428 protein-coding genes, 4 tRNA genes, 1 other RNA gene and 3 riboswitches (2 of these 436 cut by a window edge) are annotated in these 450002 nt (G+C 72.8%); of the genes, 165 read left to right on the top strand and 268 right to left on the bottom strand.

The annotated features are described in order from the left end of the window. Positions 1-2708 carry the 5' end (the start) of an FG-GAP-like repeat-containing protein gene (locus AC1UE4_RS19275; RefSeq protein WP_482918932.1) on the bottom strand. The gene continues 47482 nt to the left of window position 1, outside the view, so the window shows 2708 of its 50190 coding nt (coding positions 1-2708); the start codon lies at positions 2706-2708; its stop codon lies beyond the left edge, outside the window. A gap of 579 nt (positions 2709-3287) precedes the next feature. Here AC1UE4_RS19275 and AC1UE4_RS19270 point away from each other — a divergent pair. Further along, entirely contained in the window at positions 3288-4016 is a 729-nt protein-coding gene (locus tag AC1UE4_RS19270; protein WP_482918931.1) for a PASTA domain-containing protein, read from the top strand. 79 nt (positions 4017-4095) lie between these two features. On the opposite strand, the gene AC1UE4_RS19265 is transcribed toward AC1UE4_RS19270, so the two are convergent. Continuing rightward, entirely contained in the window at positions 4096-5583 is a 1488-nt protein-coding gene (locus tag AC1UE4_RS19265; RefSeq protein WP_482918930.1) for an aminotransferase class I/II-fold pyridoxal phosphate-dependent enzyme, read from the bottom strand. Continuing rightward, the gene (prfB, locus tag AC1UE4_RS19260) at positions 5580-6686 is read right to left on the bottom strand and encodes a peptide chain release factor 2 (RefSeq protein ID WP_482918929.1); all 1107 of its coding nucleotides are present in this window, start codon (positions 6684-6686) and stop codon (positions 5580-5582) included. Before prfB ends, AC1UE4_RS19265 begins: the two co-directional genes overlap by 4 nt. Before the next feature lie 29 nt (positions 6687-6715). On the opposite strand from prfB, the gene AC1UE4_RS19255 reads away from it, so the two are divergent. Continuing rightward, positions 6716-7096 carry a hypothetical protein gene (locus AC1UE4_RS19255; RefSeq protein WP_482918928.1) on the top strand — a complete coding sequence of 127 codons (381 nt, stop codon included), beginning with the start codon at positions 6716-6718 and terminating at the stop codon, positions 7094-7096. A 22-nt stretch (positions 7097-7118) separates the two neighbouring features. Here AC1UE4_RS19255 and AC1UE4_RS19250 read toward each other — a convergent pair whose 3' ends face one another. From AC1UE4_RS19250 to AC1UE4_RS19235, 4 genes are read right to left on the bottom strand one after another with little or no spacing between them, the layout of a single operon-like run. Further along, entirely contained in the window at positions 7119-8543 is a 1425-nt protein-coding gene (locus tag AC1UE4_RS19250; protein ID WP_482918927.1) for an alkaline phosphatase family protein, read from the bottom strand. Beyond that, positions 8528-11368 (bottom strand): preprotein translocase subunit SecA, encoded by a 2841-nt coding sequence (secA, locus tag AC1UE4_RS19245; protein WP_482918926.1) that lies wholly within the window; start codon positions 11366-11368, stop codon positions 8528-8530. The genes AC1UE4_RS19250 and secA overlap by 16 nt, the downstream gene beginning before the upstream one ends. Before the next feature lie 52 nt (positions 11369-11420). Continuing rightward, positions 11421-11762, bottom strand: coding sequence for a ribosome hibernation-promoting factor, HPF/YfiA family (gene hpf / locus AC1UE4_RS19240; RefSeq protein ID WP_482918925.1), 342 nt, complete (start codon positions 11760-11762; stop codon positions 11421-11423). A gap of 58 nt (positions 11763-11820) precedes the next feature. Beyond that, positions 11821-12489: a ComF family protein gene (locus tag AC1UE4_RS19235; protein ID WP_482918924.1), complete on the bottom strand. Its 669-nt coding sequence runs from the start codon at positions 12487-12489 to the stop codon at positions 11821-11823. Between the two features lie 61 nt (positions 12490-12550). Here AC1UE4_RS19235 and AC1UE4_RS19230 point away from each other — a divergent pair, with 61 nt between their 5' ends. Beyond that, on the top strand, positions 12551-13585 hold the full coding sequence (locus AC1UE4_RS19230; protein ID WP_482918923.1) for a cytochrome c oxidase assembly protein: 1035 nt from the start codon (positions 12551-12553) through the stop codon (positions 13583-13585). A 15-nt stretch (positions 13586-13600) separates the two neighbouring features. Here AC1UE4_RS19230 and AC1UE4_RS19225 read toward each other — a convergent pair whose 3' ends face one another. Further along, on the bottom strand, positions 13601-14974 hold the full coding sequence (locus AC1UE4_RS19225; RefSeq protein WP_482918922.1) for a UTP--glucose-1-phosphate uridylyltransferase: 1374 nt from the start codon (positions 14972-14974) through the stop codon (positions 13601-13603). A 111-nt stretch (positions 14975-15085) separates the two neighbouring features. On the opposite strand from AC1UE4_RS19225, the gene AC1UE4_RS19220 reads away from it, so the two are divergent. Next, positions 15086-15226, top strand: coding sequence for a hypothetical protein (locus AC1UE4_RS19220; protein WP_482918921.1), 141 nt, complete (start codon positions 15086-15088; stop codon positions 15224-15226). 3 nt (positions 15227-15229) lie between these two features. On the opposite strand, the gene AC1UE4_RS19215 is transcribed toward AC1UE4_RS19220, so the two are convergent. The 11 genes from AC1UE4_RS19215 to AC1UE4_RS19165 all read right to left on the bottom strand — a co-directional run bounded on the left by AC1UE4_RS19215 (position 15230) and on the right by AC1UE4_RS19165 (position 30721). Further along, the gene (locus tag AC1UE4_RS19215) at positions 15230-16396 is read right to left on the bottom strand and encodes an adenosylhomocysteinase (protein ID WP_482918920.1); all 1167 of its coding nucleotides are present in this window, start codon (positions 16394-16396) and stop codon (positions 15230-15232) included. A 12-nt stretch (positions 16397-16408) separates the two neighbouring features. Continuing rightward, on the bottom strand, positions 16409-17842 hold the full coding sequence (gene ahcY / locus AC1UE4_RS19210; RefSeq protein WP_482918919.1) for an adenosylhomocysteinase: 1434 nt from the start codon (positions 17840-17842) through the stop codon (positions 16409-16411). Positions 17843-17868: 26 nt separating this feature from the next. Beyond that, on the bottom strand, positions 17869-18219 hold the full coding sequence (locus AC1UE4_RS19205; RefSeq protein ID WP_482918918.1) for a MerR family transcriptional regulator: 351 nt from the start codon (positions 18217-18219) through the stop codon (positions 17869-17871). A gap of 83 nt (positions 18220-18302) precedes the next feature. Then, positions 18303-18911 (bottom strand): hypothetical protein, encoded by a 609-nt coding sequence (locus AC1UE4_RS19200; protein WP_482918917.1) that lies wholly within the window; start codon positions 18909-18911, stop codon positions 18303-18305. A 93-nt stretch (positions 18912-19004) separates the two neighbouring features. After that, positions 19005-22883, bottom strand: coding sequence for a hypothetical protein (locus tag AC1UE4_RS19195; RefSeq protein WP_482918916.1), 3879 nt, complete (start codon positions 22881-22883; stop codon positions 19005-19007). A 142-nt stretch (positions 22884-23025) separates the two neighbouring features. Continuing rightward, complete coding sequence (locus AC1UE4_RS19190; protein WP_482918915.1) at positions 23026-24090, bottom strand: bifunctional phosphoglucose/phosphomannose isomerase; 1065 nt, start codon at positions 24088-24090, stop codon at positions 23026-23028. Next, complete coding sequence (locus tag AC1UE4_RS19185; protein ID WP_482918914.1) at positions 24090-25193, bottom strand: nucleotidyltransferase family protein; 1104 nt, start codon at positions 25191-25193, stop codon at positions 24090-24092. The genes AC1UE4_RS19190 and AC1UE4_RS19185 overlap by 1 nt, the downstream gene beginning before the upstream one ends. Before the next feature lie 5 nt (positions 25194-25198). Then, a complete protein-coding gene (locus AC1UE4_RS19180; RefSeq protein WP_482918913.1) occupies positions 25199-26551 on the bottom strand; it encodes a UDP-glucose dehydrogenase family protein in 1353 nt (450 codons plus the stop codon). Positions 26552-26583: 32 nt separating this feature from the next. Further along, entirely contained in the window at positions 26584-28110 is a 1527-nt protein-coding gene (locus AC1UE4_RS19175) for an LCP family protein (RefSeq protein ID WP_482918912.1), read from the bottom strand. Further along, a complete protein-coding gene (locus AC1UE4_RS19170; protein WP_482918911.1) occupies positions 28107-29588 on the bottom strand; it encodes an LCP family protein in 1482 nt (493 codons plus the stop codon). Before AC1UE4_RS19170 ends, AC1UE4_RS19175 begins: the two co-directional genes overlap by 4 nt. Continuing rightward, positions 29585-30721 carry a M20 family metallopeptidase gene (locus tag AC1UE4_RS19165; protein ID WP_482918910.1) on the bottom strand — a complete coding sequence of 379 codons (1137 nt, stop codon included), beginning with the start codon at positions 30719-30721 and terminating at the stop codon, positions 29585-29587. The genes AC1UE4_RS19170 and AC1UE4_RS19165 overlap by 4 nt, the downstream gene beginning before the upstream one ends. Before the next feature lie 52 nt (positions 30722-30773). Between AC1UE4_RS19165 and AC1UE4_RS19160 the strand changes: the two genes are divergently transcribed. Together AC1UE4_RS19160 and AC1UE4_RS19155 are read left to right on the top strand one after the other, a co-directional pair. Continuing rightward, positions 30774-31739: an isoaspartyl peptidase/L-asparaginase family protein gene (locus AC1UE4_RS19160; protein ID WP_482918909.1), complete on the top strand. Its 966-nt coding sequence runs from the start codon at positions 30774-30776 to the stop codon at positions 31737-31739. 65 nt (positions 31740-31804) lie between these two features. Then, positions 31805-32431, top strand: coding sequence for a TVP38/TMEM64 family protein (locus AC1UE4_RS19155; protein ID WP_482918908.1), 627 nt, complete (start codon positions 31805-31807; stop codon positions 32429-32431). On the opposite strand, the gene AC1UE4_RS19150 is transcribed toward AC1UE4_RS19155, so the two are convergent. Together AC1UE4_RS19150 and AC1UE4_RS19145 are read right to left on the bottom strand one after the other, a co-directional pair. Next, on the bottom strand, positions 32388-33494 hold the full coding sequence (locus AC1UE4_RS19150; protein ID WP_482918907.1) for a PLP-dependent transferase: 1107 nt from the start codon (positions 33492-33494) through the stop codon (positions 32388-32390). The genes AC1UE4_RS19155 and AC1UE4_RS19150 overlap by 44 nt on opposite strands. Beyond that, positions 33491-34879 (bottom strand): cystathionine beta-synthase, encoded by a 1389-nt coding sequence (locus AC1UE4_RS19145; protein WP_482918906.1) that lies wholly within the window; start codon positions 34877-34879, stop codon positions 33491-33493. Before AC1UE4_RS19145 ends, AC1UE4_RS19150 begins: the two co-directional genes overlap by 4 nt. Positions 34880-34950: 71 nt before the next feature. Between AC1UE4_RS19145 and AC1UE4_RS19140 the strand changes: the two genes are divergently transcribed. Beyond that, positions 34951-35436, top strand: a complete 486-nt coding sequence (locus tag AC1UE4_RS19140; RefSeq protein ID WP_482918905.1) for an Lrp/AsnC family transcriptional regulator — start codon at positions 34951-34953, stop codon at positions 35434-35436. Positions 35437-35503: 67 nt separating this feature from the next. Here AC1UE4_RS19140 and AC1UE4_RS19135 read toward each other — a convergent pair whose 3' ends face one another. The 10 genes from AC1UE4_RS19135 to AC1UE4_RS19090 form a co-directional block, all read right to left on the bottom strand. After that, entirely contained in the window at positions 35504-35923 is a 420-nt protein-coding gene (locus tag AC1UE4_RS19135; RefSeq protein WP_482918904.1) for a hypothetical protein, read from the bottom strand. Positions 35924-36123: 200 nt separating this feature from the next. After that, positions 36124-36558: an ATP synthase F1 subunit epsilon gene (atpC, locus tag AC1UE4_RS19130; protein WP_482918903.1), complete on the bottom strand. Its 435-nt coding sequence runs from the start codon at positions 36556-36558 to the stop codon at positions 36124-36126. A 2-nt stretch (positions 36559-36560) separates the two neighbouring features. After that, positions 36561-38003, bottom strand: coding sequence for a F0F1 ATP synthase subunit beta (gene atpD / locus AC1UE4_RS19125; protein WP_482918902.1), 1443 nt, complete (start codon positions 38001-38003; stop codon positions 36561-36563). 9 nt (positions 38004-38012) lie between these two features. After that, positions 38013-38924 (bottom strand): ATP synthase F1 subunit gamma, encoded by a 912-nt coding sequence (gene atpG, locus AC1UE4_RS19120; RefSeq protein WP_482918901.1) that lies wholly within the window; start codon positions 38922-38924, stop codon positions 38013-38015. Then, the gene (gene atpA / locus AC1UE4_RS19115) at positions 38924-40588 is read right to left on the bottom strand and encodes a F0F1 ATP synthase subunit alpha (protein WP_482918900.1); all 1665 of its coding nucleotides are present in this window, start codon (positions 40586-40588) and stop codon (positions 38924-38926) included. The genes atpG and atpA overlap by 1 nt, the downstream gene beginning before the upstream one ends. A 41-nt stretch (positions 40589-40629) precedes the next feature. After that, a complete protein-coding gene (gene atpH, locus AC1UE4_RS19110; protein WP_482918899.1) occupies positions 40630-41166 on the bottom strand; it encodes an ATP synthase F1 subunit delta in 537 nt (178 codons plus the stop codon). Between the two features lie 2 nt (positions 41167-41168). Then, positions 41169-41738, bottom strand: a complete 570-nt coding sequence (atpF, locus tag AC1UE4_RS19105) for a F0F1 ATP synthase subunit B (RefSeq protein ID WP_482918898.1) — start codon at positions 41736-41738, stop codon at positions 41169-41171. Next, the gene (atpE, locus tag AC1UE4_RS19100) at positions 41738-42013 is read right to left on the bottom strand and encodes an ATP synthase F0 subunit C (protein WP_482918897.1); all 276 of its coding nucleotides are present in this window, start codon (positions 42011-42013) and stop codon (positions 41738-41740) included. The genes atpF and atpE overlap by 1 nt, the downstream gene beginning before the upstream one ends. Before the next feature lie 11 nt (positions 42014-42024). Continuing rightward, positions 42025-42912 (bottom strand): F0F1 ATP synthase subunit A, encoded by an 888-nt coding sequence (gene atpB, locus AC1UE4_RS19095; protein WP_482918896.1) that lies wholly within the window; start codon positions 42910-42912, stop codon positions 42025-42027. After that, positions 42909-43295 carry a hypothetical protein gene (locus AC1UE4_RS19090; RefSeq protein WP_482918895.1) on the bottom strand — a complete coding sequence of 129 codons (387 nt, stop codon included), beginning with the start codon at positions 43293-43295 and terminating at the stop codon, positions 42909-42911. Before AC1UE4_RS19090 ends, atpB begins: the two co-directional genes overlap by 4 nt. A 123-nt stretch (positions 43296-43418) precedes the next feature. On the opposite strand from AC1UE4_RS19090, the gene AC1UE4_RS19085 reads away from it, so the two are divergent. Further along, positions 43419-44354, top strand: coding sequence for a cation diffusion facilitator family transporter (locus AC1UE4_RS19085; protein WP_482918894.1), 936 nt, complete (start codon positions 43419-43421; stop codon positions 44352-44354). Here AC1UE4_RS19085 and AC1UE4_RS19080 read toward each other — a convergent pair. Genes AC1UE4_RS19080 through AC1UE4_RS19055 form a run of 6 tightly spaced genes read right to left on the bottom strand, consistent with a single transcriptional unit; the run spans position 44351 to position 49605 of the window. Then, a complete protein-coding gene (locus tag AC1UE4_RS19080) occupies positions 44351-44674 on the bottom strand; it encodes a hypothetical protein (protein ID WP_482918893.1) in 324 nt (107 codons plus the stop codon). The genes AC1UE4_RS19085 and AC1UE4_RS19080 overlap by 4 nt on opposite strands. Before the next feature lie 14 nt (positions 44675-44688). Further along, entirely contained in the window at positions 44689-46845 is a 2157-nt protein-coding gene (locus AC1UE4_RS19075; RefSeq protein WP_482918892.1) for a SpoIIE family protein phosphatase, read from the bottom strand. 12 nt (positions 46846-46857) lie between these two features. Continuing rightward, the gene (locus AC1UE4_RS19070) at positions 46858-47355 is read right to left on the bottom strand and encodes a metallophosphoesterase family protein (RefSeq protein ID WP_482918891.1); all 498 of its coding nucleotides are present in this window, start codon (positions 47353-47355) and stop codon (positions 46858-46860) included. Continuing rightward, entirely contained in the window at positions 47352-48299 is a 948-nt protein-coding gene (locus tag AC1UE4_RS19065; RefSeq protein ID WP_482918890.1) for a glycosyl hydrolase, read from the bottom strand. Before AC1UE4_RS19065 ends, AC1UE4_RS19070 begins: the two co-directional genes overlap by 4 nt. Continuing rightward, entirely contained in the window at positions 48296-48658 is a 363-nt protein-coding gene (locus AC1UE4_RS19060; protein ID WP_482918889.1) for a cupin domain-containing protein, read from the bottom strand. Before AC1UE4_RS19060 ends, AC1UE4_RS19065 begins: the two co-directional genes overlap by 4 nt. Before the next feature lie 23 nt (positions 48659-48681). Beyond that, a complete protein-coding gene (locus AC1UE4_RS19055; RefSeq protein ID WP_482918888.1) occupies positions 48682-49605 on the bottom strand; it encodes a ribonucleotide-diphosphate reductase subunit beta in 924 nt (307 codons plus the stop codon). Between the two features lie 61 nt (positions 49606-49666). Here AC1UE4_RS19055 and AC1UE4_RS19050 point away from each other — a divergent pair, with 61 nt between their 5' ends. After that, positions 49667-50263 (top strand): TetR/AcrR family transcriptional regulator, encoded by a 597-nt coding sequence (locus AC1UE4_RS19050; RefSeq protein WP_482918887.1) that lies wholly within the window; start codon positions 49667-49669, stop codon positions 50261-50263. Beyond that, positions 50260-51294, top strand: coding sequence for a DUF354 domain-containing protein (locus AC1UE4_RS19045; protein ID WP_482918886.1), 1035 nt, complete (start codon positions 50260-50262; stop codon positions 51292-51294). Before AC1UE4_RS19050 ends, AC1UE4_RS19045 begins: the two co-directional genes overlap by 4 nt. Before the next feature lie 36 nt (positions 51295-51330). Here the strand turns inward: AC1UE4_RS19045 and AC1UE4_RS19040 are convergent, their stop codons facing one another. After that, positions 51331-54741 (bottom strand): ATP-binding protein, encoded by a 3411-nt coding sequence (locus tag AC1UE4_RS19040; RefSeq protein WP_482918885.1) that lies wholly within the window; start codon positions 54739-54741, stop codon positions 51331-51333. 94 nt (positions 54742-54835) lie between these two features. Between AC1UE4_RS19040 and AC1UE4_RS19035 the strand changes: the two genes are divergently transcribed. Then, positions 54836-55657: a PaaI family thioesterase gene (locus AC1UE4_RS19035; protein WP_482918884.1), complete on the top strand. Its 822-nt coding sequence runs from the start codon at positions 54836-54838 to the stop codon at positions 55655-55657. Further along, positions 55654-56481, top strand: a complete 828-nt coding sequence (locus AC1UE4_RS19030) for a class I SAM-dependent methyltransferase (protein ID WP_482918883.1) — start codon at positions 55654-55656, stop codon at positions 56479-56481. Before AC1UE4_RS19035 ends, AC1UE4_RS19030 begins: the two co-directional genes overlap by 4 nt. On the opposite strand, the gene AC1UE4_RS19025 is transcribed toward AC1UE4_RS19030, so the two are convergent. Then, positions 56478-57461, bottom strand: a complete 984-nt coding sequence (locus AC1UE4_RS19025; RefSeq protein WP_482918882.1) for an aldo/keto reductase — start codon at positions 57459-57461, stop codon at positions 56478-56480. The genes AC1UE4_RS19030 and AC1UE4_RS19025 overlap by 4 nt on opposite strands. 9 nt (positions 57462-57470) lie before the next feature. Beyond that, on the bottom strand, positions 57471-58676 hold the full coding sequence (locus AC1UE4_RS19020; protein ID WP_482918881.1) for a glycosyltransferase family 4 protein: 1206 nt from the start codon (positions 58674-58676) through the stop codon (positions 57471-57473). Between the two features lie 61 nt (positions 58677-58737). On the opposite strand from AC1UE4_RS19020, the gene AC1UE4_RS19015 reads away from it, so the two are divergent. Genes AC1UE4_RS19015 through AC1UE4_RS19000 form a run of 4 tightly spaced genes read left to right on the top strand, consistent with a single transcriptional unit; the run spans position 58738 to position 63431 of the window. Further along, entirely contained in the window at positions 58738-59577 is an 840-nt protein-coding gene (locus tag AC1UE4_RS19015; protein ID WP_482918880.1) for an NAD-dependent epimerase/dehydratase family protein, read from the top strand. Further along, positions 59574-60440 carry an NAD-dependent epimerase/dehydratase family protein gene (locus tag AC1UE4_RS19010; RefSeq protein ID WP_482918879.1) on the top strand — a complete coding sequence of 289 codons (867 nt, stop codon included), beginning with the start codon at positions 59574-59576 and terminating at the stop codon, positions 60438-60440. Before AC1UE4_RS19015 ends, AC1UE4_RS19010 begins: the two co-directional genes overlap by 4 nt. Further along, positions 60388-62379: a polysaccharide biosynthesis protein gene (locus AC1UE4_RS19005; protein ID WP_482918878.1), complete on the top strand. Its 1992-nt coding sequence runs from the start codon at positions 60388-60390 to the stop codon at positions 62377-62379. Before AC1UE4_RS19010 ends, AC1UE4_RS19005 begins: the two co-directional genes overlap by 53 nt. Continuing rightward, positions 62376-63431: a glycosyltransferase gene (locus tag AC1UE4_RS19000; RefSeq protein ID WP_482918877.1), complete on the top strand. Its 1056-nt coding sequence runs from the start codon at positions 62376-62378 to the stop codon at positions 63429-63431. Before AC1UE4_RS19005 ends, AC1UE4_RS19000 begins: the two co-directional genes overlap by 4 nt. Here AC1UE4_RS19000 and AC1UE4_RS18995 read toward each other — a convergent pair. Genes AC1UE4_RS18995 through prfA form a run of 6 tightly spaced genes read right to left on the bottom strand, consistent with a single transcriptional unit; the run spans position 63380 to position 68525 of the window. After that, a complete protein-coding gene (locus tag AC1UE4_RS18995; RefSeq protein WP_482918876.1) occupies positions 63380-64234 on the bottom strand; it encodes an alpha/beta fold hydrolase in 855 nt (284 codons plus the stop codon). The two genes, AC1UE4_RS19000 and AC1UE4_RS18995, sit on opposite strands and share 52 nt — an antisense overlap. A 41-nt stretch (positions 64235-64275) precedes the next feature. After that, positions 64276-65565, bottom strand: a complete 1290-nt coding sequence (gene glyA, locus AC1UE4_RS18990; RefSeq protein ID WP_482918875.1) for a serine hydroxymethyltransferase — start codon at positions 65563-65565, stop codon at positions 64276-64278. A gap of 28 nt (positions 65566-65593) precedes the next feature. Further along, on the bottom strand, positions 65594-65956 hold the full coding sequence (locus AC1UE4_RS18985; RefSeq protein WP_482918874.1) for an STAS domain-containing protein: 363 nt from the start codon (positions 65954-65956) through the stop codon (positions 65594-65596). Positions 65957-66011: 55 nt separating this feature from the next. After that, a complete protein-coding gene (locus tag AC1UE4_RS18980; protein ID WP_482918873.1) occupies positions 66012-66626 on the bottom strand; it encodes an L-threonylcarbamoyladenylate synthase in 615 nt (204 codons plus the stop codon). 31 nt (positions 66627-66657) lie between these two features. After that, positions 66658-67467 carry a peptide chain release factor N(5)-glutamine methyltransferase gene (prmC, locus tag AC1UE4_RS18975; RefSeq protein WP_482918872.1) on the bottom strand — a complete coding sequence of 270 codons (810 nt, stop codon included), beginning with the start codon at positions 67465-67467 and terminating at the stop codon, positions 66658-66660. Then, positions 67464-68525 carry a peptide chain release factor 1 gene (prfA, locus tag AC1UE4_RS18970; protein ID WP_482918871.1) on the bottom strand — a complete coding sequence of 354 codons (1062 nt, stop codon included), beginning with the start codon at positions 68523-68525 and terminating at the stop codon, positions 67464-67466. The genes prmC and prfA overlap by 4 nt, the downstream gene beginning before the upstream one ends. Before the next feature lie 42 nt (positions 68526-68567). Here prfA and AC1UE4_RS18965 point away from each other — a divergent pair, with 42 nt between their 5' ends. Continuing rightward, positions 68568-69398 (top strand): EamA family transporter, encoded by an 831-nt coding sequence (locus AC1UE4_RS18965; RefSeq protein WP_482918870.1) that lies wholly within the window; start codon positions 68568-68570, stop codon positions 69396-69398. Between the two features lies 1 nt (position 69399). Here AC1UE4_RS18965 and AC1UE4_RS18960 read toward each other — a convergent pair whose 3' ends face one another. From AC1UE4_RS18960 to AC1UE4_RS18915, 10 genes are all read right to left on the bottom strand, one after another. Beyond that, positions 69400-69789 carry a Crp/Fnr family transcriptional regulator gene (locus AC1UE4_RS18960; protein WP_482918869.1) on the bottom strand — a complete coding sequence of 130 codons (390 nt, stop codon included), beginning with the start codon at positions 69787-69789 and terminating at the stop codon, positions 69400-69402. A gap of 15 nt (positions 69790-69804) precedes the next feature. Next, positions 69805-70800 carry a DUF1385 domain-containing protein gene (locus AC1UE4_RS18955; protein WP_482918868.1) on the bottom strand — a complete coding sequence of 332 codons (996 nt, stop codon included), beginning with the start codon at positions 70798-70800 and terminating at the stop codon, positions 69805-69807. Between the two features lie 17 nt (positions 70801-70817). Further along, entirely contained in the window at positions 70818-71027 is a 210-nt protein-coding gene (gene rpmE, locus AC1UE4_RS18950; protein ID WP_482918867.1) for a 50S ribosomal protein L31, read from the bottom strand. 20 nt (positions 71028-71047) lie between these two features. Next, positions 71048-71803 carry a CARDB domain-containing protein gene (locus AC1UE4_RS18945; protein WP_482918866.1) on the bottom strand — a complete coding sequence of 252 codons (756 nt, stop codon included), beginning with the start codon at positions 71801-71803 and terminating at the stop codon, positions 71048-71050. 97 nt (positions 71804-71900) lie between these two features. Further along, entirely contained in the window at positions 71901-73589 is a 1689-nt protein-coding gene (locus AC1UE4_RS18940; protein WP_482918865.1) for an electron transfer flavoprotein-ubiquinone oxidoreductase, read from the bottom strand. Positions 73590-73647: 58 nt separating this feature from the next. Then, positions 73648-74628, bottom strand: coding sequence for an electron transfer flavoprotein subunit alpha/FixB family protein (locus tag AC1UE4_RS18935; RefSeq protein WP_482918864.1), 981 nt, complete (start codon positions 74626-74628; stop codon positions 73648-73650). Beyond that, on the bottom strand, positions 74629-75420 hold the full coding sequence (locus tag AC1UE4_RS18930) for an electron transfer flavoprotein subunit beta/FixA family protein (protein WP_482918863.1): 792 nt from the start codon (positions 75418-75420) through the stop codon (positions 74629-74631). It lies immediately after the preceding gene. Positions 75421-75492: 72 nt separating this feature from the next. Beyond that, positions 75493-75912, bottom strand: a complete 420-nt coding sequence (gene icmB / locus AC1UE4_RS18925; RefSeq protein ID WP_482918862.1) for a coenzyme B12-dependent isobutyryl CoA mutase small subunit — start codon at positions 75910-75912, stop codon at positions 75493-75495. Positions 75913-75990: 78 nt separating this feature from the next. After that, positions 75991-76311, bottom strand: a complete 321-nt coding sequence (locus tag AC1UE4_RS18920; protein WP_482918861.1) for a cupredoxin domain-containing protein — start codon at positions 76309-76311, stop codon at positions 75991-75993. Between the two features lie 35 nt (positions 76312-76346). Next, entirely contained in the window at positions 76347-77957 is a 1611-nt protein-coding gene (locus AC1UE4_RS18915; protein WP_482918860.1) for an acyl-CoA mutase large subunit family protein, read from the bottom strand. A gap of 95 nt (positions 77958-78052) precedes the next feature. Between AC1UE4_RS18915 and AC1UE4_RS18910 the strand changes: the two genes are divergently transcribed. Genes AC1UE4_RS18910 through AC1UE4_RS18895 form a run of 4 tightly spaced genes read left to right on the top strand, consistent with a single transcriptional unit; the run spans position 78053 to position 87796 of the window. Beyond that, on the top strand, positions 78053-83947 hold the full coding sequence (locus AC1UE4_RS18910; protein ID WP_482918859.1) for a HAMP domain-containing protein: 5895 nt from the start codon (positions 78053-78055) through the stop codon (positions 83945-83947). Beyond that, positions 83932-84789, top strand: coding sequence for a CheR family methyltransferase (locus AC1UE4_RS18905; RefSeq protein WP_482918858.1), 858 nt, complete (start codon positions 83932-83934; stop codon positions 84787-84789). Before AC1UE4_RS18910 ends, AC1UE4_RS18905 begins: the two co-directional genes overlap by 16 nt. 8 nt (positions 84790-84797) lie before the next feature. Beyond that, positions 84798-85376, top strand: a complete 579-nt coding sequence (locus AC1UE4_RS18900) for a chemotaxis protein CheB (RefSeq protein ID WP_482918857.1) — start codon at positions 84798-84800, stop codon at positions 85374-85376. Next, on the top strand, positions 85373-87796 hold the full coding sequence (locus tag AC1UE4_RS18895; RefSeq protein ID WP_482918856.1) for a SpoIIE family protein phosphatase: 2424 nt from the start codon (positions 85373-85375) through the stop codon (positions 87794-87796). Before AC1UE4_RS18900 ends, AC1UE4_RS18895 begins: the two co-directional genes overlap by 4 nt. Here AC1UE4_RS18895 and AC1UE4_RS18890 read toward each other — a convergent pair. From AC1UE4_RS18890 to AC1UE4_RS18875, 4 genes are all read right to left on the bottom strand, one after another. Then, the gene (locus tag AC1UE4_RS18890; RefSeq protein ID WP_482918855.1) at positions 87793-89223 is read right to left on the bottom strand and encodes an MFS transporter; all 1431 of its coding nucleotides are present in this window, start codon (positions 89221-89223) and stop codon (positions 87793-87795) included. The two genes, AC1UE4_RS18895 and AC1UE4_RS18890, sit on opposite strands and share 4 nt — an antisense overlap. A 49-nt stretch (positions 89224-89272) precedes the next feature. Then, positions 89273-90091 (bottom strand): SDR family NAD(P)-dependent oxidoreductase, encoded by an 819-nt coding sequence (locus tag AC1UE4_RS18885; RefSeq protein ID WP_482918854.1) that lies wholly within the window; start codon positions 90089-90091, stop codon positions 89273-89275. A gap of 120 nt (positions 90092-90211) precedes the next feature. After that, positions 90212-90997, bottom strand: a complete 786-nt coding sequence (locus AC1UE4_RS18880; protein ID WP_482918853.1) for an HAD family hydrolase — start codon at positions 90995-90997, stop codon at positions 90212-90214. Beyond that, positions 90994-92169 (bottom strand): acetyl-CoA C-acetyltransferase, encoded by a 1176-nt coding sequence (locus AC1UE4_RS18875; RefSeq protein WP_482918852.1) that lies wholly within the window; start codon positions 92167-92169, stop codon positions 90994-90996. Before AC1UE4_RS18875 ends, AC1UE4_RS18880 begins: the two co-directional genes overlap by 4 nt. Before the next feature lie 16 nt (positions 92170-92185). Here AC1UE4_RS18875 and AC1UE4_RS18870 point away from each other — a divergent pair, with 16 nt between their 5' ends. Beyond that, positions 92186-93730 carry a lysyl oxidase family protein gene (locus AC1UE4_RS18870; RefSeq protein ID WP_482918851.1) on the top strand — a complete coding sequence of 515 codons (1545 nt, stop codon included), beginning with the start codon at positions 92186-92188 and terminating at the stop codon, positions 93728-93730. A 13-nt stretch (positions 93731-93743) separates the two neighbouring features. Beyond that, on the top strand, positions 93744-95195 hold the full coding sequence (locus AC1UE4_RS18865) for a leucyl aminopeptidase (RefSeq protein ID WP_482918850.1): 1452 nt from the start codon (positions 93744-93746) through the stop codon (positions 95193-95195). Between the two features lie 6 nt (positions 95196-95201). Here the strand turns inward: AC1UE4_RS18865 and AC1UE4_RS18860 are convergent, their stop codons facing one another. Both AC1UE4_RS18860 and AC1UE4_RS18855 read right to left on the bottom strand, forming a co-directional pair. Beyond that, positions 95202-97976, bottom strand: a complete 2775-nt coding sequence (locus AC1UE4_RS18860) for a helix-turn-helix transcriptional regulator (protein ID WP_482918849.1) — start codon at positions 97974-97976, stop codon at positions 95202-95204. 11 nt (positions 97977-97987) lie between these two features. Then, positions 97988-98428: a MaoC family dehydratase gene (locus AC1UE4_RS18855; RefSeq protein WP_482918848.1), complete on the bottom strand. Its 441-nt coding sequence runs from the start codon at positions 98426-98428 to the stop codon at positions 97988-97990. Between the two features lie 56 nt (positions 98429-98484). On the opposite strand from AC1UE4_RS18855, the gene AC1UE4_RS18850 reads away from it, so the two are divergent. The 5 genes from AC1UE4_RS18850 (at position 98485) to AC1UE4_RS18830 (ending at position 103358) form a co-directional block, all read left to right on the top strand. Beyond that, positions 98485-99156, top strand: coding sequence for a FadR/GntR family transcriptional regulator (locus tag AC1UE4_RS18850; protein ID WP_482918847.1), 672 nt, complete (start codon positions 98485-98487; stop codon positions 99154-99156). After that, positions 99153-99485, top strand: a complete 333-nt coding sequence (locus AC1UE4_RS18845) for a hypothetical protein (RefSeq protein ID WP_482918846.1) — start codon at positions 99153-99155, stop codon at positions 99483-99485. The genes AC1UE4_RS18850 and AC1UE4_RS18845 overlap by 4 nt, the downstream gene beginning before the upstream one ends. Then, positions 99482-101029: a GMC family oxidoreductase N-terminal domain-containing protein gene (locus AC1UE4_RS18840; protein ID WP_482918845.1), complete on the top strand. Its 1548-nt coding sequence runs from the start codon at positions 99482-99484 to the stop codon at positions 101027-101029. Before AC1UE4_RS18845 ends, AC1UE4_RS18840 begins: the two co-directional genes overlap by 4 nt. After that, on the top strand, positions 101026-102045 hold the full coding sequence (locus tag AC1UE4_RS18835) for a hypothetical protein (protein ID WP_482918844.1): 1020 nt from the start codon (positions 101026-101028) through the stop codon (positions 102043-102045). Before AC1UE4_RS18840 ends, AC1UE4_RS18835 begins: the two co-directional genes overlap by 4 nt. Before the next feature lie 107 nt (positions 102046-102152). After that, positions 102153-103358: a hypothetical protein gene (locus AC1UE4_RS18830; RefSeq protein ID WP_482918843.1), complete on the top strand. Its 1206-nt coding sequence runs from the start codon at positions 102153-102155 to the stop codon at positions 103356-103358. A gap of 5 nt (positions 103359-103363) precedes the next feature. Here the strand turns inward: AC1UE4_RS18830 and AC1UE4_RS18825 are convergent, their stop codons facing one another. The 3 genes from AC1UE4_RS18825 to meaB are packed head-to-tail and all read right to left on the bottom strand — an operon-like array spanning position 103364 to position 105811. Continuing rightward, a complete protein-coding gene (locus tag AC1UE4_RS18825) occupies positions 103364-104191 on the bottom strand; it encodes an enoyl-CoA hydratase/isomerase family protein (RefSeq protein ID WP_482918842.1) in 828 nt (275 codons plus the stop codon). Between the two features lie 21 nt (positions 104192-104212). Then, entirely contained in the window at positions 104213-104782 is a 570-nt protein-coding gene (locus AC1UE4_RS18820; protein WP_482918841.1) for a TetR/AcrR family transcriptional regulator, read from the bottom strand. 54 nt (positions 104783-104836) lie between these two features. After that, positions 104837-105811, bottom strand: a complete 975-nt coding sequence (meaB, locus tag AC1UE4_RS18815; RefSeq protein ID WP_482918840.1) for a methylmalonyl Co-A mutase-associated GTPase MeaB — start codon at positions 105809-105811, stop codon at positions 104837-104839. 32 nt (positions 105812-105843) lie between these two features. Here meaB and AC1UE4_RS18810 point away from each other — a divergent pair, with 32 nt between their 5' ends. Genes AC1UE4_RS18810 through AC1UE4_RS18800 form a run of 3 tightly spaced genes read left to right on the top strand, consistent with a single transcriptional unit; the run spans position 105844 to position 107696 of the window. Further along, on the top strand, positions 105844-106530 hold the full coding sequence (locus AC1UE4_RS18810) for an acyltransferase (protein WP_482918839.1): 687 nt from the start codon (positions 105844-105846) through the stop codon (positions 106528-106530). After that, positions 106521-106775 (top strand): DUF3253 domain-containing protein, encoded by a 255-nt coding sequence (locus AC1UE4_RS18805; protein ID WP_482918838.1) that lies wholly within the window; start codon positions 106521-106523, stop codon positions 106773-106775. Before AC1UE4_RS18810 ends, AC1UE4_RS18805 begins: the two co-directional genes overlap by 10 nt. A 36-nt stretch (positions 106776-106811) precedes the next feature. Further along, positions 106812-107696 (top strand): alpha/beta hydrolase family protein, encoded by an 885-nt coding sequence (locus AC1UE4_RS18800; RefSeq protein WP_482918837.1) that lies wholly within the window; start codon positions 106812-106814, stop codon positions 107694-107696. A 585-nt stretch (positions 107697-108281) separates the two neighbouring features. On the opposite strand, the gene AC1UE4_RS18795 is transcribed toward AC1UE4_RS18800, so the two are convergent. Continuing rightward, positions 108282-108944: a transglycosylase family protein gene (locus tag AC1UE4_RS18795; protein ID WP_482918836.1), complete on the bottom strand. Its 663-nt coding sequence runs from the start codon at positions 108942-108944 to the stop codon at positions 108282-108284. Continuing rightward, a riboswitch (cyclic di-AMP (ydaO/yuaA leader) is annotated at positions 108940-109111 on the bottom strand. Its footprint overlaps the gene before it by 5 nt. Positions 109112-109240: 129 nt before the next feature. Here AC1UE4_RS18795 and AC1UE4_RS18790 point away from each other — a divergent pair. Next, positions 109241-110104 carry a sigma-70 family RNA polymerase sigma factor gene (locus tag AC1UE4_RS18790; protein WP_482918835.1) on the top strand — a complete coding sequence of 288 codons (864 nt, stop codon included), beginning with the start codon at positions 109241-109243 and terminating at the stop codon, positions 110102-110104. Here the strand turns inward: AC1UE4_RS18790 and AC1UE4_RS18785 are convergent, their stop codons facing one another. Genes AC1UE4_RS18785 through AC1UE4_RS18765 form a run of 5 tightly spaced genes read right to left on the bottom strand, consistent with a single transcriptional unit; the run spans position 110105 to position 116101 of the window. After that, positions 110105-111277 carry an alginate O-acetyltransferase AlgX-related protein gene (locus tag AC1UE4_RS18785; protein WP_482918834.1) on the bottom strand — a complete coding sequence of 391 codons (1173 nt, stop codon included), beginning with the start codon at positions 111275-111277 and terminating at the stop codon, positions 110105-110107. Positions 111278-111281: 4 nt separating this feature from the next. Further along, positions 111282-112688, bottom strand: a complete 1407-nt coding sequence (locus tag AC1UE4_RS18780; protein ID WP_482918833.1) for an MBOAT family O-acyltransferase — start codon at positions 112686-112688, stop codon at positions 111282-111284. Positions 112689-112701: 13 nt separating this feature from the next. Next, complete coding sequence (locus tag AC1UE4_RS18775) at positions 112702-114075, bottom strand: 1,4-alpha-glucan branching protein domain-containing protein (RefSeq protein ID WP_482918832.1); 1374 nt, start codon at positions 114073-114075, stop codon at positions 112702-112704. Beyond that, on the bottom strand, positions 114066-114821 hold the full coding sequence (locus AC1UE4_RS18770) for a class I SAM-dependent methyltransferase (RefSeq protein ID WP_482918831.1): 756 nt from the start codon (positions 114819-114821) through the stop codon (positions 114066-114068). Before AC1UE4_RS18770 ends, AC1UE4_RS18775 begins: the two co-directional genes overlap by 10 nt. Then, the gene (locus tag AC1UE4_RS18765) at positions 114818-116101 is read right to left on the bottom strand and encodes a cytochrome P450 (protein ID WP_482918830.1); all 1284 of its coding nucleotides are present in this window, start codon (positions 116099-116101) and stop codon (positions 114818-114820) included. Before AC1UE4_RS18765 ends, AC1UE4_RS18770 begins: the two co-directional genes overlap by 4 nt. A 95-nt stretch (positions 116102-116196) precedes the next feature. On the opposite strand from AC1UE4_RS18765, the gene AC1UE4_RS18760 reads away from it, so the two are divergent. Then, the gene (locus AC1UE4_RS18760; protein ID WP_482918829.1) at positions 116197-117105 is read left to right on the top strand and encodes a class I SAM-dependent methyltransferase; all 909 of its coding nucleotides are present in this window, start codon (positions 116197-116199) and stop codon (positions 117103-117105) included. On the opposite strand, the gene AC1UE4_RS18755 is transcribed toward AC1UE4_RS18760, so the two are convergent. Both AC1UE4_RS18755 and AC1UE4_RS18750 read right to left on the bottom strand, forming a co-directional pair. Next, positions 117102-117524 (bottom strand): hemerythrin domain-containing protein, encoded by a 423-nt coding sequence (locus AC1UE4_RS18755; RefSeq protein WP_482918828.1) that lies wholly within the window; start codon positions 117522-117524, stop codon positions 117102-117104. The two genes, AC1UE4_RS18760 and AC1UE4_RS18755, sit on opposite strands and share 4 nt — an antisense overlap. Before the next feature lie 99 nt (positions 117525-117623). After that, complete coding sequence (locus AC1UE4_RS18750; RefSeq protein WP_482918827.1) at positions 117624-118532, bottom strand: hypothetical protein; 909 nt, start codon at positions 118530-118532, stop codon at positions 117624-117626. Between the two features lie 88 nt (positions 118533-118620). Between AC1UE4_RS18750 and AC1UE4_RS18745 the strand changes: the two genes are divergently transcribed. After that, positions 118621-119241 carry an LON peptidase substrate-binding domain-containing protein gene (locus AC1UE4_RS18745; protein WP_482918826.1) on the top strand — a complete coding sequence of 207 codons (621 nt, stop codon included), beginning with the start codon at positions 118621-118623 and terminating at the stop codon, positions 119239-119241. On the opposite strand, the gene AC1UE4_RS18740 is transcribed toward AC1UE4_RS18745, so the two are convergent. The 5 genes from AC1UE4_RS18740 to AC1UE4_RS18720 all read right to left on the bottom strand — a co-directional run bounded on the left by AC1UE4_RS18740 (position 119186) and on the right by AC1UE4_RS18720 (position 124436). Next, entirely contained in the window at positions 119186-120130 is a 945-nt protein-coding gene (locus AC1UE4_RS18740) for a DMT family transporter (protein ID WP_482918825.1), read from the bottom strand. The two genes, AC1UE4_RS18745 and AC1UE4_RS18740, sit on opposite strands and share 56 nt — an antisense overlap. A 60-nt stretch (positions 120131-120190) precedes the next feature. Continuing rightward, the gene (locus AC1UE4_RS18735) at positions 120191-120592 is read right to left on the bottom strand and encodes a hypothetical protein (protein WP_482918824.1); all 402 of its coding nucleotides are present in this window, start codon (positions 120590-120592) and stop codon (positions 120191-120193) included. After that, the gene (locus AC1UE4_RS18730; protein WP_482918823.1) at positions 120589-122076 is read right to left on the bottom strand and encodes a gamma-glutamyltransferase family protein; all 1488 of its coding nucleotides are present in this window, start codon (positions 122074-122076) and stop codon (positions 120589-120591) included. The genes AC1UE4_RS18735 and AC1UE4_RS18730 overlap by 4 nt, the downstream gene beginning before the upstream one ends. Positions 122077-122155: 79 nt before the next feature. Beyond that, positions 122156-123223 (bottom strand): cell division protein FtsZ, encoded by a 1068-nt coding sequence (gene ftsZ, locus AC1UE4_RS18725; RefSeq protein ID WP_482919053.1) that lies wholly within the window; start codon positions 123221-123223, stop codon positions 122156-122158. A gap of 430 nt (positions 123224-123653) precedes the next feature. Then, a complete protein-coding gene (locus tag AC1UE4_RS18720; RefSeq protein ID WP_482918822.1) occupies positions 123654-124436 on the bottom strand; it encodes a ParA family protein in 783 nt (260 codons plus the stop codon). A gap of 30 nt (positions 124437-124466) precedes the next feature. Between AC1UE4_RS18720 and AC1UE4_RS18715 the strand changes: the two genes are divergently transcribed. Both AC1UE4_RS18715 and AC1UE4_RS18710 read left to right on the top strand, forming a co-directional pair. Continuing rightward, on the top strand, positions 124467-125273 hold the full coding sequence (locus AC1UE4_RS18715; protein WP_482918821.1) for a class I SAM-dependent methyltransferase: 807 nt from the start codon (positions 124467-124469) through the stop codon (positions 125271-125273). Further along, entirely contained in the window at positions 125270-126148 is an 879-nt protein-coding gene (locus AC1UE4_RS18710) for an ArsA family ATPase (protein ID WP_482918820.1), read from the top strand. Before AC1UE4_RS18715 ends, AC1UE4_RS18710 begins: the two co-directional genes overlap by 4 nt. 13 nt (positions 126149-126161) lie before the next feature. On the opposite strand, the gene AC1UE4_RS18705 is transcribed toward AC1UE4_RS18710, so the two are convergent. After that, the gene (locus tag AC1UE4_RS18705) at positions 126162-128513 is read right to left on the bottom strand and encodes a TIM-barrel domain-containing protein (RefSeq protein WP_482918819.1); all 2352 of its coding nucleotides are present in this window, start codon (positions 128511-128513) and stop codon (positions 126162-126164) included. A gap of 23 nt (positions 128514-128536) precedes the next feature. On the opposite strand from AC1UE4_RS18705, the gene AC1UE4_RS18700 reads away from it, so the two are divergent. Continuing rightward, positions 128537-129646: an ArsA family ATPase gene (locus tag AC1UE4_RS18700; RefSeq protein WP_482918818.1), complete on the top strand. Its 1110-nt coding sequence runs from the start codon at positions 128537-128539 to the stop codon at positions 129644-129646. Here the strand turns inward: AC1UE4_RS18700 and AC1UE4_RS18695 are convergent. Together AC1UE4_RS18695 and AC1UE4_RS18690 are read right to left on the bottom strand one after the other, a co-directional pair. Then, positions 129643-130890: a hypothetical protein gene (locus AC1UE4_RS18695; protein ID WP_482918817.1), complete on the bottom strand. Its 1248-nt coding sequence runs from the start codon at positions 130888-130890 to the stop codon at positions 129643-129645. The genes AC1UE4_RS18700 and AC1UE4_RS18695 overlap by 4 nt on opposite strands. Positions 130891-131006: 116 nt before the next feature. Beyond that, the gene (locus AC1UE4_RS18690; protein WP_482918816.1) at positions 131007-131456 is read right to left on the bottom strand and encodes a MarR family winged helix-turn-helix transcriptional regulator; all 450 of its coding nucleotides are present in this window, start codon (positions 131454-131456) and stop codon (positions 131007-131009) included. An 81-nt stretch (positions 131457-131537) separates the two neighbouring features. On the opposite strand from AC1UE4_RS18690, the gene AC1UE4_RS18685 reads away from it, so the two are divergent. Further along, complete coding sequence (locus AC1UE4_RS18685; protein ID WP_482918815.1) at positions 131538-132110, top strand: cupin domain-containing protein; 573 nt, start codon at positions 131538-131540, stop codon at positions 132108-132110. On the opposite strand, the gene AC1UE4_RS18680 is transcribed toward AC1UE4_RS18685, so the two are convergent. Both AC1UE4_RS18680 and AC1UE4_RS18675 read right to left on the bottom strand, forming a co-directional pair. Continuing rightward, positions 132056-132418 (bottom strand): winged helix-turn-helix transcriptional regulator, encoded by a 363-nt coding sequence (locus tag AC1UE4_RS18680; RefSeq protein ID WP_482918814.1) that lies wholly within the window; start codon positions 132416-132418, stop codon positions 132056-132058. The two genes, AC1UE4_RS18685 and AC1UE4_RS18680, sit on opposite strands and share 55 nt — an antisense overlap. 61 nt (positions 132419-132479) lie before the next feature. After that, positions 132480-133196 carry an AIM24 family protein gene (locus AC1UE4_RS18675; protein ID WP_482918813.1) on the bottom strand — a complete coding sequence of 239 codons (717 nt, stop codon included), beginning with the start codon at positions 133194-133196 and terminating at the stop codon, positions 132480-132482. 61 nt (positions 133197-133257) lie between these two features. Here AC1UE4_RS18675 and AC1UE4_RS18670 point away from each other — a divergent pair, with 61 nt between their 5' ends. After that, positions 133258-135252: a hypothetical protein gene (locus tag AC1UE4_RS18670; protein ID WP_482918812.1), complete on the top strand. Its 1995-nt coding sequence runs from the start codon at positions 133258-133260 to the stop codon at positions 135250-135252. On the opposite strand, the gene AC1UE4_RS18665 is transcribed toward AC1UE4_RS18670, so the two are convergent. Next, complete coding sequence (locus AC1UE4_RS18665) at positions 135249-136388, bottom strand: type IV pilus twitching motility protein PilT (RefSeq protein WP_482918811.1); 1140 nt, start codon at positions 136386-136388, stop codon at positions 135249-135251. The two genes, AC1UE4_RS18670 and AC1UE4_RS18665, sit on opposite strands and share 4 nt — an antisense overlap. A gap of 92 nt (positions 136389-136480) precedes the next feature. After that, complete coding sequence (locus AC1UE4_RS18660; RefSeq protein ID WP_482918810.1) at positions 136481-137362, bottom strand: NAD(P)/FAD-dependent oxidoreductase; 882 nt, start codon at positions 137360-137362, stop codon at positions 136481-136483. A 78-nt stretch (positions 137363-137440) separates the two neighbouring features. Here AC1UE4_RS18660 and AC1UE4_RS18655 point away from each other — a divergent pair, with 78 nt between their 5' ends. Next, positions 137441-140200: an OmpL47-type beta-barrel domain-containing protein gene (locus AC1UE4_RS18655; protein WP_482918809.1), complete on the top strand. Its 2760-nt coding sequence runs from the start codon at positions 137441-137443 to the stop codon at positions 140198-140200. A 66-nt stretch (positions 140201-140266) separates the two neighbouring features. Here the strand turns inward: AC1UE4_RS18655 and AC1UE4_RS18650 are convergent, their stop codons facing one another. Beyond that, positions 140267-141373: a sigma-70 family RNA polymerase sigma factor gene (locus tag AC1UE4_RS18650; RefSeq protein ID WP_482918808.1), complete on the bottom strand. Its 1107-nt coding sequence runs from the start codon at positions 141371-141373 to the stop codon at positions 140267-140269. A gap of 382 nt (positions 141374-141755) precedes the next feature. Here AC1UE4_RS18650 and AC1UE4_RS18645 point away from each other — a divergent pair, with 382 nt between their 5' ends. Both AC1UE4_RS18645 and AC1UE4_RS18640 read left to right on the top strand, forming a co-directional pair. Further along, entirely contained in the window at positions 141756-142319 is a 564-nt protein-coding gene (locus AC1UE4_RS18645) for a hypothetical protein (protein ID WP_482918807.1), read from the top strand. A gap of 45 nt (positions 142320-142364) precedes the next feature. Then, positions 142365-142520, top strand: a riboswitch (cyclic di-AMP (ydaO/yuaA leader). Further along, complete coding sequence (locus AC1UE4_RS18640) at positions 142513-143211, top strand: septal ring lytic transglycosylase RlpA family protein (RefSeq protein ID WP_482918806.1); 699 nt, start codon at positions 142513-142515, stop codon at positions 143209-143211. Its footprint overlaps the riboswitch before it by 8 nt. A gap of 15 nt (positions 143212-143226) precedes the next feature. Here AC1UE4_RS18640 and AC1UE4_RS18635 read toward each other — a convergent pair whose 3' ends face one another. Next, positions 143227-144423, bottom strand: coding sequence for a nucleotidyl cyclase domain-containing protein (locus AC1UE4_RS18635; protein WP_482918805.1), 1197 nt, complete (start codon positions 144421-144423; stop codon positions 143227-143229). Positions 144424-144499: 76 nt separating this feature from the next. On the opposite strand from AC1UE4_RS18635, the gene AC1UE4_RS18630 reads away from it, so the two are divergent. From AC1UE4_RS18630 to glpX, 3 genes are read left to right on the top strand one after another with little or no spacing between them, the layout of a single operon-like run. After that, positions 144500-145708 (top strand): molybdopterin molybdotransferase MoeA, encoded by a 1209-nt coding sequence (locus AC1UE4_RS18630; RefSeq protein ID WP_482918804.1) that lies wholly within the window; start codon positions 144500-144502, stop codon positions 145706-145708. A gap of 12 nt (positions 145709-145720) precedes the next feature. After that, positions 145721-146194: a hypothetical protein gene (locus tag AC1UE4_RS18625; protein WP_482918803.1), complete on the top strand. Its 474-nt coding sequence runs from the start codon at positions 145721-145723 to the stop codon at positions 146192-146194. 6 nt (positions 146195-146200) lie between these two features. After that, entirely contained in the window at positions 146201-147235 is a 1035-nt protein-coding gene (gene glpX, locus AC1UE4_RS18620) for a class II fructose-bisphosphatase (protein ID WP_482918802.1), read from the top strand. On the opposite strand, the gene AC1UE4_RS18615 is transcribed toward glpX, so the two are convergent. Together AC1UE4_RS18615 and AC1UE4_RS18610 are read right to left on the bottom strand one after the other, a co-directional pair. Continuing rightward, entirely contained in the window at positions 147232-147972 is a 741-nt protein-coding gene (locus AC1UE4_RS18615; protein WP_482918801.1) for a hypothetical protein, read from the bottom strand. The genes glpX and AC1UE4_RS18615 overlap by 4 nt on opposite strands. Continuing rightward, positions 147947-148822, bottom strand: coding sequence for an NAD(P)H-binding protein (locus tag AC1UE4_RS18610; RefSeq protein ID WP_482918800.1), 876 nt, complete (start codon positions 148820-148822; stop codon positions 147947-147949). Before AC1UE4_RS18610 ends, AC1UE4_RS18615 begins: the two co-directional genes overlap by 26 nt. A gap of 75 nt (positions 148823-148897) precedes the next feature. Between AC1UE4_RS18610 and AC1UE4_RS18605 the strand changes: the two genes are divergently transcribed. Further along, entirely contained in the window at positions 148898-149743 is an 846-nt protein-coding gene (locus tag AC1UE4_RS18605) for a DICT sensory domain-containing protein (protein WP_482918799.1), read from the top strand. Here the strand turns inward: AC1UE4_RS18605 and AC1UE4_RS18600 are convergent. Further along, the gene (locus AC1UE4_RS18600; protein ID WP_482918798.1) at positions 149722-150150 is read right to left on the bottom strand and encodes a hypothetical protein; all 429 of its coding nucleotides are present in this window, start codon (positions 150148-150150) and stop codon (positions 149722-149724) included. The two genes, AC1UE4_RS18605 and AC1UE4_RS18600, sit on opposite strands and share 22 nt — an antisense overlap. A 24-nt stretch (positions 150151-150174) precedes the next feature. On the opposite strand from AC1UE4_RS18600, the gene AC1UE4_RS18595 reads away from it, so the two are divergent. Next, on the top strand, positions 150175-150858 hold the full coding sequence (locus AC1UE4_RS18595; protein ID WP_482918797.1) for a dihydrofolate reductase family protein: 684 nt from the start codon (positions 150175-150177) through the stop codon (positions 150856-150858). Here the strand turns inward: AC1UE4_RS18595 and AC1UE4_RS18590 are convergent. Beyond that, entirely contained in the window at positions 150834-152996 is a 2163-nt protein-coding gene (locus AC1UE4_RS18590; RefSeq protein WP_482918796.1) for an MMPL family transporter, read from the bottom strand. The two genes, AC1UE4_RS18595 and AC1UE4_RS18590, sit on opposite strands and share 25 nt — an antisense overlap. An 86-nt stretch (positions 152997-153082) precedes the next feature. After that, complete coding sequence (locus AC1UE4_RS18585; RefSeq protein ID WP_482918795.1) at positions 153083-153418, bottom strand: cupin domain-containing protein; 336 nt, start codon at positions 153416-153418, stop codon at positions 153083-153085. Between the two features lie 77 nt (positions 153419-153495). Here AC1UE4_RS18585 and AC1UE4_RS18580 point away from each other — a divergent pair, with 77 nt between their 5' ends. The 3 genes from AC1UE4_RS18580 to AC1UE4_RS18570 are packed head-to-tail and all read left to right on the top strand — an operon-like array spanning position 153496 to position 156678. Beyond that, a complete protein-coding gene (locus AC1UE4_RS18580; RefSeq protein WP_482918794.1) occupies positions 153496-154257 on the top strand; it encodes an SDR family NAD(P)-dependent oxidoreductase in 762 nt (253 codons plus the stop codon). Between the two features lie 29 nt (positions 154258-154286). Further along, on the top strand, positions 154287-155795 hold the full coding sequence (locus AC1UE4_RS18575) for a WS/DGAT/MGAT family O-acyltransferase (RefSeq protein ID WP_482918793.1): 1509 nt from the start codon (positions 154287-154289) through the stop codon (positions 155793-155795). A gap of 52 nt (positions 155796-155847) precedes the next feature. Next, positions 155848-156678 (top strand): trypsin-like peptidase domain-containing protein, encoded by an 831-nt coding sequence (locus tag AC1UE4_RS18570; RefSeq protein ID WP_482918792.1) that lies wholly within the window; start codon positions 155848-155850, stop codon positions 156676-156678. A gap of 9 nt (positions 156679-156687) precedes the next feature. On the opposite strand, the gene AC1UE4_RS18565 is transcribed toward AC1UE4_RS18570, so the two are convergent. Both AC1UE4_RS18565 and AC1UE4_RS18560 read right to left on the bottom strand, forming a co-directional pair. Next, a complete protein-coding gene (locus AC1UE4_RS18565) occupies positions 156688-157515 on the bottom strand; it encodes a CpsB/CapC family capsule biosynthesis tyrosine phosphatase (RefSeq protein ID WP_482918791.1) in 828 nt (275 codons plus the stop codon). A gap of 93 nt (positions 157516-157608) precedes the next feature. After that, complete coding sequence (locus AC1UE4_RS18560) at positions 157609-158139, bottom strand: GNAT family N-acetyltransferase (protein WP_482918790.1); 531 nt, start codon at positions 158137-158139, stop codon at positions 157609-157611. 20 nt (positions 158140-158159) lie between these two features. On the opposite strand from AC1UE4_RS18560, the gene AC1UE4_RS18555 reads away from it, so the two are divergent. Further along, a complete protein-coding gene (locus AC1UE4_RS18555) occupies positions 158160-158459 on the top strand; it encodes a hypothetical protein (protein ID WP_482918789.1) in 300 nt (99 codons plus the stop codon). Positions 158460-158462: 3 nt separating this feature from the next. Here the strand turns inward: AC1UE4_RS18555 and AC1UE4_RS18550 are convergent, their stop codons facing one another. From AC1UE4_RS18550 to AC1UE4_RS18540, 3 genes are read right to left on the bottom strand one after another with little or no spacing between them, the layout of a single operon-like run. After that, entirely contained in the window at positions 158463-159533 is a 1071-nt protein-coding gene (locus AC1UE4_RS18550) for a methyltransferase (protein WP_482918788.1), read from the bottom strand. 15 nt (positions 159534-159548) lie between these two features. Next, positions 159549-159929: a nuclear transport factor 2 family protein gene (locus tag AC1UE4_RS18545; protein WP_482918787.1), complete on the bottom strand. Its 381-nt coding sequence runs from the start codon at positions 159927-159929 to the stop codon at positions 159549-159551. A 53-nt stretch (positions 159930-159982) separates the two neighbouring features. After that, positions 159983-161995, bottom strand: a complete 2013-nt coding sequence (locus tag AC1UE4_RS18540; RefSeq protein WP_482918786.1) for an MFS transporter — start codon at positions 161993-161995, stop codon at positions 159983-159985. Positions 161996-162301: 306 nt separating this feature from the next. On the opposite strand from AC1UE4_RS18540, the gene AC1UE4_RS18535 reads away from it, so the two are divergent. Together AC1UE4_RS18535 and AC1UE4_RS18530 are read left to right on the top strand one after the other, a co-directional pair. After that, positions 162302-164326: a putative bifunctional diguanylate cyclase/phosphodiesterase gene (locus AC1UE4_RS18535; RefSeq protein ID WP_482918785.1), complete on the top strand. Its 2025-nt coding sequence runs from the start codon at positions 162302-162304 to the stop codon at positions 164324-164326. Between the two features lie 9 nt (positions 164327-164335). Then, positions 164336-165259, top strand: a complete 924-nt coding sequence (locus tag AC1UE4_RS18530; RefSeq protein WP_482918784.1) for a DMT family transporter — start codon at positions 164336-164338, stop codon at positions 165257-165259. Here the strand turns inward: AC1UE4_RS18530 and AC1UE4_RS18525 are convergent. The 6 genes from AC1UE4_RS18525 to AC1UE4_RS18500 form a co-directional block, all read right to left on the bottom strand. Continuing rightward, entirely contained in the window at positions 165243-165668 is a 426-nt protein-coding gene (locus AC1UE4_RS18525; RefSeq protein WP_482918783.1) for a DUF2000 family protein, read from the bottom strand. The two genes, AC1UE4_RS18530 and AC1UE4_RS18525, sit on opposite strands and share 17 nt — an antisense overlap. 45 nt (positions 165669-165713) lie before the next feature. Beyond that, positions 165714-166862 (bottom strand): acetyl-CoA C-acyltransferase, encoded by a 1149-nt coding sequence (locus AC1UE4_RS18520; RefSeq protein ID WP_482918782.1) that lies wholly within the window; start codon positions 166860-166862, stop codon positions 165714-165716. Positions 166863-166966: 104 nt separating this feature from the next. Then, positions 166967-168451: a flavin monoamine oxidase family protein gene (locus tag AC1UE4_RS18515; RefSeq protein WP_482918781.1), complete on the bottom strand. Its 1485-nt coding sequence runs from the start codon at positions 168449-168451 to the stop codon at positions 166967-166969. A 72-nt stretch (positions 168452-168523) separates the two neighbouring features. Continuing rightward, on the bottom strand, positions 168524-170188 hold the full coding sequence (locus tag AC1UE4_RS18510; protein ID WP_482918780.1) for a PKD domain-containing protein: 1665 nt from the start codon (positions 170186-170188) through the stop codon (positions 168524-168526). A 72-nt stretch (positions 170189-170260) separates the two neighbouring features. After that, entirely contained in the window at positions 170261-170887 is a 627-nt protein-coding gene (locus AC1UE4_RS18505) for a metallopeptidase family protein (RefSeq protein ID WP_482918779.1), read from the bottom strand. After that, positions 170888-172039, bottom strand: coding sequence for an acyl-CoA dehydrogenase family protein (locus AC1UE4_RS18500; RefSeq protein ID WP_482918778.1), 1152 nt, complete (start codon positions 172037-172039; stop codon positions 170888-170890). A gap of 32 nt (positions 172040-172071) precedes the next feature. On the opposite strand from AC1UE4_RS18500, the gene AC1UE4_RS18495 reads away from it, so the two are divergent. Genes AC1UE4_RS18495 through AC1UE4_RS18485 form a run of 3 tightly spaced genes read left to right on the top strand, consistent with a single transcriptional unit; the run spans position 172072 to position 174531 of the window. Next, the gene (locus AC1UE4_RS18495; RefSeq protein ID WP_482918777.1) at positions 172072-172287 is read left to right on the top strand and encodes a DUF6458 family protein; all 216 of its coding nucleotides are present in this window, start codon (positions 172072-172074) and stop codon (positions 172285-172287) included. Between the two features lie 16 nt (positions 172288-172303). After that, positions 172304-173164, top strand: a complete 861-nt coding sequence (locus AC1UE4_RS18490; RefSeq protein ID WP_482918776.1) for a GNAT family N-acetyltransferase — start codon at positions 172304-172306, stop codon at positions 173162-173164. Further along, entirely contained in the window at positions 173161-174531 is a 1371-nt protein-coding gene (locus tag AC1UE4_RS18485) for a flavin monoamine oxidase family protein (protein ID WP_482918775.1), read from the top strand. Before AC1UE4_RS18490 ends, AC1UE4_RS18485 begins: the two co-directional genes overlap by 4 nt. On the opposite strand, the gene AC1UE4_RS18480 is transcribed toward AC1UE4_RS18485, so the two are convergent. After that, positions 174528-176015 (bottom strand): calcium-binding protein, encoded by a 1488-nt coding sequence (locus AC1UE4_RS18480; protein WP_482918774.1) that lies wholly within the window; start codon positions 176013-176015, stop codon positions 174528-174530. The genes AC1UE4_RS18485 and AC1UE4_RS18480 overlap by 4 nt on opposite strands. A gap of 120 nt (positions 176016-176135) precedes the next feature. Here AC1UE4_RS18480 and AC1UE4_RS18475 point away from each other — a divergent pair, with 120 nt between their 5' ends. From AC1UE4_RS18475 to AC1UE4_RS18465, 3 genes are read left to right on the top strand one after another with little or no spacing between them, the layout of a single operon-like run. Beyond that, on the top strand, positions 176136-177335 hold the full coding sequence (locus AC1UE4_RS18475) for an amino acid deaminase/aldolase (protein WP_482918773.1): 1200 nt from the start codon (positions 176136-176138) through the stop codon (positions 177333-177335). Between the two features lie 19 nt (positions 177336-177354). Beyond that, complete coding sequence (locus AC1UE4_RS18470; protein ID WP_482918772.1) at positions 177355-178344, top strand: SPFH domain-containing protein; 990 nt, start codon at positions 177355-177357, stop codon at positions 178342-178344. Then, positions 178341-178634, top strand: a complete 294-nt coding sequence (locus AC1UE4_RS18465) for a hypothetical protein (RefSeq protein WP_482918771.1) — start codon at positions 178341-178343, stop codon at positions 178632-178634. The genes AC1UE4_RS18470 and AC1UE4_RS18465 overlap by 4 nt, the downstream gene beginning before the upstream one ends. Here AC1UE4_RS18465 and AC1UE4_RS18460 read toward each other — a convergent pair. After that, a complete protein-coding gene (locus AC1UE4_RS18460) occupies positions 178600-179871 on the bottom strand; it encodes a D-arabinono-1,4-lactone oxidase (RefSeq protein WP_482918770.1) in 1272 nt (423 codons plus the stop codon). The genes AC1UE4_RS18465 and AC1UE4_RS18460 overlap by 35 nt on opposite strands. A 22-nt stretch (positions 179872-179893) precedes the next feature. Between AC1UE4_RS18460 and AC1UE4_RS18455 the strand changes: the two genes are divergently transcribed. Then, positions 179894-180307 carry a cupin domain-containing protein gene (locus tag AC1UE4_RS18455; protein ID WP_482918769.1) on the top strand — a complete coding sequence of 138 codons (414 nt, stop codon included), beginning with the start codon at positions 179894-179896 and terminating at the stop codon, positions 180305-180307. Positions 180308-180325: 18 nt separating this feature from the next. On the opposite strand, the gene AC1UE4_RS18450 is transcribed toward AC1UE4_RS18455, so the two are convergent. Next, complete coding sequence (locus tag AC1UE4_RS18450) at positions 180326-180943, bottom strand: TetR/AcrR family transcriptional regulator (protein WP_482918768.1); 618 nt, start codon at positions 180941-180943, stop codon at positions 180326-180328. Between the two features lie 68 nt (positions 180944-181011). Between AC1UE4_RS18450 and AC1UE4_RS18445 the strand changes: the two genes are divergently transcribed. Further along, positions 181012-181365 (top strand): rhodanese-like domain-containing protein, encoded by a 354-nt coding sequence (locus AC1UE4_RS18445; RefSeq protein ID WP_482918767.1) that lies wholly within the window; start codon positions 181012-181014, stop codon positions 181363-181365. Between the two features lie 9 nt (positions 181366-181374). Here the strand turns inward: AC1UE4_RS18445 and AC1UE4_RS18440 are convergent, their stop codons facing one another. Further along, a complete protein-coding gene (locus tag AC1UE4_RS18440) occupies positions 181375-181578 on the bottom strand; it encodes a cold-shock protein (protein WP_482918766.1) in 204 nt (67 codons plus the stop codon). A 128-nt stretch (positions 181579-181706) separates the two neighbouring features. On the opposite strand from AC1UE4_RS18440, the gene AC1UE4_RS18435 reads away from it, so the two are divergent. The 3 genes from AC1UE4_RS18435 to AC1UE4_RS18425 are packed head-to-tail and all read left to right on the top strand — an operon-like array spanning position 181707 to position 183323. Beyond that, positions 181707-182000, top strand: coding sequence for a hypothetical protein (locus AC1UE4_RS18435; RefSeq protein ID WP_482918765.1), 294 nt, complete (start codon positions 181707-181709; stop codon positions 181998-182000). Continuing rightward, the gene (gene arfB, locus AC1UE4_RS18430) at positions 181907-182389 is read left to right on the top strand and encodes an alternative ribosome rescue aminoacyl-tRNA hydrolase ArfB (RefSeq protein ID WP_482919052.1); all 483 of its coding nucleotides are present in this window, start codon (positions 181907-181909) and stop codon (positions 182387-182389) included. The genes AC1UE4_RS18435 and arfB overlap by 94 nt, the downstream gene beginning before the upstream one ends. A 4-nt stretch (positions 182390-182393) precedes the next feature. Beyond that, a complete protein-coding gene (locus tag AC1UE4_RS18425) occupies positions 182394-183323 on the top strand; it encodes an oxidoreductase (RefSeq protein ID WP_482918764.1) in 930 nt (309 codons plus the stop codon). Here the strand turns inward: AC1UE4_RS18425 and AC1UE4_RS18420 are convergent. Together AC1UE4_RS18420 and AC1UE4_RS18415 are read right to left on the bottom strand one after the other, a co-directional pair. Further along, positions 183293-183910, bottom strand: coding sequence for an LOG family protein (locus tag AC1UE4_RS18420; protein WP_482919051.1), 618 nt, complete (start codon positions 183908-183910; stop codon positions 183293-183295). The genes AC1UE4_RS18425 and AC1UE4_RS18420 overlap by 31 nt on opposite strands. A 104-nt stretch (positions 183911-184014) precedes the next feature. After that, positions 184015-184815 carry a peptidoglycan-binding domain-containing protein gene (locus AC1UE4_RS18415; RefSeq protein ID WP_482919050.1) on the bottom strand — a complete coding sequence of 267 codons (801 nt, stop codon included), beginning with the start codon at positions 184813-184815 and terminating at the stop codon, positions 184015-184017. Between the two features lie 19 nt (positions 184816-184834). Further along, a riboswitch (cyclic di-AMP (ydaO/yuaA leader) is annotated at positions 184835-184999 on the bottom strand. A 154-nt stretch (positions 185000-185153) separates the two neighbouring features. Between AC1UE4_RS18415 and AC1UE4_RS18410 the strand changes: the two genes are divergently transcribed. After that, positions 185154-186887 (top strand): hypothetical protein, encoded by a 1734-nt coding sequence (locus AC1UE4_RS18410; protein WP_482918763.1) that lies wholly within the window; start codon positions 185154-185156, stop codon positions 186885-186887. On the opposite strand, the gene AC1UE4_RS18405 is transcribed toward AC1UE4_RS18410, so the two are convergent. Genes AC1UE4_RS18405 through AC1UE4_RS18390 form a run of 4 tightly spaced genes read right to left on the bottom strand, consistent with a single transcriptional unit; the run spans position 186856 to position 189121 of the window. Further along, positions 186856-187587, bottom strand: a complete 732-nt coding sequence (locus AC1UE4_RS18405) for a hypothetical protein (RefSeq protein ID WP_482918762.1) — start codon at positions 187585-187587, stop codon at positions 186856-186858. The two genes, AC1UE4_RS18410 and AC1UE4_RS18405, sit on opposite strands and share 32 nt — an antisense overlap. Next, positions 187584-187823 carry a hypothetical protein gene (locus AC1UE4_RS18400; protein WP_482918761.1) on the bottom strand — a complete coding sequence of 80 codons (240 nt, stop codon included), beginning with the start codon at positions 187821-187823 and terminating at the stop codon, positions 187584-187586. Before AC1UE4_RS18400 ends, AC1UE4_RS18405 begins: the two co-directional genes overlap by 4 nt. Next, complete coding sequence (locus tag AC1UE4_RS18395) at positions 187820-188971, bottom strand: M20/M25/M40 family metallo-hydrolase (protein ID WP_482918760.1); 1152 nt, start codon at positions 188969-188971, stop codon at positions 187820-187822. The genes AC1UE4_RS18400 and AC1UE4_RS18395 overlap by 4 nt, the downstream gene beginning before the upstream one ends. A gap of 21 nt (positions 188972-188992) precedes the next feature. Then, on the bottom strand, positions 188993-189121 hold the full coding sequence (locus AC1UE4_RS18390) for a hypothetical protein (protein ID WP_482918759.1): 129 nt from the start codon (positions 189119-189121) through the stop codon (positions 188993-188995). Positions 189122-189213: 92 nt separating this feature from the next. Between AC1UE4_RS18390 and AC1UE4_RS18385 the strand changes: the two genes are divergently transcribed. Next, positions 189214-189669, top strand: coding sequence for a hypothetical protein (locus AC1UE4_RS18385; RefSeq protein WP_482918758.1), 456 nt, complete (start codon positions 189214-189216; stop codon positions 189667-189669). Positions 189670-189678: 9 nt separating this feature from the next. Here the strand turns inward: AC1UE4_RS18385 and sufD are convergent, their stop codons facing one another. The 9 genes from sufD to AC1UE4_RS18340 all read right to left on the bottom strand — a co-directional run bounded on the left by sufD (position 189679) and on the right by AC1UE4_RS18340 (position 196786). Next, a complete protein-coding gene (gene sufD, locus AC1UE4_RS18380; RefSeq protein ID WP_482918757.1) occupies positions 189679-190896 on the bottom strand; it encodes a Fe-S cluster assembly protein SufD in 1218 nt (405 codons plus the stop codon). After that, complete coding sequence (gene sufB / locus AC1UE4_RS18375; protein ID WP_482918756.1) at positions 190889-192322, bottom strand: Fe-S cluster assembly protein SufB; 1434 nt, start codon at positions 192320-192322, stop codon at positions 190889-190891. Before sufB ends, sufD begins: the two co-directional genes overlap by 8 nt. Before the next feature lie 65 nt (positions 192323-192387). After that, positions 192388-192702 carry a Rieske (2Fe-2S) protein gene (locus tag AC1UE4_RS18370; RefSeq protein ID WP_482918755.1) on the bottom strand — a complete coding sequence of 105 codons (315 nt, stop codon included), beginning with the start codon at positions 192700-192702 and terminating at the stop codon, positions 192388-192390. 11 nt (positions 192703-192713) lie between these two features. Further along, a complete protein-coding gene (sufU, locus tag AC1UE4_RS18365; protein WP_482918754.1) occupies positions 192714-193106 on the bottom strand; it encodes a Fe-S cluster assembly sulfur transfer protein SufU in 393 nt (130 codons plus the stop codon). Positions 193107-193108: 2 nt separating this feature from the next. After that, positions 193109-194314, bottom strand: a complete 1206-nt coding sequence (locus tag AC1UE4_RS18360) for an aminotransferase class V-fold PLP-dependent enzyme (RefSeq protein WP_482918753.1) — start codon at positions 194312-194314, stop codon at positions 193109-193111. 14 nt (positions 194315-194328) lie between these two features. Beyond that, a complete protein-coding gene (gene sufC, locus AC1UE4_RS18355; RefSeq protein ID WP_482918752.1) occupies positions 194329-195096 on the bottom strand; it encodes a Fe-S cluster assembly ATPase SufC in 768 nt (255 codons plus the stop codon). Further along, on the bottom strand, positions 195089-195559 hold the full coding sequence (locus tag AC1UE4_RS18350; RefSeq protein WP_482918751.1) for an RrF2 family transcriptional regulator: 471 nt from the start codon (positions 195557-195559) through the stop codon (positions 195089-195091). Before AC1UE4_RS18350 ends, sufC begins: the two co-directional genes overlap by 8 nt. Positions 195560-195569: 10 nt before the next feature. Further along, positions 195570-196205: a class I SAM-dependent methyltransferase gene (locus AC1UE4_RS18345; RefSeq protein ID WP_482918750.1), complete on the bottom strand. Its 636-nt coding sequence runs from the start codon at positions 196203-196205 to the stop codon at positions 195570-195572. Beyond that, positions 196184-196786 carry a hypothetical protein gene (locus AC1UE4_RS18340; protein WP_482918749.1) on the bottom strand — a complete coding sequence of 201 codons (603 nt, stop codon included), beginning with the start codon at positions 196784-196786 and terminating at the stop codon, positions 196184-196186. The genes AC1UE4_RS18345 and AC1UE4_RS18340 overlap by 22 nt, the downstream gene beginning before the upstream one ends. An 80-nt stretch (positions 196787-196866) precedes the next feature. Between AC1UE4_RS18340 and AC1UE4_RS18335 the strand changes: the two genes are divergently transcribed. Further along, entirely contained in the window at positions 196867-197487 is a 621-nt protein-coding gene (locus tag AC1UE4_RS18335) for a CGNR zinc finger domain-containing protein (RefSeq protein ID WP_482918748.1), read from the top strand. Here the strand turns inward: AC1UE4_RS18335 and AC1UE4_RS18330 are convergent. Continuing rightward, the gene (locus tag AC1UE4_RS18330) at positions 197436-198263 is read right to left on the bottom strand and encodes a methyltransferase domain-containing protein (protein WP_482919049.1); all 828 of its coding nucleotides are present in this window, start codon (positions 198261-198263) and stop codon (positions 197436-197438) included. The genes AC1UE4_RS18335 and AC1UE4_RS18330 overlap by 52 nt on opposite strands. A gap of 17 nt (positions 198264-198280) precedes the next feature. Between AC1UE4_RS18330 and AC1UE4_RS18325 the strand changes: the two genes are divergently transcribed. Beyond that, positions 198281-199027 carry an SDR family oxidoreductase gene (locus AC1UE4_RS18325; protein WP_482918747.1) on the top strand — a complete coding sequence of 249 codons (747 nt, stop codon included), beginning with the start codon at positions 198281-198283 and terminating at the stop codon, positions 199025-199027. On the opposite strand, the gene AC1UE4_RS18320 is transcribed toward AC1UE4_RS18325, so the two are convergent. Beyond that, positions 199028-199708, bottom strand: coding sequence for an FHA domain-containing protein (locus AC1UE4_RS18320; protein WP_482918746.1), 681 nt, complete (start codon positions 199706-199708; stop codon positions 199028-199030). It abuts the gene before it with no gap. A 78-nt stretch (positions 199709-199786) separates the two neighbouring features. Between AC1UE4_RS18320 and AC1UE4_RS18315 the strand changes: the two genes are divergently transcribed. Next, entirely contained in the window at positions 199787-203083 is a 3297-nt protein-coding gene (locus AC1UE4_RS18315; protein WP_482918745.1) for an ATP-binding protein, read from the top strand. Between the two features lie 58 nt (positions 203084-203141). Here AC1UE4_RS18315 and AC1UE4_RS18310 read toward each other — a convergent pair whose 3' ends face one another. Then, complete coding sequence (locus tag AC1UE4_RS18310; protein WP_482918744.1) at positions 203142-203972, bottom strand: sigma-70 family RNA polymerase sigma factor; 831 nt, start codon at positions 203970-203972, stop codon at positions 203142-203144. A 282-nt stretch (positions 203973-204254) separates the two neighbouring features. Here AC1UE4_RS18310 and AC1UE4_RS18305 point away from each other — a divergent pair, with 282 nt between their 5' ends. Continuing rightward, entirely contained in the window at positions 204255-205142 is an 888-nt protein-coding gene (locus AC1UE4_RS18305; RefSeq protein WP_482918743.1) for a formate/nitrite transporter family protein, read from the top strand. On the opposite strand, the gene AC1UE4_RS18300 is transcribed toward AC1UE4_RS18305, so the two are convergent. Then, complete coding sequence (locus tag AC1UE4_RS18300; protein ID WP_482918742.1) at positions 205143-205613, bottom strand: pyridoxamine 5'-phosphate oxidase family protein; 471 nt, start codon at positions 205611-205613, stop codon at positions 205143-205145. It abuts the gene before it with no gap. 61 nt (positions 205614-205674) lie between these two features. Between AC1UE4_RS18300 and AC1UE4_RS18295 the strand changes: the two genes are divergently transcribed. Continuing rightward, positions 205675-206589: a helix-turn-helix domain-containing protein gene (locus AC1UE4_RS18295; RefSeq protein ID WP_482918741.1), complete on the top strand. Its 915-nt coding sequence runs from the start codon at positions 205675-205677 to the stop codon at positions 206587-206589. Here AC1UE4_RS18295 and AC1UE4_RS18290 read toward each other — a convergent pair. From AC1UE4_RS18290 to fdhD, 5 genes are all read right to left on the bottom strand, one after another. Next, positions 206561-207814, bottom strand: a complete 1254-nt coding sequence (locus tag AC1UE4_RS18290) for a winged helix-turn-helix domain-containing protein (protein WP_482918740.1) — start codon at positions 207812-207814, stop codon at positions 206561-206563. The two genes, AC1UE4_RS18295 and AC1UE4_RS18290, sit on opposite strands and share 29 nt — an antisense overlap. 119 nt (positions 207815-207933) lie before the next feature. After that, entirely contained in the window at positions 207934-209247 is a 1314-nt protein-coding gene (gene nrfD / locus AC1UE4_RS18285; RefSeq protein WP_482918739.1) for an NrfD/PsrC family molybdoenzyme membrane anchor subunit, read from the bottom strand. Next, positions 209244-210086, bottom strand: coding sequence for a 4Fe-4S dicluster domain-containing protein (locus AC1UE4_RS18280; protein ID WP_482918738.1), 843 nt, complete (start codon positions 210084-210086; stop codon positions 209244-209246). Before AC1UE4_RS18280 ends, nrfD begins: the two co-directional genes overlap by 4 nt. Beyond that, positions 210083-213226 carry a formate dehydrogenase gene (gene fdh, locus AC1UE4_RS18275; protein WP_482919048.1) on the bottom strand — a complete coding sequence of 1048 codons (3144 nt, stop codon included), beginning with the start codon at positions 213224-213226 and terminating at the stop codon, positions 210083-210085. Before fdh ends, AC1UE4_RS18280 begins: the two co-directional genes overlap by 4 nt. Positions 213227-213281: 55 nt before the next feature. Further along, the gene (fdhD, locus tag AC1UE4_RS18270; RefSeq protein ID WP_482918737.1) at positions 213282-214061 is read right to left on the bottom strand and encodes a formate dehydrogenase accessory sulfurtransferase FdhD; all 780 of its coding nucleotides are present in this window, start codon (positions 214059-214061) and stop codon (positions 213282-213284) included. Positions 214062-214094: 33 nt separating this feature from the next. Here fdhD and AC1UE4_RS18265 point away from each other — a divergent pair, with 33 nt between their 5' ends. After that, positions 214095-214286 (top strand): hypothetical protein, encoded by a 192-nt coding sequence (locus AC1UE4_RS18265; RefSeq protein ID WP_482918736.1) that lies wholly within the window; start codon positions 214095-214097, stop codon positions 214284-214286. Positions 214287-214293: 7 nt separating this feature from the next. Here the strand turns inward: AC1UE4_RS18265 and AC1UE4_RS18260 are convergent, their stop codons facing one another. Genes AC1UE4_RS18260 through AC1UE4_RS18250 form a run of 3 tightly spaced genes read right to left on the bottom strand, consistent with a single transcriptional unit; the run spans position 214294 to position 216775 of the window. Continuing rightward, positions 214294-215484, bottom strand: a complete 1191-nt coding sequence (locus AC1UE4_RS18260; protein ID WP_482918735.1) for an MFS transporter — start codon at positions 215482-215484, stop codon at positions 214294-214296. After that, on the bottom strand, positions 215481-216209 hold the full coding sequence (locus AC1UE4_RS18255; RefSeq protein ID WP_482918734.1) for a DUF72 domain-containing protein: 729 nt from the start codon (positions 216207-216209) through the stop codon (positions 215481-215483). Before AC1UE4_RS18255 ends, AC1UE4_RS18260 begins: the two co-directional genes overlap by 4 nt. Continuing rightward, entirely contained in the window at positions 216206-216775 is a 570-nt protein-coding gene (locus tag AC1UE4_RS18250; RefSeq protein ID WP_482918733.1) for a uracil-DNA glycosylase, read from the bottom strand. The genes AC1UE4_RS18255 and AC1UE4_RS18250 overlap by 4 nt, the downstream gene beginning before the upstream one ends. 43 nt (positions 216776-216818) lie before the next feature. Between AC1UE4_RS18250 and AC1UE4_RS18245 the strand changes: the two genes are divergently transcribed. Then, complete coding sequence (locus AC1UE4_RS18245; RefSeq protein ID WP_482918732.1) at positions 216819-218534, top strand: HD domain-containing phosphohydrolase; 1716 nt, start codon at positions 216819-216821, stop codon at positions 218532-218534. Positions 218535-218550: 16 nt separating this feature from the next. Further along, positions 218551-219540: a Gfo/Idh/MocA family protein gene (locus tag AC1UE4_RS18240; RefSeq protein WP_482919047.1), complete on the top strand. Its 990-nt coding sequence runs from the start codon at positions 218551-218553 to the stop codon at positions 219538-219540. On the opposite strand, the gene AC1UE4_RS18235 is transcribed toward AC1UE4_RS18240, so the two are convergent. After that, positions 219537-220421, bottom strand: a complete 885-nt coding sequence (locus AC1UE4_RS18235) for a DUF72 domain-containing protein (RefSeq protein ID WP_482918731.1) — start codon at positions 220419-220421, stop codon at positions 219537-219539. The two genes, AC1UE4_RS18240 and AC1UE4_RS18235, sit on opposite strands and share 4 nt — an antisense overlap. A 109-nt stretch (positions 220422-220530) precedes the next feature. On the opposite strand from AC1UE4_RS18235, the gene AC1UE4_RS18230 reads away from it, so the two are divergent. Continuing rightward, complete coding sequence (locus AC1UE4_RS18230) at positions 220531-221520, top strand: pyridoxal-phosphate dependent enzyme (RefSeq protein WP_482918730.1); 990 nt, start codon at positions 220531-220533, stop codon at positions 221518-221520. Positions 221521-221526: 6 nt separating this feature from the next. On the opposite strand, the gene AC1UE4_RS18225 is transcribed toward AC1UE4_RS18230, so the two are convergent. Then, positions 221527-222147, bottom strand: a complete 621-nt coding sequence (locus tag AC1UE4_RS18225; protein WP_482918729.1) for a hypothetical protein — start codon at positions 222145-222147, stop codon at positions 221527-221529. Positions 222148-222286: 139 nt separating this feature from the next. Here AC1UE4_RS18225 and AC1UE4_RS18220 point away from each other — a divergent pair, with 139 nt between their 5' ends. Both AC1UE4_RS18220 and AC1UE4_RS18215 read left to right on the top strand, forming a co-directional pair. Further along, positions 222287-222904, top strand: a complete 618-nt coding sequence (locus tag AC1UE4_RS18220) for a PilZ domain-containing protein (RefSeq protein WP_482918728.1) — start codon at positions 222287-222289, stop codon at positions 222902-222904. 45 nt (positions 222905-222949) lie between these two features. Then, positions 222950-224203: a cytochrome P450 gene (locus tag AC1UE4_RS18215; RefSeq protein ID WP_482918727.1), complete on the top strand. Its 1254-nt coding sequence runs from the start codon at positions 222950-222952 to the stop codon at positions 224201-224203. On the opposite strand, the gene AC1UE4_RS18210 is transcribed toward AC1UE4_RS18215, so the two are convergent. The 3 genes from AC1UE4_RS18210 to AC1UE4_RS18200 all read right to left on the bottom strand — a co-directional run bounded on the left by AC1UE4_RS18210 (position 224200) and on the right by AC1UE4_RS18200 (position 226178). Then, positions 224200-224535, bottom strand: coding sequence for a hypothetical protein (locus tag AC1UE4_RS18210; RefSeq protein ID WP_482918726.1), 336 nt, complete (start codon positions 224533-224535; stop codon positions 224200-224202). The two genes, AC1UE4_RS18215 and AC1UE4_RS18210, sit on opposite strands and share 4 nt — an antisense overlap. A gap of 143 nt (positions 224536-224678) precedes the next feature. Further along, entirely contained in the window at positions 224679-225836 is a 1158-nt protein-coding gene (locus tag AC1UE4_RS18205) for a baeRF10 domain-containing protein (RefSeq protein WP_482918725.1), read from the bottom strand. Between the two features lie 33 nt (positions 225837-225869). Continuing rightward, positions 225870-226178, bottom strand: a complete 309-nt coding sequence (locus AC1UE4_RS18200; RefSeq protein ID WP_482918724.1) for a hypothetical protein — start codon at positions 226176-226178, stop codon at positions 225870-225872. Between the two features lie 99 nt (positions 226179-226277). Between AC1UE4_RS18200 and AC1UE4_RS18195 the strand changes: the two genes are divergently transcribed. Then, on the top strand, positions 226278-227138 hold the full coding sequence (locus AC1UE4_RS18195) for a metallophosphoesterase (protein WP_482918723.1): 861 nt from the start codon (positions 226278-226280) through the stop codon (positions 227136-227138). Here the strand turns inward: AC1UE4_RS18195 and msrA are convergent. The 3 genes from msrA to AC1UE4_RS18180 form a co-directional block, all read right to left on the bottom strand. Continuing rightward, complete coding sequence (gene msrA, locus AC1UE4_RS18190; protein WP_482918722.1) at positions 227110-227757, bottom strand: peptide-methionine (S)-S-oxide reductase MsrA; 648 nt, start codon at positions 227755-227757, stop codon at positions 227110-227112. The genes AC1UE4_RS18195 and msrA overlap by 29 nt on opposite strands. A gap of 22 nt (positions 227758-227779) precedes the next feature. Continuing rightward, entirely contained in the window at positions 227780-229297 is a 1518-nt protein-coding gene (locus tag AC1UE4_RS18185; protein WP_482918721.1) for a WS/DGAT/MGAT family O-acyltransferase, read from the bottom strand. Positions 229298-229375: 78 nt separating this feature from the next. Further along, entirely contained in the window at positions 229376-231283 is a 1908-nt protein-coding gene (locus tag AC1UE4_RS18180) for a beta-propeller domain-containing protein (RefSeq protein ID WP_482918720.1), read from the bottom strand. A gap of 162 nt (positions 231284-231445) precedes the next feature. Here AC1UE4_RS18180 and AC1UE4_RS18175 point away from each other — a divergent pair, with 162 nt between their 5' ends. Then, positions 231446-232342, top strand: a complete 897-nt coding sequence (locus tag AC1UE4_RS18175; RefSeq protein ID WP_482918719.1) for a hypothetical protein — start codon at positions 231446-231448, stop codon at positions 232340-232342. On the opposite strand, the gene AC1UE4_RS18170 is transcribed toward AC1UE4_RS18175, so the two are convergent. The 5 genes from AC1UE4_RS18170 to AC1UE4_RS18150 all read right to left on the bottom strand — a co-directional run bounded on the left by AC1UE4_RS18170 (position 232326) and on the right by AC1UE4_RS18150 (position 239885). Further along, positions 232326-233669, bottom strand: coding sequence for an MFS transporter (locus AC1UE4_RS18170; RefSeq protein WP_482918718.1), 1344 nt, complete (start codon positions 233667-233669; stop codon positions 232326-232328). The two genes, AC1UE4_RS18175 and AC1UE4_RS18170, sit on opposite strands and share 17 nt — an antisense overlap. A gap of 28 nt (positions 233670-233697) precedes the next feature. Then, a complete protein-coding gene (locus tag AC1UE4_RS18165) occupies positions 233698-234159 on the bottom strand; it encodes a MarR family winged helix-turn-helix transcriptional regulator (RefSeq protein WP_482918717.1) in 462 nt (153 codons plus the stop codon). A gap of 67 nt (positions 234160-234226) precedes the next feature. Then, a complete protein-coding gene (locus tag AC1UE4_RS18160) occupies positions 234227-236680 on the bottom strand; it encodes an amidohydrolase family protein (RefSeq protein ID WP_482918716.1) in 2454 nt (817 codons plus the stop codon). A 20-nt stretch (positions 236681-236700) separates the two neighbouring features. Then, positions 236701-237051: a hypothetical protein gene (locus AC1UE4_RS18155; protein WP_482918715.1), complete on the bottom strand. Its 351-nt coding sequence runs from the start codon at positions 237049-237051 to the stop codon at positions 236701-236703. A gap of 32 nt (positions 237052-237083) precedes the next feature. Continuing rightward, on the bottom strand, positions 237084-239885 hold the full coding sequence (locus tag AC1UE4_RS18150) for an ATP-binding protein (protein WP_482918714.1): 2802 nt from the start codon (positions 239883-239885) through the stop codon (positions 237084-237086). Between the two features lie 103 nt (positions 239886-239988). On the opposite strand from AC1UE4_RS18150, the gene AC1UE4_RS18145 reads away from it, so the two are divergent. The 7 genes from AC1UE4_RS18145 (at position 239989) to AC1UE4_RS18115 (ending at position 250054) form a co-directional block, all read left to right on the top strand. Then, on the top strand, positions 239989-240213 hold the full coding sequence (locus AC1UE4_RS18145; protein ID WP_482918713.1) for a hypothetical protein: 225 nt from the start codon (positions 239989-239991) through the stop codon (positions 240211-240213). 16 nt (positions 240214-240229) lie between these two features. Continuing rightward, positions 240230-243697, top strand: coding sequence for a DHA2 family efflux MFS transporter permease subunit (locus tag AC1UE4_RS18140; RefSeq protein ID WP_482918712.1), 3468 nt, complete (start codon positions 240230-240232; stop codon positions 243695-243697). Positions 243698-243847: 150 nt separating this feature from the next. After that, positions 243848-244705 (top strand): aldo/keto reductase, encoded by an 858-nt coding sequence (locus tag AC1UE4_RS18135; protein WP_482918711.1) that lies wholly within the window; start codon positions 243848-243850, stop codon positions 244703-244705. Positions 244706-244762: 57 nt separating this feature from the next. Continuing rightward, on the top strand, positions 244763-246322 hold the full coding sequence (locus AC1UE4_RS18130; protein WP_482918710.1) for an MFS transporter: 1560 nt from the start codon (positions 244763-244765) through the stop codon (positions 246320-246322). A 71-nt stretch (positions 246323-246393) separates the two neighbouring features. Further along, positions 246394-247020: a DoxX family protein gene (locus AC1UE4_RS18125; RefSeq protein ID WP_482918709.1), complete on the top strand. Its 627-nt coding sequence runs from the start codon at positions 246394-246396 to the stop codon at positions 247018-247020. A gap of 26 nt (positions 247021-247046) precedes the next feature. Next, entirely contained in the window at positions 247047-248663 is a 1617-nt protein-coding gene (locus AC1UE4_RS18120) for a helix-turn-helix domain-containing protein (RefSeq protein WP_482918708.1), read from the top strand. A gap of 47 nt (positions 248664-248710) precedes the next feature. Continuing rightward, positions 248711-250054: an FAD-binding oxidoreductase gene (locus tag AC1UE4_RS18115; RefSeq protein WP_482918707.1), complete on the top strand. Its 1344-nt coding sequence runs from the start codon at positions 248711-248713 to the stop codon at positions 250052-250054. Positions 250055-250084: 30 nt separating this feature from the next. On the opposite strand, the gene AC1UE4_RS18110 is transcribed toward AC1UE4_RS18115, so the two are convergent. The 5 genes from AC1UE4_RS18110 to AC1UE4_RS18090 form a co-directional block, all read right to left on the bottom strand. Continuing rightward, positions 250085-251092, bottom strand: a complete 1008-nt coding sequence (locus AC1UE4_RS18110) for an ABC transporter substrate-binding protein (RefSeq protein ID WP_482918706.1) — start codon at positions 251090-251092, stop codon at positions 250085-250087. Between the two features lie 6 nt (positions 251093-251098). Beyond that, on the bottom strand, positions 251099-251902 hold the full coding sequence (locus tag AC1UE4_RS18105) for an ABC transporter permease (RefSeq protein ID WP_482918705.1): 804 nt from the start codon (positions 251900-251902) through the stop codon (positions 251099-251101). After that, the gene (locus AC1UE4_RS18100) at positions 251878-252603 is read right to left on the bottom strand and encodes an ABC transporter permease (protein ID WP_482918704.1); all 726 of its coding nucleotides are present in this window, start codon (positions 252601-252603) and stop codon (positions 251878-251880) included. The genes AC1UE4_RS18105 and AC1UE4_RS18100 overlap by 25 nt, the downstream gene beginning before the upstream one ends. Further along, complete coding sequence (locus AC1UE4_RS18095; protein WP_482918703.1) at positions 252600-253763, bottom strand: ATP-binding cassette domain-containing protein; 1164 nt, start codon at positions 253761-253763, stop codon at positions 252600-252602. Before AC1UE4_RS18095 ends, AC1UE4_RS18100 begins: the two co-directional genes overlap by 4 nt. 65 nt (positions 253764-253828) lie before the next feature. Then, positions 253829-255271 (bottom strand): aminotransferase-like domain-containing protein, encoded by a 1443-nt coding sequence (locus tag AC1UE4_RS18090; protein WP_482918702.1) that lies wholly within the window; start codon positions 255269-255271, stop codon positions 253829-253831. 133 nt (positions 255272-255404) lie between these two features. Here AC1UE4_RS18090 and AC1UE4_RS18085 point away from each other — a divergent pair, with 133 nt between their 5' ends. Continuing rightward, the gene (locus tag AC1UE4_RS18085) at positions 255405-255740 is read left to right on the top strand and encodes a hypothetical protein (protein ID WP_482918701.1); all 336 of its coding nucleotides are present in this window, start codon (positions 255405-255407) and stop codon (positions 255738-255740) included. Here the strand turns inward: AC1UE4_RS18085 and AC1UE4_RS18080 are convergent. Then, positions 255671-256435 carry an esterase/lipase family protein gene (locus AC1UE4_RS18080; RefSeq protein WP_482918700.1) on the bottom strand — a complete coding sequence of 255 codons (765 nt, stop codon included), beginning with the start codon at positions 256433-256435 and terminating at the stop codon, positions 255671-255673. The genes AC1UE4_RS18085 and AC1UE4_RS18080 overlap by 70 nt on opposite strands. A gap of 73 nt (positions 256436-256508) precedes the next feature. Between AC1UE4_RS18080 and AC1UE4_RS18075 the strand changes: the two genes are divergently transcribed. Continuing rightward, complete coding sequence (locus AC1UE4_RS18075; protein WP_482918699.1) at positions 256509-258725, top strand: DUF6351 family protein; 2217 nt, start codon at positions 256509-256511, stop codon at positions 258723-258725. Here the strand turns inward: AC1UE4_RS18075 and AC1UE4_RS18070 are convergent. Next, positions 258661-259389, bottom strand: coding sequence for a glutathione S-transferase family protein (locus AC1UE4_RS18070; RefSeq protein WP_482918698.1), 729 nt, complete (start codon positions 259387-259389; stop codon positions 258661-258663). The two genes, AC1UE4_RS18075 and AC1UE4_RS18070, sit on opposite strands and share 65 nt — an antisense overlap. A 99-nt stretch (positions 259390-259488) precedes the next feature. Here AC1UE4_RS18070 and AC1UE4_RS18065 point away from each other — a divergent pair, with 99 nt between their 5' ends. After that, positions 259489-260850: a hypothetical protein gene (locus AC1UE4_RS18065; protein ID WP_482918697.1), complete on the top strand. Its 1362-nt coding sequence runs from the start codon at positions 259489-259491 to the stop codon at positions 260848-260850. Positions 260851-261144: 294 nt separating this feature from the next. Here the strand turns inward: AC1UE4_RS18065 and AC1UE4_RS18060 are convergent, their stop codons facing one another. The 3 genes from AC1UE4_RS18060 to AC1UE4_RS18050 are packed head-to-tail and all read right to left on the bottom strand — an operon-like array spanning position 261145 to position 266070. Next, complete coding sequence (locus AC1UE4_RS18060) at positions 261145-262302, bottom strand: zinc-binding dehydrogenase (protein WP_482918696.1); 1158 nt, start codon at positions 262300-262302, stop codon at positions 261145-261147. Positions 262303-262340: 38 nt separating this feature from the next. Then, complete coding sequence (locus tag AC1UE4_RS18055) at positions 262341-264671, bottom strand: metallophosphoesterase family protein (protein ID WP_482918695.1); 2331 nt, start codon at positions 264669-264671, stop codon at positions 262341-262343. 40 nt (positions 264672-264711) lie between these two features. Further along, positions 264712-266070, bottom strand: coding sequence for a hypothetical protein (locus tag AC1UE4_RS18050; protein ID WP_482918694.1), 1359 nt, complete (start codon positions 266068-266070; stop codon positions 264712-264714). Positions 266071-266130: 60 nt separating this feature from the next. Here AC1UE4_RS18050 and AC1UE4_RS18045 point away from each other — a divergent pair, with 60 nt between their 5' ends. Together AC1UE4_RS18045 and AC1UE4_RS18040 are read left to right on the top strand one after the other, a co-directional pair. Next, positions 266131-267753 (top strand): sulfatase family protein, encoded by a 1623-nt coding sequence (locus tag AC1UE4_RS18045; protein ID WP_482918693.1) that lies wholly within the window; start codon positions 266131-266133, stop codon positions 267751-267753. Beyond that, a complete protein-coding gene (locus AC1UE4_RS18040) occupies positions 267735-268829 on the top strand; it encodes a hypothetical protein (RefSeq protein ID WP_482918692.1) in 1095 nt (364 codons plus the stop codon). Before AC1UE4_RS18045 ends, AC1UE4_RS18040 begins: the two co-directional genes overlap by 19 nt. On the opposite strand, the gene AC1UE4_RS18035 is transcribed toward AC1UE4_RS18040, so the two are convergent. Together AC1UE4_RS18035 and AC1UE4_RS18030 are read right to left on the bottom strand one after the other, a co-directional pair. Then, positions 268823-270307 carry a sulfatase family protein gene (locus AC1UE4_RS18035; protein WP_482918691.1) on the bottom strand — a complete coding sequence of 495 codons (1485 nt, stop codon included), beginning with the start codon at positions 270305-270307 and terminating at the stop codon, positions 268823-268825. The genes AC1UE4_RS18040 and AC1UE4_RS18035 overlap by 7 nt on opposite strands. Positions 270308-270550: 243 nt before the next feature. Continuing rightward, positions 270551-271513 carry a S1 family peptidase gene (locus AC1UE4_RS18030; protein WP_482918690.1) on the bottom strand — a complete coding sequence of 321 codons (963 nt, stop codon included), beginning with the start codon at positions 271511-271513 and terminating at the stop codon, positions 270551-270553. Between the two features lie 67 nt (positions 271514-271580). On the opposite strand from AC1UE4_RS18030, the gene AC1UE4_RS18025 reads away from it, so the two are divergent. The 3 genes from AC1UE4_RS18025 (at position 271581) to AC1UE4_RS18015 (ending at position 274858) form a co-directional block, all read left to right on the top strand. Continuing rightward, on the top strand, positions 271581-271934 hold the full coding sequence (locus AC1UE4_RS18025; protein WP_482918689.1) for an EthD family reductase: 354 nt from the start codon (positions 271581-271583) through the stop codon (positions 271932-271934). Between the two features lie 11 nt (positions 271935-271945). Continuing rightward, entirely contained in the window at positions 271946-272326 is a 381-nt protein-coding gene (locus tag AC1UE4_RS18020; protein WP_482918688.1) for a VOC family protein, read from the top strand. A gap of 114 nt (positions 272327-272440) precedes the next feature. After that, positions 272441-274858 carry a choice-of-anchor D domain-containing protein gene (locus tag AC1UE4_RS18015; protein ID WP_482918687.1) on the top strand — a complete coding sequence of 806 codons (2418 nt, stop codon included), beginning with the start codon at positions 272441-272443 and terminating at the stop codon, positions 274856-274858. A gap of 57 nt (positions 274859-274915) precedes the next feature. Here AC1UE4_RS18015 and AC1UE4_RS18010 read toward each other — a convergent pair whose 3' ends face one another. Next, the gene (locus AC1UE4_RS18010) at positions 274916-275305 is read right to left on the bottom strand and encodes an arginase family protein (RefSeq protein WP_482919046.1); all 390 of its coding nucleotides are present in this window, start codon (positions 275303-275305) and stop codon (positions 274916-274918) included. Between the two features lie 21 nt (positions 275306-275326). On the opposite strand from AC1UE4_RS18010, the gene AC1UE4_RS18005 reads away from it, so the two are divergent. Next, positions 275327-277813: an FAD-dependent oxidoreductase gene (locus AC1UE4_RS18005; RefSeq protein WP_482918686.1), complete on the top strand. Its 2487-nt coding sequence runs from the start codon at positions 275327-275329 to the stop codon at positions 277811-277813. Between the two features lie 487 nt (positions 277814-278300). Here the strand turns inward: AC1UE4_RS18005 and AC1UE4_RS18000 are convergent. Continuing rightward, positions 278301-278374: transfer RNA gene (locus tag AC1UE4_RS18000), tRNA-Met, on the bottom strand. Positions 278375-278414: 40 nt separating this feature from the next. Here AC1UE4_RS18000 and AC1UE4_RS17995 point away from each other — a divergent pair. Further along, positions 278415-279386, top strand: a complete 972-nt coding sequence (locus AC1UE4_RS17995; RefSeq protein WP_482918685.1) for an ABC transporter substrate-binding protein — start codon at positions 278415-278417, stop codon at positions 279384-279386. Between the two features lie 8 nt (positions 279387-279394). On the opposite strand, the gene AC1UE4_RS17990 is transcribed toward AC1UE4_RS17995, so the two are convergent. After that, entirely contained in the window at positions 279395-279616 is a 222-nt protein-coding gene (locus AC1UE4_RS17990; RefSeq protein WP_482918684.1) for a hypothetical protein, read from the bottom strand. A gap of 11 nt (positions 279617-279627) precedes the next feature. Then, the gene (locus AC1UE4_RS17985) at positions 279628-279777 is read right to left on the bottom strand and encodes a hypothetical protein (protein ID WP_482918683.1); all 150 of its coding nucleotides are present in this window, start codon (positions 279775-279777) and stop codon (positions 279628-279630) included. Between the two features lie 17 nt (positions 279778-279794). Between AC1UE4_RS17985 and AC1UE4_RS17980 the strand changes: the two genes are divergently transcribed. Both AC1UE4_RS17980 and AC1UE4_RS17975 read left to right on the top strand, forming a co-directional pair. After that, on the top strand, positions 279795-280712 hold the full coding sequence (locus AC1UE4_RS17980) for a 2-hydroxyacid dehydrogenase (RefSeq protein ID WP_482918682.1): 918 nt from the start codon (positions 279795-279797) through the stop codon (positions 280710-280712). A gap of 11 nt (positions 280713-280723) precedes the next feature. Further along, complete coding sequence (locus tag AC1UE4_RS17975) at positions 280724-281650, top strand: Ppx/GppA phosphatase family protein (protein WP_482918681.1); 927 nt, start codon at positions 280724-280726, stop codon at positions 281648-281650. A 266-nt stretch (positions 281651-281916) separates the two neighbouring features. Here AC1UE4_RS17975 and AC1UE4_RS17970 read toward each other — a convergent pair whose 3' ends face one another. From AC1UE4_RS17970 to AC1UE4_RS17960, 3 genes are read right to left on the bottom strand one after another with little or no spacing between them, the layout of a single operon-like run. Then, on the bottom strand, positions 281917-283572 hold the full coding sequence (locus tag AC1UE4_RS17970) for an acetolactate synthase (RefSeq protein WP_482918680.1): 1656 nt from the start codon (positions 283570-283572) through the stop codon (positions 281917-281919). After that, a complete protein-coding gene (locus AC1UE4_RS17965; protein ID WP_482918679.1) occupies positions 283509-285098 on the bottom strand; it encodes an adenylate/guanylate cyclase domain-containing protein in 1590 nt (529 codons plus the stop codon). The genes AC1UE4_RS17970 and AC1UE4_RS17965 overlap by 64 nt, the downstream gene beginning before the upstream one ends. Before the next feature lie 27 nt (positions 285099-285125). After that, positions 285126-285734 (bottom strand): DsbA family protein, encoded by a 609-nt coding sequence (locus tag AC1UE4_RS17960; RefSeq protein ID WP_482918678.1) that lies wholly within the window; start codon positions 285732-285734, stop codon positions 285126-285128. A 133-nt stretch (positions 285735-285867) separates the two neighbouring features. Between AC1UE4_RS17960 and AC1UE4_RS17955 the strand changes: the two genes are divergently transcribed. Then, positions 285868-286557 (top strand): winged helix-turn-helix transcriptional regulator, encoded by a 690-nt coding sequence (locus tag AC1UE4_RS17955; protein ID WP_482918677.1) that lies wholly within the window; start codon positions 285868-285870, stop codon positions 286555-286557. On the opposite strand, the gene AC1UE4_RS17950 is transcribed toward AC1UE4_RS17955, so the two are convergent. Genes AC1UE4_RS17950 through AC1UE4_RS17920 form a run of 7 tightly spaced genes read right to left on the bottom strand, consistent with a single transcriptional unit; the run spans position 286482 to position 295890 of the window. Beyond that, a complete protein-coding gene (locus AC1UE4_RS17950; RefSeq protein WP_482918676.1) occupies positions 286482-286949 on the bottom strand; it encodes a hypothetical protein in 468 nt (155 codons plus the stop codon). The genes AC1UE4_RS17955 and AC1UE4_RS17950 overlap by 76 nt on opposite strands. 15 nt (positions 286950-286964) lie before the next feature. Then, complete coding sequence (locus AC1UE4_RS17945) at positions 286965-288404, bottom strand: MlaD family protein (RefSeq protein ID WP_482918675.1); 1440 nt, start codon at positions 288402-288404, stop codon at positions 286965-286967. Then, on the bottom strand, positions 288404-289723 hold the full coding sequence (locus tag AC1UE4_RS17940) for an MlaD family protein (RefSeq protein WP_482918674.1): 1320 nt from the start codon (positions 289721-289723) through the stop codon (positions 288404-288406). The genes AC1UE4_RS17945 and AC1UE4_RS17940 overlap by 1 nt, the downstream gene beginning before the upstream one ends. After that, on the bottom strand, positions 289720-291273 hold the full coding sequence (locus AC1UE4_RS17935) for an MlaD family protein (RefSeq protein ID WP_482918673.1): 1554 nt from the start codon (positions 291271-291273) through the stop codon (positions 289720-289722). Before AC1UE4_RS17935 ends, AC1UE4_RS17940 begins: the two co-directional genes overlap by 4 nt. Then, positions 291270-292883, bottom strand: coding sequence for an Mce/MlaD family protein (locus AC1UE4_RS17930; RefSeq protein WP_482918672.1), 1614 nt, complete (start codon positions 292881-292883; stop codon positions 291270-291272). The genes AC1UE4_RS17935 and AC1UE4_RS17930 overlap by 4 nt, the downstream gene beginning before the upstream one ends. Next, positions 292880-294505 carry an MlaD family protein gene (locus AC1UE4_RS17925; protein ID WP_482918671.1) on the bottom strand — a complete coding sequence of 542 codons (1626 nt, stop codon included), beginning with the start codon at positions 294503-294505 and terminating at the stop codon, positions 292880-292882. The genes AC1UE4_RS17930 and AC1UE4_RS17925 overlap by 4 nt, the downstream gene beginning before the upstream one ends. Then, positions 294502-295890 carry an MlaD family protein gene (locus tag AC1UE4_RS17920; RefSeq protein ID WP_482918670.1) on the bottom strand — a complete coding sequence of 463 codons (1389 nt, stop codon included), beginning with the start codon at positions 295888-295890 and terminating at the stop codon, positions 294502-294504. The genes AC1UE4_RS17925 and AC1UE4_RS17920 overlap by 4 nt, the downstream gene beginning before the upstream one ends. A 227-nt stretch (positions 295891-296117) precedes the next feature. On the opposite strand from AC1UE4_RS17920, the gene AC1UE4_RS17915 reads away from it, so the two are divergent. Then, complete coding sequence (locus AC1UE4_RS17915) at positions 296118-297131, top strand: hypothetical protein (protein WP_482918669.1); 1014 nt, start codon at positions 296118-296120, stop codon at positions 297129-297131. Here the strand turns inward: AC1UE4_RS17915 and AC1UE4_RS17910 are convergent. The 9 genes from AC1UE4_RS17910 to AC1UE4_RS17870 all read right to left on the bottom strand — a co-directional run bounded on the left by AC1UE4_RS17910 (position 297128) and on the right by AC1UE4_RS17870 (position 307563). Continuing rightward, positions 297128-297685 (bottom strand): histidine phosphatase family protein, encoded by a 558-nt coding sequence (locus AC1UE4_RS17910; RefSeq protein ID WP_482919045.1) that lies wholly within the window; start codon positions 297683-297685, stop codon positions 297128-297130. The genes AC1UE4_RS17915 and AC1UE4_RS17910 overlap by 4 nt on opposite strands. A gap of 17 nt (positions 297686-297702) precedes the next feature. Then, entirely contained in the window at positions 297703-298401 is a 699-nt protein-coding gene (gene pgl, locus AC1UE4_RS17905; RefSeq protein ID WP_482918668.1) for a 6-phosphogluconolactonase, read from the bottom strand. Continuing rightward, positions 298398-300380, bottom strand: a complete 1983-nt coding sequence (locus tag AC1UE4_RS17900) for a glycoside hydrolase family 15 protein (RefSeq protein ID WP_482919044.1) — start codon at positions 300378-300380, stop codon at positions 298398-298400. The genes pgl and AC1UE4_RS17900 overlap by 4 nt, the downstream gene beginning before the upstream one ends. Next, the gene (locus AC1UE4_RS17895) at positions 300356-301420 is read right to left on the bottom strand and encodes a glucose-6-phosphate dehydrogenase assembly protein OpcA (RefSeq protein ID WP_482918667.1); all 1065 of its coding nucleotides are present in this window, start codon (positions 301418-301420) and stop codon (positions 300356-300358) included. The genes AC1UE4_RS17900 and AC1UE4_RS17895 overlap by 25 nt, the downstream gene beginning before the upstream one ends. Beyond that, on the bottom strand, positions 301401-302942 hold the full coding sequence (gene zwf, locus AC1UE4_RS17890; protein WP_482918666.1) for a glucose-6-phosphate dehydrogenase: 1542 nt from the start codon (positions 302940-302942) through the stop codon (positions 301401-301403). The genes AC1UE4_RS17895 and zwf overlap by 20 nt, the downstream gene beginning before the upstream one ends. Next, positions 302939-303868: a phosphogluconate dehydrogenase (NAD(+)-dependent, decarboxylating) gene (gene gnd, locus AC1UE4_RS17885; RefSeq protein ID WP_482918665.1), complete on the bottom strand. Its 930-nt coding sequence runs from the start codon at positions 303866-303868 to the stop codon at positions 302939-302941. The genes zwf and gnd overlap by 4 nt, the downstream gene beginning before the upstream one ends. Before the next feature lie 2 nt (positions 303869-303870). After that, positions 303871-306510 carry a bifunctional transaldolase/phosoglucose isomerase gene (locus AC1UE4_RS17880; RefSeq protein ID WP_482918664.1) on the bottom strand — a complete coding sequence of 880 codons (2640 nt, stop codon included), beginning with the start codon at positions 306508-306510 and terminating at the stop codon, positions 303871-303873. Then, entirely contained in the window at positions 306507-307424 is a 918-nt protein-coding gene (locus AC1UE4_RS17875; protein WP_482918663.1) for an ROK family protein, read from the bottom strand. The genes AC1UE4_RS17880 and AC1UE4_RS17875 overlap by 4 nt, the downstream gene beginning before the upstream one ends. Before the next feature lie 55 nt (positions 307425-307479). Beyond that, positions 307480-307563, bottom strand: a tRNA-Leu gene (locus AC1UE4_RS17870). 160 nt (positions 307564-307723) lie between these two features. Here AC1UE4_RS17870 and AC1UE4_RS17865 point away from each other — a divergent pair. The 5 genes from AC1UE4_RS17865 to AC1UE4_RS17845 all read left to right on the top strand — a co-directional run bounded on the left by AC1UE4_RS17865 (position 307724) and on the right by AC1UE4_RS17845 (position 311969). Beyond that, positions 307724-308158, top strand: a complete 435-nt coding sequence (locus AC1UE4_RS17865) for a hypothetical protein (RefSeq protein ID WP_482918662.1) — start codon at positions 307724-307726, stop codon at positions 308156-308158. A 139-nt stretch (positions 308159-308297) separates the two neighbouring features. After that, on the top strand, positions 308298-309872 hold the full coding sequence (locus AC1UE4_RS17860) for a sigma-70 family RNA polymerase sigma factor (protein ID WP_482918661.1): 1575 nt from the start codon (positions 308298-308300) through the stop codon (positions 309870-309872). 65 nt (positions 309873-309937) lie between these two features. Beyond that, positions 309938-310903 carry a pyridoxal-phosphate dependent enzyme gene (locus AC1UE4_RS17855; protein ID WP_482918660.1) on the top strand — a complete coding sequence of 322 codons (966 nt, stop codon included), beginning with the start codon at positions 309938-309940 and terminating at the stop codon, positions 310901-310903. Between the two features lie 71 nt (positions 310904-310974). Next, entirely contained in the window at positions 310975-311214 is a 240-nt protein-coding gene (locus tag AC1UE4_RS17850; RefSeq protein ID WP_482918659.1) for an alcohol dehydrogenase catalytic domain-containing protein, read from the top strand. Next, positions 311211-311969 (top strand): NAD(P)-dependent alcohol dehydrogenase, encoded by a 759-nt coding sequence (locus AC1UE4_RS17845; protein WP_482918658.1) that lies wholly within the window; start codon positions 311211-311213, stop codon positions 311967-311969. Before AC1UE4_RS17850 ends, AC1UE4_RS17845 begins: the two co-directional genes overlap by 4 nt. Here the strand turns inward: AC1UE4_RS17845 and AC1UE4_RS17840 are convergent. Beyond that, the gene (locus tag AC1UE4_RS17840; RefSeq protein WP_482918657.1) at positions 311920-312933 is read right to left on the bottom strand and encodes a TolB family protein; all 1014 of its coding nucleotides are present in this window, start codon (positions 312931-312933) and stop codon (positions 311920-311922) included. The two genes, AC1UE4_RS17845 and AC1UE4_RS17840, sit on opposite strands and share 50 nt — an antisense overlap. A 32-nt stretch (positions 312934-312965) precedes the next feature. Here AC1UE4_RS17840 and AC1UE4_RS17835 point away from each other — a divergent pair, with 32 nt between their 5' ends. After that, positions 312966-313301 (top strand): tRNA-binding protein, encoded by a 336-nt coding sequence (locus AC1UE4_RS17835; RefSeq protein ID WP_482918656.1) that lies wholly within the window; start codon positions 312966-312968, stop codon positions 313299-313301. A 47-nt stretch (positions 313302-313348) separates the two neighbouring features. After that, positions 313349-313525 carry a hypothetical protein gene (locus tag AC1UE4_RS17830; protein ID WP_482918655.1) on the top strand — a complete coding sequence of 59 codons (177 nt, stop codon included), beginning with the start codon at positions 313349-313351 and terminating at the stop codon, positions 313523-313525. Here AC1UE4_RS17830 and AC1UE4_RS17825 read toward each other — a convergent pair. From AC1UE4_RS17825 to AC1UE4_RS17815, 3 genes are read right to left on the bottom strand one after another with little or no spacing between them, the layout of a single operon-like run. After that, positions 313506-313784: an Lrp/AsnC family transcriptional regulator gene (locus tag AC1UE4_RS17825; protein ID WP_482918654.1), complete on the bottom strand. Its 279-nt coding sequence runs from the start codon at positions 313782-313784 to the stop codon at positions 313506-313508. The genes AC1UE4_RS17830 and AC1UE4_RS17825 overlap by 20 nt on opposite strands. Further along, a complete protein-coding gene (locus AC1UE4_RS17820) occupies positions 313781-314467 on the bottom strand; it encodes a metal-dependent hydrolase (RefSeq protein ID WP_482918653.1) in 687 nt (228 codons plus the stop codon). Before AC1UE4_RS17820 ends, AC1UE4_RS17825 begins: the two co-directional genes overlap by 4 nt. Further along, entirely contained in the window at positions 314464-314811 is a 348-nt protein-coding gene (locus AC1UE4_RS17815; RefSeq protein WP_482918652.1) for a hypothetical protein, read from the bottom strand. Before AC1UE4_RS17815 ends, AC1UE4_RS17820 begins: the two co-directional genes overlap by 4 nt. A gap of 36 nt (positions 314812-314847) precedes the next feature. On the opposite strand from AC1UE4_RS17815, the gene selD reads away from it, so the two are divergent. Next, positions 314848-315864, top strand: a complete 1017-nt coding sequence (selD, locus tag AC1UE4_RS17810; RefSeq protein WP_482918651.1) for a selenide, water dikinase SelD — start codon at positions 314848-314850, stop codon at positions 315862-315864. Here the strand turns inward: selD and AC1UE4_RS17805 are convergent. Beyond that, the gene (locus AC1UE4_RS17805; protein WP_482918650.1) at positions 315848-316654 is read right to left on the bottom strand and encodes a rhomboid family intramembrane serine protease; all 807 of its coding nucleotides are present in this window, start codon (positions 316652-316654) and stop codon (positions 315848-315850) included. The genes selD and AC1UE4_RS17805 overlap by 17 nt on opposite strands. Before the next feature lie 61 nt (positions 316655-316715). Next, the gene (locus AC1UE4_RS17800; protein ID WP_482918649.1) at positions 316716-317816 is read right to left on the bottom strand and encodes a carboxylate-amine ligase; all 1101 of its coding nucleotides are present in this window, start codon (positions 317814-317816) and stop codon (positions 316716-316718) included. A 39-nt stretch (positions 317817-317855) separates the two neighbouring features. On the opposite strand from AC1UE4_RS17800, the gene AC1UE4_RS17795 reads away from it, so the two are divergent. From AC1UE4_RS17795 to AC1UE4_RS17785, 3 genes are read left to right on the top strand one after another with little or no spacing between them, the layout of a single operon-like run. Beyond that, the gene (locus AC1UE4_RS17795; RefSeq protein ID WP_482918648.1) at positions 317856-318947 is read left to right on the top strand and encodes a class I fructose-bisphosphate aldolase; all 1092 of its coding nucleotides are present in this window, start codon (positions 317856-317858) and stop codon (positions 318945-318947) included. Positions 318948-319003: 56 nt separating this feature from the next. After that, a complete protein-coding gene (locus tag AC1UE4_RS17790; RefSeq protein ID WP_482918647.1) occupies positions 319004-319498 on the top strand; it encodes a thermonuclease family protein in 495 nt (164 codons plus the stop codon). A gap of 14 nt (positions 319499-319512) precedes the next feature. Continuing rightward, positions 319513-319752 carry a hypothetical protein gene (locus AC1UE4_RS17785; protein ID WP_482918646.1) on the top strand — a complete coding sequence of 80 codons (240 nt, stop codon included), beginning with the start codon at positions 319513-319515 and terminating at the stop codon, positions 319750-319752. Positions 319753-319823: 71 nt separating this feature from the next. On the opposite strand, the gene csrA is transcribed toward AC1UE4_RS17785, so the two are convergent. After that, a complete protein-coding gene (csrA, locus tag AC1UE4_RS17780) occupies positions 319824-320066 on the bottom strand; it encodes a carbon storage regulator CsrA (RefSeq protein ID WP_482918645.1) in 243 nt (80 codons plus the stop codon). A gap of 135 nt (positions 320067-320201) precedes the next feature. On the opposite strand from csrA, the gene AC1UE4_RS17775 reads away from it, so the two are divergent. Further along, positions 320202-320777, top strand: a complete 576-nt coding sequence (locus AC1UE4_RS17775) for a hypothetical protein (protein ID WP_482918644.1) — start codon at positions 320202-320204, stop codon at positions 320775-320777. A 9-nt stretch (positions 320778-320786) separates the two neighbouring features. Further along, positions 320787-321536, top strand: a complete 750-nt coding sequence (locus AC1UE4_RS17770) for a GNAT family N-acetyltransferase (protein ID WP_482918643.1) — start codon at positions 320787-320789, stop codon at positions 321534-321536. A gap of 24 nt (positions 321537-321560) precedes the next feature. On the opposite strand, the gene AC1UE4_RS17765 is transcribed toward AC1UE4_RS17770, so the two are convergent. The 3 genes from AC1UE4_RS17765 to AC1UE4_RS17755 all read right to left on the bottom strand — a co-directional run bounded on the left by AC1UE4_RS17765 (position 321561) and on the right by AC1UE4_RS17755 (position 322718). Then, a complete protein-coding gene (locus tag AC1UE4_RS17765) occupies positions 321561-321890 on the bottom strand; it encodes a hypothetical protein (protein WP_482918642.1) in 330 nt (109 codons plus the stop codon). Continuing rightward, positions 321887-322210, bottom strand: a complete 324-nt coding sequence (locus AC1UE4_RS17760) for a septum formation initiator family protein (RefSeq protein WP_482918641.1) — start codon at positions 322208-322210, stop codon at positions 321887-321889. Before AC1UE4_RS17760 ends, AC1UE4_RS17765 begins: the two co-directional genes overlap by 4 nt. A 73-nt stretch (positions 322211-322283) precedes the next feature. After that, positions 322284-322718, bottom strand: a complete 435-nt coding sequence (locus AC1UE4_RS17755; protein ID WP_482918640.1) for an Hsp20/alpha crystallin family protein — start codon at positions 322716-322718, stop codon at positions 322284-322286. Between the two features lie 18 nt (positions 322719-322736). Between AC1UE4_RS17755 and AC1UE4_RS17750 the strand changes: the two genes are divergently transcribed. Next, positions 322737-323609, top strand: coding sequence for a class II glutamine amidotransferase (locus tag AC1UE4_RS17750; protein WP_482918639.1), 873 nt, complete (start codon positions 322737-322739; stop codon positions 323607-323609). Here the strand turns inward: AC1UE4_RS17750 and eno are convergent. Together eno and AC1UE4_RS17740 are read right to left on the bottom strand one after the other, a co-directional pair. Next, positions 323606-324880, bottom strand: coding sequence for a phosphopyruvate hydratase (gene eno / locus AC1UE4_RS17745; RefSeq protein ID WP_482918638.1), 1275 nt, complete (start codon positions 324878-324880; stop codon positions 323606-323608). The genes AC1UE4_RS17750 and eno overlap by 4 nt on opposite strands. Further along, complete coding sequence (locus tag AC1UE4_RS17740; RefSeq protein ID WP_482918637.1) at positions 324873-325511, bottom strand: MazG nucleotide pyrophosphohydrolase domain-containing protein; 639 nt, start codon at positions 325509-325511, stop codon at positions 324873-324875. Before AC1UE4_RS17740 ends, eno begins: the two co-directional genes overlap by 8 nt. Positions 325512-325643: 132 nt before the next feature. On the opposite strand from AC1UE4_RS17740, the gene AC1UE4_RS17735 reads away from it, so the two are divergent. Further along, positions 325644-326369, top strand: a complete 726-nt coding sequence (locus AC1UE4_RS17735; protein WP_482918636.1) for a Crp/Fnr family transcriptional regulator — start codon at positions 325644-325646, stop codon at positions 326367-326369. A gap of 10 nt (positions 326370-326379) precedes the next feature. Then, a complete protein-coding gene (locus AC1UE4_RS17730) occupies positions 326380-326733 on the top strand; it encodes a Na-translocating system protein MpsC family protein (protein ID WP_482918635.1) in 354 nt (117 codons plus the stop codon). A 57-nt stretch (positions 326734-326790) separates the two neighbouring features. Here AC1UE4_RS17730 and AC1UE4_RS17725 read toward each other — a convergent pair whose 3' ends face one another. The 7 genes from AC1UE4_RS17725 to AC1UE4_RS17695 form a co-directional block, all read right to left on the bottom strand. After that, positions 326791-327957: a peptidyl-prolyl cis-trans isomerase gene (locus tag AC1UE4_RS17725; protein WP_482918634.1), complete on the bottom strand. Its 1167-nt coding sequence runs from the start codon at positions 327955-327957 to the stop codon at positions 326791-326793. Positions 327958-328024: 67 nt separating this feature from the next. After that, on the bottom strand, positions 328025-331357 hold the full coding sequence (mfd, locus tag AC1UE4_RS17720; protein WP_482918633.1) for a transcription-repair coupling factor: 3333 nt from the start codon (positions 331355-331357) through the stop codon (positions 328025-328027). Positions 331358-331421: 64 nt separating this feature from the next. After that, positions 331422-332030, bottom strand: coding sequence for an aminoacyl-tRNA hydrolase (gene pth, locus AC1UE4_RS17715; protein ID WP_482918632.1), 609 nt, complete (start codon positions 332028-332030; stop codon positions 331422-331424). Positions 332031-332039: 9 nt separating this feature from the next. Continuing rightward, positions 332040-332744 (bottom strand): 50S ribosomal protein L25, encoded by a 705-nt coding sequence (locus AC1UE4_RS17710; RefSeq protein WP_482918631.1) that lies wholly within the window; start codon positions 332742-332744, stop codon positions 332040-332042. Positions 332745-332771: 27 nt separating this feature from the next. Further along, positions 332772-334694, bottom strand: coding sequence for a glycoside hydrolase family 2 protein (locus AC1UE4_RS17705; protein ID WP_482918630.1), 1923 nt, complete (start codon positions 334692-334694; stop codon positions 332772-332774). Positions 334695-334741: 47 nt separating this feature from the next. Next, complete coding sequence (locus tag AC1UE4_RS17700) at positions 334742-335191, bottom strand: hypothetical protein (RefSeq protein WP_482918629.1); 450 nt, start codon at positions 335189-335191, stop codon at positions 334742-334744. Continuing rightward, the gene (locus AC1UE4_RS17695) at positions 335188-335901 is read right to left on the bottom strand and encodes a hypothetical protein (RefSeq protein ID WP_482918628.1); all 714 of its coding nucleotides are present in this window, start codon (positions 335899-335901) and stop codon (positions 335188-335190) included. Before AC1UE4_RS17695 ends, AC1UE4_RS17700 begins: the two co-directional genes overlap by 4 nt. Positions 335902-335959: 58 nt before the next feature. Here AC1UE4_RS17695 and AC1UE4_RS17690 point away from each other — a divergent pair, with 58 nt between their 5' ends. Next, positions 335960-336241 (top strand): DUF4235 domain-containing protein, encoded by a 282-nt coding sequence (locus AC1UE4_RS17690; protein ID WP_482918627.1) that lies wholly within the window; start codon positions 335960-335962, stop codon positions 336239-336241. 181 nt (positions 336242-336422) lie between these two features. Continuing rightward, complete coding sequence (locus tag AC1UE4_RS17685; RefSeq protein ID WP_482918626.1) at positions 336423-337130, top strand: Clp protease N-terminal domain-containing protein; 708 nt, start codon at positions 336423-336425, stop codon at positions 337128-337130. Here the strand turns inward: AC1UE4_RS17685 and AC1UE4_RS17680 are convergent. Together AC1UE4_RS17680 and AC1UE4_RS17675 are read right to left on the bottom strand one after the other, a co-directional pair. Continuing rightward, the gene (locus tag AC1UE4_RS17680) at positions 337114-337410 is read right to left on the bottom strand and encodes a hypothetical protein (RefSeq protein WP_482918625.1); all 297 of its coding nucleotides are present in this window, start codon (positions 337408-337410) and stop codon (positions 337114-337116) included. The two genes, AC1UE4_RS17685 and AC1UE4_RS17680, sit on opposite strands and share 17 nt — an antisense overlap. Beyond that, positions 337410-338453, bottom strand: a complete 1044-nt coding sequence (locus AC1UE4_RS17675; protein ID WP_482918624.1) for a hypothetical protein — start codon at positions 338451-338453, stop codon at positions 337410-337412. Before AC1UE4_RS17675 ends, AC1UE4_RS17680 begins: the two co-directional genes overlap by 1 nt. A 205-nt stretch (positions 338454-338658) precedes the next feature. On the opposite strand from AC1UE4_RS17675, the gene AC1UE4_RS17670 reads away from it, so the two are divergent. Beyond that, complete coding sequence (locus tag AC1UE4_RS17670; protein WP_482918623.1) at positions 338659-339306, top strand: hypothetical protein; 648 nt, start codon at positions 338659-338661, stop codon at positions 339304-339306. 65 nt (positions 339307-339371) lie between these two features. Here AC1UE4_RS17670 and AC1UE4_RS17665 read toward each other — a convergent pair whose 3' ends face one another. Then, on the bottom strand, positions 339372-341129 hold the full coding sequence (locus AC1UE4_RS17665; protein ID WP_482918622.1) for a SpaA isopeptide-forming pilin-related protein: 1758 nt from the start codon (positions 341127-341129) through the stop codon (positions 339372-339374). 483 nt (positions 341130-341612) lie between these two features. On the opposite strand from AC1UE4_RS17665, the gene AC1UE4_RS17660 reads away from it, so the two are divergent. The 3 genes from AC1UE4_RS17660 (at position 341613) to AC1UE4_RS17650 (ending at position 344777) form a co-directional block, all read left to right on the top strand. Then, on the top strand, positions 341613-343952 hold the full coding sequence (locus tag AC1UE4_RS17660) for a serine/threonine-protein kinase (protein ID WP_482918621.1): 2340 nt from the start codon (positions 341613-341615) through the stop codon (positions 343950-343952). A gap of 67 nt (positions 343953-344019) precedes the next feature. Then, the gene (locus AC1UE4_RS17655) at positions 344020-344232 is read left to right on the top strand and encodes a dodecin family protein (protein WP_482918620.1); all 213 of its coding nucleotides are present in this window, start codon (positions 344020-344022) and stop codon (positions 344230-344232) included. A 2-nt stretch (positions 344233-344234) separates the two neighbouring features. Beyond that, entirely contained in the window at positions 344235-344777 is a 543-nt protein-coding gene (locus AC1UE4_RS17650) for a cupin domain-containing protein (protein WP_482918619.1), read from the top strand. Here AC1UE4_RS17650 and AC1UE4_RS17645 read toward each other — a convergent pair. Next, the gene (locus AC1UE4_RS17645) at positions 344774-345751 is read right to left on the bottom strand and encodes a ribose-phosphate diphosphokinase (RefSeq protein ID WP_482919043.1); all 978 of its coding nucleotides are present in this window, start codon (positions 345749-345751) and stop codon (positions 344774-344776) included. The genes AC1UE4_RS17650 and AC1UE4_RS17645 overlap by 4 nt on opposite strands. 56 nt (positions 345752-345807) lie before the next feature. Next, on the bottom strand, positions 345808-347178 hold the full coding sequence (gene glmU / locus AC1UE4_RS17640) for a bifunctional UDP-N-acetylglucosamine diphosphorylase/glucosamine-1-phosphate N-acetyltransferase GlmU (RefSeq protein WP_482918618.1): 1371 nt from the start codon (positions 347176-347178) through the stop codon (positions 345808-345810). Between the two features lie 50 nt (positions 347179-347228). Between glmU and AC1UE4_RS17635 the strand changes: the two genes are divergently transcribed. The 3 genes from AC1UE4_RS17635 (at position 347229) to AC1UE4_RS17625 (ending at position 348354) form a co-directional block, all read left to right on the top strand. Beyond that, positions 347229-347300: transfer RNA gene (locus tag AC1UE4_RS17635), tRNA-Gln, on the top strand. A 39-nt stretch (positions 347301-347339) separates the two neighbouring features. After that, the gene (locus AC1UE4_RS17630) at positions 347340-348077 is read left to right on the top strand and encodes an HNH endonuclease signature motif containing protein (protein WP_482918617.1); all 738 of its coding nucleotides are present in this window, start codon (positions 347340-347342) and stop codon (positions 348075-348077) included. Between the two features lie 22 nt (positions 348078-348099). Then, positions 348100-348354 (top strand): UBP-type zinc finger domain-containing protein, encoded by a 255-nt coding sequence (locus AC1UE4_RS17625; protein WP_482918616.1) that lies wholly within the window; start codon positions 348100-348102, stop codon positions 348352-348354. 42 nt (positions 348355-348396) lie between these two features. Here the strand turns inward: AC1UE4_RS17625 and AC1UE4_RS17620 are convergent, their stop codons facing one another. The 10 genes from AC1UE4_RS17620 to AC1UE4_RS17575 all read right to left on the bottom strand — a co-directional run bounded on the left by AC1UE4_RS17620 (position 348397) and on the right by AC1UE4_RS17575 (position 357354). Then, positions 348397-349044, bottom strand: coding sequence for a TIGR04282 family arsenosugar biosynthesis glycosyltransferase (locus AC1UE4_RS17620; protein ID WP_482918615.1), 648 nt, complete (start codon positions 349042-349044; stop codon positions 348397-348399). Continuing rightward, on the bottom strand, positions 349037-349828 hold the full coding sequence (locus AC1UE4_RS17615) for an MTAP family purine nucleoside phosphorylase (RefSeq protein ID WP_482918614.1): 792 nt from the start codon (positions 349826-349828) through the stop codon (positions 349037-349039). The genes AC1UE4_RS17620 and AC1UE4_RS17615 overlap by 8 nt, the downstream gene beginning before the upstream one ends. A 14-nt stretch (positions 349829-349842) precedes the next feature. After that, positions 349843-350946, bottom strand: coding sequence for a hypothetical protein (locus AC1UE4_RS17610; protein ID WP_482918613.1), 1104 nt, complete (start codon positions 350944-350946; stop codon positions 349843-349845). A 157-nt stretch (positions 350947-351103) separates the two neighbouring features. Continuing rightward, on the bottom strand, positions 351104-352333 hold the full coding sequence (locus AC1UE4_RS17605; RefSeq protein ID WP_482918612.1) for a PucR family transcriptional regulator: 1230 nt from the start codon (positions 352331-352333) through the stop codon (positions 351104-351106). A gap of 31 nt (positions 352334-352364) precedes the next feature. Then, positions 352365-352589 carry a hypothetical protein gene (locus AC1UE4_RS17600; RefSeq protein ID WP_482918611.1) on the bottom strand — a complete coding sequence of 75 codons (225 nt, stop codon included), beginning with the start codon at positions 352587-352589 and terminating at the stop codon, positions 352365-352367. Between the two features lie 7 nt (positions 352590-352596). Further along, the gene (locus AC1UE4_RS17595; RefSeq protein WP_482918610.1) at positions 352597-353406 is read right to left on the bottom strand and encodes a DedA family protein; all 810 of its coding nucleotides are present in this window, start codon (positions 353404-353406) and stop codon (positions 352597-352599) included. Between the two features lie 8 nt (positions 353407-353414). Next, positions 353415-354269, bottom strand: coding sequence for a 4-(cytidine 5'-diphospho)-2-C-methyl-D-erythritol kinase (locus AC1UE4_RS17590; RefSeq protein ID WP_482918609.1), 855 nt, complete (start codon positions 354267-354269; stop codon positions 353415-353417). Positions 354270-354294: 25 nt separating this feature from the next. Beyond that, positions 354295-355161, bottom strand: coding sequence for a 16S rRNA (adenine(1518)-N(6)/adenine(1519)-N(6))-dimethyltransferase RsmA (gene rsmA / locus AC1UE4_RS17585; protein WP_482918608.1), 867 nt, complete (start codon positions 355159-355161; stop codon positions 354295-354297). Then, complete coding sequence (locus tag AC1UE4_RS17580) at positions 355133-355885, bottom strand: TatD family hydrolase (RefSeq protein WP_482918607.1); 753 nt, start codon at positions 355883-355885, stop codon at positions 355133-355135. Before AC1UE4_RS17580 ends, rsmA begins: the two co-directional genes overlap by 29 nt. Continuing rightward, positions 355882-357354, bottom strand: a complete 1473-nt coding sequence (locus AC1UE4_RS17575; RefSeq protein ID WP_482918606.1) for a class I tRNA ligase family protein — start codon at positions 357352-357354, stop codon at positions 355882-355884. Before AC1UE4_RS17575 ends, AC1UE4_RS17580 begins: the two co-directional genes overlap by 4 nt. A 20-nt stretch (positions 357355-357374) precedes the next feature. Here AC1UE4_RS17575 and AC1UE4_RS17570 point away from each other — a divergent pair, with 20 nt between their 5' ends. Continuing rightward, entirely contained in the window at positions 357375-358883 is a 1509-nt protein-coding gene (locus tag AC1UE4_RS17570) for a flavin-containing monooxygenase (RefSeq protein ID WP_482918605.1), read from the top strand. Here AC1UE4_RS17570 and AC1UE4_RS17565 read toward each other — a convergent pair. The 3 genes from AC1UE4_RS17565 to AC1UE4_RS17555 form a co-directional block, all read right to left on the bottom strand. Next, complete coding sequence (locus tag AC1UE4_RS17565) at positions 358861-359622, bottom strand: peptidoglycan DD-metalloendopeptidase family protein (protein WP_482918604.1); 762 nt, start codon at positions 359620-359622, stop codon at positions 358861-358863. The genes AC1UE4_RS17570 and AC1UE4_RS17565 overlap by 23 nt on opposite strands. A gap of 167 nt (positions 359623-359789) precedes the next feature. Next, on the bottom strand, positions 359790-360602 hold the full coding sequence (gene rsmI, locus AC1UE4_RS17560) for a 16S rRNA (cytidine(1402)-2'-O)-methyltransferase (RefSeq protein WP_482918603.1): 813 nt from the start codon (positions 360600-360602) through the stop codon (positions 359790-359792). Between the two features lie 52 nt (positions 360603-360654). Then, entirely contained in the window at positions 360655-361632 is a 978-nt protein-coding gene (locus AC1UE4_RS17555) for an ROK family protein (protein ID WP_482918602.1), read from the bottom strand. A gap of 26 nt (positions 361633-361658) precedes the next feature. Between AC1UE4_RS17555 and AC1UE4_RS17550 the strand changes: the two genes are divergently transcribed. After that, positions 361659-362798, top strand: coding sequence for an LCP family protein (locus AC1UE4_RS17550; protein WP_482918601.1), 1140 nt, complete (start codon positions 361659-361661; stop codon positions 362796-362798). A 116-nt stretch (positions 362799-362914) separates the two neighbouring features. On the opposite strand, the gene AC1UE4_RS17545 is transcribed toward AC1UE4_RS17550, so the two are convergent. Next, positions 362915-363226: an FmdB family zinc ribbon protein gene (locus tag AC1UE4_RS17545; RefSeq protein WP_482918600.1), complete on the bottom strand. Its 312-nt coding sequence runs from the start codon at positions 363224-363226 to the stop codon at positions 362915-362917. Between the two features lie 31 nt (positions 363227-363257). Between AC1UE4_RS17545 and AC1UE4_RS17540 the strand changes: the two genes are divergently transcribed. The 3 genes from AC1UE4_RS17540 (at position 363258) to AC1UE4_RS17530 (ending at position 367467) form a co-directional block, all read left to right on the top strand. Beyond that, the gene (locus tag AC1UE4_RS17540) at positions 363258-364628 is read left to right on the top strand and encodes a glycine--tRNA ligase (RefSeq protein ID WP_482918599.1); all 1371 of its coding nucleotides are present in this window, start codon (positions 363258-363260) and stop codon (positions 364626-364628) included. A 50-nt stretch (positions 364629-364678) separates the two neighbouring features. Then, entirely contained in the window at positions 364679-366940 is a 2262-nt protein-coding gene (locus AC1UE4_RS17535; protein ID WP_482918598.1) for an AfsR/SARP family transcriptional regulator, read from the top strand. Positions 366941-367038: 98 nt separating this feature from the next. Next, positions 367039-367467: a hypothetical protein gene (locus AC1UE4_RS17530; RefSeq protein ID WP_482918597.1), complete on the top strand. Its 429-nt coding sequence runs from the start codon at positions 367039-367041 to the stop codon at positions 367465-367467. Between the two features lie 29 nt (positions 367468-367496). On the opposite strand, the gene AC1UE4_RS17525 is transcribed toward AC1UE4_RS17530, so the two are convergent. The 7 genes from AC1UE4_RS17525 to AC1UE4_RS17495 all read right to left on the bottom strand — a co-directional run bounded on the left by AC1UE4_RS17525 (position 367497) and on the right by AC1UE4_RS17495 (position 375230). Next, positions 367497-369689, bottom strand: coding sequence for an MMPL family transporter (locus AC1UE4_RS17525; RefSeq protein ID WP_482918596.1), 2193 nt, complete (start codon positions 369687-369689; stop codon positions 367497-367499). Positions 369690-369791: 102 nt separating this feature from the next. Continuing rightward, positions 369792-370397, bottom strand: a complete 606-nt coding sequence (locus AC1UE4_RS17520; RefSeq protein ID WP_482918595.1) for a TetR/AcrR family transcriptional regulator — start codon at positions 370395-370397, stop codon at positions 369792-369794. 176 nt (positions 370398-370573) lie between these two features. Further along, the gene (locus AC1UE4_RS17515) at positions 370574-371482 is read right to left on the bottom strand and encodes a galactokinase (RefSeq protein ID WP_482919042.1); all 909 of its coding nucleotides are present in this window, start codon (positions 371480-371482) and stop codon (positions 370574-370576) included. Then, positions 371479-371943 (bottom strand): hypothetical protein, encoded by a 465-nt coding sequence (locus AC1UE4_RS17510; RefSeq protein WP_482918594.1) that lies wholly within the window; start codon positions 371941-371943, stop codon positions 371479-371481. The genes AC1UE4_RS17515 and AC1UE4_RS17510 overlap by 4 nt, the downstream gene beginning before the upstream one ends. Next, positions 371865-374348 carry an endopeptidase La gene (gene lon, locus AC1UE4_RS17505; RefSeq protein WP_482918593.1) on the bottom strand — a complete coding sequence of 828 codons (2484 nt, stop codon included), beginning with the start codon at positions 374346-374348 and terminating at the stop codon, positions 371865-371867. The genes AC1UE4_RS17510 and lon overlap by 79 nt, the downstream gene beginning before the upstream one ends. Continuing rightward, positions 374345-374785, bottom strand: coding sequence for an Hsp20/alpha crystallin family protein (locus AC1UE4_RS17500; RefSeq protein ID WP_482918592.1), 441 nt, complete (start codon positions 374783-374785; stop codon positions 374345-374347). The genes lon and AC1UE4_RS17500 overlap by 4 nt, the downstream gene beginning before the upstream one ends. Before the next feature lie 22 nt (positions 374786-374807). After that, positions 374808-375230 (bottom strand): hypothetical protein, encoded by a 423-nt coding sequence (locus AC1UE4_RS17495; RefSeq protein WP_482918591.1) that lies wholly within the window; start codon positions 375228-375230, stop codon positions 374808-374810. A 79-nt stretch (positions 375231-375309) separates the two neighbouring features. Between AC1UE4_RS17495 and AC1UE4_RS17490 the strand changes: the two genes are divergently transcribed. After that, complete coding sequence (locus AC1UE4_RS17490) at positions 375310-375870, top strand: cupin domain-containing protein (protein ID WP_482918590.1); 561 nt, start codon at positions 375310-375312, stop codon at positions 375868-375870. Here the strand turns inward: AC1UE4_RS17490 and AC1UE4_RS17485 are convergent. The 3 genes from AC1UE4_RS17485 to lhgD form a co-directional block, all read right to left on the bottom strand. Next, positions 375867-376661 carry an MBL fold metallo-hydrolase gene (locus AC1UE4_RS17485; protein ID WP_482918589.1) on the bottom strand — a complete coding sequence of 265 codons (795 nt, stop codon included), beginning with the start codon at positions 376659-376661 and terminating at the stop codon, positions 375867-375869. The genes AC1UE4_RS17490 and AC1UE4_RS17485 overlap by 4 nt on opposite strands. A 21-nt stretch (positions 376662-376682) precedes the next feature. Then, complete coding sequence (locus AC1UE4_RS17480; RefSeq protein WP_482918588.1) at positions 376683-376937, bottom strand: hypothetical protein; 255 nt, start codon at positions 376935-376937, stop codon at positions 376683-376685. Between the two features lie 124 nt (positions 376938-377061). Then, the gene (gene lhgD, locus AC1UE4_RS17475; protein ID WP_482918587.1) at positions 377062-378267 is read right to left on the bottom strand and encodes an L-2-hydroxyglutarate dehydrogenase; all 1206 of its coding nucleotides are present in this window, start codon (positions 378265-378267) and stop codon (positions 377062-377064) included. Between the two features lie 22 nt (positions 378268-378289). Here lhgD and AC1UE4_RS17470 point away from each other — a divergent pair, with 22 nt between their 5' ends. Together AC1UE4_RS17470 and AC1UE4_RS17465 are read left to right on the top strand one after the other, a co-directional pair. Further along, a complete protein-coding gene (locus tag AC1UE4_RS17470) occupies positions 378290-379207 on the top strand; it encodes an NAD(P)H-binding protein (RefSeq protein ID WP_482918586.1) in 918 nt (305 codons plus the stop codon). Next, a complete protein-coding gene (locus AC1UE4_RS17465) occupies positions 379204-379659 on the top strand; it encodes an SRPBCC family protein (protein ID WP_482918585.1) in 456 nt (151 codons plus the stop codon). Before AC1UE4_RS17470 ends, AC1UE4_RS17465 begins: the two co-directional genes overlap by 4 nt. 17 nt (positions 379660-379676) lie before the next feature. Here the strand turns inward: AC1UE4_RS17465 and AC1UE4_RS17460 are convergent, their stop codons facing one another. Then, positions 379677-380111, bottom strand: coding sequence for a hypothetical protein (locus AC1UE4_RS17460; RefSeq protein WP_482918584.1), 435 nt, complete (start codon positions 380109-380111; stop codon positions 379677-379679). A gap of 27 nt (positions 380112-380138) precedes the next feature. Here AC1UE4_RS17460 and AC1UE4_RS17455 point away from each other — a divergent pair, with 27 nt between their 5' ends. Further along, a complete protein-coding gene (locus tag AC1UE4_RS17455; protein WP_482918583.1) occupies positions 380139-380531 on the top strand; it encodes a hypothetical protein in 393 nt (130 codons plus the stop codon). Positions 380532-380535: 4 nt separating this feature from the next. Here the strand turns inward: AC1UE4_RS17455 and AC1UE4_RS17450 are convergent, their stop codons facing one another. Next, positions 380536-381528, bottom strand: coding sequence for a malate dehydrogenase (locus AC1UE4_RS17450; protein WP_482918582.1), 993 nt, complete (start codon positions 381526-381528; stop codon positions 380536-380538). Beyond that, positions 381528-382745, bottom strand: coding sequence for an NADP-dependent isocitrate dehydrogenase (locus tag AC1UE4_RS17445; protein ID WP_482918581.1), 1218 nt, complete (start codon positions 382743-382745; stop codon positions 381528-381530). The genes AC1UE4_RS17450 and AC1UE4_RS17445 overlap by 1 nt, the downstream gene beginning before the upstream one ends. A 115-nt stretch (positions 382746-382860) precedes the next feature. On the opposite strand from AC1UE4_RS17445, the gene AC1UE4_RS17440 reads away from it, so the two are divergent. Beyond that, positions 382861-383916 carry an HD domain-containing phosphohydrolase gene (locus tag AC1UE4_RS17440; protein ID WP_482918580.1) on the top strand — a complete coding sequence of 352 codons (1056 nt, stop codon included), beginning with the start codon at positions 382861-382863 and terminating at the stop codon, positions 383914-383916. A 13-nt stretch (positions 383917-383929) separates the two neighbouring features. Here the strand turns inward: AC1UE4_RS17440 and AC1UE4_RS17435 are convergent, their stop codons facing one another. From AC1UE4_RS17435 to AC1UE4_RS17420, 4 genes are all read right to left on the bottom strand, one after another. Beyond that, positions 383930-384874, bottom strand: a complete 945-nt coding sequence (locus AC1UE4_RS17435; RefSeq protein ID WP_482918579.1) for an SGNH hydrolase domain-containing protein — start codon at positions 384872-384874, stop codon at positions 383930-383932. Between the two features lie 190 nt (positions 384875-385064). After that, entirely contained in the window at positions 385065-386408 is a 1344-nt protein-coding gene (locus AC1UE4_RS17430) for a DUF7305 domain-containing protein (protein WP_482918578.1), read from the bottom strand. A 1-nt stretch (position 386409) separates the two neighbouring features. After that, complete coding sequence (locus AC1UE4_RS17425; RefSeq protein WP_482918577.1) at positions 386410-387693, bottom strand: type IV pilus modification PilV family protein; 1284 nt, start codon at positions 387691-387693, stop codon at positions 386410-386412. Beyond that, positions 387690-388418, bottom strand: coding sequence for a PilW family protein (locus AC1UE4_RS17420; RefSeq protein WP_482918576.1), 729 nt, complete (start codon positions 388416-388418; stop codon positions 387690-387692). Before AC1UE4_RS17420 ends, AC1UE4_RS17425 begins: the two co-directional genes overlap by 4 nt. 67 nt (positions 388419-388485) lie before the next feature. Here AC1UE4_RS17420 and AC1UE4_RS17415 point away from each other — a divergent pair, with 67 nt between their 5' ends. The 5 genes from AC1UE4_RS17415 to AC1UE4_RS17395 all read left to right on the top strand — a co-directional run bounded on the left by AC1UE4_RS17415 (position 388486) and on the right by AC1UE4_RS17395 (position 394020). After that, a complete protein-coding gene (locus AC1UE4_RS17415) occupies positions 388486-390117 on the top strand; it encodes an acyl-CoA dehydrogenase family protein (RefSeq protein ID WP_482918575.1) in 1632 nt (543 codons plus the stop codon). Positions 390118-390141: 24 nt separating this feature from the next. Beyond that, on the top strand, positions 390142-390954 hold the full coding sequence (locus tag AC1UE4_RS17410; protein WP_482918574.1) for an alpha/beta fold hydrolase: 813 nt from the start codon (positions 390142-390144) through the stop codon (positions 390952-390954). 108 nt (positions 390955-391062) lie between these two features. Continuing rightward, positions 391063-392337, top strand: coding sequence for an NHL repeat-containing protein (locus AC1UE4_RS17405; RefSeq protein WP_482918573.1), 1275 nt, complete (start codon positions 391063-391065; stop codon positions 392335-392337). A 16-nt stretch (positions 392338-392353) separates the two neighbouring features. Further along, positions 392354-393298, top strand: a complete 945-nt coding sequence (locus AC1UE4_RS17400; RefSeq protein ID WP_482918572.1) for a class I SAM-dependent methyltransferase — start codon at positions 392354-392356, stop codon at positions 393296-393298. Next, positions 393295-394020, top strand: a complete 726-nt coding sequence (locus tag AC1UE4_RS17395) for an acyltransferase (RefSeq protein ID WP_482918571.1) — start codon at positions 393295-393297, stop codon at positions 394018-394020. The genes AC1UE4_RS17400 and AC1UE4_RS17395 overlap by 4 nt, the downstream gene beginning before the upstream one ends. Here the strand turns inward: AC1UE4_RS17395 and AC1UE4_RS17390 are convergent, their stop codons facing one another. Both AC1UE4_RS17390 and AC1UE4_RS17385 read right to left on the bottom strand, forming a co-directional pair. Further along, positions 394021-395118, bottom strand: coding sequence for a glycosyltransferase family 4 protein (locus tag AC1UE4_RS17390; protein ID WP_482918570.1), 1098 nt, complete (start codon positions 395116-395118; stop codon positions 394021-394023). After that, positions 395115-396101, bottom strand: a complete 987-nt coding sequence (locus AC1UE4_RS17385) for a glycosyltransferase family 2 protein (protein WP_482918569.1) — start codon at positions 396099-396101, stop codon at positions 395115-395117. The genes AC1UE4_RS17390 and AC1UE4_RS17385 overlap by 4 nt, the downstream gene beginning before the upstream one ends. A 44-nt stretch (positions 396102-396145) precedes the next feature. Here AC1UE4_RS17385 and AC1UE4_RS17380 point away from each other — a divergent pair, with 44 nt between their 5' ends. Genes AC1UE4_RS17380 through AC1UE4_RS17365 form a run of 4 tightly spaced genes read left to right on the top strand, consistent with a single transcriptional unit; the run spans position 396146 to position 400185 of the window. Then, positions 396146-397111, top strand: coding sequence for a glycosyltransferase family 2 protein (locus tag AC1UE4_RS17380; RefSeq protein ID WP_482918568.1), 966 nt, complete (start codon positions 396146-396148; stop codon positions 397109-397111). Between the two features lie 10 nt (positions 397112-397121). Continuing rightward, a complete protein-coding gene (locus AC1UE4_RS17375; protein WP_482918567.1) occupies positions 397122-398609 on the top strand; it encodes an oligosaccharide flippase family protein in 1488 nt (495 codons plus the stop codon). After that, positions 398606-399691 carry a glycosyltransferase family 4 protein gene (locus tag AC1UE4_RS17370; RefSeq protein WP_482918566.1) on the top strand — a complete coding sequence of 362 codons (1086 nt, stop codon included), beginning with the start codon at positions 398606-398608 and terminating at the stop codon, positions 399689-399691. The genes AC1UE4_RS17375 and AC1UE4_RS17370 overlap by 4 nt, the downstream gene beginning before the upstream one ends. After that, entirely contained in the window at positions 399688-400185 is a 498-nt protein-coding gene (locus AC1UE4_RS17365) for an acyltransferase (RefSeq protein WP_482918565.1), read from the top strand. Before AC1UE4_RS17370 ends, AC1UE4_RS17365 begins: the two co-directional genes overlap by 4 nt. Before the next feature lie 82 nt (positions 400186-400267). On the opposite strand, the gene AC1UE4_RS17360 is transcribed toward AC1UE4_RS17365, so the two are convergent. Together AC1UE4_RS17360 and AC1UE4_RS17355 are read right to left on the bottom strand one after the other, a co-directional pair. Next, positions 400268-402250, bottom strand: a complete 1983-nt coding sequence (locus tag AC1UE4_RS17360; RefSeq protein WP_482918564.1) for a glycosyltransferase — start codon at positions 402248-402250, stop codon at positions 400268-400270. A 49-nt stretch (positions 402251-402299) separates the two neighbouring features. After that, positions 402300-403193, bottom strand: coding sequence for a glycosyltransferase (locus AC1UE4_RS17355; protein ID WP_482918563.1), 894 nt, complete (start codon positions 403191-403193; stop codon positions 402300-402302). Positions 403194-403268: 75 nt separating this feature from the next. On the opposite strand from AC1UE4_RS17355, the gene AC1UE4_RS17350 reads away from it, so the two are divergent. Next, positions 403269-404549 carry a hypothetical protein gene (locus AC1UE4_RS17350; protein WP_482918562.1) on the top strand — a complete coding sequence of 427 codons (1281 nt, stop codon included), beginning with the start codon at positions 403269-403271 and terminating at the stop codon, positions 404547-404549. Positions 404550-404572: 23 nt separating this feature from the next. Here the strand turns inward: AC1UE4_RS17350 and AC1UE4_RS17345 are convergent, their stop codons facing one another. Beyond that, the gene (locus AC1UE4_RS17345) at positions 404573-405835 is read right to left on the bottom strand and encodes a glycosyltransferase (protein ID WP_482918561.1); all 1263 of its coding nucleotides are present in this window, start codon (positions 405833-405835) and stop codon (positions 404573-404575) included. A gap of 52 nt (positions 405836-405887) precedes the next feature. Between AC1UE4_RS17345 and AC1UE4_RS17340 the strand changes: the two genes are divergently transcribed. From AC1UE4_RS17340 to AC1UE4_RS17330, 3 genes are read left to right on the top strand one after another with little or no spacing between them, the layout of a single operon-like run. Then, a complete protein-coding gene (locus AC1UE4_RS17340) occupies positions 405888-406742 on the top strand; it encodes a YveK family protein (RefSeq protein WP_482918560.1) in 855 nt (284 codons plus the stop codon). A gap of 4 nt (positions 406743-406746) precedes the next feature. After that, complete coding sequence (locus AC1UE4_RS17335) at positions 406747-408036, top strand: O-antigen ligase family protein (RefSeq protein WP_482918559.1); 1290 nt, start codon at positions 406747-406749, stop codon at positions 408034-408036. After that, on the top strand, positions 408033-409133 hold the full coding sequence (locus tag AC1UE4_RS17330; RefSeq protein ID WP_482918558.1) for a glycosyltransferase: 1101 nt from the start codon (positions 408033-408035) through the stop codon (positions 409131-409133). Before AC1UE4_RS17335 ends, AC1UE4_RS17330 begins: the two co-directional genes overlap by 4 nt. A 63-nt stretch (positions 409134-409196) precedes the next feature. On the opposite strand, the gene AC1UE4_RS17325 is transcribed toward AC1UE4_RS17330, so the two are convergent. Together AC1UE4_RS17325 and AC1UE4_RS17320 are read right to left on the bottom strand one after the other, a co-directional pair. Further along, the gene (locus AC1UE4_RS17325) at positions 409197-409898 is read right to left on the bottom strand and encodes an O-methyltransferase (RefSeq protein WP_482918557.1); all 702 of its coding nucleotides are present in this window, start codon (positions 409896-409898) and stop codon (positions 409197-409199) included. Between the two features lie 12 nt (positions 409899-409910). After that, positions 409911-410777: a glycosyltransferase family 2 protein gene (locus tag AC1UE4_RS17320; RefSeq protein WP_482918556.1), complete on the bottom strand. Its 867-nt coding sequence runs from the start codon at positions 410775-410777 to the stop codon at positions 409911-409913. Between the two features lie 175 nt (positions 410778-410952). Between AC1UE4_RS17320 and AC1UE4_RS17315 the strand changes: the two genes are divergently transcribed. From AC1UE4_RS17315 to AC1UE4_RS17295, 5 genes are all read left to right on the top strand, one after another. Next, on the top strand, positions 410953-413163 hold the full coding sequence (locus tag AC1UE4_RS17315; protein WP_482918555.1) for an exopolysaccharide biosynthesis polyprenyl glycosylphosphotransferase: 2211 nt from the start codon (positions 410953-410955) through the stop codon (positions 413161-413163). 24 nt (positions 413164-413187) lie between these two features. Continuing rightward, on the top strand, positions 413188-414336 hold the full coding sequence (locus AC1UE4_RS17310) for a site-2 protease family protein (protein ID WP_482918554.1): 1149 nt from the start codon (positions 413188-413190) through the stop codon (positions 414334-414336). Positions 414337-414380: 44 nt separating this feature from the next. Continuing rightward, complete coding sequence (locus AC1UE4_RS17305; protein WP_482918553.1) at positions 414381-416081, top strand: FAD-binding protein; 1701 nt, start codon at positions 414381-414383, stop codon at positions 416079-416081. Between the two features lie 77 nt (positions 416082-416158). Then, on the top strand, positions 416159-417340 hold the full coding sequence (locus tag AC1UE4_RS17300; RefSeq protein WP_482918552.1) for a succinate dehydrogenase/fumarate reductase iron-sulfur subunit: 1182 nt from the start codon (positions 416159-416161) through the stop codon (positions 417338-417340). Further along, positions 417337-418239: a CoB--CoM heterodisulfide reductase iron-sulfur subunit B family protein gene (locus AC1UE4_RS17295; protein ID WP_482918551.1), complete on the top strand. Its 903-nt coding sequence runs from the start codon at positions 417337-417339 to the stop codon at positions 418237-418239. The genes AC1UE4_RS17300 and AC1UE4_RS17295 overlap by 4 nt, the downstream gene beginning before the upstream one ends. Positions 418240-418416: 177 nt before the next feature. Here AC1UE4_RS17295 and AC1UE4_RS17290 read toward each other — a convergent pair whose 3' ends face one another. Then, positions 418417-418845 (bottom strand): nuclear transport factor 2 family protein, encoded by a 429-nt coding sequence (locus AC1UE4_RS17290; protein ID WP_482918550.1) that lies wholly within the window; start codon positions 418843-418845, stop codon positions 418417-418419. A gap of 60 nt (positions 418846-418905) precedes the next feature. Here AC1UE4_RS17290 and AC1UE4_RS17285 point away from each other — a divergent pair, with 60 nt between their 5' ends. After that, positions 418906-420432 carry an FG-GAP-like repeat-containing protein gene (locus AC1UE4_RS17285; protein WP_482918549.1) on the top strand — a complete coding sequence of 509 codons (1527 nt, stop codon included), beginning with the start codon at positions 418906-418908 and terminating at the stop codon, positions 420430-420432. Continuing rightward, on the top strand, positions 420429-421661 hold the full coding sequence (locus AC1UE4_RS17280; RefSeq protein WP_482918548.1) for an RNA polymerase sigma factor: 1233 nt from the start codon (positions 420429-420431) through the stop codon (positions 421659-421661). The genes AC1UE4_RS17285 and AC1UE4_RS17280 overlap by 4 nt, the downstream gene beginning before the upstream one ends. Here the strand turns inward: AC1UE4_RS17280 and AC1UE4_RS17275 are convergent. From AC1UE4_RS17275 to AC1UE4_RS17265, 3 genes are all read right to left on the bottom strand, one after another. Next, positions 421658-422995: a calcium-binding protein gene (locus tag AC1UE4_RS17275; protein ID WP_482918547.1), complete on the bottom strand. Its 1338-nt coding sequence runs from the start codon at positions 422993-422995 to the stop codon at positions 421658-421660. The genes AC1UE4_RS17280 and AC1UE4_RS17275 overlap by 4 nt on opposite strands. A gap of 317 nt (positions 422996-423312) precedes the next feature. Beyond that, a complete protein-coding gene (locus tag AC1UE4_RS17270; RefSeq protein ID WP_482918546.1) occupies positions 423313-423771 on the bottom strand; it encodes a tautomerase family protein in 459 nt (152 codons plus the stop codon). Between the two features lie 59 nt (positions 423772-423830). After that, positions 423831-424001: a DUF7218 family protein gene (locus tag AC1UE4_RS17265; protein ID WP_482918545.1), complete on the bottom strand. Its 171-nt coding sequence runs from the start codon at positions 423999-424001 to the stop codon at positions 423831-423833. A 43-nt stretch (positions 424002-424044) separates the two neighbouring features. On the opposite strand from AC1UE4_RS17265, the gene AC1UE4_RS17260 reads away from it, so the two are divergent. The 3 genes from AC1UE4_RS17260 to AC1UE4_RS17250 all read left to right on the top strand — a co-directional run bounded on the left by AC1UE4_RS17260 (position 424045) and on the right by AC1UE4_RS17250 (position 426367). Beyond that, positions 424045-424392 (top strand): HNH endonuclease, encoded by a 348-nt coding sequence (locus AC1UE4_RS17260; RefSeq protein WP_482918544.1) that lies wholly within the window; start codon positions 424045-424047, stop codon positions 424390-424392. A gap of 20 nt (positions 424393-424412) precedes the next feature. Then, positions 424413-425303, top strand: a complete 891-nt coding sequence (locus AC1UE4_RS17255) for an MYG1 family protein (protein WP_482918543.1) — start codon at positions 424413-424415, stop codon at positions 425301-425303. 146 nt (positions 425304-425449) lie between these two features. Beyond that, complete coding sequence (locus AC1UE4_RS17250) at positions 425450-426367, top strand: hypothetical protein (protein WP_482918542.1); 918 nt, start codon at positions 425450-425452, stop codon at positions 426365-426367. Here the strand turns inward: AC1UE4_RS17250 and AC1UE4_RS17245 are convergent. Both AC1UE4_RS17245 and AC1UE4_RS17240 read right to left on the bottom strand, forming a co-directional pair. Then, a complete protein-coding gene (locus AC1UE4_RS17245) occupies positions 426364-426834 on the bottom strand; it encodes a cysteine dioxygenase (RefSeq protein WP_482918541.1) in 471 nt (156 codons plus the stop codon). The genes AC1UE4_RS17250 and AC1UE4_RS17245 overlap by 4 nt on opposite strands. A gap of 28 nt (positions 426835-426862) precedes the next feature. Beyond that, positions 426863-427609: an ArsR/SmtB family transcription factor gene (locus AC1UE4_RS17240; RefSeq protein ID WP_482918540.1), complete on the bottom strand. Its 747-nt coding sequence runs from the start codon at positions 427607-427609 to the stop codon at positions 426863-426865. Between the two features lie 105 nt (positions 427610-427714). On the opposite strand from AC1UE4_RS17240, the gene AC1UE4_RS17235 reads away from it, so the two are divergent. Beyond that, positions 427715-429262, top strand: coding sequence for an adenylate/guanylate cyclase domain-containing protein (locus AC1UE4_RS17235; RefSeq protein WP_482918539.1), 1548 nt, complete (start codon positions 427715-427717; stop codon positions 429260-429262). An 84-nt stretch (positions 429263-429346) separates the two neighbouring features. Then, complete coding sequence (locus AC1UE4_RS17230) at positions 429347-430669, top strand: TIM44-like domain-containing protein (protein ID WP_482918538.1); 1323 nt, start codon at positions 429347-429349, stop codon at positions 430667-430669. Here the strand turns inward: AC1UE4_RS17230 and AC1UE4_RS17225 are convergent. Together AC1UE4_RS17225 and AC1UE4_RS17220 are read right to left on the bottom strand one after the other, a co-directional pair. Continuing rightward, entirely contained in the window at positions 430666-431709 is a 1044-nt protein-coding gene (locus AC1UE4_RS17225) for an aspartate-semialdehyde dehydrogenase (RefSeq protein ID WP_482918537.1), read from the bottom strand. The genes AC1UE4_RS17230 and AC1UE4_RS17225 overlap by 4 nt on opposite strands. Beyond that, positions 431706-432980 carry an aspartate kinase gene (locus tag AC1UE4_RS17220; RefSeq protein ID WP_482918536.1) on the bottom strand — a complete coding sequence of 425 codons (1275 nt, stop codon included), beginning with the start codon at positions 432978-432980 and terminating at the stop codon, positions 431706-431708. The genes AC1UE4_RS17225 and AC1UE4_RS17220 overlap by 4 nt, the downstream gene beginning before the upstream one ends. On the opposite strand from AC1UE4_RS17220, the gene AC1UE4_RS17215 reads away from it, so the two are divergent. Continuing rightward, the gene (locus AC1UE4_RS17215; protein WP_482918535.1) at positions 432979-434172 is read left to right on the top strand and encodes a glycoside hydrolase family 3 N-terminal domain-containing protein; all 1194 of its coding nucleotides are present in this window, start codon (positions 432979-432981) and stop codon (positions 434170-434172) included. The genes AC1UE4_RS17220 and AC1UE4_RS17215 overlap by 2 nt on opposite strands. On the opposite strand, the gene AC1UE4_RS17210 is transcribed toward AC1UE4_RS17215, so the two are convergent. Genes AC1UE4_RS17210 through AC1UE4_RS17180 form a run of 7 tightly spaced genes read right to left on the bottom strand, consistent with a single transcriptional unit; the run spans position 434169 to position 440450 of the window. Continuing rightward, the gene (locus AC1UE4_RS17210; RefSeq protein WP_482918534.1) at positions 434169-435536 is read right to left on the bottom strand and encodes an FAD-binding oxidoreductase; all 1368 of its coding nucleotides are present in this window, start codon (positions 435534-435536) and stop codon (positions 434169-434171) included. The two genes, AC1UE4_RS17215 and AC1UE4_RS17210, sit on opposite strands and share 4 nt — an antisense overlap. 42 nt (positions 435537-435578) lie before the next feature. Then, on the bottom strand, positions 435579-436001 hold the full coding sequence (locus AC1UE4_RS17205) for an HIT family protein (protein WP_482918533.1): 423 nt from the start codon (positions 435999-436001) through the stop codon (positions 435579-435581). After that, positions 435998-436612 carry a recombination mediator RecR gene (gene recR / locus AC1UE4_RS17200; RefSeq protein WP_482918532.1) on the bottom strand — a complete coding sequence of 205 codons (615 nt, stop codon included), beginning with the start codon at positions 436610-436612 and terminating at the stop codon, positions 435998-436000. The genes AC1UE4_RS17205 and recR overlap by 4 nt, the downstream gene beginning before the upstream one ends. A gap of 38 nt (positions 436613-436650) precedes the next feature. Continuing rightward, positions 436651-437082: a YbaB/EbfC family nucleoid-associated protein gene (locus AC1UE4_RS17195; protein ID WP_482918531.1), complete on the bottom strand. Its 432-nt coding sequence runs from the start codon at positions 437080-437082 to the stop codon at positions 436651-436653. Next, entirely contained in the window at positions 437082-438803 is a 1722-nt protein-coding gene (gene dnaX / locus AC1UE4_RS17190; protein ID WP_482918530.1) for a DNA polymerase III subunit gamma/tau, read from the bottom strand. Before dnaX ends, AC1UE4_RS17195 begins: the two co-directional genes overlap by 1 nt. Positions 438804-438826: 23 nt before the next feature. Beyond that, complete coding sequence (locus AC1UE4_RS17185; protein ID WP_482918529.1) at positions 438827-439765, bottom strand: hypothetical protein; 939 nt, start codon at positions 439763-439765, stop codon at positions 438827-438829. 22 nt (positions 439766-439787) lie between these two features. After that, entirely contained in the window at positions 439788-440450 is a 663-nt protein-coding gene (locus AC1UE4_RS17180; RefSeq protein ID WP_482918528.1) for a helix-turn-helix domain-containing protein, read from the bottom strand. A gap of 235 nt (positions 440451-440685) precedes the next feature. On the opposite strand from AC1UE4_RS17180, the gene AC1UE4_RS17175 reads away from it, so the two are divergent. Then, positions 440686-442656: a ThiF family adenylyltransferase gene (locus AC1UE4_RS17175; RefSeq protein ID WP_482918527.1), complete on the top strand. Its 1971-nt coding sequence runs from the start codon at positions 440686-440688 to the stop codon at positions 442654-442656. Between the two features lie 92 nt (positions 442657-442748). On the opposite strand, the gene ffs is transcribed toward AC1UE4_RS17175, so the two are convergent. The 3 genes from ffs to AC1UE4_RS17160 form a co-directional block, all read right to left on the bottom strand. After that, positions 442749-443017, bottom strand: an RNA gene (gene ffs, locus AC1UE4_RS17170) — signal recognition particle sRNA large type. A gap of 18 nt (positions 443018-443035) precedes the next feature. Beyond that, on the bottom strand, positions 443036-443389 hold the full coding sequence (locus AC1UE4_RS17165; RefSeq protein WP_482918526.1) for an allene oxide cyclase family protein: 354 nt from the start codon (positions 443387-443389) through the stop codon (positions 443036-443038). A gap of 113 nt (positions 443390-443502) precedes the next feature. Further along, a complete protein-coding gene (locus tag AC1UE4_RS17160) occupies positions 443503-443826 on the bottom strand; it encodes a hypothetical protein (RefSeq protein ID WP_482918525.1) in 324 nt (107 codons plus the stop codon). A gap of 234 nt (positions 443827-444060) precedes the next feature. On the opposite strand from AC1UE4_RS17160, the gene AC1UE4_RS17155 reads away from it, so the two are divergent. Next, entirely contained in the window at positions 444061-444288 is a 228-nt protein-coding gene (locus tag AC1UE4_RS17155; RefSeq protein ID WP_482918524.1) for a hypothetical protein, read from the top strand. Between the two features lie 46 nt (positions 444289-444334). After that, a tRNA-Val gene (locus AC1UE4_RS17150) sits at positions 444335-444406 on the top strand. A gap of 148 nt (positions 444407-444554) precedes the next feature. Here AC1UE4_RS17150 and AC1UE4_RS17145 read toward each other — a convergent pair. Further along, the gene (locus AC1UE4_RS17145; RefSeq protein ID WP_482918523.1) at positions 444555-444725 is read right to left on the bottom strand and encodes a hypothetical protein; all 171 of its coding nucleotides are present in this window, start codon (positions 444723-444725) and stop codon (positions 444555-444557) included. Between the two features lie 191 nt (positions 444726-444916). Here AC1UE4_RS17145 and AC1UE4_RS17140 point away from each other — a divergent pair, with 191 nt between their 5' ends. Beyond that, complete coding sequence (locus tag AC1UE4_RS17140) at positions 444917-445120, top strand: cold-shock protein (protein ID WP_482918522.1); 204 nt, start codon at positions 444917-444919, stop codon at positions 445118-445120. Positions 445121-445210: 90 nt separating this feature from the next. On the opposite strand, the gene AC1UE4_RS17135 is transcribed toward AC1UE4_RS17140, so the two are convergent. The 5 genes from AC1UE4_RS17135 to AC1UE4_RS17115 form a co-directional block, all read right to left on the bottom strand. Further along, complete coding sequence (locus AC1UE4_RS17135; protein WP_482918521.1) at positions 445211-446164, bottom strand: carbon-nitrogen hydrolase family protein; 954 nt, start codon at positions 446162-446164, stop codon at positions 445211-445213. Positions 446165-446212: 48 nt separating this feature from the next. After that, on the bottom strand, positions 446213-447880 hold the full coding sequence (locus AC1UE4_RS17130; protein ID WP_482918520.1) for an acyl-CoA dehydrogenase family protein: 1668 nt from the start codon (positions 447878-447880) through the stop codon (positions 446213-446215). A gap of 116 nt (positions 447881-447996) precedes the next feature. Continuing rightward, complete coding sequence (locus AC1UE4_RS17125) at positions 447997-448575, bottom strand: transposase (RefSeq protein WP_482918519.1); 579 nt, start codon at positions 448573-448575, stop codon at positions 447997-447999. Between the two features lie 436 nt (positions 448576-449011). Beyond that, positions 449012-449293, bottom strand: a complete 282-nt coding sequence (locus AC1UE4_RS17120) for a hypothetical protein (protein ID WP_482918518.1) — start codon at positions 449291-449293, stop codon at positions 449012-449014. Positions 449294-449372: 79 nt separating this feature from the next. Next, a protein-coding gene (locus AC1UE4_RS17115) for a penicillin acylase family protein (RefSeq protein ID WP_482918517.1) crosses the window boundary here: on the bottom strand, positions 449373-450002 show its 3' end. The gene runs 2073 nt beyond the window's last position; only the last 630 of its 2703 coding nucleotides appear in the window; its start codon lies off the right edge, out of view — the gene reads right to left on this strand; its stop codon occupies positions 449373-449375.

The raw sequence follows: 450002 nt of genomic DNA, 5'->3' as shown, positions 1-450002 counted from the left end.
AGGTCGGTCAGCTCGAGCGAGAGCGTCCCGCGGTTCGCGGCCTGGCCGGTCAGCGTGTAGGTGCCGGTGACCGCGCCCGCGGTGCCCATCGTCCCGAACTTCACGCTCTCGGCGGTGATCGTGATGACGCCCGTGTAGGGCCCCGACCCGGTGACGCTGCCGGTGAAGTGCGGGTTCTTGATCGTGAGCAGGCCGCCGATCGAGTACTCGCCGGCGGCGGGCAGCTGGCCGCCGATGTAGTCGGCGAGGAGCTGGTAGAGGATCGTCCCGGCGACGACGGCGAAGGTGCTGAAGTGCGGGAGGCCCGCGGTCAGCGCGCCGGTCGACTCGTCGTAGCTCGCCGCGATCTCCTCGACGGCGCCGGACGGGTCGAGGTACAGCAGCTGCGACGGCGTCCCCGTGAGGATCGTGAGCTGCGGCGGGATGTTGAAGAGGTGGATCTCGGTCCCGGTCTCCGCGTCGAACGCCTGGAGGTCGTACGTGCGGCTCGGGATCCCGGTGCCCGCGACGGTGGTGGTGGAGATGGTCACACGCACGAACGCGTCGGCGGGGAGCGCACCGGGGGCGAAGGTCAGGCGGGCGTCACCCGCGACGATCGATCCACCCTCGGCGGCGAGGATGAGCTGACTGCCGGCGGGCGGGGGGCCGCGGGCGGTCTGCGTGTCGACGGCCGAGGAGATGAGGTCCTGCGCCGCGGCGGTGATGAGCGCGTCCTCGGTGGTGGGCGGCGCCGCGGCGGCGGCCGAGGTCGATCCGAGGGCGTTGTCGCCGCCGGAGCGCTCGCCGGTGCCCGAGCCCGTCGTCGTGATCGCGGTCATCGTCGGGCCGGCCGGCAGCAGGTCGTCGGCCGGGTCGGCCGGCGCGGCGGCCTGCAGCGTGAGGTCGCCCGCGACGTCGTCGGCGACGATGCCGGTGATCGAGTCGCCGGTGGCGGCGGCGCCGGTCGCCGTCGTCGAGGACCCGGGCTGCTGCGACGTGATCGCCGCCTGCTCCGGGGTCTCGATGACGAGGCCGGTGTCGTCGATGAGCGCCGCGTCGGCGAGCGTGTCCGCACCGACCGCCAGCAGCTCCGCCGAGACCGGCGGCGGCGGGGGCGGGGCGAGGACGACGGAGACCATGACCGGGGCGGGCGCCGGAGCCGAGACCACGACCGGCGCGGGAGCCGGAGCGGGCGCGGCGGCCGGAGCGACCGTCGTCGTCGCCGGAGCGACATCGGCGGCGCCGGACGGCTCGTCGCCGGCGGCAGTCGAGTCGTCGGAGCCGCTCGCGGCGATCGCGTCGCCGGACGACTCGGTCGTCGCGGCGGGAGCCGGGGTCGAGTCGGCCGGCGCGACGGCGGCGGCCGGAGCCGGGTCGGTCGCGGCGACGGGAGCGGCGGAAGAGGGGTCGGTCGTCGCCGCGGTGATCGCGGCGGCGTCGCCCGCCGGTGCGGCGGCGATCGTCGTGTCGCCGGCCGGGGCGGAAGAGGCGTCGGTCGTCACCGCGGCGAGGGCGGCGTCCGAGGAGGAGTCGCCGCTCGTCACGTCGCCGGCCGGGGCGGCGGCGGTGTCGCCGCTCGTCGCGTCGCCGGTCGTGGCGGAAGAGGAGTCGTCCCCGCTCGTCGCGTCGCCGGCCTTGGCGGAGGACGAGTCGTCGCCGCTCGTCGCGTCGCCGGCCGCGGTGGAGGAGGCGTCGCCGGTCGCGACGTCGGCCGACCCGTCCGCGACGAGCGCGGCGGCGGTCGTGGCCGGAACCACCACGACGATCGGCTCCGGGTCCGGGGCGGTGATCGCCTTCGCGAGGAGCGCGGCGGTCGCGTCGTCGTCGAGCTTCGGGTCCTTGGCGTGCTCGGCGCCGGTCGCCGACCGGTTGTCGCCGGCGGCAGCGGAAGCGGCGGCGCCGGTCGAGCTGGCGTTGTCGCCGGCGGCGGCCGAGGCGGCGGCGCCGGTCGAGCTCGCCTCGCCGGCCGTGAGCGACCGCTTGGCGTTGCCGTTGCCGTTCGACTTGGCGGCGTTGCCGTTCGCCTTGCCCTTGCTCTTGGTCTTCGCCGCCGAACGGTCGGCGGCGGGCGTCGTCTGCACGACCGGCGAGACCTTCGCCTTCGCTGTCGGGCCGGCGGCGGCGACGAGCTCGCCGAGCGACGGGTTGTCGTCGCCGGTCTGGGCGTGGGCCACGAGGACCGGGTCGCTGAGCTCGGTCGGCATGCCGCCGGTCGAGTCCTCGACGGTCGGCAGGCCGGCGAACGGATCGCGCTGCTCGGCGTCGTCGGACGACTTCGCCGGAGCGGCGATCTCGCCGTAGCGGTTGTCGATAATCGGGAGCGTCGCCGGCGCCGTGGCGGCCGGAGCGGTCGCGGCGGCGGTCCGATGCGGCCCGGCCGCCGTCGTGCCACCCGCCGCGGCGGTGTCCCGGGAAGCGGCGCCGGACCTGCCGGCCGTCCCGTGCTCGGAGCCCGGCTGCGTCGCCGCACCGGCCGCGCCACGCGGCGCATCGGCGGCGGTCGAGGAGCTGCGCGTCGCGGTCGCGCCGCGGCTCTGCTCGGCCCCGGGGACGGTCCCGGCCTTCGCCGCGTCAGCCTTGCTCTTCCCTGCAAATGACGGGAACTGGAACTCGGGCGTGGTCAAGCCGGGAAGCCGGTGCGGCGTGCTCGTGAAGAACGAGTCGACGGGCGGCGCGGCGTACTGGCAGACCAGCGCGATGAGCCCCACGATCGCGATGACGCGTGCCATGCGGCTGCGACGCTCGAACACGAGCGTGCGGTGGAACGGAGGGTTGAGCGCGGCGGCGGCTGTCACGGCGTGGGTAGTGCCGGACGAGTGCGACGGGGGGGCAGTCGAACGTTCGTCCTTGAACCGAGCCAATCCCTAACAGGACGCCGAGGGGCCGTGGGAAAACTTCGCCGGCCGCCTGTTGCGAGGACGTCAACACCTTGTGAGAGAACCGATCTACTGGATTACGGGGTGGTAGACGGCAACGGCACCGCCGCGCCAACCCTCGACTCCGGATCGAGGTCTGACGAGGTTTCAGTTTGGCGCGTTGGCGTTCTATGGACGCTCGTTCGATGCCACGCGGGGTGGCCACCTGATTAGAGTCGTCCGATCGCCTCCGGAGACCGTCCCATCGCGCTGCTCGCGCGCGCTTGCGCGCGCTCGCTCTGCCTCGCCTTCGCGGCGCTGCTGCTTGTCACTGCGTCCGCTTCGGCCGTCACGAAGACCGGTCTCGCGACCGATCCGACGGGCGACGCGGCGACCCCGGGACGCGACATCACGGGCGCCCGGATCTTCTGGGACTCGGCCGGCTCGTTCGTCGTGACGGCGTTCTTCGCGGGCCCCGTCAGCACCGCCGACCGGGCCCAGCTGACGGCCAACGCGCGCGCCGCCGTGGACGGGAAGTGCCTCACCGAGAGCCAGGATCTGTACCTCCTCCTGAGCGGCTACACGGGCCCCGATTCGAGCGATGACCGGGGCTTCGGGATCGGCTCCCCGGGGTGGCTCTCGCTCGACGTCCAGCGGGTCATCGGCGACGACAAGAAGTCGGTCACCGTGTTCCTCGACGACCCCCGGATCGGCGAGTACGACCTCGGCTGCGTCGACATCCGGCTGAGCGCCGACGGCGCCCAGGTGGACGGCCTTCCGCCCGTGTTCTTCGGCGACGGCGTCGACACGGACAGCGACGGCGTGGACGACAGCAAGGACCTCTGCCCGCAGATCGCGGCGCGCACGGCCGACGGCTGCCCGACCGCCACGGGCAACACCGGGACGACCTCCTCGCCGCTCGCCACGCAGCGCCGCCCGCCGCCCGCCGGGCGCGTCTCGTCGTCGTCGGCATGCCTCGTTCCCGACCTCCGCGGCAGCACGATCGCGGGCGCGAAGCGGCGCCTCGCGAACGCCAACTGCACGCTCGGCAAGGTCATCCGCGCGAAGCCGAAGCACGCGAAGGGCCCCTGGAAGGTGCGGTCGCAGCGCTCGAAGCCGGGCGCCGAGAAGGCCCCCGGCGCGCCCGTGACGGTCGTCGTCGCGCGCCGCCGCGCCGCCTGATCGAACCCCTCGGCGGCCGCCGCCGCGCCGCCCGATCGAGCCCCTCGGCGCCGCCCGCCGCGGCCTCTCCGGACGCCCCTCAGCGAGGGTCTTCGGGCGCGCCCCGCAGGACCGTGATGGTCTTGAACGAGGGGTCGCTGGCGCCGTGCAGACGGGCGCCCACGTGCACCGTCTCCCGCAGGTAGGAGACGGTCTCCGCGGTGATCCTCTCGCCCGGCAGCAGCGCCGGGATCCCGGGCGGGTAGCCGGCGATCGACTCGCACGAGATCCGGCCCACCGCGTCGTCGACGGCGACGCGCTCGGCCTCCCCCAGGAACGCCTCGCGCGGGGGCACGCTCATCTGCTGCTCGAGGGACGCGGGCGGGGCCATGATCGCGGGCGTCGTGCCCGGTTGGGCGATGCGCTTGACGACCTCCTCGACGTCGCCGCCGACGCGCTCCAGGGCGCTCGGCTGTTCGGCGATCCCGACCAGCAGGACGACCGTCGCCTGCGTCGCCAGCTCGACCAGCACGTCGTACGTCTCGCGCAGCGCATCGGCCACCTCGTACCCCGTCCGGCCGGTCCCGCGGACGTCCATGACGATGCGCAGCGGGTCCCAGCTCTCGACCCCCGGACGGCCCACCATCTCGGGTCCGATCACGCGGATCCCGGGCACGCTGGCGAGCTTCGCGCGGGTCCGCGCGATGTGCTGGAGCGTCTCGTGCAGGAACGCCTCGCCGTGCACCGCGAGCTGCCTGCGTCCGGCGTCCAGCGAAGCGAACAGCAGGCTGCTCTGCGACGTCGAACGCACCAGCCGGATGGCCCGCGCGAGGCGGTCCTCGTCGACGCGCGAGCCCGGCGCGACGTGCAGCATCGCGCTCTGCGTCAGCGACCCGACGATCTTGTGCGTGCTCGTCAGGACGGCGTCCGCACCCTGGTGCAGCGCGCTGTCCGGGACGTCCTCGTGGAACCCGAAGTGCGGTCCCCAGGCCTGGTCGACGACGAGCGGAACGCCGGCCGCGTGGGCCACCTCCGCGCACCCCGCCACGTCCGCGCCCATGCCGTAGTAGGTGGGCGACACGATGAACGCGGCGCGGGCCTCCGGCTGCTGCGCGAGCGCCCGCTCGAGCGCCTCCGGCATCACGCCGTTCGCCATCCCGAGCTCGTCGTCGTACTCGGGAGCGACGAAGCGCGGCATGCCCCCGCTCAGCACGAGCCCGTCGACCAGCGACGCGTGCGAGTTGCGCTGCGCGACGACGCACGTCCCGAGCGGCGCGAGCGCGAGCGCCAGCGCATGGTTGCCCTGCGTGGCGCCATTGGTCAGGAACCAGGTCCGCGACGCGCCGTAGGCGTCCGCGGCGAGCTTCTCGGCCCGCTCGTACGGCGTCGGCGACGGCCCGATGTCGACCCCCGGGATGTCCTGCGGGATGTCCACCGCAAGCGCCCGATCACCAAGCGCGAACCGCAGCGCGGGGTCCGCGCCGGGCCCGCCCTTGTGACCGGGGACGTGGAAGCGGCCGGAGCCGCGGAAGCCGTACGCGGTGACCGCGTCGAGGTACGGAGCGGTGGGCTGCTCGCCCGCGCTCACGCCGCCGCTCGGCGCTGCAGCTCGGCCCGTACGAACGCGTCGAGGTCGCCGTCGAGGACGCGCGAGGTGTCGCCCACCTCGTACTCCGTGCGGTGGTCCTTGACCATCGAGTAGGGGTGCAGGACGTACGAGCGGATCTGCGATCCCCAGCCGACGTCCATCGCCTCGCCCTTCTCCTTGGCGAGCTCCTCCTGGCGCTTGCGCTCCTCCAGCTCCAGCAGCTTCGCGCGGAGCATCGCCATCGCGGTGGCACGGTTCGAGGACTGCGAGCGCTCGTTCTGGCACTGCACGACGATGCCGCTCGGGCGGTGCGTGATGCGCACCGCGGAGTCGGTCTTGTTGACGTGCTGGCCGCCGGCACCGGACGCTCGGTAGGTGTCGACCTGGAGGTCGTCGTCGATGATCTCCACCTCGGCGGTGTCCTCGACGACGGGCGCCACCTCGACGCCCGCGAAGCTCGTCTGGCGGCGGTGCTGGGCGTCGAACGGGCTGAGCCGGACGAGCCGGTGCACCCCCTTCTCCGCGCTGTACAGGCCGTACGCGTTCTCGCCCTTCGCGCGGAAGGTCGCCGACTTGATGCCGGCCTCCTCCCCCGGGCTGACCTCGAGCAGCTCGACGCCGAAGCCGCGCTTCTCCGCCCAGCGCATCTCCATGCGGAGCACCATCTCGGCCCAGTCCTGGGCGTCCGTCCCGCCGGCGCCGGCGTTGATCGTCACGAGCGCGTCGCCCGAGTCGTACTTGCCGGCGAACAGCCGCTCCTCCTCGAGCTCGGCGAGCTTGCCCTCGACCTGCAGGAGGCGGTCGTCGAACTCGCCGGCGAGCTCGGGATCCTCGGCGACGAGCTCCGCCAGGCCCTCGAGCTCCTCGCCCTCGGCGTTCAGCTCCGTGAAGAGGTCGAGCCGCCGCTTGACCCGCGCGTACTCCGTGTTGACCTGCGCGGCGCGATCGGTGTCGTCCCAGAAGCCGGGCGCCTGCATCTCGGCCTCGAGGTTCCCGACGGTGCGGTCGAGCGCCGCGGGATCGATGTGCTCGCGCAGCAGCGCCAGCTGGTCGCGGATCGCCGCGATGCGCTGCGGATAGGACTCGGGGACGGGACCGGACACGGCATGGCAGCATACGATCGAGCCCGCTCGTGAACCCGTTCCTGCTGCCTCCCCGTCTGCTGCTGCGGGCCCTCGACGACCTCCACGCCATCGCCGTCGCGGCCACGCGGCTGGAGGAGATCGAGGCGTCGCTGACGCGCACCGTCGACGCCCGCGCGGCGGAGATCCTCGCGCTGGGCGACCGGATCGACATGCGCGCGGCGGAGATCCTCGCGATGGGCGACCGGATGGACGCGCGGGCCGAGGAGGTCGTCGCGGCCGCCCGCGACGTGGCGCGCGAGGGCGCCGCGATCGCCGAGCTGATGCCTGTGCTGGGCCGCGCCGTCGAGATGGTCCAGCCGCTCGAGGGCGCCGTGGAGCGTCTCGGGCGCATCGCTGATCGCCTGCCCGGCGCCCGTTCGCGCGGCTGATGCGTTCAGCCGTGCCGTCGGGCTACTGGAAGGAGCCGGCGAGCTCGCCGTCGTGCTCGTACGCGCGGGTGCGCGCGGCGCGCTGGGTGCGGCCGCCGCCGCGGACCTCGATGACGCGGGTGCCCTTCGGAGCGCGCAGCTGGTAGGCGCGGCAGGCCGTCAAGCGGTGGGGCCCGACGCGCTTCGTGCGGCCGTGGCCGAGCCGCGCGATCAGCCGCACGCGCACGGTCCGGCGCGCGCGGAACGACAGCACGCGGCCGCGCAGCCGCAGCGCCGAGACCGCACGCCCGGTCTTCGCCGGCTTGCAGCCGCTGCCCGTCACCGCGGGCGGCTTCGCGGGCTCGGCCGCGTTGCCGAAGACGTCGTCGCCGAACGGCTTCAGTCCCGCCCGCGCCGCATAGCCGAGGTGGCTGAGGCCGAAGACGTCCTCGATCGTGCGCAGCAGGCCGTAGTGGTTGTACGGCGTGTCGTTGACCGTCCCCGGCTTGACGAACGGCGAGATCACGACGCTGCCCGTGCGCCCGCCGCCGGGCCCGACGACGCCGGGCATCGGCGTGTTCAGGCCGGTGGGCTGGTCGCAGCAGGCGGCCGAGCTCTCGCCCTCGCCGATGTTCGCTTCGTCCCACGTGATGACGAGCATCCCGTGCTCGGCGAAGCCCGGCGACGAGGTGATGACGGGAACCCACCGCTTGAGGAACGCGTCGGCGGCGATCAAGCCGCCCGGGCCGCCGTCCGCGCACGATGCGTCGTGGCCGTCGTTGCAGAGGTCGGGCGTGATGAGCGCGTAGTTCGGCGTCGTCTCGGGACGCTTGATGTCCTCGATCAGCTGCGACAGCGGCACGTCGTTGCTCGCGCAGGACGGCGTGTCGATGACCGAGTGGAAGTAGACGAACGGGTTGTGCCGCGTCGCGTACTGGTCGGTCGGCCGGGCGCCCTGGGTGTCGTCGGCGCTGCCGATGGCGGGATGGCGGCACGTGGTCGGAGCACCGGGCGTGTTGCCCATGTCCTCCTCGTAGCCGCGCCACGTCAGCCCCTTCTCCTCGAGCTGGTTCGCGACCGTCTTGACCGCCGCCGGGTAGACGCAGCCCTGCCCGATCGCCTGCCCCTCGGGGCCGATCGTGCCGGGGAAGAACTCGTTGAAGTTCTGGCAGTCGGCCTGCGTCTGCGGGTTCGCGGCCTGCCCGGAGACCATGGTGATGTAGTTGCCGAGCGAGGCGTGCGACGTGCCGTAGTACTGGCGCAGGAGCTGGCCGCTGCGCGTCAGCTCCCTGGCCAGGTACGGCGCCTCGGTGTCGGGGCCGAACGAGTCGTCGTAGTCCTTGTTCTCGAGGACCACGACCCACACGTGCCGGATGTCGGGCATCCCCGCCGCGGCACCGGCGACCGCGGTCGGAGCGAGCAGCGCCGCCGCGACCAGCGCGGCGGCGAGCGTCAGGCTCCGTGGCACTTCTTGAACTTCTTGCCCGACCCGCACCAGCACGGGTCGTTGCGCCCGATCTGCTCCTCGTCGGAGAGATGGCGCTGCTCCACGAAGGGAGCCGCGGGGCCGTCGGCCTCGCCGTTGCCCTCGTAGCCGTCGGGCGCCATCGCCGCCGCGCCGGCCGCCGTGGCCAGGGCGCTCGGCTGGGCGGTGCCCGCTCCGCCGGAGTAGGAGACGCTGCGCGCGCCGGTGCTCGAGGACGAGCTGCCGCCGCCCCAGCGCCGCTGCGGGGCCGGGTGCTGCTCGCCGCCCTCGACCTGCACGTCGACGTTGAAGATCATGCGCGCGAAATCAGACCAGATGGTGGTCATCAGGTCTGTGAACAAGTCGTAAGCCTCGTTCTTGTACGCGACCAGCGGGTCGATCTGGGCGAACCCGCGCAGGTGGATGCCCTCGCGCAGGTAGTCCATGTCGTAGAGGTGCTCGCGCCAGCGCTGGTCGATGATCTGCAGCAGCAGGTAGCGCTCGAGCGCGCGCATGAGCTCGTCGCCGAGCTCCTGCTCACGCTCGTCGTAGAGCTTGATCGCGTCCTCGCCGACCAGCCGCACGAGCTCGTTGCGGTCGACGTGCTCGGCGTTCATCTGCGCGATGTCGATCTCCGACGGCCACAGGTCGGCGATCGCCGTGGACAGGCCGGGGAGGTCCCACTCCTCGATGAAGTCGCCCGGCGTGTACTCGTCGACGAGCTTCTCGATGACCTCCTCGAGCTTCTCGCGCGCGGTCTCGCCCATGTCGGTGCCCTCGAGCACCTGGTCGCGGTAGGCGTAGACGATCCGCCGCTGCTCGTTCATGACGTCGTCGTACTCGAGGACGCGCTTGCGGATGAGGAAGTTCTGCTCCTCGACCTTCTTCTGCGCCTTCTCGATCTGCTTCGAGAGCATCCCGGCCTCGATCGGCTCCTCGTTGCCCTCCTCGTCGGTGGTCCCGAGGCGGTCGAGGATCTTGTAGATCCGGTCGCCCGCGAAGAGGCGCACGAGGTCGTCCTCGGCGGAGAGGAAGAAGCGCGACTCGCCGGGGTCGCCCTGGCGGCCGGCGCGGCCGCGCAGCTGGTTGTCGATCCGGCGCGACTCGTGGCGCTCGGTGCCGACGATGTAGAGGCCGCCGGCCTCCATGACCTTCTCGCGGTTCTCCTCGAGCTCGCGCTCGAGCGACGGGAGGATCTGCTGGAAGCGCTCGTCGTAGTCGGGATCGCCGGGCTTGAGGCCGAGCTTGGCGAGTTCGAGCTGCGTCTGGTGCTCGGCGTTGCCGCCGAGCTTGATGTCGACGCCGCGGCCCGCCATGTTCGTCGCGATCGTGACCGCGCCGGGGCGGCCGGCCTCGGCGATGATCTCGCCCTCGCGCTCGGCGTGCTCGGGCTTCGCGTTGAGGACGGTGTGCGGGATGCCGCGCTGCGTCAGGCGGCGGCCGAGGTCCTCGGAGACCTCCACGGAGATCGTGCCGACGAGCACCGGCTGGCCCGCCTCATGGCGCGCGGAGATCTCGCGGATGACCGCGCTCCACTTGCCGTCCTTGGTCTTGTAGACCTGGTCGTTCTGGTCGTTGCGGACCATCGGACGGTTGGTCGGGATCTGCACGACGGGCAGCTTGTAGATCTTCATGAACTCGGTCGCCTCGGTGAGGGCGGTGCCGGTCATGCCGCTGAGCTTGTCGTACATCCGGAAGTAGTTCTGGAGGGTGATCTGGGCGAGCGTCTGGTTCTCCTCCTGGACGCGCACCCCCTCCTTCGCCTCGACCGCCTGGTGCAGGCCCTCCGACCAGCGCCGGCCGTCGAGGATGCGGCCGGTGAACTCGTCGATGATCTTCACCTCGCCGTCGATGACGGCGTAGTCCTTGTCGCGGTGGTAGAGCGATTCGGCCTTCAGCGCCTGCTGGAGGTGGTTGACGAGGTGGCCGTTCTCGGCGCGGTAGAGGTGGTCGACGCCGAGGAAGCGCTCGGCCTTCTCGACGCCGCGCTCGGTGACCGAGACGGACTTGTGCTTCTCGTCGAACTCGAAGTCGAAGTCGGCGACGAACTCCTTCTTCGCGCGCGGGTCCATGCCCTCGGGGCGCTTGCCCGCCTGCATGGTCTTGGCGAGGCGCGCGAACGTCTGGTAGAGGTCGGCCGCCTGCTCGGGCTGGCCCGAGATGATGAGCGGCGTGCGGGCCTCGTCGATCAGGATGTTGTCGACCTCGTCGACGACGCCGAACGGGTGGCCGCGCTGGACCTTCTCCTCCAGCGACGTGGCCATGTTGTCGCGCAGGTAGTCGAAGCCGAACTCGGAGTTGGTCCCGTACGTGACGTCGCAGCCGTACGCGACGCGCTTGTCCTCGTACTCCTGCATGTTCTGCAGGATCCCGACGGAGACGCCGAGCATGTCGTAGATCGGCGACATCCACTCCGCGTCGCGGCGCGCGAGGTAGTCGTTGACCGTGACGACGTGGACGCCGGTGCCGGGCAGCGAGTTCAGGACGACGGCGAGCGTCGCCGTGAGCGTCTTGCCCTCGCCCGTGCGCATCTCGGCGATGGACCCGTCGTGGAGCACCATGCCGCCGATGAGCTGCACGTCGAAGTGGCGCATGCCCATCGTGCGCTTGCCGGCCTCGCGGGTAACCGCGAACGACTCGTAGAGCAGCTCGTCGAGCGACTCGCCGTTGCGCGCGCGCTCGCGCAGGGCGTCCATCCGCGCGCGCAGCTCGTCGTCGGACTCGAGCTCGAGCTCCGGCTCGAAGGCGCCGATCCGCGCGACGCGCTTCTCGTACGTCTTGAACTTCTTGGCCTCGCCGACGTGCAGCGCACGAGTCAGGATCGACATGCACGTCAGGGTAGCGATGGAGGGGCCCCGTCAGGCGGGGCCCCGCCTGCGCTCAGAGGGCCGGTTGGATCCCCTCGGAGGCTCGCGCCTCGCGCCTCGCGCGGCGCTTCACGCGGTGCCGCTTCACCTGCCGGGCGAGCTCCTCGGAGCAGAGGTTCACGGAGTGGTCCATGTCCCTCGTGGCCTCCTTCGCGCGGAGCGTCACGCCCTTGAGGTACAGCGTCACCTCGGCCACCTGGGAATCCGGGTTCGCGGGGTTCCGCTCCTCGTACAGCTCGACCTCCAGCCGCGCGAGGTCGGACACCTGCTTCGCCACCTTGGCGAACCGCCGCTCGGTCTTCTCGCGGAGCTCGTCGGTGACGGGGCAGTTGCGGCCCTTGACCTCGATCTGCATGGAGGGACCTCCCTCTGGTCGTTTCGCCCCCCGATCGTGGGGTGGTCTCGCCATGTTGTCAAGCGCGTCGGAGCGTCCGTGCGTAAGTCACCGCAGCTATGTGTCGGGAACCCACGCTTCGGAGCGCGCTCGCGCAGGCGTCGAGCGTCGCCCCGGTGGTGTGGACGTCGTCGACCAGGAGCACGTGATCGGGCGCTTCGCGCGCAGCCACACGGAATCCCTGCACATCGGCGCGCCGGCGCGCGCGCGACCGGCCGAGCTGCCGCCCGCTCGCCCCGTCGCGGACGAGGCAGCGCTGCAGCCGCCGCCCGGTCCGCCGCTGCAGCGCCCGTGCCAGCTCGAACGCCGGGTCGATCCCGCGGCCGCGGCGCCGCTCCCGCGTGGAGGGGACAGGCACCAGCACGCCATCCGCGAACGGCAGGCGGGCGGCGATCTGGGCGGCCATGACGTCGGCCGCGGCCGGCGAGCCGCGCAGCTTCAGCGCCAGGACGAGGTCGCGCGCGGCGCCCTCGTGCTCGACGGGCGCCCACGCGGCGTCGAACGCCGCCCGCGCCGCCGGGCACCGCCGCCGGCCGCATGGCCGCGGCAGCCCGCACCGCGGGCAGGGATCGCGCAGCCAGGGGATCGCGCCCCGGCAGTCGCCGCACAGCTCCTCCCCCGCGTCGACCGGCGCCCGGCAGGCCAGGCACGCCGGCGGGGCGAGGAGGTCGAGGAGCGTGGAGAGCACGCACCGCAGCGTCCCGGGCGAGCTGTCACGTGGGTGTCACCGAACGTGCCACAGTGATCGCGTGTCTCCGGACGCCTCATGGAGCCTCTCCCCCGGCCCGATCGTCCTGCTCGTCTCGGCGACCGCGCTGTACGTGTGGCGCTGGCGCCAGGTCGACGAGCCGTGGTGGCGGCTCGCGCTCTTCCTCTCCGGCATCGCGTGCGTCGCGATCGCGCTGATCTCGCCGATCGACCGGCTCGGGGAGCAGCTCTTCGCGATGCACATGACGCAGCACCTGCTGCTGCTCGACTTCGCCCCGATCCTGATCATCCTCAGCTTCACGAAGAAGCTCCTGCGCCCGGTCACGCGGCGGACGGTGGACGTGGAGAAGAAGGCGGGCTTCCTCGCGACGCCGACGTTCGCGATCACGCTCTACGTGGTCACGATGTGGGTCTGGCACATCCCGGCGCTGTACGACGGGGCGCTGGAGAACGACTTCGTCCACGTCGCCGAGCACTTCGCGTTCTCGATCGCCGGCGGCCTGTACTGGTGGCACGTGTTCTCGCCGATCCGGCCGCGGGCGAAGCTCATCGGCCTCGGGCCCGCCGCGTACATGGCGTCGACGAAGGTCTTCGTCGGGCTGCTCGGCGTGCTGCTCACGTTCAGCTCCACCGCGTTCTACGACTTCTACTCCGAGCAGCCGCGCTACTGGGGCTGGTCGCCCTCCGACGACCAGGCGATCGGCGGCGCGATCATGGCGCTCGAGCAGATGATCGTCATGGGCGCGGCGTTCGCGTACCTCTTCGTGCGGATGCTCGGCGAGGCGGACAAGACCGACGAGCGCGCCGAGCGGTACGGGGAGCGCCGGGACGAGACGGCCCTGACGACGTCCCTCCCGCGGGTCTTCGCCCCCTTCACCGGCGATGCCGAGAGCGTCCCGCTGAGCGGCCGCGAGACCCGCAGCGACCTCGCCGAGCACGGGATCTCGCTGAGCGAGGGCCTTCACGTCCGGCTCTGGAACGACGACGCCGGCGAGGCCGACGCCGTCGCCCACTGGGACCCGCAGTGGGGCGGCTGGGTCGCCGAGCTCGTGCGCGAGCCCGCGCCGCAGGCCTGAGCCGCGCGGCGGGCCTCAGCCCTCGAGGACCGTGCCGTCCGCGATCTCGGACGGGCCGTCGACGACGACCTCGCCGCGCACGACGACGTCGCGGCCGAACGTCACGTCGCCGCGGACGGTCAGCCGGTCGCAGGCGACGAGCGACGGCGGCCCGGCGGGGAACCGCTCGTCGAAGTCGGCGACGAGCTTGTACACGTCGTCCAGCGACACGAGCGGCGCCGCATCCCGGCCCCGCGCGAGCTGCAGCCGCGCCTGCTCGTCGAGCACGTAGGCGTCGGAGCGCACGACGAGCAGGTCGTTCGTGGTCTTGACCGGGATGAACCGCTCCCGCGGGACGCGCAGCGCGCGGGCGCCGTCGAAGACGTCGATCGCGGCGCCCATCGCGGTCTCGAGCTGGATCACCGCCGGCGAGCCCTTGTCCGTCGGGTCGACCGTCTTGCGGTTGACGATCATCGGCAGGCCGAGCACGCCGCCCCGCTCGCGCAGGACCGTTCCGAGCACCTCGAGGTTCAGCCACAGCGTGTTCGCGTTGAAGAACCGGTGGCGGCTGATGTCCTGGAACGCCTCGAGGTCCTCGTCCGGCGTCTGGGCCACCTCGCGGAGCACGAGCCCGCCGCCGTCGCGGCGCCGCGCGATGTGACCGCCCTTGCGGTCGGCCTCGGTGCGATCGATGACCTCGGCGAGGAACGGGATCTCCTCGCGCGCGAACCAGCCGAGCGTCCGCGGCTCGAAGACCGCACCAAGGTTGTCGGAGTTCGAGACGAACGCGTACTTGAAGCCCTGCTCGAGCAGCGTGTCGAGGATCCCGCTCGTCACGAGCGCGGTGTAGAGGTCGCCGTGCCCGGGCGGCGCCCACTCCTTCGCCGGGTCGTCGGGCCACGTCGCGGGGACGAGGTCGTCCGCCAGCAGCTTCGGGACCTTGTTCTGCACGAAGTCGAGCGGCACCCCGTCGACCTCGATCCCCTCGTGGCGCCGCACCGCCGTGAGCGAGTCGTCGCGCGTGCTGAACGAGTTCATGAGCACGAGCGGCAGCCGCGCCCCCGTCCGCGCCCGCAGGTCGAGCACCTGCTTGACGATCACGTCCAGGAACGTCAGGCCGTCCTTGATCGGCAGGAGCGACTTGGCCTGCGTCATGCCCATGCTCGTCCCGAGCCCGCCGTTGAGCTTCAGCACGACCGCCCGGTCGAGGGCCTCGCCGGGATCCTCGTCCGGGAGGTCGGCGAAGTCCGGGATCTCGTCGACGGGCTCCAGCGCGGACTCGGGCAGCGTGCCGGTCTCGCCGGAGCGCAGCAGCTCGTAGTAGTGGCGGAAGGTCTCGACGGCGGCGTCGCCGAGCCCCTCCGCGCGCATCTTCTCGACGCTCGCGGTCAGGCCATCCGGGTCGGTCACGCCCGCGATCGTAGAAGAGCGGCCGCCGCGCGAAGCCCCCGCCGCCGTTCAACGTCGGATCGTTGGTCCATCCGCTCAAGCAGCGAGCGGGAACGCGCCGATAGCGGTCCCATGCCGACGCGATGGACCGAGAACCCGACCAACGGACCAGACCAGCCCACGGCCGTCCCGCGACGCCTCCGGATCGCCCGGATCTGCCTCGCGGCGACGCCGCTGATCCTGCTCGCCCTCCTGCTCGGCTCGGTCCGCTGAGGCTCAGCTGCGCCAGCGGTTGAGGTACTGCTCCTGCTCCGGCGTGAGGGCGTCGATCTCGACGCCCAGCGACGTGAGCTTGAGCTGCGCGACTTCGGCGTCGAGCTCCGCGGGAACCGGGTGGACGCCGGGCTCGAGCTCTGAGCGGGCGAGCAGCTCGGCGCTCAGCGCCTGCAGCGCGAAGGAGACGTCCATGACACCGGCCGGATGGCCCTGCGCGGCGGCGAGGTTGACGACCTGCCCTCGCGTGAGGAGATGGAGGTGGCGGCCGGGGGCCACCTCATAGGCCTCGACGAGTGGGAGCACCTGCTCGACCGCGTCGCCCGCGAGCGCGCGTAGATCGCCGCGCGAGATCTCGACGTCGAAGTGCCCGGCGTTGGCGAGGACGGCGCCGTCCTTCATGCGCTCGAAGTGCTCGCGGCGCAGGACGTCGCGGTTGCCGGTGACGGTGATGAAGACGTCGCCGCGCTCGGCCGCCTCGAGCGCGGTCATGACCTCGAAGCCCTCCATCCGCGCCTCCAGCGCGCGCAGCGGATCGACCTCGCAGACGACCACGGACGCGCCGGCGCCGCGGGCGCGCAGCGCGACGCCGCGGCCGGTCCAGCCGTAGCCGATGACGACCACCGTCTGCCCGGCGAGCAGCAGGTGCGTCGCGCGCAGGATCCCGTCGAGCGCCGACTGGCCGGTGCCGAAGCGGTCGTTCAGCGCGCGCTCGGCGCTCGCCTCGTTGACGGCGAGCACGGGACAGCCGAGCTCCACCGACCGCAGGTGGGCGAGGCCCGTGCGCGTCTCCTCCGTGGCGCCGCGCAGCGAGCGGTGCAGCGTGGCGATCAGCTCGGCGCCGTCGTCGAGGACGAGGTGCGGCTCGGCGGCGGCGACCGCCTTCAGGCCCTCGTCGTAGTCGCCGACGTGGACCCCCTCGCCGAGCGCCTCGGCGACGTCGTGCTGCGTCGCGAACGGGTTCGCGGCGCAGAGGTGCACGTCCGCTCCACCCTCGCGCAGCGCGAGCACGAGGTTCGCCGTCTCGGCGGTGACGTGCAGGCACGCCCCCACGCGAACGCCGCCGAGCGGCTGCTCGGCGGCGAAGCGGGCGCGGATCGAGCGGAGGACCGGCATCTGCCCGCCCGCCCACGCGATCCGCGCGAGACCGTCTTGGCCAGAAGCGGCCAAGGGAGTTCGTCTCTAGTAGCGGTAGTGGTCCGGCTTGTACGGGCCGTCGACCGGGACGCCGATGTAGGCGGCCTGCTCCGGCGTCAGGCGGGTCAGCGACGCGCCGAGCGCCTCGACGTGGATCCGCGCGACCTTCTCGTCGAGGTGCTTCGGGAGCACGTAGACCTGCTTCTCGTACTCGTCGTTCTTCCCGAACAGCTCGATCTGGGCGATCGTCTGGTTCGAGAAGGAGTTCGACATCACGAAGCTCGGGTGGCCGGTCGCGTTGCCGAGGTTCAGCAGGCGGCCCTCCGACAGGACGATGATCGCCTTGCCGTCCGGGAAGACCCACTCGTCGACCTGCGGCTTGATGTTGATCTTCTGGATGCCGTCGGTCTTCGCGAGGCCGGCCATGTCGATCTCGTTGTCGAAGTGGCCGATGTTCCCGACGATGGCCTGGTGCTTCATCTTCGCCATGTGGGCGGCGGTGATGATGTCCTTGTTGCCGGTGGTCGTGACGAACACGTCGCCATGCTCGACGACCTCGTCGAGCGTGCGGACCTCGTAGCCCTCCATCAGCGCCTGCAGGGCGTTGATCGGGTCGATCTCGGTGACGATCACGCGGGCGCCCTGGGCGCGCAGCGAGGCGGCCGAGCCCTTGCCGACGTCGCCGTAGCCGCAGACGACCGCGACCTTGCCGGCGAGCATGACGTCCGTCGCGCGGTTGATGCCGTCGACGAGCGAGTGGCGGCAGCCGTAGAGGTTGTCGAACTTCGACTTCGTGACCGAGTCGTTGACGTTGATCGCCGGGAACAGGAGCTGGCCGGCCTCCTGCATCTGGTACAGGCGATGCACGCCGGTCGTCGTCTCCTCCGTGACGCCGAGGATGCCCTCGCCGATGCGGGTGAAGCGCTGCGGGTCCTCCTGCAGCGAGCGCTGGAGGAGGCGCAGGATGACCTGGAACTCCTCGCTGTCGGCGGTCGCGGGATCCGGCACGGCGCCGGCCTTCTCGAACTCCGCGCCCTTGTGGACGAGCAGCGTCACGTCGCCGCCGTCGTCGAGGATCATGTTCGGGCCGAGGCCGTCGCCGAAGTCGAGCGTCTGCTCGAGGCACCACCAGTACTCCTCGAGCGTCTCGCCCTTCCAGGCGTAGACCGGGACGCCGGTCTCGGCGATCGCCGCCGCGGCGTGGTCCTGCGTCGAGAAGATGTTGCAGCTGGCCCAGCGGACCTGCGCACCAAGCGCGGTGAGCGTCTCGATGAGCACCGCGGTCTGGATCGTCATGTGCAGGGAGCCGGTGATGCGGGCGCCCTTGAGCGGCTGCTGCGCCGCGTACTCCTCGCGCAGCGCCATGAGGCCGGGCATCTCGTGCTCGGCGAGCGTGATCTCCTTGCGGCCGAAGGCGGCGAGGGAGAGGTCGGCGACCTTGAAGTCCTGCGTGCGGGTGCTGTCGGCGGTGGTTGCCACGGGGAGGTCTCCTCGTTGGGGAAGGGTCAGGCGGCCAGGAGCTTCTGGTGCTTGCGCTGCTCCCATGCCAGCCAGTCGTCGGCGGGCACGTGCTCGGGACGCTCGGCCTCGGCCTCGAACCACGCGTCGATCGCCGACCGGAGCTCCCGGTCGCGGCGCAGGCGCAGCGCGAAGCCGATCTCACCCAGGCTGACGTCGTGGTCGCCCAGCAGCTCGCGCAGCGTGCGCAGGCGCTGAAGCTCGGCCGGACCGTACAGCCGGTACCCCGACGCGGAGCGATGGGGCTCGACGAGGCCGGCGCGCTCGACGTAGCGCAGCATGCGCGCCGACCAACCGGTGGTCTCCGCGGCCTCGTGGATGGTCAGGGCGTCCGTCACAGCGCCCAAACCTTACCACGATCGTGTCAAGGTTCGCGAGCAACGGGGCGCGCACGCACGGTGCCTGGCCCCGTTGTTGCGCGTCAGGAGGTGGCGGTCAGGATGCTCTTGCGCTTGCGGTGGGTCTGCTCGTAGAGGCGGACGACGGCCTTCTCCGCGGCGTTCGCGCTCTTCACCCGCGCGACGACGTCGGACGCCTTCATCTTGTCGTAGCCGTCCCACGGGGCGTCGACGCGGATCGTCGCCTTCGGGGCGGCCGCGCCCTCGGACTCGACGAGCCCGGTCGGCTCGGCGGCCTCCGCCTCGCGGATCTCCTCGCGGCGGCGGTCGATCTCGGCGCGTGAGGGCTCGGGGGTGGGGACGTGGGGCTCGGGCGCCGTGTCGCGGACGCGGCGGTTCCCGGCGGGCGGCCGCGGCGGCGTCGCGGCGCGGGCGGTGCTTCGCGGCGGGCGGACCGACGGCCGGGCGGCCGGTGGCGCGGGCGGCGGCGGCACCGGGACGTCGACGGGGCGCGGACGATCGGCGACGGGGCGCGGACGATCGGCGACGACGGTGGCCGTCGCCTGCTCGTCGTGGTGGTTGCCCTGGAGGAGCTGGAGCGCGAGTCGGGGAGCGACAGCCGCGAGCTTGAAGGCGCCGGTGGTGAAGGCGATGTAGCGCTCGAGGATGCCGAAGGGATCAAGCGGGTTCATGACCGGGGGGCTGCCCGATCCGGCGAGCCGCGAACCCGCGCAAGGCGAAGACCGACCTCGCGGCGGCGGCGAAGACGAGTCTTCGGAGGCGGCCTAGCGGTGGATGCTCTCGCAGCCGATGAGGAAGTCGTCCTTGTCGGCGTAGGCGACGTCGCGGCCAGTGCCGCAGTCGACGATGTCGCGGCCGCCTCCGAGCGCGTAGACGACGTCGTTGCCGTCGCCGCCGACGACGCGGTCGCGGCCGAGGCCGGGACGGACGCGGTCGTTGCCGGGACCGCCGCGCAGGACGTCGTCGCCGGTCTCCCCCTGCAGGTAGTCGTCGCCGTCGCCGCCCTCGGCGAGATCGGGGCCGCCGCTGCCGTAGAGCGTGTCCTTGCCGGCGCCGCCGAAGAGCTGGTCGGGGCCGTGGTTGTCGGGCAGGTAGTCGCCCCAGATGAGGTCGTCGCCGACACCGCCGAAGAGCAGGTCGGACCCCGCGCCGCCGAGCAGCTTGTCGTTGCGGCCCGTGCCGAAGCGGATCGAGCCCTCGTCCGGCGTGATGATGACGAGGCCGAGGTTCGGGTCGACCGGCGCGGGCTTGCCCTCCGCGACGTGCTCGCAGCCGACCACGTCGCCGCGCTTGATGACCGCGAGGTCGGCGGCGCCGCCGGGCATCGCCTTCGGATCGATGAGGAGCGTGTCGTTGCCGGGGCCGCAGTCGACGCTCTTGTCGCTGCCGCCGTCGGTGATGTCGACGACGTCGTCGCCGGGGCCGCCCTTCACGACGTCGCCGCCCGTGCCGCCCAGCACCCGGTCGTTGCCGGCGCCGCCGTCGACCGTGTCGGGTCCCGAGCCGCCGTCGACCACGTCGTCGCCGAGGCCGCCGTGGACCTCGTCGAGCGCCTCGTCGGCGTTGAGCCTGTCGTTGCCGGCCCCGCCGTCCAGCTTGTCCATCCCGTAGCCGCCGCTCGCGGTGTCGTCGTCGGCGCCGCCGAGCAGCGTGTCGCCGCCGGACCCGCCGGAGAGCGCATCCTTGCCCGCGCCGCCGTCGAGGCGGTCCGGGCCGGTCGCGCCGCTCAGCGCGTCGTCGCCGGCGCCGCCGGCGATCCGGTCGGCGCCCTCGTCGCCGCGCAGCACGTCGCGGCCGGAGCCGCCGTCCATCCGGTCGGGGCCGGTGTTGCCCTCCGCGCTGTCGTTGCCGGCGCCGGCCGAGATCGTGTCGGGGCCGCGGCCGCCGAGGATCGTGTCGTCGCCGAACCCGCCGAGCAGGAGGTCGATCCCGCTGCCGCCCTTGATGCGGTCGTTGCCGGCGCCTCCGTCCACGCGGTCGTTGCCGGTGCCGCCGAGGAGCACGTCGTTGCCGCCGTGGCCGAAGACGCGATCGCGGCCGCCGAGCGCGTTGATGTGGTCCGCGGTCGCGCCGCCGGACCGGCGCTCGTGCCGGATCAGCCGAGAGGCGGGAGAGGCGGCGCGCGCGGTGGGACCCGCCCCCTTCGCCGCGGCGGCGATGGCCTTCGGCGAAGAGCCGTTGTTGGAGGCGGCGTGCGCCTTCGGCGAGGCGCCGTTCTTCGAGGCGGCGCGGGCCTTCGTGCTGGTCGTGCCCGGCGAGCCGATCGGGAGGACCGCGGCGCGGAGGATCGTCTTGCAGCCGGTGACGGTGTCGGTGATGTTGGCCGAGACGCTGTCGGCGGCGTCGCAGCGGACGACGTCTCGCTCGTTGTCGAAGGCGCCGATCGCGTCGGTGCCGGGGCCGCCGGTGACGTCGTCGGCGCCGGCACCCGCGAAGACCGCGTCGTCGCCCGCGCCGCCGTCGATGCGGTCGCGGCCGGCTCCGCCGCTCAGCGCGTTGGGAGCGGGGCTACCGATCAGGACGTCGTCGCCGGCGCCGGCGAGCACGTCCTCGACGTCGGGCTCGACGTCGTCGCCCTCGCCCGTCGCTCCGTCGTCCGTGCGCCCGTCGAGGCTGATGCGCAGGGGCTCGGTGCGCGACGCGTAGTCGGCGACGTCGCGGCCGGCGCCGCCGGCGAGGCGGTCGGGACCGCCGGCGCCCCCGAGGAGGTCGTCGCCGGGGCCGCCGTCGAGCGCGTTCGCGGCGCCGTCGCCGGTCAGGGTGTCGTCGCCGGACCCGCCGATGACGTTCTCGACGTCGGCACGGTCCTTGTCCTCGGCGGTGCCGTCGTTGCCGTCCGCGGCGCCGTCGAGCACGACGCTCACCGCGGTCGTGCTCGCGCCGTAGTCCGCGGTGTCGCTGCCGTCGCCGCCGATGAGGCGGTCCGCGCCCGCGCCGCCCGCGAGGACATCGTCGCCCGCACCGCCGTCGAGCGTCTCGTCGCCCGCTCCGCCGGTGAGGCGATCGCCGGCCGCGCCGCCGGTCACGCTCTCCACGTCCGCGCCGACCCGGTCGCCCTCCCCCGCCTCGCCGTCGTCGGCGCGGTCGTCGAGGGAGACGCGGACGGGCGCGGTTCGCGCGACGTAGTCGGCGCGGTCCTTGCCCGTCCCGCCGTCGAGGACGTCGGCGCCCGCGCCGCCGTCCAGCACGTCGTCGAGCTCGTCGCCGGCGAGCGCGTCGTCGCCCTCGCCGCCACGCAGGTCGTCGTAGCCGTTGCCGCCGCTCAGCCGGTCGGCGCCGGAGCCGCCCTCGAGGCGGTCCTCGTTGTCGCCCGCCGTCAGCGTGTCGCCCCCGTCGCCGCCGGTCAGCACGTCGTTGCCGGCCGCGCCGTCGAGCGCGTCGCCGCCGTCGCCGCCCGCCAGCGCGTCGTTGCCCACGCCGCCGCTCAGCGTGTCGTCGCCGCCCTGACCGTCCAGCCCGTCGTTGCCGCCGAGGCCGAGCAGCACGTCGTTCCCGGCGGCGCCGTACAGCGCGTTCGTCCCCGCGGTGCCCGTCAACCGGTCGTCGCCGCTGCCGCCCAGCACGTTCTCGGCGTTCGTCGCCGTGTCGCCCTCGCCGGCCTCGCCGTCGTCGTTCTTGCCCGCCGACAGGGTCACGGTCAGCGCGGCGGAGCGCCCGCCGTAGTCGATCGTGTCCGTGCCGCTGCCCCCGTCGAGCGTGTCCGCGCCGGCGGCGCCGTCGAGCACGTCGTCGCCGCCGCCGCCCGCGAGCCAGTCCGCACCCGGACCGCCGATCAGCCGGTCCGCGGCCACGCCGCCGCCGAGGCCCTCCATGTCCGCCTCGATGACGTCGCCCTCGCCGGAGGCGCCGCTCGCCGGCGTGCCGTCGTTCGCGAGGCGAACCGGGACGGTGCGGCTGCCGTAGACCGCGTCGTCCTGGCCGGGGCCGCCGCTCAGCCGGTCGGCGCCGAGGCCGCCGTCGAGCTTGTCGTCGCCGGCGCCGCCCACGAGCGACTCCGCCGCCGCCGACCCGGTCAGCCTGTCGCTGAAGCCCGAGCCCTCGATCCGCTCGATGCCGGCGCCGACGTTGTCGAGCTCGTTGTAGACGCCGTCGTTCGCGGCCCCGTCGACCGAGACGGTGACGCCCGCGGTCGCCGCCGCGTAGGAGAGGACGTCTGCGCCGGGCCCGCCGGTGAAGACGTCGCGGCCGGAGCCGGTGACGAACGTCGCGCCGCCCGCGCCCGCGATGAAGGTGTCGTTCCCGGCGTCGTTGCCGAGCGTCGCGAGGCCGCCGCCGCCCGTGATGCGATCGGTGCCGGAGCCGTCCAGCACGGTCACCGGGACGGCCACATCGGCGCCGATCGCGACGGTGTCGTTCTGGTCGCCCGCACGGATCTCGATGCGATCGGGCAGCGGGCAGGCCACCCGCCGGGCAACGCCGGACACCGCGACGCACGCCGCGCCGTTGGTCGTCACCGCGTCGTCGAGCGTGAGCCCGCCGTCCGCGGCGGCGTCGACGACGATCGCGTTGCGCTCGAACGTCGCGGCCTGGAGGGTCAGCACGCCATCGGCGAGCGTCACGGTGGACGCCGACGCCGGCGCGGCGAAGAGCAGCAGCAGGAAGAGGGCGGCGAGCGCCGGGAGGGACGGGCGGCGAGCAGGCATGGGGACGGTGCGGCCGGGGAGCCGCACCCCGGTTCATCGGCACCTCACCCACTCGGATGAACCCCCGCCCGCAGCGCTGACGCGCCAGGGTGACTGCGGTTCAGTGCGACGCATGCATGGGGTCAGACCCCATGCATGCGGCCTAGCGCTCGGCGAGCTCGCGCTTGAGGCGATCGAGCACCGTCACCGGCGCCGGGTCGATCCCGCGCAGGATCGCCACGTACACCGAGACGAGATCGCCGAGCAGCACGAGCGAGAACACGCGCTCGACCGGGTTGCGCCCCTGCGTCTCGATGCGGAAGCTCGCGACGGCGTTCGGCTCCACCAGCCAGTCGGTCAGCTCGATCCGCGCACGGACGCGCGGGTGCAGGTCGGCGTCGTCGAGGAAGATCGCCGAGAACGGGCCGAGGTCGCCGATGCCCTCCCAGGCGACGATCTCGTTGTGGTCGAGCTCGGGCAGCTCGTGCGAGAAGGCCGGCAGCTTCGCGTTCTCGTTGAGCTGCGTCTTCCAGCGGTACGCGATCGGCGCCGTCAGGCCTGCGCCCGCGATGACCGGGATCGAGCCCTGGATCGCGCGCGCGATCTGCTTGGGAAGCACGTCGTCGGCGCCCTCGGGGCCCCAGTCGCGCGCGAGCGTCTCGACGTGCGACGCGGCGACGTCGACCTCGGAGGTCATGCGCGAGCCGCACCCGCACAGCGCCGCGACCTCCAGCGTCGCGACGGTCAGGTAGGCGACCGCGCTGCGCGGCTGGAACCCGCCCGGGATCGGGATGACCGGGACGCCGTCCTCGCGGGCCTGCGCGGCGAGCTTGCCGCCGCTCGTCACGACGACGCGGCGCGCGCCGACGAAGCCGGCGGCCTCGTAGCAGGCGAGCGTCTCCTCGGTGTTCCCCGAGTACGACGCGCAGAGGACGGTGGTGTCGGGCGTCGCCCACGGCGGCAGCCCGTAGCCGCGCACGACCGCGATCGGCCGCGACGCGTGGTCGCCGAGCACCGCGCGCGCGAGCCCGCCGCCGATGGCCGAGCCGCCCATGCCGGCGACGATGAGGCCGCCCGGCGAGTCCCAGCCCTCCATGAGCCCCGACGCGCTCTCGACGCGCCAGAGCGCGTCGCGCAGGTGGTCGGCGATCGAGAGCACGTCGGCCAGGAGGCCGGTCCGGTCGACTGCCGAGATCGCCTCGGCGCTGAGACTGCCGGCCTCGCTCATCAGAAGCGCACTCCTCCATCCGGGATCTCGACGTGCGGGAACACCTTGACGCCCCGCGTGAGGAGGTTGTCGGCGCCGATCGTGACGCCCTCGCCGAGCACCGCGCCGCCGTTGACGACCGTCCGCGCTCCGACCCGCGCGCCGGCCGCGACGATGCAGTCCTGCAGCACGCAGTCGTCGCCGATCTCGGCGCCCTGCAGGACGACCGACCGCTCGATCCGCGCGTTCCGCCCGATCCGCACGCCGTCACCGAGGACGACGAGCGATCCGACCCTGGCCCCCTCACCGATCGTGCACGCTCGCTCCACCACCGCGGGGGGCACGATGCGGCCCTGCGACTTCACGTCGCCGGCCACCGCCGTGTACGTCTTCCCCAGCCGATCGGTCACTGCCGTGTGCACGTTGCCCTCGATGATGTCGAACGTGGCCTGCAGGTAGCGGTCCGGTGTCCCGATGTCGAGCCAGTACGCATGCTCGTGCGGGAACCCGTGCAGGCCGTCGCCGACGAGCCGCGGCCAGATCTCGCGCTCGATCGAGACGTTCTTGTCGGGCGGGATCATGTCGACGATCTCGCGCTCCAGCACGTACGCGCCCGCGCTGATCAGGTTCGTGTCGATCTGGTCGGCGGGGGGCTTCTCGACGAACTCCTTGACCGTCCCGTCGCCGTTGAGGCGCACGAGGCCGAACGAGCTCGGGTCGGCGACCGGGACGAGCGCGAGCGTCCCCTTGGCGCCGGTGCGCTCGTGCTGCTCGAGCTGGGCCGTCAGGTCCATGTCGGTCAGCGTGTCGCCGTTGAGCATGAGGAAGCGCTCGTCGAGCACGGACTCCGCGTACTTGAGCGCGCCGGCGGTGCCGCGCGGCTCCGGCTCCTCGAGGTAGCGGATGCGCAGGCCGTACGCCGACCCGTCGCCGAGCACGTTGCGCAGCGCGGTCGCGAGGTAGCCCATCGAGAAGACGACGTCGTCGACGCCGTGGCGGCGCAGCCACTCGAGCATGAACGCCATCAGCGGGCGGTCGACGAGCGGGACGACCGGCTTCGGGACGGTCGAGGTCAGCGGCCGCAGGCGGGTCCCCTCCCCGCCGACGAGGATGACGGCCTGCACGGCGCCTAGCCGGGGCCCGCGCCGAGCGAGGCGGGCGCCGCCTCGGCGGCGGGATCGGCGCTGGCGCCGCGGCCCACGCCCTCGTAGCGCAGCCCGGCGGCGGTGACGGCGGCGCCGTCGAGCGCGTTCCGGCCGTCGATGAGCACGTTCCCGCGCATGGCGGTGGCGACCTCGCCCCAGTCCAGCTCGCGGAACTGCGGCCACTCGGTCACGAGCACGACGGCGTCGGCGCCGCGCACGCAGGAGAGCGCGTCGTCGGCGAAGTCGACGCCGTGCATGAGCTTGCGCGCCTCCTCCTCGGCGATCGGGTCGAACGCGACGACCTCGGCGCCCTCGCCCTGCAGCCGGCCGGCGAGCACGAGCGAGGACGCCTCGCGCATGTCGTCGGTGTTCGGCTTGAACGCAAGGCCGAGCAGCGCGATGCGCTTGCCGGTCAGCGCGCCGAGCGCGCGCTTGAGCTTGCCGATCACGCGGCGCTTCTGCAGCTCGTTGACCTCGATGACCGAGGAGAGCAGCTGGAAGTGGTAGCCCGAGTTGCCGGCGAGCTGCTTGAGCGCGCTGACGTCCTTCGGGAAGCACGAGCCGCCGAAGCCGATCCCGGCCTGCAGGAACTTCGGGCCGATCCGGTCGTCCAGGCCCATGCCTTTCGCGACCTCGACGACGTCGGCGCCGGTCTCCTCGCAGACGTTGGCGATCTCGTTGATGAAGGAGATCTTCGTGGCCAGGAAGGCGTTCGAGGCGAGCTTGACCATCTCCGCGCTGGCGATGTCGGTGCGGACCAGCTCGGCCTCGCCCAGCAGCGGGCTGTACAGCTCGACGACCGCCTCGCCCGCCCAGTCGCCGTCGTCGCCGACGACCACGCGGTCGGGGTCCAGGAAGTCCTTGACCGCCGAGCCCTCCTTCAGGAACTCGGGGCACGACACGTAGCGGAAGCCCGACCGGCCGGTCTCGGCGAAGCGGCGCTTGATGTCGCGGCCGGTGCCGACCGGGACGGTCGACTTCATGATGAGCGCGTAGTCGCCCTCGGAGGGCATCGCGTCGACGACCGCGTACACCGCGCTGAGATCGGCGTCGCCGGAGTACGTCGGCGGGGTGCCGACGGCGACGAAGAGCAGCCGGGCGTGCTCGAGCGCGTCGGCGATGTCGGTCGAGAAGTGCAGGCGGCCGCGGTGGCGCTCCACCAGCTCCTCGAGGCCGGGCTCGTAGATGGGGATCTCGCCGCGCTCGAGGCGGGCCACCTTGTCGGCGTCGATGTCGATGCACCAGACGTCGTTGCCCAGCTCCGCGAAGCCGGCGGCCGTGACGAGGCCGACGTAGCCGGTGCCGATGACGCCGATGGGTTCACGAACGGTGCTCATGCGAGCGGGGGAGGTTAGTGGACGGCGGAGCGTCAGCCGCCGAGGCGCGACAGGGACCGGGCGATGCCGATCATCTGGCGGTTGGTCATCGACCGCAGGAGCGTGTTCGTGACCCAGTACGTCGCCCGCTTGGTCTTCCAGGCGACGAGCCGCAGCCGGCTGCCGTCCGTGAAGAGCAGGAGCTTGCGGCCCTGGACCGTCTGCGTCGCGGACGGGCTGCGGACGATCGGCGGGTCCTTCCAGTCCGTGCCCTCGATCCCGTAGTACTCGCCGAGGCCCGGCGCCTCGACCGTCATCCGGTAGGCGCGGTGGAGCTTCTTGTCGCCGTCGCGGACGGAGTACGTGCGCGGGGCGGTCGACGAGAAGCCGTCGTAGAAGCGACCGCCGCGGATGATCGCCTTCGGGAAGTAGACGGGGAACTTCAGCTTCGGCGCCGCGATGACCGCCTGGTCCTCCGCGGCGGTGCCGGCCGGCACGAGGCCCGGCGCCAGGCCGCTCGAGCTGCCCTTCGCGCCCTTCTTGCCGCGGTTCGCGCGCGGCTTGGTCGTGCCCTTGCTGCCCTGCGACGCCTGTGCGTTCTCGAACTCCTGGCGCACGCGGCGCAGGTTGTCGTCGCTGATCGTCACGTACGTGTCGCCCAGGTCCGCGCGGAACTTCACGCGGCGCAGCGGATTGCGCGAGGACTCGTACGTCAGCTTGAGCAGCCGCAGGACCGCCGCCGACGAGCGGATGTCGGTGTCGGTGTACTTGCCGAACAGGCGCAGCAGGCGCTTGCGATTCGAGAAGAGCTCCCCGATCCCGGTCTGGTCCTTGGCCATGCCGAGGAAGTGCTGCTGGCGCGCGCCGCGGACGATGTCCGTGTCGAGGTGGCGGAAGCGCACGAAGTCGAGCGCGTCCTGGCCGCACATCTTCTGGTAGCCCGGCTTGAGGTCGATCGCCGCGTACCGCGTCGGGCTGGCGACCGGGGGCTTGTTGTCGTTGAAGTAGCGCCGGTCGACGTCGATGTAGAAGCAGCCGAGCGCGTTGACGGCCTTCTCGAACGCGCCGAAGTTGATGTTCACGACGTGGTTGATCGAGAACGGCTTGCCGTTCGCGCGCTCCATCAGCTGCTTGACCTTGCGGACGGTCGCGCGGGGGCCGCCGATCGAGTAGGCGGCGTTGATCTTGTCCTCGTAGACGCCGTTCGGGCCCTGGTAGGAGACCTTTAGGTCGCGCGGGATGTTGAGGATCGCCGTCGCGTCCTTCGACGAGTCGAGGCGGACGAGGATGATCGTGTCGGAGCGCGGCTTGATGCCCGCGGCCTTGTCGGCGAACCGCCGGTCGGAGCCGAGCACGAGGATCGTCTGCGGCTTCCCGCCGTCGACGTCATCCAGGACGTCCTCGACGCCCCTGATCGGCGTGTTCTCCTCGAGGAACGCGTTGAGCGAGTCGTCGACCTCGAGCAGCACCGCGGTCGCCGACCCGGCGGCGGTCAGGAAGACGATCGCGACCATGGCCGCGAGGAAGCGCTTCCACATGCTCCACGCGAGGCGCGGAGGGTCTTCGTGGAAGGCGCTCACTTCGTCGTGAGCGACGCCGCGAGGGCGAGCATCTGGTCGTTGTCGAGCCGGAGGTTCAACGTGTTGCTGATCCAGTAGGCGGCAGCGCTGGTCCGCCAGGCTACGAGGCGCAGCCGACGTCCGGCCCGGAAGAGCTCGAGCGTGCGGCCGTTGACCACCCGTCGCTCGCTCGGTTCGGCGAGCAGCGGCGGGGTGCGCCAGGTCGTCCCCTGGACACCGTAGTACTGGCCCTCGACGGCGTTCTCCACCACCACGAGCCGGTACGCGCGCTGCAGCGTGCCGCTGCGGTCGCGGATCGCGTACGTGCGCACCCCGCCGCCGCGCTGGTCGTAGTGCCCGTCGGGGGTCAGGTACGCCGGGAAGCGGACGAGGAAGTGCGCCTTCCGCTTGATGCCGGCGGTGAACGCGCGGCCGGCCGAGCGGGCCGCGACGAGGTCGGCGTCCTCGGCGAGCTGCTTGGGCTTGCGCTTGACGGTCGTGCGCGGCTTGGCCTTCTGCTTGCCGCCGCCGTGGAGGAACTTGTCGACGGTGGCGGCGATCTGCTCCTGCGTCGCCTCGACGTACGAGCCGGTCTCCGTGTCGGCGAAGGTCGCCGGGAAGGTGAGCTGGCGGATCGGCTTGCCCGCCGCGCCGAGAGCCAGGCGCGACAGGCGGATGAAGCCGCCTACGGTCCGTAGGTCCTTGTCGCTCTGGGCCGAGCGCCAGAACGCGCGCGCGAGCTTCTTGCGGTCGTCGATGAGCGAGCTCGTCGAGACCTGGTCCTTCGCCGCGCGGAGGAAGTCCTGCTGGCGGGCGGCCCGCACGAGGTCGTTGTCGCTGTGGCGGAAGCGGACGTAGTCGAGCGCCTTGGCGCCGCACAGCTGCTGGTAGCCCGCCTTGATGTCGATCGCCGCGTAGCGCTGGCCGATCGGGACGCCGACGTTGGAGTGGTAGTAGCGGCGGTCGACGTCGACGTAGAAGCAGTCGAACAGGTTCACGACGCCGCGGAAGCCCTTGAAGTTCACGTTCAGGACGTGGTTGATCTTCAGTCCCGTCAGCGTCTTGACGACCTCGGTGGCGAGCTTCGGGCCGCCCTCGGCGTAGGCATCGTTGATCTTCGTGGAGCCGACGCCGGGGACCGGGACACGCAGGTCGCGCGGGATCGAGAGGACGGTGGTCGCATCCTGCTTGGGATCGATCCGGACGAGCATCATCGTGTCCGACCGGGCGGGCTCGTCGTCGCCGTCGGCCCAGCGGTGGTCGGAGCCGAGCAGCAGCAGCGTCTGCGGCTTGTCGGGCTTCGTCGGCTCGGTCGGGACCTTGATCGGCTCGAGGATCGTCGGGTCGCCCTCGTCGGGGAGCAGGTCCTTGATCTCCATGAGCCCCGCCGTCGCGCTCGCGCCGGCGGTCAGGAGGACGATGAGGAGGGCCGCCGCGAACGAGCGCAGCAGCATGCGCCGGCCGGGCCGCTCGGGCGGCCCGTCCAGCCCTTGGGTCACGCCAGCCCGCCCTCGACGGCGCGCAGGCCCTGCTCGCCGGGCGCCGCGAGACGATCCGGCAGGTTCGTGATGAAGTCGCCGAGCGCCTGGCGGTAGCGGGTCAGCGAGGACACCGAGACCCACTCGTCGGGGCCGTGGTGGCCGGCGCCGACGGGCCCGAACTCAACGGCGGGGATGCCCGCCTCGAGGAACGTGATCGCGTCCGACGCGCCGTCACGCCCGACGCTCATCGTCTCGCCGCCCGTGTACTTGCCGACCGCGGCGCGCAACGCCAGCACGTACGGGTTCGTGCGCGGGACGACGGCCGGCGGCCAGGTCGCGCACCGGACGATCTCCGTGTCGGGCAGCGCGCGGATCTGGGCGAGGATCGCCCCCGGGTCCTGGCCGGGCAGGTAGCGGATGTCGACGTCCATCTCGCAGCGGTCGGGCACCTTGTTGAACGCGTCGCCGCCGTTGATCCGCGCGAGGTTGATGCTCGGGCGGTCGAAGAGGTCGCTCGACTCGCGGGAGAACGGCAGGGTCTCGATCCGCCGGAACGCGTCGTGCGCCTTCAGGATCGCGTTGTCGCCGAGCCACGGCGTCGAGCCGTGCGCGGCCGTCCCGCTCACCTGGACGCGCACCGCGAGGACGCCCTTGGCCTGGACGCCGATGTGGAGGTCGGTCGGCTCCCCCGTGATCGCGAAGTCGCCCTGCACCTTGCCCTCGCGAACCACCTCGTCGATCGAGTGCGCCTCGACGTCCTCGGACTCCTCGTCGGGGACGCAGACGAAGCGGACGCGCACGCGGTCCTGGGACGCGGCGTCGTGGACGGCGCAGATCATCGCCGCCAGGCCGCCCTTCATGTCGTAGGCGCCGCGGCCGATGAGGCGGTCGCCCTCGATGCGCGGCTGGAACTGCTCCGGATGCGCCGGGACGACGTCGAGGTGGCCGTGGAGGATGACCGTCGGAGCGTCGCGATCGGGCGGCGCGCCCACCTCGGCCATGAGGATCGGGAGGCCGTCGAAGTCGTGCTCGGAGACGTCGATGTCGCGCGCGTCGAGCCACCCCTTGACGAACTGCGCCGCTCCGCGGATGCCGTCCACCGTCGACGTGTCGGCGGCGATCAACCGCTCCGCGAGCACCCGTTCGTCCATCCGGCCGAGTCTAGTTGCGGTGCCCCGGCCGCCCGTGCGGTACATCTTCCCGATGGCCGTCATCGCGATCCACGGGGGCGCCGGGGCCTGGCGGCGCGACAACGAGGCCGAGGTCCTGGAGGCGCTGCGCGACGCGCTGCGCGCCGGCGCCGCGATCCTCGAGCGGCGCGGGCGCGCGCTCGACGCGGTGCAGGCCGCCGTCGAGTCGCTGGAGGACGCGCCGTGGTTCAACTCCGGCCGTGGCGCGGTGGCGACCGCCGACGGGACGGTCGAGCTGGACGCGGCGATCATGGACGGCACGGGCCGCCGCGCCGGCGCGTGCGCGGCGGTCACGCGGCTGCGCCATCCGGTCGCTCTGGCCCGCACGGTGCTCGACGGGACGCCGCACGTGCTGATGGTCGGGCCGGGTGCGGAACGGCTGGCCGACGAGGCGGGGCTCGAGCGTGTCGACGACGAGTGGTTCGCGCGGGCCGCCGAGCTGAGCGGGCCGGAGGCGATCCCGCCGGGCGACGGCGCCGCGGCGCGGCAGGCCGCGATGGCCGCCGCCGGCGACTGGAACCGGCCGCCCGCCGACCTCATTCCCTTCGACCAGGCCGAGACCGTCGGCGCCGTGGCGCTCGACTTCGCCGGCCACCTCGCCGCCGCGACGTCGACGGGCGGCATGCGCGGCCAGCTGCCCGGCCGCGTCGGCGACGCCCCGCTGCCCGGCGCCGGGACCTACGCCGAGGACGGCGTCTGCGCGGTGTCCGGCACCGGCGACGGCGAGGCGTTCATCACCGCGTTCGCCGCCCACGAGGTCGCCGCGATGCTCCGCCACACCGAGCTCGGGATCGAGGAGTGCTGCCGCCTCGTGCTCCGCGGCCGCGTCGGCGGGACCGGAGGCCTCATCGGCGTCACGCCGCGCGGCACCGTCGCGATGCCGTTCACGACGCCCGCGATGGCCCGCGGCGTCCTGCGCGTGCGCACCGGCGAAGAGCCCTGGGTGGCCGTCGGCCCCGGCGACCCGCCGGCCTCCTGACGTCGCCCGACCTCGTTCGCCGCGCGCGAAGGCGCGCGGTCCTCCGCCTCCTGGCGCTCGTTGCCGTGGGGGCGGCGGCGTTCGCGGCGTTCTGGGTCTTCGACCTGATCGACGCGGATGAGGTGCGCGACTGGCTGGAAGGGCTCGGGTGGGTGGCGGTGCCGGCGTTCGTCGTCGTCGGGGCGCTGCTGGGTCTCGCGCTGGTGCCGGGGCCGGTGCTGGCCGCGACGAGCGGGTTGCTCTTCGGCGTGGGCGTCGGGACGGTGGTCACGCTCTGCTCGGCGGTGCTGAGCGCGGTGCTCGGCGTGCTCCTCGGCCGGCGCGCGGCGGCCGCGGACGTCGAGGCGCTCGCCGGCGACCGGATGAAGGGTCTCGCCGAGCTCGCGCGCCGTCACGCCTTCGAGGCCGTGGCCGTCCAGCGGCTCGCGCCGGGGATCCCGGATGCGCCGGCGACCTACCTCTTCGGCGCGCTGCGCCTGCGCGTCGCGCCCGTCGCGCTCGGCACCCTCCTCGGCACCGCACCGCGCGCGTTCTCCTACACGGCGCTCGGCGCCTCGCTGGACGAGCCGGGCTCGCCGCTCGCCTGGATCGGCCTCGCGGGCGTCGTGATCAGCGCGGTCCTGGGCGCGGCGGTCGCCCGCCGCACGTTCACCGTGCGCCGAGCGACGTCGCGCGGTCTGCCGCGCGGCTGAAGGCCTCGCGGAGGTCGGCGACGAGATCGGCGGCTGCCTCGACGCCGCAGCTCAGCCGGACGAGGTCGGCGGGGACCGCCGCGTCGGAGCCTTCGACGGACTGGTGGGTCATCGCCTGCGGGACCTCGATGAGCGACTCGACGCCGCCGAGCGACTCGGCGAGCGTGAAGATCGACGTCGACGAGGCGATCGCGACCGCGTCGGGGTGGCGGAACGACACCATGCCGCCGAAGTTCGGCCAGCGAACGTCCTCGACGCCCTCGGCGCCGCGCAGGAAGTCCGCGACGGCCCGGGCGTTCTCGGTGTGCGCGGCGACGCGGAGGTGCAGCGTCCGCAGCCCGCGGTGGACGAGGAAGCAGTCGAACGGCCCCGGTACGGCGCCGACGCTGTTCTGGACGAAGCGGACCTGCTCGTGCAGCGCGGCGTCGCGGACGACGACGGCGCCGCCGACGGTGTCGGAGTGCCCGCCGAGGTACTTCGTCGTCGAGTGCACGACGGCGTCGGCGCCCAGCTCGAGCGGTCGCTGGACCGCCGGCGTCGCGAACGTGTTGTCCACGGCGACGAGCGCGCGGCCGCCGACGACGCGGACGACCTCGGCGACGTCGATGACGTTCAGCAGCGGGTTCGTCGGCGTCTCGACCCACACGACCCTCGTCTCCGGCCGCAGCGCCGCCGCGACGTTCGCGGGATCGGTCTGGTCGACGAGGTCGTAGGCGAGCCCGAACCGGCTCAGCACCTTGTCGACGAGCCGGTACGTCCCCCCGTAGAGGTCGTTCGGGAGGATCACGTGCGCACCGGCGTCCGTCGCCGCGGTCAGCAGCGCGTGGGTCGCGGCCATGCCGCTCGAGAACGCCGAGCCGTGGCCGCCCTCGAGCTCGCCGAGCGCCCGCTCGAGTGCCGCGCGCGTCGGGTTCGCCGACCGCGAGTAGTCGAAGTCCTCGACGAACTCGCCCGGCGCCGGCTGCGCGTACGTCGACGTCTGGTGGATCGCCGGGATGACCGACCCGTACGACGGATCCGGCTCCAGCCCCGCGTGGACGGCCCGCGTCGCGAACTCCGTCATCGGGCGAGCGCCTCGAGCAGGTCGGCGCGCGTCACGATCCCCGTCGCCCGCCCGTCGACCGTGACGAGCAGCGCCTGCCGGTCGCCCGTGAGCAGCGCGACCGCCTCGGTCACCGCGTCGTCCGCGGAGACGGCGGGGAACGGCGGCTCCATGACGTGCACGACCTCCTCGCCCAGGACGTTCGCGTCCGCGACCGCGTGCTTGAGCAGCCCCGTCTCGCTGACCGACCCGACCATCGTGTGCGGGTCGTGCGCGCTGACGACCGGCAGCTGCGAGACGCGGTGCTCGTGCAGCAGCGCGACGGCATCGCGCACGCGGCTGTGCGTCTCGACCGCGACGAGCGGCGGCGGCGCGCCGTCGCCCTTGCCGCGCAGGACGTCGCCGACGGTCTCGTCGGTCGTCCGGTCGAGGAAGCCGTACTGCGTCATCCAGGTGTCGCTGAAGATCTTCGAGAGGTAGCTGCGCCCGCCGTCGGGGAGGATGACGGCCACGAGCGCGTTCGGGTCGTCGATCTCCGCCGCGACCGCCAGCGCGGCGTGCACGGCCAGCCCGCCCGAGCCGCCCGCGAGGATCCCCTCCTCCAGCGCCAGCCGGCGCGTGGTGAGGAACGCGTCGCGGTCGGACACCGTCACCCAGCGGTCGACGATCGAGCGGTCGAACGTCTCCGGCCAGAAGTCCTCGCCAACGCCCTCGACGAGGTACGGGTGCACGTCGTCGCTGGAGTAGATCGAGCCCACGGGGTCCGCGCCGACGATCTGGATCGCCGGGTTGCGCTCCTTGAGGTACCGGCCCGTGCCGGTGACCGTGCCGCCGGTGCCGACGCCCACCACGAGGTGCGTGATGCGCCCGCCGGTCTGCTCCCACAGCTCGGGCCCGGTGCTCGCGTAGTGCGAGGCCGGGTTGGCCTGGTTGAAGTACTGGTTCGGCTGGAACGCGCCCGGGATCTCCTCCGTGAGCCGGTCCGCGACGCGGTAGTACGACTGCGGCGAGTCGGGCGCGACGTCGGTCGGAGCGACGACGACCTCGGCGCCGTAGGCGCGCAGGAGGTCGATCTTCTCCTTCGACATCTTGTCCGGCATGACCGCGATGACGCGGTAGCCCTTCAGACGAGCGGCGATGGCCAGGCCCGTGCCGGTGTTGCCGGACGTCGGCTCGATGATCGTGCCGCCGGGCTGCAGCTTGCCGTCGCGCTCGGCCGCCTCGATCAGCGCGACCGCGACGCGGTCCTTGATCGAGCCGCCGGGGTTGAGCGCCTCGACCTTCGCGACGAGCTGCGGCGTCAGCCCCGCGCCCATGCGCGACAGCCGGACGAGCGGGGTGTCGCCGATGGCGTCGAGGATCGAGTCCTTGATGACCGTGTCGGTGTGGGTGGCTAGGGGCGTCATGACCGTCGGAGTGTGCCACGTGTTCGGCATCTCCACCACAGGGCCGAACATCTGGTCTAGGATCGCGATCAATGCCGAACATGGTTCAGCTCGACGCGCTCGACCTGCGGATCCTCGAACTTCTGAGCGTGGACGCGCGCCTGCCCAACAACCAGCTCGCCGAGCGGGTCGGCGTGGCGCCCTCGACGTGCCTCGCGCGCGTCCGCGCGCTGCGGGAGTCCGGCGTGCTGCGGGGCTTCCACGCCGAGATCGATCTCGCCGCCCTCGGCCGGCCGCTGCAGGCGATGATCGCCGTGCGGCTGACCGCGCACGCCCGCGCCGAGATCGAGGACTTCACCGCCACGGTGCGCGGGCTGCCCGGCGTCCTCTCGGTCTTCCACATGACCGGGGTGACCGACTACCTCATCTGGGTCGCCGCCGGCGACATGCACGAGCTGCGCGAGTTCGTCGTCGACCACCTCGCCACGCACTCCGCGGTCGCGCACGCGGAGACGTCGCTCATCTACGAGCACCGCCGCGGGCCCGGGATATGGGGAGCCGCGGACCCAGCTCACTAGTGCGCCGCGTCCGCGGCTCCCCATGGTCCCCCCACCCGCCGCCGACCCGGCCCACTGACGGGCGAGCTCAGTGAGGGTGGTCGTGCGGGTGGTCGTGCGGGTGGTCGTGCGAGTGCCCGTTCTCGTCGGCCTCCTGCAGCGTCTCGAGGAGGCTCAGCGCCAGCAGCTGGGCGCTCGTGCCCTCGACCTCGTCGTCGGACACCTGCCGCAGGTCGGGCGTGAAGGCGACGCCGACCTCGACCTCCTCGCCGCCGTGGTCGGAGAACGTGATGACGGCCCGGCCGCCCGGGCCGGCGGCGCCGCCGGTGAGGTTCGCGTGCACGGTGGCGAGGACCTGCTCCACCTGCGCGCGCCAGTGCTCGCGCGCCTCCTCCTGCTCCTGCTCGGTCATCTGGCCGAGATGGCGGCCGTGGATGCGCTCCATGGCCGACAGGCCGGCCTGGATGGCGTCGTCGGACAGCAGCAGGTCGCTCGGGATCTGATCCATGGCCTCCACCCTAGGTCACGCCGCGTGGAAGCGGCCACGTTGGACCCCAACGGCGGATGCGACTGACGAGCGGTCGCCGGGCATGCTCCGGCCACGCCGACCGCTTCCGATGCCGCCGCACCGGTGGCCGCGTGGCTCACGGGAGGCCCAACGGGCCGGCCCGGCCCTCCTCCCCGGGCCGGCCCGTCCCGTGCCCCTTCCTACGAACGGCCGGCGGGGTCCTCGCCGCGGGCGACGCGGATGAACGCCTCCCAGCGCTTCTTCGCGCGGGCGGCGCGGCGGGCGGCCTCGGAGTCCTCCTCGGCGTCGGACAGCTCGTCCTCCGCCTCGCGCAGCTTGTTCTCGAGGTCGCTCACGTCGAGCTGATCGGGGTCGATCGCCTCCTCGACGAGCAGCAGCACGCCGTCGGGGGTGACCTGGACGTAGCCCTCGCCCTGGGCGAAGCGCGTCACGTCACCCCCGTCGGACTTGTAGAGCCGCAGCTCGGTGGGCTCGAGCAGACCCAGGAGCGGCTGGTGCCGCGCCAGGATGCCGATCGAGCCCACGCCCGTGCGCGTGGAGACCTGCGTGACCTCGTCGTTGAAGACCTCGCCCTCGGGGGTGAGGACCTCGACCTTGAAGGTCTCGTGGGCCACGCTCAGTCCTTCTTCGCCGCGGCGACGACGTCGTCGATGGTGCCCTTCAGGAGGAACGCCGACTCCGGCACGTCGTCGTGCTGGCCGTCGAGGATCTCCTTGAAGCCGCGGATCGTCTCCGCGATCGGCACGTACGTGCCCGGCGTGCCCGTGAAGGCCTCGGCGACGTGGAACGGCTGCGACAGGAAGCGCTCGATGCGCCGCGCGCGGCCGACGACGATGCGGTCCTCGTCGGAGAGCTCGTCGATGCCGAGGATCGCGATGATGTCCTGCAGCTCCTTGTAGCGCTGGAGGACCTCCTTGACTCGGTTCGCGACCGTGAAGTGCTCCTCGCCGAGGATGTCCGGCTTGAGGATCGTCGAGGTCGAATCGAGCGGGTCGACCGCCGGGTAGATGCCCTTCTCCGCGATCGAGCGCGAGAGCGTCGTGGTCGCGTTGAGGTGGGCGAACACCGAGGCGGGCGCCGGGTCGGTGAGGTCGTCCGCCGGGACGTAGATCGCCTGGATCGACGTGACCGAGCCCTTGCGCGTCGAGGTGATGCGCTCCTGCAGCTGGCCCATCTCCGTCTCCAGCGTCGGCTGGTAACCGACCTGCGACGGCATGCGGCCGAGCAGCGCGGACACCTCGGAGCCGGCCTGGACGAACCGGAAGATGTTGTCGATGAAGAGGAGCACGTCCTGGCCCTCGACGTCGCGGAAGTACTCCGCCATCGTCAGGCCGGTCAGGGCGACGCGCATGCGGGCCCCGGGCGGCTCGTTCATCTGGCCGAAGACGAGCATCGTCTTGTCGATGACGCCCGACTCCTTCATCTCGAGCCAGAGGTCGTTGCCCTCGCGGGAGCGCTCGCCCACGCCGCAGAAGGCCGACAGGCCGCCGTGCTCCTGGGCGAGGTTGTTGATGAGCTCCTGGATGAGGACCGTCTTGCCGACGCCGGCGCCGCCGAACAGGCCGACCTTGCCGCCCTTGGCGTAGGGCGCGAGGAGGTCGACGACCTTGATGCCGGTCTCGAACATCTCCGTCGTCGGCGTCAGGTTCTCGACCGTCGGGGCGTCGCGGTGGATCGGCCAGCGCTCCTCCGCCTCGACCGCGTCGCCGAGGTCGATCGGCTCGCCGAGCAGGTTGAAGATGCGGCCCAGCGTCGCCTTGCCGACGGGCACGCGGATCGAGTCGCCGGTGTCGACGACCTCCGTGCCGCGGCTGAGGCCGTCGGTGGTGTCCATCGCGACCGCGCGGATGCGCTCGTCGCCGAGGTGCTGCTGCACCTCGCACACCAGCGTGGCGTCGTTGCCTTCGGCGTCCTTGATGGCGACGGTGATGGCGTTGTTGATCTCGGGCAGCTGGTCGGGGAAGACCGCCTCGATGACGACGCCCTGGATCTCCTCGATCCGGCCGACGTTCCGGTCGCGGCCCTCGGTCTGCTGCTGCGGTTCGATGGTCGTGGCCATGTGGTTCTCCTAGCTCAGCGCGTTGGCGCCGGCAACGACTTCCATGATCTCCTGGGTGATCTCCGCCTGGCGGGCGCGGTTCATCTCCAGGGTGAGGTCCTCGATGATGGTCGAGGCGTTGTCCGAGGCCGAGCGCATCGCTGTCATGCGCGCGCCGTGCTCCGAAGCAGTCGATTCGAGCAGCGCGCGGTAGATCGAGATCTCCACGTACTGCGGCACCAGGCGGCCGAGGATGACCGAGGCGTCGGGCTCGTACTCGACGAGCGCGTGGTGACCGCTCTCGCCCTCGGCGCCTTCGTTGTCGCGCTCGTTGCCCTCGAGGATCGTCGCCTCCTGCAGCGGCAGCAGCGTCTCGCGGCGGACCTCCTGGGTCAGCGCCGACACGTAGCCGTTGTAGAAGATCTCGACACGGTCGACCTCGCCGTCCACGTAGGCGGAGGTGAGGTCGTCGGCGATCTCGCGGGCGTTGGCGTACGCGGGACGGTCCGTGAACCCGGTGTAGGCCCCGGCCGGCTCGCGCTTGCGGAACGTCAGCGTCGACACGCCGCGGCGGCCCGAGGCGTAGAAGACGACCTCACGGCCCTCCGACTCGTGCTCCGCCGCCGCGCGCAGGCCGGCGCGGATGATCTGCGAGTTGAACGCGCCCGCGAGGCCGCGGTCGCCCGTGACGAGCAACAGGGCGACCTTGTTCTCGGACTCGTGCTGCTGCAGCACCGGCAGGCCGGAGATCTCGCTGCCGGCCGCCTCGGCGGCCTGCCGCGTCATCCGCCGGATCGCACCCGCGTAGGGCCGGAGCGACGCGATGCGCTGCTCGGCCCTGCGCAGCCGGGCGGCGGCCACCATCTCCATCGCCCGGGTGATCTTCTGGATGTTCTTGACCGACCCGATGCGGTTCTTGACGTCCCGCTGACTTCCGGCCATTACGCGGGCTGCGCCTCCCGCTCGGACGACACCGCGCCGCCCTCGTCGCCGTTGTCGTCGCCGCCGGTCTCCTCGTCGGAGCGCGACGCGCCGTTCTCGCCGCGGACGTTGCCGCCGGCCGCGTCCTCGGACAGCGGCTGGCCGTCCTCGTCGAGGTCGTAGCCGAAGTCCTCGGTGTAGTCCTTGACGATCTTGTCGACGGACTCGACGGTCGAGTCCTCCCAGTCGCCGCCCGCGATCTTGTCGAGCAGCTCGGCGTTCTCGGAGCGCAGGCGCTGCTGCAGGCCCTCGTTGAACTCCTCGACGCGGTCGGTGCCGATCCGGTCGAGGTAGCCGTTGGTCGCGGCGTAGATGATGACCGCCTGCTCGGCGACCGGGATCGGCTGGCGCTCGTTCTGGTTCAGCGTGCGGACCAGGCGCTCCCCGCGGGCCAGCGTGCGCTGGGTGTCGGCGTCGAGGTCCGACCCGAACTGCGCGAACGCCTCGAGGTCGCGGAACTGGGACAGCTCGATCTTCAGGCGACCGGCGACCTTCTTCATCGGCTTGATCTGCGCGTTGCCGCCCACGCGGGACACCGAGATGCCCACGTTGATGGCCGGGCGCACGCCCGAGAGGAAGAGCTTCGACTCGAGGAAGATCTGCCCGTCGGTGATCGAGATGACGTTCGTCGGGATGTACGCCGACACGTCGCCCGCCTGCGTCTCGATGATCGGCAGCGCCGTCATCGACCCGCCGCCGAGGTCGTCGTTCAGCTTGACCGAGCGCTCGAGCAGGCGGCTGTGCAGGTAGAAGACGTCGCCCGGGTACGCCTCGCGGCCCGGCGGGCGCCGCAGCAGCAACGACATCTGGCGGTACGCGTACGCGTGCTTCGTCAGGTCGTCGTACACGCAGAGCGTGTGCTTGCCGTTGTAGAGGAAGTGCTCGGCCATCGCGGCGCCGGCGTACGGCGCCATGAACTTGATGGGCGCGGCCTCGTCGGCGCCGGCGGCCACGATGATCGTGCTGTCGAGCGCCCCGGCCTCCGACAGCGTCTCGGCGAGCGCCACGACCGTCGCCATCCGCTGACCGATCGCGACGTAGACCGAGATGACGTCCGAGTCCTTGTTGTTGATGATCGTGTCGATCGCGATCGCCGTCTTGCCGGTCTGGCGGTCGCCGATGATCAGCTCGCGCTGACCGCGGCCGATCGGGATCATCGCGTCGACGGCCTTCAGGCCGGTCTGCAGCGGCTCGGTCACCGGCTGGCGCTGGACGACGCCGGGCGCCTTGAACTCCGCCGGGCGCGTCTCGGTCGTCTCGATGTCGCCCTTGCCGTCGAGCGGGTTGCCGAGCGGGTCGACGATGCGGCCCAGCAGGGCCTCGCCGACGGGGATCTCGAGCAGGCGGCCGGTGCGCTTGACCGTGTCGCCCTCGACGACCCGGTCCCACTCGCCGAAGAGCACGACGCCGACGTTGTCGGACTCGAGGTTCAGGGCGAGCCCCGTCACGTCGTGCGGGAACGTGAGCATCTCGAAGGACTCGCAGTTCTCGAGGCCGTGGACGCGCGCGATGCCGTCCGCGACCGAGAGGACCGTGCCGACCTCGGTGAGCTCGGCCTGCTGGTCGTCGAGCCCCTGGATGCGGCTCTTGAGGATCGAGGTGATCTCGTCGGGCTTGATCTGCATTGAAAAGCGGTTCCTTTAGGTCGCCCTGGAACGGGGTTCCTTCACGCCGCCCCGCGGGCGACTTGCTTGCGGAGGTTCTCGAGGCGGTTGCGGATGGAGGCGTCGAGGACGTTGTTCCCGACGCGAAGCACGAGACCGCCGAGGATGTCGGGGTCGACGTCGCTGCGCAGCTCGACCTTGCGGCCGGTCTTCTCGCCGATGCGGTCGCCGATGGAGCTGACGACGTCGTCCGACAGCCGGACCGCCGAGGTGATCTGCACCGGCAGGACCTTGTTCTCCTCCTGCCAGAGCGCCTCGAAGCGCTGGCGGATGCGGAACAGGGCCGGCGTGCGGTGCTTCTCGATGAGCAGCGCCAGGAAGTTGGCGACGATCGGGTCGGCGCCGTCGAGGGCCTTGCCCAGCCCCTCCTTCTTCTCGTCCGTCGAGAAGTAGGGGCTGAAGAAGAAGACCTGCAGGTCGCGGCTCTCGCTCAGCGCGTCCGCGACCTGCCCCAGCTGCTCGCGCACCTCGTCGAGGTTGCCCTGCTCCTTGGCAACCTCGAACAGGGAGCGCGCGTAGACCTCGGCGATCTCCTCCATCGCTAGCGGGCCCTCGCGTCCCCGGCCAGCGCGTCGAAGTCGAGGTCGGCGAGCGCCTCCTCGACCAGGCGGCGCTGGTCGTCCTCGGTGAGCGACTTGCGCGTGACCTTCTCGGTCGCGAGCACGGTGAGGTCGGCGACCTCGTTGCGGATCTGCTGGATCGCGCGCCGCGTCTCGGCCTCGATGTCCCTGCGGGTCTGCTCCATCATCTCCTCGCGCGTGCGGCGGGCGTCCTCGAGCGACTCGCGCTCGTGGACCTCGCCGGCCTTGCGGGCGCGGGCGACGATCTCCTCGGCCTGCTGACGCGCCTCCTGGAGGCGCTGGCGGTACTCGGCGAGGATCTCCTCGGCCTCCACCTTGGTCCGCTCGGCCGTGTCGATCGAGTCCTCGATCGCCTTCTGGCGCTTGTCGAGGTTCTCCGCGATGCGCGGGAACGCGAGCTTGCGCAGCAGGAAGAGGAGGATGCCGAAGGCGACGAGCGTCCAGACCATCAAGCCGATGCCCGGCTTGACGAGGAAGCTGCCTCCCCCGCTCTCCTCGGCGGCGAGGACGGTCGGGACGAACGCGTGCATCAGAGGAAGAACGCGATCAGGCCGAAGATGAACGCGTAGAAGACGATCGCCTCGGTCAGCGCGAAGCCGAGCCACTGGATCGACGTGATCTCGTCACGCATCTCGGGCTGGCGGGTGACCGACTCGATGACCTTGCCGAAGATGTAGCCGACGCCGACGCCCGGGCCGATGGTGCCGAGGCCCGCGCCAACGCCGAGCGCGACGGACTTGAGGCCCGCCTCGACGTCGCCTTCGACGGCGGCGAGGACAGGAGTAGCGAGCCCGATGAGGTCCATGGATGGGTCTCCTAGTGATGCTCGGAGGTCGCGCCCCCGAGGTAGATGGCAGTCAGGGTGGCGAAGATGAACGCCTGGAGCGTTGCGACCAGGCCCACTTCGAAGAGGAAGAAGACGATGGCGATCGGCAGCGTCACGACGCCGAGCGCCGCGAGGCCGAGGATGACGGCGAGGCCGCCCGCCATGAAGAGGATCAGGAGGTGGCCCGCGAGGATGTTGGCGAAGAGACGGACGCTCAGCGACACGATCCGGACGAAGTGCGAGATCACCTCGATGACGAAGAGCACCGGCTTGAGGCCGTTCGGCGTGCCGGCCGGGATCCAGCTCTTCAGGTAGCCGGTGACGCCCTGCACCCGGATGCCCTCGATGTGGTAGGCGAACCACACCATGAGCGTCAGCGCGAGCGGCACCGAGATGTTCGCCGTCGCGGCGTAGAGCGCGAACGACGGGACGCCGACGCCGAAGACGTCGATCTTCTCGTGCGTGTTCGTCGGCAGCGGGATGTAGCCGATGAGGTTCGAGAACCAGATGAAGAGGAAGAGCGTCCCCACGAACGGGAACCACTTCTTCGCCAGCTCGCGGTCCATGTTGCCGCCCGCGATGTTGTCGCGCATCAGCTGGTAGAGCGCCTCGACGGCGGTCTGCACGCGGTTCGGCCGCGCTTGCATGCGCTTGGCGATGTAGATCATCGCCGCCGCCGTGAGCGCCGTCGCGAGGAAGATGTAGAACACCGCGCGGTTGATGTCGAACGGCCCCAGGTCGATCCAGGCGTCGAGCTTGAACTCCTCGGTGGGCTGGAACTCGTCGTTGCGGCCGGAGGAGCCCGCCGCGAGCCCGATGAGGCCGGTGAGGAGTCCGAGGCCGAGCAGGCCGAGCAGGACCTTCGCGCGTGTTGTCATGTGGTGGTGGTCCTCCGCGGCTCGCCGGGCCGCAGGATGAGCTTGAACGTGAAGTGCACGGTGAACAGGGCAAGGGCGAGGATCGCCGCCGAAAGGCCGACGTCGTCCCCTGCCAGCAGACCGACGCCCAGGAGGATAAGGCCCAGGAGCCAGCCGCGTCCGATCATGGAACCGGCCGCGATCCCGGCCATCCGCCGGGGGTCCGACTCGGCGGTCGCCTTGCGGTCGGACCACTCGCCGATGCCTCGCCAGAGCAGCCAGATGATGGCCGCGGCCAGCCAGCCGAGCAGCGGGAGCCCGGCGACCGCGAAGATGGGCAGCGCCAACGCGAGCAGGGCAAGGTCGAGGTTGCGGACGAAGGTCATCGTGAAGAACGTCTCCACCGGGCGATGCCCGGCAGTCTTGCGATTCAACGCCTTGAAGGCGTTGCTCCTAAGTCCGTCGCTTCCGGGGGACCTTGGCCGACGGTGGCGAATGCCAGTGTAGCGCGACTTTGTGACAACTTTGTGACACCCGCCACCCACGCTCATCAGAACCACGAACACCACCACCACGCGGTCGCGCACGACGCCGACCGGCGGTGGCTCACGCTCGCCCTGGCGATCGTCGTCGGCTTCATGGGCGTCGAGATCGCGGCGGGCATCATCGCGTCGTCGCTGGCGCTGCTTTCCGACGCCGCCCACATGCTCACCGACGCGGCGGCGCTCGGGCTGGCGCTCGTCGCCGCGCATTACGCGGCGCGGCCGGCCGGCGGCGTCTTCACGTTCGGGCTCGGGCGCGCGGAGGTGCTGTCGGCGCAGCTCAACGGCGCGGCGCTGCTGGCGCTCGCGGGGATCATCGCGTGGAGCGCCGGCCAGCGGATCGTCGACCCGCCGGAGGTCGAGGGCGCGATCGTCATCGTCGTCGGGGTCGTCGGCGGGCTCGCGAACGTCGGCGCCGCGTGGGCGCTGTCGAAGGCGGAGCGCCGGTCGCTGAACGTCGAGGGCGCGATGGCGCACGTGCTGACCGACCTCTACGCGTCGATCGCCGCCGCGCTCTCCGGTCTGCTCATCCTCGTCACCGGCGTGTACGAGCTCGACGGCATCGCCGCGCTGTTCGTCGCCGCGCTCATGGTCTCGTCCGGCTGGCGGCTGCTGCGCGACGCGTCGCGCGTGCTCCTCGAGGGCGCGCCCGAGGGCGTCGTGCCCGACGAGATCGGACGCGCGCTGGCGGCCCAGCCGGGCGTCGTCGAGGTGCACGACCTCCACGTCTGGGAGGTCACCGCCGGTTTCCCCGCCGTCGCGGCGCACGTCATCGTCGCGCCCGACGACGACTGCCACGCCCGCCGCCGCGAGCTGCAGGCGGTGCTGCGCGAGCGCTTCGACATCGAGCACACGACGCTGCAGGTCGACCACGCGCCGGCGCGGCAGCTGCTGACGATCCGGCCCGGGCCGGACGGCTAGCGCCGGTCGTCCTCGACGATCGGAGCAGCCTCCTCGTGCTTGCGCACGACGGAGAAGCGCTCCTCACGGCGCACGACGTCCTCGGTGTCGACGATCTCGTGGCCGGGCGTGACGACGAACGCGCGCGGGTCGCCGCGGACCACCTCGTACTCGACCGCGGTCAGCTCGACGGGCAACGTGCACGCCGACCGCCCGCACTCGCAGACGAACGGGATCCGCCCCTCGTCGACCTCGTGCCGGCGGAGGTCCGCGTTGAGGCGGTCGTTGATGCTGCGGAACCGGGCCTCGTTCTCGGCGATGCGGCGCTTGCGCTCATCCATCCGGGCCGCGAAGCCTAGTCACTCGCGGCACTAGGTCCCGGCGTGGCGCGGACCGCGAGCAGCGCGATGTCGTCGCGCGGCTCGCCGCCCTGCAGCTCGACTGCGCGCCGCTCCACCGCCGCCACGATCCCCTCGGCGGGCTCCCCGCGGTGCGCGGAGAGGACCTCCTCGAGCGCCTGCTCGCCCGCGTTCCCCCAGCCGCCGTCGCGCGAGCGGATCTCGGTCACGCCGTCGGTGAAGAGCAGCAGCAGGTCGCCGGGGGCGAGCAGGACGTCGCGCTCGCCGAACTCGGGCCGAGGGAGGCCGCCGACGATCGAGCCGCGCAGCTGCAGCCGCTCGACGCGGCCGCCCGCCCGCAGGATCGCGGGAGGCAGATGGCCGCCGGTCGCCAGCGTCACGCGCGCCCCCTCGTCGTCGGGACAGACGCGCGCGTAGAGGACGGTGCAGAAGCGGCCGGCCGGGTCGCGCTGCGACCACAGCGCGCGGTTGAGCAGCTCGAGGTTCTCCTTCGGCTCGAGCTCGCGCAGCGACGCGGCGCGCAGCGTGTGCCGCGTCAGCGACGTCAGCGCCGCCGCCTCGGCGCCCTTGCCCGAGACGTCGCCGATCACGACCGTCCAGACGCCGTCGGCCGCGCGGAAGACGTCGTAGAAGTCGCCGCCGACCTCGTTCTGCTCCCCCGCGGCGCGATAGCGCGCCGCGAGCTCCAGGCCGGGCACGTCGGGCAGCGCGGGCGGCAGCAGCGAGCGCTGCAGCGTGCGGGCGATGTGGGACCGCTCCGCGTAGAGGCGCGCGTTCTCCACCGCGAGCGCCGCGCGGCCCGCGAGCGACTCGGCGAGGCTGACGTCGTCGGGGCCGAACGTCCGGCCGGAGCCCGAGGCCATGAAGCTCAGGACGCCGATGGGCCGGCCGGACGCGCGCAGCGGCACGATGAGCGCGGACGTGAAGCCGAGCGAGCGCAGCGTCGCGAGGTGCTCGTCGTCGTGCGCGACGCTGCGCAAGACGTCGTCGTCGACCGCGGAGAGCAGCTGGGCCCGGCCGGTCGCGATGGCCCGTGCCGTGATGGAGCCGTCGGCGACGCGCTGCGGGAAGCGCTCGGTCATCTTCTTCGCACGCGCCCGGAGGTCCTCATCGTCGGTGGCGATCGCGACCAGTCGGACCCGCCCGCGCGGATCGAGCAGGCCGAACGTGCACCAGTCGGCGATGCGCGGCACCGCGATCTCGGCGATCTCCTGCAGCATCGCCTCGTAGTCGCGCGCCAGGCGCACGAGCCGCTCGCCGGCCTCCGCCAGCAGGGCCATGCGGGCACGCGCCGCCTCCGCCTCGGCGAGCGCCGCCTCCGCGCGCACCTGCGCGGCCTCGGCCTGGGCCCGCGCGGTCAGCGCGTCGCGCAGCAGCCGGGCGCGCTCCTGGTCGATCTCGTGCTGCGCGGAGACGTCGCGCACGACGCCCGCGACGCCGACCGGCAGGCCTGCGGGCCCGAGAACGGGGAACGCGGTGACCTGGCGGTACTGGAACTCGCCGTCCGGCGAGCCCGCGATCTCGCGGTCGAGCACCGGCGCGCCGGTGCGCACGACCTCCTCGAGGATCGCGACCACCGCGACGCCGAGCTCACCGAAGAGCTCGTCGGGCCGGTGGCCGACGTGGGCCTCGGCGGGCAGGTGGTTGAGCTCGGCGAGCGCGGCGTTGACGCGCTCGTAGCGCAGGTCGCGGTCCCAGACGGCGAGGCCGACGGGGGCGCCGGAGAACACGACGTCGAGCAGCGCGGTGGCGGTGCGCTGCTCCGAGCGGGCGATGTGCTCGCTCGTGACCTCCAGGACGACGGCCGCGACCCCGAGCGGCGTCTCGTCGACGCCGGTGACCGGGTAGTAGCTGACGCGCCAGTGGCGGGTCTGTCCGGGCGCCGCCGGCGTCTCGCCGGACACCTCGACGTCGCGCAGCGCGATGCCGGTGCGCAGCACCGTCTCGAGCTCGACCGCGACCTCCTCCCCCAGCCGGCCGAGCAGCTCCTGCGGCGTGTGCCCGAGGTTGTCGGCGAGGGGGATGCCGTTCATGGCGGCCAGCGACGCGTTGATCCGCTGCAGGCGGAGGTCGGCGTCCCAGAACGCCAGCCCGAGCGGCGCGTGCTCGAAGAGCGCATCGACGAGCGCGCCGGCGTCATGAACGTCTGTCATCCCGGTCCGACTCTACGTCGAACCCACGGCCACCACGCGGAACTCGACGCGGCCCGCGGCGACGTCGGCGAGCCCCATCGTGTGCCGCGGCTGGCGGCGGCGATCGGTGGGGCTGCCGGGATTGAAGATCTGGAAGCCGTCCGCGTCGCGTTCGTGCAGCGGGATGTGGCTGTGGCCGAAGACGACGGCGTCTGCCTCGGGGAACCGGGCGCGCATGCGGGCGAGCCGGCCCTTCGCCGGCCCGGCGTCGTGGACCATCGCGATGCGGACGCCCTCGACGTCGATCTCGAGCTGCTGCGGCAGGCGGGCGGCGAGCCTCGGCTCGTCGACGTTGCCGAGCACGGCCCGGACGGGCGGTCCGAGGCGTTCGAGCTCGTCGAGCACCGCCTCGGTCGCGACGTCGCCGCCGTGGAGGATGAGGTCGGCGGCGCGCAGCTCGGCGACGCAGTCGTCCGGGAGGCGCCGCTGTCCGCGCGGCAGGTGGGTGTCGGAGATGATCGCCAGCCTCAACGGCGGCGCTTCTTGGCCTTCGCGCGGGCCAGCTTCGTCCGGAGCGCGTTGAGCTCCTTGACGAGCACCCGGTACGCCGGGCGGGCCTTGCGGTCCCAGCCGATGAAGCCGGAGTCCCAGCTGTCGAACCGCGTCGAGCTGTTCCAGTGGTACAGGTAGACGCGGGTGATCCGCCTGTTCAGCGGGATCACCTTCTCGAAGAGGTACCTGGTCACGCGCGCTGCGTGCTTCGTCGACTCGGGGATGCCCTTCACGCGGTTCTTCTGGATCTGCGGCGTGCCGCGGCGCCGGACGAGCCCGCCGACCTCGGTGAGCCAGATCTTGCCCTTCACCTGCTTGAGCAGCCTGCGCAGGCTCTTCGTCGTGAAGCGGTTCGCCTCGACGTAGTTGTGCAGGCCCCAGTTGGCCGGCTGCTTCCTGGCGTGGCGCAGGAAGTCCTTGACCCACTTCGCCATGCTCGGCAGGTCGAGCATCTCGGCCGCGAGGATCTTGCACGTCTTGCAGGCCTGCTGGAGCTTGCGCCAGTACGACGCGACGAGCTTCGGGCGGTGGCAGACGGGCTCACCGCAGTGGTTCGCCTCGTTCCACGTCGCGAAGTTCGTGACCCACGGGTAGCGGGCGCGGAACGCCTTGAACTCGCGCTGGAACTGGACCGGCGTCGGCAGCTGGCGGCGGTTGACGCGCGAGTGCTGGAAGGAGATGAGGGGGTAGACGCCGTCGAGCTTGGCCAGGAACAGCCACTGGTTGAGCTCCTGGATCTGCCAGTCGTACTTGCGCCAGTCCCACGGCACGGCGAGGCGCGCGTGCTTGATGCCGAGGTCCTTGAAGCGGGCGTCGGCGAACATGTCCGGCTTCTGGTCGGCGATGCCGACGACCACGGCCTGCGCGGACGCGGGCGCGGCCAGCGCGACGGCCGCGGCGATGAGGAGGAGGAGCCGCCTCACTCGGTGATCACCGTGTCGTCGTCCGTGTAGGCGGGGGCGCAGCAGCACAGCAGCCGCAGCGGGACGTCGCCGGTGTTCCACAGCTTGTGCTCGGTGCCGGGCGGCAGCAGGACGCAGTCGCCGGCGCGGACGTCGCGCTCCTCGTCGGCCACGCGCACGCGGCCCTCCCCCTCGGTGAAGAGGTAGAGCTCCTCCGAGACGCGGTGGAAGTGCGCCTGCGTGGTCGCGCCCACCGGCACGGTGGCCTCGGCGAGCGATTGGTTCTGCGCGGGCAGCGAGACGCGGCCCACGACCTCGCGGATCTCGGAACCGTCGAGCGTCGTGAAGGGCCGTGCCTCGTCGAGACGTCCGACGTGCACGGCCGATCACGGTAGCGACCGGGTCAGACCGCGGGTGCCGCCTCTTCCGGCTCGGCCTCGAAGAGCGAGACGCCGATGACCTTCAGGCGGCGCGAGAGCGCGGTGAACGCGAACTGGTTGGTCTCGGCGGACTTGTAGCCGAGCAGCTCGTAGTCGAGCGGGTCCTTCGCCGTCGGCGGGACGAGCACGCCGCCGGCGACCGGGATGAGCTCCTGGAGCTTGGCCGTGATCCGGCGCCGCAGGGCGGGATCCGAGGCCTTCTCCTTGAGGAACCAGGTGCCGTAGGCGACGTGGCGGTGCTCGTCCTGGGCGACCTTGCGGAAGCCCTCGGTGAAGCCGGGCAGGATGCCGCGCTTCTCGCAGTAGTCGCCGAGGAAGAACTGGCCGGTCAGCGCGAGCGTCCCCTCGATGATCATGTGGTACGTCGTGATGAAGTCGACCTTCGCCTCGACGTCTGCGGGGTCGTCCAGCAGGCGGTCCTGGGCCTCGACGAGGTGGCCGTCGAAGAGCTCGAGGAACGCGGGGTTGAGGTCCTGCCGGGCGCGCTCGAGGCGGTCCTCCATCGAGCCATCGATGCCGAGCACCTGCTCGTAGAAGCGGTTGAAGTGCTGCGCGTGGCGGGCCTCGTCGACCTGCTGGGTCGTGAGGTACGCCTCCTCGCTCTGGTCCTCGTAGGCGCGGACGAGGCCGGAGAACTGCGTCGTCACCCGCTCCTCCCCCACGAAGAACGCGGCGAAGTTGTAGGCGAGGTCCGCCTTGTCGCGGTCGCTCAGGTTCGCCCAGTCCTCGACGTCCTGCGTCAGGTCGATCGCGTGGGCCGACCACGGCTGCCGCTCCCACAGCTCGTAGAGCTGCTGCGGGTTCATGAGCTTGACCTGGCTCAGCTTGGACTCGTCGGTGATGGTCCCGACGTCGCCCTGGGCGGTGAGTTCGAGCAGTGTCGCCATGTGCCCTAGGCTGCCCGTCGTTTGACAGGGTGTCAAGGGGGTCGCGTATCGTTCCGGCCCCATGGCGGTGCCGGGACGGCAGAGCGAGAAGCGCCAAGCCATCGAGGCCGCGGTCCTCGAGGCGACCGAGGCGCTGCTCGCCGAAGGCGCGTCGTTCGCCGAGCTCAACATCGAGCGCATCGCGACCCGCGCCGGGATGACCCGGACGGCGTTCTACTTCTACTTCAAGGACAAGCGCGAGCTGCTCGTCCGGCTGACCGAGGACGTCAACGAGCAGCTGATGGCGGCGGCCGCCACGTGGTGGTCGGGCGACGCGGACATCCGCGAGGCGCTGTCGAACATCGGGGCGCTGTACCGCGAGCACGCGGCGCTGATGCGGGCGACCGTCGAGGTGTCGACGTACGACGAGGAGGTCGCGACGTTCTGGCGCGCCCTCGTCGGGCGCTTCGTCGACGCGACGCGCGAGCGGATCGAGGCCGAGCAGCGGGCCGGCAACGCGCTGCCGCTGCCCGCGCATGCAACCGCGATGGCGCTCGTGTGGATGGTCGAGCGCAGCTTCTACGAGCAGGTCGTGCAGGACGAGCCGGTGAACCACGACGACCTCGTCGAGGCGCTGGCGACGATCTTCAACCGGTCGGTGTACGGCGACGACCGGTGACCCGCGTCTGGGTCGACGTCACGAACACCGCGCACGTCGTGGTGCTGCGGCCGCTGGTCGAGCTGCTCGAGTCGCGCGGCGTGCCGGTCGCGATCACCGCGCGCCCCTTGTCGCACACGGTCGAGCTGCTGGAGGACTGGGGGCATCCGTTCACGGTGCTCGGCGCGTACGGCGGCGTCCGGCGGGTCGACAAGGCGCGTGCCGCTGCGGACCGCGTGCGGCGGATGGTGGCGTTCGGCCGTACCTCGGGGCCGTTCTCGGCCGCCTTGGCGCACGGGTCGACCGATCTGCCCGTCGCGTCGCGGCTGCTGCGGATCCCGAACGCGACGATGTTCGACTACGAGTGGGCGACGCTGCAGCACAGCGTCAACTGCCGGCTGGCGAACCGCGTGCTCGTGCCGGAGGCGATCCCGGCGGAGCGGCTGCGGCGCTACGGCGCGCGCGGTTCGAAGCTCGTCCAGTACCCGGGGCTGAAGGAGGAGTACGTCCTCCACGACTTCGTGCCGGATCCCGGCGTCCTCGCTGCTCTGGGAGTCGACCGCTCCCGTCCGCTGGCGGTCGTCCGGACGGCGCCGTCGTACGCGTTGTACCTCGGCGGGAGCGAGACGCCGCTGCTGCCGCGGCTGCTGCGCCACCTCGACGCGCAGGGCGCGCAGACGGTGGTCCTCGCGCGTACGCCCGAGCAGCGCGCCGAGGTCGACGCGCTCGCGTTGTCGTCCGTCATCGTCCCCGAGCGCGCGATCGAGAGCCGCTCCCTCGTCGCCTTCGCCGACGTCCTCGTCTCCGCCGGCGGCTCGATGAACCGCGAGGCCGCCGCCCTCGGAACCCCCGTCTGGTCGATGTTCGAGGGCCGCCCCGGAGGCGTCGACGAGCGCCTCATCGAAGAGGGCCGCCTCCGCATGCTCACCGACCCCACCGAAGTCGTCCTCCCCTCCGCCGGAACCGGCGAAGCTCGCCGCCCCGCGACGACGAGAGACCCCGCCGACCTCCTCCGCCTCGCCCTCGGCGGCTGGGTCGAAGAGGCCGGCTAGAGCCGCGCCGAAGGACCTCGCGGAGGTTCTCCGCCCCTACAGGCGGGCTTCTTCTCGCAGGCGGTCGAGCCACGGGCGGCCGGCGCCGCAGGCGCGGAGGATCTCGGCGGCCTCGTCGAGCTTCTCGCGGCCCGCGTCGCCGCCGAGCGCTCGGCCCCAGTGGAGGAGCGTCTCGGCCTCGTCTCCTCGCAGCCTCCTCGCGGCGAAGATGTCGCGGGCGGTCGCGAAGGCCGTCTCGTCTCCGCCGGCCACCGCCTCGGCGAGGGCGACGTGGCCGAGGCGCCCGCGCCAGTCCTCGCCGTTGCCCGTGATCTCGCGGCAGCGGTCGACGTCCTCGCGGGCCTCGGCGGTGCGACCATCGCCGGCGAGGACGAGCGCGCGGTCGCCGCGGACCCAGAGCTCGAAGTAGGTGGCGCCGCCGTCGACGACGATCTCCAGCGCGCGGTCGAGCAGCGGCAGCGCGACCTCGGCGTTCCCGCGCAGCGTGTGGACGCGGGCGGCGAGGTGCTGGGAGGCCCACTCGTCCCAGCGGTTGCCGCTCCGGCGGCTCGTCGCGAGGATCTCGGCCGCGAGCGCCTCGACCTGGTCCCAGCGGCCCTCCCAGAGATCGAGCAGCGGCTTGAGCGCGTGGCTCGCCCACGAGGCGCGCGCGTCGCCGAGCTGCGCGCGCGCGTCCTCGACCTCTCCGCGTGAGAGGTGGCAGCGGCCGACCCCGTCCGCGATCTCGCGCCGGTAGGTGGTCTTGCCGAAGTACGCGAGATCGAGCGGGCGCTCGAGGTGCGCCTGCGCCTCGTCGGGCGCGCCGAGGCCCCAGCTCAGCTGACCGCTCGTGTTCGCGGCCATCCACGCGACGAAGGTCTGGCGGTGGCGGTCGGCCGCCTCGAAGGCGCGGTCGTTGAGGCCGAAGCCCTCGGCGAGCTCGCCGCCGATGATCTTGTGCCACCCGAGGCACTCGGCGCCGGACGCCCAGAGCAGCTCGTCGCCGATCCGCTCGCCTATCTCCATCGCGCGGGCGCCCGCCTCGCCGCCCTCCGGGATCCGCAGCCCGTAGGTCAGCGCCGCCGAGACGCCGGTCTCGAGGTGGCCGCGGGCACGGCTCGCCGGCTCGCGGTCGAGCACCCGCCGCGCCGCGTCGAAGTGCCGGAACGCCGCGCCGATGTCCATGTGCTCGGCCGCGATCGAGTCGATGAGCGCGTGCGCCATCCCGAGCCGCGAGTGCACACGGGCGGCGCGCGCCTCGTCGCCGAGCCGCTCCAGCGCCTCGAGCGCCGCCTCGAGGAACGCGATCTGGCGCCCGAGGTCGCCCGCGACGACCATCAGGTCCGCGAGCGCGACGAGCAGCCGCGCCCGCTCCGCCTCCCGGCCCGGCACGCGAGCGAGCACGTCGGCCGCGCCCTCCCAGTGCTCGGCCGCCTCGTCCCACGCGGCGAGAACCCGCGCCTCCTCGCCCGCACGAAGAGACCACATAACCGCCGCCTCCGGATCCGCCGCCGCGCCCGCGAGGCGAAGATGGACCGCGATCGCCGCGGCCTCCGCGCCGCCCTCGCCTTTCTCCGCGCCCCCACCTCGCATCTCTCCGCCCCCGAGCGCGGCGGCGGCGCTTGCGTGGAGCTTCTGGCGGCGGGGGGTCGAGAGGGCTCCGTAGAGGGTCTCGCGGACGAGGGCGTGGCGGAACGCGTGGGCCGGGACGGGGCCATCGCCGGCCTCGAAGACGAGCTGCGCGGCAACGGCTTCCTCGAGGGCGGCGATGACCTCGTCCTCGTCGCGGCCGGTCATCGCGACGAGGACGGGGAACGTGAACCGGCGGCCGAGGACGGCGGCCTGCGCGAGGACCTCGCGGGAGGGCGCGGCGAGGCGGCCGAGCCGCTGCTCGAGCACCTCCTTGACGCCCTCCGGGACGTCGGTCACGCAGCTGCGGAGGCCGTCGGTCTCGACGAAGTGCTGGACGAGCTCCTCGACGAAGAACGGGTTGCCCTCCGTCCGCTCGCGCACCCTGTCCACGACGTCCTCGGGCAGCGCGCGGCCCGCCTGCGCGTCGGCGAGCTCGCGCACCGCCTCGTCGGCGAGCCCGCGCAGGGCGACCCGCGCCACGAGGCGCTCGCGGCGCAGGTCGGCAAGCAGCTCCGCCAGCGGGTGGGCCGTGTCGACCTCCGCCTCGCGGTACGTGCCCACGACGAGCAGCGCGGCGTCGCGCGGCGCGCGCATGACGTGGCGTAGCAGGTGCAGCGTCGCGCGGTCGGCCCAGTGGAGGTCGTCGAGCAGCAGCACGACGGGCTGCCGCCCTGCGAGGTCGGCCAGCAGATCCGCGACCGCCTCAAACAGGAGGTACCGCAGCGTCCCCGGATCGTCCGAGGCCCCCGACGGCGCGGGGAACGGCGCGACCGGCTTCAGCGCCTCGACGAACGGCTGGTACGAGACGAGCGCGTCCTCCTGGCAGCCCGCGTAGAGCACCATGCCGTCGCCGCCGACCGCGGACGCGAGCTCGCCGGCGAGGCGCGTCTTGCCGATCCCGGGCTCGCCGCTGACGACGATGAGCCGCCGCCGGCCGCGCAGCGCGTCGCGCCAGCCGTCGAGCAGGACCTCCAGCTCGGCCGTGCGCCCGACGAACGCCGACCGCCGCCGCGGCGCGAGAACGGGCGGAAGGGCCTCACCCGGAGACTCCTCGCCGAGCCGTCCCTCGCGACCGCCGCCGGCGAAGTCGGGAGCGGAGGCACCGCGGGGCGGGGCGCCGCCTCCCGTCTCTCCCCGCAGGAGCCGGGCGTGGAGCGCTTGCACCTCCGCCGCGGGCGTCGCGCCGAGCTCGTCGCGCAGGAGCACGCGGAGGCGCTCGTACGCGCGCAGCGCCTCGGCGACGTCGCCGCGCGCGGCATGAGCCTCCATGAGCAGGCGGTGGCCGGACTCGCGGAACGGCGCCGCCTCGACGAGCGCGCGGGCCGCGGGCTCGTCGCCGCCGCTCGCCGCGAGCTCGAGCGCCTCGATGCGCAGGTCCGCCAGCTCGCGCCGGCGCTCCTCCACCCACGGGCCCTCGTGGCCGCTGAGGAACCCGCGCTCGGCGATCGCCAGCGCCTCCGCCGCGTGGGTCCGCGCCGCCGCGCGATCGCTCGCTTCCAGCGCCATCCGGCCGGCGCGCACCGCGATGCCCGCCCGCTCCCAGTCGGTGCGCACGCCGTCGGCGAAGACGAGCTGCAGCTCGCGCCGTCCCTCCAGCACCTCGCGGCCCAGAGCGCGCCGCACCTTCGACAGCAGCGCGGCGAGCGCCTCGACCGGATCGGCCGGCGACGTCTCCGGCCACAGCGCCGCAGCGAGCTCGTCGCGCGTGACCGGCCGCGCGCGGTGGACGGCGAGGTACGCGACCACCAGCCCGCCCTTCAGGCCGGGCAGCGTCACCGGCGTCCCGTCGACTTCGACGGCGAGCGGCCCGCAGACCTCGATCCGGGAGACGCGCATGGGGCGCGACCGTACGTCGTTCACCCCCGTCCGGGCAAGCGCTGCAGGGTTCGCGAAGGGTTCGTGCAGGGTCGCGACGCCACCGTCCCGGCCCATGAAGACCCCAACCCTCGACCGAACCGCCCCGCGCCGAAACTCGACGAGGATCGTCCGCCCCGCCCCCGGAGACAGCGGGCCGGCGGCGCCGCGCGTCGTCGCGACCGACGAGGTCGTCATCGGCGCCCGCTTCAACGGCCCGCCCTCCTCCGCCAACGGCGGGTACGCCGCCGGGCTCGTCGCCGAGGCGATCGGCGACGCCGCGCGCGTCACGCTCCTCAAGCCGCCCCCGCTGCGCACGACGATGGTCCGCGAGCGGCTCGAGGACGGCGGCGTGCGGCTGCTGCACCGCGACGCCGTCGTCGCGACGGGCGCCCCGGCCCGGCCGAAGCTCGAGGTGCCCGAGCCGCCCGACCTCCTCTCCGCCGTCCTCGCGTCGCACCGCTACGCCGGCCATGACCCGGCCCGTCACCCGTGGCCGTCGTGCTTCGTCTGCGGCCCGCACCGCGTCGACGGCCTGCGGATCTTCCCCGGCCCGCTCCACGACGACCGCCCGCTGCTCGCCGGCACGTGGACGCCGCGCGACGAGCACGCCGACCGCGACGGCTTCGTGACGCCCCGCTTCGTGTGGGCCGCGCTCGACTGCCCGTCCGGCTTCGCGTGCATGCCGCCCGGCGAGCAGGTCGTGCTCGCCTCGATGACCGCCGCGCTCGAGCGGCCCACGCGCGCCGGCCAGCCGCTGCGCGTCACCGCGTGGAAGCTCGGCAGCGAGGGCCGCAAGCACCGCGCCGGCGCCGCCCTGCACGACACCGACGGCCGGCTCGTCGCCAAGGCCACCGCCCTCTGGATCACCCTCAACCGCCCCTTGGAGGCCTCATGACCACGCAGGTCACCGATCCCGTCGCCGCGCTCAAGACCGTGCACCGCACGGTGTGGGCCAGCGGCGACTACCCATCGATCGCCGCCCACATCGCGGTCGACCCGCCCACCGACGCGTTCCTGGCCGCCGGCATCCAGCCGGGCGACCGCGTCCTCGACGTGGCGACCGGCTCGGGCAACGCCGCGCTCCTCGCCGCCCGCCGCGGCGCGCAGGTGACCGGCCTCGACCTCGTCCCGGAGCTGCTGGACGTCGCGCGCGAGCGCGCCGCGGACCAGGGTGTCCACCTCGAGCTCGTGGAGGGCGACGCGGAGGCGCTGCCGTTCGCCGACGGCTCGTACGACCGCGTCACCTCGGTGTTCGGCATCCAGTTCGCCCCGCGCCACCAGGTCGTCGCCGACGAGCTCGTCCGCGTCGTCAAGCCGGGCGGCACGATCGCGCTCGTCAACTGGACGCCGAGCGGGCTCATCGGCCGCGTGCTCAAGGTGCTCGGCGGCTACCTGCCCAAGCCGCCCGAGTTCGCCTCGCCGCCGCCGCTGTGGGGCGACGAGGACCACGTGCGCACGCTGTTCGCGCCGCACCCGGTCGAGGTCGACGTCGATCGCGGCGTGAACCACTTCCGGTTCCCCACGGCCGACGCGTTCCTGGCGTTCTTCGAGGAGCGCTACGGCCCGATGATCGCGGCCCGCAAGCGGCTCGAGGGCGAGGGGACCTGGGACCGCTGCCGCCGCGACCTGCACGCGATGCTCGCGTCCTCGGACGAGGCGACCAGCGGCCCCTTCGACGGCGCGTCGGAGTACGCCGTCATCACGATCCGGAAGCGCTAGCGGTTCAGCGTCCGCATCCCGGACTGGTCGTACCGATCGCCGGCGGCCTGCGGCAGCTCCTCGTCGATGCGCCGCAGGTCGTCGTCGGTCAGCTGCACGTCGAGCGCGGCGAGGTTCTCCTCGAGGTACTTGCGGCGCTTGGTGCCGGGGATCGGCACGACGTCCTCGCCCCGCGCGAGCACCCACGCCAGCGCGAGCTGCCCCGACGTGCAGCCCTTCTCCGCGGCGAGCTCCTCCACCTTCGCGACGAGCTGCAGGTTCTTCTCGAGCGCCTCGCCCGTGAAGCGCGGGCCGGTGCGGCGGAAGTCGCCCTCGTCGAGGTCCTCGGGCCGCTTGAACCGCCCGCTCAGGAACCCGCGCCCGAGCGGCGAGTACGGCACGAAGCCGATCCCCAGCTCGCGGCAGGTCGGCAGGATCTCCGCCTCCACGTCGCGCGTCCACAGCGAGTACTCGGTCTGCAGCGCGGTGATCGGGTGCGTCGCATGCGCGCGGCGAAGCGTCTCCGGCGCCGCCTCGCTCAGCCCGAGATGGCGGACCTTGCCCTCGGTCACGAGCTCGGCCATCGCGCCGACCGTCTCCTCGATCGGCGTGCCCGGGTCGACGCGGTGCAGGTAGTAGAGGTCGACGTGGTCGGTCCCGAGGCGCTTGAGCGAGCCCTCGATCGACCGCCTCACGTTCTCCGGCGTGCCGTCCTGGACGCGGCGGTTGGGCTCGTCGTCGGTGGGAGCGAAGCGAATGCCGAACTTCGTCGCCAGCTGCACCTCGTCGCGGCGGCCCTGCAGGGCCTTGCCGAGCAGCTCCTCGTTCTTGTACGGCCCGTACATCTCGGCCGTGTCGAGGAACGTGCACCCGAGCTCGAGCGCCCGGTGGATCGTCGCGATCGCTTCGCCTTCGTCCGCCGTCCCGTAGAACGCGGACATCCCCATGCAGCCGAGGCCCATGGCGGAGACCTCGAGGTCCCCGAGCTTGCGCTTGTCCATCCGCCGAGGCTACTCGCGAATCGGTCCCCGCCCACTCCCGGCGTGGAGGAGCTCCTCGACGGCCTCCTCCTGCTCCTCCTCGGCCTCCGGCGTCGTGCGGCGCAGGCCGATCTTCGAGAAGTGGCGGGCCTTGAGGATCTCGAGCTCGTAGACCATCCAGATGCTCGCGAGCACGACCACGACGCCCGCGACGGCGCAGATGATCGTGTTGCTCGTGTCCCAGATGCCGAACGGCCGCGGCGGGACGAAGCGCAGCAGCAGCGAGTACGCCGCGAGCAGCGCCGCCCACGCGTGGAGGTACGCCGCGGTCTTGCGCTGTGACAGGCCGATGCGCATGAACCGGTGGTAGAAGTGGTTCTGGTCCGGCGCCCACGGGCGGCGCTTGTACTTCAGGCGCTTGGCGACGACGAACGACGTGTCGAGGATCGGCACGGCCATGATCAGCAGCGGCGCCGCCAGCGCGATCGTCGCCGGCGTCTTCAGCACGCCCTCGACCGCGAGCGACCCGAGCACGAAGCCGAGCGTCAGCGCCCCGCAGTCGCCCATGAAGATCTTCGCCGGGTGGTAGTTGTGCTGCAGGAACCCGATCGTCGCGCCGGCGACGATCGCCGCGACCGCGGCGGCGCTCGTGCGGCCGAACGACATCGCGAGGATCGCGAACGCCAGGGCGGCGATGCCGACGATCCCCGCCGCCAGCGCGTCCATCCCGTCGATGAGGTTCACGAGGTTCGCGACGAGCGCGATCCACAGCAGCGTGATGGGGATCGCCAAGCCGGTCGAGATGTCGAACGAGACGAACGGCAGGCCGATCCGGTCGAAGTGCATGTCGTAGCCGAGCACCGGGATCAGCGCGGCGGCCATGACGGCGAGCAGCTTCGTGCTCGCGCTGAGGCCCTTGGGGAGCAGGTCGTCGGCCAGCCCGATCGCCGCGACGATCGGCAGCGCGATGACGATCCCCTGAAGGGAGCCGTCGAGGTCGACGAAGAGCAGGACCGGCACGAGGATCCCGATCGCGATCGCCAGGCCGCCGATCCGGGGGATCGGGCGCTTGTGCACGCGCGGCCGGTCGCGGTCCGGGACGTCGTAGACGCCCGCGCGGATGGCGATGCGCGAGACGAGCGGCGTGAGGATCGCGACGATGAGCGCGGCGGTGAGGAGGCCCCACGCCACCGCGCTCTCGTGGACCAGCCGGTCGAGGGTCTCGCCGAAGGTCATGTGCCGTGGGATTCTAGGTCCGGCGCCCGGCCCCTACGCCCGGCCCCTACTCTTCGCGCGCGTGGCGCGCCTTCTCGTTCTCGGAGCCGGGTACCTCGGCGGGGCCATCGCCGCGCGTGCGCTCGACGCCGGCGACGAGGTCGTCCTGGCCGACAACTGGTACGCGACGGAGCGCTCGCAGCTCGACGAGCTCGAGGCACGCGGCGCCCGGGTGGTCGACCTCGACGTGCGCGACGCCGACGCGCTCGACAGCGTGCTGGGCGAGCGGTTCGACGTCGTCCACCTGACCGCCTCGCAGGCGTCGCGGCCGCTGTCGTTCGAGGACCCGGACTACACCGAGGAGACGAACGTGCTCGGCATCCGCCGCGTCGCCGAGCGCGTCCGCTCACCGGTGGTCTTCGCCTCGTCGCTGCACGTCTACGGCGGCCCGCTGAGTGGCGAGGTCGGCGCCGACCGCCCGTACGGCGAGCAGGGCGACCTCGCGCACCTCTCGAAGGTCCACAACGAGCTGGCGCTGAAGCTCTTCGCGCGGCGCAACGGGTTCCCGCTCGCGCTGCTGCGGCTCGGGATCGTCTACGGGCCGGGCCCGGTGGTCCACGACCGCCCGGAGTCGGTCACCGTCGTCGACAAGTTCCGCCGCCTCGCCGCCGCGGGCGAGCCGCTGCCGCTCGACGACGGCGGCCGCGCGACGATCGGCGTCGTGCACCTCGACGACGCGGCGCGGATCTTCCACGCGTGCCGGCCCGACGGGATCTCCGCCGCGAACGTCGCCGCGGAGACGATCACCGTCGGGGACGTCGCCGCGCTCGCGGAAGGGCGAGAGCCGGCGGGAGAGGCGACGTGGACCGTGACCTCTCCCTTCCAGTACCACTGCGGCGTGAGGGAGTACCTGGCGGGATGAAGGCGCTCGTCACCGGCGCGACGGGGTTCCTCGGCTGGCGGACGGCCACCCTCCTCGCCGAGCGCGGCCACGACGTCGTCGCGCTGGCGCGTCCCGGGCGGGCCGAGCGGGCGATGGCGCGCGAGATGGAGGTCGTCGAGCGCGACGCCGGCGATCCGGCGATCGGCGACCTCGTCGCCGGCTGCGACCGCGTCTTCCACTTCGCCGGCGTGCCCGACCCCGCGCGGGCCCGCGCCGACCCGGCGCGAGCGGTGCGCGAGAACGCGGGCACGACGCTGGCGCTGCTTGAGGCGTGCGCCGCGCACGGCGCCCGGCTCGTCTACCCGTCCTCGCAGCGCGCCGCCGAGGCGCCCGATCCGTACGGCATCTCCAAGCGTCTCGGCGAGGAGGTCTGCCTGCTGCACGCCGCCCCGGCCACTGTCGTGCGGCTGACCAGCGTGTTCGGCCCCGGCCAGGTGAGCTGGGAAGGCGCGACGGGAGCGATCGCCGCGTTCGCCGCCCGGGCGCTCGACGGGCGGCCGATCGGGATCCCCGGCAACCCGCGCCGCACGCGCGACTTCCTCTACGTCGACGACCTCGTCGACGCGATCGAGCACACGACCGACGACGGGGTCGTCAACGCAGGCAGCGGGATCGCGACGCCGCTGCTGGAGGCGGCCGAGCTCGTGTGCGAGGCGGCCGGCGTGGCCCCCGAGATCGACCTGCCGGGAGGGGATCTGCCGCCCGGCGAGAACGACAGCTACGGCCTGGATCCGCAGGGGCCGCGGCTAGCATTGGCCGCGCGTCCGCTGCGTGAGGCGGTCACCGCCTATGTCGACTGGCTCCGCCTGCATCCCGCTGCTCAAGGCCGCGCCCGAGCCTGAGCAGGTCGCGGAGCGGCTCGAGGGCGGGCCGTGGCGCGGCTTCGAGCTCGCGCTCCTGCCGCGGCACGTCGCCGACGACGCGGCGACCGCGCGCGCGGCGCAGGTCGTCAACGACGCCGTCGAGGGCCGCGACCTCGTCGTGCTCGCCGAGTCGCCCGTCTCGTGGGCGAGCGGGAACCACGTGCGCGTCGACCGGCTGGACGACGAGGCGAAGGCGGGGATCGAGCGCAGCGCGTCGTTCGCGCACGCCATCGGCTCCCCCGTCCTCACGATCCACCTCTACATCCCGCGGACGGCCGAGGACTTCCGCGCCGGCGCGCCGGTCGACGAGGACGCGGTGCAGGCGTTCCTCGAGGCGTTCGCGACGGCGTGCACCGACCGCGGGATCACGCCGCTCATCGAGAACGTCCCGCCCGTCCTGCGCATGCGCACCGGCGGCGCCTTCTACACGCCGATCGGCGGGCACTGGGAGGACCTCCTGCACTGGCGCGACCGCGTGCCGGCGCTGGGGTTCACCCTCGACACGTCGCACGCGGCGCTGTTCCGGGCGTTCGCCGCCGCGTACCCGTCGCTGTTCGGGCTGGCCGGCGACGAAGGGCTCGAGCTCGAGCGCTACGTCGAGGAGCTCGGCCCCGCCACCGAGGTCGCGCACGTCTCGAACGCGAGCGGCATCCTCGGCGAAGGCCTCAACTACGACGACCCGCACGGCGACCTCGACCTCGACCCGGTGGTCGCGCGGCTCGGCCGGCTCGTGCCGTACGCGGTGGCGGAGATCAACGAGCCCGACCACAGCGTCTCGCCGAACATCAAGGACGGCTACCGCCACCTCGAGCGCGCGCTGGCCGCCGACGCGGATGAGTGGAAGCGCCCGCCGCGCCGCCTGCCGCCGGAGGGCCTGGACTGGCAGGGCGTCATCGGCCGCCGCGACCCGGTGCCCGACGTACTCGGGCTGGCCGACGCGGTCGCGGACAAGCGTGTGCTCGTCACCGGCGGCGCGGGGTCGATCGGCAAGTCGCTGACGAGCCTGCTGGCGGCGGTCAAGCCGTCGCTCATCACCGTCATCGACTCGCACGAGGCGGCGCTGACCGCCGACCGGCACGCGAAGGGCGCGCTGCGCCTCGCCCGGTTCGAGCACGTCCTCTGCGACGTCCGCGACCGTGCGCGGCTGGAGGAGGAGACGGCGCGCGCCCGCCCCGACCTCGTGTTCCACCTCGCCGCGTACAAGCACGTCGACTGGGCCGAGCGCTACCCGGTCGAGTTCGCCGCGACGAACCTGGACGGGTCCTGGAACGTCCTGCGCGCCGCCGAGCAGGCGGGCGCGTCGTCGGTCGTCGTCGCGTCGACCGACAAGGCGGCGCGCGCCGTCAACCTCTACGGGCGGACGAAGCGGCTGATGGAGACGCTGACGCAGCTGGCGGCGGAGCGGTCGGGCCGCGGCCGCGCCGCGGTGCGGCTGGTGAACGTCCTCGGCAGCGCGGGGAGCGCGACGGAGCTGTGGCTGCGCCAGGCGCGCGCCGGCGTCCCCCTGACGCTGACCGATCCCACCATGGAGCGGTTCTGGATCACGATGGCGCACGCCGCGTCGCTCGTCGCCCACGGCGCGCTCGCCGCGTCCGAGGGCGTGCGGCTGGTCACCGCGGCCGACCCGATCGAGCTGCCGATCGGCCTCATCGCGGAGCGCATCTGGGACCAGGCCGGGACCGGGGCGCCGCAGCTGCACATCGCCGGCGTGCGCCCGGGCGAGACGATGAACGAGGTGCTCGTCGGGCCCGGCGAGGAGCTCGGCGGCGAGCTGCGCCAGGGCGTCGCCGCGATCACCGGCGAGGTGAGCCCCGGCGACGCGGCCGCGCTCGTCGACGAGATCGACGCGTGCGCCGGCGCCGAGGAGCGCCGCCAGGTCTGGCTGCGCGCGATGGCCCCGGCCGCCGCCGTGTCGTGACGCCCGGCGACGTCCCTCCCCCGCCCTCCGCCTCTCTGAGGATCCTGCTGGTCTCGCAGTTCTGGCCGAGCGACGACGATCCCGACTACGGCGTCTTCGTCAAGCAGGTCGCCGACGGCCTCGTGGCGCGCGGGCACGTGCTGGAGCGCGCCGTCGTCGATCACCGCGGCGCGGGGCGCAAGGGCGACGCCCGCCTTCTGCAGGAGGCGGCGGCGAAGGCGCGGGCGTTCAAGCCGGACGTCGTGTTCGGCCACTTCCTGCTGCCCGCGGGCGTCGCGGCGGCCGCGGCATCGGTGGCCGCGCGGGCGCCGCTCGTCGTCATGGCGCACGGCCAGGACGTGCGCAACGCGGTCGACAGCGCGGTGATCCGCCGCGGGACGGCGCTCGTCGTGCGCCGCGCGGACACCGTCATCTTCAACTCCGCCCACCTGCGCGACCTCCTGCCGCTGGCGCCGAAGCGCACCGCGGTCATCGACTGCGGCGTCGACCTCGAGGCGTTCGCGCCGCACGACGGCGCGGCCGCCCGCGCCGGGCGCGGACTCGCGGACGCCGAGCGCCCCGTCTTCCTCTTCGCCGGCAGCCTCATCGAGCGCAAGAACGTCGTTCGCCTGCGCGACGCGTTCGCGGAGTACGGCCAGGGAACGCTGGTCGTGTTGGGCGACGGCCCGCTGCGCGACGAGCTCGAGGGCCGCGCGAGCATCCGGCTCGAGGGCCGCGTCGCGTACGCCGACGTCCCCGGCTGGATGGCCGCGGCCGACGTGCTCTGCCTGCCGAGCCTCGAGGAGCCGCTCGGCCAGGTGCTGCTCGAGGCGATGGCGAGCGAGCGGTCCGTCGTCGCGACGCGCATCGGCGGGCCGCCGGAGTTCGTCCCGCATGAAGCCGGCGCGCTCGTCGACCCGCACGACACGCGGTCGATCCTCGCGGGGCTGGAGCACGCCGCGGGGCTGCCGTCGCCGAACCCGGCGGCGCGCAGGGCGGCCGCCGAGCACGACGTCAAGCGTCAAGTCGCACGCATGGAGGCGGTGCTCGCGAGCGCCGCCGGCCGCGCCTGAGCGGCGAAGTCCGCGATCAGCGCGGCGATGCCGTTCGGGTCGTCCCACATCGGCGTGTGCCCGAGGCCCGGCAGCTCCCGGTACTGCACGCCGGGGATCGACCGGCGGAAGTACTGCGAGTGCTTGCCGAGCGGCAGGATCCGGTCCTTCGTCCCCCACGCCAGCAGCACCGGCACGTCGATGCGGTCGAGCTCGAGCAGGCGCGCCTCGCCCGTGCGGATGGTCTCGAAGACGGCGTCGACGACGGCGCAGCGGATCGACGAGCGCGCGAGCTCGACCGCGTCGTCGGCGGGCACCTGGTCGCCGCGGGCCATGACGTCGCGCAGCGCGAGGCGGCGCATGCCGGGCCGGCGCATCACGCGGACGAGGTGCTTCTCGGTCCGCTTGCCGAGCGCCTGGTTGCGGGCGAACCACTTGACGATGCGCTCGGGCTCGACCGTGTCGTGCTCCTCCCAGCCGCCGCCCGGCGAGATCGCCACGACGCTGCGCGCGCGGCCGCGCTTGGCCATCTCCAGCGACAGCGCGCCGCCCATCGAGTTGCCGGCGAAGTGCGCGGTGTCGATCCCCTGCTCGTCGAGCAGCGTCTCGAGGTGGTTCGCCGCCTCGGCGATCGTGTGCGCCGGCCCGTCCGGCACCTCCGGGCCGCCATCGTGGCCGTGCAGCGTCGGGGCGAAGACGTCGAAGCGCGGGACGAGGTCGGCGAGGACCGGCTTCCAGCACTTCCACGTCGCGGTGAAGCCATGGACGAGGACGAGGGGCTCCCCCTCGCCGGCCCGGTAGCGGGCGCGCGAGATCTCGGGCATGGCCGGCGATGATGCCAGCGGTCCTACTTCCGGTGCGGCACTTAGGTCAGCGCGTGCTGGCCCAGATGGGCGTAGAGCGGGTAGCGGTCGGCGATCGCCGTCACCCGCTCGGCCAGCTCGCCGCGGCGGTCGTCGAACTCGGGCTGCAGCGCGGCGGCGATGATCGAGCCGACCTCGCGGAAGTCGTCGGCCTGCAGGCCGCGCGTCGCGAGGGCGGGCGTGCCGATGCGCAGGCCGCTCGAGACCGCCGGCGGGCGCGGGTCGAACGGGACCGCGTTGCGGTTGACCGTGATGCCGATGTCATGCAGCCGGTCCTCGGCCTGCTGGCCGTCCAGCTCCGACTCGCGCAGGTCGCAGAGCACGAGGTGCACGTCGGTGCCGCCGGTGAGGACGCTGACGCCGTTGCCGGCGCCCAGCAGCTCCTCCGCCACGGCCTTCGCGCCGTCGAGGGTGCGGCGCTGGCGCTCGCGGAACTGCTCGGTCTGCGCGATGCCGAACGCGATCGCCTTGCCGGCGATGACGTGCATGAGCGGGCCGCCCTGCTGACCGGGGAAGACGGCGGAGTCGATCTTCTTCTGGTGCTCGGCCCGGCAGAGGATCGCGCCGCCGCGCGCGCCGCCGAGCGTCTTGTGCACGGTCGTCGTGACCACGTCGGCGTGCTCGACGGGGTTCGGGTGCAGCCCGGCCGCGACGAGGCCGGCGAAGTGCGCCATGTCGACCATGAGCAGCGCACCGACCTCGTCGGCGATCTCGCGGAAGGCGGCGAAGTCGAGCTGCCGCGGGTACGCCGACCAGCCGGCGAGGAGGAGCTTCGGCTTGCGTTCGCGCGCGACCTGGCGGACCTCGTCCATGTCGATGAGCGAGTCGGACTCGCGCACGTGGTACGGCGCGATGTCGTAGAGCCGCCCCGACAGGTTGATCTTCATGCCGTGGGTCAGGTGGCCGCCGTGCGGCAGCGCGAGGCCCATGATCGTGTCGCCCGGCTGCAGCAGCGCGTGGTAGACGGCGGCGTTGGCCTGCGCGCCGGCGTGCGGCTGCACGTTGACGTGCTCGGCGCCGAAGAGCTGCTTGGCGCGGTCGATCGCGAGCTGCTCCGCCACGTCGACGAACTCGCAGCCGCCGTAGTAGCGGCGGCCGGGGTAGCCCTCGGCGTACTTGTTCGTGAGGACGCTGCCCTGCGCCTCGAGGATCGCCTGCGGGACGAAGTTCTCGGACGCGATCATCTCGAGCGTCCGCTGCTGGCGGTCGAGCTCGTCCTCGAGGACCTTGGCGATCTCGGGGTCGACCTCGGCAAGGGGGCGGTTGAAGAAGTCCGGCGGCAGCTCGGTCACGCCGCCAAGGGTACCCCGCCGCACGGCGCTACGGCCGGGACTTCGGCCCGTTCGGCCCGAGCGCCGTCTCGATGTCGCGCACGACCTCGAGGTGCTCCTCCAGCCGCGTCACCTGCAGGACCCGCGACACCGCGCGGCTGCCCTTCAGGATCACCAGGCGCCAACCGCCCTTACGCGCGCGGCGGTGCGCCGAGACGAGGCGCGCGAGGCCCGCGCTGTCGAGCATCGTCACGCCGCGCAGGTCGACGCACACGACGTCGGGATGACGGGCCTCGACGTCGAGCACACGGCGGTCGAACGTGTAGGCCGACTGCAGGTCCAGCTCACCGCTGAGATGGAGGTGCACGACCCCGTTCCGCGGCTGAGATTCAGTCAGCTGGAGGGGTGTCACGATCGCCTGAGCGTACGCTCTCCGGCGGCGCGACGCGGCGCGTTCCCACTCCGGATCAGAGACCGCTGAGGCGCTCCCGGATGGCTTCGCGATCGACCATCCCGTCGCGCACGACGGCCCAGTCGCGCGTCTCCTCGAACGTGCGCAGATCGATGACCGTCGACGGCACGCCGGGCAGCGGCCCGGCGTCGAGCACGAGGTCGACCTCGTCGCGGATGTGCTGCGGAACCTCACCGACTTCTCGCGCATCGGGACCGCCGCTGGCGTTCGCGCTGGACTGCAGGACGGGCCACCGGACGGCGGAGAGCGCGGCGGCGTTCGGCGGCAGCGAGGGAACCCGGACGCCGAGCACGTCGCCGCCGCCCGCGAGCGGGAACCGCCCGGCGGGGTTCGGCACCAGCAGCGACACGCCGCCGGGAAGCAGCGCCTCGAACGCAGCGCGCGTCCGCTCGCCGAGCTCCGCGAGCGCGTCGAGCGCGACGCCGACCGAGAAGAACATGACCGCGGCCGGCTTGTCCGGCCGCCGGCCCTTGATCGCGTAGAGCCGCCGCACCGCCTCGTCCGTGTCCGGCTCGCAAGCCAGCCCGTACACCGTGTCCGCCGGGAACAGCGCGACGCCGCCGACGCTCATGCACCGCGAGAACGTCGCCGCGTCGTCGGGCGTCAGCACCTTCTGGCCACCACCCTCCCGATCCCGCGCGTCATCGCCGCCCCACCACGACCCTCTCGATCCCCGCGAGGTCCCTGCGCGTCTCCGCGGCGAAGCCGCGTTCCTCCAGGAGGGCGGCGACGACGGTCGCCTGCCCTTCGCCGATCTCCATCGCGACGAACGGGACGCCTTCTTCTTCCACCCGGTCGACGATCCGCCGGACGACGTCCAGACCGTCCGCCCCGCCGAACAGCGCGAGGTGCGGCTCGTTCCGCACGTCGGGCGGCAGGCGGTCGCCCGTCGCGACGTACGGCGGGTTCGAGATCACCGCGTCGAACCGGCCGGCGAAGAGGTCGCGCTCCTCGAAGGCGACGTCGAGGCCGAGGCGCTCGGCGTTCGCGCGCGCGACCGCGAGCGCGTCGGCGCTGACGTCGGTCGCGACGACGTCGAGGTCGGGCCGCTCGTCCTTCAGCGCCAGCGCGACCGCGCCGCTGCCCGTGCCGACGTCGACGACCCGTGCACCCTGCGGCAGGGACAACCCGACCTCGACGAGCAGCTCGGTCTCCGGCCGCGGGACGAGCACGCGACCGTCGACCTCCAGCTCGATCCGCCGGAACCCCTTGACGCCGACGAGGTACGCGACCGGCACGCGCTCGACCGCGCGCCGGCGCACGAGGTCGCGGAACGACCGCGCCGCCGGGCCGGCGACGTCGAGGTCGCGGTCGATGTACAGCCGCGACCGGTCGACGCCGAGCGCGTGGGCGAGCAGCAGCTCGGCGTCCAGCCGCGGCGAGTCGACACCGGAGGCCTCGAGCGCGACGAGCGCCGAGTCGAGCGCGTCGCGCACGGGGGTGCCGGTCAAGCGGCCTGCGCGTCGGCGCCGCCCTGCTGCTCGAGCTTGCGGCGCTTCTCGTCGTTCTGCAGGGCGTTCGTGAAGCCGTCGAGCTCGCCCTCCAGCACCTGCTCGAGGTTGTGCTGCGTGAGCTTGATGCGGTGGTCGGTCACGCGACGCTCGCCGTAGTTGTACGTCCGGATCTTCTCCGCGCGGTCGCCCGTCCCGACCTGCGAGCGGCGGTCGGCGGCGTGCGCGGCCTGCTGCTCGGCGAGCGCGGCCTCGTACAGGCGCGCGCGCAGGACGCGCATCGCCTTCTCGCGGTTCTGCAGCTGCGACTTCTCGTCCTGCATGGAGACGACGACGCCGGTCGGCTTGTGGGTGATCCGCACGGCCGAGTCCGTGGTGTTGACCGACTGGCCGCCGGGGCCGGACGAGCGGTAGACGTCGATCTGCAGGTCGTTCGGGTCGACCTGGACGTCGACCTCCTCGGCCTCGGGCATGACCGCGACCGTCGCGGTCGACGTGTGGATCCGGCCCTGCGACTCGGTGACCGGCACGCGCTGCACGCGGTGCGTGCCGCCCTCGAACTTGAAGACGCTGAACGCGCCGTCGCCCTTGACCGCGAAGGTGTACTTGCCGTCGCCGACGTCCATCGCCTCGGTGCTGAAGCCGCGCCGCTCGGCGTACTTGGAGAGCATCCGGTACAGGTCGCCGGCCCAGATGCCGGCCTCGTCGCCGCCGGCGCCGCCCTGGATCTCGACGATGACGTTCTTGTCGTCGTTGGGGTCGCGCTCGACCATCGCGAGGCGGATCTCCTCGTCGAGCTCCTCGAGCCGCTGCTCCGCCCGCTTGACCTCCTCGCGCATCTCCGCGTCGTCGGTCTCGTCGAGCAGCTCCTTCGCGCCCTCGAGGTCGCTCTGCGTGCGGCGCCACTCCTCGGCGAGCTTCGCGGCGGGCTCGAGCTGGCGGTACGTGCGACCGACCGCGGCGTAGCGCTCGCGGTCGCCGATCACCTCGGGATCGCTCATCTCACGCTCCGCTTCGGCGAAGCGCGTCTCGATCTGGTCGACGAGCCGCTCGATCACCGTTGGGAGGCTAGCGCCGGGCCCGCCTCCTACTCTGCCGCGGTGCTCGCGATCGTCCTCGCCCTCGGGACGTCGGCCGCCTACGGCGCCGGCAACTTCCTCGGCCCGCTGCTGGGACGCCGCCACGCACTCGCCGCGATCCTCCTCACCGGCCAGGCCGCCGCGCTCGCCGGCGCCGCGCTGCTCGTCCTCGCGTCCGGATCGGCGGCGCCGTCGATGCACGCCGTCCTCTTCGGCCTCCTCGCGGGCGCGGGGAACGTGCTCGGCCTCGCGACGTTCCTGCGCGCGTCGCAGGAGACGTCGGTGTCGGTCGTCTCCGCGATCGGCGCGTCGGCCGGCACGGCGATCCCCGTCCTCTACGGCGTCGCGACAGGCGAGGCGCTGTCCGCGGTGCAGGTCGCCGGGATCGTCGTCGCGCTCGGCGGCGGCGTCCTCACGGCGCAGAGCAGCGACCACGCCGTCGTGACCACCGGCGGCGTCATCTGGTCGCTCATCTCGGCGGTGGGGTTCGGCGTGCTCCTCACCGCGCTGCCCGAGGCGGCGGAGGGCGGCACCGCGTGGGCGATCCTCGACGCCCGCATCGCCGTCGTCGTCCTCCTCGTCGCCGGCCTGATCGTCCTGCGCGCGCCCGCCCGCGCACCGGTCCGCGACCTCCCGGTCCTCGCGATCCCCGGCCTCCTCCTCCTCTGCGGAACGCTCCTCTACGCCGAGGCGACCCAGCACGGCCAGCTCAGCGTCGTCGCCGTCCTCGCCTCGCTCTCGACGGTCGTCACGGCGGTGCTGGCCTTCGGCCTCCAGCACGAACGCCTCAGCCGCGTCCAGCGGGCCGGGATCCTGCTCGCGACCGCCGGCGTCTGCCTGCTCGTCGCCTGACTCAGCGCTCGGCGTCGCGCAGCCGGCGGCCGAGCTGCTCGATCACCGCGAGCGCCGCGCGCGGCGTGCGCCCGAGGTACGAGCGGAACTGGTTGGCCGGCACCGTCAGCACCTCGACGTCGCCTTCGGCGGTCACCGTCGCCGAGCGCGGGACGTGATCGACGACCGACATCTCGCCGACGAGCGAGCCCGGCCCGCCGCGCCCGATGTCGGTGCCGTGGCGGCTGACCTTCACGGCGCCCGCGAGCACGACCAGGACGCAGTCGTCGACCTCGCCGGCCTCGAGCAGCACGTCGCCGTCCTCGCGGCGCTGCACCGTGCCGACCGCGCGCAGCGCGGCGCGCTCCTCGGCGTTCAGCTGCTGGAGGAACTCGCGCGGCGCGATGGGCACGCCGCTGAGCCTACGTCAGGCGGCGACCTCGATGCCGATCTTGTCGGCCTCGGAGATCGACTCCGGCGTCTCGACGGCGAGCACGGCCTCGAGCGCGGCGATCGCCACGGCGAGCTGGTCCAGCGACGGCTCCCGGGTGGTGAGGCGCTGCAGCTGCAGACCGGGCCACATGAGGATCCGCGCCCAGCGCTTCGCGCGGTTCTTGCCGAACCACTTGATCGCCTCGAAGGCAAGGCCCGCGACGATCGGGATGCCGATGACGCGCGAGATGAACAGCCAGTGCCACGGCAGCTGGCCGAACGGCGCGAAGACGACGATCGCGACGATCATGACGATGAGCAGGAAGCTCGTCCCGCAGCGCGGATGCAGGCGCGAGAAGCGCTGCGCGTTCGCGGGCGTCAGCTCGAGGCCGGCCTCGTAGCAGGAGATCGTCTTGTGCTCGGCCCCGTGGTACTGGAAGACCCGCTGGAGGTCCTTCATCCGCGAGATCAGCCACAGGTAGGCGAGGAAGATCGAGATGCGGATGAGCTTCTCGACGACGACGAACACGACGCCGCTGTCGTCCTTGGCGGGCGAGAGCTTCGCGAGCGTCGCGGGGAGCAGGAAGAAGAGGCCGACGGACAGCGTCAGCGCGAAGATGATCGTGCCGGTCCACGCCTTCGAGGAGATCTGCTCCTCCTCGTCGGGCATCTGCGCGTTCGCGGCGATGCCGAGCGCGCGGAAGCCGATCGCGAGCGACTCCCACAGCGCGACCATGCCGCGGATGACGGGCAGGCGCAGGTAGCGGTGCTTCTTGAGCACCGACACGAGCGGGAACGACTCGACGGCGATCGGCCGATCCGCCTCGGGCACCTCGTCGGCGCCCTCGGCGTTCGGCTTGCGGACGGCGACGGCCCACGTGGAGACGCCGCGCATCATCACGCCCTCCAGCACCGCCTGACCACCGATCGGTGCGTCCTTCTGGGCGACGAGGGTCCCGTCGGCCAGTCGCTCGGACTGCTCGGTGGCCATGGTGCGGAGGGTGAGGGCTACTTCGCCTGGCGCTTGGCCGCGCGGCGCTTGAACCGGTCGATGCGGCCGCCCGTGTCGACCATCTTCTGCCGGCCGGTGTAGAACGGGTGGCAGTTGGAGCAGATCTCGACGTGGATCTCGGGCTCGGTCGACCGGGTGACGAAGGTGTTCCCGCAGGTGCAGGTCACGCGGGACTCGACGTAGTCGGGGTGGATTCCGGTCTTCATGCCTATCGAGTCTATCGGCCCTATCCAGCGCTTCCTGAAGCCTCGGAGCACAGCCGGACCGACCCGTTGTCGCGCTCGTCGGACTCCTTCACCTCGCCCTTGACGTCGACGTGCACCTCCAGCCGGTCACCGAGCGCGCACGCCGGTGCGGTGATCTCGACCGTCGTCCGCTCGCCCGCCGCCAGGCCGGCCACCGCGCGGACGACGTCGCGCCCCGGCGTGGTGAACCCGACGCTGAACGGGCCCGCCGCCGTCAGGCCGTCGTTGACGATCGTGACCGCGTAGCGGGCGTCGCCGCCGGGCGCCGGCGACACGGTGAGCGTCTCGACGCGCAGGTCCGGCCGCTGGTCGGGCTGGACGCAGCTGGCGGTCCGCCGCCGCTGCTCGCCCTGCAGCTTGCCGGAGGCGTCCCACCAGCGGAACTTCACGACCGCCTGGTACTCCGCCGCCTGCCGCAGTCCCTCGACGCGCTTGGTGTAGATGAAGCCGGACTTGCCCAGCTTGCTGCGCTGCCAGCGGCCGAAGCGCGGCGCGTGGACGACCCGCCACCCGCGCGTGCCCCGCTGGCGGCGCTCCAGCAGGTCGAACCGCATCGACATCCGTGCCGTCCCCGCGCGCGCCGGCATCGACCCGACGAACACGGCGAAGCGCTGGGACGGCTTCGGCCCCGCGTTGCAGCCGGCGAGCGTCGCCGCGAGCGGCGGCGGGTCCTCGGCCAGCGCCGGCGCGGCGAGGGCGAGGAAGAGCGCCAGGAAGATCAACGGGGTGCGGCCCATGCTCGTCACCGAACAGGACCACACCCCGTGAAGTTGCGCAATGAGGTCCCGAGGACCCCGCGCCGCCCGCCGCGAAGAGCGGCGGTCGCTGGTGCGACTAGGTCAGCTGGTAGAGCGGCCCGTCTCCGCCCTCGGGGGTCGTCAGGCGACCGCCCTTCGCGGTGATCGCGCCGCACTGCACGCAGTTCGTGTAGTTGACGATCACGTCGACCTCGCCCTGCTCGGGCGCGTCGTCCGGGATCTCGTACACGCCGGCCGGGCACATCCAGACCCACGTCTCCGCGACCTCGCGCGGGACGCGCTTCTGCACGCGGATGTGGTTCGGCGCGTCGTCGCGCGTCTGGTTGCCGCTGATGAAGACGCTCGAGAGCTTGTCGAACGTGTACTTGCCGTCGGGCTTGACGTACCGCTTCTTCGTGTTCCCGACGAACATCGGGAGGCTGTCGTTGCGGTGCCACTCGAGACGGCCGGGCGGCAGCTTGCCCTTCGTGATCTGCGCGATGCCGGACAGCGGGCCGCCCTTGATCAGGCCCTTCTGCAGCGGCTGGCGCGCGTTGCGGACCTCGTAGAGCTCCTTGCCGACCGACGACTCCTCGATCGCGCGGGCGTAGCTGTCGAACGACTGCTCGCCCCGCTTGATCGCCGAGTAGATCGACTCGGCCGCGAGCATGCCCGACTTGATGCAGTGGTGCACGCCCTTGAGCGCCATCGTGTCGACCATGCCGGCCGCGTCGCCGACGAGCACGGCGCCCGGCATCGACACCTTCGGCATCGACCAGTAGCCGCCGCCCGGGAGCGCCTTCGCACCCCAGCCGACGCGCTCGCCGCCCTCGAGGATCTTGCGGACCAGCTTGTGGGTCTTGAACGTCTGGAGCAGGTCGTGCGCCGACGTCGTGGCGTCCTTGTAGTCGAGCTCGACGACGAAGCCGATCGAGACGAGGTCCTCCCCCGTCTTCTCGTTCTTCATCGGGTAGAGCCACGTGCCGCCGACCTGGCCGTTCTTCGCCGACAGCGAGAGCGGCCACGGGCCCATCGTGTGGATGAGCCGGTCGAGCGGCTTGGGGACCTTCCACAGCTCCTTGACCCCGAGCTCCCACACCTGGGGCTCGCGCCCCTCGGCGAGGTCGAACTCGCGGATCGCGGCGCCGGTCAGCGAGCCCCAGCAGCCCTCGGCCAGCACGACGGCCTGCGCCTTGATGTCGGTCCCGGGCTCGAAGTTGCCGAGCGGCTCGCCGTCCTTGCCGCGGCCCTTGTCGCCGGAGCGGACGCCGACGACGCGACCCTCCTCGACGATGAGCTGCGTCGCGGACGTCTCCGTGAGGATGTACGCGCCGCCCTCCTCGGCCTGCTGCTGCTGGTAGCGAGCCAGCGCGGAGACCGAGATGACCTCGTTGCCGTGGTTCTTGAACGGCGGCGGCGGCGGGATCCGCAGCGACGTCTTCGCCGTCGGCGTGAGGTAGACCGCCTCCTTCGTGACCTCGCCGAAGGCGAAGCCCTCCTTGCGCCAGTCCTCCCGGGTCAGGTCCGGGAAGAGCTCCTGCAGCGGCCCCGGGCGGATGACCGCGCCGGACAGGTTGTGCCCGCCGCAGACCTTCGCCTTCTCGATGACCGCGACCGGGACCTCGCCCAGGCGCTCCATCAGATCGGGGTCGTCGCCCAGGAGCTGCAGCAGGCGGTTGGCGCAGGCCAGACCGGCCGTGCCACCGCCGACGATGGCGATGCCGACCTCGATGATCTCGTCCTCGTCGTCGAGCCCCCGCTTGATGAACTCGTCGGGCGAGTTCACCGGCGGCGGGTACGCCGCCGGCGCCGTGGGGTACCGACCGTTCCGGCCCGCCATTCGATCAGCCGCCCTTCTTCGCCTTCACCGCGTCGATGAGCTTCGGCACGATCTTGTTCAGGTCGCCCACGATGCCGAGGTCGCTGAACTCGAAGATCGGGGCGTTCGCGTCCTTGTTGATCGCGACGATGTTCTCCGAGGACTGCATGCCGACCTTGTGCTGGATCGCGCCGGAGATGCCGGCGGCCAGGTAGAGCTTCGGCGCGACCGTCTTGCCGGTCTGGCCGATCTGGGCGGCGTACGGGTACCAGCCGGCGTCGACCACCGCGCGGGTGGCGGCGACGGCGCTGTTGCCGCCGAACGCGCCGGCGAGCGTCTCGAGCTGCTCGAAGCCCTCGGCCTTGCCGAGGCCGCGACCGCCGGCCACGAGGATGTCCGCACCCTCGATGTCGACGTCCGCGCCGCGCTGCTCGCCGCGCTGGACCATGCGGGCCTTCGTCGACCACGGCGAGAACTCGACCGCGGTGTCGACGACCTCGGCGGTGCCGGAGCCCTGCGACGCCTCGAACGCGTTCAGGCGGCCGATGATGATGCCCTTGCCCTTGTAGCGGGACTCGGAGATCGACGAGTCGCCCAGGATCGGGCGCTCGGCGACGAGCTTGCCGCCCTCGACGGAGACGGCGGTGACCTCCATGGTCACGCCGGCGCCGAGGCGCGCGGCGAGGCCGGCGCCGATCTCGAAGCCGAGCAGGCCGCCGCCGAAGAGCGCGTAGTCGTGCCCCTCGTCGGTCATGATCTTCGCCATCGCGTCGATCACCGGCTGCGCGAGGCCCTCGGGGCCCTCGACGCGGAAGACCTTCGACGCGCCGTACGCGCCGAGCGAGGCGCAGAGGTCGTCCGAGAGGCCGCTCTTCTCGCCGACGACGACGACGTGGGCCTCGGTCCCGAGCTCACCGGCGAGCTTGCCGGCCTCGGTGACCGCACCGAGCGAGTTCTTGTTGAACGCGCCCTCGTAGTGCAGCGCGTAGACCAGGATCCCTGCCATCTAGATCAGCTTCCTCTCGTCGAGCCAGGCGATGATCTTCTCGACCGTCTCGTTGGTGTCCTCGTCCTCGATGATCTGGCCCGCGGCCTTGCTCGGCGGCGCCTTGAACGAGCCGCAGTCGACCTGCGAGCCGTCGGCGCCGACCTTCGAGGTGTCGATGCCCGCGTCGCCCGCGCCGACCTTCTCGAGCGGCTTCTTCTTCGCGCCCATGATCGCCTTGAGCGAGGGGTAGCGCGGCTCGTTGATCGCGTCGCCGACGGAGATGACGGCGGGGAGGTCGACCTCGACGGTGTCGTAGCCGTACTCGGCCTGGCGCTCGCAGCGCAGCGACGAGTCGGACGCGTCCATCTTGATGACCTGCGTCAGCGACGGCATCTGCAGGTGGTCGGCCACGACGGCGCCGATCGTGTAGCACTCGCCGTCATCGGACTGCTGGCCCAGCAGGACCAGGTCCGGCGACTCCTTCGCGAGGATCTGCGCCAGCGCGTAGCCGGTCGCGGCGACGTCCGAGCCCGCCAGGGCGTCGTCGGTCAGCTGGATCGAGCGGTCGGCGCCGAGGGAGACGGCCTTGTGGAGCGCGCGCGTGGCGCTCTCCGGCCCCATCGTCACCGCGACGATCTCGTCGACCTGGACGTTCCCGCCCTCTTTCAGCTGCATGGCAGCCTCGATCGCGTGCGTGTCGTACGGGTTGAGGTTCTTCTCCCCGGAGCGGTCCAGACGCCCCGTCTGCGGGTTGATCCGCTTCTCGACGGCGGCGTCCGGGACCTCCTTCACCAGGACGCAGATCTTCACTTTCAGCCTCCTTGACGGCAAACGTGCGTTCGAGACTGTACTCGGCGATTGACTCGCGAGTCAGTCCGAACTTCAAGCGTGGCTCGAGGCCACGGAACTGCGGATGAAGTCGACGATGTCCTGCGTCGGCGCACCAGGGGTGAACACCTCCGCGACGCCCAGCTTCTTCAGCTCCGGGATGTCGTCGGCCGGGATCGTCCCCCCGACGGTGACGACCACGTCCTCGGCCTCCTGCTCGCGCAGGAGCTCGACGACGCGGGGGACGAGCGTCATGTGCGCGCCGGAGAGGATGGAGAGGCCGACCGCGTCGGCGTCCTCCTGCAGGACCGTCTCGACGATCTGCTCCGGCGTCTGATGCAGCCCGGTGTAGATGACCTCCATGCCCGCATCGCGCAGAGCGCGAGCGATGATCTTCGCGCCGCGGTCGTGACCGTCCAAGCCGGGCTTGGCCACGACGACGCGGATCTTGGTGGCAGTGGGGTTCTGTGACATCGACGCGCGCCCCGGCCGTCAGGTCGGACCGGAGCGCGCGGAAGTGTACGAAAGCGCCGTGGGAGAAGCGCCGCCGGCCTACCGGACCTTGAGGGTCATCTCCATGCCGGGGTGGATCGTGCAGACGATCTTGTAGGTGCCGCCCCGGCGCATCTTGTGGCGGTAGGTGCCGCTCGTCTTCGTGCCCGAGCGGAACTTCTCGCGGCCCTTCGTGACGGTGACGTTGTGGGGAGCGCGGCCCGTCCAGCTCCACTTGACGATCGTGCCGCTGTTGACGGTCAGCGTCTTCGGCTTGAAGAAGTTGTCGCCGACCTTGACGGTCTTGGTCGCGCCGAAGGCGGGGATCGCGAAGACGGCGATCGCGGCGAGGGCGGCGGCGAGGAGGATGAGCTTGCGCACGGGGATGGACTCCTGTGGAGGGCTGTTGGGGTGTGTCAGAAGACCGGCGTCTCGGTGTAGGCGCCCCAGACGGTCTGGAGCGCGTCGACGATCTCCCCTTCGCTCGCATGAACACGCGCGGCGTCGAGGAGGACCGGCATCAGGTTGCGTCCTGCATCGGCCGCGGCCTTGACCTGGTTGAGGGCCTCCTCGACCGCGGCGCCGTCGCGCTTGGCCCGCACGGCCTGCACGCGGTCGATCTGCTTGCGCTCGAGCGTCGGATCGATCTTCAGGATCGGCAGCGGCGTCTCATCGGCGTGGACGTGCTTGTTGACGCCGACCACGATCCGCTCGCCGTCGTCGATCTCGCACTGCAGCTCGTACGAGGCGTCGGCGATCTCCCGCTGGGGGTAGTTCTGCTTGACCGCCTCGACCATCCCGCCGAGCTCGTCGATCTTGGCGAAGTAGGCGTACGCCTGCTCCTCCATGCGGTCGGTCAGCGCCTCGACGAAGTACGAGCCGCCGAGCGGGTCGGCGGTGTTCGCCACGCCGCTCTCCTCTGCGATGATCTGCTGCGTGCGCAGCGCGATCCGCACCGCCTCCTCGGTCGGCAGCGCGAGCGCCTCGTCGTAGGAGTTGGTGTGCAACGACTGCGTGCCGCCGAGCACGCCGGCGAGCGCCTCGATGGTCGTGCGGATGATGTTGTTGAGCGGCTGCTGCGCCGTCAGCGACACGCCCGCGGTTTGCGTGTGGAAGCGCATGAGCCACGAGCGCGGGTTCTTCGCGCCGAACGTCTCGCGCAGCTCGCGCGCCCAGATGCGGCGCGCGGCGCGGTACTTCGCGATCTCCTCGAAGAAGTCGATCTGCGCGTTGAAGAAGAACGACAGGCGCGGCGCGAAGTCGTCGACGTCGAGGCCGCGCTCGACCGCCTCCTCGACGTACGTGAACCCGTTCTTCAGCGTGAACGCGAGCTCCTGCGCGGCGGTCGCCCCCGCCTCGCGGATGTGGTAGCCGGAGATCGAGATCGGATGCCAGCGCGGCATGTCGGTCGAGCACCACTCGACCATGTCCCCCACGAGCCGCATGGCCGGGTCGATGGGGAAGCACCACTCCTTCTGGGCGATGTACTCCTTGAGGATGTCCGTCTGGATCGTCCCGCCCAGCGCCGTCGCCGGGATGCCCTTCTCCTCCGCGGCGACGACGTAGAAGGCGAGCATGATCGCCGCCGGCGCGTTGATCGTCATGGAGACGGTGACCTCGCCGAGGTCGATCCCGGAGAAGAGCGTCTCCATGTCGTCGACCGTGTCGACGGCGACGCCCTCGCGGCCCACCTCGCCCAGCGAGCGCGGGTGGTCGGAGTCGTGGCCCATCAGCGACGGCATGTCGAACGCCGTCGACAGGCCGGTCTGCCCGTGGTCGACGAGGTAGCGGAAGCGCTCGTTCGTCTCCTCGGCGGTGCCGAAGCCGGCGAACTGCCGCATCGTCCACATTCGGCCCCGGTACATGTTCTCGTACACGCCGCGGGTGAACGGGTACTCGCCGGGCCGCCCGATCGTCTCGAACGGCGGCAGGTGCTCGGGGCCGTACAGAGCCTCGATCGGCTCCCCCGACAGCGTCGTGAACTTCGACTTGCGCTCGCGCGGGCGCGACCTCTCCTCCGTCGCCATGAGCAGGAGCCTAGTCCGTGTCGACGAACCGCCTTCGGGAGCGGGAGCAGGAGTAGCCTGCGGCAATCGCAGTCGAGAGGGATCTGGAGGGCACGGTGGCAACAACGCGCGGCACGGGCGCCGGCGGGAAGCGCCGGACCGGTACGACCGCCGCCAACGGCAGCGGCGACGGAACGGCGAACGGCAAGGTCGACGAGAAGGCCCTGGAGGAGCTGCTCGTCGCGCTGCAGCGCGCCCAGGACGGCGACTTCACCCTGCGCCTGCGCGCACGGCGCGGCGACATCGTCGGCGACCTGCAGCGGGCGCTGAACGGTCTGCTCGAGCGCAACGCAGCGCTCACCCGCGAGCTCGACCGCGTCGGGCGCGTCGTCGGCCGCGAGGGCCGCATGACCGAGCGCGCATCGCTCGGCAACGTCGAGGGCGGCTGGGCGACGACGATCGAGTCGGTCAACTCGCTCATCGACGACCTCATCCGCCCGTCCACCGAGGTCGCGCTCGTGATGGAGGCGGTCGCGCGCGGCGACCTGAACCGCAAGATGGCCATGACCATCGAGGGCCAGCCGGTCAAGGGCGAGTTCGCCCGCATCGGCACCACGGTGAACACGATGGTCGACCAGCTCTCGTCGTTCGCCGACGAGGTCACCCGCGTGGCCCGCGAGGTCGGCACCGAGGGCCAGCTCGGCGGCCAGGCGAAGGTCAAGGGCGTCAGCGGCACCTGGAAGGACCTCACCGACTCGGTGAACTCCATGGCGACGAACCTGACGACCCAGGTCCGCCAGATCGCCCAGGTGACGACCGCGGTCGCGACCGGCGACCTGAGCCAGAAGATCACCGTCGACGCGCGCGGCGAGATCCTCGAGCTCAAGAACACCATCAACACGATGGTCGACCAGCTCTCGTCCTTCGCGGACGAGGTCACCCGCGTGGCGCGCGAGGTCGGTACCGAGGGCGTCCTCGGCGGCCAGGCCGAGGTGAAGGGCGTGTCCGGGACATGGCGCGACCTGACCGAGTCGGTGAACGGCATGGCGTCCAACCTGACCGATCAGGTGCGCCAGATCGCCAACGTGACGACCGCGGTCGCGAACGGCGACCTCGGCCAGAAGGTCACCGTCGAGGCCCGCGGCGAGGTCGCGGCGCTCGCCGACACGATCAACTCGATGACCGAGACGCTGCGGACGTTCGCTGACCAGGTGACCGGCGTGGCGCGCGAGGTGGGCACCGAGGGCGTCCTCGGCGGCCAGGCCGACGTGCCGGGCGCCGCGGGCACGTGGAAGGACCTGACCGACTCGGTCAACTCGATGGCGACGAACCTGACCGACCAGGTGCGTCAGATCGCGGTCGTCACGACTGCAGTCGCGAACGGAGACCTCTCCCAGAAGGTCACGGTCGAGGCCAAGGGCGAGGTCGCCGCGCTCGCCGACACGATCAACGCGATGGTCGAGACGCTGCGGACCTTCGCCGAGCAGGTCACCACGGTGGCGCGCGAGGTGGGCACCGAGGGCGTCCTCGGCGGCCAGGCCGACGTGCCCGGCGCCGCGGGCACGTGGCGCGACCTCACCGACTCGGTGAACGGCATGGCGACCAACCTGACGAACCAGGTCCGCAACATCGCCCAGGTCACCACCGCGGTCGCGAACGGCGACCTCAGCCAGCAGATCACCGTCGACGCGCGCGGGGAGATCCTCGAGCTCAAGCGGACGATGAACACGATGGTCGACCAGCTCTCGTCCTTCGCGGACGAGGTCACCCGCGTCGCCCGCGAGGTGGGCACGGAGGGCGTCCTGGGCGGCCAGGCGGACGTCAAGGGCGTCTCGGGAACGTGGCGCGACCTCACCGAGTCGGTGAACGGCATGGCGTCCAACCTGACCGACCAGGTCCGCCAGATCGCCAACGTGACGACCGCGGTCGCCAACGGCGACCTGTCGCAGAAGGTCACGGTCGAGGCCCGCGGCGAGGTCGCCGAGCTGGCCGAGACCATCAACCGCATGGTCGACCGCCTGTCGCGGTTCGCCGACGAGGTCACGCGCGTGGCGCGCGAGGTGGGCACGGAGGGCCGCCTCGGCGGCCAGGCCGAGGTGCAGGACGTCTCGGGCACGTGGAAGGCGCTGACCGAGTCGGTGAACGGCATGGCGACGAACCTCACGGACCAGGTGCGCTCGATCGCCGCGGTGACCACCGCGGTCGCCCAGGGCGACCTGTCCGGGAAGATCACCGTCGAGGCGCGCGGCGAGGTCGCCGCGCTCGCCGACACGCTGAACACGATGGTCGACCGCCTGCGTTCGTTCGCCGGCGAGGTCACCCGCGTCGCCCGCGAGGTCGGCACCGAGGGCAAGCTCGGCGGCCAGGCGGAGGTCGAGGGCGTCAGCGGCACCTGGAAGGACCTGACGGAGTCGGTGAACGGCATGGCGTCGAACCTGACCGACCAGGTCCGCCAGATCGCGCAGGTGACGACCGCGGTGGCCGACGGCGACCTGACCCAGAAGGTCACGGTCGAGGCGCGCGGCGAGGTCGCGGCGCTGTCGGACACGATCAACCGGATGGTCGACCAGCTGTCGTCCTTCGCGGACGAGGTCACCCGCGTCGCGAAGGAGGTCGGCACGGAGGGCGTGCTCGGCGGCCAGGCGGACGTCAAGGGCGTCAGCGGCACGTGGCGCGACCTCACCGAGTCGGTGAACGGCATGGCGTCGAACCTGACCGAGCAGGTCCGCCAGATCGCGCAGGTGACGACCGCGGTCGCCAACGGCGACCTCTCGCAGAAGGTCACCGTCGAGGCCCGCGGCGAGGTCGCGGCGCTCGCCGAGACCATCAACCGGATGGTCGACCAGCTGTCGTCGTTCGCGGCGGAGGTCACCCGCGTGGCGCAGGAGGTGGGCACCGAGGGCCAGCTCGGCGGCCAGGCGCAGGTCGAGGGCGTCAGCGGCACGTGGCGCGCGCTGACCGAGTCGGTGAACCAGCTCGCGGGGAACCTGACGACCCAGGTCCGCGCGATCAAGGACGTGTCCGCCGCCGTGACCCAGGGCGACCTGACCCGTCAGATCACGGTCGAGGCCGCCGGCGAGGTCGCCGAGCTGAAGGACATCGTCAACCAGATGATCGAGAACCTGCGCGCGACCACGCAGCGGAACGCGGAGCAGGACTGGCTCAACTCGAACCTCGCGCGCATCTCCGGCCTCATGCAGGGCCAGCGCGACCTCAACCAGGTCTCGCGGCTGATCATGTCCGAGGTCACGCCGCTCGTCTCGGCGCAACACGGCGCGTTCTTCCTCGCCCAGCACGGCGGCGAGAACGGGAACGCGGCCGAGAGCGAGGACCACGTGCTCTCGCTCATCGCGTCGTACGGCTACAAGCAGCGCAAGAACCTCTCGAACCGCTTCGCGATGGGCGAGTCGCTCGTCGGCCAGGCCGCGCTCGAGGCGAAGCCGATCATGATCACGCACGCCCCCGCGGACTACGTGAAGGTCACGAGCGGCCTCGGCGAGGCGTCGCCGCAGAACATCATCGTGCTGCCGGTCCTCTTCGAGGAGCAGGTCATGGCGGTCATCGAGCTCGCCACGCTGCACGAGTTCTCCGACGTCGACCAGACGTTCCTCGAGCAGCTCGCCGAGACGCTCGGCGTCGTGCTCAACGCGATCATCGCCAACCAGCGCACGGAGCAGCTGCTCGAGCAGTCCCAGGAGCTGACGCGCGAGCTGCAGGAGCGCTCGGAGGAGCTGCAGTCCCAGCAGGAGGAGCTGCGCCGCTCGAACGCGGAGCTCGAGGAGCAGGCGCAGTCGCTGAAGGCGTCCGAGGAGCTCCTGCAGACCCAGCAGGAGGAGCTGCGCCAGACCAACGAGGAGCTGCAGGAGAAGGCGGCGCTGCTCAGCCAGCAGAACCGCGACATCGAGCTGCAGAACCGCGAGATCGAGCTGGCCCGCCAGTCGCTCGAGGAGCAGGCGCGCGAGTTGGCGCTGACCTCGAAGTACAAGAGCGAGTTCCTGGCGAACATGAGCCACGAGCTGCGCACGCCGCTGAACTCGCTGCTGATCCTGTCGAAGCTGCTGGCGGACAACCCCGAGCAGAACCTGTCCGACAAGCAGATCGAGTTCGCGCGCACGATCCACCAGGCCGGCTCGGACCTGCTGGCGCTCATCTCCGACATCCTCGATCTGTCCAAGGTCGAGGCGGGCAAGATGGAGGCCCACCCCGGGCCGCTGCCGCTCGTGGACGTCCGCGACTACGTCGACCGCGCGTTCCGCAACGTCGCCGAGCAGAAGGGCCTCACGCTGGGGGTCGAGCTCTCCCCCGACGTGCCGGCGCAGATCGTCACCGACGAGCAGCGGCTCCAGCAGATCCTCCGCAACCTCCTCTCGAACGCGTTCAAGTTCACCGAGGAGGGCTCCGTCACGCTGGAGATCCGGCCCGCCGATCCGCCGTACGCGGTCTGCATCGCCGTGACCGACACCGGCATCGGCATCCCGCAGGACAAGCTGCGCCTCATCTTCGAGGCGTTCCAGCAGGCCGACGGGACGACGAGCCGCCGGTACGGCGGCACGGGCCTGGGCCTGACGATCTCGCGCGAGATCGCCCACCTGCTCGGCGGCCGGATCGACGTGACGTCGACGCCGGGCGAGGGCAGCACGTTCACGGTGCTGCTGCCGCCGACGCTCGAGATCGTGCCCGACGAGCTCGAGGACCAGCCGCTGGCCACCCTCGCGCCGCCGCCCGTCCTGGCGGGCGGCGACGGCGAGATGCTCGAGACCACGCCGTTCGACATCACGGCCGAGCCGGAGCTGGCGCGGACCGCGGCGGCCGACGACCGCGAGGACCTCACGCCGGGCGACCGCGTGCTGCTGATCGTGGAGCCGTCGGAGGACGCGGGCGGGCAGATCGCCGAGCGCGCCCGCACGAGCGGGTTCAAGGTCCTGATCGGCGCCGGCGGCCAGGCCGCCATGGGCCTCGCGCGGGAATACGGGCCCGACGCGATCCTGCTCGACCTCGACGTCGAGAAGGGCCTGCTCGAGCGCCTCAAGCAGGAGCCGCGCACGCGGCACGTGCCGGTCGTCGCGATCGGCGACGCGGAGAGCCGCCAGACCGCGCTGCGCTGCGGCGCCGCCCAGCACCTCGAGCGGGCGGCCCTCGACGCGACGCTCGACCCCGCGCTCGCGGACCTCGTGGCGTTCATCGACCGCCCGGTCCGCCACGCGCTGATCGTCGAGGACGACGAGACCGAGCGGGACGCCATCGCCGAGCTGGTCGGCGGCGAGGGCGTCGAGGTCACGACGGCGAGCTCCGCCGACGAGGCCGCGACCGAGCTCGAGGGCCGGCGCTTCGACTGCATCGTGCTCGACCTCAAGCTCGGCGGCGGCAAGGGCAGCGCGTCCGGGTTCACGCTGCTCGAGCGCCTCAAGGGCGACGAGCGCCACCGCGACGTGCCCGTGATCATCCACACCGGCAAGGCGCTGACCCGCCGCGAGGAGACGCGGCTCGCCCGCTTCGCGGAGTCGATCATCGTCAAGGACGCGGGCTCGCCCGAGCGGCTGCTGGCCGAGACGGCGCTGTTCCTGCACCGGCCGGAGTCCTCGCTGCGCGAGGAGGACCGGCGGACGCTCGAGGGCATGCACCAGGCCGACTCCGTGCTGCAGAGCCGGACGGTGATGATCATCGACGACGACGTGCGCAACGTCTTCGCGCTGACCTCCGCGCTCGAGGCGCGGGGCATGACCGTGCGCTTCGCGGAGAACGGGCGCGACGGCATCCAGCAGCTCGAGGCCGACCCCGAGGTCGACCTCGTCCTGATGGACGTGATGATGCCCGAGATGGACGGGTACGAGACGACCCGGGCGATCCGGCAGATGCCGCAGTTCGAAGGGCTGCCGATCATCGCCCTCACCGCCAAGGCCATGAAGGGCGACCGCGAGAAGAGCATCCAGTCGGGCGCGTCGGACTACATCACCAAGCCCGTCGACGTCGAGCAGCTCCTCTCGCTCATGCGCGTGTGGCTGTACCGGTAGGCCCCCCTCCCGTTCCCCTCGTCACCGAGGAGGATCCCGAGCGGATCGAGGTCGAGCTGCTGCTCGAGGCCGTCTACCGCCGGTACGCCTACGACTTCCGCGGCTACGCGCGGGCGTCGCTGCGCCGGCGACTGTGGCGGCGCGCGCACGAGGAGGGGGTCCGGACGCTGTCGGGGCTGCAGGAGCGCGTCCTTCACGACCCCAACGTGATGGAGCGCCTGCTGCGCGACCTCTCGATCAACGTCACCGAGATGTTCCGCGACCCCGGGTTCTTCCGGGTGCTGCGGGCGCAGATCGTGCCGATCCTGCGCACGTACCCCTACGTGCGCATCTGGAACGCCGGCTGCTCGACGGGCGAGGAGACGTTCTCGCTGGCGATCGTGCTGGCGGAGGAGGGGCTGCTCGACCGCTCGCGGATCTACGCGACGGACATGAACGACGACGTGCTGGCGCGCGCCCGCCGCGGCGCGTTCCCGGTCGAGCGCATGCGCCGCTACACCGAGAACTACCAGCGCGCCGGCGGCCTCGGCGACTTCTCGCAGTACTACGCGGTGCAGGGCGACCGGGCGGTGTTCTCGCGGTCGCTCATCGAGGGCGCCGTCTTCGCCCAGCACAACCTCGCGCAGGACAGCTCCTTCAACGAGTTCCAGCTCATCATCTGCCGCAACGTGCTGATCTACTTCGGCAGGCCGTTGCAGGAGCGCGTCCACGACCTGTTCCTCGACAGCCTCGCCCGGTTCGGCGTGCTCGCGCTCGGGCACAAGGAGTCGGTCGTTGCAAGCCATGAGGACCGCTACGAGGTCCTGGATGCACCTGAGAAGGTGTACCGGCGCAAGCGCTGAGAGAAGCGATGACGGACTACGACCTCGTGGTGATCGGAGCGAGCTGGGGCGGCATGCGGGCCCTGGAGACGGTGCTGGGCGGACTGCCCCGCGACTTCCCCGTTCCCATCGCGGTCGCGCAGCACCGCGACCCGGACGCCGAGGACGACCTGCTCGCCAACCTGCTCGCCCGCCACACCGACCTCGAGGTGGCCGACGCCGACGACAAGGAGCCGCTGCGCCCCGGGCGCGTGCTGCTCGCGCCGCCCGGCTACCACATGCTCGTCGAGGACGCCTGCGTCGGGCTGTCGGTCGACGAGCTCGTCCAGTTCGCGCGGCCCTCGATCGACGTGCTGTTCGACTCGGCGTCCGAGGAGCACGGCGCGGCGGTGGTCGGGGTCGTCCTCACCGGCGCCAACGCCGACGGCGCCGCCGGCCTGACCGCGATCAGGCGCCGCGGCGGCTACGCCATCGTCGAGGACCCGGCGACGGCCGAGCGGCCGGAGATGCCGCGCGCCGCGCTGGCCGCCGAGCCGGACGAGGTCCTGCCGCTCGCCGAGATCCCGGTGCGGCTGTGCGAGCTGTGCGGCAGCGAGGTGCCGTCGTGACCCAGCCGCCCAACGTGCTCCTGGTCGACGACCGCGCGGAGAACCTGCTCGCGCTCGAGGCCGTGCTGCAGCCGCTGCGCTGCCGGCTCATCAGCGTGACGTCGGGCCAGGAAGCGCTGCGCCGGCTGCTGCACGACGAGTTCGCGCTCATCCTGCTCGACGTCCAGATGCCCGACCTCGACGGCTTCGAGACCGCCGAGTACATCAAGCGCCGCAAGAAGACGCGCGCGATCCCGATCATCTTCGTGACCGCGATCTCCAAGGAGCGCGAGCACGTCTTCCGCGGCTACGAGACCGGCGCCGTCGACTACGTCTTCAAGCCGTACGACCCGCAGCTGCTGCGCGCGAAGGTGCAGGTCTTCCTCGACCTCTACGACGCGACGCGGACCGTGCGGCGCAACGAGGAGCTGCTGCGCGCGACGTTCGACAGCGCGCCGATCGGCATGGCGCGCATGGACGACGCCGGCGTCTTCCTGCAGGTCAACCGCGCGCTCAGCCAGGTGCTCGGCGTCCGCGAGGGCTCGCTGCTGGGGCGCACGCTCGACTCGGTCACGCACCCCGACGACGTCGGCATCGACTCGAAGCAGCGCGGCGACCTCCTGCGGGGCCGGCTCGAGACGTACGACGTGCAGAAGCGCCTCGTCACGGCGCAGCAGGCCGAGGTGCCCGCCGAGCTGAGCTTCTCCGTCGCGCGCGACGAGGACCAGGCGATGCGCGCGCTGCTCGTCCAGGTCCAGGACATCCGCGAGCGGCTGCGCGCGCAGGCCGCGCGCGAGCAGCTCGTCCGCGAGCAGTCCGCGCGCGCGGAGGCCGAGGCGCTCGCCGAGCGCCAGCGCGCGATCAGCGCGATCACCGACGCCGCGCTCGCGTCGCTCGGCATCGAGGACCTCCTGCGCGAGCTGCTGGCGCGCGTCAGCGACCTGCTCGGCGTCGACGGCGCCGCGGTCCTGCTCGAGGAGGGCGAGCAGGGGCACGTCGTCGTGCACGCCGCGGGCGAGGCGGCGGCGTACGTGCAGGAGCACGGCTCGCCGCAGGGCGGGTTGGCGGAGCGGATCATGCGGGAGCGCCGGCCGATCGTCGTGCGCGACATCGCGGCCGACGGCCAGCTCGGGGCGCACCCGCTCGGCAAGACCGTGACGTCGCTGCTCGGCGTCCCGCTCATGGTCGGCGACGAGGCGATCGGCGCGCTCGAGGTCGGCACGTTGTTCGAGCGGCGCTTCAGCGCCGAGGACATCGACCTGCTGCAGCTCGCCGGCGACCGCGCGGCGCTGGCCATCCAGCGCATGCGCCTCTTCGAGCGCCAGCAGGGCATCGCGGAGGAGCTGCAGCGCTCGCTGCTGCCCGACTCGCTGCCGATCGTCCCCGGCCTGTCGATGGCGGCGCGCTACTTCGCCGGCGGCGCGGGCACGCGGGTGGGCGGCGACTGGTACGACACGATCCCGCTGCCGGGCGGTCGCGTGGCGATCGTCATCGGCGACGTTGCCGGGCGCGGCGTCAACGCCGCGGCGATGATGGGCCAGCTGCGCAGCGCGCTGCGCGCGTACGCGCTCGAGGACCCGCGACCGTCGACCGTGCTCGAGCGGCTGAACCGGTTCCTCCTCTCGCTCGCCTGGGACTCGATGGCGACTGCGCTCGTGATGCTCGTCGAGCCGGCCACGGGCCGGATCACGTACGCGAACGCCGGCCATCCGCCGCCGCTCGTGCTCGGCGCCGACGAGGTCGTGCGGCCGCTGAAGGACACGCTGTCGGTGCCGCTCGGCGCGCTCGACGTCGCCGGCTACGAGGACGCGACGTCGGCGCTCGAGCCGGGGGCGACGCTCGTGCTCTACACCGACGGCCTCGTCGAGCAGCGCGACGAGCTCATCGACCGCGGCATCGAGAAGCTCGAGCTCGCGCTCGTCGACGGCGGCGTCGCCGAGCCCGAGCAGCTCTGCGAGCGCGTCATCCGCAAGACGATCGGCGGCGAGGCGAACGACGACGTGACGCTCGTCGTCGTCCAGGCGTCGGCCGCGCTCGGCGAGCGGCTCGACATCGAGCTGATCGGCGAGCCGGGCGCGCTGGCGTCGTTCCGGCAGTCGCTGCGGCGCTGGCTGTCCGAGGCGGGCGCGGACCCCGAGGAGGTCCAGGACGTCGTCATGGCGGTCAACGAGGCGTGCCAGAACGCGATCGAGCACGCGTACGGCCTCTCCCCCGAGCCGTTCGAGGTCGTGCTCGACCGCGACGACGGCGAGGTGTCGGTCACCGTCCGCGACCGCGGCGGCTGGCGCGACTCGGTCTCACGCGACCGCGGCCGCGGCCTGCCGCTGATGCGCGCGCTCGTCGACGTCGTCGACATCGAGCAGCGCCCGACGGGCTCGACGGTGGTCCTCCGCCGAGCCCTCCGGGCGCCGCATGCCGTCGAGGCTGGCGCTCCCTCCTAGGCGGTCGCCGGCACCGCTCCCGCCTCGGCGCCGCGAGCGCTTCCGATCCCGGGCACGAAGAGCGCCGCGATCGCACCGAGGAGCAGCACGGCGGCGCCCACGTTCAGGGCGGGGAGCAAGCCGTCGACGAACGCCTGCGGGGTCTCGTAGCCGCCGTTCGCGCTGAACACCGCGGCGAGGATCGCGACGCCCATGACGCCGCCGAGCTCGCGGATGGTGTTCGTCGCGCCCGACGCCTGGCCGGCCTGATCCGGCCGGACCGAGCGCAGCACCGCGTTCGCGGCGGGCGCGAAGACGAGCGCCATGCCGGCGCCGGCGAGGATGAACGGCAGCACGTAGGAGCCGTACGGCGTGTCGACGGCCGTGATCCGCTCGAGCCAGAGGACCGCGATCGCCTGCAGGCCGAGGCCGGTCGCCATGAGCGGGCGGGAGCCGATCCGGTCGGACAGCAGGCCGGCGATGGGCGCGACGAGCATCGGCATCCCGGTCCAGGGCAGCGTGCGCAGGCCGGCCTCGAAGGGCGAGTATCCCTGCACCGTCTGGAAGTACTGCGCGAGCAGGAAGATCGACCCGAAGATCCCGAAGGTCATCGCGATCGACACGCCGCTCGTGGCGGCGAAGCCGCGGCTGGCGAAGAAGCTCATCGGCAGCATCGGCGCCGGCGCCCGGCGCTCCCACGCGACGAACGCGGCGAGCAGCAGGGCACCGCCGGCGAGCAGGCCGAGGACCTCCGTGCTCCCCCAGCCGAGCCCGTTGCCCTTGACCAGGCCGTAGGTCAGCGTGAGCAGCCCGGCGCTGCCGAGCGCGAGGCCGGGGAGGTCGAGCGCGCGGCCCGGACCGCGGCTCTCCATCAGGCGGCGGGCGGCGAGCGGCAGCAGCGCGAGCCCGACCGGGACGTTGACCCAGAAGATCCACTGCCACGACATCCCGTCGACGACCGCGCCGCCGATGAGCGGCCCGAGCGCGACGCCGAGACCCGAGACGCCCGACCAGATCCCGATCGCCATCCCGCGGCGCTGGCCGGGGAAGGCCTCGGAGAGCAGCGTCAGGGTCAGCGGCGCGACGGTCGCGGCGCCGACGCCCTGCAGGGCGCGCGCGGCGATCAGCGTCGCGGTGTCCGGCGCCACTGCAGCGGCGGCGCTGGCCAGCGTGAAGAGCGCGAGGCCGCCCATGAAGACGCTGCGGCGGCCGAGCCGGTCGCCGAGCGCGGCGCCGGTGAGCAGGAAGACCGTGAAGGCCAGCGTGTACGCGTTGACCGTCCACTCGAGGTCCTCGATCGACGCGCCGAGATCGGCGCGGATGCTCGGCAGCGCCGTCGTGACGACGAGGTTGTCGAGCGTGACCATGAAGAGGGCGATCGAGACGATCGCCAGCGTCCAGCCGGGCGAGCGGCGGGCGGTTTGTGAGTCGCGGCTTACATCTCGCATGCCGCCAAGGTAGCGAAGTGAGTCGCGACTCACAAGTGCAGTGTGACCGCTACCACATGGCGGTGGTGCCGCCGTCGATGACGAACGTGCTCCCGTTGCAATAGCTGCTCTCGTCCGACGCCAGCCACAGCGCGCCGTAGGCGATCTCCTCGGGCGTGCCCGTGCGCCCCAGCGGGTTCCACGTCGGCGCGAACGCGGGCTCGTTCAGGGCGTCGACGACCGGCGCGATCATCGGCGTGTCGATGAAGCCCGGGCAGAGCGCGTTGGTGCGGATGTTCTCCGGCCCGTACGCGACCGCCATCGAGCGCGAGAGGTTCACGATCGCGCCCTTCGCCGCCGTGTAGGCGTGGGCGTCGGCCGCGCCGGCGAGGCCCCAGATGCTCGCGACGTTGATGATCGACCCGCCGCCGCGCTTGCGCAGCTCGGGGATCGCGTGGCGCGCGACGTACGCGACCGAGTTGAGGTTGATCCCGAGGACGTGCTCCCACTCCTCCGGCGGCGTGTCGGCGATCGGCTCCATCGACTTCGGCCGGACCTCCTTGTAGGAGTAGCCGACCCCGGCGTTGCTGACCACGATGTCGAGCCCGCCGCCCTCGCGGGCCGCGGCCTGGATGACCTTCGCGGCGTCTTCGTCGCGTGAGAGGTCGGCGGAGACGACGATGCCGCGGCCGCCCGCTCCCTCGACCGCGGCGAGCGCCTCGTCGAGCTTGCTCTGCGTGCGCGAAGCGCCGACGACGAACGCGCCGGCCTCGGCGAACATCTCGAAGATCGCGCGGCCGATGCCGGTGGACGCGCCGGTCACGACCGCGACCTTGCCCTCGAGCCGGCCCGCGACCGTCCTCCTGCCCTGCGTAGCCGTGCTGGCCATGGTTGCTCCTCCCGATCCGACGGACGTTCCACGGCATGAGACCGGAGGCGGCCGACTGCCAACGCGCCAGCCGCGCCGGGCGCTGTGAGGACCCCGAAGGGGGCGCGGAGAGACCGCGGGTTAGCGGCGGACCGCGCGGCGAACGGCGCCGCCGGACGCGCGGCGCGTGGCGACCTCGCGGCCGATGCCGCCGACGGCGGCCATGGCGACGCCGGCGGCGACGACGCGCAGGCGGCGGCCGAGTCGCTCGAACCGCATGACGTCCCAGCCCTCCTCGCGGGCGGTTCGCAGCAGCGCCGCGTCGGGGTTCACCGCGACGGGATGGCCGACCGCGCGCAGCATCGGCAGGTCCGACTCGCTGTCGGAGTACGCGTACGAGGCGGCGAGGTCGATGCCCTCGCGGGCGGCCAGCTCGCGCATCGCGACCGCCTTGCCCTCGCGGTACGTGAACGGGCCGTCGGGGCGGCCCGTGTAGCGGCCGTCGGCGATCTCCGACCGCGCGCCGATGCCGCCGTCGAAGACGAGCACCTGCGCCAGCAGCTCGGCGAGCTCGTGCGACGCGGCCGTGACGATGTACGCGCGGCGTCCCTCGTCCTGGTGGCGCCAGGCGACCTCGAGCATCTGCGGGTAGACGCGCGGCAGCACGCCGGCGAGCACGCGCGGCCCGAGGCGCTGGAGGTCGATGACGCGAGTGTCCTTGATCGACGCGAAGATCCGGTCGCGCAGCTGGTCGGTCGCCTCGTCGGTCGAGCCTTGGAGGCGGAACTTCACGTTCGACCACGCGTCCCGGGCGAGCTGGCGACGCGAGAGCAGGCCCGCCTCGTAGCTCGCCCGGCCGAACTGGAACGCGCTCGACCCCGCCATGAGCGTGCGGTCGAGGTCGAAGAAGGCTGCGGCTTCGCTCACACCTTGATGAGCAGCGCGTCGCCCTGCCCGCCGCCCGAGCAGATGGCGGCCATGCCGTAGCCGCCGCCGCGGCGGCGGAGCTCGTGCACGAGCGTGCCGATGATGCGCGCGCCCGAGGCGCCGATCGGGTGGCCCAGCGCGACGGCGCCGCCGTTGACGTTGACCTTCTCCTCGTCGATGCCGAGCATGCGGATCGAGTTGAGCGTCACGGAGGCGAACGCCTCGTTGATCTCCCAGAGGTCGACGTCCTCGGCGCTCATGCCGAGCTTGTCGAGCAGCTTCTTCGCGGCGCTCGCCGGCGTGCGCGCGAGGTAGGGGAAGTCGTCGGCGACCTGGGCCTGCCCGACGATCTCGGCGAGGACCTCCTTGCCGTTCGAGCTCGCCCACTCCTCGCTGGAGAGCACGAGCGCGCCGCCGCCGTCGTTGACGCCCGGCGAGTTGCCGGCCGTGTGCGAGCCCTCCTTGCCGACGAGTCCGGGCAGCTTGGCGAGCGCCTCGAGCGACGAACCGCGGCGCGGACCCTCGTCGATCTCGACGACCGTTTCGCCCTTGCGGCTCTTCACCGTCACCGGGACGATCTCGTCGCTCATGCGGCCCTCGTCGATGGCGGCAAGGGCGCGCTCGTGCGAGCGCAGCGCCCAGCGGTCGAGGTCGGGGCGCGTCAGCTCGAGCTCCTCGCCGACCTCCGTGGCCTCCACGAACATCTGCTTGCCGCTGAACGGGTTCGTCAGCCCGTCGTGGACCATCGCGTCGAGCGCCTTCGCGTCGCCCATGCGGTAGCCGAAGCGCGCCTGCGGCAGCAGGTACGGCGCCTGCGACATCGACTCCATGCCGCCGCCGACGCCGACCGTCACGTCGCCGGCGCGGATCGCGGAGTCGAGGATGCCGACCGCGCGCACGCCCGACGCGCAGACCTTGTTGATGGTCTCCGAGGAGACCTCCTTCGGGATGCCGGCCTTGATCTGGGCCTGGCGCGAGGGGATCTGCCCCTGGCCGGCCTGCAGCACCTGGCCCATCACGACGTGGTCGACCTGGCCGGGCTCGACGTTCGCGCGCTCGAGCGCGCACTGGATCGCGGTCCCGCCGAGCTCGGTGGCGTCGAGGGTCGAAAGTCCCCCGCCGAGCTTGCCGATAGGAGTACGAGCGGTTCCGAGGATGACGGTCTTGGTCATGTCAAGCTCCGGTTTCGTGACGGGACGAACCCGCAAGACGATATCCGCGGCCCTCGCCGCGGCGCTGCTCGCCGCCGTCCCCGCTCATGCCGCAATGCCGGACCTCGTCGCCGATCCCCCTGTCGACGTCAAGGTCCAGCACGACACGACGAACGGGGATGCGTTGCTCCTGCGCTTCACCGGCTACGTCCACAACGCAGGACCCGGGGTCTTCGAGATCGACGGAACGCAACCGAACGATCTCCTCATGGGTCAGGTGAAACAGCGGGTCTACGACGGCGGTTCCTTCACCGACCTCGTCCTCTCGCCCCTCGCAGAGCTCCGCTACGAGACCAACGACACGCACGACCACTGGCATCTCATGCGCATCGCGTCGTACCGCTTGACGACGCTGGATGGGAAGACGGACGTCGCTCCCGCCATGAAGGTCGGCTTCTGCCTGATGGACAGCGACCCGGTCGAGACAGCCGGTTCGCCGACCTACACCGCTGACTGCCAGCGTCACAACACGAGTCCGAGCGAAGTGAAGATGGGAGTCTCACCCGGCTGGCGCGACGTCTACGGCTGGAGCCTCGCGTTCCAGTGGGTCGACGTGAGCGCGGTGCAGCCGGGGCTCTACCGGCTGCGCGCGGACATCGATCCCCAGAACGTCGTGCACGAGGCCAACGAGGTCAACGCGCCGGCCTACTCGGCGGCCGGCGTGACCGTGCCGGGCTACGTGGCGAAGCCGGTTCAGGCGAGCGCGCAGGACGTCGGGCCGGTGCCGGTGACGCTCGGCGCCGCGAAGTACGAGCGCGCGGACTGGGTGATGGGCGCCCCGGAGTGGCGGATCGTCGACCCGCCGCGGCACGGGACGCTCGACGTGCCGGCGGACGAGTGGTTCTCCGGGTCGACCATCCACTACACGCCGACCGACCCCACGGGCGACGGCGACACGTTCACGTACGCGGTCCGCGACGCGAGCTCGCCGCTGTTCCCCACCTCGCCCGCCACCGCCGCCGTCACCGTCGACTTCAACGGGAAGGGACCGGTGGCCATCTCCGGCGCGCCCGCGCGCATGGTGGCGGGGTCGAGTGTCCAGCTCAGCGCGTCGCGAGCGGTGACGTGGGCGGCGTCGGCCGGGTCGATCACCGCGGACGGGCTCTTCCGCGCGCCCGGGGACGGCACGGCGACGGTGACCGCGCGGACCGCCGGCGGGGCGACGGCGCAGACGACGATCGCGATCGACCCGCCCCCGCCCGTCGTCTCGCGGCCGGCGGCGCCGATCAAGACGTCCACGACGCCGAAGGCCCCGGTGCTGGAGGTCTCGACCACCCGGCGCGGGCCGTTCGTCGCGGCCAGCGTCCGGACCCTCCGCGCCGGCCGCGTCCGGCTGACGCTGCTGAGCGGCAACCGGAAGGTGCGGACGTGCTCGTTCCGCGTCGTGCGCAAGCGGCTGTACGGCTGCCGGCTGCGGGTGCCGAAGAAGGTGGGCAGGCTCACGGTGAGCGCGGTGCTGGTTTCCACCGGGCATGCACGGCTCGCGCGCCGGATCCCGGTCAGTTCGCCGCTTCGCCACTAGGCTCCGCGCCTTCATGCGCGTCCAGAGCACCACCGACTCCCCGCGCGAGACGAGCGCGGACACCGTCGTCGTCGGCGTCTTCGACGGCGAGGACATCGCCCACGACGTCGACGGCACCCTCCAGGGACTTCTCGACGGCGGCGAGGCCAAGCGCGCCTTCCGCAAGCTCGCGGTCGCCCACGCCGCCGGCAAGCGCTGGATCGTCCTCGGCCTCGGCGAGCGCGACCGCTTCGACGCCGAGCGCGCCCGCGTCGCCGCCGCCACCGCGCTCGGCCGCGCGAAGGAGCTCGGGACGACGACGCTGTGCTGGGAGGTCCCCCACCACGTCGACGACCGCGTCGTCGGCGGCCTCGTCGAGGGCACCGTGCTGGCGGACTACGCCTTCACCGCCTTCAAGTCGTCCGGGAACGACGACGACAACGGCGTCGGGGAGCTGCTCGTCAGCGCCCACCACGACGTCTCCGCGCCGGTCGACCGCGCGGCCGTGCTCGCCGCCGCGACGAACGCCGCGCGCGACCTGCAGAACACGCCCGCCAACCACATGACGCCGTCGAAGCTGGCCGAGCGCGCCGAGGCGCTCGCCGCGCAGCACGACGGGCTGAGCGTCGAGGTCGAGCGGCGCGACGGCATCGTCGCCCGCGGGATGGGCGCGTTCGCCGCCGTCGCGCAGGGCAGCGACGAGGAGCCCGCGCTCATCACGCTCGCATGGGCGGGCGCGAAGGGCGGCACGCCCGCACTGGGGCTCGTCGGCAAGGCGGTCACGTTCGACAGCGGCGGCATCTCGATCAAGCCCGCGGGCAAGATGCACGAGATGAAGTTCGACATGTCGGGCGGCGCCGCGGTCCTCGAGGCCATGGGCGCCATCGCGGCGCTCGGGCTTCCGATCGACGTCGTCGCGATCGTCGGCGCGACGGAGAACCTGCCGAGCGGCCGCGCGATGAAGCCCGGCGACGTCGTGACCGCGATGAACGGCACGACGATCGAGATCAACAACACGGACGCCGAGGGCCGGCTCGTGCTCGCCGACTGCCTGGCCCGGGCGGTCGAGCTCGGCGCCGAGCGGCTCGTCGACGTCGCGACGCTCACCGGCGCGATCGTCATCGCGCTCGGCTCGACGTACGCGGGGCTCATGAGCAACGACGACGCGTGGGCGGCCGAGATCGAGGAGGCGGGCCGCACGACCGGCGAGGTCGTCTGGCGCCTGCCGCTGCACGAGGAGTACAGCGACCTCATCAAGGGCCGCTACGCCGACATCACGAACGCGGTCGAGGCGCGCAAGGCGGGATCGATCACCGCCGCCGAGTTCCTCAAGCGCTTCGTCGGCGACACGCCGTGGGCGCACCTCGACATCGCCGGGACCGGCTGGGACTGGGGTCGCGCGTACTCCCCGAAGGCCGGCAACGGCACGCCGCTGCGGCTGCTCGTCGAGCTCGCCGAGCGCGTGGCCGACGAAGCCGGCGTCTGACGGCCGTCAGGCGACGCCGGCCGTCTGCTGGACGTCGCCCGCCATCCGGCGGGCGAGCTCGGTCCGCGAGCGGATGCCGAGCTTGCGGTAGATCGACGACAGGTGGTGCTCGACCGTCTTCGGGCTGAGGAAGATCGCGGCCGCCACCTCGCGGTTCGTCAGGCCCTCGGCGACGCGCAGGGCGACCTGCAGCTCGCTCGGCGTCAGCGTCTCGGAGTCCGAGCCCGCCCAGCCGGACGAGCGGCGCAGCGTCTGTCCGGTCGCGCCGAGCTCGGCGCGGGCGCGCTCGGCCCACGGCGCCGCGTTGATCCGCTCGAACGCCTCGGCCGCCTGCGCGAGCTGCTCGCGCGCGGCGACGCGCTCGCCCGCACGGCGCAGGCGCTCCCCGTACGCGAGCCGCGTGCGCGCGGCCGGGAACGGCTGGTCGGACTTCGCGTGGAACTCGAGCGCGCGCTCGAAGTGCTCGGCGAAGCTGTCGTCGTCGGCCATCATCCCGCGGCCGCGCGCGGCGACCGCGTGGGCCCAGCTGCGCCCGGTCCGCATGGCGCTGTCCTCGAGCCGCGCGATCGCCCGCTCCGCCTCGTCGCGCCGGCCGAGGCGCAGGTACGACTCGATGAGGTCGCTCTCGAACTGCAGGAACGACGGCTCTCGGCCCTGCAGCGCGAGGCGCGCGGCGTACGCGCGCTCGAGGTGCTCGATGGCGTCGTCGAGGCGCTCGGCGGCAAGCGCGGCGAATCCGATCGCCACCTCCGCGTAGACGATGAGCGGCCCTCCGAACGCGCTCGTGATCTCGAGCGCCTCCTCGGTGTGCCGCTGCGCGCTCTCGCCCTCGCCGCGCGCCGCCTCGAGCGACGCGAGCGTCGTCAGGGCGAGCGCGAGCTGCGGAAGCTGGCCGGTCTCGCGCGCGAGCGCCTCCGCCTCGGCGGCGTCGGCGATGCCGCTCGCCCACCGGCCGCGGCGGTCGCTCAGCTGCGCGCGGACGTTGAGCGGGAAGACGAGCCGGCCGACGGCGCTCGCGGTGCGGGCGGCGTCGAGCTGGCGGTTGAGGATCTTCTCCGCCTCGTCGAAGCGCTCCAGCCACGTCAGCTCCAGCGCGGCGAACGTGATCAGCTCGGACGCGTGCGGCAGCGGGTCGCCCTCGAGCAGCAGCGGCATCGCCTGCTCGAAGAACCACTCCGCGGCGACGGCCTCGCCGATCGGGACGAGCGCGAGCGCCTGCGCGAGCATCGCGAAGCGCTCGAGGTGCTCGTCCTTGCCGCCGACGAGCTCGAGCGCGCGCTCGGCCGCCTTGAGGTGGGCGACGGCATCGCCGGTGATCATGTCGCCGATCCCGAGCTCGATGAGCAGGTTCGCGGCGTCGAGCGGTGAGGCCTCGGCGCACCGCTCGGCCTCCTCGACGAGCAGCCGGCGACCCTCGGCGATGCCGCCGTGGCGGATCTCGATGCGGCCGCGCAGGATGCGCAGGCGGCTGGCGAGCTCCTCCGCCTCGGGGAGGCGCTCGGCCTCGTCGAGACGCGCGAGCGCCTCGGCGGCGCGGCCCTCCTCGGCGAGGTCGGCGGCGGCGGTGGCGAGGCGCTCGACGCGGGCGAGCGGGTCGGCGCTGAGCTCGGCCGCACGGGTCGACGCGGCGGCGGCCGCGCCGGGCGCGCCGCGGCCGCGGGCATCGGCGGCGGCCTGGTCGAGCGCACGGGCCGCGTCCTCGTCGGCGCCGAGCGCGGCGCTCGACAGATGCCATGCGCGGGTCGACGGGTCGGTGGCGACCTCGGCGAGCGCGCGGTGCGCGGCCAGGCGGGCGCTGCTCGTCGCGCTGTGGTAGGCGAGCGAGCGCAGCAGCGGGTGGCGGAAGCCGACCTCGCCGTGCTCGATGCGCAGCAGGCCGGCGGCCTCGCAGCCCTCGAGGTCGTCGAGCGTGAGGTCGACCTTGCGCAGCGCGGCGAGGGCCAGCGTCGCGGGGCCGCTCTCGAGCGCGGCGACGACGGTGAGCGCCTTGCGGGCGTCGTCGTCGAGGCAGTCGAGGCGCTCGCGGAACGATCGCTCGACGCCCGATCCCGGCGGCAGCCGCAGCGCCGGGCCGGTGCCGTGGCCGGCGAGGTCGCCGTTCGTCAGCGCCGAGGGCAGCTCGTGCAGCGCGAGCGGGTTGCCGCCGGCGGTGCGGACGAGCTCCTCGGTCAGCGTGCTCGAGGCGCGCGCACCGACACGCTCGCGGATCACCTTGCGCGCAGCGTCGTCGTCGAGGCGCCCGACCTCGCTGACGTCGAGGCCGGCGAAGGCCGGCATGAGCGCCTCGTCGGGGCGGCCGGCGAGGAGGAAGACGACGCCCTCGGCGCCGAGCCGGCGCGCGGCGAAGAGGATCGCCCGCAGCGAGCCGGGGTCGAGCCACTGCAGGTCGTCCACGACGGCGAGCAGCGGCTGGTCCTCGGCGGCGGCGCCGAGCATCGAGAGCACCGCGGCGGGGACGGCGAACGGGTCATGCGGCGCGGGCGGCTCGATCGCCAGCGCGGTGCCGAGCGCCCGTGCCTGGACCGGCGGGATCCGGTCGCGGACGTCGAGGATCGGCGCGAGCAGGGTGTGCAGCGCCGCGAACGGCAGGTCCCGCTCGGATTCGTAGCCGCTGGCGCGCAGCACGCGCAGGTCGCTCGCTCGTTCGACGGCAGCTTCGAGCAGGGCGGTCTTGCCGATCCCCGCCTCCCCCGTGAGCACCAGGGCGCCGCTGCGGCCGTCCCGGGCACACTGGAGCAGCTCGTCGATGCGAGCGAGCTCCGAGTCCCTTCCGTGGAGCATCGCGGGCAAGCCTACAGCCGCAGGACGCGGACGACCGAGTCGGCGACGCACACCGGCTTGTCGCCGCCGCGCAGCTCGACCGTGAACCGCTGGATCATCTCGACCCAGCCGTCGCCGCGCTCACGGACGTCCGTGACCTCCATCGTCGCGCGGACCTCGCCGCCCGACGGCACCGGCGCGGGGAACCGCACGCGGTCGTAGCCCATGTTCACGCCGAGCTTCGCGCCGGCCGGCCTCGGTCCGGCGAGCTCGTCGCGGAAGCCGTCGATGAGCGAGAGCGTCAGGTTCCCGTGCGCGATCGTCGTCCCGTACGGGCTCTCCGTCCTCGCCCGCTCGACGTCGACGTGGATCCACTGCCTGTCGCCGGTGAGCCGCGCGAACGCGTCGATCTCCTCCTGCGTCACGCGCCGCCACGCCGAGGGCCCGAGGACCGTGCCGACCACGATCTCCATCCCGCGCGGACCCTACTGACGCGATCGTCCCCGGGATGTGTCTATTGTTCCGATCAATGGAACTTCGGAGGACCACCGCATCGCAGGAGCTCTTCGCGGTCCTGCGCGACGAGATCCTCGCCGGGCGGTACGCACCCGGCGAGAAGCTGCCGCCGCAGCGGACGCTTGCGACGGAGTACACGCTGAACGCGACCACGGTGCGCGAGGCGATCAAGCGACTTGAGCAGATGGGTCTCGTCGAGGTACGCCACGGCGACGCGATGCGCGTCGCGGACTGGCGGACCGCCAGCGGCCTCGACGTCATCGCCCACGTCCTGTTCGACGCCTCGGGCCCGCGGCCGGACACGCTGTCGTCGCTGATGGAGGCGCGCCGGTTCCTCCTCTCGTCGGCCGCCGCGCTCGCGGCGGAGCGCCGCACGGACGAGCAGGCGCGCGAGCTCGTCGCCCTCGCCCGCGTCGCCGCCGCCGAGCAGACCGCCGACTTCACGTTCTTCGCCGCCCTCGTCGAGGCGTCGGGGAACATCGTCTTCCAGCTCATCCTCAACAGCGTCCGCCCCGTGTACTTCCAGCACGCGGCGCTGTTCGACGGGCTGATCACCGCCGACCAGGAGGCGATGTACGTGCGTGCGGCCGCCGCGGTCGAGGCGCGCGACGCGACGGCCGCGCACGCCGCGGTCACCGAGCTGGCGCTGCGGCAGGAGCGCGCCCTGGCGGAGGCGCTCCGATGACCGCCCGCGAGCGCCGCATGGTCGAGCGGCTCGTCACGGAGGCGGTCCGCCCCGCGGCACCGCTGCCGCCGGTCGAGCGCACCGACGCCCTCGTCGCCTTCGAGGCCTCCCTCGGCCACGCGCCGCTGCCGGTGCGCACGGCCCTGCGCCTCCTCATCGCCGCGACCGACGCCGCCCCGCGCCGCCTTGCCAACGCCCGCGTCCTCCTCCGCCGCTTCGCCGCGCAGGCCTACTACGGAGATCCGGCGGTGATGCGCGCGCTCGGCTACGACGCCGAAGCCGTCGTCGCCCGCGCGACCGCGGTGAGGATCGCGGAGGGACGGCCATGAGGAGCACGGGCGCCGCCTCGTACGGCGACGGACGGGCGATCTTCCATCCGCGCCAGGTCCGGGTCGAGCGGGGCTCCTCCATCTCCGGCCGGCGGCGGATCAAGGCGGACGCGGTCGTCGTGGGCACCGGGGCCGGCGGTGCGGTCGTCGCGAAGGAGCTCGCGGAGGGCGGGCTGTCGGTCGTGATGCTCGAAGAGGGCGAGTGGCTGCAGCCGTCGGACTTCACGGCGCGGCCGCGCGACGACGCTCCACGGCACTACCGCGACGGCGCGATGGTCACGACGCTCGGCAACGTGCCGATCGTGCTGCCGCTCGGGCGGGCGGTCGGCGGGACGACGATCCTCAACTCGGCCACGTGCTACCGGACGCCGCCCGCGCTCCTCGACGCGTGGGGGCTGTGGTCGGCGGAGGAGCTCGACCCGTGCTTCCGGCGCGCCGAGCGCATCTACAACGTCTGCCGCGTCCCCCGCGAGCTCGCCGGCCGCAACGCGCACGTGATGGAGCGCGGGGCCGAGGCGCTCGGCTGGTCGGGCGAGTACCTGCACCGCGCGTCGCGGGGGTGCATCGGCTCGGGCGTCTGCGGCTTCGGCTGCCCGTCGGGGGGCAAGCAGCACACGGCGAACACGTACGTCCCGCTCGCGTGGGACGCGGGCGCGGTCACCATCACCGGCGCGCACGCCGTGAAGGTCGAGCCCGGCCGCGGCGTCACGGCGCGCACGAAGGGCGGCGGGCGCCTGCGCGTCGACGCCGAGCTCGTCGTCGTCGCCTGCGGCACGATCCACACGCCGGTCCTGCTGCGCCGCAGCGGCCTCGACGCGCCCGGCCTCGGCCGCAACCTGTCGATCCATCCGGCGACGGGCGTGTTCGCCGAGCTCGACGAGGACGTCGACATGACGCGCGGCGTCCCGCAGGCCTACGCGGTCGACGAGTTCGCCGCAGAGGGCCTGATGCTCGAGGGCTGGGCGGGCTCACCGGACATGCTCGCCCTCTCACTGCCAGCGACCGGCGACGAGCACCGCGAGACGATGCTCGGCTACCGGCGCGTCGCGCACGCGGGCCTGATGATCCGCGACACCAGCCGCGGCCGCGTCCACCAGCTCGGCGGCCGTGCGCTCATCCGCTACGACGTCAACCGCGCCGACGCCGACCTGCTCGTGCGCGGGATCGCGCGCGCGGCGGAGCTGGAGCTCGCGGCCGGCGCGCGCCGCGTCCACGTCCCGATCCGCGGCGCCGCGCCGGTCACGTCCGCCGAGCAGGCGCGCGGGCTGACCGCCCGCGCGAAGGACCTCGGGCTGACGGCGTTCCACCCGCTCGGCACGGCGGCAGCGGGCACGGTCGTCGACCGCGACCTGCGCTTCGGCGGGCAGCCCGGGCTGCTCGTCGCCGATGGGTCGGTCGTGCCGTCGGCGCTCGGCGTGAACCCGCAGCTGACGATCATGGCGCTCGCCACGCGCGCCGCGTTCGCCGCGCTCGGCACGGCGCCGCCCGCGGACGAGCCGGCCTCGGAGTCGCTGGGCCGCGCGTTCGAGATGATGCGCGCATGAGCGGTCGACCGCCGGCGGAGCCGCGCTTCCCGCACGTCGCTGCGGACGCGCCGCACTACGAGAGCTACTTCCTCAAGGCCAACCATCCGGCGGGGCAGCGCGCGTTCTGGCTGCGGCACACCGTGCACCAGCGGCCGGGAGAGGCGCCGACGGCGTCGCTGTGGCTGACGCTCTTCGACGCGAGCGCCGCCGAGCCGGTCCGCGCGGGCAAGCAGACCGTCGGCGCCGAGGGGCTGCGCGTCCCCGCCGGCGGGCTGATCGGCATCGCGGAGGCGGAGCTGCGCGACGGCGCTGCCGCGGGCGCGGTGCGCTCGGCGACGCTGAGCGAGACGTGGGACCTGCGGCTCGAGGACGCGGGCGAGGAGCTGCGCCACCTCCCCGCCGGCTGGATGTACGAGGCGAAGCTGCCGAAGACGAAGTCGGTCACGCCGTGGCCCGCCGTGCGGGTGAGCGGCACGATGGCCGGCTGGGACGTCGGCGGCTGGAGCGGGCTGCTCAGCCACAACTGGGGCGCCGAGCACGCCGAGCGCTGGATCTGGACGCACTGCGGCCGCTTCGCCGGCTACGGGCGCGACACGTGGCTGGAGCTCGTGCTCGGCCGGATCAAGCTCGGCGGCTGGACGGTGCCGTGGCTCGGGAATGGGGTGCTCTCGCTCGACGGCGAGCGCCACCGCCTCGGCGGCCCGCAGCGCGCCCGCTCGACCGTCGTCGACGAGACGCCGACCGGCGTGCGGTTCCTCGTCACGGGCGGCGACGTGCGCGTCGAGGCCGAGGTGCGCGCGCCCCGCGAGCACTTCGTCTGCTGGCGCTACGCCGACCCCGCCGGGCCCGAGCACCACAGCGCCCACTCGTCGATCGCCGACATGACGGTGCGCGTGCGCTTGCGCGGCGAGGAGATCGTGCTCGACGGACGCGGCGCGGGCTCGTACGAGCTCGGGATGCACGAGACCGACCACGGTCTCGAGGTGCAGCCGTACGCTGACGGCGTGGTGGACGAGCCGGTCGGCACCTCCTGAGGCGGGCAGCCCTCCTGTGGCTGGTCCTCGTCGCGGCGTACGCGGCGACGATCGGGATCGACGCGTCCGGCGGGGCCCCGCTCGCGCCCGGCGAGGCGCGCGTGCTGATGGGCGCCGAATCGATCGTCTCCGACGCCGACATCGACCTGCGCGACGAGTACCGCGAGCGCGTCTACGCGGACTGGACCGACGAGCCGCTCGTGCCCGTCGCCGGGCTGACCGAGGGCCGGCTGCACGAGCCGCCGGGCGTCGGGATGGCCCTCCTGCTCGCGCCCGCGTACGCGCTTGCCGGCCGCGTGGGAGCGGAGCTCATGGTCGCGATGCTGCTGGCGCTCGGCTTCGTGGCGGCGGCCGCGATCGCGCGGCGCCTGGTGCCCGAGCCGTGGGCGACGCGCGCCGCGCTGGTCGGCGGCCTGTCGGCGCCGGCGCTCGGCTGGTCGACGGCGATCGCGCCCGAGCCGGTCGCCGCCGCGGCGATCGCGATCGCGGCCGTCTTCGCCCTGCGCGTGCGCGAGGCGCCCGCGCCGCGCCGCGCGGTCGGCGCGGCGGTGATGATCGGCGCGCTGCCGTGGCTGAGCGTCAAGTTCCTCCCCGCGGCCGTCGTGCTCGCGGCCGTCCTCGCGCGCTGGCTGCGCCGCCGCCGCCGCGGCCTGGCGGCGTTCGTCTCGCTCGAGGTCGTCCTCATCTCGGGCGTCCTGCTGCTGACGGTGTACGAGCGGCTTTACAAGGGGCTGTCGCCGTACGCCGCCGTGCCGGGACCGCCGACCGGCATCGACGACGCGGGCGATGCGATCGCACGCATCCCGCGCATCGTCACGGGCTTCCTCGATCCCGACGTCGGCCTGCTCGTGTGGGCGCCGTTCGGCGTGCTCGCCTTCGTCGCGCTCGTCCTGCTGGCGTGGTCGGTGCGAGAGCGCCTGCACGTCGCGCTGCCCGCCGTCGTCGACATCGAGGTGAGCGCGGCGCTGCTCGTCGTCCTCTGCGCCGCTCAGGGCGTCCTCGCGACGATGGCCACGCCGTCGCTCGACGAGCCTGCGTTCCCCGCCCGCGAGCTCATCCCGGTCCTCCCGATCGGGACCGCGCTGTGCGCCTGGGGCCTGCGTCACGCGCCCCGAGCGGGAGCCGCCCTCGCCGCCGCGACGCTCGGCGCGAGCGCCTGGCTGCTCATCGGCGGTCGCTTCGGAGGAGAGCTCGCCCCACCGTCCGGCCCGCTGCCGTGGGGCGGCGCCGAGACCGTCGTCACCGCCCTCGTCGCCGCCGCGCTCGTCGCGCTCGTCGCCGACGAGATGCGCAAGGAACGACTCACGGCGTAGGCGGCTCAGCTCTTCGCGAGCAGGCGGCGCACGTTGCCCTGGAAGGCGGCGGTCGTGAAGCAGCTCGGCTCGGCGAACTCCTCCATGGTCAGGGAGTGGTCCCAGGTCGCGTCGGCGGCGGCGCGCAGGAGCGGCTTGGACATCTCCAGCGCGTGCGGGGGGAGCTTGGCGATGCGGTCGCACCAGCGGTCGGCTGCGGCGAGGAGGTCGTCGTGCGCGACGACCTCCTGGACGAGGCCGAGCTCGTGGGCGCGCTGCGCGTGGACGTGCTCCCCGCCGGCGAAGAAGGCGAACGCGCCCTGGTAGCCGAGCGCGCGGGTCAGCGCCCAGCTCGTCCCGACCTCGGGCAGCAGGCCGAGCCGGCCGAACGCGGGAACGATCACCGCACGCTCGGAGGCGACGACGACGTCGCAGGTCAGCGCCCAGGCGAGGCCGACGCCGGCGGCGGGGCCGTTGAGCGCGGCGATGAACGCGGTGTCGCTGCGCGCGATCAGCCGCGCGACGCCGCCGAACTCGCGCCGGATCCAGCGCCAGATGTCCGCGGCGCCCTCGTCCTCGCCGGCGAGGTGCTCCTCGGCGAGCAGCATCATCTTCAGATCGCCGCCCGCGCTGAAGCCGGGGTCCGCGCCGGTGAGCACGATGCTCCGCACCGCCCGGTCGGCGACGAGCTCCTCGAGCGCGGCGCGCAGCTGGAACACGAGGCCGGCGCTGAGCACGTTCAGCCGCTCCGGCTCGCGCAGCGTCACGACCGCGCGGTCCTCGCGCCGGTCCACCTCGACGCGCCGCTCGGCGGTCGCCGCTCCTTCCTCGATCAGCTGGTCGTAGATGCCCATCGGGTCGCTCCTCTTCGGCGTTCAGGTCGCGAGGACGGCGCGGACGGCCGCCTCGAGCCGCCGCCGGTCGGCCGGCGGCGGGGTCGTTCGCCCGTCGAGGTGCCGGCGGGCGAACCCGTACGGCACGTCGATGCAGGCCAGCTCCAGCAGCTCGCGGTCCGCGCGGCGGGCGGAGCCGCGCGTGCGCCGGGCGATCGAGCGCAGCAGCTCGGCGATCGGCGCGTTCGCGCCGTCGAGGCTGCGCACCACCTCATCCGAGAGCGACAGCGCCTCGAGGTCCGCGGGCCGGAACGCGCCGAGCAGCAGCGCGTCCTCGCGCTCGGCGAGGCAGAAGTCGTAGATCGCCAGCGCGATCGCCACCGGATCCGGATCGTCGACGGCCAGCGCCGCGTCCTGGCACCGCCGGGCGGCGCGCAGCCACAGCCGCGCGATCAGGTCGTCGACCGAACGGAACCGGTGGTAGATCGACCCGTTCGTCGCCGAGGACGCCGCCGCGACCGACTGCAAGGTCACCGCCCGCGGTCCCCGCGCCACCACGACGGCCCGCGCGGCGTCGAGGATGTCGTCGTCGCTGAAGGCCGTCCGCGGCACGCACTAGAGACTACTCTCTAGAGAGAGTCCTCCACAAGCGGGCGGGACGACGGGTCAGCGGGACGTCGGCGGGGCGGCTTCGGCGGTGTCGACGCGCTCGAGCAGCTCGGCGGCCGCGGTCGCCGGGTCGATGCGGCGCGCGGCGACCTCGTCGATGAGCTGGCCGAAGCGCTCGTCGTCGTCGAGCGCCTCCTCCATCCGGCGGCGCAGCCGGCCGGTGCAGATGGCGAGGATCTCGTGGCGCAGGTTGCGGCGGCGGCGCTCCTGCAGCGTGCCCTCGGACTCGAGGTGCGCGCGGTGCTCGGCGATCGTCTCGACGAGCTGCTCGATCCCCACGCCGCGGGTCGCCTCGGTCTTGATGATCGGCACGCGCCAGCCGCGCTGCGGAGCCAGCGACAGCACGCCGCGGATCTCTCGGACCATCGTGTCGGTCAGCGGGTGGTCGGCCTTGTTGACGACGATGATGTCCGGGATCTCCATCACGCCGGCCTTCAGCGCCTGCACCGAGTCGCCGGAGCCGGGGATGAGCACGAGCACCACGGTGTCGGCGTGGTCGATGATGTCGACCTCCGCCTGCCCCACGCCGACCGTCTCGAGGATCACGTCGTCCTTGCCCGACGCGTCCATCAGCAGCGCCGCCTGCAGCGTCGCCTCGGCGAGCCCGCCCAGCGCCCCGCGGTTCGCCATCGAGCGGATGAAGACGCCGGGGTCGAGGAAGTGCTCGGTCAGCCGGATGCGGTCGCCGAGCAGCGCGCCGTGGGTGAACGGCGACGACGGATCGATCGACACGACGCCGACGGTGCGGTCCGCCGCGCGCTTGGCCTTCGTCAGCGCGGCGATGAGCGTCGACTTGCCGGCGCCCGGCGGCCCCGTGAGCCCGAGCAGGTCGGCCTTCCCCGTGTGGGGATAGACCTCCTTGACGATCTCCCAGCCCTCGGGCTCGTCGTCCTCCACGAGCGAGATCGCACGCGCCAATGCGCGCTTGTCCCCTCGGAGCAGGCGCTCCGCGATGGTCCCCTGAGGCGGCATGAGCGGAGGATCCTAGGATCTTCGCCGACACCGTGGTCGAGCCAGCCGTCCAGATCCCGATCGTCACGAGCCCGCCGAAGTGGGAGGTCCGCGGGGACCCGCCCCCGCTGCACGGCGGCCCGCTGACGTTCCTGCGCTTCGCGCGGCGCAACAAGATGCTCACGCCGGGCTACGCGTACCTGCTCGTACGGCTCGCCTGGCTGAAGCTGCGCTGGCGCGGCCGGCTGAAGGTCGACGGCATCGCGTTCGTCTGCCCCGGCGTGAAGTTCGAGATCGGCAAGAACGCCATGGTGCACCTCGGTCGCTGGTCGTGGCTCGGGAACGGCACGAAGGTCCGCGCGCACGAGGGCGAGGTCCGCATCGGCGCGAAGTCCGTGCTCGGCCAGGAGTGCACGATCTCCTCGTTCCAGCACGTCTCGATCGGCCGCGAGTGCATCGTCGCCGACCGCGTGATGCTCATCGACTTCGACCACGGCGTCGTCGAGGTCGAGCGCCCCATCCGCTTCCAGGGCATCTACAAGCGCGACGTCAAGGTCGGGAACAACGTCTGGATGGGCTACGGCGCTTGCGTGCTGCGCGGCTGCAAGGTCGGCGACAACAGCATCCTCGGCACCTACACCGTCGTCACGAAGGACATCCCGCCGAACTCCGTCGCCGTCGGCGTCCCCGCGAAGGTCGTCCGCAAGCGCGACCGTCCCCGCCGGATGAAGTGGGCGTAGACCAGCGCATCGAGGCGGCGATCGCCGCGCTGCTCGAGCTGCGCGACGCCGGCAAGACGATCTGCCCATCCGAGGCGGCGCGCGCGCTCGCCCCGCAGGACTGGCGCCCGCTCATGCAGCCCGTGCGCGAGACGGCGTTCGCGATGGCCGACGAGGGACGCCTCGAGGTCACCCAGCGCGGCGAGGTCGTCGACCCGCGCACCGCGCGCGGCCCGATCCGCCTGCGCCTGCCGCAGCGCCCGTAGACGCAAGTTCCCACCGCGCGGTGCGTCTCAGACGACGTGCACACGCTTCGGAGCCTCGTCCTCGCCTGCGCGCTCGCCGCGGGCGCCTCCGCCGCCGTCGCCGGGTCCGCGGCGGCGCAGAACCCGGTCATCGGCGTCGACATGAGCTGCTACGCCCCGGCCGGCAACCCCGAGCCGGGGTCGGCCGAGTGGATGCAGCGCGACCTCGAGAACCAGCGCTGCGCGTCGCTGCGCCCGCGCGACCAGCTCGCCAGCCCGGCGTTCGGGTTCGGCAACCAGACGCAGGGCGCGGAGCTCTACGCCGAGCAGACCGCGGACGAGCTGAGCGATCCGACCGACCCGCACGGCGGCGTCACGACGCGCGTCCCCGGCGCCAAGTCCGCCGATCCGTTCCGCACGGTGCGCCGCTGGGAGACCGCCGGCTACGGCCGCGTCAGCTCCGTGGAGCTCAAGGCGCTCAACGGCTCGACGCTGTCGGGCCACGTGTGGGCGCCGCCGGCCAGCGTCAAGCGCCCGAAGGCCGGCTACCCCGGCGTCGTCATCACCGACGGCTCGGTGCAGGGCTACGAGGAGCTCTACTACTGGGCCGCGCAGGACCTCGCGTCGGCCGGCTACCTGGTGCTCACCTACGACGTCCAGGGCCAGGGCGACTCGTCGCTGTTCGGCGACGACTGCCCCGGCGAGTGCTCGGGCGTCCCGTACCAGCAGGACTACAACTTCTTCCAGGGCGCCGAGGACTCGCTGAGCTTCTTCGTCTCCGGCAAGAACCCGTGGTCGGATGCGCTCGACCGCGACCGCGTGGCCATGCCGGCCACTCGCTCGGCGCGTCCGCCGTCAGCGTCGTCGGCCAGTGCGACGACCGCGTCAAGACGATCGTCGCCTGGGACGGGCTGCGCGCCATCGAGAGCTGCGACGGCGTGACGATCCCCGAGGAGCACCGGACGAGCAAGCTCATCAACGTCCCGGCGCTCGGACTCACGAACGACTACCTGTTCAACACGCAGCCGATGCCCGAGGCGCCGGACCCCGACGAGAAGGCGGCCGGCTACCAGCAGATCCGCGACGCGGGCCTCGACGCGCAGCTCGTCACGCTGCGCAACGCGACGCACCTCGCGTACACGTACATCCCGCTCGTCTTCCAGTCCAACCAGCTCGGCGAGCGGATGGCCTCGTACTTCACGAAGGCGTGGCTCGACTGGAAGCTGCGCGGCGACGAGAGCGGCTTCGAGCGGCTCGTCGCCGCGTCGTTCGACGACAGCGTCGACAAGACGTCGATCGGGGCCGGCACCTACGACCCGGCGAAGGCGAACCCGGCCGACCCGTACGCGGGGAACGTGCCCTACCTGATCAAGGGCATCCCGATCCGGGACGCGGTGTCGTTCTACTACCGGTCGGCGTTCTCGCTGCGCGACCCCCGCGCCGCCGGCGCGCCGTGGGTGTGTCCCGACATGCGCGCCGGCTGCCCGGCGAGGCCTGCGGCGGTGACGCCGAAGAAGCGCTCCGCCGCTACGAAGAAGCGCACACGGGCCAAGCGCTGCGCCCCTGCGTCTCGAGCAGCTGCGCGGCGAGGCGGTCCTGCTCGGCCTCGGGCGCAGCGGCGGGATCGCCGGTGCCGCCGAGCGACTGCCAGGTCGAACGGCTGAACTGGTACTTGCCGCGGTACTGACCGTCCGGCGAGATCGCGGTCGGGTCGCCGCCCGACTCGCATTGGGCGATGCGCGCGAGCAGGTCGCTCGGCGCGCTGCTGCTCGTCGCCTTCGCGGCCGACAGGCCGAGCGCGGCGAGCGTCTGCGGCCCCACGATGCCGTCGACCGTCAGGCCGTTGCGGCGCTGGAAGCGCTTGATCGCACGACGGGTCTGCGGGCCGGCGATGCCGTCGGCCGGGATGCCGAGCGCCTGCTGGACCTGCGCCGTCGTGCTGGTCCCGGACGAGCTCTCGCCCGTCGACTGGGCGAACGCCCCGCCGGCGCCGATCGCCAGCATCGCCGTCGCGGTCACGATGGCGCGCCGCCCGCCGCGGCCGGCGCGCTCGCGGCGGCGGCGCCGGGCACGGCGCTCGACCGCCGCGCGCAGCGAGCGGCGCACGTGGGTCTCGTCGGCGAGGTCGCGCGGCGCCGATATGGCGTGCAGAGGCTCCTCGTTGATGGGCACGTCGAACTGCTCCTTCATGTCGTCGCGGCGCCTACGAGGTGAGCTGACGGGCTCGCGCTGGACGTGCGCTACGCCAAGAGCACTTGGCGATTCGCCCCGTGAGCGTGCGCCGGTACGGCGCGCTCGCTCGGTTGGGTCCCCCGCTTCCGGGCATGCGACAGCCCGGAACTCGGCGTTGTTCGAGCGGCGGAGTGTAGAGGACTCGCTCGGCGGAACGCCGGTGCGCCTGCACGTGGGGTACGCGAAGCCCTAACACAACCTTTGCCTTCCGTTTGGGTTCGGCTAAGGGACGGCGACGAAAGTTCCGAGGCACGATGAGCCCGAACCCCCTCCCTGACCCCTCTGCCGACGGCCTCCAGGCGTTCCTCGAGGCGATCGGGAAGGTGCCGCTGCTGAACGCCGCTCAGGAGATCGAGCTGGCGAAGCGGATCGAGCGTGGCGACCTCGCCGCCAAGCAGCACATGATCGAGGCGAACCTGCGCCTCGTGGTGCACGTCGCCAAGCGGTACCGCCGCGAGCGGGAAGGCGAGGGCGCCCTGTCGTTCCTGGACCTGATCCAGGAGGGAACGCTGGGGCTCGTCCGCGCCGTGGAGAAGTTCGACTGGCGCAAGGGCTTCAAGTTCTCGACCTACGCGACGTGGTGGATCCGGCAGTCGATCGCCCGCGCGATCGCCGACAAGGGCCGGACCGTCCGCCTCCCGGTCCACGTCGTCGACCAGGTCAACAAGATCATGCGCGCCGAGCGCGACCTCGGCCTGCGCCTCGGCCGCGACGCGACCACCGAGGAGATCGCGGAGCTGCTCGACTTCGACACGGAGATGGTCGAGGATCTGCGCCGCGCGTCGCGCACGCCGGTGTCGCTCAACGCGCCGGTCGGCGGCGAGGAGGACACGGAGCTCGGCCACCTGCTGGCCGACGCCGACGCCGTCCGGCCGGAGGTCGTCGCCGAGGACACGCTGCGCGAGGACGCCGTCCGCGAGGCGCTCGACCAGCTCTCGGTGATCGAGCAGCGCGTGCTCACCCTCCGGTACGGCCTCTTCGGCGAGCAGGCGCACACCCTGCCGGCGATCGGCAAGCAGCTCGGCATCACCGCCAACCGCGCACGGCTCCTGGAGAACGCCGCGCTCGAGCGCCTCCAGCGCCTGCCCGAGGGCCGGGCGCTGCGCGAGGCCGCGTAGCTAGCGCAGGGCGGCGGCCATCGCCACGAGCGGGCCGCCGTCCGGCGTGACCATCGTCAGCTCGCGCTCGACCACCTCGATGATCACGCGCCGGGCGTCCCGCACGGCGGCGGCCAGCGCTGCCGGGTCGGTCGACGGCCACGGGAGCACCTGGAGGTCGGGCGCGTACGCCCGCAGCTGCTCGAGCTGGTAGTTGCCGAACGAGTCGCCGATGAAGAGCGTCCGGCCGCGCAGGACCGGCGCGCCCGGCGCGCGCTTGACGACCCGGGCAGGCGTGGTGTCGTCCTCCGGCGCGCCGCGAAGGATCGTCAGGTCGCCCTGGTAGCGCTCATCGGGCGCGGCCACGAGCTCATTCGGCCGGACCCGCACCCGCGAGCTCAAGCGGCCGAGGAGCGGCTCGAGTGCGTACGACGCACCGACGGTGTTCCAGTGCGCGTCCTTGCGCTTGTACAGCGGCTCGGGTGTCGCCCGACGCGCCGCCGCGATCGTCGTGCGCAGCGGCAGCAGCGTCGGGTTGTCGGCCTGCTCGAGCAGCGCCCACAGCTCGCGCCGGTTGCGGGTCGCGCAGCCGATGAGGTCCGACGGACCCTCGACCAGCTCGGCGTAGGCGGTCGTCTTGTCCGGCGGGACCATCAGCACCACGTCCTTGCCGAGTGCGGCGATCGTGGCGGTGACCGACTGGAGGTTCGCGGCGACCTGGCTCCAGGGCAGCTGCGGCGAGCACGCGCGCTGGAGGTCGGCCGTCAGGAACAGCCACCCGTCGGGGCCCTCGAGGACGGGACCGGCACCCGCACCGGGCGCGCCGGCCTGTTGCTCGTCCTGGCGCGTGTCCTTCGGACGCGCGCCCTCGCCGGCCGCCTCCCTCGCCTCTTGCGGCAGCGCGGCGGTGCCCGAGCCCTCGCCGGCCAGCAGGTCCTGCCGCCACGTCGGCGACGTGCCGAGCACCTCGCGCGACGTCCAGCTGTGCGCGCGGACCGCCTGCTCGCGCAGCGGCATCCGGTCGACGAAGAAGCGCGTCGTCTGGTCGAAGACGTCCCAGCCCGCGCTCAGCTCCGGCCGAGGGGCCATCGGGCGGTTCTCGAACGGGCGCGCCGTCACGCCGGCCACGCGCAGGCCGATCGGCAGCGTGAAGAAGACGAGCGCGGCGACGGCGATGAAGCGGCGGACGGTCAAGGTCTCAGAACTGGAAGTAGAGGAAGGGGCTGAACGAGCCGGCGGCCACGGTGATCGCCGCCCAGGGCAGCAGCGCGAGGACGGCGACGCGGGCGACGAGCGCGCGTCCGGTCCACGGGCCCTGCAGCAGCCGGCCGCCGACGAACGTGCGCGGGAGCAGGACGCTCGCCGCGCCGACGCCGAGCGCGAGCACGGTCTCGGTGTTGAGCGCGTCGCGCACCGCCGGGTCGAGGCCACCGCCGGCCGGGACGACCATCGCCTTCCACACGTCGGCCGCCTGCCCGAGCGAGCCGGCGCGGAACAGCGCCCAGCCGAACATCACGAGCACGAACGTCACGGCGCGGCGGAGGACGACCTGCCGGTCGTCGGCCCACGTGCGGATGCCGGTGAGCCGCTCGCCCACGAGCAGCAGCCCGTGGTAGACGCCCCACAGCACGAACGTCCAGCTCGCGCCGTGCCACGCGCCGGTGAGGAGGAAGACGCCCATCAGGTTGCGGACCGTCTCGCTCTGCGTCCCGCGCGAGCCGCCGAGCGGGATGTAGACGTAGTCGCGGAACCAGCGCGAGAGCGTCATGTGCCAGCGCCGCCAGAAGTCGGTGAGCGACAGCGACGAGTAGGGCCGGTTGAAGTTCTCCGGGAAGCGGAACCCGAAGAAGCGAGCCATGCCGATCGCCATGTCGCTGTAGCCCGAGAAGTCGAAGTAGATCTGCACCGTGTAGGCGAACACGCCGAGCCAGGCGGTCGCGCTCGACATGTCGCCGCCGCTGACCGCGAACGCGCTGTCGGCGACCGCGCCGGCCGGGTCGGCGATGAGCACCTTCTTCGCGAGGCCGTGCGCGAAGCGCGGGAACCCCTCGGCGACGTCGTCGACGCGCTGCGAGCGCGGCGGCGGCGCGAGCAGCTGGTCGTCGATCTCGCGGAAGCGGACGATCGGCCCCGCGATGAGCTGCGGGAAGAACGCCATGTACTGCGCGTAGTCGGCGATGTGGCGCAGGGGCCGGGCGTCGCCGCGAGTGATGTCGACGATGTACGAGATCCCGTGGAACGTGAAGAACGAGATCCCGATCGGCAGCGCGATGTCCGGCGCGTCGAAGCCGGCCTGGCCGACCGCGAACGCCGCGTACTTCCAGAAGAAGAGCAGCGCCAGGTTCGCCGCGACCGCGGCCCACATGACCCGCCGCACGGCGCGCTCGTCGCCGCGCTCGCGGAAGCGGTGGATGAGCCGCCCGGCGCCGTAGTTGAACGTGATGCTCCCGAGGAAGAGGAGCACCATCGCGTCGGCGCCCCACACGTAGAAGACGAGCGACAACGAGGCGACGACCGCGTTGCGCAGGCCCGGTCCGAGCGCCAGGTAGGCGACCAGCGTGACGGGCATGAACAGCCAGAGGAACTCGATCGAGGTGAAGACCACGAGCGCGCTCAGGCTAGGAGGCGAGCAGCGGTGCGGCGGTGGCCCGGGGCGCGATGCCGCGCGCGACGGCGGCGTCGTCGTCGCCCGCGAGCGCTCGCTCGAACTCGGCGAGGTGGCCGGCGGCGCGCTCGCGGCCGTACGGCTCGGCGAGGTCCTCGGAGACGACGAACGCCCAGTCGCTGGCCTGCAGCGCGAGGAGTGCACGGGCGGCGTCGTCGGTCAGCGCCGGCCCCGCGGCGAGCGCGCGCAGCTCGGCGTCGCGGGCGGCGAACGCCAGCTCGGCGACGGGCGGGCCGCTCCACGTCGACAGGTCGCGCCCGCGGCCCCACGTCGTCGCCGGCAGCCCCCCGTCGGGCTCGGGCACGGCCTCGGCGGTCTCGAGCGCGTCGTCGAGCGCGACGAGCTCGACGCCCAGCGCGCGCGCCTCCTCGACGACGAACCCGAGCCACGCGACGCCCTCGCGCCACCAGTGGCCGAGCAGCTCGGTGTCGACCGCGAAGACGGACAGGCCGCCGCGGGCGGTGCGCTCCCTCGCCCGGCGGACGAAGTCGGCGGCGTCGTCGCGCGCCTGCTCGAGCGCGCGGTCCGCGTCGTACGGCCCGCCCTCGACCGACCACGGCGTGTGCTCGTAGTCGGTCCGGCGATGGGTGTTGCAGTAGGCGCCGCGGCTCGGGTAGCCGGCGTCGCTCCACACGAGGTCGATGACGGCGCGGTCGATCGGGACGAGCAGCGGCCCGGCGGCTGAGCGGATCGGCTTGAGGTGCATCGGTGCGCCCATGCCGTACACGTCGGTCAGGTCGACGCACGTCGCGTGGACGCCGTCCTCCTCGAGCAGCGGGTCCAGCCACGCCGCGTGCGCGCACTCGGGGCTCCAGAACCCGCCGCGCCAGGGCCGGTGGGCGCCGAAGCGCTCGCGGTGGCTGACGACGCCGCTGCGCACCTGCAGCCGCACGCCCTGCTCGGTCGCGACGAGCGGCAGCACGGCGTGCGTCGCCGACGACGTCCAGGCGACGTGCGGGGCGAGCGCGCCGAGCAGGTCGCCATCGAGCGCGCGGAAGCGGTCCGCGGCGGCGGCGTACTGCCGCGCCGAACGCTCGAGCGCCGCGGCGATCGCGGGGTCGTCCGCCACCGCGACGTCGCGCCGGTGCGTCTCGGTGCGGATCTCGTCGAGGAAGCGCAGGAACCGCTCCCCCACACCCGGCGCCTCGAGCTGGTCGGCGAGCACCGGCGTCAGCGACAGCGTCAGCTCGGGCGCGGACTCGAGGACGTCGAGCAACGGCAGGTACGACGTGGCCATCGCCTCCCACAGCCACTCCTCGCCGAACGGCCACGTGCCGTACCCCTCGACGTACGGCATGTGGGTGTGCAGGACGATGCTCAGCGGCACACGGCGAGGAAGTCCAGCGCCCGCTCGTCGGCCGGGCGCAGGACGAAGTCGCGCACGTCGATCGCGGGGACGAACCAGTCGTAGAAGCGCTTGGTGATCCCGAGCTTGGGATGGACGCTGTCCCAGCCGAGCCGGATCGCCTTCTCGTGCACGAGCAGCTTGCGCGCGTGGTAGAGGCCGAGGATCTCGACGCGCTCGAAGTGGCCCTCGCAGAGCGCCCGGAACTCGTCGAGCGTGTACTCCTTGATGTGCCAGGGGTTGCCCGACCGCTCCTCGCCCTCGGGCGCGAGCGTCTTGACGTTCGGGGTCGAGACGTACGCGACGGGCGCGCTGCGCTTGAAGTTCTCGAGCACCGCGCCGGGGTCCTGGACGTGCTCGATCGTCTGCAGGAACGTCACGACGTCGGCGTCCTCGCCGTACGTCTCGACCATCGAGCGCTCGAAGCGCACCTTCGGGTAGCGCGCGACGGCGTGGGCGAACGCGTCCGGGTTGGCCTCGATGCCGACGACCTCGCGGGCGGTCTGCGCCATGACGTTCGCGCCGTAGCCCTCGCCGGAGGCCATGTCGATGACCTTCAACCCGCCCACGCGGTCGCGCAGCCACTCGTAGACGACGAGGTGGCGCTGGTACCAGTAGTTCTCCTCCGGCACGTCGGGCAGCGTCCGCTCGCCCGTCAGCTCGAGCGGCGGAACGCCGTTGGGCTGGTTCTGCTGGACGTAGTGCGGCATCGGCTCGGTGGCGGTCATGCGGCGCGAGAGGCTACTAGCGCCTCGGATCCTCGACCGGGGACGAGCGTGATCGTCCGGCGCGCCGTCGGCTCGCTGCGCGGGGTCGTCGCGCGCAGCTCGACCGACCGCAGGATCGTGCCGAGCACGGTCTGCATCTCGAAGAGCGCGAACGACGCGCCGATGCAGCGGCGTACCCCGCCCCCGAACGGCAGCCACGTGTACGTGCCCGGCTTCACGCCGAGGAAGCGCTCGGGCCGGAACGCGTCCGGCTGCGGGTAGACGTCGTGGCGGTGGTGGACGAGGTAGATGGACGGCGTGACGTGCGTGCCGACCGGCAGCTCGTACGGCCCGAAGGACATCGGCTGGTGCAGCACGCGGGCGACGAGCGGGATGACGGGCCGCAGGCGCAGGGTCTCCTTCGCGACCGCGTCGAGGTACTGGCCGTCGCCGCCGCGGGCGTCGTCGATCGCGTGGTTCAGCGCCTCCGGGTGGCGCAGGAGCCGCTCGAACGCCCACCCCAGGCCGGTCGCCGTCGTCTCGTGGCCGGCGAGCAGCAGCGTCATGAGCTCGTCGCGCAGCTCCTCGTCGCCCATCCCGTTGCCGTCCTCGTCGCGCGCCTGCAGCAGCAGCGAGAGGATGTCCTCGCGCTCGGCGAGGTCGGGCGCGCCGCGGCGCCGCCGGATCTCGGCCAGCAGCGCCTCGTCGACCGACGCCAGCGCCTCCTGGTAGGTGCCGAACATGCGCAGCAGATCCGGCTTCGTGATGGCGATCGCGAAGACGAGCATCCGCGACGGCGACTGGACCCAGTCGAGCAGCCGCAGCAGGCGGACGCGCAGGTCGGTGATGGCCTCGTCGTCGGTCAGCCCGAAGACGGCGCGCATGATCACGTCGAGCGTGACGGCCTGCATCCGGCGCGCGAGCTGCACGGGCTCCTCCGGCCGCCACGTCGCGACCTCGCGCTCGGTCGCCTCCTCGATGATCTCGCGGTAGCGCTGCATCCGCTCCCCGTGGAACGGCGGCAGCAGCAGCCGGCGCTGGCGCAGGTGGCGCTGCCCGTCGAGCAACAGCACCGAGTGCTTGCCGAGCACCGGCAGCAGGATCCGGTTCGCCTCGCCGGCGCGCAGGACGTCCGGATCGCCCGTGAAGACCTGCTTGACGTGGTCGGGGTGCGCGAGGACCGCGAACCGCTCGTTCCCGCGCAGCTGCATCGTGAAGACGTCGCCGTAGCGGGCGTGCGCGCGGCGCAGGAACGGCTTCGGCCGCGTGAGCCAGGCGAGGGTCTGGGCGGCCGAGGGCATGCTCGGCCCCGGTGGCATCCCGTTCGGCGGCACGGGTCGAATCTACTGAACGGGTGCGTCCGGAAGAGCAGGTGGCTACTAGACTCGCCGCCCTGATGACCGCGCCCGCCACCGTCGACGAGATCCTCGACGTCAACACCCGCTACCACGACGACGCGGCTGCGACGTACGACGCCAAGTGGGGCATCCAGTTCGGCCCCGTCGGCATCGAGCAGGTGGTGGGCAAGCTCCGCAAGGCCCTCGGCGAGGACCCGCGCGGGATCGGCGACTCGCTCGAGGTCGGCGCCGGCACGGGCTACTTCTCGCTCAACCTCCTGCTCGACGGGCGCGTGCAGCGCGCCACGTGCACCGACATCTCGCCCGGGATGCTCGAGGTGCTCGAGGGCAACGCGCAGCAGCTCGGCCTCGACGTCACGACCGCGACGGTCGACGCGACCGAGCTGCCGTTCGAGGACGGCTCGTTCGATCTCGTCCTGGGCCACGCCGTCCTGCACCACCTGCCCGACCTCGAGGCCTCGTTCCGCGAGTTCCACCGCGTCCTGCGGCCGGGCGGGCGGATCGTCTTCGCGGGCGAGCCCTCCCGCGTCGGCGACCGGATCGCGAACTGGCCGAAGCGCGTCGCGTACGAGGTCTCGCCGCTGTGGCGCCGCATGATGGGCGCGACCGAGGCCGAGCACAAGGGCCAGCACGGCGCCGCCGACCCGATCCTCGAGACGATGGTCGACGTCCACGCGTTCGTCCCCGAGGACCTCGAGGCGGCCGCCGGCGCCGGCGGCTTCACGAGCATCAAGGTCCGCGGCGAGGAGCTGCTGGCCAACTGGTTCGGCTGGGCGAACCGGACGCTCGAGTCGACGGCCGACCCCGAGGAGGTGCCGTGGCTGTGGAAGCAGTACGCCTTCCGCGGCTACCTGGCGCTGCAGGCGGTCGACCGCGCGCTGCTCGAGGGCCGGCTGCCGCCGGCGATCTTCTACAACCTCATGCTCGCGGCCGAGCGGCCGCGCTAAGCCGACTCCGCCGCCGCGACGGCCTCACCGAGCCGCTCGAGCTCGCGCACGGGAAGCCGGTCCTCCAGCAGCACGAAGAGCTCCCGCTCCTCGAACCGCACGTGCGCGTTGAGCCGCTCGCCGAGCTCCCGTGCGGCCGCCACCCCTTCGACCTCGCCGGCGGCCGCGCGGATCGCCTCGTGGTCGTCGAGCATCCGGCGAACCGCGCCCGACCACACCGGGTCGTCCGCGGGCAGAGCAGGGACGAGCAGCTCCTCCTCGATGCCGAAGTGCTTTCGCCCCTCGACATCGAAGAACGAGTGGAAGTGCGCGATGGCCGCCTCGACGGTGTCCGCCTCCGCGCGGCGGAGACGCAGCGCGGCGTCAAGCGCGTGCTGATGATCGCGGGAGAGAGGAGCGAGAGCCGCCGAGCGCTTCACGCCCGTCAGCTTCGCAAAGGGGGCGCGGCGGCCTCACCGCCCGCGGCGCGCGGAGACCGCAGCTCCGGACGGAGGCCTCGTCGTCGGAGGACGAGCGGCTCAGCGGTGGCGGCGGCCGCCGCCGGGACCGTGGAAGAACGGGAACCCGTCGGCGAGCGCGTCCTTCACCTTCTGCGCGTCGATCCCGAGGTTGGCGGCGAGCTTCTCCGCGAACGCGTCGCGCTCGGCCGTGCGGACCTCGTCGAACGCCTCCTCGAGCTCGTCGGTCGTCACGCCCAGCGCCTTCGCGAGGTCGGCGCCGCGGTCGCCGCGCTCCTCGCGCTTCGGCGGATCCTGCGGGCGCGCCGTCATGAGCGCCGCGCGCAGCTTGGCCGTGCTGACGCCGAGGTCCTTCGCGATCGCGCTCAGCGCCGCCGGAGCGCCGGGGCCGCCGAAGCGATGCCCGCGCGGGCCGCCCGGACCGCCGGGGCCGCCGAACGGGCCGGGACCGTGCCGGCCGTCCCTGTCGCCGGGACCCGGATCGGCCGGCCGATTCTTCTCGAACGCCGCCTTCACGTCGGCCGTGCTCTTGCCGAGCGCCTTCGCGACGGCCGCGTACAGGGCGGCCTCGCGCCGGGCGTGCTCGTCCTCGTGCGCCTGGCGCAGCTTGGCGAGCGCGTCCTTCACGTCGGCCTCGGACTTGCCGAGCGCCTTGGCCAGCGCGGCGGCGAGCTCCGCCTCGTGGTCGTCCTTGCTCTCGTCGGTGCGGAGCGCCTGGAGCGCGGTGCGCAGCTTCGCCGCGCTGACGCCCAGCTTGGAGGCCAGGCCGGCGAACGGATCGGGGCGGTTCCCGCGGAACCCGGCCGGACCGGGGCCGTAGCCGTACCCGGCGGTCATCTGCGCGGCGGCGCGGGTCTTGGCCGCCTCGGCGTTGCCGCCGCCGGCCTGCGACCCGACGGCGTACGCCGCCGATGCGACCAGGGCGGCGCCGCCGAAGACGGCAAGCGTGGTCCTCGTGCGTCCAGTCATGGCCACGAAGCGTCCCGGACCGCGTTGAGAGCACCGTAAGACGTTCCCGGGAGGAAGCTGAGAGCGCCGGCGGGACTAGGCTCCTCCCATGGCGGCCGTGCAGGAGCTCCCCCTCTTCCCGCTCCCCGTCGTCGCGCTGCCCTCGGAGCTGGTCCCGCTTCACATCTTCGAGGAGCGCTACAAGCAGATGATCGGCGAGTGCGTCGAGAACGGCTCGGAGTTCGGGATCGTCTGGCTCAGCGACGAGGGCCTCAAGCCGTCCGGCTGCGCGTGCGTGGTCGAGAGCGTCATCACCGAGCACGAGGACGGGCGGCTCGACATCGCCTGCCGCGGGACGCGGGCGTTCCGCATCGTCGAGCGGCTCGAGGACCGCGCGTACCCGGCGGGAACGGTCGAGTGGCTCGAGGACAAGGACGAGGCGGTCGACGAGGAGACGCTCATCGAGGCGCACGCCGCGTACGGCGAGCTCGTGCGCGAGGCGACCGACGACGAGCCCGACGTCGAGAAGCTCGCCGCGATGAGCGCCTACGACATGGCGGCGACGGTCGACTTCGGCCTCGACGCCAAGCAGGGGCTGCTCGACCTGCGGTCCGAGAACGCGCGGCTGCGGCTGGTCGCCCGGCTGTTCCGCGCCGCGGTCAAGCGGCTGGACTTCATCGAGCGCGCGCAGGCTCGGGCGCAGTCGAACGGGAAGGTCCGGTTCGGCTGACCGGCACGGGCACCGCGGCACGCTGCCACGGCGCCCTGCCCTGCGCGCCCATCCACGATCCGGCGAGGATCAGCAGCAGGCCGATCGCCGTCGAGACCGTGAACGACTCGTCGAGGAACGCGACGCCGTAGAAGATGGAGAAGCCCGGCGCGATGTAGGCCACGATCGACGCGCGCGCCGGTCCGATGTCCGCGTTGAGCGTGTAGAAGATGAGGAAGGCGATGCCGGTGCCGCCGGCTCCCAGCGCGACCATCGCGCCGACGGTGCCGAGTCCGGGGGCCTCGGACGGCACCGCCCACGGCAGCGCGGGGAGGAGGAAGAGCGCGCTCAGCCCGATGATGGAGCCGGCGACACCGACCGGTGGGACGTCCTGGAGCTTGCGCTTCGCGACGAGGCTGCCGACCGCGTAGCCGACGCTGGCGAGCAGGATGCCGGCGCCGCCGAGCAGCGCGTCGCCATCGCCGCCGAGGTCGACGCCGAAGAGCATCGCCACGCCGACGATGCCGAGGGCGACGCCGACGAGCGCCCAGCCGTGGACGCGCTCGTCCGGCACCACGCCCATGGCGATCAGCACCGTGAAGATCGGGGCAGCTGCGACGAGGATGCCCGCGAGCGACGACTCGACGTGGTGCTCGCCGATCGTGATGAGCAGGAACGGGGCGACGACCTGCACGACCGCGATGAGCGACAGCCAGCCGAGCCTGCGCCGCGCCGGGATGAACGCGCCGCGCTTGATCGCCACCGGCGCGAGCACGAGCGCGCCGAGCGCCGTGCGCAGCCAGACGATCGCGACGTCCGACAGGTCGTCGAGGGCGAGCTTGATGAACATGTACGACGCGCCCCAGAGGGCGGCGAGGCCGGCCATCAGGATCCACGAGCGTCGCGTCATCGACCGAAGAGGGTCGCACCGGAACGGTGCGCCGACAACGACTTCTGCTGTTCGCGGCCATCAGCGTTGCTTGCCGCAGGACTCCATGGCGATGCGCCGCGTGAGCTGGACGAGCTTGCCGAGCTCGGGCGGCAGGTTCGGGGAGGCGTCGGCGAACGTCGCCTCGCCGCTCTCCCCGGTGACGTGGAACCGCAGCAACGCGCTCTTGGGGATCGGCAGCCGCGGGTTCTCGTCGAGGACCGGCAGGAGGTCCCGCGTCAGCTCGCGCGCCTCGAGCAGGCGGTCGTTCTCGAGCGGCTTCTCCACCCCGTCGCACTCGACCGTCAGGCCGTCGGTGATGAGGAGCTTGAGCTTCGCGTCCGGCAGCGACCCCGACCGCTCGACGACGAGCAGGTCCGCCGTCTCCGTCCCGCACCCGCTCACCAGGACGACGGCGGCGAGGGCGATCGCGATGCGCCTCACGCGCTCACCGCGTGGCCGCCCCGTCGCGGGTCGCCCGCGCCGGTCATCTTCCCCGTCGCGAGGTCGTGCTCGACGGCCTGGGCGCCGCCGAAGAAGACGTTGAGGTCGCGGAAGCGGGTGACCGGGCGGCCCGTCTTCGCCAGCAGGTCCTCGGGGACGCCGGGCTCGGTGTAGAGCTGCCCGTCCTCGAAGTGCACGCGCGGCGCCTCGACGGCGTCGCGCGCCGGGAGGCCGTGGTCGACGACGCCGACGATCACCTGGAGGATCGCGGAGCGGATCCGGTTCGACCCGGCGGACCCGACGGCCAGCTCGACCGCGCCGTCCTTCAGCACCACGGTCGGGGCCATCATCGACGGCATGCGCGTCCCGGCCGGCGCGACGTGGAAGCCGAACGGGTTGAGGTCCTCCTCGCCCATGATGTTGTTCACGTGCACGCCGGTGCCGGGCACGACGATGCCCGAGCCCTCGCCGTTCGTGCACGTCACCGTCGCCGCGCGCCCCTCGCCGTCCATCACCGAGATGTGCGTCGTCGAGCCGAGCCGCGAGGCCATGAACTCGCGCGTGAAGGCGGGATCGGCGAGGCCGGTCGTGAAGTCGGGTGTGCGCTCGGCCTGCACGGCCTCCATGACGTCGACGAGCTCGGTCAGCTCGGGCGGCCCGTCGGTCGCGGCGAGCTTCGAGAGCGCGACGGCGAGCAGGACGCCGCCCGCGTTCGGCGGCGGGTTCGTCAGGACGTCGCGGCCGCGGTACCCGACGCGCACGGGCTCGCGCGGGATCGCCTCGTAGGCCGCGAGGTCGTCGGTCGTGAGCAGGCCGCCGTGCTCGCCGACCCATGAGGCGACCGCCTGCCCGATCTCTCCCGTGTAGAACGGCGCCGCGCCTTCCGCGCCGAGGCGCTCGATCGCGTCGGCGAGGTCGTCCGAGCGGAAGCGGTCGCCCTCGCGCAGCGGCGTGCCGCCGGGCGCGAAGAGCGCGGCGGCCTCCGGCGTCGAGACGAGGATCGGCAGCAGCAGCTCGAGGATCCAGGCCTGCGCGCGGCCGAGCGGGACGCCGCTGCGCGCGAGCTCCGCGGCCGGGGCGGCCAGGTCCGCCAGCGGGATCGTCCCCCACCGCCGCGCCGCCTCGCAGATCCCGGCCGGCGTGCCGGGGACCCCGCATGACGCCGCACCGCAGTTGAACGTCTGCAGCGCGTCGCCGAAGTCGACCTCGACGGGCAGGAGGTCGGCGACCGATCCGTTCCCGTCGCGTCCGTGGCCGGGCGCGGCGACGAAGAAGTCGAGCAGGACCGGCTCCTCCCCCGCTCCCGCCACCAGCAGGTACCCGCCGGCGCCGGGCCCGGTGAGCAGCGGCTCGGCCACCCACGACGCCAGCATCGCGCCGATCGCCGCGTCGACGGCGTTGCCGCCCTCGCGCAGCACGCGCGCCCCGGCCTCCGCCGAGACGCGATCGCCCGCGGCGACGATCCCCCGAGATCTCGCGCTCACGGGCGGAGACTAATCGCGTACTTCTTCGCCCGGAGGTTCGAGGGCCTTCGGCGGCGCGGCCGAAGGCCCCCTGTCCGTCTCAGCCCCGAGGGAGGAACTCCGGGACGTCGAGCTCCAACGAGCTGCGCTCGCGCGGCGCCGTGCGGCGCTGGACGCGCGGCTCGCCGACCGGCTCCTCGAAGCGGCTCGGCTCGCGGCGCTGGAGCCGCGGCTCGCCGTAGCCGGTCGCGACCACCGTGATCCAGCACACGTCGTCGGCGAGCTTGTCGTCGACCATGGCGCCGAAGATGATGTTCGCGTCCGGGTGAGCCGCCTCGGCAACCGCCTTGGCCGCCTCGTTGACCTCCCACAGCGAGAGGTCCTTGCCGCCCGTGATGGACAGCAGGATCTTCCGCGCACCCTCCATCGACGTCTCGAGCAGCGGCGACGACACCGCCTGCTCGGCCGCGGTGATCGCGCGGCCGTCGCCGGTGCCCATGCCGATCCCGAGCAGCGCCTGGCCCGCGTCGGACATGATCGTCCGCACGTCGGCGAAGTCGAGGTTGATGAGACCGGGGAGCGTGACGAGGTCCGAGACGCCCTGGACGCCCTGACGTAGGACGTCGTCGGCGACCCGGAAGGCCTCGACCATCGAGGTGTTCTTGTCGAGCACCGACAGCAGCCGGTTGTTCGGCACGACGATGAGCGTGTCGACCTCGGCCCCGAGCGCCTCGATGCCGCGGTCGGCCTGCTCGCGCCGGCGGGACCCCTCGAAGCCGAACGGCCTCGTGACGATGCCGACCGTGAGCGCACCGAGCTCGCGGGCGATCCGCGCGACGACGGGCGCCGCGCCGGTGCCGGTGCCGCCGCCGGAGCCGGCGGTGATGAACACCATGTCGCTGCCCTTGAGCAGCGCCTTGATCTTGTCGTGCTCCTCCATCGCCGCGGCGCGGCCGAGATCGGGGTTGGACCCCGAGCCGAGCCCGCGCGTGAGCGTCTGGCCGATGTGCAGCGTCACGTCGGCCTCGGACTGCTGGAGCGACTGGAGGTCGGTGTTGATCGCGAGGAACTCGACGCCCTCGATCGCCGCCTCGACCATCCGGTTGACCGCGTTGACGCCGGCGCCGCCGACGCCGACGACCTTGAGCACGGGCTGGCCGACGGGCATCGCCTCGCCGAACGCCGGAGCGCCGGAGCGCGCGTACGGATCCGCCGCGGGCGCCGGAGCCGGAGCCGCCTGCACGGGTGCGGGCGCCGGTGCCGGGGTCGGCGGGGCCATGACGTTCTCCGGGATGTCCGAGGAGAAGGCCTGGCGCAGCCGCTCCTGCGGCGAGGGGATGCGCGGCGCCTCCTCCGGGAGGTCCGGGGTCGGCTGCGAGAGGGACGGGTGCGGGCGCGCGGCCTCCACGTTGGCCTGGCCGGCCGGCGTCGCCGGCGCGGGAGCCTCGGCGCGGGGCGCCGGCTCCGGGGCGGGAGCGGGAGCGGGAGCGGGGGTCTCGGGGGCCTTCGCCTCCGTCCCGGCCTGCTGCTCCTCTTCCTCGGTGCGGCGGAACAGCGCCGCGAGCGGGCCCTCACGCATGCTCGCGCGGTCACCTCTCCTAGCCATGCGCCAGGACCTCCTTCGCCAGCTGGCGGTAGGACTCGGCGGCCAGGCCGTCCGGGTCGTACTTGAGCACCGACATCCCCTTCACGGGGGCCTCGGCGAACCGGATCGTCTTCTTGATGCGCGAGGCGAAGACCCGGTCTCCGAAGTTCTCCTCGAGGATCTCGATCGCCTCCTTGGCGTGGAGCGTCCTCGCATCGACGAGCGTGGGCAGGATGCCCTCGATCTCGACGTCCGGGTTCAGGTTCTCCTTGATCATCTCCAGGGTGTTCTGGAGCTGGATCAACCCGCGCATGGACAGATACTCGCATTGCACGGGGACGATCACCTTGTTCGCGGCCGTCAGAGCGTTGATCGTCAGCAGCCCGAGGCTGGGCGGCGTGTCGATGCAGATGAAGTCGTAGTCCTGCAGGATCGGCTTGAACGCCTTCTGCAGCGAGCGTTCACGACCGATCTGGGTCGACATCGCGATCTCCGCGCCCGCGAGGTCGATCGAGGCGCACGCGATGTCCACCTCACGCTTGCGGATCACCTGGCGGATGTCGACGTGGTGGACGAGGACGTCGTACATCGACAGCTCGAGCGAATCGGGGTCGATCCCCTGGGACATCGTGAGGTTGCCCTGCGGGTCCATGTCGCAGCAGAGCACGCGATGGCCCTTCTCGGCGAAGGCGGCCGCGAGGTTCAGCGTCGTCGTCGTCTTCGCCACGCCACCCTTCTGGTTGGCGAACGCGATCACCTTGGCCTTGGCTTCCATGAGGGGCGTGTTCGCGCGCATGGCGGGGATTCCTCCTAGCATCGCCGCCGGATGGCTGACCCGACGAGCACGAACCGAGCCCATTGGGACGCCCTTGCCGGGGTGCACGGCGAGGGGCGGGACACCTACTACGACGTCGACGCGCTCATCGCGGGCACGCGCGATCTGACCGTCATCGAGTCCGAGGCCGTCGGCGACGTCGCCGGCCTGGACGTCCTGCACCTGCAGTGCCACATCGGCTTCGACAGCATCGTCCTCGCCCGCCGCGGCGCGCGCGTGGTCGGCGCCGACTTCTCGCCCGCCTCGCTCGCCAAGGCCCGCGCGCTCGCCGAACGCTGCGGCGTCGACCTCGAGCTCGTCGAAGCGGACTCGACCGCGCTGCCGCCGCAGCTGCACGACCGCTTCGACCTCGTCTACGCCACGGTGGGCGTCCTGACCTGGATCGCCGACCTCGACGCCTGGTTCGCCAGCGCCAACGCCGCCCTGCGCCGCGGCGGCCGGCTCGTGCTCATCGACGTCCACCCGCTCTACAGCGCGATCGGATCCCTCGACCCGCTCGTCCTCGACTTCCCGTACGGAGGCGGGCAGGCGGTCCGCCTGGACGAGGAGGGCTCGTACGCGGATCGCGACGCGCACGTCGGCGCCACGACGACCATCGAGTTCCCGCACTCGATCGGCGAGATCCTCACCGCCGCCCTCCGTGCGGGGCTCCGCATCGACGCGTTCCGCGAGCACCTCGACGCCGACTTCGATCCGCGCGGGACCCTCCTCACCCGCGGCGACGACGGCCTCTACCGGCTCCGGATCGCGGGCACGACGCTTCCCGTGCTCTACACGCTCGTCGCCGCCCGGACGTGACCGTCCTCGAGAAGCGGCTCCTCTTCGTCACCGGCAAGGGCGGCGTCGGCAAGACGGCGGTGGCCGCGGCGCTCGGCCTGGTCGGCGCCCGGCGCGGGCTGCGGACGATCGTCGCCGAGGTGGCGCAGCGCGACGACGTGCACCGGATGCTCGCGGGCGGCGAGGGCGGCTGGGCGGAGGCCGAGCTGGGGAACGGGCTGCACGCGCTGTCCATCGACCCGGAGCGCGCGATGCGCGAGTACCTCGACGACCAGCTCTCGCGCCCGCTCGCCGAGCTGCTCTCCTCGAGCCGCGTCTTCGGCTACCTCGCCGCGGCGACGCCCGGCATGCGCGAGCTGCTGACGATCGGGAAGCTGTGGGAGCTCGCGCAGCCGGAGCGGCGAACGCCCGGCGCCGAGCCGTACGACCTCGTCGTCGTCGACGCGCCGGCGACCGGGCACGGGCTCGCGCTGCTCGAGGCGCCGCGGACGTTCGCCGACGTCGCCGCCGCCGGCCCCGTCGCGCGACAGGCGGGCATCATCGCGACGACGCTCGAGGACCGCGCCTTGACGGGCGTCGTCGCGGTCGCCACGCCGGAGGAGATGCCGGTCAACGAGGTCGCCTACCTGCGTGACGCGCTCGGCGACCAGCTCGACCTCGTCATCGCCAACGGCGTGCGCCCCGACCGCTTCACCGACGAGGAGGCCGAGCGGCTCGAGCGGCTGGCCGGCGACCCCGCGATCGACGTGTCCCTGGAGGCGCACGCTCGCGCGCGCGAGCAGCGCGCCCAGCTCGACCGCCTGCAGGCCGACGCGGTCCTCCCGTTCGCCGCCGACGCCGACGAGGGAAGCGCCGACCTCGACGCCCTCGCCCGGGCCCTCGACGAAGCGCTCTGACGCATGCATGGGGTCAGACCCCATGCATGCACGGGGCGGCCAGCACCCGCAATCGCTTGCCGCGGACGCGGAGGCGCAGCACGCCGTCGCGGACGCTCCACCGCTTCACGCTGACGCGGCACGGCCGGAACGGGCGGCGCAGGGTGCCGAGGGCGACCTGGACGTCGTAGGTGCGGGTGCGGGTTCCGTCGATGCGCAGGACCCAGCGGCGGCCGCGCTTCTCGGAGGAGACGATCCGGTCGGTGCCGAAGGCGCGGATGCTCGACCAGCCGCGCGGGAGGATCCGCAGGCCGAGCCGGTCGCGGCGGTCGTCGGCCCTCACGACGCCGGGCGCGCGCAGCGACGTGAGCGTGTCGACGTCGGGGCTCAGCAGCGGGAGGATCGTCCCGGCGCGGGCGAGCAGCGGCAGCTCGTCCGCCGGCGCCGGCAGCGTCGCGTCGCGCCCGCCGTGCAGCAGCAGCGGCCGCCGCAGGTCGAGATCCGCCGACGCGCTGCGCCACAGGTCGACCCACGTCCCCGGCGGCAGCTCGACGCGCCGCTGGCGCTGCTCGGGCCGGACGACCGGCGCGGCGAGGAGGTCGGGGCCGAAGAGGAACGCGTCGTCGACGCCGTTCAGCCGCCGGTCGCCCGGCCACGCCAACGCGAACGACCGCATGATCGGCATGCCCGTCCGTTGGTACTCGGCGTCGGCCGCCTGCAGGTACGGCAGCAGGCGCGTGCGCAGCCGCGCGTAGCGCCGCCACACCGGCAGGATCTCGGGGTCCTCGACCTGCGGACGGGCCTTGTCCGGCACGGCGATCCCCTTCGACTTCGCGCGCATCAGCCCGGAGACGGCGCCGAACTGGATCCAGCGCTGCAGCAGCTCGGGCGTCAGCTTGCGGGCGCCGAGCGAGAAGAACCCGCCGATGTCCGAGCCCCACGTGCTCACGCCGCTCAGCCCCATCGTCAGCCCGTTGCGCACCGCCGACTGCAGCCCGTCGAACCCCCAGTCGGTCGTCGGATCGCCGCCCCACACGAGCCGCGCGTACCGCGCCGTCCCCGTGAAGCCGGACCGCACGTAGTTCGCGATCGGCCGGCCGACCGCGGCGGTCTCCTCGGTCGCGGTCCGGTGGTAGAGCGTCGGGTAGAGGTTGTGCATGGCCGGCCCCGGCGTCCCGTCGGCCGACCCCGCGTCCGGCGGCGTGTACTCGCCGAAGTCCTCCATCCACCCGTCGAAGCCGTCCTCGACGGCCTCGCGCAGCAGCCGGCCGAAGAACGCGCGGCCGGCCGGCGCGGTGAAGTCGACCTGGCTGACCATGAACTGGTCGGCGGTCGAGTACCGGTACTGGTACGGGCGACCGGTCGCGTCGCTGTTGTACGTGCCTTCGGCGTACGCCGGGTGGCTCGTGCACACCATCGGGTTCATGTACGCGAGCACGGCGGCGCCGCCGGCGTGCACGGCGGCCGTCCGGCGGCGCACGGCCTCGCGGTCCGGCAGCTGGTCGCCGCATGGCAGGTAGTGCAGGAACGTCTCGACCACCGACACCGGCACGTCCGCCTTGCGCTGCGCGGCGAGCTGGTCGGCCGCCTCGCCCTTGCCCGGCGTCGGCTGCCACCAGGCGCCGAAGAACCACGGCGCCGTGGCGGGCGGCTGTCGACCGGTGGCCGCGGTGAACCGTTCGAGCGCCTTCGCCGGCGTCGGGCCCGCGAACACGCGGAACGCCAGCCGGCTGCTCTGCACCTCCGCCGACCACGCGTCGTCGTCGCCCAGGCGCAACATCGCGGTCTCGGCGTTGTCGAGCAGCACGCCGTACCCCGCGGTCGACAGCAGCCACGGGATCGGGAAGTACGTCGCGTCGTCGCGCGGGTGGAAGCCCTGCGGGGGAACGAACGCCGGGATGAACGCGCGTTCCTCCGGCTGGAACGGGCCCTCCCCCACGAACACCTCGACGTCCCCGCCGCGCTGGTCGACCGCGTTCGACCGCTCGCCGAAGCCCAAGTAGCGCTCGTCCTTCGTCGCCGCGAACCCGATGCCCGTCGCGTCCACCGCCGGATCGTCCGTCGCCGCCTCGACGGCGACGACCCCGTCTGCCCCGCGCGTCATCCGCAGCGTCATCGCGCGGCCGCCCGCGGTGAGGAGGTCGGCGACGATGGCGCCCCCCTCGGAGCGAACGCCGACCGCCCGCGTCACGCGATCCCAGCCCAGCGGCGTGTGGAGCCCGAGCCGCGTCCCGCCCGCCTCCGCCAGCGTCGCATCGCCGGAGAACCGGAGACCCCCGGTGGCGTCGTCGACCTCGCCCCTAAGGGCACCGGCATCGAGCGTCGCGGCGCCCGCGGACGAGACCGGAAGCGCCAGGACGGCGAGGAGGGCAGCGAGCTGCTTCACGGCGGTGCGTAGCATGGCGCGCCGTGTCGATCGCCGCGAAGCTCGAGGGCAAGCGCGTCGTGATCTGCGCCGGCTCGGGCGGCGTGGGCAAGACGACGACGTCCGCCGCGCTGGCCATGGGCCTGGCCGCGGCCGGCCAGAAGGTGGCGGTCGTGACCATCGACCCGGCCAAGCGGCTCGCCGACTCGCTCGGCCTTGAGGACCTCGACAACGAGCCGCGGCTGGTCGACCCGAAGCGCTTCAAGGGCCACGGCGTCGAGATGACCGGCGAGCTGTGGGCGATGATGCTCGACGCGAAGCGCACGTTCGACGAGCTGATCGAGCGCCTCGCCCCGGACGAGAAGACGCGCGACGAGGTGCTCGCGAACCGGATCTACCAGGAGCTGTCGGGCGCGGTCGCCGGCTCGCAGGAGTTCACCGCGATCGCGAAGCTCTACGACCTCGACCGGTCCGGCGACTTCGACGTCCTCGTGCTCGACACGCCGCCGTCGCGCAACGCGCTCGACTTCCTCGACGCGCCGGACCGCCTGACCGGGTTCCTCGAAGGCCGCGCGCTGAAGGTGTTCCTCGCCCCGACCGGGCTCGCGGCGCGCGTGATGGGCCGGGGCACGAGCGTCGTGTTCAGCGTGCTGCGGCGCGTCACCGGCGTCGACCTGCTGCAGGACCTCAGCGTCTTCTTCCGGTCGCTCGGCGGGCTCATCGACGGCTTCCGCGAGCGCGCGAGCGGCGTCAAGAAGCTGCTCGCCGACCCCGCGACGACGTTCTTCATCATCACCTCGCCCGAGCGCGAGCCGGTCGAGGAGGCGATCTTCTTCCGCGGCAAGCTGCGCGAGGCGAAGATGCCGTTCGGCGGGCTGATCGTGAACCGCATGCAGGTCGACACGGTCGAGGGCGATCCGGCCGAGGTCGCCGCGTCGCTGTCGGGGGACCTCGGCGAGGAGCTGGCGGAGAAGGTCGCCGCCACGCTCGGCGAGCTGCAGGTGCTCGCCGCGCGCGATCAGGCGTCACTTGACCGGCTCATGCACGAGCTCGACGACCGGGAGCCGACGATCGTCCCGCTGCTCGGCGGCGACGTGCACGACGTCGACGGCCTCGCGCAGGTCCACCACCACCTGTTCGCCGAGCCGGCCTAGAACGAAGAAGGGGCCTTCTGCAGCAGCGCGTCGGCCGCCGAGCGCAGGTCGGCGTCGAGGTGGCCGCACAGCGCGTCGCCGAGGACCGCGCGGAGGTGCTCGGTCAGCTCGGTCGCGAGCTCCTCGACCGCGCCCTCGGGCACGGCCAGCCCGGCGACGACGTGGCGCTCGAGGTCGGCGGCCTGCGCCACCCGGTCCGCCAGCCTGTCGCGGTCCTCCTCGGTCGCGCACAGCGCGGCGATGCGGCGGCCGAGCAGCGCGTTGTCGAGGCCGTCGGGCTGCAGCAGGGCGCGCAGCGCCAGCAGGAGATCGGTGAGCGCCTCGTCGGACCGCGGCCGCTCGCACGCGAGGTCGAACCTGCGCAGCGCCCAGGCGAGCTCGCCGCGGCGCGGCATCCGCCGCGCGGCGAGCGCGATGAACGCGCGCAGCTCGTCCTCCTGCTCGGGCCCGATCGTCAGCGCCGGCCCGTAGCGGGCGGGCGAGCCGCCGGCGAGGTCGACGAGCTGCCACGGGCCGGCGTCGAGGCGCACCCATGCCGCGGGGGCGAGCCCGACGCTGCCGGTGTCGTAGAGCCGCAGCGCGCGGACGAGCTTGCGCAACCGCGCCGGTGCCGCGTTCGCTGCCGCCGCATCGGCCAGCGTCATCACCGCGAGCGTGTTCGGCTCGTCGTCCAGCGCGCCGAGCCACAGCGCGTCCTCGGGCGCGTCGGGAACGCCGTCGGGCTGCACGAGCGTCATCCCGTCGCTCAGCGCGACCTCGTCGGAGGCGAGCCGCAGGCCGGGCAGGCCGACGACGAGCGTCGCGACCGGCTCGTTGCGCGCGACCACGAGCGCCTCGAGCTCGTCGTACGCCGCCGTGAAGCGCTCGTCGACGAGCGCGAAGTCGGTCGAGCCGTCGAAGATGCGGTCGAGGAACGCGCGCAGCGCCGCGTCGGCGCGGTCGCGGGCGTCGCGCGGGATCCGCTGCTCCCCGCGCGTCCGCAGGTACGCGTCGACGCCATCGAGCGAGGCCAGCAGCCGTGCGGCCGCCGGGTAGGTCGCGAGCCGGGCGAGGTGCCCGAGCCGCTCGCGGATGAACGCGCCGGTGAGCGGGCGGTAGCAGTAGAGCGGGGTGCGGCTGCGCGAGGGCCCGGAGGCCTCGAGCTCGAAGGGGACCTCGGCGCCCGCCGCCACGTCGGCGGAGAGCGCGTGGGCCGCCTCCTCGACGTACGCGCGCAGCGCGGTGTGCAGCGGTCGGTGGCGCATGGCGGCGTCGTTCTCCGCCCGACGCCCCGCTCCTCCGCGCCGCAACGACGCGCCCACGAGGCCCGCCCCCTCTCCCCGGCGCTTCTCGCGATGCGCGAGGGGACGGCGCCCCCTTCTCACTCCGGCGGCCAGAGGGCGTCGTGGAGGTCGGTGAGGAGGGCCTTGAGGTCCTCGAGCTTCTCGCGGCCGAGGAGCCCCGCGATCTCCTCCTCGATCTCGCCGGCGATCTTGCGCGCCTCCTCGACGGCCGCGCGGCCCTTCGCCGTCGGCCGGACGAGCTTCGCGCGGCCATCCGCCGGGTCGGGCGTGCGCTCGACGTACCCGACCCGCTCGAGCTCGTTGACGAGGTACACGACGGTCTGCTTCGTCAGCTGCGCCCGCTCGGCGAGCTCCGTCACCCGCGACCCCTCGTCGCGGATGTGCTGCAGCACGCTGCTCAACGCCGGCCGCGCCTCCGCGTGCCCGCGCTCGGCGACGGCGGTGACGAGGCGCGAGTTGAGCTCGAGCCAGGGATCGCGCAGCAGGGTCCCGAGGTTGCGTGAGCCGAGCGGCCGCGACGAGGTCACTTGACGAGCCTAGCGGATGGTGCGACCATCGAACTACTTCAGTTCGACGATCGAACCATCCGCCTCATCGAGGAGGGGCCCATGCCACGGACAGGTCAGACCATCAGCCACCCGCAGACCGGCGAGACGCTCACCTACGTCCGCACCGCCGCCGACACGGGCGGCGCGATCATGGAGGCGACGATGTGGGCGACGCGCGGCGGCGCGCCGCCCGCCGCCCACGTTCACCCGAAGCAGGTCGAGACCTTCACGATCCGCAGCGGTCGCGTGCGCCTCGTCGTGGACGGCGAGACGCGCGTGCTGGGAGCCGGCGACGTGGCCGTCATCCCCGCCGGTGTGCCGCACGTGTGGACGGCGCTGGACGACCTCGAGATGAGCGTGACGCTCGAGCCCGCGCTGACGACCGACGCGTTCTTCGAGGACTACTGGGTCGGCCTCGCGCACGCCGGCCGCACGAAGCCGAACGGGATGCCGCGGCTGCTCGACATGGCCGAGCTGCTCGACGACCACCGCGACGTCATCTACCTGGCGAGCGCGCCGGTGCGCGCCCAGCAGATCGCGATGGCCCTGCTGGCGAAGGTCGCGCGGCTGCGGCGGCGTCAGGCCGCGACGGGCGCGACCGACGGGGTCTCCGCCGTCTCGGCGCCGCACTGAGCGCCCAGCCACATCTCGCCGTACGTCCGCATGCCGTCGATGATCGGCAGGAGCGCGCGGCCCTTCTCGGTGAGGGCGTACTCGACGCGCGGCGGGACCTCGGGGAACGTGTGCCGCTCGACGATGCCCTCCTCCTCGAGGGCCCGCAGGCGCAGAGACAGCGTGCGGGGGCTGATGCCGGTCAGCGAGCGCTCGAGCTCGCAGAAGCGGGAGCAGCCCTCGGCCAGCTCGCGCACGAGGAGCAGCGTCCACTTGCCGCAGACGATGTCCGCGGTACGACAGACGGGGCAGCTCTCATCAACCGGCATCGCCCCATAACTATACAACGTGAAGCGAGGCCCTCCCGCGGGGCGGGAGGGCCCGCGGACCTCAGCCGTTGAGCAGGTTGCCCAGGCCGCCGCCGCTCGAGGACGAGCCCTGCAGCTGCGCGGCCGTGATGCGGCCCTCCGACGGCTGCACGAGCACCCAGCCCTGGCCGCTGAACGCCATCTGGACCGACTCGCCCGAGCCCTTCCCGATGAGGTTCTTCATCTTGAAGTCGGTCTTGATCGAGGTCGACACGCCCTGCGACCACGTGATCGCGGCCTGCGCGTCGGCGAACGTCGCCGCCGAGGCGACGTTGAGCAGGACGGGCGGGCCGTCGGACAGGATCGCCACCCAGCCCGTGCCCTGCAACGACGTGTTGTAGAGGCCGCCGCCCATCATCCCGCTGGCGCCCTGGACGCGCTCGATGTCCCAGTCGATGTCGGCGTCGAACGCGAGCAGGTTCGGGCCGTTGACCGTGATCTTCTCGCCTTCGAGGTAGATGAGGTGGATGTCCTGGGCCTGGTCGGCGAGGAACACCTCGCCGCTGCCGCTCATCTTCATGAGCGACTGGCCCTCGCCCGTGACGGCCTTCTTCAGCATCCGGCCGAGGCCGCCCGAGCCGGCGTGCTCGAACGAGACCTCGCCCTGGTAGGCGACCATCGACCCGAGCTTGGCCTGGATCGTCTCCTGGCTGAGCCGCACCTTCAGCAGCTTCGAGTTCTGGAGCGCGAAGCTCTCGGTCGCCTGGGTCTCGTTGTACTGAGCGAGTGTCGTCTGCATAGGCGACCACCCTTTCAGGGAGAACCGCCAGAACTCAAGAACATGGACGTTCATGTGACGCATGAGGCGTCTGTCCCCGCTCGCGCTCGCCGCTGCCGTCGCCGTCCTCGGCCTCGCGCCCGCCGCGCACGCGTCCCTGCTCCCGTTCCCCAACGACGCGTACACGGTCGAGGCGGACACGCCGACCGGCCGGCAGATCGCGCTGCCGCAGGACGAGGTGCCGAAGAACCGGCTCGGGCGGCCGATCGACGTCACCGACCTCAACCGCGCCGACGGGTTCAGCCCCGGCCAGGCGATCCTCGCGAAGGTGCCGGGGCTCGAGACGCTCGAGGCGTATCGCGCGAGCGCGCTGCCGCCCATCGACGATCCGGCCCGCTCGCTGACCGCGAGCTCGCCGGTCGTGGTGCTCGACGCCGACACCGGCAAGCGCCAGCTCGTGTGGGCAGAGCTCGACGTCAACCCGGAGGACCCGGCCGACCGCGTGCTCATCGTGCGGCCCGCGAAGAACTTCCCCGAGGGACACCGCATCGTCGTCGCGCTGCGCGGGCTGCGCGACGCGTCGGGCAAGCGCCTGACGAGCGACGAGCCGTTCGGCGCGGCGCGCGACGCCGGCGCGGTCCGGCGGGTGCTGCGGCGCGCGAAGGTGTCGACCAAGGGCCTCTACCTCGCGTGGGACTTCACGGTCGCGAGCGCGGCGAGCACGACCGGGCGGATGCTGTCGATCCGCGACCGCGCGTTCGCGCAGCTCGGCGACGCGAACCTCGCCGACGGGAAGATCGAAGGAGCGGTCCCGGCCTACACGCTCAACCCCGATCTGCCGGATGACAGCAGCCAGCTGCCCGAGCTGCTCGGCGAGCAGGACGGCATCGTCGACTACCCCGACGGGCCGATCGCCCGCAAGATCCGCGGGAAGCTCGTCGTGCCCTGCTTCCTCGATCTGCCCGGCTGCCCGACCGGCTCGCAGTTCCGCCTCGGCGGCGACGGGCTCCCCCAACAGCTGCCCGGCAACACCACGGCCTACGACTTCACATGCACGATCCCGCGCGTCGACGGCAAGCTGCGCCCGACGCTCTACGGCCACGGGCTGTTCGGGTCGCAGGGCGAGATCGACCAGGGCCAGCTCAAGGACCTCGAGGTGGAGCACGGCTTCATGGCGTGCGCGGTGGACTGGAACGGGATGGCGACGAAGGACGTCCCGAACGCGGTCACCGTGCTGCAGGACCTCTCGCGGTTCCCCACGCTCGTCGACCACGTGCAGCAGGGCTACCTCGGGTTCCTGCTCCTCGGCCGGGCGATGATCCATCCCGACGGGTTCGCGAAGGCGTTCCAGGACAAGATCGACACGACCGCGCTGTACTACGACGGCAACTCGCAGGGCGGCATCTACGGCGGCGCGCTGACCGCGATCGCCCCCGACTTCCGCCGCGCGACGCTCGGCGTGCCGGGCATGAACTACTCGACGCTGCTGTCGCGCAGCGTCGACTTCGACACGTACGCCGAGGGGAACGTCGAGGGCGTGGAGACGCCGTTCGGCCTCTACGACAACTACCCCGACGAGAGCGAGCGGCAGGTCGTGTTCGCGCTCATGCAGATGCTGTGGGACCGCGCGGACCCGAACGGCTACGCCGCGCACATGACGAGCGACCCGCTGCCGAACACGCCGTCGCACCAGGTGCTGCTGCACGTCGGCTTCGGCGACCACCAGGTGGCGGACGTCACGACGGAGGTCGAGGCGCGGACGATCGGCGCGCGCGTGCACCGGCCGCTGCTCGGCGACGACCGGCCGCGCTTCCGCGACCGCCCGTACCCCGAGCGCGAGTCCAAGCCCTTCTGGGGCGTCAAGCCGCTCGGCGAGTCGTCGGACGGCTCGGGCGTCGTGTTCTGGGACACGCACCGCACGTCGCCCGCGCCGGCCGGGAACGTCCCGAACCGCGAGGGCGAGGACCCGCACGAGTTCCCGCGCCGGTCGAAGCTCGCGCGGCTGCAGAAGTCGCTGTTCCTCCGCCCCGGCGGGCGGATCGTCGACGTGTGCGGCGGAGCGCCGTGTAGCGCCTAGTAGACCTGCGACGAGGACGGCTGCTTCGACTGCGAGTCGTACAGGTCGTCCATCGTCGTGCCGCGGCGGCCGTCGGCGGCGAGCAGCAGCTTGAAGTCGTGCGGGCTCGTCGCTGCGCGCGTCGCCTCGGTGACCTCGACGCGGCCGGCCTTCACGTGGTCGAAGAGGGCCTGGTCGAACGTCTGCATGCCGTAGTACGCGCCGTCCGCGATGACCTCCGGCAGCTGGCCGGTCTGCTTCGGGTCCATGATCATGTCGCGGACGCGGCCGGTCATGCGGAGGATCTCGCACGTCGCGACGCGGCCGCCGTCGTTCGCGCGCACCAGGCGCTGCGAGATGACGCCCTTGAGCGTGCCGGCGAGCATCGCCCGCACCTGCTGGTGCATGTGCGGCGGGAAGAAGTCGATGATGCGGTTGATCGTCTCGGGCGCATCCACGGTGTGGACCGTCGAGAGGACGAGGTGGCCGGTCTCCGCGGCGCTCAGCGCGGTGTGCACCGTCTCCTCGTCGCGCATCTCGCCGATGAGGATCACGTCCGGGTCCTGACGCAGGACGCGGCGCAGCGCGCGCTTGAAGGAGTGCGTGTCCTGGCCGACCTCGCGCTGGTTGATGATCGAGGTCTTGTCGCGGTGCAGGAACTCGATCGGGTCCTCGATCGTGACGATGTGCCGCGAGAACGAGGTGTTCATGTGGTCGATCATCGCCGCGAGCGTCGTCGACTTGCCCGAGCCGGTGGTACCGGTGACGAGGATGATCCCGCGCTCCTCGTCGGCGAGGTCGCGGATGACCGGGGGCAGCGCGAGCTCCTCGATCGTGCGGATCGTGAAGGGGATCGCGCGGCAGACGACCGAGATCGAGCCGCGCTGGTGGAAGGCGTTGACGCGGAAGCGGCCGACGCTCTCGATCGCGTAGGCGAAGTCGACCTCGCGCTCCTCGGCGAACTCCTCGAGCTTCTTCTTGTCGTTCAGCATCTGGAACACCGCCGCTTCGGTGTCCGCGGGAACGAGACGGTCGGTGCCCGGAACGGGAACCAGCTCGCCGTCGACACGGCACAGCGGCGGTGACGGCACCTTCAGGTGGAGGTCGGACCCTCCGCTTTCAACGAGATGGCGGAGGCAGGCGTCGACGTCGAGCATGGCCTTCCCGTAGTCGACCGGTCCGCGCGCGACCTGAGCGCGACTTCGGAGCACTTGGACGATCGACCCGCGGTTGGCGCGCCGACAGCCGATCAGTCGCCGCTGAGGATCTCCCGGGCCGCGCGCTCGGCGGCCGCCGGACCGAGCGAGATGCCCCACGGGCCGTGCCCCGCGCACACCCACGTGCGCTCGTCCATCCGCCGTTCGAGCGGGCGGCCGTCAGCCGTCTGCGGCCGGGGGCATGCCCTGCTCCAGCTGATCTCGCCGACGTCGGTCAGGAAGCGCTGCGCGTGCCGCACGATGTCGTCGACGCGCGCGGCGGGGTCCGGCTCGTCGCGGTCGAACGTCGAGCCGAGCACGCCGCCGACCAGGCTGAAGATCTCGCCCGTCGCGCCCGCGGCGATCGCCTCGACGCCGGCCTCCTCGAGGACGTGGGTCGAGTGCGCGCCGATGCCCGCGGTGACGCCCCACAGCGGCGTGACGCCGTCGGTCCAGGCGCCGGTGGCGATCAGCGTCTTCGCCGCTTCGACCGGTTCGGCGTGCAGCGTCGCGCCGGCCCGTTCGGCGCGGGCCCACCACGCCTCGGTCGCCGCCTTCGGCCCGATCGCCCAGCCGGTGTTCACCCGCACCGCCGGGATGCCGGGCCGCACGACGGGCTCGAGCTCATGGGCGTCATCGACCGCCTCCGCCCGCACCGGGATGCCGGCCGGGTCTCTGCGGCCGAGCAGGAGGATGCCGTCGGGCTCGTCGCGCAGCGTGAAGCCGTCGAGCGTCCGGTAGAGCTCGAGCGACCGCGCGAACTCCGCGGAGAGCGCGGGGTCGAGCGGGTCCTGCAGCACGCCGCTGTTGCGCCCGGACGCGCCGGCCGCGACGCCATGCGGATCGACGACCGCGACGGCGGCCCCGCCCTCGGCGAGGAACGCCGCCGCCGCGCAGCCGACGATCCCCGCGCCGATGACGACCACGTCAGCCACTGGCGCGGCAGCCTACGGAGTGCGGGTGGGGCTGACGGTCAGTCGGAACGGCGGCTCCAGTTCTGAGAACGTCATCCGGTGACCACCCGTCCTGCGTTCACCGCGGCGCTCGTCGCTGCCGCCTTCGCCATCTTCGCGCCCTCCGCGGGCGCCGACGCGCTCTTCTCCACCCTGGAGCTGCCGACCACGAACTCGGGGACCAACGCGGCCACCGCGGAGGTCAAGCCGCAGGGCACCGACCTCGTCGCGCAGGCCTTCTCCCCCGTGAAGTCGGGGACGGCGAACCTCGTGTCGCTGCTCGCCCAGACGAACGCGACGAACCAGGGCGGGTTCACGCAGGGCGACATCGAGATCACGCTCCGCCCGAACGTGGGCGGGATCCCCGGCTCGACCGTGCTCGCGACGTTCCGTGGCCGGGCGTTCTCGGAGACCGGTGCGAGCCCGATCTGCATGGAGCGGGTCCCGGGAGGCGGCGCCGGCGCGCTCACGGGCGGCACGAGCTACTGGGCGGTGTTCAAGCCGCTGACGATGACGACGAGCTGGCTCGTCCAGAACAGCACGCCGAAGACGGTCCTCACCCAGCTGAACTCGCAGGCGGGGTGGTCGACGCAGCTGAACCCGCAGAAGACGCTGACGCTGAAGGTCGAGGACAACCTCAAGTGCGGTCCGGACATCGTGCCGAACCCGGTTCCGCCGGCGGGGCTGTCGGACATGTACGCCAAGCCGGGCGGCACGAGCTTCAACACGATCGCCATCAAGAACTCGGGCAACCAGACGCTGACGCTCACGGGCGCCTCGTTCAGCGGGCCGAACGCGTCGTCGTTCTCGCTGCTCGCCGGCGAGCCGGGCACGGTCGCCGGGACGCCGTACACCTTCCCCAGGACGATCGGGGCGTTCCCGGACGCCGTCTCGATCCTGTACGTCGCCTGCAACGGCAGCGGCGCCGAGGGCACGCGCACGGCGACGCTGACGCTGACGTCGAACGACCCCGACGAGTCGCCGCTCTCGTGGCCGATCACCTGCATCGTCGATGCCACGCCGCCGGAGTCGATGGTGTTCACCACGAACCCCACGGGCCGCGACGGCTGGTACGTGGTGCGGCCCGCGGCGTTCTCCGCGCGCGCGACGGACGTGGGCAGCGGCGACCGCGTCATCGCCATCAACTGCACCGACTCGGCGGGTCCGGCGCTGAGCTGGATCAACGGCGGGATAGCGATGTTCTCGCTCACCAACGACGGGATCCATGACCTCGGCTGCCAAGCGACCGACGTCGCGAGGAACACGAACCCGCCGGGCACGTTCAAGACGACGATCAAGGTCGACGCGACCGAGCCGAACTCGACGAAGACCGGCGGGCCGCCCGCCAACACGAACGCGACCTCGGCGTCGTTCACCTGGGCTGCGGCCGACGCCACCTCGGGCGTGAACGAGATCGAGTGCCGGCTCGACGGCGCCGCGTTCGCCGCGTGCGCGAGCCCGTCGACCGTGAACGGGCTCGCCGACGGCGTGCACACCTTCAACGCCCGCGCGCGCGACGTCGCGGGCAACGTCGAGACGACGCCCGAGTCGTGGACGTGGCGGGTCGACACGGTGCCGCCGGACACGACGCTCGGCGGCGGGCCGGGGTCGCCCACCAGCGAGACGACCGCGACGTTCGACGTCGGCGGCTCCGATCCGGGCGGGTCCGGCGTGGCGAGCCGCCAGTGCGCGCTTGACGATGGCGAGTTCGGCCCCTGCGCGGCGCAGCTGCAGCTCGCCGAGCTGGCCGAGGGGTCGCACACGGTCCGCGCGCGGGCGATCGACGCGGCGGGCAACGTCGATCCGACGCCGGCCTCGGTGACGTGGGTCATCGACCGCACGGCGCCCACTGCCGTGCTCACCCAGAAGCCGCCGACGGCGACCGGTGAGCTCACGGCGACGTTCGCGTTCGAGGCGACGGATGCCGGGCCGGCCGCGAACGACCACTTCGAGTGCAGCCTCGACGGCGGCGCGTTCGTCCTCTGCACGAGCCCGCACACGCTCGTCGACCTCGGATCCGAGCGCGAGCACGTCTTCGAGGTGCGCGCGGTCGACGCCGTCGGCAACGTGCAGGCGCCCGCCGCGCAGTACCGCTGGACGATCTCGCGCAAGCCGGTCGCCGTCGACGACGGCGCGTCGACCGAGCAGGACAAGCCAGTCGACGTCGCGGTGCTGGCGAACGACCTCGACCCGGCCGGCGGCGCGCTGTCGGTGCTGACGTTCACGCCGGCGTCCCTCCAGGGCGGGACGGTCGCGAGCACGCCGGGCGGCCTGCGCTACACGCCGCCGCCCGGCTTCACGGGGACCGACTCGTTCACGTACCGGGTGAAGAACGGCGATGCGCTCGAGTCGACGTCGGCGACCGTCACCGTCGTCGTGACGAAGGCGGCGCCGGCGCCCGTCGTGCCGGTCGTGACCGATGGCGCGCTCGTTCCGCCGGGGCCGGGCGGCGCGGGCGGCACCGGCGGCACGGGCGGCACCGGTGGCGTCCCGGGCTCCGCCTCGCTGCTCGCCGATCGGTTCGCGCCGGACCTGTCCGACGTGCACCTGCGGCGCGGCCGGTTGACGTTCTCGGTCAACGAGGCGTCGACCGCGACGATCGTCATCCGCCGCCTGCGGTGGCGCGGCCGGGGCGCGGCGCCGAGCCTGCGCGTGGAGCTGCCCGTCCCGGCGGGCCGGACCAACGTCGTGCAGCTGCGTTCGCGGCTCGCGAAGCTGCCGGCCGGCGCGTACAGCTTCGAGCTGACCGTCGCCGACGCCGCGGGGAACCGGTCGCCCGCCGCCAAGCGCGCGTTCCGGATCCCGTTCACCCGCCGCTAGGACGACGAAGGGCCCCGGCTTGCCGGGGCCCTTCGAACAAGGCGGTGCGGTGTCGCGGCGCGTTGGCTAGGCGACGTCGCGAAGCTTCTGCGCCTCGGCGAGCGACTGCAGCTTCTTGAGCGACTGGTTCTCGATCTGGCGGATGCGCTCGCGCGTGACGTTGAACGTACGGCCGACCTCGTCGAGCGTGCGGGGGTGCTCGCCCCCGAGGCCGTAGCGCAGCTCGAGCACGCGGCGCTCGCGGTAGCTCAGGTTCTCGAGCGCCTCGCGCAGCGCTTCCTTGGTGAGGATCTCCGCGGCCCGCTCGTACGGGGACTCGGCGCGCTCGTCGGCGATGAACTGGCCGAACTCCGACTCCTCCTCGTCGCCGACCGGCTTCTCGAGGCTGACCGGCGCCTGGGCGGAGCGCTTGATCGAGTCGACCTCCTCGGGGTCGATCCCGGTGGCCTCCGCGATCTCCTCGTTGGAGGGCTCGCGGCCGAGCTCGGTGACGAGCTTGCGCTCGGCGCGGCCGATCTTGTTCAGCTTCTCCACGACGTGGACCGGGATGCGGATCGTGCGCGCCTTGTCGGCCAGCGCGCGGGCGATCGCCTGACGGATCCACCACGTCGCGTACGTGGAGAACTTGAAGCCCTTGCGGTAGTCGAACTTCTCCGCGGCGCGGACGAGGCCGAGCGTGCCCTCCTGGATGAGGTCCAGGAACGGCAGGCCCTGGTTGCGGTAGTTCTTCGCGATCGAGACGACGAGGCGGAGGTTCGACTCGACCATCTTCTGCTTCGCGTCGAGGTCGCCGCGCTCGATGCGCTTCGCGAGGTCGACCTCCTCCTGCGCGGTGAGGAGCCGGACCTTGCCGATGTCCTTCAGGAAGAGCTGAAGGGAGTCGGTGGTCATGTCCGGGCGGAAGATGTCCTGCGCCTTGGACTTGCGCCGGGCGCCGCGCTTGTCGGGCGCGCGCTCGACGGCGTTCGCCGCGGTGGTCGCCGGGTCGATCTCCTCGACCAGCTCGATCTCGGACGCCTCGATGAAGCTGTGGAGCTCCTCGACGTCGGACTCGTCGACGTCGAGCTCGGCAAGGGCCTGACTCACGTCCGCGAACGTGAGCACGCCGAGCTCCTGGCCACGCGCCAGGAGGTTCTTGACCTCTTCGAGTTCCTGGAGATCTGCGACTGACATGAAGTTCCGTTTCCGCCGGGCTCGTCACCCGTGCTCGTGGAGTTCCTCCGAGGAGCCTTTCCGCGCCTACTGCAGGGTAACGCTGCAGCTGCCCGAAACTGGCTGCCTCAGTCTGGAAGGTACGAAGATCGAAGTCAACAAGCGTGTCGGTGTCGAGGCGCTTCTGTTGAACGTCTGACACGATGATCGGCCGATGGCCGACGACACTCAGCGCGAGGTTCTCTCCAACCTCCCCCGCGCGCGCCGTACGAGGCGCAGCGCGAAGCGGGGAGACAGCCCCACGGCGAGCAGCCGCGGCGCGGACGGTAGCGCGTCCGCGGCCGCTGGTGCGGACGCCGACGCAACGTCCGCTGCGGCGGACGCGGTCGCCTCCGCGGCGAGCGTGACGAAGACCCCCAAGAAGCCGGCGAAGAAGGCGCCCTCCGCGCGCGCGACGCGCGCGTCTTCGGCGAAGAGGCCGGCGGCGAAGGCGTCCGCCGCGAAGAAGCCCGCGGCGTCGTCGGCGAAGGCTCCTTCCACCGCCGCGAAGCCCAAGCCCGCAGCGTCTTCGGCGAAGAAGCCGGCGGCCTCGTCGGCGAAGTCGTCGAGCGCCGCGTCTTCCGCGAAGAAGGCTCCGGCGCGGAAGGCGGCGGCGAAGGCTCCCGCGCGCAAGAAGGCGACGGCCGAGGTGAAGGCGCTTGCTTCGGCGAAGGCCGAGGCGGCGGGTCCGCCGACGCCGATCTCGTCGGCGAAGTCGTCGCGCGCCGCGCGCGCGAAGGCGCAGGCCTCGAAGCCCGAGCAGGCGCCGCCCGCCGGCTGGGCGACCGAGCAGGACGCCGGCGGCGCGCCGAGCGGCATCGAGATCGTCACGACGGGCGTGAAGGCGGTTGGCGAGCTGGGTCAGCTCGGCGCCGCGGTCGCGGGCCAGGCCGTCAAGGGCCTGCTCTCGCGCCTGCCGAAGCCCTAGCGGAACCACAGCGGGAGCGACGCGCGCACGTCGCTCCCGCGCTAAGGTCTCCGCCAGCCGAGTCCCGTCCGTCTCCGGACGGCGGGAGCGGGGGAACCACTGCGGACCGCGAGGTCCGCCGGGGCGAATGGATCCGACTCGGGTCCTAGCGCACTGCGCGAGCCCGTCAGCTCACCCCGTAGGCGACCAGCTCATGCTTCACCGCCTACGCGACATCGCGCCGCTTGCCGCCGTGCTCCTGCTCGGCGTCGCCTCGCCTGCCCTCGCGCAGGAGGCGTCCACTGGCGGTGCCGAGGCGACGATCGACCGGCCGCACCTCGACGTGCGCCCCGGCGCGATGCTCGATCGCACGATGACGATCAGGGGCCGCACCACCTCGGAGGACGCCGGCCGCGCGGTGCACATCCAGCTGCGGACGTTCGACGGAACGTGGTCCGACATCGCCGAGACGCTCGTCGCGCAGGACGGCACGTTCCGGACGACGTGGAAGACCGCCGTCCCCGGCCGGCTCACGCTGCGCGCGCAGGTCGACCGGCCCGACGCCAACGCCTCCGCCGCGTCCGCTCCGCTCGTCGCGACGACCACCATCTTCAGGTCCGCGGTCGCGAGCTGGTACGGCCCCGGCTTCTTCGGCCGCAAGACGGCCTGCGGCACCCGGCTGACGACCAGGACCGTCGGCGTCGCGCACAAGACGCTTCCGTGCGGGACGCTCGTCGACGTCTACTACAAGGGCAAGGTCGCCACGGTCCCCGTCATCGACCGCGGCCCGTTCCACCCCGGCCGCGACTGGGACCTCACGCAGGCGGCCGCGCAGCTCATCGGCGTCACCGGCACCGGCCGCATCGGCGTCCTCGCGCCGCCCTCGGCGCTCCGCGCCCGCAAGAGCCGCTGAGCCGTCGCCGCGCGCTCAGCGCGCGGGATCGACGCGCACGCCGGCGGCCTGCGCGGCGTAGAGGCTCTCCTCCGCGCGCGCTTCCAGGACGACCGCCTCGGCGCCGTCGGACGGGCACGTCGCGAGACCGACGCAGAGCTGCAGCGGCGCGCCGCGATGCTCGGAGACGGACTCGACGTGCGCGGCGACCCGGTGCGCGAGCGACCGCGCCTCCGCCCCGTCGGTGTCGGGCGCCGTGAGCCAGTAGCGGCCGATCCGTTCGCGGACGAGCGCGTCCGCGGGCCGCAGCTCCGCGAGCGCGGCGCTCTCCGCCGCCTCGAGCGCCGCCGCCGCCGACCCGTCCGTGTCCGCGCGCAGCAGCCGGTCGGCGTCGAGCACCTCGAGGCACAGCACCGCGAACGGCACCCCGTCCTGCTTGTGCCGCGCGAGACGCCGCTCGATCGCCGCAGTCCACGGCGCGACCCGGCGCCCGAAGGAGCTCGCGTCGTGAAGCCGCGCGACCGCGGGCGCCGAAGCCGCGTCCTCCGGCGGGAGGAGATCCGAGGGGCCGGCCGGAGAGAGATCGTCGGGGGGCGTCGCCGGCGTGGCGAGGTCCTCGGGTGGGGCGTCGGCGGAGAGGTCTTCGCGCGCGCTCGCGCTGAGGTCCTCCCGCTCCCCGGCGTCTTCGCGCGGGGAGAAGTCTTGGGCGTCGGGCGGGGCGGTGTCGTGGCGGCGGAGGACCGCGGCGAGGGGGCCTCGGTCTCCGGGGCGGAGGCGGTCGGTGGGGTCTCCGGTGGCGAGGGACGCGGTGGTGAGGAGCGCGATGATCGCGGCGAGGCGGTCGGCGAGCTCGGCGACCTCGGCGGGCGACGGGCGGTCGAGGGCGGCGGTGAGCTCGGCCCAGGCGACCGCGCGCAGCGCCTCGAGCGACGTCACCGCCGTCAGGCCGTCGTGCGCGCCCGCAAGCGCGGCGCTGCCGGCGGCGAGCGGCGCGAGGGAGCCGCCCGGTGCGAGCCGGTCGAACGCCTCGTCGCTGCCGAGCGCCGCGACGACCGCGGAGCAGACCGCCGGTGCGTCCTCGGCGAAGCGCGGGCCGGGCACCGCGCCGGCCCTCTCCAGCGGTGCGACCGCGACGAGCTCCACCAGCCACGCCTTCGCCAGGAACCGCCCGTCGAGTGCCGGCGCGCCCGCGAACGGACGCGGCCGGGAGCGGCCGAGCGAGGAGGCGGGCATGGCCGGGTGGATATCGATCGGATCGGACGGCGAGGGCAATCGCGGTTGACGCGACGGTCCTGCGACGATGGCGCCGATGGCGGGATCGCTTCTTTCGATCGAGGACGCGCGGCGCGTCGTGCTCGAGCACGTCTCGCCGCTGCGGGTCGAGCGGGTCGCGGTGGGCCACGAGGTCCTCGGGCGCTACCTCGCCGAGCAGGTGGTCACGGTCAACGACGTCCCGCCGTTCGACAACAGCGCCATGGACGGGTTCGTGGTCACGCCCGGGCCGGCGAACCGCACGCTCACGATCGCCGGCGAGTCGCGCGCCGGCGCGCCCGCGACGACGCCCCCGCGGGAAGGCGAGGCGGTGCGGGTCTCCACCGGCGCCGTCGTGCCGCCCGGCGACGTCGGCGTCGTCCCGGTCGAGCAGGTCACCGAGAACGGCGACGGCACGATCACGACGACCGCCGACGTCCCGCCGGCGCAGCACATCAGGCGCGCCGGCGAGGACGTGCGAGCGAAGACACCCGTCCTCGAGCCCGGCACCCGCCTCGACGCGGCGGCGCTCGGCGTCGCGGTGATCGCCGGCCGCTCGGAGCTCGTCGTCACGAGACGCCCCCGCGTCGCGATCATCGCCACCGGAGACGAGCTCGCCCCGCCCGGCACGCCGCTCCAGCCCGGCCAGATCCACGAGTCCAACGGCGTCACCCTCGGCGCGCTCGCGCAGGCGGCGGGCGCGAAGGTCGCGGTCCACCGCTCCGTCGCCGACACGCAGGAGGAGACGGAGCGAGCCTTCGAGGGAGGCCTCGCCGCCGCCGACGTCGTGATCGCCAGCGGCGGCGTCAGCGTCGGCCCGCACGACCACGTCAAGCCCGCGCTCGAAGCGCTCGGCGTGCAGCAGCGCTTCTGGCGCGTCGCGTTGAGACCCGGCAAGCCGACGTGGTTCGGCACCCGCGACGGGCAGCTCGTGTTCGGCCTGCCCGGCAACCCGGTCAGCGCGATGGTCACGTTCCTCCTCTTCGCCCGCCCCGCGCTCATCGCCATGCAGCAGGGCGACCCCACGACCACGCGCCTCACCGCGATCCTCACCGAAGCCATCCCCCGCAACCCCGGCCGCGACGAGGCGGTCCGCGTCCGGCTCGACCACACCGACCACGGTGCAAGGGCGACCCCGACCGGCCCCCAGGGCTCCCATCAGCTCATGAGCATGCTCGGCGCCGACGGCCTGGCGATCGTCCCCGCGGGCGAGGGGGAGGCGGCAGCGGGGGAGCAGGTGGACGTCGAGCCCCTGTCCGGGGTGTAGGGTCCCGCGCCGATGGCCACCGTCGACAAGAAGACCTCAAAGCGCCTCACCGGCACCGAGGTCGTCGCCCTCGTCGGCGGCGCCCTCCTCGCGGTCAGCGTGTTCCTTCCCTGGTACCACGTGAAGACGCGCAACCTCATCGAGGGCGTCGGCGGTCCCGGCGACTACTCCGCCTGGGACGTCCACTCGATCCAGCGCTGGCTGCTGCTCGCCGCCGCGGCCGCGCCGTTCATCCTCGCCTACATCATCGTCCGCGGCCACCAGCTCTCCTGGGCCCGCGGCGAGGCGACGGCCGTCACGGCGATCGCGGCCTTCGGGCTCGTGATCTACGACGGCCTCATCAGCAAGCCCGGCGAGACGCGCAGCCTGACCAGCCTCAAGTACGGCTGGGTCATCGCGCTCATCGGGATCATCCTCATGCTCGTCGGCTCGGCGCTCCGCGCGTCCGAGGTCGAGCGAGCCCGCAAGCCTCCTGGAGTCCTCTAGAACGACATGGCCGGCACCGAGCACACCGTCCTCGAACACCGCAGCGAGGGCAAGCCCGACCGCAACCTCGCCCTCGAGCTCGTCCGCGTGACCGAGGCGGCCGCCCTGGCCGCCGCGCGCTACGTGGGCATGGGCGACAAGATCGCGGCCGACCAGGCGGCGGTCGACGCGATGCGGCTCGTGCTCGACACGGTGAAGATGGACGGCATCGTCGTCATCGGCGAGGGCGAGAAGGACGAGGCGCCGATGCTCTACAACGGCGAGCAGATCGGCGACGGCTCGCCGCCCGCGGTCGACATCGCCGTCGACCCGCTCGAGGGAACGACGCTGTGCGCGAAGGGCATGCCGAACGCGCTGAGCGTCATCGCGCTGTCCGAGAAGGGGTCGATGTTCGATCCCGGCCCGTGCGTCTACATGGAGAAGCTCGCCGGCGGCCCCGAGATCGCCGACCTGCTCGACCTCGACCGCCCGATGGCCGAGACGATCAAGCTCGTCGCCGACCGCAAGGCCTGCGACGTGCGCGACATCATGGTCGTGGTCCTCGACCGCCCGCGCCACGAGGACGGCATCAAGGCGATCCGCGACGCCGGCGCGCGCGTGCGGCTGATCTCCGACGGCGACGTCTCGGCGTCGATGCTCGCGGTGTCGGAGAACTCGCCGGTCGACCTGCTGTGGGGCGTCGGCGGCACGCCGGAGGGCGTCATCTCCGCCGCCGCGCTGAAGTGCATGGGCGGCGACATCGTCGGCCGGCTGTGGCCGCGAAACGACGAGGAGCGCAGCGCCGCGCTCGAGCAGGGCTACGACCTCGAGAAGCAGCTGACCGCCGACGACCTCATCAGGTCCGACGACTGCTTCTTCAGCGCGACCGGCGTCACCGACGGCGACGTCCTGCAGGGCGTCCGCTACGTCGGCCCGTCGACGCGCAGCGGCGCGACGACCGAGTCGCTCGTCATGCGCTCGCGCTCGGGCACGGTGCGCCGCGTGAGCGCCCGCCACGACCGCGCCAAGCTCCGCGCGGTCACCGGCGGACGGTACGGCTAGGCCGCGGGAGTCGCGATGTCGCCCCGGTCCTTCGCGCGGACCGGCGCCGGCAGGTCCTCGATGCGCGCGTACCGGCCGACCCTCGACTCGGCGAGATCCAGGCGCGCGAGCGACCGCAGGAACGAGTGCGTGACGAGCACGTGGATGCGCGACTGCGTGTTCTCGTAGACCCAGTTCGAGATCGAGGTGGCGATCGCGGGGTAGAAGTTCGCGACCTCCACCTCGACGTGGACGATGGTGGAGCCGGGGTAGTCCTCCGACGGCCGCCGGTGGACCTCGATCTCGAGGTAGCCCGCTCCCCCACGCCCCCGCTTCGCGACGAGCACGCCGCGATCGATGCGCCAGCGCACGATGCCGCGGGTCGCGTCCATCTCGTACTCCGGCTCCTTGAACGTGAGCAGCGGGATGAACCCAAGCGCCCGCACCTGCCGGCCGTGCTCCGAGTAGTGCACGCGCACGAGGCCGAGCGTCGCGCGCGACAGCCAGCGCCAGTACGTGCGCGCGAGGCGCTCGAGCGACCGCGGCGTCCACAGGTCGCCGATCCGGTCGTCGGGGAGGATGAGGTCGGCCTCCTGCACCGACCGCACGCCCTGGTCCGGGTCGTTGACCGTGTGCTCGGGCGCCGTGACGATGAGCGCGTGGCCGACGCGCTTGGGCCGCTGCAGCAGCGCCACCGCGCCGGCGGTGACGAGCGCGAGCAGCGCCGCGACGCTACGCCAGAGCTGCGCGGACCGCATCGTCGAAGCCCTTCGGGTCGTCGTTGAGCCCCGGTGGGGGCGGGTTGCGAACGATCATCTCCGCCGACAAGCCTTGCACCAACGGCTTGGCGAGCGCGGCATCGACCGGCGTCACGAAGCCGACCCAGTACGACGACAGCTGCGGCGTGAGCACCGGCACGGTGACGACGGGCCGCTTGCGCAGGCCGGCGACCGCGGCGTAGCGTTCCATCATCTCCCTGTAGGTGAGCACCTCCGCACCGCCGAGCTCCACCTCCTGCGGCGGGCCCTCGAACGTCGCGAGCACGGCGAGCGTCCCCACGACGTCGGCGATCGCGACCGGCTGCGTGCGCGTCTTGATCCACTTCGGCGTGACCATCGCGGGCAGCCGCTCGACGAGCGAGCGGAGCATCACGAACGACGCGCTGCCGGCGCCGATGACCATCGCGGCGCGCACGTGCACGGTGTCGGGCACGTGCTCGCGCAGGATCGTCGCGACCTCCTCGCGGCTGCGCAGGTGCTCCGAGGCGCCCTCGAGCCCGCCGAGGTAGACGATCCGCTGCACGCCCGCCGCCCGCGCCGCCGCGCCGAACGTGCGCGCGCCGCGGCGGTCGGTCTCCGCGAAGTCGCGGTCGTTGCCGCGCCCCATCGAGTGCACGAGGTAGTACGCGACCTCGACGCCCGCCAGCGCCTCGTCCAGGCCATCGCCGCTCACCACGTCGCCGCGGGCGACGGAGACGCCGTCCGGGAGGTCGGCGCGATCGGGGTCGCGCGCCAGCGCGCGCACGTCGTGGCCGGCGCCGAGCAGCGCCGGCAGCAGCTCGCCGCCGATGTAGCCGGTGGCGCCGGTGACGAGGACGGTTCGTCGCATGTGCAAGATGCGTACCCGATGCGCGCCGCCGGATGACCCTCTGAGCGCGCCCGCTCGTACCGTCTGCGTACCGCGATGACAGAACTCGCCATCAGACAGGTCGCCGAGCGCACCGGCATCGCCGCCGGGACGATCCGCATGTGGGAGCAGCGCTACGGGTTCCCGGACCCGGGCCGCACCGCCGCCGGCTACCGCCGCTACTCCGACGACGACGTCGAGGCGATCCGCAGGGTGGCGTCCTACCGGCGGCTCGGCCTGTCGATCCCCGCGGCGATCGAGCGCGTCCGCGAGTCCGGAGCGGGCACCGACCGCCCGTCGATCTACGCCGCCGTTGCCGCGATCGACGAGATGGCCCGGCCCCAGCTGCTGCGCAAGCGGACGCTCATCGGGCTGAGCCGCGCGATCGAGCACGAGCTGCTCGCGAACGCGGCCGCGCCCGTGGTGTTCGGCGCGTTCCAGCGCGAGCGCGCCTACCGCCAGGTCGAGCACCGCTACCGCCGCATCGCCGCCGGCGCCGACGCGGCGACGGTCTTCGCGGATTTCGGCCAGGAGCGCAAGCCAGCCGGCGGGCCGGTCGAGATCCCGATCGACCTCGACGACGCGATCGGCAACGAGTGGGCGGTCATCGTCGACGCGCCCGGCTACGCGGCCTGCCTGCTCGCGTGGGAGCACCCGACGGACATCGAGATCGGCGGCCCGGACGACCACAAGCGCCGGTTCGAGGCGATCTGGACGATCCATCCGCGCGCCGTCCGCCGCGCCGCGGAGGTCGCCGCGCGGCTCGTGACGCCCATCGACCCCGAGTACGGGGGCGAGCTCGAGGCGCTGCTCGCCGACCGGCCGCTCGCGATGGAAGAGCCGGCGCCGATGCTGACGGCGCTGACCAACCGCGCGATCGGCTACCTCGAAGGCTCGGCCTGACCGACCGACGCGGCGATCGCGAGCAGTGCGTCGACGTCCCACGGGCCCTGCGCGGTGAGCCGCAGGTGCAGCTCGTCACGCCGCCACGCGATCTCGTGCGCCGGCCGCAGCGACTCCTCGGCCTCCTCGAGCGGCAGCACCCGGTGGCGTCCCTCGGCGCCGGCGATGTGGACGACGACAGGCTCGACGGGCCACGCGCGTTCCTCCGGCGGCTCGATGCCCGCGTACAGCGCGAGCCGCGCCGGCGTCGCCGGGCGGGTGTCGTCGAGGTTCCACTCCACCTCGACGCCGTGCTCGCCGGAGGGCCGCACCTCGACCCAGCGCACGAGCGGCAGCGGCGCCGCGGGCAGCGGCACGGGGCGCCCGAGGTGCGCGTCGGCGTCGGCGATCCCGCTCCATGGCTCCATCGGTTGCGATCATGCCAGCCGCCCGTGCTGATCAACCGCCTGCACCCCGCGCCCGGAAGCGTCGAGGCCGAGGACGTCTTCGCGGACGTCGACTTCAAGGCGCTCGCGCCGCCCGACCGCCCCTACGTCGTGGTGAACATGGTCGCGAGCGCGGACGGCCGGGCGACGCTCGGCGGCCTGACGAAGGATCTGTCGAGTCCCGCCGACCGCGCGGTCTTCCATGCCCTGCGCACGTCGGTCGACGCGGTCATGGTCGCGACCGGCACGGTGCGCAAGGAGAACTACGGCCGCATGGTCCCGAAGGCGGAACGCCGGGCGATCCGCGTCGCCCGCGGCCTCGAGCCCGAGCCGCTGGCGATCGTCGTCAGCCGCTCCGGCGAGTTCCCCGAGGACGCGCCGCTCATGAACGACCCCGAGGCGCGCGTCGCGCGGTACGTCACCGGCTCGCCCGCTGAGGCGGTCCGCCGCGCGCAGGAGGAGCACGGCGTGCGCTCGGTGCTCTGCGAGGGCGGACCGACCCTGAACGCGGCGGTGCTCGCCGACGGCGTGTTCGACGAGCTGTTCCTCACCCTCTCCCCCGTCCTCGCCGGCGGGGAGGATCCGCTGACGATCCTCGCCAACGGCGAAGCCGCCCCCCTCGAGCTCCGCTGGGTGCTCGAGGAGGGCGGCACGCTGTTCCTGCGCTACGCGGTCACCCGCGCCGGCTGAGCGCCCGCCGGGATCCGCTGCGGGGCGGGGCCGTCGTGCGACCCGACCTGCGGGATCCACTCGAGCCACTTCGGCAGGTACCAGTTGCGGTCGCCGAGCAGCTTCATCGCGGCGGGCAGCAGCACCGCCCGGACGATCGTCGCGTCGATCAGCACCGCGGCCGCGAGCCCCACGCCCATCTGCTTCATGTCGATGAACGTCAGCGTCGCGAAGATGGCGAACACGCCGACCATCACGACCGCGGCGCTCGTCACGACGCTCGCCGTGCTCTTGATCCCGAACGACACCGCGTCGTCGCTCTTCATGCCGCCGTCGAACGCCTCACGGATCCGGCTGAGGATGAACACGTGGTAGTCCATCGAGAGGCCGAAGAGGATCACGAAGAGGAACATCGGCAGCCAGCTGACGATGAAGCCCTGGTTCGCCTCGTCGACGCCCAGCAGCGACGCGCCCCAGCCGTGCTGGAAGACGAGCGTGAGCACGCCGTACGCCGCCGCGACCGACAGCAGGTTGAGCACGATCGCCTTGATCGGGATCACGATCGACCGGAACGTCACGAGCAGCAGCACGAAGGCCAGCGACAGGACGAAGAGGAAGACGAGCGGCGCCTTGCTCTTCATGAGGTCGTTGAAGTCCTTCGAGCCGGCCGTGATGCCGGTCACGAGCGCATCGTGGCCGACCGTGCGCGGCACGATGTCGGACCGCAGCCGCTCGAGCGCCGCGTTGGACGTCGCGTTCGTGCCGTCGCCGGGGATCGGGATCGACACCGTCGCGACCGTGCCGTCGGGCGACCGCTCGACCGTCGACGGGCCCCAGTCCTTCGTGGCGGCCTGCAGCTCGGAGATCTTGTCGAGCCCGTCGCCGCGAACGACGACGACCGCGGGGATCTCACCGCCCGGGAAGGCGGCCTGCATCTTGTCGTAGGTCTGCATGACGGCCATGTCGCGCGGCAGGTCGGTCAGCCCCGAGTTCGCCGTCTTGAGGCCGAGCGCCGGCGCGGCGAGCGCCAGCAGGACGGCGGTGGCGGCGACCATGGAGACGACCGGGCGCTTGAGGACGCGGTCGAGCACGGCGTTCCAGACCCGCGACTCGCCGTCGGCGCGCCGGCGGCGGCCGAGGAACGGGACGCGGCCCTTCTCGACGCGCGGCCCGAGCCACGAGAGCATCGCGGGCAGCACGGTCAGCGAGCCGAGCATCGCGGCGGCGACGACGATGATCGTCCCGACGGCGAACGACATGAACGTCGCGTGCCCGGTGATGAACATGCCGGCCATCGCGACCATGACGGTCAGGCCCGAGATGAGCACGGCACGACCGGACGTCGCCGCGGCGATGTCGATCGCCTCGAGCCGGCCGGCGCCGCGTGCCTTCTCCTCGCGCTCTCGGCGCAGGTAGAAGAGCGAGTAGTCGACGCCCACCGCCATGCCGATGAGCAGGATCACCGAGGAGATCGACTCGTCGACGGGGATCAGCTGGCTCGGCAGCGCGACGAGGCCGATCGACGCGCCGACGGCGGAGATCGCCAGCAGCACCGGGATGCCGGCCGCGACGAGCGCGCCGAACGCGACGAAGAGGATCACGAGCGTGAGCGGCAGCGAGAGCGACTCGGCCTTCTTGAAGTCCTGCTCGAACCGGTCGTTGAGCGCGCGGTTGGCGCTGGCGTCGCCGAACTGCCCGACGAACACGCCGGGATGCTGCGCGGCCACGTCCTTCACGGCCTGCTCGATCGGCTCGATCGTGTTCTTGGTGTGCTCGCTCTCACCGGCGAGCGTGAAGTTCACGAGCTCCGACTTGCCGTCCTTCGAGACGTCGGTCCGCTCGAGCTTGACGCCGTCGAACTTGGCGACCGCTTCCCGGACATCCCGGATCGTCGCCTTGCGCGCTGCAGTGTCGGTGGACTGGACGAGCACCTGCTCGTCGGCGTTCTGGGGGAACGCGTCGTGGACGACGCGGTCGGCGGTCCGGGCCTGCCCGGCGCCCTGGTCCTGGTCCTCGATCTGCTTGGTCCCGACGGCGGTGCCGAGGGCCAGCGCCACGATCACGAAGGCGAGCCACCCGAAGATGGCCGTCTTCCGGTGCCGGGCGGACCAGCTGCCCGCGCGGCCCGCGAGGTTGCGTTGCTTCGTTGGGAGGGTCATGGCGCCAGGCTCTCGCGCGAAAGCCCGGGCGCCTATGCGGGATCCACCCGACCGCGGGTGGGGTTGTCCCTACCTGCGAACTGGTGCTAGGCGCGGTTGCCGTGCTCGTCGCGGCCCTCGCCCGTCCAGGGCGCGAGCAGCAGGAGCAGCCGCGCGTCCTGCGTGGCGCGGACCTCGTGGCGCTCGTGCGGCGGGAAGTGCGCGAGCGTGCCGGCCGTGGCGGTCGACGTCGTGCCGGCCGCGTCGATCTCCACCTCGCCGCTGACCACGACGACGTACGCGTGCTCGTGCACCTCGTGGTCCTGCAGGCGCTCCCCGCTCGGCAGGTTGATCGCGATCGCCCGAGCGGCGCCGGCGTCGGAGTGCAGGACCTTCGGCTTGTGGACCGCTACGTCGTCGGTCGTGAGATCCCAGGAATCCATGGGCGGGAATGTAACGTCGCCCGGCCGTCCGAGCTCGCGAGGACGGAGAGGGCGAAACTCTGATTGTCTCCGCGCGCATGCACATCGAGGGAACAGGAGCGGTCGTCTTCGGCGGCGCGAGCGGGCTCGGCGAGGCGACCGCGCGCGAGCTCGCGGCGCGTGGAGCGAAGATCGTCATCGCCGACCTGAACGAGGAGAAGGGCGCGGCCACCGCGTCGGAGATCGGCGCGCGGTTCGTCAAGACCGACGTGACGAACGAGCAGGAGGTCGAGGCGGCGGTCGCCGCGGCGGCCGAGGCCGAGGGCGGCCTGCGCATCGGGATCAACTGCGCGGGCATCGGCTGGGCGGAGCGCATCGCGCACAAGCGCGGGCCGCACTCGCTGCAGCCGTTCGAGACCGTGATCAGGGTCAACCTCATCGGCACGTTCAACGCGCTGCGCTACGAGGCGGCGGCGATGGCGCAGACCGAGCCGAACGAGGACGGCGAGCGCGGCGTCTGCGTGAACACCGCGTCGATCGCGGCGTTCGACGGGCAGATCGGCCAGGTCGCGTACTCGGCGTCGAAGGGCGGCGTCGTCGGGCTCACGCTGCCGGCAGCGCGCGACCTGAGCGGCGTCGGCGTGCGCGTGAACACGATCGCGCCGGGCCTGTTCGACACGCCGCTGCTGGCGGCGCTTCCCCCGGAAGGCCGGGAGGCGCTCGCCGCCGGCATCCCGTTCCCCAAGCGGCTCGGCCAGCCGGTGGAGTACGGGCGGCTCGCCGTGCAGATCGTCGAGAACACGATGCTCAACGGCGAGACGATCCGGCTTGATGGTGCGCTCAGGATGGCTCCGAAGTAGGCTCCGCTCCGGGTCAGGAGAGGAGAGGGATGCGGCAGCTCACCAGCCTCGATGCGCAGTTCCTTGCGCTCGAGTCGAAGCGACAGGTCGGGCACGTCGGCGGGTTGGCGATCGTCGACCCGTCGACCATCCCCGGCGGCGGGTCGTTCGACTGCGGGCACGTCAAGCGGCTCATCGAGGAGCGGCTGCACCTGCTTCCGCCGCTGACGTGGCGGCTGGCGGAGGTGCCGCTCGGGCTCGACTACCCGTACTGGGTCGAGGACGAGGCGTTCGACCTCGACTACCACGTGCGGGAGATCGCGCTGCCGCGGCCGGGCAACGACCAGCAGCTCGCCGACCAGGTGGCGCGGATCGCCGAGCGGCCGCTCGACCGCACCCGGCCGCTGTGGGAGATCTACGTCATCCACGGGCTGCAGGCCGGGACGACCGCGGTGCTGTCGAAGATCCACCACGCCGTCATCGACGGGATGTCGGGCGCGGAGATCATGGGCCTGCTGTACGACCTCGCGCCCGAGGGGCGCGAGCTGCCCGGCGCCTCCGAGACGGACGCGAACGGCGCGACGCCGTCGCAGCTCGAGATGCTCGGCCGCGGGCTGCTGGGGCTGCCGAAGTACCCGCTGCGCGCGCTGCGCTCGATCCCGAACGCGGTGCCGCACATCGAGGACACCCCGTTCGGCGTGCTGCCCGGCGCGGGCGCCGTCGGGCGCGTGGGCGGCGCGGTCAACGACGCGCTGCGCCGCGACCGCGTGCGCAAGCCGGACGGCAGCGGCGGGCTCGTCGCGCCGAAGACGAAGTTCAACGGGCGCGTGTCCGCGCACCGGCGCTTCGCGTTCTCGCGGCTGAAGCTCGAGGACGTCAAGACGGTCAAGAACGCCTTCGGCTGCACCGTCAACGACGTCGTGGTGTCGATCTGCGCGGGCGCGGTGCGGTCGTGGCTGATCGAGCACGACGAGCTGCCCGAGCAGCCGCTCGTCGCCCAGATCCCCGTGTCGGTGCGCACCGACGACCAGATGGGGACGTACGGCAACCGGATCATGCTCATGGCGGCCCCGCTGTTCACGCAGGACAGCGACGCGGTGACGCGGCTTGGCCGCACGCACGAGGCGCTGAAGGACATGAAGGAGCGCCATCGCGCGCTGCCGGCGCAACTGCTGCAGGACGCGAACCACTTCATCCCGCCCGCGGTGTTCTCGCGCGCCGCGCAGCTGACGTTCCGGCTGTCCACCGGCCCGGGGCGGCCGGCGTGGAACCTCGTGATCTCGAACGTCCCGGGTCCGCAGTTCCCGCTCTACCTCGGCGGCGCGAAGCTCGTCGCGAACCACCCCGTCTCGGTCATCACCGACGGGATGGGGCTGAACATCACGGTCATGAGCTACGACGGCTGCCTCGACTTCGGCGTGGTCGCCGATCGCGAGCAGATGCCGGATCTCTGGCAGCTCATGGACTGGCTGGAGGACGAGCTGCTGGACCTGCTGGAGGCCGCGCGCGAGAAGGGCACGCCGGCTCGCAAGCGCGGGGCGAAGAGCAAGACGAGTTGACGCGGGCGCCCCTCGGGGCGCCAGTTCTCGCATCGGTCTCCGTCTCAGACCCATGCGCATACGTCCCACCCTGCTTGCTCTCGGCGCGGTCGCGATCACCGCGCTCGCGCCCGCGACGGCGTCCGCCTGGGCGCCCGCCGACAGCGCGGCGATCCATCCCGGCGTCATGACGTTCACCGACGGCGCCCAGTGCACCGCGAACTTCGTCTTCACCGACGGCGCGAGCACCTACATCGGCCAGGCCGCCCACTGCTCGGGCACCGGCGGCTCCACCGAGACGAACGGCTGCGACTCGGGCTCGCTCCCGGTCGGCACGCCCGTCGAGGTCGACGGCGCGAGCAAGCCCGGCACGATGGTCTACAACAGCTGGCTCACGATGCAGGCCAACGGCGAGTCGGACGGCGACACCTGCGCGTACAACGACTTCGCGCTCGTGAAGCTCGACCCGGCCGACGCCGGCAAGGTGAACCCGACGGTGCCGTTCTGGGGCGGGCCGACCGGGATCAACACGACCGGCACGCAGTCCGGCGACGACGTCTACAGCTACGGCAACTCCTCGCTGCGCGGCGGCGTCGCGCAGCTCTCGCCGAAGCAGGGCACGTCGCTCGGCGACGACGGCAACGGCTGGTCGCACACCGTCTACACGGCGACCCCCGGCATCCCCGGCGACTCGGGCAGCGCGTTCCTCGACGCCGACGGCAAGGCGCTCGGCGTCCTCAGCACCGTCGCGATCGCCCCGCTCGCCGGCTCGAACGGCGTCGGCGACTTCAACAAGGAGCACGCCTACATGCGCCAGCACTTCAACGGCGCGATCACGCTCGCCAACGGCACCGAGCCCTTCAGCAGCAGCCGCCTCCTCGGCGGCCTCGGCCTCGGCCGGTAGACCGCTTCGTCATCGCCCGCGTACGCGGCCGAGACCTCTCGCCGCGTCGCGGGCAACGACGACCTGCCGGTCGTCGCCCCGCCAGGCGGGCCTCCGCGACGGCAGCTCCGTCTTCAGCGGCGGCAACCCGTGCTGCAGCAGCAGCCGCGGGTTCGCCTTGACGAGTTGCTTCGCGCGGACCGCCGAGGCGCCCGCCTCGACCGCCAGCGCGTAGCCCTCGCCGAGCGTCCGCGGCCGGGACCGCCCGTGGCCGTCCGAGGCCAGCAGGTACGCCCGGCCGTCGCGGACCATCTGCCGGCCGATCCGCTGCGCCCGCTCGCCCTGGTCTCCGGCGAGCGAGTCGACGCTGACCTGCAGCACGCTGCCGGCGCGCAGCTCGTGGTCGAGCAGCTCGTGGCCGCTCTCCGCGCGCTCCGGGTGCGCGATGACGAGGCCGAAGCCCAGCCGTCGCACGCGCTCGCAGCCCTCGAGGAAGGCCGCGTCGACGCCGGCGAACGGGGCCTCGGCGAGCACCCAGCTCGCCGCTCCCCGGCCGCGGGCGACGAGCTCGAGATCTGCGCGGGTGGCGGTGGCGAGCCCGGCGGGGTGCACCTCGCCGCCGGGGTGGAGCTTCAGCGGCAGCGAGGCGACGTCGAGCGCCCACTGCAGCTCGGCGGTGCGTTCGGCGATCTCCGTGAGGTCGACCGCGAAGCGGGCGTTGAGCGCGTGCGGGGTGACCATCGCCTCGCGGACGCCGGCGCGCACCATGCGCTCCGCGTGCTCGAGGCTCTCGGCCAGCGTTCGGGGCCCGTCGTCCACCCCGGGCAGGAGGTGGAGGTGGAGGTCCACTGAGGTCATGCGTTCCTTCCTGGCGGATCGTCGGTGCCCGCCGGTCGTTCTCGTCGTGTCTTCTCCAAGGTACCGGCGAGGCCCGCCGCGGTTGCAGCGCGTTCACCGGATGGTCACCGAGCGGAACAGCTCGACCGGGACGCCTTCGTCGGTCGTGCCGGTCCCGGCGAGCTCGAGGCCAAGTGCGCGCGCCACGCGCTTCGACGCCTCGTTGTCCGGGTGGATGCGGGCGAGCAGCTCCTTCGCGTCGAGCCGCGTCCGCGCCTCGTCCGCGACCGCTCGGGCGCCCTCGACCGCGTAGCCGTTCCCCTGCTGCGCGGGATCGAGCCACCACCCGATCTCGATCTCGTTCTCGGCGACGCCCTCCGTCCGGCCCGCCTCGGTGAAGTTGAGCCCGATGAACCCGACGAGCTCCTTCGTGTCCTTGAGCCGGGCGGGCCGCCACCCGAACCCGTGCAGCGCCCAGTGCGCCCGGTTGCGCGCGCCGATCTCGCGCGCGAACTCCGCCGTCCACGTCCTCCCGTCGCGGATGTACCTGACCACCTCCGGCTGCGCCGACGAGACGACGAGCAGCTCGTCGTGCTCCGGCTCCCACCGGACCAGCTCCAGCCGCTCGGTGACGAGCACATCCACGCATGACATCGTGCTCCGTGATGCCCGGCTTGAACATCGGCCACCCCGTCCCCTGCGCCGTCTGCGGCGCGCCGGTCCCCTACTGGGAGCGTTACCCGCGCCAGGTCTGCGGCGAGTGCGCGGCCCGAGCCGTCGACGACGCCGGCCACCCGCTGCGCTTCCTCAACGAGACGATCACGGGCGGATTCGCCGCGCAGGCCTGCGTCGACGACGCGTGGCAGCATCTCGAAGGCGACGAGGCCCTCTGCCTCGTCGACGGCGTCCCCTGCCGAGCCCGCGAACACCGCTTCGGCGGCATCGTCGTTCAGCGGATCGACTGACGCCTACGGTTCGGCGAAGCCGAGCTCGATGAGCCTCCGGACGTACGCGAGGGCGTCGTCGGTCGTCGCGATCTCTCCGGCGGCGGTCGTTCCGTCGAGGGGGAAGACGAGGTCGACTTGGTCGGCTGTTGCCTTCAGCTCGACGCCGGTGGTCGGGACGATCTTGAGCGTCGCCGGGCCGTGGTGCCATGCGCCCGAGCGGCGGCGCGTCGTTCCCTCGACGCGGACGCCGTCGGCGATCGCCAGCCTCATCGCGCGCAGCTCTTCGTCGGGCGCGCTTGCGAGGTCGGCTCCGCGCAGGAGGCGCTCGACGTGGACGCCCGCTCGCGGCGTGGGCGCGCTCGACGCCTCGAGCGCCTGGAGCCGCGGCGGGCCGTCGTCGTCGCGGCGGCGTAGCAGCAGGAAGGCGGCGCCGATCGCCTCGATCCCCTGCTCGGCGTACCAGTCCAGCCATGACGGGACCTGCGACGGCTCGGCCCACGTCTCTGCGTACTGCCGCGGGCGCAGCGAGCTGTGGTGGATGACCAGCGCATCGCAGCCGTCCGGGATCCACTCGCGCAGCGGGCCGGCCCAGTCGTCGAGCGGATGGGCCCAGTTGACGAGGAACTGCGCGAGCCCGCCGGCGACGAGATGCGCGGCGGCGCCACGGACGACGCCCGGCGTCGCCTGCGACCCGTCGCGGTAGATCAGGCGGTTCTCGGGCGACACCACGTACGGCGGGTTGCAGGCGATGAGGTCGAACTGCTCGCCCGCGACGGGCTCGTACCAGTCGCCCACCCGCCAGTCGACGTTGTCCACCCCGCTGAGCCGCGCCGACGCGCGCGCCATCTCGACGGCGCGCGGGTTGACGTCCGTTCCCACGACGCGGTCGGCGTGCCGCGCCGTGGTCAGCGCGAGGAAGCCGCTCCCGGTCCCGAGGTCGAGCGCGGAACGGACCGGCCGCCGCACGAGCAGATGCGCCAGCGTCTCCGCCGCCGCCGTCACGCCCTGCACCACGTCGGGGACGTCGGTGCCTTCGGGATCGCAGACGATCCTGAGGCCGTCGGCCTCCTCGATGACCTCGGTGCCGCGCAAGAGGGGCCGGGCCGGTCAGCCGACGCCGGCCTCGGCCAGCGCGGGACCCATCTTCTCGGCGACCGCCATCAGCCCCGACGCCGGGCGGATCATCACCGTGAACTCGGCGATCTTCCCGTCGGCGCCGTCGCGGATGAGGTCGAGCCCCTGCAGCGTCCGGTCCCCCACGCGCGCCTCGAACACGAGCCCGTGGACGCCATCGCCGGACAGCTCGTCCGTGTACCGGAAGTCCTCGAAGACCCCGAACACCGTCCGCAGGATCGTCGACACCGTCTCCTTGCCCTCGTACGGCTTGAACACCGCGGGCGACCGGAACACGACGTCATCGGCGAGGAGGTCCGTCGCGGCGCCGATGTCCTCGGCCTCGACGGCGGCGCGGAAGGGATGCGAAGCCATGCCGGCGACCCTACCGCCCGCCCTGACGATCGGGATGGCGCCCGCCCGCCCGGTCAGGAGCGCAGGGGCCGGAGCGGCACCGGCGGCAGGACCGTCTCCGAGTCGCCGCGGACGACCGCGAGGTGAGACGCCCAGCGGTGGAACTCCGCGCGGGTGACGACGAACGCGGCGCGCCACGCGTCCTCGAGCGGCTGGGGCGGCGCGGGCACCGGCTCCACGAGCGGCCCTTCCTCGCCAAGGCGCAGCGCCACGCGCGCCGGCACGACGTCCCGCGCCCGCAATGCGGCCGCGCTGACCCGAACGAGCACGCGATCGTCTACGAGCACCCCTTCGGCCGACAGCGCGACCGGCACCTCGCCGAGCCGAGCGAACGCGACCCCGCCGAGCGCGACGAGCCCGATCCCGGACAGCGCCAGCGCGACGGGCACGCCCAAGGCGGCGCCTGCCGCGCCGCCCCCGAGGACGCCGAGGACCAGCGCCGAGTCCAACCCCGCCTCGTTCGCGGCGATGACGCGCCCGCGGACGGCGTCCGGCGTGCGCTGCTGCAGCGCCGTCTCGTAGGCGATGACGAGCAGGGCGTTGCCCGCGCCGGCGACGACCCAGCACGCGAGCAGCGCGCCGATGGTCCCACCCGCCACCGCGCCGACCGTCCCGGCGCCCATGACGAGCAGCGCGACCGCCACCATGGTGTCGCCGCTCAGCCACGTCGACATGCGCGGGGCGAAGCCCGACCCGAGCACCATCCCGAGCCCCCAGGCTCCGGCCGCGACGCCGAGGTCGGCGGCCGAGCCGCCCAGATCGCCGGTGATGAACAGCGGCTCCACGGGCTGGCGCAGCGCGGCTGCGAGCATCGCGCCGGACAGGATGCCGATGAGCACCCGGGTGGCCCGAGCCCGGGCGACGTAGCGCAGCCCCTCGACGAGGTCGTTCACGAGACCGGTGACGGCGTCCGCGGCAGCGGGGCGGGGCACGGCGGTGCGCGCGATGAGCGCCGCCGACACGACGAACGAGATCGCGTTGAGCGCGAAGGCCGAGCGGACGCCGGCGCCGGTGGCGAGCAGGCCACCGAGCAACGGCCCGGCGAGCACTGCCGTGTGGAAGGTCATCGTCATCAGCGAGTTGGCGGCCACGAGCAGGTTCTCCGGCACGACGTTCGGCAGCGACGCCTGCATCGCGGGCTGGAACACGCCGCCGCCCGCCCCGAGGACGGCGGCGACGGCGACGAGCTGGGCGACGCCGGGATCCGGCACGAGGAGCAGGCTGCCCACTGCGGCGGCACGCAGCGCGTCGGCGACGACCATCAGCCGACGGCGCGAGACGCGGTCGGCGAGGGCGCCGCCGAAGAAGCCGGCGATCGCGGCAGTCAGTGCCTGGACGACGAAGACGCCCGCGAGCGTCATCGCCGACCCGTGACCGACGAGCACGACCGCCAGCGCGACGGTGTAGACGAAGTCGCCGAGGTTCGACGTGGCCTGCGAGAGCCAGAGCCGCAGGAACCCCGGATGCCGGGTGACCGCAGCGAAGCTCGACCGGGAACCCGGGACACGGCTGCCGCATACCGCGTGCAGCGCGATCAGCACGCCGACCGCGATGAGGACGTCGCCGACGGAGAACACGTTGCTCAGCGGCCAGGAGGCCGGGACCGCGAAGACGTCACCCAGCAGCTGGAGGTGCGGTGTCGTGACGGCGGCGGAGTTCGCGAACGCCTCGCCCTTGTCGTACGACAGCCCGGCGGCCTCGAGTGCCTGCGGCGCGGCCGGCATGACGCCGCCGTTCGCGCAGATCGCGGCGAGGTTCGTGGCCGCGCCCACCGCCACGAGCCACAGACCGGAGATCCGCCGGTTCGCGACCAGGAAGAGCACCGCGAAGGCGTACGTCGCGACATGGATCGGCCGTTGCAGCGATGGCAGCTGGCCGGGCATGACCGTGAGGAACAGCACCTGCACCGCCAACCCGGCGAACACGGCCCACGTGTGCCGCACCGCGACGTCCGCGAGCCGCGAAAGACGGCCGCCGGCGAGCGGCACCGAGGCGATGGCCAGCAGCGAGAAGACGACGAGCAGCATGCTGCCGGGAGATCGTCCAACTCCCGTCCACCTTGAAAGCCCTTCGTCAAGGGGACCACCCGCGCGGTCCGAGGACGCTCCCAGCCCGATGATCGGGCGTCACGTCAAATCCACGGAAGGATCAGCGATGAAGCTTCGTGATGTCGCCAAGATCCGTGCCCTCCGCATCGCCGTGTCTGCTGCGTCGTTCGGCGCGCTGGCGGCGATGGTCGGAGCCGGCCGGAAGTTCGGTTAGCTGGTCGGTCGGCGCCACTTTCGGGCGCCGGCCCTCCAGTTCACTCGTCGATTGACGATCACCGGAGGGCCATGCAAGCTCGGCTCGCCACCCTCGCCGAGATCGCGCGCAAGCACGCGCTCGACCTCTACCTGACCGTCTTCGGGCTCGCCGGCTGCGTTGTCCTGGTCGTGCTCTGCAGCGCGGACGGGCTGCACGCGGTCGGCGACGCGCCGGTGCTCTACGCGATGCTCGTGGCGTTCGTCGTCGCGGGCGAGCTGCTGCCGATCAAGGTCCCGGGACACGACGGCGACGTCGCGACGGCGAGCGCGTTCACGCTTGCGCTCCTCTTCATCTTCGGCCCGGCGCCGGCGATGGTCGCCCAAGCGGCCGGATCGATCGTCGGGGACGTCCATCTCGGGAAGTCGGTGCGGGCCGCGGTCTTCAACGTCGGGCAGTACGCCGTCGCGCTCGCCGCAGCCGCAGGAGCGTTGAGCGCGATGAACGCGCTCCTGTCGCTCGACGGCGGCATCCCGTTCGACAGCGTGGACACGGCCGCCGCGCTCCTCGCCGGCGCCCTCTTCCTCCTCCTGAACAACCTCTTCGTCGGCGCGGCGGGTGCGATCGCCACGAACACCCGCCTGGCGCTCTACCTCCGAGAGGACCTCTCGTTCCAGGCATCGACCGCCTTCCTCCTGCTCGGTTTCGCGCCACTCGTGGTCGCCGCCTCCGATGACGGCCTGTTCGTCGTCCCGCTGCTCGCGTTCCCGCTGCTGGCGATCTTCCGTGCCGGCAAGGAGGCGCGGCTCAACGAGCATCACGCGCTGCACGATCGCCTCACGGACCTCCCGAACCGGGTGCTGTTCGCCTCGCGCGCCAACGCCGCGATCGAGCACGGCCGGCGCGACGGCCTGCAAGTGGCGGTGCTGCTCATGGACCTCGATCGGTTCAAGGAGATCAACGACACCCTCGGCCATCACCGGGGCGACGAGCTCCTGCGCCATGTCGGTCCCCGTCTTCTCGACGAGCTGCGCGAGGGAGACCTCGTGGCACGCTTCGGCGGTGACGAGTTCGCCGTGCTCCTGCCGGGCGTCTCCGGCGAGGAGGACGCCCACCGCGTCGCGCGCCGCATGCTCGCGCGGTTGCAGCACTCCTTCGAGGTCGACGACGTGGCGCTCGACATCGACGCGAGCATCGGCATCGCTCTCTTCCCGCGCGACGGCGACGACATCGACACGCTGCTCCAGCACGCGGACGTCGCGATGTACTCCGCCAAGGACGCTCGCACCGGCGTGGAGCAGTACGACCCCGAGCGCGACGAGCGGACGATCGACCGCCTTGCGATCGCGGCCGAGCTGCGTCAGGGGCTCGACGAGGGCCAGGTCATCCTGCACTACCAGCCCCAGATCGACGTGGCGACCGGCGCCGTGTGCTCGGCCGAGGCGCTCGTGCGTTGGCAGCACCCGACGCGCGGGCTCGTCCCTCCGGCCGCGTTCATCCCGGTCGTCGAGCAGACGTCGCTCATGCGTCCGATGACGCTCTACGTGCTCGATCGGGCGGTGCGGGAGTGCGCCGAGTGGCGAAGCCGGGGGCTCCCGAGCGGAGTCTCCGTGAACGTGTCGAGCCGTGACCTGCTCGCCGATGACCTCCCGGCCGAGGTGAAGGCGGTGCTCGCTCGCTGGGGCCTGCCGGCCGAGGCGCTCGAGCTCGAGATCACGGAGGGCGTCCTCATGACCGACCCGGTCCGCGCCGCCCGCGTGCTCACCGAGCTGCACACGATGGGCGTGACGCTCGCGGTCGACGACTTCGGCACGGGCTACTCATCGCTGGCGTACCTCAAGGACCTGCCGCTCGACGTGCTCAAGATCGACAAGTCGTTCGTGCTCGGGATGGCCACGGACCCGAGCGACGCGATGATCGTCGCCTCGACGATCGGCCTCGCACAGGGGCTCGACCTCGAGGTCGTCGCCGAGGGCGTCGAGGACGAGGAGTCGCTGGCGGTGCTTGCCGGGCGCGGATGCGAACGCGCACAGGGCTTCTTCATCAGCCGACCGCTCGAGCCCGCGGCGTTCGAGGCGTGGGCGGCGGGCCGCGTCCCCTCGTCCGCCGCCTCCTAGTCTCGCCCGGTGGCCGCCGGGCTCGAGAACGCGCAAGCGGGCAACCTCAACGCCGAGGGCGCGCATGTCGCGACGGGGGCCGCGTTGTGCGTCCTGTCGGCCGCGGGGTTCGGCGCGATGGCGATCTTCGGCAAGCTCGCCTACGACGCCGGCGTCTCGACGCTGACCTTGCTGCTCGTCCGCTTCGCGCTCGCGGGCGTGCTCTTCACGGCGGTCCTCGCGGCGACGAAGCGCCGACCGCGGCTGGACCACGGGGCGATCGGCGTGGGGCTCGCGCTCGGCGCCATCGGCTACGCCGCGCAGTCGGGGCTGTACTTCGGCGCGCTGCACACGCTCGACGCGTCGCTGCTGGCGCTGCTGCTCTACACGTTCCCCGCCTGGGTCACGCTGGCGGCGTTCGCGCTCGGTCGCGAGCGGATCACCAGACGCCGCGTCGTCGCCCTCGGCCTGAGCTGCACCGGCCTGGCGATCGTGCTCGGCGGCGCCGCGGGCGGCGCGTTCGACACCGCGGGCGCCGCGATGGGACTCGGCGCGGCACTCGTCTACACGACGTACATCCTCGTCGCGCACGACGCGGGCGACCGGATCGAGCCGTTCGTCCTCTCGACTCTGGTGTGCGCCGGCGCGACGGTCACGTTCGCCCTCGCCGGGGCGATCACGGGCGAGCTGGAGTTCGGCTTCGACGCCGAAGGGTGGCTGTGGCTCGCGCTCATCGCCCTGGTCTCGACCACGCTGCCGATCGTCGCCTTCTTCGCCGGTCTCGCGCGCGTCGGCCCGAGCGCGGCGTCGATCCTCTCGACGTTCGAGCCCGTCGTGACGGTGACCCTCGCCTACCTGGCGTTCAGCGAGCGGCTCAGCGCGATCCAGCTCGCCGGAGCGGTGCTCGTCCTCGCGGCGGCGATGCTGCTCGCCCGCGCTAAGGGTGGCGCTTGAGCCCGCGGAGGATCTGGTCGGCCGGGCGGTGCGGCGCCCGGAAGGCGACGCCGACGAGGTCCAGCGACTCGGTCGCCACGGCGCGGACCGCCGCGCGGTTGTCGTCGTCGTGGCCGGTCGCGAACAGCTCGGAGGTGTAGAGCGCGACGGTCACCTCGCGCTCGAGTGCGCGGCGGTGCACCGTGCGCAGCTTCTCGGCGGACGCCTCGAAGACGAGCACGGGCTGGCGGAGCATCGGCAGGTACTGCACGCCGTCCGCGTCCTCGTACGGCGGTCCGACGAGCCCCTCGCCGTCCGCGCCCGCGACGACGCCGCTCATGAGGAACGCCGTGACGTTGAGCCGCTGCCACGCGGCGAGGTCGTCGCGGACGACGACGGCGACCTTCGTGTCGAAGTCGGTGACCGCCATGACGAAGACGGCGGGCCGCGAGACCGCGGCCCGCCGAAGCCGCAGCTAGTTCAGCCGCTCCACGATCATCGCCATGCCCATGCCACCGGCGACGCACATCGACTCGATTCCGTAGGTCTTGTCGAGCGTCTCCAGGTCGTTGAGCAGCGTGGTCATGATGCGCGCGCCGGTCATCCCGAACGGGTGGCCGAGGGCGATCGCGCCGCCGAACGGGTTGAGCTTCTCGTCATCGATCCCGAGCTCGTCCTTGCACGGCACGATCTGCGCCGCGAACGCCTCGTTGATCTCGACGACGTCGATGTCGTCCATCGTCATGCCGGCCTGCTTCAGGACGGCCTGGATCGCCGGGATCGGGCCGAGGCCCATGATCTCCGGGCGGATCGCCGACACCGAGGAGGCGATGATGCGGGCCTTCGGCTTGAGGCCGAGCGCCTGCGCCTTCTCCTCGCTCATCACGAGCGTCGCGGCCGCGCCGTCGTTCAGCGGGCACGCGTTGCCCGCCGTCACCGTGCCGTCCTCCTTGAAGACCGGCTTGAGCGACGCGAGCTTCTCCATCGTGGTGCCGGGCCGCGGGCCGTCGTCCTTCGTCACGACGGTGCCGTCGGGCAGCGTGACCGGGACGATCTCCTTGTCGAAGTGCCCGCTCTCCTGCGCGTCGACCGCGCGGTTCTGCGACACGACCGCCCACTCGTCCTGCGCCTCACGCGAGACGTTGCAGCGCTCCGCGACGTTCTCGGCCGTGAGGCCCATCGGGATGTAGACGTTGTACTTCGACTCGGGCGAGCCGTCGAGCATCGGGTGGAACGGCACGTTCGCGCCCTGCGCGCGCGAGACCGCCTCCGAGCCGCCGGCGATGTACTGATCGCCCTCGCCCGACTTGATCGCGTGGTACGCCATGCGGATCGTCTGCAGCGACGACGAGCAGAAGCGGTTGAGCGTCACGCCGGGGACGTGATGGTCGATCCCGGCGATGAGCGCGGCGTTGCGGCCGAGGTTGTACCCCTGCTCGCCCTCCTGGGCCGCGGCGCCCCACATGACGTCCACGGTCTCACCGAAGTTGACGTCCGGGTTGCGCTCCTGCAGCGCCTTGAGCGGCACTGCGGCCAGGTCGTCGGCACGCATGTCCTTGAGCGACCCCTTGACCGCACGACCGATCGGCGTGCGCACGGCGTCGACGATGACTGCCTCGGGCATGGAAGGAACTGCCTCCTGATCAGGACTCCGGCGTCGCACTCGCGGAGCGGTTTATCCCCCCGGCGTCGCACTCGCGGGGGCCGATAGGAGAAGTGTAGGCGCTCCTACTTGAAGTCGGCGAGGATCTCCGCGGCGGCGCGCTCGCCCGTCTCGACCGCGCCGTTGAGGTACCCCTGGAAGTCGACGGAGGTGTGCTCGCCGGCGAAGTGGCAGTTCTTGCCGTACTTGCCCTCGACCTCGCGCTCCACGCCCGCGAAGGCCGTGTACTGGCCGACCTTCCAGTAGGAGTACGAGCCGCGGGTCCACTTGTAGCCGGGCCAGTAGTCGAGCGTCGCCTTGCCGTTGAACTTCTTCGCGATGCCCGGCAGCACCGGGTCGAGCTGCTTGACGAACGTCTTCGCGAGCGCCACGGGGTCGCCGGTGAGCGCCGCGCCGATGTTGCCGCCGGTGTAGTCGACGAGCAGGCCCGACTTGCCGGGCTGCGCGCGCGAGACCTCCCACGTGTTCTGGTAGCCCCGGTCGGAGAACGTCTCGCCGTTCGACCCCAGCCCGTTCCAGTGGCGGTCGGTGAACTGGGCGTGGAGCTTGGAGTTCGTCCCCATCCCCATCTGCTCGATCGCGGTCATCTTGAGACCGGAGAAGTTGGCCCCGGTCAGGTCGACCGAGTAGCGCAGCATCGAGAACGGGATCGCCATGACGACCTTGTCGGCGGTGACGCTCGAGCCGTCGCGGAAGGACAGCGTGTACGTCCCCGACGTGTTCTCGCGAACCGCGACGAGCTCCTTGCCGTACTTGACCGTCAGCTGCGACGCGAGCTTCTTCGGGATCTGGTCGTTGCCGCCGACCACGTGGTACTTCTCGTTCGACGGGCCGAAGATCCGCAGGTTGCCCTGGCCGCTGTAGCCGAGCAGGTAGAGCATGTTCAGCGAGCTCTGCTCGGTGCACTCGGCGCCGTACTCGATGTTGTAGGCGACGTCGAGCAGCTGGCCGAGCTTCGACGAGTGCCCACCGGGCACGTAGTCGTCGATCCACTTGGCGATCGAGATGCTGTCGAGGTACTGCCCGCGCTCCGTCGACAGGTTGTAGAGCGTCGGGTACGAGGCCGCGCTGACGTCGGAGTGGACCTGCTGCCAGATCGCCTTGAGGTCGTTCGTCGCCTCGGTCCACGAGTAGGCGCCGCCGTCGAAGTACGCGCCCGGCTCCGTGCCGTTCACCTCCGCCTTGAGGAGGTTGTCGAGCTTGAGCCCGAGCTCCTGCGCGAGCTGGCGGATCGCCGTGTGCCCCTGGTCGATGAGCTCGCCGCCGTGCTCGTAGATCTGCCCGTCGGCGAACGCGCCGCGGCCGGTCCAGCAGCGCCCGCCGGGACGGCTCGGGTGCGCCTCGTAGACGCACGGCGAGTACCCGGCCTGCTTGAGCCGGTACGCCGCCGACAGCCCCGCGAGGCCGCCGCCGACGACGGCGATCTTCGGGCCGGCGGCACGCGCCGTGGCCGCGGGGAAGGCGGCCGCCGCAGTCGCTGCCCCGGCGACCTTCAGGAAGTCGCGCCGCGTGATGTCCTGCAGGCGCTGCGCGAGGAACGTACGAGCCATTGGCGCACGCTACATGCCTTATGCAGGCCAATGCAACGTGCGCCAAAGCTGATCATCAGGGTTGATTGACGCTCAGACGCGCCGCCCGACGCGCGGAACCGATGCGGCGCGGGCCTTCTTCTTGACCACCGTGATCTTCACGGTGAGCTTCTTGGTGGTCGCCTTCGCCTGCCCCTTCGGGGTGAACGAGACGCGCAGCGTGTAGGTGCCCGCCTTCAGCTTCGCGGGCAGCTTGAGGCGGCTGACGAACGTCCCGGCCGCCGCGAGCTTCGTGCCGCCGCGGGAGACGACCTTCGTCCCCTTGGCGAGCGCCAGCGCCACCGTGCCCGCGCCCTCGGCGTCGAGCAGCACCGGGAGCTTCTGTCCCGCCTTCTTGATCTTCAGCGCCTTCGGAGCCTCGACGTCCAGGCCGGGCAGCGCGACCGAGGCGGTGCCGCCCGAGACGCCGGCCTCCTTGACGAGCACCGTGCGCGCCTCGGTCGGCGTCACCGTCTGCGTCGTCGTGCCGCCGGTGGAGGTGACCGTCTTCGTCGTGGTGCCACCGGTGGTGGTGCCGCCGGTCGTCGTGCCGCCCGTGGTGGTCCCGCCGGTCGTCGTGCCCGCCGGCTGGACGGTGATGGTCACGGTGTCCTCGCCCGCGTTGCCGGCGCCGTCGGTCGTCGCCGCCTTCGCGACGTACGTGCCCGGCTGCGTGTACGTGTGCGTCGCGGCCGCGCCGTTCGACCCCTGCGTGTTGTCGCCGAAGGTCCAGGCGATCGCGCCGACGCCCGACAGCGCGTCGGTCGCGGTGGCCGAGAAGCTGACCAGGTCGCCGGCCTTCACGGTGCGGTCGGCGCCGGCGTCCACCGCGGGCGCGCCGCGGTCGAGGATGACGTTCCCGCACGCGACGTCGGACGTGTTCGCCGACGACGATGTCTGGTTCGAGAACTGGTCGACCGAGTTCGGCTTGTCGGCCAGCGCCCAGTCGGACTGCGTCGCGCAGAACGTCACGCGGCCGTCCTCGTACTGCGTGAAGTCGTACGCGCAGTCGAACGAGTTCTGCTTGTAGCCGGCCGACGCCGTGAGGCGGCCGACGTTCGGGGTCGAGCAGCCGTCGGCGTACGCGTTCGGCGTGCACGACGCCTCGCGGGTGAGGCAGCCGACGGTCGCGGCCTTCGCGGTGGACTGCGCGCGGTTCTGCGACCAGGGATGGCTCAGCGCGTCGCTGTAGGCCATGTGCACGGGGATGATCGGGTTCTTCGTGTACTGCGCCTCGCCGCCGACCCACGTGGTCAGCGACGGCTTGCCGAAGTCGATCGTCGTCGTCGCGCATGAGCCGAGCGTGACCGTGCGCGGGAACCACGTGCCGTCGCCGTAGTTCTCGAAGGAGGTGCCGCAGACGGTGTAGGTGTGGCCCGCCTCGAGCCCCGTCTCCGTGTAGGGGATCGTGCCGGACTGGCTCGTGTAGTACTCGCCGGTGCACTGCCCGTTGCTCGAGCTCGGGTGCCCGCCGGCCGGGTAGTTCGGCCACGTCTTGATGGGCGTCTGCCCGCCGTCCTTGTAGAGCGAGAAGCACATGACGTAGCCGGTGTTCACCGGCGCGTACGAGAACCACCAGGTGTTCGTGGTCGACTTGGTGGTCGGCGGCTCGCCGGCGCCGGCGGGCTGGAGCGTCGCGCCGGCGGTGCCGGCGAAGGCCAGGGTGAGCGTCAGCGCCGCGACGATCCCTGCCGCGACGCGCTTGGTCTCCGAGAACATGACGCCATCCTGCGGCCGGACGGCCGGCGCCACATCGGGGGACCCCCCGGGACTCGACCCCTATGTGGACCCTTAAAGCCCCAGATCCCTGACCCCGAGCTCGTCGGCCCCCAGGTGGTGGGCCAGCTCGTGGCGCACGGTGCGGGTGACCTGCTCGCGCAGGAGCTCCGGGTCGTGCCCGAAGTCGCGCCGCAGGGTGTCGCGGAAGATGATGATCTGGTCGGGGTAGTTGTCGCGCGCGATGGTGTCGCCGCGGTACAGGCCGTAGGCGCGGTGGCGGCGCCCGTCGTCGGAGATGACGACCCCGACGTTGCGCCGCAGCGCCTCCTGCAACAGGTCGGGCAGTTCGTCGAGCGCCTCGCGCACGAGCTCCTCGAAGTCCTCGTCGCGGAACGGGTCGAGCTCGAGGAACTCCATTTCGTCCGGCTCGGCGGCGAGGCCGTCGCGCGCCAGCCGCTCGGACCGCTGCACGATCCGCTCGAACTCCGCCTCGGACTCCGGCTCGCTCCAGTTCGCGAGGCGCAGCCCGAAGGCCATCATCAGGCCGCCGATGACGGCGAACAGCGTCACGACGAGCGCGACGCCCTCCAGCAGCCGCAGCGGCGCCGAGCCCTCGAACCCGCTCAGGACCCCGACGGCGGCCAGCCCGACGCAGAACGCGACGACCGCGGCGAAGGCGATGCGTCGCAGGTTGGGCATCTATCGCATGGTACGGGCGATGACAAGGCGCTGGACCTCGTTCGTGCCCTCGTAGATCTGGGTGATCTTCGCGTCGCGCAGGTAGCGCTCGACGGGGTACTCCTTGACGTAGCCGTAGCCGCCGAGGACCTGGATGGCCTCGACGGTGACCTTCATCGCGTTGTCGGAGGCGATGAGCTTGGCCATCGAGCTGTACTTCGCGAGCTCGGGTGCGTCGCGGTCGGCGAGCGCGCAGGCCTTGTAGAGCAGCTCGCGGGCGGCAGCGGTGCCGGCCTCCATGTCGGCGAGCTTGAACGCGATCGCCTGGTGCTCGTTGATCGGGCGGCCGAACGTGATGCGCTCACGCGCGTACGCGGACGCGTAGTCCGTGGCGCCCTGCGCGATCCCGACCGCCTGCGCCGCCGCGCCGAGGCGCGTGCGCTGCAGCACGCCGAGCGCGACCGAGAGGCCGCGGCCGACCTCGCCGATGACGTTCTCCGGCGGCACCCGCACGTCGTCGAACACCGGGGAGCCGGTGGGCGACCCCTTGATGCCGAGCTTGTGCTCGAGCTTGCCGATCGAGAGGCCGGGCCGGTCCTTCTCGACGACGAAGGCGGTGATCCGGTTGTTCTCGCGATCGGTCTTCGCGAAGACGACGTAGAAGTCGGCGACCCCGGCGTTCGTGATCCAGTTCTTCGAGCCGTTGATGACCCACTCGCCGGTGCCCTCGTCGAGCTTGGCGCTCGTGCGCATCGCGGCGGGATCCGAGCCGGCCTCGGGCTCGGACAGCGCGAACGCGGGCGACCACTCGCCGGTCGCGCACTTCGGGAGGAAGCGCTGCTTGAGCTCGTCGGAGCCGAACAGCTGGATCGGCAGCGTCCCGAGCTCCTGGACCATGAGGATGAGCGCCGACGACGCGCAGACCTTCGCGATCTCCTCGACGGCCATCTGCAGCATCAGCGTGCCGGTGCCGGTGCCCCCGTGCTCCTCGTCGAACGGCAGCGCGAGCACGTCGTTCTCGCCGAGCAGCTTGCGGACGTCCCACGGGTACTCGCCCGTCTCGTCGATCTCGGCCGCACGCGGCGCGATCCGCTCCTGCGCGATCTGCCGGATCGTGTCCCGGAAGTCCAGGTGCTCCTGCGGGATCGCGTACAGGTCGGAGGTCGTCTGCATGAAGCCGATGGTATTCCGGGTACTGGGGCCCCATGGGAATCGGAACGAGCCTCTTCCTGATCGCCATCGGCGCGATCCTGAAGTTCGCGGTCACGGATGCCATCTCCGGAGTCGACCTCTCGACGGTCGGCGTGATCTTGATGGTGGTCGGCATCGTCGGCCTGCTCATCTCGCTGCTGTACAGCCTCGCCTGGCGCGACCGTGCGAACGGCACCGTCGTGCGCGAGCGCTACCGCGAGCCGCTGTAGCCGTACCATCGGCGGGGTGGCTTCCGGCACCTCCGTCCTGCCGTTCTCCAGGCGCCGCGAGCCGCGCTACGAGATCCGCCCCGCGCGACCGGACGAACCGGTCGCGCGGACGCTTGACGAGGCGGGCTTCGGCCCGCACGTCGCGCGCCTGCTGACGTACCCCCGCGACGCCGACAGCGGCGAGATCCTCGTCGCCGCCGCGGGACGCGGCCGCCTCGCGGGCGGCGCCTGCTGCGCGAGCTTCGGCGAGACGGGCTGGATCGGCGCCCTCGGCGTGCTGCCCCGCGCCCGCCGGCGCGGCCTGGGCGAGCAGCTCACGCGCGCGGCGATCGAGTGGCTGGAGGAGCGCGGCGCGCGCACGTCCCTGCTGTACGCCACCGAGATGGGCCGCCCGGTGTACGAGCGCGTCGGCTTCGTTGCGGAGGCCCCCGCACGGGCATGGCGCGGGACGCCGCCCGGGCCGCCGCCGCGCGGCGTGCGCCGCCTGCGGCCGGCCGACCGCGAGGCGATCGCCGACCTCGACCGCCGCGCGACGGGCGAGGACCGCAACGCGGTGCTGCAGGAACTGCCGGCGCTGCTCGGCCTGGGCTTCGAGCGCGAGGGGCGCCTCGCCGGCTACGCGCTGCAGACGCCGTGGGGCGCCGGCCCGGCCGTCGTCGCCGAGGACCCGGAGGCGGGCGAGGCGGTGCTGCGTGGCCTCGTGCTCGAGCCGCAGCCGCTCACGATCACCGTCCCCGACGACAACCCGCAGGGCGCGGCGCTGCTGTCGCGCTGGGGCTTCCATCCGGTCAACACGGCGTTGCGCATGCGCTACGGCCCCGCGGTCGGGCATGATCCGTCACGGATGTTCGGCCTCTACAACCTCTTCTGGGGATGAGCTCCGCCGACGTCGACCTCGTCGTCGTCGGAGCCGGGCTCGCGGGCCTGTCGGCCGCGCGCGCGGCGGTGAAGGCCGGGCGCTCCGTCGTCGTGCTCGAGGCGCGCGACCGCGTCGGCGGCCGCACGCTCAACGAGGACATCGGCGACGAGAAGGTCGTCGAGGTCGGCGGCCAGTGGGTCGGCCCGACGCAGCACCGGCTGCTCGAGGTCGCCGAGGAGCTCGGCGTCGAGACGTTCCCGACGTTCAGCGAGGGCGAGAGCGTCATCGAGTGGCGTGGGGCGCTCAAGCGCTACAAGGGGCTCATCCCGCGCATCAGCCCGGCGATCCTCCTCGACTACGAGCAGGCGCGCCGCCGGCTGGACCGCATGGCGCGCACGATCCCCGCCGAGGCGCCGTGGACCGCGCCGCGCGCGGCGCAGTGGGACGCGATGACGTTCCACTCGTGGCTGCACGGCCCGGGGTGCCGCACCAAGGGCGGCCGGCTGTTCTACGAGCTGATCTGCCAGGCGGTCTGGGCGGTCGAGCCCGCGGACGTCTCGCTGCTGCACGTGCTCTTCTACATCCGCTCCGCCGGCGGTCTGGACGACCTCACCGGCACCGAGGGCGGCGCGCAGGAGCGGCGCTTCGCCGGCGGCTCGCAGCGCGTCTCGCTGCGCATGGCCGAGGAGCTCGGCGCCGACCGCATCCGGCTCTCCACACCGGTGCGCGAGATCGCATGGGACGACGACGGGGTGACGGTCGGCGACGTCCGCGCGCGGCGCGCGATCCTCGCGATGCCACCGGTGCTGACCAGCCGCATCGCCTACGCCCCCGCGCTGCCCGGCTACCGCGACCAGCTGACGCAGCGGATGCCGCAGGGCACGGTGTGGAAGTGCATGGCCGTCTACGACGAGCCGTTCTGGCGCCGCGATGGCCTCAACGGCTTCGGGACGAGCGACATCGGCCCGGTGCGGCTGACGTACGACAACTCGCCGCCCGACGGCTCGCCCGGCGTGCTGCTCGGGTTCCTCGAGGCGCAGCACGCGCGCAACGCCGGCCTGCTGTCCGCCGGCGAGCGGCGCGCGCAGGTGCTCGACGTCTTCGCGCGGCTGTTCGGCGAGCGCGCCCGCTCGCCCGAGCGCTACATCGAGCGCAGCTGGGCCGAGGAGGAGTGGACCCGCGGCTGCTACGGCTGCTCGATGACGACCGGCGCGTGGACCGCGTACGGCCCGGCATTGCGCAAGCCGATCGGGCCGCTCCACTGGGCCGGCGCCGAGACGGCGACGATCTGGAACGGGTACATGGACGGCGCCATCCGCTCGGGCGAGCGGGCGGCCGCCGAGGCCCTGCGCAGCCTCGGCGACCGCGTCGCGCAGGCCGTCTAGCGCTTCAGCGTCACCGCGGCCCGGGCGCTGCCGGCGACGATCGTGAGCTTCACGCTGCGCTTGCGGGCGAGCGCCTTCTTCGCCGCCTTCGTGAAACGCACCGTGACCTTCGCGGTGCCGTTGGCCTTGGCGGTGCCCATGCCCTTGGCGACGGTCTTCTTGCCGCTCAGCGCCTTCACCGCGACCAGGCCGGCGGGGACGCCCGTGAGCTTCAGGGTCAGGCCGCGCCTCAGCGCCGTGCGCAGCTTCGTCGCGCCCGCGAGCTTGATCTTGGCCGTCGACGTCGTCGGCTGGCCCGGCGTGATCGGGCCGGTGGGCCCGGTCGGCCCCGTGGGCCCGGAGCCGCCGCCGCTGCGCTCGACCGTCTCGCAGTCCGGCGCGACGGTGTCGGCGGCGTCGGCGGTCACCTTGTCCGTGCCGGCGCCGCAGCTGACCGAGTCGGCCTCGCCGTCGCGCACGTCGACCGTGTCGTTGCCGTAGGGGTACTTGCACCACAGCGGGCCGCAGTCGCCGGTCTGCAGGTCGGCGGAGATGACGTCGCGGCCGGGGCCGCCGACGATGGTGTCGTCGCCGTAGCCGCCGTCGATCTTGTCGTTCCCGGCGCCGCCGTCGATCTTGTCCTCGCCGTCTCCGCCGCGCAGCTCGTCGTCGCCGCCGTTGCCGATCAGCTCGCCGTTGTCGCCGACCTGGTGGAGCTTCACGTACTCGCCCGCGTCGCTGCCGACCACGCGGCCGCCGACCGACAGCGTCAGCCGCTCGACGTTGCGCAGGTCGTCGCCCTCGCCCGGCCGGCCGTCGTCGGCGCCGCCGCCGAACGTGATGGCGACCGGCGGGTCGAGGTCGGTGAAGCGCGAGCTGTAGTCGCTCTCGATCGAGTCGATGCCGTCACCGCCGTCGACGACGTCCTTCGCCGCCTCCTCGTAGCCGTCGGGCATCAGCATGTCGTTGCCGGCGCCGCCGAGCAGGTGGTCGTTGCCGCCCTTGCCCTCGAGCGTGTCCTCGCCGTCGCCGCCGTCGAGCGTGTCGTCGCCGAGCCAGCCGCTGAGCTCGTCGTTGCCGGGGCCGCCGATGAACGTCTCCTGCTGCACCCAGCCGCTGAGGTCGTCCTTGCCCTCGTCGCCTTCGACGGTGATCTTGATGTCCTTCGGCAGGTTCGAGTCCGACGTCGTGCCGTAGCTGTCGTCGCCGTCGAGCAGCTCGTACTTCACGGCCTGCGGCGTCGGGCACTCGACGTAGCCCCAGTCGCGGTGGTCCTCGCACTCGGCGGGGATCGCCGTCATCGCTCCGGAGGGACCGCTGGTCGTGACGCGCACGGTCGCGGAGCCGTCGTAGGCGGCCTGGAGCATCACGTGGTTCTCCTCGCCGGAGGCGGCCTTGAAGAGCAGCGTGCCGCCGTCGGAGGTGAGCGTGGAGGCGTGAGCGGCGCCGGGGACGACCAGCAGCGCGCCGGTGAGCGCACCGATGAGCAGGGTTCTCGATCGCATGGCCGGGACCTTCGCGTCCCGCGGCGTCCGGCACATCGGGGGATCACCGGAACATCCCGCGGCCGCCGACCCCGGCGGGCACCCCGACGCCACCCCGGCGTCTGGCAGCATCCGCCGGGGATGGACGACCTCGCCCGCCTGCGTTCCGCCACCGCGCACCTCGACGCGCCGTTCGCGCTCGTCGACCTGGACGCCTTCGACGCGAACGCGGCCGACATGGCGCGCCGCGCGGCGCCGAAGCCGATCCGCGTCGCGAGCAAGTCGGTTCGCTGCCGGCACCTGCTGCGCGACGTGCTCGGGCGGCCGGGGTACCGGGGCGTGCTGGCGTTCACGCTGCCCGAGGCGCTCTGGCTGCACGGGCACGGGTTCGACGACCTGCTCGTCGCCTACCCGACCGCCGACCGGGCCGCGCTGCGCGCGCTCGCGACCGGCGCGGACGCGGCGGCTGCCGTCACGATCATGGTCGACGACGTCGCGCAGCTGGACCTCGTCGACGCCGTGGTGGGGCCCGGCGACCCCTCGCGCGCGCGGGTTCGCGTCTGCCTCGACCTCGACGCGTCGTGGCGGGCGCTCGGCGGCCGCGTGACGATCGGCGCGCGCCGCTCGCCGCTGCGCACCCCCGAGCAGGCGGCGGCGCTGGCCCGCGCGATCGCGGGGCGCGACGGGTTCGCGCTCACCGGCCTGATGGCCTACGAGGCGCAGATCGCGGGGGTCGGCGACGCGCCGCCGACCGCGAAGGCGCGCGGCGTGGCGATCCGCGTGATGCAGGCCGCGTCGGGGCGCGAGCTGGCCGGGCGCCGCGCCGAGGTCGTCGCCGCGGTGCGCGCGGCCGCGCCGGAGATCGAGCTCGTCAACGGCGGCGGCACCGGGTCGCTGGAGCGCACCGCCCGCGAGGCGGCGGTGACCGAGGTGGCGGCAGGGTCGGGCCTCTACGCGCCGACCCTCTTCGACGCATACCGCGCGTTCGCGCCGCGGCCGGCCGCGCTCTTCGCGCTGCCGGTCGTCCGCCGGCCCGGCCCCGGCGTGGCGACGGTCCTCGGCGGCGGGTACCACGCGTCGGGCGCGGCCGGCGCCGACCGCCTCCCCTCGCCCCACCTGCCGTCCGGGCTGAAGCTCGACAAGCTCGAGGGCGCGGGCGAGGTGCAGACGCCGCTGCTCGGCCCCGCCGCCGATGCCCTCCGCGTCGGCGACGTCGTCTTCTTCCGCCACGCGAAGGCGGGCGAGCTGTGCGAGCGCTTCGACGCGCTGCACTTGGTGCGCGGTGCCGAAGTGGTGGACGTCGTGCCGACCTACCGCGGCGAGGGGCAGGCGTTCCTCTAGCACCGGCGAATGGTGCGCCATGCAGAGCTCAGTCCGCCGCCTCGGCATCGCCGGCGTGCTCGCGTTCGCCGCGCTGATGATCGTCGTCGTCGGGATCAGCGGCCTGAAGTCCGTCCCGCCCAGCCAGATCTGCGTCGTCCAGGAGGGCGGCCCGTTCGACGGACGCGGGGTCAAGGAGGTGCGCCAGCCGTCGAGCGGCGTGAAGTTCATCGGCGCGTTCAACACGCAGCGCTGCTTCCCGGTGACCGAGCGCAACTACGTGATCAGCGCCGACCCGGCCAACAGCGACCGGCGCACGGTCGACTTCTTCGAGACGCCCACGCAGGACGCCGTCCAGGTCCGCATCGAGGGCCAGGCGCTCTTCCGGCTCAGCACCGACGCGGCCACGGTCAAGCAGTTCTACCAGCGCTTCGGCGTGCGCACGTTCAACGGCAAGCATCCCTACGACGGCGAGACCGGGTGGGCGGAGTTCCTGTCGGTCCAGTTCCGCCCGGTGCTCGACAACGCGCTGCGCGAGGCGATCGGCCAGTACCGCTGCGTGCAGCTCAACAACACGTGCGCCTACGTGCAGGACACGAACGCGGCGATCACCGGCCGCGTCGACGCGCGCGACACGACGCAGAACCTCAGCGCCGTGCAGACGAAGATCGCCCAGACGCTGCAGCAGGACCTCGACGAGACGCTCGGCGGCCACTTCTTCGACGGCGTCCAGTTCCGCCTCGTGCAGATCCGCTTCGACCCCGAGGTCCAGGAGGCGGTCACGGCGGCGACCGCCGCGCGCGCCCAGGTCGCCCAGAAGCGGCTCGACGCCCAGCAGCGCGTCGAGACCGCGATCGGCGACCGCCGGGTGGCGGAGCAGAAGGCGCGCGCGATCCGCGCCACCCGCAACGCGTACGCGGGCAACCCGGCCCAGGCGCGGATCGACGCGATCAAGTCCCTGCCCGAGGGCCTGCAGGCGCTCGGCGGCAACGTCAGCACGATCGTCGGGGCGCAGGGCGCGACGGGATGATCGCGCTCGAGATCATCGTCGTCTTCGCGCTGCTGGCCGCGGCGATCTACGTGCTGCTCGGCCGGCGGTCCGCGCCGGCGCCGCAGTGGAACGTCATCACGCGGTCCGAGCAGGACGGCACGCTGATCGTCGCGCTGCGCGGTCCCGACGGCGGCGAGCGGGTCATCAAGGAGCTGCCGCCCGCGCTGAGCGGCGCCGACCTGACGAGCGAGCTGCGCCTCGCGCGCGAGGACGCTCAGCTGCAGGCCGACGAGCTCAACCGAGGACCCGGCGGACGTACCCGTTCGTGAAGCGGCCGTCGGGGTCGAGCTCCCCGCGGACCGACTGGAACGCGTCCCACTCCGGGTAGCGCGGCGCGAGCGACGCGGCGTCGTGGAAGTGGCGCTTGCCCCAGTGCGGGCGCGCGGCGTACCGGTCGCCGATCGCCTGGACCTCGCGGAACGGCTGCTCCCACGGCATGCCGACGAAGTTGTGGACGGCGACGTACGCGGTGTCGCGGTTCGCCGCCGGGCTCAGCAGCGCGTCGTCGGCGGCGACGAAGCGGATCTCGATCGGGAACACGACCGGGTGGCGCTCGAGCGTCTCGAGGATCTCCGGGATGACCTCCGGGACCGCGTTGCGCGGGAACGCCTGCTCCATCTCGGTGAACCGGACGCGGCGGGGGCTCGTGAAGATGCGGTCGGAGCGGTCGTGGCGGACGCGCCGGCCGACCTGCGCGACCATCGCGTTCGTGATGCGCGGGACGAGCTCCGGCCGGCGCCTCGCCACCTCGCAGGCCAGGCGCAGGCCGCCGTTGGTGAGCAGCTCGTCCTCGAGCAGCCGCTTGCGCACCGGCTCCGGGCGCGGCGGGTACGCGACGACGTCGTTCGTGCGCGTGAGCGCCGTCCGCGTGTGTGGGAAGACGTAGAGCTCGAAGTGCCGGTGCGCGGCGGCGCGCTCGTGCAGCGACGCGAGCGTCTCCTCCAGCGGCTGCGGCTCGTCGACGCCGTGCAGCGTGTACGACGGCAGGCAGCGCAGCGTCATCTCCGTCACGACGCCGAGCGCCCCGACGGAGACGCGCGCGGCCCGCAGCGCGTCGCCGCCCTCGAGCTCGCGCACGCGGCCGCGGCCGTCGACGAGCTGCACCGCCTCGACCGCCGCCGACAGGTTCCGCAGCGTCGCCCCCGTGCCGTGCGTGCCGGTCGCCGTCGCGCCGGCGATCGACTGCGGGTCGACGTCCCCCATGTTCTCGAGCGCGAGGCCGTACCGGGCGAGGCCGTCGCTGAGCTTGCGCAGGCTGATGCCGGCTTGCACGCGGACGCGGCGGCTGCCGGGATCGGCGTCGACGATCGCGTCCATCGCGTCGAGCCGCAGCAGCGTCCCCTCGGTGAGCACCGCGTCGGTGAACGAGTGCCCGGCACCGGCGACGCGGACGACCTCGCCGCGCTCGGCGGCCCGCTCGACCGCCGCGGCCACCTCCGCGGTCGTCCCCGGCCGCTCGATCGCCCGCGGCGCGCACGTCTGCTCGCCGGACCAGTTGCTCCACACGCGTGCCAGTATCCCGGTCGCGATGAGCATCTCCACCGCACGGCTCGACCGCACGGCCGACGAGCGCTTCGTCCGCCTGCGCTCCGACCTCGGCGTGACGTCCTTCGGGATCAACCAGATGGTCCTGCTCCCCGGCCAGCGCGGCCGGATCCACCGGCACGGGCAGCAGGAGGAGGTCTACCTCGTGCTCGAGGGGACGCTGACGCTGCTCGTCGAGGGCGAGGAGCACGTCTTCGGCCCCGACGTCCTCGTCCACGTCCCCGCGCAGACGCGCCGCCAGCTCGTCAACCGGGGCCGCGAGAAGCTCGTGATGCTCGCGCTCGGCGGCCACGGCGAGCACGTCGGCCGCGACGGCGAGGCGTTCGAGTCGTGGGACGAGCAGACCGGCCGGCCGCCGCAAGAGGTCCCGCTCCCCGAAGACCTCCCCGTCGGCTGACGCGTCTCCGCGCCGCCCCTACTCCGGGGTCTCCGCCGCCGCGAACAGCGGCGCCGGGTCGAACCCCGCCGCGGTGAGGGCGCCGAGCAGCGTCCCGAGGAGGAGGCCTCTCACCCGGTCGCGCTCGAGGTCCTTCTCGCGCACCCAGTCCAGGCAGACGCCGTCCATGTACCAGAGCCACCCGCGGACGGCGGCGCGGACGGCCGGCGGGGCGCCGCCGGGGACGAGGCCCTCGAGGATCCGCTGCGCGGTCGACTCGCGGACGCCGTCGATGACCTCGCGGACCTCGGGGATCCCGGCGCTGCGCATGAGCTTCTCGTACGCGCCCGGGTTCCCGGCGATCCATTCGAGGTAGGAGTCGAGCGCCTCCTGCAGCTGCTCGTGCCCCGGCCGGCTCGGATCGGTCGCGATCCGCGCGAGCGCCTCCTCCGTCCCGGCCGCGAGCACCGCCTCGAACAGCTTCCGCTTGTTCGGGAAGTAGTGGTACAGCAGCGGCTTCGAGACGCCCGCCTCGCGCGCGATCTTCGCCATCGACAGCTCGTCGTAGCCGTGGGTGGCGAACAGCTCGGTCGCACGGTCGAGCAGCTGCCGGCGCCGCTCGTCGACCTGCAGCCGGGTGTACGCGCGAAGCCGCATCTCTCGCACCGAGGATATGGACGCGTCGTCGTATCGTGAGGGCGGACGTCGGCATCATCCGATGCGACATGGCGAAGAACCCCCTCGTGAACACCGAGATCGAAGTCACTCCGCAGCAGACCAAGGAGCTGCTCGACAGCGGCGAGGCCGTCGTGATCGACGTGCGCGAGCCGTACGAGCGCGACGCGGGCCACATCGAGGGCTCGCGCCACATCGAGCTCGAGCGGCTCGCCTCGCAGGCCGAGACGCTCCCGCGCGATCAGCAGATCGTCTTCCAGTGCCGCCTCGGCTCACGCAGCGCGATGGCGGCGCAGGCGTTCCGGGCGTCGGGCTACGACGCGTGGTCGATGGCCGGCGGCCTGCAGCGCTGGCACGACGAGGGGCTCCCCGTCGCCGGCGGCGGCGAGGTCGCCGACCACTGACGCCCGGCGCTAGATCTTCCGGACGTTGACGGCCTTCGGTCCCTTGTCGCCCGGTTCCTCCTCGTAGGACACGCGCGCGCCCTCGGGGAGCGAGCGGTAGCCGTCCTCGGCGATGCCGGAGAAGTGCACGAACAGGTCGCGGCTCCCCTCATCGGGCGTGATGAACCCGAAGCCCTTGTCGTCGCTGAACCACTTGACGGTCCCTGTGGCCATGGAAGGTCGGTCCTCCGTGTGCTGCGGGGGTTGCTGTCGGCGGCAACGTACCTGAGCGGCAGTCGCTTCGCCGTGCAAGCGCGGGCGCGGGCGGGTACCAACTTCCGGAGCGACGAAGGGGAGGAACGATGGGCGACGCCAAGGAGCAGTGGGAGAAGGCGCACGAGAAGGTCGCCGAGCTCGAGGACGACCCGCCGAAGGACCTCGAGGAGTGGCCGGACGACGAGGCCAAGTACGTCACGTTCGGCGGCGGCGAGGGCGACCACGGCTACGACGAGGGCCCCGAGAAGAACCTCGGCCCGTCGAGCGTGCGGCGCCACGAGGACGGATCGGTCGAGATCGACGGGGAGAAGGTGGACAACCCGGACGACTACAAGATGGAATCCATCCGGGGGAACTCCGACCACCCCGCCGACACCTGATCGACTGGACCGCGCTGATCGCAGAGGCGGAGGTCCGCACGAGCCGGTCCTCCGGCCCGGGCGGCCAGCACGCCAACGTCACCGCCTCCCGCGTGGAGGCGGTCTTCGACGTGGACGCGTCCGCGGTCCTGACCGACCACCAGAAGCAGCGCGTCCGCGCGCGCCACGGCGCGCGCGTGACCGCGGTCGCGCAGGACGCGCGCTCGCAGACGCGCAACCGCGAGCTCGCGCTGCAGCGGCTGCGCGACCGCATCGAGCGCGCGCTGCACGTCCCGAAGTCGCGGCGCCCCACCAAGCCCACCAAGGCGTCGCGCGTCAAGCGCCTGGACGCCAAGCGCCGCCAGGGCGAGCGCAAGCGCGATCGCCGCCGCCCCGATGCGGGAGACTGACCCGATGCCACCGAAGTGGACCGCCGCCGACGTGCCCGACCAGTCCGGCCGCACGTTCGTGGTCACCGGGGCCAACAGCGGGATCGGACTGCACGCGGCGCTCGAGCTCGCCCGCCGCGGCGCGCGCGTGGTGCTCGCCTGCCGCAACGTCGAGAAGGGCCGCGCCGCGGAGAAGCGCATCCGCGAGCAGGTCCCGTCCGCCGACCTCGACGTCCGCGCGCTCGACCTCGCCAGCCTCGCCTCCGTGCGCGCGTTCGCCGACGACCTGCCCGGCGAGCACGTCGACGTGCTGATCAACAACGCGGGCGTCATGGCCGTCGCCCGCGCGCGGACCGAGGACGGCTTCGAGCTGCAGCTCGGCACGAACCACCTCGGCCACTTCGCGCTCACCGGCCTGCTGCTGCCGAAGCTCGAGCGCGCCGCCGACCCGCGCGTCGTGACGATCTCGAGCACCGCCCACAAGACGGGCCGGATCAACTTCGACAACCTGCAGGGCGACCGCCACTACGTGCGCTGGCTCGCCTACGGGCAGTCGAAGCTCGCGAACCTGCTCTTCGCGCTCGAGCTGCAGCGCAGAGCCGCCGCGGCCGGCAGCCCGCTGACGAGCGTCGCCGCCCACCCCGGCTACTCCGCGACGCAGCTGCAGTCCCACACGCCGAACCCGCTCGAGCGCGGCCTCATGGCGGTCCTGAACCGCACGTTCGCCCAGAGCGACGCGATGGGCGCGCTGCCGACGCTCTACGCCGCGACCGTCCCGGACCTGCCCGGCGGCAGCTTCATCGGCCCCGACGGCGCCGGCGAGATGCGCGGGCACCCCGTCTTCGTGCAGCCGAACGGCCGCGCCCGCGACGAGGAGAGCGCGCGGCGGCTCTGGGAGGCGTCGGAGGAGCTGACCGGCGTGGCCTACGAGTTCCCCGGCCGCGCCGTCCACTGACGGTCCGCGGCCGCCGAGCACAGCGCGACGATCTCGTCGACCGAGTCGGTGACGCGCAGCATCGCGATGTCCTGCAGCGAGACGTTGCCGTCGGCGAGCATCCGGTCGCGCAGCCAGTCGACGAGCCCGCCCCAGTAGTCGGTCCCGACGAGGACGACGGGGAAGAAGCGGATCTTGCGCGTCTGGATCAGCGTGAGCGCCTCGAACAGCTCGTCCATCGTCCCGAAGCCGCCGGGCAGCACGACGAACGCGCCCGAGTAGCGGACGAACATGACCTTGCGCGCGAAGAAGTAGTGGAAGTCGACTCGCGTGTCGAGCCACTTGTTCTCGTGCTGCTCGAACGGCAGGTCGATCGTCAGGCCGACCGACGGCGCGCCCGCGTCGCGCGCCCCGCGGTTGGCCGCGGCCATGAGGCCGGGGCCGCCGCCCGTGATGATCGTGAACCCCGCCTGCCCGAGCGCGCACCCGACCTCGCGGGCGAACGCGTAGCGCGGGTGGTCCTCCGGCGTGCGCGCCGACCCGAAGACGGCGACGCCGCGCTCGATCCCGCCCAGGATCTCGAAGCCGTTGGCGAGCTCCGCGCGCATGCGCTCCACGCGCTGCGCGTCGGTGATCTCCGCGAGGACCGACGGGAGCTCGGCGGCGAAGAGCTCCTCGTCGGCGCTCGGGTGGCGAAGGGGTTCTGGGGAGCTCAGAGCCCCTCAGGATGGCGCACCGTGTACCCGGACGCGGAACGCATGTCCTTCTGCCAGCGCGTTCCCGCCCGCGAGCGGCCGCTCGTGTCGAACCGCAGACCGGCGACGACCATGTACATGTGACCGCCGTTGGCGTAGATCGTGACCCACTCGCCGGGGCCGCTCCTGCCCCACGAGGTGAACGAGCCGGAGGGCATCGGCGCCTTGAGCAGCTTCGCGCCGTGGAGCGCGTAGGACACCGAGCCGGAGCAGTCGTACGCCGTGTCCTCCCAGTCGCCGTGGCCGCCGCCGTAGCGGTACGGCAGCTTCGCGATCTTGTTGCCCGCGGCGATGATGTCCTTGACCTCCTGCGGAGCGCTCGCCGGGGCGATCGCCAGGCCGTCGGAGGTGAGCTGCGCCTTCTCCCCCGCGACCTCCTGCGTGGAGACCGCGCGGGCGCGGTTCTTGTTCTGCTCCGCGCCGTAGGTCATGCCGCCGTTGCTGGTGGCCGGCTTCAGGGCGGCGCGCAGGCGGCGCAGGTCGGTGCGGGTGAAGACGCCGTCGACGGGAAGGCCGAGCTCGCGCTCGAAGACGCGGACGATCTTGTACGTGCCGTGGCCGAAGACGCCGTCGGCGCGCAGGCGGAACCCGGCCTTGCGCAGCAGCGACTGCAGCTGGCGCACGTCGGCGCCGCGGGAGCCCTCCGTCAGCTGGCGTGAGCCCAGCTTGGCCGCCTGGGACGACGCGACCGGACCGGTCAGAAGCACGGCGAGGCACGTCGCGACCAGCACGACGCATCGGGAGAACGGGACCTGCATGGGCACGCGGACGACGACCTCTCTCTTTCACGGGGCGCCTACGGGGTTAGCTGTCGGGCTCGCGCAGAAAGAGCAGCGCTACACCGCACGAAGACGGTGATTCGCCCCCGGTCGCTGACGGGCAGCGACCAATGGATCCCCCGCTCTCCGCCCACCGGGGGCGAAGACTCGGCTGGTCATAACAACGGCGGAGAAGATAGCGACTTGCGGTGACGGACCGCCACCTGTGTGACGTCGCTCACGCTAACCCCGGGGTCCCCGGGGGCTAAAGCTCCCCCGCGCCCGTTCCGATGCTGTGGCTGGAGCCCGTCCGTTCCCCACCCCGGAGTCCTGCTCAAGTGCGTCGAACCATCCCCCTGCTCGCCCTGCTCGCGTGCCTCCTCGTCCCGGCTGCCGCCCAGGCGGCGTGGACGAAGACCGGCCCGGAGCCGGGCCTGAACATCGCCGGCGGGGTCTCCGTCACGGACGCGCAGATCCAGGAGGCCGCCGGGACCGGCGCCCAGTGGGTCCGGCACTTCCTCTTCCTCGACGACTTCGACGTCAACAGCCAGCCGTCGGTCTCGCAGCTCGCGCAGAAGGTCCAGACCGAGAAGCGCCTCGGGCTGAAGACGATGTTCGTCGTCGCGAACGCCACGCACGACCCGCCCGCCGACCCGCAGGACTGGGCGAACCGCCTGGCGCGGCTCGCGCGCGGCCTGGCCGGCTCGAACACGATCGCGTACGAGATCTGGAACGAGCAGGACGAGGGCCAGTGGTGGCGTCCCGCTCCGAACGTCGCGAACTACGTCGACCTGCTCAAGCGCTCGTACTCCGGCGTCAAGTCGGTCGACCCGACCGCGACGGTCCTCATGGGGCCGACGACCGGCAACAACTACGACTTCATCCAGGCGGCGTACGCCGCCGGCGCGAAGGGCTCGTTCGACGGCGTGGGCGTCCACACGGACACCGCCTGCCTCATCGACTCGCCGTACAAGCGGCTCTTCGTCGACGGCAAGGAGAACCGGTACACCTTCCTGGGCATCAAGGAGGTCCGGAAGGTCATGGTCGCCAACGGCGACGCGGACAAGGGCGTCTACGTCACCGAGATGGGCTGGATGGTCTCCAGCGCGACCTGCCCGGTCGGCCAGTGGGCCGGCAAGAAGAACGAGGGCGTGACGCCGGCGCAGCAGGCCCAGTTCATGCTCGAGGGCTTCCACTGCCTCGCGCAGGAGGGCGACTACGTCAAGGCGGCGCTCTGGTACACCGACCGTGACGCGGGCTACGGCCTCTTCGACTCGGGCAACGCCCCCGCGCTGGCCGCCTTCAAGAGCTACACCGCCGACGGCGACAAGCTGACCGAGCCGTGCGGCGACTTCGTCGCTCCGCAGATCGAGGTCGTCTCGCCGCAGCCGCGGCAGATGTTCGCCTACAAGTCGAAGATCCCGGTCCGCGTCAAGACGGCGGGCGGCGACACGCGCAGCATCTCCGTCGAGGCGCGCCTCAACGACGGCGGCGGCAAGATCGCCGGCTGGTCGAACGCGCCGTCGGTCGCGGGCGACTACACGACGGTCGCGCCGATCGACTTCGTCGCCGGGAAGCCGTGCAAGGACGTCTGCGCGGCCGACTGGTCGGGCTTCTACAAGCCGTCGGGCGGCGAGCTCAAGCGCGTCCCGCCGGGCAGCGCGACGCTTGTCGTGACCGCGGTCGACGACCCCGGCAACGCGGCGACCGTCGAGATCCCGATCTCGATCGTCCCGCCGGGCAAGCTGCCGGCCGTCAAGGCGAAGTACTACGTGCTGAAGATCGGCGGCAAGGGGCGCACGCGCCGCTTCCAGGTCCAGATCGCCCCGGCGATCAAGCCGGCGCTGGCGCCGGTCAAGGGCCCGATCTTCGTCGAGTGGCAGAACCTCCGCCGCGGCAAGTGGAAGAAGATCCACGGCGGCGGCAAGGTGGCCAACCGCGGCGACCGCAACCTCACGATGACGTTCGTGCAGAAGCTCAAGTACGGCGGCCTCTGGCGGGTCCGCGCCGTCTACCCCGGCCGCAGCCCGTACGCGCCGGTCAAGTCGAAGTGGGTGAAGTTCCGGGCGTAGCCGCCCGGAGCTCCCGCACCCGCTTGAACGGGTGCACGAAGAAGTGACCTGCTGATCGGGCCTCCTCCACGGAGGCCCGATCCTTCTCCGGGGGCGCGTTGACGTACGCGTAGAGGTCGCTGAAGCGGTCGACGTCGTCGAGGCGGAACCCGAGCCGGTTGACCGCCGTCGGGATCGCCAGCTCGAGGTAGCCGGGGATCTCCGGCTCGCCGGCCAGCGCTTCGAGGACGGCGCGGCGCATGAGCATCCCCGTGCCGAGGCAGCCCCAGAGCTCGCGGCCGGCAAGCCGCGGGTCCTGCCGGGCGCGCAGCGCGTGCGGCCAGTTCGTGTCGTCGCGGCGCGAGCAGTTCTTGCCGAGGAAGTCCGCGCCGGCGTGGTCGATCGCCGCGCGCAGCGCGTGCTCGTAGTCGGGGCGCAGGAACACGTGGTCGTACTCCGCGAGGTAGACGAGGTCGATCGCCTCGTCGTGCGCGATGACCTCCCGGTAGGCGCGCGTGAGGACCTCGGCGTAGGACTGCCGCTCCATCGGCCCGCGCAGCGACGGGTCCTCGATGAAGAGCTTGTCGGCGTGCTCGACGGCGTCGAAGTCCTCGCGCCTGCCGCCGTGGCACACGACGACCTTCGCGCCCGGCGGGTGCTGCGCCAGCGACGCGGCGACGCCCTCGGCGTCGAGGTGCGTCACAAGCACCGTCGCGATCACAGCTCGGCGACCGGCAGCGTGATGTCCCGCGCGCACGCGTCCGCGGCCTCGTGGCGGAACGCGAGCGTGTGCCGCGACGTCCACTCGACCCGCACGACGCTGCGCTCCGCGCCGTAGAGCCGCAGCCGCCCATTCGCGATGACCGGCACGGCGCGGAAGAGCGGCTTCCCGCACCGAGAGCACCGCACCGCCGGGGCGAGACGCACGATCGCGTGCCCCACCCTGCGAAGGATCATGGCTCGAGCGCCGCCGCGGCGAGCGCGAGGGCGACGGCCGCGCGCGGCTCGAAGGAGGACTCCTTGACGAACTCGTCGGGGTGGTAGGCGTGGCCTCCGCGGGGGCCGAGGCCGTCGACCGTGAGGGGGATCGCGGTGGCGAGGTGGCTCGCGTCGCTGGCGCCGCCGCGGGCGCCGCCGTGGATCGGCGCGCCGAGGAGCTCGCCGGCGCGGGCCAGCAGCGGCCTGGTGGCCTCGATGGCGTCCATGCCGGGCCACATCCGGAGCAGCTCGGCCTCGAGCGTCGCTCCGCCGACCTCCTCCGGGACGGCGTCGAGGACGCGTCGGAACGCGGACGCGTCGGCGGCGCGCATGTCGCCGATGAGCTCGCCGCTGGCCGGCACGACGTTGAACGCGTCGCCGGAGCGCAGGATCGTCGGCACCGACGTGAGCGCGTCGGCCCCGGCGGGGTCGTGCTGGCTCGCGATCGCCTGGGCCGCCGTGGCGAGCGCGAGCAGGGCGTTCGCTCCCTTGTCGGGCGACGAGCCGGAGTGCGCCTCGCGGCCCTGCGCGGTGACACGGACCGTGCCCGCCGCCTTGCGCTTGACGATGACCGCCTCCTCCCCGTCCGGCGCGAGCTGCCCCGCCTCGAAGCACAGGCACGCGTCGAAGTGCGCGAAGCGCTCGGTGTGCACGAACGGCGCGATCCGCCACTCCTCGTCGTTGACGAGCAGCAGTGCGACCTCCGCGAAGTCCGGCGCCCCGTCGCGCGCATCCGCGAGCGAGCGCAGGACGCCGAGCGCGAGCACGTCGCCGCCCTTCATGTCCGTCGCGCCCGACCCCACGAGGTGATCCGGCTCGCTCGCGTCGCGGTGCAGCGGCCGGTGGTCGGCGTGCGCGACGACGGTGTCAAGGTGGCCGACGAGCAGCAGCCGCCGCGGTCCGTTCCCGCGCACGCGCACGATGAGGTCGTCGGCCTGGTTCGGCGTCGAGCACGGCTGCCGCTCGACCTCCGCCGCGCCGTGCAGCAGGCCGCGGACGACGTCGACCGCCCGCTCCGCGGCCACCGGGTCGCCCGACGGCGTCGAGACGGCGACCAGCGCGCGCAGCTCCTCCGGGGCCGCCGCGGCGATCCGCGCCGCCTCGGCCGTGATCCACGCCGTCGCCATGCGAGGCGAGGATACGGAGCGTCAGCCCGCGAAGCCGTGCTCGCAGTCGGAGAAGAAGATCTCCTCGGGGTCGACGCTGGCGCGGTCCTCGTCGGGCTTCGGCGTGCCGCGGATGCGATCGGGACCGGGCGTGCCGCGGCGGCCTCTCATGGGCGGCACCGACTGCACGCCCGCGTCTTGCACCGTTGCTCGGAGCGTTGGGCGTCGTTCCCGCCACTCGCGGCACGGGTATCCGGAAGAGCATGGGCGACCGACAGGAAGCGGACGTCGACGTCGTCTCGGTGAAGGAGACGCAGACCAAGTCGGGCCACACCCGCTTCGTGGTGCGCGACGCCGACGGCCGCGAGTTCACGACGTTCCGGCCGCCGATCGGCCGCGAGGCCGCGGCCTACGAGGGCAAGCGCGCGCACGTCACGTGGCACGAGGAGGACCGCAACGGCTTCCACAACGTCTACCTCGACGCGATCGGGCCGGCCGCCGCGGCCGCACCGGCCGGCGGCGCGAGCGCGGGCGACGGCGAGGACACCGACGAGGTCGCGTGGAACACCGCCGTCGAGGCGGCGCCGTGGCTGATCGGGACCCGCGAGCCCGAGGAGCCGGTGGAGCCGGAGGAGCTGTTCGAGCGGCTGGAGCCGTTCAAGCGGCTCGTCGCCGAGGACATCCGCAAGGACGCCGGCGACGACGAGCCGTCCGAGTAGACGGCCGCGCTACGTGAGCGGGTGCGGCTCGGTCCCGAGCACCGACGCCAGCCGGCGCTCGAGCGCGCCGGCGAGCGCCTCGCGGACGGCGCCCTCCTCGAAGCGCTCCACGAGCTCGGCCATGAAGCCCTCGACCACGAGCCGCTCGGCCGCCGCCTTCGAGAGGCCGCGGGAGCGCAGGTAGAAGACCTGCTCGGGGTCGATCTGGGCGATCGCCGCCGCGTGCGTGCAGCGGACGTCGTTGGCGAGGATCTCGAGGCCGGGGATCGCGTCGGCGTGCGCCTTCTTCGACAGCAGCAGATTGCGCGACTCCTGGAAGGCGTCGGTCTGCTGCGCGCCGGGGTCGACCTTGATCATCCCGCGCCACACCACGCTCGAGCGCCCGGTGAGGATCCCGCGGAACGCCAGGTCGGACACGCAGTTGGCGGCCGCGTGCTCCTGCGTCGTGTCGAAGTCGAGGTGCTGGCGGCCGCGCATCGCGTACGCCCCCGTGACCTTGCCGGTCGCGCCCTCGCCGTCGAGGATCGTGTTCTGGAAGACCTTGCCGTTCGCGCCGCCGAACCCGAGGACGACCCAGTCGAGCGTCCCGTCGCGCTCCACGCGGGCGCGCTGGCGGCCGAAGATCCACGACTTCTCGTCGAGGTCCTGGGCGGAGACGAAGCGCAGGTTCGCGTTCGGCCCGACGACCAGCTCGACCACGGTGGTGAACAGGCCGTCGGCGGACGACAGGTACTGCTCCCACACCTCGGCCTGCGCGCCCTCCTCCAGCACGATGAGCACGCGCCAGTTGAGCGCGCTGCCCTGCTGGGCCTGGATGGCGCTGAGCAGGACCGGCGCGTCGAGCGCCGTGTTGCGCGGGACGTAGACGAACGCGCCGCCCTCCCACTCCGCCGCGTTGCGGGCGACGAAGGGGTCATCCTCGACCGGCACGACCGTGCCGAGGTAGCGGTCGACGAGGTCGCCGTGCTGCTCGACGGCCTGCGACAGGCTCATCACGAGCGGGCCTTCGACGGTCGCGGCCTCGGCCTCGTCCCAGGTGGCGTCGACCTGCGTCAGCAGGACGGAGTCCTCGGGCGTGGCGAACACCGGCTCGGGAACGTCGATCTTGTCGCCCTCGTGCCGCGTGACGCGCGGGAAGGAGGCGAGGTCGAAGCCCTTCAGCTCGGTGAACTCCCAGCCCGCGACCCCCTTGTGCTGCGGCAGGGGGAGTGCGGTCCAATCAGCCAATGGAGCCCTCCATCTGCAGCTCGATCAGCCGGTTCATCTCGACCGCGTACTCCATCGGGAGCTCCTTGACGATCGGCTCGATGAACCCGTTGACGATGAGCTTGGAGGCCTCCTCCTCGTCGATGCCGTGGGCCTGGAGGTAGAAGAGCTGCTCCTCGCCGACCTTCGACACCGTCGCCTCGTGGCCGACGTCGACGTCGTCCTCGCCGATGCGGATCGTCGGGTACGTGTCCGACCGCGAGTCCTCGTCCAGCAGAAGCGCGTCGCAGACGACCTTGGACCGTGAGCCCGTCGCGCCCTTGGCGACCTCGAGCAGGCCGCGGTACGACGAGCGCCCGCCGTCCTTGGAGATCGACTTGGCGAAGATGTTCGACGTCGTGTTCGGGGCGGCGTGGACGATCTTGCCGCCCGCGTCCTGGTGCTGGCCCTTGCCGGCGAACGCGATCGAGAGGATCTCGCCGTGGGCGCGCTCGCCCATCAGGTAGACCGACGGGTACTTCATCGTGAGCTTCGAGCCCAGGTTGCAGTCGACCCACTCGACGGTCGCATCGCGCTCGGCGACCGCGCGCTTCGTGACGAGGTTGAAGACGTTCTGCGACCAGTTCTGCACGGTCGTGTAGCGGATGCGGGCGCCGGGCTTGGCGATCAGCTCCACCACCGCGGAGTGCAGCGAGTCCGACGAGTACGTCGGCGCGGTGCAGCCCTCCACGTAGTGCACGTACGAGCCCTCGTCGGCGATGATCAGCGTCCGCTCGAACTGGCCCATGTTCTCCGTGTTGATGCGGAAGTAGGCCTGCAGCGGCATCTCGACCGAGACGCCCGGCGGGACGTAGACGAACGACCCGCCCGACCAGACGGCGCTGTTCAGCGCGGCGAGCTTGTTGTCGTTCGGCGGGATGATCGACGCGAAGTGCTCGCGGACGAGGTCCTCGTGCTCGCGCAGGCCGGAGTCCATGTCGAGGAAGACGACGCCCTGCTTCTCGAGGTCCTCGCGGACCTGGTGGTAGACGACCTCGGACTCGTACTGGGCGCCGACGCCGGCGAGGAACTTGCGCTCGGCCTCCGGGATGCCCAGGCGGTCGAAGGTCTTCTTGACGTCCTCGGGGACGTCGTCCCACGAGCGCTCGGCCTTCTCGGACGCACGCACGAAGTAGTGGATGTCGTCGAAGTCGACCTGGCCGAGCATCGGCGAGCCCCACGTGGGCATCGGCCGGGCGAGGAAGTGGTCGAGCGACTTGAGCCGGAACTCCCGCATCCACTGCGGCTCGTTCTTGAACTCCGAGATCTTCTCGACGAGCTCCCGGGTCAGGCCCTTCGGCGCCTTGTACAGGTAGTTCTCGGCATCGTGGAAGCCGTAGCGCTCCGTGTAGTCGGCGTTGATGCCCAGGAGGGCCTGCTGCTCGGCGATGATCTCGGGTGTGGCCATGAAGTCTCTCGTTCTCCAATCCCGACGTCGGGAATAGGAATTGTATCGGGCGCTCCGGCCCGGGCTCAGTCGACGTCGACGCGGATGAAGCCGTCTTCCACGACCACGTCGAACGTGTCCACCGGCACGTAGGCCGGCAGGTTCAGGGGCTTGCCCGATCGCAGGTCGAACCAGGAGCCGTGGCGCGGGCACTCGACCGCGCAGCGGCTCACGTCGATCTCCCCGTCGGCGAGGTCGCCGTTGTCGTGCGAGCAGCGGTCCTCCATCGCGAGGACCTCGCCGTTGCAGTTGACGACCATGACCTCGAGGTCCTCCGCGTCGACACGGCGAACGGCACCCGGCGGAAGCTCGTCGAGCGGGCAGACGTCGATCAGCGGCACGCCGGACGAGACTACGACGGCGTGTCCCAGTCCACGGCGGCGCCGAGCGCGGCGCTCTTGAGGACCTTCAGGGACAGCAGCCCGCACTTCAGCCGCGTCGCGCTGAGCTCGATGCCGAGCAGGTCGAGGATGAACTCGCGGTCGAGCCTGAGCAGCTCCTCGACCTTCATGCCCTTGACCTCGTCGGAGGCGAGCGAGGCCGACGCCTGCGAGATCGCGCAGCCGTGGCCGCTGAAGCGCAGGTCGGCGACGCGGTTGTCCTCGTCGACGTCGATCGTGACCTTCAGCTCGTCCCCGCAGAGCGGGTTGTTGTCCTCGTAGACGAGGTCGGGGTCCTCGAGCTCGCCCCAGTTGTGGGGGCGCTTGTAGTGCTCGAGGATCTGCTCGCGATAGAGGTCGTCCATGGCTACGCGAAGATCCTCTCGACCTCGCCGAGCGCGTCGACCAGCCGGTCCACGTCGTCGCGCGTCGTGTGGACGGCGAACGAGGCGCGCGTCGTCGCGCCGACGCCGAGGCGCTTCATGAGCGGCTGGGCGCAGTGGTGGCCGGCGCGGACGCAGACGCCTTGGCGGCCGAGGATCTCGGCCACGTCGTGAGGGTGCGCGTACTCGAGAGCGAACGACACGACCGCGCCGCGCGACTCCGCGTCGGGCGGGCCGTAGATGGTGATGCCGGGCACGTCGGCGAGGCGGTCCAGCGCGTAGCCGACGACGTCGCGCTCGTGCGCGCGGACGGCGTCCATCCCAAGTCCCGTCAGGAAGTCGACCGCGGCGCCGAGCCCGACGCCCTCCACGATCGGCGACGTGCCGGCCTCGAACTTCGTCGGCACGCCCGCGAAGCGGATCTCCTCGAACGAGACCGAGCTGATCATGTGGCCGCCGCCGATGAAGGGCGGCATCGCCTCGAGCAGCTCGCGCCGCCCGTGCAGCACGCCGATGCCGGTCGGGCCGTACGCCTTGTGGCCGGTCCACGCGTAGAAGTCGGCGTCCAGCGTCCCGAGGTCGACCGCGACCTGCGGCGCGGCCTGCGCGCCGTCGACGAACAGCAGCGCGCCGGCGTCGTGCACGCGGCGGGCGATGTCCTCGATCGGGTTGATCGTGCCCAGCACGTTGGAGACGTGCGCGACGGCGACGAGCTTCGGGCCGCGCTCGAGCAGCTCGTCGAGCACCTCGAGGCGCAGCCGGCCCTCGTCGTCGATCGGGACGACGTCGAGGTGCGCGCCGCGCTCGGCGCAGATCATGTGCCACGGGACGATGACCGCGTGGTGCTCCATCTCGGTCACCACGACGCGGTCGCCCTCCTGCAGGTTGGCCCGCCCCCACGCCTGCGCGACGAGGTTGACCGCCTGGGTGGCGTTGCCCGTGAAGATCGTCTCGCTGGGGCGCGAGCCGACGAACTCGGCCGCCTTCTGCCGCCCGCCCTCGAACGCGTCGGTCGCCTCCACCGCGAGCGGGTAGACGCCGCGGTGCACCGACGCGTTGTGGTGCATGAGGAAGCCGGTCATCGCGTCGATGACCATCTGCGGCTTCTGCGACGTCGCCGCGCTGTCGAGGTAGACGAGCCCCTCCCGCTGCAGGACGGGGAAGTCCGTCGCCAGGCCGAGGGCGCTCATCGTCCGATCCCCCGCTAGGCGCCGGTGCCGACGGCCGCGCGGATGTTCGCGTAGCCCTCGCGCTCGAGCTGCTCGACCAGCTCCGGGCCGCCCTCGGTCGCGACGCGGCCGTCGAAGATGATCGACACGCGGTCGGGCTTCACGAGATGCAGGATCCGCTGGTAGTGCGTGATGATCAGGACGCCCATCCCGGTCTCCGCCTTCACGTTGTTCACCGCGTTTGCGACGACGTTCAGCGCGTCGATGTCGAGGCCGGAGTCGGTCTCGTCGAGGACGGCGATGCGCGGCTTCTGCAGGGCGAGCTGCAGCATCTCCAGGCGCTTCTTCTCGCCGCCCGAGAAGCCCTCGTTGAGGTAGCGGCTGGAGAACGCCTTCGGGACGTCCGTCAGCTCCATCGCGGCCTCGGTGACCTTGCGGAAGTCCTTGAGCGAGATCTCCGGCTCGCCGTTCGCCTCGCGGTGGGCGTTCTGGACCATGCGCAGGTACTTGGTGATCGTCACGCCCGGCACGGAGACCGGGTACTGGAACGCCATGAAGAGCCCGAGGCGGGCGCGCTCGTCCGGGTCGGCCTCCGTGATGTCCTCGCCGCCGAAGAGGATCTGTCCCTCGGTCACCTCGAGGTTGGGATGACCCATGACCACGTTGGCGAGCGTCGACTTGCCCGAGCCGTTGGGGCCCATGAGCGCGTGGATCTCGCCCTCGCGGACGACGAGGTCGACGCCCTTGAGGATCTGCTTGTCGCCGGCGGAGGCGTGGAGGTTCCGGATCTCGAGGTCAGGCATGCGTTCCGATCTGGATCAGCTGGGGTTCACGGTTGGAGAAGGCGACGAGCTCGGCGAGCGTCGTGCGCTGCAGCGCCTCGTTGACGCCGCCCTGCACGCGCATCCAGAGGAGCTTCGTCGCGCAGAGGTCGCCGTGGTCGTGGTGCGAGCAGAGGACCCCATGGCCCTCGCCGCTGTCGTCCACGAAGCACGACATCGGTGCGACGGCGCCCTCGAGGGCGAGGACCGCCTCGTCCATGCGGATCTCCTCCGCCGGACGGCTGAGGCGGTACCCGCCGTGGGCGCCGCGCGTCGACTCGACGAGGCCGGCCTTCTTCAGCAGCGCCACGATGCGCTCGAGGTACGCGAGCGGGAGGCCTTCCGCCTCCGCGATCGCCTTGAGCGAGACCGGCCGCTCGAGGCTCTGACGCCCCAGCTCGACCAGCAGCCGCACGCCGTACTCGGCCTTCGTCGTGAAGATCACGCCCTAAATCCTACCGCGCCGGTCGGAGTACCCCCGTGAACCAGCGGCCGGCGTGGATGACCCGGCCGCCGCCGAGCTCGCCGAGCAGCTCCTCGGGCGTGAGGAAGCGCTTGTAGACCGTGTGCTCCGACCCGTCGTTCAGCACCCGCCGCTGGTGCTCCTCCGGCTGGACGCCGGGGCGCAGCGCCGAGTCGACGACGACGATCTCGCGGGCGACGCGGCGTGCCTCCGCGAGGAACGGCGCTCGTTCCTGCTCGACGAGGTGGCCGTAGAAGTGGCTCGTGAACAGGCGGTCGAACGCGCCGTCTCCGAACGGCAGCGGGACCGCGTCGCCGACCACGACCTCGGCGTGCGGGAGGCGTTCGCGGGCGATCTCCGCCATCCGCGGGCTCTGGTCGAGCGCGACGACCTCGCCGGGCAGGTGCCGCGTCAGGAACGCGGTGCCGCACGCGACGTCGAGCGTCCGCGCCGGCGGCAGCGCGGAGATCGCGCCGATGAGCTGCTCGACCTCCTCGGCCCAGCCGGGCCGGTCGCGCGAGGCGAACTTGCCGGTGCCGAGCCACCAGTCGTCGTACTCGGCTGCGCGCCGGTCGTAGTAGGCGCGCATCCGGGGGTCGACGACCGTCACGCCTTCGGGATCTGGCACGCCTTCGGCAGCAGGACGAGCTTGCGCGGGTCGGGGATGACCTGCTCGCCGGGCGGCGGGTTGACCTTGCAGAACGCGTACGTCCCGTGGCCGAAGTCGAGCACCGCGCGGAACGGGATGCCGAGCACGCCGCGGGCGCCCTCCTGCATCCCCGCGCCGACGATGTCGCGCACCGCCGAGGTGCAGTCGAACGCGACGCGCGCCGCGGTGGCGTCGGTGCCGGGCGTCGGCTCGCACTTCGCGACGCGCGCGTCCGGGTCGAAGCGCTCGCGGGCATCGGCGCCGATCCGCTGCTCGACCGTGGCGAGCATGGCCGCGCGGTCGCCCTCCGCGGTGCCGATCCGGGCACGCTGCTCGCGCTCCTGCGCACGCCGGCGGGCGGCGGCGCGCTGCGCGAGCTCCTTGCGCTCCTTCGCGGCGCTGCGGTCCTTGGAGTCGTCGATCGCCGGCGCGACGAAGACCGCGACGAGCGCCGCGACGACGAGCAGGCCGCCGAACGCCGCGGCGACCTTCCCCCACGGGATGGGCGGGATCACGACGTCGCGCGGCGGCGTCCAGACGTGCAGCCACGCGCCGAGCACCTCGGCTGGGCTCGCCTTCGTCGGATCTCGTTCCTTCTCGCCCCTTCTCACACCCTCTCACCGCCAGTAGCCTTCAGCTGGTGAGAACGCTAGCGCTCATGCTCGGCGAGGTCCAGCCCGGTGATCGAGCGCCCGCACCCGAGCCGCTCGCGCTCGTCCAGGACTTCGTGAACACCGCGATCCGCGGCTGGGACGAGGACCTCCTCCGCGACGCCGCGCGGTTCGACGCGTGGCTGGGGGCGCGCGGCTTCGCGCCGCTGAAGGGAGACGAGGAGCGGGCGTGGCTCGCGGAGATCCGCGAGGCGCTGCACGCCGGGCTCTCGGCCGGCGAAGATGAGCGGGGGGCGACGGAGACGCTCGACGAGGCGGCGCGGCGGGCGGCGGAGACGCTGGATGAGGCGGCGCGGCGGGCGGGCCTTCTCCCCCGGTTCTTGCCGGCGCGGCTCGAGCCGGCCGGCGACGGCATCGAGCGGACGGTCGGGACGATCCTCGCGGCGGCGTGGACGGCGCAGGCGGACGGCACGTGGCGACGGCTGAAGACGTGCCCCGGCGACCACTGCGGCTGGGCGTTCTACGACCGGTCGGTCAACGCGTCGGCGACGTGGTGCTCGATGCGCGTCTGCGGCCAGCGCTCGAAGGCCAAGGCGTACTACCGCCGCCGCGCGGTGAGCAGCCCGAGCCGCATCGACCGCAGGCGGTAGGCGACCGGGATCCGCAGCAGCGAGAGGCCGAAGCGCCACTCGGGCGAGCGCAGCAACTCGGCCAGCAGCCGCCGGTCGCTCGCGAGCAGCGGCACCAGGCGCTGCAGCACGACCGTCCACGTTCGCCAGGCGCGCGAGGACAGGTCCTCCCAGCCGGTCACCTCGAGCCCGTTGGTTCGCAGCAGCGCGGCGTACTCCGACGCGCTGTGCATGCTCGGCAGGTGGCCCTCCTCGCAGATCGGCCGCAGCAGCGCGCGGACCTCGAACGGGCTCGGCCGCTCGCGGGTCATCCAGTCGACGATCGCCACATGCGCGCCCGGGCGGACGACGCGCGCGACCTCGGCGAACGCGCGCGGCTTGTCGACCATGTGGGACAGGCTCTCGATCGCGACGACCGCGTCGAAGGACGCGTCGGGCAGCCCGTTCTCCAGCCAGTCGCGCACCAGCAGCGTCACGCCCTCGGCCGGCGGAGCCGCCGCGGCCTGCGCGGCCGAGAGCGTCAGCCCCGTCACCACGGCTCCGCGCGACGCGGCGAGGACGCGCGACGTCGCGCCGTACCCGCAGCCGACGTCGCAGACGGCGTCGCCGGGGCCGATCCCGGCGGCGTCCGCCACGCGCTCGGTCAGCTGCCGCGCCGCCACCTCGGGCGGCTCGGCGCCGGTGAGCCACAGGCCGTGATGGACGTGCTCGCCCCAGACGCGCCGGTACGCCTCGTCGAGGACGTCGTAGTGGCCCGCGACGTTCGTGGCCGTGGGTCGGTGTCGTGCCTCGACGATGTGGGCATCGTAGGCGCATGCCAGTCGCGATCATCACCGGAGGGAACAGCGGCATCGGCCGGGCCGCGACCGTCGCGCTCGCCGACGCCGGCTTCGACATCGGCTTCACCTGGCACGACCGCGAGGAGCGCGCGCGCGACGCCGTGGCCGAGATCGAGCAGCGCGGCCGCCGCGCCGAGATGCGGCAGGTCGACCTGCACGACCTCGAGGCGGGCGAGCGCGCGCTGCACGAGCTCGCCGACGCGCTCGGCGGCCTCGACGTGCTCGTGAACAACGCCGGCTACGGCAGCGAGACGCCGTTCCACGAGATCCCGCTCGACGAGTGGCGCGGGATCATCGACGTCAACCTCACCGCGCCGTTCGTGCTGACCAAGGCCGCGGTCAAGCGCATGCTCGACAGCGGCACGAAGGGCCGCATCGTCAACGTCACGTCGGTCCACGAGCACATCCCGCTCGAGGGCAGCGGCCCGTACACCGCGTCCAAGCACGGCCTCGGCGGCTTCACGAAGGTCGCGGCGCTCGAGCTCGGGCCGCACGGGATCACCGTCAACGCGGTCGCCCCCGGCCAAACCGCGACGCGGATGACCGGTCAGGAGGACCAGGAGCCGCAGCCGAGCGAGGGCATCCCGCTGGGCCGCGCGGGCGACGCCCGCGAGATCGCCGCGGTCATCGCGTTCCTCGCCTCACCGGAGGCGAGCTACGTCACGGGCGAGTCGATCGTGGTCGACGGCGGCCTGCGGCACATCGCCGCATCGCACCAGTAGCTACTCGACGAGGCCGAGCTCGAGCGCCCGCGCCGCCAGCGCGGTGCGGCGCTGGGAGATCGGCAGCGTGTCGAGCCCGAAGAGCGTCGTCAGCGACCGCAGGTGGGCCTTGACGGCGTCGGTCGAGAGGAAGAGCTCCTCGGCGATCGCCTGGTTGCTCGCGGGCGTCGCGAACTGCGACTCCTTGTAGGGGCGGACCAGCGCCTCGAGCAGCTTGCGCTGCGTCGGCGTGAGCTTCGGCCCGGCGGCCTGCCGGTCGGCGCTCGCCTGCTTGCGCGAGCGCCGCTTGGCGCCGGGGACGCGCACGACGATGTCGGTCGAGCCGACGCGGATGACGTCGCCGTCCTTCAGGCGCCGGCGCGCGACGACGCGCTCGCCGTTGTGCCAGGTGCCGCTGCGCGAGAGGCCGTCGTCGACGAGCGTCCACTCGCCCTGCAGCCGCTCGAGCTCCGCGTGCACGCGCGACACCTCGGTGTCCCAGCCCAGCGCGACGTTGTTGCTCGGCCCGCGGCCGATCGTCACGCGGCTCAGCCCGCGATGGAGCGTGAGGAGCGCCTGGCGCCCGTTGCGGTTGCGGTAGATGAGGAACGGCTGGCCGATCTGCTCGGCGGCCGTCCGGGCCTCGAGCTCGGCAGGGGTGGCGGCGTCAGCCGCCAGGGGGGTCTCGTCGATCGCGGCCATGCCCTTCTCACTGTATGACGCGGGCGTCATCCACGCGGCAGCTCCCGTCGGAGATGATCAGCGGCGAGGAGAACGCACATGGACTTCCGGCTTCTCGGTCCGCTCGAGGTCGTCGGCGACGCCGGCGCCGTCCGCGTGGGCAGCCCGCGCCAGCGCGCGCTCCTGGCGTTGCTCCTGCTGGACGCGGGCCGGGTCGTGCCCGTTCCGCGGATCGTCGACGACCTGTGGGGCGAGGACGTGCCCGGCAGCGCGGCGAAGATGGTGCAGATCGCCGTCTCGCAGCTGCGCAAGGAGCTGCCCGAGGGAACGCTGTGCACGCGTCAGCCGGGCTACGTGCTCGACCTGTCGCGGCACTCGCTCGATCTGCACCGCTTCCGCGAGCTGGCCGAGCGGGGGCGCGCGGCGCTCGCCGATGGCCGGCCGGCGGAGGCCGACGAGCTGCTCGGCGCGGCGCTCGCGCTGTGGCGGGGGCCGGCGCTCGCGGAGTTCTCCGAGCCGTTCGCCACGGTCGAGCGGGAGCGGCTGGCCGAGCAGCAGCTCGCGTGCCTCGAGGACCGGATCGAGGCGCGGCTCGCCCTCGGCCGCGACCGCGAGCTCGTCGGGGAGCTCGAGGCGCTCGTCCGGCAGCACCCGCTACGCGAGCGCCCGCGCGCGCAGCTGATGCTCGCCCTGTACCGCGCCGGCCGCCAGGCCGACGCGCTCGCGGCCTACCGGGACGCCCAGCGGACGCTCGACGAGGAGCTCGGGCTGCATCCGAGCCCCGGGCTGCAGCGCCTCGAGCAGGCCATCCTGCGCCACGACGACACGCTCGGCCTCCGTCCGTCCGCGCCCCCGTCCTCCCCCGGGCTCGTCGGCCGCGCACGCGAGCTCGCGCGTCTCGCAGCCGTCCTGCCCAGCGGCCCGGAGCCGGCCGGCGGCGCCGTGCTCGTCAGCGGCCCGCCGGGCGTCGGCAAGACGCGGCTGGTCGAGGAGCTGTCCGCGCTGGCCGAGTGCTCGGGCGCGCGCGTGGCGCGCGGCCACTGCCAGGCCGGCCAGGGCGCGCCGCCGTACTGGCCGTGGCGCGAAGTGCTGCGCGATCTCGGCGGCCCGCCGGTGTTCGCGGAGGCCGAAGCGCCGGCCGCCGACCCGCGCGAGGCGCGCTTCCGGCTCTTCGACGCGATCACTGCGTTCGTCCTGGAGGCCGCGGAGCGCGACCCGCTGCTCGTCGTGCTCGACGACCTCCACGCCGCGGACGCCGACTCGCTCTCCCTGCTGGCGTTCCTGGGCCGGCGGCTGCGCGACGGCGGCCTCGTCGTCGTCGCGACCATGCGCGACGAGGCGCCGCACATCGCCCACCCGCTCACCGACGCGCTCGCGGCGCTGCGCAGGTCCGAGCTGGCAGCGCTCGACCTCGACGGCCTCGCGCCCGACGCGGTGGCGGAGCTCGTCGAGCGCAACGCCGGCCGCACGCCTCCACCGGAGCTCGTCGCCGAGCTTCACGCCGCCACCGACGGCAACGCGCTCTTCGTCTCGGAGGTGATCCGTCTCGCGGTCGGCCGGACCGCGGAGGACGAGAGCGCCGACGCGATGCTCGCCCGGTTCCGGACGGCGCTCCCGGCCGGCGTCCGGGCGGCGATCGCCACACGCCTGACCGCGGCGTCGCCGGCCTGCCGCGAGGTGGTCCTCGCCGCGGCGCTGCTGGGCACCGAGCTGACCGCGGCGCGCCTGCGCGCGGTCGCCGCGCTCGAGGACGACGACGCCGTGCTGGACGCGATCGAGGAGGCCGTCGGCGCCGCGCTGCTCGCGGAGCATCCGACGGCCGTCGGGCGCTACGAGCTCGCCCACGCGCTCGTCGGCGACGCGGCGCTGGGGCAGCTCTCGGCGACGCGGCGGGCGCGCCTGCACCTGGCGGCGGCCGATGCGCTGGAGCGCCACCACGGTGGCGAGGGCGTCCGCGCCGGCGAGGTCGCGCATCACCTCGTGGCGGCGGGCGGGCTCGCCGAGCCCGCGCGGATCGTCCGCGTCTGCCGGGCCGGGGCCGAGCAGGCGCTGCGGTCCGAGGCCTACCACGAGGCCGCCCGGCTGCTCGAGCAGGCGCTGGAGGCGAAGGACGTCACCGCGATGGACGACGAGGCGGCCGAACTGCTGACCGACCTCGCGCGGGCGCAGCTCGCGACGCTGGGGCTGCACGACAACGCCACGTTCCGCGAGGCGGTCGGGCGGATGCGCCGCGCGTTCGACCACTACGTGCACACGGGCGCGCGCAGCCGGGCACTGGAGGTCGCCGCGCTGCGCATCCCGCTCATCTACCGGACCACCGCGCTCGACGAGTACCGCGACCTGACGACCGCGGCGCTGGAGCTGGCGGAGCCCGGGACGCTCGAGCAGGGGCGCCTCCTGACGTCGCGGGGCTGGTTCGCCGGCGCGAACGAGGCGAACCACCCGGCCGCCGCCGAGAGCTTCGCCGCGGCCGTCGCGATCGCCCGCCGCCACGGCGACCGCGCGCTCGAGACGAGGTCGTTCATCGGCGCGGCGATGGTCGACTTCCAGCACACGCGGTGGGCCTCGTGCATCGAGGCGGCGAACGCGGCGCTCGAGCTCGCGCTGGAGGGACGCGATGCGCGCGCCGAGGTGCTCGCCCGGATCTGGGCGGCGCGCGCCGCGATGGTGCTCGGCGAGGCCGTCGCGGCGCGCGAGCACGTCACCGCGTCGATCGGGGTGGCCGAGCGCGTCGGCGAGCCGTTCTCGCTCAACGGCGCGTTCCTCAACGCGACGTGGCTCGCGAAGCTCGAGGGACGGTGGGACGACGCGCGGGCGGCCGCCGAGCGGTCGCTCGCCGTCGAGCCGCACGACACGCGCGTGCTCGCCTGCCTGGCGCTCGTCGAGCACGAGCGCGGGAACCGGGAGCGCGGCCGCGACCTCGCCCGCCGCATGACCGAGACGTGGGCGGCGACCGCGCGCGAGCCGCAGGCCGTCGCGCATAACATCGTGACCACGTTCGTCCCGCTTCTGCGTCGCGTGGACGCGGACGGCCCGCTCGAGGCGGCCGTCGCCCGCCGGGCCGCGGCGACGGCGTGGGCGGCGACGGCGCTGCACCCGCTGTCCCGCCTGATGGTCCACACGGGCCTCGGGCTGCTGGCCGTGGAGGACGGCGACGCCGAGGCGGCCGCGACGCACTACGACGTGCTCTGCGAGCAGGCCGGGAGGACGCTGCTCGTCGCGGCGGCGTCGGCCGACCGCGTGCTCGGCCTGCTCGCGGACACGATGGGCGACGCCGCAGGCGCGGAGCGGCACCTGCGTGCTGCAGTCGCCCACTGCGAGGCGGCCGGCTGGCACGGCGAGCGGGGCCGGGCGGCGAGCGACCTCGCGGCGTTCACGGCGCGCAGCCGCCCCTGAGACGACGAAGGGCCGCCCGGTCGGGCGGCCCTTCGCTGACAGCTGAACTCGGTGTGGCCTACGCGGCGTCGCGCAGGGCGGCGAGGTCCCCGTTCTGCGAGAGGCGGCGCAGCGCGCGCTCCTCGATCTGGCGGGTCCGCTCGGCGGAGACGCCGAGGACCTTGCCGGCCTGGCCGAGGGTGTGCATCTTGCCCTCGGGGTTGGCCCCGAAGCGGAGCTCGATGACCCGGCGCTCCTGCTCCGGCAGGTCGGCGACGGCCGTCTGCAGCGCGGCAGCGCGCCACTGATCGGCCACCTCCTCCTCGGGAGCGAGCTGGTCGGCCGCGAGCAGATCGCCGAACGCCGTGTCGCCGTCGTCACCGACCGTCTTGTCGAGGGAAGCCGGCGCCTGGTCGGCGGCCCGGATCTCCTCGACCTCCTCGACGGTGAGCTCGGCCACGCCCGCGATCTCCTCGTCCGTCGGCTCGTGACCGAGCTTCAGCGCGAGCTCGCGCTCGATGCGCGCGACCTTGCGCGCACGCTGCGACATGTGGACGGGGAGCCGGATCGTGCGGCTGGTGTTCTCGAGCCCGCGCTGGATCGCCTGGCGGATCCAGAGCGTGCCGTAGGTCGAGAAGCGGAAGCCCTTGCGCCAGTCGAACTTCTCGACGGCGCGGATCAGGCCGAGCATGCCCTCCTGCACGAGGTCGCCCAGCGGCAGACCCTGCCCCTGGTACTTCCTCGCGACGGAGACGACGAGACGCAGGTTCGAGTTGATCATCCGCTCCTTGGCCACCAGATCGCCGCGCTCGATGCGCTGCGCCAGCTCGATCTCCTCAGCGGGAGTGAGCAGGGGCCAACGCCGCGACTCGGCGAGCAGCTGGTGAAGCGGATCGATGGTGGTATCCACGGCCTCGGGCTGGTAGTGAGCCTCCTGGCGCGCGGCATCAAGGACGGTGGACGTTTGAATCACTCTTCCTGGGATTCCGATTCGTGTAGTCGGAATTGTATCTCGTTTTCGTTGCGCGTGCAACATCCCTCGGGCTCCGGTGCGGAGAGACTGGATCGCGCGTACTTGATGTGCGCTGGGCGCACGTAGAGCCGCCTCCGAAGAGGCAGCCACAGCAGACTACAGGTTCGCGACGGATCTCGCGTGACCTGCATCACACTCCCGGGTACGAACCCGAGAACCATGGGGTTCAAGGATCCGAAGGCGACCACCGTCGCCGGCATCGAGAAGGGTAGCGAGAAGGCCTCGCTGTCCTGGGACAAGGCGCTCGTGGCGGGTTTCCTCGCCGGCGCGTACATCGCTTTCGGCGGTCTGCTGGCGATCACCGTCTCAGCGGGGCTCGATCCCAAGCAGTGGGGCGGGCTCATCACGCTGTTCACCGGCTCGGTCTTCGCCCTGGGCCTGATCCTCGTCGTCGTGGCCGGGTCCGAGCTGTTGACTGGCAACATGGCGCTCGTGCCGCTGGCCGCCATGGGGCGGCGCATCGGCCTCGGCGCGATCGGCCGCAACTTCGGGATCGTCCTGATCGGCAACCTCATCGGGTCGGTGTTCGTCGCGTACTTCCTCGCCGTGAAGACGGGCGTCGTGACCGCCGAGGCGCCGCTGGCGCGGCTCGGTCAGATCGCGCAGGCGAAGGGCTCGACCGAGACCGAGTTCCAGATCTTCCTGCGCGCGGTCGGGTGCAACTGGCTCGTCTGCCTCGCCGTCTGGATGGCGATGTCGGCCGAGGACGTGGCCGGCAAGGTGCTCGCGATCTTCTTCCCGATCATGGCGTTCGTCGCCATGGGCTTCGACCACGTCGTGGCGAACATGTTCTTCCTGCCGGCGGCGATCTTCGCGGACGTCCCGGGCCTCACGTGGTGGGACGCGATCCACAACTGGATCTTCGCCTTCCTCGGCAACCTCGTCGGCGCGGCGATCTTCGTCGCCGGGTCCTACTGGTACCTCTACGGGCGCGAGCCCGCTGCCGCGCCGGCGCCGGGCGACGAGCCGCGGTCGACGGGCGAGAGCGGGCGCTTCAACGGCGACGGCACGCCCGCGGCGGCCCGCGAGGAGCGCATCACGCGCTAGTCAGGCGCGCTTGACGGTCCGCAGGCCGTCGCGCTCGGTCCAGATGTCGATGACGATGGCGTTGCGCGCTTCGTTGAGGCGCACGAAGCTCGCCTCGCTGACCTCGAGCCGGAAGAGGTGCGACGGACCGTTCGCCGCGGCCTCGCCGTTGAGGTCCCTCACGCGCGCCTCGTCGGTGATCTCCTCGGCGCGGCCGGCGACCTTGGCGTCGCCCTGCCAGGCATCCGGCTCGTCGGACCCGCTGTGGAGCGCGTACCGGGGATCGCGCTGCAGGTCGCGCGCCTTCAGCGCCTGCCACATCGACCCGATGTAGAGCTCGCCGTCGCGCCGCTGCGCCTCCGTGCCGGAGATCCGCGGGCCGCCGCCGGCGCGGACGGTCGCGATCGTCTTGTGCGTGTGGGCGTCGAACCGCTCGGCGACCGCGCGGGCCAGGCCCGGAGCGGCCTTCTCGAACTCGGACCAGGAAGCCATGGCGCGAGCGTGCCGGACCCATGGCCGCGCGTCGAGCAGCACGTCGAAGATGATCAAGCCGATGCGCGACCGCCTCCGCGACCTGCTCGACCTCGTCGTCGCGACGCTCGACGAGCCCGGCACGGACGGACGGGCGCTGGCGGGCCGGGCGCACTTCTCGCGCGACCACCTCGACCGGGTGCTGTCCGCGGCGGTCGGCGAGTCGCCCGTCGCGCTGCGGCGCCGGCTGCTGCTCGAGCGGGCGGCGTGGCAGCTGCGCGCCGGCGCGACGGCCGGGGAGGCGGCGCGGGCGGCCGGCTACGGGTCGCTTGCAGCGTTCTCACGCGCGTTCGCGCGCGCGTACGCGTGCGCGCCGAGCGCCTTCGCGGCCTCGGGCTCGCCCGTGGAGCTCGAGGCGCCGAACGGCATCCACTTCCACGCGCCGGCCGGCATCCTGCTCCCCGGCCGGCCGGGCCTCGTGCCGCGGCGCGACGTCCTCGACCGCCAGATCGCCCATCACGCCCACCGCGTGCGCGAGCTGCTGCACGCCGCGGCCGCGCTCGACTCCGAGCAGCTCGCCCGCCCGCTGCGTCCGGGGTTCGTCGTGCACCCGTTCGAGGGCGAGGAGCCGTCGGCGGCGCTGATGGCGGAGCGGCTCGTGCGCACGCTGGAGCTGTGGGTCGCGTCGATGGCCGGCCGCGAGGACGAGCGGCGCGGCGGCGACCTGCTCGCCCGCCACGAGGCGGCGTCGCGCGCGTTCGCGGCGATCGTGCGCGCGATCCGCGAGCGCGACGCATGGGACGACGCGTTCATCGACGCGCTCTGCGAGCCGCCCGAGTCGTTCACGTACAGCGCCGTGATCGCGCACGTCCTGACGTTCGGCGCGATCCGCCGCGAGATGCTCGCGAGCGTGCTGACCGAGCTCGGCGCCGAGCTCTCCTCGGCGGACCCGATCAGCTGGGACCTCGCTACATCGCGCGGGTCGCGATCGTCCTGACGGCCGCGCCCAGCGCCGCCGCCAGGTCGCCGCGCGGCTCCACCGCGACGTGCTCGAGCCCGAGCCAGCCGGCCAGCTTCGCCAGCTCGCCGGCGAGCGCCTCCGCCGTCTCACCCGGGTCGGCGCCCTCCTCCAGGTGCGCGGCCTGCACCCGCAGCGTGCTCGCGGCGCGGTCGCTCTTCAGGTCGACGCGCCCGACGAGGCGGTCGCCGAGCAGGAACGGCAGCACGTAGTAGCCGTGCACCCGCTGCGGCGCGGGGACGTAGATCTCGATCCGGTAGCGGAAGCCGAAGAGGCGCTCGACGCGCGGGCGCTCCCAGATGAGCGAGTCGAACGGGCCGACCAGCGCCCTCGCGTCGACGCGGCGCGGCAGCCGCGCGCCCGGTGCGAGGTACGCCTCCTGGCGCCAGCCGTCGACGGCGATCGGCTGCAGGTCGCCGGCCTCGACGAGCTCGGCGATCCGGGGGTTCGCGTCGACGGCGAGGATGCGGAAGTAGTCGCGCAGATCGGATGCCGTCGCGATGCCCATGCTGCGCGCGGCGACGCGGATGAGCTCCCGCTGCGCCTCGTCGTCGTCGGGCGTCGGCGTCGCGATCACGTCCGGCGGCAGCACGCGCTCCGGGACGTCGTAGAGCCGCTCGAACCGGCGGCGCCGCGCGCTCGTCAGCTCGCCGCCCCAGAACAGGAACTCGAGGCCGCGCTTGATGTCCGACCAGTCCCACCACGGGCCCTTGCGGCCGCGCGGCTCGTCGAGGTGGCCGAGCTGCGCCGCCGTCAGCGGCCCGCGCGCGCGGACGTCCTCGAGGATCGCCTCGAGCAGCTCCGGCCGCTCCTGCGCGATCCGGCGCATGCCGCCCCAGGCCTCGTCGTGCGCGCGCCGCATCCGCCAGCGCAGGTGCGGCTGCAGCTCGACGGGGATGAGCGACGCCTCGTGGCCCCAGTACTCGAACAGCCGCCGCGGCGCGTAGTGCGACAGCCGGTCGAGCAGCTCGGTGTCATACGCGCCGAGCCGGCTGAACGCGGGGAGGTAGTGCGCCCGCTGCAGGACGTTGACCGAGTCGATCTGGATCAGGCCTACACGGCCGACGACGCGCGACGTCAGCGCCCGCGTGTCCGGCGTGCGATCGAGCGGCGGCTCCGCGAACCCCTGCGCGGCCAGCGCGATCCGCCGCGCCTCGGCGAGCGAGACGCGCTGACGGCGACGAGCGGGTCGGGTGGCAGCCACGAGGCCGATGATGGTGATGAACGCCGCGGCGGAGCGTTCCGTGAGGTCACCTCAGCGGCGCCGCAAGAGGTTCTCGATGAAGAGGCTCAGCCGGCGGATCGTCTCCGACCAGAGGCGGATCACGCGGTGCGGCACTTGTGCATCTTCGCGACGGTCTCGTCGTCCTTCGCGGACAGCCGGCCGGCGCCGACCCACGCGAAGCGGAAGAGCAGGCCGGCGAGGAGGTAGAGCACGCTCGCGAGGTCGTGCGCCGGGCGCCCGGTGCGGTTGCGGACGAAGCGCAGCGCGAGGCCCGTCCGGACGAGCCACTTCGCCGCCTTGAACTGCTTGCCCGGCGCGCCGGCCTCGAGGTCGCGGGCGAGCTCGCCGAGGCGGCGCTCGTTGATGACCGACAGCGCGAGCTCCGCGGACATCGCGCCCGTCTCGACGCGGCCGAGCGCGCGGCGGGTTGGGTGGCCCTCGGGCAGCCCGGACGCGATGAGCACCAGGCGGCAGGCCGCGGCGCCCGTCGCCGCGCCGGTGCACACGAAGATCGGGCCGAGGAACAACCGCGACCGCGCCCACAGCGGGACCGCCGTCGCGGCGAGCAGGATCCCCGTGTACGAGCCGAAGTAGCCGCCGACGACCGCGGCGCCCGCGTTGATCGCCCTCGCCTCGCGCCTGCGGCCGAGCAGGTCGGCCCCGACGGCGCCCGCCAGCGCCGAGGAGAACGCCATGAGCGCCCAAGCCCCCATGCTCATCGGCGACCGCGGCTTGAAGATCCGCAACATGTTCAGGAACCGCGCCGGCCGGCCCAGATCGGCGATGAGCAGCGGAGGCGCCGGCATGACGGCGGCGAGCGCGACGCGCCGCGCGATGCGCGCCGACTTCTCGTCGCCCGCGAGATCGCACGCGAGCGCGACGAACGACGCCCCCGCCGACATCCCCCCGAACCAGAAGTAGAGCGGCACCTCCCACGTCCACACGGGTGCGTGGATCATGGGCCCGACGACCGGCGCCCCCTCGGCGTCCCGCTTGCCGCGCAAGGACAAGGGATCTTGCGCCGCGGGCGGAGAGGGGGCGGGGGCGGGCGCCGCCGGCGACGGCCCCGACATCGCGTCGGAGGGGCCGGCCGGCCCCGAAGGGGTCGCCGGCGCGTAGCGGGTGTCGTCCTTGTAGAGGTACGACCAGCGGCCGTCTTCCCAGTGGCCGATGTGGAGGGCGACGCCGGCTCCCTCGGTGCCGCGCTCCCAGCGGCCGGGCGCGCCGGCCGTCCCGAGCGCGGGCTTCATCTCGCCGTACGAGTGCGCGGACTCCTCGCGCTTGACGAACTCGGCCTCCTCCTCGCGGGCGTGCTCGGCGGCCTCCTCGAGCGGCGCCGGGCCGTGGCCCTGCTGCTGCGCCTCGGGCGGGGCGCCGCCGCCGGAGTGCGACCGGCCGCCGGCGCCGCTCACCAGCGCGTCCTCCGCCGCGGGCCGCCGGCGAGGAACGCGGCCGCGACGCCAGCCGCGGCGAGCAGGCCGGCGCCGATCCCGGCCAGCGTCGCCGGGACGACGTTCTCCTGCGCGGGCGAGTCGGCGTTCTCGGGCAGGCCGTAGACCTCGGGCGGCTCGGTCAGCAGGAAGAACGCGCCGAGGCCGCCCGCGACGTCGTCCTCCGACGCGCCGTACAGGTACGCGTCGTCGCGCCCGCGACCGTGCAGCTCGACGACGCGCCGCCCGGCGATCTCGACCAGCTCGTCGTACGGGCCGAACGTGATCGAGTCGGTCGGGCACGCCTTCGCGCACGCCGGTTCCAGGCCGTCCTCCAGCCGGTCGTAGCAGAGGGTGCACTTCGCGGCCCGGCCGTCGTCGTGGTCGCGGTCGATGACGCCGAACGGGCACGACGGCACGCAGTACCCGCACCCGTTGCACACATCCGGCTGCACGATCACCGTGTCGAACTCGGTGCGGATCAACGCTCCCGTGGGGCATGCGTCCAGACAGCCGGCGCGCGTGCAGTGCTTGCACACGTCCGACATGAAGACCCAGTCGACGGGCGAGCCCTCCTCGAGCAGCTCGACGAACCGGACGTGGCGCCACGTCGTGCCGTTCAGCTCGCCCGTGTGGTCGTACGAGCCGCCGCGCCGGTAGACCGAGCCGTCGGCCGGCAGGTCGTTCCACTGCTTGCACGCGACCTCGCACGCCTTGCACCCGATGCACGTCGTCGTGTCGGTGAAGAAGCCCATCCGCTCGGCGCCGGGCCGCGACAGGGCGCGCTCGGGCTCCACCCGGGTGATCGGCAGCGTGGTCATCGGTCCGGCCGCTCCTCCGCCTCGCTGTCCTCGTCCGGCTCGACGTGCCCCGGCGACACGCCGGCCAGCGGCCGCGTCCCCCGCGACACCCGCCCCGCGCGCACGTCGCACACGAACGCCTTCGTCTCCTGGATCGCCACGTTCGGGTCGCCCGACATCGGCACGAGGTCGTTGACCGCGTCGCCGTGGCCCTCGCTGCCGCCCCAGCCCCAGTGGAACGGCATCGCGATCTGATGCACCGTCTCCCCGCCCATCCGCAGCGGCTTCATCCGCGGCGACACCATCGCCCGCGCCTCGATCTCCGCGCGCTCGGTGACGATCGTGCACCAGCCGCCGTCCTCGATCCCGCGCTCGCGCGCGAGCTCCGGCGACAGCTCGGCGAACATCTCCGGCTGCAGCTCGCTCAGCCACGGCAGGTACCGCGACATGCCGCCCGCGGTGTGGTGCTCGGTCAGCCGGAACGTCGTCGCGACGACCGGGTACCGCGGGTCGCCCGTCGCCGCGTACGGGTTGTCCGGCCGCGACCAGCGCAGCGCCGCCGGGTTGGACTGCAGGTCGGGGTAGAGCAGGTTGTCGACCGGCGACTCCAGCGGCTCGTAGTGCGTGGGCAGCGGCCCGTCGGTCAGCCCCGACGGCGCGAAGAGCCACGCGTGCCCGTCGGCCATCATGATGAACGGCGCGTCGCCGTCGATCGCGTCCATCCCCTCGGCCTCGTCGTCGCCGCGGTAGTCGGGGCGCTTGTCGACCGGGAAGTCCGGGACGTCCGGCCCGACCCAGCGCTCCGTCTTCTCGTCCCACTCGATGAGCTTCTTGCGGTCCGACCAAGGCTTGCCCTCGGGGTCGGCGGACGCGCGGTTGTAGAGGATCCGCCGGTTCGCCGGCCACGCCCAGCCCCACTCGGGCGCGATCACGCCGTCGCCCGGCTCGCGCCGGCGCGCCTGGTTGACGCCGTCCGCGTAGACGCCCGAGTAGATCCAGCACCCGCACGCGGTCGAGCCGTCGTCCTTCAGCTGCGCGAACCCCGGCAGCGGCGCGCCCGACGCGACGTCGTAGCCGTTGATCTCGCGCAGCACCGCCTCGGCCGACGGCTCCTCGTGCTCGCCGTGCGTCGGGTAGTCCCACTTCAGGTGGAGGACCGGCCGGTCGCGCGGGTCGTCGGAGCCGGCGAGCTTCTCGCGGATGCGCTTGGTGAGGTGGTACATGAACCACAGCTCCGACCGCGCGTCGCCCGGCGGCTCCATCGCCTTGTCGCGCCACTGCAGCAGCCGCTGCGTCTGCGTGAACGTGCCCTCCTTCTCGATGTGCGAGGCGGCGGGCATGAGGAACACCTCGGTGCCGATGTCCTCGGTGCGGAACTCGCCGTCGCGCACCTCGGGCGAGTCCTTCCAGAACGAGGCGCTCTCGACCTCGACGAGGTCGCGGACGACGAGCCACTTGAGCTTCGTCAGCGCGCGCCGCTGCAGGCCCGCGTGGATCGAGCCGATCGCGGGGTTCTGGCCCATGAGGAAGTAGCCCTCGACGCCGCCGTCCGCCATCCGCAGCACGGTCGCCTGGTGCGAGTGCGTCCCGCTGATCCGCGGCAGGTACGAGAAGCAGAAGTCGTTCTCCGCCGTCGCCGCGTCGCCCCACCACGCCTTCAGCAGGCTGACGATGTACTCGGGGAAGTGCGACCACCAGCCCTTGTCGGCGCCGCCGGTCGCGATGTACCGCTCGAGCGTCAGCTCCTCCTCGTACGCCTTCGGCATGTGGAGGTAGCCGGGCAGGATGTCGAACAGCGTGGGGATGTCGGTCGAGCCCTGGATCGATGCGTGGCCGCGCAGCGCCAGCACGCCCGCGCCCGGCCGCCCGATGTTGCCGAGCAGCAGCTGGAGGATCGCCCCGGCGCGGATCATCTGGACGCCGGCGGTGTGCTGCGTCCAGCCGACGGCGTAGCAGAGGGCGGTCGTCCGCTCGCGCCCGCTGTTCTCGATGAGCGTGTCGGCAACGCGCTGGAACTCCTCGCGCGAGATCCCGCAGACCTGCTCGACCATCTCGGGCGTGTAGCGCGCGTAGTGGCGCTTGAGGACGTTCAGCACGCAGCGCGGGTTCTGCAGCGTCGGGTCCGTCTTCGCCCGGCCGGTCATCATCCCCGCGCCCGTGCGCGCCTCGAACGACTGCGCCGAGTGCTCGCGCACGCCCGCCGACGCGGCGATCTCGCCGCCCTCGTACATCCACGAGTGCGGCTGGTAGGCGCCGGTCTCCGGGTCGAAGCCGCTGAAGATCCCGCCGTTGTCCTCGGCGTCGACGTAGTCGTCGTTGATGATCGTCGCGGCGTTCGTGTAGGCCAGCACGTACTCCTTGAAGTACGCCTCGCGCTCGAGCACCTCGCGGATCAGCCCGCCGAGGAACGCGATGTCCGAGCCCGCGCGGATGGGTACGTGGAAGTCCGCCATCGCGCTCGTGCGGCCGAACCGCGGGTCGACGTGGAAGACCTTCGCCCCGCGCTCCTTGGCCTTCATCACCCAGCGGAACCCGACCGGGTGCGCCTCGGCCATGTTCGAGCCCTGGATCCAGATGCAGTCCGCGTTCTGGAGGTCCTGCAGGGGCATGGTGGCGCCGCCGCGCCCGAACGAGGTCCCCAGACCGGGGACCGTGGAGGAGTGTCATATGCGGGCCTGGTTCTCGATCTGCACGGCACCGAGCGCGGTGAAGCTCTTCTTGATGAGGTAGTTCTCCTCGTTGTCGAGCGTCGCCCCGCCGAGGTGCGCGAACCCGAGCGTGCGGTTGACGTGCCACCCGTGGCTGTCCCGGTCCTGCCAGCCGTGGCGCCGGGCCTCGATGACGCGGTCGGCGATCATGTCCATCGCCGTGTCGAGGTCGAGGTCCTCCCACTCCGTCCCGTACGGGCGGCGGTAGCGGATCTTCGTCAGTCGGCCGGGCGACTGGACGAGCTGGCGGCTCGACGAGCCCTTCGGGCACAGCGTCCCCTGGTTGATGGGCGACCGCGGGTTGCCCTCGATCGAGAGGAGCTCGCCCTCGCGCGTGTAGACGACCTGGCTGCAGCCGACCGCGCAGTAGGGGCACACCGACTCCGTCGCCTTGACCCCCGCGATGCGCGCGCCCGCCTTGCGCGTCTTGTCGGAGACCGCGGCCCCGCCCATCCCCCAGTCGGCGACCTTCCCGACCAGCGGCAGGTCGCGGAGCTTGCGGAAGTGCCTAGAGGAGGTGGACACGGGCCTCCCCGGAGTACACGTTCACGCGCTCGCCGCGCGCGAAGCCGGCGAGCGTCATGCCGCGATCCTGCGCGAGCTGGACGGCGAGCGACGTGGGCGCGCCGACCCCGACGAGCGCGGGGGCGCCCGCGACGGCCGCCTTCTGGACGAGCTCGAAGCTCAGCCGGCCGCTGACGCACAGGACGAGCTCATGCAGCGGGACGAGCCCCTGACCGAGCGCCCAGCCGATCACCTTGTCCATCGCGTTGTGGCGGCCGACGTCCTCGCGGGCGCAGACCAGCTCCCCCTCCGGGGTGAAGAGGCCGGTCGCGTGCAGCCCGCCGGTGCGGTTGAACGTCGGCTGCACGAGGCCGTCGGGCAGCCGCGCGAGCAGCGCGCGATCGAGATGCGGGCGGTCGCGGAACGGATGGGGCTCGGCGTGGACGGCCACCTCCTCCAGGGCGCCCTTCCCGCAGACGCCGCAGGACGAGCTCGTGAAGAAGCGCCTGCGCGCCGGGTCCCGGAGCAGCGGCCCGTCGACCTCGACGGCGTTGCCCGCGAGGTCGGCCGTGGGCCCGGCGTGGTGGACGCCGTCGATGAGCCCCTCGCCGTAGAGGAAGCCGAGCGCCAGCTCCTCGTCGTGGCCGGGCGTGCGCATCGTCACGGCCAGCGGCTCGCCGTCGACGCGGATCTCCAGCGGCTCCTCGACGGCGACCTCGTCGGCGATGCCGTCGTGCTCGACGAGCGCGTGCATCCCTCGGAGGCGGACGGCCTGGCCTGGCATCACGCGGCGACCTACCCGGCTACTCTTCGGGCCATGCCGCTTGCCGACTTCCTGGGCTGGAACCACCGAGAGTGGATGGACACGATCGGGCTCGTCGCCGTGTTCTTCATCGGGTTCCCGCTGCTCGTGCACGCCATCATCGGCTACATCGTCGCGCAGGTGCTCGGCGAGAAGCGGGCCAACCAGGCCCTCATGCACGGCGACGACCAGACGTCGCAGGGGTAGGCGCTCTCTACGCCGCCGCGACCGCCGCGCGCAGCGTGCGCCGGCGGGCCGTCGCGATCGCTCCGCCGCAGGCCGCCGCGACCACCGCGGCGAGGATCGCCGCGTGCCAGTCGTCCGCGTCGACGAGCGCGCCGCCGATCGCCGCGCCGAGCGCGATGCCCGACACGAGCGCCGTCAGCGGCCACGTGAGCGCCTCCGTCTGGGTGCCCGCGGGCGCCGTCGTGCTCGCCAGCTCGTTGCGCGTCGCGATGAGCGGGGCGATCAGCGCGCCCGCCGGGATCAGCAGCACCGCCATGACCGGGACGGACGGCGAGAGGGCGAGCGGCAGGAACGCGAGCGGCAGCAGCACGGTCAGCCGCAGGTGCAGCTGGGCGAGGTGGGCCCGCCGCGGCCGGACGCCGTAGACGAAGCCGCCCGCGGCGCTGCCGAGCGACCAGATCGCGATCAGGACGCCGGCGAGCTCCGGGCTCGCCTCGTCGGCGCTGAACGCGGGCAGCGCGACCTCGATCGCGCCGAACGCGAAGCCGACGGGCAGCATCGTGACGACGAGCGTCTGGATCCCCGGCGAGCGCAGCGCGCCGAGCATGCCGTGGTGCGCGTCCGGCTTCAGCACGTCGGCGTGCGGGAGCAGCGCGGTGAAGGCGGCGGTGCCGACGAGCACGGCCGCGGCGCTGACGAAGAGCGCCGCCGCCGGGCTGACGAGCGCGACGAGCACGGCGGTGAGGAGGGGCGACACGACGAACGTCAGCTCGAGCAGCACGGAGTCGAGCGCGTAGGCGCGCGGGACGAGGTCCGGGTCGCGGGCGAGCAGCTGGGCGAAGCGGCTGCGCAGCACCGACGGGTTCGGCGGGTACGCGGCGCCGCAGAGCAGCGCCATCGCGACGAGCGCGCCGGTCGGCGCGGAGGCCGCGCCGAGCGCGAGCAGCGCGAGGATCGACACGGCATGCGCCACGGCGAGCGGCACGAGCACGCCGGTCCCGCGCCGGTCGACGAGGCGGCCCATGAACGGCGCGCCCGCGCCTGTCCCCAGCGCGAGCCCGCCGGCGACCGCGCCGGCGACGCTGAACGATCCGGTCTCCTCGCGCAGGAACAGCACGATCGCCAGGCTGTTGATGCCGATCGGCAGGCGCGCGACGAGGGCCCACCCGAGGAGGGCTCCCATGCGCGGGACGCGGAGGATGTCTGCGTACGACTTCACTGACCCAGGAGCTGCTTCATCCGCAGGGCGTTGCGGACGGCGAAGACCTCCCAGTCGTTGTTGAAGTAGGCGAAGACGGAGGCCGTGGCGGCGAAGTCGCGGATGCGCGCCGCCCACTCGCGAAGCTCGGTCTCAGCGTAGTTCCCGCGCCGCCCGCGGCGGCCGTAGTGGAAACGCAGGAACGTCCAGTCGGTCGTCAGCTCGTGCGGAACGTCCTCGCGGCGCGGGTCGTCGCCGATGGCCAGGGCCGTTCCGTGCGCGTGGAGGATCCCGTAGACCTCGGGCTCGAACCACGACGGGTGGCGGAACTCGACGGCGTGGCGGCCTTCGGGCAGCGCGTCGAGCCAGGCGTCGAGGCGATCGTCGTCGCGCTTGAACGTCGGCGGCAGCTGCCAGAGCACGGGGCCGAGCTTCGGGCTCTCGGCCAGCGGGGCGATCGAGGTGTAGTAACGCTCCAGCCCGCGCTCGCGGTCGAGCAGCCGCTTCATGTGCGTCAGGTACTGCGAGCCCTTCGCCGCGAAGACGAAGCCGGGCGGGGTCTCCGCGAGCCAGTTCGCGACGCTGTTCGGGCGGGCCAGGCGGTAGAAGGTCGAGTTCACCTCGACGGTGTCGAAGTGCTTGGCGTAGTGCTGCAGCCAGCGGCGCTGCGCGCAGCCCTGCGGGTAGAACTCGCCGCGCCACGACTGGTACTGCCAGCCGCTGCAGCCGATCCGGATCTCCGTCACGCGCTCGCCCGGAGCGCCTCGCCCAGCTTGCGCGCGTCCTCGTGCAGCGTCTCGCGCAGCCGCGGGTTGTGCAGCGCGGCGGCGGGGTGGTAGAGCGGGAAGATCCGGCGGCCGTCGTGCTCGATGACGGTGCCGTGGACCTCGCCGATCTTCGCGTCGGGCACGAAGCGCCCGAGCGCGTGGCGGCCGAGCGGGACGACGAGCGCGGGCTCGATCACGTCGAGCTGGGCGACGAGCCACGGCACGTGGTGCGCGACCTCGTCGGCCTTCGGGTCGCGGTTGCCGGGCGGCCGCGCCTTGACGACGTTGGTGATGAACACGTCGCCCCGTTCCAGGCCCGCGTCGGCGAGCAGCCGGTCGAGCAGCTTGCCCGCGTTCCCGACGAACGGGCGGCCCTGCTTGTCCTCCGACGCTCCGGGCGCCTCGCCCACGATGACGATGCCCGCGTCGGCGTTCCCCTCGCCGGGAACGAGGTTCGTCGCCTCCTCGCAGATCGCGAACCCGCACGGGACGTGCCCGCGGATCTCGTCGGCGATGGCGTCGAGGAGCTCGCGCTTGTCGGCCATCAGCGCATGCTGGCACGCCGGGAAGGGAAGGCCTCGTGTGAGCATGGCCTCCGACACCCTCGTCGAAGCCGGCCTCGAGTCCTTCGCCCGTCTTCTCACCCTTCGCGACGGCTACACCGCGCGGCATGCGGAGCGTGCCGCGGATCTCGCCGTGGCCGTGGGCGAACGCTGCTCGATCGACGACGCGGCGATGAGCGTCCTGCGCCACGCCGCGAGGCTGCACGACATCGGCAAGATCGGCGTGCCGGACTCGATCCTCCGCAAGCAGGAGCCGCTCGACGACGAGGAGTGGGCGGTCATGCGCTGCCACCCGGCGTGGGGCGCCGAGGCGCTGGCGTCGATCCCGGGCTTCAGCGACGTCGCGACCGTGGTCCGGTTCCACCACGAGCGCTGGGACGGCCGCGGCTACCCCGACGGGCTGGTCGCCGACGCGATCCCGATCGAGAGCCGGATCATCGGCGCCGCCGAGGCGTTCAGCTCGATGACCGCCGACCGGCCGTGGCGCGCCGCGCTGCCGCTCGCCAAGGCGCGCGAGCTGATGCAGACGGGTGCGGGCTCGCACTTCGACGCGCGTGTCGTCGAGGCGCTCCTGGCCGTCGTCGAGGAGCGGCCGGAGCTCGCCCGCGACCCCGAGGCGCCGCCAAGCCCGTTCGGCGCCGGCGCCGAGCCGGCGACCATCGCGCCGCCGCCCGACCGCGACGGCCGCGTCGTGCGCGAGCCGGACCGCGGCAGGCGCACCCGCTTCGGCCCCGCGCCGTCGCGGCTGCCCGAGGCGATCGCGAACCTGCGGCTGCCTGCGCTGGCCGAGTCGCGCGACCGGCTCATCCGCATGGCGGGCGAGGCGTCGCCGCGCACCGGCCGGATCGCCGATCTCGTCGAGACCGATCCGGGGCTGACGGCGGCTTTGCTGATCGCCGCGAACGCGCCGCGCAAGGCCGGCACGCAGGGCGGCGTCGCGAGCGTCCCCGCGGCGCTCGAGGCGCTCGGCCTCGACGAGGTCCGGTCGATCGCCGAGGAGACGCCGGCGTTCGACTTCTTCCAGCAGGTCGCGGGCTGGCGGGTGTCGCCCGAGCGCTTCCGCCTTCATGCCGTCGCGGTCCAGCGCGCGGCGCGGCGGCTGGCGACCGCGGTCGGCCACGACGACGCGGACGAGCTGGCTGTGGCGGCGCTGCTGCACGACGTCGGCAAGCTCGTGCTCGCCGCCGCCCACGACGCGTGGCCCAAGGAGGTCCTCACGGGCGCGCGGACGCCGGAGGAGCGGGTGCGGGCCGAGCGGCGCGTGCTCGGCTACGACCACGCGACCGCGGGGTCCGGCGCGCTCGAGCGCTGGAAGCTGCCCGAGCGCGTCGTCGAGGCGGTCGCCAACCACCACGACGAGGGCGTCGGGGCGGAGGCGTCGATCCTGCGCTTGGCGGACATGCTCGCCCACTACGGCGTCGGCGCACCCGTCGATCCGCGCGCGCTGCTGGCCGCCGCGCGCGAGCTCGAGCTCGATCCGCGCTCGCTGCGCACGGCGATGTTCGACCTGCACGCCTCGCCGGTGCAGCGGCCCGAGCGGCTGGAGCCGTCGCCGCTGACCGAGCGCGAGACGGTCGCGCTCCGCGGGCTCGCCGAGGGCCTCGTCTACAAGGACATCGCCGAGCGCAACGGCATGTCGGTGAGCACCGTGCGCACGCACCTGCACAACGCGTACAAGAAGCTCGACGTCGCCGACCGCGCGCAGGCCGTGCTCGCCGCCACCGAGCGCGGATGGATCTGATGCTCGTCGGCGCGTGATGGTCCGCTGGGGCATCGCCGGGACGGGCGACATCGCCCACGCCGTCGCGGGTGAGTTCGGGCACGTCCCGGACGCGGCGCTCGTCGCGATCGGGTCGCGCTCGCAGGCGCGGGCCGACGCGTTCGCGGGCGAGTTCGGCCTGCCGCGGGCGCACGGGTCGTACCGCGCGCTGATCGACGACCCCGAGGTCGACGTCGTCTACGTCGCGACGCCGCATCCGCAGCACCACGCCTTGGCGCTGGCGGCGCTGCGAGCGGGCAAGGCGGTTCTCGTCGAGAAGGCGTTCACCGCGACGCTCGAGGGCGCGCGGGAGGTCGTCGACGAGGCGCGCCGCCGCGGCGTGTTCTGCATGGAGGCGATGTGGACGCGGTTCGTCCCGGCGACGGTGCAGCTGCTGCGGATGCTCGCCGGCGGGGCGATCGGCGAGGTCCTCTCGCTGCAGGCCGACCTCGGGATGGCGCGCACGTTCGATCCCTCGAGCCGCTTGTTCGCGCCCGAGCTGGGCGGCGGAGCGCTGCTCGACCTCGGCGTCTACCCGGTGTCGTTCGCCCAGATGCTGTTCGGCGCGCCCGACTCCGTCGCGGTCGTCGGCGTCTCGGAGCCCAGCGGCGTCGAGGGCTCCGCGGCGCTGCTCCTCGGCTGGCAGGACGGCCGCAGCGCGACGCTCACGACGTCGTTGCACATGCCGATGCCCCGCACCGCCCGCGTGCTCGGGACCCGCGGCTGGATCGAGCTGGCCGCCCCGTTCCACCACTCGCCCGCGCTCGTCCTCCACCGCGATGGCGAGGAGCCCGAGCACTTCAAGACGCCGCCCACCGGCCGCGGCTACTCCCACGAGCTCGCCGAGGTGACGCGGTGCGTCGCCGAGGGCGAGACCGAGAGCATGCTCATGCCCCTCGACGACACCCTCGCCGTCATGGCGGTCCTCGACGAGGCGAGCGCGAAGCTCGGCATCCCGCGCGCCGAGGACCGCGACGTCCCCGTCTAGGCCGCGGCGCTCTCGAGGAGCTCGCGCATCCGGGCCGCCGCCTTCGGGGCGTCCGACCCGCGGTTGTTGTTGAACATCATCCGGACCTGCGGCACCTCCGCCGCGAGTCCCTCGACGCGCGCGCCGAGCTCTCGCAGCTCGTCGTCGTCGTACTGGTAGGCGAAGCGCTCGGCGACGCTGCGGCCGCGCGAGTAGCCCTCGGCGTTGCGGCCGTGGGCGCGGAAGTAGGCGACCTCGTCGTTCGTGACGGCGTCGAGCGGCGGCATCATCGTCGGCGGCTTGCCCTGCGGCGCGTCGACGCAGACGTACGCCGCGCCGTGGCGCTCGTACCAGCCGAGCGTCTCCTCCGTGCGCTCGCCGCGCACCCACGCGCGGTGGCGCAGCTCGATCGCGACCGGGTGCGGCTTGAGTCGCTCGACGAGCGCGTCCAGCTCGTCGAGGGCGTGCTTGCGCGGCTCGAACGCCGGAGAGAGCTGCAGCAGGAACGTCGCCAGCTTCCCCGCCTCCGCGAGCGGTGCGACGGCCTCGAGCACCGCGTCCGCGAGCCGCTCCTCCAGCCGGTTGTCGAGCACGACCCGGCCGCGATCGGTCGTCTTCGCCAGCTCGCGCAGGTCCTTCGGCAGCGCGTCCAGCTGCGCCGCATGCCGCGAGAGCAGCCGGTGGAGCTTGACGTCGAACGTGAAGTCGCCGGGCGTCTGCTCGACCCAGCGCGTCACCGTCTTCACGTCCGGCACCGCGTAGAACGTCGCGTTCACCTCGACGGCGTCGAAGCGCTCGGCGTACCAGGCGAGCCGGTCCCGCGCCGCCAGCCCCTCCGGGTACCACTCCTCGACGAAGCCGGGATCGGCCCACGACGACGTGCCCACGACGATCCGTCCCACGACCCGGTGATGCCCGCGCCGCGCCGCGAAGACACCGCGGGCCGCGCCCGGCCGCGCGAAGGGGCGCGGCGGCGGGGCGTGCAGACGGCGGGGCGGCGATGATCCGCGGGTGCCTTCCTGGACCGAAGCTCTTCGCCGGCGGCCGCGGGTCTCGCTCGCGCCCCTTCCCACCCCTCTCGAACGCGCGCCGCGGCTGAGCGAGGCGCTCGGCGTCGAGGTGTGGCTGAAGCGCGACGACGTGGGGTCGCTGGGGCTGGCGGGGAACAAGGTGCGCAAGCTCGAGTTCACCTTCGGCGAGGCGCTCGAGCAGGGCGCCCCCGCGGTGGTGACGCTCGGTGCGGCGCAGTCGAACCACGCGCGGGCGACGGCGGCCGCGGCGGCGCGGCTCGGGCTGCCGGCGGTGCTCGTCATGGGCGGCGACGCGCCTGAGGGGACGCCGACCGGGAACCTGCTGCTCGACGCGCTCTTCGGCGCCGACGTCCGCTTCGCGGGCACGACGGACTGGGCGGAGCTCGCCTCGCAGGCGGCCACGATCGCGACCGAGCTCGGCGGCGCGTACCTCATGCCCGCGGGCGCGTCGTCGCCGACGGGGGCGCTCGGCTTCGCGGCCGCGTACGCCGAGCTGCTCGCCCAGCTCGACGAGGCCGGCCTGCAGCCGGAGTCCGTCTACCACGCGTCGACGTCGGGCGGGACGCACGCCGGGCTGCTGCTCGGCCACGCGCTCGCGGGCCGCGGCCCGCGGCCGCGCGGCTTCGACGTCGGGCAGATCGTCCCGGACGCGCGCGGGCTCGTGACGTGGCTGGCCAACGAGGCCGGCGCGCTGCTCGGCGCCGATCCCGGCCTGGCGGAAGGCGACGCCGATCTCGACCTCTCCCAGCTCGGCGACGGCTACGGCGCGTTCACCGGCGCCGCGACCGAGGCGATCCGCCTGGTGGCGCGCACCGAGGGCGCCGTCCTCGATCCCGTCTACAGCAGCAAGGGCATGGCGGGCCTCGTCGCGGACGCCCGCGCCGGCCGCATCGCCGGACCGGTCGTGTTCTGGCACACCGGCGGCGGCCCGTCGCTCTTCGCCGACGGCTGGGCCGACAACCTCGTCTGATCGGCGTCAGGCGCGCGCTTGCTCGCGGCCCCGCTGGCTGCCCGGGTACGCCTGGCCGCGCAGCCGCTGCAGCGGGCCGACGGGGCGGATGTTGCCGCCCGTGTGCCACGGGTTGAAGCGGATGCGCTCGGCGATCTCGCCGGGCAGGCGCTCGGTCAGCTCGAGGCGCGCGACCGGCGTCAGGCGGCCGTTCAGCGGCGCGAGCGCGAGGTCGAAGCGCGTCCGGCTGCGCGGGATCGCGCCGACGACCCGCAGCGAGCCGCCGATCCGGTAGGCCAGGACGCTCGAGTAGCTCTGCGCCGGCAGCAGCGCCGGAAGGATCAGGTGGTGCAGGACGGGCGCGTCGAGCGACGTGTTGAGCAGGAAGTCCTGGTGCTGCTGGCGGCCGTGGGCGTCCTCGATGCGGATCGCGAGGCCGAGCGTGTCCGGCAGCGGCTCCGGCAGCCCGACGCCGCGCGAGAGGCGGACGGTGCAGCGATGGACCGCGGCGAAGTCGAACAGCGGCGCGTTCGTCCCGGCGTCGCCGGGCACGGTCAGCGTCGCCGCGTACGCGACGCCGGTCGGGTGGAAGATCCGCGCGCCGCGGACGCGCGACAGAGCGGACCAGAACGGAGCGACAGTCGGCACGAGCCCCTGCCCTACCCATCCGGCCCCGCCCTCTCCCGCCGGAGACGCTCCGAGCGGATCGGCCGAAGAGGCCGCGGCGGCCCGCCACGCGGCCATCTTCGGTCAAGCCGCGGGCCTCCGGGGCCGATCTTCCGGGCAGATGGCCACCGCGACCCCACCGAAGGTCTTCCGGCTGAAGGCGTACGACCGCGTCGTGGTGAGCGCCGACGCGTTCCCCGCCCTGCCGGCGGTGGTCGCCGCGACCTCGCCGACCGAGGCCATGCTCGTGCTCCACGACGCGCCGATCCCGGCGCGCATGCTGCACAAGCGCGCCGGCGTCATCGAGGCCGCCGCGGACGGCAAGCGGTACCGCGGCAGCGGCGAGATGCACATGGTCGCCCGTGGCGGCGCCGTGCGCGACGACGCGATCCTCTTCCGCTTCGGCACCCCGGCCCCGCCGGCGCGCCGCACGCACGAGCGCACGCCCGCGGTGCTGCCCGTGACGCTCGTCCCGATGACGAACGAGGTCGCTCCCGCGCACGGCCTGACGCTCGATCTCAGCCCCGGCGGCCTGCTCGTCCGCGGGCCGAGCCGCATCGAGAGCGGGTCGGAGCTGCTCGTCCACCTCATGCTCCCCGACGAGGAGCTGCCGATCCCTGCGAAGGGCGAGGTCGTCCGCCAGTCCGGCGACGGCCTGCTCGGCGTTCGCGTGGACCGGATGCGCGCGGCCGACCGGGAGCTCGTGCAGCGGTGGCTCGCCCGCCGCCGCGCTGTGTGACCGAGGTCACTCGACACAGTGTCAAATCCTGAGTAGGGTCGCGTCATGTCCGCGCTGCCCCAGCACGAGGCGCCGTCGCGCGGCGACCTCCAAGACGTCAAGGTCACCGATCGCGAGCACTGGCAGGACGGCCCGCCGCACGCGCTGTTCAAGGACCTGCGCGGGCAGTGCCCCGTCCACTTCTCGAAGGGCATCACCGAGTACCCGGACGAGGCGGGCTTCTGGTCGGTCACGACCGCCGACGACGTCCACACGGTCAGCCGCGACTGGCAGACCTACTCGTCGGCGAGCGGCATCACCGCGGTCACCGAGGGCGTCATCCCGCTGCCGCTCATCCAGGCGATGTTCATCGGGATGGACCCGCCGAAGCACGACCGGCTCAAGGCGCTCTTCCAGCGCGGCTTCACGCCGAAGCGGATCGGCGAGCACGCCGAGGAGATCCGCGTGATCGTCCGCAAGACGCTCGACAAGCTCGAGGGCCGCGACGAGTGCGACCTCGTCACCGACGTCGCGCAGCCGGTCGTCTCGCGCGTCATCCACAGCTTCATGGGCGTCCCCGAGGAGGACGACGCCGAGTGGGCGCGGCTCATGAACGCCGTCCTCGGCGCCGGCGATCCGGACCTCAACCCCGAGGGCCCGGAGTCGGTCATGACGAAGGACGTCCCCGAGATCTTCCGCCGCTGCCAGGAGCTCATCGCCGCCCGGCGCGAGCAGCCGACCGACGACCTCACGAGCGTGCTCGTCCACGCCGAGGTCGACGGCGAGCGGCTCGAGGAGCACGAGATCGTCATGGGCTTCTTCCTGCTCGTCGCCGCCGGCAACGACAGCACGAAGGCGACCTACTCGAGCGCGATGAAGGCGCTGCTCGAGAACCCCGACCAGATGCAGCTGCTGGTCGAGGACCCGTCGCTCGTCTCCAGCGCGGTCGAGGAGTCGCTGCGGATGTTCCCCGCCTTCGCGCACTTCCGCCGCACCGCGACCAAGGACACGGTCCTCAACGGGCAGGAGATCAAGGAGGGCGACAAGGTCGTCCTCTGGTACGTCTCATCCAACCGCGACGAGACGCGCTACGAGGACCCCGATCGCTTCGACGTCACCCGCAACCCGGAGCACCAGGCGTTCGGCGCGGGCGGCCGGCACTTCTGTCTCGGCACCGCGCTCGCCCGGCTCGAGCTGAACATCCTCATCGAGGAGACGCTCGCCCGGTTCCCCGGCATGGAGCTGGCGGGGCGACCCGGCTACGCCGAGTCGCCCTTCATCAACCAGCTCAAGACGCTGCCGGTCCGCCTGAACCCCTAGGGCGTCGTGCGGATGCCCGGCGCGTCCGCCACGGCCGGCTCGTGCGCCGCGACGGGAGTGACCGGCTCGGTCACGACGGTCTTCTCGTGCTTGTCGTCGCGCCGCTTCTTCGCCACCGCCGCAGCGGCGCCGGCCGCCAGCAGCATGAGCCCGTTGCGGCCCTTGTGGCTCTGGTTCGCCTGCGCCTTCGACTTCGAGCGGCGGCGGCGCTTCGTGTCCGTGGTGCCCGTGGGCAGAACCTTGGCCATCGCGCCGAGCAGCATCTGGCCCTTGGACGGCTTCTGCGGCTTGCGCCGCGGATAGGTCGGCAGGTGCGGGCGCGCCGAGGTCACGGGGCGACGCGCGCGCGGTGAGGCCGTTGAGCGACGGGGCATCGTCGTGCGGGAGGTGGTGACAGGCATGGAAGTCGTCTACCCATGTCCCGCGCGCCGCAGGGAGCCACGGCGCGCGGTTGCCAACGCTCGCTGACGCGCGCTCAGAACCGAAGCGCGACGGCGACGCCGTCGTGGTCGGCGAGGTCGTCATGATGGCGCAGCGGCAGCACGTCGGCGTCCTGCTCGAACGCCAGCTCGACCGCCCACTCGACCAGGTTCGGGTGCGGTTGCATGACCTCGCCGTCGACCGGGCACGTGCCGCGCTCCTCGGCCGATGCCCAGCGGCACTTCGGGCACACGACGCCGGGGTGCTCGACGCCCGGCTCCAGCACCAGCGTCGCGACGCGGCGCTCGTACAGGGCGGGCAGGATGTCGGCGATCCCGCGGATGCCGGTCTTCGGGTTCTCCACCCGGTCGAGCGCCTCGCGCTCGCGATGCGTCTGCTCGACCTGCAGCAGCGGCTCGAGCTTCTCGCGGATGCTCTCGGCCGACTCCCAGTCCGCACCGGCGTCGAAGCGGGCCGCGATCTTGTCGCGCAGCTCGTTGGGCAGGAGCCCGTCGAACTCGCCGTAGCGGTGCTCCTGCGTGCCGACGAAGATGCGCGTGTACGCCCGCTTGCGGTCGGCCTCGCCGAGCATGTCGATCGCGCCGCGGAGGAACTCCCGCTCCTCCATGCCGATGGAGCGCTCGTAGCGACGTGCGGACATGCCGCCCTTCGATGAGCGGCCCTGGTGGTCGTCGCGGATCCAGCGCGCCTCCTCGAGGCGGTCGCCGGAGCCCTCGAGCAGTCGGGCGTCGTCGCCGTCGAGGAGGAGCACGGCCCAGCGGTCGTTCGTCCCGATCTCGGCAAGCGGCTCGATCGCCGGCCGGTCCGCGATGAACACGCGGGAGTCCACCGGCCGCGGCAGCTTGACCACCTCGAGCAGATCGGCCGGTCCGCAGACGAAGAGCGCGAGCGCGTGCGCTCCCTCGGCCCAGTCGTCGCCGAGGTTCGCGTCGAGCTCGGAGCGCGCACGGTCGACGTCGCCGCGCAGCGCGGTCCGCGCGTCGTGGTCGAGCCCGTCGACGCCCTCGACCGCGCGGTGCGCCTCGTCGAGCAGCGACGTCACCGCCGTGCGGCGGTTCTCGCCCGCGGCGAGGTTCGCCGACGGGTCGAGGTTCAGGTACAGGGAGAGGACCCGGGCGCCCCCCGGCGCCTGGAGGCTCGCAAGGCGCTGGAGGCGGTCCCGGCTGACGTCCGAGGTCTGCATGGAGGGCATGCCGCTGGCGCTACCCGGCGGCTACGCACCTCACTACTGGTCGTCGGGCTCCTCGTCGTCGGCTTCGCCGTACTCGGCCGTCGAGCGGTCGCTCTCGACCTCGCCGGTGAAGGCGTCGCTCAGCGGGTCGCCGCGGCCGTCGCTGTGCGTCGCGTTGTCGACGAGATCCGCCTCGGCAAGCTCGAAGCCCTCGGCCTCGCCGCCGCCCGCCTCGTAGACGGGACGCATCGCGTCGTCGAACTCGTCCTCGTCGCCTGCCCGGCCGCCGATACGGCCGGCATCGGCCGCCGCGGCGGCCTCCTCTTCGCGGACGAAGTCGTCATCGGGGGTTCGCTCTGCCATGGCGTGGACGCTACCCCGGGCACGGCGGGACGGAACGGGGTGGCTGCGGGGCGGAGCGGCGAAGTGTCGTGTGACGGAACGGCGGGTAGCCGCGTCGCGGTGTCCTGGCGTCTCTCGCCCCTTCGGCTGCTCGGCCTCGCCACCGCGGCGGGCGCGGCCGTCGCGGGCTGGGCGCTGCTGGTGGAGCCGCGGCGCATCGTCGTGCGCCGCAAGACGCTGCGCGTGCCGGGCTGGCCGGCCGAGCACGACGGCTTCAAGCTCGTGCTCGTCAGCGACCTCCACGCCGGCGGCCCGCACGTCGACGTCGATCGCATCGCGAAGGTCGTCGACGTCGCGCTGAAGCGCAAGCCGGACCTCGCGGTGCTGCTGGGCGACTACGTCGACCCCGACGTGACGCTCGGCGGCGCCGTCGCGCCCGAGGACGTCGCGGCCGAGCTCGGCCGCCTGCGCGGCAAGCGCGGCACCGTCGGCGTGCTGGGCAACCACGACTGGAAGCACGACGGCCCGCGCATGTGGCAGGCGCTGCAGCAGGCGAAGGTGCGCGTGCTGGAGAACGACGCCGTGCGCGTGCTGCCGCGGCCCGGCGAGGTGTGGGTAGCGGGGCTCGCCGACACCCGCGACCGTCGCCCCGATCTCGAGGCGGCGCTGCGCAAGGTGCCGGACGGCGCCGCGGTGCTGCTGCTCAGCCACGACCCCGACACGTTCCCCGAGGTGCCGCCGCGCGTGTCGCTCACGCTGAGCGGCCACACGCACGGCGGCCAGGTGGCGGTGCCGCTCGTCCGCCGCCGGTGGATCCCGTCGCGCTACGGCGAGCGGTACGCGGGCGGCCACGTGGTCGAGGACGGCCGCCACCTGTACATCACGCGCGGCGTCGGCCAGAGCGGGTTCCCCGTCCGGCTCGGGGCACCGCCCGAGGTCGTGGTGCTGAAGCTCAGGCCGAGAGGCCGATCGGGCAGCTGACGCCCGTGCCGCCGATGCCGCAGTAGCCGTTCGGGTTCTTCGCGAGGTACTGCTGGTGGTAGTCCTCGGCGTAGAAGAACGGCCCGGCCTCGGCGATCTCGGTCGTGACGTCGCCGTAGCCGGCGGCGCGGAGGCGGTCGGCGTAGGCGTCGCGGGTCCGCTCGGCCAGCGCGCGCTGCTCGTCGCCGGTCACGTAGACCGCGGAGCGGTACTGCGTGCCGACGTCGTTGCCCTGTCGCATGCCCTGGGTCGGGTCGTGGCCCTCCCAGAACTTGCCGAGCACCTGCTCGGCCGAGACGACCTTCGGGTCGAAGACGACGAGGACGACCTCGGTGTGGCCGGTGAGGCCCGAGCAGACCTCCTCGTACGTCGGGTTCGGCGTGGCGCCGCCCGCGTAGCCGACGGCGGTCGTGTAGACGCCCTCGGTCTCCCAGAAGATGCGCTCGGCGCCCCAGAAGCAGCCCATGCCGACGACGAGCTGCTCCAGCCCGTCGGGGAACGGCGGCTTGATCGGCGTGCCGAGCACGAAGTGGGTGCTCGAGGTGGGAATCTCGCTCTCGCGGCCCGGCAGCGCCTCGCCGGCCGCGGGGGTGCGGAGCTTCTGACGCGTGAAGAACATGGCCCGAGGCTAGAAGCCGAACCTAAGCGCTGGGTACGCGCTGCTTCGTCCGTGAACGGGGGCGCGCCTTCTCCTTCTTGCGCCCGCAGATCGTCTCGTCGAGCTCGTTCAGCGCCTCGCTCATCGCGTCCATCAGCGGCCACGCGTCGTCGACCATGTCGCGGTCGACCACGATGCCGAAGTCGACGTGGTCGAGGTAGCTCAGGCAGGTCACGTTGAGGCCCACGCCGTCGGTGATGACGGACACCGGGAAGTTGGCCTCGAGCTGGGCGCCCGCCGAGTACAACGGGTAGCTCGGGCCCGGCACGTTCGAGATCACGAGGTTGAGCGGCGGGGCGGCCCGCGCGGTGATCTGCATCGTCGCCCGTGCCGCGCGCGCCGAGACGGCCGGCGGGATGAACCGCGTCGCGTCCTGCAGCAGCGAGGCGGGCAGCGCCTTGAAGCGGTCCTTGGCGATCCGCATCGTGTCGTGCGCCTGCATGAGCCGCTTGCGCGGGTCCTCGACGTCGGTCGGGATCGGCACGCTCATGACCGAGACGCGGTTGCCGAAGGTGCCCATCTGCTCGAGCGTGCGCACCGACACCGGGACCATCGCGACGAGCGGGTCCTCCGGCAGCTCGTCGCGCTCGATCATCCAGTGGCGCAGCCCCGTCGCGACGAGCCCGACGACCACGTCGTTGACGGTGATGCCCATCTCGTTCTTGATCGCCTTGATGCGGTCGAGCGACAGCGACCCGAAGCTGAAGCGCCGGTGCTGCGAGATCGGGCCGTTGAACCGCGTCCGCGGGACGCGGACCGGGCGCGGGCCGATGAGCTTCGTCTCGCTCGACCCCGTGATCATGCGCTGCACGCGCGACGCCGCCCGCGCCATCGGCAGCACGCCGGGCACGCCCTGCGCGCCGGGGATGTCCGCGAGGCTCGGCACGGTGGACGGCAGGTGGCGCAGCGCGCGCACCGGCTGGAGCGGCAGGCCGGCGAGGCCGCGCCCGAGCATCGTGAGCTGGCCCGGCGCCTGCTCCCCCACCTCGCCCGGCGGCGGCGGCGGGACGTCGCGCCCGTCGGGCGTCATGTCGAGCAGGACGCTGAGGATCTCCGCCCCCGAGACGCCGTCGACGGCGGCGTGGTGGATCTTCGTGAGCGTCGCGACCTTGCCGCCCTCGAGGCCGTGGATGACGTAGAGCTCCCACAGCGGATGGCGGCGGTCGAGCGGCCGGGCGACGATGCGCGCGACCTGCTCGGCGAGCGCGCGGTCGTTGCCGGGCGGCGGCGCGGCGGTCTCGCGGACGTGGAAGTCGATGTCGAAGTCCGGGTCCTCGATCCAGTACGGGTGGTCGATGCCGAGCGGCACCTCGACGAGCTTCCAGCGGAACGGCGGGAGGAGGTGCAGGCGCTCGGTGATCAGGCGGCAGAAGTCCTGCGCGGTCAGCTCCCCGCCCGGCGCCGTCGACGGGTCGTACACCGCGAGCCCCGACACGTGCCCGTAGGTCGATGGCGATTCCATCGCCAGGAACTGCGCATCCAGGCTCGTCAGCTGCCGCATCTCAGGTCCTCTCCCGTCGTCCGGCCCTCCGGGCTTGCTCTGCCCCGGAGGATCGTGTCACGAACGCGGCTTCGTGCGCTAGCGCGTCGCGAACGTGACCGCGCCCGTCGGCGACAGGTCGTCGAGCGTGCTCGCGCGGACCCCGGCGTCCGAGACGGTGTAGAGCCGGCCGTTCGCCACGAGCGAGCGGCGGACGGGGTACGACGGGTCGTGCTGGACGCGGCCCGCCTCGGTGATGCCGCCGGCGCGCGAGGCGTTCAGCCCAACCGCTCCGACGAACGACGCGCCGTCCGCGTACTGGGCGATCGGCAGCACCGCGAGCGACGCGGCCGGCCACCACAGGAACGCGTGCGGATCGAACTCCGCCTCGGACTGCGCGTACTGGCCGAGCTTGCGCTGTGCGAGCCGCGTCGGGTTCGCCGGGTCGCGGACGTCGAAGAGCGAGACCTGCGCGCCCTGCACGCGGCCCTCCTCGGTCGCGTCCTGGCCGACGCCGAGCAGCAGGTCGTCGCCGATCGGATGCAGGTACGCCGAGTAGCCGAGGATCTTCAGCTCGCCCGCCACGCGCGGCTGCGAGGGCTTCGAGAGGTCGATCGTGTAGAGCGGGTCGGTGCGGCGGAACGTCACGACGTAGGCGGTGTCGCCGATGAAGCGGACGGCGTAAATCTCCTCGCCGTGGCCGAGGCCGGTGACCTCGCCGATGCGCGCGAGCGCGTTGCCGTAGGGCTGGAAGACCGTGACGCGGCTCTCCCCGGCTCCTGCGTTCGCCTCGGGCGTCGTCGTGGCGACGCGCAGGCGGCCGTCCTGCTCGGACATCGCGTACTGGTTGAGGACCGTGCCGTCGACGACGCCGCTGCCCGCGTACGTCGTCTCGCCGGCGTCGGTCGCGTCGAACTTGTGCAGCGCGGTCTCCGACTTGTCCGTCCAGCGCTGCGACGTCAGGTAGAAGGCCTTCGGGGACGCGTAGACCATGCTCGCGTTCGTGTAGAGCGCGTCGGTGTCGACGGGCGTGATGCCCTTGTCGAGGTTGAGCGTCAGGACGGTGAGCGCGTCGAGGCCGGAGAACCGCGGGGTGTGGCGGACGTCGTCGCAGCTGACGGCGCGCTGGTAGAGCTTGCGGCCCTTGCGGCTGGTGGTGACGGTGCGCGGCAGCCAGGCCTTCGCGGGCGCCGCGCGGACCTCCTTGACGGTGTCGAGCTGCAGCGCTCGCGGGACGGCGTTGACGACGAGCCGGGCGGTGGCGCCGGCCATGCGCGCGTCGAGGTAGGTGCCGTCGACGGTCACCGTCTTGACGATCCGCATCGCCGCCGGGTCGCTGACGTCGATCTCGGTGAGCGTCGTCTTCGGGTCGCCGGGGACGTACGGGATCGAGGTCGCGGCGCGCGCGGGCGGCGAGGCGGCCGTCGACTGGTTCGGCGCGGGCTCCGCCGTCGTGGTGGTCGGCGCCGGGGCGGGCATCGGCTCGGGGATGCCGACGTAGCCGTAGCTCGACGAGATCACGACGAGGCGGTCGCCGCGCAGCAGCAGCTGCTGGCCGTAGCCGCTGTCCGGAAGCGTCAGCGCGCTCGCGAGCTTCGGCGCTCCGCCGGTCAGCGCGACCGCCTGGACCTTGCCGCCGGCGAGCGCGAACAGCGTCCGGCCGTCGGTCTTGACGATGTCCGGCTCGTCGACGCCCTGCTCCTGCACGTTGGTGCCCGAGTAGTCCTTGCCGGCCTCGAGCGGCGCGGCCGTCGGCGTCGGCGCCGACGTCGAGCCCTCGCTGTCGCCCGTCGCGGGCATCGGCATGCCGACGACGTCCGACGGTGGAAGGACGGTCCGCCGCCCGATGCCCATGTCGCGGACCGCGTGAGCCCGCGCGTACTTCGTCAGGCCCGCGCACGAGGCGAACGCCTTCAGGCGGACGGGCTGGTGGGGCTTGCGCTTCGTCGCCGCGTCGGCGGCGGGCGCCGCGAGCAGAGCGGCGGCGAGGACGGCGGCGGCGGTCATCCGTGACGTGGATCGCATGGTCGTTCTGATGACACTACGCGGAAGCGCAGCGCCCGTCACACGCAACGACGGGGTCAGGTACCGTGCGTGCAGCGGGCGGTGATGCACGCACGGTGCCTGACCCCTTGCGTGCTCTCGTGGGGATCGGAGATGCTCGGCAGGATGGACGAGCGCGACGCCTTCGGCCGGGAGAAGGGCGAGGACCCGCTCGCCGAGATGGGCTGGAACGAAGGGCCCGCCGGCGAGAGCTCCGTCGCAGCCGTCCCCGCCGGTGAGGACGCCCCTCCGCCGCAGCCGGTCGAAGAGGCCTTCGGCGACACGCCGGTCATGACGGCGGGATCTCCGCTCGCCGAGTCTCCGCCGGCGCCGCCGGCCTCCCCGGTCGTCATCGCGACGCCGGCGCAGTGGGCGGCGCAGACGCAGGCGTCTCCGGCTCCGCCGCCGGCGCCGCGGCGGTCGCGGGGCTTCCCGACGTTCCGCGTGTTCCGGCTCCTGACGTTCCTGATCGTCTTGGGCGTGGGCGCGTCGATCGCGATCCCGGTGATCAACGACGTCAAGGACAAGGTCGAGTCGGTGACGATCCCGTCGTTCCCCGACCTCGACGGGGGCTCCGGCGGGAAGACGCCCGCGTCGCCGCCGGAGGGGTTCGACAAGCAGTCGCTGCTGCTCCGCGGGAACCTCGCGCCCGCGGTGCGCGACCTGCGCCGCGCGGTCGGCGGCGGCGACCTGCGCTTCCTGCGCGTCGACGCCCAGAGCGTCCAGGTCCAGGCGGTGCGCGGGTCGCAGCTCGTCATCGCGCAGAAGCGCTGGGACGGCAAGGCGGACGTGATCACCACCGCGCCGCGGCCGCCCGGCCTGACGACGTTCCCTTGGCGGAGGGTCAACCTCTCCGCGCCGCGCCGCCTCGTCTCTGCGATCGGCCGCCGCACCGGCGGCAAGCCCGCGTCCTTCGGCTACATGGTCCTGATCGACGCCGCCGGCCTGCAGTGGTCCGCGTTCACCAAGAGCGGCAAGGGCTTCATCGCCACGCCGTCCGGCCGGATCACGCAGGGGCTCTAGACCGAGCCCGAGCGGCCCCGCCCGCCCGCGAAGAAGCCGCGGCGCCCCGAGACCTCCGCGCGCAAGAGGTCTCAGCCGCGGCGACGACCTCCTCGGCGGTGACCTCCTCGCCCCCACTCGCGGCGTCTTGGCGCGCGTACGCCGCGCGGGCGTAGGCGGCGGCGGCGAAGCAGGCCGCGGCGCCGACGAGGAGGCCGGACCGGGGGCCGGCGACTTGCGCGAGCCAGCCGATGACCGGCGCGCCGATCGGCGTCGAGCCGAGGAAGATGACCGAGTAGAGCGCCATGACGCGGCCGCGGAGCGGGCCCTGCGCCTCGAGCTGCAGCGCGGAGTTGACGCCGGCGGCGAAGGTGACGCTGGCTGCGCCGAGGGGCACGAGGGCGGCGAGCTGCCAGCCAAGCGAGGGCGCTCCGGCGGCGAGGAGCTGGGCGACGCCGAACAGGGCGGCGGAGATGACCAGCACCGCGGGGGTGACGCGGTTGCGGGCGCCCGCAGCGAGGGCGCCGATGACGGATCCGGCGCCCATCGCGCTCGTGAGCGCGGCGTACGTCCCGGCGGTGCCCTGCCAGGTGAACTCGGCGAAGAGCGGCAGCAGGACCTGGAAGTTGAAGGCGAGCGTCCCGACGAGGGCCATCATCGCCAGCGGGATCCGCAGCTCGGGCCGCCGGCGGACCTCGCCGACGACGGCGCGGATCTGGCCGCGGCCCCGGCCGGCGAGCGGCGCGGGCTGCAGCTCCGCCGGCACGAGCCGCAGGAGCACTACGATCATCACGAGGAACGACGCGGCGTTGATGAGGAAGCACGGCGCCACGCCGAAGACCGCGATCACGGTGCCCGCGAGCGCGGGGCCGAGGATGCGCGACGTGTGGACGATGACGCTGTTCAGCGAGACCGCGTTGACGACGCGGTCGGGGCCGACGAGCTCGATCACGAAGCTCTGCCGCGTCGGGTTGTCGATCGCGAGGATCGCTCCGCGGGCGAGCACGAGCGCGTAGACCATGAGCGGCGTCACCACGTCGCTGGCGGTCAGCGCCCAGAGGACGACGGGCGGCACGACCATCAGCGCCTGCGTGACCATCAGCAGCCGCCGCTTGTCGTGGCGGTCGGCGATGACGCCGCCCATCGCGCCGAAGAGGAGGATCGGGAGGAACTGCAGCCCGGCGGTCAGCCCGACCGCGGCGCCGCTGCCCGTCAGCTTCACGACGAGCCACATCTCGGCCACCGTCTGCACCCAGTTGCCGGTGATCGAGACGACTTGGCCGCCGAAGTACCGGCGGTAGTTCGGGACGTGGAGGGAGCCGACCGAACGGCGAAGCGCCGCCGTCACGCGAAGACCTCCGTGAGCGGCGCAACCTTCACGCGGCACCTCCGCGGCGCCCATCGTCCGCGCTGCGCGCCCCGTCTTCGAGCATCCGCGCGAGGATCTCCGCGGCGCGCTCGAGCGTCTCGCGGTCGTCGCGCGACAGGCCGCGCAGCTGCTCGGCGAGGAACGCGTCCTTCCGGGTCCGCACGGTCTCGAGCAGCTCGTGGCCCTCGGGCGAGGTGGCGATGAGGCAGGAGCGGCGGTCGGCGGGGTCGGCAGTCCGCACGACGAGGCCGTCCTGCTCGAGCCTCGCGATCAGCCGCGTCGCCGTCGGGCGCTGGATGCGCTCGCGCGTGGCGAGCTCGCTCGGCGTCAGCGGGCCGTGGCGATCCACGGTGGCGAGCGCGGCGGTGAGCGTCGGGCTCAGCCCTCCCCCGGCCTCCTGGCGCATCCGCCGCGCCGTCCGCGTGATCGCGAGACGAAGCTGAGCAGCCTGACGCGGGATGGTTGCCATTGCTAACTAGCATAGCTAACCATCGCGGCGCCGGAGAGACCGGGCCGAGGGCGCCGGAGGGGCTTGGCTAGCGGAGCTTCGCGAGGCGGAGGTAGCCGCGGAGGACGTCGGGCTTGCGCGCGATCGACTTCGGGACGAGCGCGACCCAGCGGACGCGGGACTTGCGGACGCCCCAGACGAAGGCGGCGCCGCCGGCGATGCGCTTGATCCGCATCGTCCGGCCGAACCGCTTCGCACCCTTGCCGCGCAGCCGCGACACGCGATCGCCGCGGCCGACGCCGAGCGCCGTGTTCTCCGGCCCGCTCGACGAGATCAGCGCGGTCGTCCCGTCGGGCGCGAGGACCGCGGTGACCTTGCCGTCGTCCGGCAGCGACGCCCGGCCCGGCACGCACCACGTCCAGACTCGCGGGCCACGCGTGAACGGCTGGCCGGCATCGCGCAGGAGGACCTCGGGCGACACGCCGAGGCGCAGCAGGCCGAAGCGATCGGCTCGGAACCGCGTGCGCGCCGGCTGGCAGCGGCGGTTCGGGACGCCTTCGGCGCGCTCCCACATCTGCAGGTACGCCTCGGCACCGCGTCCCATGTCGCGGATGATCTCGTCGCCCGCGATCTTGCGGAGGTCCTCGATCCAGTCGGGGTACAGGCCGTAGTGGGCGACGCCGTCCTTGTTGATGTCCCAGGTCCGCTCGCCTGTCCGAACGCGGTCGAAGGTCACCTTCCCGTCGAACGACTTGAAGGGATACGTGACCGGGTTCTTGTCGGCATCCGCCCGCGGCGCGCCCTGCGACCCGAAGCCGTTCATGTCGGCGCCGTAGCCGAAGCCCCAGTAGAAGCGGTCGTCGCGCACCGCCTTGCGCTCCTTCCACTGCTTGACGAAGGACGTCGAGCTGCCGGCGTACGGCGTGATGACACCACCGAGCTCGTAGATCCGCGGGTAGGCGTCCTCGGTCGACCAGCTGTGGCTCGAGATCACGCCCGAGTACCGCCGTGCCTCGAGCAGGTTCAGCAGCTGCTGGCGCGCGAGCACGGAGAGGTGGTCGGGGTCCACGATCATCCCCTTGTCCATCATCTTCGTGACGAGGTACTCGCCGAGCGAGCTGAGGCCGCGCATGTTGCAGTGCGGCCCCTGCGGATAGACGGGGAGCGCGCCGGGAGGCAGCAGCTGCCCGAGCCCGTTGCCGATCAGCGCATCGGTGTTGTGGTCGGGCGACGCGGAGAGCTGCGTGTGGTCGTGCGGCGCACCCTCGGCGCACTGCTGAAGCTGCCAGTAGCGGCCGGTCTCCTTGCGGTTGCCCTGGTTGACGATGAGCCCCGTCTCGCCGTCGTCGCCCGCGACGCCGCCGAACGCGTTGTCGAACTTGTTGATCAGCTCCATGTCGCGGACGCCCATGTCGTAGACCTCCTGGAGCTGGCGGTCGATCTGCGCCTTGTCGCAGGTGGGGACGTCGTTGACGACGTTGCAGTCGAAGAGCTGCGAGACCTCGATCCCCAGGACGACCGCGAGCTTGCCCTCGTTGATGACCTTGCGGGCCTCGAACGGCGACTTGACGATCCGGTACCAGCCCTTGCCCGGCCCGCCGTACTGCGCGTCGATGTAGTCCTGCAGCTCGAAGATGCGCTTGTACTCGAGCCGCACGGTGTCCATCTCGTTGCAGCTGTGCTTCCTGCCGACGACGTACAGGTCGCAGAGCGCCTTGTTGTCGACGAGGAGGTTGACGAAGACGCGCAGGCCGCCGCGCCACGCGCGCTCGAGCCACTTCCAGTAGCTCTGCTCGTGCGTCAGCGAGTACCACGCCGGCCAGTCCTTGAAGGTCGGCCAGCCGACCGGGTCGTGACGCTCCTTCCCGCCCAGGGCGGTCTCGAGCGGCGCCAGGCCCGTCATGTGGTCCGGGCAGTCGACGAGCGCGAACTGAACGCCGAAGCGGTCCCACGGCTTGCCGCAGTGCGCGCCGCCGCCGAGGAACTCGAAGCCCATGTGGTGCATGTGCGCGTCGATGAGGCCCGAGACCTCGCCCCAGGGCGTCGGGCCGGTCGCACCCTCGCCGGTCGCGTCGACCTCGGACTCCGGGTACTGCGGGCAGCCCTCGGCCGCGGCGAACCGGAACGGCGCCGCGTTCGCCTTGTCGACGAGAGCGAGCCGGCCGCCGGTCACGCCGAGCGCCTTGCCGTTGGCGAGCGAGAGCGTGAACGGGCCGTCCCCCTCGACCCTCCAGTCGCTGTCGTCACTCGGCTGCGCCGCGCTCGCCACGCTCCCGTTCGCCCCGCTCAGGAAGTCCTTCGCCCGGCCGTAGAGCAGGTACTTGCCGAGCGCGGTGGCCTGCATGCGGAACGGCTCGGCGCCGCCGACCGCACCCGCGGACAGCGCGTAGCCCGTCGCGTCCTTGACCGCGAACTTGCCGCCCGTCTCGAGGCCGTAGCACCCGTGGACGAGCTCGTAGCGGGCGTTCGACGCCCCGGCGGGAGCGGCGGCGACGAGGCCGAACGCGAGCAGGACGAGGAGAAGCCGGGCCGGGCGACGCATGCCGGGCATCCAAGCGCCTCCTACCGCGCGGTGCGCCGGTTCCCGGGGGTGCACGTCCGGTACCGGCGCACGCGCTCGACGCGGCGGCCCGACGCCGTCCGGCCGCGGATCGTCACGCGCACGACCTTGCGCGGCTTGCCGCGGAGGTCGACGACCGCGCGGTGGCGCCGCACCCGCACGCGGCGCCCGTCGACGCGCACGACCACCCGGCGGCGTCGCGGATCGATGATCGAGAACGGCGCGTTCGACGGCCGCCCGAACGGCGCGTCGTTGTCGAGCAGCTCGAGCTTCGCGACGTGCCCGGCCTCGAAGCGCCACGCGACCGGATGCAGCTCGAACGCGTCGCGCGCCGCACCGGTCGGCCACAGCACCCCCGCGCGGCGGCGGTCACCCCCCCAAGATCTCAGTCGGCGAGGGCGGCAACCTGTGCGGCGCGGCTCGTGAGTGCGTCGACGAGCTGCGTCCGCGAGCCGATGTCGAGTTTGCGGAAGACGTTGCTCAGGTGCATCTCGACAGTGCGGCCGGTGACGAAGAGGGCCTGAGCGATCTCCCGGTTGCTCATTCCCTCGGCGGCCATGCCAGCTACGCGGCGCTCGCTCGGCGTCAGGGACTCCACGCCAGACAACGCGGTGGAGCGGGGCTTCGCGCCCGCGGCGATGAGCTCTTCGCGTGCGCGCTCGACCAGCGCGGCCGCCCCGCAGCGCATCGCGACGTCGAGTCCGGCCCGGAGCTGAGCGCGCGCCTCGACCCGCTGTTGCGCGCGCCGCAATGCAGCGCCGAGCTCGACGAGCGCGCGGGCGCGTTCGAGGGCCGCCGGACTGCCGTCGAGCACGGCGGCCGCCTCGGCGAGCGTGTCGGTGTCCTTGGTCGCGAGGCCGAGTGCCCGCAGGGCGCGAGAGATGCAGCGCGGTGCGCCCCAGCGGCGCGCGCGCTCGAGCTCCTCGCGCGCGAGCTCACGCGCAGCATCGGCGTCGCCGGCCAGAAGGTGTCCCAGCGCCGCTTCGCTGCGCCAGTGCGCGCCGGCAGGGTTCGTGAAACCGACCGTGGCGAAGGCCTCGCCGCATGCGCGCGCGTCTGCGATAGCCCCCGCGGCGTCCCCCCGGGCAAGGCGCAGCGCAGACCGCGCGCGCCGCAGGTTGATGCCGCCGAAATCTGCGGCCAGCGGCCCGTCGGCGCCCGCCTGTCGCAGGGCATCCGCGGCCTCGGCGAGCCGGCCGCGTTCGACGAGCACCGCGGCGAGCTCGCCATAGGCGAGCGGCATGATCATCACGCCGCGGCTCGGCATGGCGTCCACGGCCGCGCGGGCGTCCGCCTCGGCGTCGACCAATGCGCCGCGCGCGCGCAGCAGCGATGCCCGGACCATCGAGGCCCCGGAGTAGAGGTAGACGGCGCCGCGCCGGCGCGCGCCGGCCAGCGCCTCGTCGGTGACGCTGAGCGCATCGTCGAACTCGTCGGCCAGCAACAGCGTCGAGACGGCGCCCCAGTACGCCCACGGCGGAGCGTCCTCGGTGGTGAGACCGCGGGCCAGCGCCCGCCGTGCCAGGTCCACCGCCTCCGCTCGCCGCTCGCCTCGCACCGCCGTTCCGTACGCCTTGATCGCGCACAGCAGCCGTCCGGTCTCGTCAGCGTCGGTCGGCGCGAGCGCGTCGACTCTGGCGAAGGCGGCGACCTGCCGGCCCGGCACGCGCAGGGCCGCGGACAGGTACTCGACCTCGAGCGCATGAGCGAGTGGCCCGTCGGGCGCGTCCGTACGAGCTGCCTCGATCTCGGCGAGCGCCTCCTCCTCGCGCGACCGCCAGAACAAGGCTCGGGCGAGCGTGAGGCGCGCTTGGGTGCGACGCCCGGGATCGTCGAGCAGCGGCAGCACCTCCCGCAGATGCTCCGCCGTTTCGGGGGCGGCGGCTCTCCCCTCCGCATCGGCCAGCGCGAGCAGCATGTCGGCCCGGACGCCGGGGTCGACCGACTCGCCGAGGGCGCGCTTGAGGTACGCCACTGCGCTGTCTGGAGCGCCGGCGCCCATCGCGTCGCGCGCCGCCTGTCGCAGGACCGGGACGGCACTCGGCACGGAGTTCGCAGGTGCGCGCAGCAGCTGCGCCGCGACACGCTCGACGGCACCTCCTGCGAGCAGCATGGCCGCCTGCGCGTGGAGGCGACCCCGCTCGCCGGGCGGGAGCCCTTCGTAGATCGCCTGGCGGATCAGCGGGTGCGCGAAACGCAGCGGCCATCCGGGCTGCAGGATGTCGGCGCTGACGAGCCTCGTCACGTGGTCCTCGGCCGCCGCGAGTTCCACATCGGCCAGTCGCGCCGCGACCTCGAGGTCGGCATCGTCGCCGAGCGTCGCAACGGCCGCGGCCAGGCGCGCGGCATCCCGGCCCAGCTTCGCGAGCTCCAGCCCGACCCGCCGCGCGACGACCCGGGGCGCCAGTTGCCGGGCGTGGTCCGCCACGGCCTGCGGTTCGGCGGGGAGCGGCTGGTGGGCGAGGGCGCCCAGCAACTCGCGCAGCAGCAGCGGGTTCCCGCCGGTGGCCTCGTGCAACTGGGTCCCCAGGGCCCCGCCGTGCACGAGGCGCGACTGCGCCATCTCCGCCGTCGCCGCCGCGCTCAGCGGGCGCGGGTGCACGGTCACCGTCGCCGGGTCCGCGAGCAACTCGAGGAAGGCTGCGTCCGCATCGGCTCCGACCGGTCGAGTCGCCGCCACCGCAGCCACGGGCACGCCCACGATCCGGTGCGCCAGATACGCGAGCCAGCGAAGTGACGCTCCGTCCGCCCACTGCAGATCGTCGATGGCGATCAGCAGCGGCCCGTGATCGGTCAGGTTGATCGTCAGCCAGTAGAGGCCGTGCAGGAGCGCGAACGCGGTGTCCGCCGTGGTCGGGGCGGCGAGGGCGCCCGCCAAGACCGGCTCCGCACGAGCCGCGGCACCCGCGAACAGCCGCGCCCTGTCGTTGGGCTCGGTGCGCATGAGCTCCGGCTCGAAGAGCTGACGGACTAGGCCATACGCGAAGTCGCGTTCGAGCTCGCTTCCCCGCGCCGCGAGGATCCGCATGCCCATCTCGGCGGCGTGTGCCCGCGTCGCCGCGAGCAGCTCCGTCTTGCCGATCCCGGCGTTGCCTACCACGGCCACGAACCGGCCACCGCCGCCGCAAGCGGCCGAGAGCACCGCCGACACGGCCTCGAGTTCCTGCTCGCGCTCGAGCAGCGCCATGGAGCGACTCTACGCATCGGGTCCCGGCGGAGAGGAAAGTGTTCGGGATTTCCTTCGGTGGCCGCACGTGGTGGCGCTCGGCGGCCCGGTCCAGCATCGGCGCATGACCGACACCTTCATCGCCAGCGCCATCGACGACTGGAAGGAGCTCAGCCACCGCGAGGGTGACGGGCTCGCCATCACGCTCCTCTGGAGCCGCTCGCGCGACCGCGTCAATGTCGCCGTGACCGACCACCGCCTCGGCGGCCACCTCGACTTCGATGTCGCCGGCCACGACGCGCTGGACGCCTTCCACCACCCGTTCGCCTATGCGGCGGCACGCCGCTGACTCGGAGGAAACAGACATGCGACCGAAGCTGATCTGGACCCTCGCGATCACGTCGATCGCGGTCTTCATGGTCACCCTCGACAACCTCGTCGTCTCCACAGCGCTCCCCGTGCTGCGGGCCGACATGAACGCGTCCCTCGAACAGCTCGAGTGGACCGTCAACGCCTTCACCCTCGGCTTCGCCGCGTTCCTGCTCACGGGGGCCGCGCTCGGTGACCGGTTCGGGCGCCGACGGATGCTCGTCATCGGCGTGTCGCTGTTCACCGCGGCGTCGGCCGCTGCCGCCCTTGCTCCAGACATGAGCCTGTTGATCGCGTCGCGAGCGATCCAGGGCGTCGCCGCGGCGCTCGTCATGCCGCTCACGCTGACGATCCTCAGCAACACCTTCCCACCCGAGCGACGCGGTGCGGCCATCGGGCTCTGGGGTGCCATCGGCGGTGTCGCGGTGGCCAGCGGCCCGCTCGTGGGCGGCCTCGTCATCGAGGGCATCTCGTGGCAGTGGATCTTCTGGCTGAACGTCCCGATCGGGTTCGCGCTGGTGCCGCTCGCGATGCGCTATCTCGACGAGAGCCACGGCTCGGACCGCAGCGTCGATGTCGTCGGGCTCGTCCTCGCCGGCGGTGGCCTGCTCGCCCTCGTCTGGGGCATCGTTCACGGCAACGGCGACGGCTGGGGCAGCCGGAGCGTCCTGGCGAGCCTCGCGCTCGGCGTCACGGGCTTGGTCGCGTTCGTCATCTGGGAGTTGCGAACGGCCGAGCCGATGCTGCCGATGCGTTTCTTCCGAAGCCGCTCCTTCTCGGCGGCCAACGCAGCAGGACTGCTCATGTCGTTCGGGATGTTCGGCGCGATCTTCCTGCTGACGCAGTTCTTCCAGACCGTGCAAGGGCTCTCGCCGCTCGAGGCCGGGTTGCGGCTGCTGCCGTGGACGCTGATGCCGATGGTCGTCGCCCCGATCGCCGGCTCGCTGTCGGACCGAATCGGCGGACGTCCGCTGATGGCAGCCGGGCTCGCGCTTCAGGCCCTCGGGCTCGCCTGGCAGGCGGCGGTGACCGAACCGGGCGTGTCCTACGGCGCGCTGGTGCTGCCGTTCGTGATCTCCGGTGCCGGCATGGGACTCTTCTTCGCACCGGTCGCCAATGTCGTCCTCGGCGCCGTGTCACCTGAGCAGGCCGGCAAGGCCTCCGGTGCGAACGCCACCATCCGCGAGGTTGGCGGTGCGCTGGGCGTCGCCGTCCTGGCTTCCGTGTTCGCGGCCACCGGAGGCTTCGAGAACGGTGAGACGTACGTGGACGGGATGCGCTCGGGCGTGTTCGTGGGCGCCGCAGTCGTCGCTGTCGGCGCGGTCGTGACGCTGCTGATCCCGGGGCAGCCGCGACCCCCGCGGCCGGCACCGCTCGCCCGGCTGGGCGCGGTTGTGTTCCGGTTCCGGCGCCGCGTCGTCGCCCTGTGGGCGCTCGTGCTGGTGGCCGGTGGCTTCGCGGCCGCCGCGGCGGGCGGCGAGTGGTCGGCGGACTACGCGACGCCGGGCTCCGAGTCCAAGGCGGCCGGGGACCGCATCGCGGAGCGCTTCGCGCACATGTCGCCGAACTCCGTCGACGTCGTCTGGCAGGCACGCGACGTGCGGGCGCCGGACGTGCTCGAGGAGGTGGACCGGTTCCTGGCGACCGCCGCTCGGCTCGAGGGGATCGGCACGGCCCCGCCGGCCGCCTCGGCCCGGGTGTCGCCGGACCGCCGCGTCGCGCTGTTGCAGCTCCCGCTGTCGAAGCGCAACCCCGAGGACGTTCCGACAGCGACGGCGGAGCGGCTCGTCGAGCTCGCCGGCGTGACAGCCGTCCGCGTGGAGCTCGGTGGTCTCGTCGTCGCACGGGGGCAGCGCCAGGAGGTGTCCTCGGAGACGATCGGCTTCGCGGTCGCCGCGATCGTGCTCGTGCTCACGTTCGGGACGCTCGTCGCGGCCGCGATGCCGCTCGCGACGGCGCTCTTCGGCCTCGGCGTCTCCTCGGCCGTGATCGCGCTGCTCGCGGCGCTCGTCGATGTCCCTGACTGGGGATCGTCGGTGGCGGCGATGATCGGGATCGGGGTGGGCATCGACTACGCGCTCTTGATCGTCACGCGCTTCCGGGCCGCCCTCGCCCGCGGCGCGGATCCGCGCGCAGCGACGGCTGAGGCCCTCGCCACGGCTGGTCGCTCCGTGCTCGTGGCCGGGACGACGGTGATCATCGCTCTGCTCGGCCTGTTCCTGGTCGGGCTGACGTACCTCCACGGCGTCGCGCTCAGTGCGATCGCCGCGGTGGCGGTGGTCATGCTCGCTTCCGTCACGCTGCTGCCCGCGCTTCTCGCGATGCTCGGCCGGCGCGTGGAGCGGCTGCCCATCAAGCGGCGCTCGCACGGGGAGTCACCGCGCGCTCGGCGCTGGGGCCGGCTCGTGCAGCGCCGGCCGATCGTGTTGCTGGTCGCCGGCCTGGTGGTGATGACCGCGCTGGCCGTACCCGCCCTCGGCATGCGGCTCAACTACCCGGACGCCGGCAATGATCGGCAGGGCACGACGACCCGCGCCGCGTACGAGCTCGTGGCCGACGGGTTCGGCCCCGGCGCCGCCGGACCGCTCCTGGTCGTGGCCGAGCATCCCGGCGAGAAGCGGCTGCGTGAGCTCGCGTCGGCGATCGCCCGCGATCCGGGTGTGCAGTCCGTGTCGGCGCCCGTCGTCAGCGACGGGGGCGAGACGGCGTTGCTGGCCTTGACCCCCACCGGCGCGCCGCAATCGGCCTCGACCGAAGAGCTCCTCGAGCGGATGCGCAGCGAGATCGTCCCCGCTAGCGGTGTGGAGGCAAGCATCGGCGGCACCACCGCCTCACTCGTGGACCAGAGCCAGATGATCGCGTCGCGTCTGCCTGTGTTCATCGGCGGGGTCATCGCCCTCTCCCTGGTGCTGCTCGTGCTGGCCTTCGGCGCGCCCCTGGTGGCGATCAAGGCGGCGCTCCTGAACCTGCTCTCGGTCGCGGCGGCGTTCGGTCTGGTCGCGGCGGCAGCCCGCGGCGGCTGGTTCGGTGAGCTGCTCGGGATCCACGAGCCGACACCGGTGCCGCCGTTCGTGCCGGTGATGATGTTCGCGGTGCTCTTCGGGCTCTCGATGGACTACGAGGTGTTCCTGCTGTCGCGGATCCGCGAGTCACTCAACGGACGGGCACGTGCGAGTGACGCCGTCGTCGACGGCCTCGTCCGTACCGCAGGGGTGATCACCGCGGCGGCCGCGATCATGGTGGCCGTCTTCGGCGCCTTCGTGCTGAGCGCCGACGTGAACCTGAAGCTGATCGGCGTCGGGTTCGCGGGCGCGATCCTGATCGACGCGACGGTGGTCCGCATGGTCCTCGTCCCCGCGGTCATGCAGCTGCTCGGCCGCTGGGCGTGGTGGACGCCGCGCCCCCTTGCGGGCAGCCGTCTGCGCCTCGAGGTCGAGCCGTGGACGACCCCGACACAGGCCTGAGCACGAGGTCCAGGTGGCTGGGCCGGCGTGTGGACGACGTCCACGGCCGGCCCAACTCCTCGTTCAGCGCCGAACCCGTGGACGAGCGCGACCAGCGGCAGACGCCAGGCGCTCCGTGTGGCCCGCGCGCCGGTGGGTAGCGTCGAAGGCATGACTGCGACCGCAACGGGAGCCGGCACCTTCAAGATCGGCGGCGAGCTCGAGGTCACCCGCCTCGGCTTCGGCGCCATGCGCATCACCGGCCCCGGCATCTGGGGCCCGCCCGCCGACCACGACAAGGCCATCGCGGTGCTCAAGCGCCTGCCCGACCTGGGCGTCGACTTCATCGACACCGCCGAGTCCTACGGCCCCTACGTCTCCGAGGAGCTCATCCACGAGGCGCTCCATCCGTACGACGACATCACCGTCGCCACGAAGAGCGGCCTGCTGCGCACCGGCCCGCAGGTCTGGCCGATCTGCGGCAAGCCCGAGTTCCTGCGCCAGGGCTGCGAGATGAGCCTGCGGCGGCTCGGGCTCGACGCGATCCCGCTCTGGCAGCTGCATCGCATCGACCCGGACGTCCCGCGCGAGGAGCAGTTCGGCGTCATGAAGGAGCTGCAGGACGAGGGCAAGGTCGTTCACCTCGGCCTCTCCGAGGTCTCCGTCGAGGAGATCAAGGCCGCGCAGGAGGTCATCCGGGTCGCGACGGTGCAGAACCTCTACAACGTCGCCAACCGCCAGGCCGAGGACGTCCTCGACTACTGCGAGGAGCAGGGCATCGGGTTCATCCCCTGGTTCCCGCTCGCCGCCGGCGACCTCGCCAAGCCCGGCGGCCCGGTGCACGAGCTCGCCGACCAGCACGACGCGACGCCCGGTCAGATCGCGCTCGCGTGGCTGCTGCAGCGCTCGCCCGTGATGCTGCCGATCCCCGGCACCGGATCGGTCGAGCACCTCGAGGAGAACGTCGCCGCCGCCGAGCTGAAGCTGACCGACGACGAGGTCGAGCGCCTCAACCGCGCCGCCGGCTGACGGATCATCCGATTCGGACGACGCGCGCCACCGCGCGTCGCGCGAGGCTGGCCGCCCATGAACGGGAGCGGCCGCCTCGCAGTCCTGCTGTCGATGGCGATGTTCGTGCTCGTCGTCGACACGTCGCTCATGAACGTGTCGATCGCGGCGGTCGTCGAGGACCTCGACACGGACGTGTCGAGCGTCCAGGCCGCGATCGCGCTCGAGGCGCTCGTCTCCGCCGCGTTCATCCTCATCGGGAGCAAGGTCGGCGACCTCATCGGCCGCAAGCGCGCGTTCGTGATCGGGCTGCTCGGCTACGCGCTGGGCGCGCTGGCGATGACGCTCGCGCAGAGCGTCATGGCGATCTTCGTCTTCTGGGCGGTCATCGGCGGCTTCGGCGCCTCGCTGCTGCTGCCGGCGATGCAGTCGCTGATCCACGGCAACTTCGAGGGCACGGCGCAGAAGAAGGCCTACGCGGCGGTGGGCGCGGCCTCCGCGATCGCCGCGGCGATCGGGCCGCTGCTCGGCGGCTTCCTCACGACCGCGCTGTCGTGGCGCGTCGGCTTCCTGCTCGAGGTCGTCGTCATCGCGATCGTCCTCAGCGGCCTCGGGCTGGTCAACGACGTGCCGTACACGGGGTCGCGCGCGGTCGACGTCGTCGGCGCGGTCCTGTCCGCGGTCGGCATGTCGGGCCTGGTCGTCGGGGTCCTCGTCTGGCAGGAGGGCGGCGACCGCGTCGGGCTCCTGCTCGCGATCGGCGCGGCCGGGCTCGCCGCGCTCGGGTGGTGGCTCATGCGCCGCAAGCGTCAGGGAAAGCCGACGCTGCTCGACCCGGGGCTCTTCCGCCACGACCTGTTCCGCCTCGGCATCTCGTCGCAGCTGATGCAGAACCTCGCCCTCGGCGGGCTGATGATCACGCTGCCCATCTACCTGCAGATGGTGCAGGAGCTCAACGCGCTGGAGACCGGCCTGACGATGTCGCCGATGTCGCTGACGATGTTCGGCGTGGCGCTGCTGGCGGGCAAGCGCGCCGGGAAGCGCAGGCCCGCGACCCTCATCCGGGCCGGCTGGGTGCTCCTGCTGCTCGGCCTCGGCGGCCTCTTGGCGGTCATCCCGGACGCCGGCACGGGCTGGGCGCTCACCATCCCGTTGCTGTTCGCCGGCGCCGGGCTGGGGCTGCTCGTCTCGCAGCTCAACAACTTCACGCTCTCCCCCATCTCCGACGATCGCGTCTCCGAGGCGGCGGGCGTGAACTCGGCCGCGGGCTCGTTCGGGCTGTCGGTCGGCCTCGCCGTCGCGGGCGCCGTGCTGCTCGCGACGCTGTCGATCGTCTTCACCGACATGGCCAAGGACAGCGACGTCCTGCCCGCCGCGACGCAGCAGCAGGTCGCCGACGCGCTCGAGGACGACGCGCAGGTCCTCAGCAACACCAACCTCGAGCAGCAGCTCGCCGGCCAGCCGCCCGAGATCCGCGAGGAGATCGTCCGGATCAACACCGACGCCCGGCCGCTGGCGCTGCAGGTCGCGCTGCTCATCCCGGTCCTCGCCGCTCTGCTCGGGCTCCTGCAGAGCTTCCGCATGGCGCGAAGGCCGGATCCGGTCGCGTCGAGCTCCGCCGACATCGCGCTCGCCTGAACTCGGAACGTGTGCGTACAACCAATGCGGGTATCGACAAGGAAGGAACCACCTTCCCGGAGGAAAGCTGCATGGAGCTCGCACTACTGGTCCTGCGCGTCGTCGTGGGCGTCTTCTTCGTCGGCCACGGAGCGCAGAAGCTCTGGGGGTCGTTCGGCGGCCACGGTCTTCAGGCCACCGCGGGCTTCTTCGACTCGATCGGCATGAAGCCGGGCCGGCGCAACGCGCTGGCGGCCGGCTGGGGCGAGGTCATCGGCGGCGCGCTGCTGATCCTCGGGCTGCTGACGCCGCTCGCCGCGGCCATCATCATCGCCGTGATGCTCGTGGCCATCACCACGGTGCATCTGCAGAACGGCCCGTGGGCGACCGAGAACGGCTACGAGTACAACGCGGTGCTCATCGCCGTGGCGTTCGCGCTGGCGGGCACGGGGCCGGGCCAGGTCTCGCTCGACGACGCCCTCGGCTGGATGACCGACATCACCGGCGCGGGCTGGGCCTTCGCCGCGCTCGCGGCCGGCGCCCTCGGCGCGCTCGGCGCCCACCTGGCGGCCGGCTCCGCCCGCGGCCGCTCGGCCCCGGCGCCGGGAAGCGAGCCGGTCGCGGCGACCGCCTCCGCCGACGACGCGCGCTTCGCGCGCGACGACGAGGACGCGGTCGCGCGGCGCGAGCGCCCGGGGGTCCCCGCCGACCCGCGCTGACCCGCGACGGCGACTACGATCGCCGCGTGGAGAGGACCGCCGCCCGGGACGCGCTGCAGGCCGGTGACTGGCAGGCGGCGCGGGCGGCGGCCGAGGCCGCGCTCGCGGCCGATCCGGGCGACGCCGAGGCGCTCGACGTCCTCGGCGAGGCGCTCTGGACGCTTGGCGATCGCGCCGCCGGCATCGAGCACCGCACGCGCGCGTACGCCGCGTACCGCCGCCGCGGCGAGGTGCGCCGGGCGGCGTGGCTGGCGACGTACCTCGCCGGCGAGCACCGCATCGACGGCAACGCGGCGGCCGCGAACGGGTGGCTCGCCCGGGCGCGCCGCCTGCTCGACGGCGCCGGCCCGCTGCCGGAGCACGGCTGGCTCGCCGTCGAGGAGGCCAAGCGCGCGGCGACGCCGGCCGAGGCCGCCGACCACGCCGAGCGCGCGCTCGCCGTCGCCCGCGAGACGAGCAGCGCCGACGTCGAGATCTCCGCGCTCGCGCAGCTCGGCCTCGCGCGCACCGCGCTCGGCGACACGCCGGGCGGCATGGCGCTGCTCGACGAGGCGATGGCCGCCGCGCTCGGAGGCGAGCCGACGGAGTGGCTCTGCGTCGGCGACGCCTGCTGCACCACGCTCGTCGCGTGCGAACGCTTCGCGGACCTGCCGCGCGCGATCGACTGGTGCCGGCTGGTCGTCGAGTGGTCCGACCGCCACGACTACGTCCCGGCGCGCTCCTGGTGCCGCGCGATCTACGCCGGCGTGCTGACACGCACCGGCGACTGGGCGCGCGCCGAGCGCGTGCTCGAGGAGGCGATCGGCACCGGCGCCGGCGACACGACGACCGCGCTCGCGCGGCTCGCCGAGCTGCGCCTGCGCCAGGACCGCCTCGAGGAGGCCGAGGCGCTGCTGGCCGGCATCGAGGACCGTCCCGAGGCGACGGCCGCCGCGGTCGAGCTTCGGCTGCGCCGCGGCGAGCCGGAGGTCGCCGCCGCGCTCGTCGGCGCGCGGCTCGAGGCGTCGTGGACCGCGCCCGCCGAGCAGTCGACGCTGCTGGCGCTGCGCATCGACGTCGCGCTCGCGCGCGGCGACCGCGACGAGGCGCGGACCGCGGTCGACGCGCTCACGGAGCTCGCGCGCCAGCTCGGCCGGCCGGATCTCGTCGGCGTGGCGGAGCTCGCCGCCGCCCGCGTCGCCGCCACCGGCCCGGAGGCCGAGGCGCACCTGCAGGTCGCCGTCGAGCAGTTCGGCGGCCTCGGCATGCCGCTCGAGGAGGCGCGCGCCCGGCTGCTGCTGGCGCACGCGCACGCGGACGCCGGGTCGCCGCTCGCCGAGGGCCATGCCGCCGCCGCGTGCCGGACGTTCGAGCGGCTCGGCGCGCGGCGTGACGCCGACGAGGCGGCCGCACTGCTGCGCCGGCTCGGCCGCGGAGGCCGCGCCGCGCCGCGCGGGGCCGGGCGCGATGTGCTGACGGCGCGCGAGCAGGAGGTCCTCGCGCTGCTGGCCGAGGGCCTGAGCAACCCGGAGATCGCCGCGCGGCTCGTCATCAGCCGCCGCACGGCCGAGCACCACGTCGCGAGCGTGCTCGGCAAGCTCGGCCTGCGCTCGCGCGCGCAGGCTGCGGCCTACGCGCTGCGCGAAGGACCCGTAGGCACGTAGGTGAGCTCCCCGATGCTCGGGCCCGGCGGCGGGCGGAGCATCGCGGCATGACGACCCTCTCCCTCCCGCCCCGCGGCTTCCGCGGCGAGCTGCTCGAGCCCACCGACGTCGGCTACGCCGCCGCGACGACGATCCACAACGCGATGCACGCCCGGCGTCCGTCGGCTGTCGCGCGCGTCACCGGCCCCGGCGACGTCGCCATCGCGCTGCGCCACGCGCGCGACCGCGGCCTGCCCGTGAGCGTCCGTGGCGGAGGGCACCACGTCGCCGGCTACGCGATCGCCGACGGCGGGCTCGTGATCGACACCTCGCCGATGCGCGACGTGGCGGTCGACCCGGCGCGCCGCGTCGTACGCGCCGGGGCGGGCGCGCTGTGGCGCCACCTCGACGCGGCGACGCAGGCGTACGGTCTCGCCGTCACGGGCGGGCGCGACGGGACGACCGGCGTCGTCGGCCAGGCGCTCGGCAGCGGCAGCGGCTGGCTCGAGCGCCGGCTCGGCCTCACCGGCGACCACGTGGAGGCGATCGAGCTCGTGACGGTCGACGGCGAGGCGCTCCGGGTGACCGCCGACAGCGACCCCGAGCTGCTCTGGGGGCTGTGCGGCGCCGGCGCGAACTTCGGTGTCGTGACGGCGGTCGAGCTGCGGCTCCACCCGGTCGGCCCGGTCGTCCACGGCGGGATGCTCATGTTCGCCGACGCCGACCGGGCGGCGGTGCTGCGCGGCTGGCGCGACCACATGGACGCGGCCGGCGAGCTCGCGGGGACGGCGGTCGCGCTCGTCACCGCGCCGGACGGCGCCCGCGTCGCCGGGATGTTCGTCGTCTGGTCGGGCGACGAGGCGGGCGGGATCGCGCACGCCGACGAGCTGCGCGCACTCGGGACCCCGGTCGTCGACACCGTCCAGCCGCTGCCCTACGTCGAGGCGCAGCGGATGCTCGAGCCCGTCGTCCCGTGGGGCATGCGCGAGTACTGGAAGGCCGAGAACGTGCCGGCGCTCACCGACGCGGCGATCGACGCGCTCGTCACGGCGCACGACGCCTGCCCGTCGCCGCTGACGCAGGTCGTCATCGAGCCGAAGGGCGGCGCGATCGCGCGCCGCGACGAGGCCGCCACCGCGGTTGGGGCGCGGTCGGCGAGCCACTGCTGGTTCGCGTTCGGCATGTGGGAGGACGCGAGCGACGACGAGCGCAACATCGCGTGGGCGCGCGGGACCGCGGACGCCATGGCGCCGTTCGGCATGCCCGCGATCGCCCCGAACTTCATCGAGGACGAGGGGACCGACCGCCTGCGCGCGGCGTTCGGCCCGGAGAAGTACGCGCGGCTGCAGGCGCTGAAGCGCCGCTGGGACCCGGAGAACGTCCTGCGGTCCTGCGCGAACGTGCGGCCGTAGTAGATCGGCCGCACGTCGCGCGAACCGGTGCTACTGCACGAATCCGGCTTCCTTGAGGTACTCCGCGGCCACGTCCTCGGGCTTCTCCTTGTCGATCGTGACCCGCGAGTTGAGCTCCTGCATGACCTCCTCGGTCAGCGGCTCCTGGATCTTCGTGATGACGTCCTGACCGCTCTGGCCCAGCTTCTCGGCTGCGTCGTTGCGCGTCAGGAGCGTCACGAAGTACGGCGGGAACAGGCCCTGGTCGTCCTCGTACGTCGCGTACTTGCCGGTTGACAGCGGGCCGTCGGTGCTGAAGCCCATCGTGAAGTCGGCGTCCTTGCCGTCCAGGTCGGCGTACTGCCCCTGGCTCGACACGAACTTCGGCGCCCAGTCGTACTTCGCCTTGAGGCCGAGGTAGCAGTCCGTGCGCTGACGGCACTCGGGGAAGCCGCTCAGCTTCACGCTGTTGCCGGCCTTCGCGACGAGGTCGGTCAGCGTCTTGGGGTTGCCGTACTTCTCGGCCGTCGCCTTCGTCGAGGTCACCTTGTAGGTGTTCTCGAACGGCGTCTGCGGCATCGGCGTGATGTCGTCCTTCGCCGCGTCCTGCGTCAGCTGGTCGAACGCCTGCTGGCGGTCACGCGGGACGTCGTCGGTCTTGACCTTGTAGAACGACGTCAGCGCCGTGCCCGTGTACTCCGGGTACGCGTCGACGGTCCCGTTCTTCAGCGCCTTGTACGCGACCTGCTCGGCGCCGAGGTCGAGCTGCTTCTTGACCGTGAAGCCCGCCGCCTTCAGCGCCTGCGCGTAGATCTCGCCGAGGATGTACTGCTCCGGGAAGTTCTTCGAGCCGATGGTGATCGTCTTGCCGCCGTTGGCCGAGTCCTTCTGGATGAGCTTGTCGCTGCCGCCGCTCGTGTCGGCGGACTGCGTGTCGGCGCCCGATCCCTGGCCGGAGCCCGAGGAGCCGGAGTCGTCGTCGTCGCCGCACGCCGCGGCCGTCATCGCGAGCGCGAGGACGGCGAGCAGCGCCAGCAGGACGCGGATGGGGGTCTTCATGGGGTGCTACGTCCTCCTGGGGACGGGGATGGAGAAGCGCTTGCGCGCACTGGTGCCGCGGGCCTGGCCGCGCTGCAGTCCTACGGGGGTCACGGCGCGCTGGACCAGGCCGAGACCGAAGTCCACCGCGAGCGTGATGACCGCGACGACGATCGCGGCGCCGAGCTGGCCGCCGGAGCCGTACGTCTGCGGCTCGAGGATCGGGTTGCCGAGCGACTTGACGTTCGCCAGCGGCGCGATCGTCGCGGTGGCGACGACGGCGACGGCCGAGGTCCGGATGCCGCCGAACATGGTCGCGATCGACATCGGCAGCTCGATCTTCCGCACGATCTGGCCCTCGGACAGGCCGACGCCGCGCGCCGCGTCGACGCTCTCGCGGTCGACCTGGCGGACGCCGACGTACGTGTTCGTCAGGATCGGCGGGATCGCGAGCAGCGTCAGGACAGCCACCACGTTCGTGAAGCCGATCCCGAGGAACGCCACGAAGAACGCGAGCAGCGCGAGCGACGGCACGGCGCGGCCGACGTTCGACACCGAGACCGCGAGGAACTCGCCGCGGCCGCGGTGGCCGAGCCACAGCCCAACCGGCACCGCCAGCGCGGTGGCGATGACGATCGCGACGAGGCTGACCAGCAGGTGGCTGCCGGCGAGATCCCAGATCTCCCCCGGGCCGCCGATGCAGACGCCGCCGGAGATCGACTCGCGCTCGTGGATGATCCAGTCGAACGCGTCGCGGAACCCGGAGTAGTCCGGGGCGGGCGGGCAGCCGATGCCGCTGTCCTGCATCACGCGCGCACCGTCCGCCGCCACGGCAGGGCGAGCCGCTGGATCGTGAGGATGAGCAGGTCGGCGGCCGCCGCCAGCAGGATCGTCAGCGCACCCGCGACGACGACGTTCGACTTGAAGAGGATCCCGCCGGTGCCCGCCTTGGCGGAGTAGATCTGCTCGCCGAGCCCGCCGCCGCCCGCGAAGAACGCGAGCGTCGCGAGCCCGACGGTCGTGGTGAACGCGATCCGCACGCCGGCGAGGATCTCGGGCGCCGCGAGCGGCAGCTCGACGCGCCGCAGGATCTGGTTGTCAGTCAGGCCCATGCCGCGCGCCGCGTCGACCGACTCGACCGGCACGTTGCGCAGCCCGGTCGTGATGTTGCGGAACAGGATGAGCAGCGTGTAGGCGACGAGCGCGACGATCGCCGTCAGGTTGCCGCGGCCGGTGATCGGCAGCAGGAGCAGGAACGCGGCGACGCTCGGCACGGTGTAGAGCGCGCCGGTCACGCCGATGATCGGCCCGGTCAGCCAGCGGCGCCGGTGGGCGAGGATCGCGAGCCCGAACGCGATCGCGAACCCGATCGACACCGAGACGACGGTGAGGAAGACGTGCTCGCCCAGCGGCGACCAGTACTTGTGGAGGTTGTCGGCGATCCAGCTCGGGCAGAAGCCGTCGTTCGCCACGCAGCTGTCGTCCTGCGTGCGGTCGCGGATCTGGACCTGGGCGAGGACCGCGAGGCTCATCCGGCGAGCACGTCCCCCGCGGACGGCACCTCGGACGCCGGCACCTGGAGCGCGTGGGCGATGAGGTCCAGGGAGAGCAGACCGACGACCTTGCCGTGGCGGTCGACCACCGGCCCGTAGCGGGTCTCCTCGCTGAGCAGCCGGCCGAGCGCATCGCGCAGGACGTCGTCGATGTCGATGAGCGGCTCGGCGGGCGAGCGCAGCTCGGCGCGCACGCGCTCGCCGGTCAGGCCGCGCTCGCTCAGCCAGCCCACGGGCTTGCCGGCGTCGTCGACCAGCAGCGGGATGTCGAGGTCGGCGTCGGCGACGCGCGCCCGCACCTCGCCGACCGGCTCCCCGGCGCGCACGAGCGCCGCCTTCCACAGGTCGACGTCGCCGACGCGCTGCAGCGCGAGCCGCTTGAGCGCGCGATCCGCGCCGACGAAGTCCTCGACGAACTGGTTGGCGGGCTGCATGAGCAGCTCGGCCGGCGGCGCGTACTGGGCGAGGTGCCCGCCGGTCCTCATGACCGCGAGCCGGTCGCCCATCTTGATCGCCTCGTCGATGTCGTGGGTGACGAAGACGATCGTCTTGCGGATCTCGCGCTGGAGGCGCAGGAACTCGTTCTGCAGCCGGTCGCGCGTGATCGGGTCGATGGCGCCGAACGGCTCGTCCATGAGCAGCACCGGCGGGTCGGCCGCGAGGGCGCGCGCGACGCCGACGCGCTGGCGCTGTCCGCCGGAGAGCTCCCCCGGGTAGCGCCGGCGCACCTCGCGGTCGAGCGACACGAGCTCGAGCAGCTCGTCGACGCGCGCGGCGATCCGGTCCCTGCCCCAGCCGAGCAGCTTGGGGACGGTCGCGATGTTCTCCTCGACGGTCTGGTGCGGGAAGAGGCCGATCTGCTGGATCGCGTAGCCGATGTGGCGCCGCAGCTCCGCCGGCTTGCGGTCCTTGACGCTCTTGCCGTCGAGCAGGATGTCGCCGCTCGTGATGTCGATGAGGCGGTTGACCATCCGCATGGCGGTGGTCTTGCCGCATCCCGATGGGCCGACGAGCACACAGATCTCGCCGGCGGGGATCTCGAGATCGAGATCCTGCACCGCGGGGGCGGGAGCGCCTTCGTAGTGCTTGGTGACGCGGCGGAACTCGATGCTGGCCGCGGGGTGGGGTGTCTCCGGCAAGCGGCCGTCTCCGGTCGTTCAGGGAACGAACACGGCCCCGTGGTGTCGGGCCCGCGGGCTAGACCCTACACAGCGAGAGCGGCCGAGGCTGAGGCTGGGCGCCGGCCCACCACCTCGTCGCGGGCGTCGCGAAGACGGCGTGCAGCCTCGCTCAGGACGTCGGGCGGCGCCACGAAGCAGAGCCGGACGTGGTCCAGGAAGAGGTCCTCCGGCGCGCTGGCCGCGCCACTCGAGATCGCCACGCCGCGCTTCATCGCCGCGGCCGCGAGGTCCTCGGAGGACTCGCGCGGCAGCCGCACCCACATCGAGTACCCGCCCTTCACCGGCTCGACCTGCCACTCGGGCAGCTCCTCGGCCAGCGCGGCGGCGAAGTGCGCGTGGTGCTCGCGGGCCATCGCGCGGCGGGCGGCGACGAGCTCGTCCCAGCGGTCGCAGGCGGCGGCGCACGCAGCCTGGTCGAGCATCCCGATGCCGAGGTCGTGGGCGGCCTTCAGGCGCCCGAGGCGCAGCACGAGGCCGGGCGTCGCGCGGATCCAGCCCACGCGCAGGCCGCCCCACAGGACCTTCGAGAACGACCCGATGTTCACGACGCGCTCGGCGTCGACGGACGCGATGTGGGCGGGCTGGTGACCGTCGAAGACGAGATCGGCGGTCGTGAGGTCCTCGACGACGAGCACCTCGTGCTCGCGGCACAGCGCGAGCACCTCGCGGCGCCGCGACTCCGACATCACCGACCCGGTCGGGTTGTGGCACGTCGGCACGAGGAACACGAGCGCGGGCGGGCCGGCCTCGAACGCGCGCCGCAGCTCGTCGATCCGCGGGCCCGCGCTGTCGCGACGGACGCCGACCATCACGGCGCCGAGCCGCGAGAAGACCTCCAGGGCGCCGGGGTACGTCGGCGCCTCGACGACGACGCGGTCGCCGCGTCGGACGAGCGCGGCGGACAGCAGGTGCAGCGCGCCCTGGGCGCCCGCGGTGATGAGCAGGTCGTCGCGCTCGGACGGGATGCCCTCGCGCGTGAGCCGTGCGGCGATCCGCTCGCGCAGCGCCGGCAGGCCCAGCGTCATGTAGCCGTGGGCGGGGGCGCCCGCGTGCACCGTGTCGGTGATGTCGGCGCCGAGGCCGAGCACGTGCTCGTCGGCGTACGGCCCGCCGAACTGCAGGTCGATCGGGACGTCCGGCCCGCTCACCGTGCGGTTGAACATCGGCGCGCGGACGTGGCGGACGCCGCTCGTGCGCGGCTGGCCCGCGATCGTCGTGCCGCTGCCGCGGCGGCGGACGACGACGCCGGCGTCGACCAACTCGGCGTAGGCGGCGACGGCGGTGCCGCGACTGACGTCGAGCGCGCCCGCCAGGAGCCGCTCGGACGGCAGGCGCGTGCCGGGATCGAGCGCACCCTGCTCGACCGCGTCGCGGATCGCGTCCGCGAGGCGCCGGTAGAGGGGTCCACTGCGGTGCGTCCACGCACCGAGCTCGCCGGCCAGCGTCTCCGCCGTCACCGCGTCCATCCTGCGCCCTCCCCCGCGAAGATCTCCGGCGCCGGCATCAATTGGCTCATGAATTGGCTCTGGACGCGGGAAGTGGCACAGGCGGATGATGCCACTTGCATCAGCCACCCGCAAGCCGAAGGAGCCAATCGCCATGACCACCACCTCCACCGCCTCGCTCGTCATCCGCCTCGCCGGCACGGCCGACACGCAGACGCTCGCCCGGCTCGCGATCGTCGACTCGAGCCACGTCCCCGCCGGGCCGGCGCTGCTCGCCTACCGCGGCGAGGAGCTGCAGGCCGCGATCGGCATCGAGGACGGACACGTCATCGCCGACCCGTTCCGGCCGACCGCCGACCTCGTCCGCCTCCTGCGCGAGCGCGCCGCGCAGCTCGGAACCCCGGCCCGCGTTCGTCCCCGTTACGCGGCCGCGCGGGCCTTGTTCGAGGGGCTGATCCCCCGGCCCAGGAGCTCGGCCACCACGCGGTAGCACCGCGCGTTGACCGCCATGCCGACGTGACTGCCGCCGACTTCGACGTGCTCGGCAGCCGGGTCCAGGCAGGCGTGCCAGTCGACGATCCCGTCCGTCTTCGAGTACGCGGAGACGTACGGGATCGTCGCGGGCCACGGGGCGCCGTAGAGCGCCCGAAGATCCGCGCAGCAGTCGCCGCTCAGGCAGCTCTGCGTGAACAGCCCGGGGACGCCGAGCGTTCCGAGCAGCCCGACCGCCGTCACCTGCGCGCGCACGAACGGGTGGACGGCGAGCTCGTCGGTCAGCGGCGAGCCGAGGCAGACGACGCTGTCGACGAGCGCGGGGCGGCGCAGCGCGATGAGGCGCGCCATGCTGCCGCCGCGGCTCTGCCCGACGATCGCCACCGGGCGGCCGTGCCGGCGCGCGAGCTGCTCGAGCTCGTCCTCCAGTCGCTCGACCGCGGCGGTGGCGCAGTCGACGTTGATGCGCATCCGCGCCCGCGCCGGGCGGTAGCCGAGCCGCTTGAGCCACGCGGCCATCGTCCCGAGCGACGCGTCGCCCGCCAGGAAGCCGGGGATGAGCAGCACCGGCTTGCCGTCCCCGTGCGGGACGCCCACGCCGCGCAGCACGGGATCGCGCCGCAGCGCCGCGTGCTCCAGGGCGATCCGGCCCTCGAGGAAGATCGGCAGGCGCAGAAGTTCCAGCTGACCCACGGTGAGCGGGACGTTACCGCTGCAAAAGGACGCCGAACCGCCAGATCACCGCCGGGCGCGCGTTGGCGCTGTCATGACGACCCGGGTTCTCGTCCCCTTCGCCGTGCTCACGGCGCTGCTCATCACCGCTCCGGCGCAGGCGGCCGGCATCGAGCTCTCCGTCCTCTCCACGCGCGCGGACCTCGTGTCCGGCGGCGACGCGCTCGTCCGCGTGACGCTGCCGCGCGGGGCGAAGGCGTCGAAGCTGCGCGTCACCGACGACGGCCGCGACGTGTCGGCGGCCTTCGCGAAGCGGCCCGACGGGCATGTCGAAGGCCTCGTCACCGGGCTGGCCGACGGGCGCAACGTGCTCGTCGCGCGGGCGCCGGGCGCGCGCGGCGCGAAGCTGAAGGTCGTCAGCCGTCCACAGGGCGGCCCCGTCCTCGCCGGCCCGCAGATCCAGCCGTGGACGTGCTTCGAGGGCGCGCTCGACGCGCAGTGCAACCGGCCGGTGAAGTACGAGTTCCTCTACAAGTCGACGTCGGGCGGCGGGCTGCGGGCCTACGACCCGGAGAACCCGCCGTCGGACGTCGCGACGACCACGACGGACAACGGCGCGACGGTCCCGTTCATCGTCCGCCAGGAGACCGGCGCGCTCGATCGCGACGAGTACCGCATCGCGGTCCTCTACGACCCGTCGAAGCCGTGGGCGCCGTGGGCGCCGTGGGCGCCGCAGCCGGGCTTCAACCACAAGCTCGTGCTCTTCCACGGCGCGTCGTGCGACACCGCCTACGAGCAGGCGAGCGCGCCCGACGTGCTCAACGAGACGGCGCTCGGCAAGGGCTTCGTCACCGCGTCGCACGCGCTCGACAACGCGGGCCACAACTGCAACATCGCAACGCAGGCCGAGTCGCTGATCATGACCAAGGAGCGCGTCGTCGAGCAGTACGGGACGCTGCGCTACACGATCGGCAGCGGGTGCTCGGGCGGCTCGCTCGTCCAGCAGCAGGTGGCCAACGCGTACCCCGGCGTCTACCAGGGAATCACCCCGGCGTGCTCGTTCACCGACGCTTGGTCGTCGGCGATGCAGTACGTCGACTACCAGCTGCTGCGCCGCTACTTCGAGGACCCGTCGCGCTGGGGCGCCGGCATCGGCTGGGACCCGGCGGCGATCTCGGCGGTCGAGGGGCACCCGAACCCGGCGAACGCGGTCACGTTCACGACGGCGATCCCGTCGAGCGGCGACCCGAGCCGCTCGTGCCCCGGCGTGCCCGACGACCAGGTCTTCGACGAGCAGACGAACCCGAAGGGCGTGCGCTGCTCGTTCCAGGACTACATGGTCAACGTCTTCGGCCGCCGCGCGCAGGACGGCTACGCAGGCCGGCCGGCCGACAACGTCGGCGTCCAGTACGGCCTGAAGGCGCTCGCCGCCGGCAAGATCACCGCCGCGCAGTTCGTCGACCTCAACGAGAAGCTCGGCGGCTGGGACATCAACTACAACGAGACGAAGGAGCGCGTCGCCGCCGACCGGCCCGCGCTGGAGCGCGTCTACCGGTCGGGCGCCGTCGACCAGGCGGACAACCTCGACCGGGTGGCGATCATCGACCTGCGCGGCCCCGATCCCGGCGCGTTCCACGACGTCTACCGCACGTACACGATGCGCGCTCGGCTCGAGCGCGAGCACGGCACCGCGGCCAACCAGCTGCTGTGGCGCGGGCAGGTGCCGCTGCTCGGCGACGTCAACTACACCGACCAGGCGATCCTCGCGGTGGACCGCTGGCTGACCGCCGTCGAGGCCGACAAGCGCGCGGTCCCGCTGGCGCGCAAGATCCTCGAGGACAAGCCGGCCGACCTCACCGACCGCTGCACCGATGGCGCGGGCCACGACGTGCCCGCCTCGGTCTGCGACGCGACGGTCCAGGCCTACTCGGATCCGCGGCTCGAGGCCGGCATGCCCAAGGCCGGCGACACGATCAAGTGCGACGTCAAGCCGCTGCGGCGCGAGGACTACCCCGCGACGTTCACCGACGAGCAGTGGGCGGCGCTGCTGAAGACGTTCCCCGAGGGCGTCTGCGACTGGACCAAGCCCGGCGTCGACCGCGTCAAGACGACGACGTGGCAGAGCTACCAGGACGAGAACGGCGCGGTCGTGTACGGCGGCCGGCCGCTCGGCGCGGCGCCGCGGTCGACGCTCCTGCCCGCGCCGAAGAAGGCGAAGGCGAAGAAGCGGCGCGCGAAGCGCTGCGTCAGCGGGAAGGCACCCAGCCGGAAGGGAACGCGCCGGGCGGGATGTCGCCCGCGTAGTCGCTGAACCAGCGCCGCGCGATCCGCTCGCCCGCTCGTCCCTCGATGAGCGGGCGCAGGTCGCCGATCGTCAGCAGGACGCGGACCGTCGCGCCGATCTGCAGGTCGGCGGCGGTCGGCTGCTCGCCGCCGATGATCCCGTCTTCGGCGAGCGCGTCGATGCGGTCGAGCTTTTCGGGCAGGCCCGCGAGGTCGGCGGCGAGGCGCTCGGCGCTGATCCCGTGGTACTTCCACGAGGCGCGCGCGAAGCGGATCGCGAAGTCGGTGCCCGCCGGGTCGAGCGGACCGGCGCCGCCGAACGTCCCGAGCATCTCCGGCCGGAAGTGCAGCGCGCCCCACGGCAGCCGGCGCCCGAGATCCTGCAGGTCGCCGTCGGCCCACAGCTCGGCCTCGCGGACCTGCTCCGCGATGGGCTCGGGGTAGAGCGGCGGGTCGGGCTGGAGCTCCTCGAGCCGCGCGAGGATCGCCGTCGATCCGTGCACGCGCTCGTCGTCGATCATGAGACCCGGCACGGTCCGGCAGCCCTCGCCGTACAGCCGCTCCATCTCGGCGTTGTGCTCGCCCGGCACGAGGTTCACCAGCTCGAACTCGAGGCCTTTGAGGCGCAGCGCGGCCTCCGCGGTCTTCGACGGGTGCGACGGCGGGAGGGCGTGCAGCGTGAGCGAGGGCATCGGGCCGGACCCTAGACGCCGGTTCGCCGCCATGTGCCGTCCGTCGACGCCGCGGCGGCGAGTTGCGGATGTGCTGGGGGTGTGGTGGTGTCTCGCACGATGCGACGGCCGGTCATCGCGCTCGTCCTCGGCGCCGTGCTCCTCGCCGGCGCCGCCCCGGCGGGCGCGCGCACGAGCGTCCGGCACGTCGGCGGCTTCACCGCCGCTCTCGCGGGTGACGCGGTCCTCACCGGCCGGTGGAACCGCGACCACTCGGTCTCGATCCGGCGCGTCGATCCCGACGGCTCGTCGACGCGGCTGGCGCGGATCCCGAAGGCGACGCCGGACAGCAACAGCGTCGTCCTGACCGTCGCCGCGTCGGCGACCACGTGGGCGGCGGCGGTGAAGTGGCTCGAGGTGGAGGACGGCGAGGGCGGCGGCACGTACGAGCGCGGCGAGCTCGTCGTTCGCGGCCCGCTCGCCGGCGGCCCGCGCACGACGCTCATGCGCTGCAAGAACCCCGGCGAGACCGACGACGAGCTCGGCCTGGCAGTCGCCGGCGACGACGTGGCGTGGTCCGACGCGGCGTGCCCCGGAGGCACCGGCGTGCGGCTCGTCCGCGCGGGCTCCACGGCGTCCGAGCTCGTCGGCGGCGGTTCTCACGTCGCTCTGACTGCCGCGAAGCTCGCGTTCCACAGCGGCAACGACGAGGTGGTCGTCGTCGACCGGGTCACCGGCGCGCGCACGACGATCGCGACTCCGGCGGCGTCGGGGTTCGCGTTGACGGACGACGGCGTCGTCGCGGCGATCGTCAACGACGGCACCGCGTGCTCGTCGAGCTGCCCGATGTCCGCGTTCCCCATCGTTGCTGGGATGCTCCGGCGCGACCGGCGCCTCGCCGCCGCGCCGACGAGCGTGCCGCTTGCCGGCTCGGCTCCGATGGTCGCGGGCGGCGGCCGCGTCCTGTTCGAGCGCAAGCGCGGCAACGGACTCGTCGCGGTCGACTTGGCGACCGGCGCGCGTTCGTTCGCCGGCGCCCTCGGCTTCTACCCCGAGGACACCGTCCCGCTCGCCGTAGGTGCGACGACCGCGACGTACCTCGCGCCCGGCTGCGACGACGTCCTCCAGGTGCGCACCGAGACGACGCGACCGTCCAGCCCCGAGCGCCTCCGCGCGAACCCCTGCCCGGTCCGTGTGTTGACCCGCCGTGCGACGGTCGACCTCCGAACCCGCACCGTCCCCCTCCGCATCCGCTGCCCGGGGAGCTGCGCGACCGACCTCGAGCTCACCTACCGCGGCGCCTTCATCGGCGGCGCGCCGGTGCGCCTCGCGGCCGGCGAGACCCGAACGATCCCCGTCGACCTCTTCACCACCCGAGCCCTCCGCCGCCGGGGCTCGATCGTCGTCCGCTTCAACGAGACCGAACCCCGTCCTCTCGCACCGAAGGACCTCGCCGGTTCGGCGCGCCTCGTCATCGGCTGAGGCCACTCGCCCAACGCCCCTCACAGACCGATCAGGGTCGCGACACCCGAAGTGCCAGGCACCGGAGTTCCCGGTACCGCAGTGCCTGGTACCGAGGTGCCAGACACCTTGGTGCCAGGTACGCCGGTGACAGGCACCGGGGTGACAGGCACCGAGGGGCGCAGACGTCGCGGGTCTTCGCCGCCCGGTCGGCGTGTTGGCGAGTCGGCGGTGGCCGGGAGGGTGGGTCGGGCCGTCTCCTCGGCGACCCCGGACGCGGGGTGCGGTCGGAGAAGGCCCGGACCGCCCGAGCGGCTAAGGGGTGGTGGCGGGGCTTCGGGGGTCGACGAGGATCTTCGCGTGGCGCTCGGGGTCGGCGAGGGCGCTGAACGCCGCTTCGACTCCTTCGAGGCCGACCTCGCCGGTGATGAGCGCGCGGGGGTCGACCTTGCCCTCGGCGAGCATGTGGAGCGTGTCGCGGAACTCGAGCGGCGTGTAGCCGATGACGAACCGCAGGTCGAGCTCCTTATTGATCGCCATCGCCGGCTTGAAGCGGTCCTCGCCGACGCAGACGCCGACCACGACGACGCGCGAGAACAGCGGCGCGCCCGCGACGATGCTCTCGATGACGCCGGGCACGCCGACGCACTCGAAGATCACGGGGAACTTCGGGCCCGCGCCGAGCCGCTCGCCCAGACGCCACACGTGCCACCACCCGATCGGGAGCCGGCCGAGCTTCTCGCGCGTCGAGATCGCCAGCTCGAACGCGGCGGGCGCGTCGTCGAGGTGGCCGCGGCCGGGCACCGCGGTGAACGGGTCGCCCTCGGCCGGGTCGATCACGACGTCCGCGCCGCACGCCGAAGCCAGCGCGCGCCGCCCGGCGGAGTAGTCGCTCGCGACGACGGTCCGCACGCCGCTCGCCTTGAGCATGAGGATCACGCCGAGGCCGACCGGCCCGCACCCGACGACGACCGCGATCTGCTTGCGGCCGGCCTCGCCACGCCGCACGGCGTGCCACGCGACGGCCATCGGCTCGGTCAACGCCGCGACGTCGGCGGGCAGCCCGTTCGGGACCGGCAGCATCAGCGACTCCTCGACGAGCAGCTGCTCGGCGTACCCGCCCGGCGCGACGGCCGACAGCCCGATCGGGTCGACCCCCTTCGGTCCCCGGATCAGCGGCAGCGCCACGACCGGCGTGCCGGTCGGCAGCTCGCGCTTCGTGCCCGGCCCGTACTCCGCGACGGTGCCGGAGTACTCGTGGCCGAACACGACCGGCTCGGACGAGCGCCCGAACCGGTCGTAGCCGAGCGAGTCCGCCAGCGACGCCCACTCGTCGATCCCGTGCCGCGCGTGCAGGTCCGACCCGCAGATCCCGCACCGCTCCACGACCACGCGCACGTGGCCCTTCTGCGGCTCGGGATCCGGCCGGTCGACGACGGACAGCTCGGCGTGGTGGCAGACGACGGCCTTCATGGCGCCGATGCTCCCACACCTCCATCACCACCGGCCGCTCAGCGTCGCGTCAAGACGAGCCGAGCGGTCCGGCGGGTTCCCGTGCTCTTCCCGCGCTTGAGCGTCGCGCGGACGGCGACGGCGAGTCGCCCACGCCGCGCCGTGCGCAGCATCCGCCGGCCGGCCCGCGTGAGCCGCGTCACGGCGCGCGCCTTGCCGCTGGCGCCGACGACGACCCTCGCGCGGGCGACTCGCACCGCGCGCGCGGCGGCCGCCTTGCGTCCCGTCGCACCGGCGACGAAGTCGAGCGTCGCGCGGGTGCCCGGCGTCGCCGCGAACGGGAACGCGAAGCGGCCCGCCGTGCCGACCGGCGCGGTGCGGGCCAGCGCGAGCATCCCGCTCGCGGACGCCGGCCGGCCCAGCCCGACCACGACGTTGCGGTCGGTGCGGGCACCACGCGCCGAGCGGGCCGACTGGTAGTCGTCGTACGAGATCTCGCGCGCGATCGACGCGAGCTGCAGCGGCCCGGCGTCGGCGCTGTCGGTCCGCGGCTCGCCGGCGTGGTCGAGCATCGTGAGGACGAGCGTCAGCTCCCCGCCGCGGTTGACGAGCTCGATCATCCGCGACTGCTGCGGCCAGTCGATGTGCGCGGCGGTCGAGACCTCGTAGAACGCGTTCTTCCCGGTCGAGTCCTCGCAGCCGTGCCGGAGCACGTAGTTCGCGTGCTCGTGCCCGACGACGTGCGCGAGCACGCTCTCGTGCCGGCACCAGAGGTCCTCGAGCGTCGACTCGGGCGCCGAGTCCGGCCGCACCGGCTGGCCGCCGAGGCGGTCCTGGCGCTCGCCGTAGTGGATCGGCTGCTCGGTCGGATCGGTCGACGGGAACCGCGTCGTGCGCAGCGTGTGGTGCGAGAAGACGAGCACCCGCTCCCCCGCCGCGTCGGCGGCGTCGAGCTGCGCCTCGGCCCACTTGTACTGCGGATCGTCGACCGAGCCTTCGGAGCACACGGGCGTGCCGCACTCGTCGGTGATCGTGTCGAGCACCACGAACCGGAAGCCCGGCTTCGGGTGGAAGGTGTAGTAGCCGTCGTGGTTGGCCACCGCCTCGGGTGGCCGCCCCTCGCCGCTCTGCGCACCCGCGCTGAAGGGCGCGAAGCCGTGGCCCACGGGCAGCCCCGTCGTGCGGCTGTGCTGCTGGATCCACCCGCCGGTGGAGCACGGGGTCGCGGCGCCGTTCGGCTCGTCCTTGGCGACGTAGCAGCGGCGCGGGTCGGGCGGGACGATCGTGGACGACATCGCGCCGAGGAACGCTCCCGGATCGGCGATGAAGTCCTCGGGCGAGACCCCGACGGGCGAGTTGCTCGGCTTCACGCACCCGCGCGCGAGCCCGTCGAACGCCGGGTTCACCGTCTCCGGCGCCGTGCCAAGCGGCCCCGCGTACGCCTCGGGCGAGTTGCCCTGCACCAGCGCGTCGTGGTTGCCGAACGCCGAGTACCACGGCATGCCGAGCCCGACCGCCTCGAACGGCTGCTGCGCAGCCTCGAGCAGGCCGGGGAAGTCCCGCACGACCACGTCGGCGCCGGGCACCTCGCTCGCGTTGCGGGCGCGGTCGGGCGAGTAGCCGTCGCCGTCGTCCTTCACACCGGAGGAGCCGTCGGGCTCGTAGTAGCCCTGGTCCGGACCGGGACGGCCGCCGCCGCGCACGCCGTCGTAGACCGACCCGTTGTCGCGGTAGCCCGCGACCGCCGCCGCGCCACACGACGCGACCTGATCGGGGAAGCCCGAGTCCGGGACGATCTTGCGGTCCGTGCCCGGATGCATCTCCGGATCGGGATCGTCGCCGCCGGTCGTCCCGTCGAGCACGTCGATGAACCAGCGGGTCTCGTTGTACTGCTGCGAGTCCGCGTTGTCGCCGGTGAGGATCGTCAGGTCCAGCTTCGCGCCCGTGACCGGCGACGTGGTGTTGCGCGCCTGGCGGACCATGGCCTCGGTGACCTGCGTGGTCAGGCTCTCCTGCGGGCGATAGGCGGCGCTGAACGGGTTGAGGCCGGGCGCGCGCTGCGTGCCGTCGAGGAACTCGACGCGCGCCGGTGACTCCTCGTCGACGGTCTGGAAGTCCGAGAGCTGCAGGAAGTTCAGCAGCGACGCGCTCGACGACAGGCGGAGCGGGCTGCGGTCGTCCTTCGCGCACGCGGCCGGCTCGTCCGCCGGCGGCTGCGATCCGAGGTCGACGTGCTGCTCGCCCGGCGCGCGCTCCAGCAGGTCGTCGCCGTCGCAGTCCTGCACCGTGGCGGTCGCCGTCGTGACCGGTGCCGCGCCGGCCGGCGGCCCCCCCGCCGCGATCGATCCGAGAACGACGCCGACCATGAAGAGGAGCCTGACCCGTGGCATGGGCCGGATGTTGAAGCGATGTGAAGGCGGGCGCGCCGGTTCACGCCACGACGACACGCGCGATCGTGGTGAGCGACTGGTAGTAGACGTCGCGGTCGAACCCGGGCGCCGGGAAGAGGAACGCCTGCGAGGAGGAGGGAACGTCGACCCGCGCCTTGTCGGCGCCCGTGTCGAGATCCAGGACGACGAGCCGATCGTGGCCCGTCCGCAGCGACGCGCGCCGCGCGGCCGCCGATGTCGCGAGCCGCCGCATGCCGGGCTCCAGGACCCGCCGCACGAGCGGGCGGCGCAGCAGAGCGACGTCCGTCCAGTCCTGCGCGACGAGCTCGCGCGTATCCGGGTACACGATGAGATGCCCCGCGTGGGCGAAGCCCTCGCGGCGCCACAGCGGCTCGAGCTCGTCGCCCCGCATGCGCCACGCGCGCAGCACCGCGTTGCCGGCGTCATAGGCCAGGACGACGCCACCAGAGGGATCGAATCCCGGCGGGTTGGACTCGGTGCCGAACGGCAGGCCGCTGATCTCGGTCGACCGCGTCGCGCCGTCGTCGAGGCGCGCCCACCACAGCCGCACCGCCCCGGCGTCCGACCCGCTGCCGCGCATCGTCCGGTCGACGGCGTTGCGCCCGTTGTCCATCCACAGGACGTGCTCGTTCGTCAGCACCGGATCCCACCCGAACCCGCGCCCCGGCGCGGGCCCGTACCGCGGCCGCCACGCGTCGTCGACGACGAGCCGGGAGGCGTCTCTGTCGAGCCGCAGCCGGAACACCGTCTCGGTGCCGACGGCGATGACCGTGGCGCCGTCGGACGACAGCCGCGCGATCGACGGCTCGGGCAGGCGCAGCGGCGGGCACACGGGCTCGAGCGCCTCGGGCTCGAGCACCGAGACCGTCGACCGGACGCGCCCGGCGGGTGCGTCGCAGTCCTTCATCACGAGCTCGCCGCTGTCGAGGACGACGAACGAGTTGTGCGGCCGCTCGCCCGGCAGCTGCCGCGCGGCGACGACGTCGAGCGCCGGCGTCAGGCGATGCGCCCACGCGCCGTAGACGACGTGCAGGTCGCCGTTGGCGTGCGCCGCGATCCCGCCCGGCCAGTAGGGGCCGCCGGGCAGCCGCGGCGTCGACGCGACGGGAGCGAGCGTCTCCGGGTCGAGCCGCTCGACCCACGCCTGGACCGGCTCGGCCTGCGGGCCGCCGCGCAGCGGCGGGTGGCGCAGCGCGTACAGCTCGCCGGGCTCGCGCCGGGCCAGCACGTCGGTCGCGTACGCGTCGCGCACCGACGCGACCTCGAGCCGCTCGCCCGGCCGCAGGCCGAGGCCCGGCGTCCCCGGGACGCCCCAGCGCCGCGGACCGCCGTCCTCGGCGGTCCACGGCTGCGGCCAGTACGCGCCCGGCTCGCTCACGGCCGGATGATCGCCTTCCCGAACGTGGACACGGTGCGACGCCAACTGTACGTTCGGCTCGTGAAGCGCCTGGCTCCGGGTCTCGCCGCGGCGCTCGTGCTCGTCCTCGTCCTCGCCGTGCCCGCCTCGGGCCGGCCGGCGTCCACGGCACGGGACGGCCGCCCGAACATCCTCGTCGTGATGACCGACGACATGGCGGCGGCCGACCTGGCGAAGCTGCCGAACGTCCAGCGCCTGCTCATCCGGCAGGGGACCACGTTCACGAACGCGATCGACTCGTTCCCGCTCTGCTGTCCGGCCCGCGCGACGTTCATCACGGGCCAGTACGCGCACAACCACGGCGTCGGCGGCAACTTCCACCCGTACGGCTGGTACGGCATGCGGGACCGCGGCAACACGCTGCCGCGCTGGCTGCAGCGGGCCGGGTACCGCACCGCGCTCGTCGGCAAGTGGCTGAACGGCTACGGCGCGCGCGACGCCCACGGCGAGGTGCCGGTCGGGTTCGACGACTGGCACGGGCTGCTCGACGTCTCGGCGTACGACTACTTCAACTACGTCATGAACTCGAACGGCGAGCTGCGCACGTGGGGCGACGCGGACTTCGCGCGCAAGCTCGTGCAGTTCGCCGAGATCGAGGTGACGCCGCGCGCCAACCCCGGCGCGGCCGACGTGTTCGACGAGCTCGCGCGCGTGTTCGGGCCGGCGCCGTACTCGTACTGGGGGACGTCGGAGACCGAGGACTACTCGCCCGACGTGACCGGCGCGATCACGAAGCAGCTCGTCGCGGCGGGCGCGGGGTCGAAGCAGCCGTTCTTCATCTGGTGGGCGCCCGCCGCGTCGCATCGCGAGGACGTCGCCAACGCGCTCATGGGACGGCCGGGCCCGGACCCGCGGCCGGCGCCGCGCTTCGCGGAGCGCGTGGCCTCGCTGAAGCTGCCGCGCCCGGCGAGCTTCGACGAGGCCGACCTGTCCGACAAGCCGACCGACGTGCGCGAGGCGCTGCCGCGGCTGACCGACAGGCAGGTCGCGCAGCTCGAGCTCGACTACCGCGGGCGGATCGGGTCGCTGCTCGCGGTCGACGAGCACGTCGGCGAGCTCGTCTCGCTCCTGCGCAGCACGAAGCAGCTCGACAACACGCTCATCGTGTTCCTCTCCGACAACGGTTGGATGCAGGGCGAGCACCGCGTGCCGGGCGACAAGTTCCTGCCGTACGAGGAGTCCGTGAAGGTGCCGTTCGTGCTGCGCGGACCCGGCGTGCCGGCCGGCCGCGTCGTGCGCCGGCAGGTGGCGAACATCGACTTCGCGCCGACGCTCGTCGACGCCGCGAAGGCTCGCGCCGGGCGGCGGATGGACGGCATCTCGCTGCTCGGTGCGGCGCGCAGGCCGCGCAGCCTGCCGCGGCGGGCGATCGAGCTCGAAGCGCTCGCGCGGCTCTTCGTCGGGGACTTCCCGCTGATCTTCAACGGGTGGGACAAGCCGTACCGCGGCGTGCGCACCGACCGCTGGACGTACGTGCGCTACACGGAGACCGGCGAGGAGGAGCTCTACGACCGCCGCGCCGATCCGCGCCAGCTGCGCAACCTCGCGCAGGTCCGCGCGCACGCGAGGACCAAGCAGCGGCTGCGCGCGCGGATGACGACCCTCGACCGCTGCAAGGGAGCCTCGTGCACCGTCGCGCCGTAGCCGTTCCGTTCGCCGTCGCCTTCGCCGTCGCCGCCGTCGCCGCCGCCTTCGCGCCGCCGTCCGAAGCCGAGGTCGCCGTGCGCGGCATCCACGACGCCCGCTACTGCGAGGTGCTCGAGCTGCGCGGCGCGCCGCCGAAGGCGACGGTCACGGTGTGGAACAGCATCGCGTTCAACCGCTGCCCGGCCGCCCGCTGGCAGGACCTCGATGCGTCGGCGCTGGCGAAGGAACGAGGAGCGGCCGCCGTGATCCTCAACGGCCCGCGGCACTTCCTCATGGACGTCGCGAGCGACCGCCGCGCCGGCGCGACGCACAGCTTCGGCGGGATCAAGATGTCGCGCGTCGCGACGATCCCGATCCGCTCGGCCGGCGAGCTCGAGCAGACGCCGTACGCGGACCGCACCATCGCGCGCACGAACACGTGGCGCTGGAACGCCGGCCGGACCGTGTTCGAGCTCGTCGCCCCCGGCGGCGACACGTACGTCATGCAGAGCTACGCGCAGATCGCCGACCCGGCGCTGACGCTCGCCAAGCTGCCGCGGCTGGCGTCGCGGATCGAGCTGCCCGACGGCTGGAGGTACCGGTCGCGGACGCTGCGCTCGCCGCTGTCGCTCGTCGCGCGCGGCAGCGCGACGATCCTTCAGGACGAGCTGCAGAACACGTACCAGCTGGCGACCACGACGAAGCCGAAGGGGCGCGCGCGGCGGCGGGCGGTGAAGCTCGGCGCGAAGACGAAGATGGTCACGCCGGCGCCGCGGCCGGGGGTGATCGAGGACCGTGGGACGGTCACGTCGACGCCGTTCGGCGACGGGCGGATCACGCTGCGCGGCGCGTTCACCGCGGGCCGGTTCGACGCGACGTTCCGGCTGACGTTCGCGCGCGGCTCGGTCGTCGGCCGCGCGTCGCTGCCGTTCACGATCAGCGGCAACGAGATCGACTTCCGCGGCACCGGGCGGCTGACCGGCGGCACCGGCGCGTTCCGCGGCATCACGGGCAGGGCGCTGCAGATCCACGACCACAACACGCTCGACGGCCAGAACGGCGTCGTCGAGGTGACCGGCTTCGTGACCTACTGAGGCTCGGGCAGCGTCCCCACGTCGACGCGGCAGCCCGCGCCGCGGCACGTGCTCAGCGTCTTGAGCTTCGCCGCGAGGATCGCCTTGATCTCCGCGTAGGCGGGGTCGGCGTGGCGGCTGTCGAGCTCCCACGGGTCGAGCTTCAGGTCGTAGAGCTGCTCGATCCCGTCCTCTTCGAGGTCGTAGCGGTAGCGCTGCGTGCGAATGGAGTGGTACGGCGGCGCGCCGCGCGGGTTCTCGAAGGCCTCGAGCAGCACGCCGCGGCCCGCCAGCGATGCGGGCCTGCGCGCGGAGCGGACGAGCGACACGCCGTCCTGCGGCAGCTTCGCCTTCGCGCCGGCGATCTGCGCGATGGTCGGCGCGAGGTCGACGTTGGCGACGACGCCGTCCACGGTGCGGGCGCGCGGGAAGTCCGGCCCGGCGGCGAGCAGCGGCACGCGGGACGAGCCCTCGTACGGGAAGAACTTCACGCCGGAGACGCGGTTGTCGCTCGTGAGCGGATCGCGCAGCCGGTGCTCGCCGAGCATCCAGCCGTTGTCCGACGTGAAGACGATGTCGGTGTCGTCCCACACGCCGCTGCGCTTCAGCTGCCCGGCGATGCGCTCCACCAGGTCGTCGACGCCGAGCAGCGCGCCCATCCGGCCGCGGTAGTGCTCCTCGAGCGTGGCGACGTCGTTCGCCGGCATCGGCCACTGGAAGGCGGTCGCAAGCAGCGGCGGCTTGTCCGAGACATCGGCCTCGTCGAAGTTCGGGTACCGCGGCATCGTCGCGGTGGCGAAGCGGTCGGCGTAGCGCGGCGGCGGCAGCGCGGGCGAGCCCTCCGACCGCGCGTTCGCCGCGACCGACACCGTGTGCGGCGCGTTCGGCGCGACGTTCAGGAAGAACGGCTTGCCCGCCTTCACCGCGCGCTTGATGGCGTCCTCGGCGAGGCTCGCGTAGACGTCGGTCGAGTAGTTCGCGGACGTGCGCGCGTACGTCTTCAGCCGGCCGTTGTGGTTGATCGTGAAGCCGTAGTAGTCGTACGTCGACGGGTCGACGCCGCCGAGCCAGTCGGTCCAGCCGCGCGGGACCTCGCGCGGGTTGCGCTCGCCCGTCTCGTTGAGGTACTTGCCGATGTGGATCGTGCGGTACCCGGCGCGCTGCAGCCACCGCGGCAGCACCTCGGCCTGCCTGAGCTTGTAGTAGCCGCCGGTCGGCGCGAAGTTCCACTTCACGCCGTGGTTGTGGGCGTACTGGCCCGTGTAGTACGTCGCGCGCGACGGGCAGCAGAGCGGGAAGCTCACGATCGCGTTGGTGAACGTCGTGCCGCGCGCGCCGACCAGGCGCCGGGTCTTCGGCATGACGGGCATCGAGCGGAAGTCCTGGTCGTCGGTCATCACGACGACGACGTTGTGGCGCGTGGCCGCGTGTGCGGCCGGGACGGCCACGAGGGGGAGCGAGGTCAGCGCCGCGATGACCAGCCCGGTTGCCCGCGTCATGCCCGTCCTCCTCCTTTAACGCCGAAGGCCCCGGCTCTCCCGGGGCCCTTCGGGCCGTCGGCGATGGCGCGTCACCGTCACCGTCGGCGGGTCTTGCGGAGGGGCGTTCCCCTCACGTCGGCCGAGTCTTGCAGCCGTCACGAGGTGCGTCAACAGGGGATCTTCCTTCCCCACGCATGACGAAGGCCCCGCTCGACGGAGCGGGGCCTTCGCTTGAGACGGACTGCGTGATGCTGCCGGGGACTACTTGTAGGCGCGGCCCTGCTTCGTGCCGGTGGTCGTCGCGGTCGAGGGCTTCTTGCCCTTGGTCTTGACGGGAGTCGTCGTCGTGCTCGTGCTGATCGACTGCGGAGCGACCGAGGCGATCCACTCGCGCAGCGTCGTGTCGGCGACGCGGCCGTAGATGCCGGGGTAGCCGGGCTCGGCGCAGCCGTTGCCGTAGCTCGTGTCGCCGACGAGGCGGAAGCCGCCGCTGGGCGCGGGGACGAGCAGCGGGCCGCCCGAGTCGCCCTGGCAGGTGTCGACGCCGCCCTGCGGGTAGCCGGCGCCCAGCTGGGTGTCGGACTCGAAGCCGCCGAAGAGCTGGTCGACGCCGGGGACGAGGTACGGGTACGCCTCGGCGGCGTAGCTGTCCTCGACGATCGGGACCTGGGCCTCCTGCAGCACGGCCGGCTGGTCTCCGTCGGCCTCGGTCACGCCGAAGCCGGCGATCGTCGCGAGGGTGCCCGGCGCCCAGAGGCCGCGCTCGGCGGCGTTGGCGATCTTGACCGGCGTCTTCTGCGACGGCGTGTCGAGCTCGATGACGGCGACGTCGTGGCTGACCGAGCCGATGCCGAGGTAGCCGGGGTTGACGTACACGTTCTTGGCGACGTGCTCCTCACCGTCCGACTCGCCGTTGTAGCTGGCGTCGATGTACGAGGTGGGCGTCTTGTAGGCGCCGATCGTCAGCTCGATGAGCTGGCCAGGCTGGCCGATCGGGATGCTGGTGACCAGCGTCGGAGCGCTGATCGACGAGCAGTGACCGGCGGTGACGACGTGCGTCGGATCGACGAGCGTCCCGGTGCACTGGAAGGAGCGGTCGATGGTGATGTGAGCGACGTACGGGTACTCGCCCGGCGAAGCGTCCTTGCCACCCACAACGGCTTGGGCGGGCGCGGCGACCCCGGCGGCGAGCGCACACGTCGCGAGAAGCGTGCGAGCGAACATGGTTCCTCCAACGCACGCGATCCGCGGAACTGGCGGTCGCCGCCGGCGGACCCCATGATCGTCGCCCATGTACAAGCTCTACGCGCTGTGGACCCACCCGAACGACGTCGAGGCGTTCGAGAAGCACTACACGGAGGTCCACGCGCCGCTCGCCGCGGCGATCCCCGGCCTCCGCCGCCTCGTCCTGACGCGGACGAGCGACGCACTCGGAGACGACCCGTCGCCCTTTCACCGCATCGCCGAGCTGTGGTTCGACTCCCACGCGGACCTGGAAGCCGCCGAGTCGTCGCCGGAGCTCGCGGCGGCCGCCGAGGACGCCGCCGGCATGCAGGAGCGCTTCGGCGTGAAGCTCCTCAGCCCCGCGGGCGGCCACGTCGACCAGCCGCTCGGCCCCTACGTGCCGGCGACCGCGCGCGGGTAGAGATCGAGGGCATGCACCTCGGCGCCGTGATCGCCGTCTCCGACCTCGACCGCGCCCGCGCGTTCTACGAGGGCCGGCTCGGATTGAGCGGGCGCGAGACCCCCGGCGGCTGGATCCTCGAAGCCGGCGGAGGCACGGTGGCCTACCTCCTCCCGGGCATCCCGGAGGCCGGCTCGGCGACCTGGCCCGTCGCCAGCTTCCGTGTCGACGACGCGCGCGCAACCGCCCGGACGCTGCGGGACCGTGGCGTCCCGTTCCTCGGCCCCGGCGACCTGCCGTTCACGCTCGACGACGACGGCATCTCCGCCGACGCGCCGGGCCTCCTCGTCGCCTGGATGCGCGATCCCGACGGCTCCGTGCTCACGATCTTCTCGAGCAGCGAGCGCGCCTGAGCTGATCGCCGGTCAACCTCGGGGGCGGCGTGCCGATGACAGGGATCCGTCCCGCGTCGAGCAGCCCCGGAGGTTGTCGTGCACCTGCCGCACCCCGTCCGAGGTTTGTTCGTCGTGCCCCTGTTGGCCTTGACGCTGCTCGTCGCCGCGGCCGATGCGCGGGCGGACACGTCGTTCGTGCAGGCGTGGGGGTCGGGCGTCGCGACGGGCGCACCGGTGTTCGAGCACTGCACGACGAGCTGCCGGGCGGCCGTGCAGGTCGTCGGCGGCGACGGTCCGGTGCAGTATCCCGAGGACGCCGCGGTCGACGGGTCGGGCAACGTGCTCGTCGTCGACTCGGGGAACCAGCGGGTCGTCGTCTACACCGCCGACGGGGACTTCGTCCGCGCATTCGGCACCGGGAGCCTGACCTACCCGTGGGGCATCGCGGTGGCGCCGTCGGGCAACGTGCTCGTCGCCGACTTCTACGGCGACCGCGTCGCGGTCTTCGGCTCGGCCGGCACCTACCTCTCCTCGTTCGGCACGACCGGCAGCGGCGCCGGGCAGCTCGACCACCCGCGGGAACTGGCGCTCGACGCCTCGGGGAACGTCTTCGTCGTCGACTCCGTCAACAACCGGATCGCCGAGTTCAGCGCCGCCGGCGCCTTCGTGCGGAACTTCGGCAGCGCGGGCAGCGCGGCCGGGCAGCTGAACAACCCGCAGGGCATCGCCGTCTCGCCGGTCTCGGGCAACGTGATCGTGGGCGACACCGACAACAACCGGGTGAACGTCTACAGCGCGACCGGCGGGTTCGTGCGGTCGTTCGGGTCGGTCGGCGCCGCTCCCGGCCAAGTCAACCGCCCGGCCAGCGTGGCCGTCGACGCGGCGGGCCGGATCGTGCTCTCCGACGCGTTCAACGGGCGCCTCGACGTGTTCACGGAGACGGGCACGTTCGTGCGGGCGGTCGGAAGCGCCGGTTCCGGCGCCGGTCAGATCTCCTCGTACGCGGGCGTCGGCCTCGACGGGCAGGGACGGGCGTTCGCCGCCGACGTCTACGGCCACCGCGTCAGCGTGTTCCGCTACCTCTTCCCGACGACCAGCCCCGCCCCGGCGGCAGCCGCGTTCGGCGACGTGACGACGGGGACCACGGGCTCGTCGACGCTGACCATCACGAACGGCGGGGACGGTGCGCTGTCGTTCTCGGCGTTCGCGATCACGGGCGCTGACAGCGGCGCGTTCTCGCGGACGGGCGGCACCTGCGACACGTCGGCACCGGTCGCGCCGGGCGCGACCTGCACGGTGACGATCGCGTTCTCCCCGGCGACGCGTGGCGCGAAGTCGGCGACGCTGACGATGACCGACACCACGCTGGCGGGCACGAGCACGGTGGCGCTGAGCGGGACGGGCCGGGGTCCCGTCGCGTCGTTCGGGGTCGGGTCGGTGTCGTTCGGCGGGTTCGCGCCGGGGGCGAGCAGCCCGCTGCGCACGATCACGCTGACGAACCCGGGCGAGACGCCGCTCTCGATCTCCTCGATCGCCGTCGGCGGCGCCGACGCCGGCCAGTTCAGCCGGGCCGCCGGCGCCGACGGGGGCACGTGCAGCACCTCCACGCCGGTCGCCTCGGGCGCGTCGTGCACGATCGGCATGAGGTTCTCGCCGACGGTGAACGGGACCAAGAACGCCACGCTGACGATCCTCAGCAACGCCCCCGCGGGCCCCGTCACGCTTCCGCTCTCCGGCGTCGGCGACACGCCGACGCTGGCGTTCTCGGAGACGGCGCTCGCGTTCGGCGAGCAGCCCGTGCAGTCGACCTACGGCGTGAAGATCGTGAACGTCGTGAACACCAGCAACGCCGAGCTCGTCATCTCGTCTGTCGCGCTGACCGGTGCCGACGCCGAGCACTTCTGGACCTCGCTGAACGTCTTCACGGGCTGCGCACCGGGCAAGGCCGTCGCGCCGGGCGAGTACTGCACGGTCACCGTGATCTTCACCCCGAGGTGGAGCGGAGCGAAGACGGCCGCGCTCACCATCGGCAGCAACGCGTCGCCGTCGGTGTCGACGCTGGCGATGACGGGGACCGGCGCCGAGACGGCGACGGTGGCCGCGAACGACCCCGCCTCGCTCCCGGCCGGTGACGGCACGCTGCCGGTGGGCTTCGGAACCGAGCCCGCGCCGGAGACCGGCGCGCCGGAGACGGCCATCCGCCCCGCGCTCGCGTTCAAGGGAAGCCCTTCCACGAAGGCCGGCAAGCGCATCACGGTCGACCCGGCGATCGCCGTGGCCTGCCCGGACGGCCCGAGACGCTGCACCGCGACGCTGACCGCCACCGCTCGCATCGGCGGCAAGAAGGCGACCGTCGGGCGCAGCACGTCCAAGACGGCGGCGGGCCGGGCGGCGCGCCTGACCTTCACGCTTACGAGCGCGGGCGACCGCGCGCTCCGCAGGGCGGGCAAGCTCAAGGTGACCATCGCCGTGACCACCGCCAACGGCGGCGCGGCGACGAAGGCCTCGAAGACGATCACGATCAAGGCGCCGACGAAGAACCGACGCTGAGAACGCGAAAGGCCCGCGGAGGCGGGCCTTTCGGTCGTCGGCGATGGCGGTTGGCCGTCACCGTCGATGAGTAGCGGGGGCCCGCTTCGTCTCTGGTGGTGACGACACGAGAGTCCGAGCGGTCAACAGCTGGGGCCCCTGAAAGGCGTAGGCGGTCAGTCCAGTGTTGTCCACGACGACGACGCGCTCGGCGCCGAGCGCCTCGCGAGCGCGCAGGGCGGCGAGGGCCGTGTTCCCGAAGATGCAGAACCCGCGTCCGAGGTCGCGCTCGGCGTGGTGGCCCGGAGGCCCCACGAGCGCGTACGCGTTGTCGACGTCGCCGCGCATGACCGCCTCGGTCGCGACCATCGCGCCGCCGGCCGCCAGCGCCGCGACCTCATAGCCGTTGGCGCCGAAGGGGGCGAGCTCCCCGCCGTCCCCGCCGCTCGCGGCGCTCAGGTCCTTGATCCGCTGGACGTAGTCGGGCGTGTGGAGCCGCAGGATCTCGTCGTCGTGGCGGGGCGCGCCTGGAGCTGCGTGCAGCGGTCGAGCAGCCTTGCACCTGCACGCTACGCCTCCGCTGGTCCGGTAGACAGGACCAGTCGTGACACCGGAGAGCGATCGTGCCGGTCGACGGCGACGGCCTGCGCGTCGACGCGCTCGCGCAGGCCGACGCTGGCCCTGCGCGACTTCATCACGCGGGGGGAGCTGGACCGCCACCTGCGCCGATCGCGCGCCGCGTACGCGCGCCGTCGCGCCGCTCTCGCCGACGCCCTGGCGCTGAGGCTGCCGTCCGCCCGCCTCGCGGATGCGCCCGCCGCCGGGCTCTTCCTGCTCGCGGCGCTCCCCGACGACGTCGACGACGCGGCGCTGGCCGCCCGCGCCGCCGACGCCGGCGTCGCCGTCGAGCCCCTAAGCGCGAGACGCTCAGCACTGGAGGTCCCGACAAGCGCGGCGGCCGGCGAGCCGCGCGCCGCCCCGGCACCCCCTGAAGATCCGGATGTGACCTCGCTCGACGCCGCGCCAGAAGACGTCCTGGACGGCGGGCGGCTCGCCGCGCTGGACGCCGCGTGCGACACGCTCCTGCCGGCCATCGCCACCACGGAGGAGGGCGCCGTCGGCGACCTCCTGCGGCGCGGCGCCCGGGACCGCGGCATCCCGGCCGTGATCGCCCCGCTCGTCGCGGGGCTCGCGCCGCACACCCGCGACGCGCTCCTCGCGCTGCTCGACGCGCTCGGCGCCGACGGGTTCGCCGCCGCGCCGTTCGACGTGCGGACCGCGCGACTGCACGAGCTGGCCGGCGCGCTCCCCGACGGCCGCCTGGCGCTCAGGCAGCTGAAGGTCATGGTGTTCGGCACGCTCGTCGCGGCGGTCGACGAGCACGACCGCAACCCCGTCTGGGAGGCGATCGGCTACCCCGGCCCGCTCACGCCGCCGCCGTCGCCCGAGGAGGCGCCGAAAACCATCCCGCTCGAGCGGGTGAGCGGCGACCGCGCGGTCCTCGAGACCGACGTGTGCGTCGTCGGCTCGGGCGCGGGGGGCTCGGTCATCGCCGCGCGCCTAGCGCAGGCCGGGCGCTCGGTCCTCGTCCTCGAGCGCGGCGGGTACCGCAACGAGGCCGACTTCCGCCAGACGGAGGCGTCGGCCGCCGACCTCTACCTGCGCGGCGGGATCATGTGGTCGCGTCACGGGGAGATGGGGCTGCTCGCCGGCGCGACCCTCGGCGGCGGGACCGTCGTGAACTCGATGGTGTGCCTGCGCACGCCCGGCGACGTGCGCGAGATGTGGGCGGGCATGGGGCTCGAGGGCGTCGGCGGCCCCGCGTTCGACATCGCGACCGACCGGGTCTGGCAGCGGCTGAACGTCAACACCGAGGCGACGCGGTACAACGCGAACACTGAGCGCATGGTGGAGGCGCTCTCGGCGCTCGGCCTCGCGCACGAGCGCATCGCGCGCAACGCGTCGCTCGACGACGATCCGCGCTTCTGCGGCTACTGCAACAACGCGTGCCAGCAGGGCTGCAAGCAGTCGACGCTCAAGACGTACCTCGAGGACGCCGCGCAGGCCGGCGCGCGGTTCCTCGTGGACTGCCGCGTCGAGCGCCTGCTGACCGAGGGCGGCCGTGTCACCGGGGCCGAGGCGGTCGTGGAGGACCCGGCCGGGGGCAGCACCCGCGTGGAGATCCGCGCGCCGACGGTCGTCGTCGCGGCCGGCGGCATCGAGTCGCCCGCGCTGCTGCTGCGCTCGGGCATCGGCGGGCCGGCGGTCGGCCACCATCTGCAGCTGCACCCGGCGTGGATCGTCAACGGCGTCTACGACGAGCCCGTCGAGGCATGGAGCGGGCAGATCCAGTCCGCGGTGTCGTTCGACTTGACCCACTGCGAGGGCGACGCCGGCTTCCTCGTGGAGAGCCTGACGCTCAGCCCCGCGCTGTGGAGCGGGGCGATGCCGTTCACCGACGGCGCGAGCCATCGCGTGGAGATGCTCAAGCTGCCCTTCATGGCGACGTGGCACGGCGTCTCGCACGACCACGGCACGGGGCGCATCGCGCTCGGCCCGGACGGCGAGGCGGTGGTGCACTGGTCGCTCGCCGACCCGGTCGACCTGCGCGTCGCGGCGCGCGCGCACGTCGAGATCGCCCGCATGCACCACGTCGCCGGCGCGCGGGAGATCTCGACGTTCCACTTCACGCCGCGCCGCTGGCGCGCGGGCGAGGACTTCGACGCGTACCTGGACGAGCTGCAGGGTGTCCCGGCGGAGGACTACACGGCGTACACCGCCCATCAGATGAGCTCGTGCCGCATGGGCGCCGACCCGGCGACGTCGGTCGCGGACGGCCGCGGCGAGCTGCACGACGTCCGCGGCGTGTGGATCGGGGACGCCTCCGCGCTGCCGACGGCACCGGGCGTCAACCCGATGATCACCCTCATGGCGCTCGCAGAGCTCACGGCCGAGCGCATAGTCGCGTCCGGCTGACGCGCCGGCCGCTGGGGCCGGGCCTGCGGCGAATTGCCCTCGCCGCGTCCGAAGCGTAGGTTCGCCGAGGGATCCAGCACCGCCCGAACGAGGAAAGGAGTCATCTCCATGTCGAGCGTTGGCTGAACTCGCCGAAGCGTGAGGAGGTGTTCGGGCCGATGGGCATCACCGTTCGGACCTTCCGGGACCCGGGTGGGTCCAACAGGACCGCTCTCATCGCCGAGATCCCCGACATGGAGGCCTTCCAAGCCGATGAGGAGCGACGCCGCCGCGGACGCCATGAAGCAGCGTGCCTACACGCCATTGAGTGGTCCGAGAGGAAAAGGGGTGGGGGACCTGCGTAAGCCCTCCAAGTAGCCCTCGTGTTGCCACCTGCGTTGCCACCCTGGATGCCACGGCGAGGGTCGTGACCCCCGGAACGCGAAAGGCCCGCGGAGGCGGGCCTTTCGGTCCTCGGCGATGGCGGTAAGCCGTCACCGTCGGGGGATAGCGGGGGCGGGATTCGAACCCGCGACCTTCGGGTTATGAGCCCGACGAGCTACCAGACTGCTCCACCCCGCGGCGTGGACGCACAAGTCTAGCACTAGAGTCGTGGGCCGTCTTGGCCGTTCGTGCCTTCCTCGCCGCCCTCGCCGCGCTCGCTCTCGCCCTCTCCGGGTGCGGCGACGACGGCTCGTCGGGCAGCTCCTCGAAGGAGCCTCCGAAGCGGGCCGTCCTCGCCCTTGACTTCATCGCGAACGCCGTCCATGCGCCCATCTACGCGGCCGTCCGGGAGGGCTACGACCGCAAGCGCGGCGTGGCGCTGCACATCGAGACGCCGGGGAGCGGGCCCGACGGGCTGAAGCTGCTCGCGGCCGGCAAGGTCGACGTCGCCGTGCTCGACATCCACGACCTCGGCATCGCGCGCGAGAAGGGCGCCGACGTGGTCGGCGTGGCGGCGCTCGTGCAGCGGCCGCTCGCGGCGATCCTCGCGCGCAAGGGGATCGACCGGCCGCGCGACCTGGAGGGCAAGCGGATCGGCGTCTCCGGCCTCCCCTCCGATCCTGCCGTCCTCGATGCGGTGATGCGCGACGACGGCGGCGACCTGACGAAGGCCAAGCAGATCACGATCGGCTTCAACGCCGTGCCGAACATGGTGCAGGGCCGCATCGACGCGGTGCCCGCGTTCTGGAACGCCGAGGGCGTCGCGCTGAAGGAGCGCGGCACCGCCGTCAACGAGTTCCGCGTCGACGACTTCGGCGCGCCGCGCTACCCCGAGGTCGTGCTCATCACGACCCGCAAGGAGCTGCGCGAGAAGCCCGACGTCGTCGAGGGCGTCGTCAAGTCGATCGGCGACGGCATCGCGTCGGTGCAGAAGGACCCGGAGCCCGCCGTCGAGGACATCGCGGGCGCCAGCGACGCCGACCCGGAGCTCGTCCGTGCGCAGCTCAAGGCGGTCTCGTCGTCGTTCTCGCCGCCGCTCGAGCTCGACAGGAAGGTCCTCGAGCAGTGGGCCGGCTGGGACGCGAAGTTCGGGATCCTCAAGTCTCGCCCGGACGTCCGCGAGGCGTTCGACTTCGACGTCGCCGGCTGACCTCGCCTCTAGACCGTGTCGCGCGAGCCGACGTGACCCGGCTCGTGGGGCTGCTCGGGCGGGCCGCCGCGGCGCTCCCGGCGGGAGACCGCGCGCAACGCCATGAAGATGCCGACCGCGATCACGAGGGCGATGAGGACGCCGAGCAAGATCAGGCCGATGCCGGTGCCTTCGTCCGGCGGCTCCTGGGTGCCTCGCTGGGCGAGGATCGTCGTGAGGGTCGCGAGCACGGGTCCTCCCGTCAGCCGCCGCGCAGGCGGTCGAGGTCGGTGTCGTCCTTCTCTTCGGGCTTCGCCGTCGACGGGTCCTGCTCGACCTCTTCGCGGAACTCGGCGGCGTCGTCTTCGGCCGCGGTGTCGTCGTCGGAGCGCGTGGTGGGGTCGGTCTCCATGATCATGGCCGTACCCCATGGCTCGCTGCTTCATCACGCGCCACCTCCCGTTCCCGGCGATCGACCGGCTGCGGGCCGAGCACGACGTCGACGTGTGGCCGGGCGAGCTGCCGCCTCCGCCGGACGAGCTGCGCGTGCGGACCGAGACCGCCGAGGGGCTGCTTTGCATGCTCACCGACCGGGTCGACGCGGAGCTGCTCGGCAACGCGCCGCGGCTGAAGGTCATCTCGAACTACGCCGTCGGGGCGGACAACGTCGACCTCGAGGCCGCGAGCGCAAGGGGCATCCCGGTCGGCGTGACGCCCGGCGTGCTGACCGACGCGACCGCGGATCTCACGATGGCGCTCGTCCTGGCGGCGGCGCGGCGGCTCCACGCGGCGGAACGGGCCGTGCGACGGGGCGAGTGGCGGACGTGGGAGCCGGCGGGGTTCCTCGGGCTGCAGCTGCGGGGCGCGCGGATCGCGATCATCGGCGCCGGGCGGATCGGGCGAGCGGTCGCGGAACGGGCGAAGGCGTTCGGGATGGAGGTCGAGCTCGCCGGCCGAGACGCGGACCTCGACGACGTGCTGGCGCACGCGGACGTCGTCTCGCTCCACACCCCGCTGACCGACGACACCCGCCACCTCATCGACGCGCGGGCGCTGCGGCGCATGAAGCCGACCGCCATCCTCGTGAACACCGCGCGCGGCCCGATCGTCGACAGCGGCGCGCTCGCGGACGCGCTGCGCAACGGGCGGATCGCCGCGGCGGCGCTCGACGTCACGGACCCCGAGCCGCTCCCGGACACCCATCCGCTCCTCGAGGCGCCGAACCTCATCGTCGTGCCGCACATCGGCTCGGCGACGCAGGCGACGCGCGAGCGGATGGCGGAGATGGCGGTCGACAACCTGCTCGCCGGGCTCGGCGGCGACCCGCTCCCGCACCGCGCGAACTAGCCTGCCGCGCCATGCGCATCGCGGTCGTCGACATCGGGACGAACTCCACCCGGCTGCTCATCGCCGACGTCGACGACGGGCGGGTGACCGAGGAGCTCTCGCGGGAATCCATCGTCACGCGGCTCGGCCAGGGCGTCGACCGCACCGGCAGCCTGGCCGACGAGGCGATGGAGCGCGTCTTCGCGGTGCTCGAGCGCTACCGCGGCGCGATCGACGACCTCCGGGCGGAGCGGACCGTCGCCGTCCTGACGAGCGCCGTCCGCGACGCCGCCAACGGCCCGGCGTTCACCAGGGTCGTCCGCGACCGGTACGGCCTCGACGCCCACGCGATCCCGGGCGACCTCGAGGCGAACCTCAGCTTCCGCGGCGCGACGAGCGAGCGCCCGCCGAGCGACGAGCCGACCGTCGTGATCGACATCGGCGGCGGCTCGACGGAGTTCATCGTCGGCCACGGCCACGACGTCGACTTCTTCGTCTCGCTGCAGATGGGCGTCGTCCGCATGACCGAGCGCCACCTCCACGACGACCCGCCCGCCGCGGGCCAGGTCGACGCGCTGATCGACGACGCGCGCGCGGTCATCGCGGCCGGCATCCCCGAGGACGTCCGCAACCGGGTCACCGGAGCGATCGCCGTCGCCGGCACCGCCACGCAGGCCGCCGCGATGGACCTCGAGCTCGAGCCCTACGACCCGGCGAAGGTCCACGGCCACGTCGTCACGCGCCCCGTCCTCGACGGCCTCCTCGAGAAGCTGAGCGCGATGACGAACGAGGAGCGCAAGCGCGTGCCCGGCCTCCACCCGGACCGCGCGGTGACGATCGTCGCGGGCGTCACGATGCTCCGCGAGTGCCTCCACGCCTTCGGCCTCGAGGAGGTCGAGGTGTCCGAGCACGACATCCTCCGCGGCGCCGCCCTCGCCCGGGCCGAGGACGCGGCCTGAAAGCTCGGAAGCCGCCCCCGAGGGGACGGCTTCCGAAAGTGGCCCCGTCAGGACGGGCAGGGGTACGTGCCATGAAAGGGCCGTTCGGCAGCCGGGCGGCGGGAGGCGCCGACGATGCGGCGACGCCCGGCTTATGCGACCGGATGGAGCATGCGCTCGTCCCCGGCCGCCTCGAAGTATCGATCCCGGGCCTCGCAACCGCACATCGAACATTCGTTGAGGAACCTGGACATGCGCGGAGACATCCGCTCCGCGGCCAAACGCCGTTACGCCAGGTTCGACTTGCGGGGATAGACCACGGTCGGGTCGGTGAGCACGTTCACCAGCGCGGGCAGCCCCGCGGAGAACGCGCGCTCCAGCGCCGGCTTCAGCTCACCCGGCGTCCGGACCAGCTCGCCGTGCCCGCCGAGCGCCTCGACCATCTGGTCGTAGCGCCGCTCGGGCACGAGGTCGGCCGCGACGGAGTAGCCGTAGAGGAACTCCATCGGGTGCTTCTCGAGCGCCCAGATCCCGTTGTTGCCCATCACGCCGACGACGTTGACGCCGTGGCGCGAGAGCGTGTCGTACTCCATCCCGCCGAACCCGAACGCGCCGTCGCCGAGCATCAGCACGACCTGGCGGTCGGGGTGGGCGATCTTCGCGGCGAGCGCGTAGCCCGGTCCCGACCCGAGGCAGCCGAACGGCCCCGGATCCAGCCAGCAGCCCGGCTCGTAGGAGTCGACCACGCGCCCCGCGTACGAGACGAAGTCGCCGCCGTCGCCGATGACGATCGCGTTGCGGTCGAGGACCTGCGCGAGCTCGTGGTAGAGCCGCATCGGGTGCAGCGGCGCGCGGTCGTCCTCGAGCTCCGCCTTCTCGGCTTCGCGCTTCTCGGTCTCGGCCGCGCGCAGGCTGGAGATCCACTCCTCGCGGGCGGCCGAGGCGGAGTCCGGCGCCGACCCGCCGGACGCCAGGGCGTCGAGCGTCGCGGCGACGCACCCGTACAGCTCGGCGGCGACGGCGCGCGGGTGGTCGCGCACGGGCTCGGCCGGTTCCACGAGGACGATCTCGGTGTCCTCGCCGAACGACGCGCCGAACCCGAGCCGGAAGTCCATCGGCACCCCGACGACGATCGCGACGTCGGCGCCCTTGAGCCCCGTCCCGCGCGCGCGTGAGAAGAAGAGCTCGTGATCGGCCGGGACGCAGCCGCGCGCCAGCCCGTTCAGGAACACCGGGATGCGCAGCGAAGAAGCGAGCCGCAGCAGCGCCTCCTCCCCCCGGCTCCAGTAGAGGTCGGTGCCGGCCATGATCACGGGCCGCTCGGCGTCGCGCAGCAGCGCCGCGGCGCGCTCGACCCCCTCGGCCGGCGGCCCGGACGCGACGTCCGGCAGCGTCGCGGGCGTCCCCGCCTCCGGCGCCTCCATGAAGACGTGGTCGAGCGGGAAGTCGACGAACGCCGGCCCCATGTGCGGCGTCACGGCGGCGACCAGCGCGTCGTCGATCAGCCCCGGGATCTCCGCGGTCGAGTCCGCCGTGGTCGCGAGCTTCGTCAGCGGCCGCACGAACGGCACGTGGTCGATCTCCTGCAGCGACCCCTGCCCCCAGCGCATGGCCGGCGCGCGCCCGCCGAGCACGACGATCGGCGAGTGGTTCTGCTGCGCCGACGCGATCGCGCTCATGCCGTTCGTCACGCCCGGCCCGGCGGTCAGCGCGGCCACGCCGGGCTCGCGCGTGACCTTCGCCCAGCCCTCCGCCGCGAACGCCGCGGCCTGCTCGTGCCGCGTGTCGACGATGTCGATGCCCTCCTCGCGGCACCCGTCGTAGATCGAGAAGAGGTGCCCGCCGGAGAGCGTGAAGAGCTTCGTGACCCCGTGCGCCTTCAGGCGCCGTGCGACGAGCCTGCCGCCGTGGAGCTTGGTGCCTGCGTCGATGTCGGTCGCCATCCGCCGGATCCTACGGGCCGCGGCGCGTAGAGGCGCACCCTCTCGGTCTTGCCCTTCAGGGCGACGCGCGGCCGTTCATCGAACCCGTGGAACGGCAGCGTCAGCAGGTCGTGCGTGGCCGCCGTGATGAGGACGTCGTCGCCCGTGATCCGCGTGACGTCCTCGACGCGGGCGGCGGTGTTCACGGCGTCGCCGATCACTGTGAACTCGACGTGCCCGCCGCCGCCGAGCGTGCCCGCCAGCACCGTGCCCGAGTTGATCCCGATCCCGATCCGCAGGCGGCTGCCGTACGCCTCGTGCACGGTCGCCGCGATGTCGAGCGCGGCGAGCACCGCGCGGTCGGCGTGGTCGAGCAGCCGCTGCGGCGCGCCGAACACGCCGAGCAGCCCGTCACCGACGAACTTGTTCGCGTGCCCGCCGTGGCGCTCGAGCACCGGCACGACCCGCCCGTAGAAGTCGTTGAGCCGGCCGACGACCTCGCCGGCGGTCGAGCGCTCGGCCAGCGCGGTGAATCCGCGGATGTCGAGGAAGAGGATCGACACCTCGACCTCCTCGCCGCCGAGGTCGGTCGTGCCCGCCTCCATGATCCGCTCCACCACGTCCGGGTCGACGAACGCGCCGAACGCCTCCTGCAGCCGCGCGCGCTCCTCCAGCCCCGCGACCATCGAGTTGAACGACGCGGCGAGCGCGCCCGCCTCGTCGGTCGACAGCACCGGCACGCGCGCGCCGACCTCGCGCGCCTGGATGCGCTGGGTCGCGGTGCGCAGCTCGTCGATCTGGTCGACCACCGACCGCGCGAGCAGCAGCACGAGCTCGAACGAGATCGTGAACGACACGACGACCGCGGCGAGCACGTCCCAGCCGAGGTCGGCCAGGTCGTTCTCCCCCACCCCGTTCGACAGCCCAGAGACGACGACGCCGGTGATCACGTTCATCGCCGGCAGCGCGACGAGCAGCTTCCAGCGCAGCGGCACCCGCACGCCGCCGAGCTCGGCCCCGTCGGGCAGGTCGCACGACACGTCGGCGAGCACCGGCCGCATCAGCAGCTCCATCCCGAACCAGCGCACGAGCACGCCGTAGGCGAGGCACACCGCGGCGCCGGCGGCGACGAGCAGGAACCCGTACGCGTTGAGCTCGAGCACCCACGTCACGAAGCCCGCGACCGGGATGACGTTCATGAAGATCGCCACCCAGCGGCCGGTCGAGAGGAAGTCCTGCGGCAGCCCGGCGAGCGCGCGCCACGCCTGCACGGCCGTCTGCGGCGTGCGGTCGCCCGACAGCCACGCGCTGGCCGGCTCGACGAGCCGGAAGGCGACGCGCCCGGCGAGGATGTTCTCGACGAAGACGAGCCCGATGACGCCCGCGACGATCGTCACCAGGTCGCCCGCGCTCATGTCCTGGTAGAGCCGCAGCAGCCCCACGCCGACGACGCCGACGACGTACGCCATCGCGAAGAGCAGCATGAGGGCGGCCCGCGGGTACCGGGGGCCGAGGCGCTCGTAGGCGAAGCGCAGCCCGCGCTGCATGGCGGCGATTCTAGATCCGGCGCGCCACTAGACCGCGTCGCGCGACGGATGGTGGAGCGCGTGCACCGCCTCGCCGAGGCGGTCCTCGCCGCCGAACACGAGCCGCCCGACGCGCACCGCCGGCAGCCGGTCGCAGCCCGCCGCCTGCAGCCGGCGGGCGTGCTCCTCCATCGGCTCGTCGCGCTTGGGGTCGCCCGCGGCGCGCAGCGCGTCCTCGAGCGCGAGCCCCGCCGCGGCCGAGGCCTCGGCCAGCGTCTGCGGGTGCTCGAGGTCGAACCCGCCGCAGAACGCCAGGCGGCTGGCGGCGAGCACGAACGCCGCGCCGCAGCCCTGCTCGGCGGCGAGTGACGCGACGCGCATCACCGGCCGCAGGCCCGCGAACCGCGTCGTGCGCTCGGGCCAGACGAGCGGCAGGCCGAGCGCCGCGGCGCGCCGTTCGACGTGCGCGGCATCGTGCGGCTCCGGCTGCAGGACGTCCTCGAGCACGGGCCGCCAGACGACCCCCGGCAGCAGCCGGTCGACGCGCTCCGCGGCCAGGTACGTGTACGGCGAACCGAGGTCGAAGCAGAACTCGACCCGTGCGGCGCGCGGTACCAGCGCGTCCTCTTCGGTGCGGTTGAAGCGGCGTTCGTCCAAGGAGATGACCTCCCCCACATGAGCTGCAACGTCGCCGGCACCGGTTTCTTGCGCGTCAGCGCACTACGACGAGCGCTGCCCGTCGCCCGAAAAAACCCATATATGGGCGGGGGATCTGTATGGTCGGAACACGATGCCTTCAGCTCCGCCCCCGAAGCGCCATCCGTACAACCAGTGGTCGCCCGACGCCCGGGCGCTTGACCTGGTCGGCGACAAGTGGACGCTGCTGATCATCCGCGACCTCGCGGCGGGCCCGCGCCGGTTCGTCGAGCTGCAGCGCGTGCTGCCCGGCATCTCGACCGAGCAGCTGCGCTCGCGCCTGAATCGCATGGTCGCCGACGGCCTCCTGACCCGGCAGCGCTACCGCGAGGTGCCGCCCCGCGTCGACTACGAGCTGACCGAGCGTGCGCGCGCGGTGCTCCCGGTCGTGGGCGCGCTGGCGACGTGGGGCTACGACTGGGCGTGGGGCCAGCCGCGTCCCGGCGAGGCGATCGACATCGGCGCGATCCTGCGCTCGACCGTCGGCCGCGCCGTGCCCGCCGGTGCCCGCAGCGGGCTGGTGGAGCTCGTGGTCTCGACGCGCGGCCGCGGCGACCGCCACTACGCGCTGCGCATCGCTGACGGCGCGATGTCGATCGAGGAGCGCGAGGCCCCCGAGGCCGACGCCCGCCTCACCGGCAGCGAGGTCGCCTGGGTCGCCGCGTTCAGCCCCTCGGCCTCCCGCGACGACCTCGCCGTCGAGGGCGATCAGCGGCTGGCGGAGACCGTGCTCGAGCTCTGCGGCTCGGCCGGCGTCGCCGACGGCGCCACCGCCGTCGCCTGAGCAGCGCGCTCGCGCCGCAGCCACTTCTCGCGGGTCCGTCCCCCCCACGCGCCGAGCGCGGCGCCGAAGATGCCCGTGATGACCACGAGCAGGATCTCCGGGTCCGGCAGGTCGGCCTTCGGCGCCTTGTCGGCGATGCCGTTGGCGAGCAGGATCCCGGTGCCGAACAGCAGGCCGCCGATCACGCCGCGGTAGAAGCCCTCGAGCGCGTAGGAGTGCTCGAGGCCCGCGAAGTAGCCGCCGGCGATGCCCAGGATCGAGAGCACGAGGTAGATCGGCTCGGAGATCCCCAGGAAGATCCCGGCGACGACCCCGAACAGCAGCGGGACGGCGATCACGATGAACGCCTCCTGCGCGTCGGTGCGGTCCTTCAGCAACACGATGTGCTTCATGCCGCGGATCCTCCCCTACTTGCGGGCCTGTGAGTAGTCCGCCGCCTCGACGTGCGGGAAGCGCGTCGGGCCGGGCAGCGGATCGACCCAGCACGACGGCATGTCGTCCGAGTTGCGCTTCTTCGTGGTGTACTCGCCGCCGGCGTTCGAGCAGTCCCAGCTCGGGTAGATCATCTTGTCGCCGTTGCGCTTGCCCTCGAGCTGGTGCGGCGCGAGGTAGGCGTTGCCGCGCACCTCGCGGCTGCGCCCCGGCTGGATGACCGCGGACTCCGGCCCGGTGAGGCCGAACTGGCCGAGGTAGTGCCCGCGCTCGTTCGGGTCGCGCAGCGGGCCCACCGTGTCGACGAGCGCGCCGCCGCCGTTGGCGAAGAAGTCGGCGGTCGTGTGCTGGTGGTACTCGAGCCACTGGAAGATCGGGTTGACCTGCTCGAGGAACGGCTGCAGCTCGCCGAGCAGCGGGTCGAGGCCCTTCAGCGTGTCGCGCAGCGCGGGCAGCCCCTGCTTGGAGACGGTGATGAGCGGGTCGAGCGACTTGACGAACCGCTCGAGGTCCGGCGCGAACGCGCGCGCGTCGCGCAGCGTCGGGCGCAGGTCGCGGATCGCCGGGCGCAGGTCGTGGATCACCGGGCGCGCGAGCTCGGAGAACGACTCGAGGTTCTCGGCCGTCGCCTTCGACTCGTCGAGGAACGTCGGGAAGATCGAGAACGTCTCCGCCAGCGACTTCTGCTGGCGCGCCGTCGACTGGAAGACCTGGTCGGAGCTCGTGATGAGGTTGCGCAGCTGGCCCTCGTCGCGCGTGATCGCGCCGAACACCTGGCCGGTGTTGCGGATGAGCCGGCGCACGTTCTCGTCCTGCTGGTTGAGCACCTCGAGCACGTCGGTGCCCGAGGCGACGAAGCGCGGCAGCGTGCCGAGCGCGTCGTTGAGGTTCTGCCCGCTCTCCTTCGCGGCGCCGCCCTGCTGCTGCTGCCACGTGCGGAACAGCTTGCGCGTCGTCGGGTCGAGGATGCCGAGCACCTCGTCGAGCTCGACCGTCTTCTCGACCTGCCCGTCGGGCAGCCGGCCGCCCTCGGGGATCTTCGGCCCGCCCGGCGTGCCGCGCGTGAGCTCGAGGTACTTCTCGCCGAGGATCGTCTTCGAGCGCATGATCACGCGCGCGTCGGCGTCGAGCGGGGCGACGGAGCGGTCGAGCTCCATGCCCACGAGCGTCTTGTTGCCCTTCGGCAGGCGCGTCTTCTCGCGGATCTTGCCGACGCTGACGCCACTGACGCGGACGTCCGCCTCGATCGCGAGCTGGTTCGCCTCGGGGACCGCGACGTACACGCGGTAGCCCTTCGGCTTGAGCGGGATCGGGCCGCCGAACGCGAGCCACAGGAAGAGCAGCAGCCCGAAGCACGACAGCGCGAACAGCACCATCGTGAGCAGCTTGCCGAGTGTCGGTGCCTGCTTCTGCATCAGCTCGGGCAGATCCGCGGGTCGAGGAGCGCCTGGGTGAGGCCCTGGAGGAACTCGAGCTCGGGCTCCTCCTTGACCGTCTGCTTGACCGTCGTGCAGCTCGCCTGGATGGCGGTCGAGCGGAACGGCCCGTTCGCGTCGGCGGTCGAGAACAGCGCGCCGCCGTTGTGGGCGAGCCACGCCGCCCAGAAGAGGTAGCCCTCGGAGCGGTCCGCCTTGCTCGGGTCCTCGCGGCCGTTCTCGTTGTAGGCGGCGAGGTTGAAGAACGTGTTGAGCACCTCGAAGACGCGGCCGAGGTCCGGCGTCGCCTTGTCGAGCGACTGGGCGGCGGGGCGCAGGTCGCGCACGAGCGGGCGGGAGTCCCGGACGAACGGGCGGATGTCCTCGCGCAGGATCGGCGCCGCCTCCTTGGCGAGCGGCTCGAGCGCCGCGTTGGCCTCGTCGATCTTCGCGACGGCCGGCGTCAGCTCGGTCAGCGACGGCTTCAGGATCTCCGCGAACTCCTGGACGTGCTGCAGCGTCTGCGTCGTCTGCTGCAGCGCGCCGGGCAGCTGGCGGACGGCCTCGGTGATGTTCGCGTCCTGCGAGCCGAAGGCGCGGAAGACGCGCGACGCGGCGTCGACGAGCTGCGCGAGCTCGTCGTCCTTGCGCCCCAGCTCGGTGTTCAGCACGTTGAGGTTGTGCACGAGCCGGCGCAGGTTCTGCCGCCGCTCCGCCACCTTCTCGTTGACGCGCGCGATGTCCTTGTGCGTCGGCTCGAAGCGCTTGAAGACCTCGTTGAGGTCGTCGCCGCGGCCCTGCAGGCCCTTGCCGGCGCCGCTCACGAGCAGCTTGAGGTAGTCGCGCGTGTCGGTGTCGAGCGCCGAGAGGAACTCGTCGGGGTTGACGTCGGGCAGCGTGTTGCCGACGCCGATGACGAAGCCCGGCTTGGCGACCGGCGTGCTGTCGTCGCCGGGCTGCAGCTCGACGAACATGTCCTTCAGCGCCGTCTTGGGCCGCAGCAGCGCCGTCGCGTTCTCGTGGACGAGGTCCTTGTACTTCGGGAGGATCTCGAGGTTGACGAGCGCGCGGCCCTCCTTGAGCTGCACCTTGCCGACGTCGCCGATCTTCACGCCCGAGACGCGGACCGTCTGGCCCTGGCCCGGCGTGATCGCCTGAGCCGTCGAGAACTCGGCCTTGATGACCTTCGGCTTCTCCTCGATGAGCGGGAAGCGCAGGCGCTGGTTGGCGAGGATGTAGCCGCCGACGCCGATGGCGACGACGAAGAGGCCGATCAGCGCGGCGAAGTCGCGCGCGTGGTCCTTGATGGCCTTCTTCACTTCGTCACCCGCTGGATGCTCGAGAGGTCGGCCTTGGAGAGCAGGTCGTCGGTGACCTCGATCTTGCGGCCCTGGTCCTTGAGCGCGTCACGCAGCCACTTCACCGCGATCTTGCGCGCCTTGAGGTCGCGCGCGGCGGCCTCGGCCGGGTCGGCGGCCCGGATCTTGAAGCTCTTGCCCGCGAGGCCCATCTCCTGCGTGCGCAAGTCGGGCTGCTGCTGCGTCTCGCACGGGACGTCGGGGCGCAGCGGCGGGCGCTTGGACGGCGGCGGCGGGTTCGCGCCGATGAGCGGCTTGTCGGTGAGGAAGAACCGGTCGCCGCCGGCCGGCGTCCCGAACTGCGCGGCGTTGAGGCCGACGCGGAACCACTGGCCGTTGGCGTCGAACGAGCGGCTCTCGCCCGCGAGGCCGACGAGCGGCTTCGTCTGCTCCTGGTAGACCGGCCCGATCGCCGGGAACGTCGAGTCCTGGATCTTGTCCTGCGACCACGGCAGGACCACGCCGTTCTGGCAGCTCGAGGCGGCGCGCAGCTGCTCAAGGACGGGCACGGTCTCCTTGTTGAGCGACGCCAGCGCCGGCACCGTCGGGCGCAGGTCGGACGCCAGCCCGCGCAGCTCGGAGGCCTGGACGAGCCCGCGCAGCTCGCGCACGAACGGGATCTGGGCGTCGAGCGCCGAGGCCGACGAGCGCACGCCGGGCCGCAGCGCGGAGGTGAAGCGGCGCAGCGACGGAAGCGCGTCGTTGAGCTTCTGGAGCGCCGGCATGCCCGCGTTCAGCGTCCGCGGCAGCTCCCCGAGCGCCGTCGCGAGGTCCTGGTCGCGGGCGGCGAACGCGCCCGCGGTGCGGCGCAAGTCGGTGATGAGCGACTGCAGCTGCGGCGTGTTGCGGTCGAGCCCCTCGGCCACCTTCGCCGCGCCCGCGAGGTACTGCGAGAGGTCGTGCTCGAGCAGGCCGAGCGTCGCGTCGCTGACGACCGCCGAGCTCTTGTAGGCCGGCTCCCAGTACGGGATCGTCCGGTTCAGCGCCTCGGCGCCGCCGTTCGAGTAGCCCTTGCCGAGCTCGGAGAGCAGCGTGCGCAGGTCGCGGCGCGTGTCGGACTGGAAGGTGTCGAGCACCTGGTCGAACTGGACCGGCCCGGACGTCTGGTTGACCGGGATCGTCTCGCCGTCGCCCATCTCCGGCGCGGACGGCGAGCCGGGGTTCAGGTCGACGAAGAAGTTGCCCTCGAAGATGATGCGCGGCCGGATCTTGAGCGTCGCGTCCTTGTGGATCGGCATCGCCTTCTTGTCGATGCGCATCGTGATGCGGGCCGCGGGCTCGCCGTTGCCGACGTGCTCGACCTTCGTGATCTTGCCCACGTTCACGCCGGCCACGCGGACGAGGTAGTTCGGCTTGAGCTGGTTCGCCGTCCGCACGACGGCGTTGATCTCGTAGTGCGAGCGGAACGGGATCGACTTCGTGAACGAGAGGTACGTCACGACCACGGCGAGGCCGATCGTCAGCAGCGCGACCGTCGTGTAGCTCATGCCCTTGCGCTGGTTGCGCCTCATGGCTTCGGCTGCCCCCTGTGCTTGAGCAGCGCCTCGTCGTACTCCGTGAGGTCGCCGCGCCCGCCCGGCACGTCGGTGAACGTCTGGCCCTCGGGCACCTGCATCGGGTTGCGGCCGGACCCGCGCCCGTTCTTGTCGAACTTCGCGTAGGTCGAGCCCTTCGCGCTCGCGTCGAAGAGGCCGTTGAGCATGTCGACGACCGCGCGCTTGTAGTAGCGGTCCTCGGTCGTGTCGTTCTTGTTCGCGCCGTACGAGTAGCCCTGCTGGCCGGGCGTGCAGTCGGCGCGGCCGTCCCGCTTGACCGCGTCGCCGCCGTTCGTGTTGCCGTGGAGGTACTGGCGGATCGCGTCCGAGCCCGCGCCGCGACCGGTCGCGTACTCGTTCGCGCCGAGCCCGTTCGACAGGTTGTCCTTCTGGTTGCGGTCGCCGCCGTTGAGCAGCACGCGCTGCGACGAGCCGGTCGGGTCGGGCGAGGTGAAGTGCTCCGCCGCGAACGTCCAGAAGATGTTCCAGTAGTTGCAGACCGTGATGTACGGCCCGAGGAAGCGGACCTGCGGCTGCAGCGTCCCGACGAGCGCGGTGAGGCCGCGGAGCGCGCCGTTCGTCGTGGGCGACGTCGTCAGGTCGTTCAGCGCGCCGAGCGTGCCGCGCAGCTCGTCGTTGAGCTCGACCGAGCGCTTCGTCACCGGTGTCGCCGCCTCGATCGCGTCGTTGACCGGCGGCAGCGCCGCCTTCAGGTCGCCCGACGCCGCGTTGAGGTCCTCGGACATCAGCCGCGTCTCCGTGAGGAACGGCCGGCTGACGCGGAACGAGCTGATCGACGCGTCCATCGTCGGCGGGCTCTTGGAGATCGTCGCCTTCAGCGCGCCGGGATCGGCGTCGATCGCGTCGTACGTGTCGGCCTGCGTCCCGAAGCTGCGCGCGTACTGCTCGGACACCGGCGCGACGACCCGGGCGGCATCGCCGAGCTCCTTGAAGAAGTTCGGCAGCTCGGCCCGCGGGTCGGACAGGTTCTTCATGACCGGCTCGACGACCCTCAGGAAGCCGGGCAGCGACTGGATCGTCGTCGCGAGGTCGCCGCCGCGGCCGGCGAGCGCGTCGCCGAAGCCCTGCAGGTTGCCCTTGACGCCCTCGCGCGTCGGCTCGTCGTAGACCGTGTAGAGCTCGTCGAGGTCGGTGTTGATCTGCGACTGGTCGACGGGGAGGTTCGCGCCGTCGGGGAGGCCCTGCTTGCTCGACCCGCGCTCGAACTGCACGATCTTCAGCGCGAGCGGCGAGCGCGGGCGGACGATGACGCGCGAGTCGCGCGGGTACGGCGCGGCGGACTTGTCGAGCTTGAGGCTGAGCACCGCGACGACCCGGCCGTTCGGGAGCCGCTTCGGCTTCATGTCCGACACGACGCCGATGCGGTAGCCGCCCTCGCGGACCTCGACGCCGCGGTTGACCTCGGCGCCGTCGGGCAGCTGCGCGTAGACGGTCTGCGACGGGACGAACGGCAGCCCGTTGTTCGCGTTGTACGCGAGGAAGACCGCGACGACGACGACGAGCAGCGTGACGGCCCCGACGAGCACGGGGTTGGCGACGATCGATGCGGTGCCGCGGCGCCTCATGGCCCCAGGAGGTAGTTGGCGAGCTGCTCGGCCGCGCCCTGGCGGTCCTCGTCCTTCGGCGCCAGCGGCGTCTTGCCGTCGAGCGCCTGCGGCACGGGCACGTCCGGTACGACCTCGTCGAGGTTCGGCAGCGTCGGCGGATCCTTGACGACGTCCTCGACCGGGTTCTTCGGCTCGTTCACGCCGCGGCCCTCGTTGCCCGGCAGCGCGTTGTTGATCGCCGACGGCCGCGGGCCGCCCGCCTCGCCGCTGCCCGGCGCGCCGCGGTCGGCGGGCGGCGTCGGGTCGGGCTCCTTGTCCTTCGGCCCCCGGTCCGCGCCGTCGTAGCCGGCGGGCCTGGTGAGGTCCTCGAAGTTGATGCCGATCTGGTTCGGGCCGAGCGCGGTGCTGCACTTGTCCGCCAGCTCCTTGGCGGCCTTGATGTCGGCGTAGTCCTGGCACTGGCCGACGAACGGGATCGCCTTGAGGATGTGCGTCTCGCCGTCGTGGACGTTCGTCGACATCGTCTGGTCGAACACGTACTGGAGCAGCGCCTCGAGGCCGGTGTAGCCCTTCCCGCCCGGCGACCGCGGGTCCTCCTCGGCGGAGAACTGCCGGTCGTTGAGGTGGTTGAGGACGATCTTCAGGTTCTGCGACAGCTCGGGCAGGCCGGCGGAGTAGCGCTGCAGCTCGTCGACGGTCGGCGTCGCGTTCTTCACCGCGCTCTTGCCGATGTCGGCCGCGTCGCCGAGCGAGCGGATCGCGGGCCGCGACGCCTTCGCGAACGGCGGCAGGTTGTCGAACAGGCGCCGGAGCTGGCCGGCGCTGTCGGCGACGTTGCGCAGCGCGGGGCCCTGCTGGTCGACCGTCGCCTGCAGCTCGTCCATGGTCGGGCGCAGCTCCTTCAGGAACGTCGGCAGCCGCTGGAAGCCGCGCTCGATGTCCTTCGACCGCTCGGCGGAGTCGGCGGACAGCTTGCGCGCCGAGGACACGAAGCGGACGACCTGCTTGCGGCTGTTCGCGAGGTCCCCGAGCACCTTGTCGCCGTTCTTCACGAGGTCGGCGAGCACCTGGTTCTGGCGGGCGAGGATCGCGAGCACCTCGTTCGTCTCGCGCAGCGCGGGGCTCGCCCGGCGGATCGCGTCGTTGAGGTTGTCGGAGTTGCCGGCGACGGCGGCGCCGAGCTCGTTGATGACGAGGCTCAGGCGCTGGCGGTACGGCAGCCGCATGATGTTGTTGACGAGGTCCGGCGGGACGGTCGTCGACGTGCGCGAGACGGGGATCGTCGACCCGGGCTTCAGCGTCTCCTTCGCGGTGCCGGGCTGGCAGTTGACGAAGTACTCGCCGACGAGCGACTGGGGCGCGACCTCGCACCGCGCGTCGGTGCGCAGCGACCCGAAGCCGTCCTCGGTCACCGTGAAGGAGATGATCGCGCGCTTCGTGCGCTCGTCGAGGTCGAGCGCGCTGATCTTGCCCGCGCGGACGCCGGCGATCTTGAAGTCGCCGCCCTCGATGAGGCCGAACGCGTTGTCGAGCTCGACCTTGAACTCGTTGCCCGGCTCGGCGTTCGACGCGCCGCCGCCGAGGACGGCGAAGGCGAGCACGCCCGCGACCAGGACCGCGATGCCGGCGACGCGCCTCATTTGGGGTACACCTGGCTCGGATCGCAGTTGAAGTCCGGCGTCGGCTTCCACGGGTTGGACCCGTCGGGGGCGGCGACCTCGGCGGCGCCCGGGCAGCGGTTGCGCTGGTCGCGCACGGTGACGCCGGCCACGGCGGCGTTGCGCAGCGGCACGGGCAGCGGGCGCAGGACGCCGCCGACCTGGGCGAACGCGTTGACGTACGTGCCGACGCGGCTCTTGCCGCCGAGCGCGTCGTAGACGCCGGAGTGCCCGAAGTCGTCGAACCAGCCGGTGAGGTCGACGGAGTACGGGCGGAAGTAGGCGGCCTCGGGCGTCGCGGTGCGCAGCGCGTCGGTGCTCTCCGGCAGCGCGCCGCGCCGCGTCTTGCCGTTGCGCTGCACGTCGCCGACGGCGATGTCGCGCAGCGGGACGTTGCTGCGCGTCAGCTCGATGAGGTCGTTCGCGCCGCCCGGCTTGCTCACGAGCTGCGCGAGGTCGCGCAGCGTCGGGCGCGCGTCCTGCGCCAGCGGGCGCAGCTCGGCGAGGAAGCGGCGCAGCTTCGGCGTGACGGGCTTCGTGTCGCGGATGAGCGGGCGGAGGTCGTCGACCGCGGAGCGCAGGTTCACGAACGTCGAGTTCGCCCGCCGCATGAACGGCGGCAGCTGGTTGATGGCGTCCTCGAGCGCCGTCCGGCGGCTCGCGATCGCGTTGAACGTCGTCGCCGCCTCATCGACGAGGCCCGCGAGGTCCTCCTTGCGCGCGGCGACGTCCGTGACCAGCTTCGACGACGCGCCCACGAACTTGTTCAGCGCCGGCGTGTCGTAGGTCAGCTCCTCGAACAGCCTGCTCGACGCGGCGAGCGACGGGTTGAGGTACAGCCAGCCGCGCTGCGCCTCGCGCATCCGGCCGTCGTACTGCTTGCCGAAGCCCTGGATGACGCTCTGCAGATCGGTGCGGGCGCGCTTGTCGAGGGCGTTCAGGAGGGCGTCGAGGTCGACCGCCGAGGTCGTGTCGGTCGTGGGGATCTCGCCGTTGTGCGGGATCGGCTTCGCATCCCCGGAGGGCATGCGGAGGTCGACGTAGCGATTGGCCACGCCGGACAGGGAGGTGAGCCGGATGATCGCCTCGGTGCCGCGCCGGAGCGGGGAGTACTCCGGGTCGGTGATCTCGAGGACGACGTCGGCCCCGTTGTCGGGGGCGAGCTTGATGTCGGTCACCTCGCCGACCGCCTTGCCGGCGACCTGGACCTCGTTGCCCTTGACGAGCTGGCTGGCGTTCTGGAAGCGCGCCTTGACCACGTACGCCTCGCCGTCGCCCCCGCTCAGCAGCACGAACCCGACGACGAGCACCGCCGCGACGAGCGCGACAGCTCCCACCATCCGTCCGATCTGCCTCGAGTGGCGCATGCAGAGACCCCTGGTTCGGGCCCCTCCCCAGAGGCCCGTCTGAATGGCGAACGAAGCTAGTTGACGTTTCTTGCGGATGTCGCAGTTCGCCGTCGCGGGCCTTTGACGCGGCCCGCCAGCTGGAAGTCGCTCCCCCGCTAGCCTGTGCGATCGCCCCGCGCAACTTGCTTCCCGCCGCGGGGTTCTCTCTGTCCGCCCCACGTTCTTCGAGGAGGACTCCCGCCCCCATGCCCCGGAAGACCCCGTTCGCCTTGCTTGCGCTGCTCATCGCGCTCGTCGCCCTGCCGTCGACCGCGTTCGCAGCCAAGACCAAGGTGGCCGTCGGCATCGGTGATCAGAACGCCAGCACCTTCAGCCAGCCGAACTTCAAGAAGCTGAAGGTCAAGAAGGTCCGCTACTTCATCCGCTGGAACGCGATCGACAACCCCGGCGAGCTCGCCGCGGCCGACGCCTACGTCGCCGCCGCGAAGGCCGCCAAGGTCCGCGTTCTCATGCACATCTCGACGGACATCCTCACGCGCGCGTCCGAGGGCAGGGCCAAAGGCCTGCCGGTCGCGAAGCTGCCGTCGGTCGCGACCTACAAGAAGAAGATCCGCCCGCTCGTCAAGCGCTTCGGCGGCAAGAAGATCGACTGGGGCACGTGGAACGAGGTCAACCACGACTCGCAGCCGACGTACAAGAGCCCCAAGCGCTCGGCCCAGTTCTTCCTCGCCCTGCGCTCGATGTGCAAGGGCTGCAAGATCGTCGCCCTCGACGTCCTCGACCAGCGCGGCGTCGAGAGCTACATCAAGCGCTTCTTCGGCGCGCTGAAGAAGTCGCAGCGCCGGTACGTGTCCGTGGTCGGCATGCACAACTACTCCGACACGAACCGCTACCGCCAGAAGGGCCGCAAGAAGGGCGCCATCACGGCGTCGATCATCAAGACCGTCAAGCGCTACAACCGGCGCGCGAAGTTCTGGATGACCGAGACGGGCGGCCTCGCGAGCTTCGGCCGCAGCTTCCCGTGCGGCACGGCGAAGGTGTCGGTCGCGAAGGCCGAGAAGCGCCAGGCCAACGCGATCTCCGACATGTTCACGCTGGCCAAGCGCTACCGCGGCCAGGGCATCGAGCGCCTCTACTCGTACAACTACTGGGGCACGGACTGCCAGAGCCGGTTCGACGCCGGCCTCGTCCGTGCCAACGGCGCCGCGCGTCCCGCGTACAACACGTTCAAGAAGCGCGCGGCGAGCTTCATCCGCTAGGGCAGTTCCGTCAGCGCCCACCCGCGCAGGACGCGGGTGCCCCGCTCCCAGCCGAGCTCGCCCAGGCGGCCGGCGGGGAGCGGGAGGCGCTGGCCGAACGCCGGCGGCTGCTCGAGCCAGCGGCTCGTGAGCATCCGCAGGAGGTGCCCGTGGGCGACGACGCAGACGTCGCCGTCCACGCCGAGCACCCGCTCGATCACCCGGTCGGCCCGCGCGGCCACCTCGTCCGGGCTCTCGCCCTCCGGCGCCCCGTCGCGCCAGAGCACCCAGCCCGGCCGCTCCGCGCGCACGTCGACCGCCGTGCGCCCCTCGTAGGCGCCGTAGTCCCACTCCACGAGGTCGTCGAGCACCTCGTCCACGTTCACGCCGGCCAGCTCGGCCGTCTCGCGCGCCCGCTGCAGCGGGCTGCTCAGCACGAGCGCGAACCGCCTCGGCGCGAGGCCCTCCGCGAGCGCGCGCGCCGTCGCGCGGCCGTCGTCGGTTAGCGGCACGTCCGTCCTGCCCGTGTGGCGGTTGGCGACCGACCACGCCGTCTCGGCGTGGCGGACGAGGATGACGCGCGGCTCGGGGATCAGCCCTCGCCCGCGGCGGCGCGGTCGCAGACGATCTCGTCGAGGTCCTCGCCGAGGCGCGCGGACGGCACCGCCTGGTCGCCCGCGCGCACCCGGTCGAGCGCCTCGCGCTTGCTCTCGCCCGTGGCGAGCAGCACCGTGTAGCGCGCGCGCCGCAGCACCGGCATGGTCAGCGTGATCCGCTCGGGCGGCGGCTTGGGGCTGTTGCGGATCGGGATGACCGGGGCGTGCGCCGCCTCGGCCTCCGGCGCGCCGGGGAAGAGCGACGCGGTGTGCCCGTCCGGCCCCATGCCGAGCAGGACGAGGTCGAACACCGGCTTCTCCCCCATCGCGCGCACGATCTCCACTCCGTAGAGCCAGGCGGCGTCCTCGGGGCTCAGCTCGCCGCGCACCGGGTGCAGCACCGGATGGTCCTCGGCGCGGAGGTGGTCGAGCAGGCTCTCGCGCACCATCCGCTGGTTGGCCTCCTCGTGGTCGGCCGGCACGCAGCGCTCGTCGCCGAACCAGAGGTGCACGTGGCGCCATGTGCCCTGGATGTCGCCGAGCAGCTCGTACGCGCGCTGCGGCGTCGAGCCGCCGGCGATGGCGATGTGCACGTCGCGGCGCTGGGTGCGCGCGTCGTTGATGTGGTTCGCCATGACGTCGGCGGCGCGCCGCGCGGCGGCCTCCGCGTCCGGCAGCACGGTGAGCCTCGTCATGGTCCGTCTCCCGGGGCCGGCGCGTCGAGCGGGCGCAGCGGGTCGCGCCGGCGCGCGTCGAGCGGTTGCTGGTTCAGCGTGAGCTCGTGGTCGGCGCGGATCACGTGCATGACCGCGTTGATGAGCGCGAGGTGCGTGAACGCCTGCGGGAAGTTGCCGAGGTGGCGCCCGGACCGCGGCTCGATCTCCTCCGCGTAGAGGCCGAGCGGGCTCGCGTAGCCGATGAGCTTCTCGCACAGCTCGCGGGCCCGCTGCGACTCGCCGATCTCGGCGAGCGCGCTGACGAGCCAGAACGAGCAGATCGTGAACGCGCCCTCGACGCCGCGCATGCCGTCGTCGGTCTCCTCGACGCGGTAGCGCAGGACGAGCCCGTCGACCGTCAGCTCGTCGGCGATCGCGTTGACGGTCGCGACGATGCGCTCGTCGTCGGGCGGCAGGAACCGCACGAGCGGCGCGAGCAGCAGCGACGCGTCGAGCGCGTCGGTCCCGTAGTGCTGCACGAACACGCCGCGCTCGTCCAGGCCGTTCTCGAGCACGTCGGCGTGGATCTCGTCCGCGACCTCCTGCCAGCGCGTCGCCATCTCCTCGTCCTCGCGCAGGCGGGCGAGGCGCGCGCCGCGGTCGCAGGCGACCCAGCACATGATCTTCGAGGACGTGAAGTGCTGCGGCTCGCCGCGGACCTCCCAGATCCCGCGGTCGGGCTCGCGCCAGTGGGTGATCGCCTTCTCGACCTGCTTGCTCAGGATCGGCCAGAAGCGGTCGGGCAGGCCGTCGCGCGACTTCGTGTGCAGGTAGAACGAGTCGAGGATCGTGCCCCACACGTCGTGCTGGCGGTGCGTGTAGGCGCCGTTGCCGATGCGGACCGGGCGCGCGTTCTCGTAGCCGTCGAGGTGGTCGAGCTCGTGCTCGACGAGCTCGCGCTCGCCGCCGATCCCGTACATCACCTGCAGGTCGCGGTCAGCGCCGGCGACGTCGGCGATGAAGTAGAAGAAGTCGTTGGCCTCCCAGTCGAAGCCGAGCGTGTAGAGCCCCCACAGCATGAACGTGGAGTCGCGGATCCACGAGTACCGGTAGTCCCAGTTGCGCTCGCCCTGCGGCGACTCGGGCAGCGACGTCGTCGCGGCGGCGACCATCGCCCCGGTCGGCGCGTAGGAGAGGCCCTTCAGCGTCAGCGCGCTGCGCTGCAGGTACGGCCGCCACGGGTGGTCGGGGAAGTCGCCGCGCGCGAGCCACTCGTGCCAGAAGTCGGCGGTGCGGACGACGCGCTTGTAGGCCTCGTCGTACGTCTCGGGCGCGCCGTGCTCGCTCCAGCTCAGCGCCGCGAACGCGAACTCCCCTTCGTGCATCGTCGTCCTCGCGCGGGCGCGCGAGCCCTCGAAGCCGAGGCGCAGGTCCGTGTTGAGCCGCAGCTCGAGCGGGCCGTCGGCGCATTCGGCGCGGCCGATCGCGTGGTGGTAGCCGCCGTCGGCGTACTCCCAGTGCAGCTCGGTCCGGCCGTAGTCGCACACCGGCTCGCACTCGAGGTGCAGCTCCACCGAGCCCTGCACGCAGCGCAGCGTCCGCAGCAGCACGTGCTCGGCGTCCCAGTCGGTCGGAGCGCGGCGGTGCGTCTGCGAGCGCTCCTTCATGTCGTGCCAGGGACCGATGAGGAGCAGGTCGCGCTGGATGATCCACCCGGTGTTCGTCCCCCACGTCGTCTCGAGGATCATCGTGCCGGGCAGGTAGCGGCGGGACGCGGGGACGCGCACGTCGAGCGGCGCGAGCATGAACCCGCCGGCCTCGCGGTCGAGCATCGCCGCGAAGATGCTCGGCCCGTCGAAGCGCTTCAGGCACATCCACTCGATGTTGCCGGTGGGCGCCACGAGCGCGGCCGTCTCGCAGTCGGACAGGAAGGCGTAGTCCGCGATCGGAGGGAACGGGCTGCCCCCGAGCGGGACGTCGCCGACGATGCGCTTCAACCCGCGAGCCTCCGGGCGCAGCTCAGCGCGGGCTGGTAGGTCCGGTCGCGCAGCAGCGCCTGCCGGATGCCCTCGCCGAGGATCCCGCCCTCGCCGCGCGACGCGCCGAGGATCGTCCACGCGCGCTCGCGACCGTCCTTCGCCTTGCGCAGCGCCTTCAGCCCGCCCGCGCCGCGGTCGAGCGACAGGCTCGCGCCGTCGGCGGTCTCGATCGTCACGCCGGCGAGGCCGGGCACGTCCTGATGCGCGCACTCGAGCACGAGCCGCACGTCCTGGCGCTTGGCGCGCGCCTTGCCCATCGCGCGGTCCTCGTGGTGGACGAGCTCGACGGGCTCCCACCCGAGCCGGCTCGACAGCCACCCGAGGAACAGCATCCCGCCCGCCTCGGAGCCGGGCGCGTGCCGGACGGTCACGCCGGTGATAATCGAGAGCAGCCGTCGCGCGGCCGGCGGGTCGAAGTACGCGGCGACGCGCTCGCGCCACGGCGTCCCGCGCAGCCACGCCAGGTCGACGACGTACGCGCGCTCGCCGAGGTCGCCCGCGCGGCAGAGCGCCGCGGCGGGGTCGGGCTCGGCGACCGAGTCCCACATCACCGACTGCGCGAGCCCCAGGAGCGCGTCGACCGCCTCGGGGTGGCCGTGCGGCGACCACACGACCGTCGGGACGTCGGTCACCACGAGCGGATCGACGATCGAGCGCAGCCCCTCGACGTGGCGGTCGCCGACGCGGAGCACGACGGTCTCGCGCAGCAGGACGAACTTGCCGTGCTCGGGCTCGCCTTCGGAGACGACGCTGGCGCGCGCGTCGATCGTCTCGCGGCGCCGCTCGAGCGAGCACACGATCGTGCGACCCGCGTGGTAGCGCCCGACGCCGCGCAGGCGGTTGGCGATCTCGCCGCTCCAGTCGTGGTCGACGATGCAGATGAGGTTGATCGTCCGCGCGGGGACGTAGCCGGCGTTCTCGGCGTGCTTCTCGACCACGAGCCTGCGCAGCGCGGCCTCGACCGCGCCCGGCGACGTGTCGCGCTCGCTCCAGACGGTGTCAGATCGCGCGCCAGGCATCGCAGCCCGCCAGCATGATCCCGTTCGCCGCCTCGGGGCCCTGCCCCCCGGCCTCGTAGGTCTCGACGGGCTGTCCGGTCTCCGCCCAGGCCTTGAGGATCGGATCGATGATCTCCCACTGCGCCTCGACCTCGTCGTTGCGCGTGAAGAGCGTCGCGTCGCCGCGCATCGCGTCCATGATCAGGCGCTCGTACGCCTCGGGCGACTGCGAGAGGAACGTCGTCCCGTACTGGAACTCCATGTTCACCGGGCGGATCGACATCCGGGTGCCGGGGATCTTCGCGCCGAGCTGCAGCGAGACGCCCTCGTTCGGCTGCACCGTCAGCACGAGCGTGTTCGGCCGGACGCCGAGCGACCCGTTCTGGTCGAAGCCGAGGTGCGGCACCGGCTTGAGCGTCACCGCGATCTCGGTCACCTTGCGCGCGAGCCGCTTGCCCGTGCGCAGGTACATCGGCACGCCCGCCCAGCGCCAGTTGTCGACCTCGAGGCGCAGCGCGACGTACGTCTCCGTCTTCGAGTCCTCGGGCACGTCGGCCTCGTCGAGGTAGGCCGGCTCCTCCTCGCCGCCGACGCGGCCGGCAGTGTACTGGCCGCGCACGGTGATGTCCTTGACCGTCTCGAGCGTCGGCTTCTTGATCGCGTGGAGGACCTTGACCTTCTCGTCGCGGACGTCGTCGGCGCCGAAGTTCACCGGCGGCTCCATGCACAGCAGCGTGAGCAGCTGCAGCATGTGGTTCTGGACGAGGTCGCGCAGCGCGCCGGAGCTGTCGTAGTAGCCCGCGCGCGAGCCGACGCCGATGTCCTCGGCCGCGGTGATCTGGACGTTGTCGACGTAGTTGCGGTTCCAGACCGGCTCGAACATGCCGTTCGCGAAGCGGAACGCCATGACGTTCTGGACCGTCTCCTTGCCGAGGTAGTGGTCGATGCGGAACGCCTGATCCTCGGCGAAGTTCTCGAGCACGATGCGGTTGAGCTCGCGCGCCTCCTCGAGGTTCGTGCCGATCGGCTTCTCGATGATGACCCGGACCTCGGCGTCGTTGCGGCGGTTGAGGCCGTGCTCGCCGAGCGCCTCGATGATCACCGGGAAGAACGACGGCGCGGTCGAGAGGTAGAAGCAGCGGTTCAGCGCGAGGCCGGCCTCGTCGTCGTAGGCGTCGAGCGTCTCGCGCAGGCGGTCGTACAGGTCGCCCTGGTTGAACGTGCCGGGGACGTACCGCGCGCTCGAGAACAGCTCCTCCATGAGCGACTCGTCCGGCTCGCGGCGCGAGAACTCGCGGACGGAGTCGGTGGCGAGCTTGCGGAACTCCTCGTCGCTCATCTCGCTGCGCGACGAGCCGACGAGGTGGAAGCGCCCCGGCAGCGCGCCCTCGTGCGCGAGGTTGTAGAGCGCCGGCAGCAGCTTGCGGCGGCTGAGGTCGCCGGTGGCGCCGAAGATGACGAGCGTCGTCGGCGCGACCGGCAGCCGCTCCAGCCCCTCGCTGAGCGGGTTCTCGCCCTGCGGGTGCTGGGCGGCGGTGCTCACCCGTCCGCCCGCCGCTGGACCGCGTGCCCGCCGAACTGGGCGCGCAGCGCGGCGTTGACCTTCGCCGCGAAGTCGCCTCGCGACTGCGAGCTGTAGCGCTCGAACAGCGCCATCGTGATGACCGGCAGCGGCACCTTCTGGTTGACCGCGTCCTCGACGGTCCAGCGGCCCTCGCCGGACTCGGCGACGACGGGGTCGAGCGCCTCGAGGTCGTTGCCCTCCTGCTCGAACGCGTTGGCGGCGAGCTCGCACAGCCAGGAGCGCACGACGGAGCCCTTCATCCACAGGTGCGCGATCTGCGCGTTGTCGAGATCGAACTCGCTGGCATCGAAAAGCGCGAAGCCCTCGGCGTACGCCTGCATCATCCCGTACTCGATCCCGTTGTGGACCATCTTCACGTAGTGGCCGGAGCCGGTCGGGCCCATGTGCTGCCAGCCGCGGCCGTGCTCGTCGTCGTGCGGCGGGGCCAGGACGTCGAGGATGGGGCTGAGCCGCTCCACGGCGTCGTCGGGCCCGCCGACCATCATGCAGTAGCCGACCTCGAGACCCCAGACGCCGCCGCTCGTGCCGACGTCGACGTAGCCGATGTCCTTCTTGGCGAGCGCCTCGCCGCGGACCTTGTCGTCGGTCCACTTCGAGTTGCCGCCGTCGACGATCGCGTCGCCGGGCTCGAGCAGCTCGGCCAGCTTGTCGACCGTCTCCTGCGTCGCCTCGCCGGCCGGGACCATGATCCACACGAGCCGCGGCGCCTCGAGCTTGCTCACGAGGTCCTCGAGCGAGGAGGCCCCGCTCGCGCCGTGCCCCTCGGCCGCCTTGACCGCGTCGTCGCTGAAGTCGAACGCGACGACCTGGTGGTCCGAGTCGCGGTGGATGCGGTGGACCATGTTGCCGCCCATGCGGCCGAGGCCGACGAAGCCGAGCTGCACCGCTACAGCTCCTTCACGCGGACGACCGGCAGGCCGTGGCCGGTGAGCGTCTCGAGGTCGCCCGCGGCCTGCGCCTGCTTGAGGTGGCCGAACGTGTAGCCGGCTTCCGGGATCTCGATGTCGTCGGGATCGTCGGGGACGACCTGCACGAACAGCCCGTTCTTCGGGCCGCCCTTGTGGTACTGGCCGGTCGAGTGCAGGAACCGCGGGCCGTAGCCGAACGTGGTCGCGGCGCCGTGGTGCTCGAGGATCCGCCGGCGGACCGCGTCGACCTTCTCCTCGAGCTCGGCGCTCGGCGCGGCGTAGGCCATGATCGCGACGTACTTCGGCGGCTGCGCGTCCTTCGTCAGCGAGTGCGGGTCGCCGGCCTCAATCTCCGGGATGCTGCCCTCGAGGACGCGCTTGGTGTTGTCCTTGGCCTCCTGCACGTTGGGCTGGTCGAACGGGTTGATGCCGAGCACCCAGCCGCTCACCGCCGTCGCGAACTCGGCGAAGAAGAAGACCCGGCCGAGGTCCTTGGCGCCCTTGGTGTGGACGGTGATGACGGCGTGGCCGGCGTGCGCGAGCCCGCCGACCTTCTCGTCGAGCTTGCCCTTCTCGCCGCGCAGGTGCACGAAGACGCGGTCCTCGCCGTACTGCTCGGGCGCGCCGAGCGGCTCGCCGGCGACCGGGAGGATCCCCTTGCCGTGCTTGCCGGTCGACTCGGCGACGAGCTGCTCGAGCCACAGGCCGACCGGCCCGAGCTCGTCGTCGTCGACGATGAACGTCAGCTTGTCGCGCCCGCGGCTGGCGAGCTCGCCGAGCGCGACGCCGAGCCACAGCCCGCTGTTGCCCTGCTTCGGATCGCCGAAGCGGCAGCCCTCGGCGGCGACCATCGCGCCGTCGACGAGCGCCTCGGTGTCGGCGCCCATCACGGCGGCCGGCACGAGCCCGAAGTGGCTGAGCGCGCTGTAGCGCCCGCCGATGTCGGGGTCGGCCTCGAAGACGCGGCGGAAGCCGTGCTCGGTCGCGAGCTGCTGCAGCGGCGAGCCGGGGTCGGTGACCGCGACGAACTGCTCGCCGTTGCGGCCGGCGCGCTCCCAGAAGTAGCGGAAGTGGCTCAGCGTCTCGATCGTGCCGCCGGACTTGCTCGACACGATGAAGAGCGTCTTGTCGAGGTCGAGCGCGTTCTCGGCCTCGCGGACCGCCTTCGGGTCGGTGCTGTCGAGGACGTGGAAGCCGTCGGCGCCGAACGCGACGCGCAGCACCTCGGGCGCGAGGCTCGAGCCGCCCATCCCGAGCAGCAGCGTCTGCGTCAGGCCGTCGCTCTTGACCTCGTCGGCGAACGCCTGCAGCGCGGGCACCTCGTCCTGCATGCGCTCGGCGATCGTCAGCCAGCCGAGCCGGTTCGAGAGCTCCGGCGTGTCGGCGTCGCCGCCCCACACGCTCGGGTCCTTGTGCCAGATGCGCCCGGCGACGTCGTCGGCGACCGCCTTGCGGACGCGGTCGCGGACCGCCTCCTCGAGGTCGTCGGGCAGGTTCGAGTCGAAGGTTAGCGGGCGGTCGGTGACGATCGCCTCGCGCTTGGACTCGATGCCGGCCATGAGCTTGACCATCGGCGTGACGAACTTCGCGACGCCCTCGACGAGCAGCGTGTCCGTGACGTCGTCGATGTCGATGCCCGCGTCGGCGAGCTTCTTGAGGTCCTCGGTCGCGTCGAGCTCGGCGGTGTTGCCCTCGATCTTCCCGTGGTCGCCGACCGCCTGCATCGTGTCGGGCGGCATCGTGTTGACCGTGTCGGGCGCGATGAGGCCGTCGACGTAGAGCGTGTCGGGGTAGCGCGGGTCCTTCACGCCGGTCGACGCCCACAGCGGGCGCTGCAGCGGGCAGCCGAGCTCCTCCATCTTCGGCTTGAGCTCGTCGAGGAACAGCCGGTACGCGGCGCGCGCGTTCGCAAGGCCGGCGAGGCCCTTGAGGTCGTCCTTGCCGCCGATCTTGTCGAGGCGCTTGTCGACCTCGGTGTCGACGCGGCTGACGAAGAACGAGGCGACGGAGTGGACGTCCATGCTCAGGCCCTCGGCCTTGCGGCGCTCCATCCCGCGCAGGTACGCGAGCGCGATCTCCTTGTACGCGGAGACCGCGAACAGCAGCGTGACGTTGACGTTGACCCCGGCGTACGTCGCCTCCTCGATGGCGCCGACGCCCTCCGGCGTGCCGGGGATCTTGATCATCACGTTGGGCCGGTCGACGCGCTCCCAATAGTACTTCCCGGCGGTCAGCGTCTGCTCGGTGTCGTGGGCAAGGTCCGGCTCGACCTCGAGGCTGACGTAGCCGTCGAGGTGGTCGGTCTCCTCCCAGGTGGAGCGGAACACGTCGCACGCGGCCTGGACGTCGCGGACGACCATCGCGCGGTACGTCTCGCGGCCGTCGGCGCCGGACTCGGCCAGCTCGCGCAGCTGGTCGTCGTAGTCGTCGGAGCCGAGGATCGCCTTCTCGAAGATCGCGGGGTTCGACGTCGCGCCGCGCAGCGATTCCTCGTCGATCATCCGCTGCAGCTCGCCCTGCTCGATGAGCGATCGGCGCAGCAGGTCGAGCCACGGGCTGACGCCGGCCTGCGTCAGCGCGGCCAGGCGAGGGTTGACGTTGACGGCAGGGGTGCTCATGTCGTGACTCCCGTGTTCTCTCGCTCAGTCGCAGCCAGCAGCGCTGCGCCGCGCACGCCGGCCTCGTTCCCGTAGCGCGCGATGCGGATCCGCGCGCGCGTCCCGACCCCGGGCAACGTGAGGCGCCGCGCCGCGTCCTGCGCGGGCACGAGCAGGAGGTCGCCGGCGGCCGAGACTCCGCCGCCGATCACCACCTCGTCCGGGTCGAGGGTGTGCATGAGGTTCGCGATCCCGACGCCGACGCGCTCGCCGAGGATCCTCAGGACGTCGCGCGCCTGCGCGTCGCCCTCCTTGGCGGCGGTGACCGCCGCCTTCCCATCTTCGAAGCCGTGGTGCTTCGCGAGCGCCCCGAGCGCGTCGCCGTCGGCGGCGTGCTCGAGCGAGCCGCGCTGCGGCCAGTGCTCCGGCCTCGCCGGCGCGCCGTTGGCGACGTCCGCCGCGATCATCATGTGCCCGAGCTCCGCGGCGGCGCCGGTCGCGCCGCGGAAGATCTGCCCGTCGAGCACGATCCCGCCGCCGACGCCGGTGCCGATGGTGAACATGACGAGCACGCGCGGGATGGCGTCCGGGTCGGCGTGCGCCTCGGCGAGCGCGGCGCACGTCGCGTCGTTGTCGACGAAGACCGGGATGCCGAGTCGACTACCCAAGACCTCCCTGAGCGGCACCCCCGCCAGCGGGATGTTCACGCTGAAGCGCGCCGAACCGGTCGCGAAGTCCACGACGCTCGGCACGGCGATCCCCACCGCATCCGCCTCGCCCTGGCGCTCGATCATCTCGGTCAGCTGGTCGAGGAACGCGTCGGTCGACGTCGTGACGGTCGGCTCGACGTCCCGACCGCTCAGCTCCCCGTCCTCGAGCGCGGCAACGGCCACCTTCGTCCCGCCGACGTCCACGCCGATGATCCGGCTGCTCACGCTTCGCAGCATGCCACGGATGGCCGCGTTCCAACCATGCGGCGGGTGCGCCGGATGCCCGGGGTGGGACTCGAACCCACACGTCCTCACGGACCGATTCTTTTAAGGAACCAGCGTCTACCCATTCCGCCACCCGGGCGGGCCGACGCATCCTACGGGCTCGTCCGACCGCGTTGATCAAATGCGCGCTGTGCATTGGGAGGCGCAGGGCGCATGCTGCCGGCACTCCCGGATCTCGACGGCGCTGTCCATCTTCTGCGACGCAGTACACCGGCATCGTCGCGGCAGCGGCCGAGGCGATGCGCGACGTCACAGGGGGAACTCGCGAGGCGTGGACGCGCGCGAAGGGAAGCGGGTCGTGCACGGTCGTCACGTCCGCGTGGCTGCATTGGCCGATCGTGTTCCCGCAACACGGCCGGGGCCGCAAGCACGACCGCACGATCGACCTCGCGGCGTGGCAGCTGCGGCACACGACGAGGTGCCGGGAGATGTTCCTCCGCGGGCTGCTCGAGTCCGATGGCTGTCGCTGCATCGCGCGGCAGCGAGTCGGCTCGAAGGTCCACACCTACGTCAGGTACTCGTTCTCGAACCAGTCGGAGGACGTGCGGCGCATCTTCTGCGACCACCTCGACCTGCTCGGGATCGGCTGGACGCGTGCGACGCCGGCGCAGATCGCGATCGACCGGCGGGCGGACGTGGCGAAGCTGGATGCGTTCGTGGGACCGAAGATGTGAGCCTGCAAGGGGTCTTGCGCCCTTGTCATGGGGGTTCGTGAGAGCGGTCTCATGAAGGCGGTGGACGGGAAGGAGGCGCCGCTAGCCTGGTCCAGACGCGCAACTTCGTGGTCCCTCCGGAGTTGCAGATCCGACCCGCGTGGAAGCTTCAGCACTCACCCATGTCGGCGCCGCAGGTTTCCGCGGCCCCACGCCGCTTCTGCGGCTGCAGTCCGACGAGCGCCTGATCGTGCTCGTCCGGCGCGGGAACCATGCCGCGTTCGAGGCGCTCGTCAGCCGCTACCAGGCGCGGCTCCTGGCGTTCTGCCGGCACATGCTCGGGTCGCGCGAGGACGCCGAGGACGTCCTCCAGGAGGTCTTCGCCGCAGCGTTCAACGCGATCCTCGCGGACAGCCGGCCGATCAACGCGCGGCCGTGGCTGTACCGGATCGCGCGCAACCGGTCGCTGAACCACCTGCGCCGCCACCAGGCGATCGGCGTCGACTCGATGGACGTCCACGTCGCGGACGCCGGCCAGACGACCGCCGAGAAGGTGCACGAGCGCGAGGAGTTCCGTGCGCTCATCGGCGACGTGCAGGAGCTGCCGGAGACGCAGAAGACCGCGCTGCTGCTGCGCGAGATCGACGCGCTCTCCTACGAGCAGATCGCCGAGGCGATGGAGACGACGGTCCCGAGCGTCAAGTCGCTCCTCGTGCGCGCGCGCGTGTCGCTCGCCGAGATGGCCGAGGAGCGGCAGCTCAGCTGCGACCAGGTGCGCGAGGAGCTCGGCGAGGTCGCCGAGGGGCTCAAGCGCACGACCGCCCCGGTGCGCCGCCACCTGCGCCGCTGCGACCGCTGCGCGAACTTCCGCAAGCAGCTGCGCGAGACGAACAAGGCGCTCGCGTCGGTCATGCCGGTCGGGCCGCTGCTGCTGCTCAAGAAGCTCGTCCTCGCCCACCTCGGCACGACCGCCAGCGCGGGCGGTGCGGCCGGCGCCGCCACCGCCGCCGGCACGGCCGCCGCGGGCACCGCCGGCGCCGGCGCGCTGTCGGCCGGCGTCACCACCGTCGCCACGAAGGCCGCCGCCGGCATCGCCGCCGCGGCGATCGTCAGCGTCGGCGCCGTCGAGGTCAAGCGCGCGAACGTCCACACGCCGCACCCGCCCGCCGTCGCCGCGGTCGCCCCGGCCCCGGCGCCGGCGCCCGCCGCGCTCCCGGCCGTCAAGCAGACGCCGGTCGCCACGACGACGGTCGACGACGCGGCCGCCGCTGCCGCCGCCGAGCAGCGCCGCCTGGCCGCCGCGGCCGAGCAGCGCAAGCAGCTGCAGGAGGCCGCCGCGAAGGCCGAGCTCGTCACGCCGGACGCCGCGGCCGCCACCGCGCGGCCGGCCGCCGCGACCGCCGCCACCGATCCGGCGGCCGATCAGGCCGGAGCCGAGCAGGCGCCCACCATGCCGACCGGCGGCACCGAGCAGGGCGTCGACAGCACCATCCTTCCGGGCCAGCAGCAGGCCGGCCCCGGCACCGGCGGCGCAGAGGCCCCCGACGACGAGCCCATCACCGCCTCGGGCAACGAGTCGACCGCGACGACGGCCCCGGCTCCCGAGCAGCAGTCCCAGCCGGCGCCCGAGGAGCAGCAGCCCGCCTCGGAGCCGCAGACGACCACCGAGCCGGCCCCCGTCGTCGACCCCGCCGTGGTCCTCGAGGGCACCCCCGCCGTCCCGGTCGCTCCCTAGGCGACGACCGCGCGCGAGGCGGCCGCACGCGGCCCCGTCGAACGCAGGTCGATAGCGTCTCGCCGGTGGAGGCGCTTCCGACGGTCGATGACGTCCGCCGTGCCGCGCAGCGGCTGCGCGGGGTTGCGCACCGGACGCCGGTGCTTCGCAGCCGGGCGCTCGACGAGCTGGCGGGCGCGCGGCTGTTCCTGAAGGCGGAGCCGTTCCAGCGCACCGGGTCGTTCAAGTTCCGCGGCGCGTACAACGCGCTCTCGTCGCGGCTGGCCGACGTGCAGGAGCGCGGCGTCATGACGACCTCGTCGGGCAACCACGCGCAGGCCGTCGCGCTCGCGGCGCGGCTGCTCGAGACGCAGGCGCTCGTCCTGATGCCGGACGACGCGCCGGCGAACAAACGCGCCGCGACGGAGGGCTACGGCGCGACCGTCGAGACGTTCGACCGCTACGAGCAGGACCGCGACGAGCTGACCGAGCGCGTCTCGGCCGAGCGCGGCCTCCCCGTGCTGCATGCGTACGACGACCCGTTCGTGATCGCCGGCCAGGGCACCTCCGCGCTCGAGCTCTGCGACGAGGTCGGGCCGCTCGACCTGATGGTCGTGCCGGTCGGCGGCGGCGGGCTGATCTCCGGCTGCGCGCTCGCCGGGCACGGCATGCAGACCGACCTCCGCGTCGTCGGCGTGGAGCCCGAGAGCCGCCCGGCGGCGCGCCGCGCGCTCGAGGACGGCGAGCCGGTCAACGTGCCGGTCACCAGGACGATCGCCGACGGCCAGCAGAGCGCGAACGTCGGCGTCCGCAACCGCCGGATCATGGCCGACCACGTCGACCGCGTCATCGGCGTCGAGGACGCGGAGATCGTCGCCGCGATGCGCTTCCTCTTCGAGCGCCTGAAGGTCGCCGTCGAGCCGAGCGGCGCCTCCGCCATCGCCGCGATCCTCGCCGGGCGCCTCGGCGACCTCCGCGGCGCCCGCGTCGGCGTGATCCTCTCGGGCGGCAACGTCGACGTCCCCCGGTTCACGTCGCTGCTGAGCGCCTAGACGCCAGCCGGGAGTGCGCGCCCACGCGCCGCCTCAGCGGTGCGAAGATGCGCCGAGCGACGATGAGAGCAGTGATCCAGCCTGCTTACGGCGGTCCGGACGTCTTGGAGCTGCGTGACGTCGATGTCCCCGTGGCGGGAGCGGACCAGGTGCTCGTCCGGGTTCGCGCGGCAGGTCTCAACATCGGCGACTGGCATCTCCTGAGAGGCGTCCCGTACGCGGTCCGTCTCGCGGTCGGAGTCCGGCAACCGCGCAAGCGGATCCCGGGGATGGACCTGGCCGGCGAGGTCGAGGCGGTCGGCCCGGGGTGACTGGCCTCGAGCCCGGAGATGCGGTGTTCGGATGGGGCCCCGGCGCGTTCGCCGAGCACGCGCTCGTTCCCGCGGACAACCTGCTGGCCATCCCGAGTGTCCTGAGCTTCGAGCAGGCCGCCGCCGTGGGCGACTCGGCCTTCACCGCTCTCATCGCGGTCCGCGACCAGGGCCGCGTCCGCGCGCGGGACACCGTGCTGATCAACGGAGCGTCGGGCGGCGTGGGGACGTTCGCGGTGCAGATCGCGAAGTCATACGGAGCAGAGGTCACCGCCGTGTGCAGCGGCCGCAACGCGGACCTGGTCCGGTCGCTGGGCGCGAACGAGGTGATCGACTACACGCGCGAGAGCTTCGCCCGAACCGGCCGCAGCTACGACGTCATGCTCGACCTGATCGGCAACCGTCCGCTGAAGGAGTGCAGGCAGGTCCTCGGCCCGCAGGGGACCTACGTCCTCGTCGGCGTCAAGGAGATGGGCCGCTGGTTCGGTCTCGCCCGGCAGGCCAAGGCGATGTCGACGTCGCCGTTCGTTCGCCAAAGGATGCGCGTCTTCGTCTGCAAGCACACACGCGCCGACCTCGCGGTCCTCAAGCAGCTCGTGGAGGCGGGCGACGTCCGGCCCGTGATCGATCAGCGCTTCGAGCTCGGCAGGATCCGCGACGCCTTCGCGAGCGTGGGCAGCGGGCACGCGAGCGGCAAGGTGGTCATCACCGTCGAGAGCCAGGGCGCGGCTGCCAGGCGAGGTCGAGCCCGTTGAAGTCGCCCTCGTCGACGTTGGGCTCCGGCAGCAGAGCGACCTTCTGCGGCCGCCCGCCGAGCCGCAGCTTCCAGAGGCTCGGGTAGACGCGGAAGCTGACGTCACCGGCGGTGAAGCGCAGGGACACCCAGGCGATCCAGCGGCCGTCCGGCGAGAAGACGGGGCTCGTCTCGGCGATGCGCTTGCGGTGCACGATGCGCTGCGGCTTGCCGCGCCCGTCCGCGCGGACGAGGTAGATGTTGCCGCCGCTCGCGCCGCCACCGATCTCGTGCTGGTAGTAGCTCGTCCGGAAGACGAGCCGCTTCCCGTCGGGGGACCAGTCGGGCTCGGCGGCGCCCCTGACGAGGCGGCGGACGAGCCGGCCGCTCGCGGCGTCCACGAGCCAGAGCCCGTCGAGCGCGCCCCAGCCCGAGCGCTGCACGGCGATCCACCTCCCGTTCGGCGACCAGCGCGGGCGCTCCCAGACGCGGCAACCGGTGCTCGGGCTGCACGACTTCGCGCGCAGGACGCGGCGGCCCGACCCGTCGAGCGCGGTGACGACGAGCGTCCCGTCGTCGGAGTAGACCACACGCCGGCCATCCGGCGAGAGCGACGGCGCGACGTCGGGGCGCGGCAACGGACCCTCGTCGCGGCGGTCGCCGCCGGCGGCGGCGACGCTCGCCAGCCGCGTGCCGGGGCCGCCCTCGCGGTAGTCGGAGTCGACGTGCAGGAGCCGCGTGCCGTCCGGTGTCCACTCGGGCGCGTACGTGTCGCGGGCGTCGTCCTCGCCGAGCATCTCGCAGCGCGGCGTGAGATCGCCGGCGCTGCGGCCGAGCGTCGTGAGCGCCCGGATGAACTGCGTCTCCTCGCACCCGTCGAGCGTCACCGCCAGCCGGCCGTTCCCACCCGGGAACGACGCGAACGCGGGCGCGACGAGCAGCGCGGCCAGGACGGCGGCGAGGAGGCTGAGGAGAACGCGAGTCACGTCCCATCCAACGCGGCTGGCACGATGGAGTTGTGGAGAACGAGATCACCCCTGACCACTTCTTCGCCGTCGACATGCGCGTCGGCCGGATCGTCGAGGTCGAGGACTTCCCCGAGGCGCGCAAGCCGGCGTGGAAGCTGCGTGTCGACTTCGGGCCCGAGATCGGGACGAAGCGCTCGAGCGCGCAGATCAAGAACTACGCGCGGGAGGAGCTCGAGGGGCGGCTCGTCGTCGCCGTCGTGAACTTCCCGCCGCGCCAGATCGGTCCGGTGCGCAGCGAGGTGCTCGTGCTCGGATCCATGCGCGGCGACGTGGTGAAGCTCCTCACCCCGGAGCCCGACGCGGAGATCGGCGACCGGATCGCCTGAATCCCGGCTCAACCGGGAGGGCCCACGTGCCGATCATCACGACCAAGATGCTCCGCTACGACCCCGTCACCTTCGTCGTGTCGGTCGCCGAGCCGGTCACCCCGCCCGCGCACGCCCCGCGCCGGCCCGAGCCGCTCGGTCGCGTGCTCGGGACGATCGCCGTGGCCGCGTTCGTCGGGAAGACCGTCGAGGCGCTCGCCGCGCTCAGTCTCCGCCCACGCTGAACAGCGCCTCGAGGTCGTGCTTCGAGAAGGCCTCGAAGGCGACCATCGTCTGCGTCTTCAGCACGCCCGGCAGCGCCGCGATGCGGTGCGTGACGATCTCGGCGAGCTGCTCGTGGCGCGCGAGGTGCAGCAGCGCGACGAAGTCCCACTCGCCCGTGACCGAGTAGGCCGCGCCGACGCCTTCGACGTCGGCCAGGGCCGCGCCGAGGGTCGCCATCGCGTCGCGCTCGGCCTCGATGAGGACGATCGCGTGCGTCACAGCGAGTGGCTCTCCCCCGGGTCGAGCACGACGACCTCGGAGCCGGTGGACGACTCGACGTCCGACTTGAACGCCTGAGCGTCGGTCTCGATCGGCGGGAACGTGTCGTAGTGGCACGGGATGACCTGCCTCGCGCCGACGAACTCGGCGGCGGTCACCGCGTCGATGCGGTCCATCGTGTAGTGGCCGCCGATGCACATGAGCGCGACGTCGATCTGGTCGCCGCGCCCGGCGACCAGCTTGAGGTCGCTGAACAGAGCGGTGTCGCCGAGGTGGTAGACGACCGTGTCGCCGAGCTTGATGAGCAGCCCCGCCGGCGTGTTGACGGTGCCCTTCGGCGTCGTCGACGTGTGCCACGCGGGAACGAGCTTCACCCACCCCCAGTCGAACTTCACGGTGCCGCCGAGGTTCGGGTCGAAGACCTGGTGATCGCCGCCCAGGTCCTCGCCGATCTCCCCGGCGAGCTCGACGATGGCCGTCACCGGCGCGCCCGTGCGCTTGGCGATGTCGACCGTGTCGCCGATGTGGTCGGCGTGGCCGTGCGTGAGGAGGATCGCGTCGGCCTCGACCCGGGCGGCCTCGACGGCGGCCTTCGGGTTGCCGGTGAGGAACGGGTCGATGAGGACCTTCGTGCCGCCCTCCTCGAGCAGGAACGCTGCGTGTCCGAGGAACTGGATGTTCATGGCGAGTCCTCCGTGGTTCGTTGTCTGGCCAGCGCGAGCTCCTGCGCGAGCTCGAGGCCGACGGCGACGCCCACCAGCATCCCCACCCGCGTCTCGTCCGCGACGAACGCCCGCAGGGTGGCGAGCCGCTGGGCCTCGTCGGGCTCGCTCGCCGCGCGCCGGATGGCGGTCTCGTGCGCGCTGTCGAACCACCCGCCCGCGGCGAGCGCCTCGTTCAGCACGCGCTGCAGGCCGGGCGCGGCGTGCGTCACGATCTCCTGCGCATGCGCGAAGCGATCGGGGTCGCCCAGCGCCTCGACGGCGCGGTCGACCTCCTCGGCGGTGTAGGTGGGGCGATCGGCCAAGGGTCGCCGGATGATACGGACCGCCATGATGGCGGCGTGGCTTCCGTCCCCCTCACCAGCCTCTCCCACGGCGCGGGCTGCGGCTGCAAGCTGCCGCCCCAGGCGCTGCACCCGATCGTCGCCGCGCTGCCGCGCCCCGAGCGCTCCGACGTCCTCGTCGGCTACGACACCGCCGACGACGCCGCGGTCATCCGCCTGCGCGACGACCTCGCGCTCGTGCAGACCGTCGACTTCTTCACGCCCGTCGTCGACGACCCGTACGACTTCGGCCGCATCGCGGCGACCAACGCGCTGTCGGACGTCTACGCGATGGGCGGCGAGCCGGTCAGCGCGCTCAACCTCGTCGCGTTCCCGCTCGAGAAGCTCGGCGGCGACGTGCTCAAGGAGATCCTGCGCGGCGGCAACGACGCCGTCACCGCGGCGGGCGCCGCGATCGTCGGCGGCCACTCGATCGACGACCCGGAGCCGAAGTACGGCCTCGCCGTCACCGGCACCGTCCACCCGGACGAGGTCCTCACGAACGCCGGCGGCCGGGCCGGCGACGTGCTCGTCCTCACGAAGCCGCTCGGCGCCGGCGTGGTGAGCACGGCCGCCAAGCGCGGCGCCGCGAAGGGCGACCTCGTGCAGCGCGCCACGGAGGTCATGACGACGCTCAACCGCGACGCCGCGCGCGCCGCCCGCGACGCGAACGCGCACGCGGTGACCGACGTGACCGGCTTCGGGCTGCTCGGCCACCTGCACGAGCTGGCGCTCGCCTCCGGCTGCGCCGCCGAGGTCGACAGCGGCGCCGTCCCGGCGATCGACGGGGTCATGCGGCTGCTGGCCACCGACCGCGCGCTGGCCGGCGGCACGAAGCGCAACCGCCAGTACGCCGAGACGTTCACCACCTGGGCCCCGGGCGTGCAGGCCGCGCGCCGCTGGCTGGTCTGCGACGCGATGACGTCGGGCGGGCTGCTCGTCGCCGTCGGCGAGGAGAGCGCGGACGGAGTCCCGGGCGTGATCGTGGGCCGGCTCACCGACGGCGAGCCGGGGACGATCAGCGTTCTGGCCTGACCCGTGCGATCAACAGGCCGCAGAGGCAGCCGAAGACGATGCCGCAGGCGGTCGCCAGCCAGCTGACCTCCGGCCGCGCCAGCGGCATGAGCGCGAGCAGGACGAACAGCACCGCGGCGCCGAGCAGGTCGGCGTCGTCGTAGTCGCTGTCGCCGCTGCGGCGGCGCTCGAGCCAGATCGGCAGCGCCCACGCGCACAGCAGGCCGAGCGCGCCATACGAAGCGCCCATCTTGAACGGCCCGTCGAAGCCGAGCACCTGCCCGCCCTCGGGCGCGCCCTCGACCGCCTTGACGACGGCCAGCGAGCCGGAGGCGGTGATCAGCCAGATGGCGAGCATCGGCAGCCAGCCCTGCTTGCGCTCGATGAGCCAGCCGAAGACGGCGACGGAGCCGAGCGCGGCGAACTGGTACCAGCTGTTCGCGTGGATGAACGGCGCGGTGAGCACCTGCCACCACTCGCCGAGCGGGTCGAGCGCGAGGCGGTAGCCCTCGTCGCGCAGCGGGATGACGGCGAGCCACCACAGCGCCCCGACGAGGACGAGCGCGATCGTCGCGGTCGGCCGGCGCAGCTCGTCGCCGCGGACGCCCGGGATCTCCCCCGTGCGCAGCGGGCCGAGCGACGGCATCGACGGCGTCCGGCGCCGCTTCTGCGCCGGCCCGAGGTCGTCGCGTTCGATCTTCGGCGCCCGCTTGCGGATCCGCGTGCCGCAGTACGGGCACTCGGTGATGTACGGGCTCACCTGCGACCCGCAGTTCTTGCAGACGACGAAGAGATCCGGGCTGCTCGCCATGCCCCTCCGACTGTACCTCGCCGCCGCCCGTGGCGGACCCCGTACGAGGTGAAGATCCGCCTTATGCGGGCAGCGTCGCGCCGACGATCTCGGCGGTGACCTCGCGGAGGTCGTGGTTGGCGCCGTAGACGACGAGCTGGCGGTGGGCCCCGGTGCCGCGCGCGAGGAGGTCCTCGACGGCGTCGAGCTCGCCGTCGGCGCCGAGGTCCTGCGCATGCTCGCGCAGCCGGTCGAGCAGCCGCCGCGCGAGGTCCTTGGCGGGCACGCGCGACTCCGACGGCAGGTCGACGAGCGCCCCCTCGAGGCCGTGGCGCGCGGCGAGGAACTTGTTCTCGTCGAGCATCTCCCACGGGTAGTCGGAGAGCTGCCCGCCCGCGTCGTAGTGCTCGGCCAGCTCCTTGACCATCGCCTGGATGAGCGCCGCCAGGCCGACGGTGTGCTCGACCCGCGTCTGGCTGTCGCACGCGCGGATCTCGATCGTGCCGAGCCGCGGGTGCGGGCGGACGTCGTACCAGAGGTACGTGTAGTCCTCCATGACGCCCGACCGGCACATGAAGCCGATCCGCTCGGCGTAGTCGTCCCAGCCGCGGTACGCGGGCGGGATGCCCACGCGGGGGAACGCGCGGAAGATCGGCGTGCGGGCGGACATCAGGCCGGTCGCGTCGCCGCGCCAGAACGGCGAGTTGCAGCTGAGCGCGACGAGGATCGGGACGTGGACGCGCATGCCGTTGGCGACGTGGATCGCCTTCTCGCGGTCGTCCAGGCCGACGTGCACGTGCATGCCGAAGATGAGCTCCTGCCGGGCGACGAACCGCAGGTCCTCGATCAGCGTGCGATAGCGGGGGTGACCGACGATCCGCTGGTCCTCCCACAGCGCGAACGGATGCGTCCCGGCCGACCCGATCGCGAGCCCGTGCTCGCGCGCGCGTGTGACGACCTCGTGGCGCAGCCCGCGGAGCTCGCGCCCGGCCTCGCCGATCGTCGCGCACGGGTGCGTCGCGATCTCGCAGACGGACTCCATGAGCTCGGGCTTGATGGTCTCGTCGCCGTCGACGAGGAGCTTCTCGATCGCGTTCTCGAGCGCCATGGTCTCGGCGTCCACGATCATGAGCTCCTCCTCGATGCCGATCGTGTAGCCGGCTGAGGTGAAGTTCTCCTCCATTGGCGGCGCGGAGCCTAGGCGATGGGTACTGTCAAAGGCATGGCCACGACCGCCGAACTGACAACTTCACGCCTCGAGGAGCTCCTCGGGGATGACGCCGCCACGCTCCTCCAGCACACGTGCGAGACGTTCCCGGCGTCGAACCTGCATCTGCCCGGCCCGGACTTCGTCGACCGCGTCTTCGTCGACACCGATCGCCCCACGACGGTGCTCCGCAACCTGCAGTGGCTCGCCAACTCGGGCCGCCTCTCCGGCACCGGCTACGTGTCGATCCTGCCCGTCGACCAGGGCATCGAGCACTCGGGCGGCGCGAGCTTCGCGCCGAACCCCATGTACTTCGATCCGGAGAACATCGTCAAGCTCGCGGTCGAGGGCGGCTGCAACGCCGTCGCCTCGACGCTCGGCGTGCTCGGCGCGGTCAGCCGGAAGTGGGCGCACAAGTTCCCCTTCATCGTGAAGCTGAACCACAACGAGTTCCTGTCGTATCCGAACGCCTACGACCAGATCATGTTCTCGTCGGTCCAGCGCGCGTACGAGATGGGCGCCGCCGGCGTCGGCGCGACGATCTACTTCGGCTCGGACGAGTCGCGCCGCCAGATCGTCGAGGTCGCGCGCGCCTTCGAGGAGGCGCACCGGCTCGGCATGTTCACCGTGCTCTGGTGCTACCTGCGCAACTCGCAGTTCAAGATCGAGGGCACCGACTACCACCTCGCCGCCGACCTCACCGGCCAGGCGAACCACCTCGGCGTCACGATCGAGGCGGACATCATCAAGCAGAAGCTGCCGGAGAACAACAACGGCTACGGCGCGGTGAGCGGCCTCAACGGCGCGTACGGCAAGACGAACAAGCTCGTCTACGACAAGCTCACCACCGACAACCCGATCGACCTCACCCGCTACCAGGTCATGAACTGCTACCTGGGCCGCGCGGGGCTCATCAACTCGGGCGGCGCGTCGTCGGGCGAGAGCGACCTCGCCGAGGCGGTCAAGACGGCGGTCATCAACAAGCGCGCCGGCGGCATGGGGCTCATCTCGGGCCGCAAGGCGTTCCAGCGGCCGATGGACGACGGGATCGCGCTCCTCAACGCGATCCAGGACGTCTACCTGTCGCCGGAAGTCACGATCGCGTAGCGGAACTGCAACGACGTGTGCGCCGCGACCGGGCGGCGCACTAGCGTCGCCGGGCGATGCGTCTCCGGCGACTGATCCCGCTCCTCATCGCGCTGGCCATCGCGGCCGGCGCGCTCGTCCCGCGGGGCGACGGCGCGCCGGAGGAGCGGGGCCGCGTCGACCGCGTCGTCGACGGCGACACGCTCGTCGTCGACGGCCAGAAGGTCCGGCTCATCGGCATCGACACGCCGGAGTCGGTCAAGCCCGGCGCGCCGGTCGAGTGCTTCGCGAAGAAGGCGAGCGCGTTCACCGCGCAGCTGGTGGACGGCAAGCGCGTGCGGCTCGAGACCGACGTCGAGAGGCGCGACCGCTACGGGCGCCTGCTCGCCTACGTCCGGCGCGCGTCGGACGGCCTGTTCGTCAACGCAGAGCTCGTGCGCCGCGGGTACGCGACGACGCTGACGATCCCGCCGAACGTGCGCTACGCGAAGCGCTTCGCGGCGCTCGCCCGGGACGCGCGCGAGCACGGCCGGGGGCTGTGGTCGGCGTGCCGCGGGTCCGGGGAGGGATAAGCTCCGTCAAGCACATGCGGATGCGGCAGAGCCTCAACCAGCTGGAGCGCGCGTTCCTCGAGGAGACGCAGGTCGACCGTGCGCGCCGCGAGGCGCTGCGCCGTCAGGCCGCGCACCGCTCGCGTCAGCGGCAGATCGAGCGCGTGCACAAGCGCGGCACGCTGCGCTTCACGATCCTCGTGCTCGTGCTGCTCGCCACCGCGGTCATCGTGACCGTGGCGATGTTCCGCACGCTGTACCTCGTGATGGGCTGACAGCCCGCCGGCGCCGGACGAGCGGCGCGGCGGTCGCGCCTCCCGAGCGCGACCGCCACGTCACTTCCGTCCTACGCCGTCCCGCCCAGGCGATGGAGCGCCCGGTCTACCTCCGATCGGGCGTCACCCTCGCCGTCGGCCAGACCTCGCCTCTCCTGCTGGATCTCGAGGTAGACCTCGCGACGGAACACAGGCACGTCCCGCGGCGCCTGGATCCCGATGCGGACCTTCTCGCCCATGATCGACAGCACCGACACCTCGATGTCGTCGCCGATCATGATCGACTGGTTTGACTTGCGCGTGAGCACGAGCACTGTGGTGGCACCTCCCTGCCTTGCCGAGCCCCGGGGATCCCGGTTGGTACTCCCCGTTCGCGGGCTCGCGACAACATCCTACGTAAGGCACCAACGGCGGTCACGCCCGGACCTTGCGCTAGTCTCCGGCGCGCTTTGGCCCGACGCTCACTTCGCCCGCACCTGAACCAGATCCGCAGTTGGGTCCGCCAGGGGCGGACCGATGCGTGGATCGCCCATCAGCTGGAGGTCACCGTCCAGCAGATCCAGTCCTTCAAGCGTGAACAGGGGCTGGAGCCCGACGGCGACGCCGAGACCGGCGCGCCCGGGACCGACTTCGACGACGAGATCGACCTCCGCGCCGAGGACGACGCGCTCATCGCCGCCGAGCTCGAGGCGGCCGAGGCCGCCCGTGCCGAGGAGGAGGCGGCCGAGGAGGCCGCCGCCGGGGACGAGAACGGCGACGACGAGGACGAGGACGACGAGTCCAAGCCGCGCCGCCGCCGCGGTCGTCGCGGCGGTCGCCGGCGCACCGGCACGCGCGGCGACGGGGGCACGCTCGAGGCGACGTTCGATCACGGCGAGGAGGGCTACGGGTTGTGGCTCGATCCCGCCATCGTCGACAACCCCGTGTACGCCGAGCACTGGGCGGGGCACCGCCCGGTCGAGGTCACGATCGAGGAGGACCAGATCGTGATCAAGCGCGCGGGCGCCGCCGACGACGAAGACTGAGCGCGGCGCGTGCTCGACCGCGCGCTCGCGTTCCTGTGGGCGCTCGCGGAGTCCTGCGCCGACGAGATCGAGGCGGTCGCCCCCGGCACGGTGCTGCGCACGCCGTCGCTGCCGGCGAAGTGGGGCCTCAACGCGCTGCGCATCGAGGGAGACCACCTCTCGCTCGGCGTCCCCGAGCTGAGCGCGCTCGCCGACGCCCATCTCGCGCACGTCCCGTACCGGCGCATCGAGATCGAGGACACGCGCGCCGCCGCACGGCTCGAGGCGCCGTTCCGCGCCGCGGGATGGACCGTCGAGCGCGAGGTGCTGCTCGGGCTGTCGGGCCCGCCCGACCGCAGCGCCGACACCGGCGCGGTGCGTGCCGCCGCCGCCGAGGACCTCCGGCCGCTCGAGGTGGCGTGGATCGACGAGGACGGGCACACCGCCGACACGGAGGACCTCCTCGGCGCGTGGGACCGCGAGCACCGGGCGCGCCCCGAGCTGCGGTTCGTGATCGACGACGATCGCGGGGTCGCGGCGATGGCGGTGCTGCGCTGGCACGGCACGACCGCGCAGATCGAGGACGTCTACACGCGCCGCGACGCGCGCGGGCGCGGCTACGCGCGGGCCCTGCTGACGCAGGCCCTCGACGTCGCCCGCGAGCACGGCCATCGCCACGTCTTCCTGGTCGCCGACGCCGATGACACGCCGCAGGAGCTCTACCGCAAGCTCGGCTTCACCGAGATCGGGCGCCGGCTCCGCGCGAAGCGGACGCTCTAGCGGTCGCCGCCGGGGGGTGGCGTCTCAGCCCCGCTCGAGCCTCCGGCCGCCCGCGTAGTCGGTCGCCTCCCTGAGGTAGCGGGCGAACGCGGCGTCGGCGACGAGGCGCGGGTCCCACGCCCACGGATCCTCCGGCGCGGCGTTCGTGGCGATCTCCATCGCCCAGTCGGTGCCTTCGCGCTCGTACAGCGCCACCAGCTCGGTCGAGGAGAAGGGGCCGCCGAGGCGGCGGCGCAACTCGGCGAGGACGCGGTCGACGACGCGGTCGAGGACCGGTCGCTGCTCGGGCGGCGCCTCGCGCAGGCGGCGCTCGCCTTCCTGCCACTGGAACGTCGCGGTGTCGAACGGGCTCACCGGCCCGAGGGTAGGCCCTCCACGACGAACGCCCGCTCGCCCGGCTTGAGCATGCCGAGGCGGCGCGCCTCGCGCTCGAGTACGACGGGGTCGTGCAGCCCGCGCTGGCGCGCGCGCAGCTCGGCGTTCTCCTTCTCGAGCTGGGTCAGCTCGGCAGTGCGGCGGCCCTGCTCCTGCCACGTCGACACGTAGTTCCGCAGCGGGTTGATGTAGAGCGCGATCACGCCGAGCAGGACGAGCAGCAGCGCCACCCGCCCGACGCGGTCCCAGCGGACGCGCGCGGCGGGCCGGCGCAGCGCGGAATGCGGAGTGGCGGCCATCCACCGCGCAGTTCGTGCCGGCGGCGGAGAACCCTTCTTCTCCGCCGCCCCGCCGCACGAGGTCTTGCGCCGGTCAGCCGTTGCCCTCGATCACCTCGGGCGAGTCGCTGCCGGTCGAGATCTCCACCCGCCGCGGCTTCGCGCGCTCGGCCACGGGGATGGTCAGGGTCAGCACGCCGCGGTCGTACCCGGCGGAGATCCGGTCGGCGTCGAGCTGGTCGCCGAGCAGCAGCTGGCGGGTGAACGTGCCCTGCGGCCGCTCGGCCACGAGGATCTCGTCGCCCTCCTCCTGCTGGAAGCGCCGCTCGGCGCGCACGGTCAGCGTGTTCTCCTCGACGGTCAGGTCGATCGAGGACGCGTCGACGCCCGGCAGGTCGAAGTGGACGACGAACGCGTCGCCGCGGCGGTAGGCGTCCATCGGGAACGAGCGCGCGGCCTGCTGGCTGGCCTGCGCCAGCTCGTGCCACGCACGATCGAAGTCGCGGAAGGGATCGAAGCGCATCAGCATGGGAAGGACGACTACCCGATGTGCCGTCTCTTCGGGCTTCACGCCGGCCATGAACCGGTCACCGCGCGCTTCTGGCTGCTCGACGCGCCGGAGTCGCTGCTCCGGCAGAGCCACCGGAACCCCGACGGGTACGGGCTCGGGACGTTCCTGCCGGACGGCACGCCGGTCGTCGAGAAGGCGCCCATGCCCGCGCATGACGCCGAGCCGTTCGCCTGCGAAGCGCAGCGCCGCCGCTCCCCCGTGTTCCTCGCGCACGTCCGCTACGCGTCCGTCGGCAAGCTGACCCCGGCCAACACCCACCCGTTCGTCCAGGACGGCCGGATCTTCGGCCACAACGGGGTGGTGGGCGACCTCGAGCTCGTCGACGAACGGCTCGGCGCGCTCGAGGACGACCTCGTCGCCGGGGACACCGACAGCGAGCGCCTCTTCGCGCTCATCACCCGGGCGATCCGCGAGGAGGGCGGCGACGTCGCCGCCGGGATCACGGCGGCGACGCGCTGGCTCGCCGAGCACGTCGAGCTCTACAGCCTGAACTTCGTCCTCGCGACGCCCGCGGACCTCTACGCGCTGCGGTACCCCGAGGGCAACGAGCTCTGGATCCACGAGCGCAACCCGGCCGTGAGCGCCACGCGCGCGCTGGAGAAGGACTCGCCCGAGGGCACCATGCACTTCCACTCCGACGAGGCGGGCGACCGCCCGGTGGTCGTCGTCGCGAGCGAGCGCATGGACGAGAACCCGGCCTGGCGGATCGTGGAGCCGGGGACGCTCGTGCACGTCGACGCCGACCTCACCGTCACCGAGGACCTCATCCTCCCGGACCCGCCGGCCAGGCCGATGGAGCTCACCGGCCGGGCCGCGGAGTCGCAGGCGCAGGAGAAGATGCCCGCCTAGCGGCGGAAGACCGACCGCCCCGGGTACGTCGCGTCGGCGCCGAGCTGCTCCTCGATGCGCAGCAGCTGGTTGTACTTCGCGACGCGGTCCGACCGCGAGGGCGCGCCCGTCTTGATCTGGCCGCAGCCGGTCGCGACGGCGAGGTCGGCGATCGTCACGTCCTCGGTCTCGCCGGAGCGGTGCGACATGACGGCGGTGTAGCCCGCCTCGCGCGCCATCGAGATCGCGTCGAGCGTCTCGGTGAGCGTCCCGATCTGGTTGACCTTGATGAGGATCGAGTTCCCGACGCCCGCGTCGATGCCGCGCTTGAGGCGCTCCGTGTTCGTCACGAAGAGGTCGTCGCCGACGAGCTGGACGCGGTCGCCGATCCGGTCCGTCAGCGCCTTCCAGCCGTCCCAGTCCTCCTCGTCCATGCCGTCCTCGATCGAGACGATCGGGTACTTGTCGCACAGCGTCGCCCAGAGGTCGGCCATCTCCGCCGAGGAGAGCTTGCGGCCCTCGCTGGCGAGGTCGTAGATGTCGCCGTCGCGGATCTCGCTCGTCGCCGGGTCGAGCGCGATGACGACGTCCTCCCCCGGCGTGTAGCCGGCCGCCTCGATGCCGCGCACGAGCGCCTCGAGCGCAGCCTCGTTGGACGGCAGGTCCGGCGCGAAGCCGCCCTCGTCGCCGACCGCGGTCGACAGCCCCTGGTCATGGAGCGTCTTCTTGAGGTGGTGGTAGACCTCGGCGCCCATCCGCAGGCAGTCGCGAAACGACGTCGCGCCCGCGGGGACGACCATGAACTCCTGGAAGTCGACGGAGTTGTCGGCGTGCGCACCGCCGTTGAGGACGTTCATCATCGGCACGGGCAGGATGTGCGCCGCGTCGCCGCCGAGGTACCGCCACAGCGGCTGGCGCTCCTCCGCCGCCGCCGCGTGGGCGGCGGCGAGCGAGACGCCGAGGATCGCGTTCGCGCCGAGGCGGCTCTTGTTCGGCGTGCCGTCGAGGTCGATCAGCGCGCGGTCCAGGCCGCGCTGGTCGAGGACGTCGAAGCCCTTCAGCGCCCCGGCGATCTCGCCGTTGACGTAGCCGACCGCGTTCGAGACGCCCTTGCCGAGCCACGCGTCGCCACCGTCGCGCAGCTCGGTGGCCTCGAACTCGCCGGTCGACGCTCCGCTCGGAACGGCCGCGCGGCCGGTCGCGCCGGAGCGCAGGGCGATCTCCACCTCGACGGTGGGGTTGCCGCGGCTGTCGAGGATCTGGCGGGCGTGAAGGCGTTCGATGTCACTCATGGGCGGCCCGGAACCTATCGGCTGCGGCGCGCAGCGCGAGCTCCGGGTCGACCTTCAGGCGGCGGGCGCGATCGACCACCGCGAAGAGCAGCTCGCCGATGCCGTCGAAGTCGTCCGCGGCGCCGGCGAGGGCCTGCAGGTCGGCCTCCGGGGCGTCGATCCCGGCCGTCTTCGCGCGTCTTTGCACCTTCCTCGCGTAGAGCGGTCCCGGCAGGTTCTCGGGCACCTCGCCGAAGATCCCCTGCTCGCGGCCGGGCTCGGTCTGCTTGATCGCGTCCCAGTTGCGCAGGACCTCGCCGGCCGTCTCGGCCTCGGTCTCCCCGAAGACGTGCGGGTGACGGCGGATGAGCTTCTGGCGGCAGTGCTCGGCGACGTCGGCCATCGTGCCCGCGCCGCGCTCCTCCATCAGCAGCGAGAGGAAGTGGACCTGGAACAGCACGTCGCCCAGCTCGTCGAGCAGCTTGGCGTCGTCGCCGCGGTTGGCGGCGTCGGCGAGCTCGTAGGCCTCCTCGACCGTGTGGGGGACGATCGAGCGCTCGTCCTGCTCGCGGTCCCACGGGCACTCCACGCGCAGCTTGCGCGTCAGGTCGTCCAGCCGGCCGACCGCGTCGGTGATGTCCTGGCGCGTCACGATCCGCACGCTACCCTGAACGCCAGCCACAGCCGTCGGATCGGCGGTCGTGGTCCTCGTCGCAACGGCGGCAGTCGGGAGCCTGGTTCAGCAGGGCACCCGGCGGGGCCGAGCTCGTCGCTCACCCCTGCCTTGGCCGCCACCCTCCCCACCTCCACCACCCCAGCGGGCGCCGTCGCTCTGCGCGAGCTCGGCGACGACTTCCGGGCCGCGTTCCCCGACTGCGACCAGCAGCTGGCCGACCGCGTCGCGCACCTCCCCGCGCTCGACATCGCCCCCGGCCCCTGGACGCCCCCGCCGGACGGCGACCGGCCGCGCGCCGTCGTCGTGGTCGACGGCGCGCTGCTCCGCACGGTGGCGATCGCCGGGCGCCGCTTCGCGCAGGTCGTCGACGCGGCCGACGTCGTCGACCCTTGGCTCGACTACGACGGCAGCGTTCCCGCCGCGTCCACCTGGACTGCGATCGAGCCCGTGCGGCTCGCCGTCCTCGAGACCAGGTTCGACCGGCTCGCCGAGCGCTGGCCCGGACTGCTCTCCGCGCTGCACCGGCGCGCGGTCGACTACGCCACCCGCACCACGGTGCACGCCGCCATCCTCGCGCTGCCGACGATCGAGCAACGGGTGCTCGGCGTGCTGTGGCACGTCGCCGACCGGCGCGGGCGCGTCTCGTCCGATGGCGTGTCGATGCGGCTCCCGCTCACCCACGCGCAGCTCGGCGCCCTGTCCGGCGGCCTGCGCCCGACGACCTCGCTGGCGCTGCGCCGGCTGGAGGACGCCGGCCACGTCCGGCGGCGCGACGACGGCACGTGGGTGATCGCGCATGCGTCGCGAGCGCTTCTCCGTCGCCAACCCGGGTAGTCCCGGGACAGTGACCGAAGGCGACACGAGCAACATCGCGAGCGCGGTCTCGTCGGCGATCGTCGCGCTCTTCAAGCAGCACTACGGGCGCGGCCCCGAGCGGGCGCGGACGTTCCTCAACGGCGAGTACGTGCTCACCGTGCTCGAGGGCGGCCTGACCCGCAACGAGGAGACGCTCGTCGCGGCCGGGCAGGAGAACGTCGTCCGCGGCTACCGCCTCGCGTTCCAGGAGGCGATCTCGGCCACGATGACGACGACGGTGGCCGAGCTGACGGGCCGCAGGGTCGTCAACTACCACAGCCAGATCGTCTTCCACCCGCCGCGCGGGTTCGAGATCTTCGTCCTCGACGAGCCGGTCGCCTGAGAACGACGAAGGGCCGCCGTGGCGGCCCTTCGCGTGATCAGCTGATGAGGACGGCGCCTACGGCTGCGGCGTGGTCGACGTCTGCGCGCCCGGCGCGGCCGTCGTCGCCGTGGTCTTCTGCTTCGGCGCGTTCTTGCAGTCCTGCGTGACGTAGCCCTTGCGGCAGTTCGTCTTCTCCTTCCACTCCTTCTGGAAGTCCTTGATGAACGCGTCGAGGGCCTTCTGCTGGTTCTCGGAGGCGAGGATGCCCTTGATCGTCGCCGAGGCCTGCTGCTCGGTCTGCTGGCTGGCCTTCGTCACCTTCGTGACCTCGAAGACGTAGTAACCGAACTGCGTCTTGACCGGGCCGACGAGCTTGCCCTTGTCGGCCTTGAAGACGGCCTCGTCGAGCGCCGGCTCCTGCTGGCCCTTGGCGACCGCGAGCAGCACGCCGCCCTGCGCCTTGGAGGCCTGGTCGATCGAGTACTTCTTCGCGGTGGCCTTCCAGCTGTCGCCGCTCTCGAGCGCCTGCTTGGCCTCGTTCGCCTTGGCCTGCGTCTTGGTCAGCACGATGCGCAGGTCGCGGCGCTCGGGCTGCGCGAAGCGCTGCTTGTTCTTGTTGTAGTAGTCCGTGATCTGCTGCGGCGTGACCTTGTCCTTGCCCTTGGTCACCTTCTCGCGCAGCTTGTTGGAGAGCTGCTCGAGCCGCACGCGGAAGAGGACGTCCTCCTCGGTGAAGCCGGAGGTCTTGAGGAACTTCTGGTAGTCGGCTTCCTTGGGGAACGACTGCTTCTTCTGCTGGTCGAAGGCCTTCTTGACCTCGGCGTCAGTGACCTCGATGTCCTGCTGCTCGGCCTCGCCGGAGACCCACTCGTTCTGGATCAGGAGCTGCATGACCTGGTCGCGCAGGCCCTCGTACTCCTGCTGGCACTGGTTCTTGTAGTCCTTGTCCGTCGGCGTCGGCTGGCCCTTGGCCGGCTTCGGCGCGTTCTTCTTCTTCGCGGCGACGCAGGCCGTGTAGTCCGGCGGCTGCGGGATCTGGACGGTCGGAGCCTTGTTGCCCTGGGTGGCGCCCTGCGACGAGATCGCAGCGATCTTCATCCAGTGGTCGAAGGTCTCCTTCTTGATCGTCGAGTCGCCGATCTTCGCGACGGAGTCGCCCGGGAGGCTGTCGCCGCCACATGCAGTGAAGGCAGCGGCGGGCAGCGCGAGGACGCAGACGGCCGCCAGGGCCCTCCGGGGCATGCGGCGGCGGGGGGTGCTGGCGTGGTTCATAGCTGGATCAGGGAAGCGGGTTGGACTTAATCGAGTCTCAAGCGGCTTCGCGAGTCACCGCAAGAAGGACGTCCGCAGCACGGACGACCGCCGGGAACCGCTGCTCGGGATCATCAGGGACGCGCACCGAGACCTGCGACTTGCCCGACTCGTACAACGCCTCCGGGATCTCCTGACGGAGCTTCCGGGCGCGGTGCGAGTCTAGCTCGACAGGTGTCACCGCGAGTCGGTTCCCCTTGAACGACACCGCGCGGGCCCCCGCCTGACCCAGCTTGATGCGGGCGCGCTGGAGCGTGATGAGGTTGCTGAGCGGCTCCGGAACGGGCCCGAACCGGTCGGCCAGCTCCTCCCGCAGGCTCTCGAGCTCGGACACCTCGACGGCGGCCGCGATCCGGCGGTGGACGTCCACCTTCGCCTGCTCGTACGGCACGTAGTCGGCGGGCACGTAGGCGTCGACGTTGACGTCGAGGCGGACGGGCTCGGGCGCGTCGTCGTCGATGCCGGCCTGCGCCGCGACCGCCTCGTCGAGCATCTGCATGTAGAGCTCGAAGCCGAGCGCGGCGACGTGCCCGGACTGCTCGTCGCCGAGGAGGTTGCCCGCGCCGCGCAGCTCGAGGTCGCGCATGGCGACCTTGAAGCCGGCGCCGAGCTCCGTGTAGTCGCTGAGCGCGCTGAGGCGGTTCGCGGCCTCCGGGGTCAGCGTCGCGGCGCTGGGGTACAGGAGGTAGGCGAACGCGCGCTCGCGGCTGCGGCCGACGCGCCCGCGGATCTGGTAGAGCTGGCTGAGCCCGAAGGTGTCCGCGCGCTCGACGATGAGCGTGTTCGCCTGCGGGATGTCGATGCCCGACTCGATGATCGAGGTGGCGACGAGCACGTCGGCCTCGCCGCGCAGGAAGCGCAGCATCCGCTCCTCGAGCTGCTTCTCGTCGAGCTGGCCGTGACCGACCTCGAACGTCATGTCCGGGCACAGCGCACGCAGGCGCTCGGCCGTCTCGTCGATCGTCTCGACGCGGTTGTGGAGGAAGAACGCCTGGCCGCCGCGCGCCTTCTCGCGCTGCAGGGCCTGCTTGACGAGCTCCTCGTCGTACTCGCCGACGTAGGTCTTGATCGGGCGCCGGCCCTCGGGCGGCGTCTCGATGACGGTGATGTCGCGCAGCCCGGCCAGCGACATCTGCAGCGTGCGCGGGATCGGCGTCGCGCTCATCGCGATGACGTCGACCTTCAGCTTCAGCTGGCGCAGCAGCTCCTTCTGCTTGACCCCGAAGCGCTGCTCCTCGTCGACGATGATCAGCCCGAGGTCCTTGGCGCGGACGTCGCGGCTGAGCAGGCGGTGCGTGCCGATGAGGATGTCGACGGCGCCGGAGGCGAAGCCGGCGATCGCCTCCTTCTGCTCCTTCGCCGGGCGGAAGCGGCTGACGTGCTCGATCGTGAAGGGGTAGTCCTTGAGGCGCTCGGCGAACGTGCCGTAGTGCTGCTGGGCGAGGATCGTCGTCGGCACGAGGACCATGACCTGCTTGCCGGCGTCGGCCGCCTTGAACGCCGCGCGCAGCGCGACCTCGGTCTTGCCGTAGCCGACGTCGCCGCAGATGAGGCGGTCCATCGGCTGCTCGCCCTCCATGTCGGCCTTGACGAGCTCGATCGCCTCGCGCTGGTCGGGCGTCTCCTGGTAGGGGAACTTGCCCTCGAAGTCGACGAGCCACTCCGAGTCGGTGGGGAACGCGTGGCCGCGGCGGCGGCGGCGCTCGGCGTAGAGGTTGAGCAGCTCGCCCGCCAGCTCCTGCGCGGCGCGCCGGGCGCGCGTCTTCATCGCCTCCCAGCTCTTGCCGCCGAGCTTGGAGAGCGGCGGATGCGCGCCGCCCGCGCCGACGTAGCGGCTGATCTTCGCGAGCTGGTCGACGGGCAGGAAGACCTTGTCGGTGCCGGCGTACTCGAGGTTCAGGTAGTCGCGGGTGACGCCCGCGACGGTCTTCGTGTCGAAGCCGGCGAAGCGGGCGAGGCCGTGGTCCTCGTGGACGATGATGTCGCCGGTCCGGAGGTCGGCGAACGAGCGGAGGGTGCCCTTGCGCCGCCGTCCGGCGTCCATCCCGCCGGTCCTCTCGGCGCGGCGGCGGCGGAGCAGGCGGTGGTCCGGGAGGACGGCGAGCTTGAAGCCGGGCGCGATGAAGCCGTCGCGCAGTCGCGCGTGGACGAAGCGCAGCGGTTCGCTGGCATCCCAGGCCGCCTTGATGCGGGCGAGGTTGTAGGCGGCGCGCTCGCCCTCCGCCCTCGTCGCCCACGTGACGACGGTGCGGTACTGGGAGCGGACGAGCTTCTCGAGCTCGGTCTCCGCCTCCTTCAGCGACCGCGCGGCCGTGTCGGCCGTCTGGGCGCGGAACTCGAGCGGCTGGTTGCCGCTGATGCTGGACAGGCGGATCTTCGCCCGGTCCGTCAGCGCACCGAGGACGGTGTCGGGGTGGATGTAGAGGTCGTGGGCGTCCTGGTCGTGGAACGCCGTGCAGACGTCCTGCCAGTGGTCGCGCAGCGCGGGCTCGACGTCCTCCTCGGCGGCGATGACGATCCGCGCCGTCTGCGGGGCGAGCTCGAGGAACGCGCGGAAGCGGTCGACGGGCAGCAGCTCGGCGATGTCCGGCCGCTCGCTCTCGTCGTCGGTCGCCGCGACCTCGGCGAGCTCGCGGTGCTCGGCGGCGAGCTCCGCGGCCGGGGCGATCTCGACGACGTCGACGTCGCCGAAGCTGCGCTGCGTGAAGGTGGAGAACTCGCGCAGCGTCTCGACCTCGATGTCGAAGAGGTCGACGCGCACCGCGCGGTCCGCGGTCGCCGGGTAGAGGTCGAGGATCTCGCCGCGGATCGCGAACTGGCCGCGGTCCTCGACCTGGTCGGCGCGCTCGTAGCCCATCGAGACGAGCCGGTCCGCCGTCTCGTCGAGGTCGAGCAGGTCGCCCTTGGCGATCGTGAACCCGTGCGGGCGCAGCTCCGGATCCGGGACCTTCTCGGAGAGCGCGACGGCGGACACGACGACCACCGGCGCCTCCGCGGAGTCGTTCGGGTCGTCGAGCAGCGCGTCGATGGCGGCGACGCGCAGGCCGACGAGGTGCGGCGGCGGAGCGAGATGCGACTCGTACGTGACGCCGCGGCTCGGGTAGAAGCGCACCGGCCGCGGCGCCAGCCACGCCGTCAGGTCCGTCGCGAGATCCCGGGCCTGGCGGTCGTCGCCGGCGACGACCAGCAGCGGCCCGGCCTCCGCCTCGGCGAGCCCCGCGACGAGGAACGGCCGCAAGGCCTGACTGACGAACGCGCGCCCGCCCTCACGGTGCAGCTGCACCGCTTCCGCGTTGTCGTCGAAGTGCTGGAGGAGGGTTCTCAGGGCCATGTCAGGGCACGCACAGCGACCGGGCACGAGGCCCGGCCGAGGTCTTCACCGAGTGTAGGAGAGGTCAGGGCTCGCGGCGCCCGAGGACGATGTCCTCGGCGATGTCGCGAGCCCGCTCGACGAGCGCGCGGACTTCCTCGCGCGGCTGGCGCCACTTCCCGAGCACGTACGACGCGACGATGTCCGGATCGGTCGAGTCGGGCCGGCCGACCCCCACGCGGACGCGGACGAAGCCGGGGTCGCCGAGCTCGCGCCGCAGGGACTTCAGGCCGTTGTGACCCGCCAGCCCGCCGCCGGTCCGCGTGCGGATCTCGCCGAACGGCAGGTCGATCTCGTCGTGGATGACGAGCACGCGATCGAGGTCGACCTTGTACGCGCCGCGCGCCGGGCCGGCGGAGCGGCCCGCCTCGTTCATGAAGGTCTGCGGCAGGAGCACGGCCACGCGCGGGCCGCCGATGCCCGTGCGCCCGTCGGCCACGAGGCCGTTGAACTTCTTGCGCGCCTGCGGCATGTCCCACCGCCGCGCCAGCGCGTCGGCGACCTCGAAGCCGACGTTGTGCGGGGTGCCCGCGTACTGCGCGCCGGGGTTCCCCAGCCCGACGACGAGCCAGTCGACCGGCGCGACGATGTCCCGGCCGCCGCCGCCACGGCCGCCCGGACGGCGCAGGCGCACGGAGCGGAACTACTCCTCGGTGGTGTCGGGCTGCTCGGCGTCGCCGGAGCCGCCCTCGGCGTCGCCCTCGCCCTCGGCGGACGCCTCGGCGCCCTCCGCACCCTCGCCGACCAGCTCGGTCTCGGTCTCGGGCTCCTCCGGCTCCTCGATGACCGCGCGCGGGATGGTGATCGACGCGACGACCGTCTCGGCGTCGTCGATGATCGTCACCTTGGCGGGAGCGGTGAGGTCGGAGACGTGCACGGTGGCGCCCAGCTCGAGCGACGACGCGTCGAACTGGATCGACTCCGGCACCTCGGCCGGCAGGGCCTCGACGGTGAGCTCGCGCAGGGTCTGCTCGAGCACGCCGCCCTCGACGGTGCCGGGGGCCTCGTCGACGCCGGTGAGCTCCAGGAGCACGGGCGTCTGGATCGGCTGGTCCATGCGCACGCGCAGGAAGTCCACGTGCATCATGTCGCCGCGCACCGGATGGCGCTGGAAGTCCTTGAGGACGGCGGTCGTCTTGTTGCCGTCCAGCGACAGCTCGACCACGGCGCCGGCCGCGTTCAGAGCGTGGCGCAGCTCGCGCGAGTCGACGCTGAACGCCACCGGATCGCCGTCCCCGCCGTAGAGGACGCCGGGGACGCGGCCGTCACGCCGCAGGCGGCGGTTGGCGCGGGAGCCCTCGAGGTCGCGAGTGGCGATGGCGAGCGAAGTGGTGTCGGAGGAGGCCATGACGGCAGACGATGGTAGCGAGGGCGCTCAGTCACGCCCCGCGCCCGCGCTCGCGCGAGCCGCGCGCACAGGATCGCCCGGGTACTGGTCGAACGCCTTGAACAGCCGCTGCAGGTCGAAGAACGCCGGCTTGCGGTTGCCGTCGAAGTCCACGACGCCCTTCTGGTGGATCGGCGGCTGGGGCCGCGGGTTGCCGCCGTCCCACGACGGCCGCACGCGGAACTCCTTGAGCGCCCAGTAGACCGCGCCGCTCAGCCACGTCTTCGAGTTGATGACGCCCAGCTGGTAGTTGATGAAGTCCTGCTGGAACTCGAACGTGCCCTTCTCCTCGACGGGCCCGCGGCGATTCGCCTCCGCGCCGAACTCCGACACCACGACCGCCTTCGTCGGGTAGCACGCGCGGACCGAGTCGAGGTAGTCCGAGAGCACCGTGCGGTCGGCGATCTGGCCGTTCGGGCCGGGGTACCAGCCGAAGTAGTCGTTGATGCCGATGATGTCGAGCGGCTTGTAGCGCGCCTGGCAGCCCGCGGCGGGGTAGCCCGCGACGGCGTACGAGATGGGCCGCGTGGGATCGAGCGCGCGCGCCTGCGTCGCCGCGCGCTGGAGGTACTCGCCCTGCACCGGGCCCGGCTTCGACGAGAGCTCGTTGCCGACCGACCACGTGATGATCGACGGGTGCGACCCGTTGGTGAGGATGTTCTCGCGCAGCTCGCGGGCGCCGGTCGCGCGGACGATCTCCTTCTTCAGCTCCGGCGTCTTGAGCGCGTACATCGGGATCTCCGACCAGATGAGCAGGCCGCGCCGGTCGGCCAGCTCGTGGAAGTACGGATGGAGCGGGTAGTGCGAGCGCAGCAGCGTCGCGCCCGAGTCGATCGCGTCCTGGACGTAGCGCTCGCGGGTCGCGTTGTCGATCGCGAAGCCCATCTTGCGGTCGTCCTCGTGGAAGCCGTAGCCGCGGAACGAGATCGGCAGGCCGTTCAGCGTCAGCCGCCCGTCGACGACCTTGACCGAGCGGATGCCCGACTTGAGCCTCCAGCGGTCGACCACCCGGTCCCCCGCGCGCAGGTCGAGCGTGACGCTGTAGAGCGACGGGTGCCGCGGCGACCACAGCCGCGGCGACGAGACGCGGATGCTCGACTCGAACGTGGTCGAGCGGCGGCCTCCCACGCCGATCGAGTCGAAGCTCACCCGCTGGCCGCCGAACTTGCCGCTCAACCGCAGGCGCTGGCTCGCGCCCGAGAAGTTCTTGACGCCGACGCGGAAGCGGACCGACGCGGCGCACGTGCGGCACGCGAGGTCGGGCAGGACCTGGACGGTGGTGAAGTCGGCCGTGTCGACCTGCTTGAGGTAGACCTCGCGCAGGATCCCGCCGTAGTTCCACCAGCCGCCGGTCGGGACCGCGGTGCGCGTGAGGCCCGACGGCGGGAGGTCGAACGCCTTGCGGACGCTGTCGATCCGGATGACGAGCCGGTTCGTCCCGCCGCGGTTGAGCGCCCTCGCGGGCAGGTGCAGCTCGAACGGGAGGTAAGCGCCGCGGTGCCGGCCGACGGGCTTGCCGTTGAGCCACGCCGTCGCGCGGTAGTTGACCGACTCGAAGCGGATGACCCAGTCGAACCGGCTGCTCGACGACGGCAGCTTGAAGTCCTTGCGGTACCAGCCGACGCCGCCGGCCATCGACGCGGGCGACTCGTCGCCGGCGTTCCACGCGTTCGGCACCGTCGTGGCCGACCAGCCGTCGGTCGAGCTCTGCTTGTTCCAGCCCTGCGTGATGCCGGCCCTGTCCGGGTCGAGGCGGAACAGCCACTGCCCGTCCATGAGGTAGCGGTTCGTCGGGCCGTCGGCGTAGAGCGTCCGCTTCGACGGGACGTCGAGGCCTTGAGCGGAGGCGGACGCGGCCGGGACGAGCAGGGCGGCGAGCCCGAGCAGCAGGGGCAGGAGTGATCGGTTCATGCGGCGCACGGGGTGGGGAACACCGGGACGGGAGGAACGATGCGGCTTCAGCAGGACGCTTCACGGCCGATCGGATCGCTCAGGCGCAGCAGCGTAACGTGCGGCCCACTCAGCACCGACCCGGTACGGCGGACGAGCACGCACTGCACTGTCGTGAGCCTTCCCTCGGCCTGCCAGACGATCCGGGTCGGGCCCGTCTCCTCCCCCAGCGCGTGGCTCGTGCGGCTGTCGTAGCGGACGACCTCGACCTCGCCGTCCGCCGTCTTCAGTCGCTGCGCGAGCCCCGCGAGCCGGTCGCGGCAGGCCGCGTCGCAGCCCTCGATCTCGCGCGCCATCGCAGCCGCGTCCCCGCGCGCCTGTGCGCGCAGGAGCGCCTCCACGCGGGCGCGCTCGCCGTTGTCGACGGCCAGCCAGCGGGTGACGAAGAACACGGCGACGCAGAAGACGAGGACGCCGCCGGCGATCGCCAGGCGGCGCACGAGACGGCGTCGCGTCACGCCTCGTCGCCCTCGCCGCTGAGCTCGAGGAACCGCTCGACCGAGGCCTCCTGGTGGTCGAGCCGCTCGGCCAGCTGGCGCGCGTGCTCGGCCGCGACCGCGAGGAAGTCGTCGAGGCACGCCTCGGGGTCGTCGGCGAGCGGGTAGATCCGCGTGACGTCCTGCTGCGCGCAGGCGATGCCGAGCGGCGGGCGCCCCTCCGCGAGCGTCCGCGCGCTGCAGACCGGCGCGACGACCACCCCGCGCTCGGGCGCGACGAGCGCGACCGGGATGAGCCGGTGCGCCGGCAGCTCGACCGGCAGCGTGATCGAGCGGTCGACCTGCACCGGCGACTCGGCGACGTCCGCGAGCGGCTCGCTCCACACCGCAAGCACTGTGTCAGCCGCGGTGATGCTGTCGCGCAGCGAGCGGGCCTGCGCGGCGTAGAGCGCCTCGGCCTCCGTGCGGTCGCCCGCGTCGCCGAGGTCGAGGTCGCACGGGACGCGCAGCAGGTCGCCCGCGCCGACGGTCGCGCCCGCGCCCAGGCCGCCGTGCGCGACGTACGTCTGGATCGTCCCGAGATCGCGGCGGCCGTGGAAGATGATCGTCAGGGCTTGGCAGGTGGACAGCGGCTCGACCCGCAGCGCGACCGAGGCGGCTGCCTCGGCGTCCAGCAGCGCGCGGCGCAGGAGCTCCTCGGACTCGTGCCGGGTGTCGTCTTGACCACCCATGTCGTACGAGCAGTATCGACCATGCATCGGTCGACTTGTGGCGGGTACTGTCCCCAACGTGATCCTCAGGCTGATCTACCGCCCGTTCGGCATCGTCCTCGGCCTCGCGGCGGGCTTCCTGTCCAAGAGCGTCTTCAACTGGGTGTGGAGCAAGTTCGACGACGAGGAGGCCCCGAAGGCCACGCAGGACGAGACGACGTGGGCGAAGGTGCTGAGCGCCGCGGCCGTCCAGGGGATCGTCTTCCAGACCGTCCGCGCGGCGGTCAACCGCAGCGGCGCCGAGGGGTTCCGCTGGCTCACCGGCGTGTGGCCGGGCGAGCGCCGCCCCGAGCCGAAGTGACGCTCGCCGGGGCGCTTGCAGCCCCGGTCAACCTGTGTTCATGGGCGATCCGCACCTTGTTTTGGTGCATCGACCCTGAACGAACGCCAACGCGCCGTCTCGACGGTTCTTCTAGGCCGTTCGTGCGTTTTCTCGCGTCAACTCTCCAACCCGTGACGTCAGCGGGCGTTGACCCCCGCAGATGACTGGTTCCGAGCCGAGTGAGCTCCTCTCCACCGCCGCCCGCCTGGAGGATCCGGGCGAGGCCCTCGGCGCGGTCTGCGACCTGCGCCGCCACCTGGACCGCCTCCAGGCGGTCCACGTCGAGAACGCGTTGCGCGCAGGCTGGTCCTGGAGCCAGGTCGCGCAGGCGCTCGGGGTGACGCGGCAGGCCGCGCACCGCCGCTACGCCCGTCTCGTCCGCGAGCAGCTGGACGAGGCGCGCGACACCTCCACCTCCGCTGCGTCCGGCGAGTTCGTCCTCACGGGCGCCGCGCGGCTCGCCGTGCACCTCGGCCGTCAGGAGGCGGGCGCGATGCGCGCGCTGAACCTGGGCACCGAGCACGTGCTCCTCGGCCTGCTGCGCACCGAGGTCGGCGCCGCGAGCCGCGCGCTGCGCACCGCCGGCGTCGAGCTCAACGCCGCGCGCGACGCGGTCCGCGAGCTGGCCGAGGTGACCGACGCGCCGCTGTCGATCACGGGCGAGCTCGACCCGACCCCGAACTGCCGCGCCGCCTTCGAGCGCGCGCTGCACGAGGCGATCTCCGCCGGCTCGGATCGCCTGCGGCCCGAGCACCTGCTGCTCGCGCTGCTCGCCGACCCCGGCTCCGGCGCCGTGCGCACGCTGACGCACCTCGGCATCGAGGCGCCGACCGTCATCGACAACATCCGGGTCAGCGTCCCCGGATGATCAGCCCGCGCTCGTCGAGATCGGCGAGCGCGACCTCGAACGCGGCGAAGTCCCGCCGCAGCAGCAGGTCGATCGGGCGGCCGTGACGGCCGGCGGCGCGCAGCCAGCGCCGCAGCAGCGCGGGGTCGTGCTCGGCGGTGAGGCCGAGCAGGATCCCGATCTCCGGCCGGTGCGCCAGCTCGTCGGTGATGATCGTCAGCGGGTCCTCGTCGAGGACCGCGCACAGCTCCTCGTCGGTCAGGCCCAGGCGCGTCATGAGCGCGACGGCCGCGGACTCCATCAGCCCTCCGGGGCGGCCCCGTCGCGGTCGCCGTCGCCGAGCAGCTCCTCCGCGGTCGCGAGGTACTGCTCGGCGCGGGACGTCATGCGGACCAGGCCGTAGGCGTTCAGCACCGCGCGCTTGCGGTCCGGGACGTCGCCGAGGCGGCGCATGAGCTCGGCGATCTCGTCGAGCGGCACCTCGATCAGCTCACGCGGGCCGAGCTGCCGCACGACGACGGGCGGCGAGTCGGGCGTGCGGACGACGTCGTCGCGCTGCCACGGGATCTCGTCCTCGCGGGTCAGCGCGACCTTGCCCTCGCGCGCGAGGTGGTAGACGGAGTTCGACAGCGGCGCGCGCGCGACGCTCGTCAGCTTCTTGCCGCCCGATGCCCTGTTGTAGATCGCGTAGGCGCGGCTCGCGAGCATCGGGCCCTCGGTGGCGATGATCTCGGCGAGCGCCTCCATGATCCGCGGGCGCGGCGCGCTGCGGGGATCGCCGGGCACGTCGCCCTCCCACTCGTGGTACGGGTCGAGCGCGACCTGCACCGGCGCCGCCCGGCGCGTCGCGGGCGCCGTCGCGTACCAGTCGTCGACCGGCCAGTCCGGCCGCTCCCCCGCGCTCAGCGTGAGCACCGGCACCTCGGTCACCTGGTAGAGCAGCACGCGCTCGTCGAGGAGCACCCGGCCGGGCGGATCCGGCCAGCCGGTGACGATCGTCGCCGCGACCGCAAGCCCGGCGCCGAGCGCGCCCTCGACCGCCAGCCGCGCACGCCCCGTGAGGCCGGGCGCCGCCGGCTCGGTGAGCAGGACCGGCGCGCCGAGCTGCAGCGCGAGGTCGCGGATCGAGAACCGCGGCGTCAGCGGCGAGACGAGCGAACCGCGCAGCGCGACGACGTCGTGGTCGCGCGTGTCGCGCAGCAGCTGCTCCGGCTCGAAGGCGTGCCCGCGGTGGCGCGCGGCCAGCTCGGGCGTCGCGTCACCCTCGTCCAGCAGGTAGGCGTTCCGGTCGATCGCCGCAGCGACTTCCGGCGCGTCGGAGCCGATGACGACGAGTCGCGTCACGCCGCGCACGGTACCGATCCGGAGGTCCGTCCAGCGTCGCCGAACTTCGTGTTTATCCGCACGCCTTCCTGTCGATAACAGGGGACGCAAGTACCCGACACCGACTGAACTGGGTACCCGGCGGAGGGGATACCGCGGGGCTGGCAGGGGGCCAGGAACGTACCGGTTGTCGGCCGTCCACCCGTCACCCAAGGGGTACTCACGCATGTCACGGACGCCCGCGTCCGCGACGCGGCCTGCCTGCCGCGTCGCCGTCCTCGCGCTGCTCATCTTCGCTGCGTTCGCGCAGCTCGGCCCGGCGTCCGCGCTGGCAGGCCGCAAGCAGGCGGCGGGCGCATCGTCACCGCTCAGCCTGATGCGCGAATCGACGTGGAACTCGCCGAACCCGAACGCACCCGGTTGGTGCCTCAACGAGGACGACTGGCACCAGCGGACGTGGAGCGGCGCGCTGTCCGGCTCGCTGACCGCGAGCGAGCGCCTGTGCGACGGCAACGTCGACTACAGCGGCGGCATCTGGTGGGACGGCGGCGGCGTCGGCGTGCAGGCCGACCTCTACGTCACCGGCACGCTCGAGAGCTTCGTCCTGAAGGCCCCGACGGGCGAGACGCGCAGCGGCGTGCTCGTCGGCTCCTCCACGAGCAAGGGCAGTCGCACCGACCACTACCAGGTGTGCTTCGTCCCGGCGTTCTCGATCAGCTCGAACGTCGGCGGGCATGCGATCCCGGGCGGCATGTACGACTTCACGGTCTCCGGCTCGCTGAAGAGCGTCAACTACGTGGTGACCGCGGAGATGGCCGACGCGCCGTTCCAGCAGCAGCGCTGCCCGGCCGAGCAGCAGAACCTCGTCCCGTAGCGGCACGAACGTGGAGAGGGCGGCCGAAGCCGCCCTCTCTTCATGCCGTCACGTCAACGAGGACCTCACGGGTCGACGTCGATCGTGCAGGTGTAGACCCCCGGCGTCAGCGTGCTCGTGCCGTTGCCGAACGTCTCGTCGGTGTCGTCGTACTTCGACGGCGACGCATCCGGGTCACCGTTCTCCGTCACCGCAGGCACCGTGTTCCCGCCCTTGGTGCACGAGATCTGGGACTTGGTCACGTCGCCGTTGGTGTCCTGCGCGAGCGAGAAGAACTTGATCTGGATCTTCGAGAGCGGCGTGTCGACGAAGCTGTTCGCCGGCGTGGTCGCCCCAGTCGTGCAGTTGCCGTTGGTGTTCACCACCACCGATTGCGACGCAGCGTCCTTCGCGTAGCCGCTCGGCGCCGAGCTCTCCGCGACCGTGTACGTGTCGAACGGGAGGTTCGCCACGCACGCCGTGCCGTTGGAGTTGGTCGGCCCGATGTTGTAGACGGTGGTCCCGTCGCTCGCGGTAGCGGTGAAGCTGGCTCCGGCGAGCGGAGCGTTGCCCTTCGCCGACACCTTCGTCACGCTGATGGCTCCCAGCTGCTGCTGGTTCGTGTACACGCAGACGACGCTGTCGTTCTGGGCGAGCGTCACCGTCAACGCCTTCCCGGTCGAGCTGAAGTTGGTCGTCCCGGTGCACGTCACCGAGCTGAACCCGAACCCGGTCGGGTCCGCGCCCTCCGTGACGTGGTAGGTGCCCGGGAGGACCTCGGTCTCCGTGATCGTGTTGCCCGTGCTGTTGTTGGCGGTCGTCGTCGACCCCTGCGCCTTGCCGGTGTTGCCCGTGTCGTTGAGGCAGAACGCGCCGGTCGCGGACACGCCGGACGCGCCGCCCGTCGTGCACGCCACGCCGCCGGCCGCCGAGTTCGCCGGCAGGTCGGAGGTGAACGAGAACTTCTGGTCGAGGCCGCGCGGGTTGGTCTGCTTGATGATCTTGATCTGCGCGCAGTTGGAGATCGTGCGGTTCTCGATCGAGATGTCCTTCGTCGTCGACACGAAGCTGCTGCCGGACGCCCGCGACTCCCACACGGTCTGCGGGAACGCCTTGCAGGTGTTCGCCGGGATGACGCCCGCACCGACGAGATCAACGGCGAACTCAGCGAACTGGCCGGCCTGCAGGGCCGCGTTCGTGATCGGGTTGTTGGCCGCCGTGATCGCGGCCGTGCTCGCCTTGCCCTCGAACGTCGTCGCCGACGGATCGAGCACGTTCGCGCCCCAGCACGGCGGGACGTCGTTGCCGACGAAGCACGTCGCGTTGTTGGGGTCGAAGTCCGGGCTGGCGGGGTTGCTCGTGACGATCCACGTGAGCACGTGCAGGTCCAGCGTCGTGCCGCCGTTGAGGTAGTCGAAGGAGAGCAGCTTGTCGCCCTTGGTCCGCGCCAGGAGGGTGGAGCCGGCGCAGGTGCCGTTCTTGCCCTGCTTGAGCTCGACGTTCTCGCTCGCGTTGCCGTTCGGGGCGACGCGGATCGTCGCGCCGTAGAGGTACGTCCGCAGCGACGCGCTCGTCTCGCTGTAGGAGGCGACGGCGCTGAAGTCGTCCTTCGGCGGGTTGCTGTGCGGCTCGACGCCCGGACACACGGAGTCCTGCTTCTGGCCCGGTGTGAACGAGTCGTCCTGACCGTTCGTCAGATCAGTGACCTTGTCGAAGGCGACCGTGCTCCAGTCGCCGTTGCCGGTCGTGTCGACGATCATGTTGCCGTCGTCTCCCTCGAACTTCGAGGGGCTGCCCGTGAGGACGCCGAAGGCGGAAGGGATGACGACCGCGATCGCGATCACGGCCAGGCCTGCTGAAAGCAGCAAGCGTCGATGGCCCGCCCAGCGGGCCCAGAGAGAACGCACGATGTCTCCTCCTCGAGGAGTCAGCCGGCGAAGGAGCAGATGGCCTTGCGCACGAACGTTCCGGGTGAACGCGCCGCGATCGGACCTTCCGGCGGTGAATTGGGTCCACCAGCTCAGGTGGATGTACTTCGCTGGGAACCGACCCTACGCCGGTCCGAACCTGCGAGTCAACGCTGTCGAAGCGCCCTCTATCGAACATGCGTCCAGGCGGGGGAGGAATGTGCTAGGCGCTTGTGTAGGCCACTGGGAAGTCAAGTACCAGACGGCGCCAAGTCCCGCCGTTCCGTGGTGAAGTTCCTGCTCAGGGCACGGTTAGGAAGACCAACACCGGCCGACGTGCGAGTCGTGGGGATCGAGGTCCGGTAGCGTCCCGTCGCGAGGAGCGGGATGCGCAGGCACGGACGACGGTGGCTCGTTTCGATGGTCGTCGCGACGGCGGTGGTCGCGGCGCCCGCGACGGCGCTCGAGGACGGCACCGACCGGCAGCTTTCGACGACCGGGACGCTCGCCGAGACGTCGAAGCTCGCGACCGACCCCGACGTCGCGGTCAACACGCGCACGGGCGAGTCGCTCGTCGTGTTCGCGGCGAACCCGAACGCCTCCGGCGGCTCGATCTCGTACGGCGTCTACGGCCAGCGCCTGGACGCCGCCGGCCAGCCGGTCGGCCCGCGGCTGAACCTCGCGGGCGTGGGCGAGGACACCGACCCGCTGCTCGTCTTCCCCGAGCCGTCGGTCGCGTACAGCGAGGCGAGCGACCGCTGGCTCGTCGTGTTCTCGATCGACGACCAGACGCTCGGGCATCCGAACGACAAGTTCGAGGTGTGGGCGCGGAAGGTGACGGGCGCGGGTGCGGTCGAGGGCGGGCTCATCCAGGTCAGCGAGACGGGCAGCCCGACGGCCGCCGCGGACGACGCCGAGAGCCCGTCGGTCGCGTGGAACCCGGACCGCGACGAGTTCCTCGTCGCGTGGTCGACGGACGTGGCGAGCGCCGAGGACGACACGATCCAGGTGCAGCGCGTGAGCGGGACCGGGACCGTGCTCGGTTCCGACGCCGTCATCTCGGCCACGGCGGCGCAGGACGGCGCGGAGGCGTACACGCAGCGCCCCGCGGTCGCGTACGACGCGGCGTCCGGCCGCTACCTCGTCGTCTGGTACGCGGAGCCGACCCCCGACGACGCGTTCCAGTCGCAGGAGCTCTTCGGCCAGCTGCTCGACGGCCGCAGCGCGCCGATCACGCCGGTCGGGCCCGACGACTTCCGCGTCAGCTTCACCGGCGCCGAGGGCGACGAGGGGGCGAACGCCGGTGGCACGTGGACGGCCGGCGGGACGAACCCGTCGCCGGACGTCGCGTGGGACGCCGCGGCGAGCCGGTTCCTCGTGGCGTACCAGGGCGACCCGGCGACCGGCGGGCTCGCCGACAACGAGTTCGAGGCGTTCGTCCAGCGCGTCACCGCGGCGGGCGCGCGCGACGGCGATGCGGTGCGCGCGAGCGAGACCGGCCCCAACGGGACCGCGGGCAGCAACGCGTCGGCGCCGGCGATCGCCGCCGATCCTGTCGCGCGCGAGGCGGTCGTCGTGTGGGGCGCCGACCCCGAGACCGGCGGGTTGGCGGTGAACGAGCAGGAGATTCTCGGGCAGCGGCTGATCGGCGGCGCGCCCGCGGGCGCGGACTTCCGCATCGGGCAGACCGGTCCCGACGGCGAGGACGTCACCGACGCCGGGCGGCCGGCGATCGCGGGCCTCGGCGCTCGCTTCCAGGTCGTGTGGGACGCGAAGCCGGGCGGTTTCAAGAACGAGATCCACGGCGACCTGCTGCACGTCCCGGTGCTGTCGGTCGGCGACGCGGTGGCGAACGAGGCCGACGGCGTCGCGCGCGTCCCCGTTGCAGTCGCGCACGTCGATGGTGCCGGGGTGCCGGTCACCGCGGCGGTGTCGGTCGACGATCCGGGCGGCGACGTGACGGGCGCGCCGGCGACCGTCACCGTGCCGGCGGGGGCGGCGGGAACGACGCTGGAGCTGCCGCTCGTGCACGACGCGGTGGTCGAGCCGGACGAGCGGATCGGCGTGACGCTCGCCGCGCCGTCGGGCGCGGTGCTGGGCACGTCCTCGGCGGCGATCGCGCTGGCCGACGACGACCGGGCCGGCGCCGGGCCGGCGCCGGGCACGCCGCCGGCGGGGACGCCAGGTGCCACGGCGCGCGTGCCCGCGGCGCTGCAGGTGCGGCGGGTCCGGATCCGGCGCGGGCGGCTCGAGGTGGCGGGATCGCTGGTCGCGCGCGCGACGGGATCGGTCCGCATCGCGCTGCGCGCGGGCGGGCGGACGACGCGGTTCTCCGTGCGGCCGCGAGCGGGCCGGTTCTCCGCCTCCCGTGCGCTCCCCGCCGTGCAGCGGCGGCGGCGCACCGGGACGGTGACGCTCTCGTACACGGGTGACGCGGGCGTCCGGCCGGCGAGCGCGCGGCTGGTGGCGGCGACGCGAGCGCCCGCGCTGCGGGTGACGCGGTCGGTCCGGTCGGGCGGCGTGCTGCGCGTCGCGGGGACGATCGCGCGCCGGGCGCGGGGCGTCGTCGTCGTGCGGTTCACGGTCGGCGACCGCGTGTTCACCGCCCGCGCCCGCATCACCGTGCCGCGCCGCGCGGCACGCAACCGCTGGTCGGCGCGGCTTGCGACCGTGCCGGCGGCGGGGCAGCTCGACGTGCTCCACGCGGGCAGCACGCGGCGCGGCGTCGCGGGACAGCTGCTGTCGCGTCCGGTTGCCTGAAGCCCTTCCGAGTGGAGCAAGGACGTGAGAACGTTCGCTCTCGTCCATCTCGTACGAAGGAGGCCCCATGGCCGACAGCGTCTATCGCGTCACGCAGGTGATCGGTACGAGCAGCGAGTCCTGGGAGGCGGCGGCCCGCAACGCGGTTCAGACCGCGGCCAGCTCGGTGCGTGACCTGCGCATCGCGGAGGTCGTCCGCGAGGACGTGACGATCGAGGACGGGCAGATCACGAACTTCCGCGTGCGGCTGGACCTCTCGTTCAAGTACGAGACGAGCTGATCGTGGACGCACCGCAGCGGGTCCGGCGCGTGGTCACCGGCCACGACGCGACGGGTCGCTCTGTCTTCGCCGCCGACGACGAGGTCGCGCCGGACACGCTGCGGGCGCTGCCCGGCTGGGAGTTCTTCCAGCTGTGGGGCGCGGACGTACCGCCCACGTTGCCCGACGACGGCGCGCAGCCCGCGTGGTCGTCGTACTTCCCACCCGTCGGCGGGCTGCGGTTCAGCTTCTCGACGATCCCGCCGGAGGGCGCCGAGCCGCCCGCGGACCTCGATCCCGCCGAGGGCGAGGCGGAGATCGAGCGGGTGCTGCCGGAGATGCTCGCGCACATGGAGGCCGACGAGCCGGGCATGCACACGACCGACACGGTCGACCTCGAGATCGTGTTGCGCGGCGAGCTCGTGCTGGAGCTCGACGACGGCGCCGAGAGGCGCCTGGGTCCCGGCGACGTCGTGGTGCAGAACGGGACGCGGCACCGCTGGCGCAACCCGGGCTCCGAGCCCGCGCTGCTCGCGGTGTGGATGCTGGGCGTCGCCCGGCGCTAGAAGAGCTGGTTCTCGCCGCCGAAGACCTCGCTCACCGAGTCGTCGGTGAAGATCCGGCGGATCGAGTCGGTGAGGAGGTCCGCGCACGACAGCACGCGGATGTTGGACGGCGCACCCTCGCGCAGCGGGATCGTGTCGGTGACGACGATCTCCTCGAACGGCACCTTGGCGAGGTTCTCGAACGCGCGGCCGCTGAGCACGGGGTGCGTGGCGGCGGCGTAGACGCTGCGCGCGCCGGAGTCGAGGACGGTCTCGGCCGCGGCGGTCAGCGTTCCCGCCGTGTCGATCATGTCGTCGAGCAGCAGCGCCGTCTTGTCCTTGACGTCGCCGATGATGTAGCCGATCTCGGCGACCTGGTGGGCCGGGCGCTCCTTCGTGAGGATCGCGAGGTCCGCGCCGAGCTTCTCGCGGAACTTCTCGGCGAGCTTCGCGCGGCCGACGTCCGGCGCGACCACGACGAGGTCCGGCAGGTTCAGGTCGCGGAAGTAGTCGCTCAGCATCCGCAGCGCGGTCATGTGGTCGACCGGGACCTGGAAGAAGCCCTGCAGCTGGCCGGCGTGGAGGTCCATCGTGAGGACGCGGTCGCAGCCCACGGCCTCGAGCATGCGGGCGACGGCGCGGGAGCTGATCGGCTCGCGCCCCGTGGACTTCTTGTCCTGACGCGAGTAGCCGTACCACGGGGTGACGGCGATGACGCGGTGCGCGGAGGCGCCGACGGCCGCGTCGATCATGAGCATGAGCTCCATGAGCGAGTCGTTCGCGGAGACGCCCGTGTGCGGGTTGCCGCACGTCGGCTGCACGATGAAGACGTCCGCGCCGCGGATCGACTCGTCGAACCGGCAGTAGACCTCGCCGTTCGAGAAGGTCTTCAGCGTGACGGGGCCGGGGGCGATGCCGAGCTTGTCGGCGATCTTCGCGGCCAGCTCGGGGTGTGCGCGACCCCCGAACAGCATCAGCCGCTTGTCGTACTGGATGTCCAGGCTTGTCGCGGCCCGGGCGTCGGCGTCGACGGCGCTCACGTCCGGTCACTCTAGCCCGTCCGCCGGGCGTATCCCTCGACGTTGCGCTGGCGCGCCCGGGCAACCCCCAACGCGTCCTCCGGGACGTCGTCCGTGATGACCGATCCGGCGGCGATCACGGCGTTGTCGCCGACCGTCACGGGTGCCACGAACGTCGTGTCGACGCCCGTCTTGACGCCCTCGCCGATCGTCGTCCGGTGCTTGTTGCGGCCGTCGTAGTTGGCGGTCACGTTCGCCGCCGCGATGTTCGTGTTCGCGCCGACGTCGGCGTCGCCGAGGTAGCTCAGGTGCGGCACCTTCGTGCCCTCGCCGATGTCGGAGTTCTTCATCTCCACGAAGGTCCCGGCGCGGGCGTTCTCGCGCATGACCGTGTTCCCCCGGAGGTGCACGTACGGGCCGACGCGGACGCCGTCGTGGAGCGTGGAGTCGATGAGGTAGGCGTGGAACACGGTCACGCCGTCGCCGAGCGTCGTGTCGGTCAGCGTCGCGTGCGGGCCGATGCGGCAGTCCTCGCCGGCGTGGGTGATGCCCTTGAGGATCGTGAACGGCTCGACCGTCGTGTCGCGGCCGAGGACGACGTCGGCGTCGATCTGGACGCTCGCCGGGTCGACGATGGTCACGCCCGCGCGCTGGTGGTCGTCGACGATGCGGCGCTGGGCGAGCCGGCGGACGTCCGCGAGGTCGACGCGGTCGTTGATGCCGAGCGTCAGGTTCGGGTCGTCGACGACGTGCGCCGCCGTGCGGTGGCCTTGGTCGCGCAGGACCTGGAGCGCGTCGGGGAGGTAGTACTCGCCCTGGGCGTTGTCGTTGCGGATCTGCTTGAGGGCCTCGAGCAGCAGGCCGCCCGTGAACGCGTAGACGCCGGTGTTGACCTCGCGGATCGCGAGCTCCTCGTCGGTCGCGTCGCCGGGCTTCTTCGTCTCGACGACCTTCACGACGTCCTGCGTGGCGTGGTCGCGGACGACGCGCCCGTAGCCCGACGGGTCGTCGAGCACCATCGTCGCCATGGTCGCCGCCGCGCCGCTCGCCCGGTGAGCCTCCGCCAGCCGGCGGATCGCGTCGGCGGTGATGAGCGGCACGTCCCCGCTGAGCACGACCACGGTGTCGTCCTCGCCGATGTGCTCGGCGGCGCTGCGCACCGCGTCGCCGGTGCCCTTCGCCTCGTGCTGCACGGCGATCACGACGTCCTCCGGCAGATGCCCCTCCACGGCCCGGTCCGGGCCGCCCACCACGACCACCGTGTCGGCCCCGGCAGCCTTCGCCGCCTCCACGGGCCACCGCACGAGCGGCCAGCCGCACAGGTCATGGAGCACCTTCGGCGTCTTCGACCGCATCCGGGTGCCCTGCCCGGCGGCCATGATCACGGCGGTGAGGCGAGGCATGGCCCGTGATCGTAGGACGACGCCCGGCCCGCCCTAGTCTTCGGAACGATTGGGGAGTGGGGTAACGGCAGCCCGCCGCTCTTTGGAAGCGTGCAGTCCCGGTTCGAATCCGGGCTCCCCAGTGACCTCTCGCTGTCCGAACCGCGTGCGAACATACGTTCGTGGCGCCACGGTACACGGAAGACCAGGCACGCCAGGCGATCGCTGCATCGCTCAGCTGGGCGGAGAGCCTCCGGCGACTCGGGATGTGCCCGACCGGCGGCGGGTGGAAGGTGCTGCGGAAGTGGGTCGAGATCTGGGAGATCCCGACCGACCACTTCGATCCTCGTCGCGCCTCGTTGGCGGGGCTCGCACGCGCCGCTGCGGCCGGGCGGACGCCGTTGACCGAGCTCCTCGTTGAGGGCCGGCGTGTCAAGACGGCGAGCCTCAAGGAGCGCCTCTACGAGGCCGGGCTCAAGCAGCCGGGGTGCGAGCTCTGCGGACAGGGCGAGGAGTGGCGCGGCCGTCGGATGGCGCTCATCCTCGACCACATCAACGGGGTCAACGACGACAACCGCCTGGAGAACCTCCGCATCGTCTGCCCCAACTGCAACGCGACGCTTGAGACGCACTGCGGCCGGAACGGCCGGACGATCCCGGTCGAGCGGGCCTGCGCGCACTGCGGCGCGGTGTTCCGGCCGAAGTACCGCAGTCACCGCTACTGCTCTCGCGGGTGCGGCGTCCACGCTCCGACCCTGCCGGGTCCGAGGCCCGAGACGAGGAAGGTGGAGCGGCCGGGGTTGGAGGTGCTGCTCGCGGACGTCGCGACGCTGGGGTGGTCGGGGACCGGGCGGAAGTACGGGGTGTCGGACAACGCGATCCGGAAGTGGGTGCGGCAGTACGAGCGGGAGGCGGCTTGAGTGCGGGCGTAGCCTTCGGCTCATGTCGTGCACGCACCGCGACCACATCAAGGACGTCGAGCCGAGCACCCGTGAGGGGTGCGAGGACTGCCTGCGCATCGGCGGGCGCTGGGTCCATCTGCGGCTGTGCCTCGAGTGCGGGCACGTCGGCTGCTGCGACTCCTCGCCGAACCGACACGCCTCCAAGCACGCCGCCGAGTCCGGCCACCCCATCGTCCAGTCGTTCGAGCCGGGCGAGGACTGGCGGTGGTGCTACGTCGACCAAGTGATCATCTGACGTCCGGCCGCGCCGCGAGACGCGGGGCGGCGGTGGCTCTTCTCAGGCGGCGCGGAGGAGCGCCCTGATCTCCTCGGGCGCGACGGGGTCGGCGAGGAGGGCGGCGGCATCCTGCGGCTCTTCGAGGAGGCGTTCGGAGCGGAGCATGCCGACGGTGAGGCCGGCCTCGTGGATGGCGCCGAGCGTGAGCGAGAGGGTCTCGGGGCCTCCCCACTGCTCGGCCGGCAGCGCGAAGACCTCGGGGTGCGGCTCGCGGAGGCCGATGAGGTAGTAGCCGCCGTGGTTCGCCGGCCCGACGGTGACGTCGATGCCGTCGCGGAGGTCGTCGAGGGCGGCGGTCGCGTGGCGGGCGTCCAGCTGGGGCGTGTCTACGCCGACGACCACGACCGGGCCGCCGTGCTGCTCGAGCACCAACTCCGTCGCGGCGGCCAGTCGCGTGCCGACGTCGCCGCCGACCTGCTCGACGAGCGTCGCGCGCGGCGCCAGCGACGCGAACTCGTCGACGGCGTCGGCCGGCGCGTACGCGACGTACGCATCCCCCACGTCCTCCGCCCACGCGACGGCGCGCCGGATCAGCGCGGCCTGCAGCGCGGCGCAGCCCTCCGGGCCGAGCAACGGCTCCAGCCGCGTCTTGCAGGCCCCCGGCCGCGGCGCCTCGGCGACGACGATCGCGGCGGGCCGGTCAGTCAAAGCGGAAGTGCGTCCCAACTGGCGCGAGGTCGGCGGCCGCCGCGCGCGGCACGGCGGCCTCCAGGACGGACGCGAACGTCGGGCCCGACGCAGCGATGAGCCGGACGAGCTCCTCGACCGGCGTCGGCTCGTCCATCACGCCGTTCGCGTAGTCGGTCGCGTAGCCGACGAGCGCGTAGGGCAGCTCGGCCTCGCCGCAGAGCACCGTCTCCGGCCCGGCGGTCTGCGACACCGCGGTGACGCCGACCGACGACAGCGACCGGATCTCGGCCCTCGTGTTGAACCGCGGCCCGTCGACGTGGCCGTAGCAACCACCGTCGCGCGCCGTCACGCCCGCGGCCGCGCACGCCTCCAGCAACGCGCCGCGCAGCGCGGGAGCGAACGGGCCCTCGTAGATCCAGTGCCCGCGCCCCGCCTCGCCGGGCGTGTCGTACAGCGTGCAGATCGCCCCGTCGGCGAGCCGGTTGACGAGGAAGTGCAGGTCGTCGAACACGATCAGCGTCCCCAGCTCCACCGACGGATCGCACGCCCCGCAGACGGTCACGCCAAGCACCGCATCGACGCCCAGCTCGCGCAGGGCGACGACGTTCGCGCGGTGGTTGACGTGGTTGGAGAGCCGGACGTGGCCCTCCAGATGGCGCGAGATGTGGACCACGTCCGTCCCCGCGAACGAGCCGACGCTCGCGATGACGTCGCCGTACCGCGTCGGCACCGTCCGCTGCGAGCCCTCGAAGCCGGGCAGCGCGTACGTGCCCGACCCTGTGATGACGCCGACGGTGGCCATGAGGCCACCGGATGCTACGGAGCGGGCGTGCCGCCCGTGGCCGTCGCGACGTCCGCAACGGGCGCCGCAGGCTCGGCCGGCGTGCCGGCGTCCGCGGGCGGAGCGGTGTGCTCCGCCGGCGCGGTCTCGACCGGCGCGGGCTCGGGCACCGGGGCCGGCTCCGGCGCCGGCTCGACGGGCGCCGGCTCGACCGGCGTCGGCTCGGGCTCGGGCTGCGGATCGGGGGTCGGCTCGGGGTGGGGCGCCGGCTCGGGCTCCGTGACCGGAGGCTGATCCGCCACGCCCGGGTTGGTCCCGGTGGCAAGCTCCTGCGTGTTCGGCACGCCGTCGCCGTCGTCGTCGTCCGACCCGTCCGAGATCCCGTCGCGGTTCGTGTCGGCCTTCGTCGGGTCGTTCTTCGGCAGGCTCTGCTCGACGACGTTCGTGAGGCCGTCGCCGTCCGTGTCGTCGTCGCCGTCGGCCTGGCCGTTCGCGTCGGTGTCGATGAGCTGCGGGTTCGACCGCACCATGTACTCCGTGCGGTTGAGCAGCCCGTCGCCGTCGCTGTCGGTCGCGCCGTCGGCGCCGCTGGCCGGATCGAGCTTGTGGTTGAGCTCCCACGTGTCGGGCATCCCGTCGCCGTCGGAGTCCGAGGAGGTCGGGTCGGTGCCGAGCTTGCGCTCGATGCGATCGCTCAGACCGTCGCCGTCGGTGTCGACGTTGGAGACCTGGCCGCCGACCGACTGCGCGTGGCGGCGGACCTTCGCCTCGCCGATGGCCATCTCGATCTGCGCGGCCGTGCCGCGGCTGACGGTGGCGCGCCCGGCGCGGCCGTTCCCGAGGAGGTCGGAGCTGCGGACGACGAGGCGGTCCGGGTAGGCGGGCGCCAGCGTGCCGCCGGTGTGGACGGCGATCGGCTGGCGGCGGGAAGCGATCTCGGTCGCGGCGCGCGAGGTCTCGGAGAGCACGAGCGGCTTCTCGTCGCCGCGGCCCAAGCGGTGCCACTGGTCGTTGCTGAGAACCTCGCGGTCGAGCGCGGCGAGCGACCCGCCGATGAGGACCATGGCGGAGGTCAGGCCGGCCGCGGCGTACGCGACGGGGCGGACGCGGATCGAACGGTGGGGGGACAGCGCCTTCACAACCGCTCCATCGGCATTCCGTCCACCGCTTTGAAGATCCGGTGGGCGTTGCCTACACGCCGGGAACCGGTTTCTCCGTCGTGGTGTGTCAACGAATGGTGCTAATCCGCCAACTTGGCGCGTCGGCAGCACTTGAGGACCCCCCGGTCGGGGGGTGTCAGCGCTCGCGCCGGACGGCCCGCGAGGGGCCGCCCTCGCCCGCCGGCGAGCCCGGAGCGGCGATGCCGAGCACCCGCATCGCCTTCAGCCCGAGGCTCAGCTTCTCACGCCCGTCGGTCGAGCCCACGTCGAGTCCGGACAGCTCCCGGACCCGCTCGAGCCGGTACCGGATCGTGTGGCGGTGGGTGAAGAGCTTGGCCGCCGTCCCGGCCACGTTGCCGTCCGCATCGAGGAACGCCTCGACGGTCTGGACGAGATCGGTGGCGTACTGCTCGTCGTAGGCGACGAGCGGCTCGACGGTCTCCGCGTAGAAGCGCTGCAGCTCGGCGGGGTCCTCGCTCATCGCCGGCAGCAGCAGGCGGTAGGCGCCGGTCTCCTCGAAGGCGAGCGCGGGCCGCTCGGCGTCGCCCTCTGCCACGTTCGCGGCGAGCAGCGCCTCGTTGCCGGCTCGGTCGAGCAGGAGCGGATCGGTCGCGACCCGGCTGCGGCCGACGGCGAACGAGTGGCCCGGCAGCGAGGCGCGCAGCTCGCGCAGCATCGCGTCGGCGGCGCGCGTCGCGAGGTCCTCGTCGGCGCCCGGCACCAGCACGACGATCTCCGCGGCGACCGACTCCGCTCGCTCGCGCAGCCCGGCGATGGCCCCCGGCGCCGCGGCCCGCGCGCCGCGCTCGGTCGTGGCGAGCACGCGCGACCGCCAGCCGTCCTCGGTCGGGACGTGGGCGTGCGCACGGGCGACGATGACGCTGCCGCCCGCCTCGAGGTCGAGCCCGAGCTCCTGCGCCCGCGCGAGCAGGTCCGACCGCTCGGCGAAGCCGCGCGTCAGCAGGTGGTCGATGAAGGCGCCGACGGCCTCCCGGGAGGCGCGCTCCGGCGCGCGGACGCGCTCGACCTCCGAGGCGACGAGCGTCGCGACGAGCCGCACCATCGCCGGCCCCGCCGTCCCGCGCACGCGCATCCGCAGCTGGCCGACGACGCGATCGGCGACGCGCAGCTCGCACACCTCGACGTCGGGCGCGTCGACCATGAGCGAGCGCTCGTCGGCGGGCGAACGGGCGGCGACGGCGAGCACCTGGCCGGCGCGGTCGACGAGGACGAGGCTCGCGTCGAGAGCGCGCGCCGCGGCGCGCACGACCTCTGGCAGACCCGTCCCGGCCGCCACGGCCGCGGTGACCGCGTCCAGGGCGGCGAGGTCGAGGCCGCCCGTCATCTCGGACGACGGCGTCGACATCGCAGCCCTGAAGAGTAGTCCGGAACCGGCCTCAGCCGGTCCAGCGATCCCAGAACCAGACGACCGTCGCGCCCCCGACGAGCCCGAGTCCGACCATCGCCGCCAGCACGTAGAGCGAGAGGAACGCCGCGCCCACCCGCTCGTACCACTTGCTGTACGACGTCCAGGCCGGGATGAGGATCCAGACGACGAACGCGGTCAGCGCCAGGACGCCGCATGCCGCGCCGACGACGTACGTGATCGTTTGGTTGCTCACGACGAGGTCATGATCTAGCAAACGCCCGACGCACCCGCTGCTTCGCTTCGGCGCGCTGTTCGGCGGTCCGGAGGTACTTGCTCGCCAGCACCGCGCCCACGCCGACGCAGATCGTCGTGCCGATCGCGAGGCCGCCCTGCGACGCGATCTTCGCGGCCCGGTCGATGTTCCGCCACGAGAAGTACCCGAGCAGCACGAACGCGCTGGCCCACAGCCCGCAGCCGATGATGTCGTACGGGAGGAACACCCGGTACGGCATCTTCGACGCGCCCGCGATGAACGGCGCGATCGCGCGCACGAGGCCGATGAACCGGCCGATGAGGATCGTCACGCCGCCGCGCCGCGCGAAGAACCCCTCGACGTAGCGCAGCCGCTCCTCCGTGATCTTCACGCGCGGCCCATGCTTGACGATCCAGCCGCGCCCCAGGCGCCGCCCGAGCCAGAACGACGCGCTGTCGCCGCCGATGCAGCAGATCCACACGATCACCAGCAGCACCGCGACCTCGACCTTGCCCTGCCCCGCGAAGACGCCGCCGGCCACGACCGCGGTCTCGCCGGGCGCGACCAACCCGATGAACGCGCCGGTCTCGAGGAACGCCAGCGCCCCGACGAGCAGGTAGGTCCACGAGCCGAGCGCCTCGCCGACGTCGAGCAGGATCCCCTCGAAGTCCGGCTTGGGGATGACGCCCGAGCCGTAGAGCGCGAAGCCGGTCGCGACGACGAGCCCGATGACCCGCACCTCCCAGCCGATCCGGCGGCGCCAGAGAACGAGCACGAGCAGGATCAGCGCGGCGAAGACGAGCGGGCCGGGGCGCATCGATCGTCCTACGGCTCGAGCGGCCGGGTCGCGATGGGCGCGGGCGTGCGGCCGGCGGCGGCGAGGTACCCGGCGGCGCGCTCCGCGTCGCCCGGCGTCCGGAACAGCCCGACGACCGTCGGCCCCGATCCGGAGACCATCGCCCACGACGCTCCGACGCCGCGGGCCGCGGCGAGCGCCTCGTCGATCGACGGGCACAGCGATCGCGCGGCCGGCTCGAGGTCGTTGGCGAGCGGCGGCAGCTCGCCGGCCGCGATCGCCGCGGCGGCCCGCTCGGCGTGCCGCTCCAGCTCCGCGTCCGTCGGCCCGCGGCCCAGGTCATCGAAGCGGCCGTAGACCGCGCCCGTCGAGAGCTGGTCGTCGCTCGGCAGCACGAGCAGGCCATAGGGACTGCCGGGCACCGGCGCGGGATCGAGGCGCTCGCCGCCACCGCGGACGAGCACCCGGCGCGGCCGGACCTGGCTCGGCACGTCGCTCCCCAGCCCCGTCGCGATCTCGTGCAGCACCTCGTCGTCGCCCAGCCCGCTCGCGCGCTGCGCGAGGCGCAGCGCCGCCGCGGCGTCGGCCGACCCGCCGGCCATCCCGGCCGCGACGGGGATCCGCTTGTCGATGGTGATCCGCACCGGCGCGCCGTCCCAGCCGGTTGCCGCGCGGAAGCGCTCGAGCGCCGTGGCCGCGAGGTTCGGGCCGTCGACGCCGGGACAGACGACCTCGTCCGCGGCCGCCTCCGGCGCGGGCTCGAGGGTGAGGGTGTCGTGCAGGGCGAGCGGCTCCATGACGCTGACGAGCTCGTGGCGCCCGTCGGGCCGCAGCGGGCCGACGTGCAGGCAGAGGTTCAGCTTCGCGGGCGCGTGCTCGATCACGCAAGCGCCTCCGCCCGGACCCGCCTCACCGTTCCGCCCCCTCGCCGCCCAAGGCGGCGGCCAGCCGCCGGAAGTCGTCGGGCGACAGCCGTTCGGCGCGCACGTCGTCGGCCAGCCCGACCGCGGCGAGGGCGACGCGCCCTTCGTCCCGGCTCGCCACTCCCGCAAGCGCCAGCGACCGCGCGAGCGCCTTGCGCCGGTGCGCGAACGCGCCTTGCACGACCCGGCGCACCTGCGGCGACGGCGCCGGCCCGCGCCGCTCGAGCGCGACGAGGACGCTGTCGACGTTCGGCACCGGGTGGAACACGGTGCGCGGCACGTTGCGCACGACCTTCACGGTGCACGCGAGCTGGGCGAGCACGGACGGGACGCCGTACGACCCCGAACCGGGCTGCGCGGCGAAGCGCTCCCCCACTTCCTTCTGCACCATCGCGAGCCACAGCGTGACCTGATCGAGCTCCTCGATCGTCTTGAGGATCGCGCTGGCCGCGATGCCGTACGGGAGGTTGGCGACGACCTTCGTCGGCGCCGGGTCGAGCGCGCGGAGGTCGAGCTTGAGCGCGTCGCCGAGGTGCAGCGTCGTGTTCGGGTGCGGGTCGAGCGCGTCGCGGAGGGCCGGCTCGAGCGAGCGGTCGAGCTCGACGACGTGGACGTGCGCGCAGCGCTCGGCGAGGTACTCGGAGAGCACGCCGAGGCCGCCGCCGATCTCGAGCACGACGTCGGCCGCCTCGAGGTGCGCGGCACGCTCGATGACGCCGAGGATGTTCGAGTCGATCAGGAAGTTCTGACCGAGATCGCGCTTCGGCCGCACGCCGAAGTCGCGCAGGCGACGCAGGCTCGGCTGCGTCGGCGTGGGCGGGGTCTCACCCCCAACCGAAGAGCTCGGCGGCATTGCGCTCGACGGTCTCCTCCAGCTGCTCGTACGGGACGCCGCGACGCTCGGCCACGAACCGCGCGGTGTGGACCACGAACGCCGGCTGGTTGCGCTCCTTGCGGACGGCCTGCGGAGTCAGGTACGGCGCGTCGGTCTCGACGAGCAGCCTGTCCTCCGGGACCTGCTCGGCCGCCGCGGCGAGGTCCTGCGCGCTCGGGTACGTCACGTTGCCGGCGAACGAGACGTACCAGCCGTGCTCGACCACCTCGTCGAGGTGATCGGGCATCGAGAAGCAGTGCATGATCACGCGGACGCCGTCGGCGTGATCGCGCAGCGTGCGCAGCGTCGGCTCCTCCGCGGCGCGCGTGTGGATGACGAGCGGCTTGCCGGTCTCGCGCGCGAGTGCGATCTGCGCCTCGAACGCGCGCTGCTGGTCGGCCGGCGGCGCGTTGTCGCGGTAGAAGTCGAGCCCGGTCTCGCCGATCGCCACGCACCGCGGATGCGCAGCGAGCGCCTTGAGCTCCGCGAGGTCCTCGTCGTCGAACCCGGTCGCCGAGTTCGGATGGCGGCCGATCGCGGCGTAGACCTGCGGGAACGCCTCGGCGGCCGCCAGCGCGGCGCGGCAGGACGCGCCGTCGGTGCCCACGGTGAGCATCCGCCGGACGCCCTCGCGGTCGGCCGCGGCGACGAGCTCGGCATCGTCGGGGCGGCAGCTGTCGAGGTGCGTGTGGCTGTCGATCACGCCGCGATGTCGCGGTCGATCTTCGGGAAGAGCGGCGCGATCTTCTCGACGCGGGCGACGCGCTCCTCCTCGACGTGCAGCGCCGCGAGCAGCTTGTCCATCGACTCGGGCATGTACGGCTGGAGCTGGTTCGCCACGAGGTGCACGCCGCGCGCCAGCGTCGCGAGCGCGACGTCGAGCTGCCCGTCGTCGCCCGCCTTCGCGAGCGCCCACGGCGCCTGCTCCTCGACGTACTGGTTCAGCCGCCGCACGACCGCCCAGATCGTCTCGAGCGCGCCGTCGACGTCGAAGCAGTCCATCTGCGCCTCGACCTGCTCGGCGATGTCGAGGTCCACCGCCGGGTCGGCGGCGACGTCCGGCACGGCTCCGTCGCGGTAGCGCGCGATCATCGCGAGCGTGCGGCTGGCCAGGTTCCCCAGGTCGTTGGCGAGCTCGGTCTCGTAGCGGCGCTCGACGCCCTCCATGCTCACGCTGCCGTCCTCGCCGAACGCGACGTCGCGCATGAGGTAGTAGCGCAGCGCGTCGGTCCCGAACCGGTCCATGACCTCGAACGGGTCGAGCACGTTGCCGAGGGACTTCGACATCTTGCGCCCGTCCGCGCCGAGCAGGAAGCCGTGGATGAACACGCGGCTCGGCACGTCGAGGCCGGCGGCCATGAGGACGGCGGGCCAGTAGATCGTGTGGAACTTGAGGATGTCCTTGCCGATCAGGTGCTGGGTCGGCTCGCCCCAGAACCGGTCGGTCAGGTCCTCGCCGTCGCGCGCGAAGGTGAGCGCGGTGTAGTAGTTGAGGAGCGCGTCGAACCAGACGTAGAACACATGGCCCGGGTCCCACGGGACCTGCACGCCCCACGTGAGCTTGCCGCGCGTCAGCGAGATGTCGGTGAGGCCCTGCGCGATGAACGACTTCGCCTCGTTCGCCCGCGCGGTCGGCTGCACGAAGTCGGTGCGGTGGAGCTCCTCGAGCTGCTCCTGGAACGCGCTGAGCTGGAAGAACCAGTTCTCCTCCTGCTCGCGCGTGAGCTCGATCTCGTGGATGAGGCAGGTGTGGCCCGGGCCCTGCTCGGCCTCCGACTTGAAGTCCGCGCAGCGGGGGCAGTACCAGCCCTCGTACATCCCCTTGTAGACGTAGCCGTTGTCCTTCACGCGCGAGAGGACCTCCTGGACCTTCGCGACGTGGCGCGGGTCGGAGGTGCGGATGAAGAAGTCGTTGCTCGCGCCGAGGATGGGCGGCAGGCGCTCGAACTTCGCGGCGTTGCGGTCCGCGAGCTCCTTCGGAGAGATGCCCTCGCGCTCGGCCGCCTGGGCGACCGGCTCGCCGTGCTCGTCGGTGCCCGTGAGGAAGAACACGTCCTCGCCGCGGCGGCGCATGTGGCGGGCCACCACGTCGGCCGCGATGGTCGTGTACGCGTGCCCGAGATGGGGCGCGGCGTTCACGTAGAAGATCGGCGTGGTGACGTAGAAGGCCATCGGAGCTGAGGCTACCGAGCATGACTACGATCCCGGCGGTGCCGGAGCGGGTCGACATCGCGATCGTCGGCGGCGGAGCCGGCGGGCTCGGCACGGCCGCCCGGCTGAGGGCCTCGGGGTTCTCCTCGTTCGCGATCTTCGAGCGCGACGCGGGCGCCGGCGGGACGTGGCGGGCGAACACGTACCCGGGCGCCGCGTGCGACGTCCCGTCGCACCTCTACTCGTACTCGTTCGCGCCGAACCCGGGCTGGTCGCGGCGGTACCCGCGGCAGGACGAGATCCTGCGGTACTTCGAGCGGTTCGTGGACGAGCAGGGCCTGCGCCCGCACCTGCGGACGGGCACGGAGATCGCGGAGGCGTCGTGGGACGAGGACGCCTCGCGCTGGCGGCTGACGACCGCGTCGCACGACGTCGTCGAAGCTCGCTTCGTCATCGCCGCGTGCGGCCAGCTCAGCGTGCCCCACGTCCCGGACTTCCCGGGGCTCGACGAGTTCGCGGGCCCGGTGATCCACAGCGCCCGCTGGGATTCGTCCCTGGACCTCCGCGACGCGCGCGTCGGCGTGATCGGCAGCGGCGCGTCGGCGATCCAGATCATCCCCGAGCTCGTGCCGGCCGGCGACGGGTCGTCGCCGGCCGTCCGCGGCGGCGGATCGCCCCGCTCGCTGACCGTCTTCCAGCGGACGCCGCCGTGGATCATCCCGCGCGGCGATCGCCCGTACTCGCGCCTCGAGCGCGCGCTCTTCCGCCGCGTCGATCCGTGGCGGCGGCTCTACCGGTCGTTCATCTTCTGGCGCAACGAGAGCCTCTGGCTGGCCTTCACGACGAAGCCCATGGCGACCGTCCTGACGCGGATGGCGACCAAGCACCTCGAGGAGCAGGTGCCCGATCCGGAGCTGCGCGCGCGCCTCACGCCGTCGTACGCGATCGGCTGCAAGCGCGTGCTGATCAGCGACGACTACTACCCGGCGCTCCAGCGGCCCGGGGTCTCGCTCGTCACGGCCGGCCTCGACCGGTTCGAACCGAACGGGATCCGCACGCGGGATGGCGAGCTGCACGAGCTCGACGCGGTCGTGATGGCGACCGGGTTCGACACGCAGGCGCTCGTCGCGCCGATGCGCGTCGTCGGCCCGGGCGAGCGCACCCTCGACGACGTCTGGGCCGACGGCCCCCGCGCGCACCTCGGCGTGACGGTCGCGGGGATGCCGAACCTCTTCCTCCTCTACGGCCCGAACACCAACCTCGGCCACAACTCGATCCTCTTCATGATGGAGAGCCAGGCGAAGTACGTCGTCCAGTGCCTCCGCGAGGTCCGCCGCCGCGGCGCCGCCACCATCACCGTCCGCCCCGAGGCGTTCGAGCGCTTCAACACCGACATCCAGCGCCGCCTCTCCGAGTCGGTCTGGGTCGAGGGCTGCACCTCCTGGTACAAGACCGACACCGGCCGCGTCACCAACAACTGGCCCGGCCCGGCGAGCGAGTACTGGCGAGCCACCCGCCGCCCCGACTTCACCCAGTACGCCCTGGCCTGACGACGACCGCTGCACGCCGCCGCCGGCCCTCGCGCCGCCTCGCCAGGCCGCCGACGGAGAGCCCGGAGAGCAGCAGTCCGAGGCCCGCCCACACGATCGCCGGCACCTCCCGCCCGCCCTCGACGGGGCGAACATCGTCGCGGCGCGAGGAGACCTCTCCGGGCTGCGCCGCGCGCGTCTCCGCTGCCGCCCGCACCCCTCCGCGCGTCGTCGGCCCACGACCTCTCCGGCCCACCGGCGCGGGCCCCGGAGCCGACCCGGCTGGCGCCTCCATCAACCGCAGCGGATCGACGTAGCCGAACGGCGAACCGATCCTCCGCGCACCGAGCTGCACCGTGCCGCCACCGGCCGCGCCGAGCGCGCTGCCGGCGAGGACGGCGTCCCCTCGCCGCACGGTGGTCGCGACGAGCCCGAGATGCGTCGCGAGCAAGTGCCCGCACACGACGCTCACGACCCGCCCGCGGCTCGGCACCCGCCCGGCGAACCGCACCCTGCCGGCGCACGCCGCGCGCACCCTTGCGCCTCGCCTCGCCGAGAAGTCGACACCGCGATGCTGGCCGCGGGCGAAGGGGCTCTTCGCGACGCGGAACTCCCGGACGACGACGCCGTCGACGGGCGGCCGCCATCCCTCCGCCACCACCCGCGCAGGGGCGCCCTGCCGCCATCCCTCCGCCACCACCGGCGGAGGAGCGCCGAGTTGAACGAGGAGCGCAAGGAGCACGACCGCGAGAACGAACATCGCTCCACCATCACCGCGCGAAGCAGCGTCGGGCCGGCCGTCGCGCATCTCGCAACGACCTCGTCACGAAGACGGAACATCCCGTCGCACTTCCGCAACGCTCGTCTCCCCCCTCGGTGCCAGGCACCTCGGTGCCTGGCACCGCGGTGCCAGGCACCTCGGAGGCTTCAGTCGCGGGTGGTGAGGGCTCGGTAGAGGGTGTTGGCGGGGACGCCGGTGAGGTCGGCGACTACCTGGGCGGCGGGGCGGGCGCGGGCTCCGGCTTCGACGAGGCGGCGAACGGCGTCGACGGCGGCGGACTCGTCGGCGGAGCCCTCGGCCGCCGGCGCGATGACCACGACGATCTCTCCGCGCGGCTCGTCGGACGAGAAGCGTTCGGCGAGCGACGCCGCGTCGCCGCGCACGATCTCCTCGTGGACCTTCGTGAGCTCGCGGCAGACGGCGACCGCTCGCGACGGGTCGACGCCGGCGAGGACCTCGAGCGACGCGGCGAGGCGGCGCGGCGACTCGAAGGCGACGAGCGTCTCGGCGGCGGTCGTGAAGAGCGACGCGAGCTCGCCCTTCTTGCGCGGGAGGAACCCGACGAACCGCCACGCGTCGGTCGCGAGGCCGGACGCGACGAGCGCGGTGAGCGCGGCGGACGGCCCCGGCAGGACCTCGACCGCGAGGCCGGCGGCGATCGCGGCCGTGACGAGGACGTAGCCGGGATCGCTGACGAGCGGCATCCCGGCGTCGGACACGAGCGCGACGACCGCGCCCTCGGCCATCCGCGTGACGAGCTCCGACGCCCGCGCGCGCTCGTTGTGCTCGTGGTACGAGACCAGCGTCGCCGACACCCCGTACCGATCGAGCAGCACGCGAGTCCGCCGCGTGTCCTCGCACGCCACGACGTCCGCGGACCGCAGCGCCGCGAGGACTCGCAGCGTGACGTCCTCGAGGTTCCCGATCGGCGTCGGGCAGACGACGAGCCGGCCGCTCACTGGTGGAGACACGCGGTGGGGGCGGCGCGGAGAGGAGTGGTCGTGACGGGGCTCATGCGGCAGCGGCGCTGGAGCCGCGGCCGGCGAGGCCGTCCAGGGCCATGACGGCGGCGCCGAGCATCCCGGACTCGGCTCCGAAGCGCGACGCCTCGATGCGGACCTCGGTGCCGCCGGGGCGCAGCGCTCGTTCGCGGACGACGGACCGGGCCGGCTCCAGCAGGAGGTCGCCGCCGGCGATGACCCCGCCGCCGATCACGACGACCTCGGGGTTCAGCGCGTTGACGAGGCCGGTGATGCCGACGCCGAGGCGCATCCCGATCAGCGCGAGGACGTCGCGGGCGGCGGCGTCGCCGTCGTGGGCGAGCTCGGTGACGAGCATCCCGGTGATCGGCCGGCCCGCGGCAGCCGCGCGCGCCAAGGCCGATCCCGGCGCCGCGCGCGCGACGCGCTCGCCCTCGCGGCCCACGGCCGTCCCGGACGCGAGCACCTCGAGGCACCCGACGTTCCCGCACGGGCAGACGGGGCCGTCGATGTCGACGGTCATGTGGCCGAGCTCGCCCGCCCCGCCGCGCGCGCCGTGGACGATCTTGCCGTCCACCAGCACCGCGCCGCCGATCCCGGTTCCCAGGGTCAGCATCAGCGCATGCGACGCGCCGCGCGCCGCACCGAACCGCGCCTCGGCGAGCAGCGACACGTTCGCGTCGTTGTCGATCCACACCGGTAGGCCGAGCCGCTCGGACATGAGGTCGCGGAACGGCACGTCCCGCAACGGGAGGTGCACGGTGCTCAGCGCGACGCCCGTCCTCTGGTCGACGACGGACGGGATCCCGAACCCGACGCCGAGCACCTCGCCGCCCGCCGCCTCACGCGCCTCCAGGACGGCCGATTCGACCGTCGCGAGCACGTCCGAGGCGTCCCGGCCGCGAGAGGAACGCTGGGCGCGGTGGTGCACCGCCAGGGTCGGGTCGACGACGCCGGCGAGCAGCTTGGTGCCGCCCAGGTCGACCCCGATCACGCAGTCGGCGGCCATGGCGTTGGCATAGTAGACCGCTTCGCATGAGCGGCTCGGAGCCCCCGAAGTACACCAAGTACCGCGCTCGCCCCAAGCTCCTCGGCCGCAAGCCGAAGGACTGGCGGGAGAGCGGCGCTGCGCCCGTGGACGGGGCGGGCCCCCACCACGGGGACGGCTGGAGCGACGTCTCCCGCGGCGACGGCGGCAGCGGCCGCCGGCTGCCCAAGCTGCCCCCGCTCCCCGGCCGGCGACGAGGCCCCGGAGCGCCCCGCAAGCCGATCACGATCGGCCGCGTCGTCAAGTGGCTCGTGCTCGCGGCGCTCGGCTGGCTCGTCCTCAGCCTCGTCCTGTTCCTCGTCAGCGCCCAGATCCAGCAGGGCAAGGTCTCCGACGAGACGAACGCCGCGCTGGCCGGCGGCGGCCTCCCGTTCGGCAAGCCGACGAACATCCTCGTGCTCGGCTCCGACCAGCGGCCGAAGGGCTCGAAGGAGGCGGGAGCGAGCACGTCCGGCCCCAGCCGCAGCGACTCGATCCTCCTCATCCGCGTCGGCGCCGGCCACAACAGCCGCCTGAGCATCGCCCGCGACACGCTCGTCGACATCCCCGGCTCCGGCCGCAGCAAGATCAACGCGGCCTACGCGTACGGCGGCGCGCCGCTCGCGATCACGACGATCTCCCGCTACCTCGACGTGCCGATCAACCACGTCATCGAGGTCAGCTTCAGCGACTTCCCCGACCTCATCGACGCGATGGGCGGCATCGACTACAAGGGCGGCTGCGTCGTGGCCAAGGTCAACGGCGGCTACAAGAACGGCGGCGTGACGATCCGCATCCCCGCCGGCAAGAAGAAGCACCTCAACGGCAAGCAGGCGCTCGCGCTCGCCCGGATCCGCAAGAACGACTGCAACAAGTCCGAGAACGACCTGACGCGCGCCAGGCGCCAGCAGCGGATCCTCGCCGCGATGCGCAGCCGCGTCCTCTCGCCCAACGGCTTCATCCGGCTGCCGTGGATCGCGTGGCAGACCCCGCGCACCTTCAAGACCGACATGAGCGGCCCGACGCTGAGCACGGTGTTCGGCTGGCTCGCCGCCGGCGGCACGCCCGAGACGCACGTGCTCGGCACGCCCAGCGGCGAGGTCCCGGACGAGCTCCGCCGCGCCGCCGTCGAGCGCTTCCTCGACTAGCCGCAAGTTCTCCGAGCTCGCCCCGTTCCAGGCGGCAGAGCTTCACCCGCACGAGACGGGCAGGGACAGGCGATCGGGGCGGCGGCTTGGGAGAGCCGGCCGCCCCGTCGCGCTTCTCAGTCCGAGGACTTGGAGCTCGACGAGGATGACGACGAGCTCGAGTCGGACGACGAGCTCGAAGACGAGGACGAGGACGACGACGAGTCGCTCGAGGAGGAGCTCTTCTCGGCCGCCTTCTCACGGTTGCGCTTGCGCGTCCCGTAGTCGGTGTTGTGGAAGCCCGAGCCCTTGAAGTGGATGGCCACGGGAGCGAACACGCGCTCGACCGGCTCCCCGGTCTCGGGGTCCGTGGTGAGCGGATCGTCGCTCATCTTCTGCATGACCTCGAACGTGGTGCCGTCCTGGCGGCGGTACTCGTAGATGGGCATCGCAGGCGGGCAGTCTACGATCCGCTCCCCTATGAGCCCTTCCTCAACCGACGACGTCGTGACGATGGACAAGATCGTGGCGCTCTGCAAGCGCCGCGGCTTCATCTTCCCCAGCTCGGAGATCTACGGCGGGATCGGCTCGACCTACGACTACGGCCACTACGGCGTTCTGCTGAAGACGAACGTCAAGAACGAGTGGTGGCGGGCGATGCTCCAGGACCGCGACGACATCGTCGCCCTGGACTCGGCGATCCTCCAGCACCCTCGCGTCTGGGAGGCCAGCGGCCACCTCGCCGGCTTCACCGATCCGCTCGTCGACTGCCGCACGTGCAAGGCGCGCTTCCGCGCCGACCACCTCGGCGAACTGCAGTGCCCGAAGAAGCCCTCGAAGCACCCCGGCGAGTTCGAGGAGTGCGACCTCACCGAGGCGCGCGACTTCAACCTCATGTTCGAGACGACGGTCGGGCCGGTGAAGGAGAGCGGGTCGACCGCCTACCTGCGCCCCGAGACCGCGCAGGGCATCTTCATCAACTTCAAGAACGTCCTGCAGTTCAGCCGCAAGAAGCCGCCGTTCGGCATCGCGCAGGTCGGCAAGTCGTTCCGCAACGAGATCACGCCCGGCAACTTCATCTTCCGCACGCGCGAGTTCGAGCAGATGGAGATGGAGTTCTTCGTCCCGCCCGCCGAGGGCCAGCAGTGGTACGAGTTCTGGAAGGACGCGCGCCGCACGTGGTACGAGGAGCTGGGCATCCGGCCCGACCACCTCATGCTGCGCGAGCACGACGCGGACGAGCTGAGCCACTACTCCAGCGGCACCGCCGACGTCGAGTACCTCTTCCCGATCGGCTGGTCGGAGCTCGAGGGGATCGCGAACCGCACCGACTTCGACCTCAACCGCCACGCCGAGTTCAGCGGTCAGACGCTCGAGTACTTCGACGGGCAGACGAAGGAGCGCTACGTCCCGCACGTGATCGAGCCCGCGGCGGGCGCCGACCGCGCGACGCTCGCGTTCCTCGTCGACGCCTACGACGAGGAGGAGGTCGGCGGCGAGCAGCGCACCGTGCTCAAGCTCCACCCGCGCCTCGCCCCGGTGAAGGCGGCCGTGCTGCCGCTCGTCAAGAAGGACGGCCAGCCCGAGGTCGCCCGCGAGGTCGTGGCGACGCTGCGCAAGCGGATGCAGACCGAGTACGACGAGGGCGGCTCGATCGGCAAGCGGTACCGCCGCCAGGACGAGATCGGCACGCCGTGGTGCGTCACGGTCGACCACCAGACGCTCGAGGACCGCACGGTCACGGTGCGCGACCGCGACTCGCTCGCGCAGGACCGGATCGCGATCGACGAGCTCGCCGACGAGCTGAGCCGGCGCCTCGAGGCGCCCTGGCGCTCGCCGAAGCTGGGGTAGGCAGGCAACTCCCCGCTGCCGGGGACGTGGCGTCTCCGTAGAGTCGCGATGTGCGCCTCGAGATCGGGATCCTGGGGATCCTCGAGGTGCGCGTCGATGGCCGGGAGATCCCGTTGCGTTCGGCCAGGCAGCGCGCGCTCCTCGGCCTTCTCGTGCTGCACGCGGGCGAGGTGGTCTCGCGCGACCACCTCGAGGACGCGCTGTGGGGCCAGTCGCCGCCGCCGACCGCGACGAAGGCGCTGCAGGTGCACGTCTCCCAGCTGCGCAAGGCGTGCCTGACGATCGACGCCCGGGCCCCCGGGTACGTCCTGCACGTCGAGCCCGGCGCCGTCGACGCGGACCGCTTCGAGCGCCTGGCCGCGACCGGCGCGCGGGCGCTCGCGGCGGGCGACGCGCCGCGGGCGGCGGAGACGCTCCGCGAGGCGCTCGCGCTGTGGCGCGGCCCGCCGCTCGCCGACCTCGCCTACGCCGACTTCGCCCAGCCGGAGATCGCGCGGCTCGAGGAGCTGCGCCTCCAGGCGATCGAGGATCGCGTCGACGCCGAGCTGGCGCTCGGCAGCGACGACCTCGTCGGCGAGCTCGAGGCGCTCGTCGCGGGCCACCCGTATCGCGAGCGGCTGCGGCGCCAGCTCATGCTCGCGCTGTACCGCAGCGGCCGCCAGGCCGAGGCGCTCGCCACGTACCGGGCGACGCAACGGGTGCTCGACGAGGAGCTCGGCCTGCAGCCGACGCGCGAGCTGACCGACCTGGAGCGAGCCATCCTCCGGCACGACCCTGGTCTGTCGGCGGGCCCGTCGCGCGGCGTCGTCGCCGCCGCCGAGTTCGCCGACCGCTGCGGCGAGCTGGCCGCGCAGCTGGAGCAGCTCGCCGACGCGGACCTCGGCGACGGCGCCCTCGACGACGTCGGATGGGCCGAGGCGGCGCATCTGCACGGGCTGGCGCTCACCGTGCTCGAGCGCGCGGCGCCGGGCGACACGGGGCGGCGGACGGCGCTGCTGCTGCGGCGCGGCGCGGCGCTGGCCCGCGCCGGCGACGACAGCGGGGCACGGGAGTGCTTCCTCGCGGCGGCGCGGCTCGCCGCGCGGGCGGGCATGCCCGAGGTCCTGGCCGAGGCGGCGCTCGCGTACCTCGGGCGCTTCCTGTGGATGCGCTCGATCGCCGACCCGCAGCTCGTCCCGCTGATCGAGCAGGCGCTCGACGCGCTCGGCGAGGGCGACCACCCCCTTCGGGCGCGCCTGCTCGCGCGGCTGGTGCCGGCCCTGCGCGGCGGCGAGCTGGGCTGGGAGGAGCGGCGGCTGCTCGGCGACGAGGCGGTCGCGATGGCCCGGCGGGTGGGCGATCCCGAGACGCTCGCCTACACGATCGAGTCGCAGATCAGCGGGCTCTGCGGGCCCTTCATGCTCGACCGCGTGATGCCGGGCGCCGAGGAGCTCATCGAGCTGGGGACGGAGCTCGGCGACGACGAGCGCGTCTTCGGCGGGCTCGAGCAGCGGATGTGGAACGCCTGGCTGCTGGGCGACATGCCGGGCGTGCGCGCGGGGCTCGCCGCGATCACGCGGCTGGCCGGCGAGCTGCACCAGCCCGCCCAGCGGTGGGTCGTCCTCGTCGCCAACGCGACGCTCGCGACGTTCGAGGGGCGCTTCGCCGCAGCGGAGCTGCTCATCGACGAGGCCTTCGCCGCCGGCGAGCACGCGTTGTCGTGGGCGCCCGCGATCGAGCGCGACTTGCAGCGGTTCCACCTGCGCTTCGAGCAGGGGCGGCTCGCGGAGCTCGACGACGTCCTCCCCCGCTGGCGGCGCGAACGGCCCGGCTACCGGATCCTCGACTGCCTCGCGCTCGCGGTCGACCTCGAAGTGGGCCGGCTGGAGCGGGCGACCGACCGGCTCGGCGCGATCGCGGCCGACGGGTTCGCCGGGCTCAGCCCCGACGAGCAGTGGGTGTGGGGAGCGACGTTCGCCGCCGAGGCGTGCGTCCGGCTCGGCGACCGCGAGCGGGGCGCCGAGCTGTACACGCGGCTGCTGCCGGTCGGGCCGTTCGTCGTCGTCACCGAGCCCGAGGTCGCCTGCGGCTCGACGTGGCGCTGGCTCGGGATGCTCGCGGCGCTCTGCGAGCGCTGGGACGTCGCGGACGAGCACTTCTCCGCCGCGCTCGCGCTCGACGAGTCCACCGGCGCGCGCCCCGCGGCGACGCACGACCGCGAGGAGCAGGCGCGCGCGCTGCTGCGCCGCGGCCGCGGCCGGGATCGGGCCCGCGCGGAGGTGCTCCTGGCGCGCGCGGCACACGACCGGGTCGCGCTGAGCGTCGCTCATTGACGCGCCTTTACCACGGTCGGCGAACCCCTTTACCAGCCGCGCAGAACATCCCGGCATCGCGGCCGCGGTGGGCGGCCGTCCAACGAGAAGGGACCCACATGCCCGGCATGCACCACCGCACGGTGGCGCTCTCCGCTGCGATCGTCGCGCTCGCCGTACCGGGGGCCGCGACTGCCGCGAACTGGGAGCAGGCGAACGGGGCGGACCCCCAGGCGACGGGGACGACCTCGATCACGACCTCCACCTCTGACCTGCGCTCGGCCGACGCCCGCGACGCCGCGCGCCAGATCGGCACGACGCAGGACCTCCGCTCGCCCGACACCGCGGACGCCGCGGTGCAGTCCACGTCACCGTCTCCGGCGCCGGCCTCCTCCCCCGTCGTCGTGGTCAGCGATGACGGCGGCTTCGGCGTTGGCGACGCGGCGATCATCGCGGGCGGCCTCGCGCTGCTCGCGGCGCTCGGTGCCGCGGCCCTGCATCAGCGCAGGGTCGACGGGCACCTGCACATGCCGCTCATTCGGCACTGAGCACAGATCCGGGCTGCCGACCCGCGGCGTCAGCCGCGGGTCGGCAGTGGGCGCAGCTCCTCGAGCTCGACGTCGGGGAGCACGCGCGCGAGCGGCCGCGGCAGCCACCAGTTCCACTTGCCGAGCAGCTCCATCGCCGCGGGGACGAGTGCGAGCCGGACGATCGTCGCGTCGACCGCGATCGCCACGGCGTTGCCGAGCCCGAGCTGCTGGATCGAGGGCAGGCCCGTGAACACGAAGACGAGGAAGACCGCGACCATGATGAGCGCGGCGCTCGAGATCGTCCGCGCGCTGGTCGCGAGCCCCTCGGCGACGGCGCGGCGGGTGTCGCCGGTGACCGCGTAGCGCTCGCGGATGCGCGTGAGCAGGAACACCTCGTAGTCCATCGACAGCCCGAACACCACCGCCAGCACGAGCGGGGGGGTGATCGCGTCGACCTCGCCGAACACGAGCGTCAACACGCCGTACGCCGCGCCGACGGACAGCAGGTTCATCAGCACCGCCTTGAGCGGCAGCACCGCACTGCGCAGGAGGACGAGCAGCACGAGGTACGAGAGGCCGAGGACGAAGAGCACGATCTTCCACATCGAGCCGGCGATGAGCTCCTTGAAGTCGGCCTGCGCCGCGGTCGAGCCGCCGATCGCGAGCTGCGTCCCGGGCGCCACCTCGGGCAGGCGGTCGCGCAGCCGGTCGACGGCCGCCTTCGCGGCGTCGCTCTCCGGGTCGGTGCGCAGCTGCGCCTGCAGCATCACGCTGCGACCGTCCCGCGCCGTGACCTGCGGCAGCAGCCGCGCGGTCTGCGGGTCGTCGCGCAGCTCGCGGCGGATGGCGACGAGCGCCTCATGGTTGCGCGGCGTCGCGCCCGTGCCGCTGTCGAACCGGGCCAGGATCCGGACCGGGGAGCTGGCGCCGGCGCCGGTCGCCTTCGCCGCCTCCTCGAAGCCGACGCGCGTCTCGTCGCCGGGCGCGAGCTGGCGCAGCGCGCCGTTGTCCGTCTCCATCTCGATCGCGGGGGCGGCGAGCGCGAGCAGGATCGCCGACGCGGCGACGACCGCCACGACCGGGCGCCGCATGACCTTCTCGGTCCACCACGCCCAGAAGCCGGGCCGCGCGACGCGCGTGCTGCCCGGCCGCCGGCGCCGCCAGCGCTGTGCTCGGGCGATCAGCCCGGCGACGGTGAACGCGCGCGAGCGGGCGTACGCGCGCCGGCCGAGCAGCCGGATCAGCACCGGCAGGAACGTCGCGCTGGCGAGCATCGCGACCGCGACGACGAGGATCGCCCCGACCGCCATCGACCGGATCGCCGTCGTGTCGATGAGGAACAGCCCGGCGAGCGAGGCGATGACGGTGACTCCGCTGAAGAGCACGGCGAGTCCGCTCGTCGCCAGCGCGGTGGCCCGCGCGTCGTCGGGCGACCGGCCGGCGTGGATCTCCTCGCGGTAGCGGGCGAGGACGAAGAGCGAGTAGTCGACGGCGACGCCGATCCCGATCATCGAGGCCATGTTCGTGACGAAGACGCTCATGTCCATCACGAGCGAGAGCGCGTAGATCAGCGCCCCGGTGACGAGCACGGAGGCGATGCCGAGCGCGAGCGGCAGAGCCGCCGCGGCGAGCGACCCGAAGACGGCGAGCAGGACGAGCGCGACGATCGGGAAGCCGGAGCGCTCGCTGCGCTCGACGTCCTCCTTGGCGACCTCCTGCATGCGCGCCCACAGCGCGCCCTGGCCGACGAGGTGCACGACGACCGGCGCGGCCTTCTCCTCGGCGAGCCCGAGCCGCTCCCGCAGCCCGGTCGCGATGTCGATGTCCTGCATGAGCTTCGCGTTCAGCGCGAGCGGGACGACGAGCGTTCGTCCGGGGCCTTGCCGCTCGAGCTGCGCGAGCGCCTGCTGCTGCGCGCGCTGCGTGAGCACGACGCGCGGCTCGGCCCGCGCGGCGTCGCGGACGCCGTCGATCGCAGCGCGCACGTCGCGCGCGGTCGCCTCGCGCTGCGGCACGAGCACCGCGGCGAGCGTCGGCCGTCCGGCGTCGCCGAACCCCTGCGCGGCGTCCTCGACCTGCGCGGACTGCGAGCCGGGGACCGTGTAGCCGCCGCCGGTCAGGTGGTCGGACTGGCGCAGGGCGAACGGGACCGCCGCGACGATCGCCGCGATCCACAGCGCGAGCACGACGCGACGATGGCGCTGCAGCGCGGCGTCGAGCTTGAGCATGAACCCCTGCACGGACCTCCCCTTACCCGGGAACTGGCTGGCTGGCCAGGGAGGGAAGCTCAGCGCCCTCCGGCGCCGTGTGGGACCGGTCACACGGCGGGGTGGAAGAACGGACTACTCGGCGACGAGCAGCGGCCGGACGGCGCGGACGCTCGCGGCGATCGCGTCGGTCCAGTCGCGACCCGGCTCGGCGAGCATCCGCAGCGCCATGCCGTCGGCCAGCGCGAAGAGCACGTCGGCCAGCGCCATCGGCGGCGCGGCGAGCGAGAGGACGCCCTCGGCCGCCTTCGCCGCGAGCAGGTCGGCGAGCTGCTCGCGCGTGCGGCGCGTGAGCTCGGAGAACTCCGCGGCCAGCTCCTCGTTGTGCCGGCCGGCGGCGAAGAGCTCGAAGATGAGCGTGATGAGCTCGGGCTCGCGGTGGACGACGTCCTGGAGGTTCGCGACGAGCCGCTCGAAGACGTCCTCGGGCGTGCGGGCGCCGGAGATCTGCTCGTCGAGCGCGGCCATCCGCACCTCGCAGTCGCGGCGCACGACCTCGGCGAGCAGCCGCTCCTTCGTGCCGAAGTAGTAGTGCAGCAGCCCGCGCGAGACCTCGGCCTCGCGGGCGACGTGGTCGAACGTCGACCCGGCCACGCCGCGCCGGGCCACCGAGCTGCGCATCGCCTCGATGATCCTCTGCGCCTTCTCGCCGTCGAGCCGCCGCGCCGCCGTGGCCTCCATCGCCCGCGGGATCCTAGTGACCTGAGTCGGAAGCTCGCGGGCATCTGGCGGCGCCGTTATCGCGCCTGACGGCACCCGGCATCCACAGCCGGACTACCAGTACGACAGTGGATGCCGGTCGCCGTCAGGCACGATCCGGCATCCACCAGCTGGGCACGACCTTCCGACTCAGGCCACTAGTCGGCGAAGAGGGCGACGACGGAGCCGCCGAAGCCGCCGCCGGTCAGCCGCGCCCCCAGCGCTCCCTCGGAGAGGAGACGCTCGACGAGCGCGTCGACCTCGGGGACGGAGACCTCGAAGAGATCCCGCTGCGAGGCGTGCGACGCCGTCATCAGCCGCCCGCACTCGGCGAGGTCCTCACGCCCGAGCGCGGCTCGGAAGGCGAGGACCCGCGCGTTCTCCTCAACGACGTGGCGGGCCCGCGGAAGATCGCGCAGCCGGGGGTCGGCGGGCGAGACCTCCCGTAGGGCGGCGACTCCCAGTGCCTGCGCGTCCCGCTTGCACTCGCGCCGCCGTTCGGCGTAGCCGCTCGTCGCGTTCGCGTGCTTGACGCCCGAGTCGTGGACGGTGAACCGAGCGTTCGGCGGGACCGACACCCGCCGGACGTCTTGCGAGGCGCAGTCGATGAGCAACGCCTCGCCGGGCGTCCCGAGCGACGCGGCCATCTGATCCATCATCCCGCAGGGCACGCCGACGTGCTCGGTCTCGGCGACCCATGCGACTTGCGCGATGACGCGCGCATCCCATCCCCAGCCGAAGGCGGCGTCGAGCGCGCGAAGCAGAGCGACCTCGTACGCCGCGCTCGAGCCCAGCCCGGCGCCCGCCGGCAGTGTCGCGTCGCTCTCCACGTCGACCGGCGGCCAGATGCCCAGGGCGGCGAAGACGCCGCGCGTGTACGGGTCATCCGGCGGCGCGCCGCCGTACGACAGGGTGACGCCGACCTCGCGGTCGAGGACGAGCGGCAGCACGAACCCCTCGTTGTAGTCCGTGTGCTCGCCCATGAGGTTCACGCGGCCGGGCGCGGAACGACGGAGGGCGCCCGTAGGCGCCCTCCAGCGAAGCGGTGGTGTCCCGCGGTCGGTCAGCCGCTCGCGCCCGCGGTCGCCGTGGGCGCCGGCGCGGCGGGGGCGGTGGTCGACGTGTAGTCGAACTCCTCCTCCGCGCCGAAGAGCAGGTCGAGCACCTTGTTGCGCAGGTCGCTGCTCACGCCGAGCGCGACGCCGGTGCCGATGATCGCGAGAAGCAGGAGCCGGCCGATGCCGCCCTTGCGCTTCTTCTTCTTGGGCCCCTCACGGAGCGCATCGCTCGCCGAGCGCAGCGAATCCGCGGCGCTCTGGAGGTCCTTGTGGAGCTTCTTGTCGTCCAAGAGCGCCTTCGCGGGCGCCTTGCCGTTGTTCAGCCGGCTGTACGCGCTACGGCCGGACTCGTAGGCCGTGCGGATGTTGTCGCGCAGCTCCTCGTCCTGGATCAGGCGCTGGACGTACGGTGACGCGCCGGCGATCGCGGTGCCGGCGGTCGCCTTGGCCGCCTTGCTCTTCTTTGCCATTCCTCTCCCTCGCCTCGCTTGCCGTTCTGGCTCCCGGATCCTACCCCGGAGGGCTCGAGCGCCACACCAAGCACATCCTCGACGTGCGACACGAAGTGGAACTCGAGCGACTTGCGCAGGTGCTCGGGGATCTCCTCGGCGTCCTGCTCGTTGAGCTCGGGAGCGATCACGTGGCGGATCCCGAGGCGCTGCGCGGCGAGCGCCTTCTCCTTCAGCCCGCCGATGGGCAGCACCTCGCCCGTGAGCGTCACCTCGCCCGTCATCGCGACGTCGGCGCGCACGCAGCGGTCCGTCAGCGCGGACACGAGCGCGGTGACGATCGTGACGCCGGCGCTCGGCCCGTCCTTCGGGATCGCGCCCGCCGGGACGTGGACGTGGAGGTCGTGCTCGGCGAAGAACCCGCTCTCCACGATGCCCGCACCGCGCACCCACGTCAGCGCCGCCTGCACGGACTCGCGCATGACGTCGCCGAGCTGCCCGGTGATGGTGAGCTTGCCGGTGCCGGGGATCGCGCGGGCCTCGACGAACAGCACGTCGCCGCCGACCGGCGTCCACGCCAGCCCGGTCGCCACGCCCGCGTCACGCGTGCGGCGGAGGACCTCGCTGAACACGCGGCGCTTGCCGAGCAGCTCGCGCGCCTTCGCCTCGTCGACGCTCACGCGCTTGTCGACCGTTCCCTCCGCGACCTGCCGTGCGACCTTGCGGCAGATCGTGCCGATCTCGCGCTCGAGCCCGCGGACGCCGGCCTCGCGCGTGTAGTCGCGGATGATCGCCCGCAGCGCCTTGTCGTAGATGGAGATCTGCCTGCGCTTGAGGCCGTTGCGCGAGATCTGGCGCGGCACGAGGTACCGCTTGGCGATCTGGAGCTTCTCCTCCTCGGTGTAGCCCGCGATCTGGATGACCTCCATGCGATCCAGCAGCGGCCCGGGGATCGTGTCGAGCGTGTTCGCCGTCGCGATGAACATGACGCTCGAGAGGTCGAACGGCACGTCGAGGTAGTGGTCGCGGAACGTCGTGTTCTGCTCGGGGTCGAGCACCTCGAGCATCGCGCTCGCCGGATCGCCACGGAAGTCCGCGCCCATCTTGTCCAGCTCGTCGATCATGAACAGCGGGTTCATCGAGCCCGCGTCGCGCATCGCGCGGATGATCACGCCGGGCAGCGCGCCGATGTACGTGCGGCGGTGGCCCCGGATCTCGGCCTCGTCGCGCACACCGCCGACGCTGATGCGCTCGAACTCACGCCCGAGCGCGCGGGCGATCGAGCGGCCGAGCGACGTCTTGCCCACGCCGGGCGGCCCGACGAAGCACAGGATCGAGCCGCGCGCGTCCGGCTTGAGACGGCGGACGGCGAGGAACTCGAGGATGCGCTCCTTGACCTGCTCGAGGCCGAAGTGATCGTCGTCGAGCACCTCGCGAGCGTGCTTGAGGTCGAGGTCGTCCTCGGTCGTCTTGCCCCACGGCAGCGAGGCGACCCACTCGAGCCAGCCGCGGATGACGCCGTGCTCGGCCGCCGCCTGCGGGAGGCGCTCGAGGCGCGACAGCTCGCGGTCGACCTGCGTGCGGATCTCGTCGGGCAGCTCGATCTCCTGCAGCTGCTCGCGCAGCTCGTCGACCTCGGCCTCGGCCGGGTCGCGCTCGCCCAGCTCCTCCTGGATGGCCTTGAGCTGCTGGCGCAGGACGAACTCGCGCTGCGAGCGGTCGATCTCGCCCTGGACCTCGGACTGGATGCGCGAGCCGATCTGGATGACCTCGAGCTCGCGCTGCAGCGCCTCGAGCAGCCGCCGCAGCCGCTTGGCGACGTCGAGCTCCTCGAGCAGCGACTGCTTCTCCTCGGCCTTCAGCCGCAGTGAGCCGGCGATGACGTGCGAGAGCATGCTCGGGTCGTCGAGGTTCGCGACGGCGACCGACATCTCCTCGGGCAGGTACGGGAGCGCCTCGACGATCTCCGAGAACGTCGTCTGCACCTGGCGGACGAGCGCGGTCAGCTCGTTGGACTCGCGGACCACGTCGGGGGCCTCGGCGACCTCGGCGACGAGGTACGGCTCCTCGCGGACCCAGCGCGTGATCCGCACGCGCTGCGTCGCCTGGACGAGCACGCGCAGGGAGCCGTCGGGCGCCTTCATCATCCGCGCGATGACGCCGACGACGCCGACCTCGTGCAACTGCTCGGGCGGCGGCTCCTCCACCTCGGGCTGCCTGCTCCCGACCATCACGATCATGCGGTCGTGGGCGAGCGCGTCGTTGACGAGCTCGATCGACCGGGGCTGACCGATGGCGAGCGGCAGCACGGTCTCGGGGAACGCGACGATCTCGCGCAGCGGCAGCACGCGGGCCGGCGAGGGGATCTGCCGGTTGCCGTTGGCTCCCGCGTCCAGCGGGCCGCCGACGCCCTCGATCTCGATCACGCGGCGTCCTCGCGCGTCTTGACCGACACCTTGCGGCGGCGCGGCTCGGGACGGACGAGCGGCAGGGTCACCTCGAGGATCCCGTCGACGTAGCGCGCCTTCGCGGCGTCCTTGTCGACGTCGGCGCCGAGCGGGATGACGCGCCGGAACGACCCGTGCTCCATCTCGATCTGCTGGTAGAGCCGCCCCTCGGGCGCGGGCGCGGCGCGGCGGCCGGCGAGCAGCAGCTCCCGCCCGTGGATCTCGAGCGTGACCTGCGAGGCGTCGACGCCGGGCAGCTCGGCGTGCACGATCGCCCGGGGCGGGTCGTCGACGTAGAAGACGTCGACCGCCGGCTCCCACGCCGACCCCGGCCGGCGCCGGCGCGTGTCACCGAAGAGCTCGTCGGCCTCGCGGCGCGAGCGGCCGTAGCTGACGAAGAGATCGCGCGACGACATGCCCGATGTGTACCACCTGGCCTCAGTCCTTCGACGGGCCCGGTTCGATCGGAGACGGCGAGGCGATGAAGAACCACGCCTCGAAGACCAGGATCGCGAGCACCACCATCACGACCAGCAGCCGCTCGAGCGTCGTGAGCCCCTGGCGCTCCCGCTCATGCTCGACCCGCTCGCCGCGCACGCTGCGCAGCCACGGGACGTGCCGCTTGACGTGCCGCGGCCGCCCGGTCAGCTCGTCGTAGGCCGCCGACGCGCGGCCGAGCACGACGACCAGCCCGATGGCCGTCCCGAACATCACGATCGCGACGAGCGCCACCGACCCCATCGACACCTGCGACGAGGACGTGGCCACCCGCGACCCGACCCACAGCGCCAGCAGCGGCGCCCCGGTCCAGATGTTGATCGCGCTGAGCGCCATGACGACCTGCAGCCAGACGCGCTTCACCCCCGGGATCTTCGGGGTCCGGGTCGACGTTGGGCAACCCCCCGATGCCATGGCGGCGCGGCGAGCCGATCATCGCCCCATGACGACGACCACCCGTGAAGAGCGGCGCTTCTGGAACCCCGTCCAGCAGGACGCCGCGATCCTGCTCGAGTCCGCCGAGGAGTCGGGCGGCGCCCGCTCGCTGTTCGAGGTCCACCTCTCGCCGGGCGGCAAGAACCAGCCGCACCGCCATCTCACGTACGCCGAGCGCTTCGAGGTGCTCGAGGGCACGTTGACCGTCAACCTCGAGGGCGTCGACCACTGCCTCGGGCCGGGCGAGACCGCGCTCGCCCCGGCCGGGTCGCTGCACAACTTCCTCAACGAGACCGACGGCGAGGTGAAGTACCTCGTCGAGCTCACGCCGGGGCACCGCGGGTTCGAGCGCGCGCTGCAGGTCGGCTACGGCCTTGCGCGCGACGGCAAGACGAACAGGGACGGCATCCCGACGAACCTGCTCCACCTCGCCGTCCTCGGCTCGTGGGCGGAGATCCGGATGACCGGCGTGCTGCGCCTGGTCGGCCCGGTCATCGGGATCCTCAACCGCATCGCGAAGCGCCGCGGCGTCGACGCGGAGCTCGAGGAGAAGTACGTGAGGTTCTAGACGTCGAACACGTCGCCCTCGGCGGCGACGTGGACGTCGCCGCCGAAGGCCTCCGCGGCGCAGTTGCGCGCCCAGAGGTGGTCGAGCTCGTCGGAGATGTGGGTGAGCACGACGCGCTTGGCACCGGCCTCGCGGGCGTGCTCGCCCGCCTCGGCCGGGGTGAGGTGGCCGCGGTCGCCCTCGCGCTCCGGGCGCGGGAGCGTCGCCTCGATGAGGAGCAGGTCGGTGTCGCGCGCGAACGTGACGAGCTCCTGCGTCGGGCGGTGGTCGGCGCCGTAGGTGATGCGCCCGCCGCCGTTCACCGACGCGATCTCGATCGCGTGCGTGTCGACGAAGTGCGGCACCAGGTGGAAGCGGAGCGTCATCGGGCCGACGTCGAGGACGTCGTCGGGCGCGTACTCGCGCACGTCGAACGCTCCCTCGATGAGGTCCTCGGCGCCCCAGCCGCTGCAGACCCGGCGGAAGCACTCGCGCGCCCCGCGCGGCGCGTGCAGCACCGGCCGCGCCGGCGTGTCGGTGCCGGGCCAGCGGTCGACCGGGACCGGCTGCTGGCGCGGCGCGTAGCGCAGCCCGTAGGCGAACGGGACGAGGTCGAGGAAGTGGTCGGCGTGGAGGTGCGAGATGACCACCGCGTCGACGGCGACGTAGTCGACGAAGCGGCGCATCTTCCCGAACACGCCGTTGCCGCAGTCGAGGAGCAGGACCGTGCCGTCCTCCTCGACGAGGTAGCCCGAGCACGCCCCGTCGACGTCCTGCCACGAGGGCGACTTGCCCAGCACCGTGAGCCGCATCGGCGGGAGCCTAGTGCGGGGTCAAGCGTGGAGCGCCGCCTGCTCCTCCGCCGTGGGGAACGACCACGTCGACTTGACGCGGCGCTCCTGGCGGAAGGTGAACCGCAGCTGCTGCGGCGGGCGCAGCCCCTCGGGACGATCGGGGCGGAAGGTGGCGCACGGCTCGGGCTCGTTCAGAGCGCAGAGCATGTTGCAGCGGAAGAAGCAGTCGTCGCACGAGACCTTGCGTCCCGTGCCCTTCCTCCCCGCCGGTCGATCGTTGGTCGCGGTTCCCATCGGCCCGGTCATCCAAGCACCTCCGCCGACGCCCGGGGAGACCTCATCCCGCAAATGGGGAGGAATTGTGAAAACGCCGCTCTTTGCAGCCTTTTCGCCCTTTTTGCCGCAAGAAGCGGGGCTTCTACGAGGTCGCCTTGCCGACCGCGTCGGCGATGTGCTTGGCGATCGCCAGCGAGGACGTCGCAGCGGGCGACGGAGCGTTGCGCACGTGGACCGCGCCATCGGTGCCGGACAGCACGAAGTCGTCGACGAGCGAGCCGTCGCGCCCCACCGCCTGCGCCCGCACCCCGGACGGCCCGGAACCGACGTCCTCGGGCCGCAGCGCGGGCACGTAGCGCGCCGCCTCGGCGACGAACGCGCGGCGCTGCAGCGCCATCCGCACCTCGTGCGCGGCCGTGCGGCGGTACTTCCACGCGACCTTCCACGTCCCCGGCCAGCGCAGCGCGTGCGGCGTCGGGACGAGCAGCGCCGTCGGGCCGATCGAGACGTCGCCCGTGACGTGCTTGGTCAGGTGGACGCCGAGGAACGGCAGCGACGGATCCGGCACCGGGTAGATGAGCCCGTTGACGAGCGACCGGCGCTCCGGCTTGAGCAGCAGGTAGGACCCGCGGAACGGGACGATGCGCGGGTCCGGATCGGCGCCGCCGGCGACGGCGAGGCGATCGGCCCGGCCGCCGGCGCAGAAGACCGCCCGCCCGACCGACAAGACCTCCTCGTCGGCGGCTCCCCAGAGGGGACCCCTTCGGGGGCCTCCCGGGCGGAGACGAAGGGCGACGCTTCCGGAGGCCTTCTCGGCTCCGACGACGTCGACGCCGAGGCGCACCTCTCCGCCGTTCTCGCGGATCTCGTCGCCGAGCGCGCGGGCGACCTCGGCGTAGTCGACGATCCCGGTGTTCGGAGAATGGAGAGCGGCGACGCCGGCCGCGTGAGGCTCGAGCTCGCGCAGGCCGGCCGCGTCGACGCGCCGGAGGCCCGGGACCCCGTTGGCGATCCCGCGGCGCTCGAGCTCGTCGAGGCCCGCGACCTCGTCGGACCGCGTCGCGACGATGACCTTGCCGCAGCGCTCGTATGCGATCCCACGCGCGTCGCAGAACTCGTAGAGCAGTCGCGCGCCCTCGACGCACAGCCGCGCCTTCAGCGACCCCGGTGCGTAGTAGATCCCCGCGTGGATGACGCCGCTGTTGCGCCCGGTCTGGTGCAGCCCGATGCGGTCCTCGCGGTCGAGGACGACGACCTTCGCGTCCGGACGGCGGCGCTGCAGCTCGCGGGCGACGGCCAGCCCGACGATGCCGGCCCCGACCACGCCCAGATCGGCATCGTTCGGCACCGGCCTAGGGTAGGTCGCCGCCGTGCGCATCCTCATCACCGGCATCACCGGCTACGTCGGCGGAGCGCTCGTCCCGCGCCTCGAGCGCGACGGGCACGAGCTCCGCGGCCTCGCCCGCGACCCGTCACGGGCGCGCGACCACCGCCTCGAGGTGGTCCGCGGCGACGTGCTCACCGGCGCGGGGTTGGAGGAGGCGCTCGACGGCGTCGACGTCGCCTACTACCTCATCCACTCCATGGAGCGCGCGAGCAACGGCGCGTTCGCGGCACGCGAGGAGCAGGGCGCGCGGACGTTCGCGCAGGCCGCCGCCCGCGCCGGCGTCAAGCGGACCGTCTACCTCGGCGGCATCCTCCCGCAGGGCCCGATCTCGACCCACATGGCAAGCCGCCTGCGCGTCGAGGAGCTGCTGCTCGAGGCGGTGCCCGACTCGGTCGCCCTGCGCGCCTCGATCGTCATCGGCGCGCGCTCGCGCTCGTTCCGCTTCCTCGTCCGGCTCGTCGAGCGCGTCCCGGTGCTGCCGATGCCGCCGTGGACCCGCGCCCGCACGCAGCCGGTCGACGGCCGCGACATGCTCGAGGTGCTCGCCCGCGCGGCTACCGAGCCGAAGGCGGGCGGCCGCTCGCTCGACGTCGCCGGCCCGGACGTCCTCAGCTACGGCGAGATGATCGAGCACATCCGCGACCTCATGCTCGTCGGCCGCCCCGCGATCAAGCTGCCGATCGCCATGACCCCCGTCGCCAGCCGCATCGCGGCCGCGATCGCCGGCGAGGACGTCGGCCTCGTCGAGCCGCTGATGGGCAGCCTCGGCGGCGACATCCTCGCGCGCAACATGGATGCGGAGGCGCTGTTCGGCCTGCGGATGCGGCGCTTCGACCGCGCCGTCGAGCACGCACTCGGGGAGTGGGAGCGCCTCGAGCCGGGTAGCGTGGCGGCTCGATGAGCCACGTCAGCGTCGAGATCGACATCCGGGCGCCCATCGACGAGGTGTTCGCCCTCGCGATGGACCCGCGGCGCACGCTCGACTGGGTCACCATCGCGCGCGACGTCAAGGAGGTCCACGGCGACCCGACGGCCGAGGGCTTCACCATGAAGCAGCAGCTGTGCCTGCGCGGCGTGCCGTTCTGGGTGACGTGGAACCTCGTGGAGGTCGACGGCCCGACGTACGCGCGCTACGAGGGCCGCGGCCCGATGCGCTCCAAGGCGTACATCGAGAACGTCCTCGAGGACCGCGGCGGCGTCACGCACTACGGGTACAGCAACGAGTTCAAGGCGCCGTTCGGCCCGCTCGGCTCGACGGCGGAGAAGGTGCTCGCCGGCGGAGTGCCCGAGCGCGAGGCCCGCGCCTCGCTCGCGAACCTCAAGCAGCTCGCGGAGTCGACGGTCCGCGCGTAGCGCGCGGGGACGCGCCCTCAGCCGGGCGCGATCCGCACGACGCCGCCCTCGCCCACCTCGACGGGCACGACGGACACGGCGTTCTCGATGCCGGCCTCGCCGCGGCACAGCACCGCGGCCTCGAGGCGCTCGCCGCCCCCGCCCACGAGCGCGCGCAGCACGGGGTCGAGGTCCTCGGGGTGCACGCCGAGGACGCGGCCGCGCGGCAGCAGGCTGGCGGTCAGCGCTTCCTGCACGCCGGCCTTCGGATCGGCGGTCGCCACGACGATGACCGCGCCGGGCGCGCGTCGGGCGGCGAGACGCGCGGCGGCGTTCACATCAGTGCCGTCACCGATGACCACGACGTCGGCGCCCGCGATGTCAGCTTCACCGGTGACCGTGACCCAGTCACCTTCCAGCATTTCGGTGGAACGCGGGTTGACACCCGATAGGACAGTGATCTTGCTGCGCATTGTGTGAGTAACGGTTACGGTTGCACCATGGCCGATTTCCTGGAAGAGAAGAAGCGCGAGATCGCCGCGCGCCTCAAGGAGCTCCGACCGATGGTCGACGAGTTCCACCGCCTCGAGGCCGCGCAGCGCGCGCTCGAGGGCGTCGAGCCGCACGAGGCGGGCAACGGCGCCCCGTCGCGGCGCCCGCGCCGTCCGAACGGGTCGGGCTCCGGCACCGGCCGGCGCGGCCGTCCCCGTGGGTCCGGCACGCGCGCGGCCGAGGCGCTGAGCCTGGTCAAGAGCCAGCCCGGCATCACCATCCCCGAGATGGCCCAGAACATGGGCATCCAGCAGAACTACCTCTACCGCGTCCTGCCCGGCCTGGAGCAGGACGGGCAGGTGCGCAAGGAGGGCCGGGGCTGGTTCCCCAAGGAGGGCTAGCGGGTCACGGCACCAGGCCGAGCTTGCGCACGGCCTCCCGCTCCTCCTTCAGCTCGTTGACGGTGATGTCGATCTTCGACTGGGCGAACTCGCCGACCTCGAAGCCCTCCTCGACCGTGTAGTCGCCGCCCGAGCAACGGACGGGCATCGAGCAGATGAGCCCCTCCTCGATGCCGTACTGGCCGCTCGTCCACACGCCCATCGACCGCAGGCCATCGGCGCCGAGCGCCCAGTCGCGGACGTGGTCGATCGCCGCGTTGGCGGCCGACGCCGCCGACGACGCGCCGCGGGCCTCGATGATCTCCGCGCCGCGCTTGCCGACGCGCGGCAGGAACTCGTTCTCGTACCACGCCATGTCATCGACCTCGTCGACGGCGCGGTTGCCGTTCACCTTCGCGTTGAACAGGTCGGGGAACATGGTGGGTGAGTGGTTGCCCCACACCACCAGGTCGTTGATGTCCTCGACACCAACCGGCTTGCCGCTCTCCGACAGCTTGTTCGCCAGCTGCGCGACCGCCCGGTTCTCGTCCAGGCGCGTCATGGCGGTGAAGCGCTCCTTCGGGATGTCGGGCGCGTTGTGCGCGGCGATCAGCGCGTTGGTGTTCGCCGGGTTGCCGACGACGAGCACCTTCACGTCGTCCGCGGCGCCCGCGTTGAGCGCCTCGCCCTGCGGCTTGAAGATCGCGCCGTTGGCCTCGAGCAGGTCGGCGCGCTCCATCCCCTTCGACCGCGGGCGCGCGCCGATGAGCAGCGCGACGTTGACGCCGTCGAACGCCTCCTTCGGATCGTCCGTGATGTCGATCTTCGACAGCAGCGGGAACGCGCAGTCGATCAGCTCGAGCGCGGTGCCCTCCGCGGCCTTGACCGCCTGCGGGACCTCCAGCAGACGCAGCTCGACCTTCTCGTCCGGCCCGAGCAGCTGGCCCGAGGCAAGGCGGAACAGGATGGCGTAGCCGATCTGGCCGGCGGCGCCGGTTACTGCAACCCGAGTAGCCACTAGGCGTTCATCTCCTTCTTCAGGTTCTCGTCGATCGACGCGAGGAACTCCTGCGTCGTCTGATGGGGCTGGTCGCCGCCGACGAGCAGCGCCAGGTCCTTCGTCATCTTGCCGCTCTCGACCGTTTCGATGCACACGCGCTCGAGCGTCTCGGCGAACGCGGTGACGTCCGGCGTGCCGTCCATGCGGCCGCGCGCGGCGAGCCCGCGCGTCCACGCGAAGATCGACGCGATCGGGTTCGTCGAGGTGGGCTTGCCCTGCTGGTGCTGGCGGAAGTGCCGGGTCACGGTGCCGTGCGCGGCCTCCGCCTCGACGGTGTTGCCGTCGGGCGTCATGAGCACGCTCGTCATCAGGCCGAGCGAGCCGAAGCCCTGCGCGACGGTGTCGGACTGCACGTCGCCGTCGTAGTTCTTGCAGGCCCAGACGTAGCCGCCCTCCCACTTCAGCGCGGCGGCGACCATGTCGTCGATGAGCCGGTGCTCGTAGGTGAGGCCGGCCTGCTCGAAGTCGCTCTTGAACTCGCTCTCGTAGACCTCCTGGAAGAGGTCCTTGAAGCGGCCGTCGTACGCCTTGAGGATCGTGTTCTTCGTCGACATGTAGACCGGCACGCCGCGATCCAGGCCGTACCGCATCGACGCGCGCGCGAAGTCGCGGATCGACTCGTCGAGGTTGTACATCCCCATGAGCACGCCGCCGCCGGGGAAGTCGAAGACGTCGATCTCCTTCTTCTCGCCGCCGTTCTCGGGCTCGAAGACGATCTTGAACTTGCCGGGGCCCGGCACGACCCAGTCCTCGGCGCGGTACTGGTCGCCGAAGGCGTGACGGCCGATGATGATCGGCTTCGTCCAGCCCGGCACGAGGCGCGGGACGTTCGAGATCACGATCGGCTCGCGGAAGATGACGCCGCCGAGGATGTTGCGGATCGTCCCGTTGGGGGAGCGGTACATCCGCTTGAGGCCGAACTCCTCGACGCGGGCCTCGTCGGGCGTGATGGTGGCGCACTTGACGCCGACGCCGTACTGCTTGATCGCGTTGGCCGCGTCGACCGTGATCTGGTCGTCCGTGGCGTCACGGGACTCGATGCCGAGGTCGTACTCCTTCAGCTCGACGTCGAGGTACGGGAGGATCAGCTGGTCCTTGATGAACTGCCAGATGATCCGGGTCATCTCGTCGCCGTTGAGGTCGACGACGGGTTCGGCAACCTTGATCTTCGCCATGCGCAGGTTCCTGTCTCGTGGGCAGCGGGCGATGGTATTGGCCCCGGCGTCCATGACGCGTTGCAGCGGCTCAACCCGGAGGGGGGTGCGGTCGACGAACCGGGAGAACATGCTCATGCCCGACCCCACCGGGAGCGCTCAGCGCATCGTCGTCGTCGAGGACCCCGAGAGCGCGGCCCTGCTGCAGCGCATGCTCCAGGCCGCCGGCTACGAGGACGTCCGGACCCCGCGCACCCCCGCGGAGGTCGAGCACATGCTCGAGCTCATCGACGCCGATCTCGTCGTCCTCGACCTCCAGGTCGACGGCGAGGACGGGTTCGCGTTGCTGGAGCGGGTCGTGGCCACCGGCGTCGCCGTCCTCGTGCTGACCGCCGACGACACGCCCACGACGCGCCGCCGTGCGCTCGGGCTGGGCGCCCGCGACTTCGTCACCAAGCCGCTCGACCAGGTCGAGGTGCTCCTGCGCGTCGGCAACCTCCTGCAGACGCGCCGCCTGCAGCGCGCGCTCGAGGACCGCAACCACGACCTGCAGCGCTGGGTGCGCGCCCGTACCGCGGACCTCGAGGAGGCTCGCCGCGAGACGCTCGAGCGCCTCGCGCTGGCCGCCGAGTACCGCGACGACGACACGAACCAGCACACCAAGCGCGTCGGCCGCACGGCGGCGCTGCTGGCCAAGCAGCTGGGGCTGTCGGCCGAGACGATCGAGCACCTGCGCTTCGCGGCCCCGCTGCACGACGTCGGCAAGATCGGCATCCCGGACGCCGTCTGGCTCAAGCCGGGCGCCTTGAGCGACCACGAGCGCAAGATGCTCGAGCAGCACACCGAGATCGGCGCCCGGATCCTCTCCGGCAGCCGCTCCCCCATCCTCCGCCTCGCCGAGCAGATCGCCCACACCCACCACGAGCGGTGGGACGGGACGGGCTACCCGCGCGGCCTCGCCGGCGACGCGATCCCGCTCGCCGGGCGCATCACCGCCGTCGCCGACGTCTTCGACGTCCTCGCCCACCCGCGGCCCCACAAGAAGGCATGGCCGCTCGAGCAGGCCGTCGAGGAGATCCTCGCCCAGGCCGGCCGGCAGTTCGATCCCGAGGTGGTCGGCGCGTTCCGCCGCCTCGACGCCCGCGCGCTGCTCATCCCGGTCGAAGAGCAGCCGCTGCGCCGCGCGGCGTAAGTCTGGTTTCGCCCTACGGTCCTCGCGAGCTCGGACCTGCGGTCGACGTTAGCTTTCGGTTCAAGGCTGGCCCCATCGTCGTCGCGAACATCGCGGTGAGGTGGCCGAGGTCCTTGTGGACGAGCGCGCCGCCGATCACCGGGTAGCAGCGCTTGCGGTCGCACATGAGGTCGGTTAGGTCGACGACCTTCGCGCGCGGCTGGCCCTTGGCCGCCGCCGCCTGAGCGTCGGGTCGCAGCGACAGGCGCCGCGGGATCGCGCACGCCCGGCCGGCGTCGCGGTGCGCCGCGATCGCGCGGTCGATGCAGTCCGACGTCGACGCGCTGCTCCAGGGCGCGTCGCGGATCACGACGACCTGCTTGATCGACGGCGGCAGCGCGCGCCAGGCGGCGCGGAAGCCGGCGATCTGCGCGTCGCGCTCGGACTCGCCCTCGGCGGGGACGACGCGGCTCCCGTGGTCGGACACGAAGACGCGGGTGATCTCGGGGTGCTCGCCCAGCCAGCGGACGATCCCGTCCATGACGCGCTTGCAGCCGGCCTGACGCTCCGGCGTCGCGACGATCGGCGCGAACGTCAGCGGGCAGCCCGAGCTCGTCAGCGACACGCCTCGCCAGCGGCGGCGCTGCGCGACGACGTCGACCGCCCCGCGCCAGTGGGCGGCATGGCTGTCGCCGATGAGCGCCACCGACGTGCGCGCGCGGTCGGCGGAGACGCCGAAGAGGCACGGGAACGGCGGCTCCACCGGTTGGACGGTCTCGCACGGCGCGTTGCCGAGCCCCCGCGCGACGGCGGGCGTCGGCTGCACCATGAGCCGCAGGCGGGGGTTGTGGCAGCGCTGCTGCGGGTCGCGCGAGGCGGCCCCGTAGCAACGCGGGGTGCGCTCGGCCGTCGCGGCGACGCTCACCCAAGCGGCGAGCAGCAGCGCGGCGAGCGCGAGGATCCGGGCGGCGGTGCGCACGGCACCTGACCGTAATGGGCGCGGCGGTCGTGGCGTGAGGGAGAAGTCCGGCCGCAGCTGGCGGATGCCGAATCGAGTCTGACGGCGACCGGCATCCACTGTCGTACTGGTTGTCCGGCTGTGGATGCCGGGTGCCGTCAGGCGCGATAGCGGCGCCGTCAGATGCCGGCGAACTTCTCCCTCACGGCACCTAGCCGAGCGGGCAGCCGTCGTACGGCTGCGCCAGCGAGCCAGTCGTGACGCACTGGCGCCAGCTGACGACCTGCGAGACGCCGGCGTCGGGGATCGTCCACGTGGTCAGCACCGAGTTCCACTCGATCGTCATGTCCTTGTGGACCTCGACCGTGGCGCCGCTGACGCCGCCCTTGAGCCTGCCCTTGCCGTTGAACTTCACCTTCGACATCGGTGCCCAGACGAGCCCCGAGAAGCCGACGGCGTTGCCGACCTTCATCTTCGTCTTCTTGCTCCAGGCGAAGATCTGCAGCGTGCGCGGGTCGGCCGAGGCGTTCACGAACGACGAGTTCGTCTTGCTGTCGAGCATCCCCGACGTCGTGCAGCGCGAGCCGGCGCGGTCGCGGCTGTCGATGAAGAGCCGCACGGCGTCCTGCGGGACCGTCGCGCCGGCGACGGGCGGCACGACCGTCACGCGTGCGTTCTTCCCGATCGACATCTTGCAGAAGTTGTAGACGCCCGGCGGCATCGTGAAGTTCACGCCGTCGCCGATGACGAGCTCGCGGGTCGTGGCGTTGTACGTGACCTTCGGATTGGACGCCCACGGCGCGTACACCGAGAGGTTGTCGTTCCACGTCGCGCTGTCGCGCTTCGTGCCCGTGGTCGGGTCGTAGACCGAGAAGTCCGGCAGCGTCGGCACGAGCGGCGACGTGAGCGTGGTCGGCGTGCCGGTCCAGCCCTTGATCTTGCCCTTCGGGCCGCGCGTCACGGTGCCGTTGAGGTAAGCGTTGCGCTCGACGGTGAGCTTGTTGTTGAACGAGAGGGCGGCGTTGACCGTCGCGCCCTTCCTCACCTTCACGTCCTTGAAGCCGATCAGGCTCGTGTTGAAGTTGAACGGCGTGGCGGTCGTCGAGATCGCAACGCGCGCGGCGACGCGCCGGACCACCCCGTTGGCCGTGCCGGTGGAGACGACGCAGCGGTCGCCGGTGGAGCCGGCCGGCAGGGTGACGCCGCCGCACTGCGAGACCGGCGACACCGACGACGACACCTGGTAGGTGAAGCTCGTGTTCTGCCCCATGGCCTCGGCGGGGGTCGCGGCGCACCACCCGGCCGACGGCGAGGCGACGACGGTCGTGACGCACTGGGCCGCGGTCGGCCGGTAGGCGTTGATGCGCGTCAGCGCCCGGTCGATGCCGGCATCCGCGGCCTGGAACGCGCGCTGCGAGTCCGTCGTCTTGCGGATGCTGCCCGTGAGGTTCGTGGTGACCGAGAAGACGGTCCCGATGAGGAGCATCATGAGCGTGAGGACGAACACCGCGATGATCACGGTGTTGCCACGTTCGGAGCCGAGCTGGTCGCGCATGTCAGAAGGCCGGGGTGGAGGAGACCTGGACGGTGCTGGCGAGGTTCGGGTGGTCGTAGAAGACCGCCTCGGCACCCGCGGTGTTGTTGTCGACGGTGACCTCGACGCCGAGCGCATGACCGGCGACGAGCGTGCGGGTCACGCCGGTGCCGAGGTAGCGGAAGATCCCGGTGTCGATCTGATCCGGCGCCGCGCTCGGCCACGGGTTCTGGGAGTAGATGTACGTGCTCAGCTGGGTCTTGCTGCCGATCTTGCCGGTCCCGTCGATGACCCAGTCGTAGAACGTGAAGCAGAGCGTGCCGCTCGTGCTGAGGGCGCCCGCCATCTGCGTGAACATCGTCGCCACGGCGTCGCCGTGCAGCACCGTGTTCTGCAGCACCGGCCGCGTCGACCAGCGCGCGCTCTTCAGCTTGTTGCCGGCGCTGTTGCCGTTGCCGCCGTTGCAGCTGGCCGAGTGGGTGATGAGCGCGCCGCCGGGGTACGTGAGGCCGAGGCCGTTGAGCGTCTCGGCGTCGGTTCCGTAGCGGTAGCGGGTGGGCTCGAACGGCGCGGTCAGCGCGTTCTCGTACGGGTTCGGCGGCGGATCGGTCCCCATGAGATCCGGGTAGTCGTCGCGCGTGTGCAGCACGTGATCGCCCGTCTGGGTCTGGCGCGTCGCGGATGCCGCAGGGGTGTCGTACAGGTAGAAGGTCGTCCAGCACGGGCAGGCGGCCGGCTTCGCTGTCGGCGTCGAGGTCTCGTCCGCCGCGCCGAACTGCGGGTCGGCGACGAGCGTCGACATCACGACTGACTGCATCGCGCCACGCACGGTGAACGTGACGCCGATGCTGACGCGCTTCGGGCAGATCTGACCGCAGCCGGCGGTGCCCGCGGGCTCCTGGGTGATGAAGCGGTAGACGGTGCCGGAGGCGTCGCCCGAGGACCATGGGACCGACGGCGGGATCGCTCCCTCCGCCGAGCCGTCGATGACCATCGGCGCGAGCGCCGCGTCCGTCGACGGGCGGTAGGACGTGCCGCTGATGCCCTGACGCGGGTCCTTCGGGCCGGCCGGAGCGCCCGGCGACGCGGTCAGGACCAGGCGGCGGTAGCCGATGCCGCGCAGGATCTCGATCTGCTTCTCCGCCTCGTGCGTGGCCGCCTCGCGGGCGATCATCGACGTCGAGGTGGAGCGGAAGGCGTCGAGCGAGGCGAGGATCCCGAGCGCGCCCGTCATGAGGATGAGGGCGGCGACCATCACCTCGATGATCGTGAAGCCGCCGTCGCGAGCCGGGACGTGCGCGTTCACGAGTCCGCCTCCTGGTTGCGGCCGATGTTCCGGAGGTAGACGCCGTCGTTGAAGGTGATGCGGTGGCTGTAGCGGCCGTTCGCGGTCGAGCCGCGGGCCGGAACCGCGATGCTCACGTCGACCGACGCGGGCCAGCGCGGAGCGGGCGGCTCGTCGTCGGCCTCGGGGAGGTCGTCGGGATCGACTGGCGGCGCCGGGAGCTGCGCGCAGGCGACGACCGCACCATCCTCGCTGCGGCAGGTGAAGACGGGCGACGCGGTCGCCGTGTCGCACGTCGTCGCCGACGTGCCGGGGCAGATCCGGTCCACCATCACGACGCCCTGCGAGATGTCGGGCAGCGCCGGCGGATCGGCGTTCGGCGCGGCGTCGGCGGAGCGGCGGACGCAACGGCGGTACGTGTCGTCGTACGGGTTGGTGGGGCTGTTCGTCGAGGCGACGTCGCAGTCGAACCGCACGCGCGAGAGCTGGCCGCGCACCGCCACGATGACGTCGATGAAGTTCGGGCCCATGTCGACGACGTCCTCGGTCGCGCGCAGCTCGCGCACCATGCGCGCGGCACCCGGCAGCGGGTTCTGCGCCGACGTCGCCCGCGTGTCGTCGCGGTTGATGACCCCGCGCGCGGAGTCGAGGACGTTCAGCGTCGCGGTGAGGACGATGACGCCCAGCACCATGCTGACGAGCAGCTCGACGAGCGTGAAGCCTTGTTCGTTGCGCCACGAGCCCACGCCGTCTGGGTCGGCACGAAGACGCTCCGGTTGCAGGTCAACTCGACGAACGTGCGATTCTGCCCCGATGGCCGTCGACGCCTTCTCGGGCCCCTTCATCTCGCACGAGGTCACCAACCAGGCCGTCCCCCTGGAGGACCTCGACCTCTTCTCGTCCAACGTCCCGCTGGTCGAGGCGGTCGACCGCGAGGGCGCCGGCTGGGCGCGCGAGCGGTGCGCCGAGGTGGGCCGGGCGTGGGGCGGCGCGCCGCTGAGCACGTGGGGCTACCAGGCGAACGAGAACCCGCCGAAGCTGAGGACGATCGACCGGTTCGGCCACCGCATCGACGAGGTCGAGTTCCACCCGGCCTACCACCAGCTCATGGCGCTCGCCTCCGAGCACGAGCTGCACAGCCTCCCGTGGAACGCCGGCCGCGACGGCGCGCACGTCGCGCGCGCCGCGATGTACATGTGCTCGGGCCAGGCCGAGGCGGGCCACGGCTGCCCGATCACGATGACCTTCGCGGCCGTCCCGGCGCTGCGCACGACGCCCGAGCTGGCCGACGAGTGGATCCCGCGGCTCACCGCCCCGCTCTACGAGCCCGAGCTGGGCGCCGGCAAGGCCTCGGCCAAGTGCGGCATGGCGATGACCGAGAAGCAGGGCGGCTCCGACGTGCGCGCGAACACGACGCGCGCGGAGCCCGCCGGCGACAGCTGGCTGCTCACCGGCCACAAGTGGTTCTGCAGCGCGCCGATGTGCGACGTGTTCCTCGTCCTCGCGCAGACCGCCGAGGGCGTCTCCTGCTTCCTCGTCCCGCGCGTGCTGCCCGACGGGACGCGCAACACGTTCCGCCTCCAGCGCCTGAAGGACAAGCTCGGCAACCGCTCGAACGCCTCGTCCGAGGTCGAGTTCGACCACACCCACGGCTGGCTGGTGGGCGAGCCCGGCCGCGGCGTGCCGACGATCATCGAGATGGTCGCCCACACGCGGCTGGACTGCGTCATCGGCAGCGCCGCCGGGATGCGCTGGGGCGTCGCGCAGGCGATCTGGCATGCGCAGCACCGAAGCGCGTTCGGCAAGCGCCTCGTCGAGCAGCCGCTCATGCAGAACGTCCTCGCGGACCTCGCGATCGAGTCCGAGGCCGCGACCGCCCTGGCGATGCGCCTCGCGCGCGCCTACGACGAGGAGGACACGGCGTTCAAGCGCCTCGCGACCGCGGTCGGCAAGTACTGGGTCTGCAAGCGGCTGCCGGGCCACGCGTTCGAGGCGATGGAGTGCCTCGGCGGCAACGGCTACGTCGAGGAGTCGGGGATGCCGCGCCTGTACCGCGAGGCGCCGGTGAACTCGATCTGGGAGGGCTCGGGCAACGTCAACGCGCTCGACGTCCTCCGCGCGCTCGCCAAGTCGCCGCAGGCCCTCGACGCGTACTTCTCAGAGGTCGACCTGGCCTCCGGCGCCGACGCTCGGCTCGACGCCTTCGTCGCCGGCCTGCGGGCGGAGTTCGGCGACCTCGACGGGGTCGAGCGCCGCGCGCGCCGGATCGTCGAGAAGCTCGCGCTGGCGCTCCAGGGCTCCCTGCTCGTCCGCAATGCGCCGTCGGAGGTCGCGGACGCGTTCTGCGCCGCGCGACTGGCGGGCGACGGCGGCCTCGCCTACGGCACGCTGCCGGGGGGCGCCGCGCTCGACGCGATCGTCGATCGCCACGCACCGCATATCTGACCGATTTGTCTGACACGGGCGGTGGTGGCACCATCCACGCCCGAGATGGACTTGGCGTACCGCGAGGCCGGAGACCGCGCGGCGCCGACGGCGCTGCTGCTGCACGGCTATCCCAACTCGTCGTACCTGTGGCGGGACGTCATGCCCGCCGTGGCCGACGCCGGGTGGCATGCGGTCGCGCCGGACTTCCCCGGCTACGGCGACTCGGAGCCGTTCGAGGACCGCGACGGGACGTGGACCGACCACATCGAGGCGCTCGACGACTTCGTCGCGCAGCACGACCTGGCGCCGGTCGCGCTGGTGGTGCACGACTGGGGTGGGCTGATCGGGCTGCGGTGGGCGTGCGAGCGCGAGTACGCGGTCCGGGCGCTCGTGATCATGGGCACCGGGTTCTTCCCGGACGGCCGCTGGCACGGGCTCGCGCAGGGGCTGCGCACGCCGGACCAGGGCGAGCAGCTGCTGGCGGGCATCACGCGGCGCTCGTTCGGCGACATCCTCCGGCAGGCCTCCCCGGGCACGACCGACGAGGCGCTCGACGAGTACTGGAAGGGCTACGCCGACGAGCGGCGCCGGGCGGCGCATCTCGCGCTCTACCGCTCGGGCGAGTTCAGCCAGCTCGCCCGGTACCGCGGGCGGCTCGCCGCGCTGGACGTCCCGACGCTCGTGCTCTGGGGCGGGGAGGATGCGTTCGCGCCGGTCGCGTCCGCGCACCGGTTCAAGCGCGAGATCCCGCACGCCGAGCTCGTCGTGCTCGAGGACGCCGGGCACTTCCTCCACGAGGACGCGCCCGACCGGGTGGCGGCGGAGATCGCCCGCTTCCTGCGCGGCATCCGTTAGCCGCGCGACCCGGCGCGAACGGTCAGCGCAAGTTCCCGGACCGACCGTCGTTCATCGCATCACGGCAGGTGCGCGGGAACGGAGGCTGGTGTGCGTGGACGTGGGGTCATGAAAGGCCGGGTCGCGGCGGTGGGGATCGCCCTGACGGTGCTCGGCACGGGAGCGGGCGGCGCTCATGCCGCGGCGACGGCGGCCTCCGGCGCGGCGGTGACCCCGTTCGCCACGGGGTTCCCGTTCGACGCCGAGCGCGGGCTCGGGCCGATCGGGCTGGCGATGGGACCCGAAGGCTCGGTCTTCGTCTCCGCGCGTGACCGGCTCTACCGCTTCTCGGCGGCCGGCGGCGACGCGAGCGCCGGGCGGCTGCCGGTCGCCTCGGGCGGCGACCTGCTCACCGGCATCACGTTCGATCGCGCGGGCCGCATCTACGGCGCGCGGTACACGCGTCCGGGCGCCGGCGACGTCGTCGAGCTCGACCCGCAGAGCGGCGGCCCGGTGCGGTCCGTGGCCACTGGGATCCGGTGTCCCACGGCGCTGGCGACCGACCCGATCAGCGGCGACCTCTTCGTCTCGACCGTCGGCTGCGGCCGGTCGATCCTGCGCATCCACGACGGCGTTGCGAGCACGTACGTCGGCGACCTCTCGGTGGACGGCATCACCTTCGCGCCCGACGGGACGCTCTACATCGCGCACGAGCCGGACGCGAGCGGCGCGACGATCAGCTCCGTCGCCGGCACGAACGCGTCGCAGCCCGGCGCGCGTACGCCGATCGCGTCAGTGCCGCACGCCGACGGCGTGGCGCTCGGCCGGCGCGCTGCGGGCGAGAGCGCTCCCCCGTTCCTCGTCGTCAACCGCACCGACGGCTTCGTGACGCGCGTCGACCTGCCGTCGGGCACGACTCGCGACCTCATGACCGGCGGCTCGCGCGGCGACCTCGTCGCCGTCGGCGACGACGGCTGCCTCTACGCGACGCAGACCGAGTCGGTGCTCAAGCTGACGAACGCCGGCGGCGGGTGCACGGGCGACGCGGGCGCGCCGCCGCAGCAGGCCGCGCTGAGCAGCGGGCTGGTGGCGACCGGCGTGCCGGTCACGCGGCTCGCGACGCCGCGGTGCCCGCGCACGCGGAAGATCCCGGTGTCCGTGCGGTTCCGGGGCAAGCGGCTGAAGAAGGCGGTCATCCGCGTCAACGGCAAGCGGGTCAAGACGGTGCGCGGCCGCGCGCTGCGCAGGACCGCGCGCATCGCGAGGCTGCCCGCGAAGGCGTTCACCGTCACGGTCACGGGGACGACGCGGTCGAACCGCAAGGTCGTGCGCCGCATCCGGTACTCGGGCTGCGGGCGCGCGAAGCTGGCAGTGCCGAAGCGGGCCAAGGCCAAGCGGCGGTAGGTAACGTGCCGCCCCCGTGAGGGGGAAGGGGATCCCGCGCAGGGCGCGGGCAAGAGCGCGGCTGGCCCGCGAACGTGCGGCCTGGCGGCTCTACCACCGGCTGCGCGCGGTCGCGCGCCGCGGCGGCTACCACCTCGTTCGCGCGAACTACTACAGCCCGATCCCCGACACGGACGCCCTGCCGCCGTCGACGTGGACGGACGCCTCGCCGATGCCGGGGCTGCCGCTCGACCTCGACGCGCAGCTGGCGTGGCTCGAGGGCGACCTCGCGCCGCCTCTCGCGGAGTTCCGCCCGCCGCGCCACGGGCCCGGTGACGACGAGGGCTACTACTTCGACAACCCGATGTACGGACCGGTCGACGCGGCGATCCTGCACGCGATGGTCCGCGCGCACCGGCCGCGGCGCGTGCTGGAGATCGGGGCGGGGTTCTCGTCGCTCGTCATCGCGGGGGCGCTGCGGCGCAACGCGGCCGAGGGGTCGCCGGGTGAGCACCGCATCGTCGACCCGTACCCGTCGCCCGTCTTGGAGCGCCTCGGCGCGCGCGCCGACGTGCGGGCGTGGACGGCGGACGCGGTGCCGCTCGAGGAGTTCACCGCGCTGCGCGGCGGCGACGTGCTGTTCATCGACACGACGCACACCGTCCGCCCCGCCAACGACGTCCTCTACCTGCTGCTGGAGGCCGTGCCCTCCCTGGCGCCGGGCGTCGTCGTCCACGTGCACGACGTGTTCCGGCCGTACGAGTACCCGCGGGTGCTGATGGACGCGTTCGGGGCGTACTGGCAGGAGCACCACCTGCTCCAGGCGCTGCTTGCGTTCAACGATCGCTTCGAGGTGCTCGTCGCGAACCACGCCCTGGAGCGTGAGCGGACCGCGGCGCTCGCCCGGCTCGTCCCGGCGATGTCCGAGATCGCGCACGTGGCGAGCGGGTTCTGGTTCCGCCGCACCGAGGTGCCGGCGTGAGCCGCACCGGGCGCGCGCGGTTCGCCGCGTGGACGCGCTGGCTGGGCGTGCAGCTGGGCCGCCAGGGCGCCTCGCTCGCGGTCGACGCGCCGCATGGTGCGGTCCTCTCCGGGTGGCCCGCGGTGACCTTCGATCCGTGGGGACGCCACGGCGACGCGCGGCTGGAGCTGCGGGTCGGGCGCGACGTGACGATCGGCCGCGGCGTGACGCTCGAGCTGTTCCCGCGCGGCAGCAACCGGTTGACGCTCGGCGATGGCGCGAAGCTCGGCGACTTCGCACGGCTGCAGCTGCGCGGCGGGTCGATCGATGTCGGCCGCGAGGCGTTCGTCCGCGCGCACGCTGTGCTCAAGGCGGACGGAGCGATCGTCGTCGGCGAGCGCGTCCAGGTCAGCTACTTCTGCGTCCTGCACTGCGCCGAGCGGATCGAGGTGGGCGACGGCGCCGGCCTCGCCGAGCGCGTGACCGTGCTCGACAGCGACCACTCCTTCGAGGCCCACGACGGCCCGTTCTGGGATGCCCCCTTGATGGTCGAGCCGGTGACGATCGGCGAGAGCGTCTTCGTCGCCGCCGGCGCGGTCATCACCCGCGGAACGGTCCTCGGCGCGAACTCGGTCGTCGCCGCCGGCGCCGTCCTGACGGGCTCGCGCGAGTACCCGCCCAGCTCGCTCGTCGCGGGGGTGCCGGCGAAGCTCGTCCGGGACCTCCGCGCCGAGAGCCGCTGATCAGCGCGCGAGGACCTCGCGGTAAAGCGCTTCGTGCGCGGCGCCCGCGGCGGTCGTCGAGAACTGGCGGGCGTGGGCGCGGCATGCCTCCGCGGTGCCGGGTGCCTCGGCGAGCTCGAGCCCCTCGAGGAGCGCGGTCGCGACCGCGGCGGGGTCGTCGCCGGAGAACAGGCGTCCGACGCCGTCGCCGTCGAGCACCTCCGGGATGCCCGCGTCGTCACGCCCGACGCCGGGCGTGCCGCACGCGAGCGCCTCGGCGAGCACGAGCCCGAACGCCTCGTCGTAGGCCGGCAGCGCCGACACCCACGCGGCCGAGTAGCGGCGGGCCATCTCGCGGGCGTCGTCGGCCGGCGGGAGCAGCTCGATCCCCTCCATCTTGGCGAACTGCCGCGCGCGCGCCGGATCAGCGGGCCGGATGAGCTGCAGCCGCGTCCCCCGGCGCGAGCGCCGGACGATCGGCAGCGCCTCCGCCAGAAGCGCGACGCGCTTGCGGTCGTCGTCGGCGGCGGCCGCGCAGAGGATCACCGGCTCCGGCGAGCGCGGAGCGGCCGGGGCGAAGACCTCGGTGTCGACGCCCGGCCAGATCGGCTTGGCCGTGACGCCGAGCCAGCGCTCCATCGCACGCGCCGACGCGAGGCTCGGCACGACGACGGCGTCGGCCGCCAGCACCGACCGCTGCAGCGTCCCGAGCGCGAGCCGCCGCGCCGCCAGCACCTTCCGGTTCGGCAGCCCGTTGTACGACAGCACCGCCGGCCGCCCGTGCCGGCGCGCCCAGCGAACGGCGGCGACCCCGTCGGTCGCGTAGAACGCATGCGCGAGGTCGTCGTCGCCGAGCGCCAGCGCCGCATACGACAGCGGCACGTGCGCGAGGTGGTCCACGAACGCCTGGCGCCGCAGCCGCCCCTCCCCCGGCGGCCGCGGCAGCCGCAGCACCGGCGTCCCGTCCTCGACCCGCCGCGACGGCGCGCCGCGATGGCTCGTGACGATCCGCGGCTCGTGGCCTCGAGCGACGAGCTGCGCCGCGACCTCCCGAACCACCCGCTCCGTCCCCCTCCGCACCTCGGGGAAGTAGCGCGGGGTGAGCAGCGCGACCTTCACAACATCACCGTCCGGTGCCTCGCGCTGCCTTTCGCGAGCGCGGCGATCTCGGCGGCGTCGACGGCGGCTCGGCCGGGGCCGTGGCGGACGGCTCTCCGGATGCTCGGTTCGGCGTAGCGGAGCAGGACGAGGTACGGCACGGAAGCGGCGAGGCCGAACGCGCGGCGCGCGATGCCAGCCCTGCCTCCGACCGGCGGCGCCGCGGCGGTCATCCCGGCGGCCGCCAGGAGCAGCGCGGCGTGGGACGGGCGCCAGAAGACGCGGAGGAAGAGGTGGCGGCGCATCCACGGGTGCGCCTTCGGGACGTACGCGAGGTCGGCCCAGCGGCGGGCGGCGCGGACGCGGCCGCGCAGCGGCACCGCGGTGACGGCGTGGAAGACGACGGCACCGGGGGCGGCGGCGTGCTCGGCGCCGGCCTCCTGCGCGCGGCACGCGAGGTCGGTGTCCTCGCCCGCCGCGAGGTCGGGGTCCTCGAGGAAGCCGCCCAGCCGCTCCAGCAGCGCGCGCGGGTAGAGGACGTTCGCGGTCGGGCAGTGCGGCGTCGGCGGCTCGACCTCGAGGGTGCGCACGTTCGGCGTCGCGTCGAGGATCGCCGACTCGTACGGGTCCGGCAGCGTGCGGCCCTGGACGAAGGCGCCGGGATGCTCCTCCGCGACAACGAGCAGCGCCGCGAGCCAGCCCGGCGAGGGTCGGCAGTCGTCGTCGGTGAACGCGACGAGCGGCGCGCGCGCCTCCCGCCATGCGACGTTGCGCTGACGGCTCGCGGTGCCCGTGTTGCGCTCCAGCCGGACGTGCCGCAGCCGGCCGGCGCGGGTGAGCGGGTGCGTGGCGATCAGCCGCTCGGTGTCGTCGCCGGAGTCGTGCACGACGACGACCTCGAAGTCGTCCGCGCGCAGCGTCTGCTCCTCGAGCGCGTTCAGCAGCCACCGGAGGCGCAGCGGCCGGTCGTGCGAGGGCACGGCGACGGTGACCTTGGGCGCCACGGGCCGCGATCCTGCCACAGCCGCCGGTACGCTCGCCGCGCTCCATGGCCGACGTCGCCGTCGTCATCCCCGCGCGCAACGCCGCCGCGACGCTGCCCAAGACGCTGGCCGCGCTCGCGGCGCAGACCTACGCGGGCGAGGTCGAGCTCGTGGTCGTCGACGACCGCTCGACCGACGCGACGCCTCGCCTGGCCGAGGCTGCCGGCGCCCGCGTGCTCTCGACGATCGACGGCGGCGGGCCGGCCGAGGCGCGCAACGCGGGCGTCGCCGCCACGACCGCGCCGCTCATCGCGTTCACCGACGCGGACTGCGAGCCCGCACCGGACTGGCTGGAGCGCGGCGTCGCCCGGCTCGACGCAGCGGAGCTCGTGCAGGGGCGGATCACGCCGCCTCCCGGCGCGCCGATCGGCTTCTACGACCGGACCCTGCACGTCACCCGGCCGTCGCCGCTCTACGAGACGGCGAACCTGCTCGTCACGCGAGCGGCGTTCGAGCGCGCGGGCGGCTTCCCGCGCGTCGCGACCGCCGGCACGCCCGGCCGCGGGCTGCGCCTGCCGCCCGGCGTGAAGTCGTTCGCCGAAGACACGCTCTTCGGCTGGGCCGTCCGCCGCACCGGCGCGCGCGCCGCATGGGCGCCCGACGCGCTCGTGCACCACGCCGTGTTCCCGCGCCGCGCTCGCGGCTACATCGCCGAGCGCGAGCGGCTCGCGTTCTTCCCCCCGCTCGTCCACGACGTGCCGGAGCTGCGCGAGCACCTCGTCGGCCGCGTGTTCCTCAGCCCGCGCAGCGCGACGTTCGACCTCCTGGTGGCGGGCGTCATCGCCGCGGCGGTCACGCGCAAGCCGCTGCTCGCGGCCGCGGCGGCGGTGCCCTACGCGCGCGTCGCCGGCCCGCCGTGGCCGCCGAAGCCGTGGGCGCTCAAGCGCTTCGTCGCGTACGCCGCGGCGGACGCGGTCGGCCTCGCCGCGCTGCTGCGGGGAAGTGCCGTGAGCCGCACGCTCGTTCTGTAGCTTCGCCGAGGTGACCACGACGGTGGAGGCCACCGGACGGCCGCAGGGGGACACCGGCGGCATGCGCGTGCGCGCGGCCCGCGGGACGATCGTCTCCGCGGTCTGGCTGGTCGGGCTGAACGTCCTCTCCCTCGCGCGCGGGTTCGTCGTCGCCGGGTTCCTCGCCGCGTCGGAGTACGGCACGTGGGGCGTCGTCATGGCCGTCCTCGGCACCGTCCTGTGGCTCAAGGACATCGGGATCGGCGACAAGTTCATCCAGCAGCGCGAGGAGAACCAGGAGCACGCGTTCCACGTCTTCTTCACGCTCGAGCTGATCGTCGCGTCGGCGCTCACGCTGCTCATGCTCGTCGTCATGCCGCTGTACGCGCTGCTGCTCGGGCAGCGCGACGTGCTGCTTCCCGGGCTGCTGCTCGCGCTGACGCTGCCGGGCATGGCGCTGCAGGCGCCGATCTGGGTCTTCTACCGCGACATGGACTACGTGCGGCAGCGGACGCTGCAGTCGATCGACCCGGTCGTCGGCTTCGCCGTCACGGTCGCCCTCGCGGTGGGCGGTGCCGGCGTGTGGTCGCTGGTGATCGGCGCGCTGGCGGGATGCTGGGCGCAGGTCCTCGTGGTGCTGTGGGCGACGCCGTACAGCATCCGGCTGCGGCGCCCCGACGGGCACGTCCGCGACTACGTCCAGTTCTCGTGGCCGCTCGTCGTCGCGGGCGGGTCGGGGCTCGTCATCGCGCAGACGACGGTCATCGCCGGCGAGGCGACGGTGGGGCTCGCCGGCCTCGGTGCGATCGCCCTGGCGAACAACCTGACGCGCTACACCGGGCAGGTCGACAAGATCGTCACCGACACGCTGTACCCCGCGATCTGCCGCGTCGTCGACCGCCCCGCGCTGCTGCAGGAGTCGTTCGTCAAGTCGAACCGGCTCGCGCTGATGTGGGGCGTCCCGTTCGGGATCGGCGTCACGCTGTTCGCGCAGGACCTCGTCGACTTCGTGCTCGGCGACCGCTGGCAGCCGGCGGTCGTGCTGCTGCAGTCGCTCGGCATCGTCACCGCGATCACGCAGGTCGGCTTCAACTGGACGGCGTACTTCCGCGCCGTCGGGCGGACGGTGCCGTTCGCGAAGGCGGCGGGGATCACGCTGGCGGTGTTCCTCGCGACCGCGATCCCGTTGCTGATCCTGGACGGGCTGCGCGGTCTGGCGCTCGCCTCGTTCGCGCTGGCGCTCGCGCAGATGGCGTGCCGCGTGCACTACCTGCGGCTGCTGTTCCCGACGTTCAGCTGGACGCGCCAGGCGCTGCGCGCGGTCGCGCCGGTCGTCCCGGGCGTCCTGGCCGTGCTCGCGCTGCGGGCGGCGCTGCCGTCGGACGGCGCGACGGCTGGGTTGGCCCTCGCGGTCTACGTGCTCGTCGTCGCCGGCGCGACGGCGTGGTTCGAGCGCGGGCTGCTGGGCGAGGCGCTCGGCTACCTGCGCGGGCGCGCGCCGGAGGCCGCGGGCGCGTGAGCGGCAGCGTCGCGTTCCTGAACCCCACGTACTGGCCGGAGGTCGCGCGCGGGTCCGAGCGCTACATCGACGACCTCGGCCGCGGCCTGCGCGCGCGGGGCTGGTCGCCGCGGCTGATCACGAGCCATCCGGACCGGCGCGACTCGTCCGACGAGGCGGGGCTGCCGGTCTCGCGCGTGGCGCGCGGGCGCGGGGAGCAGCGGCTGCGGCGGCTCGGATTCGACGACTTCTGGACGCACCTGCCGTTCGCCGCGCGGCCGCTGCTGCGCGGCGACGACGTGCTCGCGCACGCCTTCTACCCCACCGACGGCGTGCTCGCGGGCCTCTGGGGCCGCCGGACCGGCCGGCCGTCGATCCTCTCGCTGACCGGGATCCCGAACCCGTACCTGCGCGTGCGGTTCGACGCCGTGCCGCGGGCGGCGCGGCTGTGCACGGCCGTCACGGCGCTGAGCCGCTGGGCGCGCGACGGGTTCTGGTGGCGGTACGGCATCGAGCCGCGCGTGCTGCACCCGGCCGTCGACCTGAGCGCGTTCGGGCCCGGCGACCGTGCGGCCGAGCCGACCGTCTTCTGCGCCGCGACCCCCGACGTTGCGCGCAAGCGGGTGCCGCTCCTGGTCGAGGCCTTCGGCCTCGTGCGGCGGGAGCGTCCGGACGCGCGGCTCGTGCTCATCCAGCCGTCGTCGCCGGAGCGGGCGGCGGAGCTCGCGGCCGCCGAGGGCGTCTCGCTGGTCTCGCCGGGAGCGGACCCGGCGGCGATGCGCGCGCTGTACGCGTCGGCGTGGGTGTCGGCGCTGCCGTCGATCGGCGAGGCGTTCGGGATCGTGCTCATCGAGTCGATGGCCTGCGGCACGCCGGTGGTCGGAACGGACGCCGGGGCGTTCCCGGAGATCGTCGACCGGCCGTCCGTGGGGCGGCTGTTCGACGGCGGCGCGGATGCGCTGGCGCGGGCGCTGCTGGAGGCGCTGGAGCTGTCGTCGGATCCGGGCACCCAGGCGGCCTGCCGCGCGCGTGCCGAGGACTTCTCCGTCGACCGCGCGGCCGACGGGATGGACGCCCTCTACCGGGAGCTGCTCGGGTCGTGAGCACGATCGACTCGCCGCGGTGGAACGTGCTGGTGAACCACCTGGCCGCCTCGCATGCGATCGGCGAGGAGCGCCGCGGCCGGCTGCTGCGCCGCGGCGGCCTGCGGGTGCATCCCGACGCGCGCGTGCAGTACGGCGTGTGGTTCTTCGGCGCCGGCGTGACGATCGGCGCGGGGACGTGGGTCAACCACCGCTGCTACTTCGACAGCCGCGACGCGATCGTCTTGGGCGAGCGCGTCGACCTCGGGATGGAGGTGATGCTCTGCACCTCGACCCACGAGCCGGGCGACCGCACGCGCCGCGCGGGCCGCTACCGCACGGCGCCGGTCGTGGTCGAGGACGGCTGCTGGATCGGCTCGCGCGCGATCGTCCTCCCCGGCGTGACCGTCGGCACCGGCTGCGTCGTCGCTGCGGGCGCGGTCGTCCGCGAGGACTGCGAGCCGCACGGCCTCTACGCCGGCGTCCCCGCGCGCCGCGTCCGCGACCTTCCCTAGCGGCCGCACGGTGGCCCACCGAAGGCGGGGTTGCCTTGACGACCGGTCTTGGACGGCGGCCCCGCGGATCTTCTCTGCCTCTCTAGTTCGCGCGCGTCACCGCGGCGGCGCGGATGAGGTTCGAGAGCTTGCGCGCCTCCTCGTCGACGTTCGCCCAGCGGAGCACGTGCTCCCGCCCCGCCCGGCCGGCCTCCGCGCGTTCCTCCGGCGACAGGGCGAGCACCTCCTCGATGGCGGCGGCCAGCGCCTCGTCGTCGTGCGGCGGCGCGAGGCGGCCCCACGGCGGGCGGACGATCTCGGGCAGGCCGACCTCGTTCGTGGCGACGATCGGCAGCTCCATCGCCATCGCCTCCTTGACGACGACGGGCATCGAGTCGCGGTCGCCGTTGGCCGCGACGACGCAGGGCATGCAGAGGAGGTCGGCGCGCTCGAGCAGCGCGCGTACGCCCTCCGGGGGCGTCGCGCCGAGCAGCGTGACCCGATCGCCGACGCCGAGCCGTTCGATCTCCGCCTCGAGCGCCGCGCGGCCGGGACCGTCGCCGGCGATCTCGGCCGTCACGTCGTCCAGTCGCGCGACGGCGCGGACCAGGTCGGTGAAGCCCTTCTTCTCGATGAGCCGCCCGACGGCGGCGACGTGCCGGCCGCCCGGCGGAGGGGTGCTGCGGCGGAAGCGGCCGGCGTCGACGCCCATGACGATCTTGAACACCCCGCCCGCGAGCGCCTCCCCCGCGACGGCGCGCAGGTCGCGGACGGTGTAGTCGCAGCCGCTCGTCACGAAGTGCGCGGCGCGGACCTTCGCCTCGAGGTTGCGGCGGTCCTGGTAGATCTCGTACGCGTGCGCCGTGATGCTGACCGGCGCGCCGATCACGCGCCCGATCCGGACGGCCTCGAGCGCGGCCTCGTAGGCGAAGTGGGCGTGCAGGTGGACGCCGTCCTGCTTGGCGAGCCGCCGTGCGCGGACGGCGAGGCGGCGCAGCGGCTGGACCGGCTCGTGCTCCGCCCAGCGCTTGCGTGCTCGCAGGTCGGCCCCGCAGGCTCGCGGGTGGCGCAGCGCCAGCCACGCCATCGCCGCCAGCCGTTCCGGTCTCGACTCGTCGCCCAGGTAGTGGACGGGCACCCCGGCCGGCGCCTCGCCCGGCGTCTTCGGCAGGCCGCGCGTCTCGACCGTCACGCGATGCCCCGCGCGAGCGAGCGCCGCGGCCTCGCTGCCGATGAACGACTCCGACAGCTCGGGGAAGCGGTCGGCGAAGATCGCGACGGGCGGCGGAGGCGGCGGCGTCCAGCGCCGGCCGCGCCACTCGCCGAGGATGCGGGCGGCGCGCTTCGGGCTGCGGCGGGCGCGCAGCAGGGACGGCCAGCCGCGCGGCTCGCTCCACCACGCCTCGAGCGCCTCCCGGACGGTCCACGACGGGACGCCGGCGTCCATCTGGCGGAGGCCGACCCACTCGCGGCGGTAGCGCTCGAGGTTCTCGCCGATCGTGTCGTCGGAGTGGTCGTGGTCGGTGATGACGGCCGGGTCGACGACGCAGACGTAGCCGCGGTCCATCCAGTGCAGCGCCCACTCCTTGTCCTCGCAGCCGGGCATGTCCCAGCGGAACGGGTACGAGCGCCAGAGGTCCGCGCGGAACGCCCCCGCGGCGTTCGAGTACCCCCACTCCGGCACGCGCCGCGCGGTCGCGGCGTCCTGCACGTACGGGCCGTCGAGCGGCACGCCGTCCGGATCGGCGAGCCCGTAGCAAGCGCACGCCACCCGGTCGGCCTCGAAGTGCGCGGCCAACCGGGAGAGCCACCGCTCGTCCGGCGGGTACGCGTGCGCCGAGAGCGCGACGAGGATGTCGCCGCGCGCCGCCGCGGCACCGCAGTTCAACGCACCGCCGAACGTGAACCGCGGGATCTCGATCACCCGCACGCCGCGCTCCCTCGCGATCTCGACGGTCCCGTCCGTCGACCCGCTGTCGACGACGAGCACCTCGACCTCGTCGTCGACCACCTGCGCGGCGAGGATGTCCAGAACCCGCCCGATCCCCCCGGACTCGTTCTTCGCCCGGACGATCACGGAGATCATCGAAGGCATCCCGCTCCGCCGGCGGAGACCCCGCGAGGGGCGTCGGCCGTCACCGCAGCCACCCGTCGAGCCTTCGCCAGCTCTCGCGGCCGGCGGGCGCCTCGTTGGAGAGCCTCCGGCCGGCGTGGAACGCGGCCCAGGTCGTCGGGCGGACGAGGGCGGCGCGAGCGGCTTCTGCATCGCCGGTGACGGCACGGCGGGCGGCGCGGGCGACGTCGCGGAGCAGGTCGGCCGGGTGGACGTGCTCGGGCGGCATCGAGCCGGGCCAGCGGCGCTCGAGCCACGCGGCGCCGGCCCCGTGGCGGGCCTTCTGGCCGGCGAGCCTGCGGAGTCGGTCGCGGCTGACGTGGCCGACGCGGGCGTGCGGGCGGCGCTCGATCGCCCAGCCCGCTTCGCGCAGGCGGAAGCAGAGGTCGGCGTCGCCGGCCGACCGGATCTCGCCGACGAACCCGCCGACCGCCTCGAACGCCTCGCGGCGCACGGCGGCGTTGGCGGTCTGCGCGTACGCCCACGGCCGGTCGAGCGTGACGTCGGCCCCGAGCGACGCGTGGTCCGCGACGCCGAGCGCGACCGCGTCGTCGCCGGTGTCCAAGATGCCGCCGGCGAGCACGCCGGTGTGCGGCTTCGGCTCGGGGTCGAAGAGCGCGTCGAGCAGTCCCGGCGCCGGGCGGACGTCGCCGTCGAGGAAGAGGATCCAGGGGTTGCTTCCGGCGGCCGCGCCGCGGTTGCGCGCGTGGTACGAGGACTGGCGTTCCGGAGCGGTGACGATGCGAACCCGAGCGGACGCGGGCGGCGCGGTGACCTCTTGCGACGGCCGGTTGTCGACGACGGTCACCGTGTCGGCGTCGGCGAGATCGAGAGAGCCCATCCGCCCCACGACCTCGGCCAGCGCGGCAGCCGAGCCGGCGAACGGGACGACGATGTCGACGGCGGGCCGCGGCACGGACGCGGAAGCGTGCCACAGCAGTCCGGACCCCGCGCCTTCAAGCGGCAGCGCCGGGGTGCCGATCTCCGGAGCATGCGCCGATGCGCCATCGCCGCGCTCACCGCCGTCCTCCTCGTCGCCGTCCCCGCCCCCGGGATCTCTGCCGCGGACGCGAAGACGCGCGTCTCGGCATTGGCGAAGAAGCGCGCCGGCGCGAAGGAACGAGCGGCCGCGAAGAAGCGCGCGGCCGAGAAGAAGCGGGCCGCGGCGAAGAAGCGTGCGGCGGCGAAGCGGCGAGCCGCTGCGCGGAGGCGGGCGGCGGCGAAGACGATCTGGTCTCCGGCGGGTTCTCCCTCGGCATCGTCCGTCGGCGCCGCCGCGGCCGAGATGGCGGGGGCCGGCTCGGTCACTGCGCAGACACCGCTGTCCTCGGTCTCTCCAGCCGCGGCGGAGACGCCGGTGTCTTCGGTCTCGGCGCCGGCGGCGGCGAGTCAGGTCGCCGCGGGCGCGCTCTCTCCGTTCGGCGCGACGAGCTTCTGGGGCGCCCCTCTTCTCTCCGGCGTCGCCACGGATCTGCGGTCCGCGGCGCTCGTCGCGGATCTCGTGCGGCAGGTCGCCGTGCACGGGACGTGGATCAACACGACGCAGTACACGACCGGTGTCTACGAGGTGCCGGCGGATCAGCCGCGGGTGAGCGTGCAGCTCGACGCCGACGATCCCGCGCTGCGGGAGGCGTTCTCGTCCGTGCCGCTGCCGCCCGGCGCGGTGCCGAGTCCCGGCACGGACGGGTCGCTCGTCGTGTGGCAGCGCTCGACCGACACGGTCTGGGAGCTCTGGCGGCTGCGCAAGGACGCCGGCGGCGCGTGGCACGCGGCGTGGGGCGGCCGGATGCGCAACGCGTCGCAGAGCACCGGCGTCCACCCCTATCCCTACGGCGTCGCGGCGAGCGGGCTGTCGCTGCTCGGCGGGCTCATCCGCCCGGACGAGATCCGCACCGGCCGGATCGCGCACGTCGTCGGCATGGCCGTTCCCGACGTGACGCGCGGCGTCTTCCGTGCTCCCGCGACGCGGACGGACGGCACCGTCGTCGGCGGCGGGATCCCGGAGGGCACCGTCTTCCGGCTCCCGAAGTCCGTGGACGTCCGGGCGCTCGGACTGCCGTGGGCCGCCGCGCTCATCGCGAAGGCCGCGCAGGACCACGGGCTCGTCGTCCAGGACCGCGCCGGCGCCGTCGCGTTCTACGGCGAGAGCCCCGACTCGATCGGGTCCAACCCGTGGCCCGAGCTCTTCGAGAACCGGTACCCGAACCAGATGCTCGCGAAGTTCCCGTGGGCGCTGCTCGAGGTCGTGCCGGCGGCCGAGACGACGCGGTAGGGCGCGAGAGTCGGCGCGCGGCCTCAGCCGCGGGCGGCGGCCTCGAGGAGGTCGTGCATCTCGCGCGCCGACCGGTGGAGCTCGTAGTCCGCGGCGACGCGCGCGCGGCCGGCGCGGCCCATCTCCGCTCGCTCCTCCGGCGTCATCGCCGCAAGCCGCCGCAGTGCCTCCGCGGTCAGGTCGGCGCGGGCGGGCGCGACGAGGAACCCGCTGACGCCGTCCTCGACCAGCTCCGGGATCCCCATCAGGCGAGGCGCGACGACGGGGACCTCGCTGGCCATCGCCTCCATCAGCACGACTGGCACGCCCTCGGCGAAGCTCGTCAGGCAGAACGCGTCGGCCTCGCGGTAGAGCTCGGCGATGCGGTCATGGCCGACCGCGCCCGCGAGCGTCACCGCGGCCTCCAGACGCAGCGCGCGGATCCTCTCTTCGAGAAGCGGCCGCAGCTCGCCCTCGCCCACGAGCGTCAGCCGCACGTCCGCGCCGGCCGCGCGCGCCGAAGCGATCGCCTCGAGCAGCACCGGTTGGCCCTTCTGCGTGGCGAGGCGCCCGACGCTGAGGACATGCAGCGCTGCGCGCGATGACGACGAGGGGGATGACGGCGAAGACGAAGAGGGCCGCGAGGAAGACGGCGGCGACGACGAGGCGAACTCCTCGAGGTCGACGCCGAGGCGAACGACGCTGAGCCGCTCCCACCGGGCCGGGTCGACGAGCGCGCACGCCTGGGCCCGGGCGAAGTCGCTGATGCACGCGACGCGCGACGCGTCGGCGAGCTTCGCCGCGAGACGGTGGCCTCCGACGTCGGCCAGCTCGGTCGGGCCGTGCAGGGTGAGGCTCCATGTCAGCCGCGGGTCGTAGGTCGCGCCGAGCAGCGCCACGTCGCTCGCGACGTTCGCGTGGTGGGCGTGCACGTGTCGCACGCCCCGCGCGGCCAAGGCGCGAGCGAGCAGGACCCCCTGCGCGAAGTACGCGAGCTGCCACACGAGGTCGCGCGCCCCGCCGCGACGCATCGCGAGCGCACGGCGCAGCGCGCGGACCCACCCGAGCGGTCGCCGCGCGAACGCGGCCGCGTGCACCGACAGGAGCCGCGCCACCGACACCGGCCGCAACGCCACCGTCCGCTCGTCCTCCTCACGCGTCGCCGCCTCGATCAGCTCCGACCGGTCGACCCGCACGACCGTGAACGGCACGACCTCATCGCCGAGCGCCCGCAGCCCCTCGATCTCGCGCCGGATGAACGCGTGCGAGACGGTCGGGTAGCGGCTGACGAGGTACGCGACGCGCATGCGAAGAGCGAAGCGGCGTGAGGCGCGCGCCGCGTCCGTATCGTACGGCCGCATGGACCCGGCAGTGCGCGCGGACCGGGGCGTCGATCTCCTCGTCGCCGTCCGCAGGCATCCGTTCGCCTTCCTCGTTCCCGTCGTCGCGCTCGCGATCGCGCTCGGCGTCTACGGGCAGCTGCGCGAACCCCAGTACACCGCCGAGGCGCGCATCGCCGTCGGCCGCCTCGACGTGCAGACGCAGGGGCTCCCCGGCTTCACGCAGGCCGGCGCCTCGATCGCGTCCGCGTACTCAAGAGCCATCGACGCGCCCGCCGTCGCCGGCCCCGCCGCCGCGAAGGCGCGCGTCACCCCGGGCGCCGCCGCCGATGCGCTCACCGCCAGCCCGATCCCCAGCTCCCCGCTCATCCGCGTCGAGGCCAAGACCGACGACGAGCGCAAGGCGGTCGACCTCGCCAACGCGGGAGCCGAGTCGCTCGTCGCGTACGCCAAGCGCCAGAGCGCGGGCGGCGGCGACCCGGACGAGCTGCTGCGCGACTACTCGGCCAAGTCCCGCGAGGTGCGGCGGCTGCAGCTGGAGCTGGACGCGCTCGGCTCCAAGTACGAGCGCCGGCCGACGCGCACGAACCGGCTCGCGTTCCAGGGCGCCGCCGGCAAGGAGCAGGCCGCGCGCCTCGCCCGCGACGCGGCCGGCCAGAAGTACAGCAACGCGGTCGCGGGCGGGACGACCGCGGACCTCCTCTCCGTCCTCGCGCCCGCCACCGCGGCGGCCGACGACCGCGACGACACGCGCAACAAGCTCGCGCTCACGGGCGCGCTGGCGGGCGTGGTGATCGGGCTCGCGCTCGCCGCCTGGCTCGAGCGCCGCTCGCAGCGCCGCGTCGCCACCGGTCCGGTCGCCGCCTCCGTCTGAGCCGATGGACCTCCCGGTCGTCCTCGTCCTCGCGACGGCGGCCCTCGGGGCGGCGTACCTCATGGTCGTCGCGGACGCGGCCTGGCTGCTGTCCGCCGGCCTCGTCCTCTCCGTGTTCTCCGGCCAGTGGGACGCGCTGGACGTGCCCGTCGCGCTCGACCGCCTCGTCCTGCTCGCGGGCGTCGTCGCGGTGCTCGCGCGCATCGGGCCGCAGCGCGACCGCCCGCGGCTGGAGCTCGGCGCCGTCCACCTCCTCCTGCTCGCCGCCACCGTCTTCGCGCTCTGCTCGTCGCTGTGGGTGGGCACGCTGGACGACAGCGACGCGCGGTTCCGCCTCGTCGACAGCTTCGGCATCGCGCCGTTCGCGCTCTTCACCGTCGCGCCGCTCGCGTTCCGCACCGCCCGCCAGCGCGCGATCCTGCTCGGGGCGCTCGTCGGGCTCGGCGCGTACCTGTCGCTCACGTCGCTGGCGGAGGCGATCGGAGCCGACGGGCTCGTCGTCCCGTCGTACATCCTCGATCCGCAGTACGGCATCCACGCCGACCGCGCGCGCGGGCCGTTCGTCGAGGCGGTCGCGAACGGCGTCGCGCTGTTCGCCTGCGCGGTCGCCGCCGGGATGGCACGGCACCTGTGGAACGGTCGCCGCGCCCGCACCGCTGCGACCATCGTCGGCGTCGCGTGCCTCGCCGCGATCCCGGTGACGTACACCCGTGCGGTGTGGATCGGCGCGGTGGTGGGCCTGGTCGCCGTGCTCGTCGCCACGGCGCCGCTGCGGCGCCTCGCGGTCCCGTCGCTCGTCGGCGCCGCGGCGGCGCTGGCGCTGGCCGTGCTCGTCATCCCCGGCTTCGGCGACCGCCTCGACGCGCGGTCGAGCGCGAAGGGCCCGGTGTGGGTGCGCGAGAACCTCAACGACGCGGCGGTGCGGCTGACGAACGAGCACCCGGTCGCCGGCGTCGGCTGGGAGCGCTTCGTGCCCGCCTCCTACGACGCCTTCCGCACCGTCGGCGACGTCCCGCCGGACGCCGGCGTCGGCGAGCCCGCGCACAACCTCCTCCTCGCACGCACCGCCGAGCTCGGCCTCCTCGGCGGAGCCCTCTGGCTCGCCGCGGTGCTCCTCGGGATCGGCGGGTCGATCGTCCGCCGGGTGGCCGCCGCGCTGGAACCGTGGCGAGCGGGGCTGCTCGCCGTCTTCCTGTGCTGGGCGGTCGTCGCGGCGCTCGGGCCGGCGGAGTACCCGTTCCCGCTCCTGCTGCTGTGGCTGTGGGCGGGCGTCCTGCGCGCCCGCGCGGCGTGAGGATCGCGGTCGCCACCACGGTCCTGCCCGTCGCGCCGTCCGGAGGCGGCGAGGTCGCGACGCGGGCGTTCGTCGATGCGCTGAGCGCCGCCGGGCACGAGGTGACCGTCGTCGGCTACCTGCGCCCGGAGGAACCGGACCCGGGCGACGAGCGCTTCCGCGTCGCCGGTCGCCGGCCGATCGAGACCGCGACCGCCGGCCGAGCGACGAAGGCGGCGTGGCTCGCCCGAGCGGTGGCGACGCGCCGCGGGTTCTCCGAGGCGAAGTACGTCTCGCGGGCGTACCGCGTGCCCGACGCCGATCTCGTGGTGGTCGACCACGCGCAGGTCGGCTGGGCAGCGCGCAGGCCGTTCGTGCACATCGCCCACAACGTCGAGACGGCCCTCTACGCGGAGCAGGCGGAGACGTCCTCGGGCGCCGCGGCGATCGTCGCGCGCCGGGAGGCGAAGCGGCTCGCGGCGGCGGAGCGGCGACTCGCGCGAGAGGCCCGCGCGGTCTGGACGTTGACGAGCGAAGACGCCGCCGCGTTCGAGGCACTCGGCGCGACGACGCGCGCGTTCGCGCTGCCGGCGACGCGGGCGGGCGGAGACGCGTCGGCGGGCGGAGAGGCGCGCGGGGCGATCGCCCTCCTGGGCACCTGGACGTGGGCGGCGAACCTCGCGGGCCTTCGGTGGTTCCTCGGCGACGTGCTGCCGCGGCTGCCGGAGAGCCTGGAGGTCGTGGTCGCCGGGCGGGGCAGCGAGGAGGCCGTCGATGGGACGCGCGCGAAGGCTCTCGGGTTCGTCGACGACGCCGCCGCGTTCCTCGCCGGCGGCGCGGTGATCGCGGTGCCGTCGATCGCCGGCGCGGGCGTGCAGGTGAAGACCCTCGACGCGATCGCCTCCGGCGCACCTGTCGTCGCGACGACGATCGCGATGAGGGGCATCGGCGATCCGCCTTCGAGCGTCGCGGTGGAAGACGACCCGCGCGGCTTCGCCGACGCGTTGGTGGCGGCGACGCAGAGGCCGCGAACCGACGGCGCGGCGTGGGCGAAGAGCCGCGCCGAGCGGTTCGCCGAAGACGTCGCGCGCGCGGCAGAAGACGCGGCGCGTGGATGAGCGCGCGGGCGGCGGAAGACGCGGCGCGTGGATGAGCGCGCGGGCGGCGGAAGCGGCGGCCGGCTAGCGCGAGCGCGCTCGGCGCACGAGCGCTCCGACGCCTTCGGACCGCGCGACGTCGACGGCACGGGCCGCCTGGCGGACGAGGCCGCGCGGGCCCGACGAGTAGCTGCGCTTCACGACGTACGGCTGGTGGATCCAGTCGTCGAACTGGCCGTCGTCGCCGGCCTCGCGCCGGAAGACCGCGGAGCGCATCGCGAAGTTCTCGACGAGCGTCCAGCCCGGCTGCTCGTCGAGGAAGTCCTTGAGCACCTTGCCGGTCCACAGATGGGTGTCGTCGATGACCAGCAGCCCGCCGGGCCGCAGGCGCCGCCCGGCGTACCACCAGTCGACGAACGGCGTGGGGAACCCGTGGCCGCCGTCGATGAGCACGAGATCGAGCGGTTCGTCGCCGAGCCCCGGCAGCGCGTCCTCGGACCGCGAGGTCGCGAAGGTCAGCCTGCTGTCGTCGACGCCGTTCGCGCGGCACCACGCGCGGATGCGCTCGGTCTCCTCGACGAACGGCACGACGCACGTGTGCTCCGCGCCGCCGACCACGAACACGAGCGTGCTCAGCCCGCCGCCGGTCTCGAGCGTCCGCGCCCCCGGACGCAGCTCGCGGGCGATGACCCGCAGCACGCGCGGGTCCGCCTCGAACGGCAGCGCGGTGCCGGAGGCGTCGACATGGAGGGCGGGCGGGTTCGCGAGCAGCGCTTCGACGTCCACGGCGCGGCGACTCTACCGGCCCGTCCGCCGCCCTTCGCCATCAACCGCCGCGCTCGCGCGTCGCACGCGCCGGCGCCACCACAGCGTCGTCGCGAGGCCGCGGGCCGCCGACGGCGACCGGGCGGCGAGGAGCATCGCGGCGTGGCGATCGGCGTCCCACATCGCACGGGCTCGCAGCCACGCGTCGAGCCGCTCGTCGTGCCATGGCCGGTCCGCGTACGCCGCGACGACCTCGCGGTGCGCGTCGTGCATCGCCGACCGTTCAGCCGAGACCTGCCCACCGTGCAGGTGGTACCGCACGCCGACGTCCGGCAGCGCGATCCCGCTCCCGGTCTCCAGCAGGCGCAGCCACGTGTCGAGGTCCCCGGCGCGCGGCCGGCCGGCGGGGAACCCGCCGCACGCCACGACCGCCTCCCGCCGCACCAGGGCGCACGAGGGCTGCACCACGTTGTCGGGGAACGCCACGTCGCGCGGCGAGCGCAGCTCACGCGGCCCGGGCCCGGGCCACCCGTAGATGCGGTGATGCTCCGGCCGGTCGCCCGTCCCGATCGCCGCGTCGGCCACGAGCACGTGCCCGTCCCGCGCCGCCCACAGCGACGCCAGGTGCCCCGGCAGCCACTCGTCGTCGGAGTCGAGCAGCGCGATCCAGTCGTTGCGCGCCTCCGCGATCCCGGTGTTCCGGGCCGCGCCCTCGCCCCCGTTCACGGCATGCGTGACGACGCGCGCACCCGCCCGAGCGGCCGCCTCGCCCGTGTCGTCCCCGGACGCGTCGTCGACGACGAGCACCTCGTCCGCGGCGACCCCCGTCTGCGCGCGCACGCTCGCCACGGCGCGGGTCACCATCGCCGCCCGCCGGTAGGCCGGGATGACGACGGTCACGGGTACGGAACCAACGCTCACGAGGCCGGGATGGTGACAGCGCACCACTTCCCGCAAGTTCACGGCGCAACCGTCGTTGTCGCCCGCAAGCACAGCTTCAGCGCCAAAGGGGAGGCCACGAATGGCTGCGGGGATTGGCAATGCAGGGCATGACTCGGTCGTGCACCGGAATCGCGTGTCCGGTGACGCTCCCGGCCGCCCCGAAGTGCTTGCCGAGCTGGAGCGCGCGCTCCTCGAGCTCCCCGCCTACGACCCCGCGCGCCGCCTCCCCAAGCCGCAGCCGGAGCTGCCCGCGCTCGACCGCACGTGGCTGATGGGCGTGCCGGTCGACGTCGTCACGCAGCGCCAGACGCTCGACCGCATCTTCGCGTCGCTCGACTGGGGCCGCGGCGGCTGGGTCGTCACCCCGAACCTCGACATCCTCCGCCAGTGCCAGGAGAACGCCGACATGCGCCGGATGGCGCGCAAGGCGGACCTCGTGCTCGCCGACGGCCAGCCGCTCGTGTGGGCGAGCCGCATCGCCGGCGCCGGCCTCCCCGAGCGCGTCGCGGGCTCGGATCTCGTCGTCCCGCTCTGCCGCATGGCCGCGCAGGGCGGCCGCTCGGTGTTCCTCCTCGGCGGCAACCCCGGCGTCGCCGACGAGGCGGCGGAGCTGCTGAAGGCCGAGGCGCCCGGCCTCGAGGTCGCCGGCACGTACTGCCCGCCGTTCGGCTTCGAGCACGACGAGCTCGAGGTCGAGAACATCCGCGCGCTGCTGCTCGACGCGCAGCCGGACATCGTGCTCGTCGCCCTCGGCGCTCCGAAGCAGGAGCACCTCATCGAGCGGATCAAGGACGACTTCCCCGCCACCTGGTTCCTCGGCGTCGGGATCACGTTCAGCTTCCTGACCGGCGAGGTCCGCCGCGCGCCGAAGCTGCTGCGCAAGGCCGGCCTGGAGTGGGCGCACCGCCTCGCGATGGAGCCGCGCCGCCTCGCCGACCGCTACCTCCGCGAGGGCCTGCCGTTCGCCGCCCGGCTCGGCATGTGGGCCGCCCGCAAGCGCTGGTTCGGCCCGGGGGTCGACCCCGCGCGCCGCACGGCGGTGATGCGGCGCTCGCTCGCCGTCGCCGACCTCGTCGCCGCGATGCTCGCGATCCTCGTCCTCGTCGCGCAGGGCCACGCGACCGCGGGCGCCGGGATGGTCACGAGCGCGCTCCTCGTCGTCCTCAGCGCGAAGATGAGCGGCCTGTACGACCGCGACGAGCTCGTCGTGCGCAAGTCGACGGTCGACGAGCTGCCCGCGATCTGCCGCCTCGCGCTGCTCTCGACGCTGCTCATCTCCGTCGTCGACGGCGACCTCGGCCGCGCGGCGGTGCTGACGCTCGCCGGGACGCTGCTCGCCGCGCTCATCGCGCTGCGCGCCGCCGCCCGCACCGCGACGGCGAAGATCCTGCCGCACGAGCGGTGCCTCGTCATCGGCTGCCCCGAGGCGTTCGAGGAGATCGCCCCGCGGCTCGAGCGCAACCGCTGCGTCCCCGCCGGCTTCCTCGCACTCACCGAGGCCGAGTCCGCGTCGCCGCGCGCGCTCGAGGCCGTCGTCCGCCGCGGGCGCATCGACCGCGTCGTCGTCGCCGCCGGCCCGGAGATCGACGCCGAGACGTCGCTGGCGTTCATCACCCGCGCCAAGACGCTCGGCACGCACGTGACGATCGTCCCGCGGATGTTCGAGGTCGTCGGCTCGTCGGTCGAGTTCGACCACGTCGACGGCATGGTCATGCTCGGCGTGCACCGCTTCGGCCTCACGCGCAGCTCGGCGCTCGTCAAGCGCGGCGTCGACCTCATCGGCGCGACGCTCGCGCTCGCGATCGCCGCGCCCGTCATGGCGGTCGCCGCGCTCGCGATCAAGCTCGACTCGGGCGGCCCGATCCTCTTCCGCCAGACCCGCGTCGGCCGTGACGGCGTGCCGTTCACGCTGCTGAAGTTCCGCTCGATGGTCGTCGGCGCCGACGAGATGCGCGACCTGCTCGCCCCGTTCAGCATCGGCGAGGGCCTCTTCAAGATGAGCGACGACCCGCGGATCACGCGCGTCGGGCGGATCCTGCGCCGCATGTCGCTGGACGAGCTGCCGCAGCTCATCAACGTGCTGCGCGGCGAGATGAGCCTCGTCGGGCCGCGCCCGCTCGTCGAGGAGGAGGACCGCCGGATCGCGGGCTGGCACCGCCGCCGGCTGCACCTGACGCCCGGCCTCACCGGCCCGTGGCAGGTGCTCGGCCGCAGCGACAGCCGCGTCGCCCTGCGCGACATGGTCACGATCGACTACCTCTACGCGGCGAACTGGTCGCCGTGGTCGGATGTGAAGGTGCTCCTGCGGACGATCCTCCACGTGTGCCGCTGCCGAGGGATCTGACCGGCGCCCCTTAGAATCTTAGGGGTGTTCGGCGAACGCTCGATCCAGCTCGTCCGCATCTCGGGGATCCGCATCGGCGCGAGCCCGAGCTGGTTCATCGTCCTCTTCCTCGCGATCTGGACGCTGTCGAACTCGTTCCAGGACGCGCTCGGCGGCTCGAGCACCCAGGCGTACCTCGTCGCGGTCGCCGCGGCGCTCATGTTCGCGGTCTCGATCATCCTCCACGAGCTCGGCCACGCGATCGTCGCGCGGCGCAACGGGATCGCGGTCGAGGGCATCGACCTGTGGCTCTTCGGCGGCATCGCCAAGCTCAGCCGCGACAGCGAGACGCCGGGCGAGGAGTTCCGCGTCGCCGCGGCCGGCCCGGCGGTCACGCTGCTCATCGTCGCCGTCTGCTTCGGCGTCACCGCGCTGCTGGAGGGCGACCGCGCCATCGACGTCGCGACGCTCGCGAACAACGTCACGGACTCGCCGCTCGAGCTGCTCATCGGCTTCATCGCGTCGATGAACGTCGTGCTCTTCGTCTTCAACCTCATCCCGGCGTTCCCGCTCGACGGCGGCCGGATCGCGCGCGCTGCGGTGTGGAGGCTGACCGGCGACCGCACGAAGGGCACGATCGCCGCCGCCCGCCTCGGCCAGGGCTTCGGCTACCTGATGATCGGCTGGGGCGCGTACACGTACTTCGCCCAGGACGACGGCATCAGCGGCATCTGGTGGGCGGTCCTCGGCTGGCTCATCGCCAGCTCGGCGCGCACCGCCGCCGCGGGCGCCCGGATGTCGGACCGCCTCGGCGCGATCACCGTCGCCGACGTCATGGACCGCTCGCCCGTGACGATGCCCGCCACGACGAAGCTCCTCGAGGCCGAGGACGAGTGGTTCGGCCGCTACCAGGCGCCGTGGTTCGCCGTGACCGACGAGTCCGGCCACCTGCTCGGGCTCGCCGAGCAGGAGCACGTCTCCGCCGCCATCGGCCAGGGGCGGCCGGCGCTCGAGGTGCGGGAGCTGCTCACGCCCGGCCACCCGGTCGTGACGGACCAGCCGCTGGAGGACGTCATCCGCGCCGAGCCGCTGCGCCGGCTCGGGGCCGTGATGGCCGTGGACCGCGACGGCGTGCTTCGTGGCGTGCTGACGGTCGAGCAGGTGCGCCGTGCGCTCACGGCAGCCGTATCGTGAGCGGAAGGCCTCCTTGAGGAGATCGTAGATATGTTCCTGGCCAGATGCCCGCACACGACGTCCTGATCATCGGCGCCGGTCTCGCCGGTCAGCGCGCCGCCCTCGCCGCCGCTGACGCCGGCTCCACGGTGGCGATCATGAGCAAGGTCCACCCCGTCCGCTCGCACTCCGTGGCGGCCGCCGGTGGCATCAACGCCGCGCTCAAGCCCGAGGACACGTGGGAGTCGCACGCCTTCGACACGGTCAAGGGATCCGACTTCCTGGGCGACCAGGACGCGATCGAGATCATGGCCCGCGAGGCGCCGAACGAGATCATCCACCTCGAGCACATCGGCGTCACGTTCCACCGCAACGACCGCGGCGAGCTCGGCACGCGCGCCTTCGGCGGCGCGTCGCAGGCCCGCACCTACTACGTGGCCGACATCACCGGCCAGGCGATCCTGCACGTGCTCTACGAGCAGCTCATGAAGTACAGCGATCGCGTGGACCGCTACGAGGAGTGGTTCACCACCTCGCTGATCCTCTCCGACGAGGGCAACTGCGTCGGCTGCATCGCGCGGAACATCCGCACCGGCCAGATGGAGGCCTTCAAGGCCAAGAACGTGATCCTCGCCTCCGGCGGCGCCGGCCAGGCGTGGAAGCCGACCACGAACGGCCTCATCGTCACCGGCGACGGCATCGCGCAGGCGTACCGGATCGGCGCGCCGCTCATGGACATGGAGATGGTCCAGTACCACCCGACCACGCTCGTCGAGAACGGCTTCCTCATCACCGAGGGCGCCCGCGGCGAGGGCGCCCACCTGCTGAACGGCGACGGCGAGCGCTTCATGGACAAGTACGCGCCGAACAAGCTCGAGCTGGCCTCCCGCGACGTCGTCTCGCGCGCCGAGCAGACCGAGATCAACGAGGGCCGCGGCGCCGGGCCGAACAAGGAAGGCATCTACCTCGACGTCACGGTCGTGCCGAAGAAGCGCACGCTCGAGGCGCTGCGCGAGATCGTCAACATCGGCAAGGACTTCGCCGGCACGGACATCACGAAGGACCCGATCCTCATCCGGCCGGGCCAGCACTACATCATGGGCGGCGTCAAGACCGACGCCTGGGGCGCGACGCCGGTTCCCGGCCTCTACGCCGCCGGCGAGGTCGCGTGCGTCTCGGTCCACGGCGGCAACCGCCTGGGCGCGAACTCGCTGCTCGACACGCTCATCTTCGGCCGCCGCGCCGGCGAGCACGCCGCGCAGCGCGCCGCCGCGATGCCGATGCCGTCGGGCCGCGTCGGCGAGGCGGAGCTCGCGCGGGACGTCGCCGAGATCGACGAGATCATCAACCGCCCGAAGACCGGGCGCCGCGTGTCGGAGATCAAGGACGAGCTCGGCACCGCGATGAACAAGGACGTCGCCGTCTTCCGCAACGAGGAGGGGCTGCGCAACGCGCACGAGGTCGTCCGCCGCCTCAAGGAGGAGGCGACGACCGCGTACATCGACGACCGCGGCACGGTCTTCAACCAGGACGTGCTGGGCGCCATCGAGCTGGGGTACCTCCTCGACTGCGCCGAGGCCTCCGTCGTCAGCGCCATCGAGCGCAAGGAGTCGCGCGGCGCGCACACGCGCATGGACTTCCCCGACCGCAACGACGACGAGTGGCTCAAGCACATCAACGTCTCGCGCAACGGCGCCGACGTGCCCGAGGTGTCGTACTCCCCGGTGACGATCACCAAGTGGCAGCCTGAGGAAAGGAAGTACTGAGTTGCTCACCGTGATCGCTCGCGTCACCTCAACGCGGTCTTCTTTGTTCGCAATCTCACAAGGGAAGTGCTGAAGGTATGGCCGAGTTCACCCTGAGACTCCGGCGCTACGACCCGGAGTCGGGCGAGCCGCCCTACTGGTCTGAGTACGAGGTCGACCTCGAGCCGCACCGCTCCGTCCTGGAGGGGATCCTGCAGGCCAAGGGCACGACCGACGGCTCGATCGGCATCCGCTGCTCCTGCCGGGCGGCGATCTGCGGCTCCTGCGGCGTGATGATCAACGGCCGCGCCGGCCTCGCCTGCCACACGCACCTCGACGAGGCCGCCCGCGGTGCGAAGGACGGCGTGATCGAGGTCGAGCCGTTCAACAACATGCCGGTGATCAAGGACCTGATCGTCGACATGGACGCGGTCCACTGGAAGAAGATCCAGCGCGTCACGCCGTGGCTCATCAACAAGGAGCCCGTGCCCGAGCGCGAGTACCTCGTGCCGCACGAGAACATGGTCGACATCACGCAGTCGATGGCCTGCATCCAGTGCGGCGCCTGCGTGGCCTCCTGCCTCTCGATGGAGGTCGACCCGCTCTTCGTCGGCCCCGCCGCGCTCGCGAAGTCGTACCGCTTCGTCGGCGACCCGCGCGATGCCACGCAGTTCGACCGCCTGAAGGACCTCGCCGAGGACCCGCACGGCATGTACGACTGCACGCACTGCTTCTCGTGCATCGAGGCCTGCCCCAAGGGCGTCGCCCCGATGAACCAGATCATGCGGCTGCGGCGCGTCTCCGGTTCCGACCATCACATCGAGGACCGCAACAACGGCGACCGCCACGAGCGCGCGTTCACGACGCTCGTCAAGGGCTACGGCCTGCTGCATGAGGCCGAGCTGCTGCCGCGCTCGTACGGCGGCGACTCCTGGTTCGGCAAGTTCGCCCCGGCGGCCGGCCTCGAGCTGCTCGACTCGCTGCCCGTCATCACGCGCGCGCTCGTGCGCCGCAAGGTGACGCCGAAGGGCGCGCTGCTCGGCCACAAGCTGCCGAAGAAGGACCTCGCCGACGTCAAGCGGATCTTCGAGAAGGTCGAGAGCCGCGAAGACCGCTACGAGCTGAACCTGTACATCACGGGCTACGACGAGGACGAGGCGGGCGAGGGCGCGGGCGAGCGGCCGAACGTCATGGCCGCCTCGGGCACCGGCGACGGCGCGGCCGCCTCCGCCGAGCAGGGAACGCCCGGCATCACCGCGGAGGACTCCCCCACCCGATGACTCGCGTCGCCTACTGGCCCGGCTGCGTCAGCCGTGGCTTCACCCCCGAGCTGCACGGCTCCATGGCCAAGATCGCGCCGCTGCTGGACCTCGAGCTCGTCGAGCTCGACCGCGCGTCGTGCTGCGGCGCCGGCGTGATCGCCGAGCACTCGCAGGAGCTGGCCGACACGCTCAACGCCCGCACGTTCGCCCTCGCGCAGGAGACGGACGCGCTGATGATGAACATCTGCTCGACGTGCCAGGGCTCGCAGACCGAGTGCCAGGAGCGCCTGGACGCGAACGCCGAGTACCGCGAGGCGATCAACGCGAACCTCGAGGGCGGGCTGCGCTACGACAAGGGCCGGGTCATCAACAAGAACCTGCTCTGGCTGCTCGTCGAGGACATCGGGCTCGACAAGGTCCGCTCGCTCGTCAAGCGCCCGCTGAAGGACCTGCGCGTCGGGCCGTTCTACGGCTGCTACATCATCCGGCCGGCCGACCGCCTGGGCATCGACCACGAGCTGCCGCGTGACCGGTACATGCACATGCTCATCGAGGCCCTCGGCGGCACGGTGATCGAGTACGCCGGCCAGCACAAGTGCTGCGGCTTCCCGATCATCACGATGAACAAGGACGCGTCGCTCAAGCAGGCCGCCCGCCACATCGGCGACGCGATCGACGCCGAGGCCGACTGCCTCGTGACGCCGTGCCCGCTGTGCCACCTCAACCTCGACCTCCAGCAGCCGCTGGCCGAGAAGTACGGCGGCCGCGAGCTCGGGCTGCCGATCCTGCACCTGCCGCAGCTGCTCGGCCTCGCGCTGGGCGTCGATCCCGACGAGCTCGGCCTCGCCCGGCACGTCGTCAAGCCGACCTCCGTGATCGACTGGTCGAATGCGGTGGTGGCCGGCGTCCCGGCGTAGGGGCCGGCGCTCCGAGGCACCCGCTTCCGCTCCGGCTCCGCGCGCCGTCGCGGAGCGGGAGCGCCCCGCGCTGGACTCGATGGACCGCGGCGCCGCCGAGATGCAGCGGCGCCTCGAGCAGGCCCGCACGCGGCTGCGCGACGCGATCCCGCCGCGCGCCGACGACGACGCCGCCTCCTAGGCGGCGTCGCTGCGGTGGCGCGCGACCGTCCGCTCCCAGTCGGGGCGGGCACCGCGCTCGTTGCGGTAGCCGCGCACGATCCGCGCGCGGCCGTCCTCCATCTCGAAGACCCACGCGACCGGCATCGCGATCGGCCGGCGCGCCGACGGCACCGACACGACGCCCACCACGAGCACCGTGCCCGCCTCGCCCTTCAGCTCGCGCAGCGTGACGGTCGCGCGGCCGCCGTGCAGCGCGCGGAAGCCGAGCAGCCCCTCGCGCACCGCCTCGCGCCCGTGCCACACCTTCGCCGGGTGCAGGAAGACGCCGACGGACTCCCAGGCGACGTCGTCGTGCAGCGCGGCGAGGAAGCCGTCGAGGTCATCGCGGTTGTGCGCCAGGAACGCCTGGCGGATGACCTCGCTGTCTGCGGGCGCGTTCGGCACCCGGTCAGCGTAGGACCAGCCCCCGTTACGGTTGCGGCCGTCGTCCGTTCGTAGGTGCACATGCCTGTCCTCCGCCTCTCCCTCCTCGCCGCCGTCCTGGCGCTGACGGCCGCTCCTTCCTCCCCCGCCGCCACGCGTTCGGTCGACGTCCGCGCACAGCAGCGCACCGAGATCGTCGGCGCCGCCTCGGTCGACGCAGCCGGGTTCGCCGTCGCGCCGGCGGGCGACGTCAACGGCGACGGCATCGACGACGTCCTGGTCGGGGCGCCGCAGGCCGACGGCCGCGGACGGCGGGACGCCGGCGCCGCCTACGTCGTCTTCGGCCACCGCCGGGCCGCGGGGCCCGCGCGCGCCGCGCGCGTGCGCGTCGGGGCGCGCCCGTCGGCTCCTGGCTTCCGGATCCTCGGGGCCCGGTCGCGATCGTTCGCCGGCCTCGGCGTCGCCGGCGCGGGCGACGTCAACGGCGACGGGCGCGACGACGTCGTGGTCGGCTCGGACGGCGGCGCCTTCGTCGTCTTCGGCCGCCGGGCGGGCACGACGGTCGACCTCGCGCACCTCGGCCGGCGCGGCGTCGCCGTCGCCACGTCGCGCGACCGCCGCCTCACGCCGCTGGTCGCGGGCGGTCTTGACGTCAACGGCGACGGGCGGCCCGATGTCGTCGTCGTCGACCGGGCGCGCACGTCCCCCGGTTCCTTCACTGGGCCCGTCGCGTTCCGCGACCACGTCGCCGTGCTCTTCGGCGGGATGCGCGCGGGACGGCTCGATCTGGCACGCCTCGGCGGCCGCGGTCTCGTCCTCCGCGGCCGGAAGGTCGACGCAGTGGCCCTGGCCTCGGACATGACGGGCGACCGCCGCGCCGAGGTCGTGCTGCAGGTCGACGAGGGAGCGGAGTCCGCCGTGCGGGCGCGCGTGGCCTTCGGGCGCGCGACCGGCGGGGACCTGCTCGCCCTCGGCGAGCGGGGCTTCGCCATCACCGACCAGGAGCCGTACCGCGGCACGATGACGATCGGCGCCGGCGGCGACGTGGACGGCGACGGCCGCGGCGACGTCGTCGTGGGGTCGTGGTTCCGCCACGACGCCACGGACCGGCTGCTGCCCGGCGCCGCCTTCGTCGTGCGCGGCGCCGGCTCGAGCGAGGACGTCCCGCTGGGCTCGCCGTACCCGCGCGTGACCGCGCTCACCGGCCCGCCGCTCGGGCCCGGCGACACGATCCCCGGCGGTCCGACGGCGGTGCCGCGCAACCGGGTCGGCCGTTCGGTGGCGATCGTGGGCGACGTCGATCGCGACGGGCACGATGACGTCCTCGTCGGCGGCGGCGGCGATGCGCGCGGCCGCCGCGGAGCCGGTCGTGCCTACCTGGTGCGCGGCGGCGCGCACGCCGGTGCCCTGTCGCTCGGCGACCTCGGTGCGCTCGGCGTCGAGCTGGCCGGCCCGTCGGCCTCCGACGGCTTCGGCGCGTCGGTCGCGCCCGCCGGGGACGTCGACGGCGACGGCCGCGCCGACCTGCTCGTCGGCGGTGCCGAGAGCACGCGCAAGGCGCGCGAGCGGGCAGGTGTCGCGTGGGTCCTGACGAGGCTGCGGCCGTGACGGCGCGGGCGGGAGCGCTGCACCGGCTGCGCGGCGACGCGGCCCTCCTGCGCCGCTTCCGCGCCGGCGACGACAGCGCCTTCGCCGCCCTGCACGATCGGTACGCCGCGGAGATCCGCGCGTACGCGCGGCACATGCTGCGCGGGACGCCGCACGACCCGGAGGACGCGGCGCAGGAGGTCTTCCTGCGGGCCTACCAGGCGCTGCGCCGCGACCGGCGCGACATCGAGATCCGTCCGTGGCTGTTCCGGGTCGCACACAACCGCTGCATCGACGTCCTGCGCGCCCCGCGCACCGAGCGGCTGGCGGACGAACCCGCGGCGCCGCCGGGTCCCGACACGGCGGCGGCGGTCGAGGACCGGGAGGCGTTCCGCGCGCTGCTGCGCGACATCGGCGGGCTCACGGATGCCCAGCGGTCGGCGCTGCTGCTGCGCGAGCTCGGCGGGCTGTCGCACGGCGCCGTGGCGGAGGCGCTGGGGATCTCGGAGGTCGCCTCGCGCATGCTCGTCCGCCGGGCGAGGCTCGCGCTCACCGACGCGGCCGAGGCGCGCGACGCGACGTGCGCCGACGTCCGGCGGCGGCTGACCGAAGCGGCCGATGCCGGCCATCGGCCGCGCCGCGGCGACCTGCGCCACCTCGACGCGTGCCCGGAGTGCGCGGCGTTCCGTCGCGCGCAGGCGCGGGTCGAGCGGGAGCTCTCGCTGCTGGTCCCCGGCTCGGGCCTGGCCGCCCTGCTGAAGCTCTCGGGCGGCGGGGGCGCTGCCGCCGTCGGTGCGGCGACTGGGGCCTCGGGCGGCGCGGGTGGCGGCCTGGTCGCGAAGCTCGCGGTCGGGGCGTGCTGCGCCGCGATCGGCGCCGGGACCGCGGCGACCATCGCCACAGACGCCGAGCACCGCGAACGCCGCCCCGCCCCCGCACCTCGTGCCGCGACGCCCGCGCCGGCGGCTCGCCCCACGACCACGACGACGAGCCCGGCCACGGCCCCGTCGGGCAACCGCGCCGCCCGGCGGTCCGCGGCGCAGCGCTCGCGGCCGAGCGAGCCGCGCCGGCGTGACCGGGACGCGGCGCCGCGGCAGCAGCAGGCAGCGGCGCCCGAGGCGCCCGTGGCGCCTGCGACGGTCGACCTCGGCGGGTTCGACGAGGATCGGCAGCCCACCCCGCCGGCCGGCCGGGCCGAGCCGGCGCGCGCTGCCGAGACGGTCGACCTCGCCGACCTCGGCGACGGCTAGGCGACGATCGTGCGCCGGGGGGCGCGGCCCTTGCGCACGGTCAGCCGGATGCGCTGGGCGGTGGTGATCGAAGGCGCGGTGACGACGACGTCGACGGTCGCGCCGGGGCGCAGGACGTGGCGGCGGAGCTTGCTCGTCAGCACGGCGCTGCTGCCGCTGCGGACGGCGGCGCGCAGGACGGCCTTCGGGCAGCCGCGCCCCTTGCAGCGGATCGCGATCGTCGCGCCGGCGGGCAGTCCCGTCGCGACGAGGCGGCGCACGCGGGTGCGGCTGCCGCGCACGACGTAGCGCGCCTGGAGGCCGAAGTGGAGGACCGGGGGCGTCGCACGGTGCTCACCTTCCGTGGAGACGCCCCCGGTCCCGGTCGTCCCGCTCCCGGGAACGCTCGAGTCGGTGGTGGTCGTGGTGGTCGTCGCGGCCTCGGCCGGCGCGGCGGGCGGCGCCGGGAGCTCGACGGTCTCGCAGTCGGCCGTGACGTCGAGCTCGTCGACGATCGCGCGGTCCTTGCCGGTCGCGCAGTTCACGGTGTCGGCCACGCCGTCGCGGGCGTCGATGACGTCGTCCTCGCTGCCGCCGTCGAGGAGGTCCTTGCCCGGCCCGCCGGTGATGGTGTCGTTGCCGGCCTCGCCCTTGAGCTCGTCGGCGCCCTCGCCGCCCGAGAGGACATCCGCGCCCGCGCCGCCGCGGAAGGTGTTCGCGCGCGCGTCGCCGCGCAGATCGTCGCCGGCAACGCCGCCGCGGATGACCTCGATGTCGGCGGCGAGGTTGTCGAGCTCCGCCGTGTAGCCGTCGTTGGCGGCGCCGTCGAAGGTGGCCGAGACAGGCGCCTCGCGGCCGGACCAGTCGACGGTGTCGATCCCGGCGCCGCCCTTGAGCGCGTCGGCCCCGCCGCCGCCGTCGATCTGGTCGTTCTGGTCGCCGCCGTCGATCACGTCGGTCTTGGGCCCGCCGACGATCAGGTCCTCGTAGGTGCCGCCGAGGATCGTGCCGCCGATCGGGAAGGTGCTGGTGGCGACGAACCGGTCGGCGCCGGAGCCGAGGTCGATCGAGAACGACTGCGCGTCGCACATGACCGCGTCGTTGAGGACCAGCGAGACGCAGCCGGTGCCGGCCTTGAGCTCGTCGCCGCCCGGCTCACGCGTGAAGACGGGCTTGCCGCCCTGAGCCGACGCGATCATGTTGTCCATGTAGAGGGAGGGCGCCCCCGCGTAGTGGATCTCGCCGAACGCCGTCGAGAACGTCCCGGTGGCGAACGCCGCCGGGACGACGACGAGCGTCGCGGCGAGTGCGGCGCCGAGCGCGCCGAAGCAGCGGGAGGGCGAGACGGTGAGCATGGCGACGATGCTGCCGCCGCGCGGTCTCGCGTTCTGTCGGGTCCGCTCCAGAGCGGGGCGTCGGTTCGCCGCCAGCGGCCTTCGGTTGAGGACGCGCTTGCGTCCGGACGTTCCCGCGCGGTAGGAACGCCCATCACGGTCCGGGCGCTCGACCCGAGCCCCTCCGTCGTGACGCGTCGCCGAACGCGCCGCTGCGCCGCAAGGTCTACCCCGAGACGTACGGCTACCCGGGCGCTCATCGGCAACGGCGTCCCCGACAAGTTCGCCCACTTCTGCGTCCGCGGGCAGAACCCCGCGATCGCCGCCTGTGAAGACAGCTACCGCGCGGGCTGAGCCGCCTCCGCGCCCTCGCGCTGGGCGGCGGCCATCTCTCGCAGCTGCTGGAAGTGGATGACCTGGCCGCCGGCGCCCCAGCTGCCCTCGTCGATCTCGCGGCAGGTGACCCAGACGCGCAGGGCATCCTCCTCGGCGAGCCCGACGGCCTCGCGGATCGCGCGGGTGGCGCCCTCGACGAGCTCGGCGCGGCGGCGGTCCGACAGCGCACCCTCGGGCGTCGTGACCATGAGCCGGACGATCGGCTTGTCGACCGGACGGCCGGCCGCGTAGACGTCGTAGGCGTCGAGCTCGTGCACGAAGACCCAGGTGATCTCGCGGAAGAAGTCGGTGTCCGGCGCGCGCTCGGCGCGCAGGAGGATCGTCGTGAGCTCGTCGACGAGCGCGGTCTTGGCGTCCTGCTCGAGGGTGCCGGCGGGCAGCGTGAGGTCCATCATCGGCATGGGCGCAGCATGCCACGAACCATCGGCGCCCGCGACTGCGTGACCCGGCGCCGCGGCGCCTAGGACTTCTTGCCGCCGCCGGACTTCTTGCCGCCCTTCTTCGAGGCGGCGTTTCCCGAGCCGGCGTTCGCGTTGGAGATCGCGGCGGCACGCTGCTTGCTCATGCCCTTCTTGCGCATGCCCTCGTACTGCTTGTCGTTCTTGACGCTCGATCCATGATCCTTGGTCATGCGACCGTCTTACCCGTTGCCGGTGCGGCGATAGCCTCGGGGCATGGCCACGCGAACGCTGCCGGTGAGCGTCGAGGCGCTCATCGAGCGCGACGGGCCTGCCTGCGTCTGGTGCGGCCGGGAGCTGTGGCGGCGTGACCTCACGCTCGAGCACGTCGTGCCGCGCTCGCGGGGCGGCCACATGACCGGCGAGAACGCGCTGCTCGCATGCCGGGCCTGCAACAGGCGGCGCGGGTCGAAGCCCGTCGACGCCTACGTCCGCGAGATGCAGCGCGCGGGCGCCGACGTCGACCTCGAGGCGTTGCGCACGTCGCTGGCCGGCCTCAGCGGCTCGCATCGCCGCGCCCATCGCGAAGAGGCGGCGCGGATGCTCCGCCGGCTGCCCGCCTGACCCGTCCTAGGGTGTCCGTGATGAAGGTGGCCACCCACGACGGGAGCTTCCACGCCGACGACGTCTTCGCCGTCGCGGTGCTCCGGATGATCACGCCCGATCTCGAGATCGTCCGCAGCCGCGACCGCGCCGTCATCGCCGCCGCCGACGTGCGCGTCGACATCGGGCTGCGCGACGACCCGTCCACCGGCGACTTCGATCACCATCAGAAGGGCGGCGCCGGCAAGCGGCCGAACGGGATCCCCTACGCGTCCTTCGGGCTCGTGTGGAAGGAGCACGGGACGAAGCTCACGGGCGGCGACGTCCGCGCCGCGGCGGACGTCGAGGGCCGGCTCGTGCAGGGCGTCGACGCGATCGACACCGGCTTCACGCTGTCGCGCCCGCTGCTCGACGGGATCCGCGTGACCGACGTCTCCGACCTCGTCGACCAGTTCAACCCCGCGTGGGACGAGGACGCCTCGGACGCGGTGCGGCTCGAGCGCTTCGACCGCGCCGTCGGCTTCGCCATGGAGGTGCTCGACCGCCAGATCGCCTTCGCGCTGGCCGGCGCCCGCGCCCGCGGCCTCGTCGAGCAGGCGATCGCGGCCGCCGCCGATCCCCGTGTCATCGAGCTCGACCGCTCGCTGCCCTGGCACCAGGCCGTCGTGACCGGCGCGCCGCAGGCGCTGTACGTCATCTACCCCAAGAAGGACGACGACTGGCGCGTCCAGGCGGTGCCCCAGCGCCTCGGCGACTTCACGAACCGCAAGGACCTCCCGGCGGCGTGGGCCGGCCTCCAGGCGGCGGAGCTCGCCGCCCTCACCGGCGTCGCCGACGCGCAGTTCTGCCACACCGCGCGGTTCCTCGCGGTCGCCCGCTCGCAGGACGGCATCCGCGAGCTCGTGCGCCAGGCGCTCGCCGACGGCGCCTGACCCCACTCGCGACCTCGCCGCCCCATCGGGGCCGCCCCATGACGCACCGGGGTCGTCGTCCGGGCCCACCGGGGTCGTCGCCGGCGCGAGGTTCCGGGGGTTCCCCGATGTGCGCCGGGCAGCGCACCTCCAGAGTGAGCGTCGTCATGCGTCGCACCATCCTGCTCGCCGCTCTCGCCGCCACCGCCGCCGTGCCCGCCACCGCCGCGGCCGCGCCCGCCAAGATCAACCGCGCCTCCGCCGTCTCGGCGGCCGGCGTCACCACCGTCCAGGTCTCGAACCCGAGCAGCCGCGTGCTGACCGGCAAGGCCAGCCTCCTCGTCGGCAGCAAGTCGCTCGCCTCGAAGGCGGTGCGGCTCGGGAAGTGGTCGACCGCGAAGGTCACGCTGCGCGTCGGCGCGAACGGCGTCACCGCGCTGCAGGCCGCCGGCGGCCGCGCGACCGTCGCGCTGCAACTGCGCGCCGCCAAGGCGAAGAAGGCCACGACGGTCCGCAAGACGCTGACGCTCACCCTGCCCGCCGCGACGCCGGGGCCGGGCTCCGCGCCCGCGCCGTGGTCCGCTCCGTCTCCCTCCCCCTCCCCGTCCCCGTCGCCGACGCCCTCCCCGACCCCGACCCCGACCCCGGAGACGACCCCGCCCGCCCCCGCGTCGAACAAGTGGGCCGGCCGCATGGGCTCCGAGGGCGCCTACGACGACTTCGAGTTCACGCTCGACAACGGCCAGATCACGTTCACGAAGTGGCCGTTCGTCCCGGTCGTCTGCGCGGAGAACGGCGGCTCGTGGCGCACCGCCGTCTCGCTCGAGCCCTTCGTGGTCGCCGGCCCCTGGACGGTCGGGACCGACGGCAACGTCCAGCAGTCGGGCATCACGGGCAACCAGCTCGTCGGCTCGAGCTCGCGCACGATCACCTACAAGGTCACGAACAGCGCGCAGCAGGCCGGCAAGGTCACCGGCACGCTGGGGATGTCGTTCTTCGACTCGAAGCTCGACGTCCTCAACGGCTACAAGATGATCTTCATCAACTGCGCCGGCTCGCAGTCGTTCGAGGCCATCCCGGCCTAGGCGGCGCGCAGCTCGACGTCCTTGCCGACGGCGTGCCGCTCGAGCGCGCCGCCGGCGGCGCCGACGCGGTAGGTGCCCATCCGGCGCAGCGGCGGGCTGTAGACGTGCAGCGTGACGGCCGGCTGCACCCCGGCGTGGCGGACGCGGTGGATGTCGGTCGGGCCGAACCCGAACGTCTCGCCCGCGCCCACGCGCCGGGACGGTGGCGTCTTGCCGCCGAGGGCGAGGCGGTCCTCGACCACCTCGCCCGCCAGCACGGCCACGGCGCCCGAGGAGACGTCGTGGTCGTGGAAGCCGGTGTCGTGCCCGGGCATCCAGCAGATGAGCCACGCCTCGACGTCGTCGCGGCCGGCGTTGAGCTCCTCGAACACCCGCTGCTCCGCATCGTGGCGGACGAGCCCGCCCCAGCTCTCGTGGTCGGCGCTCAGCGCCTCGAGGACGCCGCGCAGCTCATCTTGGGTCAGCACGCACCAGATTGTACACCGATCTTGTGGACTACGCGCCGACGGACTGGACCTGCAGCGGCTCGCCCGTCTCGAGCAGCGTCTTCAGCCCCGAGAGGATCTGCGGCCAGCCGCTCGAGACCTGCCGCGCCGCCGCCTCGCTCAGGTCCTCGTGCGTCACGCGCAGCCGGCAGGCCGACCCGGCCGGCTCGAGCTCCCACGTCACGCGCGACGGCTGCTCCTGCTCCATCTCCGCGTCCCAGTGCGCGCGGAAGCTCTGCACCAGCCGTCGCGGCTCGTCGATCTCGAGCACCTCGCCCTCGACCCAGACCTCGCTGCCGTCCGGGCTCTTCATCTCGAACCGCGCACCCTCGGTCCAGTCGCTCGTGACGGCGGAGCCGAAGTAGTACTGCCGCGTCAGCTCACCGTCGGTGATGCCGCGCCACACGTCCTCGGGCGTCGCCCGGATGTAGATCTCGAACACCTTCATCGCTCGCTCCTCCAGCGTCCTCTTGAGCCCGGTGAGCGCCGCCGCCCACGGCTCGGCGTACTTGCTCACCCACCGGTCGTGGATGAGCCGGATCGGCACGGGGTTGAGGAAGTGCAGGCGCTCGCGCCCCTGCTTGCGGCTCGTGACGAGCCCGGCCTCCTCGAGCACCCGCAGGTGCTTCATCACCCCGAAGCGGCTCATCGGCAGCCGCCGTTCGAGCGTGCCCGTCGCCTGCCCGTCCTGCGCGAAGAGCGCGTCGAGCAGGGCGCGGCGGGTCGGATCCGCCAGCGCTTTGAACACGTCGTCCATCTCCGCGGACAATACGTGACCAAATGGTCACCTGTCAACGGCGTGACCGATCTCACAGCCCTGATCCGTCGCGAAACCCGCACTCGAGGCGTATCGTCGGCGCGCATGAGCGCGGGAACGACCGCCGTCCCGCTGCGGGCCAAGCCTGTGCCCGCCGGCGAAGCCGAGGGCCGCCGCATGGCGCGTCGCGTGCTGCGCCGGATCGGCGTCGCGCAGATCGTCGCCGGCGCTTGGGGCGCGATCGACGTCTTCCTGCTGCTATGGCTCGTGCTGCCCGCCCCGGAGGCCTCGGCGGAGAACGGGACGATCATCGCCCGCAACGCGATCGCGCTCGCCGTGCTGCTGCCGCTCGCCGGTGTCGCAGGGACGATCGCCGCGCGGCGCCTGAACGTGCCGGTGCTGCGATGGCTCGCCGAGGGGCGCGCGCCGACCGAGACCGAGCGGCGCGACACGCTTTGCCTGCCGCTGCGCTCGGCCGGCCTCGACGCCGTCGGCTGGACCGCGAGCGCCGTCGCCTTCTACCTCATCAACCTCTCCTTCGGCGGCGAGGTCGCGTTCCACGTCGCCTCGACGATCTTCCTCGGCGGCCTGACGTGCACGGCGCTCGGCTACCTGCTGACGGAGCGGCTCGCGCGGCCGCTGACCGCCCGCGCGCTGGCGTTCGGCCCCGTCGCGCGGCCGAAGGGACCGGGCGTCGCGGGCCGGCTCGTGCTGACCTGGCTCTTCGCGTCGGGCGTCCCGCTGGTCGGGATGATCCTGCTTGCCTGCCATTCGATGGTCTCCGGCGAGGTGTCGGCCGACGACCTGGCGACGAGCGTCATCGTCCTCTGCGGCGTCGGCCTCCTCATCGGGCTGCTCGGCACGATGCTGGCCGCGAAGTCCGTCGCCGAGCCGCTGCGCTCGCTGCGCAAGGCCCTCGGCCGGATCGAGAGCGGCGACCTCGACGCCGGTGTTCAGGTCAACGACGGCAGCGAGGTCGGCCTGCTGCAGAGCGGCTTCAACAGCATGGCCGCCGGCCTGCGCGACCGCGAGCGGTTGCGCGACCTCTTCGGCCGCCACGTCGGCGAGGACGTCGCGCGGACGGCCCTGGACGGCCGCGAGCCCGCCCTCGGCGGCGAGGTCCGCGACGTCGCCGTGCTCTTCGTCGATCTCATCGGCTCGACCTCGATGGCCGCCCACCGCCCGCCGCGCGAGGTGGTCCGGCTGCTCAACGACTTCTTCGCCGTCGTCGTCGACGTGGCCGAGCGCCACGGCGGCTGGGTGAACAAGTTCGAGGGCGACGCGGCGCTCGTCGTCTTCGGCGCCCCCGGCGACCACGACGACCCCGCCGGCGGCGCGCTCGGCGCGGCCCGCGTCCTGCGCGACCGGCTGCGCCACCTGCCCGGCGTGGACGCCGGCATCGGCATCTCCGCCGGTCCCGCCGTCGCCGGCTACGTCGGCGCCGAGCGCCGCTTCGAGTACACGGTGATCGGCGACCCGGTCAACGAGGCCGCCCGCCTCTGCGAGCTCGCGAAGAGGCGCCCCGAGCGCGTCCTCGCCTCGGAGTCGATCATCCGCCGCTGCGCCAACGGGGAGGCCGGTCGCTGGAACGCCGGCGAGGAGGTCGTCCTCCGCGGCCGCACCCGCCCCACCCGCCTCTCCACCCCGGCGTAAGGCCTCGCCCCCTCCCCACGTGGATCCGGTGAGAGGCGGCGCGCGGTGTTGACCGCGCCGGGTGAGCGCGCCAGGATCCGGCGCATGCCGTCCCGTCTCGCCGCACTCGCCGCCCTGACCCTCGCGCTCCTCCCCGGCGACGCCCTCGCGGCCGCGGGCGGCGGCAGCTCCGGCTACGGCGGCGGTGGTGGCGGCGGCGGGTTCTCGGGCGGCGGCGGGTTCGGCGGCAGCAGCGGCGGCTCGGGCGGCGGCGGCTGGTTCGCGGTCCTGATCCTCGTCGGCTTCGCGCTCTTCTTCCTGTGGGGAGCGATGCTCGTCTGGCGCGACACGAAGCGCCGGAAGGAGCGCGTCAAGCGCACGATCACGGCAAGCGCCGCGGCGGCCGACGACGACGCCTGGTTCGCCGCCGATGCGGTCCAGCGCGACGCGGCGGCGCTCTTCACCGCCTGCCAGGTGGCGTGGGACGCCCGCGACCGCGACACGCTGGACCGGCTCGTCGGCGAGGACCTCATGGTCGAGTGGCGCCGCCGCCTCGACGACTTCGACCGCAAGGGCTGGCACAACCGCGTCAAGGTCCTGAACGGCCCGAAGATCGAGTACGTCGGCATCACGAACCGCGACGACGACACCGCCGACCGGGTGGTCGTCCGCGTCACCGCGACGCTCGAGGACTACGTCCGGATGAGCAACGGGCAGATCCTGCAGCGCGACGGGACGAGCGTGAAGACGGTCGGGCTCACCGAGTACTGGACCCTCGCCCGCCGCGGCGACGGCTGGATGGTCGTCTCGATCGAGCAGGACGCCGAGGGCAAGCACCACCTCACCGCCCCGCTCATCACCGACCCGTCGGCCGACGACCAGGGGCTGCGCGACGAGGCGGTCGTGGAGCAGGCCGTCGCCGACGCGACCGTTCCCGACGGAACTCGCGTCTCCGAGCTGGTCGACGTCGACTTCGCCGGCGACGCCCGCGCGCAGGCGCTCGACCTCGCGCTCGTCGACGACCGCTTCAACCCCGACGTCCTCGAGGTCGCCGCCCGTCGCGCGGTCGCCGCGTGGGCGGAGGCCGTCGACGGCGCCGACGCGCCGCTCGAGGCGGTCGCCGACGAGGCCGCGATCCGCGACCTCCTCTACGCCGGCGACGCGTCGCAGCGCACGCGGCTCGTCGTCCGCGGGCCGAAGCTCGAGTCGCTGGCGATCGTCGCGCTGGACGGCGAAGCGCAGCCGCCCTCGTTCACCGTCGAGGCGCGCGTGCGCGGCCGCCGCTACGTCGAGGACCGCGACACGATCGAGGTGCTGTCCGGCTCGCGCGACAGCGAGACGACGTTCACCGAGCGGTGGCGCCTCACGCTGTCGGGCGACGACAACCAGCCGTGGCGGCTGACGTCCGCCGCGGCGCCCGTCGGCTAGGCCGCGACTACCTGCTCGGCGGGCCGCACGAGCCCGCGGGCGTGCAGCTCCTCGGCGATCTGCACCGTGTTGAGGGCCGCGCCCTTCAACAGGTTGTCGCCGACGACGAAGAGGTTCAGGCTGCGCGGATCGCCGAGGTCGCGCCGGACCCGGCCGACGGCGACCTCGTCGCGCCCCGCCCACTCGAGCGGCGTCGGCGCGTCCTGCACCACGAGGTTGGGGAACGCCTTGAGGACGGCCAGCGCCTCGTCCAGCGCAGGCTCGTCCGCGTACGTCGCCCGCACCGCCACCGCGTGGCCGACCATCACCGGTACGCGCACGCACGTCGGCGAGACGGCCAGCTCCGGGATGGCGAGGATCTTGCGCGACTCGTTCTGGAGCTTGAGCTCCTCGTCGGTGTAGCCCTCGTCGCCGAGCGTCCCGAGCATCGGCACGACGTTGTAGGCGAGCGTGTCGGCGTGGACCTTGGACTCGACCTTGCGCCGCGCGCTCTCGCCGTCGTTGACGAGCATGTCGATGTCGCCGTGCAGCACGGGCACCTGGGCGGCGAGCTCGTCGATGCCCTTCTGCCCGGCGCCGCCGGCGGCCTGGTAGGAGGTGGCGACCATCGCGGTCATGCCGAACGCGTCGTGCAGCGCCTTCAGCGGCAGCATCGCGACCATCGTCGTGCAGTTCGGGTTCGCGACGATCCCGCGATGCCCCTCGAGCGCCTCGGGGTTCACCTCGGTCACGACGAGCGGCACGTCGTCGTGCATGCGCCACGCCGACGAGTTGTCGACGACGACCGCGCCCGCCTGCGCGAACCTCGGCGCCCATTTGCGAGACGTGCCGCCTCCTGCGCTGAACAGCGCGAGGTCGAAGCCCTCGATCGTGTCGTCGGCGAGCACGCGGACGGGCTCGTCGGCCTTGTCGAGCATCCGCCCCTCGGAGCGCTCCGAGGCGAACGGGACGACCGCGTCGGCGGGGAAGCCCCGCTTGCGCAGGACGTCGAGCATGATCGAGCCGACCGCGCCGGTGGCCCCTACGACCGCGACCCTCATGCGCCCGCGAACTCGCCGAAGGGGTTCTCGGGCCGCATCGTGTCGGGCCCCTGCAGCTCGAACGCGCTGTGCAGCGAGCGGACGGCCTCCTTGAGGCGGTCGCCCGGCACCACGCACGAGATCTTGATCGGCGACGTCGAGATCATCTCGATGTTGATCCCCTCCTCGCCGAGCGTGCGGAACACCTTCGCCGCGACGCCGGGGTGCGACTTCATGCCCGCGCCGACGATGGAGACCTTGCCCATCGTCTCGTCCTCGACGACGTCGCCGATCCCGACCTCGTCGACGAGCGGCTGCAGCGCGGCGCGCGCCGCCGGCAAGTCGTCGCGCGGGACGGTGAACGAGACCTCCGCGCGGGCGCCCTCGCCCACCGGCTCGTTCTGGATGATCATGTCCACGTTGACGTTCGCCTCGGCGAGCGTGCTGAAGATGCGGCCGGCGATGCCGGGGTTGTCGGGCACGCCGAGGAGCGTGAGGCGGGCCTCACCGGCGGAGTGCGTGACGGCGGTGATGAGGGGCTGTTCCACGGTCTGGTCCTCTCCCACCACAACCGTACCGGGGCGGTCGTGGAAGCTCGATCGGCAGTGGATTCGAACCCCGTGGTTGCGCGCGTACTCCACGGAGCGCAGCTGCAGCACGCCCGCGCCGGACGCCGCCATCTCGAGCATCTCCTCGAACGTGACGACGGGCAGCTTGCGCGCCTCGGGGACGATGCGGGGGTCGGCGGTGAAGACGCCGTCGACGTCGGTGTAGATCTCGCAGACCTCGGCGCCGACCGCTGCGGCGAGCGCCACGGCGGTGGTGTCGGAGCCGCCGCGGCCGAGCGTCGTGACGTCCTTCGCGGTCGACACGCCCTGGAAGCCGGCGACCAGCACGATGCTGCCCTGGTCGAGGCCTTCGCGGATGCGATCGGCCCGGACGTCGAGGATGCGGGCCTTCGTATGCGACGTGTCTGTCACGATCCCGGCCTGTGAACCGGTCAGGGAGATGGCCCGGTGCCCGAGGTCGTTGATCGCCATGGCGCAGAGCGCGCAGGACACGCGCTCTCCCGTCGACAGGAGCATGTCCATCTCGCGCGGGTCGGGCCGCGGCGAGATCTCGAACGCGTCCGCGATCAGGCGGTCCGTCTCCTTGCCGCGCGCGGAGAGGACCGCGACCACGTCGTAGCCCTGGTCGCGCTTCTCCACGATCCGCTGCGCGGCTCGCTTGAGCCGCTCGGCGTCGGCGACGGACGTGCCGCCGAACTTCATGACCACCGTCGAGCCCGCCATGCGCACCGAGGATAGGCCGCGCCACCGCAGGGCGGTGCTCGCCCTCGCCGGAGTGGCGATGGCCGTCGCCGCGATCGTGCTGTTCGCGGTGGGCGGCGGCGACGATTCGGGCGGCGCGCGCGAAGCCGTCCCCGAGGCCGGTTCGAAGTTCGGCGAGGGCGGCAGCGGGAGCGAGCAGACGCTGCTGCAGGCGCTGGCGCCGCTGCTGTCGAGCGACGAGCCGACGACCCAGCAGCTGCCCGTCGAGCGCGCGGCGGCGCAGGTGCTGGCGGTCGGCTTCGAGGGCCAGGACCCGTCGAAGGCGCTGGCGAAGCGAGTCGGCTCGCAGGACTGGGGCGCGCTCTACGTCGCCGACGGGAACTACCGCTCGGCGGGGGCGCTCGCGGACCTGGTGCGGGCGGCCAAGCGCGCCGCGCGGCGGGCGAAGCACGTCGAGCCGCTCGTGCTCGCCGATCCTGCGCTGCTGCCGATCGGCCCGACGCCGCAGGTCGACATCGGCGCCGGCGGGACGATCGACGAGGTGCGCGCCGACACGCTGCGGGCCGGCAAGCGGCTGCGCAAGGCGGGCATCTCGCTCGTCCTCGCGCCGTCCGCGGACCTCGGCGTCGGCGGCGGCCCGGCCGAGGACCACGCGTTCGGCGACGACCCGCTCGAGGTGGCGAAGCTCGTCCGAGCCGCGGTGCGCGGCTACGACGACGCCGGCGTCCTGACCGCGCCGGGCCGGTTCCCCGGCGAGGGCGCCGCGTCGCAGGACCCGATCGAGGGGCCGGCGACCGTCGGGCTGTCGATCGAGGAGCTCGTCGCGCGCGACCTGCGCCCGTTCGCTGCCGCGGTGCCGCTGACGAAGGCGGTGCAGATGAGCGCGGCGATGTACGCCGCGTGGGACGGCGTGACGCCTGCGACGCTCCTGCCCGAGGCCGTGGCGCTGCTGCGCGACCGGCTCGGCTTCAAGGGCGCCGTCGTCAGCGCCGACCTCATCGCCGCCACCGCCGCGACGGGCGGCGGCGTGGGCGAGGCCGCCGTCGAGGCGCTCAAGGCGGGCGACGACCTGCTCCTCGTCCCCGGCGGCCGCGCCGAGCAGGACGAGGCGCTGCGGGCGATCGTCGACGCGGTCAAGCGCCGGATCCTGCCGCGCGAGCGCCTCGACGAGGCCGTGGCCCGCGTCGAGGCGCTGCGCCGCGATCTCGGCTAGACGCGCCCGCTCGGCGGGATGTTCTGGTTGAGCCGGAAGGCGTTCTCCGGGTCCCATTCGTCCTTCAACGCCTGCAGCCGCGCGAACTTCTCCGGCCCGAACGCGCCGCGGACGCGCTCCGCGCCCTCGTCGCCGATGAAGTTCAGGTAGACCCGGCCGGGCCGCTTGTAGGCGTCCATCGCGCGGGACAGCGCGCGGGTCCACTCGATGTTGCGCTCGTTCTCGGCGGGATCGCCCCACATCGACAGGAAGTGGACGTTCCACGGCGCGTCCCGCTCGCCGAAGGCCATCGCGTCCTCGGGCACGCGGCGGATCGCGCCGCCGCCGGGGATGACGATCACCTGCGTGTGCGGGGCCGGCACGCGCGCCGTGTGCTCGACGAGCACGTCGATGGCGTCGTCCGGCAGCCGGTCGAGGAAGTCGGCGCTCCAGTAGTTCTGCAGGCCGCTCGGGCACGCCGGCTCCAGGAGCCGCTGCAGCGCGACGTACGGCATGTCGTCGACCATCGCCACCGCCGGCCCGAGGTCGAGCAGCGGCGCGAAGACGCGGCGGCCCTCGTCCGGCTCGCCGGCGTAGGCGACGACGATGCCGAAGACCGGCTTGCCGCGCACGGGCTCGGGCACGAAGTCCTCGGGCGGCGCGCTGATGAACGCGGCGGCGCCGCCGACCTCGTCCGGCGCGCCGGCCATGAAGGTCCGGTACGCCGCCAGCACCTCGGCGGCACGCTCGTGCGGGAACATCAGCATCCCGGCGAAGAGCAGGGGCGGGATCGGATGCGCGTCGAACTCGAAGCGCGTCACCACGCCGAAGTTGCCGCTGCCGCCCCGCAGCCCCCAGAAGAGCTCGGCGTTCTCGGACTGGCTCGCGGTCACGACGTCGCCGTCGGCGGTGACGAGCTCGACGCTGCGCAGGGAGTCGCACGTCAGCCCGAACTTGCGCTCGAGCCACGAGCTGCCACTGCCGAGCGTCAGCCCGCCCACGCCGGTGCTGGGCACGCGGCCGCCGGGCACGATCAGGCCGTGGGCCGTCGTCGCGGCGTCGAACTGACCCCAGTTCGTCCCGCCGCCGCATGCCACGCACCGGGCGTACGGATCGACCTCGACGTCGCTGAGCCCGCGCAGGTCGATCATCATCCCGTCGTCGCAGACGGCGGCGCCCGTCACCCCGTGACCGCCGCCGTGGACGGCGATCGGGAGGTCGTTCGCGCGCGCGTGGCGGACGGCCGCCACGACGTCGGCGGTGGACGAGCAGCGAGCGATCAGCGCGGGGTACCGATCGATCATGCCGTTGAAGACGCGCCGGGCATCGTCGTAGCCGGCGTCGGCGGGGCGTAGGACCGCCCCGGTCAGCGTGAGAGCGTCCATGCGCCGACACTCTCACCGCGAGTCGGTGCGATGCAAGGCGGCTTAACGAAGCGCCGCGCCGATCGCCGCCGCCACCTCGGCGGCGCGCTCGTCCGACGCGTACTTCGTGCGCGGCCAGAAGAACCCCCGCAGGCCGTCCTTCGGGCGCCGCGGGACCACGTGGACGTGCAGGTGGGGCACGGACTGGCTGACGATGCTGTTGACCGCGGTGAAGATGCCCGTCGCATCCATGGCGTCGCGCACGGCGACGCTGAGGCGCTGCGTGCGGTCGACGAGCGGCGCGGCCAGCTCGGACGGCAGGTCCCAGATCGCCTCGTGATGTTGCTTCGGAACGAGCAGGACGTGGCCCTCGAAGAGCGGCCGGACGTCGAGGAACGCGAGGAACTCGTCGTCGTCGAGGACGACGTGCGCCGGCGTCTCACCGGCGACGATCGCGCAGAAGACGCAGGGTCGCTTCGGGTTCACACCGCTCGGCGGCCGGCCAGCGCGCGCCCGAGCGTGACCTCGTCGGCGTACTCGAGGTCGCCGCCGACGGGCAGCCCGGACGCCAGCCGCGTCACGGTGACCTGCGGCGCGCGCTCGTGCAGGCCGTCGGCGAGGTAGAGCGCGGTCGCCTCGCCGGTCGTCGTCGGGTTCGTGGCGAGCACGACCTCGCGGACCGGCTCGTCGGCGGGCTCGGTGACGCGGCGGAACAGCTCGGCGATCCGCAGGTCGTCGGGGTCGACGCCGTCGATCGGGCTGAGCGCACCGCCGAGGACGTGGTAGCGGCCGTGGTACTCGTGCGTGCGCTCGATCGGGATGACGTCGTTCGGCTCCTCCACGACGCAGATGAGCCCGCCGTCGCGCCGCTCGTCGAGGCAGATCCGGCAGCGCGGGCCGTCGGCGAGGTTGAAGCAGACCTCGCACAGGCCGATGCGCTCCTTCACCTCGCGGATCGCGTCCGCCAGCGCGTACGCCTCCTCCGGCGAGACGCGCAGGACGTGGAACGCGAGCCGCTGCGCCGTGCGCTGGCCGATGCCCGGCAGCTTGCCGAGCTCGGTCACGAGGCGCTGGATCGGAGGCGCGTGCGAGCTCACGCGACCGCCTCGTCGTCCCGCGTGCGCGCCATCTCCCTCTACCGCTTCTTCTGCGCGCGGCGCGCGGCCCTGTTGGGGGCGCCGCCGCCGGCGCCCGGCATCCCGCCGCCGAGCTGGCCCATCCCGCCGCCGAGGCCGAGGCCCTCCAGCGCGCTCATCGGATCGAAGCCGCCGCCGCCGGCGACGCCCTCCATCTTCTTCGCCGCGATCTCCTCGGCCTGCGCGAGCGCCTGGTTGACGGCCGCGAGGACGAGGTCCTGCAGCATCTCGACGTCCTCGGGGTCGACCGCGTCGGGATCGATCTTCAGGTCCTGGATGCGCAGGTCGCCGGTCGCGACGACCTTCACCATCCCGCCGCCGGCCGACGCCTCGACGCGCTCCTCCTTGAGCGCCTCCTGCGCCTGCTGCTGGGCGGCCATCATCTCCTGCGCCTGCTGGAGCATCTTCTGCAGGTTGGGCGGCTGGGGCATCAGGTCTTCTCCTCCTCGTCGGGCACGATCTCCTCGGCCTCGAACTCGGCCTTGAAGCGCTCGATGATCTCGTCCTCGGACACGGCCGTTGCCGCGCCGTCCTCCGGCTCCTCGGCGGCCTCGTCGCGCAGCTCGTAGACGAGCCTGAACGACTGGCCGGTCAGCGACCGGACCGCCTCGGAGATGAGCTGCCGGCACGCCGTGTCCTCGGCCTTGCGGCGGTAGAACGAGTCGTCGGTGCCGAACGCGACGACGAGCTCCTCGTCGCGGATCTCGTACGGCCGCGAGTGCGCGACGGCGGCCGCGAGCATCCCGTTCGACGACTTGATCTGGTCGATCACCGCCGGCCACACCGCCTTCAGCGCGGGAACGTCGACCGGGCCCTCGGTGTGGACCTGCTCGACCGCGTGGGCGACCTCCTCGGGCGCCTGCTCGACCTCCTCGACCACCGGGTCGGGCACCGCTTGAAGCGGCGGCGAAGACGCCTCCGGTTCGCGCGGCGGCGGCGGCGCGGGCGGGGCGATGCGCTGCGGCTGCGGAGCGGCCTCCGGCGGCGCGACGGGACCGCGGCCGGCGAGCGCGGCCTCGAGGCGCTCGATCCGCGCGAGCAGCGCCTGCGTCGACGCGTCGACGCGCGGCTGGGCGGCCTTGACGAGCGCGAGCTCGAGCTGGATGCGCGCCTCCGCCCCGTTCTTGATCGCCTCGAGCGCCCGGGCGAGGAGGTCGAGGAGCCGCACGACGTCGGCGCGCGGCACGGCGGCGGCCTGCTCGCGCAGCCGGGCGTCGCGGTCGGGCGTCATCGCGATCTCCGCCGGCACGTCGCCGAGCGTGCCGACGACGAGCAGGTCGCGCGCGTGGGCCTCGAGGTCGCGGATGAACGCGCTGGCGTCGCGGCCGCTGTCGGCCAGCCGCGCGGCGGCGACCAGCGCGCGCCGGGGCTCGTGCGACGCGACGGCGTCGAGCGCCTCGAACAGCAGGTCCGCGTCCGCGATGCCGAGCACCGCCAGGACGTCCTCGGTCCCGATCGCCGACCCGGAGTACGTGACGAGCTGCTCGAGCGTGCCCAGCGAGTCCCGGAACGAGCCGGTCGCGTGCCGGGCCACGAGCGCCAGCGCGTCGGCCGGGATGTCGATCTCCTCCTGATCGGCGACGCGCCGCAGGACGGTGGCGATCTGCTCGATCGTCGGCCGCGTGAAGTCGAAGCGATGGCAGCGGTCGGCGACGGTCGGGAGGATCTTGTTCGCCTCGGTGGTGGCGAGCACGAAGACCGTGTTCGGCGGCGGCTCCTCGAGCGTCTTGAGGAACGCGTTCCACGCCTGCGGCGTGAGCATGTGCGCCTCGTCGAGGATGTAGACCTTGTGGCGGCCGCTGACGGGCGCGAAGGCGACGCGGTCGCGCAGCTCGCGGACGTCGTCGACGGAGTTGTTCGACGCCGCGTCCATCTCGATGACGTCGAGCGACGAGGCGTTCGCGATCGCACGGCACGAGTCGCAGGTCCCGTCGGGGGTGACGGTCGGTCCCTGCTCGCAGTTCAGGCACGCGGCGAGGATCTTCGCCATCGACGTCTTGCCCGTCCCCCGGGAGCCCACGAAGAGGTACGCGTGGTGCACCTTGTTCTGCTCGACCGCGTTGCGCAGCGTGCGCACGACGTGCTCCTGCCCCACGACATCGGCGAAGGTGCGCGGCCGGTGGCGGCGGTACAGCGAGGGGGCGGCGGACACGGGGTTGAGAGGGTATCCCGCGCCTACTCGTAGACGACCAGGTCCGGCGCCGGGCGCAGGGCGAGCACGTACCGCGGCGTCATGAGGTTCGTGTCCTCGCGGTAGAAGAGCTTCAGCCCGTCGTGGAAGCGGACCGCCTCCGAGGTGAACGCGCGGTACTTCGAGAGCTTGTTCGGCCGGTCGCCGAAGCCGTCGACGTTGAAGGTGACCGCCAGCCCCGGGCGCCGCACCACCGACTCCTTGCCGACGACCATGTCCTCGGTGAACTGGTGGATGACGAGCAGCTTCTCCGGCAGCCGCTCGCGCCGGACGAGGCCGGCCAGCCACGCCGACACCTCGTTGACCTTCTCCGCCGTGACCGACCCGATCACGGTGCCCGGCCTCGCGCCGGGCGTCGACCACTCCGGGTCGAGCGCGAGCCCGACGTCGGGCTGGCGCAGCCACGGCTCCAGGCGCTCGACCTCGTCCATGAAGTCCGCGTGGCCGGGCTGGATGTCGAGCAGCAGAAGCATCTTGTGGCGCCGCGCCGCGCGCAGGTACCGGTCGATGACCGCGCGGTCCTGCTGCAGGCGGTAGAGCCCGTCGGCGCCGGGATGGCCCGCGGCGACGGTGGCGATCAGCTCCATCGCCGGCAGCACCGGCCGGGTGCGGCGCGCGTACCGGGCCGCCTGGCGCTCGAGCCGCCGCGCCGCCGCCTCCGGCGTCCTGATGCCGAGCGCGCCGAGCTCGTCGTCCTGCGGCGCGCCGTAGAACGCGACGACGCGGAAAGCCGGGAAGATCGTGCCGCCGCCGCGCGGCAGGGCGGGCGGCGCGGTCTGCGCGCGCGTCGCCGCGGGCGCGGCCGTGCGATCCCGCTCGTCGCCGCCGCTGGTCAGCGCCGCAAGCGGCAGCCCGACGACCAGGGCCGCGACGCCGATGGCGATCGCGCGCCGGCGCCAGTAGACGCTGGGGTGGTGCTGCACCCCCGCAGTGTGGCGGGTCCGGCTAGCTGCGACGGCCGCGCTGCGAGCCCTTGCGGGTGCGGCGCGTCGGCGTCGCCGGCTGGGTGGGCGGCTTGTCCTTCTCGTACGCGCGCGAGTAGTGGAGGACGGACAGCCGGCTCGGAGCGATCTTCGCGCTGCCCTCGGCGATCCGCTTCTCCGACGCCGCCTCGATCTCCGCGGTCGCCTCGACGAGCTCGAGCAGCCGCTCGCTCAGGTCCTTCCACCCCTGCTCGTCGAGCGTGAGGTCGGTGAACGAGAGGTGCGTGTCGGTGCGCTCGTCGAACGCGCCCGTGCCGAGCGCGTTGGCCGCGTGCTGGAAGATCGCATGGACGATCTCGCCCGCGAGCGCGTCGCGCGCGTTGGCGGGCAGCGCTGCCCAGTCCGAGTCGCTGAAGAGCGGGCGCCGGACCGCGCGGTAGTGGTGCTCGATCGCACCGCGGCGCGGCGTCGTGCCGACGAGCTCGACGAACCCGAGGTCGCGCAGGATCCGCACGTGGTAGCTGATGAGCTGCACGGACTCGCCGAGCTCGCGCGCAAGCTCGACCGGGCTGGCGACGGTCTCGTTGAGGCGCTTGAGGAGCTTCATCCGCAGCGGGTGGCCTATGGCCTTCACCACGCCGGTGTCGACGATCTCTTCGCTCTCTCGTTCAGTGCTTCGCGTCATGCCAGTTCCTCGAGCAGCGCTCCAAGCTTCTTGTGCGCTCTATGTAGCCTCACCCTAACGGTGCCTCCGTGCCACCGATAGCCGTTGCCAGCTCCCGCTGACATGTCGGCGCCGTAACGCTCGGCCGGGACAACCCGATCGTACGTCGCGGGAGGACACGACGCCACGCGGACGGCGCCGCCGACATCTCCGGCGTGGGCGTCAGACAACCGGGTGTCGTCGCGACTTGACGCCCATGGAGCAGGCGACGGATCGCCGTGATCGGGGCACTGAGGCCCCCGGGGGCCACGCACCGGCTGCGGCCGGGTACGCGGCGCTGGCGCCCTACTACGACACGTACGTCGCGCACCCCGGGTACGCCGGGTGGGTGCGCGGCCTCGCGGCGCTCGCCGTGGCGCACGGCGCGACCGGCGGGCGCGTGCTCGACGTCGCGTGCGGGACCGGCCGCAGCCTCGTGCCGCTCGTCGAGGACGGCTGGTCGGCGGTCGGCTGCGAGGTCGTGCCGGAGATGCTCGAGGTGGCGGCGTCCACGCTCGGCCCGGAGGTCGAGCTCGTCGCGGCCGACATGACCGCGCTGCCGGTGCTCGGCGTGTTCGACGCCGCGCTGCTCGTCAACGACGCGGTCAACTGCGCGCTGTCGGCGACGCAGCTGCGGGCGACGTTCGCGGGCATCGCCGCGAACCTGCGCCCGGGCGGCGTGCTCGTGTTCGACGCGAACACGCCGGCGACGTACCGGTCGACGTTCGCGCAGGCGCACGAGCGCGTCGCCGACGGCCTGCGGTTCACGTGGCGCGGGCGGACGACCGCGTTCACCCCGGGCGGCCGCGCGGTCGCCCTGCTCGACGTCGAGGACGAGGAGACCGGCGAGCCGCTCGCGCGCACCGTCCACGTGCAGCGCCACCACCCGCACGCGATCGTCGCCGCCGCGCTGCACGCCGCGGGCTTCGAGCTCGTCGCGCGCATCGGCCAGGACGCGCTCGGCCGTCGCGCGGAGGCGATCGACGAGGACGCCCAGCCGAAGGTCCTCCACGTCGCGCGACTTGCATCAACGAACCCGAAGGAAGGAGGTGCCACCCATGCTGAAGATCAAGAGGATCGAGGAGAAGCCGCTCCCCGTGCTGTCGGTGACGAAGTACGGCTGATGCCACGGAGGCCCCGGCTGAAGCCGGCGGCCGACGTGCGTCGCGTCCCCTCGGGCTCCCTGTACGTGCTGCGCGGCGATGCCGGCGGTGCGGACCTCGAGCTCGAGGGCGACGCGGACGCGATCCTCGCGCTGCTGCGTGCGCTCGATGGCAGCCGCGCCGTGCCGGAGGTCGCCCGCGCCCTTGGGCGCCAGGTCCCCGAAGTCGCCGAAGCCGTCGAGGAGCTGCTGGCTGCCGGGCTCATCGAGGAGGCCGCCGACGACGCGCTGCTGCCGCAGGAGCGGCGCGAGCGATTCGCGCGGCAGCTCGGCTACTTCGCCGACCTGCTCGGGTGGCCGCGCAGCGCGGCCGCGACGCAGGCGGCGCTGGCCGGCTCGACGGTGTGCCTGCTCGGCGCCGGCGGGCTCGGCTCCTGGGCCGCGTACGCGCTCGCGTGCTGCGGCGTCGGGCGGCTCGTCGTAGTCGACGGCGACCGGGTCGAGCTCGGCAACCTGAACCGGCAGGTGCTCTACCGCCCGGACGACGTCGGCACGTGGAAGGCCGAGGCGGCGGCGGGGGCGCTGCGCGCGTTCGATCCGGCGCTCGAGGTCGACGTCGTCGTGCAGCGCCTGGAGAGCGCCGAGGACGTCGCGTGCGCGGTCGTGGGCAGCGACCTCGTGCTCGACGGCGCCGACTGGCCGGCGCACCGGATCGGCCGGTGGGTGGACGAGGGCTGCCGCCTGGCCGGCGTGCCGCACCTCGCGATGAGCCAGCACCCGCCGCAGCTGCGCGTCGGCCCGCTCTACGTTCCCGGCGCCACCGGCTGCTTCGCCTGCCAGGAGGCCGCCTGGCGCGAGCAGTTCCCGCTCTACGACGAGCTTGCCGGCGCGGCCGCCGAGCTGCCCTCGGCCGGCGCGTTCGGTCCCGCGTGCGGCGTCGTCGGCGCGCTGGCGGCCAACGAGGCGATCACCTTCCTCGCCGGGCTGTGGGAGCCGGCGACGTTCGGCACCGCGGTCCTGCTCGACCTACGGACGTTCGAGGTGCGGCGCGAGGCGGTCCCGCGCCGCGAGAGCTGTTGCTGCTAGCGCCGATCGCGGTCTTCGCGCATCCGGGCTCGGCCTCTTGTCGCGAGCCGGCCCGGCCCTCTGCGGGCCGGGCCGTTCGCGAAGTCAGTGGACCGTGCACCCCTCTTCGAAGCGTGGTCACGAGCGCTGGACGACGGTCTCGGCTCCGGTCCGGGCTCTCCCGCTGCGCCTGCCGACGATCGCTTAAGGCTGCTTCCTTCCGGACCTGACCTGGTTCACGGGCCGACATCGCGCGGGACCCGGGCCATCGACGCCATGACCGGCGCTGCTGACCCCGTGGCCGACGCCCCTCGAAGGGGAGTTCAGCCCCGCTAGAGCGGATTGCGGGTGCAGGGCACCGCTACCTCCCCGCCTAGCACGGTCCGCCGCACAGCCTACCTCAGCCGATGAGGTGGAACTCGAAGGAGAACTTCGTCCCGTTCTCGAGCCCGTGCAAGTTCATGAACCCGCGCGCGTTCGCGTAGCGGCCGGTCCCGCCGGTGATCGCGAGCGTGCTGTCGCCCGCGTCGAGGAACGGGCCCTCGACCGTGATCTGACCGCCGGGCAGCATCGTCGTCCAGTTGCACTCGTACGACGCGCCCGCGACCACGCGGATGCAGTAGCCCTGGTCCGTGCCGACCTTCTTCTTGTCGGACCGGTCGAACACCTCGTTGGCGAAGGTGAGCACGTCGCCGGCGGAGTCGCCGGCCGCGCCCGTGTCGGTGGTCGCGTCCGTCGTCGCGTGCTCGATCACCGTCAGCACATGCCCCTTCCGCTTGGCACCGTGCCCTCCGGTGGCCCATGCCGCGACAGCGACTGCCAGCGCAAGAGCGAGGGTGAGGGGAACGACCGTCGAAGCAACCCGTCTCATCTGGGTCCTCCTTGATGGGGTTGCGCCCGTCCTACCACCCTCGCGCGACCGCGTCGAGCGCGTGCGTCGACTTGTGTTGTCTCGCACGTCCTCGCGAAGAACGCCGTCACCTCGGCGAAGATCGCGAAGGGCGCCGTGAACGCCCGGGCGCTCGCTCCGAACGCGGTCGTCGCCTCGAACATCGCCCCCGACGCCGTGACCGGCCGCGCCGTCGCGCGCTCGGCCATCGCCAGCGACGACATCGCTCCCGGCGCGGTCACGACGACGCAGCTCGCCGACGGCTCGGTCACGACGCTCCAGCTGGTCGACGGGGTGGTCACGAGCACCAAGCTCGCGGACAGCTCCGTGGAGTACGACAAGATCTACACCGACCCGGCGAAGGACTACACCGAGACGACGAAGACGATGCTGACCCAGCTGAGGCAGCCGATGACCACGGCGATCGTCGAGTCGCAGATCACGTGCCCCGACGGCAGCATGGCCCTCTCGTTCTCCGCCTCACGGTCACGGGCGTCCTGTCGTGGCAGGCGAACGCGAACGGCACCAGCCGCAACATGCGCATCCGCAAACGCTTCGGCCCGGCGTGGGGCGCGAACGCGGGGCAGCACACGGGGATCCAGACGTTCTCGTCCACCCCGGCCCCGACCGGCCCGACGGACCAGACGATGACGATCCAGGTCCCGCTCGAGGCGGGCGACAGCGTGATGCTCGAAGGCTCGACCTGCGGCCAGAACGTCCCGATCGACAGCGCGTCGTTCTCGATGGAGCGCAGCGGCGACTGACCTGACGACTGGGAAGGTCCCGAGCGAGGCTAGACTCCTGGCCTCCGGGCGCGTAGCTCAGTGGGAGAGCGCTCGCTTCACACGCGAGAGGTCGCAGGTTCGAAACCCGCCGCGCCCATCGAGATCTTCGGCCTCCTTCGGGAGGCCGTTGTCGTTCTGGTGCGCATCGCTGCCCGACGGCGAGTTCGGCGGAGTGGGATCACGTCGCCCGGGTCTGCCCCTGCGGTGCGGCCAGTTGGTGGTCGGCACGACCAGTTGCACCAGGCCTACTTCCCGCGACGCGCCTGCTCGGTCGCCGCGTCGCGTTGATCGCCGAGCTCAGCCTGCCGACGCAGCAACGCCAGGCGCTGAGGGCCGGAGACCTTGCCCGCCAGCTTGTCGCCGATGTTCTTGAGCTGCTTGAGGACAGCAGCCTCGGTGAGCGGTCGTGGAGTCATGCCTGCACGCTAGCTCGACGCGTGGACGCCAGCTCGCCGTCTCAGCGGCTCATCACCCGGCGTCGAAAGCCGCTAGGCTCGTCGGACGGGTCGGGCGTCCGCTCGACCGAAGCAGTGCCCAGCGTCTCGCAGTTGTTGCTTCGTAGCACCCTCCGCATTTCGCAGCGCACATATCCCGAGGGAGCTCCGCAATGGCTACCGGAACCGTGAAGTGGTTCAACGACGACAAGGGCTTCGGGTTCATCACGCCCGACGACCAGAGCAAGGACCTCTTCGTCCACCACACCTCCATCCAGGGCAGCGGCTTCAAGTCGCTCGCAGAGGGTGCGAAGGTCAGCTACGACGCCGAGCAGGGCCAGAAGGGCCCCGCCGCCGGCAACGTCGTCACGCTCTAGCCGCCGGCCGTCGAGCCGTCCGCTCGGCCACTCTTCACACGCGAGAGGTCGCGGGTTCGAAACCCGCCGCGCCCACTCCCCGGAAGCCCGCTACGGCGGGCTTCCGTCGTTCAGGGGCACTCCCGGATCCGGGAGCGACGGCGGCGCCGGGGCGAGCCCGCCCAGTACGTCGTCGCGCGAGTAGTGACCGACGGCGTCGAAGACGCGCTTCGCGTGGAGGCCTTGCCGCAGATCGCAGTCGTGGACGAGCATGCCCTCCTCGCCGTAGAGCGGCCCCGCGACGATCGCGCCCGTCGGATCGGCGATGAGCGCTCCCGCGTTCCCGAAGACCTCGCGCTCCGGGAGGGCGACGGGGAAGTCCTCGGGGAACGCGGCGCGCGGGATGTACTGCGGAACCGAGACGACGAAGGCACCGGACTCGATGGCGATCGCCCGCATGCACGCGATCCAGCCGTCGGAGTCGTCGGCGGTCGGTGCAACCCAGATCTGCGGCCCCTGCCGGTAGACGGCGTACCGAGCCAGCGGCATCCGGTTCTCCCAGCAGATCAGCCCGCCGATCCGCCCGCAGTCCGTCTCCACCGCGCGGAGGTCGTCGCCGCGGCCGATCCCGTGGAACAGCCGCTCCTGGTGCGTCGGCATGAGCTTGCGGTGCTTGTGCAGCAGCCCCTCGGGGCCGAGCCAGAGCATCGTGTTGTAGAGCGTCCCGGGCCGTTCGGACTCGCGCTCGTTCACGCCGATCACCGCATGGATGCCGAGCGAGCGGCAGGCTGCCGCCAGCTCGTCCACCAGCGGCCCGGGGACGTCGACGGAACTCGACCACATGCGCTCCCACAGCTCGTTGGAGCCGCCGAACGAGGCAGCCGCCCGCGCCCATGCGTTCGACGGGTAGAGCGATACGAACGTCTCGGGCAGGACGACGAGCTCGGCCTCGCGGCTCGCCGCCTCGGCGAAGAGCTCGAGCGCCTTGTGCACCGTCGCCTCGGCGTCGAGGATGACCGGCGTGGCTTGGACGGCCGCGACCCGGACCGTGCGGAAGGTCGTCACGACCCGACCCTACGGCGTCGGCTCCGCCAACATCAACGTGCCTCCGCGTCAGGCGAGCCGAGCGAAGTCGATGATCGCCTGGAAGTCGGCGCCGCGCAACGTTCCGTAGCCGGGCCCCCAGCCGGTGCCGAGTCGCGAGGCGACGAACGCGTCGGCTACGGGCCCCGGCGCATGCTCGACCAGCAGGGCGGCCTGGACGGTGAGCGCCATGCGGGTGACGAGGTAGCGGGCGGTCTCCTCGGGTGCGAGCACGAGCTGCTCCATCGCGGCGAGCGCGTCGCCGATCAGCCGGTGCTCGGCGGCGGCCGGGCGGATGAGGTCGCGCACGGTGGCGAAGGCCTCGGGGGTGCGGGCGAGGACGCGGCCGACGTCCATGACCATCATGTTCGAGGTGCCCTCCCAGATGGCGTTCAGCGGCGCCTCCCGGTAGTAGCGCGGGCAGGGGTGCTCCTCGATGTAGGCGTTGCCGCCGATCGACTGGATGACCTCCTCGGTGACGCCGGCGACGCGACGGCAGTTCCAGAACTTCGCCACGGGGGTCAGCAGGCGGCTGAGCAGCCGCTCCGCCGGGTCGTCCTCGGCGCGCGCGACGCGGAACCCGAGGTGCGCCGCGCCGGCCCACTCGAGCGCGAGGTCGGCCAGCACCGGGGCCTGGATGGGCAGCTGCGAGAGCGGCGCGCCGAAGGCACTGCGCTCGTCGTTGTAGTGCAGGGCCTGCGACAGCGCGGCGCGCATCAGGCCCGCCGAGCCGACGGCGAAGTCCAGCCGCGTGTACTCGGCCGAGGACAGGATCGTGCGCACGCCCTTGCCCTCCTCGCCGACCAGGATCGCGTGCGCGTCGTGGTACTCGATCTCGGACGACGCGTTGGCGCGGTTCCCCAGCTTGTCCTTGAGCCGGTTGATCTTGATGCCGTTCAGGCGGCCGTCCGGCAGCCGGCGGGGGATCAGCAGGCACGAGACCCCGCCGCTGGTCTGCGCGACGGTCAGGTACACGTCCGACATCGGGACCGATGCGAACCACTTGTGGCCGTTGACCAGGTAGGGCTGCCCGGGGCCGCGCTCGCCGACCGGACGCGCGACCGTGACGTTGGCGCGCAGGTCCGAGCCCCCGTGCTTCTCGGTCATGAAGTAGCCGATGGTGCCGCCGGTCTTCTGGTCGACCGGCACGTCGGCGGGGTCGTAGCTCTCGGCCTCGAGCGCGCGGGACCATGGCGCGAGCTCGGGCTGGCTGCGCAGGATCGGGATCGAGGCGTAGGCCATGCCGAGCGGGCAGGCGGTCGACCCGTCGATCTGGTTCCAGAGGTAGGAGAGCACCGCGCGGGCGGCGTGGGCGCCGGGTTCGTCCGAGGTCCAGGCCAGCGAGTGCACGCCGCTGCCGAACCCGAGCGCCATCAGCTCGTGGTAGGCGGGATGGAACTCGACGTCGTAGACCTCGTTCCCCAGCCGGTCGAGGGTGCGCAGCTCGGGGAGGTTGCGCTCGGCGTCGCGCGCGAGCTTCAGCACGTGCGGATCCCACACGCGGTCGCCGAGCCGCTCGGCCCGGTCCCATGCCCACGGCGCGTGCTGCTCGATGACGCCGGCGGCGATGACGTCCCGGGCGAACGCGTTGACGCCGTTGAGGTCTCCGACGAGGTTGTCGGGGATGGGGCGCTGCTGCGCGAACGGGTCGCCGGCGTGCTCGTGATCGGCGACGGTCGTCGTCAACTGGGAGGTCACCGGGCCATCGTCTTGCGCGCCCGGTGGCGAATCAAGCGTCCCCGGCAGGACCGTTGGCCGATGCGATGACCGCCCGCCGTGTCGGCGGCGGGCCTTGGAGGATGTCGGCGCGCGGGTCACACTCGAGAGGTCGCCGGCTCGAAGCCTGCCGCGCCCATGATGGCCACCGCCTCGAGCACGCGCTCGAAGCGGTCGCCGCCGCCGAAGACGTCGAGCAGCCTCGTCGTGTCGAGCCATCGCTCGGCGGTCCGAAGCCCGAGCGACGCCGCGGCGCTGCTCCACTGATGGTCCTCCGGCCGGTCGCACATGTGCGCGCGTATCGGGTTGAGGAGCACATAGCAGGCGAAGTACATCGCGGCGCCCGCGCTCGTCGCCCGCGATGAGCCGTACCGCTTCTCGAACAGGTGCCCGCCGCCGGTCGCGTGCTTCTCGTTGAAGTCGCGTGCGTACGAGCCGTGAGTGTGCATGAACCCGTGCCCGAGGTTCGGTTCGCGCAGCTCGATCAGGTGATGGACGTGCGTCGTCATCAGGCAGTACGCGAGCGGCCGCCATCCGAGCTCCCGGGCGGTTCCACCGAACGCCGACAGGTAGGACCGGCGGTCGTCGTCGTCTTGGAAGAGCGGCTCGTCCCGGATCGCACGTGCGTACACGTGGTAGATCCCGCCGGCCATCTCCTCGCGAGGTCTCCTTGGCATGCCTCCAACTACCTCGCCGGCACCAACTCGCCCCCCGGAGGCAGGCACCGCGGTGCCTGCCCCCTCGGTGCCAGGCACCCACGTTCCTGGTACCTCGGTGCCAGGCACCCACGTTCCTGGCACCACGTGTTTCGGTACCTCGGTGCCAGGCACCCACGTTCCTGGTACCTCGGTGCCAGGCACCCACGTTCCTGGCACCACGTGTTTCGGCCGGCACCACGTGCTTCGGCCGCGCGGTGGAGAGCCGTCGTTCGGGGTTCCGGCGCACCAGAGCCAGGGCAACGGCTCGAACGGGAACGGGCCGCAGGGCTACGAGGGCCGGCCCGGGAACCAGAGCCGCTGACGTTTCGGACGGGGCGGCGCGCGCCGGTGATCCGGGGCGCGCCGCGCCGTGGGCGGCGCCACGATCGGCCGCGCCGAAGCGCGGCGATGCCGGTCAGTGGCCCGGCAGACCGGACCAGCCCGCGTCGAGCAGGATCATCGCGAACATCGCCGCCAGGAGCGCGAAGCGCAGCGTTACGCCGCCCGACAAGCCGAAGCGGCGCGCGAGCCACACGACGGCGATGGCCGGCACGAACGCCGCCGTCGCGACGTGCACCTGGAGCGACCGCGTCAGGTCGAGCGCTATGAGCGAGGTGAACATGCCCAGCACCGGCAGGGCGAACACCACGGCGAAGAGCATCCCGACGAGCTCGGGTGCGTCGAAGTCCTTGCGCATAACGAGAACCCGGCGCGATCCCGGAACCTCCTGCGCCGGCCTCCTACGACGCTGTTACCCGCCAGGGCTTCGTCACTCACTAGGACCCGAACTCGACGACCTGCTGGAACGTCGGGCGGTTCTGCCACGGGATCAGCGGCTGCGTGATCCCGCCGAGCGGCCGGTGCCAGATCGCGTCGAAGCACTCCGGCGACGGGTCGGACGGGCACTGCGGGTCGGTGTAGAGCTTCGCCGGATCGGCGGCATCGAGCGCCGCGAGGAGCGACACCTCCAATGCGCGAGCGCAGCGAGCGCGCCGGGATGCGGAGACCCGCACGGGCGCGGACCCGCCCGCCCCGCAGAACGTCCGCTGCCACCCGCGCACCCGCCGGCCGAGCACACGCCGGAGGTCCTTCTGGACGAACCCGTACCAGCCGTACTGCCACGCCGACCCGAGGTGGTCGTGATGGTTGTTCGGGTGGTTGTCGAGCTCGTTCACCGCCGCCATCGCGTCCACGGCGCCGCGGCCGAGCGCCGGCTCGAACACCGCGCGCACGAGCCCCGGCCACCACGCGTCGAGGAGCACGATCGCGTCGCGGTGCTCGTAGCGCCCGTCGCCGTCCCGGTCGATCCGGTGCGCGCCGTCGGCCGCCCACGCCGACAGCTTCGCGACCGCGTCGACCGCGCGCGGATCGTGCACCCGCCCGCGCAGCACGCGTAGCGCCCACGG

The organism is Parviterribacter kavangonensis (genome assembly GCF_056863335.1).
This window is presented reverse-complemented; position numbering and strand designations above follow the sequence as displayed.

What these genes read in the sequence shown, in the direction of transcription:
- secA (WP_482918926.1), bottom strand. Translation starts at nt 11,368, where the DNA reads ATGTCGATCCTGACTCGTGCGCTGCACGTCGGCGAGGCCAAGAAGTTC.
- hpf (WP_482918925.1), bottom strand. Translation starts at nt 11,762, where the DNA reads ATGCAGATCGAGGTCAAGGGCCGCAACTGCCCCGTCACCGACGAGCTC.
- AC1UE4_RS19220 (WP_482918921.1), top strand. Translation starts at nt 15,086, where the DNA reads ATGCCGACGCGATGGACCGAGAACCCGACCAACGGACCAGACCAGCCC.
- AC1UE4_RS19200 (WP_482918917.1), bottom strand. Translation starts at nt 18,911, where the DNA reads ATGAACCCGCTTGATCCCTTCGGCATCCTCGAGCGCTACATCGCCTTC.
- AC1UE4_RS19195 (WP_482918916.1), bottom strand. Translation starts at nt 22,883, where the DNA reads ATGCCTGCTCGCCGCCCGTCCCTCCCGGCGCTCGCCGCCCTCTTCCTG.
- AC1UE4_RS19190 (WP_482918915.1), bottom strand. Translation starts at nt 24,090, where the DNA reads ATGAGCGAGGCCGGCAGTCTCAGCGCCGAGGCGATCTCGGCAGTCGAC.
- AC1UE4_RS19180 (WP_482918913.1), bottom strand. Translation starts at nt 26,551, where the DNA reads ATGAGCACCGTTCGTGAACCCATCGGCGTCATCGGCACCGGCTACGTC.
- AC1UE4_RS19165 (WP_482918910.1), bottom strand. Translation starts at nt 30,721, where the DNA reads ATGGACGAACGGGTGCTCGCGGAGCGGTTGATCGCCGCCGACACGTCG.
- AC1UE4_RS19160 (WP_482918909.1), top strand. Translation starts at nt 30,774, where the DNA reads ATGGCCGTCATCGCGATCCACGGGGGCGCCGGGGCCTGGCGGCGCGAC.
- AC1UE4_RS19150 (WP_482918907.1), bottom strand. Translation starts at nt 33,494, where the DNA reads ATGACGGAGTTCGCGACGCGGGCCGTCCACGCGGGGCTGGAGCCGGAT.
- AC1UE4_RS19145 (WP_482918906.1), bottom strand. Translation starts at nt 34,879, where the DNA reads ATGACGCCCCTAGCCACCCACACCGACACGGTCATCAAGGACTCGATC.
- AC1UE4_RS19140 (WP_482918905.1), top strand. Translation starts at nt 34,951, where the DNA reads ATGCCGAACATGGTTCAGCTCGACGCGCTCGACCTGCGGATCCTCGAA.
- AC1UE4_RS19135 (WP_482918904.1), bottom strand. Translation starts at nt 35,923, where the DNA reads ATGGATCAGATCCCGAGCGACCTGCTGCTGTCCGACGACGCCATCCAG.
- atpD (WP_482918902.1), bottom strand. Translation starts at nt 38,003, where the DNA reads ATGGCCACGACCATCGAACCGCAGCAGCAGACCGAGGGCCGCGACCGG.
- atpG (WP_482918901.1), bottom strand. Translation starts at nt 38,924, where the DNA reads ATGGCCGGAAGTCAGCGGGACGTCAAGAACCGCATCGGGTCGGTCAAG.
- atpA (WP_482918900.1), bottom strand. Translation starts at nt 40,588, where the DNA reads ATGCAGATCAAGCCCGACGAGATCACCTCGATCCTCAAGAGCCGCATC.
- atpH (WP_482918899.1), bottom strand. Translation starts at nt 41,166, where the DNA reads ATGGAGGAGATCGCCGAGGTCTACGCGCGCTCCCTGTTCGAGGTTGCC.
- atpF (WP_482918898.1), bottom strand. Translation starts at nt 41,738, where the DNA reads ATGCACGCGTTCGTCCCGACCGTCCTCGCCGCCGAGGAGAGCGGGGGA.
- atpE (WP_482918897.1), bottom strand. Translation starts at nt 42,013, where the DNA reads ATGGACCTCATCGGGCTCGCTACTCCTGTCCTCGCCGCCGTCGAAGGC.
- atpB (WP_482918896.1), bottom strand. Translation starts at nt 42,912, where the DNA reads ATGACAACACGCGCGAAGGTCCTGCTCGGCCTGCTCGGCCTCGGACTC.
- AC1UE4_RS19080 (WP_482918893.1), bottom strand. Translation starts at nt 44,674, where the DNA reads ATGGATGAGCGCAAGCGCCGCATCGCCGAGAACGAGGCCCGGTTCCGC.
- AC1UE4_RS19075 (WP_482918892.1), bottom strand. Translation starts at nt 46,845, where the DNA reads ATGACAGACGTTCATGACGCCGGCGCGCTCGTCGATGCGCTCTTCGAG.
- AC1UE4_RS19055 (WP_482918888.1), bottom strand. Translation starts at nt 49,605, where the DNA reads ATGGCGACACTGCTCGAACTCACCGCCCAGGGCGACGTCGGGACCATC.
- AC1UE4_RS19050 (WP_482918887.1), top strand. Translation starts at nt 49,667, where the DNA reads ATGGCGGTGCCGGGACGGCAGAGCGAGAAGCGCCAAGCCATCGAGGCC.
- AC1UE4_RS19040 (WP_482918885.1), bottom strand. Translation starts at nt 54,741, where the DNA reads ATGCGCGTCTCCCGGATCGAGGTCTGCGGGCCGCTCGCCGTCGAAGTC.
- AC1UE4_RS19035 (WP_482918884.1), top strand. Translation starts at nt 54,836, where the DNA reads ATGAAGACCCCAACCCTCGACCGAACCGCCCCGCGCCGAAACTCGACG.
- AC1UE4_RS19030 (WP_482918883.1), top strand. Translation starts at nt 55,654, where the DNA reads ATGACCACGCAGGTCACCGATCCCGTCGCCGCGCTCAAGACCGTGCAC.
- AC1UE4_RS19025 (WP_482918882.1), bottom strand. Translation starts at nt 57,461, where the DNA reads ATGGACAAGCGCAAGCTCGGGGACCTCGAGGTCTCCGCCATGGGCCTC.
- AC1UE4_RS19020 (WP_482918881.1), bottom strand. Translation starts at nt 58,676, where the DNA reads ATGACCTTCGGCGAGACCCTCGACCGGCTGGTCCACGAGAGCGCGGTG.
- AC1UE4_RS19010 (WP_482918879.1), top strand. Translation starts at nt 59,574, where the DNA reads ATGAAGGCGCTCGTCACCGGCGCGACGGGGTTCCTCGGCTGGCGGACG.
- AC1UE4_RS19005 (WP_482918878.1), top strand. Translation starts at nt 60,388, where the DNA reads ATGTCGACTGGCTCCGCCTGCATCCCGCTGCTCAAGGCCGCGCCCGAG.
- AC1UE4_RS18995 (WP_482918876.1), bottom strand. Translation starts at nt 64,234, where the DNA reads ATGCCCGAGATCTCGCGCGCCCGCTACCGGGCCGGCGAGGGGGAGCCC.
- AC1UE4_RS18955 (WP_482918868.1), bottom strand. Translation starts at nt 70,800, where the DNA reads ATGGCCACCGAGCAGTCCGAGCGACTGGCCGACGGGACCCTCGTCGCC.
- rpmE (WP_482918867.1), bottom strand. Translation starts at nt 71,027, where the DNA reads ATGAAGACCGGAATCCACCCCGACTACGTCGAGTCCCGCGTGACCTGC.
- AC1UE4_RS18945 (WP_482918866.1), bottom strand. Translation starts at nt 71,803, where the DNA reads ATGGGCCGCACCCCGTTGATCTTCCTGGCGCTCTTCCTCGCCCTCGCC.
- AC1UE4_RS18935 (WP_482918864.1), bottom strand. Translation starts at nt 74,628, where the DNA reads ATGGCAGGGATCCTGGTCTACGCGCTGCACTACGAGGGCGCGTTCAAC.
- icmB (WP_482918862.1), bottom strand. Translation starts at nt 75,912, where the DNA reads ATGTCACAGAACCCCACTGCCACCAAGATCCGCGTCGTCGTGGCCAAG.
- AC1UE4_RS18915 (WP_482918860.1), bottom strand. Translation starts at nt 77,957, where the DNA reads ATGGCGACGGAGGAGAGGTCGCGCCCGCGCGAGCGCAAGTCGAAGTTC.
- AC1UE4_RS18900 (WP_482918857.1), top strand. Translation starts at nt 84,798, where the DNA reads ATGACGGACTACGACCTCGTGGTGATCGGAGCGAGCTGGGGCGGCATG.
- AC1UE4_RS18890 (WP_482918855.1), bottom strand. Translation starts at nt 89,223, where the DNA reads ATGCGAGATGTAAGCCGCGACTCACAAACCGCCCGCCGCTCGCCCGGC.
- AC1UE4_RS18885 (WP_482918854.1), bottom strand. Translation starts at nt 90,091, where the DNA reads ATGGCCAGCACGGCTACGCAGGGCAGGAGGACGGTCGCGGGCCGGCTC.
- AC1UE4_RS18875 (WP_482918852.1), bottom strand. Translation starts at nt 92,169, where the DNA reads ATGACCAAGACCGTCATCCTCGGAACCGCTCGTACTCCTATCGGCAAG.
- AC1UE4_RS18865 (WP_482918850.1), top strand. Translation starts at nt 93,744, where the DNA reads ATGCGCGTCCAGAGCACCACCGACTCCCCGCGCGAGACGAGCGCGGAC.
- AC1UE4_RS18860 (WP_482918849.1), bottom strand. Translation starts at nt 97,976, where the DNA reads ATGCTCCACGGAAGGGACTCGGAGCTCGCTCGCATCGACGAGCTGCTC.
- AC1UE4_RS18855 (WP_482918848.1), bottom strand. Translation starts at nt 98,428, where the DNA reads ATGGAGATCGTGGTCGGCACGGTCCTCGGGCCCTCGGCGTGGCGGCGC.
- AC1UE4_RS18850 (WP_482918847.1), top strand. Translation starts at nt 98,485, where the DNA reads ATGGAACTTCGGAGGACCACCGCATCGCAGGAGCTCTTCGCGGTCCTG.
- AC1UE4_RS18845 (WP_482918846.1), top strand. Translation starts at nt 99,153, where the DNA reads ATGACCGCCCGCGAGCGCCGCATGGTCGAGCGGCTCGTCACGGAGGCG.
- AC1UE4_RS18840 (WP_482918845.1), top strand. Translation starts at nt 99,482, where the DNA reads ATGAGGAGCACGGGCGCCGCCTCGTACGGCGACGGACGGGCGATCTTC.
- AC1UE4_RS18835 (WP_482918844.1), top strand. Translation starts at nt 101,026, where the DNA reads ATGAGCGGTCGACCGCCGGCGGAGCCGCGCTTCCCGCACGTCGCTGCG.
- AC1UE4_RS18830 (WP_482918843.1), top strand. Translation starts at nt 102,153, where the DNA reads ATGGGCGCCGAATCGATCGTCTCCGACGCCGACATCGACCTGCGCGAC.
- AC1UE4_RS18825 (WP_482918842.1), bottom strand. Translation starts at nt 104,191, where the DNA reads ATGGGCATCTACGACCAGCTGATCGAGGAAGGAGCGGCGACCGCCGAG.
- meaB (WP_482918840.1), bottom strand. Translation starts at nt 105,811, where the DNA reads ATGCCGCCTCAGGGGACCATCGCGGAGCGCCTGCTCCGAGGGGACAAG.
- AC1UE4_RS18795 (WP_482918836.1), bottom strand. Translation starts at nt 108,944, where the DNA reads ATGAAGGAGCAGTTCGACGTGCCCATCAACGAGGAGCCTCTGCACGCC.
- AC1UE4_RS18790 (WP_482918835.1), top strand. Translation starts at nt 109,241, where the DNA reads ATGAGCCCGAACCCCCTCCCTGACCCCTCTGCCGACGGCCTCCAGGCG.
- AC1UE4_RS18770 (WP_482918831.1), bottom strand. Translation starts at nt 114,821, where the DNA reads ATGACCGCCACCGAGCCGATGCCGCACTACGTCCAGCAGAACCAGCCC.
- AC1UE4_RS18765 (WP_482918830.1), bottom strand. Translation starts at nt 116,101, where the DNA reads ATGCCCTCGGCCGCCCAGACCCTCGCCTGGCTCACGCGGCCGAAGCCG.
- AC1UE4_RS18760 (WP_482918829.1), top strand. Translation starts at nt 116,197, where the DNA reads ATGACCGCGCCCGCCACCGTCGACGAGATCCTCGACGTCAACACCCGC.
- AC1UE4_RS18750 (WP_482918827.1), bottom strand. Translation starts at nt 118,532, where the DNA reads ATGACTGGACGCACGAGGACCACGCTTGCCGTCTTCGGCGGCGCCGCC.
- AC1UE4_RS18745 (WP_482918826.1), top strand. Translation starts at nt 118,621, where the DNA reads ATGGCGGCCGTGCAGGAGCTCCCCCTCTTCCCGCTCCCCGTCGTCGCG.
- AC1UE4_RS18740 (WP_482918825.1), bottom strand. Translation starts at nt 120,130, where the DNA reads ATGACGCGACGCTCGTGGATCCTGATGGCCGGCCTCGCCGCCCTCTGG.
- ftsZ (WP_482919053.1), bottom strand. Translation starts at nt 123,223, where the DNA reads ATGCCCGTCGGCCAGCCCGTGCTCAAGGTCGTCGGCGTCGGCGGCGCC.
- AC1UE4_RS18720 (WP_482918822.1), bottom strand. Translation starts at nt 124,436, where the DNA reads ATGCGCGCGAACACGCCCCTCATGGAAGCCAAGGCCAAGGTGATCGCG.
- AC1UE4_RS18715 (WP_482918821.1), top strand. Translation starts at nt 124,467, where the DNA reads ATGGCTGACCCGACGAGCACGAACCGAGCCCATTGGGACGCCCTTGCC.
- AC1UE4_RS18695 (WP_482918817.1), bottom strand. Translation starts at nt 130,890, where the DNA reads ATGCGCCACCGACCGCTGCACACCGCGCTGCGCGCGTACGTCGAGGAG.
- AC1UE4_RS18685 (WP_482918815.1), top strand. Translation starts at nt 131,538, where the DNA reads ATGCCACGGACAGGTCAGACCATCAGCCACCCGCAGACCGGCGAGACG.
- AC1UE4_RS18680 (WP_482918814.1), bottom strand. Translation starts at nt 132,418, where the DNA reads ATGCCGGTTGATGAGAGCTGCCCCGTCTGTCGTACCGCGGACATCGTC.
- AC1UE4_RS18675 (WP_482918813.1), bottom strand. Translation starts at nt 133,196, where the DNA reads ATGCAGACGACACTCGCTCAGTACAACGAGACCCAGGCGACCGAGAGC.
- AC1UE4_RS18670 (WP_482918812.1), top strand. Translation starts at nt 133,258, where the DNA reads ATGAGGCGTCTGTCCCCGCTCGCGCTCGCCGCTGCCGTCGCCGTCCTC.
- AC1UE4_RS18665 (WP_482918811.1), bottom strand. Translation starts at nt 136,388, where the DNA reads ATGCTCGACGTCGACGCCTGCCTCCGCCATCTCGTTGAAAGCGGAGGG.
- AC1UE4_RS18650 (WP_482918808.1), bottom strand. Translation starts at nt 141,373, where the DNA reads ATGTCAGTCGCAGATCTCCAGGAACTCGAAGAGGTCAAGAACCTCCTG.
- AC1UE4_RS18640 (WP_482918806.1), top strand. Translation starts at nt 142,513, where the DNA reads ATGCTTCACCGCCTACGCGACATCGCGCCGCTTGCCGCCGTGCTCCTG.
- AC1UE4_RS18635 (WP_482918805.1), bottom strand. Translation starts at nt 144,423, where the DNA reads ATGCCCGCCTCCTCGCTCGGCCGCTCCCGGCCGCGTCCGTTCGCGGGC.
- AC1UE4_RS18630 (WP_482918804.1), top strand. Translation starts at nt 144,500, where the DNA reads ATGGCGGGATCGCTTCTTTCGATCGAGGACGCGCGGCGCGTCGTGCTC.
- AC1UE4_RS18625 (WP_482918803.1), top strand. Translation starts at nt 145,721, where the DNA reads ATGGCCACCGTCGACAAGAAGACCTCAAAGCGCCTCACCGGCACCGAG.
- glpX (WP_482918802.1), top strand. Translation starts at nt 146,201, where the DNA reads ATGGCCGGCACCGAGCACACCGTCCTCGAACACCGCAGCGAGGGCAAG.
- AC1UE4_RS18615 (WP_482918801.1), bottom strand. Translation starts at nt 147,972, where the DNA reads ATGCGGTCCGCGCAGCTCTGGCGTAGCGTCGCGGCGCTGCTCGCGCTC.
- AC1UE4_RS18610 (WP_482918800.1), bottom strand. Translation starts at nt 148,822, where the DNA reads ATGCGACGAACCGTCCTCGTCACCGGCGCCACCGGCTACATCGGCGGC.
- AC1UE4_RS18605 (WP_482918799.1), top strand. Translation starts at nt 148,898, where the DNA reads ATGACAGAACTCGCCATCAGACAGGTCGCCGAGCGCACCGGCATCGCC.
- AC1UE4_RS18600 (WP_482918798.1), bottom strand. Translation starts at nt 150,150, where the DNA reads ATGGAGCCATGGAGCGGGATCGCCGACGCCGACGCGCACCTCGGGCGC.
- AC1UE4_RS18590 (WP_482918796.1), bottom strand. Translation starts at nt 152,996, where the DNA reads ATGACCCTCCCAACGAAGCAACGCAACCTCGCGGGCCGCGCGGGCAGC.
- AC1UE4_RS18585 (WP_482918795.1), bottom strand. Translation starts at nt 153,418, where the DNA reads ATGGATTCCTGGGATCTCACGACCGACGACGTAGCGGTCCACAAGCCG.
- AC1UE4_RS18580 (WP_482918794.1), top strand. Translation starts at nt 153,496, where the DNA reads ATGCACATCGAGGGAACAGGAGCGGTCGTCTTCGGCGGCGCGAGCGGG.
- AC1UE4_RS18575 (WP_482918793.1), top strand. Translation starts at nt 154,287, where the DNA reads ATGCGGCAGCTCACCAGCCTCGATGCGCAGTTCCTTGCGCTCGAGTCG.
- AC1UE4_RS18570 (WP_482918792.1), top strand. Translation starts at nt 155,848, where the DNA reads ATGCGCATACGTCCCACCCTGCTTGCTCTCGGCGCGGTCGCGATCACC.
- AC1UE4_RS18565 (WP_482918791.1), bottom strand. Translation starts at nt 157,515, where the DNA reads ATGACCTCAGTGGACCTCCACCTCCACCTCCTGCCCGGGGTGGACGAC.
- AC1UE4_RS18555 (WP_482918789.1), top strand. Translation starts at nt 158,160, where the DNA reads ATGCCCGGCTTGAACATCGGCCACCCCGTCCCCTGCGCCGTCTGCGGC.
- AC1UE4_RS18545 (WP_482918787.1), bottom strand. Translation starts at nt 159,929, where the DNA reads ATGGCTTCGCATCCCTTCCGCGCCGCCGTCGAGGCCGAGGACATCGGC.
- AC1UE4_RS18540 (WP_482918786.1), bottom strand. Translation starts at nt 161,995, where the DNA reads ATGCTGCTCGTCGTCTTCTCGCTGCTGGCCATCGCCTCGGTGCCGCTC.
- AC1UE4_RS18535 (WP_482918785.1), top strand. Translation starts at nt 162,302, where the DNA reads ATGCAAGCTCGGCTCGCCACCCTCGCCGAGATCGCGCGCAAGCACGCG.
- AC1UE4_RS18525 (WP_482918783.1), bottom strand. Translation starts at nt 165,668, where the DNA reads ATGGCGGTCACCGACTTCGACACGAAGGTCGCCGTCGTCGTCCGCGAC.
- AC1UE4_RS18520 (WP_482918782.1), bottom strand. Translation starts at nt 166,862, where the DNA reads ATGCCCGAGGCAGTCATCGTCGACGCCGTGCGCACGCCGATCGGTCGT.
- AC1UE4_RS18515 (WP_482918781.1), bottom strand. Translation starts at nt 168,451, where the DNA reads ATGGCTCGTACGTTCCTCGCGCAGCGCCTGCAGGACATCACGCGGCGC.
- AC1UE4_RS18510 (WP_482918780.1), bottom strand. Translation starts at nt 170,188, where the DNA reads ATGTTCTCGGAGACCAAGCGCGTCGCGGCAGGGATCGTCGCGGCGCTG.
- AC1UE4_RS18505 (WP_482918779.1), bottom strand. Translation starts at nt 170,887, where the DNA reads ATGCCCAACCTGCGACGCATCGCCTTCGCCGCGGTCGTCGCGTTCTGC.
- AC1UE4_RS18500 (WP_482918778.1), bottom strand. Translation starts at nt 172,039, where the DNA reads ATGCAGACGACCTCCGACCTGTACGCGATCCCGCAGGAGCACCTGGAC.
- AC1UE4_RS18495 (WP_482918777.1), top strand. Translation starts at nt 172,072, where the DNA reads ATGGGAATCGGAACGAGCCTCTTCCTGATCGCCATCGGCGCGATCCTG.
- AC1UE4_RS18485 (WP_482918775.1), top strand. Translation starts at nt 173,161, where the DNA reads ATGAGCTCCGCCGACGTCGACCTCGTCGTCGTCGGAGCCGGGCTCGCG.
- AC1UE4_RS18480 (WP_482918774.1), bottom strand. Translation starts at nt 176,015, where the DNA reads ATGCGATCGAGAACCCTGCTCATCGGTGCGCTCACCGGCGCGCTGCTG.
- AC1UE4_RS18475 (WP_482918773.1), top strand. Translation starts at nt 176,136, where the DNA reads ATGGACGACCTCGCCCGCCTGCGTTCCGCCACCGCGCACCTCGACGCG.
- AC1UE4_RS18470 (WP_482918772.1), top strand. Translation starts at nt 177,355, where the DNA reads ATGCAGAGCTCAGTCCGCCGCCTCGGCATCGCCGGCGTGCTCGCGTTC.
- AC1UE4_RS18465 (WP_482918771.1), top strand. Translation starts at nt 178,341, where the DNA reads ATGATCGCGCTCGAGATCATCGTCGTCTTCGCGCTGCTGGCCGCGGCG.
- AC1UE4_RS18455 (WP_482918769.1), top strand. Translation starts at nt 179,894, where the DNA reads ATGAGCATCTCCACCGCACGGCTCGACCGCACGGCCGACGAGCGCTTC.
- AC1UE4_RS18450 (WP_482918768.1), bottom strand. Translation starts at nt 180,943, where the DNA reads ATGCGGCTTCGCGCGTACACCCGGCTGCAGGTCGACGAGCGGCGCCGG.
- AC1UE4_RS18445 (WP_482918767.1), top strand. Translation starts at nt 181,012, where the DNA reads ATGGCGAAGAACCCCCTCGTGAACACCGAGATCGAAGTCACTCCGCAG.
- AC1UE4_RS18440 (WP_482918766.1), bottom strand. Translation starts at nt 181,578, where the DNA reads ATGGCCACAGGGACCGTCAAGTGGTTCAGCGACGACAAGGGCTTCGGG.
- AC1UE4_RS18435 (WP_482918765.1), top strand. Translation starts at nt 181,707, where the DNA reads ATGGGCGACGCCAAGGAGCAGTGGGAGAAGGCGCACGAGAAGGTCGCC.
- AC1UE4_RS18425 (WP_482918764.1), top strand. Translation starts at nt 182,394, where the DNA reads ATGCCACCGAAGTGGACCGCCGCCGACGTGCCCGACCAGTCCGGCCGC.
- AC1UE4_RS18420 (WP_482919051.1), bottom strand. Translation starts at nt 183,910, where the DNA reads ATGCGCGCGGAGCTCGCCAACGGCTTCGAGATCCTGGGCGGGATCGAG.
- AC1UE4_RS18415 (WP_482919050.1), bottom strand. Translation starts at nt 184,815, where the DNA reads ATGCAGGTCCCGTTCTCCCGATGCGTCGTGCTGGTCGCGACGTGCCTC.
- AC1UE4_RS18400 (WP_482918761.1), bottom strand. Translation starts at nt 187,823, where the DNA reads ATGATCCTTCGCAGGGTGGGGCACGCGATCGTGCGTCTCGCCCCGGCG.
- AC1UE4_RS18395 (WP_482918760.1), bottom strand. Translation starts at nt 188,971, where the DNA reads ATGGCGACGGCGTGGATCACGGCCGAGGCGGCGCGGATCGCCGCGGCG.
- AC1UE4_RS18390 (WP_482918759.1), bottom strand. Translation starts at nt 189,121, where the DNA reads ATGAGAGGCCGCCGCGGCACGCCCGGTCCCGATCGCATCCGCGGCACG.
- AC1UE4_RS18385 (WP_482918758.1), top strand. Translation starts at nt 189,214, where the DNA reads ATGGGCGACCGACAGGAAGCGGACGTCGACGTCGTCTCGGTGAAGGAG.
- sufB (WP_482918756.1), bottom strand. Translation starts at nt 192,322, where the DNA reads ATGGCCACACCCGAGATCATCGCCGAGCAGCAGGCCCTCCTGGGCATC.
- sufU (WP_482918754.1), bottom strand. Translation starts at nt 193,106, where the DNA reads ATGGACGACCTCTATCGCGAGCAGATCCTCGAGCACTACAAGCGCCCC.
- AC1UE4_RS18360 (WP_482918753.1), bottom strand. Translation starts at nt 194,314, where the DNA reads ATGAGCGCCCTCGGCCTGGCGACGGACTTCCCCGTCCTGCAGCGGGAG.
- sufC (WP_482918752.1), bottom strand. Translation starts at nt 195,096, where the DNA reads ATGCCTGACCTCGAGATCCGGAACCTCCACGCCTCCGCCGGCGACAAG.
- AC1UE4_RS18325 (WP_482918747.1), top strand. Translation starts at nt 198,281, where the DNA reads ATGCCAGTCGCGATCATCACCGGAGGGAACAGCGGCATCGGCCGGGCC.
- AC1UE4_RS18320 (WP_482918746.1), bottom strand. Translation starts at nt 199,708, where the DNA reads ATGGCCGCGATCGACGAGACCCCCCTGGCGGCTGACGCCGCCACCCCT.
- AC1UE4_RS18315 (WP_482918745.1), top strand. Translation starts at nt 199,787, where the DNA reads ATGGACTTCCGGCTTCTCGGTCCGCTCGAGGTCGTCGGCGACGCCGGC.
- AC1UE4_RS18305 (WP_482918743.1), top strand. Translation starts at nt 204,255, where the DNA reads ATGGGGTTCAAGGATCCGAAGGCGACCACCGTCGCCGGCATCGAGAAG.
- AC1UE4_RS18300 (WP_482918742.1), bottom strand. Translation starts at nt 205,613, where the DNA reads ATGGCTTCCTGGTCCGAGTTCGAGAAGGCCGCTCCGGGCCTGGCCCGC.
- AC1UE4_RS18295 (WP_482918741.1), top strand. Translation starts at nt 205,675, where the DNA reads ATGCGCGACCGCCTCCGCGACCTGCTCGACCTCGTCGTCGCGACGCTC.
- AC1UE4_RS18280 (WP_482918738.1), bottom strand. Translation starts at nt 210,086, where the DNA reads ATGACCACGCTGCCGATCACCCGGGTGGAGCCCGAGCGCGCCCTGTCG.
- fdhD (WP_482918737.1), bottom strand. Translation starts at nt 214,061, where the DNA reads ATGCCAGGCCAGGCCGTCCGCCTCCGAGGGATGCACGCGCTCGTCGAG.
- AC1UE4_RS18265 (WP_482918736.1), top strand. Translation starts at nt 214,095, where the DNA reads ATGCCGCTTGCCGACTTCCTGGGCTGGAACCACCGAGAGTGGATGGAC.
- AC1UE4_RS18250 (WP_482918733.1), bottom strand. Translation starts at nt 216,775, where the DNA reads ATGGCCGACAAGCGCGAGCTCCTCGACGCCATCGCCGACGAGATCCGC.
- AC1UE4_RS18245 (WP_482918732.1), top strand. Translation starts at nt 216,819, where the DNA reads ATGGCCTCCGACACCCTCGTCGAAGCCGGCCTCGAGTCCTTCGCCCGT.
- AC1UE4_RS18240 (WP_482919047.1), top strand. Translation starts at nt 218,551, where the DNA reads ATGGTCCGCTGGGGCATCGCCGGGACGGGCGACATCGCCCACGCCGTC.
- AC1UE4_RS18220 (WP_482918728.1), top strand. Translation starts at nt 222,287, where the DNA reads ATGGCCACCGCGACCCCACCGAAGGTCTTCCGGCTGAAGGCGTACGAC.
- AC1UE4_RS18215 (WP_482918727.1), top strand. Translation starts at nt 222,950, where the DNA reads ATGTCCGCGCTGCCCCAGCACGAGGCGCCGTCGCGCGGCGACCTCCAA.
- AC1UE4_RS18205 (WP_482918725.1), bottom strand. Translation starts at nt 225,836, where the DNA reads ATGCCCTCCATGCAGACCTCGGACGTCAGCCGGGACCGCCTCCAGCGC.
- AC1UE4_RS18200 (WP_482918724.1), bottom strand. Translation starts at nt 226,178, where the DNA reads ATGGCAGAGCGAACCCCCGATGACGACTTCGTCCGCGAAGAGGAGGCC.
- msrA (WP_482918722.1), bottom strand. Translation starts at nt 227,757, where the DNA reads ATGTTCTTCACGCGTCAGAAGCTCCGCACCCCCGCGGCCGGCGAGGCG.
- AC1UE4_RS18185 (WP_482918721.1), bottom strand. Translation starts at nt 229,297, where the DNA reads ATGCGGCAGCTGACGAGCCTGGATGCGCAGTTCCTGGCGATGGAATCG.
- AC1UE4_RS18180 (WP_482918720.1), bottom strand. Translation starts at nt 231,283, where the DNA reads ATGACCGCCGCCGCCGTCCTCGCCGCCGCTCTGCTCGCGGCGCCCGCC.
- AC1UE4_RS18175 (WP_482918719.1), top strand. Translation starts at nt 231,446, where the DNA reads ATGGACGAGCGCGACGCCTTCGGCCGGGAGAAGGGCGAGGACCCGCTC.
- AC1UE4_RS18165 (WP_482918717.1), bottom strand. Translation starts at nt 234,159, where the DNA reads ATGGCAACCATCCCGCGTCAGGCTGCTCAGCTTCGTCTCGCGATCACG.
- AC1UE4_RS18160 (WP_482918716.1), bottom strand. Translation starts at nt 236,680, where the DNA reads ATGCGTCGCCCGGCCCGGCTTCTCCTCGTCCTGCTCGCGTTCGGCCTC.
- AC1UE4_RS18150 (WP_482918714.1), bottom strand. Translation starts at nt 239,885, where the DNA reads ATGGCGCTGCTCGAGCGCGAGCAGGAACTCGAGGCCGTGTCGGCGGTG.
- AC1UE4_RS18145 (WP_482918713.1), top strand. Translation starts at nt 239,989, where the DNA reads ATGACCGACACCTTCATCGCCAGCGCCATCGACGACTGGAAGGAGCTC.
- AC1UE4_RS18140 (WP_482918712.1), top strand. Translation starts at nt 240,230, where the DNA reads ATGCGACCGAAGCTGATCTGGACCCTCGCGATCACGTCGATCGCGGTC.
- AC1UE4_RS18135 (WP_482918711.1), top strand. Translation starts at nt 243,848, where the DNA reads ATGACTGCGACCGCAACGGGAGCCGGCACCTTCAAGATCGGCGGCGAG.
- AC1UE4_RS18130 (WP_482918710.1), top strand. Translation starts at nt 244,763, where the DNA reads ATGAACGGGAGCGGCCGCCTCGCAGTCCTGCTGTCGATGGCGATGTTC.
- AC1UE4_RS18125 (WP_482918709.1), top strand. Translation starts at nt 246,394, where the DNA reads ATGGAGCTCGCACTACTGGTCCTGCGCGTCGTCGTGGGCGTCTTCTTC.
- AC1UE4_RS18115 (WP_482918707.1), top strand. Translation starts at nt 248,711, where the DNA reads ATGACGACCCTCTCCCTCCCGCCCCGCGGCTTCCGCGGCGAGCTGCTC.
- AC1UE4_RS18110 (WP_482918706.1), bottom strand. Translation starts at nt 251,092, where the DNA reads ATGAAGACCCCCATCCGCGTCCTGCTGGCGCTGCTCGCCGTCCTCGCG.
- AC1UE4_RS18100 (WP_482918704.1), bottom strand. Translation starts at nt 252,603, where the DNA reads ATGAGCCTCGCGGTCCTCGCCCAGGTCCAGATCCGCGACCGCACGCAG.
- AC1UE4_RS18090 (WP_482918702.1), bottom strand. Translation starts at nt 255,271, where the DNA reads ATGGACGCGGTGACGGCGGAGACGCTGGCCGGCGAGCTCGGTGCGTGG.
- AC1UE4_RS18085 (WP_482918701.1), top strand. Translation starts at nt 255,405, where the DNA reads ATGACCACCACCTCCACCGCCTCGCTCGTCATCCGCCTCGCCGGCACG.
- AC1UE4_RS18075 (WP_482918699.1), top strand. Translation starts at nt 256,509, where the DNA reads ATGACGACCCGGGTTCTCGTCCCCTTCGCCGTGCTCACGGCGCTGCTC.
- AC1UE4_RS18070 (WP_482918698.1), bottom strand. Translation starts at nt 259,389, where the DNA reads ATGCCCTCGCTCACGCTGCACGCCCTCCCGCCGTCGCACCCGTCGAAG.
- AC1UE4_RS18065 (WP_482918697.1), top strand. Translation starts at nt 259,489, where the DNA reads ATGCGACGGCCGGTCATCGCGCTCGTCCTCGGCGCCGTGCTCCTCGCC.
- AC1UE4_RS18060 (WP_482918696.1), bottom strand. Translation starts at nt 262,302, where the DNA reads ATGAAGGCCGTCGTCTGCCACCACGCCGAGCTGTCCGTCGTCGACCGG.
- AC1UE4_RS18055 (WP_482918695.1), bottom strand. Translation starts at nt 264,671, where the DNA reads ATGCCACGGGTCAGGCTCCTCTTCATGGTCGGCGTCGTTCTCGGATCG.
- AC1UE4_RS18035 (WP_482918691.1), bottom strand. Translation starts at nt 270,307, where the DNA reads ATGACGCGGGCAACCGGGCTGGTCATCGCGGCGCTGACCTCGCTCCCC.
- AC1UE4_RS18030 (WP_482918690.1), bottom strand. Translation starts at nt 271,513, where the DNA reads ATGTTCGCTCGCACGCTTCTCGCGACGTGTGCGCTCGCCGCCGGGGTC.
- AC1UE4_RS18025 (WP_482918689.1), top strand. Translation starts at nt 271,581, where the DNA reads ATGTACAAGCTCTACGCGCTGTGGACCCACCCGAACGACGTCGAGGCG.
- AC1UE4_RS18020 (WP_482918688.1), top strand. Translation starts at nt 271,946, where the DNA reads ATGCACCTCGGCGCCGTGATCGCCGTCTCCGACCTCGACCGCGCCCGC.
- AC1UE4_RS17985 (WP_482918683.1), bottom strand. Translation starts at nt 279,777, where the DNA reads ATGGAGACCGACCCCACCACGCGCTCCGACGACGACACCGCGGCCGAA.
- AC1UE4_RS17980 (WP_482918682.1), top strand. Translation starts at nt 279,795, where the DNA reads ATGGCTCGCTGCTTCATCACGCGCCACCTCCCGTTCCCGGCGATCGAC.
- AC1UE4_RS17975 (WP_482918681.1), top strand. Translation starts at nt 280,724, where the DNA reads ATGCGCATCGCGGTCGTCGACATCGGGACGAACTCCACCCGGCTGCTC.
- AC1UE4_RS17970 (WP_482918680.1), bottom strand. Translation starts at nt 283,572, where the DNA reads ATGGCGACCGACATCGACGCAGGCACCAAGCTCCACGGCGGCAGGCTC.
- AC1UE4_RS17965 (WP_482918679.1), bottom strand. Translation starts at nt 285,098, where the DNA reads ATGCAGCGCGGGCTGCGCTTCGCCTACGAGCGCCTCGGCCCCCGGTAC.
- AC1UE4_RS17955 (WP_482918677.1), top strand. Translation starts at nt 285,868, where the DNA reads ATGCCTTCAGCTCCGCCCCCGAAGCGCCATCCGTACAACCAGTGGTCG.
- AC1UE4_RS17950 (WP_482918676.1), bottom strand. Translation starts at nt 286,949, where the DNA reads ATGAAGCACATCGTGTTGCTGAAGGACCGCACCGACGCGCAGGAGGCG.
- AC1UE4_RS17945 (WP_482918675.1), bottom strand. Translation starts at nt 288,404, where the DNA reads ATGCAGAAGCAGGCACCGACACTCGGCAAGCTGCTCACGATGGTGCTG.
- AC1UE4_RS17935 (WP_482918673.1), bottom strand. Translation starts at nt 291,273, where the DNA reads ATGAGGCGCAACCAGCGCAAGGGCATGAGCTACACGACGGTCGCGCTG.
- AC1UE4_RS17930 (WP_482918672.1), bottom strand. Translation starts at nt 292,883, where the DNA reads ATGAGGCGCCGCGGCACCGCATCGATCGTCGCCAACCCCGTGCTCGTC.
- AC1UE4_RS17925 (WP_482918671.1), bottom strand. Translation starts at nt 294,505, where the DNA reads ATGAGGCGCGTCGCCGGCATCGCGGTCCTGGTCGCGGGCGTGCTCGCC.
- AC1UE4_RS17920 (WP_482918670.1), bottom strand. Translation starts at nt 295,890, where the DNA reads ATGCGCCACTCGAGGCAGATCGGACGGATGGTGGGAGCTGTCGCGCTC.
- AC1UE4_RS17915 (WP_482918669.1), top strand. Translation starts at nt 296,118, where the DNA reads ATGCCCCGGAAGACCCCGTTCGCCTTGCTTGCGCTGCTCATCGCGCTC.
- pgl (WP_482918668.1), bottom strand. Translation starts at nt 298,401, where the DNA reads ATGACGAGGCTCACCGTGCTGCCGGACGCGGAGGCCGCCGCGCGGCGC.
- AC1UE4_RS17895 (WP_482918667.1), bottom strand. Translation starts at nt 301,420, where the DNA reads ATGCCTGGCGCGCGATCTGACACCGTCTGGAGCGAGCGCGACACGTCG.
- AC1UE4_RS17880 (WP_482918664.1), bottom strand. Translation starts at nt 306,510, where the DNA reads ATGAGCACCCCTGCCGTCAACGTCAACCCTCGCCTGGCCGCGCTGACG.
- AC1UE4_RS17865 (WP_482918662.1), top strand. Translation starts at nt 307,724, where the DNA reads ATGCGCGACGTCACAGGGGGAACTCGCGAGGCGTGGACGCGCGCGAAG.
- AC1UE4_RS17830 (WP_482918655.1), top strand. Translation starts at nt 313,349, where the DNA reads ATGCTCCGCTACGACCCCGTCACCTTCGTCGTGTCGGTCGCCGAGCCG.
- AC1UE4_RS17820 (WP_482918653.1), bottom strand. Translation starts at nt 314,467, where the DNA reads ATGAACATCCAGTTCCTCGGACACGCAGCGTTCCTGCTCGAGGAGGGC.
- AC1UE4_RS17805 (WP_482918650.1), bottom strand. Translation starts at nt 316,654, where the DNA reads ATGGCGAGCAGCCCGGATCTCTTCGTCGTCTGCAAGAACTGCGGGTCG.
- AC1UE4_RS17800 (WP_482918649.1), bottom strand. Translation starts at nt 317,816, where the DNA reads ATGGAGGAGAACTTCACCTCAGCCGGCTACACGATCGGCATCGAGGAG.
- AC1UE4_RS17795 (WP_482918648.1), top strand. Translation starts at nt 317,856, where the DNA reads ATGGCCACGACCGCCGAACTGACAACTTCACGCCTCGAGGAGCTCCTC.
- AC1UE4_RS17790 (WP_482918647.1), top strand. Translation starts at nt 319,004, where the DNA reads ATGCGTCTCCGGCGACTGATCCCGCTCCTCATCGCGCTGGCCATCGCG.
- AC1UE4_RS17785 (WP_482918646.1), top strand. Translation starts at nt 319,513, where the DNA reads ATGCGGATGCGGCAGAGCCTCAACCAGCTGGAGCGCGCGTTCCTCGAG.
- AC1UE4_RS17760 (WP_482918641.1), bottom strand. Translation starts at nt 322,210, where the DNA reads ATGGCCGCCACTCCGCATTCCGCGCTGCGCCGGCCCGCCGCGCGCGTC.
- AC1UE4_RS17755 (WP_482918640.1), bottom strand. Translation starts at nt 322,718, where the DNA reads ATGCTGATGCGCTTCGATCCCTTCCGCGACTTCGATCGTGCGTGGCAC.
- AC1UE4_RS17750 (WP_482918639.1), top strand. Translation starts at nt 322,737, where the DNA reads ATGTGCCGTCTCTTCGGGCTTCACGCCGGCCATGAACCGGTCACCGCG.
- eno (WP_482918638.1), bottom strand. Translation starts at nt 324,880, where the DNA reads ATGAGTGACATCGAACGCCTTCACGCCCGCCAGATCCTCGACAGCCGC.
- AC1UE4_RS17725 (WP_482918634.1), bottom strand. Translation starts at nt 327,957, where the DNA reads ATGCCCCGGAGGGCCCTGGCGGCCGTCTGCGTCCTCGCGCTGCCCGCC.
- mfd (WP_482918633.1), bottom strand. Translation starts at nt 331,357, where the DNA reads ATGGCCCTGAGAACCCTCCTCCAGCACTTCGACGACAACGCGGAAGCG.
- AC1UE4_RS17710 (WP_482918631.1), bottom strand. Translation starts at nt 332,744, where the DNA reads ATGGCCTCCTCCGACACCACTTCGCTCGCCATCGCCACTCGCGACCTC.
- AC1UE4_RS17705 (WP_482918630.1), bottom strand. Translation starts at nt 334,694, where the DNA reads ATGAACCGATCACTCCTGCCCCTGCTGCTCGGGCTCGCCGCCCTGCTC.
- AC1UE4_RS17695 (WP_482918628.1), bottom strand. Translation starts at nt 335,901, where the DNA reads ATGGGTGGTCAAGACGACACCCGGCACGAGTCCGAGGAGCTCCTGCGC.
- AC1UE4_RS17685 (WP_482918626.1), top strand. Translation starts at nt 336,423, where the DNA reads ATGACTGGTTCCGAGCCGAGTGAGCTCCTCTCCACCGCCGCCCGCCTG.
- AC1UE4_RS17680 (WP_482918625.1), bottom strand. Translation starts at nt 337,410, where the DNA reads ATGGAGTCCGCGGCCGTCGCGCTCATGACGCGCCTGGGCCTGACCGAC.
- AC1UE4_RS17670 (WP_482918623.1), top strand. Translation starts at nt 338,659, where the DNA reads ATGTCACGGACGCCCGCGTCCGCGACGCGGCCTGCCTGCCGCGTCGCC.
- AC1UE4_RS17660 (WP_482918621.1), top strand. Translation starts at nt 341,613, where the DNA reads ATGGTCGTCGCGACGGCGGTGGTCGCGGCGCCCGCGACGGCGCTCGAG.
- AC1UE4_RS17655 (WP_482918620.1), top strand. Translation starts at nt 344,020, where the DNA reads ATGGCCGACAGCGTCTATCGCGTCACGCAGGTGATCGGTACGAGCAGC.
- glmU (WP_482918618.1), bottom strand. Translation starts at nt 347,178, where the DNA reads ATGCCTCGCCTCACCGCCGTGATCATGGCCGCCGGGCAGGGCACCCGG.
- AC1UE4_RS17625 (WP_482918616.1), top strand. Translation starts at nt 348,100, where the DNA reads ATGTCGTGCACGCACCGCGACCACATCAAGGACGTCGAGCCGAGCACC.
- AC1UE4_RS17615 (WP_482918614.1), bottom strand. Translation starts at nt 349,828, where the DNA reads ATGGCCACCGTCGGCGTCATCACAGGGTCGGGCACGTACGCGCTGCCC.
- AC1UE4_RS17605 (WP_482918612.1), bottom strand. Translation starts at nt 352,333, where the DNA reads ATGTCGACGCCGTCGTCCGAGATGACGGGCGGCCTCGACCTCGCCGCC.
- AC1UE4_RS17595 (WP_482918610.1), bottom strand. Translation starts at nt 353,406, where the DNA reads ATGCGCCCCGGCCCGCTCGTCTTCGCCGCGCTGATCCTGCTCGTGCTC.
- rsmA (WP_482918608.1), bottom strand. Translation starts at nt 355,161, where the DNA reads ATGCCGCCGAGCTCTTCGGTTGGGGGTGAGACCCCGCCCACGCCGACG.
- AC1UE4_RS17575 (WP_482918606.1), bottom strand. Translation starts at nt 357,354, where the DNA reads ATGGCCTTCTACGTCACCACGCCGATCTTCTACGTGAACGCCGCGCCC.
- AC1UE4_RS17570 (WP_482918605.1), top strand. Translation starts at nt 357,375, where the DNA reads ATGACTACGATCCCGGCGGTGCCGGAGCGGGTCGACATCGCGATCGTC.
- AC1UE4_RS17565 (WP_482918604.1), bottom strand. Translation starts at nt 359,622, where the DNA reads ATGTTCGTTCTCGCGGTCGTGCTCCTTGCGCTCCTCGTTCAACTCGGC.
- AC1UE4_RS17555 (WP_482918602.1), bottom strand. Translation starts at nt 361,632, where the DNA reads ATGGCCGCCGACTGCGTGATCGGGGTCGACCTGGGCGGCACCAAGCTG.
- AC1UE4_RS17550 (WP_482918601.1), top strand. Translation starts at nt 361,659, where the DNA reads ATGAGCGGCTCGGAGCCCCCGAAGTACACCAAGTACCGCGCTCGCCCC.
- AC1UE4_RS17545 (WP_482918600.1), bottom strand. Translation starts at nt 363,226, where the DNA reads ATGCCCATCTACGAGTACCGCCGCCAGGACGGCACCACGTTCGAGGTC.
- AC1UE4_RS17540 (WP_482918599.1), top strand. Translation starts at nt 363,258, where the DNA reads ATGAGCCCTTCCTCAACCGACGACGTCGTGACGATGGACAAGATCGTG.
- AC1UE4_RS17530 (WP_482918597.1), top strand. Translation starts at nt 367,039, where the DNA reads ATGCCCGGCATGCACCACCGCACGGTGGCGCTCTCCGCTGCGATCGTC.
- AC1UE4_RS17520 (WP_482918595.1), bottom strand. Translation starts at nt 370,397, where the DNA reads ATGGAGGCCACGGCGGCGCGGCGGCTCGACGGCGAGAAGGCGCAGAGG.
- AC1UE4_RS17510 (WP_482918594.1), bottom strand. Translation starts at nt 371,943, where the DNA reads ATGGCAAAGAAGAGCAAGGCGGCCAAGGCGACCGCCGGCACCGCGATC.
- AC1UE4_RS17500 (WP_482918592.1), bottom strand. Translation starts at nt 374,785, where the DNA reads ATGTCGTCGCGCGATCTCTTCGTCAGCTACGGCCGCTCGCGCCGCGAG.
- AC1UE4_RS17490 (WP_482918590.1), top strand. Translation starts at nt 375,310, where the DNA reads ATGACGACGACCACCCGTGAAGAGCGGCGCTTCTGGAACCCCGTCCAG.
- AC1UE4_RS17485 (WP_482918589.1), bottom strand. Translation starts at nt 376,661, where the DNA reads ATGCGGCTCACGGTGCTGGGCAAGTCGCCCTCGTGGCAGGACGTCGAC.
- AC1UE4_RS17480 (WP_482918588.1), bottom strand. Translation starts at nt 376,937, where the DNA reads ATGGGAACCGCGACCAACGATCGACCGGCGGGGAGGAAGGGCACGGGA.
- AC1UE4_RS17465 (WP_482918585.1), top strand. Translation starts at nt 379,204, where the DNA reads ATGAGCCACGTCAGCGTCGAGATCGACATCCGGGCGCCCATCGACGAG.
- AC1UE4_RS17460 (WP_482918584.1), bottom strand. Translation starts at nt 380,111, where the DNA reads ATGCGCAGCAAGATCACTGTCCTATCGGGTGTCAACCCGCGTTCCACC.
- AC1UE4_RS17455 (WP_482918583.1), top strand. Translation starts at nt 380,139, where the DNA reads ATGGCCGATTTCCTGGAAGAGAAGAAGCGCGAGATCGCCGCGCGCCTC.
- AC1UE4_RS17445 (WP_482918581.1), bottom strand. Translation starts at nt 382,745, where the DNA reads ATGGCGAAGATCAAGGTTGCCGAACCCGTCGTCGACCTCAACGGCGAC.
- AC1UE4_RS17440 (WP_482918580.1), top strand. Translation starts at nt 382,861, where the DNA reads ATGCCCGACCCCACCGGGAGCGCTCAGCGCATCGTCGTCGTCGAGGAC.
- AC1UE4_RS17430 (WP_482918578.1), bottom strand. Translation starts at nt 386,408, where the DNA reads ATGCGCGACCAGCTCGGCTCCGAACGTGGCAACACCGTGATCATCGCG.
- AC1UE4_RS17415 (WP_482918575.1), top strand. Translation starts at nt 388,486, where the DNA reads ATGGCCGTCGACGCCTTCTCGGGCCCCTTCATCTCGCACGAGGTCACC.
- AC1UE4_RS17405 (WP_482918573.1), top strand. Translation starts at nt 391,063, where the DNA reads ATGAAAGGCCGGGTCGCGGCGGTGGGGATCGCCCTGACGGTGCTCGGC.
- AC1UE4_RS17380 (WP_482918568.1), top strand. Translation starts at nt 396,146, where the DNA reads ATGGCCGACGTCGCCGTCGTCATCCCCGCGCGCAACGCCGCCGCGACG.
- AC1UE4_RS17360 (WP_482918564.1), bottom strand. Translation starts at nt 402,250, where the DNA reads ATGATCTCCGTGATCGTCCGGGCGAAGAACGAGTCCGGGGGGATCGGG.
- AC1UE4_RS17350 (WP_482918562.1), top strand. Translation starts at nt 403,269, where the DNA reads ATGCGCCGATGCGCCATCGCCGCGCTCACCGCCGTCCTCCTCGTCGCC.
- AC1UE4_RS17345 (WP_482918561.1), bottom strand. Translation starts at nt 405,835, where the DNA reads ATGCGCGTCGCGTACCTCGTCAGCCGCTACCCGACCGTCTCGCACGCG.
- AC1UE4_RS17340 (WP_482918560.1), top strand. Translation starts at nt 405,888, where the DNA reads ATGGACCCGGCAGTGCGCGCGGACCGGGGCGTCGATCTCCTCGTCGCC.
- AC1UE4_RS17335 (WP_482918559.1), top strand. Translation starts at nt 406,747, where the DNA reads ATGGACCTCCCGGTCGTCCTCGTCCTCGCGACGGCGGCCCTCGGGGCG.
- AC1UE4_RS17305 (WP_482918553.1), top strand. Translation starts at nt 414,381, where the DNA reads ATGCCCGCACACGACGTCCTGATCATCGGCGCCGGTCTCGCCGGTCAG.
- AC1UE4_RS17300 (WP_482918552.1), top strand. Translation starts at nt 416,159, where the DNA reads ATGGCCGAGTTCACCCTGAGACTCCGGCGCTACGACCCGGAGTCGGGC.
- AC1UE4_RS17295 (WP_482918551.1), top strand. Translation starts at nt 417,337, where the DNA reads ATGACTCGCGTCGCCTACTGGCCCGGCTGCGTCAGCCGTGGCTTCACC.
- AC1UE4_RS17285 (WP_482918549.1), top strand. Translation starts at nt 418,906, where the DNA reads ATGCCTGTCCTCCGCCTCTCCCTCCTCGCCGCCGTCCTGGCGCTGACG.
- AC1UE4_RS17275 (WP_482918547.1), bottom strand. Translation starts at nt 422,995, where the DNA reads ATGCTCACCGTCTCGCCCTCCCGCTGCTTCGGCGCGCTCGGCGCCGCA.
- AC1UE4_RS17270 (WP_482918546.1), bottom strand. Translation starts at nt 423,771, where the DNA reads ATGCCGATGATGGACCTCACGCTGCCCGCCGGCACCCTCGAGCAGGAC.
- AC1UE4_RS17265 (WP_482918545.1), bottom strand. Translation starts at nt 424,001, where the DNA reads ATGACCAAGGATCATGGATCGAGCGTCAAGAACGACAAGCAGTACGAG.
- AC1UE4_RS17260 (WP_482918544.1), top strand. Translation starts at nt 424,045, where the DNA reads ATGGCCACGCGAACGCTGCCGGTGAGCGTCGAGGCGCTCATCGAGCGC.
- AC1UE4_RS17255 (WP_482918543.1), top strand. Translation starts at nt 424,413, where the DNA reads ATGAAGGTGGCCACCCACGACGGGAGCTTCCACGCCGACGACGTCTTC.
- AC1UE4_RS17250 (WP_482918542.1), top strand. Translation starts at nt 425,450, where the DNA reads ATGCGTCGCACCATCCTGCTCGCCGCTCTCGCCGCCACCGCCGCCGTG.
- AC1UE4_RS17240 (WP_482918540.1), bottom strand. Translation starts at nt 427,609, where the DNA reads ATGGACGACGTGTTCAAAGCGCTGGCGGATCCGACCCGCCGCGCCCTG.
- AC1UE4_RS17235 (WP_482918539.1), top strand. Translation starts at nt 427,715, where the DNA reads ATGAGCGCGGGAACGACCGCCGTCCCGCTGCGGGCCAAGCCTGTGCCC.
- AC1UE4_RS17230 (WP_482918538.1), top strand. Translation starts at nt 429,347, where the DNA reads ATGCCGTCCCGTCTCGCCGCACTCGCCGCCCTGACCCTCGCGCTCCTC.
- AC1UE4_RS17225 (WP_482918537.1), bottom strand. Translation starts at nt 431,709, where the DNA reads ATGAGGGTCGCGGTCGTAGGGGCCACCGGCGCGGTCGGCTCGATCATG.
- AC1UE4_RS17215 (WP_482918535.1), top strand. Translation starts at nt 432,979, where the DNA reads ATGCGCACCGAGGATAGGCCGCGCCACCGCAGGGCGGTGCTCGCCCTC.
- AC1UE4_RS17220 (WP_482918536.1), bottom strand. Translation starts at nt 432,980, where the DNA reads ATGGCGGGCTCGACGGTGGTCATGAAGTTCGGCGGCACGTCCGTCGCC.
- AC1UE4_RS17210 (WP_482918534.1), bottom strand. Translation starts at nt 435,536, where the DNA reads ATGGACGCTCTCACGCTGACCGGGGCGGTCCTACGCCCCGCCGACGCC.
- AC1UE4_RS17195 (WP_482918531.1), bottom strand. Translation starts at nt 437,082, where the DNA reads ATGCCCCAGCCGCCCAACCTGCAGAAGATGCTCCAGCAGGCGCAGGAG.
- AC1UE4_RS17180 (WP_482918528.1), bottom strand. Translation starts at nt 440,450, where the DNA reads ATGACGCGAAGCACTGAACGAGAGAGCGAAGAGATCGTCGACACCGGC.
- AC1UE4_RS17175 (WP_482918527.1), top strand. Translation starts at nt 440,686, where the DNA reads ATGGAGCAGGCGACGGATCGCCGTGATCGGGGCACTGAGGCCCCCGGG.
- AC1UE4_RS17155 (WP_482918524.1), top strand. Translation starts at nt 444,061, where the DNA reads ATGCGCATCCGCAAACGCTTCGGCCCGGCGTGGGGCGCGAACGCGGGG.
- AC1UE4_RS17145 (WP_482918523.1), bottom strand. Translation starts at nt 444,725, where the DNA reads ATGACTCCACGACCGCTCACCGAGGCTGCTGTCCTCAAGCAGCTCAAG.
- AC1UE4_RS17140 (WP_482918522.1), top strand. Translation starts at nt 444,917, where the DNA reads ATGGCTACCGGAACCGTGAAGTGGTTCAACGACGACAAGGGCTTCGGG.
- AC1UE4_RS17125 (WP_482918519.1), bottom strand. Translation starts at nt 448,575, where the DNA reads ATGCCAAGGAGACCTCGCGAGGAGATGGCCGGCGGGATCTACCACGTG.
- AC1UE4_RS17120 (WP_482918518.1), bottom strand. Translation starts at nt 449,293, where the DNA reads ATGCGCAAGGACTTCGACGCACCCGAGCTCGTCGGGATGCTCTTCGCC.